The organism is Rhodanobacter sp. Soil772 (assembly GCF_001428385.1).
GTDB lineage: Bacteria > Pseudomonadota > Gammaproteobacteria > Xanthomonadales > Rhodanobacteraceae > Rhodanobacter.
In genome coordinates this window covers 511,002-972,374 of record NZ_LMSK01000002.1, presented here as the reverse complement: position 1 = coordinate 972,374, position 461,373 = coordinate 511,002, and the positions used below count along the sequence as shown (strand labels likewise).

Here is a 461,373-nt window from a genome sequence, read left to right as displayed (position 1 = left end):
ATGATTCGCCCTGCGGTTCGGAAAGGAACATTGGGCCGCCTGCGCAGCGGTGCAGGCGACGGTGTTCGCAGGGTAGGCGGTGACGGAACGGGAGGATTGATGCTTCTTGCCGCTGATTGCACGTTCGCGTCTTGCATCGATGGCGCGGGCAGAGCATGCAGGAGGGAGAGCGAATGACTGGCGCGTCCTTGCTTAGGGACGTCCGTTTCACCAAACCAAGTGACGCAGTCAGGCGGGTATGGTCACCGGATGATCGCTCGCATCGGCATGGCCTCCGCTGGCGTTGCGCCATACACCGGGGCTCACCCCCAGCTTGCGGGTGAACATGCGGGTGAAGTGGCTCTGGTCGGCGAAGCCGGCGGCAAGCGCAATCTCGGTCAGCGGCAGCGTGCGATCACGCATCAGTTCAAGCGCTTGGTCGATGCGGCGCTGGATCAGCCACTGATGTGGCGACATCCCCGTGCTCTGCTTGAATGCGCGCACGAAAGCACTGCAGGAGAGGTCGCAGGCTTTCGCCACCAGCGCCAGCGGGATGCCGTCGACCAGGTGTTCGCGCATCAACTCCATCGCCTGGCGCTGCTGCCACGGTGCCAAACCGCCGCGCGGTATCGAGTCGCGGCAACGTACACCGCCATAGGTCACCACCAGATGGGTACGCAGTGCCAGCAATACGTGGTCAACAAACAACGGACTGTTCTTGCGAACCGCGTGCAGGGCAGGCAGCAGACTCAGTCCGAGATGCCGGATGATCGGATCGTCGACAGACTGGCCAGGTAGGCTACGCAAGTCATCGACTGGAGCGGTGTCCAGTTCGTCGGCCAGCTCAGCCAGGGCTGCGCGTGGGATGTAGAAGAACAACGGATGAAACGGTTCGTACATGTACGCAACCGGATCACGTTCGAGGTCGTAGAAATGTGTCGTGCCTGCCATGAACGGCTGTACCGGGACTGATCGCCCATCCAGCCACAGATCGTGCCGCTGCTGGGCGCGCAGTTGCAGCCCGATCAGATAGGCCGCTTCGTTGGCGATCGGCGCGCTGAACCCGAAATCCGTGCCGTCGTGGATAAGTTCGGTAACGGCGAGTCGATGCATGCCGCTGGTATGAGCGGACAAGGTGGGCGGATCGCTCATGTTGAACGACGTACCCAGTCGGCTGCCGTAGGCTTCACGTTGCATGGCGCGTTCCCTAGTCAGCGAACGCCCCTGTCCCGTCGCTGGCCTTTGTAAATATACGCCGCCGAGACCGTAGTGTCATACCCGATCGGGTATGGCGTTGCCGCCATCTCGTGCTCGCCGGGTATTACGGTGGCGTGACCTGGGCAGGACATGCCAGGCTGCCTGAAACGGGTGCCCGGTTCGTGCTCATGTTGCGGCGAATCGATTGCTGCGGGGTCATCCACAGCAACCCCTGCGCAGCACAATCGGCGGCGTAGTCGAACAGCGCCTGCATGTGCTTCTGGTCGAAGTCGATGAAACTTTCCTGCGGGTAATCGATCGGAATTTCCGTCATGCGGAATGTCATGTCGAGCCGCTTGGCGGCGGCGATGTTTTCCACGATCGCCCCTCGGGTTTTGTAAGTCATCTCCGCAGCGAAACTGTTCGAGAGCACATCGATGGTATTGAATCGTGTGGTTTGTGGTGCCCGCGCGAGTTGGCCGTTGACGATCATGTACAGATGGGCGCCGCGCAGTTGCGGCAGTTCGAACGACTGGATGCCGGCAATCAGCGGCAGGGTGAACACCGAGGTGGTCACGCCACCGTCCACATGCATCTCGTCGTACTCGTGCCGGCCGTCGCTGACCCGGATCAGCACCGGCGGAAACACGCCCGGTACGCTCGCTGAGGCGATCAGCACATCGCGGAACAGCCGGCGCGCTGCAGGGCCTCCATGCGATGCGATCTCGCCCATGTTCCACAATACGGTTTCGTGCTTGTCCAGATCCGTGGTCGCCACAATCAGGCGACGTCCTTTTGCCGCTTCATGTGCCACGTCGACAAGCATCTGCGGGGTAACGAAGTGATCGACCAGTTCGAACAACGGGTTGTGGTGCGGCAGGCCACGCGGCGACAGCAGGCGGGCCAGAATGGTGCGGGTTGGCGAGTGCAGCAGATTGGCGCTGCGCTTGCCGGTGAACGCCTGCTGCATGCGGGCATCCCAGTCCGGGCCGAGGAAGGCGAATGGCGCAAGCAGGGCACCGGCACTCACTCCGGTCACCATTTCGAACTGTGGGCGTGTGTGCGCACGACTGAGCCCCGACAAGGCGCCTGCACCATAGGCACCTCCCGAGCCGCCACCAGACAACGCAAGAATGTCGATGGTGCCGTCGGTCGCCGCAGCGTTGATGCCGCGAAAAAAGTCGGGTGCCAGCGCAGTGAAGTTGCCCAGATCGGTGGTCACCAGACGTACGTCCGCCGGAAATCCATCGGGTGTCGCGCGGCCGATCATGTCCGGCGGCGCGGCACGGCGTGGAGCCGTCTGGCAACCACTCATCAGCAGCAGTCCGAGCCACAATAGAACCAGCTTGCTCCGCATTTCGCGCCTCTCCCGAAGGCCGTGGCCAGCCTGCCGATAGCGAACCTACTCGCCAAATCTTGCAACTTCGATCATGTCCCAATGCCGGCGGGAGCATGTGGGCGACAGATCCGAGGATCAATCCGTCGACATGACGATACGCGTTCGGCGAGTGTGTTCGTAGTGCCCGCGGCCGTGACGGCATCTACCGACAATCGACGATCGCTTTGTTCAACCTGCGACCGCGTCGGTTCTGTAGTGTGCGGTTCAACGCCTTCGCTGCTGTAGAGAAGCGGGTGGTGCAATTACCCGGCATGGTCACGCATGTCCAGGCCCTGGATAAGCCGTTTGGCCAGGCGAGGCTGGCGAAATTGTTCGAGCCACCATGCCAGAGCGCGGCCCTCATGATCGCTGCGCCAGGCGACGTATAGAACATTGGGTTCGCGCGAATCGGCCATCCGCTTTTCCACCAGCTGACCGCTTTTCAGCAACGTGGTGACCCGGCGTCGCGGCAGCCAACCCACGCCGAGGCCGTCTCGTTGCGCGAGCACCTTTGCACGCATGCCCGGTACCGCAAGAGTGGGTTGTCCACTCAGGACACCGTAGGCGCGACCTACATTGCGCGAGGAGTCTGCAACCACCACGGCCCGATGGCGAATGACCTCGTTCTGTTGCAACGGTTCGCTGGCCCTGGCGAGCGGGTGGCGTGGCGAGACCGCAAACACCCATTCCATCGCGCCCAGCTCGAACCAACGCAGATGGGGCATCGCGGGTGGCTCGTTGGTCGCACCCACGACCAGGTCGGTGCGGCCTTCACGCAAAGCCTCCCATGTGCCGCCAAGGACCTCGTGCGTGATGCGCAGGTTGACGCCGGAGTCCATCGCATCGAAGGCGCGAATCACCGGCAGCAGTGTCTCGAATTCGAGGATCTCGTCGGTGACGATGTGCAGGCGATCTTCCCAGCCGCTGGCGACCTGCTTTACGCGCTGAGTTAGGCGAGCCACGTCGAGAATCAGCCGGGTCGCCTCTTGTGTCAGCAGCTGGCCGGCTGGCGTGAGCTGCAGGCGATAGCGACGTCGATCGAACAGCAAGGCGTCGAAGCGCGCCTCCAGCTGACGGGCCGCATGCGAAATGGTCGATGGTGCCTTTCCCAGGCGGGCGGCCGCGCGGGACAGGCTACCGCTGTCGCGGATGGCTTCAAGCAGTGCCAACTCGTCATGGGACAACATGTTCGGTCTCTTCGAACGAGTTCGTCGAAATGATGGTACGGCAAATGAAGTCGACCCGTCCAAGATGACTTCACAGTCCTTCTTCCCACATATCTTGGAGAACATCATGAATCGTTTCAAAGACAAGTCTGTACTCATTACCGGCGGCAGCAGCGGTATCGGCTTCGCCACCGCCAAGGCTTTCGCCGAGGAAGGGGCCCGTGTCGTCATCACTGGCCGCGACGCGGCCGCGCTTGCCGAAGCAAAGGTCGCGCTGGGCTCCGACTCGGTTGCCATCCGCAACGATGCCGGATCGATTGCCCAGGCCGGCGAGCTGGCCGCCGCGCTGTCCAGCCTGGGCATTAGGCTCGATGCCGTATTCATCAACGCAGGTACCGCCAAGTTTGCACCGTTTGCCGACGTGGATGAGGCCCAGTGGGATCTCAGTTTCAACACGAATGTCAAAGGCGCCTACTTCCAGTTGCAGGCGCTCCTGCCGCAGCTCAATGCCGGCGCATCCATCGTGCTCAATGGCTCGATCAACGCGCATATCGGGATGCCGAACTCATCGGTCTACGCTGCCAGCAAGGCATCGTTGATCTCACTGGCCAAAACGCTTTCGGCTGAACTGCTGCCGCGCAAGGTGCGTGTCAATGTGGTCAGCCCCGGCCCGATCCACACCCCGTTGTACGGCAAGTTGGGTATGGATGCCGATGCGCTCGCGGCCACCGCCGCACAGATCCAGGCCCAGATTCCGCTGGGCCGCTTCGGCCAGCCCGAGGAAGTCGCGGCCACCGTGCTGCATCTGGCCTCGCCCGAGTCGGCCTTCATTGTAGGCACGGAAATCGTCATCGATGGCGGCATGAGCCAGCTATGAGGCTGACATCCCGGGCCGGGTTTCGATCCGGCCCGATGGTGTGACGTGGTGCAGCCACTTTGATCAATGCCTGGCGCATTCGTGACATACGTCCGATGGCCGACGCCGGATCGTTGCTGCTCAATTCCATCCTTCAAGTACCGGCGATGCGTGATGGCAGTGCGCCACGCGCCAAACGGGAGACAAGCTCATGCATTCCATCCAGATATCTACGTCCAGGCTGTTGCGGCTTGCATGTGCTTCCTTGCTGGCCATTGCCGGCCTGCGCGCGGAAGCTGTCGAAGTGCAACGTGCGCCACTGATCAGCGGCCATTTCGCTACGGCCGGCGGTGTGCGCCTGCACTACCTGCAGGCCGGGCAAGGTGATGCCACGCCGGTGATCCTTCTGCATGGCTATACCGACACCAGCCATATGTGGCTGCCCTTGATCGAGCAACTGGACGACCGGCGTGTGGTGATTGCACCGGATCTGCCCGGTATCGGCGATTCATCGATCCCTGCCACGGGCTACGACAAGAAAACCGTGGCCCGGGACATCCATGCATTGGTCCGGCAATTGGGCTACCGCAAGGTCAAACTGGTTGGCCACGACATCGGTTTGATGGTGGCTTATGCCTATGCCGCCCAGTATCCCGACGAAGTGGAGAGCATCACCTTGATGGACGCATTTTTGCCTGGGGTGGGCGATTGGCAGAAAGTCTGGCTGCTGCGCGACAAGTGGCATTTCAACTTCTACGGGCCAACGCCGCTGGCACTGGTCAAGGGCCGCGAGCGGATCTATTTCGAGCATTTCTGGAACGACTTCGCCGCCGATCCGAAACACTCGGTGCCAGAGGCGGATCGCGAACTCTACACAGCCGCCTATGCCAAGCCTGGGCGGATGCAGGCCGGCTTCGAATACTTCCATGCCTTTCCACAGGATGCCGTCGACTTCGCCGGGTTCGCGCAAAGGCCTCTGACGATGCCGATGCTGGTGCTCGCTGGCGAGAAAGCATCCGGCCAGTTCCTGATCGATCAGGCCCGACTGGTGGACAGCAACGTGCAAGGCGTGATCGTCAAAGGCTCCGGCCACTGGCTGATGGAGGAGGCACCCGGGCAGACGATTCCTGCGCTGGTGGACTTCATCAACCAGCCAGACGTGCCGGTTCGCTGACCACAATGCGGAACGCCATGCCGTTGCCATGCGCTACGTATTTCAGGAGACACCCATGAACAACCGACTGCACGAACGCATTGCCCTGGTCACCGGGGGCAGCGCCGGGATAGGCCTGGCCACGGCGCAGGAATTCATCGCGCAGGGCGCGCTGGTGTACATCACCGGACGCCGCCAGATCGAACTGGACGCTGCGGTGAATCTGCTCGGACCGCGTGCCATCGGCATCCGTGCCGATACTGCGCAATTGCAGGACATCTCCGCCATGTACGCACGCATCGCCAAAGAACAGGGGCGACTGGACATCCTCCATGTCAACGCCGGCTTCTACGAGTTTGGCCGACTCGACGAGATCACCGAAAGCCATGTCGACCGAAGCTTCGACACCAATGTGAAGGGCTTGGTGTTCACCGTACAGAAAGCCTTGCCACTGATGCATCAGCGGGGTTCGATCATCCTCACCGGCTCGATCGTCGCCAGCAAAGGTGCCGAGGCGTTCAGCATCTACGCTGCCAGCAAGGCTGCCGTGCGTTCGCTAGCACGCAGTTGGGCCGTCGAGTTGAAGGACCGCGGCATTCGGGTCAACGTGATCAGCCCTGGCCCGATCGACACACCGGGACTCGACGATCTGGCTGGAGGCACCGACAAGGTGGGTGAGCTCAAGCGCCATCTCGTTACCACCGTGCCGATGGGGCGACTCGGCAGACCGGAAGAAGTGGCTCAAGTGGTCAGCTTCCTGGCGTCTGACGAAGCCAGCTTTGTGACCGGAATCGAGTTAGCTGTCGATGGCGGAGCAGGGCAGGCCTGACAGTCCACGTATCCGGTAGTGGCGGCCCTATTCCGACAATCTGGCCGGTTTGTTTGATCTTTCTGCTGTGAGATGACTTTGGCCAATTTGCAGCAAAATTGAACAATACCCAGAACGAGCGGGACGGCGAGACTCCGGCCGAATTCAAGGCACAAGTCACCCCATAGACAGGAGCCGGTTCATGCGAATCCCGCACTTCCATTCCAAGGCAGTCTCCAACGTGCTGCGCATGCTCGTCGTGACTTCATTCAACTTGATCCTGGCGGGTACGGCCTTCGCCCAGGCAACAGGGCAGCCGATCGCGCCGAACCAAACACCGCAGGATCTGGTCAATGCGCTGCACTCGGCATTTGGTACTCACCATGCCCGTGCCGTGCACGCCAAGGGCACCATCCTCGAAGGCAGCTTCAAGGCAACCAGCGCCGCGCGCATGCTGAGCGAGGACTCGATCTTCAGCGGTGCCATCTTGCCTGTGACTGCCCGCTTCTCCGACTTTACCGGCATACCCGACATACCCGACAACATCGGCGATGCGAACCCGCGCGGGTTCGCGTTCAAGATCAAGGCAGCGGATGGAACTGCTGTGGATATCGTTTCGCACAGCTTCAATGGCTTCCCGGTGGCGACTGCCGATGAGTTCGCGGCATTGCTGCGCGACATCGGTGCCAGCGGCCCAGGTATCGCTCATCCGACGCCGATCGAGCAGTTCCTCGCTACACATCCCGTCGCAAAGAATTTCCTCACCACGCAGAAGCCACCACCGGTGTCGTATGCCACCACCGCCTTCTTTGGCGTCAATTCCTTCAAATTCACCAATGCCAAAGGCCAATCAACTTTTGTTCGTTACCGGTTCGTCCCGCGTGCGGGCGAGCGCTACCTGACGCCGGCAGAGCTCAAGACGAAAGGGCCGAACTACCTGCAGGAGGAAATTGGCAAGCGCGCGGCCATGGAGCCGATTGTGTTCGACTGGTACGCGCAGATCTCGCAACCGGAAGACAAGATCGAGGATCCCTCGGTCGCGTGGCCGGAGAGCCGAAAACTGGTCAAGCTGGGCACCATCACCATCAACAAGCTGGTGACCGATCAGGCTGGCATCGACAAGCAGTTGCTGTTCCTGCCGGGCTCGGCCCATCCGGGCATCGATCCCGCCGACCCCATGCTGATCATGCGCAACCAGGCCTATCCGATCTCATACGGGAATCGCCAGTAATGAGATCGTCTCCACCAGGAAGACCTCAAAATAGAGATCCTTGAAGGTCAGGCTTTTGGGGAACCTTGAAATGCTGAGTTTCCAGCCGGATGGCCCGCGATGACTCGATACCGCTTCGGCGGCAAGCCTTCTCGAACCGCTCCTTGATCAGGTGAGCAAACACACCTTCACCTCGCATGCGCGTCCGAAAGTCCGCATCGTAGTCCCGGCCGCCGTGCATTTGCTGGATTAGGCTCATGACGTGATCCGCTCGCTGTGGAAGGTGGTTGGCTAGCCATTCGCGAAACAGCTCTTTCAGCTCATAGGGAAGTCGAATGACGGTGTAACCAGCACAGGTTGCGCCGGCCTCACTGGCGAGCTGAATGATCGTTTCCAGATAGCTGTCGGTCACGGCGGGAATGATGGGGGCAACCATGACACCGACAGGTATGCCGTTGGATTTCAGGTGGGCGATGGCATCAATACGGCGGTGGGGCGCAGTCGCCGCTGGTTCCAGGCGCGATGACAGGCGGTTGTCGAGCGAAGTGACTGACACGAACACCTGTACCAAATTGCGCTGAGCCATCCGGGCGAAAATGTCTATGTCGCGCTCCACCAAGGCGCTCTTGGTGATGATGGTGCAGGGATGGCCGTACGTCTCGAGTACTTCCAGAACCGATCGAGTGATCTGGAGCCGCCTTTCCGCAGGCTGATAAGGATCGGTGTTGCTGCCTATGTTGATGGGGCTGCATACATAGGAGCGTTTGCCAAGTTCCCTTGCCAAAAGCTCGGCTGCGTTCTTCTTGGCGAAAATCTTTGTCTCGAAGTCCAGACCGGGGGACAAGTCGAGGTACGCATGCGTGGGACGGGCAAAACAGTAGATGCAGCCGTGCTGACAACCTTTGTAGGGATTGATGGATAGATCGAACGGCACGTCGGGGGAGTCGTTCTTCGAAAGAATGCTTCGCGCGCGCTCCACGGTGACAGTCACCGGCTCGGGCTTGCCGCCAGCGTCCTCGGAAGAACCCCACCCATCATCCTCGAGCTCGACTCGCGTGGAAAAGAATCGGTTGTCTGGGTTGGAGGCGGCACCGCGCCCTTTAATACGCATGGTTCATCGCAGGTGATCTGCACCGAATCAAAGTATCAGGGGCCGATCTCATCTTCTGCGGCACGGGCAGGTCATTGTTATTGAGCTTTCCTAGATGGCTGATCCTTGGCCCAGACTGCGGGCATCACATTGAGCAATCCTGCCGGTGGCAGCGGCATTCTTGCCTTAGTTGTGCACTGCGACCTTGGCCTCATCCCATGCTGCGGCAACCACGATGGACGGATCGGTCGCCAGCATGCCCTGTGGGCTGCATGAATAGGGGAAAGTAGGCTCAAAACGGTCCAGTTTCTCGGTCTTGGCGTGGCTGCAGCCGACGTACGATGGACGCATGTCCGCTGATCAGTGACAGAGGTGCTCTTTCTCTGAGGGTCAGCTCGATGGTGCTGTTGGTGCCCAAACGGTCAGGTGACAGGGCGTGCTCGAGATCGTGGAAAGCATCGTGAAAATGAACACTTTCTAGTTCGTTATAAAATACTGCTGCATCTACTGCTTCGCGCGTCCTTCGCACAGCTACCTCAACCTCTCGCCCGGGCTCGACTTCGAAACGAAAATCCGCGCCAAGGGCAACTTCGCCGAGGTACTGCGCGCGGAACTGGCGAAGCCCGGTTACGCGATCAGCCCGATCAACATCGGCAGCAACACCGACCCGTACCAGCCGATCGAAAAGCGCTGGCGACTGACCCGCGCCGCGCTGGAGCTGCTCGCCGAATGCCACCACCCGTGCACCATCGTGACCAAGAACGCCTTGGTCGAACGCGATCTCGACATCCTGGTGCCGATGGCGCGCGAACAGCTGGTGCAGGTATTCATCTCGGTCGGCTCACTGGACAACCAGCTGGCCGCGAAACTCGAACCGCGCGCCAGCGCGCCGCATCGGCGGATCAAGGCGATCCGCACCCTGGCCGAAGCCGGTGTGCCGGTCGGCGTGCTGGTGGCGCCGGTCATTCCCGCGCTCAACGACTGCGACATGGAAGCGGTGATGGCGCAGGCCTTTGATGCCGGCGCGCGCTGTGCCGGCTATACCACGCTGCGTCTGCCGTACGAGTTGAAAGCCCTGTTCCGCGAATGGCTGGCCCTGCACGCGCCGCAGCGTGCCGAGCACGTGATGAGCCTGGTGCAGCAGATGAACGGCGGCCGCGACTACGACAGCAATTTCGCCACCCGCATGCGTGGCCAAGGCGTGTTCGCCGACCTGCTGCGCCGTCGCTTCGACGTCGCCTGCCGCAAGCACGGCTTCGGCCGCGCCCGCGAGCTCACCCTCGACACTTCGCGCTTCGTGCCGCCGCGCAAGGCATCGCCGCAGGGCGACTTGTTCTGAAGCCAGCGTTCACGCGTCGATGATGACGGTCCGGGTCAAATCAGGCTTCGCGGCAACCCCGCCGATTACCTGGAGGCAATGATGTCCTCATTCGCGCTTTACCTGATCGGCATGATCGTGGTGATCGGCGGGCTGGCTTACGCGGCGTGGCTGATGCACGTGCCTACGCAATGGCTCGTCGTCGGCGTGCTGGTGCTGCTGGGCATCGGCATCGTCGGCGCGGTCACCCACACGCGCCGGCGCGATCCGCCCGGATCATGAGCAGCGGTTCCTTCCGGCACAGGCCGGAAGGAACCGCGCCGCGCGCGGTCAGCCGCCGGCCGGCAGATATTTCGCGAACCAGCCCAGCGCCCGCTGCAGCACGTCGCGCTGGTGCGCGGGGTCGACGAAGTGGTGGCCTTCGTTCGGGTACACCACCAGCGAGGTCGGCACGTTCTGCGCGCGCAGCGCATGCCACATCTCGAACGACTGCGGTGCCGGGCATTCGGCGTCGCGGTCGCCGACCACGATCAGCATCGGTGTCTTCACCTGCTTGATGAAATTGATTGCCGAACTCTTGGCGTACACCGCCGGGTCGTCGTACACGCTGGCGCCGAAGAACGGTGGCATCCACTGGTCGATCAGGTTCTGGCCGTAATAGCTCTGCCAGTTTGAGATGCCGGCGCCGGCGACCACGGCGCGGAAGCGTTGCGTTTGCGTGGGCGCGAACATGCTCATGAAGCCACCGTAGCTCCAGCCGGTGAGGCCGAGCCGCTGGTCGTCCACCGGGACCTTCTTCTCCACCGCGTCGACGCCGGCCAGGATGTCGCGCAAGTCGCCGTAGCCGAAGTCCTTGCGGTTCGCCTGCACGTACTGCTCGCCCTGGCCGAAGCTGCCGCGCGGGTTTGGCATGAACACGAAATAGCCCAGCGCGGCCAGCGGTGCGCCGCCGTAGCCGACGCCCGGCCAGCGTGGAATCACCGCACTGGCCGGACCGCCGTGCACCACCACGATCATCGGGTAGCGCTTCTTCGCGTCGTAGTTGGCCGGGTACAGCAGCCAGCCCTGCACGTGGAAGCCTTCGTTGTTCCACTCCACCGATTCGGCCTTGCCCCAGGCCGGCTTCAGTGCGGCATTGAACGCGGTCACCGCTGGCGGTGGCGTGTGGCCGAGTGCGCCGGCGTGAACCTCGGTCGCGGCCGCGTACGAGCTCTGCAGGAACGCGATGCGCTTGAGGTCGCCGGACAGCGACATCGCCATCGACGCGCTGCCGTCGCTGATGCTGGCCGGCACGGTGAAGTGCACGCGCTGTTGCTGCGCGCGCGTGGCGGAAACCGCGTAATCCGCCAGCTGGCTCTGGCCGTTGCTGACCTGGCTGACCAGCATCGACTGCGGCCCGCTCCAGCGCAGCCACGCTGGCGTGACGCGGATGCCCGGGGTGAGATTGAGCGGTGCGCCGCCGTCGGTTGCTACGGCGTAGATGTCGCCACCGGTGGCGCCCTGGTCGCTCATCAGGCCGCCGATGAAGGCGATTCGCGACGCATCCGGCGACCAGCGCGGCAGCGCGATCTGCAGGCTGTGCAGGGAACCGCTACCGGTGCCGGCGGGATCGACCAGCACGCTGGCGCTGGCGTCGGTTTGCGCCGGCTGCACGTAGAGTTTTGCGATCCACCAGTTGTTGTCGCCCGGTGGCGGCGCGGCGGTATAGGCGATGCGCAAACCATCCGGCGACCAGTCGAATTCGTAGGCGTACAGGCCGGCCGGGGTCAGTTCGCGCAGGGCGCCGCTGGCCACGTCGAGGCTGGCCACGCGCTGCACTTCCACGCCGCTCACGCCGCTCACGCCGGCCGCCGGCTTGGCCGCGGCCACCGCGCTGGCGTGGCGGGTGGCGCCGGGCACGTAGAGGAAGCCGAGCGACTTGCCGTCGGCGGTCCACTGCAGCGAACGCACGTAGCCTTGCAGTTCGGCCAGCCGCGCCGTTGCGCCGTTGCCGCGCGTGTCGGCGACGTAGACGGCGTTCTGCATCGCCTTGGTGCTGGTGAGGTCGACGTTGCAGTTGGAGACGAAGGCGAGCCGGCGCGAGTCAGGCGCCCAGGCGATGTCGGATTCCGCACAGCTGCCCGGCTTGGCCGCGGCGCTGACGCGATGCGCATGGCGGCCATCGGCGTCGGCCACCTCGATCGCCGGCTTGCCGTCGCGCCGGATCACCCACGCCAGTTGTTTGCCGTCCGGCGAGATCGCCACCGCCTGGATCGACTGCGCCTTGCCCAGCTGGGTCAGCACCTGTTCGATGCGCGGATCGACCGCGGGCGCGGCGGCGAAGGCGTTCGGTGCCAGCGCGAGGGCCAGCAGCAACAAGGGAGCGGGCAGGTGCGAGCGTTTCAGCATGGGAGGATTCCGGTGCGGCGAATCCTCAACGCTACAACCCGCCGGTCACATGCGCCAAGTGCAGGACGGCATGGCCGGTGTGGCTCAGGGCGCGACGGTGGCCGCGGCGGCCTGGCGCGCCGCGACCATCGCGGCGAGCTTGGCGCGGATCGCGGGCATCGCCGCCAGCGCGGCTTTCTCGCCGGCGAGGATGGCCTGGTTCTTCTGCTCAAAATCGGTCGGGCCGATGCCGCGCAGGTCGGGCCGGATCACCGCGTCGGCGCGCGCGCTTTCCTGCGCGGCCAGTTGCCGGCCCATGATGCTGATCGACTGGCCGACGATGTTCATCATGCCTTGCGGGTTGCTGCCGTCGGGCGCGGCGGAGATGTCCACCGCGATCACGAAGTCGGCGCCGAGCTGGCGCGCCGCGTCGACCGGGATCGGGCTGACCACGCCGCCGTCGACGTAGTGCTTGCCATGGATCTCGACCGGCTCGAATACGCCGGGAATGCTCGAGGACGCGCGCACCGCGCGGCCGGTGTTGCCGCGCACGAACACCGTGCGCGTGCCGCTTTCCAGCTCGGTGGCCACCGCGGCGAACGGCATCTTCAGCTGCTCGATCGGCTGCTTGTGCAGCAGCTGGTTCACGTAGTCCTGTAGCGCCTGGCCTTGCACCAGGCCACCGGAAAACAGCCGCACGTCGCGGATCTTCGCCTCATCGAGACCGAACGCGGTCTGCTGCAGCGCGAATGCGTCCATGCCGCTGGCGTACAGCGCGCCAACCACGCTGCCGGCGCTGGTGCCGGCGACCACGTCCGGGTGGATGCCGCTGGCCTCCAGCATCTTGATCACGCCGATATGCGCGAAGCCCTTCGCCGCACCGCCGCCAAGCGCGAGGCCGATTTTCAAATGCACCGGCGCTGGCACCACGATCGGCGGCGGCGCGGGTTTGCTGGCGTGGAAGCAGGCGCTCAACAGGAACGTGGCAAGCAGCGGCAGCAGGCGGCGGAGAGACATGGAGGCGTGTCGGGAAGGGGTGATGGTTGCGAGTCTATGACCGGAACATGGCACGGATGGGGCGACCAAGTGCCTGGCTCCTCCCCCTGCGTTGCAGGGGAGGGAGCGAAGCGTCAGCCCAGCGCGCCGTCGGCTTCCCGATGGTAGTGCGTGGCCAGTTCGACTTCCTGCTTCGAGCCGAGGAACACCGGCACGCGCTGGTGCAGGCCGGTGGGCTGCAGCTCCATGATGCGCCCGCGCCCGGTGGTCGCGGCGCCGCCGGCCTGCTCGATGATGAAGGCCATCGGGTTGGCCTCGTACATCAGCCGCAGCTTGCCGCCCTGCTGGAGGATCTTCGCGTCCAGCGGGTAATAGAACACGCCGCCGCGGGTCACGATGCGGTGCACGTCGGCGACCATCGAGGCCACCCAGCGCATGTTGAAGTCCTTGCCGCGCGGGCCTTCCCTGCCGGCCAGCAGCTCGCCGACGTAGCGCTGCATCGGCGCCTGCCAGTGACGCTGGTTGGACATGTTGATGGCGAACTCGGCGGTCTGTTCCGGAATCCGGATGGCGCGCCGGCTCAGCATGAAGCTGCCGACCTCGCGCTCAAGGGTGAACTCGTGGGTGCCGTGGCCGAAGGTCAGCACCAGCACGGTGGCCGGGCCGTACACCACGTAGCCGGCGGCGAGCTGGGTGGTGCCCGGCTGCAGGAAGTGTTCGGCCTTCGGTTCGGTCACGCCGTCGGGGCAGCGCAGCACCGAGAAGATGGTGCCGACGGAAACGTTCACGTCGATGTTCGAGGAACCGTCCAGCGGATCGAACAGCAGCAGGTGCTGGCCCTTCGGGTAGCCGTCCGGAATCTGCTGCGGGTCTTCCATCTCCTCCGACGCGCAGGCGGCGAGGTGGCCGCCCCAGGCGTTCGCTTCGAGCAGGATCTCGTTGGAGATCACGTCCAGCTTCTTCTGCGCCTCACCCTGGATGTTCATGCTCAGCGCGTCGCCGCTGCCGGCCATGCCGAGCACGCCGCCCAGCGCGCCCTTGTTGGTGGCCACCGCGATGCGCTTGCAGGCGCGCGCGACCACTTCGATCAGCAGCGAAAGTTCGGCGTTGATGTGGCCGGCGCGGCGTTCCTCGATCAGGAACTGGATCAGCGAGATGGGCTTCATGTCGGGTCCGTGGCAGAAGGAACGCGTATTGTCCCGGCTCCGGCTGAACGGTGCCAGCCTGGCGCCATCCGCGGCCCGCATCCGGCCCGACTGCTGACAGCACGTTGGCAGCAGCGGGCGGGCAAGCTGTACCTCCATTGCGGAGGGATACGACATGCGCGATACGGTTTATTTCCTGGTATTCGACGGCTTCGCCGACTGGCAGGCTGCGCTGGCACTGTGCGAGATCCGCCGTCCCGGCGACTGGCAGGTGCAGACGGTGGGTTTCTCGATGGCGCCGGTGACCTCGATGGGCGGCCTCGGCGTGCAGCCCGATCTGCCGCTGGCCCGGCTCGACTTCAAGCGGGCGGCACTGCTGATCGTGCCCGGCGGCCACCTGTGGCAACGCGGCGAAGGCGAGCCGGCGGTGGCGGCGGTCCGCCAGTTGCATGCGGCCGGCGCGCCGGTGGCCGGCATCGACAGCGGCGTGCTGGCGCTGGCCCGCGCCGGCCTGCTCGACCACTGCCGTCACACCGGCAACTGGAACGGCCAGATCGCTGCGCAGGTGCCTGGCTATGCCGGCGTCGAGCAGTACGACAGCGAGGTGCTGGCGGTCAGCGACGGCGGCGTGATCAGCGCCAGCCACCTCGGCAGCGTGGAATTCGCCCGCGAAGTGATCCGCACGCTCGACCTGTACAGCCCCAGCGATCGCGAACACTGGTACCGCCTGTTCAAGCACGCCCAGCTGCCGCCCTGGTGCGTCGGCGAAGCCGTGGCCGCGTGAGGAATCCATCATGAAACCGATGCTGCAACGTGTGCTGATGGCCTACCGCCCGCTGTATCTGACTGGCCTGCTGCTGGACGGGCAGTACAAGCTGCCCAAGGCGGACTCGACGGATGCCGCCGACACCCCGCGTGCGCGCCGGCGCACCTTGCTGGCTGCGCTGACCCACATCGTCTTCCATCCCCGCGACCGGTGAAGCCCAGGATCGATCACTTCGTGATCGGCCCGGACGGGCACAACATCGAGGCGGTCTGCCAGCTGCCGCAGGACTGAATCACTGCATCGGACAGGAGCATCAACGTGGACACGACACCCCGCGTCACCTTCTTCCATTCGCCGCAGAACCGCTCCGCCGGCACCCGCGCGCTGCTGGAGGAACTCGGCGCCGACTACGACCTGCACGTGCTCGACCTGAAGGCCGGCGAGCAGCGTGAGCCGGCGTATCTCGCGGTCAACCCGATGGGCAAGGTGCCGGCGATCCATCACGGCGACGCGCTGATTACCGAACAGCCGGCGGTGTTCATCTACCTGGCCGATCTCTACCCCGCGGCGAAGCTGGCGCCGCCGCTCGGCGACCCGTTGCGCGGGCCGTACCTGCGCCGGCTGGTGTTCTACGGCTCGTGCTTCGAGCCGGCGATGGTCGACAAATCTATGCAGCGCGAACCGGCGCCACCCTCGACCTGCGGCTACGGCGACTACGACACCATGCTGAAGACGCTCACCGACCAGCTCGAAAAAGGTCCCTACCTGCTCGGCGACACGTTCAGCGCAGCCGACGTGCTGTGGGGTACCGCGCTGAACTGGACCACCCTGTTCAAGCTGGTGCCGGAGCTGCCGGTGATCCGTGCCTATATCGACCGCGTGCTGGCGCGCCCGGCGATGCAGCGTGCCGCGGCGAAGGATGCTGAGTTGTTGGCCGCGCGGGCCGTGTGATGCGATGAATCGTGTCCGGCGTGACGTTCGGCGCTGTTCGCCGGCGCGGGCCTCGGCGATGATGCGCGGATGCGTCGAGCCGATCGCCTGTTCCTCATCATCCATGCCTTGCGCGGCCGGCGTACCGCGCTGCAGGCGCGCGCGCTGGCGCAGACCCTGGGCGTCTCGCTGCGCACGGTGTATCGCGACGTCGCCGACCTGCAATTGTCCGGCGTGCCGATCGAAGGCGAGGCCGGCGTCGGCTACGTGCTGCGCAAGGGTTCGGACATCCCGCCGCTGATGTTCACCGCGAACGAGCTCGAGGCTCTGGTGGTCGGTTCGCGCTTCGTGCGCGCGTTCGCCGGCACCCAGCTGGCCGAAAGCGCGCAGGCCGCCCTGCTGAAGATCGAAGCGGTGCTGCCGCCGGAGTTGCGCGAGCGCGCCACGCGCACGCGGATCTTCGCGCCGGTGTGGCGCGACCAGCATCGCGAGGATTTCGCCGCGTTGATCGACCGGCTGCATGCGGCGATCATGGGCAACCGGGTGCTGCGGCTGGAGTATTGCGACGAAAGCGGCAACGCCAGCACGCGCGAGGTCGAGCCGCTGTGCCTGTCGTTCTGGGGCGGCAAGTGGACGTTGGGCGCATGGTGCCGGCTGCGTCGGGATTTTCGCAATTTCCGCCCGGACCGGATCGCCGCCTGCGTGCCGAGCGACGAAGTCTTCGTCGAGACCGACGAACGCAACCTGGCCGCCTACCTGAGCGCGGTCGGCGTGGGCAAGCTCGATCTCGGTTGAGCGGGCCATGTTGCCATGCCGCGAAATGGCGGCGAGGATAGGCGTTCGCCTCACTTCGCGTGATGGTTGATGACGTCGTCCCGCAACAAGGAATCCGTGTGAACAAGCCTCTGATGATGGCGCGGCTGGCCGCGCTCGCGCTGGTCTGCAGCGTAATGCCGCTGCACGCCGCAACCACGCCCCCGGTTGGCGCTGCCGCCAGCGCCGATGCGCGCTTCAAGGACATCTACAGCAGCGAGTGGGCCTGGCGCACCGGCCAGGCGGGGATCAGCACCTCCGGCGAGTCGCAGCCGAACAATGGCCGGCTCGACCAGGTCGATGCGGCCAGCCAGCAGCGCCGGTTGGATTACTGGCAGGGCGTGCTGAGGCGGCTCGACGGCGTCGACGTGGCGCAACTGTCGCCGACGAACCGGGTCAACTACGCGATCTATCGCGCGCAGATCGGCAACTTCGTCGCCGACCAGAAGTTCATGAACTGGCAGATGCCGTTCAACAGCGACTCCGCATTCTGGTCCGACATCGGCTACGAACTGGGCGGCGACCGCCTGCGCACGCCCGCCGACTACGACCGCTACCTCGACCGGCTGAGCCAGATTCCCGCCTACTTCGACCAGCAGATCGCGAACATGCGCGCCGGCCTCAAGCGCGGCTTCAGCGTGCCGCGCGCGGTGCTGGACGGGCGCGACGTGTCGATCGCCGCGGTGGCCGAGCTGAAGGATCCGACCCAGAGCAGCTTCTACGAACCCTTCCGGAAACTGCCGGCGTCGATCCCGGCCGACCGCGCGCAGGCGCTGCAGGGCCAGGCGCTGCGGCACATCCGCGACGAGGTGATCCCCGCCTACGCGAAGCTGCTGGCATTCTTCCGCGACGAATACGTGCCGCAGGCGCGCACCACGCTGGCAGCCGAGGCGCTGCCGGACGGCAAGGCGTTCTATCGCCAGCAGATCCGCGAGTACACCACGCTCGACCTGGGGCCCGACGAGATCCACCAGATCGGCCTCGACCAGGTGGCGAAGCTCCACGCGAAGATGCTGGAGGTGATGCAGGACACCGGCTTCAAGGGCAGCTTCGCCGACTTCCTGCAGTTCCTGCGCACGGATCCGCAGTTCTACGCGAAGACGCCGGACGAACTGCTGATGCGCAGCGCCTGGGTGGCCAAACAGGTGGACGGCCAGATGGCCAGATACTTCGGCCACCTTCCGCGCGCGCACTTCACCATCAAGCCGGTACCGGCCGACATCGCGCCGTACTACACCTCCGGCCGCGGCGGTCCGGACGTCTACCTGGTCAACACCTACGATCTGAAGTCGCGACCGCTGTACAACGTGCCGGCGCTGACCTTGCACGAGTCCTATCCGGGCCATGCGCTGCAGTTGGAACTGGCCGACGAGCAGCGCGGCCAGCCCGCGTTCCGCCGCAACAGCTACATCTCCGCCTACGGCGAGGGCTGGGGCCTGTACTCGGAATACCTCGGCGACGAGATGGGCATCTACCAGACGCCGTACGAACGCTTCGGCTACCTCACCTACCAGATGTGGCGCGCCTGCCGGCTGGTGGTCGACACCGGCATCCACCACCTGGGCTGGACGCGCCAGCAGGGCATCGACTTTCTCACCGTGAACACCGCGCTGTCCGCGCGCGAGATCGCCAACGAGGTGGACCGCTACATCAGCTGGCCGGGCCAGGCACTGTCGTACGAGCTGGGTTATCTGAAGATCCGCGAACTGCGCGCGAAGGCGGAGCAGGCGCTGGGCGCCAAGTTCGACCTGCGCCACTTCCACGACACCGTGCTGTCCACCGGCTCGGTGCCGCTGCCGGTACTGGAACAGCGCATCGACCGCTTCATCGCCGACGGCGGCCCGGAGCCGGACTACGCTTGCGACTGTGCGAAGGCGAAGGGTGGTTCAGGGCACTGAACCCGCGGCGGCAGCTCGTTGGCTTTTACTGCATTCTTGGAGTAATATCTCATATAACTTCACAGGGAGAGTAAGCGTCATGAATGCTCATTCGACCCGCATCGCCGAAACCGCACCTCGTTATGCGTCGCCGGATACGCTTGCCGATCCGGCGCTGCGCGCGTTCTTCAAACTCGCCGAACACTGGAAGCTGCGCATCGCCGACCAGCGCCGGCTGCTCGGCGATCCGCCGGAATCGACCTTCTACAAGTGGAAGCGCCAGCAGGGCGGTGCCCTGGGGCGCGACACGCTGGAACGGATCAGCTACCTGCTTGGCATCTGGAAATCGCTGCAGATCCTGTTCCCCGACCCGGCCCAGGCCGATGCCTGGCTGCACAAGCCGAACACGGCGCCGCTGTTCGGCGGCCATTCCGCGCTGGAGCGCATGTTGTCCGGCAACGTCGCCGACCTGTACGTGGTGCGCCAGTACCTGGATGCGCAGCGCGGCTGACGCATGCCGTGAGCGCGGTCGCGACGAGCGAGACGGAAATGCCACACGCTCTGCCCCTTCCCCTGCAATGCGGGGAAGGGGCACATCATGGAGCCGCGATGCCAACCGAACGTCCACCCGTCAAACGCATCCGCTGGAATCAGGCTTACCGCATCGTGCCCAGCCGCTTCCCGCCGGTCGGCGTGTACGATCGCATCGCCGATCCGGCCGATCTCGACGCGCTGTTCGCGATCGAGGCGCTGACCAATCCGCGCCTGCGCGAGGAAGCCGGCGCGTTGAAGCAGGTGCCGCAGGAGCATCGCATCAGTGGGCCAGGCTCCACCCCGGTGATGGCTGCTTTCACCCATCTCAACCCGGAGGGCAGCCGTTTCTCCGATGGCACCTGGGGCGTGTTCTACGCCGCACACAGCGTCGCCACCGCGGTCGAGGAAACCGTGTATCACCGCGAGCGCTTCCTTGCCGCCACCGCCGAGCCGGCCTGCGACATCCAGATGCGCTGCTACCGCACCAGCGTCGACAGCAAGCTGCATGACATCCGCGGCGGCTGGGCCACGGCGCACGACCCCGCCAGCTATGTCGCCAGCGTCACACTGGCCCGTGAACTGCGCGCCGCCGATTCCAGCGGCATCGTCTACGACAGTGCGCGACATCATGGTGGCGAGTGTCTTGCCGCGTTCCATCCCGACGTGGTGGCACCATGCGTGCAGGCACAGCATCTGGTTTATCGCTGGGACGGCACGCGTATCGCGCAGGTATTGGAAGTCAACGAACTCAAGCGGTCGAAGACAGACAAGCCTTCGGCCCATAACACTCGCCAGGAGGATTCATGATCAGCCAACGTTTTCTTGTTGTGTATAGCGGAGTACTTACGGCTGTTTTCGCGTTCACGGTGCTCGCAGGCTTCACAAAAAGCCCAGTTACCAAACTGGATGAAATCGACGTGCAACGAATCAATGTTCGCGAACCCGACGGCACCCTGAGAATGGTGATATCCAATAGCGCGCGATTGCCCGGCGTTATCGTCAAGGGAAAGGAGCAGCCCAAGGTTGATCGACCGCAGGCGGGCATGATCTTTTTCAACGACGAAGGGTCAGAAAACGGCGGTCTGATCTTTGGCGGCAAGCGTGATGCGCACGGCGACGTGGTCGATTCCGGCGGCAGTCTTTCCTTCGACCGTTACAACGCCAATCAAGTCGTGCAACTGCTGGGAGTGGACGACAAGGATAACAGCATGGCTGGCCTGGCCGTTTCCGATAGCCAGGAGAATTCGGGCGGTCACCGCCGTGCCTGGGTTGGCCGAACAGCGGATGGCTCCTCAACACTCGCTCTCATGGACGCCCTCGGCAACAAGCGGATCTTGCTGAAAGTACCTGCGAACGGAGAAGCGGAAATGGACTTTCTCGACAAGGACGGGAAAGTAATCAAGGTTTTTCGAGGCGAAGACGGTGGGCACTCGAAAAGTTGAAGGGGCAGCGTCCGCTCGGTCCGAAAGCTCCTGATCGCGAGCAATAAAAAGGGCCGACTTTTGGTCGGCCCTCGCGCATCAAGTGAGATAGGGTTCAAGTGTCCGCGTTCGTCGCCCAACCCACGCGATCACCGCGGGTGAACACACGATCACCGTCCAGCACATCGCCGGCCGCATGCGTCGGCAGCTCATGCAGCTTCGCGTAGATCGGCGTGAAGTCGGGATGCGTCGCCTCGAACAGCTGCTCGAAGCTGTCGATCACGAAGTAGGTCTGCTGGTAAGTGTCGATGCGGTAGCGCGTGCTCATTACGCGTTCCAGGCCGAAGCCGATGCGGTTCGGCGACGGCGAATCGAGGCAGTAGATCGACTCGCCCTTGGAGCTGACGATGCCGGCGCCGTAGATGCGCATGCCCTCGCTGGTGTTGATCAACCCGAACTCCACCGTGTACCAGTACAGCCGGGTCAGGTTCATCAGCGCGTCGGGGCCGATCGCGAAGGCTTTCATGCCGCCGCGGCCGTAGGCCTGCATGTAGTCGGCGAACACCGGGTTCAGCAGCAGCGGCACGTGGCCGAACATGTCGTGGAACAGGTCCGGTTCGCTGAGGTAGTCGAGCTGGTCGGGCTTCCTGATCCACCAGCTGACCGGGAAGCGGCGGTTGGCCAGGTGGTCGAAGAACACCTCGTCCGGCAGCAGGCCTTCCACCGCCACCAGTTCCCAGCCGGTGGCGGCGCCGAGCACCTTGTTCAGTTCGGCAAATTTCGGGATGCCGCCGTCGCCCAGGCCGAAGCGCTCCACGCCGGCCATGAATTCCTTGCAGGCGCGCCCGGGCAGCAGCTCGCGCTGGCGCTTGTACAAGGTGTCCCACACCTCGTGATCGGTCTGGCTGTAGCTGGCCCATGGTTGCTCGACCACGCCGGCGGCGTACACCGGCACGTAGCCGCGGTCGGTCTGCTGGTGTTCGACTTTGCGGGGCGTGTCCATGGGCTCAACTCCGGTGCGGCCTGGGGCAAGCCACAGCATACGGCTGTTTTGCCGCATTAAGGTTGTTTTGTTGCCTTGATCGACGCGATGAATGCACTATTCTTGCGCTTGAATGAATATGACGCGAGGTTTATTGCACATGACGACGCTCGACCGCACCGACCTGCGCATGCTTGCCGTGCTGCAGAGCGAGGGCCGCATCACCAACGCCGAACTGGCCGAACGGGTCAGCCTGTCGCCGTCGGCCTGCTTGCGCCGGCTGCAGCGGCTGGAGACCGACCGGGTCATCACCGGCTACGCCGCGCAGGTCGATCCGCAGGCCGTGGGGCTGGGCCTGCAGGCGTTCGTGCGGGTGCAACTGACCAAGCACGAGAGTGCGGCGATCGAGGGTTTCGTCGAGCACGTCAACGGCTGGGACGAGGTAGTCGCCTGCCACGCACTGACCGGCGACATGGATTACCTGCTGCACGTGTATGTGGCCGACCTCAAGGACTTCTCGCGCTTCCTGCTCGATCATCTGTTGAACGCAGCCGGGGTCGCCGATGTCAATTCCAGTTTCGTGCTGCGCACGGTGAAGCGCTCGCCGTCGCTGCCGCTGGCCCAGCTCGAACGTTGAGCCGCGCGCCTCACCAACTGACGCTAAACTAACCGACTGATGAGCATCGACACCACGACCGAGCCCGACCGCGACCTGCTGCGCCCGCTGCGTTACCTGTGGCGGGTGCCGCTGCTGCTGCTGCACATCGTGCTGGGCATCGGGCTGTGTTCGCTGATCCTCAGCTGGAACCAGCAGGTGGTGATGAAAAATGGCCGCGAGCCGTTCGCGCACCGCATGATTCGCTGGTGGTCGGTCAATCTGCTGCGTGTCTTCGGCCTGCGTTCGGTGCGCTTCGGCGAAGCGCAGCGCGACCCGGTGCTGTTCGTCGCCAACCACACCTCGTGGATCGATATCGTGATGCTGCACAGCCAGCGCGCGGCCTGCTTCGTGGCCAAGGCGGAGATCGCCGGCTGGCCGTTGGTCGGCTGGCTGGCCAAGAACGGCGGCACCATCTTCCATCGCCGCGGTAACAACCATTCGCTGTCCACGGTGATGCAGGCGATGGTCGAGCGTATGCGCAGCGGGCGTTCGGTGGCGGTATTCCCGGAAGGCGGCACCGGCTACAACGGCGTGCTGAAGATCTTCCACGCGCGCATTTTCCAGGCCGCGCTGGACGCCGAAGTGCCCGTGCAGCCGGTGGCGTTGCGCTTCGCCCGCGATGGACGCCGGGTGATCGATGCCGGCTTCCGCGAGGACGAGAGTTTCCTGCACAACATCGTGCGCATGCTGGGCGAGGCGCCGATGGATGCCGAGGTGCACTTCCTGGCGCCGGTACCCGCCGCCCCGGATGCACGCCGGCGCATGGCCGAGCTGTCGCGCGATCGCATCGCCGCCGCACTGGAAGATCGCCCCGGATGAGCCTGCTGCACGGAAAGGATTTCCGCCCGCCCTGGCCGCTGCGCAGCGGCCACATTCAGACCATGCTGTCCTCCAGCGGCGTGCGCCGCGTCCTGCTGCCGCGCGCGGCGAAAACCGTGCTGCAGGGCGCCGAGGCGGTGGTGGTCGATGGCGGCGGCGGCGTGCGCCTCACCGGCGCGTATACCGCGCAGCAAACCCGGCCGCAGTCGCGCGGCCTGGCCGTGTTGTTCCACGGCTGGGAAGGCAGCGTCGATTCCACCTACGTGCTGCAGACCGGCAGCCGCCTGCTCGCCGACGGCTGGGACATTTTCCGGCTGAACTTCCGCGACCACGGCGACAGCTACAACCTCAACGAGGCGCTGTTCCACTCCTGCCGCCTCGACGAGGTGGTGCATGCACTGGGCGACATCGCCGAACGCTGGCCGGCGCGGCCGATGGCACTGGCTGGCTTTTCGCTGGGCGGCAACTTCGCCCTGCGCGCGGCGATGCAGACCTCGCTGGTCGGCGTCCCGCTGAGTTACGTGCTGGCGGTGTGCCCGATCATCGATCCCGGCGAGGGCCTGTTCTCGCTGGAGGAATCCGCGCCGTGGTTCTACCAGGCGTACTTCATGCGCAAGTGGCGGCATTCGCTGCTGGCCAAGCAGAAGGCGTTCCCGCAGCACCAGTATTTCGAGATGTCCGAATTGAAACAGCACCTGCGCGGGCTGACCGAGTCGCTGGTATTGCGGCATACCGACTTCAACACCTTGCAGCAGTATCTGGACGGCTATTCGGTGGCCGGCGACATCATGCAGACGATGCAGATTCCCGCCACCATCCTCACCGCCAAGGACGACCCGGTGATCCCGGTCAGCAGCTTCGAGAAACTCGAACTGCCGGCCAACGTCGAGCTGGACATCGCGCCGTACGGCGGCCACTGCGGTTTCATCCGCGGCTACGGCATGACCAGCTACACCGACGACTACATCGCCGCGCGCTTCAATGCGGTGGCGGACGCGGCCGTGCCGGCCGGCTGAACACCGGCGCGATCGCCTGGAGAACCGGTGCCCACGGACGAACGCGCACCATCACCGTGGGCGAGCCAGGGGCGCGGCATGATCGGATCGAGGTGGATGGGAAACGTGCGCGCAGCCGGCTGGCTGCGCCGGGGTCTGTGGCTGGCCTGCCTGCTGCCGTGCCTCGCGGCCGGCGCCTCGGAAACGAGTTTCCTGCGCTCGTTCGAAAGCGCGGAGCCGGCGCCACTGTCAGCGCTGCCCGGCGCCTCGTTCGGCATCGAGGTGGCCGGCGGCCCCAGCCCGGCGGCGGCGCTCACCGCCAAACCCGGCGTCGGTTTCAGCGGGCTGCATGCGCTGCGCTACCGCGGCAGCGCGAGCGGGCAACAGCAGGCGGAGCTGTACGCGGTGGACCTGCCGGTACGGCCGGATACGCAGCTGTCGTACCTGATCTTTCCGGTGTCGAACGCGGGCGACCTGCGCAATCCATCCACCTACGTCGCGGTGGACCTGCTGTTCGACGACGGCAGCCGGCTGTCCACCCGCGGCGCGCGCGACCAGCATCGGGTCGGCGCCGCGGCGCGCGCGCAGGGCGACGGCCGCACGCTGTATCCGGACCAGTGGAACTACCTGTCGATCGACGTGGGCGCGGTCGCCGCCGGGCGCACGATCAAGCGCATCGTGCTGATGCACGACGGTCCGGCGGCCGGCTTCGAGGGCTACCTGGACGACCTGCGCCTCGGCGCCGCACCCGCCGATACGCGCCGGCACCCCAGCGACTTCGTCGACACCCGCCGCGGCACCAATTCCAATGCCCGCTTCTCGCGCGGCAACAACTTTCCCGCGGTGGCCGTGCCGCACGGCTTCAACTTCTGGACGCCGGTGACCGACGCCGGCTCGAACTGGATCTACCAGTACCAGCAGCGCAACGGCGCCGACAACCGCCCGCGGCTGGAGGCGTTCGCGCTGTCGCACGAGCCGAGCCCGTGGATGGGCGACCGGCAGACCTTCCAGCTGATGCCGGCCGCGGTGGCCCGCGGCGTGCCGAGTGCGAACCGTGCGGCACGTGCGCTCAGCTTCAGCCACGCGAACGAGACCGCGCACGCCCACACGTATCGTGTCGCGTTCGACAGCGGCATCGTCACCGAGATCGCGCCGACCGATCACGCCGCGATGTTCCGTTTCACCTTCGCGGGCGATCGCGCGCAGCTGGTGTTCGACAACCGCGACGACCACGGCGGCATCGTGCTCGATCCGTCCGGGCGCAGCTTCAGCGGCTGGTCCGACGTGAAAAGCCGGCTCTCCGCCGGCGCCACCCGGCTGTTCTTCTACGGCACGCTCGACCGGCCGGTGCGCGAGAGCGGCCGGCTTCGCGGCGAAGGCCGCGGCCGCGTGGCCGCCTGGTTCGGCTTCGACACCACGAAGACGAAAGTGGTGAACCTGCGCATCGCCACCTCGCTGATCAGCCTGGCACAGGCACAGCGCAACCTGGCGCTGGAGATCGCACCGGGCGATACGTTCGACGACGTGCGCGAACGCGCGCAGAAGCAATGGGACGCGCAGCTGGGCATCGTCCAGGTGCGCGGCGCCAGCCGCGACGAGCTGACCACGCTGTACTCCAATCTGTACCGGCTGTTCCTGTATCCGAACTCCGCCTACGAGAACACCGGCACGGCGGCGCAGCCGCACTACCGCTACGCCAGTCCGTTCTCTGCGCCGGTCGGCCCGGACACGCCCACGCAGACCGGCGCGCGCGTCGTCGACGGCAAGCCGTACGTCAACAACGGTTTCTGGGACACCTACCGCACCGCGTGGCCGGCCTACGTGCTGTTCACGCCGACGCAAGCGGGCGAAATGATCGACGGTTTCGTGCAGCAGTACCGCGACGGCGGCTGGATCGCGCGCTGGTCGTCGCCCGGCTACGCCGACCTGATGGTCGGCACCAGCGCCGACGTGGCGTTCGCCGACGCCTGGCTGAAGGGCGTGCGCAACTTCGACGTGCGCGCGTTCTACCAGTCCGCGCTGAAGGACGCCACCGTGGCCAGCCCGCTCGCCGGTACCGGCCGCAAGGGGCTGCAGCGCGCGATCTTCAACGGCTATACCGACACCGGCGTGGACGAAGGGCTGTCGTGGTCGATGGACGGCTATATCAACGACTTCGCGATCGGCAACCTCGCCGCCGCGCTCGCGCAGCAGCCCGTGGCGGACGATCCGTACGCCGCGCACTACGCCGACGATGCGGCGTACTTCCGCCAGCGTGCGCTCGGTTACGCGAACCTGTTCGATCCCGCCGTCGGCTTCTTCGTCGGCCGCGACGGCGCCGGTGGCTGGCACCACGACGCGCAGGATTTCGACCCGCTGCGCTGGGGCGGCGACTACACCGAGACCGACGCCTGGAACATGGCTTTCCACGCGCCGCAGGACGGCGCCGGCCTGGCCGCGCTGTACGGCGGTCGCGCCGCGCTGGCGGCGAAACTCGATGCGTTCTTCGCCACGCCGGGCGAATTCCACGTCGGCAGCTACGGCGAGCCGATCCACGAGATGCTCGAAGCGCGCGACGTGCGCATGGGCCAGTACGGCCACAGCAACCAGCCATCGCACCACATCATCTACATGTACGACCAGGCGGGCCAGCCGTGGAAGACGCAGGACAAGGTGCGCGACGTACTGAGCCGCCTCTACGTCGGCAGCGAGATCGGCCAGGGCTACCCGGGCGACGAGGACAACGGCGAGATGTCCGCCTGGTACCTGTTCAGCGCCGCCGGCTTCTACCCGCTGCGCATGGGCACGCCGGAATACGTGATCGGCGCGCCGTACTTCCCACACATGGACATCGCGCTGGAGAACGGCAAGCACCTGGTGATCGACGCGCCGGCGGTAAGCGACGTCAACCGTTACGTGCAGGGCCTGCGCGTCAACGGCCGGCCGTGGAACAAACTGACCCTGCCGCACGCGCTGCTGGCGCAGGGCGCCACGCTGGAATTTGCGATGGGGCCGCGCCCGTCGCGCTGGGCCAGCGGCGAGGACGCGCTGCCGCCGTCACTCACCGCGCAGGGCAAGCCGCAACCATTGCGTGATCTCATCGACGAGCGGCTGGGCCGCGTCCACGCCACGCCCGCCATCCCCGGCCTGCCGTTGCTGTTCAGCAACGACTCCGGCGCCGAGGTGGTGCTGCCCAGCGTGTCGACCACGATCGACTGGCGTTTCGCGCAGCCACGCCGGGTGACGGTGCTCACGCTGACCTCGGGCGCCACGGCCGCGGCGCCGTCCAGCTGGCAGCTGCAGGCTTCCCTCGACGGCCAGCATTGGCTCGTCCTGGATACGCGCGGGCCCGAACGCTTCGCCTGGCCGCAGCAGACCCGGACCTTTGTCGTGCAGAAGCCGGGCGAGTACGCGTACTACCGCTTGCAGATCGACGCGGCGGCGACCGACGCGCCGCGCGCCCTGGCCGAGATCGAGTTGCTCGGCCCGGCTTCCCGGTAGGGCGAGTACGGTAGCCGCTTGCGCTCAGGTGGTTGCGCCAAGCGAGCGCTGGCGCATCCAGCAGGCGATGCTCATGCGGTCGCGCGTGGCCGGCAGCACCGCGTGCTCGAACTGCGCGGAGAGGAACAGCAGCAAGGTGCCGGCGTGCGGATAGATGTCGCGGTGCGTGCCGTCTTCCAGGTAGAGCCGCAACGCGCCGCCGTCGGTTTCCTGCCAGTTCTCGTTGAGATAGAACACCGCCGAGACCACCCGCGCGTCGTTGTCGCGCAGGCGGTCGAGGTGCCGCGCGTAACCGGCGCCGGGCCGGTACACCGCGTAGTGCGATTCGCACTCGACCAGGCCCAGCATCAGTTCGCGATTGAGCGCGATGCGCAGCGCGTCGATGCGCTCGGCAAACGCTTGCTGCGGCGCGCTCATGGCGCCGGTGACAAACCAGTGCGTGCTGTCGCCGCGCAGCGCCGAGGCGGTATGCGCAGCCCCGGTGCGCGCCGGCAGCAGCAGCTTCGCGTCATGCATCGCCGCGCATTCCGTGGCCAGTGCCTGCGTCTGCGCGGCGGACATCAGGCCCGGCTGCACACACCAGCCGTCGGCGGCGAGCAAGCTCGCCGCGGCCTTGAAATCGAACCGGTCGGTGGTCATCTGACGCCCTGGAATGCGCGGAACAGCGGAGTTGCCGATCCAGTGCGGGCCATGGGCGGCCGGCGCAGAAAGGGTGGGTGCAGCGCAGCATACGCCGAAAACCGCGCCGCTCAGGCGCGGCCAGGCGGCTCAGCGTTGCGCTTGACGCAGTGGATCGAGCAGCGAGGACAGTCCGTTGTGATCCAGCTCCAGCATCAGCGCCAGCAGTCGGCCCAGCTCGCCGTTCGGAAACCCCTTGCGCGCGAACCACGCGAGGTACGCGCCGGGCAGGTCGGCGATCAGCCGCCCCTGATACTTGCCATACGGCATGCGCATGCTCACCAGCTTCGGCAGGTCTTCCGGATCCATCACTGTCGTTCTCGTCGTGCTACTTCACAATCTGACTTCGAGCGCGCCTTTGCCACCACTAGGCAATAGGGTGTGCGCTCTCTTCAACTATTTATCCAACGGATCCGCGTTGCCTTTACGGCTTCACGAACTTCAATGTCATCCGGTCCGACTCGCCGATTGCCTTCATCTGCGCGTGCTCGCTGTCAAGCCCGGACAGATCCGGTGGCAGGCGGTGCACGTTGATGTCTTCCGGGTCGTTCGGGTTGGCATTGATCTGCGATACGCCGGCTACGCGAAAACCGGTCTTGAGGGCGAGCGCAATCAGGTAATCCTCGGGAAGGCGGTGCAGTGCCCCGGCGCTTTCCACGCCATCGGCGAACGGCTTGGCGCGGTGTTCGGTGACGCCGAACACGCCACCGGGCTTGAGCACGTTGAACGCAGCTTTGAACACCGCATCGAGCGTGGCCGGACTGTGGTTGAGCCAGTCATGCGTGTTGCGAAAGGTGAGCACCATGTCGGCGGAGTTGTCAGTGCCCAGCTTCACCTGATCCGGTGGGGCGAACGGGATGATTTTTGCGATGTGTCCGTACACCGCCGGGTCGGCCTTGAGCTTGGCGGTGAACTTCGCGGCTGATGGTGGCGCCGCTTCGATCAGGTGGCCGTGCGCGTGGAGGAACGGCGCGAGGATTTCGGTGTACCAGCCGCCGCCGGGCGCCAGCTCGATCACCGTCATGTTCGGCTTGATGCCGAAGAACTGCAGGGTCTCGACCGGATGCCGATATTTGTCGCGGGCCCGGTTCGCGTCGGAACGCCAGTGGCCGTTCACCGCCTGCTGCAGCGCCGCGGTGGTGCTGTCCGGCGCGGTGGCGGGAGTAGCACCGGCAACCGCGGGGAGCCAGGCGGTGCCGATGAGCAGGATGAGCAGCTTGCAGGTACGACGAAACATGGTTCGACCCTCCTGACGATGGGCGCTCAAGACTACGCCGAAACAGAAGGCCGGGTCGGGACCGTGCCAGAGCCGTCCTCCGCTGCAACCGCCGCGCTACTTCGCGAACAACTGCGCGCGATCGGCGAACGCCTCGAACTCCAGCGCGTTGCCGCAGGGATCGAGCAGGAACATCGTGGCCTGCTCGCCGGGCTGGCCCTTGAAGCGGACGTGCGGCTCGATCACGAAACGCGTGCCGGCCGCCCGCAACCGTTCGGCCAGTGCGTGCCACGCATCCATCTCCAGTACCAGGCCGAAGTGCCGCACCGGCACGTCGCCGCCGTCGACGTCGTGCGCCGTCACCGCGCGTGCTTCTTCAGGCGCGAGGTGCGCCACGATCTGATGGCCGTGGAAATCGAAATCCACCCAAGCATCGCTGCTGCGACCTTCGGGGCAGCCCAGCAGGTCACCGTAAAACGCGCGGGCGTTGGCCAGTGAAGCTACCGGAAATGCAAGGTGGAAAGGTGAGAGTTCGTGCATGAATAGACTTCAGATATGCCGGCTTAAGCAACCAATCGTTCACGATACTCATCACGCTTGGACCAAGGCAGCGGATTGATCTCGTAGCTGGTGAGCGCCTCGCTGACGGCATCGCTAATGGAATGTTCGCGGTCATTGAGTACGGCGTACGCTACCGATCCAGGCGGTCGAGATTCTTTGGTATCTACCCACGCGAATGCTGTGTTCTGAGCGTTGTCCTTGTTCGGGTTGTTGATGACTCGAAGGATTCGTTCAGGCTGACTTCGTGACTTCGGGATTGCAAAATCGAATTGGTGCGTGTAACGGCTATGTCCGACGAAACTAACCCTGGGGGTGTAGCGAATGTCCGCACCATCAAGCCATAGAGCTACGTCTTCAAAGAAAAAGCTCTCTACATTCGTTCGCGCTACGTAGAAAAGGTCATTTACAGCAAGGATTGCCTGCAGCAAGCAGTGCTTTCGCAAGGCAAACGATTCTTGGTTGGCCTTGACCTCCAACGCGTCACCATCTACGAGCTGCACTCCGAAGCCGTTTAAAGTGGATTGAAGCATTGCCTTACGTCGAGGTGTGTCAAGTGAACATCCTGACTGAGTTAGGTCGGCGATTGTGTAGCCATCGTCTGTCAGCACGTATTCGCCGTTAACCTCACGGAGATATATTTGAATGTAGTCATTGTGACGGTCGAGGTACGGTGTAGTAATTTCGGCCCAGCCACTAATGTCGCGCCATGAAGTTTTGGCCTTGAGCCAATCGTAGTAGCGAGTAACCAGATCAGCGGTCGCATTCATGAAAATAATCCGCGAACAATGTTTGGTGCTTCGGCAATATTGCAGTAGGACATAAAATCCTGAAGCACCTGCCAAGCGTCATCTGGGGAGCTCAAGACCCCGGCAGGAACCGGGTATGCCCACTTGTCGCCATAGCCTTCTCGGTACAGATGCAGATGAGGCACTCCAATTTCCTCACCGTCAGGATTGCGATGCGGTGCCGCAAAGTCCAATCGAGCCAGCACGATGGTCTGCCGGCCACGTGTCTGATATCCAGTTTTAAGTGAAATTCGCTTGCGATTGATGTCGAGTGAAAAGCTTTCTCTATGATCGCGTGACACTAACGGAACTTCAATGCGTCCACCGAGGTCAGGGAATCCTACAGCGTCATCGTTGATACGAATCTTGTCCATGTGCAACAGAACGTCCGCGTCCGACTGGGACAATGTTCCATCAGCCATAAGTTTCCCCTAGTTGCTCTTCCAGAACTTCCGGTTAGGCATAAAAATTATTGTCGCATTCTCAGCCGATGATGTCTCAGGGCGTGCGACCGTCATCGATACCGTTTAGTCCGCCGCTACGCAGCGCCCCTGCGCCCACGCGCGCAGCGCTTCCACCTGCTCGCGCATCAGCACCGACAGTGGTCGCGTCTGCTTCAGCGCGTTGAGCAGGGTGGCCTGATCCGGCGGCGTGCCGTTGCCGGCAGCGTCGTACAGCGCGCTGACGATGGTCTGTTCGATCTCGGCGCCGGAGAAGCCGTTGCTGGCGACGGCGAGGGCGGGTAGGTCGAAGCCGGCGAGGTCGAGCTTGCGGCGGGCCAGGTGCATCGCGAAGATCTCGCCGCGCACGGCTTCGCGCGGCAGGTCGACGAAGAAGATCTCGTCGAAGCGGCCCTTGCGCAGCAGTTCGGCGGGCAGTTCGTTGACCGCATTCGCGGTGGCGACGACGAACACCTTGGCCTTGCGTTCGGCCATCCAGGTCAGCAGGTAGCCGAGCACGCGGCGCGACACGCCGCCGTCATCGCCGCCGCCGGCCAGGCCCTTCTCGATCTCGTCGATCCACAGCACGCACGGCGCCAGCAGCTCGGTGCTGACCAGCGCCTCGCGCAGGTTCTTTTCGGTCTCGCCCTGGTATTTGTTGTACAGCGTGCCGAAGTCCAGCCGCACCAGCGGCACGCCGAAGCCGCCGGCGATCGCCTTCGCCGCAAGGCTCTTGCCGCAACCCTGCACGCCGAGCAGCAGCACGCCCTTGGGCGGGTCGAGCGCGGGGTCGGGCGTGGCGGCGAGGAATACCGCGCGCCGGCGCTGCACCCATTCGCGCACGCGGCCAACGCCGGCGATGTCGGCGAAGCTGGCGGTGGCGTATTCGTAGTGCAGCAGGCCGGAGCGGTTGAGCAGGTCGAACTTCGACTGCATCAGCTCGGGCAGGTCCTGCGGGCCCAGCGCGCCGTCGTTGTAGATAAGCTTGCGCACGATGCGCCGCGCGTCGGGTGCGGACAGGCCGAGCAGGTTGCGCACGATGGTGCGCGCGGCGTCGTTGTCGACGGTGACGTTGCGGCCCTGCTCGCGCTGCCAAGCCACCGCCTCGCCGCGCAGGATGCCGGCCAGTTCCTTGAGGTCGGGCAGCGACAACGGCACGCGCAGGGCCAGCGCTTCGAGTTCTTCCGGCAGCTCGACCCTGGCGCCGACCAGCACGATGGTGTGCGCGGCCGAACGCTGGCGCTGCACGATCTCGCGCAGCTGGCGCAGGCTCATTGCGTAGCGCAGCAGGCTGTGGAAGTCGAACATCAGGTAGATGCCGCGCTCGTCCTGCGCGCGGATCGCGTCCAGTGTGGCGGTGGCGTCCGGCGCCACCTCGGCGTCGGTTTGCGCGAAGTCGAGCCGGCCCAGGCCGTCGGTGAGCGTCCAGCGCCACAGCGGATGCAGCGCCTGCGCGATCACGTGGCGGAAGCACTCGATCACGCGCTGTTCGTCCACCGTCTCGATCACCAGCAGCGGCGTGGCCGCGCGCACCAGCGTGGTGAGGTCCTCCAGTTCGCTCATGTGCCCCCCTTGGAAGGCTGCAGTTTACAGAGCGCCGCTACTTCTGGCTGCGCGCGCGCCGGTATACCCTGCACTTTCCCCACGCCAAGGAGCATTGCCATGCGCCTGCTGCTGTCGTTGTTGCTGGTTGCCCTGTCCCTGCCGGTGCAGGCGGCGTTGCCGCTGGACCGGCTGACCCTGCCGAAGGGTTTCCACATCGCGGTCTATGCCGACCAGGTGCCGAACGCGCGCGAGATCGCGCTGGGCGCGAAGGGCACGGTATTCGTCGGCTCCAACAGCGCCGGCAAGGTCTACGCGCTGACCGACGCGAACGGCGACGGCGTCGCCGAGAAGGTGCGGGTGATCGCCAGCGGCCTGCAGCTGCCGGTGGGCGTGGCGTTCAAGGGCGGCGACTTGTACGTCTCCGCGGTGAGCCGGATCCTGGTGCTGCGCGATATCGAGGACCACCTGGACGACCCGCCCAAGCCCGCGGTCGTCACCGACAAGCTGCCCACCGAGACGCACCACGGCTGGAAGTTCATCGCGTTCGGCCCGGACGGCAAGCTGTACGTGCCGATCGGCGCGCCATGCAACATCTGCGACCCGGCGCCGGCGCACGGCAAACTGATCCGCATGAACGCCGACGGCAGCGACTGGGAAGACGTGGCCCGCGGCATCCGCAACACGGTCGGCTTCGACTGGCAGCCGGGGTCGAAGCGCCTGTGGTTCACCGACAACGGCCGCGACCTGCTCGGCGACGACGTTCCCAGCGACGAACTGAACGAGATCACCCGCACCGGCGAGCACTTCGGCTATCCGTATTGCCACCAGGGCGACATCCTCGATCCCGAGTTCGGCAAGGGCCACAGCTGCAAGGACTACGTGCCGCCGGTATTGAAACTCGGCGCACACGTGGCCTCGCTCGGCATGCGTTTCTACGAGGGCAGGCAGTTTCCGGCCAGCTACAAGGGCGCGATCATCGTGGCCGAGCACGGTTCGTGGAACCGTACGAAGAAATCCGGCTACCGGGTGATGACGGCGCGCCTGAACGGCAGCAAGGTGGTCTCGTACGAGCCGCTGATCACCGGCTTCGAGCAGGACGAAAGCGCCTGGGGCCGCCCAGCCGACGTGCAACCGCTACCCGACGGCAGCCTGCTGGTCAGCGACGACCTGGCCGGGGCGGTGTATCGGGTGACGTACAAGCCGTGAGTGAGGCGCCATTTTGTTGCAAAGTGCGATTCCTGCCTGCGCAGGAATGACAAGATAAAAGAAGCGGCCCGCTCGCCCATAACCCTCAAGCCGTCATTCCTGCGCAGGCAGGAATCGCACTTCAACACGAGACACAGCCATGGACAGGCGACAACCTTGCGTCTACATGCTGGCCAGCAAGAAGAACGGTGTTCTCTATATCGGCGTCACCAGCGATCTGCTCAAGCGCATCTGGCAACACAAGAACGATGTGGTGGAGGGCTATACAAACCGCTACGGTGTGCACACGCTGGTTTGGTACGAACTCCACCCGACGATGGAGTCGGCGATCCTGCGCGAGAAGACGCTCAAGCGGTGGAAGCGCGACTGGAAGATGCGCTTGATCGACGAGGGCAATGCCGGGTGGCGGGACTTGTATCCGACTATTCTGTAGCCGTTGAAGTGCGATTCCTGCCTTCGCAGGAATGACGAAGGTGGGCGCAAGTCGCATCTTTTTCCGTCATTCCTGCGAAGGCAGGAATCGCACTTCATATGCAACATGCAACCCGAGCGGAGACACCCCATGCAACTACGTAGCGACAACTTCGACAACGGCCAGCGGATTCCCGAAGCATTCGCCTTCGGCAAGCGCGCCGATCCGTTCGCGCTGTCGGATAACCTGAGTCCGCACCTGGCCTGGAAAAACGCACCGTCCGCCACCCGCTCGTTCGTGCTCACCTGCATCGACACCGACGTGCCCAGCCGCGGCGACGACGTGAACCAGAAAGGCCGCAGTGTGCCGGCTGACCTGCCGCGGGTGGAGTTCACGCACTGGCTGATGGCGAACATCCCGGCCGAATGCGGCGAGCTTGCCGCTGGCGCCTGCAGCGACGAAGTCACCCCGCGCGGCAAGCGCGAGCCGTTCGGTCCGCCGGGCAGCGTACAGGGCGTGAACGACTTCACCGGCTGGTTCAGCGGCGATGCCGACATGGGCGGCGAGTACCTCGGCTACGACGGCCCGTGCCCGCCGTGGAACGACGCGTTGCTGCATCACTATCACTTCAAGGTTCACGCGCTCGACGTGGCCGCACTGCCGCTGATCAAGGGCTTTTCGCTGGCCGAACTGCGTGTGGCGATGGTCGGCCACGTGCTGGCCGAGGCGGAGCTGGTCGGCACCTACAGCCTGAACCCGGCCGTCGCCGGCTGAACGCACGGGCGCAAACGTCGGCATCGTGTGCAGGGTGGCGCCGGTGCCCTTCACACCCGCATGGCACGGGCTGTGGGTGAATGGCAGCACGCGGTCTTCCCCACCGCGATCGCCGTTTACTGCTGAAGAGGATGCCCCCATGCTTCACTACGCCCTGGTTTTCCTGGTCATCGCGATCATTGCCGCCGTGCTCGGCTTTGGCGGCATCGCAGGCGCGGCGACCGGGATCGCGAAGATCCTGTTCATCATTTTCCTGATCCTGGCGATCATCGCGTTCTTCCGCCGCGCCAGCTGAAAGCAGCCTGCAGCGCCGCGTTTGCGTCACACTTGGAAGCCTTCCCGGAGCATGCAATGAACAAGCAAGTCCAGACCCCCGAACAGCCCGCTGACAGCCGCATCGACGAGCGTGCCGAGCGGATCAAGCAGGCCACTTCCGCGGCGGTGGCCACGACCAAGGAAAAGGTGGACCGCGCCGCCGACCACGTCGAGGAAGGCCTGCATCACGCCACCGACAAGGCCGCCGACGCTGCGCACAAGGCCAGCGACAAGGCCGCCCGGGTCAGCGAGCGCAGCCGCGAGGTGTACGACGAAACGATGGACCGCGCCGACGCGTGGCTGGAACAGGTACGCGACTACGTGCGCGAGAAGCCGGTGCAGTCGGTCGCCATCGCGCTCGGCGCCGGCTGGCTGCTCGGCCGCATCCTGCGACGTTGAGCGACGCGACGCAGGGGCCGGAAATGCACGACGAGGGTGAGTCACCCCGCGCAGCGGCGGCGCCGGATCCGGCGCCGTCGTCGTCTGGATGGCTGACCGAAGTCGGCCAGTTCGCGCGTGCGGTCAAGCGGCTGTTCGGCGCGCAGATGCAATTGCTGGCGGCGGAACTGGGACTGGCGCGCAGCGCGGTCTCCTGGATGCTGCTGGCGGGGCTGGCCGCCACCGTGGCCGGCGTCGGTCTTGGTCTGAGCTTGCTGGGCCTGCTTGGCGTGCTGCTGGCGGCGTGGTTCGATTCGTGGATCTGGGCACTGCTGGCGCTGGCGCTGCTGCAGGTGTTGTTCCTGCTCGGTTCGATCCTGCTGTTCCGCCGCTGCATGCACTGGATGAGCCTGCCCGCCACGCGCAGCGAGTGGAGTGCGATGATGCGCGAAACCCTGCACAAGGCCGAAGCCGGCGATACGGCCGGAGCGGACAGCGGGCAGGACACCCGGGGCGAGGATCGGTCATGAACGTATTCGATCGTGTGGCGAAGGTGCAGGCCGCCCGGTTGCGCATGCGCACGGCGCGGCATGCGTTGACCACGCCGGCGGCCGCCCTGCTGGTGCGCGGCCGCAAGCATCCGCTGGCGACGGTGGGCACGGCCGCCGGGGCCGGCTTCGTGCTGGGCAGCCTCGACGTGCATCCGCTGCGGGTGCCGGGACTGGGTTCGCTGCTCGGTGGCGGGCTGGCCGAGGCGGTGGCCTACGGCACGCGTCTGGTGGCCGAGCTGGGTGCGCTGGCCCCCAGCCCTGCCGCGGCGGCGGATGCCGATGGCGACGAACCGGCATGAGCGAACCCGAACCAACACTCCCGCCAGCGCCGGACGAAGCCGTCGTCGAGGTCGGCACGCTGGCCATCCTGGATGAACCAACAGCGGCCAACGAATCGGCGCGGCAGCGGCTGCACCGGCCGAATACCGCACGCGGCATGCGCCGTCACCTGCGTGCGGTCCGCATGGTGTTGAACGTGTTGTTGCTGTTGGCGCTGCTGTACACCATCACCCTGACCAAGGCCCTGCTGATTCCGCTGGTGCTGGCCGCGTTCATCGGGCTGGCCTTGAACCCGATCGTCGTCCTCGGTACGCGCCTGCGCCTGCCGCGCTGGCTCACCGCCAGCGTGCTGATGCTTGGCCTGATCGTCGGCATCGGCAGCGGCGTGGGCCTGCTGGCGCAGCCGGCGATCGGCTGGTTCCACGGCGCGCCCACGGCGATCAAGAGCTTCGTGCCGAAACTGCGCAGCTTCACCAAGCCGCTGGAAGCGGCCAACCGCGCCACCCAGACCCTGGTCAGCGGCACCACCCGCGCGCAGGTTCCGCAGTCCACGCCGATCTCGATCAGCGCCTGGGACGTGGTCTCGACCGCGCCGAAGGTGCTCGCGGCGGTGCTCAGCGTGCTGCTGCTGGTGTTCTTCTTCCTGATCTACGGCGACTCGATGCTGCGCCGGCTGGTCGAGATCACCCCCGGCTTCGCCTACAAGCGGCATGCGGTGACCATCGTGCGCGGCATCCAGACCGAGGTGTCGCGCTACCTGCTCACCGCGCTGCTGATCAACGCCAGCCTCGGCGCGATCACCGCCGGCATGCTGTGGCTGTACAAGGTGCCCGACCCGCTGTTGTGGGGCGCGGTGGCGATGTTCGCCAACTTCATTCCTTACGTCGGCGCGATCGTCACCACCACCGTGCTGGCGGTGGTGTGCATGCTCTACGCGAACGACGCCAGCCTGGAAGTGTTCCTGCCGGTGCTGACCTTCGCCGGCATCACCGCGGTGGAAGGCAACCTGATCACGCCGCTGATCCAGGGCGCCAGCATGCGGCTCAGCCCGATCGCGATCCTGCTGTGGCTGCTGATCTGGGGCTGGCTGTGGGGCATCCCCGGCGCCCTGCTGGCGGTGCCGATGCTGACTTGCACCAAGCTGATCTGCGAGCGCGTACGCGGCTGGGAGTGGTTCGCGCATATCGTGGGGCGTTAGGTCGGCGGCACCGCGGCGGACTTACCACGGGATCGCTTCACCATCGCGGAAGAAGCGCCCGGTCGGTGCCGGCGCGGGCAGACTGGCGGCCCAGACGATGCCAGTCGCGCCCGCGGCGACCGGCCGGCCGCCGGGACCGCCGAGTTCGGTGGCGACCCAGCCCGGGCATACCGCGTTGACCACGATGCCGCTGCCGTCCAGCTCCGCCGCCAGCGTGCGCGTGTACGCGTTGAGCGCGGACTTGGAGGTGCGGTAAGCCACGCAGTGGCTGCTGGTCGAGCCGCTGGCGCCGCAACCGCTCGAGACATTCACGATGCGACCGTAGCCATGCCGGCGCATCAGCGGCAGCAGCGCACTGCACAAGCGCCACGCGCCGAACAAATGGGTTTGCATCGCGTCGAGTACCGGCGTGAGCTCACCATCGCTGGCCCGACCCGCGTAGTCATAGTGGCCGCCGGCGTTGTTGACCAGCACGTCGAGCCGGCCGTAGGTGATCTCGATCCAGCGCGCCAGCGTGTCGACCTGGTCCTGGCGGGTGACGTCCAGCTGCACCGCGATCACCTCGCCCGGCGCGCCGGCCAGCTGGCGCGCCGCGTGCAGGCCCTTGTCCAGGTCGCGCGCGCCGAGCAGCACGGTCATGCCGCGTTCGCTGAGCTGGCGCGCCACCTCGAAGCCGAGGCCGCGGTTGGCGCCGCTGACCAGGGCCACGCGATAGACCGGCGTCGCCGCCGGCAGGCGCCGGGCCGGGCGGCTCATGGCGCCGTGCTGGTGGCGGCCACCGCGCTGCAGCGCTCGTCGCCGCAGGCCTGCCAGCCGCCGCCGAGTGCCTTGTACAAGGCGACGGCGCGCGTGTTGATCGCCGCCTCGGCCTGCGCCAGGTCATCTTCGGCGGCGAGCTGGGTGCGTTCGGCATCCAGCAGTTCGAGGAAGCCGGTGGCGCCTTCCTGGTAGCGCACGCGGGCCAGGTCGGCGGCGCGCTTGCTCTGCGTGCCCTGCTCGATCAGGTGATCGACGCGCACGCGCTGCTGGTTGAAGCCGGTGACCGCGTTGTCGATATCCTCGATCGCTTCCAGCACGGTGCGCTGGTAGTTCGCCTGCGCCGCATCGGTGCGCGCCTCGCTGGCGTGCAGGTTCGCCCGCACGCGCTGCACGTTGAGCCCGGCCCAGCTGATGCTGGGCGCCAGCGACCAGGCGCGCGTCGACGGGCTGCCGAAGTCGTTGCTGCGCCCGGACAGGAAGCCGAGGAAGCCGCCCAGCGAGATGTGCGGGAAGAAGTCCGCCTTGGCCACGCCGATGCGCGCGGTGGCGGCGGCGTATTCGCGTTCGGCCATGCGTACGTCCGGACGCCGCGCCAGCACGTCGCCGGCGTCGCCGATCGGCAGGCTGGCCGCGATCGGGGTGAAGCTCTTCGGCGACACGTCGATGTCGAGCTCGCCCGGGCGCTCGCCGAGCAGCACGGCGAGGCGGTATTCGCTGGCGCTGGCCTGGGTCTGCAGCAGCGGCAGTTGCGCCTGCACCGCGGCGAGCCGTGCCTTCGCGCTGGCCACGTCCTGCTCCGCGCCGGAGCCGAGCTGCTGGCGTACCTCGGTGAGGTGCACGGTCTGCTGCTGGTTGTCGATGTCGCGGCGCGCGATGTCGAGCCGCAACTGGCTGCCGCGCAGTTCGAAATAGTTGCGCGCGACTTCGGCCAGCAGGCTGACCTGGGCGTCATGCAGCGCCGCCTCGCTGGCGCCGAGGTCGGCACCGGCCGCTTCCACCGAACGGCGCACGCCGCCGAACAGGTCCAGCTCCCACGACGCGTCGAAGCCGGCCTGGTACGCGGTCACCGTTTGCCGCTGCGTGCCGAAGCCGGGTTGCTGGCCGCGACTGCGCGTGTAGTTCACGTCCGTGTCGATGGTCGGCAGCTGCTCGGACTTCGCGCCGCTGAGCAGCGCGCGCGCTTCATGCAGCCGCGCCACCGCGATGCGCAGGTCGAGGTTGTTCGCCGCGGCGCGCTGGATCAGTGCATCGAGCGTGGGATCGTTGAACTGCTTCCACCACGCGGCCTGGAACTGCGCGCTGTTTTCCTGTGCGGCGTCCAGTCCCTGCAGTTGCGGCGCGACGGGTTTCGTTGCGTGGTAGTCCGGGCCGACGCTGACACAAGCGGCCAATGCGAGGGCGGTGGCCAGCAACGACGCTCGAAGAATCCCCGCCGTCATTCCGGTGCTCTTGGCCGTCATCCCGGCGAAGGCCGGGATCGCACTTGCCTGTTTGCTGATGCGCGCGGTAGTGCGATGACTCGCTACGCTCGCCCCTCCGGGGCCAGCCTTCGGCTGTTCAACGCTCGCATGGCTCACTTTTGTCCTGCCTTCGCAGGAATGACGAGCGAAAAGCGACTGCGTGGATTGATCCGACGGCTTGTCGTGAATGAATGTTTTCATCAGTGGTTCTCCAGCGCCGGTTGGGCGTGCGCGGCGGCGCGCTCGGCCGCGCGCGCCTCGCGGCGCTCGACCAGGGCGCGAATGACGACATAGAACAACGGCGTGTAGATCAGCCCGAAGATGGTCACGCCGAGCATGCCGGCGAACACCGCCACGCCCATCGCGTGGCGCATCTCGGCGCCGGCGCCGTGCGAGGTGACCAGCGGTACCACGCCCATGATGAAGGCGAACGAGGTCATCAGGATCGGGCGCAGCCGCAGGTGGGCCGCTTCCAGCACCGCCTCGTGGCGGCTCATGCCTTCATGCTGGCGTTCGCGGGCGAACTCCACGATCAGGATCGCGTTCTTGCACGCCAGCCCGACCAGCACGATCAAGCCGATCTGGGTGAAGATGTTGTTGTCGCCACCCGACAGCCACACGCCGGCGATCGCGGACAACAGCACCATCGGCACGATCAGGATCACCGCCAGTGGCAGCGACCAGCTCTCGTACAGCGACGACAGCACCAGGAACACCAGCAGCACGCACAGCGGGAACACCAGGATCGCGGTGTTGCCGGCGAGGATCTGCTGGTAGGTCAGCTCGGTCCATTCGAAGCTGACGCCGTTCGGCAGGTTGTCCTTCGCCAGCTTCTCCATCGCCGCCTGCGCCTGGCCCGAGCTGAAACCCGGCGCCGGGCCGCCGTTGATCTCGGCGGTGGGATAGCCGTTGTAGTGCTGCACGCGATCCGGGCCGGCACCTTGTTTCACCGTGACGAACGAGCCCAGCGGCACCATCTGGCCCTGCGCGTTGCGCGTCTTCAGCTGCATGATGTCTTCGGGCGTGTGGCGGAACGCCGGATCGGCCGAGACGTTCACCTGGTAGGTGCGGCCGAAGCGGTTGAAGTCGTTGACGTAGAGCGAGCCCATATAGGCCTGCATGGTCTGGTACACGTCGCCCAGGTTCACGCCGACGGTCTTGGCCTTCTCGCGGTCCACGTCGGCGTCCACCTGCGGCACGCTGATCTGGAAGCTGGAGAACAGCCCGGCCAGCGCCGGATCCTTGCGGCTGGCGGCGATCAGGTTCTGCGTCTGCTGGTACAGCTCGTCGAAGCCGCGGTCGCCGCGGTCCTCGATCTGCATGCGGAAGCCGCCGATCGTGCCCAGGCCCATCACCGGCGGCGGCGGGAACACCGCGATGTAGGCGTCCTGGATCGAGGCGAACTTCTGGTTCAGCGCACCGGCGATGGCGCCGGCCGACAGATCCGCGCTGCGGCGTTCCTCGAACGGCTTAAGCGTGACGAACACGATGCCGGAGTTGGTCGAGTTGGTGAAGCCGTTGATCGACAGGCCGGGGAAGGCTACCGCGTGCTCCACGCCCGGCTGCTTCAGAGCGATCGCGCCCATGCGCTGGATCACGCCCTCGGAACGGTCGAGCGAGGCCGCGTCGGGCAGCTGCGCGAACGCCACCAGGTACTGCTTGTCCTGGCCCGGCACGAAGCCGGTCGGCACGTGCGAGAACCCGAACCAGGTCAGCGCGATCAGGCCGGCGTACACCACCAGCGCCAGCTTGCCCTTGCCGACGATGCGCCTGACGCCGCCCACATAGCGCTCGGAACCGCGATGGAAAACGCGGTTGAACGGGCGGAACAGCCAGCCGAACGCGCGGTCGATCCCGCGCGTGAGGCGGTCCTTCGGCGCATCGTGGCCCTTCAGCAGCACCGCGGCGAGCGCCGGGCTCAGGGTCAGCGAGTTGAACGCCGAGATCACCGTGGAGATCGCGATGGTCAGCGCGAACTGGCGATAGAACTGGCCGGTGAGGCCGCTGACGAAGGCGGTCGGGATGAACACCGCGCACAGCACCAGCGCGGTCGCCACGATCGGCCCGGTGACTTCGTGCATCGCCTTGCGCGTGGCCTCCTTCGGCGACTGGCCGAGTTCGATGTGCCGTTCCACATTCTCCACCACCACGATCGCGTCATCGACCACGATGCCGATCGCCAGCACCAGTCCGAACAGCGACAGCGCGTTGAGCGAGAAGCCGGCCAGGTACATCACCGCGAACGTGCCGATCAGCGACACCGGCACCGCCACCAGCGGGATGATCGAGGCGCGCCAGGTCTGCAGGAACAGGATCACCACCAGCACCACCAGCAGGATCGCCTCCAGCAGCGTGTGCGCCACCGCCTCGATCGAGCCGCGCACGAACACGGTGGGGTCGTACACGATCTGGTAGTCGACGCCCTGCGGGAACTCCTGCTTCAGCTGCGCCATGGTGGCGCGCACCTCGTCGGAGATCTGGATCGCGTTCGAGCCCGGCCGCGCGAAGATCGGCAGCGCCACCGCCGGCTGGTTGTCGAGCAAGCTGCGCAGCGCGTAGTTGTTCGAGCCCAGGTCGACCTTGGCCACGTCGCCCAGATGGGTGACGCCGCCGCGCGCGTCGGTGCGCACGATGATGTTGCGGAAATCGTCCTCGCTGACCAGCCGTCCGCGCGTGTTGATGTTGAGCTGGAACGCCGAGTTGCTGGGCCCAGGCGGCGCATTCAGCGCACCGGCTGCGACCTGCACGTTCTGCTCGCGGATCGCGTTGATCACGTCGCCGGTGGTAAGCGAGCGCTGCGCCAGTTTCTGCGGGTCCAGCCACACGCGCATCGAGTATTCGCCGGCGCCGAAGATCTGCACGTCGCCGACGCCATCGAGCCGCCCCAGCACGTCCTTCACGTGCAGCCGCGCGTAGTTCGACAGGTACAGCATGTCGTAGCGCTGATCCGGCGAGGTGAGATGCACCACCATGGTCAGGTCGGGCGAACTCTTCTGCGTGGTCACGCCGAGCCGCTGCACTTCCTCGGGCAGTTTCGGCAGCGCTTGTGCCACGCGGTTCTGCACGTCGACCTGGGCGGTGTCGAGGTCGGTGCCGAGCGCGAACGTCACGGTCAGCGTCATCGCGCCGTCGCTGGTCGCCTGCGAGGAGGTGTACAGCATGCCTTCCACGCCGTTGATCTGTTCCTCCAGCGGCGTGGCGACGGTTTCGGCGATCACCTTCGGGTTGGCGCCGGGGTAGGCGGCGCGCACCACCACGGTGGGCGGCACCACTTCGGGGTATTCGCTGATCGGCAGCTTGAACACCGCGATGGAGCCGGTGATCACGAACAGCAGCGACAGCACGGCGGCCATGATCGGCCGGTCGACGAAGAACTGGGCAATGTTTTTCATGCAATGAATCCTCGACGAAACCGCTTCACGGCTTCGGTCTTTTGCTGTGTTGCGGGAGCCTTGTTGCTGCTGCTTCCTTTGTCGTCATTCCCGCGAAAGCGGGAATCCATGTTGCTGTTACGCAAGATCAAGGTGGATTCCCGCTTTCGCGGGAATGACGCCGCTGGGGATGGCTCTCGGCTTGCTGGAATGACGAGCCCGCTGTTCAGCCTTGCGGCGTCGCCGGTGTTGCCGCGCGGGTCTGCGCGGTGCGCGAATCGGCGCCCGGTACGTCGCCGCGCTCGACCAGCGCCTTGTCGGCGTTGTCGAGGCGGTAGCTCATCGCCACCTTCTGCGGATTCACCTCGACCCCGGGGCGCACGCGCTGCAGGCCGTTCACCACCACCAGGTCGGTCGGTGCGATGCCGCTGTCGATCACGCGCAGGCCATGGAACAGCGCGCCGGTGTCGACCTTGCGGTATTGCACCTTGTGCTCCTTGTCGACCACGTAGACGAACTGGTTGCCGAGGTCGGTGCCGATCGCGCGGTCGTCCACCAGCACGCGCGACCGGGCCTGGCCGCTCTGCAGCTGCACGCGGGCATACAGGCCCGGCGTGTACAGGCCGTCGGCGTTGTCGAACACCGCGCGCAGGCGCATCGTGCCGGAGCCGGTGTGCAGCTGGTTGTCGACGAAGTCGAGGCGGCCGTCATGCGGGTAGCCCGCCTCGTCGGCCAGGCCCATCGCGGCCTCGATTCGTGCGTTGCCGCCGGCCTGCTTCGCGCTGGCGCGCAGGTGGTCGAGCTTGAGCCAGGTCTGCTCATCCACGTCGAAGTAGACGTAGACCGGGTTGACCGAGACCACGCTGGTCAGCACGTCGCTGCTGGTGACCAGGTTGCCGGGAGTGACGCGGGCGTTGCTGACGCGACCGTCGATCGGCGAACGCACTTGGGTGAAGTCGAGATTCAATCGCGCTGCAGCCAGTGCCGCGGTGGCGGCGCCCAACTGGGCCCGCGCACTTTGCGCGGCGGTGCCCTGGCGATCGGCTTCCTGCTGCGCGATCGCGTGCTGGGCCAGCAGCATCTCGGCGCGGCGCTGGTTGGTCTCGGCCAGGCTCAACTCGGCTTTGGCCTGCGCCCGGTTCGCGTTGAGCCGGTCGACCTCGGCCTGGTACGGGCGGGCGTCGAGCTGGAACAACACGTCGCCCTTGTGCACCAGCGCGCCTTCCTGGAAATGCACCGACTCCACGAAACCGCCGACCCGCGGCTGCACCTGCACCGTGTTCACCGCTTCCAGCCGGCCGGTGAACTCGGCGCTGTCGCTGACCTTGCGGGTCAACGCCTGCGCCACGGTCACTTCCGGCGGCGGCCCGCCGGCGGGGCTTTGCGCATGGCTGTCATTGCCGTGCAGGAGAACCCAGCTGCCCAGCGCGCCGGCAGCGATCAGGGGGACCAGCATCCATTGTTTTTTCATCTTGCGCTCCCAGAACCTTGTAGGCCGGGCACGAGGCTCCGGCGAAGGGTCGAGAGAATAGGTGTACTTCCCGGTATAGAAAATCCGTTTCTTGCGCACTACACTCGTGCGCCGCAGTCACGAATCGACGAGGAACTGAAGCAATGGAAGACTTTTCCGCTATTTCGACCTTCGTCCGCGTGGTCGAGGCCAAGAGTTTCGCCGCCGCCGCCAGCCAGCTGGGCATGACCCCGTCCGGGGTCAGCCGCGCCGTCTCGCGGCTGGAGAGCCAGCTCGGCGCGCGGCTGCTGTTCCGTTCCACCCGCTCGCTGCGCCTGACCGACGACGGCGCCGCGTTCCACGCGCGCTGCAAGGAGATCCTCGCCGACCTGAGCGAGGCGACCGAGGCGCTGGGGCACGCACGCAGCCATCCGGTGGGCAAGTTGCGGGTCGCCGCGCATTCGGCGATCGGGCGTTCCGCGCTGATCCCGAACCTGGCCGCGTTCGAGCAGCGCTATCCGGACATCCGCCTCGAACTGGCCATGTGCGACTACCACTTCGACCTCAACGAGGAAGGCTACGACTGCGCGATCCGCATGGGCGAACTGGCCGATTCCAACCTGATCGCGCGCAAGCTCGGCTACTTCAGCAACGTGCTGTGCGCCTCGCCCGAGTACCTGCGCAAGTACGGCGCGCCGCAGAATATCGAAGACCTCAAGCAGCACCGCTGCATCAACTACGTCTACCCCAGCAGCGGCAAGCCGTACCAGTGGCAGTTCGACACGCCGGGTGGGCGCATCGCGCTGGACATCGATGCGCACATGCTGATCAACGACGGCGAGTCGGTGATCCAGGCGGCGGTCGCCGGCCTGGGCATCATCCAGATCCCGCATTGCCTGGCTGCCAGCGCACTGGCCAAGGGCCAGCTGGAGATCGTCATGAGCGACACGATTTCCACCGGCTCGCCGGTATGGATCGTCTACCCGCAGAAGCGCCACCTGTCGGCGCGCGTGCAGGCGTTCATCGGCTGGATCAGCGAGCTGTTCGAGCGCACCAGCAAGCCGCAATGCCGGATCGCCGCCGCCGCCGCCGCCGGCAACGCCGGCAAGATCACCCGCGGCGAGGGGCTGGTCGGCGACGCCCGGGCGGCGTGATCAGGCGCCGGCGGGCACCAGCAACAGCAGCGCCACGCCGAACGCGATGCGGTAGATCGCGAACGGGGTGAAGGTGTGGCTGCGGATGTAGCCGAGCAGCCACTTCACCGCGGCGAACGCCATGATCGCCGAGACCACGAAGCCGACCGCCAGCGCGGTCCAGTCCTCGTGCGCGGCGCCGCCGCCCTGCACCACCTTCAGCAACTCGTAGCCGGTGGCCGCGTACATCGTGGGGATGCCGACCAGGAAGGCAAACTCGGTGGCCGCCGCGCGGTTGCTGGTGCCGAACAGCATGGCCGCGAAGATCGTCGCGGCCGAGCGCGAGGTGCCGGGGAAGATGCCCGCGATCATCTGCGCGATGCCGACCAGGACCGCCACCTTCCAGGTCACCTCGCTGCGCTCCGGTTGACGCGCGGCCAGCCGTTCGGCGGCGATCATCCAGAAGCCGCCGATCACCAGCGCCCAGGCGATCGGGGTCACCGTCTCGGGCAGCTTGAAGCCCAGCTTCACCGCGATGAAGCCGAGCACGGCGGTGATCGCGAACGCCACGACCAGCTTCAGCAGGTAGTCGCGGTTGGCCGGGTCGCGCCATTGCGTCAGCAGCTGCCAGATGCGCTTCCAGTAGATCAGCGTGACCGCCAGGATCGCGCCGGCCTGGATGCCGATGTTGAACAGGTCCGAGCGCGCGCCCAGCCCGAACTTCTCGGCAATCAGCAGGTGGCCGGTCGAGGAGATCGGCAGGAATTCGGTGATGCCTTCGATGATGCCGAGCAGGATGACGTAGAGCAGATCGATCACGGGCGGGTCCGTTGCGGGATGGGAGGGCCGGCGAACGGACTGCCGGCCTGAAGCGCCATAGCTTAAGGGGTTTGCCGCCGCGAGGGATGGCCGCGGGCTGGGCGGACGGTCGATCCGGCACGCACTGGAATAGTGCAAACCGCACATGCCGGCGGGTGTTTCTGGTGCCAACGCAGGCGAGGTCGACGCGCTCCGGCCCGGCGGATGCTGCCGCAGCAACGTTTGCCCGTCGTGGCACGGGGCTTGCTGAGATGGCTTGAGCGCCATGCGAACGCATGGGCCATGAATGGACGTCTGGACGTCTGTTTACACGCCTGCCGTTTCTCCGAGGGACCCGAGCTCATGAAACGATGTTGGATAGCCGTGGTTGCCGCTGGCTCGATGGTCATGGTATCCGCCCTGGCGCCGGTGCTGGCCGACGAGGCCCTGGTCAGCAAGTGGGTCGGCAGCGCCGGTGTGGTCAACGACTACCTGTTTCGCGGCATTTCGCAGACCAACCGCAAGCCCGCCGTGCAGGCCGGTGTCGAGTTCGACCACGCCAGCGACTGGTACCTCGGCGGCTGGGGCAGTCGTGTCAGCTGGCTGTCCGACGCCTCGACCTCCGCCGCGCCGATCTCCAGCAGCGTGGAGCTCGATCTCTACGGCGGCTACCGCGGCAGCTTCGGCGGCGACTGGAGCTACGACGTCGGTGTGTACCGCTACCAGTACCCGGGTAGCTATCCGGCGGGGTTCGTCTTGCCGAATACCACCGAGGCTTATGCCGCGCTGGCCTGGAAGAGCGTGTCGCTGAAGTACTCGTACGCGTTCACCAACCTGTTCGGCTATGCCGGTAGCGAGCGCAGCGGCTACGTCGACCTGTCGTGGAACCAGGCGTTCGCTCCGGGCTGGCTGCTCAACGCGCATGTCGGCCACCAGCAGGTGGAGAACGTTGCCGGCGCCTCGTACGGCGACTGGAAGCTGGGCGTGACCCGGAATTTCGGCAGCGGCTGGTCGGCGGCACTGGGCTACTACGACACCAACGCGAACGCGTCGGTCTACACCAATGCGCGTGGCCACTACCTGGGTCGCGCCACGGCGGTGCTGAGCCTGGCCAGGTCGTTCTGAAGACATTCCACCGGTGGAGCCACCCATGAAAATGATCACCAGCATCATCCGTCCGTACAAGCTCGATGAGGTCCGCGATGCGCTCGCGCGTGCCGGCGTGTCGGGCATCACGGTGACGGAGGTCCGCGGCTTCGGCCGCCAGAAGGGCCACACCGAGCTGTACCGCGGCGCCGAGTACGTGGTCGATTTCCTGCCCAAGCTCAAGGTCGAGGTGGTGGTACCCGACGACCTGCTCGATGCCGTGCTGGAGGAGATCCAGCAGGCCGCCCGCACCGGCAACGTCGGCGACGGCAAGGTCTTCGTCACCGGCGTGGACCGGGTGATCCGCATCCGCACCGGCGAGCTCGACGCCGACGCCCTCTGACCGCATCACGCGAGGTATGCCATGAAAGATCTGAAGCTGTTCCGCGGCATCCGTACGTGGTTGCCGCTGCTGCTGCTGGGCCTGACTGCGCCGCTGCTGCATGCAAAGGCCGCCGTGCCGGTGGTCGACAAGGGCGATGTGGCGTGGATGCTCACCTCGACCCTGCTGGTGCTGCTGATGACGGTGCCGGGGCTGGCGCTGTTCTACGGCGGCCTGGTGCGTACGAAGAACGTGCTGTCGGTGCTGATGCAGGTGATGACGGTGTTCTCGCTGCTGCTGCTGCTGTGGGTGGCGTATGGCTACAGCCTCGCGTTCAGCGGCGGCGGCGCGGTCATCGGCAACTTAGACAAGCTGTTCCTGCGCGGGGTGGGCAAGGACACTCTGGCGGCCACGTTTACCGCGGGCGTGTCGCTGCCGGAGTACGTGTTCGTGGCATTCCAGTCCACCTTCGCCGGCATCACCGGGGCGCTGATCGTGGGTTCGTTCGCCGAGCGGATGCGCTTCCGCGCGGTGCTGCTGTTCGCGGCGCTGTGGTTCACCTTCGCCTACCTGCCGATCGCGCACATGGTGTGGTACGGACCGGACGGCTATTTGTTCGCCAAGGGGGCGCTGGACTTCGCCGGCGGCACCGTGGTGCACATCAACGCCGGTGTCGCCGGCCTGGTCGGCGCCTACCTGGTCGGGCCGCGGCTGGGCTTCGGGCGCGAACCGATGAAGCCGCACAACGTCACCTTCACCATGGTCGGTGCGGCACTGCTGTGGGTAGGCTGGTTCGGCTTCAACGCCGGCTCCAACCTGGAGGCGAACGCGGGCGCGGCGCTGGCCTTCATCAACACCTTGCTGGCCACCGCCGCGGCGGTGCTGGCGTGGCTGGCGGTGGAGGCGATCGTGCGCGGGCATGCGTCGATGCTGGGCGGCGCTTCCGGCGCGGTCGCCGGCCTGGTCGGGATCACCCCGGCCTGCGGCACGGTGGGGCCGATGGGCGCGATCGTGATCGGTGCGCTGGCCAGCGTGTGCTGCGTGTGGGGTGTGACCGGGCTGAAAAAACTGCTGCGCGCGGACGATGCGCTCGACGTGTTCGGCGTGCACGGCATCGGTGGCATCGTGGGCGCGTTGCTGACCGGCGTGTTCACCGCGCCGGGGCTGGGCGGTACCGGCGCGGCGGGGTTCTCGATCGGCCACCAGCTCGGCGTGCAGGCGCTGGGCGTGGGCATCACCGTGCTGTGGAGCGGCGTGGTTTCGGTGCTGGCCTACCTGGTGGTCAAGGCGGTGTTCGGCCTGCGCGTACCGTACGAGGCCGAGCGCGAAGGGCTGGACATTACCTCGCACGGCGAAAGCGCCTACGATGTCTGAGCAGGGCATCGCGTAGCGCGATCGGTCGATCCACGATGGTGCAATACGTCAACCGTATTGCACCATCGTGTTTCTTTCCGGTCCGCTCGATGCGCCGGAAACGTCCGCCAGCCGTTGCCACGCAACGGATACTTCCGCTGGCACGAGGCTTGCTCTGACCAGCTCACCATTCATCGCCGAGGTTGCTCCATGTCCGCCAACAAAGTGCTCGACCTGATCCAGGAACACGAGGTCGAGTTCGTCGACTTCCGTTTCGCCGACATGCTCGGCGTGCATCACCACGTCACCTTCCCGGCCCACGCGATCGACGAGTCGACGTTCGAGGACGGCAAGATGTTCGACGGTTCCTCGATCACCGGCTGGAAGGGCATCAACGAATCCGACATGGTGCTGCTGCCCGACCCGGACACCGCCCACCTCGATCCGTTCAGCTCGCACGTGCAGCTGATCCTGCATTGCGACGTGCTGGAACCGAGCACCATGCAGGCCTACGGCCGCGACCCGCGCTCGATCGCCAAGCGCGGCGAGGCGTACCTGAAATCCACCGGGATCGCCGACACCGCGTTCTTTGGGCCGGAGCCGGAGTTCTTCATTTTTGACTCGGTGCGCTGGCAGAACGACCCGGGCCGCGTGTTCTACGAAATCGGCTCCGAGGAAGCGGCGTGGTCGTCGCGCTACAAGTACGACGGCAACAACAGCGGCCACCGTCCGGGCGTGAAGGGCGGCTACTTCCCGGTCAGTCCGGTCGACTCGCTGGGCGACCTGCGCGCGGACATGTGCAAGGTGCTGGAATCGCTGGGCCAGACCGTCGAGGTGCACCACCACGAGGTGGCCAACGCCGGCCAGTGCGAGATCGGCGTGAAGTTCAACACGCTGGTGAAGAAGGCCGACGAACTGCTGACGATGAAGTACGTCATCAAGAACGTGGCGCACCAGAACGGCAAGACCGCCACCTTCATGCCCAAGCCGCTGGTCGGCGACAACGGCTCGGGCATGCACGTGCATCAGTCGCTGGCCAAGAACGGCGAGAACCTGTTCGCCGGTGATCTCTACGGCGGCCTGAGCCAGACCGCGTTGTGGTACATCGGCGGCATCTTCAAGCACGCCCGCGCGATCAACGCGTTCGCCAACTCCACCACCAACAGCTACAAGCGCCTGGTGCCTGGCTTCGAGGCGCCGGTGATGCTGGCCTACTCGGCGCGGAATCGTTCCGCGAGCTGCCGCATCCCGTACGTGGCCAGCCCGAAGGGCCGCCGCATCGAGGTGCGCTTCCCCGACCCGATGAACTCCGGCTACCTGGTGTTCACCGCGCTGATGATGGCCGGCCTCGACGGCATCCTCAACAAGATTGACCCCGGCGCGCCGGCCGACAAGGACCTGTACGACCTGCCGCCGGAAGAAGAGAAGAACATCCCGCAGGTGTGCTCCAGCCTTGACGCCGCGCTGGAAGCGCTGGACAAGGATCGCGAGTTCCTCAAGGCCGGCGGCGTGTTCACCGACGACTTCATCGACGCCTACATCGAGGTGAAGATGAAGGAAGTGACCAAGTACCGCGCCAGCACGCACCCGCTGGAATTCCAGATGTATTACTCGCTGTAAGTGGCTCGCCGCATGGCAGCGACAACGGGCGCTTCGGCGCCCGTTGTCGTTTGTGCGAGCGGCTCAACCCTCGCGTGGGTGCACGGTCAGCACGCGCTCGACGAACAGGTGCAGTTCCTTCATGTAGTTGCCCAGGAACTCGGCGGTGGAGTCGTTGTTGACGGTGCCGTCCTCGCTGATCAGGCCCGGGCTGAACTGGATGTACGCCTCCATCGTGTTCATCAGCGGCGAGTTGCAGAAGCACAGCACGCCACGCAACTGCTGCTGGGCGACCGCGGTGCCGATCGAACCGGGCGAGGTGCCGATGATGCCGGACGGTTTGCGTGCGAAGGAATTCTTGCCCCACGGCCGGCTGGCCCAGTCGATCGCGTTCTTCAGCGCACCGGGGATCGAGCGGTTGTACTCCGGCGTGACGAACAGCACGCCGTCGACCTCGGCGATCGCCTGCTTGAACGCGCGCGCCACCGGCGGGTAGTCGGCGTCGTAGTCGTAGCTGTACAGCGGCAGGTCGCGGATCGGAATCTCCACCAGCTCCAGCCCCGCGGGTGCGAGGCGGGTGAGCGCCTTGGCCAGCAGGCGGTTGATCGAGCCCCGGGCGAGGCTGCCGACGAGATAGCCGACTTGGTAGGTCTTCATGTGCGTGTCGTCCTGGCGGGTGAAGTGGAGCGGCTGCGCGGTGTGGTGGTCAGTAACCGACGGTGAAGCGTTGCCGCGAATGCTTCGGCGTCTCCAGTTCGTCGACGAGGGCGATCGCGAAGTCCTCCATCGAGATCCAGCTGCGGCCGCCCGCGTCGGTGAGCAACTGGTCGCCGCCGAGGCGGAAGACCCCGGTGCGTTCGTCGGGGATGAATTCGACCGACGGCGACAGGAAGGTCCAGTCGAGCTGCTGCTCCTTGCGCAACGCATCGAGGAAGCGTCGGCCGGCCTCCGCCTCCGGTTTGTACGCTGCCGGGAAGCCGGGCGTGTCGATCAGCGCCTGGCCCGGCGCCACCTCCAGGCTGCCGGCGCCGCCGACCATCAGCAGCCGGTGCACGGCGGCCTGCTTCAGCGCCGCGATCAGTGCCGACACATCGGACGTGGCGAATTTCGTGGCGCTGATCACCGTCTCGTGACCGGCCAGCAGTGGCGCCAGTTGCGCCGGCCGGGTGGCATCGCCGTGCTTCAGCCGCAACTGCGGCCGGGCGGCCACGCCACCGGTGTCGCGGGCAATGCCGGTGACCTCGTGCCCGCGCCGGAGCAGCTCCGCCAGCAGGTGCGAACCGACCAGCCCGCTGACGCCGATCAATGCGATCTTCATGCTTGTCTCCCGGTCGGGGCTGCGCCAGGGAATGGACGTCCATTCGCCGGCGCTCACGCCAAGCTAGCGCGTCGAATGTCGTCGCGGCGTGGATGCGCGCGTTCACGGAGCTGCGCGCCGACGACCTTCTCCATGGCGCGGCTGCGCGCTGGCAGCGGCCAGCACGCGATCGGATCAGCGGGCGGTTTTCGGCGTGCCGCGCAGTTCGGACACGGCCGAGGCGGCGTTCACCTGCAGGACGCCGTTGGAGACCTTGCTGCTGCGTAGCAGGAGGTCGCGGATCGTGCGTGCATCCAACCCCGGCGCGAGGGACAGCAGCAGGGCGGCCATCCCGCTCACGTGCGGGGCCGCCATCGACGGCCCGGACGTGAAGTCGTAACCGCCGCCGGGCTGGGTAGTCAGGATGTCGTCGCCGGGCGCGCTGAGGACGCCGGGCGGAGCCGCCGACATGCCGCTGACGCGGACCAGGATGACTCCCGGCGTGTTGTCGGGGAATCCGTCGACATTCCCTTCCGGCGGAATCGCGGCAACCACGATGCGGCCCTGTTCCAGGATCCGCACCAGCAGCAGGTTGAGCAGCGGATCGGCGGGCCCGCCCAGGCTCAGGTTGATGATGCGGGCGTCGGTATCGATGATCGTCGCCAGCGCCTTGGCCAACGTGAAGGAGTTGCAGCGCGCGCCGGTGTTCGGCGCGGGCGGATACCAGCAGGCCTTGTAGACGCTGAGCGTGGCCTTGGGCGCCACTCCCACGATGCCCTGGTGGTTGTCGCCGTCCGCGGCGATGATGCCGGCGACTTCCGTGCCGTGGCTGTCGCGGTCGAACGCCGCCGCGTCGTCGTCGACCATGTTGTGCGCATCGTGGATGCGCCCGCGAAGGTCGGGATGCGTCAGGTCGACGCCGGTGTCGACGATCGCGACGCGCACGCCGCTGCCCTGGCTGAAGTCGTGCGCCAGCGCGGCATCGGTTTCGACGAAACCGCGTTGCAGGCCGGCATAGGGATCGTTGTAGTGGTGCGCCGCCTCAGCGGACCGTTTGCCGTAAACGGCATAGTCGTGCAACGGCTGCGCGAGGCGCACCCGGTCGTCCCCGGCGAGCGCCTTGAGCAAGGCTTCCCGGCTCGTGCCGGGCGGCGGCTGCAGCACGATGCAGTACAGGTCGAGGGTCTTGATCGGCCAGCCGGCGACCTCGCTGAACGCGTAGCTCTTCTTCAGCGCGGCCAGGGTGGATGCCGCGTGCTGGCCGGCGCCGTAATACCTGGACGGGGCATAGCCGAGCAGGCTGGAGCCGGCGTGTATCGGCGGCGGCTCCAGCGGGTTGGCGACGGCCAGGATGATGTCGCGCCGGCTGTCCATCGCGGCCGCGCTGGCGACCGACATGCGGCCGAGGCCGGCGTGGTTGTCCGGGGTGGTCACGGAAGGCGTGGACGCGCACCCGCCCAGGACGGCGGCGACGACAAGAAGGAGAAGGCGGCCGTACTTCATGGCGTGGCGGCGACAGGCTCCGCCAGCCGGATGCCGCGCGTGGTGCGCAGCTGCTGCAGCGCATGTTGCGCCGTCGAAGCGGAACTCACCGGGGCGACCGTGTAGGCACCCACATCGTTGGGACCGCTCACCACCTGCAGCCGCAAGGCATGCAGCAACGCGTTCCAGTCGGCCAGCGTCATGTTCGCATCGGGCACGACGCGAATCGCGCCCGGGGCCGCGGGCAAGGTCTCCTGGCTGAGCGTGCGGTACGAAGGAGTGCCACCCACCGACCACAGCTTCACGCCCAGTACGCCGAGGCCGAGCGCCTGCACCAGCACCGCGGCAACCAGCGCCCGGCTCAACCAGTTTCCCGAACGCGAACGAGGGCGCAGCTCCTGGGGGTCGGGCATGTCGAGGCGGGCCAGCAAACACCCGAGCCCGACGTCGGCATCGACCGGAACGTCCGAGGGCAGCGACAGGGCAAGCCGCAGGCGGCTTTGCTGCGCGAACTCCGCGCGGCACGATTCGCACTGCGCCAGGTGGTCTTCCAGCCAGGCGCCTTGTTCTTGCGTGGCGTTGTCCTGCAGGAACCAGGGCATCGTTTCCCAGGCGCGGACGCAGTCCTTGCCGGAATCCATCGGAAACGTCATGGTGCGTTCCCCGTGCGTTTGGGCGATTCCCCCGCCAGGGCCGGCAGCACATTGCGCAGCTTGACCCGCGCATGGAACAGGCGTGCCTTCACCGTGCCCACGGGGCACTGCATGATGACGGCAACATCATCCAGGCTGTGGCCCACCCCGTAGACCAGCTCGATCACCACCCGCTGATCCACCGACAGGCGCTCCAGCCCCTTGCCCAGCCAGTCGCGCAGCTCGCGGTCTTCGTCCAGGTCGTGGGCAGGCGTGCGTTCTTCCTGCCGGGCGTCGTCTTCGACGGGTTCGTCGCCGTGCTGCCGCAGCGCCTTCAGCCCGCAGCGATAGGCAATGCCCATGAGCCAGGTGGAAACGCGCGAATCCCCGTGGAAGCTGCCCGCTTTCTGCCAGGCGATCCAGAAACAGTCGTTGATGACTTCTTCGATGACGTCGGCGCGCCGCGTCAGTCGGGTCAGGAAGCGACACAACCTGCCGTGATAGCTGCGGTAAAGGATCCCCAGCGCGACACGGTCGTCCGCCGCCATGCGTTGCAGCAGCATGCGGTCGGTGGCGTCGGAGTCGATATCGTCGTCGTTCATGGGCCTGGAGGAGGTCGGGGGAACTCGGCTGCGAAGTAGGTACCGCATCGGCGCGAAAAGGTTGCCTCCGGGTCAGAAGGACCGCGAAACCGTGGCGACCCAGGGCGAGGCGCCCATGACGTCCCACTGCCAGCGTGTTTCCGGGTCGGCCAGGATACGGTCGAGCTCGACCCGCCAGGGTCCATGGCTCCACAACAAGCCCACATGGCCGTAGGTGTGGATGCCCTCGCGGACGCGGCGATAGGGACGCGCATGATCGTACTCGCGGTTGTAGCGGTAGGCGTTGTAGGGCGCGATGGGGGATTGGGCGGCGCCCGCCCCGGCGGAAAGGAAGAGCTGGCGTGCCAGCGGCCAGCGGAAACTGACGTCCGCGGCGCCGCGCGGCCGCTGCCGGCCCTTGGCGCCGATGACGTGGATGGCCGACACGCCAACGGTCAGCACGTCCCGATAGGTCCAGCTGAGCCCCGCTTCGGCGCGGTCGAAGCCTCTTGAGCGGGCCGTGCCGGGGTACCTGTAGTAGAGCAGGCCCGCCTGCATCTGCCAGTCGCCGGCAAGCGACCAGTGGCGCGACGCCTGGGCGAGGGCGGCCACGAGGTGGCCTGGCGATTGCACCTCGGCGCTGCCGGACAGGCCCAGCGACCAGCCCGCCGGGAAAGTCCAGGAGGCGGCGGCCTGCAGGATGGGTGTCGTGCGGGTTATCGCCTGGCCCCGGTCCACCAGCTGCGAGCTGAGTGCCACGGCGCCGCTGAAGGTGGTCGACTGCGCATGCAGTGCCGGCGCCAAGGCTGCGCCCATGAGCAGTGCCGCGAAACCGACCCGGCTGGCAGGGCCACGATGCGAACGCATCATGGACGGATCAGCCGCACGCAAGCCACGCCCGCGCCGACGCGCCGGCGGCCATGGCGCGAGGCAGTCCAACAATGCTTGCCAGAGTGTCGTCAAGCCCATCGGTTCGTGATGAAACGGCCAGTGTGGACGCCAACGGCGTTCGCACCACCCCGGACAGGATGGTGCGGGGAGTTTCAGTCGATCTGCGCTGGCCGAAGCATGTCATGGATGGAGGGTGCCGAGGTATGCCACAAGATCGTCCAGGGCCTTGGGGTCGGCAAGGCCGTCGTATTTCATCCTGGTGCCGGGATTGGCCTTGCTTGCCGGCTGCGACAGGTAGCCGTGCAGCTTTTCCGGCGTCCAGGTCCAGCGCGCTGCCCGCAAGGCATCCGAGTAGTTGTAGCCCGGCAAGGTTCCCGCCGCGCGCCCCACCACCGCGAACAGGCTGGGGCCCTTCTTGTTGCGCCCCGCCCGGACGCTGTGGCATTCGGCGCATTCCGCCTTGAACACGTCCGATCCGGCAGCGCCGTCGCCGGCATGGGCGAGCGGCGGGGCCGTCGTCCCGCCCAGGCAGAGCGCGGCGACGGCGGCGCCGCGCAAAAGCAACTGGGTCACGTTCCGGCTCCTGTGCATGTTTTCTAGAAAGCCACGCTCAGGGAAAGCGAGAACGCATCCAGGTCCCGCGCATCGGTCGTCGATCCCGGCGCGGCGCCGAAGACGTTCGTGCGGCTGCCGTTGAACCGGGCGAAGCGGAACCAGGTGGCTGCGATCTTCAGGTTCGCCAGCGAGGTATAGGAGTCGTCCTTGCCGAACGGCGCCCAGAACACGCCGATGAGGTTGCTGGTGGTGTCGGGCACGCCGTACGGCGTGTAGCGGACCGCGTCGCGGCTGCCGCTGTTCACCAGGTGGGCGAGGGTGATCCCGTAGCTCTGCCGGAAGGTGTAGGTCAGGCTGGTGGTCTGGTCGCGCACGACTCCGCGGGCGCGTGCGGCAAGGCCCGGGTTGGAGGGACTTGCGGGCGTGCTGCCGTAACGGCGTTTCTCGAGAATGTTCGTGTAGCTCAGCTGCACGATGTGTTCGCGGTTGCCGAGGAACTGGTAGGTCAGGTCGTAGCCCAGGTCGGTGATGTCGTCGCGCGGCCCGTTGCGCGGCAACTGGCGCCGGGTGCTCAGCGCGACCACGCCGGCCGAGAAGAACTGGCGCTTGAGATCCTTCATGTAGGCGAAGCGGACATAGCCGGTATCGCTGAGCTTGCCCGGGTCGCCCGAAACGGCGTAGCCCAGGTGGTCTTGCTGGGACGTCGGCAGCGAGGTGTAGGAGCCGACTTCGCCGTACCAGGTCGCGTCGTACAGGCCGTAGACACTGGCGCCGATGACGCGATGGGCCAGCGCGGACAGGTTGAGCAAGCTGCCGGAAACCGACGGCGGCCCGATGCCTGCGGCGCCCGGCAAGGCGGCGATCGGGTCCTGGAAGCCGGGGTTGTTGTTGACGCTCACGCCGAGCGTGGCTTCCTTGTCGCCGAGCTTGAGGTCCTTGGCGACGAAGCGCAGGTCGACGTTGTTCAGCCGGGTGCGGAAGGTGTTGTTGCCGATGTTGCTGTTCTCGACCTTGACGTAACCGCCGATTTGGTCGGTGAGGCGTCCGGCCAGGTAGAGGTCGGCCTCGGTCAGCCGCGTCGTGCTCTCGCCGCGGGCCGGGATGGAGCGCGTGGCGATGAGCTGCGCGGCCAGCGGAAGCTTGCCGCCGTTGCCGTCCGTGTCGGTGTAGCCGTTGAGCTTGAAGCGCATGCCGTAGGGCGTCAGCGCGGGACCGTAGGCGCCGGCGTGGCAATCCGCGCAGGCGGCGCCGGTCTGGCGGGCGTAGCTCGGCACCGCCTGGGCGGCGGTGCTGGCGAGCAGCAGGAGCGCTGCCAGGCCGTAGCACCGGTGCGTGTTCCCGGGCCGGCGCCTCGCGCGTCGGTTCAGAAAAGACAACATGGAATCTCCTTGTTGGGCAGGGCGCCGCGGCAAGTGAGGGGCGGCAGGCCCATCAGCGGCGGGGTTTCGGCAACATCGTGCGCAGCACCCCGTCGCGCAGGACGAAGTGGTGCCACAGCGCGGCGGCGGCGTGCAGCAGAACCAGTCCGAGCAACAGCCAGGCCGCATCCTGGTGCCAGGCCAGCAGTGCGTCGGCGAGATCCTCATCGGCGCCCACCAGTGTCGGCAGCGCCACGCCGAGCAGATGGGCCGGCTTGCCCAGCGCATCGTTGAGGGCCCAGCCCAGCAGCGGCAGGGCGAGCAGCAGGACGTACAGGGCGGCGTGGACCAGCGCCGCGGCGATGCGGGTGAACCGTGACGGATTGCCCGCTGCCGGCAGCTTGCCCGAGCGAGTGCGCAAGGCCACGCGGGCGACGAAAAGCAGAAGCACGAGCACCCCGAAATGGCGATGCCCGTCGAGCAGCCACTGGCGCATGACGCGTCCGGCGACTTCGTCGCGGAGCAGGATCAGCACCACCCCGGACACCACGCAAAACAGGGTGAGCCAGTGCAGCACCACCAAGCCCCTGGGACGCGTGGACGCCCCCTCACCGTTTTCCCTGGGCGGGGTTTCGTTCTTCAACCCCATGCCTGGGTGCCCTTGCGTGCTGCCGCCATCAAGCCGATTCCCCTGCGCACTCCACGATCAGCCGCGTCCTCATGACAAGGCGCGGGCACGAACCGAGAGTGATCCGAAAAACATGAGTGCCGGTCGAGCCATGAAAGGTTGCGTCCGCGCCAGGTGGAACCTGCCGCGACTGCCCCGATGGCCCGCCGCAGCCGACGCAACCTTTCACCCGCCAGGCGGCACCCAGATAGGTCGGTCATCCTCGAAATCACGCCTGGCCCGGAACATGGAAATCGAACGCATCCAGTTGCAGAAGCACGGCGACAACCGCGGCATGTTGATCGCCTTGGAACAGGATCGGAACGTGCCCTTCGTGATCCGGCGCGTGTATTACCTGTTCGCCACCCACGACGGCGTGCATCGGGGCCAGCACGCGCACCGCCATCTCAACCAGCTGGCGGTGGCGGTACGCGGCTCCGTCACCTTTCTACTGGACGACGGCAGCGGGCCGGTGGAGGTCGTGCTCGACGACCCCTCGTACGGCCTGCAGCTCGGCAGCATGGTGTGGCGCGAGCTGTACGACTTCAGCGAGGACTGCGTGCTGATGGTGCTGGCCGACCATCTGTACGACCCGGGCGACTACATCACCGACTATGCCGAATTCCTGCGCGAGGTCCGTGGCCCCGTGTACCAGGAGGGCGTGGCAGCATGCCAAGGCCTCTAGTCCTCATCGGCGCGGGCGAGTTCGCGCAGATCGCCTGCGAATATTTCGAACACGACAGCGAGCACGACGTCGTCGCCTTCAGCGTCGAACGCGATTACCTCGCGCAACCGCAGCTGGCCGGCCGTCCGGTGGTGGCGTACGAAACACTGGAGGCGCACTACCCGCCGGCGGACGTCGACGTGTTCGTCGCCGTGCCGGCCAGCCAGCTCAATCGTCTGCGCACGCGCCTGTACCAGGATGCGAAGCGCCGCGGCTACCGCTGCGCTACGTACATCAGCTCGCGCGCCTTCGTCTGGCGCAATGCCGAGGTGGGCGAGAACAGCTTCATTTTCGAGGGCAACGTCATCCAGCCGTTCGTGCGCATCGGCAACAACTGCATCCTGTGGAGCGGCAATCACGTGGGGCATCGCACGGTCGTGCACGACAACGTGTTCGTCGCCTCGCATGCGGTTATTTCGGGTTACTGCGAAATCGGCGAGAGCAGCTTCGTCGGCGTGAACAGCACCTTCAACGATCACGTGAAAGTCGCCCCCGACAACGTGATCGGCGCCGGTGCGCTGGTTACCCGCGACACCGAGCCGGGCCGGGTCTACGTCGGCTCSCCGGCCCGTGCGGTAGCCGGCCGGTCGAGCCTCGACGTGAGGCTTTGAGGAGCGCATGTTCGAATGGACCAAGAAAGGCCTGGTGTTCGACACCGCGCGGCAGGGCGTGGGCGGCTGGATGCGCCACTCGGCGCTCACGCCGACGCCGTATCGCCTCGACGATGAGCTCATCCGCGTCTACGCGGGGTTTCGCGATGCCGACGGTGTCAGCCGGATCGGCTACGTCGACGTGCGGGCGGACGACCCCGCGACGATCGTGCGGGTCAGCGCCGAGCCGGTGCTCGACATCGGCCGGGCCGGCTGCTTCGACGACAACGGCATGATCCTGGGCGACCTCGTCGACGCGCCCGGCGGCCTGCACCTGTTCTATGTCGGCTTCCAGCGCGTGGCCCGGGCCAAGTTCCTGGCCTTCAGCGGCCTGGCCATTTCCCGCGACGGCGGCAACAGCTTCCAACGCACCCAGGAAACCCCGATCCTGGATCGCGCGCCCGGCCGCAGCACCATCGGCGCGGTGCATTCGGCCATGTACGAAAACGGCCGCTGGCGCCTGTGGTACGCGGTGGGCGACGACTGGGAAACCATCGGCGGCCAGCCGTTTCCGCGCTACCACATCCGCTATGCGCAGACGGCCGATCTCACGGCGATCCCGCGCGCGGATCATGTCTGCCTGCGGCCGCAAGGCAGCGAGTACCGCATCGGCCGGCCGCGCGTGTACCGCTTCGGTGGCCGCTACGTCATGTACTTCACGCGCGGCAATCGCACCGGCGAATACTTTCCCGGCGTCGCCGTGAGCGACGACGGCATCACGTGGGAACGCCGCGACGAGATGCTGGGCATCGCGCTGTCCGCCAGCGGCTGGGACTCGCGCACGCTCTGCTATCCCGCGCTGATCCGCCGGCGCGACAAGCTGCTGATGTTCTACAACGGCAACGACATGGGCGTGGACGGCTTCGGCGTGGCCGAAGCGCGCGTCAGCCACGGCGACGGTGATGCCGATGTGCAGCGTTAGGCCCTACGCCCCCGCCGACGTGAATACGTGGGACGCGCTGGTCGGGCGTTCCCGCAACGGCAACCTGCTGCACCGGCGCGGCTACATGGATTACCACGCCGATCGTTTCGTCGACCAGTCGCTGATCGTCGAGCGGCACGGCGAGGCCGTGGCGGTGTTCCCCGCGAACATCCGGGACAACGTGGTGACCAGCCACGGCGGCCTTACTTATGCCGGGCTGATCACCACGCACGCGTTGCGCGCCGAATCGACGCTGGCCGTGTTCGAGCAGATCGCCAACCACTACCGTGCGCTCGGCGTGGAGCGGGTGCTCTACAAGGCGGTGCCGCACATTTTCCATGCCTATCCGGCCGAGGAGGATCTGTATGCCCTGCATCGGCTGGGCGCGCGGCTACAGCGGCGCGATCTCTCCTCGGCCATCGCGCTGCGCGAGGCGTTCCACTTCACGCAGGGACGCCAGCGCGCCGTCAACAAGGCGCACAAGGCCGGCATCGGCCTGCACACCAGCGCCGACCCGGCGGACTTCCACGCGCTGCTGACCGACGTGCTGCGCAAGCACGACACCGTGCCGACCCACAGCCTGGCCGAGCTGCGCCTGCTGCAGGCGCGCTTCCCGCAGCAGATCGTGCTGCACGAGGCACGCCGCGAGGGCGCCTTGCTGGCGGGCGTGCTCGTCTACGATTTCGGCAAGGCCGTGCACACCCAGTACATGGCCGTCTCGGAGGAAGGGCGGCGGCTGAGCGCGCTGAGCTTCCTGCTGGCGGAGCTGGTCGGCGGCGTCTACGCGGAGCGGACGTATTTCAGCTTCGGCATCTCGACCGAACAGGAGGGGCGGGTGCTCAACGGCGGCCTGGTCACGCAGAAGGAATACTTCGGCGCCCGCGCCGTGGTGCACGATTTCTACGAGTGGCCGCTGTGATGGCCGGCGCGCTGACGGAAGCCGAACCGATGGACGTCCCGTTTCTCGACGTCCGGGCGATCAATGCGCGCCATGCCGACGAGCTGAAGGCGGCCGCCGCGCGGGTGATCGATTCGGGCTGGTACGTCATGGGCGAGGAACTGGCCGCCTTCGAGTGCGAGTTCGCCGCCTATGGCGGCGTTGCCCACGCCGTGGGCGTGGGCAACGGGCTGGACGCGCTGTCGCTGATCCTGCGCGGCTACAAGCAGCTCGGCGCGCTCGGCGAGGGCGATGAGGTCATCGTGCCCGGCAATACCTTCATCGCCAGTTTCCTCGCGATCAGCGAGAACCGGCTGGTGCCGGTGCCGGTGGAGCCCGATCCGCTGAGTTTCAACCTCGACCCGGCCTGCGTGGAGGCGGCGATCGGACCGCGCACGCGCGCGATCATGGCGGTGCACCTGTACGGCCAGCTGGCCGACATGCCGGCGCTGGCGGCGCTGGCCCGGCGGCACCGGCTGCTGCTGATCGAGGACGCGGCGCAGGCGCACGGCGCGATGCGCGACGGCCGCAAGGCCGGCGCGTTCGGCGACGCGGCGGCCTTCAGTTTCTTCCCGACCAAGAACCTGGGCGCGCTGGGCGACGGCGGCGCGGTGGTGACCGGCGACGCGCGGCTGGCGCAGCGGGTCGCGGCGCTGCGCAACTACGGTTCCGAGGTGAAGTACCACCACCTTTTCCAGGGCGTCAATTCGCGGCTCGACGAAATGCAGGCGGCGCTGCTGCGGGTGAAGCTGCGCCATCTCGACGAGGACGTTGCCTGGCGCCGCCGCGTGGCGCGGCGTTATCGCGACGGCATCCGCCATCCGCAGATCCGGCTGCCGCAAGTGGCGCACGAGGAACAGCACGCCTGGCATCTGTTCGTGGTGCGCTGTTCCCATCGCGACGCGCTGCAGCGGCATCTGCTGGCGCACGGCATCCACAGCCAGGTGCACTACCCGGTGCCGCCGCACCGGCAGCCGGCCTACCCGGCCTTGCACGATGTCCGGCTGCCGCTGACCGAGCGTTTGCACGATGAGGTGCTGAGCCTGCCGATGGGGCCGACCCTGGGCGGGGATGCGGTGGAGCGCGTGATCGCCGCCTGCAACGCGTTTGCGTGTCCGGCATGAACATCGTGCGCGCCGGCTTCTACTCCGCCGTTGCCACCGGGGCGCGGCTGCTGGCGGCGCTGGTGGTGATCAAGCTGGTGGCATGGTTCGCCGGGCCCGAAGGCGTGGGCAAGCTGGGCCAGTTCATGAGCCTTATGTCGTTGCTGGCCGTGCTCGCCGGCGGCGGCATCAGCGCCGGCATCGTGAAGTACGTCGCCGAATACCGCCACGATCCGCAGCGGCTGGCGCGCCTGCTGGCCGCCGCGCTGTGGTATGCGCTGTGCGCCTCCGTCCTGATGGGCTGCCTGGCGCTGCTGTTCAGCCGGCAGCTGGCCCAGTGGTTGCTGGACGATCCCACTTACGCAAGCCTGATCCGCGTGCTCGCGGTGGCCCAGCTCGGTATCGCGCTGGTCAACTACATCCTGGCCGTGATCAACGGCTTCATGGACGTGCGCCGGCTGGCGCTGATCCAGGTGCTGGGCTCGCTGCTCAGCATCGTGATGGTGATCTGGCTGGCGCGCTGGCTGCATCTGTACGGCGCGCTGCTGGCGCTGATCGTGAGCCAGCTGCTGTGGCTCGTCGTCGGCCTGCCGGCGTGGTGGCGCAGCCCGTACTTCCAGCGCAGCATGCTGCGGCTGCGCTTCGACCGCGAAATGACCTTGCGGCTGGCGGCGTTCTCGGTGATGACGCTCACCGCCGCCCTGGTCGCGCCGCTGGTGAATATCGCGGTGCGCGATCATCTCGCGCTGCAGCTCGGCTGGGAGCAGGTCGGCTACTGGCAGGCGGTGAGCAAGGTGTCGGATGCCTACCTGCTGTTCATTACCGCGGCCATCAACATCTACTACCTGCCCAAGCTGGCGTCGATCCGGGAACGCGCCGCGCTGGTGGCCGAGCTGCGCACGGCGTACCGCTACATCCTGCCCGTGGTCGTCGTGCTGGCGGCGGCGGTGTACGTGCTGCGGGACTGGGTGACACGCCTGCTGTTCAGCGCGGACTTCGCGCCGGCCAACGCGTTGTACGGGCCGCAGCTGGTGGGCGACGTCATCAAGATCGCCTCCTTCATCCTTTCCTACGTGATGCTGGCCAAGGCGATGACGCGGCTGTTCGTGGTCTCCGAGTGCGTGTTCGCGGCGAGCTACCTGGCGCTGGTCTACGTGTTCACCGCGCACTTCGGCCTGGTCGGCGCGATGTACGCCTTCGCCGCCAACTACCTCGGCTACCTCGTGTTCAACGTGCTGGTCGTGCGGCATTACCTGGGAGGGCAGTGACGATGGCGTTCGACGTATCCAAAGGCACGGCGCCGCCGCTGGTCTCGGTGCTCATCCCCGCCTTCAACCACGAGCGTTTCGTGCGGCGCTGCCTGGACAGCGTGCTGGAAGATCCCTACCCGGCCAAGGAGCTGATCATCATCGATGACGGCTCGACCGACCGCACCGGCGCGCGCATCGCCGACTGGGTGGCCACGCATTGCATGGACATTCCCATCGAGTACGTGCAGCGGGAGAACCGCGGCATCGCGGCGACCCTCAACGAACTGGCGGCGCGCGCGAACGGCGAGTTCCTGCGGCCGGGCGCCAGCGACGACTATCTGTTGCCCGGCGGCCTCGAAGCCCAGGTCCGTTACCTGCAGGCGCACCCGGGCAAGGGCGCGGTGATCGGCGATTCGATCGTGGTCGACCAGGACGGAAAGAAGCTGCACGACAGCGGAATGTGCGACCTGCACGGCGCCAACAAGAACCTGTACCGCTCCGACGACGGCATCCGCCGCGCGGTGATCCGGCAGTGGGCCATCGGCGGGCCGGTCGCGCTGATCAGGAACAGCGCGCTCGACACCGTCGACCGCTGGAGCGAAGGGCTGCGCATCGAGGACTGGGACCTGTTCCTGCGGCTGGCCGCGCGCGATGCGCTCGGTTTCGTCGACGTCAGCGTCTGCGCGTACCGCATGCACGACGCGAACCTGAGCCGGACGCGGCACGCCGAAACCCGCGTCAACAACCTCATCGAGTCGCGGCACATCGCGCTGCGCCGGACCAGCCTGTTCGGCGAGCCGTATCGCACCCTGCTGCAGGCGCAGTCGCATTACATCGGCGCCAAGATTTCGTTCCTGGAAAGAAAGCCGGGGCCGCTGCTGCTGCACATGGCGGCTTACCTGTCGCTGGTCGTCGCTGCGAGGGCAAGGCTGCCGTCGGCGGGCCACGGCGTGGAGGGGACATGAAACGACTGCTGCGCCTTCCTTCCACCTGGCTCGGCCTGCCGATCCTGTTTGCCTGCGGGCTGACCCTGCTCACTTACGACCTTTCCGCCGACTACCTGGAAGGCCTGCTGCTGCTGGCCGTGATCGCGGCGGCCATCATCCTGTTCGACGTGCAGACGGGAGTGCGGCTGCCGGAACTCGCGCGGTTCCGCGCGCGCCATTACGCCGGCACCCGCGAGGCATTCCTTGCGCTGGCCCTGGCCGCGCTGATCGTGCTGTTCTGCCTGCTCGATCTCACGCTGTTCCCGATCCCGCTGTTCGACAAGCCGTCGGCGTATGCCGTGATGGATGGCGGCCGCGCGCATGTGCGGCACGTTTCGGACATGTGCTGGGTGCTGCCGCCGATCGGGCTGCTTTGCACCAGGAGCCGGCGGCTGCGCATCGCGCTCATCGCCATCGGCTTCGTGTTTCCGGTGCTGGTGATCGACCGCAACCGGCTGTTCGCCACCTTCTTCTCGTTTGCGCTGGTGCTCGTGCTGCGCCGGAACGAGGCCAGGCCGTTGCCGTGGAAAACCCTGCTGGGCCTGGCGTTCGTCGGCAGCAGCATTTTCTCGATCCTCGGCATGCTGCGCTCGGGGCCGCTGGACCACATCACGCTGCCGTTCAGCGCGATGTACCACGCCGCTCCGCAGGGCATCAAATGGCTGCTGCTGTACGTCAGCGCGGGGCCGTACAACTTCAGTTCGATCCTGGCCAAGGGCTATTCCAACGCCGACTTCCTGATCAACCAGGTGGTGCCGCTGCACGGGTCCGTGGTGACGGCCGGGACGGGCATCCCGCTGGACGCGTCGAACATCAACGTGGGTACCGAGTTCTTCCCCTTCCTGATGGCGTTCGGCCCGTTCGGCGCGACGCTGGCGGTGTTCGCGCTGTACGCGATGCTGCTGTGGAGCGTGCAGCGCCTGCGCCCGACGGTGCCGCTGTTCGCCTTGCTGATGTTCCTGCGCGTTTCCTACGTCTGCGTGATGTCGCCGTTCGCGCCGCAGGCCTTCACCTGGACCAACGCCGGCTTCATCGGCATTTGCCTGTTCCTGCCGGTCATGGCGACGTGGCTGCCGAACCGGAAGGCTCCGACCGGCGCGCCCACTCCGGCTTCACCCTCTCTCTCCAGCGAGTAAAAAACCATGGAACGCGATGAAATCTATCTGATCGATCTCTGGCGGATCTTCACCCGCGAGTGGACGTGGTTCGTGCTGGTGCTGGTGCTGACCCTGGTCTGCACCTATGCCTTCGCGCACCTGGTGAAGCGCCAGTGGGAGGCGACCGCCTGGATCCAGATCGGGCAGGTCGGCCAGGTATTGCCGGGCCAGGATCCCAAGGTCGAACCGCTGCAGCGCGTGACCGAGCGGCTGCAGCTGGTGCCGTTCAAGAACGAGGTCCTGGAAAGCGCCGGCTATGCGAAGACGTCGTCGGTGGCCCAGCTTTACCGCAGCAGCCTGAAACTGGAGCCGATGCTCTATGCGGGCTCGGTGGTCCGCCTGAGCGTGCGGGCCTATTCCCGGCAGCAGGCCAGCGAACTCGCCACGGCGACGGTCGCCCGGCTGCGCATGGTCCATCGGGGTCTGGAAGAGGCGCCGTTGAAGTCGGCGCGCGCACGCCTCGCCCAGGTCGAGTCCGACCTGCAGACCGCCGAGGCCGACCGCGTCCGCTATCGGCAGGCCGCCGAGTCGGAAAACAAGGGCGGGGCGGGCGGCAAGGACATGGCGAACCCGATGTTGGCCAGCCTGCTGCTGGCCAACAAGAACGAAGAGATCCGCGGCTTGCGGCAGGCACGGAGCGATCTCGTCGACCGCCTCGGCCCCACCAACACCTATGAAACGTCATTGGTGTGGCCGGTCTACGTCCCCGACAAGCAGGCGTTTCCGAATCCCGAGCTGACCTGGGGGATCGGCCTGCTGCTGGGGCTTTTCCTGGGCTCGTCCGCGGCGCTGGCCAGAAACGTCGCGCGGCGGCCTGCGCGGGACTAGTTTCGCGTTCGCCGGCCGGGCATTCAACCAAAGCGGCCCGTACCGGCACTCACCAGGCAGGCCGTGAAGATGCCGGGACCGGCCGGCGGCGGGTTCCGGGCGTCGTGGCGAATCACGCACAGCATTCCGGCGGAACAGGGATCGACATGAACGGGCAGCACACATTTGAAAGCGGAAACTTGGCCGAGCCCGCCCCGGACGTCCGCCGGCCGCGCGGGGCTGCGCCCTTGAACGAGGCGCAACTGCTCGACACGCAGCGTGCCTTCGACAGCGTCGCCGCCGACTACGACGGCCCGCGCGGCAACAACGAATTGATCCAGCGCATGCGGCTGGCCATGTGGGACACCGTGCACGATGAGTTCCCGGCCGCCTCGCGCCTGCTCGACCTGGGCTGCGGCACCGGCATCGACGCCATCGAGTTCGCGCGGCGCGGCCACCAGGTCGTCGCCAGCGACTGGTCGCCGCAGATGGTCGAGCGCACGCGATCGCGCGCCGTCGCCGAGGACCTGCAGTCCCATGTCAGCGCCGTCCATCTCGGCATCCAGCAGCTCGACCGGCTCGACGACGCGTTCGACGGCATCTACTCGAACTTCGGCCCGCTGAACTGCGCGCCGGACCTCGGCGCCGTGGCGGCCGAATGCGCGCGCCTGCTGCGCCCCGGCGGTCGCCTGGTTTTTTCGGTGATGGGCCGGATTTGTCCGTGGGAACTGGGCCACTACGCGCTGCGCGGGCGTTTCAGGCGGGCCGGCGTGCGCGCTGCGCGCGGCGCGACCGCGGTGGGCATGAACCACCACACGATCTGGACTTACTACTACCTGCCGCGCGAGTTCTACCGCGCGTTCGCCGAACACTTTTCGCTGGCCGGCTACCGCGCGCTGAGTCTGTTCATGCCGCCGCCCTACCTGGTGGACTACTACCGCCGCCACCACCGCTGGTGCGAGCGCCTGGGCCGGCTCGACGACCGCTTCGGCGCGCTGCCGCTGCTGCGCGACATGGGCGATCACTTCCTGATCGTGATGCGGCGGCGCTGAGCCATGGACGTTCTCCAGGCCGCGTTGGACATCAGCCTGTGCCGCGCGATTTCGGTCACGCCCGCCGGCGCCTCGCGCGCGCCGCTGCCGATCCGGGGCGGGCGGATCGGCTCCTCGCTGGCCGCGCGGGCCTGGCGGATCGACCTGCACGACCACCTGATCTTCCCCGGCCTGATCAACGCGCACGAACATCTGCACGTCAACGCCGTGCCGCCGCTGCGCGCCGATGCGCCGTTTCCCAACAGTTACGCCTGGATCGCGGCGTTCCAGGCGCACTTCGAGGAAGCTGCCGTCGTTGCCGCGCTGCAGGTGCCGAAGGCACTGCGGCTGCGCCACGGCGCGTTGAAGAACCTGCTCGCCGGCACCACCTGCGTGGCGCATCACGACCCCTGGCACCCGGCGCTCGACGCGACGGATTTTCCGGTCGCCCTGCTGCGCGATTACGGCTGGAGCTACGCGCTGGGCTGGCCCGGTTACGGGCCGCCGGTATCGTCGAGCTTTGCCACCACACCCGCCGACCGTCCTTGGCTGATCCACCTGGCCGAGGGTACCGACGCGACGGCGCAGGCCGAACTCGATCAGCTGGATCAACTGGGCTGCCTGGCGGCGAACAGCGTGCTGGTTCACGGCGTGGGCCTGCGCGAGCGCGACGTCGAGCGGGTGATCGCCAGCGGCGCGGCGGTGGTCTGGTGTCCGACCAGCAACCACACCCTGCTCGGGCGCTCGCTCGATCCGCGGCGGCTGTGCGCGGCCGGGCGGCTGGCGCTGGGCAGCGACTCGCGACTCAGCGGTGCGCGCGACCTGCTCGATGAAATGCGCGGGATCGCCGCGCGCGGCGAGCTCAGCCCGCGGCAGCTGCTGGGGCTGGCCACCACCGATGCCGCGCGTATCCTGCGGCTGCCCTCGCGCGGCAGCCTCGCGCCGGGCGCGCGGGCGGACCTGGTGATCGTCGAGGACCGCGGCGGCAACGCGGAGAGCAGCCTGACCGGCATCCGGCGCAGCGACATCCGCGCCGTGGTGCGCGACGGCGTGCCGCGCATCGCCGATCCCGATTTCGCCGAATGGTTCGCGGCCACCGGCGTGGACGCCGTGCCGGTGACGCTGGACGGCAAGCCGAAGCTGCTGGCCGGGCCGCTGGCCGAGCCGGCGCTGCTCGCGCTCGAGCCCGGCCTCGAACGGGTTGCCGGACACAACGAGCGCGCGCGCGACGCCACCATCGAAGCCGGGTGCTACTGATGTCCCGCCCGCCGCTGCTCGAACCGCGCGAGGCCTACGCACTGTGGGCGCCCAGTTATCCGGCGCATGCGCACAACCCGGTGATGCGGGCCGAGGAGCGCGCGATGCTCGGGCTGATGCCCGGCGCGCTGCACGGGCAGGCGGTGCTCGACGTCGGCTGCGGCAGCGGGCGCTACATGCTGCATGCGCTGCGCCGCGGCGCGGCGCGCGTGACCGGCGTGGATCTTTCGCCGCACATGCTGGCGCGCGCCGACACCGAACTGGCCGCGCTGCACGCCGACGCGCCGATCGCGCTGGTGCAGGGCAGCCTGGCGGCGTTGCCGCTGCCGGATGCGCAGGCGGACCTGACCGTCTGCGGCCTGGTCGTGGGACACCTCGACAACCTTGAGCAGTCGCTGGCCGAGCTGCGCCGGGTGACCCGGCCCGGCGGCACGCTGCTGTGCAGCGACGTGCATCCGATCGGGCACGCGCTCGGCTGGCGGCGCGACTTCAAGTCGGGCGGCCTGAGCTACGCCGTGCGGCATACCCGGCACCTGTACAGCCATTGGCACGCCGCCTGCGCCGGACTCGGGCTGCGCATCGAGCGCGTGCTGGAACCCATGCTCGACCCGGCCGACATCCCCGCCGGCGCGCACTTCGACCGCATGGCACTGGAGGTTCCCGTCGCGTTGGTGTTCCAGCTGCGCCGGGCGCCTTGATTCCACTTGCTCGCAGGCCTTCCCATGACCCACCCGCCGCGCACCTTGCTGATCAACCCCACCATCACCTCGCGTACCAGCGCGCGGTTCCCGCTGGCGCTGCTGCACCTGGCGGCGGCGCTGGACCGCAGCGGCAGCAGCCGCATCATCGACGGCAACGTGGACCGCGACTTCGTCAACGACACCTTGCGCGCGCTGGAACAGGACCGCTTCGACGCGGTCGGCATCGGCGTGATGGGCGGCCCGCAGGTGGCGCCGGCGATCGCCGTGTCGCAGGCGATCCGCGCGCGCTTTCCGGCGCTGCCGATCATCTGGGGCGGCTACTTCCCGACCCTGCACACGGAGGCGACGCTGGCCGCGCCCTACGTCGATTACGCGGTTCGCGCGCAAGGCGAGGACACCTTGTCGGAGCTGGTCGCCACGCTCAGCGGCCACGCCGGTCCCGCCCTGGAACAGATCGCCGGGCTGTCCTGGAAAAACGCCGGCACGGTGGTGCACAACCCGGGCCGCCGCATCATGCGCAACGACCCCGCGGGGTTGCTGCCCTACGACAAGCTCGGCGATCCGCGCCGCTACCTGGCGCGCACCTACCTCGGCCAGCGCACCGTCGCGCATCAGGCGGCGATCGGTTGCCGCTACCACTGCACTTTCTGCGGCGTGGCGGCGATGTTCGGCGGCGCGACCTTCCTGCCGGCCGCCGCGCGGCTCGAACGCGAGCTGAGCTACCTCAAGCACGAGCTGGGCGCCGATTCGGTGCAGTACTTCGACCACAACTTCTTCGACCGCGAGGCGGACATGGTGCCGCTGCTCGAAGTGATGGCGCGGTTCGAACTGCCGTGGTGGTGCTTTGCCCGCGCGGACGCGTTGCTGAAACTGTCGGAGCGCTCGTGGGAGCTGGTGCGCAAGAGCCGGCTGCGCATGGCCTACATCGGCGCGGAGTCGCCCAGCGACCAGATGCTGCACGACATCCGCAAGGGCACGCACCCGGACCAGACCCTGGCGGTGGTCGAACAGTGCCGCCGCTACGGGGTGATCCCCGAGCTGTCGTTCATGGTCGCGCCGCCGGAGAACACCGAGGAAGAGACCGAGCGCACCTTCGAATTCATCCGCGAGCTGAAGCGGATCAACCCGCAGACCGAGATCGTCATCTACGTCTACACGCCGCTGCCGGAGCACAGCCGCCACGAGAAGGACCGCAGCAAGCGGCCGGGCGCGCCGCTGCTCGACCTCGACGGCGAGCCGGTGGTGTTCCCCACCACGCCGGACGAGTGGACCCAGCCGCGCTGGGTCCACTACGCCTGCCACGTCGATGCGCCGTGGCTCACCGACAAACTGCGCCATCGCATCAACGACTTCGTCACCGTGCTGCGCTGCCGCTATCCCACGGTGCAGGACCTGCGTGCGCCGCCGTGGGCCAAGCGCAACCTGAGCGCGATGGCCGGGTGGCGCTACCGCTTCCGCAAGTACGACCGGCCGTGGGAACTGAACCTGGCGAACCGGCTGGTGCGCCTGCGCATGCCGCAGGTGTCGGGCCTCTAGGCTGATGCCGGCCGTGCACGTGGCGCAGATCAATTTCCTGCCGGTGCCGGCGAACCTCGCCTCGGCCGACGTCTTCGAGCAATGGCCTTCGCTGGCCGATGTGGCCGAAGCGGTGGCCAGCGCCGGCACCCGCGTGTCGGTGATCCAGCTGGCGACGCGCCCGGAGCGCGTGCTGCGAAACGGCATCGACTACCGCTTCGTCGCGGTGCCCGACACGCACCGCGCGCGCCATCTCGCCGAGGTGCTGGACGAGATCCGGCCCGACGTGCTGCACGTGCATGGCCTGGGCTTCGCCGCCGACGCGTTCGCCCTGGCGCAACACCTGCCGCAGTTGCCGATCGTGATCCAGGACCACGCCGACCGGCTGCCACGTTGGTGGCGACGGCCGTGGTGGCGGCGCCGGTACGCGGCGGCCGCGGGCATCGCCTTCACCGCGGTCGACATGGCGCAGCCGTTCACCCGCGCCGGCCTGTTCGCGCCGCAGACGCGGCTGTTCGCGATCCCCGAATCCAGCAGCCGCTTCACGCCGGGCGATCGCGCCCGCGCGCGCGCCGAAACCGGCCTGCACGGTGACCCCTGCGTGCTGTGGGTCGGCCATCTGAACCCCGGCAAGGATCCGCTGAGCGTGCTCGACGGCGTGGCCGGCGCTGCGCTGCGTCTGCCCGACCTGCAGCTGTGGTGCGCGTTCGGCAACGCGCCGCTGCTCGATGTAATGCAGCAGCGCATCGCGCGCGATCCGCGGCTGGCCGGGCGCGTGCATCTGCTCGGCAAGCTGGCGCACGCGCGGGTCGAGACGCTGATGCAGGCCGCGGACCTGTTCGTCGCCGGCAGCCATGCCGAGAGCTGCGGCTATGCGCTGCTGGAGGCGCTGGCCTGCGGCGTGGCGCCGGTGGTCACCGACATCCCCGCGTTCCGCGCGCTGACCGATGATGGCCGCGTCGGTCGCCTATGGCCCTGCGGCGACGCCGCGCAGTTGGCCGAGGCGCTGGTCGATGTCGCGGCGAACCGGCCATCGCCGGCGCAGGTGCGCGCCCACTTCGACGCCACGCTGTCGTTCGCCGCGCTGGGCCGCCGCTGGGCCGATGCCTATGCGCAGGTGCTCGACGACCGGCGGCGGAGGGCAGGATGAAAATCGCGCTGGTGGTGCCGGGCGGGGTAGATCGCAGCGGCGAGTTCCGCGTGATCCCGGTCTTGCTGGCGTTGATCGGGCGGCTGGCGCGCGCGCACGAAGTACATGTCTTCGCGTTGCACCAGGAAGCGACGGCCGATCGCTGGGAACTCGCCGGCGCCACCGTGCACAACATCGGCGACGGCTGGACACGGCTGCGCGCGATCGCGGCAATTCGCGCCGAGCATCGCCGCGCGCCGTTCGACCTGGTCCAAGCGATCTTCTCCGGTTCCTGCAGCCTGGTCGCCGTCGCCGCGGCGAAACTGCTGCGGCGACCGAGCCTGGTGCACGTCGCCGGCGGTGAACTGGTCGCGCTGCACGCGATCGGCTACGGCGGCCGACGCAAATGGAAGGGGCGCCTGCGCGAGGCGGTAGTGCTGCGCGGCGCCGATGCGATCACCGCGGCCAGCGCGCCGATCATCGACGCGCTGGCCGCGCTCGGCCTGAAAGCCCGGCGCGTGCCGCTCGGCGTCGACCTGCGCGGGTGGTCGCCGCTGGCCCCGCACGGGCGCAGCGCGGGGCCGGCGCGGCTGATCCACGTCGCCAGCCTCAACCGGGTGAAGGACCAGCCGACCCTGCTGCGCGCGCTGGCCGCGCTGGCCAAGGCAGGGATGGCCTTCCACATGGACATCGTCGGCGTGGACACGCTGCACGGCGAGATGGAACAGCTGGCCTGCCGGCTGGGACTGGAAGACCGCGTCCGCTTCCATGGCTTCAAGACGCAGCGCGAGCTGCGCCCGATGATGGAGTCGGCCGACCTGCTGGTGCTGTCGTCGCTGCACGAAGCCGGCCCGCTGGTGCTGCTCGAAGCGGCGGTAGCGGGCGTGCCGGCGGTCGGCACGGCGGTCGGGCATCTGGCCGAGTGGACGCCGGCGGCGGCGCTGGCCGTGCCGGTCGGCGACTGGGCCGCCCTGGCCGGCGCAATCAGCCGCGTGCTGGCGGACGAGGCGCTGCGGCTGCGGCTGGCGGCCGCTGCGCAGTGCCGGGCGATCCGCGAAGACGCCGACCACACCGCGCGCGCGTTCGAGGCGTTGTATCTGCGGTTGGTTGCGGCGGGCGAGTGAAAGGCATCGTGGGGTCGCCGGGACTTGTAGGCCATGATCAGAGCGCCGTCATGCTGATTGCCGAATTCGAGTGGCAGCTATCGGCCAACAACGGCCGGTCGCCTGCTACAAATGCATGCCGAAAAGCAGCCACTGCCGTGAGATTTAACGTCTGAATTCACGGGACTGCGCGGCTTCTCGCGCAGGTCCGGTGGAGTGATGGGTTAAGCGCCTGGTGGAGCGAGATGTGCAAAAGGATCTCCATAACCCCAGAACGTTCCACCTTTGTATGTGTCAGGCAACCTTGGAGCGAACAGGGCGCTACGCATTGAAAGATCGACAGACACATGTTCGTTGTTGACGGCGTGATGATAGAGCTGCAGCGCTAAGAATTGAGCGCCGACTGCATTCAGCGCGGCCTCCAAAGTTGCACTTGAAAAGTGTGCGGTTCGCTCGTGCTTAAGCTTGTTGTAGCTCTTGCTCCACCAGTCTGGGCGTTGAATGTCAGTCCAGTCCTTCCACGGACAAAAGGTCAGCTGGTAGCGGGGAATCGCAATCTCACATTGAGTCAATAGCGGATACTGAGCGAGCAAAATTGTGTAGTAGTCAGTGATCTTCTCCGCCCTTGCAGAGGCGTTCAGATGCGCGCAAAGCTCCTGCCAAATGGAGTCGACTTCAGCCGCCGCGAGCACGATCAGTTTTGCGAACTCATTGGAGTAGCAGGCGTAGTTCGCGCGCGAGAACTCTACGTATCTTGAGCAAGCCACCAGCTCGGCCTCAACAGCGAGGAAGTAGTTCCAATGCTTGGGTGTCGTGGACATGGGGCGCCTAACGCTGGGATTGAGCGGCGGCGTAGCCGTCCGCCTCGAATGAGATGTTAGGCTGCGGCTTCGTTGCGCGCATCCCACGTGGCCAGCAAGTAAGTTGCCAAGGCCCCCGAAAGGTTAACCGCAAGCTCTGCGTGACGTGATGCAGGATTGCTCCCAACCTTGCCCTTGCCGTGTGCGTCGCTCAGGCGATTGCGTAGTGAACCGAGCCCCTCTACGACTGCGGTGCAGCCGCCGAGAATTTGTTTGAACACTTGTTCTGTGTGTTGAGAGGGCGCCAAGGTAAGCGCCTCAGCTGTCGTTTTGTAAAGCTTTGGCAGATCCGCGGCGTCGTCGTAGGGGATGCCGGACTCGTCGAGGATGTGTTTGCAGATCGACTCAATGAGCGTTCGAGCAGACGTAATTGCTCCCTCCGGGTCGGACGCGCGCCTGTCCAGTGCCTTGGACCAAGCGGCTTGAACATGTGACGCGTCGAATTTTTCGAGTGCTTGGGAAACAACCTTATCCGATGGTGCCGACACGCCGCGCTCGATAGCGTCCAAAACAGGACGGAATTCGCTCCAAATATAATTGCGGCGCTCAGCGTATGTGCCAAATTCAAACTTTATGAACTGCCAGAACTGCGCGAGGTTTCGACAAGTACGCAGCAACTTTGGCATCAAAGACTCTAGAGCCGCATTAGCCAGCAACATTTGACGCAGGCGAACGTACTCTGCGTCGTCCTCATTCCCGCCCGTCGCCTCGGAGATCAGGAGGTTCTGCAGCGTCTCTGTTTGGTCGAGCAGATCATTCACTTGTTTAGCAGCCTAACGCTGGAGTTAAGCGGCGGCGTAGCCGTCCGCCTTGAACGAGTAGTTAGATGGTGCCTGTGAAGTTGCTAGAACCACCACATGAACCACCGCATAAACAAGCCGCCCCACCACAAGCTACAAGATAGACCAGCAGCAATGAACGTAAAAAGGGGAGCGACGCCACTCCGATACCCCGTCGCGGCGTCGTAGAAAAGCCACGCTAGCGCGGCAGCCAACGCTACAACAAGAGCAAGCCCGACTAACCACTGCCTAGGCTTGACGGAGAACGCGGGCTTGTTTTGGATACGAACAGCCGAATTTGACTGACGCGAATTGCGGACTAGGACAAGGCCTCCGAATAGTGCAAGCAGCCCAACGAACCGAATTGCGAAGTTGTGTTGCCCATAGACAAGCATGCAGACCGCTGCAAAAGCCAACAACAACGCTTGCAAGATAAAGGAGATCGCCCGTTTGAGTTTGGGGGGTGCTGCCATAGTTCTCTAGCCTCATGCCACGGAACATCTAACGCTGGAGTTAAGCGGCGGCGTAGCCGTCCGCCTTGAACGAATTGTTAGGCATCATGCCGAGCTGCCCGATCAACCTGGCGCATAGCCCAAGCCCATGTTGAAGGATTGATTTTTCCTTGACCCCAATGAGTGCTAGTGCGTGCAAATAGATCTCCGAGCGTAGCGGTGACGCGCTCCATTAGCTCGTCTGAATGAGAGAGACCGACAAAAGGCTTTTCCCCAAAGATGAGCTCGTACTCCCTAACACCACGCTGCTGCCAGTACGTACCGTAGAAGGGAACGGCATGGGCGCGCAACCAAGTCCACATGAATGCAGGGTCTGCAACGTTGGGCGCCTCTCCATGACATTGTGCGCAAAGCAAAACGAGATTACTTGGGCTCTCCTCCCCACCAAGAGATCTGGGAATGATATGGCAGCGTTGAAGCAGGCGCTTGTGCGCGCAACGCCAGCACAGCTTCTCAGCTTCCGCCCAGTCAACTGACAGTCCGCACTCGTCCTCGTGCCTTGCCCAGTAATCAACAATCTCGCGATGAGTTGTGATCATGATGCCTAACGCTTCAGTAGTGCCTTGATTCGGCAATATGCACGGGATGTTCAGCTTCCATGCGCCCCTTTCTTCCGCCCTAATCCTACACGAGATCAACGATTTACCCGATGTCCCTGGAGTCGGCATCGACGCTTTGCAGCCACGCAAACCTTTTTATCCGGGGTGTTATCTTTTATCCATCACATCCGCGGGGATATACGGGCCCTCCCGACACCTGTTACTTACCTATTCGACGAAATTCGCGGACAGCTACGCGTCAAAATGACAGTTTGCGCTCCGGGCAGATCGACGTCGGATGGACGAATGGTTCATCTTAGGGCCAAAGCTCAAGAGCCACGCGCGTGAGATGCATGCGGTGGTTGTCCGGAAGGACGAACCTCGCGCATTGCACCCCCTTGCATTGCCAGGTGCCCGCAGTCACTCCCGGGAAATGGGCTTCCGCAAAGCGGACCTTCGCGACCGACTCAAATGGGTCGGAAGCAGCCTCTAGGTTGACGCTCGCGCCTGATCGCACCCACCGGCGACCCGATCATGCCGGATCGGTCAGCGGCCACGATGTCCCGGCGCATGCAGCGATACCCCGCAGCGTGATGCTGCGCCGCTGGTCAATGGGCTAGACCTCCGTAAACGGCACACCCTGCCGCCGGCGCCAGGCTTGATGAAAGCCTGTCGTGTGATGCAGCTGGATTCCAGCCACCAGATTTTCGTCGGAAACGATGCGGCCGAGGAACAACGTGTGCGAGCCGATCTCCTGGCTGTGCACGATGGCCAGCTCCCGGATGTGCAGTGCCGCGGCGACGGCGGTGATGCCGGATTCGTGCGTCGGCCGGACGCGGCTTATCCCGACACGGCCAGCGTGCGTTCCGTGTCCGCACGTGGAGCGAGCGGCTCCAGTGCCGCGCGTACCACGTACAAGGTGTCCATCCGCGGCACCGGCCGGGTCAGCCAGGTAAGCACGCGCCGACGATGCGGCGAGACGACCCAGCTTTGTCCCTGCAGCCAGAGCTGGGTGCGCACCATGTCGGCGCGCTCCTTGCGTGCTTCCTGCGAAGGGCTGATGCGGTTCCGAAGATAGCGCCCGGCTTCGCGGGCGGAGCGCGACCATTCGATCCCGGCGAAGGCGTGCAGCCACAGTTCCGAGCACGACACCTGGGTTAGGCTTTGCCGGCGCGAGACCGTCCGCAGCAGCAGCGGACAGTCGCGTTCGAGCCGGGTCAGCACGGCGGCGGGAATCGCATTCGGGTAGTGGCGAGCGACCAGCTGCAGCGGCGGCAGCGCCCACCACGGCGGCTCGGCGTCGCCATCCCGCAGCACGGCCCAGTCGTTCGCAGCCATGCGCGCCGCCAGCAGCGCGATGTCGTGCAGGTGCAGCAGGCGCAGGCTGCGGCCGCACATGTTGCCGGCCGCGTGCAGCAGCAGGTGGCTCATCAGGGCGCCGTTCGACGGATAGGGATTCAGGCCCGGCTGCGGCGCGCGCGGGTGGATCCGCGCGGTGATGTCGACCATGCATACCGGCAGCCGCTCACGGATGCGCGTGTGCAGCTCGATGTTGACCGGCGTGTCGCGGTGCTCGCCCAGTCCGGCGAACGGCTGGCCGGTGGCCGGCTTGAACACCCGATGTTTCCATTGTGCGAACGACTCCACGTAGCCGAGCTGCAGCAGCAGCGTGATCGCCGCGGCGGCATCGTCCTCGCACACCAGCAGGTCGATGTCGGCCATCGGCCGCTCGCCCGGCGCGTAGATTCCCAGCGCGTGCAGCGCGGAGCCCTTCAGCGGCACCATCACCAGCCCGGCGGCGCGGGCGTCGGCGTCGATGCGCTGCAGCAGCGCCGCGATGCGCCGATGGCGCAGCTCGACGTGCTCGCGCTGGCTTTCCAGGAAGCGCCGCCACGGTGGGTTTTCCCACGCGGAACATTTGCTCAGCAGCGGCGACACGCCGTGCGCGACGGCGACGGCCGTGGCCAGCCGCCATTCCAGTTCGCTCCACGCCGGCGTGGCGCCGCCCGGCCGCGCCAGCTCCACGGCGAGGGCCTCGGTGGTGCGGCGCAGGCCGTGCCGAATGATCCTGAGTGGCGGCAGCATGGCGCGGTCAGTGCAGCTGCAGGGCGATGTGCCGCGTCGACGCGGCGGGCGGCGACGTGGCGTTCTTGTTGCGGTGTGCGCCCTCGCGGGCGATCAGCGCCGTCCATTGTGCGTCGAGCGCGGCGCGGCGATCCGTCTGTTCGGCGGGCTCGGCCTGCTGGATGGCGACCTGTTCGTGCAGCAGGTCGCGCACGCGGCGGTAGAAGTCCGAGTCGTAGGCGCCGCGGAACATCATGGCCAGGTCGCCGCTGTCTTGCCAGTGCGTCTTCGGGCCCAGCTGGGCCTTGACCTGCTCATAGAACTTCGTGCCCGGCAGCGGGTAGGACACGCTCACGCCGATATCGTCCGGCGCGGCCTGCACGATCAGCTCGCGGGTGGCCAGCAGGTCATCCAGCTGCTCGCCCAGGTAGCCCAGCTGGATGAAGAAGCCCACGCGGATGCCGTGTTCGCCCAGGCGTGTGCGGGCGGTGACGAGGTCGGCGACCTTGGTGCCCTTGTTCATCGCGTCCAGCACGCGCTGGCTGCCGCTTTCCGCGCCGATCCACGCCTCCGCGCAGCCGGCCTGGCCGAGCGCTGCGGCCATGTGCTCGCTGATCAGGTCGGCGCGGGTCTGGATGGTGAACGGCACCGGTCCGTCGGCGGCGTGCAGGTGCGCGGCGAACTGCGTTACCCAGTCGACGCGGAAGCCGAAGATGTCGTCCGCCAGCCAGATGTGGTCCGGCTTGAACGTTCGTTTCAGGTAGCTCATCTCCGCGGCCACGTCCTCGGCGCTGCGCTGGTTGTAGTGGTTGCCCCAGATCGGCTTGGCGCACCAGTTGCAGCGGAAAGGACAGCCGCGCGACGCCGCCATGTTGAGGCTGAAGTAGCCGTGCCGTTCGTGCCACATCGTGCGGTAGCGTTCGATGTCGACCAGGTCCCAGGCGGGGTGGCCGACCAGCCGCGGATCCGGCGGCAGCGCGCCGAGCCGGGTCAGCTGGGTCTGCCCGTCGACCAGGCTGGCGACGCCGCCGAGGCCGGCCGCCCAGCCGTCGCTGTCGGCCTCGGGGTTGCGCTGCAGCCGCCCGATCAGTTCGGCCAGGGCGGCGATGCCTTCGCCGACCAGCACGGCATGCGCGCCGGCGGCGAGGAAGACGTCCGGATGATCGGAGGCGTCGGAGCCGGCGACGATCACCCGGGCGCCGCCGGCACGTGCCGCGGCGATCATCTGGCAGGCCGCCTCGCGCATGCGGCCCAGGCACATCTTGGTCAGGAAGTTGAAGTTGTCCTCGTACAGCACCACCACGTCCGGCCGGGTGGTTTGCAGGGAGGCCTCGAAGTCGCCGACGCCGTCGGCAAGCATCGCGTCGAACAGGCTGACCGTGTGCCCCATCTGCCGCAGCAGCGCGGCGACCTGGATCGTGGCGAGCGGGGGATACGGTTTGCCGCGCTCCCACTGCTTCGGGTCGAACCGCAGGAAGTAGGAGTGGCCGACGTGAATCCTCAGCATCTCGGAATAGCCTCGATCGTAGCCATGGGGGCAGGCCGCGCGTCGGCGCACGGCCGACGCGTGGGCGCCGTCGCTCGACGCTGCCTGGACGTAAGTGCCCCGGCGTGGGCCTTCGGTTGCCTCGTGCGGCAAAAATATTCGGGCCGCGGGTGCCTGCCCGGCACAACCTTTGTCCGCCGAAACCGCACCCACCGTTCAGCGTGTTCGCATGGCGCGGCGCGATGCCATCAACCGCGGTTGAAACCCGCGATCGGCGACGATGACCCTGAACTCACATCACGGCGCTCAAGCCACCGCGTCCGACCCGTTTGGCGAGCGCTCGCGCCGGCACGTTGCGCTGTGCAAGCAGATCATGGGCGGGTGTTTCCGCTTCGAAAGCGCCAGCGCGGCACTGCTGGATCTGGTCGATGCCGCCTATGCCGGCCTGCCGTCGCACCACCTGCCGCCTGCCGCGCCGGAGTTCCGCATCGAGCTGCGCCTGCTGCCGCGCCGCGCGTCGCCGCCGGCCGCCGAACCGCCGCCGGTGCAGATGCAGTCCGGTGCCGGCCTGCTCTGCGGCGTGATGGACGCGTCGAACTACGTGGTGCTGGCGCCCGCGCAGCGCCAGGCCCTGGTGGTGGCTTCCGAAGACATGCTCGATCGCCCCTACCACCTGCGCTACGAACTCATCGAATTCGCCGTGTTCACCCTGGCCACGCGCGGACTCGGCCTGGTGCCGCTGCACGGCGCCTGCGTGGGCCGGCACGGGCGCGGCATCCTGCTGCTGGGGGCGAGCGGTTCGGGCAAGTCGACCGTTGCCTTGCACAGCCTGCTGCAGGGCCTGGACTTTCTCGCCGAAGACGCGGTCTTCGTGCAGCCGGAAAGCCTGCTCGCCACCGGTGTCGCCAATTACGTGCACGTGCAGGCCGATGCGCTGCGCTTCGTCGACGACGCGGAGATCCACCGCTGGATCAGCCAAGCGCCGATCATCCGCCGCCGCAGCGGCGTCGAGAAATTCGAAGCCGACCTGCGGCAAAGTCCTGGCCGACTGGCCGCGGCGCCGTTGCAGCTGACCGGCGCGGTCTTCGTTTCGAGCCAGCCGGCTGACGATCCCGAGATCCTGTTGAGTCCGATACCGGAGGGCGAAGTCGCCGCACGGCTCGCCGCCGGACAGCCGTATGCGGTGGGGCAGCCGGGCTGGCACCGCTTCGAGCAGCAACTGACCCGGCAGGGGGTTCATCAATTGCGCCGCGGGCGCCATCCGCGGGCTGCCGTGGACGCGCTGCTGCAGCTGCTCGACTGATTCCCGCGAGCGCCGACGCCGGTGCCGGCACAACCTTTTCCGCCGCCCGTCGCACTCACCGACATGCGAAATTCCGGGCCGGCACAACCGACGGGCGATAGTGCGCAGGATCTGCTGCGTTCGCTGGCGCGCACGCTCACCGGCATCGAGCGGGTGGAAACGCTCGCGTACGTCGCGTTGTCGCTGGGCGCGGCTTTCGCCGGCAGCCTCGCGGCCTTGCTGCTGGTGCCGCTGGTGCAGCCGGGACAGACGCTGCCGTTCGGCGGCGCGCTGCTCGACCCGCGCCGCAGCGTCGAGATGCAGGCCGCCATCTTTGCCGCCGCAACCGGTGCCTTTGCCCTGTTGCGCTGGCAGGCGGCGCGGATGGGCGCACGCCTGGTCGGTCGCTACGGTATGCACCTGCGTCGCGCGGTGCACGCACGCCTGATCGACGCGCCGTTGACCTCGCTGGCGGAGGCGACGTCCGCGGAAATCGCCAACGTGCTCACCCACAACGTCGAGATCATCGTGCAGGGCTTCAGCGCCCTGCAGCAATTGCTGATCGCCGGCATCAGCGCCGCGGTCAGCCTGGGTTTCGCGTTCTGGGTTTCGCCGCCGCTGATGCTGGCGACACCGGTGCTGGTGGGCTTGGGGCTGCTGGCGTCGCGTGCGTATGGCCGCGAGCAGTCGCTGGTCAGCCGCCAGTACATCGCCGACATGACCCGGCTGTTCTGGCACAGCGAGGATTTTCCGCGGCGCCTGCGCCATGTCCGCTCGTTCGAGCGCGAGGCGGCGGAGAAGGCGAGTTACGGCGCCATTTCCGCCCGGCTGTGCCACGGCTACCGGCGCCAGCTGGAACTGGTGGCGTCCGGGCGGCTGATGCTCGAACTGCTGGCGGCGGCCGGGATCGCCGCGCTGTTCGTGCTCGCGCATCGCTGGCACGGGGTCGATCAGGCCTCGCTGATCGCGGTGTGCCTGCTGCTCGGACGTTTGCTGCCCTACCTGGTGACCACGCGGCAGAGCTTCCAGCAACTGCGTTCGGCCGCGCCGGCTTTCGAACTGTGGCAGCGCTACGTGAGCCTGGCGCCGGTGCGTCCGTCCGCGGCGCCGTCGCACAGCGACACGTCAAGCGGCACGCTGCACATCGAGCGGATGCGGCTGACGCCGCCGCCCAGCGGGCTCGAGGTCGGCGAGCTGGTGCTGGCGCCCGGCGAACTGACCCTGATCTGCGGCGACTCCGGCATCGGCAAGAGCAGCCTGGTCGACGTGCTGGCCGGCATGATGGCGCCCGAGGTGTTCGTGGCGCGCCGCGACGGACAGCCGATCGATTTCGACGCGTACCGCGAGCTGGTGCGCCATGGCGCCTACGTCAGCCAGAACGTGCGGCCGTGGCAGCACTCCGTGCGCGAATGCCTGCTATGGGCGGCGCCCGACGCCACCGACGCGATGTTGCGCGGCGCGCTGGTCGACGTCGGCCTCGACAAGCGGCTGGCCGACTCGCCGCACGGGCTCGACACCGCACTGCATAGCGCATCGAGCCGGCTTTCCGGCGGCGAACTGCAGCGCCTGCTGCTGGCCCAGGTCATCCTGCGCCAGCCGTTCCTGGCCGTGCTGGACGAGGCCACCAGCGCACTCGACGCCGCCTCCGAGACCGCGGTCCTCGCGACGATCAGACGCCGCCTGCCGCAAACCATCCTGATCGCCGTCTCGCACCGCCCCGGCGTGGCCACGATCGCCGACCAGTGCCTGACCATCGGCAGCGACCTCGTCGCCACGATGACCGCAAGACCGGCGCGCACTGCAGTGCTGGCCGGTTCGTCCGGGCGCAGCGAATAAAACGCCGTCGGCCCTCCGGCTGAAGCTCCATTTGCACCAAGTCGAAACATTGTCCATGATGGTGCAATGAGCGAGCAGGCGTGGCGGACGTGGGCGGAGCAGATGGCGACCGGGCTGGCCCTGGTCGACGCGGACTTGCGCCTGCGCTGGCTGAACCCCGCCCTGGTCGAATGCCTGGAGCTGGGTTTCCGCAGCGTGGCGGGGCAGCCGCTGGGGTTGCTGCTGGACGATGCGGACGAGGGTATGGCGCGGGCCGCGAAGGTGCTGGCGGAGCAGCGGCCGGCGCACTGGCGTGCCGTGGCGCTGGCCGCGGCCGATGGCCGCGAGATCGGCGCGGACATCGCGCTGCAGCCGTTCGGCGATGGTCTGCTGCTGGAAGTGCACGTGCTGGCCGAACCGTCGTCGACCGGCTCGCCGCTGTCGGCCACCCTGCGCGGCTTCGCGCACGAGGTGAAGAACCCGCTGGCCGGCCTGCGCGGTGCCGCGCAACTGCTGCAGCGCCGGGTCGACAACGCGGACCTGCAGGCGCTGGCCGGGATGATCATCGACGAGGCCGACCGGCTCGGTGCGCTGGCGAACCGCCTGCTGCATCACGACGGCGCGCCGCAGCTCGGCCCGGTCAGCATTCATCGCCTGCTGGAACGGTTGTGCGACCTGCTGCTGGCCGAACCCGCGCCGCCGCAGCTACATCACGACTACGACCCCAGCGTGCCGGACCTGCACGGCGACGCGGACCGGCTGCAGCAGGTGCTGCTGAACCTGGCGCGCAACGCGCTGGAAGCCGGCGCGCACACGCTCACCTTGCGTACGCGGGTCGAGCACGGCGCGCGCGTCGGCGAGCGGATGCTGCGCATGGCGCTGCGGGTGGACGTGATCGACGACGGCGCCGGCGTGCCCGTGGCGCTGCGCGACACGCTGTTCCAGCCGCTGGTTTCCGGCCGCGCCGACGGCAGCGGCCTCGGCCTGGCGCTGTCGCGCGAGATCGCGCACGAGCATGGCGGCGAGTTGCGCTACACCAGCCGCCCCGGCCACACGGTGTTCTCGCTGTACCTGCCACTGGAGCGCGCGCATGACTGAAGAAATCTGGATCGTCGACGACGACCGCGGCGTGCGCTTCGTGCTGGCCGAGGCGCTGCGCGACGCCGGGCTCGCGGTGCGCGAGTTCGATGCGGTGGCGGGCGTGCGCGCGGCATTGCGCGAAGCGCGCCCCGCGTTACTGCTCACCGACGTGCGCATGCCAGGCGAGGACGGGCTGGGCCTGCTTGGCGAGCTGCAGGCGCAGGGCATCGGCCCGGTGATCGTGATGAGCGCGTACACCGACGTGGCCACCGCGGCGGCGGCGTATCGTTTTGGTGCGGTCGACTACCTGGCCAAGCCGTTCGACCTCGACCAGGCGGTGGCGGCGGTGCAGCGTGCGCTGGCCAGTGTGGCTGCGCCGACGCTGGCTGCCGGCCACGCGCTTGCGCCGAACCATGCGTTGCTCGGCGAGAGCGCGCCGATGCGCGAGGTGTTCCGGCTGATCGGTCGCGTCGCTGCCAGCGACCTCAACGTGCTGATCACCGGCGAGACCGGCACCGGCAAGGAGCTGGTGGCGCGCGCGTTGCACGAGGAAAGCGCGCGTCGCGACCGGCCCTTTGTGGCGCTGAACACCGCGGCGATTCCCAGCGAGCTGCTGGAGAGCGAACTGTTCGGCCACGAGGCCGGCGCGTTCACCGGCGCGACCCGCCGCGTCGCCGGCCGCTTCGAGCAGGCCGAGGGCGGCACGTTGTTCCTCGACGAGATCGGCGACATGCCGCTGGCGCTGCAGACGCGTCTGCTGCGCGTGTTGGCCGGCGGCGAGTTCTACCGCGTGGGCGGGCGCGAGCTGATCCGCTGCAACGTGCGCATCGTCGCCGCCACTCACCAGGATCTGGCCACGCGCGTCGCCGCTGGCCTGTTCCGCGCCGACCTGATGCACCGGCTCGACGTGGTACGCATCGAGCTGCCGCCGCTGCGCACCCGCCGCAGCGACATCCCGTTGCTGGCCCGGTACTTCCTCGCCGCCACCGCGCAGGAGCTGAAACTGCCGCCGAAGCGTTTCTCCAAGGCGGCGCTGAAACTGGTCGCCCAGCGCGACTACCCCGGCAACGTGCGCGAGCTGGAAAACCTGTGCCGGCGACTGGCGGTGATTGCGCCGGGCAGCGAGATCCTGCCGGGCGATCTCGGCAACAACGCCGACACGGCACGCGGTGGCGAATGGACCGACGCGTTGCGCGAATGGGCGGTGCAGGCGCTGGCCGACGGCGAGGCGGACATCCACGCGCGCGCCCGCGAGGCGCTCGACCAGACCCTGCTCAACGTGGCGCTGCAGGCGAACGACGGCCATCGCCAGAACGCCGCGCAGGCGCTGGGCGTGGGTCGCAACACGCTGACCCGCAAGCTCGGCGCCTCACGCACGCGAAAGAGCTGAGTACGCCTCACACCTCCACCGTTCACCCTGAGCGTAGGCCGCAGGCCGAAGTCGAAGGGCCCCCGCAACCATAAAGCCACATGGCGCCGGCCCTTCGACTTCGCCGCTTCGCGGCTACGCTCAGGGCGAACGGCGGGAACGTTTGCGCGTCGTGGCGGAAGCCGCGGGCCGTGCCCGCTCTACGGCCGGCGCTTGCCGAGCAAGATGCACAGCCGGTGTGTCCCGCCGTCGTCGGCCAGTGGTATGGCGTCGTCGGCTGCCAGCGTTTGGCCGTCCATGTCGATTCGCACCACGCCGGTACAGACACGATCCGGATTCTGCACGTCGATGTCGTAGCGGGTGACGTGCTGCTTGCCGTGATGCCGATAGGTGATTCCAAAGCCGGGCCAGTCCTTCGGCGTGCATGGGTCGATGCGCAGGTGGTCGCCCTGCTTGTGGAAGCCGAGCATGGCTTCCAGTCCGGCGCGGTATAGCCAAGCAGCGGAGCCGGTGTACCAGGTCCAGCCGCCGCGGCCGAGGTGCGGCGCGACGGAGTAGACGTCGGCGCAGGCAACATAGGGTTCGACCTTGTAACGCTCCACCGCGGCGGGGCTATCGCCGTGGCGGATCGGGTTGAGCAGGTCGAACAGGCCGCCGGCACGGTCGCCGTCGCCGAGGCCGGCCCAGGCGAAGATCGACCAGACCGCACCGTGCGTGTACTGGCCGCCGTTCTCGCGCACGCCGGGCGGGTAACCCTTGATGTAGCCGGGGTTCTCCCGGCTGTGGTCGAACGGCGGGGTGAACAGGCGGTGGATCCGGTTCGGGTGGTCGACCAGCAGGCGGTCGACCGCGGCCATGGCCTGCGTGGCGTGTTCGCGGTCGCTGCTGCCGGCCAGCACGCTCCAGGATTGCGCGATGGTGTCGATGCGGCACTCGTCGTTTTCGTGCGAGCCGAGCGGCGCGCCGTCATCGTAGTAGCCGCGGCGATACCACTGGCCGTCCCACGCGTGTTCCAGCGCGGCATGCAGAGCGTCGGCATGGTCGCGCCAGCGCTGCGCGCGCGCCTTCTCGCCGCGTCGTTCGGCGTACGGCGCCAGCGCGGCGATCGTGGCGAGCAGGAACCAGCCGAGCCAACTGCTCTCGCCGCGACCTTTGGCACCGACCGCGTTCATGCCGTCGTTCCAGTCGCCGGTGCCGATCAGCGGCAGGCCGTGCACGCCGCGGCCGAGGCTGCTGTCGATCGCGAGCGCACAGTGCTCGTACACGCTGGCTTGCCGGTCGGAGGCCGCGGGCTGGAAGAACGCGTCAGTGGCACCGTCGGGAATCGGCTGGCCGGCGAGGAACGGCGGCACCTCGTCGAGCACCGCCGCGTCGCCGCTCACCTCGACGTAGTGCGCGACGACATACGCCAGCCACAGGCGGTCGTCGCTGACCTTCGTGCGGATGCCCTGGCCGCCCGGCGGCAGCCACCAGTGCTGCACGTCGCCCTCGACGAACTGGCGGCCGGCCGCACGCAGCAGGTGTTCGCGGGCGAGATCGGGGCGGCTCACGCACAGCGCCATCACGTCCTGCAACTGGTCGCGGAAACCGTAGGCACCGCTGGCCTGGTAGTAGGCGGTGCGCGCCCACAGCCGGCAGCTGGTGACCTGGTACAGCAGCCAGTCGTTGAGCAGGATGTCCAGCGCACGATCGGGCGTACGCACCTGCACGGCATCGAGCAGACCGTTCCACTGCGCGGCGACGTCGGCGAGCACGCCATCGATATCGGCCGCGCGATATTTCTCGACCAGCGCCTGGGCGGTGCTGTCGTCGACGGCCTCGCCGAGCAGGAAGCGCAGGTCGAGTTGCGTGCCCGGCGGCAATTCGATGCGCACCTGCAGTGCGCCGCAAGGCTCCAGCCCGGCGCCGAGGCGGCCGGACAGCGGCGTGCCGTCGCGCAGCACCAGCGGCTGCGCGACCGTGCCGAGCGGCCCCAGGAATTCATGGCGGTCGCCGGTCATCGAGTGCGCGGGCCCGGCCAGGTCAATGAACGCCATGCGGTCGCCGAAGTCGGGCCGCCAGCGGTTGCGCGCGAACAATGCGCCGGTGCGTTCGTCGCGTGACGTGATCACGAACGGCGCCGGCGTGCTGCCGTTCGCGCCCAGCGCCCATTCGACGTAGTGGGTTACCGACAGCCGCCGCGTGCGCGGCGAGCGATTGCACAGGCGCAATCGCGACAGCTTGAGCGGGTCGTCCGTCGGCACGCACTGCAGCAGCTCCAGTTCGATGCCGTGCGCGTCGTTCTCGAAGCGCGTCCAGCCCTTGCCGTGGGTGGTCGCGTAGCGCGCGCCGGCCACGCGGATCGGCAGCGCGCACGCGCTCCACAGCACGCCGGTGTCCTCGTCGCGCAGGTACAGCACGTCGTGCGGGCTGTCGCTGACCGGGTCGTTCGGCCACGGCGTCAGCGGATTCTGCTGGCTGTTGAGCGACCACGCATAACCGCCGCCTTCGGCCGACAGCATGCAGCCGAACGCGGGGTTCGCCATCACGTTCACCCACGGTGCCGGTGTGGGATGCGCTTCGTCGAGTTCGATCCGGTAGGCGCGGCCGCCGTCGACGAAGCCGCCGTGGCCGTTGGCAAATTCCGGCGCATCGGCGTTGGCGGTGACGGCCGCTGCCATGACGGTCGCGCGGATCGGCGCGGGCGCGGCGAGGGCGGGTGGCGATCCGGCCGCGGCCTGTGCGGGCTGCGCCTCGTCCAGCACCACGCGTGCCACCGTCAGCAGGCCGTTGCGCAAATCCTCGCCGATCGCGTCGTCGCGCAACGCGAACAGTTCGGCCTTGGGCAGCTGATCGTCGGCTTTCAGACGCGCCTGCTGCGCACGCACCAGCGGATCGAGCGCGGCCTGTCGCGCGTCGCCAGCGGCATGCAGCAGCACCACGTCGACGCCAAGTTGCCGGCGGCGCCACTGCTGTTGTGCCTGCAGCACCTCGTTCACGCGCGACAGGTCGTCGGCCTCGCCGAGGCGCAGCAGGATGATCGGCCGGTCGCCGGAGATGCCGGCGGACCACAGCACCGGCGCGCCGCCGCGGCCGCGCGCCAGCGCGTCAGGCGCCGCGCGCTGGCGCGGATCGTTGCACAGCAGCGCGCTCATCCAGCGGGCGAATCGCGCCGCCTGCGCGACGCCGATGCCGCGCTGTGCGCACTCGGCTTCGGCATGTTGCGCCGCGCCGTCGAACAGCCGTGCGGCGGCGGCCGGATCGCCGAGTTGCGTGGCGAGGGCCATGGCGCCGTCGCGCGAATCGGCCAGTCGCGTCCACAGCAGCAAGGTCACGCTGCTGTCCGGCGCCAGCGTGAAGCGGCGGCGCAGGCTGAACACCGGGTCGAGCACGCAGCCGACGGTGTTCGACAACGCGACGCCCGGCTGCATCGCCTGCGCATGGCGCAGCGTGCGCAGGCGGCCGAGGAAGCGTGCGCGGTCGGTTTCGCATTCGCCGGCATCGCCGTCATCCTCCCCGGCGATCTGCAGCGCTTGCGCGGCCCACACTTCGGCTTCGCTGTTGTCGCGTCGCCGCCGCGTGGCCAGCAGGATGCCGCGCGTGGCGTCCCATTCGGTCTGCACGAACATCTTGGAGAACGCCGGGTGCGCGTTGTCGGCACCGATCGGGCCGAGCACCAGCTCGGCGTACGAGGTCAGCGACAGCGTGCGCGTGCGATCGCCGTGATTGCTCAGGGTGAGCCGGCGCAGCTCGACGTCGGCCTCGGCTGCCACCGCGACTTCCAGCACGCTGTGCACGCTGTGGTGGCGCCGGCTGAAACCGGCGCGTCCCGCGTCGAACGTGACCGCGTCGTCCGGCGTGCGGTTGCCGTACGGCTGCTGACTGGCCGACCATGTTTCGCCGCTATCCTCGTCGCGCAGCAGCAGGTAGCTGCCCCAGCCGTCGCCGACAGGATCCTCGCGCCAGCGCGTCACCGCCAGGCCGCGCCAGCGGCTGAAGCCGGAGCCGTTCGCGCCCAGCATCACGCTGTAGCGACCGTTGGACAGCAGGCAGCGCTGCTCCACATCGATGCTGCGGGAGGAAGGCGATGACATGGCGACTCCTGTCGACGGCGACGAAAACCCCAGCATGCGCCGAGCGAAGCATAGGCGGCGTCAACCCGCGCTTCACCATGCCGCGGAGTAGGATGCATGCGGCATCCATCGGGCAGTGTCCGGTGCCGACGGCACGGCGTCTTCCGTGCCCGGGCTGCCCTCACCGCGACAGGCCACGATCAGATCCATGCGTTCCCATCCGCCCAGTCATCCGCTCGAATCCGGCACACTACTGCAGCACCTGCAGGACAAGGCGTTCGCCTACTTCCAGTATGAGACGAACCCGCAGAACGGCCTGATCTCCGACAAGACCGCGCCGGACTGGCCGGCCAGCATCGCCGCGACCGGACTGGCGCTGAGCTGCTACCCGGTGGCGGTCGAGCGCGGCCTGATGAGCCGCCACACGGCGATCAAGCGCACGCTCGCCGCGCTGCGCTTCTTCCGCGACAGCCCGCAGGGCACCGAACCCGACGCCACCGGTTATCGCGGCTTCTATTACCACTTCCTCGACATGCAGACCGGCCGGCGCGCGTGGCAGTGCGAGCTGTCCACCGTGGACAGCGCCTTCCTGTTCGCCGGCATGCTGACCGCCGCCGCGTACTTCGACGACGACACCGCCGAGCAGAAGGAGATTCGCGACACGGCAAACTTCCTCTACCAGCGCGCCGACTGGCCGTGGGCGCAGGCCGCCGATGGCACCATCGGCCACGGCTGGCATCCGGAAAGCGGCTTCATCCCGCATCGCTGGCAGGGCTACGACGAAGGCCTGCTGCTGTACGTGCTGGCGCTCGGCTCGCCCACCCATGCGCTGCCGCCCGCGGCCTATGCGGCTTGGTCGTCCACCTACGAGTGGAAGCGCTGCTACGACATCGACTACCTGTACTGCGGCCCGCTGTTCACCCACCAGCTGTCGCAGATGTGGATCGATTTTCGTGGCATTCGCGACGCGTTCATGCGCGGCAAGGGCATCGACTATTTCGAGAACAGCCGCCGCGCCACCCTGGTCCAGCAGCGCTACGCCAGCGACAACCCGCTCGGCTTCAAGGGCTACAGCGATCACTGCTGGGGCATCACCGCCAGCGATGGTCCCGGCCCGGCGACACGAAAGATCGACGGCATCGAGCGCCGGTTCGAGGACTACGTCGGCCGCGGCGCGCCGTACGGCATCGACGACGGCACGCTGGCGCCGTGGGCGGTGGTGGCGTCGCTGCCGTTTGCGCCGGAAATCGTGCTGCCGACGGTGCACCACTTCATCCACACGCTGCAGCTGCACGACGCGCACCCCTACGGCTTCAAGGCCAGCTTCAACCAGACCTGGGCCGACCAGCCCGGCCAAGCGCCGGACGGCTGGGTGTCGCCATACTTCTTCGGCCTCAACCTCGGCCCGATCGTGCTGATGGTGGAAAACCATCGCAGCGGCCTGCCGTGGCAGCTGATGCGCGGCTGCCGCTGGATCGTCGACGGCCTGCGCCGCGCCGGTTTCGACGGCGGCTGGCTGGATGCCGGCAAGCGGCACGCATGAACACGACAACCTTTCCCGTTACGGAGTGAACACGATGGAACTTGGCATGGTGGGTCTCGGGCGCATGGGCGCCAACATGGCGGAGCGCCTGGTGAAAGGCGGCCACAAGGTCAGCGGTTTCGACCCGAACGCGGACGCGCGCAAGGCGGCCGCAGCGAATGGCATCGCTCCGGCGGCCTCGCTGGAAGCCCTGGTCAAGGCCTTGCCGACGCCGCGCGCGGTCTGGCTGATGGTGCCCGCCGGCAAGATCACCGACGACACCGTCAACACCTTGCTGCCGTTGCTGGCGAAGGGCGACACCGTGATCGACGGCGGCAACTCCAACTACAAGGACACGCTGCGCCGCGCCCAGCTGTATGCCGAACATGGTCTGGGCTACGTCGACTGCGGCACCAGCGGTGGCGTGTGGGGGCTGCAGGAGGGCTACAGCATGATGATCGGCGGCGACGCGAAAACCGTCGAGGCACTGCGGCCGATCTTCGAGACGCTGGCGCCGGCGAAGGACCAGGGCTGGGGCCGGGTCGGCCCGGCCGGTTCCGGCCATTACACCAAGATGGTCCACAACGGCATCGAGTACGGGATGATGCAGGCCTATGCCGAGGGCTTCTCGATCCTCAAGCACAAGGAGGAGTTCGGCCTCGATCTGCACCAGGTCGGCGAGATCTGGCGCACCGGCAGCGTAGTGCGCTCGTGGCTGCTCGACCTCGCCACCGACGCGCTCGGCAAGAACCCGAACATGGACGGCATCGCGCCCTACGTCGTCGATTCCGGCGAAGGCCGCTGGACCGTCGACGCCGCCCTGGAACTCAACGTCTCCGCCCCGGTGATCACGCTGTCGCTGATGGAACGCTTCCGCTCGCGCGACGATGATTCCTTCGCCGACAAGCTGCTGTCGTCGCTGCGCAACGAGTTTGGGGGGCATGCGATCAAGAAGGAGTAATCGGTGCTGCGCGCGGATGTCTCGATGCTCTTGTAGGAGCCCGCTTGCGGGCGATGCTTCTGTCGCGTTGTTGCGGCTTCAGAGCGAAGAGCTTTCGTCCTCCTTCGGAGGCCGAGTTACTTCTCTTTTGCTTGTCCAAAAGAGAAGTAACCAAGAGAAAACGACACCCCGCTTGGCGCTTGCCGGGCATCGTGCCCGGCAAGTCCGTGAGTCGGGGCCGGGCTTTTCGACCGGACTCCTGTCCGGGCGAAAAGGCATCGGCATCCCTGCCGCTGCCCGCTGCGCGGCCTGTCGACCCCGACTCACCGCCGCACAAGGGACCCTGGGTAGAGCAGCGGGCCATCCCGGCCCGCACTCGGTGTGCAACCGCTACGCGGTTGCAGGAGCGGAAGAGCCGAGATGCCAAACGCCCCATTCGGAGTGTGGTTTCGCGCTGCCACGACGGTCTGCTATCGGCGGCGGAAGCTGGCAGTCATAGAGACCAACATTTCAATCGAAAAGCTCAGCGCAAAGCATCGCCCTACGGACTCCGTTGAGAAGTTGTATTCCCGGGTGTCGAAAGAATATAGAACAGATACTTTGAACGACATTGGCTTGCGGCTCTAGAAGGCAGGCTTCATGCTGCGGGCACCTCAACAGCCATGATTCCCGCCCGATGCGCAGAATCTTCTCGTTTGCCATCCTTCTGCTATGTGCCTTCGGTTCTCACGCAGGCGAAGTGACACAGGCGAGACTTGCCTCCGGTAGTCGCGACTTGGGGCTGCTCCTGAGCGCTGCCCGAACGACTTGCGGTTACTCGGATGAGCAGCTCTTGGGAGTCAACCAATTGGCTGGCAAGATCATTAGTGGAGACCAGGAGCGCCAGAAGGCATTCGACGAAGGTGCAAAAGAAGGGCTTTCTGACTATCAAAAAGCCGTCCGGCTGGGGCGCCTAAATCTTCAAAAAGCCAGTGTCTGTCCTGGCGTCATGGAAGGAATGAAACGCCTAAACCAGCTCAATCACTCCATCTAGCTAGCTCTGCCTAGGTTCTACACAGCTAACGCGGGGAGTTCTATGACGGACGATGACGGCGACCGGCAGCTATGGGTCGACATGCGGCGCCGAGTTGTGCTCCGGGGCGCTACAACAACGCCCCTTGCGGCGCCGCATAACTCAACCTTCCATCCACGATCCGCGCCGGTGACGTATACGGATGCACCGTGCTGTGCGTCGCGTCGATGATGTGGATCACCTCGATCCCGTGCAGCTTCAGCACGTCGGAAATGATCGAACGATGGCAGCGCCACCACACCGCTTCGGCGCACATCAGCGCGGTGCGCTTGCTGGCGGCCAGCTTCAACAGCTCGGCGAGGCCTTCGGCGAATTCTGCGGTGGCGGTGTAGTCCGCGTAGCCCTGGAACGAGGCGTTGTGCCACGCGGTATTCGGCGAGTCCGGTTGCACCTTGCGGCGGCCGCCGAGCTTGGGGATCCATTGGTAGGCGACGCGATGCGCGGGTAGCGTGGCGGCCAGCGCGTCGCTGGCGAAATGCGGATAGCGGCGCGAGCCGGGAAAGCGGCGAACGTCCGCGATCGCCTCGATCCGGTGGTTGGACAGCAGGCCGAGGAATGCCTCCAGCGTGCGAGTGGAGTGGCCGATCGTCCAGATCGTGGCGGGGTTGGCGGGCATCTCAGTCGATCTTGTGCAGCGCCGCGCCCTTGTGCATGGCGACGTGGTCGGTCTTGTCACTCTGGATCTCGTATTGCGGATCGGCCTCGCTGCAACGACGCATGTGGCCTTTGTAGTCGGTGTCGCGCGTGTGCACCTTGATGATCCGGCCGGTCACGTAACCGGCTTCCGAATTCCAGCGCACGTGGTCGCCGATTTTGAAGGGATGGTTTGTCATGGCAGCTCCCGGCAATGGCGGCATGTTACTTCCCGCCGCGTGACCGTGCAGTTGACGGCGCGGCACCTCGCCACTCACCCCAGCCGCAGCAGCTTGCGCACCGCCGGCAGATTGCGCCGGCTGATTTCCGGGTTGAGTTCGCTGCCGTCGAGGCGGGCGAGGACGCGGCCGTCGGCGAGGGTCTTGAGGCCGAGCAGGCGCGGCGGCGGAACGAGGCAGTTGCGGTGCAGGCGGATCAGCTGGTCGGGGTAGGCTTCTTCCAGCTGGCGCAGCGAATCCTCGATCAGCAGTTCGCCGCGGCGGTGTTGCACGACGACGTATTTCTCGTCGGCGAGCAGGCAGATCACTTCGTCCAGCGCGATGCGCACCTGTTCGCCGCGCAGGCGGCCGTGCAGGTACGCGGCCGGTTCGCGCGGGGCGTCGGCGAGGCGACGCTGCGCGCGCTGCAGCGCATCGCGCAGGCGGTCGAGCCGTACCGGTTTCAGTAGGTAATCGGCCGCGCCGAGTTCGAACGCCGTCAGCGCATGCGCTTCGTAGGCGGTGCAGAAGATCACCTGCGGCCGCGCGCGGCCAGCCAGGCGCTGCGCCAGCGCCACGCCGTCGATGCCGGGCATGTTGATGTCGAGCAGCAAGGCGTCCGGTTGCAGTTCGCCTAGCGCGGCGAGCGCGGCTTCGCCGTCGCCGACGTTGCCGACGACCTCTACGTCGGCGCATTCGCCCAGCAGCGCGGCCATGCGCGCGCGCGCCAGCGGCTCGTCGTCGACGATCAGCACGCGCATCAGGCGGATCCTCCCGGCAGTTGCAGCAGCACCACGAAGCGGTCGCCCTGCGGGCCGGCCTGCACCTTCGCCAGCGGACCGTAGCGATAGGCGACGCGTCGGCGCACGCTGTCCAGGCCATGCCCGTTGCCGGCGGCGGGCGGGGTGGCCGGCAGCGGGTTGACGATTTCGATGCGCACGCCGCGGCCGTCGCGCTGGCCGCGCAGGATCACCTCGCCGCCTTCGCGTAGCGGCTGGACGCCATGGCGCACTGCGTTCTCCACCAGCGGCTGCAGCAGCAGGCGCGGCAACGGAAAGTCGGCGGGCAGGTCGTGCAGTTCGCGGCGCACGCGCAGGCGCGCGCCCAGGCGCAACTGCTCGATCCCCAGGTAGCGCTCGACCAGCGCCAGCTCCTCGCCCAGCGTGCCGTCGTCGGTGTCGTGCTGGCCCAGTGCGGCGCGGAACAGTTCGGAGAGGTCCTCCACCGTGCGTTCCGCGGCGTCGGGATCGACCCGGATCAGCGCCGCCACGGTGTTCATGCTGTTGAACAGGAAGTGCGGACGGATGCGTGCCTGCAGCGCCTCGACCTGGGCGCGGGCGACCGCCGCCAGCCGTGCCTGCCACTGCGCCAGCACGTAGAAATAGCGCAGCATCGCGGCGCCGAGCAGGGCCGCGATCAGCACATTGTCACGCACGAACACGGGCAGGCTGCTGCGCACCAGATGCATCTGCAGCGCGCCATCGAACCAGTGCGCCACGATGCTGGCGACCAGCACGAGCAGCAGGATCAGCAGCCACACGCCGACATACGGCAGGTGCCCCGGCAGACGTTGCAGCCACGGCCGCAGCGTGCACAGCGTCACCGCCACCACCATGCCCAGCAAGGTCACGAACAGCATGCCGACGCTGTAGGCGGACCAGTCGCGGGGGTCGTCGCGTGCCAGCCACATCAGGGTCACCGTCAGCGCGCCCACCACGAGCAGCGCGAACAGCGCAGGCAGCCGGCAGAAGTCCGGCAGCGGGCTGTGTTCGATGCGGCCGCGCGGGCTGCGGCGGGGCGTGGGTTCGCGCATGCGGGCAAGTATGCCGCAGCGCGGTCGCGCTTACGCCAGTCGTCGGCCCAGCCAGTGACGCAGGTCGCCGATCTCCTCGGCGCAGACCGCGTGGGCCATCGGGTAGGTGTGCCAGTCCACCGCGTGACCCAACGCCTGCAGCGCATCGCGTGAGTCGGTACCACGCTGCAGCACGACCACCGGATCGGCGCTGCCGTGGCCCCAGAAGATCGGCGTGGCCGCGTTCGCCGCGCTGCGCTCGGCGGCGAGCGTGGCGGCGATGGGCAGGTAGGTCGACAGCGCGATGATGCCGGCCAGTTTTTCCGCATGGCGCAGGCCCGCGGACAGCGCGATCGCGCCGCCCTGCGAGAAGCCGGCGAGGAAGATCCGCTCGCTCGGCACGCCGCGTTCGTGCTCGCGCGCGATCAGCGTCTGCACTTCGCCGATCGAGGCGCGGATGCCGGCTTCGTCCTGGCGCGCGTGCGCGTCGAAACCGATGATGTCGTACCACGCGCGCATCGACATGCCGTTGTTGATCGTCACCGGCCGCACCGGCGCATGCGGAAACACGAAACGCAGCGCCGGCCACGCCGGGTCCACCAGCTCCGGCACGATCGGCGCGAAGTCGTTGCCGTCGGCGCCGAGGCCGTGCAACCAGAGGATGCTGTAACGCGGATCGGCGGCGGTTTCGTGTTCGACGGTGGGCAGGGGCATGCGGTGCTCGGCGGGGTCAGGGGGCGCTGATGATAGTGGCGACGGCATGCGGCTGCAGCGGGCTGTCCAGCGCAACCTCCTGCTCCGATGGCAGCGGGATGCCGAGTTGATCAGCCTCGGCGTTCGCCACCGCATCTTTCTTGCGTGCGGCTTCGCGCAGGATTTTGACTTGTTCCGGAGTGAGTATCTGATCGCGCAAAGTGAAGTTCACCGGTATGCGCACTTGCGTCGCAACAGGCTGACCGTCGACCTGTTCCGGGATGAAATGCCAGGTCCTGGCGATCTTCAATGCGGCATCCTTGAATGACGCCGACACCGGCCATTCCACGAACTGGCTGTTCACCGTCATGTTGGCCAGGCGGCCGTCCGGTTGCACCGTAGCATGGATAAAAACGAATGCAGCCTGGCGTCTGCGCACTGCATCCCGTGGATATGGCGGCTGCCTGCCGGCCCTGTCGAACTTGGGGCCGTTGCCCGCGAAGCTGATGCGCAAGCTGTATTGGCCGCTCGCGTTCGGCAACGCCTGCAGCTTGATGCTGATGAACGTGTGTGCGGGCACCGGTTGACCATTGCGTGTGGCCGATATGAATTGCCATTGCTTCACCGCAGAAGTCAGCAGCGCGGCGATCGATGCTGGTACGTCCTGCTCGACCTGGGTAGCGGTGATGTGCCCGGTGGCATCGACGTCGGCGCCGATCCTGTAAGTCTGTTCGCGCTGTTCGGCGGCCCGTGCCGTCAAGGAACAGGTCAGTAGAAGCATCGCCGCACACAGCATGACCTTTTTCATCGTGATTCCTCCCCCGGTTAGCGTCGGCGCCCCGCATCGCGCGAGCGGCCATCATGCCGCAGTGACAGCGTGCGGGGTAGTCGGCACGCCGCTGCTGCGTTCACGGTGTCACGTCCAGCCCGTACAACATCCCCGAATACGGCAGCATCGCGGACCCGGCGCAGTTCAAGGCCACCCTGGCCTACTCGCCGCTGCAGCACGTGCAGGCGAACACCGCCTAGCCGGCGGTGCTGACCATCACCGGCGAAAACAATCCGCGGTAGTTGCCGGGGTGCTGCACGATCTGCGTGCCCATCAGCAGGCCGCTCAACTGCCGCCCGTGAGTCTGTCGTCGAAGCCGCTGACATCTGACTTTCGGCAGGGGTGGCCGCGGATCGCCGGCGGGCTCGGTTATGCTGGCTTTTTGCCTGGGGAAGAATCCATGCGTCGATTGCTGCTTGCCGCCCTCGTAGCCTTCACCGTCGCGCCGGCCGCGGCGGCCGCCGCATCGGCCTCGACGCCGCTCGACCTGGAAACCGTGATGGCCAATCCCGACTGGATCGGGCAGGCGGTGGAGCAGCCGTACTGGAGCGTCGACGGTCGCCACTTGTACTACTCGCTGAAGCGCGACGGCAGCCCGCTACGCGACCTGTACCGGGTCGATCCGGCCAACGCGCAAGGCGCGAAGCTGGACCCGGCCGCGCTGGCGCAGGCCGACGGCCCGGCGGTGTTCGACCGCGCACACCAGCACGCCGCCTTCATCCTGCACGGCGACGTGTTCGTGGTGGAGCTGGCTGGTGGCCGGCGCACCCAGGTCACCAGTACGCCGCAGGAAGAATCCGCGCCGCGTTTTTCCGCCGATGGCCGCGCACTGCAGTTCCGCGACGGCAACGACTGGTACAGCCATGACCTGGCCGGCGGTGTCACCACGCGTGCGGCGGTGCTGAAGTTCGCCGACGATCCGCAGGCGAAGCAGCCCGACGCGCTGGGCGAGCGGCAGCTGGAACTGTTCAAGACGCTGCGCCAGATCAAGGCCGACAAGCAGGCCCGGCGCGACGAGGACAAGGCGCTGGCCGCCGCCGATCCGGGCCGCGCGCCGCTACCGTTCTTCCTCGGCGACAAGATCACCCTGGTCGACAGCGAGCTGTCGCCAGACGGCCGCTGGTTGCTGCTGGTCACCGCGCCGAAAGGCTACGAAGCGGGCAAGGCGCCCGAAGTCACCCACTACGTCACCGACACCGGTTACGCCGAACAGCAGGAGGCCCGCGTGTACGTGGGTCGCAAGGACCCGGCGCCGCAGTCGCTGCTGCTGCTCGACCTGGCTGCGCACCAGTCGTATCCGCTGGCCGCCGACACGCTGCCCGGCATCAAGGACGATCCGCTGAAGGACTTGCGCGAGCGCGCCGTCGCCGCGCTGCAGAAGGCCGGCAAGGCCGACCGGGCCAAGGCGCTGAAGGCACCCGAACAACGCGCGGTACGCATCATCGGCAGCGAAGACGACGGCGGTGGTGGCGGCATCGTGTGGAGCGACGACGGCCGCAACCTTGCCATCCAACTGCGCGCGATCGACAACAAGGATCGCTGGATCGCCAGCGTGGATTTCGCCAAGCACGCCCTGGTCAACCAGCAGCGCCTCACCGACGGCGCCTGGATCAACTGGAACTTCAACGATTTCGGCTGGCTCAAGGACGGCCGCACGCTGTGGTACCTGAGCGAACAGACCGACTACTCGCAGCTCTACGTCAAGCCGCTCGACGGCAAGGCGAAGGCGCTGACCGCCGGCCAGTTCGAGGTGAGCCACCCGCAGCTCAGCGAGGACGGCCAGTGGTTCTACCTGCGCACGAACCAGGTCGCGCCGTACAGCTATGACGTCTACCGCGTGCCGTCCGCCGGCGGCGCACTGAGCCGCGTGACGAACTACCAGGGCATGGACGAGTTCGCGTTGTCGCCCGACGGCACGCAACTCGCCGTGCTGCATTCCTCGCCGTACGTGCTGCCGCAGCTGGCGGTGCAGAGTGCCGCCGGCGGCACGCCGCGCGAACTGACCGCCACGATGAAACCGGCGTTCACCGCGCGCGACTGGATTGCGCCGCAGATCGTCGCGGTGCCGTCCTCGCACGGCGCCGGCTCGATCTGGGCGAAGTACTACGGCCCGGCGAACGAGCAGGCCGGATCGAAGCCGGCGGTGATCTTCGTGCACGGCGCGGGCTACCTGCAGAACGTCACGCTGTCGTGGTCGAACTACTTCCGCGAGCAGCTGTTCCACAACCTGCTGGTGCAGCAGGGTTACGTGGTGCTGGACATGGACTACCGCGCCTCGGAAGGCTACGGCCGCGCGTGGCGTACCGCGATCTACCGCCAGATGGGCCACCCGGAACTGGAAGACCTGCTCGACGGCAAGGCGTGGCTGGTGAAAAACCACAACGTCGACCCGCAGCGCGTGGGCATCTACGGCGGCAGCTACGGCGGCTTCATGACCGAGATGGCGCTGCTGCGCGCGCCCGGCGAGTTCGCCGCCGGCGCCGCGCTGCGCCCGGTCAGCGACTGGACGCTGTACAACCACGAGTACACCTCGAACATCCTCAACGACCCGCAACTCGACCCCGAGGCGTACCAGGTCAGTTCGCCGATTGAGTACGCGGAAAAACTGCAGGACCCGCTGCTGATCGAGCACGGCCTGATCGACGACAACGTGCTCGCCGAGGACTCGATCCGCCTGTACCAGCGCTTCATCGAGCTGCACAAGAAGAACTTCTGGATGTCGCTGTACCCGCTGGAACGCCACGGCTTCGTGCACGCCGATTCCTGGTACGACGAATACCGCCGCATCGACGAGTTGTTCGAGACGTACGTGAAGCCGGTGAAGGGCGCCCCGGCCGGACACTGATTCCTGCGTGACGCGCGACGGGCCGGCGGCATTCCGATGCCGGCGGCCTTGTCGCATGATGGCCGTGCGGCGCGGACGCCACGTTGGTCGGCACGTTCTCGGCCTGCAGAGCTGCTACTTTGCCGACGTCGGTTGCCCCGCGTCCGGCGCCGTCATGGCCACTAGCCACGACGGTCCATCGTGTCGCCGCCGTTTCGCCGTTCGTTCGGGCATCGGATCATCCGCGATGTCGCTGAAGAGGAGGGTGCCATCATGCGAGGCAAATACGCGCGGGTGTCGGGTGTGGTCTTCGGCGTAGTCGCGGTCGTTCAGGCGTTGCGGCTCTTCAACCAGTGGCCGGTGCAGGTGGGGCCGTTCGCCATGCCGGTGTGGTTTTCATGGGTGGCCCTGCTGATCGCGGGCGGTCTCTGCATCTGGGCGTTCCGGTCGGGGCGCCGCTAGCATGACAAGGCATGCGGGTGCGGCGGTGAAGGTGTCGGTCTTTGTCGGCACCAGTCTCGACGGCTTCATCGCGCGGGTCGACGGGGCCCTCGACTTCCTTCCCCCGGGTGGCGGCGAGCCGCATGGCTACGAGGAGTTCATGGCCACGGTGGATGCGCTGGTCATCGGCCGCAAGACCTACGAGACCGTGCTGGCTTTCGATGCGTGGCCTTACGGCACCAAGCTTGTCTGCGTGCTCAGTACCCGTCCGCTCGCGCCGGCTCCCGCCGGGGCGGTGGTCGAGCCCATGTCGGGACCTCCGGCGGAGATCGTGGCGCGGCTGGCCGGGCGCGGCATCCGGCATGTCTACGTGGACGGCGGCATCACCATCCAGGGCTTTCTGCGGGCCGGGCTTGTCCAGCGCCTCGTCATCACGCGCGTGCCGGTGCTTGTCGGCAGCGGGATCCCGCTGTTTGGCGCCATCCCGCACGACATCGCACTCCGGCATGTCGCGACGCGGACGTACGCCAGCGGCCTCGTGCAAAGTGAGTACGAGGTCCAGCCTGGTCCCGGCGGCTGAGCTCGCGTACGGTCAGGCGGGCGCGGCGGCCGCTGAGATGTTGTTCCGGGTTTGTGCCGATGCAGCGGGCCGGTCGAATCCGGTTTTCGATTTCCGGGGAGAAAAACATGCGCAAGTTGCTGTGGCTGTTCGCGGTGTGCTGCCTGTTGCTGGCCGGTTGCGCCAAGCCGTTGCCGCCGGAGAAGGTGGCGTATGCCGGGCAGTGGCGATCGCCGACGATGTCGCTGCTGATCACCGAGAGCGGCAACGTGAACTACAAGCGGGTGGACGGCGGCATGAGCAAGTCCGTCAACGGTCCGCTGCAGGCGTTCGAGGGCGACAATTTCGTGGTGGGTGTCGGCCCGGTCAAGACCACCTTCGTGGTGTCCATGCCGCCTCACGAGGATGGCGGCGCGTGGAAGATGACGGTCGACGGGGTGGAGCTGACCAGGGTGCCGCCGGGCGAGTGAACCGGCAAAAAAACGGCCGCAACGGGATCGCTTCGATCCAGCGCTGCGACCGGGGGACCGGCAGCATGCAAGGCCGTGGTAGGACGACCTTGCAACCTCGAGGGGAGAGAGTTGCTGCCGGGTTACTTGGCGACCAGGGTGCCGGTCATGCCAGGGTGGAACTTGCAGAAAAACGCGAACGAACCGGCCTTGGCCGTGGTGCGCACGGTGGCGCCCGGTTTCAGGTCGATGTCGAAGCTGCCGTCGCGGGCGGTGGCGCTGTGTTCGAAGATGTCGTGATTGACCCACTCGATGATGTCACCGGCGCGTACGCCGGTGGGCATCGGACCAAACACCATCTTGTCGAGCACGATCACGTGCACGGTCTGTGCTTGCGTGGTCGCCGACGCTGTGGCCGGGGTGGCCGCGAATGCCGAGGCAAGGCCCAGGCTCAGGGTCAGCAGGCTGACGGCCATAATCGTGCTGCGGAACATGGTGCGCTCCTTACTTCAGGCTGGCAGCCAGGTGCTCGGCGTGCATCTGGTGTTCGTGGAACAGCTTCGAGCCGGTTTCCAGCAGGGACTTCAGCTCCGCGTTCTGCGTGGCCGGAATCAGCGTGCCGTCGAGTGCGGCCAGCACGGCCTTGTGGAACGCCACTTCGTTGTCGGCATAGGCCTTGTCGTAGGCGGCGCCGCTGAGCGCGGCGAGCTTGGTCTGTTCGGCGGCGGCGCCCTTGGCCAGCGACTGGCTGGTGGCGTTGTCGGCCGGGGTGACGCCCAGTTTCTTGGCCAGCGCCAGGGCCTGGTCGTTCACGGCAGCGTGGTCACGCGCCATTTCCTTGGCGAACTCGATCACCGCCTTGTTGTGCGACTTGTTCAGCGCCTGCTTGGCGGCGGTGACGTCGATCGCGCCGGCGGTGTAGGCGATGTGGGCGATCTGCGCGTCGTTGATCGCGGGGGCGGCCGGCGCCTGCTGGGCGTGCACGCTCGCGAGCGAGCCGAGGCCGAGCGTGAGGACGAGAGCGAACAGGGATTTGTTCATTAGCAATGTCTCCTTGGGGTGGATGAAGGGCAAGCGAGGCTTGCCGGTACGCATGAGATGCAGCAGCGGCGTACAGGTTCCGGCTGGCGAGCGGAGCGCGGCGGGAACCTCGAACGCGGCGCCTGCGTCGAATCAGCGACCAACCCAACGAAGTCACCCGCATGCTCGAATCCGATCAAGCCCTCGCTTCAGTCGCCGCGCCGATGCCGGTCGGCGAAAACTCCCGCCCGTCGCGTGCCGAGGCGGAAGCCGCCGTGCGCACGCTGATCCGCTGGGCCGGCGACGAACCCGCGCGCGAAGGCCTGCTGGCCACGCCGGCGCGCGTGGTGCGCGCGTACGAGGAATGGTTTGCCGGTTACCGGCAGGATCCGGCCGGCCTGCTCAGCCGCACCTTCGGCGAAGTCGGCGGCTACGACGAGCTGGTCATCCTGCGCGACATCCCGCTGCAGTCGACCTGCGAACACCATATGGCGGCGATCCGCGGCGTGGTGCACATCGCCTACCTGCCGAACCAGCGTGTGGTCGGCATCTCCAAGCTGGCGCGGCTGGTCGAGGCGTTCGGCCGGCGCCTGCAGATCCAGGAGCGGCTGACCGTGGAAATCGCCGATACCCTGGCCCAGGTGCTGCAGCCGCGCGGCGTGGCGGTGATCGTGCAGGCCAGCCACGAATGCCTGTCCTCGCGCGGCGTGCGCCTGCACGGCGTGTCGATGCAGACCCGGCGCCTGCTCGGCGAATTCGCGCAGGAACCGCGGCGAGGGGAGATACTGGCCACGCTCGCCGGCTGATCCGGGAACTTCGGGTCGCCCCCACGCATCGAATCGGGTGTACAAGGAGAAAGCCATGTCAGCCCATGTCCATGTTGCACCCGTCGATTACGCCGCGCTGGACGACCACGCGCTGGTAGCGCTGGTCCGCGACGGCCATCGCGAGGCGTTTCGCCACATCATGCAGCGCTGCAACCAGCGCCTGTTCCGCATTGCGCGCAGCGTGATCGGCGAAGATTCGGAAGCGGAAGACGTGCTGCAGGAATCGTATATGCGTGCCTATCACAAGCTGGATTCGTTCCGCGGCGACTCGACCCTGCTGACCTGGCTGACCAGCATCGTGCTGAACGAGGCGCGCGGCCGGCTGCGCAAGCGCCACACCATGGTCGGCCTGGAGCAGGTCGACGCGGCAGTGGACGATACCCACCAGATCATCCAGTTCCCCTCGAAATTCGGCAGCGAGGATCCGGCGGTCTCGGCCGCACGCACGCAGATCCGCCACCTGCTCGAACGCGCCATCGACGAACTGCCCGAATCGTTCCGCACCGTCTACATGATGCGCGAAGTCGAGGAATGCTCGGTCGAGGAGACCGCCGGCCTGCTGGCGATCAAGCCGGAGACGGTGAAGACCCGCCTGCACCGCGCGCGCCGGCTGCTGCGCACGTCGCTGCAAGGCACCCTGGCCGAGACCATGAGCGGGGCGTTCCCGTTCATGGGCCAGCGCTGCGCCCGCGTCACCGACGCGGTGATGGCGCGGCTGGACGCCGAACAGACGGCCTGATGCGCTCCCGCCCGATGCCGTAGGCCCGCCGCGCTGGATCTTGCCGGTCGGGTGACGAAAGGCTGCGGGTCGCGCCCGCCCTTCGCAGCGCAATATGCCGTCCTTCGTTCCGCAACCGGTTCGCGGCCGTCGGCAACCATGTCGAGGTCGGCGCGGCCGGCCTGTGGCGCGCAGATCAGCGTGGCGCTGGGGCGGCTGGCGGCTGGATCCGCTGCAGGCGTTCGGCCAGCGTGGCGCGCGACAGCTCGCCGATGTGCATGTCGCGCAGGCGACCGTCGGCGTCGAGGAACAAGGTGGTCGGGTAGCCGCGGGCGTTGTAATGGTTCGACAACTGCAGGTTGCCGTCGATCAGCACGTTGTCCAGCGCCAGGCGCTGCACCTGCAGGAACTGCTTCACCGCCGCCGCCGACTCGCCCTGGTCGGCGAACACGAAACGGATCTGCGGCATCGCTCGCTGCGCCTCGGCCAGCACCGGCATTTCGCGCCGGCACGGACCGCACCAGGTGGCCCACAGGTTGATCACGGTGGGCTGGCCGCGCAGCTTTTCCAGCGCCACATCGCGCCCGTCCAGGTCGCTCAGCAGCAGCGCCGGCAAGCCGGGGTGGGTGGTCGCGGTCAGCTTGTACGCGACCAGTCCGGCGAACGCCCATGCCGCGATGCCGACCACCACGCCGGCAGCCAGCGGCCGACGCAAGGGTGGCCGGCGCCAGCCGATCAGCAGCGCCGCCACGACTAGCCCGAGTGCTCCGGCAATCGGATCGAAACCGCCGTCGCGGATGTTCAACATGCTGCTCGGCTGCTGCACATACTGCGGCCACCAGCCGGCCACGTAAGCGGCACGCGCGCCGAGCAGGCCGAGGCCGAGCGCCAGGTACAACGCATTGCCGGCGTCGGCGTAGCCACGTTTGGCCAGGAAGCCGGCGGCGGCGAGTGCGGCGACGACGCCGAACAGCAGCGCCAGCAGGGCCGACGAGAGGGCCAGCGGTCCGATATTCAAGTGCTTCCGTCCTTGCTGATGGATCAACGCACGACGATGCGCCAGTCGTCGAAACCGGTCGCCTGACAAATGGCTTCCAAGACAGTCACGAAATGATACGGGTGCAGCACCACGCCGTCGGACATCATGCTTGGCGTCATGCGGTCGAAAAACAGGGGTCAAAAACAGGGGTCGGAGTTGCCTTTCAAAAGGCTTCCGATAGAGAAGTTTACTCTGACTCCTATTTTGCTCGTGTCGATGCCGAGCTGGGAGCTGTTCGAGGCGCAGTCACAAAGCTACCGCGACGACGTGCCGCCGCCCGACGTCACCGCCCGCTTGGCGGTGGAACTGGGCGTCGCCCGAGGCTGGCAACGCTACACCAGCGCGCAGGGCGACATGTTGGGCATCGAGCGCTTCGGCGCCTCCGCCCCCCGACGTGCTGCTGCGCGAATACGGCTTCACCGTGGACAACGTGGTGCAGCGGGCGCGGGCCTTGCTGCAGCCCTGAACCGCGAGTCGCCGGTGCACGTTGCTTGGCGGCTCAAAGGAGCGGGATGTCCCTGGGCTTGCCGGGGTCGCCCAGTCTTTCACGGAGATCTTTCCATGCGCCCATGGCGTCAGTCCGTGGGATGCCGTGATCGCGCAGCCAATGCTGGCAACGTCGTTGCCATTCGATACCACCGGGCCGCATACCGGATGAGAGTGCTCGACCGCGCGATGAGGCAAGACACCGCGATAAGCAGTATGGAAATAAGCAGCATGGAAAGCCGCATGCCAGCACGGCGGTTGTCGGCGAGCGAAACCGCCACTGGCGCGGGGACGCCGGGAGCTGCCTCCGCAGCAGGTGCTGCCGATTACCCGGTGTGCAGCGTGTGCATCAACTGCTGCATGCGGCGTCGATAGCGGCGGACGATGATCCAGGACGCGGCACAGGAGAGCAGCGCCGACACGATCAGTGCGAATTCGGCCTGCCGGCATGTGGCGTCATCGTGTCGATTGTTGTGGTGCAATCGCGCCAGTCGCGACTCTCCTTGCGGTGGCTATTTGTGTCCCTGCAATCGCCAAGCAACTCAAGGGGTGGGATCGCCGGTTGGCGTTGTGGGCTCGAAGGCATCATGCCATTTCTTGCAGTCGGGACCTCTAAAGGTGACCGTGGTTATGAGTGCCTGCTCAACTCTCTCGGGATCGTCCGCCCGGAGCTTGAACACGTTCGGCGGCGTTCGATGCAAGCCATTGCTGGTGGTTTCGATTGCAAATGCTTGAATCTGCCAACCCTTGCCCAAGGAGGAATCGCCAAAAATCACGAAACGGCAAAGGGTCGGGGGGGTCATGCTTGGTATTGCTTCCAGCGATAGTCCATGCTTGCTCCTGTCGATCCGGCAACTACCTTTTTCGCTCAATCTGGTTTCGCGGCTTGATCGTCCGAGGGTCCGCGCATATTGTTCAACGTCATACGCGCTTAGCCTGCAGCTGACGGTATCGGCGGGAGTGGACTCGGCCAACGCGACGTGGAACAGCAGCAATAGCAGTATGGGTAGAGTCTTCATGGCTTAGTTCGGCATCATAATGGGTGGCACATCGTACCCTGGCTGCTCAGGAACGGTAATCGGGAACGTGTTGAAATTGGGAATGTTGATGCAATAGCTTCCCGCAGCCACCTCAGGGAAGAAGTACATGCCATTTGGATCCGTCAGCGTATTCTGGATGGCCTGATTTGGATTGCCGCAGTGGACCAACGCCACCGGCACGTTCGACCGAGGGACAACAATTCCTGACGATTGTGTGTTGACCCGACCACGCACTTCGACCGCATGGCACGGTATGGCGCTTCCGATTCCGAGTGCAACAAAGATGGCTGAAGCTGTAATGTGATTCATGGCCCGTCTCCTGCGTTGTTGGCGGCAGCTGGCTGAAGGTTGTCGGCTGCCGGTGAATAAGAGGATGCGTTCGATAGAACGCGGAGCAGAACGGGATTCTTGATAAGGACCAGACGTTGCTTTTCGTCGATATCGAGATCGTCTTTGCCAGAGCTCAACGAAACTCTTTCAGACCAAATGCCGGGGATTTGAACCCAGACAGTCGGCAGCTCGCCATCGATCTTGAATGCTCTGACCGAGAATGAGCCGTTGTCATCGACAGCTGAGCCACCTGGGTCAAGACTGACTTTCACTGGGTTGTCGTGACCATTAAGATGCAGCGGCTTTCCGTTCTCATCTGTTACGCGGTATTGCCCGTCGATCCGCCATAGCAGCGTGCGTTCGATGGGTTGCAAGATAAGAGTACGGGCAACATCCGTAACGATGAATAGACCAACAAATAGGATGAAGAAAGTTGCGAAAGCGCCACCAGCATTGATTTTCAAGCCCGCAAAAACACCCGTGATCTGCACCGGTGAGGCCGGCAAAAGTTTGTATGTGGCATAGGCTGGGATCAGTGGCGCTAGGAACAGGACCAAAAATACTGAGGTGGCAGCGATAATGTCCATGGTGTTCTACCTCATGCGCGTGGAAAATATTGAAATGTTGCGATGGGCACTGAAATCGTATTTGACAGTTCGGTGCGATTCGTTCTTAGCACTCACATTTGAATCAACCTGACCCATTGCCTCTTGAGGACGCATTCGGTGCTTAGTAGGCCGTTGTGCTTGCATTGGGCAAGCCCGCTCCTTCTGCCCGTACGACACGGTCCGGCCGACGATCCGTTGCGCGATGTAACCGTCCGGTGTCATGAGTCGAACACCTCGTCGCCCGTCGGCTCGTAGTGCGGCACGGCATTCATCTGGTGGCGCAGGGTGGACAGGGCCAGATACATCCGGCGGCGCGCGCGGCTCTGGTTGCCCAGCGGGCGATGTTCGGCAATGCAGTGCCATGGGTTGTAGGAAAGGCGCTTGGCGAAGTCCAGTTGTGCGGGCGAGTCGAACTTCTGCCGCGCGATGCGCAGGGTCGCCACCGGGATGCGCGGCGACAGGCGTTCGGGCCACAGCACGCCGGCGTTCTCGATCGGCATCAGGTGCGGATCGGTTTGCAGCTGCAGCCGGACCTCGAACTCCACGTCGCCGGCATCCAGTGCGGCCACCATCGCCGCGCGCAGGTAGTCGTCGGGTGGGCGCAGCGGCAGTCGCGGTATCCGCGTGCGCTTGCGCGTCTTCGGCCAGAACGAATATTGCATCGCCCGGCCTTCGCCCAGCAGGTACGGCACGCAGCTGAAGTACGGTGCTTCGAGCGGGCTGCTCTGCGTCTTGGTCCACAAGCTCTGCATGATGAGATCGAGCAGGTGCGAGCGCTGGCGGTTGAGGAAATAGAAGATCTGCGCGTTCTTCACGCTTTCGATCTGCAGTTGCGCGTTGGCGCGCACGTCCGGCGTCACGAAGGTCGGCGGAGAAACGCCGAACAGATCCTGGGTGAACTGCTCCTCGGCCATCAACTTCGGCCCCGGCACGCCGAGCAGCTTGACCGACATGCTCATGAAGCCGACGTCGTCGATATCCGGCGTGACGTAGGGGCCTGGCCCGGAGAAACGCACCCACGCGCGAAAGCTGCCGGGCTTGGTATAGATGCCATGGCGCAACTCGGCAGGCAGGCCGTCATGCACGATGAACTCGGCGCGCACGATGCCTTGCGTCTTGGTGTTGCCGCCGCGTTCGACGCCACCGGGTTTCCACAGCAGGCGCATCTGCTGCTGGAAACTGGCGATGATCGAGTCGACGAACTGCTCTTCGTCGGGCAGCGGCCGTTCCTCGGCGATCGCCAGGCCTTCGTTCGGGCGTTTTCGGTTGATCAGGTACGTGGTCAGGCGCGCGATCGGGTCGCGCAGCACGGCGTCGAACGCCGGCCGCACGAAGGGGTCGAAGCGGCGCTCGATCTGGATGAGCTTGATGGACGTCCGCGCCAGCCAGTTCAGGATCGCCGAGCCGGTATCGGGAGGTGGTATGGGGCGACTCGTGTTCGAGTTCATCGCAACGCTCCGTCAGTGAGCTGCCGCCAGGTAGCGCAGGGCACGAATGCCGGGCAGGAAGAAGTAGCCGCCGCCCAGCACGGTGACAAACCGCGGCAAGCCGGTGATGCGCCGATCCGATCCGTCGGGCTGCGGGATCGAGTAGCCATCGGTGGGCGTGCCATCCGGCGCCGGGATGCGTGTGCCGAGTTGCGGATCGCTCTCGGCAGTCAGTCCGTCGAACTTCGTTCCCGTCAGCCAGGCGTCCTGCACGAACTCGAACTGGCGCGCGAGGTTGGCACCCAGACAGATGAAGTGCAGCCCGACTGGCGCGCCGGGTGGGCCGGCCAGCGATTCCGCCAGCGTCGCAGCCCCGTACTTGCGCCCGCGGCGCAACAAGCGATGGAAGCGCGTGGAGGCGACCAGGTCCTGCTGCAATGCTTCCTCGTCGAAGCCCAGCGTGCGGATCAGGCGCGAAATGATGCCGCGCGTTCCCGCGGGCAGGTCGGCATTGCGCGGATTGGCGCGACGGATATGGGCGCCGAGCGGGCAGCGCAAACCCTGCGGATCGGATTGGTAGGTGAAGGCATTCAAGTCCGCTGACGACGCCGCGGCATCGCTCGCCTTCGTTGCCGCGACCAGCGGCACGCCTTGCAGGGTGCGGCCGACCATCGCTGCCGCGAACCGTTCGCGCTGATCCGTATCGCCGCCGGCCGCGCCGTCGAGGAACGTCCAGAAACCCCGCACGTCCTGCTGCAACTGACGCAGCACCAGATAGCTGCCGTTGCGCCCGAGGTCGGCCTGGTCGGGCGCATCCTCGGCCCGTGGCAGCGTGGCCTGCGTGTCGCGTTGCGCATCGAGCAGGGGGCGATCGGTGTAGCCGCCGTACTCGTTGGGATAACCGAGCACGAACTCGCCCAGGCAGCTCAGGTTGCTGTAGGCCAGCTGGGCGTCGTCGCGTGCCGGGCGCTGGCGTTCCCAGTCGATCTTCGGCTGCGAGATGCCATCCCTGAAACCGAACGGTTCACGATCGAGCGAGTCGGCGGTCTGCAGGCAAGCCAGCGTGTCGAAGCCGGCCATGCATTGCTGCTCGATCGTGCGGCGCCACGGGTCGAGGTGACCGGGCAAGGCGTAGAGCAACACCAGCACATGCGGCACGCGCTGCCCGGCGCCCCACTGCCAGCGCTCCGGCGCACTCGCGCCCACGTCGCCGAGCCGGCGGGCGCGATTCGCATCGCCGTCCATGCCGGACACGAATTCCTCCGCGAAGCCCTCGATGACGTCGTCGGCGATCCCCAGCGCGCGCAGCCCCGCGCTGCTCAAGGCCAACTGAAGTACGGTCTCCGGCAATGGCTCCGGCTGGATCGACGCGTCGGTTCCGACCGGCCGCTCGACCATCGCCGCGCTCGTCACCGGCGCGGCCGCCAGCCACGCCCGCGCAGCCTCGCGATCCTTGATTCGCAGCAGCAGAAAACAGGCTTCGGTGTGATGACCGTAGCCCGACCGCAGCAGGCCCTGGATGTCGTCCCGATCGATTTCATGCATCGGTGTCTGCGCCTTCATAGCAGCCTCAGCCAGGCCAGTGCCTGTGCATCGCTCATCCGCTCACGTTCCAGGCCTTCGCGAATGCGCTGGTTGCGCTTGAGATCGACCAGGGCCAGGCCGGGGTAGGCCTTGTACCAGACCTGGGTCGGGATCTGATGCCGTCGTTGATAGCGCTTGAAGCTTTGCTCGATGCGCGCCCCGCCCAGGATCAGCCAGCGCGTGCGCGGCCAGCCGAGGCCATTGCTGAAAAGCAGGTTCAGGCCCCAGCCCACCTTGTTGATGAAGTCGTCCATGTAGGCTTGATGGCCGCCGTCGTAATTGCTGGCGAACATGACGCGGCGCTTGTCGTCGAGAAAGACCCAGCGCGCGAAGTGGATCGTCTGCACGCGGGCGAGGCGGCCGCGCGTGAAGACGTGTCGGCAGGCGTAGTCGACCAGCACCAGCAACAAGCTCAGCAGCCAGCGGCGAAACCGCCCCGGCTTCAGCGAGCCGATCGCGGTGTACTGGTTCGAGACATCGCGATCCTCCAGATCCTGCAGTGCTTGCAGGGCTTCGGCCTGCGGACGCGGACAGATTTCCGGGTCGCTGGTTTCGCGCGTCCGCAGCAGATAGACGAGCCAGGGTAGCAGCACGATCAGCACCGGCAACGCGATGAGTCCGGCCAGCGGCACGATAACCAGGTTGGCGAACTTGGCGATGCGCCAGCCCGATGGCGTGCGCTCCGGCGGCGCCAGCGCGAGTCGGCCTGCCTGCTTCTCTGCTTCGACAAAGGTAATCAGGCCGCGCCGCGCCGCCTGTGCCTCGGCGCCCGATGCCAGCGGCCGGCGCACCACCTTCGCGCTCAGCACGCGCTGCAGCGCACTTTCCTGGCGTATCTGCAGCACGCTGCGGCCGACCCAGTTCACATAGTTCGCCGCCACCGGCGTGTCGTGCGCGAGCATCCAGGTCAGCAGATCGCCGTGCGCGTCGAAGCCTTCGCAGTGCGCGAAGATTTGCCGCAAGCCGGCCTCCGCACGCTGCGACAGGTCGGCGAGCATCCGTCGCGCCGGCCCATCGCAGTCGCCCATGAAGGCGAGGTAGAGCGGCGCCTGCGGTGGTCGAAAACCATACGCCTCGACATCGGCAAGCGTGGGATCGCCGAGCAGCACGAGTCGCGCGAAGTGCAGGCGCTCGAACGCGCCGAACGGCAGCATCGCGTTGCCCGGATCGGCCATGCCCGGAGCCGAGTTCATCGTGTCCAGCAACTCCCGCAAACCGCCTTCGCGACCCGCCGCGAGCGGTGCCACCACCGTGAAATGGGATTGCGGCGTCACGGTCAAAACTTCAGGCAGAAGTCGATCAGGCGATCCTTGCCCCAGTACACCTTGCCCAGATAGAAGCCGGCATCGATCAGCCGGATCTCGTCCCGAATCCAGTGCGCGACCAGCGAGGTCGCGGAGTAGTCGAGCACGATGCATTCCTTGCCGTCCAGCCAACTCGGCCCCTTGTAGACCTTGGCGACGATGGCCTCGACCCTGAATATGCTGATGCTGTTCTTCAACACGCCGTTGGCGGCATCGAACACTTTTCCCTGCCAGCCGAAGTGGTTGATGACCTTGGCAATGGTCTCGGAGTATTGGGTGCCGGGCGCGATGATCGCCGTGCCTTCGGCGGTGCCATCGGGAATGTCGCCGGGTGGACTGGCGCGGAACAGATCGTCCAGTTGCGCTTGCGTCATGGCCAGCAGTTTCGCTACGTCGTACGGCATGGCAGTCTCCTTCGCGGTTTCCCGCAGTGAACAAAACCCGATTCGATCAAGCCGTTCTTTGCGCATCGCGCAACATCGTTTCGGCCGCCTTCTCGGCCACCGTGTAGATCGCCGCGGCGACGAAGAATCCGGGAATGCGCGGGAACACCGAGGCGTCGACGACCCGCAGGCCGCGCACGCCATGCACCGAGAACGCACTGTCGAGCACGCCGCCTTCGGCGGCGGCGCCGATCGGGCAGGAGCACGAGGCGTGGTGGCCCCAGGCGGTGTTGCGCACGTAGTCGGTCAGGGCGGCATCGGTCTCGACGGCCGACCCGGGCGCGCATTCCTCGGCGATCACGCCGCTGGCGATCAGCGGTGCGGTCAGCCGGCGCAGGAACCGGATCGCCTGCACGACGGCCTGCAGATCCTTGCCCGCGGTGTCGCTGCCTTCCTCGAAATAACGGAAGTTCACCCGCGGCGTGTCGCGCGGATCGGCCGAACGCAGCCTGACCGTGCCGGCGCGATTGAGCGTATGCGCCTTCAGCACTGCCCAGGTCAGATAGTCGAGATGGCTGCGGATGACTTGCGAGAATCCGTGCGAGTAGCCTTCAAACCGCGTCGGCAAGGCCATGCAGAAAATGTCGGGTTCCGGCACAGCGGATGCCGAGCGGCGGATCAGTGCGATCGCTGCGCCACTGGATCCGTACATGCCGGCGCCCGGTCTGCGCCAGCGCCGCCACAGCGGAACCGGCATGCGTGAAGCGCTCCAGCGCTGCCACAGCGGATCGCCGCGCTCGAAGCGGGCTCCGGCGAGCACGCTCCAGGGTTGCCGCATGCGGTGCGTTACCGCCACTTCATAGCGATCCTGGAGATTGCATCCGACGCCCGGCAGATCGACCCGGATCGGAATGCCGTGGTCGCGCAGATGCGCGGCCGGGCCGATGCCGGAGAGCATCAGCAGTTGCGGCGTATTGAAGGCGCCGCCGCACAGGATCACCTCGCGACGCGCGCGCACCTCCCGCCGTTCGCCCGGTGCATCGCTGCAGGCCGGATGCGCACGGTAGAGGCGTGCCCCCTTGAGGTATTCGACCCCGCAGGCCGTCCCCCCGTTGTCGAAGATCACCCGGGTCGCGAGCGCATCGAGTTCGATGTGCAGGAGATCCCCGTGCGCGTTCTGCGCCTGCTTCACGCGCTCGCGTGCGCCGGTGCGCCGGTGCCCCGCGGTGGACAGCGGCGTGTAGCAGAGTCCCTCGAAGCTGCCTTGCCCCCAGATCCGCGCATTGGGATCGCCCGGACGACGCAGCCACCGCAGGACACCGAGCAGGGGCCTGGGCAGGGCATGCACGAAGCTGCGCGCGGATTCGGCCACCACGCGCACCATGGCTTCGTCGCCCAGCGCCTCGAGCGGCATCGATTTTTCGGTGCGCAACCAGCCGTTCCAGCCATGTCCGGTAGGATCGATGCCGAGCCAGCGCAGCGCCCGCCATACGCGCCGGTGATGGCAGGCCTCGACGCGCCGCACATGGCGGCGCATGCGCGACGCACGCCAGGAGCGGTCGCCGGTCAGTTGCGCGATGTGGTTCCAGTCGGAATCGTGCGGCGGCATGAAGATCATCGCGTTGTGCGCGGTGCAGCCGCCAAGTGCCGCCGCGCGCGGATAGAACACGCCACCGCGCGCGGCGTCGTACTTGGGATCGCGCGCCTGACGATCTTCCTCGGCGTAGTGGCGAACCTCGAAGCTCCAGCTCATCGCGGCGTTCTCGTTGGCGAACGGATGGAAGCCCGGCACGTCGTAGTCGTCCGGCAGGCATGGCGCATCCGTGGTGCACGCATCGCCGCCGGCTTCGAGCAGGAAGACGCGCATGCCGGCTTCGGTGAGGCGCGCCGCCAGCGTGCCGCCGCCGGCACCCGAGCCGACGATGACGTAATCCCACGCGGGCCCTTCAGTACTGTCCATGGGGCGGCTGCCGGAGATCAGAACGTCTTGAGGAACTCGATCAGCGCGCGCTTGTCCGCGTCGCTCAACTCCGGTACCTGGCCGAATGCCTTCTCGTCGGCACTCAGGCCTTTTTGCTGGTTGAACTGCGCCGTGCCGAAGTAGTGGCCGCGATTGACGACGAAGTCCGGGCACTTGCTCAGTCGCATCATCGGTGCCTTCAGGTTCGCGAAGCGGGCGCGCAGATCCTCGTCGCTGGCGTTTGCCGGGGCCGCAGCCAGATCCAGCTTGAGCTTGAGCAGCATCTCGCCGGTGTCGCGGACATGAGCGGCGATCGCCGCCGGATCCGTACTCTCGGCGCGCAGCTTGAGGTTGGTGAGCAGCCCGACCGGCACGCCCTTCGGTATCGGCCCGATCGTGATGTCGTCGCCGTCGCCGACAAGCCACGGCAACCAGCGGTGCAGCCGGCCTCGCAGCGCCTGCAGCGCGTTGGGCGCGTAGCCGGCCGGAATGACGATCTCGCTGCGCTGCGTCGTGCGGTCGATGGTGCCGGGCAGCTTGTCGCCGAGAACGGCATCGTGCTCGCGCTTCTGCGGCCACAGCATCTGCTCGATCGAGGCGTCGAACACCTTCATGCGACTCCCCACCGAGGGGTCGCCGGAGAACGGGCCGACCGCGTTGTTCAACAGGAACGGCGCCGTGGACCACAGGCCGATCAGCGAGGGCACCCGGGTATAGCCACGCCCTCCGGCCGGCATCGCATAGGGCATCGGTGCGCCGGTGAACGGATCACTGAGCGTCACCGTGCCGACCGATGGCAGCTGCTTGTACGACTGCGACGAGAAGTTGTCCCAGATGTTGCCGGCCAGTGCGTTGGTCGCCAGCGGGCTGCACACGTTGGTGCGCAGCAGGGTCACCGGGATGCGCGCATCGGTCGAAAGATAGTTGCCCTGCAGGAAGTCGTCCGCCTTGACGATGGTGCGCATCTGCGCCTTGTAGTCGTCGGTCTGGGTCCAGGTCCACCAGTGTTTGAAGCAGTCGAGGTAGCCGGTGCCAGCGCACTTGTCCGGATTCAGGCCGAGGTCGACTGGCGGTCGCGGCGCCTTGCTCGAATGGCAACGGGCGCAGGTATCGGCGAACACCTGCTTGCCGTGATCCAGCGTGGCCGCATCGGTGCTCAGATACGCGGCGCCGCCGGGCGCATCCTTCAGATAATCCGGCTGCGCGGCCTTCAGAAAGAACAGCGCCGTGTTCGGCGTACCCATTTCGGTGGCTTGCCAGTACCCGGAGTTCTTCTGTGCGGTCGCAATCGGGATCGGCGTGATCGTCTTGCCGCCGATGACCGGGTTGAAATGCAGCAGCCATTCCTCGCCGAACAGCCCGATGTTGAGATAGACCCGGTTGAGCGCGCCGAGCAGGCCGACCGAATCGGCGCCGTCCTTCAGGATGTGGGGCATGCGCACCGCATCCGGTTTGGTATAGAACTCAGTCAACGGGCCGTTGCTGACGAAGTCGTTGAGCTGCTTGTTGTCACGCTCGCCACCGGCGAGCTTTTCGTGCCACAGGCGTTTGCCCACTCCCAGGCGCGACACGAAGTCATAGAGCGCGTTCATCGTGCGTGGATTGTTGATGTTGTCGGTCGAAACAAGCGACGTGTCCATCGTGCCCGGCCGATACGTGTGCACGAGCTGGTACATGAAATTCGTGCGCCCCTCCGGCTTGTTCGAGTTGAACAGGAACAGGCGATCGACCCACATGTATTGCGAGCCCACCGACGAACTGAGGTTGGCGTATGCCGGATGCTCCGGATCGGCCGGCGGCTTCACCGGACTCGGGCCGACATGACAGAAACCGCAAGACATGCCGACCCGGTACGGGCGCACCAGATCCTTGCGGTTGTAGTAGGAGGGATCGGTGTAGTAACGCTCGGGATCCCAGGCCTTGGCGGCCTTGGCATCGAAGTCCGGATTCGGGAACAGGCGCAGGCCGACGATGCCGGTCGCATAGCCGTAGAACGAACCCACCGGTTGCGTGGTGCCGTCGCCCAGGGGCTTGCCGCGCGAACCGACCGCCACGCCCGGGTACTTGCTTTCATTCTCGAACGGATCGGCCGGGCAGTCCTTGCCGCGCACGTCCAACCACAGACCACGGCGATCCTTGTCGGGACCGGCCGCCTTCTCGAAGCAGGGTTCGTTGACCATGCCGAACCGACTCCAGCGGTCGTCCCGCGAGTAGCCCAGGCTGGGGTGCGAGCTGATGGTCTTCAGCAGGTCGAACGCGCCGAACGTGTAGTCGCTCATGCGGTTCCAGAAGTAGTCGTTGCCGCCACTCCAGACCAGCCACATGTTGCGTCCCTTGATCTCGTCCGGCGTCAGCGCCAGGGCACCGTCCATGTCATGGAAGTAGTCCTCCGACGCCTGCGGGAACGAAGCGCCATCGCGACCGGCCCGTCTGGCTTCATCGAGCACCTTGCCGGGCTCGGCTTGCTTGTGCGCGGAGCAGCCCGCGACGATCAGGCCCACCAGCAAGAACAATGTTCCCCACCGCCAGTGATACGAAATCATTGCGATCCTCCTGACTTCCAGTGCCCAGAGGTGGCAACCATGCACAGGCGCGCCGCCCGCTCCACGGCGAAGCCGCAGAGCGAACCCGACTCCGTTTCGGCAGCGAAACGTCAGGCTTTGCAACATCCTGATGCCAGCAACACGGCGGCTGTCTTTGCCCCTTCCAGATGGTCCGACCCACGGACGAATCAGCAACATCCATGCCACGACCGTGGCACTCGTCATCGGGTCCATGCAAGGGGTTGGCGTGTCATGCGCACGGTGGCCCTGGGTCACCGGTGACCCAGCGAACCATCAGAGTGGGTATGGACTGCCCCAGTCTGAAAGCGCTAGGCGAGGTTGCGGTGCCCGGCTGCGTTTGACTGCGAGCTTGTGAAGAAAATCACTTCCTGTGATTTTCTTCAGTCGCGAGTCCGGATCAGCGACGACGCCCGGGTTGAAAACGCCGACCGCTCGCGACTCGCCGACTATCGGCCGGCTGCTGGCGCGCAGGAATGTCGGCCATCCGAGGCGCCTCCCGGGGAAGCTCCGAACAAGCCGTCATTCCAGCTTTCGCCGGAATGACGAGCAAAGGCTTGCCCAGACATTGCCTAGAGGGCGGCCGCCTCGCGTGCCAGCAACTCGATGCCGGCCCAGTCGCCGCTGGCCAGTTTGTCGGCGGGCGTGAGCCATGAGCCGCCGACGCACAGCACGTTCGGCAAGGCGAGGAAGTCCGCGGCGTTGACCAGGCTGATGCCGCCAGTGGGGCAGAAGCGGATCTGCGGCAGCGGGCTGGCCCAGGCGCCGAGCAGCTTGGTGCCGCCGGCCGGCACCGCGGGGAAGAACTTCAGGTGGCGATAGCCGCGTTCGAGCAGGGCCATCGCCTCGCTGGCGGTGGCGACGCCGGGCAGCAGCGGCAATGCGCTGTCGTCGGCGGCGTCGAGCAGGCGCGGCGAGGTGCCGGGCGACACGGCAAAGCGGGCGCCGGCCTGCAGCGCGGCCTGCAGGTCGCGCGCGGTCAGCGCGGTGCCGCAACCGACCACGGCGCCTTCCACTTCGGCGGCAATCGCGCGGATCGCCTCCAGCGCGGCGCTCGTGCGCAGGGTGACCTCGATCGTCGAAATGCCGCCGGCGACCAGCGCGCGCGCCATCGGCACCGCGGCCTTCGCGTCGTCGATGATCACTACCGGGATCACCGGCGCCAGCCGCATGAGGGTTTCGACTTGCTGCTGCTTCTGTTCGATGGGGCTCACGTTTGACTCCTGGGTTTCACTCTTTCCCCTGCTGCGCAGGGGAGGGAGCAGAGCTACAGCACGCCGGCGCCGAGGTCGGCGTTGGCGGCGGCCTGGCGAAACAGGCCGAACAGTTCGCGGCCCATGCCGCTGTGCTCGCGCGACAGGTCGGCGGCATGCGGCAGGCGCGCGTCCAGTTCGTGCGCTTCGAGCAGGACGTCCAGACGTCCATTCGCCGCATCCAGCCGGATCATGTCGCCGTTGCGGATCTTCGCGATGTTGCCGCCGGCGACCGCCTCGGGGGTGACGTGGATCGCCGCCGGCACGCGGCCGGAGGCGCCGGACATGCGCCCGTCGGTGAGCAGGGCGATGCGGTGGCCGCGATCCTGCAACAGCGCCAGCGTGGGGGTGAGCTTGTGCAGTTCGGGCATGCCGTTGGCACGCGGGCCCTGGAAGCGCACCACCGCCACGAAGTCGCGATTCAGTTCGCCGCGCTTGAATGCGCCGGCCACTTCGTCCTGGTCGTCGAACACGATCGCCGGCGCCTCGATCAGCAGCCGGTCGTCCGGCACCGACGACACCTTGATCACCGCGCGGCCGAGGTTGCCATCGAGCATGCGCAGGCCGCCGTCGGTGCGGAACGGTTCGTCGACGCCACGCAGCACGCCGCGGTTGCCGCTCTGCTTGTCGACCGGCTTCCAGTGCAGTGTGCCGGTGGCGTCGAGTTGCGGGACCTGCGTATAGCCGTCCAAACCGGTGCCGAAGATCGTTTGCACGTCGGCGTGCAGCAGGCCGGCACCGAGCAGTTGGTCGATCAGGAAGGCCATGCCGCCGGCGTCGTGGAACTGGTTCACGTCGGCGTAGCCGTTCGGGTACACGCGCGCCAGCAGCGGGATCGCGCCGGACAGCGCGTCGAAGTCGTCCCAGCGCAACTGGATGCCGGCGGCGTGCGCGATCGCCACCAGGTGCAGCAGGTGATTGGTCGAGCCGCCGGTGGCGTGCAGGCCGATCACGCCGTTGATGATCGCGCGCTCGTCGATGATGTGGCCGAGCGGCAGGAACGCGTCGCCCAACGCGCTGTGCGCGGCGACGCGGCGCACCACCTCGGCGGTAAGCGCGTCGCGCAGCGGTGTGTCCGGCGCGGTGAAGCTGGCGCCGGGCAGGTGCAGGCCCATGATCTCCATCAGCATCTGGTTGGAGTTCGCGGTGCCGTAGAAGGTGCAGGTGCCGGCGGCGTGGTACGAGGCGGCCTCGGCTTCCAGCAGCTCGGCCTTGCTCGCCTTGCCGTCGGCGAAGGCCTGACGCACCTTGGATTTCTGTTCGTTCGGGATGCCGCTGGGCATCGGCCCCGACGGCACGAACGCGCCGGGCAGGTGGCCGAAGCTCAATGCGCCGATCAGCAGCCCCGGCACGATTTTGTCGCAGATGCCGAGGAACAGCGCGCCGTCGAACATGTCGTGCGACAGCGCCACCGCGGTGGCCATCGCCACCAGGTCGCGCGAGAACAGCGACAGCTGCATGCCGGGCCGGCCTTGCGTGATGCCGTCGCACATCGCCGGCACGCCGCCGGCGACCTGGGCGGTGAAGCCGGCGTCGCGCGCGACCTGGCGGATCAAGGCCGGATAACGCTCGTACGGCTGGTGCGCCGACAGCATGTCGTTGTAGGCGGTGACGATGGCGAGGTTGGCGCGCCGGCCGCTGCGCAGCGCGGCCTTGTCCTCGCTGCCGCAGGCGGCGAAGCCGTGCGCCAGGTTGCCGCAGGACAGGTGTTCGCGCTGCGGCCCGCTGCGGTCGATCGCGTCGATTCGCCTGAGGTATGCCGCGCGCGTCTCGCGGCTGCGCTCGCGCAGGCGTTCGGTGACTTCGGCGACAACGGGATGCAACGTGCTCATGATTCATTCCGGGTGGGTGGGAGCGCGCCTTGTGCGCGATCGGAGTTGCGGCGTCGCTGCTTCGCTGGCTTTTCACGCACAAGGTGCGCTCCTGCAGCGACGCTGGTTGTGGTGGTCACGGACACCAGTACACCGCCACCGGCACGCGCTGCTGGGTCAGCACCGCGCGCACCGGATAGTGCTGCGCGGCATCGAGGCCGAGCCGCGCGTCGGCGAGCAGGTCGCGTTTCTTTTCGCCGGCCACCAGCAGGTACAGCGCGCGCGTTTCCAGCAGCGTCGGCAGGCTCAGCGTGATGCGCGGCTCGCCGGCGCCGGGCGCATGCATCGACAGCACGCGCGCGGTGCCGTCCAGGTCCAGCGCGTCGGCGAGGTGGTCTCCGCCGGGGAAGAACGAGGCGGTGTGGCCGTCGTCGCCCATGCCCAGCACCACCGCGTCGAACGGCAGCGGCAGCGCACCGATGCGCGCGCTGGTGGTGGCCAGCCCGGCTTCGGGGGTGGCGTCGCCGGTGTACAGCGGCATGAACTGCGCGGCACCGGCGGCGTGCTGCAACAGCAGCGACTTCACCAGCCGCGCGTTCGAACGCTCGTCGGTTTCCGCCACCCAGCGTTCGTCGACCAGGGTCACCTGCACCTTGGCCCAATCGAGTTTCTCGCGCGACAGGCGGGCGAAGAAATCCTTCGGCGTGCTGCCGCCGGAGACCGCCAGCACGGCATGGCCGCGTTCGGCCAATCCGCGGCGCAGGCGTTCGGCGACGCGTTCGGCCAGTGCCGTGGCCTGCGCCTTGCCATCGGTGAAGCTGTGTGTGGTGACGTTCAGATGGGTGGTCATGATGAGGGGTGGCGCGGCGGGCACTCAGGCATGGCTGCGCGCATCGTGGGGAAGGGAGCCCCAGTCTGCCGCACGCATCGGTGGGGCCGGGTGAAGCGTCGGTAAACGCAGCCTATTCACTGTCTTCGTTCCAGGTGCGGCCGTCGCGCTCGATCAGCGCCACCGCGGCGCTCGGGCCCCAGCTGCCGGCGGTGTACGGCCGCGGCGGCTCGCCGCTGCCGGCCCAGGCGGCGAGGATCGGGCCGGCCCAGCGCCACGCCGCTTCCACTTCGTCGCGGCGCATGAACAGGGTGGGGTTGCCGCGCACCACGTCGAGCAGCAGGCGTTCGTAGGCATCGGGTTGCTGCACGCCGAACGCTTCGGCAAAGCTCATGTCCAGCGGCACGTGGCGCAGGCGCAGGCCGCCGGGGCCGGGATGCTTGATGGTCAGCCACAGCTTCACGCCTTCGTCCGGCTGCAGCCGCAGCACCAGCCGGTTCTGCGCCAGCGTGCCGGCATCGGGGTTGAAGATCGAGTGCGGTACCGGCTTGAAGGTGACCACAATCTCCGACACCCGGCTCGGCAGCCGCTTGCCGGTGCGCAGGTAGAACGGCACGCCGGCCCAGCGCCAGTTGGCGATTTCCGCCTTCAGCGCCACGAAGGTTTCGGTGCTGGACTTGCTGTTGCCCAGCTCCTCCGGATAGCCGGGCACACTGGCGCCTTCGGCCACGCCGGCGCGGTACTGGCCGCGCACGGTGAGTTGGGCGGCATTGCTGTCGTCGATGGCTTTCAGCGAGTGCAGCACTTTCAGTTTCTCGTCGCGCACCGCGTCGGGCGCCAGCGACGACGGCGGCTCCATCGCCACCATGCACAGCAGCTGCAGCATGTGGTTCTGCACCATGTCGCGCAGTGCGCCGGCGCGGTCGTAGTACGCGCCGCGATGGCCGACGCCGAGGGTTTCGGCCACGGTGATCTGCACGTGGTCGATGTGGCCGGCGTTCCACAGCGGTTCGAACAGCGCGTTGCCGAAGCGCAGCACCAGCAGGTTCTGCACCGTCTCCTTGCCGAGGTAGTGGTCGATGCGGAAGGTCTGCGACTCGCTGAACACCTTGCCGACCGCGTCGTTGATCTGGTTCGCGCTGGCCAGGTCGCGGCCGATCGGCTTTTCCAGCACCACCCGCGAGGCACCTTCGTTGAGCTTGTACTGGCCCAGCCGGTTGCAGATGTCGACGAACAGTTCCGGCGAAGTGGACAGGTAGAACACGCGGATGTGGTCGGGCTGGTTGCCGATAAGGGCGGCGAAGTCGTCCCAGCCTTCGTCCTTGCGCGCATCCAGCGGGCGGTAATGGACTTGCTGCAGGAACACGTCGAGCTGCGCCGCCGCGCACACGCCGATCAGCGCCTCGCGCAGCTGCGCGCGGTAGCCGTCGTCGTCCAGCGCCTCGCGGGCGATGCCGACAATCCGGCTGCTGGCTGGGATCTGGCCGTCGAGAAAACGATGGAACAGGGCCGGCAGCAACTTGCGCACGGCGAGATCGCCGGTGCCGCCGAAAATCACCAGGTCGAACGGTTCGACCGATTGGGAGGAAGCAGTCACGCGAACACCTCGACTCGATGCCGGATGGCGGGCAGGGGCCGAATGGCGCGATAACCCGGGTTGCCGAAGATCGTACCAGTGAAATACCAGATCAGCTACCCGGGTGCATACGAATTCATAAAACAGGTTGCGGTTGGGCGACAAGCTGGAATCACCTCTCGGACTCCGCTCACCCCGGATCGAGTCCGGGCCGGGCTCTGGGCGCGGGTCGCAGGCCGAAGCCGAAGGGTCCCTCAGCACGCACTTCGACTTCGCCGGTTGGCGCGGCTGCGCCCGGTGCGAACGGCTGATCTGACGGGCTTGCGATCAGTGGTTCGCTATTGGTATCGTTCGCCGCATGGAAACCGCACTGGCCAACGAATACCGCCGCATCTGCCACGACCCGGCCACGCACCAGCCGCTGGCTTACCTGCGCCTGCGCCGGGCGATCCGCAACATCGTCGAACATCGCGACATCGAGCCGGGCCAGGCGCTGCCCAGCGAACGCGACCTGTCGCAGGTGCTGAAGCTGTCGCGGGTGACCGTGCGCAAGGCGATCGCCGGCCTGGTCGAGGAAGGCTTGCTGACCCAGCGCCACGGTGCCGGCACCTTTATCGCCGAGCGCATCGTCAAGCCGATGTCGCGGCTGACCAGCTTCACCGAGGATCTGCGCGAGCGCGGCCTGTCGCCGCGTTCGGAATTCTTCGAGCGCGGCATCGGCGAGGTGACGCCGGAAGAGTCGATGGCGCTGAACCTGTCGCCCGGCTCGCTGGTGGTGCGCCTGCACCGCGTGCGCTACGGCCAGGACGAACCGCTGGCGATCGAGCGCAGCGTGGTGCCGGCCAGCGTGCTGCCCGATCCGCTGCTGGTGCGCGACTCGTTGTACGAGGCACTCGAAAAACTCAACGCGCGCCCGCGCCGCGCGCTGCAGCGCTTGCGCGCGGTATCGCTGAACGCGCAGCAGGCGCGGCTGCTGCACGTCAATGTGGGCAGCGCCGGGCTGAGCATCGAGCGGCGCAGTTTTCTGGACGACGGCCGCGTGGTCGAGTTCACCTGTTCCTGGTATCGCGGCGACATCTACGACTTCGTCGCCGAACTGCAGACCGACTGAGGACCGATCCTGATGGCCGCCCGCGACACCCTGATGTACCAGGAAGCGCACGAGGCGGCCGATGTGGTTGCACGCCAGTTCGCCGCGAACGAAGCGGTGGTCAGTGCGCTGGCGCAATCGCTGCGCGCACAGCCGCCGCGTTTCATCGTCACTTGCGCGCGCGGCAGCTCCGATCACGCCGCGGCTTACGCGAAGTACGTGTTCGAGACGCAACTCGGCATCGTCACGGCATCGGCTTCGCCATCGGTGACTTCGGTGTATGCGGCCGAGCAGCAGTGGCAGGGCGCGCTGTTCATCGCGATCTCGCAGTCGGGCAAGAGCCCCGACCTGCTGCGCAATGCGGAAGCGGCAAAGGCCGCCGGCGCCCGCGTGGTGGCGCTGGTGAATGTCGAGGATTCGCCGCTGGCCGCGCTGGCCGATACGGTGATCCCGTTGCATGCCGGGCCCGAACGCAGCGTGGCGGCGACCAAGAGTTACATCGCCGCGCTGGCCGCGGTATTGCACCTGTGCGCGCGCTGGCGCGGCGACGCCGCACTGGGCGCCGCACTGCAGGTGTTGCCGGGTGCGCTGCGCAGCAACTGGGATGCGGACTGGTCCGCACTGAGCGACGGCCTGGCCGGTGCGCACAACCTGTTCGTCGTCGGCCGCGGCTACGGCCTCGGCATCGCGCTGGAGGCGGCGTTGAAATTCAAGGAAACCTGCGGCCTGCACGCCGAGGCGTTCAGCGCGGCCGAGGTGAAGCATGGCCCGATGGCCCTGGTCGGGCCGAATTTCCCGGTGCTGTGCTTCGCGCAGGACGACGATACCCTGGCCGGCACCCTGGCGGTGGCGCGCGAATTCCGCAGTCGTGGCGCGCAGGTGTTCGTGGCCGCGCCGGGGCAGCGCGGCGCAGGCACCTTGCCGGTGGCCGCCGGTTTGCCCGCGCTATGCACGCCGCTGCTGATCATCCAGAGCTTCTACCGCGCCGCCAGCGAGCTGTCACTGCGCCGTGGCTTCAACCCCGACGTGCCGCCGCATCTCAACAAGGTGACCGAGACGGTCTAGGGAATCGCCATGACTACCGCCCTTACCCACGCCCGCGTGCTCGCTGCCGACGGCTGGCACGACGACCTTGCTGTGCTGCTGGAGGGTGAGCGCATCGTCGACCTGCTGCCGCCGGCCGATCCGCGAGTGCGTGATGCGCATCAGCACGATCTGCACGGCGCGATGCTCTTGCCCGGCTTCATCGACGTGCAGGTCAACGGCGGCGGTGGCGTGCTGTTCAACGAAGCGCCCACGGTGGAAACGCTGCGTCGGATCGGCGCGGCGCACCGGCGCTTCGGCACTACCGGCTTCCTGCCGACGCTGATCAGCGACGACGTGGCCGTGATGCGCGCGGCGCTGGCCGCGGTGGAGCAGGCGCTGGCCGAGGGCGTACCCGGCGTGCTTGGCATCCATCTGGAAGGCCCGTACCTGGCGCCGGCACGCAAGGGCGTGCACGACCCGAAATACTTCCACGCGCCGGGCAGCGACGAGCTGGCGATGCTGTGCGCGCCGCATCGCGGCGTGCGACTGATCACGCTGGCGCCGGACCAGGTGTCGCTGGCCAGCATCGGTGCACTGGTCGCCGCCGGGCTGATCGTCTGCGCGGGACATACCGCGGCCGACTATGAAACGATCCGTGCCGCGCTCGCGGCCGGCGTGCGCGGCTTCACCCACCTGTTCAACGCGATGACGCCGTTCGGCAGCCGCGAGCCGGGCGTGGTCGGTGCCGCGCTGGAGGATGCGATGAGCTGGTGCGGCATCATCGTCGACGGCCATCACGTGCATCCGGCCAGCCTGCGCGTGGCGGTCGCCGCCAAGCCGCGCGGCAAGATGCTGCTGGTCACCGACGCGATGCCGCCGGTCGGTGCGGACCACCCCGACTACGTGCTCAACGGCGAAACGATCGTCGTGAAAGACGGCATCTGCCAGACCGCGCAAGGCGTGCTGGCCGGCTCCGCACTGGACATGGCCGGCGCCGTACGCAACGCGGTGCAGTTGCTCGGCCTGTCGCTGGAGGAAGCGGTACGCATGGCCAGCACCTACCCCGCCGAGTTCCTCGGCCTCGGTGGCAGCCACGGCCGCATCGCGCCGGGCTATCGCGCCGATCTGGTGGTGCTGGATGACGAGTATTGCGTGCAGCAGAGCTGGATCGGTGGGAGCTGAAGCGCGCGTGGCGGGCCGAGGCAGCGCAAGAACCGGATCGCCACAACAATCCGGAATTTCAGCGGCGGCCAGCCTGGCATGTGGTGATCAGTCCGCGTCAACCCCGGGCGGGCCGATGGCCAGACGCAGCGGCTCCAACTGCTTCGCATAGTGGCGCCATTGGTCCAGGCCGCGGGTGTGGATGGATTCGCGTACCTGAGCACTGCTTGGGGTGGCGACCGGAGAGGCGTTGAGTTCGGGATGCAGGCAGTTTTCCTCCAGCGAGAGCCCGCAGTATTCGAGTACTCCGCGCAGCATGGACTCCGGATCGCGCACCAGCGAGGTATAGGAAACGTCGAACATGGCGCCTGGCAAGCGATCGTGCCAATGCCGGGTCAAACGCGCGTATTCACCGTAGTAATGGGCCAAGGCCTGCAGGTCGTAGCTGTAGGACGAAACATTGCCGAACATGGCCTTGAAGTTCGAAAAGCAGGTGTCGATCGGATCGCGCACCATGTGCAGGATTGGCGCGTGCGGCAAAGCCCGGCGGATGAACGCGACCATCTGGATGTTGGCCGGAAGTTTGTCGATGTAGTATGCGCGACCCTGCGCGCGCCATTGCGTCTGCTTGAGATAGCGCGCACCCAGTTCGGCGTAGTCGATGTCGGCGCTGTGCTGGGTGATTTTTAGCAGGCCTTGTGATCTGGCCGGGGTTACGTCCGCTACCCAGTGCAGCTGGCGCCAGAAGTCGATGATCTCGCCGGCGGACACGACCTCCGAGTGGCCCGACAGCATCCGATCGAGCAGGGTGGTACCAGAGCGCGGCATGCCGACGATAAAAATGGGAATAGGACCATCGAACGCGGGTCTGGATCTCGTCTCATCGGTCTGCTCGTTCGGTACCGGCAGGCGTATCAATGCGTCGGTAACGGCGGCTTCGCCAGCCGTGTCGTAGGGATTGAGCTCGTGCATGAGGGAATTGCACCGCACTAGAGCGGGCCAGGCTTCTTCGTGGCGCTTGAGGTCGTCCAGTATCTTGAATTGCGCGTACTCAAATTCCGCGCGCACAAACCTGGCGTCGGGGTCCTTGCTGTTCCGGGTGAGCCGGTGCAGTTGTTCCTGCACGAAATCCAGCCGATTGGCTTCCGGCTTCTGCTTGCGCAGGTTCACCAGAACCATCGCTGCATCGCCGAAATGTGGCCAGCGCCTCAGGCAGCTCTCCAGTACCGTGCAGGCGTGATCGATGTCGCCACTGAACTGAAGCAGCATCGCATACAGGTGCAGCTCGCCCGGCGAATCGATACCAGCCGCCAAGGCTCTTTCCATCAACGCTCTGGCCGAGGCGATCTCGCCGAGCACGAAGCGTAGGTGTGCCTGCCCAACCAGTAATTCCGGCGGTGGCTCGGGTGCCTGGGCGAGCAGATCGAGACAGCTACGTGCAGCCAGGGTTTCGCCGACGGCAACGAGACGCTGCGCCACCTTGATGATGAAAGCCGTGTCTCGCGGAAGCCGCTGCGCGACACGAAGCATCAGTGCGGTCGATTCACGGAGCCGGCCCCGCTGGAACAGCACATCGGCCAGTTCAAGGCGCGCTACGGCATCGTCCGGTGCCTGCAGCACAAGCGACTCCAGGGTAGCCTGCGCGGCCTCCCACTGCTGGCTGTCGATGCATTGCCGGGCCTGCTGGCGCAGGCGGCTTTCTGCCGTGGAAAGGCTCAGTGAATTCATCTGGATATAGTAACTACACGGATGCTGCGTTGTGATCCTTCTCACCTTGTTCGCATGCGTACGATGAGGTCACTCCACCATCGGCGGCAACGGGCTCTCGGCAGCGGGATAAAAAAAGCCACCGGCCCGAAGGTCGGTGGCTTGGTTTGGCCAGTTTCAGCCGGTATCAGCTATCAGTAATCGTACTGGACCGACAGACGCACCGTACGCGGCGGCTGCCAGTAGATCCCGTCGCCATAGCTGTTGTTGACGTACACGGTACTGACACCATCGTAGGCGCTTTCGCCAGCCGCGTCGGTCTGTATCGGCCTCTGCTGGTTCAGCGCGTTGATCACATCCAGGTTGAAACCCAGCTTGTGGTCGGCAAACGCCGGCGCGTAGTGCACACCGAGGTTGACCAGTTCGGTCCATGGGGTGTGCCCGGCCTTGCCTGACGGGATGCGAACACCATGGCACCAGTGGTAGTTGCCGCTGCCGCCGTTGTTGTAGCCAGTCGGGTCGCCGACGCCGGTCGGGCCGTAATAGCCCAAGCACTCCTTGGGCGTACCGGACTGCGCCAGCAGCGTGCCGGAGACCAGCCATTCCGGCGTGATCTGATAAGCGCCGCGGAAGCGGATCTGGTGCTTGCGTACGTTGGCCAGTTCGCCATCTTGGCCATCCATGAGCTGCCAGCTGTCCCAGTCCTCGGTCTTGGAGACGTCGCCCTGGCCGAAGTCGGAACGCACCTGACCCTCGGTGTTGCCGAAGCCGCGACTCCAAGTGTAATCGAGGCGAGCCATCCACTTGCCGTCGAACGGATGCTCCAGGTACATATTCAGCGAACCGATCTTGCGCCTGACGCCATTGATGTAGCCCCAGTCCTTCTGGGTCATCGGCACGAGGACGCTGCTGCTGCCATCATCCGTCTTCACCAGCATGTTGTTGGTCAGGCCGGGGTTGATCAGGCGGCAGTACGAGGCGCCGTACAGCGAGTCGCCGTAAAGACCCGGATCCAGTCCCATGCTGGTCATCTTGGTGGCGATCTGGCCCGGCGAGCACTCATCGTCGATCGCGGTCTTCAGGTCGCGCCACATCGCCTTGGCGCCGTAGGTCCAGCTGTCGTTGAGCTTCTTGTCGAAGCCAGCGATGAACTCATCCACGTACTCCGGCTTCAGGTTGCGCGCGGTGACCTGCTGCGGATCCTTGGGCAGGCCGAACTCGCCATCGGGCGAGGTGACCGGGCCAAGCGCCGTCAGGCCGGTCGGCACGCCGTTCGCGTCGATGCCGGTATAGCTGAACCGCTGGGTGAGATAGGTCGAACGGTTTGCCGCACGCTCGGCCGCGTTGTCGGGCAGCGCCAGGTAGTAGCGGCCGACATTGCCGTAGATCTTGAACGAGGAGTCGCCATTTACGTCCCAGCTGGCGCCGATGCGTGGCTCCCACTGGTTCTTCTCGTCCACGAACGCCTTGCCGAGGTCGTTGTAGTTGGTGAAATGGTCGTTGCGGACGCCGATGTTCAGCAGCACGTTGGAGCTGACCTGCCAGTCGTCCTGCAGGTAGTAGGCCTTCTGGGTCATCGTCATGCTGGTGGCCCAGCCGACCGTGCGCTTCTGCACGTAGGTGGGGAAGTAGCGCCAGTAGTAGTTCAGCGCCGGGTTGAACGGATTCTGATTGTCCGGACCCTGGTTTTTGGCCCCGTAGCTCATGTTGTCGATACCGACGGCGAGGTCGTGATCACCCAGCTTGTAGTCGAAGTCGACGCGCAGGCCGTGGGTGCTGTTGCTCGCCTTCGGCGATGTCCAGGTGGTATTGCCCTGGGCGTTGACGATACCGTTCGGCCCCGTGCCCGGCGGCAGGTAGGCCGTGTTCTGGTTGTAGGGACGCGAGATGAATGGCAGCGGACTCTGGTTGCCGTAGACGACCGGATCCTGGAAGTGGGCCTTGCCGTACAGGATGCTCAGCGTGGCTGCATCGGTGATGTAGCTGGTGAAGTGACCCAGGTAGAACTGGGCGTTGTCCTTGGTGATGTCGTTCTTGTTGATGTAGGCACCCGACTTCAACGTGTCGTTGTCGAACGCGTAGGTCGAGCCGGCGCCGGTGGACTTCTGGTTGTTCAGCGCAGTCAGTTCCAGGATGTTGCTGTCGGTGATATTCCAGTCCAGCTTGCCGTAGAACTTCGTGTGCTTATCCCGGTTGTACTGGACTTTCTGATTGACGGCAGACTCCACATTGTTGGTCTGCGTCTTGGTGGTCTCGGCCGCCAGGAACATGAACAGCTTGTCCTGGATCAGCGGGCCACCGAGGTAGGCGGAGTAGGTTGTCTCCCACTCCTTGTTGTCGTTGCGGTACTGGTTCAGCGTACCCGGCTTGGCTGGATCTTCCAGCTGGTAATGGGTGAAGCCATCGGGGCTGGCGGGGTTGGCGACATCTGCGGGGATTGCAGGGTTGCCGTAACGGTTGTTGACCGGCGTGCCCTCGAGGAACCGCGGCTGCCAGACCGCCTGGGCGCCGAAGTGCCATTCATTGGTGCCGCGCTTGCCGATCTGGTTGATCACACCACCGTCGGAGCGGCCGTACTTGGCGCTGTAACCGCCGGTCAGCGTTTCCTGCTGGTCGATCGCGCCGTAGGGCAGCGCAAAGCCACCCAGGTTCTTGTACGGCTCGCCGGTGTTGTAGCCGTTCACGTAGTAAGCGTTCTCGGACACGCTCGATCCGCCGAAGGCGACCGCGTTGGGGAAGAAGCCGCTGCCCTTGACCGTACCCGGAGCGAGGAGGGCGATGGACTCCGCGTCGCGACTGATCGGCAGTTTCCGCAGGTCGGCGGCGGTGATGACCGTGCTCGAACTGACGCTGGAGACGTCGATGGAAGGCAATGCATTGGCCGAGACGGTCACCGCGCTCAGCGATGTCGTTTCGGCACTGAACGTGACCACAGTGCCGGCGTTGGGCGCCAAGGACACCTTGCGTGTGTCGACGACCGCGCCATCTTTCTTAAGCGAGACCGTGTAGACACCGACCGGCACGTTGCTGATCTGGAAACGCCCGGAGCTGTCGACAGCCACTTCGCGCGTCAGACCGGACGAGTTGGTGGCACTGACGGTTTCACCCGCGGCTGCCGGTGCCTGGCCAAAGATGGAGCCCGTGGTGGACTGCGCCATGGCGACACCGCCGAGGCTCATGCTCAGTGCCAGGGCGAGCGCGGTATGGTGCCACCTCGGATTATGGATTTTGTTTTGACTGCTCATTGGTAATGAATTTCCCCAGAGTGGAAGGCCCAAAGGCCGAGTGACGTAATTCGATCAGCGCATCGATCAGCAAGCCGATGCATGTTGGCCGCCGCCGATGGGTCCATCAGGCAGGCATGTGGCCTCATGTCGTCGCTTTGTATCCATGACATCTAACAACCTGCTGTCCGAACATAAAACGACATAAATACTGACGTCAACAAAATGTTTATAAGTCATCACCAATTAGTAAGTAATTACGATTTCAGGCTAATTGACTTACAATAACTTGCGATTATTGTTTCCTTGTTTAGCTAATGTGAGTACTAGCTTGTGAAACGTACGCAGCGGTTAGAACAATAGGGTCGGAACCTGAAAACGCCCTCTTAACGCAGGTGTCCGATTGCGCGAGCTTCGCGTCAGGGTTAGAGTTGCGCGGTTCAGGTGTCCCGAAGGCTCATGGCCCGACGGATGAAACGGGAAGCCGGTGCGTGGTGTGCGAACGCACTGCAAGGCCGGCGCTGCCCCCGCAACGGTAAGCGAGATCCACGAACGGCGGATGCCACTGTGCGCAGCACGGGAAGGCGCCGTTCACGGCCTGCGGAACACCGCAGGCCACTCGTCAGCCCGGAGACCGGCCCGAACGATTCCTGGTGGCTCGCGGTGGGCGAGGCCGAACCACGTGTCGGTCGCTCCTGCCTGCCCGTCGTTCCGTCTTCCCCCCGCTTGCCGTCAGCTCATTGAACACATGAGCCGTGCGCGGGTGCGCGGCGTAGAGGAACGAACATGATGAAGAAGTCCCTGCTGGCAGCAGCGCTGCTCGGCGGCACGATGGCCGCGCAAGCCGCCGACCAGAACGACGCATCGGCGCTGGCGCCGGTGATCGTCACCGCCACGCGCACCGCGATCACTGCCGACGAAGCGCTGTCGTCGGTGACGGTGATCACCCGCGCCGACATCGAGCGGCTGCAGCCGCTGTCGGTACCGGACCTGCTGGCCGGGCTGCCCGGGGTGAGCTTCGCCAACACCGGCGGCTACGGCCAGCAGACCTCGCTGTTCATGCGCGGCACCAACTCCACCCACACCCTGCTGCTGGTCGACGGCGTGCGGGTGGCTTCGGTCAGCGCCGGGCTGGCGGCGTTCGAGCAGATTCCGGTGGAGCAGATCGAGCGCATCGAGATCGTGCGCGGCCCGCGTTCCAGCCTGTACGGCGCCGACGCGATCGGCGGGGTGATCCAGATCTTCACCCGCCGCGGTACGCGTGATGGCGGCCTGCAGCCTTCCTTCAGCGTGACCACCGGCAGCAACAACCTGCTGCGCGGCCAGGCCGGTTTGTCCGGCGGCAGCGAGCACGCCTGGTACAACCTCGGCGTCGGCGCCCAGTACACCCGCGGCATCAATGCCTGCCGCATTGGCGCCGGCGTGGTGTTCGCCGGCTGCTTTACTGATGAGCCGGACCGCGACGCCTACCGCAACAAGAACCTCAGCGCCAGCGGCGGCTACCGCTGGGACAACGGCGCCGAGCTCACCGGCACCTGGCTGCGCAGCCTCGGCGAGATCCATTTCGACGGCAGCTACCAGAACCGCAGCCGCACCCTGCAGCAGGTCGCCGGCAGCAGTTTCAGTTTCGACCCGCTGGAGGCATGGAAGACCACGCTGAGCGCGGGCCAGAACCTGGACCGCTACGACAACTACGAGAACCGTGACTTCGTCGGCTACATCTACTCGCGGCGCAACCAGGCGTCGTGGCAGAACGACCTCAGCGTGGCCAGCAACCAGCTGCTGACGCTCGGTATCGACTGGCAGGGCGAGCACATCGACAGCGACACCGGCTTCCTCGCCAGCCGCCGCAACAATACCGGCGGCTACGCGCAGTACCAGGGTACGTTCGGCCGCAACGAGGTGCAGCTGTCGGCGCGGCGCGATCACAACAGCCAGTTCGGCAACCACAACACCGGCGCCGCGGCGTGGGGCTATCGCTTCGATGGCGGCCTGAAGTTGTCGGCCAGCTACGGCAGCGCGTTCCATGCGCCAACCTTCAACGACCTGTATTACCCGTACGGCAGCGGCAATCCGGACCTGAAGCCGGAAAAATCGCGCAGCGCCGAACTGGGCCTGAGCCAGCAGCAGGAGACATGGAACTGGGCGCTGAACGCCTACCAGACCCGCATCGACCAGCTGATCGCGCTGGACAGCAACTACTTCCCGTCCAATATCAGCAAGGCGCGCATCCGCGGCGTGGAAGGCCAGCTCGGCGCGAACTTCGCCGGCTGGCAGTTGCAGACCTACCTGGGCTGGCTGCAACCGCGCAACGAGGACGGCGGCGTCAACGACGGCCGCACCTTGCCGCGCCGACCCGGGCGCACCGCGCGGGTGGATCTGGACCGCCGCTTCGGCGCGTTTGGCGTCGGCGCCAGCGTCAACGCCGCCGGGCGCAGCTACGACGACGCGGCCAACCGCCATCCGCTGGGCGGCTACGCCACTACCGATCTGCGCGCCAGCTGGCATTTCGCGCCGGACTGGCAGGTCGAGGCGCGCCTGGCGAACGTGTTCGACCGCCACTACGAGACCGTCTGGTACTTCAACCAGCCCGGCCACAGCGCGTTCCTGACCCTGCGCTACAGCCCGGCCAGGCGCTGATCCCGCTGCCACGCATGCAGGAACCCGGTAGCGGGTTTCTGCATGTGGGTGGACTTCAGGCACATACACAAGGACCGCGACAACTGGCATAACGTCGGCATGAATGGAACGCCCGCAACGTCCCTGGCCGCGCCCCCGGCGCTCCCGCCACGCTTGCGCGCCAGGGAGGCCGCTTGAACCTCTTCGCCCCGTTGGTCCGCCGACCCGTCGGCACCTCGTTGCTTGCGCTCGGGTTGATGCTGGCCGGGCTGTGGGCGTACCTGCTGCTCGGCGTGGCGGCGTTTCCGTCGATCGAGTTTCCCGGCGTGGTGGTGTTTGCGCAGATGCCGGGCGCCAGCGCGCAGACCATGGCCGCGACCGTGGTGGCGCCGCTGGAACGCCATCTCGGGCGTATCCCCGGGGTGCGGCAGATGTCCTCCGGCGCCAGCGAGGGCGGCGCGCAGATCCAGGTCCTGTTCAACATGGACCGCAATGCCGACAAGGCCGCGCGCGACGTGCAGGCGGCGATCAACGCGGCGGCGACGGACCTGCCGGCCGGCCGGCCTCCGCCCGGATATTTCAAGTTCGACACCTCGCAGATCCCGGTGCTGCTGGTCTCGCTGACCTCGGCCAGCCTGCCACCGGACCGGTTGTACGACCTCACCGACACCTTGCTGAAGCCGGCGGTGGCACAAATTCCCGGTGTGGCCCAAGTGCAGGTGAGTGGCGGCACGCCGCACGCGGTGCGCATCGTGCTGAACACCGGTGCGCTGGTGGGCATGGGCATCACCGCCAACGACGTGGCCAATGCGCTGCGCGCTGCCAACGTCACCTCGCCGCAGGGCACGCTCAGCAACGGCGTCACGCGCATGACGGTGAGCGCCAACGACGCGCTGCACACGGTGCAGGATTTCGCCGCGCTGGTGGTCGCCAGCCACAACGGCGTACCGGTGCGGCTGGCCGACGTGGCGACGATCAGCGGCGGCCAGGAAGACAAGTACGCGGCGGCGTGGTTCAACGGCCAGCGCGCGGTGGTGCTGCAGATCAACAAGCGGCCGGAAGCGAACACGGTGGCCACGGTGGCGGCGGTCCGCGCGCGCCTGCCCGAGCTGCGCGCTCTGCTGCCGGCCGACGCGACAATCACCCCGATCTTCGACTTCACCCCGACCACCCTGTCGGCGCTGCACGAGGTGGAGGTCGCGCTGCTGATGGGCATCGTGATGGTGGCGCTGGTGATGCTGGTGTTCCTGCGCCGGCTGCGGCCCACCGTGATCGCGATGTTCAGCGTGCCGCTGTCGCTGGCCGGCGCGTTCGTGGCGATGTGGATGCTCGGCTTCACCCTCAACATCTTCTCGCTGGTGGCGCTGGTGCTGTGCGTGGGCTTCGTGGTGGACGACGCGATCGTGGTGATCGAGAACATCGTGCGCCACATGGAACGCGGCGAGCCGCCGCTGCAGGCCGCGCTCAACGGCGTGCGCGAGATCGGCTTCACGGTGATCTCGATCACGCTGTCGCTGATCGCGGTGTTCGGGCCGATGGTGTTCGGCAACAACATGTTCACCATGCTGATGCGCGAGTTCTCGGTAACCCTGATCGCCACCATCGTGATCTCGGCACTGGTCTCGCTCACGCTCACCCCGGCGCTGTGCGGCGCCTGGCTGGCGCACGAGCCCGCGGGCACGCGCACGCCGGGGCGGCTGGAGCGTCTGGCCGAGCGTTTCGACAACGGCATGCTGCGCATCTACGAGCGCGCGCTGGACTGGGCCATGCATCATCGCCGGCTGATGCGCTGGCAGCCACTGATCCTGCTGGCGTTCACCATCGGCCTGGCGGTCGTGGTGGTGATGACCGCCGGCGGCGGCCTGATGCCGAAGGAGGACACCGGCCTGCTGCAGGTGAGCATCACCGCCGACGCCAACATCTCGCCCACCCTGCTGGCCCGGCGCACGCAGGAGGTGGCGGCGAAAGTCCAGGCCGATCCGGCGGTGGATGACGTCTCCGCCTTCCTCGGCGGCAACAACGCCGGCGGCGCGGTCGGCAACCAGTCCAGCCTGTTCGTCGACCTGAGGCCGCTTGGCGACCGGCCGGGCGACCGCCACGTCACCTCCCAGGCGGTGGTCGACCGGCTGGACAAGTACTTCAAGAACGTGCCGGACCTGGACGTGTCGCTCAGCGTCAACCAGTTCATCAACGGTGGCGGCGGTGGCGGTGGCGGCAAAGGGCAGTATGCGTTCCAGCTCGACAGCCTGGACGGCACGTCGCTGCAGCAGCCCACCCTGAAGCTGGCGCGGGTGATGCGCGGCATGAAGCAGTTTCGCAACGTCAGCACCAGCTTCGACAGCATCGGCAAGCAGCAGATGCTGCAGGTGGACCGCAACGCCGCCGCGCGGCTGCACGTGAGCCTGGCCCAGGTGGACACGGCACTGGCCAACGCGTTCGGCCAGACCCCGGTCTCCACCATCTACTCCGACATCAACCAGTACCGCGTGGTGATCACCGCCAGCAGCGCCGAGTCGCTGAGCCCGGCCACCCTGCTCAATACCTATGTACGCAATGCGCAGGGGAAGATGATTCCGCTGTCCGCGCTGGCGAAGATCCAGCCGCACATCGCACCGGCCACCATTCGCCACGAGGACCAGCTCGAATCGGCCGCAATCATCTACAACCTGGCCAAGGGCCTCACCCAGGCGGACGGCCTGAAGCTGGTCGACCAGGCGATGTTCGCCGCACAGCTGCCGCCCGGCGTGCAGAAGAAATATTCCGGCGACAACAAGAACCTGGTCGACACGATGAACAACGCGCTGGTCATGCTGCTGGCGGTGATCCTGGTGATGTACGTGGTGCTGGGCATCCTGTACGAGAGCCTGATCCACCCGCTGACCATCCTTTCCACCCTGCCGGCCGCCGGCATGGGCGCGTTCCTGGCGATGCTGGTCACGCATACCCAGCTGACCCTGATGTCGGTGATCGCGATCCTGATGCTGATCGGCATCGTCAAGAAGAACGCGATCCTGATGGTCGACTTCGCCCTGGTCGCCGAACGCGACCGCGGCATGTCGCCGCCGGAGGCGATTCGCGAGGCGGCGCTGGTGCGCTTTCGCCCGATCACCATGACCACCCTGGTCGCGATGGGCGCGGCGCTGCCGCTGGCGATCGGCTTCGGCTACGGTTCGGAGATGCGCCAGCCGCTCGGCATCGCCATCCTCGGCGGCCTGTTCGTGTCGCAGCTGCTGACCTTGCTGAGCACGCCGGCGATCTACCTGTGGCAGCACGACCACCGCCAGCGCAAGGCCGCGCGGCGTCAGTTGCGGGCCGAGATCAAACGCCAGCGGATAGTGCAGCAGCAGATGCCGGCCTTGCCGAAATAATCGCGGCGGCCCCCTGCCTTCCGGCAGGGTGTGGACTTCAGGCACATACGTCGGGGCGTGCCAAAGGGCATAAAGTGGGCATGAACGGAACTCTTGCCCTATCCTCGCCATCCCTGCGCGGCTCCAGTCTGCGTCCGCACCGGTGGACGGAAGCACCATGAACATCTTCGCCCCGTTGATCCGCCGCCCGGTCGGCACCTCGCTGCTCGCGCTCGGCCTGATGTTGGCCGGGCTATGGGCGTACCTGCTGCTCGGCGTGGCCGCGTTGCCGTCGCTGGATTTTCCCGGCGTCTACGTGGTGGCCAGCCAGCCCGGCGCCAGCGCGCAGACCATGGCGAACACCGTGCTGGCGCCGCTGGAGCGGCACCTGGGGCGCATCCCCGGCGTCGACGAGATGTACGGCAATGCGAACGAGGGTTCCGCCTCGGTGATGGTGCGCTTCACCATGGACCGCACCGCCGACAGCGCTGCGCGCGACGTGCAGGCGGCGATCAACGCGGCCGCGGTCGACCTGCCGCCGGGGATGCCGTCGCCGCCGCAGTACTTCAAGTTCGACACCTCGCAGATCCCGATCCTGTTCCTCGCGCTGACCTCGACCGGGCTGCCGCAGGACCAGCTGTTCGACCTCACCGACACCTTGCTCAAACCGGCGGTGGCGCAGATCGACGGCGTGGCCCAGGTGCAGGTGTTCGGCGGCACCCCGCACGCGGTGCGGATCGAGCTGGACACCGCCGCGCTGGCGGCCAAGAACCTCACCGCGAGCGACGTGGCCAACGCGCTGCGCGCGGCCAACGTCACCTCGCCGCAGGGCATCCTGAGCAACGGTCGCACGCAGATGACGGTGAGCGCCAGCGACGGCCTGCAGACGCCGGCCGAGTTCGCGCGCCTGCTGGTCTCGGTGAAGAACGGCACGCCGGTGCGGTTGTCCGACGTGGCGAAGATCTACGGCGGCCAGCAAGACGAGTACCAGGCGGCGTGGTTCAACGACGCGCATGCGGTCGGCATGCAGATCAGCAAGCGGCCGGAGGCGAACGCGGTGGCCACGGTGGAGGCGATCCGCGCCAAGCTGCCGCAGCTGCGTGCCTCGCTGCCGCAAAACGTGACGATGACGCCGGTGTTCGACCTCACCCAGACCACCAAGTCGGCGCTGCACGAAGTGCAGGTGGCGCTGCTGATCTCGATCGTCATGGTCGTCTTGGTGATGCTGGTGTTCCTGCGCCGGCTGCGCCCGACCTTGATCGCCACGCTGAGCGTGCCGCTGTCGCTGGCCGGCGCGTTCGTGGTGATGTGGACGCTGGGCTACACGCTCAACACGTTGTCGCTGGTGGCGCTGGTGCTGTGCATCGGCTTCGTGGTGGATGACGCGATCGTGGTGATCGAGAACATCGTGCGCCACATGGAGCGCGGCGAGCCGCCGATGCAGGCGGCGCTGACCGGCGTGCGCGAGATCGGCTTCACGGTGATCTCGATCACCTTGTCGCTGGTGGCGGTGTTCGCGCCGCTGCTGTTCGGCAACAACATGCTGGTGCTGCTGCTGCGCGAGTTTTCGGTGACCCTGACTGCGGCAGTGGTGATCTCGGCGCTGGTCTCGCTGACGCTGACGCCGGCGCTGTGCGCCTACCTGCTGACCCACGAGCCGGAGCACCGCAAGCCGCCCGGGCGGATCGAGCGGGCGGTGGAGAATTTCGACCGCAACCTGCTGCGCATCTACGCGCGCGCGCTGGACTGGGCGATGCACCATCGCCGGCTGATGCGTTGGCAGCCGTTGACCCTGCTGCTGCTCACCTTCGCACTCGGCTTCGCGGTGGCGAAGACCGCCGGCGGCACCTTCATGCCGGACGAGGACACCGGCCAGCTGCAGGTGGACATCCGCGCCGACGCGAACATCTCGCCGGCCGAGCTGACCGCGCGCGCGCTGGCCGTGGCGAAGATCATGCAGGCCGATCCGGCCGTGCTCGACCAGCTGACCATGCTCGGCCGCGATGGCGGCGGCGGTGGCGCGGTCGGCAACAATGCGCAGATGTTCGTCGACCTGAAGCCGCGCGGCAGCGGGCCGGGCCAGCGCGACGAAGGCATCAAGCAGGTGGTCGAACGGCTGTCGAAACAGTACGACAAGCTGCCCAACGTGAAGGTGTCGGTGAGCGCCGCGCAGTTCCTCGGTGGCGGCGGCAGCGGCGACGGTGGCGGCCAGTACGAGTTCCAGCTGATCAGCACCAACGGCGACGACCTGCAGCCGTGGGTGCTGAAGATGGTGCGGCAGCTGCGCACCATCAAGGAATTCCGCGACGTCGGCAGCAACTTCGACCAGGTCGGCAAGCAGCAGCTGCTGAAGATCGATCGCGAGGCGGCCGGGCGCCTGCACGTGGGCATCGGCACGATCGACTCGGCGCTGTACAACTCGTTCGGCCAGCGCCAGGTGTCGCAGATCTATTCCGACATCAACCAGTACTCGGTGGTGCTCAGCACCGGCGCGGCGCAGAGCGTGAGTCCGGAGTCGCTGCTCAACGTGCGCGTGCGCAACGAGCAGGGCCGGATGATTCCGCTGTCCGCGCTGGCGACGATCGAGCCGGACATCAGCCCGCTGCGCGTGCGCCACCACAACCAGCTCGAAGCGGCCACGATCAGCTACAACCTGGCCAAGGACGTGCCGCAGGACCGCGGCGTCAAGCTGGTCGAACAGGCCGCCTACGCGGCCGGGCTGCCGGCCGGCATGCGGGTGGATTTCACCGGCGCCAACCAGCGCCTGAAGCAAGCGCAGTCCAACGGCATGGTACTGCTGCTCGGCTCGATCCTGGCGATGTACATCGTGCTGGGCATCCTGTACGAAAGCCTCGGCCATCCGTTGACCATCCTGTCCACCTTGCCGGCGGCCGGCGCCGGCGCGTTCCTGGCGATGCTGGTGACGCAGACGCAGATTTCGATGATGGCGATCATCGCGATCCTGATGCTGATCGGCATCGTCAAGAAAAACGCAATCCTGATGGTCGACTTCGCCCTGGTCGCCGAACGCGAACGCGGACTGTCCGCGCCCGAGGCGATCCGCGAAGCCGCACTGGTACGCTTCCGCCCGATCACCATGACCACCCTGGTCGCGATGGGCGCTGCGCTGCCGCTGGCGATCGGTTTCGGCATCGGCTCGGAAATGCGCCAGCCGCTCGGCATCGCCATCGTCGGCGGTTTGCTGGTGTCACAGCTGCTGACCCTGCTCAGCACCCCGGCGATCTACCTGTGGAATTACGACCGCAAGATCCGCAAGGCCGCGCGGAAGGAGCGCAAGGTGGAGAAGAGGCGGCGCAAGGCGCTGGGTGGGGCGCAGGCGGCGACGTGAGCTGAGAGTCCGGGGGAGTTGCGCGCTTAACTTCCTCCATCCCCCACTGCATCCTCCTTTTGCGCTTGCCGCCGACCTGAAGGAGATGGGTGCGGCAGGAGGCTGGCTCAGCCAGTCCCCGTTTTGCAGAGCAATCAATCGTGGAAGTGGTGGCGTTGTGCATGCCACCAGCGACCCCAGAACACACCGATCGCCACGGAAATGCCACCGAACACGAGTGCCGGTACGCGTGCATCGCCGAGGTCGGTGCGTACGAGCGGGCTGATGATCGAGTAGACCATGCTTGCCGCCAGCAGCACGAAGCCCGACCACCAGGCGAACAGCGTGCGTCGATAGATACCAAGGGCGATGCCGAGTATCGCGATGGAGCCCGTGCCGACGAGCATGCGGAACGTTTCGTTCGCATAAGGTGTGATCACGGAGCCGTCAGGGCCGCCGCGATAGGTCTGGATGCCGCTGATCGCCGAAATGATGCCAAGGAGCCCGAATAGGGCGAACAGTCCGGCCAGCGGGTAAATGAAAACGGGTGTCTTGCCTGTCCCCGCTTGGTCGGCAAGGCCTGCACCCTGGCCAGGCGTGGCGGTGTCTGGCGGTACTTGCAGTGCGGTACGCATGACATCTGTGAGCCAGGCGTCATCGTTCCGCGAAAACCATTGGCCCAGCGCCGTCAGCCCGACGCCGAAGCCCATCATCCCGATGGCCGCCAGCGGGAACATGGCGATTTTCGGCGATGCCACGGCTGCCACCGAGCCTGCGATCGCGAACAATGCAAGCATGCCAAGCCAGAACGCCATGAACACCTTCACCAACAGTGTCATGGTGAAACGACCGCGCAGCACGACCTTGCCCTGTCGTTGCTCGAACCTGCCGATGAAGAACGGCTTGAACGAGTTGCCCACCATCGGAATGACCCGCTGCAGCGACACGCGGTTTTCCTTCACCGTGCCGGCGGCGCATTCCTGCGTGGCGAACGGAAACGACCATCGGCGCGTGGCGGCCCGCAGCCGCTCCACGGATTCGTTCATGCCGAACACGCTCACGAATTCGACGGGCCCGGAACCCGTCCAGACGTTCTTGATCCAGCGGAACATGCCACCTCCCGCAACAGGTTAGCGTTCGACCATCATCGCAGATCGCCCGCCCCGCCCCGCCACGCGGCTCGGCTTCGGACAAGTCGCGCGGTGTCCGGGCATGTCTGCGCGGACAGGCGGCAAGTCACGGGCGCGGCTCGGCCCGACTTGCTAAGGTTGACCCCTTTCCACCGAAGGGACCGCCCATGCATTTGCGTCCGGCTGCCTTGCTCGCCCCGCTCGCCCCGCTCGCCCTGCTGACCGCGCTGGCCTCGCCGCCGTTGGCCGCGGCCGAGCTGACTATCCCGCCGATCGCCTACTACCAGCGCACCCTGCCGAACGGCTTGCAGGTCTTGAGCGTGGAGGATCATGCCAGCCCGAACGTGGCGGTGCAGGTGTGGTACCACGTCGGCTCGAAGGACGACCCGCAGGGGCGCTCCGGCTTTGCGCATCTGTTCGAGCACCTGATGTTCAAGAGCACGAAGCACATGCACGCCGAGCAGTTCGACCGGCTGACTGAGGACGTCGGCGGCGCCAACAACGCCTCCACCGGCGACGACGTCACCAACTATTTCGAGGTGGTGCCGAGCAACCATCTGCAGACCCTGCTGTGGGCCGAGGCCGAGCGGCTGTCCAACCTAAACGTGGACGAGGCGAACTTCAAGTCCGAGCGTGCGGTGGTGGAGGAGGAGTACCGCCAGAGCGTGCTGGCCAATCCGTACGGCAAGCTGTTCAACGCGATCGACCCGCACTCGTACACGGTGCATCCGTACAAGCGCCCGACCATCGGCAGCATCGAGGACCTGGAAGCGGCCACGCTGCCGGACGTGATCGCGTTCCACCAAACCTTCTACCGGCCGGACAACGCCACCTTGATCGTCGCCGGCGATTTCGATCCGAAGCAGCTCGATGCCTGGGTCGACCAGTATTTCGGCTGGATCCCGAAACCGGCCACGCCGATCCCGCAGGTCACCGCGCAGGAGCCCAAGCGCAAGAAGAACCTGCGCTACACCGTCACCAGCGAGACCGCGCCGCTGCCCGCGGTGGCGATCACCTGGCTGCTGCCGCCGGCGTCCGACACGGCCGACAGCATTCCGCTGCAGGTCGCCGCCGCACTGCTGTCGCAGGGCGATTCCTCGCGGCTGTACCAGTCGCTGGTCTATCGCCACCAGGTCGCCCAGCAGGCCGGCGCCGATGCCGACGGCCGGGTCGGGCCGGGCCTGTTCACCGCCTACGCGATCCTCGCCAGCGGCCACCCGCCGGCCGAGGCGGAGAAGCTGCTGCACGAGGAGATCATCTGGCTGGCGACCCAGCCGATTCCCGCCGCCGAGCTGGACAAGGTGAAGACCCAGTTGCTGACCGGCGAGCTGAAGCAGCGGCAGACCGCGCAGGGCCTGGCCTTCGCGCTGGGCCAGGCGGCGCTGATCGACGGCAAGCCGGAACACGTCAATACCGACCTGGCCGCGTTGCAGAAAGTCACCGAACAGGACGTGCACCGCGTGCTGCAGAAGTACGTGACCGGCGCGCGCAGCGTCACCATCGACTACCTGCCGCAGGCTACCAAGGGAGTAGCGAAATGAGCCGCCGGATGCATGCCTGCCGTTTGGCCTTCTTTACGGCCATCCTTATCGCTACCTTCAGCGCCGCGGCGGCCGACTTTCCGGCCAAGCCGCCCGCACCGGGCCCTGCGCCGCAGCTGACCGTGCCGACGCCGACGACGCAAACCCTGGCGAACGGCTTGCAGGTGGTCAGCGTGCGTCGCGCCGGCCTGCCGTTGGTCACCGCGCAGCTGGTGCTGCGCAGCGGCGGCGAGATGGACCCGCCGTCGCTGGCCGGCCTGGCCGACCTCACCGCGAGCCTGCTGACCAAGGGCGCGGCCGGCAAGACTGCGCCGCAGATCGCCGCCGCCGCCGAGGCGCTGGGCGGTTCGCTGGATGCCGATGCCGGCTGGGACGAAAGCGCGGTCGGCATCACCGTGACTACGCCGAAGTTGCCGCAGGCGTTGGGCCTGCTGGCCGAGGTGGTGCGCCAGCCGGACTTCAGCGCGGCCGAGTTGAAGCGGGCGCAGGCGCAGGCGATCGACGACCTGCGCCTGATGCTGAGCCGGCCCACCGCGCTGGCCTCGCTGGCGGCCAGCCGCGGCGTGTTCGGCGACGGCGCCTACGGTCATTCGCGCGGCGGCACGCCGGCGTCGATCGCGCGGATCGGCCGCGCCGATGTGCAGCGGCTGCACGCGGCGCTGTACCGGCCGGACAACGCGATCCTGATCCTCGCTGGCGACATCACCCCGGCGCAGGCGCAGCAGCTGGCGCAGGCCAGCTTCGGCGATTGGCCGAAGCCGGCCACACCGCTGCCGGCGCGACCGACGGGCAAGGCCGCCAGTCGCGTGCCGGCGATCCTGCTGATCGACCAGCGCGGCGCCGGCCAGGCCGGCGTGGTCGCGGCGCATGCGGCGCCGTCGCGTGGCGATGGCGGCTACTACGTGGGCACGGTTGCCAACGCGGTGCTCGGCGGCTCGTACTCGGCGCGCCTGAACGAGGAGATCCGCATCAAGCGCGGCCTGTCCTACGGCGCCAACAGCCGGCTGCAGCCGCTGCGCGATGCCGGCCTGTGGCTGGCTTCGGCGCAGACCAAGAACCCGTCCGCGGCGCAGGTGGTCGAGCTGATGCTGGGTGAGTTCAAGCGGCTGGGCAGCACGCGGGTTTCCGCCGATGAGCTGGCCGCGCGCAAGGCCACCCTGATCGGCGGCTACGGCCGCAGCCTGGAAACCACCACCGGGCTGGCCGAACAGGTCGGCGAGCTGGCGGTGTACGGCGTGCCGCTGGACGAGATCGGCCGGTACATCGCACAGGTGCAGGCGGTGACGCCGAAGCAGATCGAGAAGTACGCGGACAAGCACCTGGATGCCGGCGCCAGCACGGTGGTGGTGGTCGGCGACGCCGCGCAGTTCGCCGCGGACATTCGCAAGGCGCATCCGCAGGCCGGGTTGCTGGAATCGACGGCGTTGGATTTGGACAGCCCGACCCTGCAACCGGCGGCCGCCGCGACGCGGTAACCGCGTCGCCTCGTCGCGATCAAAAAACCCGGCACGCGTGCCGGGTTTTTTGTTGGCGGTGGAAACGCTGTGTTTCGAACTCTGCCCGAATGGGTTCACCAGGGCTCGACACGTTTTATTAGACTATTGGGTACATAAATACATCATTCCCCATCCCCACGGGTCTCACCATGCGTTTCCTCAACCGGCTTCCCATCCTTGGCCTCACCATCGCGCTGGCCGCATCGACTTTCCCCGCCGCTGCCGCCACCCGCGTGGAGATCCAGGGCGGGCGCAGTTACATGGACGGCCAGGGCACCAACGCCGCCTTCGTCGAAGCCGTGTTCGACGAACACCGCATCGGCACGACCCGTTTCAGCTGGTCGCCGGATGTCTCGCTGGGCTGGGTCGGCGGCCGCGACGTGCCGCGTTATCGCGGCGCCCGCTACGGCACCAGCGACGATGCCTGGCTGCTGGCCGGCGGTGCGCGCATCCACTATGGCGATGCCGGCGACTGGTATCGGCCGTTGTTCTTCAGCTTCCAGCCGGCCTTGAACACCGGGCGCACGCAGGCACTGAGCAGCGCCTACGAATTCATCAGCACGCTGGGCTGGCAGGGGCGGCACGTCAGCTTCCAGATCCGCCACGTCTCCAACGGCCGCCTGCACAAGCCCAATCGCGGTGAAACCATGGCCCTGCTCGGCGTGGGTTTCGACCTGTAACCCGTCTCAGTGCCCGCCGGCGACGGGGCGGGCCTTCGGGGTGAACGGCGGCTTGGCCAGCCAGATCACGGCAACCAGGCCGATGAAGACCCAGCCCAGCACATGGAACACTTCGTTGAACGAGATCTGGTAACCCTGCTGGGTGATCATCCCGTTGATGATGCTGCCGCCCAGCTGCGGATCGCCCCGGCCGAAGTGCTGCATTGCCTCCTGCGACACCGGGCTGTAGGGGTTGATGTGCTCGGCCAACTGCTCGTGGTGGGTCACCGCGCGACGGGTCCACATCAGGGTGGTGAGCGAGGCCGAGAAGCTGCCGCCCAGCGTGCGCATGAAGGTGGCCAGGCCCGAGCCGGCGGCGATCTCGTGCTGTTGCAGGTCCGACAGCAGGATCGTCAGCGTGGGCATGAAGAACAGCGCCACGCCGAGCCCCTGCCACAGCTGCACCATGGCGACGTGGTTGAAGTCGACATCCAGGTAGAAGTTCGAGCGCATGAAGCAGGTGCCGCCCATGACCAGGAACGACAGCGCCGCCAGCAGGCGCAGGTCCGTGCGCATGGCGTACTTGCCCACGAAGAACGTCAGCAGCACGGGGATCACCCCGAGCGGCGCGGTGGCGTAGCCGGCCCAGGTCGAGGTGTAGCCCAGGTTCTGCTGCAGCCATAGCGGCACCAGCAGCGCGATCGCGAAGAACGCGGCGTAGCCCAGCACCATCGCCAGCGTGCCGATGGTGAAGTTGCGATGGCGGAACAGCTTCAGGTCGACGATCGGATCCTTGTCGGTCAGCTCCCAGATCAGGAAGACCGCGATGCCGATCGCCGAGACGATGCTGGTGGCGATGATGAAAGTGGAGTTGAACCAGTCCTCGTCGTTGCCCTTGTCCAGCACGATCTGCAGCGCGCCCACGCCGATGATCAGGCTGATCAGGCCGACGTAGTCGATCTTCGGCCGCTCGGTTTTCTCGACCTTTTCGCGCAGCTGGTTCGCCACCACCATGCTGGCGAAAATGCCGATCGGCACGTTGATGAAGAAGATCCACGGCCACGAGTAGTTGTCGGTGATCCAGCCGCCGAGGATCGGTCCGGCGATCGGCGCCACCACCGTCACCATCGCCAGCAGCGCCAGCGCCATGCCGCGTTTGGCCGGCGGGTAGATGCCGATCAAGAGGCTCTGCGTGATCGGGTACATCGGCCCGGCCACCGCGCCCTGCAGCGCGCGGAACAGGATCAGCATGCCCATGCTTTGCGAAATGCCGCACAGGAACGAGGTCAGCGCGAACAGCAGCGTGCAGGCTGTGAACAGCTTCACCTCGCCGAAGCGGCGACTGAGGAAGCCAGTCAGCGGCAGCGCGATCGCCATGCTTACCGCGAACGAGGTGATCACCCAGGTGCTCTGGTTGTTGCTGACGCCGAGGTTGCCGGCGATGGTCGGCAGCGACACATTCGCGATCGTGGTGTCCAGCACCTGCATGAACGTGGCCAGCGACAGACCGATCGTGCTCAGTGCCAGGTTGGGTGGGCGGAAATGGGTGGTCATCGGTGTCGGTCAGTGATGGGGTTCTGCCGTGCTCCTCCCCCTGCGCAGCAGGGGGAGGTTGGGAGGGGGTGAAGCTCTTGATCTTCAAGATCAAGAGCGACCCCTCCCCAGCCCTCCCCTGCAAGCAGGGGAGGGAGTTATTGCGCTGTTACTTGCCGCCGGCCATGTTGGCGTGGACGATCCGGGTGATCGCCGCGTCGGCCTTGGCCAGTTGCTGCTTGTACACGTCGGTGCTGAAAGCCGGCTGGGTCGGCGACTGCTGCGCCAGGGTCGGGCCGCTCTGGTCGTGCAGGCTGACGTCCACGGCCAGCGACATGCCCAGCCGCAACGGATGCTTGTCCAGTTGGGTCGGATCGTCGAACACGATGCGCACCGGAATGCGCTGCACGATCTTGATCCAGTTGCCGGTGGCGTTTTGCGCCGGCAGCAGCGAGAACGCGCTGCCGGTGCCGACGCCCAGGCTCTGCACCTTGCCCTTGTATTCCACCGCGCCGCCATACACGTCGGACTCGATCGTCACCGGCTGGCCGATGCGCATGTGGGTGAGCTGGGTCTCCTTGAAGTTCGCATCCACCCACACGCCGTGCAGCGGCACCACAGCCATCAGCGCGGCGCCGGGCTGCACGCGCTGGCCGACCTGCACCGAGCGTTTGGCCACATAGCCGTCCACCGGCGCGACCAGGGTGGCGCGCGCGTCGTTGAGGAAGGCGGCGCGCAGGCGGGCCGAGGCGGCCTGCACGTCCGGATGCGAGGCGACCACGGTGTCGTCGACCAGCACCTTGCTGGTCTGGTATTGCTGCTGCGCCGCGATCAACGCGCTCTCGGCGCTGGTCAGCGCGTCGCTGGCGTGCGCCAGCTCCTCGGTCGAGATCGCGCCGGACTTCGCCAACGCCACGCGCCGGTGGTAGTCGGCGCGCGCCTTGTCCACCGCGGTCTTGCGCGCGGCCACGTCGGCCTGCGCGCCGTTCACGCTGGAGTACAGGCCGCGCACCTTGCGCACGGTGTTGGCGAGGTTCGCCTTCGCCTCGGCCAGCGCCACGTCGGCGTCGCTCGGGTCGAGCTGCACCAGCACGTCGCCGGCGTGCACCAGGTCGCCGTCGTCGGCGCCGATGCTGACCACGGTGCCGGGCACCTGCGGGGTGATCTGCACCACGTTGCCGTTGACGTAGGCGTCGTCGGTACCTTCATACCAGCGGCCGTCGAGGAAGTACCACAGCGCCCAGCCGATCACGGCGAGCAGCGCCACGATGCCGAGCAGGCGCAGCAGCAGGCCGCGCGGGTTCTTCTTCGGTGCTGCCGTGTTCGGTGCCGTCGTGTGCGGCGCGGCCGTGTTCGGCAATGGAGCGACCGGCGTGCTTGCGGCCGCGGTTGGGTTCTGGCTGGACATGGGGCTGCCTCAGGAACGGGATGGGGTGGGAGACGGGGTGTCGGCCTGCGGCTGGAAACCACCGCCGAGGGCCTGGATCAGCTGCACCGAAAGATCGACCTGCTGCGCCTCGAGCGCGGCGGTGCCGCGCTCGGCGGCGAGCAACTGCTGGCGCACGCTGAGCGCTTCCAGGTAGCTGCCGATGCCGGCCTTGTAGCGTTGCTCGGCCAGGTCCCAGGCCTGTGCTGCCGCATCCTGCGCGCGCTGTTGCGCGTCGATCTGCTGCTGCAGCGACTGCAGCGCGGACAAATCGTCGGCGACCTGGTTGAGTGCGCCGACCAGGGTCTGGTTGTACTGCGCCACGGCGAGGTCGTATTGCGCATCCTTGCCGGACAGGTTGGCGCGCAACTTGCCGCCGTCGAAGATCGGCAGGCTCAGCGACGGCCCGAACTGGTAGAACCGCCCCGGCAGGCTGAACGGGTTGCCGCCGCCCATGCTGATCACGCCGGCCATTGCGCCGATGCTGATGTTCGGCAGGAATTCGGCCTTCGCCGCCGTGATGTCCTTGCCGGCGGCCTCGACGCGCCAGCGCGCGGCGACCAGGTCGGCGCGATGGCCGACCAGGTCCAGCGGCAGGTTGGACGGCACCGCCAGCTCGGCCGGTTTCAGTAGCTGCGGCCGGGCGATCTGCAGCCCGCGATCCGGACCCTTGCCCAGCAGTACCGCCAGCGACGAGCGCGCGGCATCGACCGCGCGGCTGGCCAGCGCCGCCTGCTGCTCGGCGCTGGCCACTTCCGCATCGCCCTGCTTCAACGCGATCTGGTTGTCGATGCCGGCGGCGACGCGCTGGCGGGTCAGTTCGCGCGACTGGTTCGCGCGCTTCAGCTCACCGGCGGCCAGATCCTGCTGGGTGAACGCGTAGCCAAGCTGCGCATAGGCGCGGGCGATATTGCCGGAAAGTTCGATGCGTGCGGCGCGGGCATCGACCTCGGCGGCGCGCGCCTGGCCGACCGCCGCTTCCCACGCGGCGCGCTTGCCGCCCCACAGATCCAGATCCCACTTGAAGCTGGCGTAGCCGTACTTGGCCATCGCGAAACGCGCCTTGTCGCCGAGCAGCGCGGCCGGCGGCCGGGCACCGGCGACTGCGGCACCGCCATTCACGCTGGGCCCGCGCGCGGCATCGGCGATGCCCGCCTCGGCCTGCGCCGCACGGGCGCGCGCATCGGCGACGCCGAGGCCGGGGTTGTCCTGCAGCGCCTCGGCGATCAGCGCGTCGAGCTGCGGGTCGCCCAGCCCGCTCCACCAGTCGGTGGATGGCCATGCTGCCGCGGACAGGTGGGCGAGGCTGTGTTCGGCCTTCAGCGTGGTCGGATCGATCGGCGTGCCGTTCGGGTGCAGGCCGCCGCTGCTGGCACAACCGGCCAACGCGAGGGTCAGGGCGGCGGCAGCCGCAAGAAGATGCAGACGCATGGAAAGGTCCAGGGTGGAAGGGTCAGTTCTTGTCGCGAAGCGCGTGCAGCACGCGTTCCAGGTAGTCGTGCAGTTGCGCCTGTTCGGCCTCGTCCAGCGAGCGCTGGGCCGCCTTCAGCACGCGTTCGTTGCAGTCGGTCAGCTGCTGCCACAGCGCGTTGCCGGCGTCGGTCAGCTCGATCCGCAGCGCGCGGCGATCCTGCTCGTGCGGACAGCGCCGCAGGTAGCCCTTGCGTTCGAGCTGGTCGAGCTGGCGGGTCATCGCGCCGCCGTCCAGTTCGACCGAACGGGCCAGCTCGCTGGCCGACATCGGGCCGAGTCGGGCGAGCCGCTTGAGGATCAGGAACTGGGTGAAGCGCAGGTCCACGTTCTGCGCCGCCAGCTCCGCTTCCATCGCGCGCACGATCTCCGCCCGCACCAGGCCGAGCAGGACGCCAAGGCTTTCTTTCGGGGTGGAAAAGGCAAGCGATTCGGTATTCATGGCCGCGCATTCTATTGCCTCAAGTATATTTGTCAAGGCAAATATGTGCTGGCATGCATTTGCTTCAGCAAGCTGTCAGGCAGCGCGCATCTGCCGGGCCTGCAGCTCGTCGCGCACCAGCGCGCGCAACGCCGGGTCGCGGAGGGTGAACAGTTCGAACACGCCCAGCGCCTGCAGGGTCGGCAGTTGCGCCAGCAGGCGAGGTTCGGCTTCGCGGCGCACCGCTTCCGGGGTGGCCGGGTCCAGCATCAACTGGGCGTGCACCACGAAATCGGTGAGCGCATCGGCATGCGTGGCGTGCACAGGGGTGGGGACGGGGAGTAGCGACATCTCGGTCTCCTGCACGGATTGACACTAGGACGCCTGTGCGCGGCCCGCTGTGACAGGCTGTGTGGCACGGGCTGCGGCGACTGGGCAGACGCGCCGCTGGGCGCAATCACGTCGACCGCGCCACCGGCATGATGCGGCGGCCGGTCGCGCAGGGGCGATAATCTCCACCTTCGTACCCATCAGGAAGCGTGACCATGCATCCCTACCTCGGCGCCTTGTGCGGCGGTGTGCTGATCGGCCTCGCGGCGGTGCTGCTGATGGCGGCACTCGGTCGCATCGCCGGCGTCAGCGGCATCGCCAGCGGCCTGATCGTGGGCGGCGCGGGCGGCCGCGCGTGGCGGCTGGCGTTTGTGCTCGGTCTGCTGGCCGGGCCGCTGCTGTTGTGGTGGCTGCGCGGCGACAGCGGCATCGGCGCACCGCAGGTGGGGCTGCCGTGGATGGCGTTGGCCGGTTTGCTGGTCGGCATCGGCACGCGGCTCGGTGGTGGCTGCACCAGCGGTCATGGCGTCTGCGGCATCGCGCGGCTGTCGCCGCGCTCGCTGCTGGCGACCGCCGTCTTCATGGTGTTCGGCATCGCCACCGTGTTCGTGTTGCGGCACCTGCTGGGAGTAGGCCCATGAAAGCGTGGATCGCGTTCGCCTCCGGGCTGCTGTTCGGTCTCGGCCTCAGCCTCGGCGGCATGACCCAGCCGGCCGTGGTGCTCGGCTTCCTGGACATCTTCGGCGCGTGGGATCCGCGCCTGGTCTTCGTGATGGCCGGTGCCGTGCTGACCACCGCGATCGGCTACCGGCGGGTGCTGCGGCGATCGCGCCCGCTGCTGGCCGAACGGTTCCAGTGGCCCACGTCGCGCCGCATCGACACCCGCCTGGTGGGCGGCGCCGCCCTGTTCGGCATCGGCTGGGGTATCGCCGGCTACTGTCCCGGCCCGGCGCTGGCCTCGCTCGGTGCCGGCGCGCCCGCGCTGCTGGTCCTGGTGGCCTGCATGATCGCGGGCTGGTGGCTGGCCGCGCGCCTGCTGCCTCCCACCGGAGGACACTGATGATGAAGCGGCCCGAGGTGCAGGCGTTCTTCGACGAAGCCAGTCATACCTTCAGTTACGTGGCGTGGGATCCGGCCACGGCCAGGGCGGTGGTGTTCGACAGCGTGCTCGACTATGACGCCGCGTCCGGGCGCACCGCTCATGCCTCGGTCGATGCGCTGATCGCGTTCGTGCGGGCGCAGGGGCTTGGCGTGGACTGGGTGATCGACACCCACGTGCACGCCGATCACCTGTCGGCGGCGCCGTACGTGCAGGCGCAACTGGGCGGCCGGCTGGGCATCGGCGAACACATCCGCGACGTGCAGGACACGTTCGGCCGGCTGTTCAACGCCGGCCCCGGCTTCAGGCGCGACGGCAGCCAGTTCGACCACCTGTTCAAGGACGGCGAGCGCTACATGATCGGCGACATCGAAGCCGTGGCGATGCACACGCCCGGCCACACGCCGGCGTGCATGAGCCACCGGGTCGGCGACGCGGTCTTCGTCGGCGATACCTTGTTCATGCCCGACTACGGCACCGCGCGCTGCGATTTCCCCGGCGGCGACGCGCGCACGCTGTACCGCTCGATCCAGCGTATTTTTACCTTGCCGCAGGAAACCCGGGTGTTCCTCTGCCACGACTACAAGCCCGCCGGCCGCGACGTGTTTGCCCACGAGACCACGGTGGGCGCCGAGCGCCGCGACAACATCCACGTGCACGACGGCATCGGCGAAGACGAGTTCGTGCGCATGCGCAGCGCACGCGACGCCAGCCTGGCGGTGCCGGCGCTGCTGCTGCCGGCGGTGCAGGTGAACATGCGCGCGGGCCAGTTGCCGCCGGCCGAGGACAACGGCGTGCGTTACCTGAAGATTCCGCTGGACGCGTTTTGAGCGGGCGTCGATGTGGCGGCCCGACGATCTGCCGCCGGCGGAGTGACAGGTGATCTACGTCCTGCTCAGTGTGGTGTGCAGCGTGCTGGTGTCTGTGCTGCTGAAGCTGGCGCGGCGCGCCGAGATCGACGTGGGTCAGGCGATCGCCTGGAACTACGTGGTGACCAGCGCGCTCACCGCGTTGCTGCTGCAGCCCACGCCGGCGAGCCTGCGCGAACCCGGCGTGCCGTGGCTGGCGCTGGCCGCGCTGGGCATCCTGCTGCCGACGATCTTCCTGGCGCTGGCCGCGTCGGTGCGGCATGCCGGCATCGTGCGCAGCGATGCGGCGCAGCGGTTGTCGCTGTTGCTGTCGCTGCTGGCGGCGTTCGTGCTGTTCGGCGAGCAGCTCACCGGATTCAAGACGCTCGGCATCGCGCTGGGCCTGCTTGCCCTGCTGTGCATGGTCTGGCGCAGTGGGCAGGGCACGGCGGAGCACGGCGTCGGCGGCTGGCTGTATCCGCTCGCGGTGTTCGGCGGTTTCGGCGTGATCGACATCCTGTTCAAGCGCGTGGCGCTGGCCGGCGTACCGCTGGGCGCGTCGCTGCAGGCGATGTTCGCGCTGGCGCTGCTGGTGGCGTTCGCGCTGCAGCTGTGGCGGCGCGCGCAAGGGCAAACCCGCTTCACCGCGCGCAGCGCGCTGGCCGGCGCGCTGCTGGGGCTGGCCAACTTCGGCAACATCCTGTTCTACCTGCGCGGCCACCGCGCGCTGCCGCAGCACCCGGCGCTGGTGTTCGCCAGCATGAACCTGGGCGTGGTGGCGCTGGGCGCGCTGGTCGGCCTGCTGGTCTTTCGCGAGCGGTTGAGCCGGCTCAACCTCGCCGGCGTGGTGCTGGCGCTGCTGGCGATCGGGGCGATCGCGCGCGGCTGATCGTCCGACGGCAGTGACTTCCGGGCTATGAAATCCCGTCGCCGTGGCGCCTATGCTGCGGCTTCCCGGGGCGAAGCCGCCTCCGTCATCGAGGATCGCCCATGCGCAAGCTTCTCTTCACCGCGGCGCTTGCCGCGCTGCTGCTCAGCTCCGCCGCGATTGCCGGACCGGACAAGAAGGACGACAAGGCCAAGCCGGAGAAGCCCGACGCCACGCTGGTCGAGCCGCAAGCGTCGAGCAGCGAGGGCTCGGTCTCGGTCGAGGGCCATCGCGTCGACTACAAGGCGGTGGCTGGCACGCTGGTGCTGCACGGCAGCGGCGACAAGGAGGACGAGCCGCAGGTCAGCATGTTCTACGTCGCCTATTTCAAGAAGGGTGTGGGCGCGACGAAACGGCCGGTCACCTTCATCTACAACGGCGGCCCCGGCTCGGCCACGGTGTGGTTGCACATGGGCGCGTTCGGGCCCAGGCGCGTGGTCACCAGCGATGACGGCCACACGCCGGCGGCGCCGTACGGACTGGTCAACAACGATTACAGCCTGCTCGATGCCTCCGACCTGGTGTTCATCGACGCGCCCGGCGCCGGCTTCAGCCGGCTGATCGCGGACGACGCAGACAAGGACAAGCGCGACGAGCAAATGAAGGAACGCAAGAAGGCGATCTACGGCGTCGACGGCGACGGCCACGCCTTCGCGCAGTTCATCACCCAGTTTTTGTCGAAGTACGACCGCTGGAATTCGCCGAAGTACCTGTTCGGCGAAAGCTACGGCACCACCCGCTCGGCGGTACTGGCGAACATCCTGGAGAACGAGGACAGCGTCGATCTCAACGGGGTGATCCTGCTTTCGCAGATCCTCAGTTTCGACACCAGCATCGACGGGCCGGAGTTCAATCCCGGCATCGACCTGCCGTACGAGCTGGCGCTGCCGACCTTCGCCGCCACCGCGTTCTACCACCACAAACTGCCGCAGCAGCCGGCCGAACTGGAGCCGTTCCTGCGCGAGGTGGAGCAGTACGCGATGGGCGACTACACGCAGGCGTTGATGGCCGGCTCGCGCCTTGACGATGCGCGCAAGCAGGCGGTGGCGCAGAAGCTGCACGAGTACACCGGCCTGCCGGTGGCCTACCTGCTGAAAGCGAACCTGCGCGTGACCGGCGGCATGTTCGAACACGAGTTGCAGACCGACGGCGAGATCACCACCGGCCGGCTGGACAGCCGCTTCTCCGGCCCGGCGATCGATCCGCTGAGCAAGGACTCCGAATACGATCCGCAATCCTCGGCGATCAGTTCGGCTTACGTGGCCGCCTTCAACGACTACGTGCGGCGCGACCTGAAGTTCGGCCAGGGCCGGCAGTACCGGCTGTTCGCCGACGTCGACCACTGGGACTTCTCGCACAAGGCGCCCGGCGTGCACGGCGAGGCGCTGCAGTCGTCGACCAACGTGATGCCGGACCTGGCCACGGCGATGAAGACCAACCCCAACCTCAAGGTCTATCTCAACGGCGGTTATTACGACCTGGCCACGCCGTACTTCGCCGCCGACTACGAGATGCACCACTTGCCGATCCCGGCCAGCCTGGAGCACAACATCAGCTACGCGTGGTATCCGTCCGGGCACATGGTGTACGCGCACGAGGCGTCGCTGAAGCAGCTGCACGACAACGTGGCCCGCTTCATCGGGCAGACCGACAACGTCAAGTAGCCGGCTTGCGCCGGCCGCCGGTGCCGCGCCCGGACGGCGCGGTGTGCCGCGGCGCGGTGGAGCCGCGCACCACCAGCTCCGGGCTGAAGCCTTCGTTGGCGTGGTTCACCGGCTCGCCGTTGGCTGCGCGCTGCAGGTCGCCGATCAGCCGCTGCGCGGCGTGCCGCGCGATCTCCTCGGTGGCCTGGCGTGCGGTGGTCAGCGCGGGCCAGGACTGCTTGGAAAACGGGCTGTCCTCGAAGCCGGCGATCGACAGTTCGTACGGCACGTTGATGCCGTCCGAATGCGCCGCGGCGAGCACGCCGGCGGCGATCTCGTCGTTGGAGCCGAAGATCGCGCTGGGGCGGTCCTTCAGCGCCAGCAGCTTGCGCGCGCCGCGGAAGCCATCGTCGAAGGTGTAGTCGCCGGGCACGATCAGCTTGCGGTCGAGCGCGATGCCGTAATCCTTCAGCGCATCCTCGTAGCCCTGGTAGCGTTCCTGGCTGGAGCGGTGCCCGCTGCCACCCCACAGGAAACCGATGCGCTGGTGGCCGAGCTGGATCAGGTGCTCGGTGATCGCGTAGGCGGCGTCGCGGTCGTCGACGTAGACGCAGGGCGAGCCGTCGGCGGGATCCTGGCGCGCCGAGATGATCCGGATGAACGGCACCTTCGCCGCGCTCAGCGCGTGGATCAGCGCCGGCTGCTCGGACATCGGCGGCGCCAGCACCAGCCCGGCCAGGCGCGAGCGGTGCACCAGTTCGCGCAGTTCCTCGGCCAGCTTCGGCGAGGACGAGTCGCACGGGTGGATCTGCAGGCCGAAGCCGTTGCTGCGGCACGCCGCCAGCACGCCGCGCTGCAGGTTGATGATGTAGTGCGCGTTCGGGTTGTCGTAGACCAGGCCGATCGCGTAGGCACGCGTGCTGCGCAGGCTGCGCGCGGACGGGTCGGGCTGGTAGCCGAGCGCGTCGATCTCGCGCTGCACCTTCTCGCGCGTGCGGGCGTGCACAGAGGGCTCGTTGTTGATCACGCGCGAGACGGTCTTCAGCGAGACGCCGGCCCGTTCCGCGACATCCTTGATGGTGGCGCTGCGCACCCGCTGAACCTCGTGTATCGAAAGGGTTGGTCCGCCGGTCGCGCCATCGTACCGACACCGTCGCACAGCTGCTGTGCGACGGCAGGTGCATCCTAACTTATGGCCCGGGCCGTAGCGAATCCACGTGCTGGCCGACCCGGTGGCCGGCCAGTCCGTAGTACAGGATGTACAGGTAGCACGGTACCATCAGCAGCGCGAACGCGAGCTGGAAATCGATGTGCTGCTTCAGGTGCACGAACAGCTGCGGCACCACCGCGCCGCCGGCGATCGCCATGATCAGCAGCGCCGAGCCGCGCTCGGTGAGGTTGCCCAGGCCCTTGATCGCCAGCGGGAAGATCGCCGGCCACATCATCGCGTTGGCGAAGCCGAGCGCGGCGACGAAGCCGACCGAGACGTAGCCGTGGCTGAGGTAGGCGCCGATCGAGAACAGCACGCCGAGCACCGCCGAGATCGCCAGGTAGCGCTGCTGCGAGACAAAGCGCGGGATCAGCAGCAGGCCGGCGACGTAGCCGATCAGCATGCCGCTGAGGGTGAATGCGGTGAAGATCTTGGTGCGCTCCAGCGGCAGGTGGAAGCCGGCGCCGTAGGTGCCGATCGCATCGCCGGCCATCACCTCCACGCCCACGTAGAGGAACAGGCACAGCACGCCCAGCCACAGGTGCGGGAAGCTGAAGATACTGCCGTGCTTGTGCCCGATCGCCTGTTCGCTGTTCGCGCCGTCGGGCCGGATTTCCGGTAGCGACGAACGCGCGATCCAGATCGCCAGCAGCACCAGCAGGCCGGCCATGACCATATACGGCAGGTGCACCTTGCCGGCGAACGCGTTGAGCAGGGCTTCGCGCGCTGCCGGCGTCGGCGCCGCTTCGACCTGCTCGCCGAACGTGCTGATGCCGCTGAGCACCAGCGCGCCGAACGCGAACGGGGCGATCACGCCGGCGGCCTTGTTGCAGATGCCCATGAAGGCGATGCGCTGCGCTGCGCTGTCGATCGGCCCGAGGATGCTGATGTACGGGTTCGAAGCGGTCTGCAGCAGCGACAACCCGGCGCCGATCACGAACAGCCCGGTCAGCGCGCCGGCGAACTCGCGCCAGCTGACGAACTGGCCGAACAGCACGGCGCCGATCGCCATCACGAACAGGCCCAGCGCCATGCCTTTCTTCATGCCGGTGCGGCGCAGGACCAGCGACGCCGGCAGCGAGAACACCAGATACGACACGTAGAACGCCGACGGCACCAGGAAGGCGTAGACGTCCTCGACCTGGAACGCCAGCTTGACGAAGGTGATCAGCGGCCCGTTGAGCCAGGTGACGAAGCCGAAGATGAAGAACAGCAGGCCGATGATCAGCATCGGGCCGAGATGGGTGCGATCGGACGGCGCTGCCGCCAGCGTGGTTGCCATGGATGGTTCTCCCCGGGTCGGTCGTGTCGCACCGGCAGGATGACCGGGACGGACAGGAATGTCTCTTTATTCGATAGAAAGTGCAACGTTGTCAATTATTGTCGTGCCGAGGTCGATCCTCGGTGGATGGCGCATGGCCGTCCAGACGTCTGCCCGGACACACGGTTGCGGCGTCGCCGCATGCCCGAAAGACCGCGCAAGTGTTTTCGACATTGCGCCAAGCAAAGCCATTTACAGGGTCTGTTCGGGTGATTTCCCGAAGTGTCATGGCAGCTATGCTGCAGTGCCGTATCGAATGTTCGGCGAATTGCCGAAAGTTCGATTGACAACGTTGTCATTTTGACAGCAGACTCCGCCGGAATCAGGCCGTACCCGGCCCGCCGCTGTTCGGCGCGGTCCGGGTCGGGGTGCCGGTCACGGGAGAGCGGAGTGGGGGAAGTCGCCAACCAGCGTCATGCAGCGGAGCCGTCGGCGACGACTCCGGCCGATGCGTCGGCGTCGAACGCGGCGGCTGCATCGGCCGGCCAGCCGTTCCTGGCCGCCGACGTCGGCGGCACGCATGCGCGCATCGGCCTGGTCGTCGGCAACGCCGTCGGTCGGCGGCCGGTCAGCGTGCTGCATTACCACCGCTACAGCTGTGCCGACTGGTCCGGCCTCACCGCGATGCTGCAGGACTTCGTCGGGCAGCTGGCCGCGACGCCGCACGCCGCGGCGCAGGGCCAGCTGCGCCAGTGCGCGGTGGCTTGCGCCGGTTACGTGCTGGACGACGCGATCGTCAACGAGAACCTGCCGTGGCCGGTGTCGATCCGCGAGATCCGCGCCGGTCTCGGCATCCAGCGGCTGGCGGTGATCAACGATTTCGAGGCGGTCGCCTACGCCACCCAGTTCATCGTCGCCGACGAGACCCGGCCGATTATCGAGACCGTGCAGCCGGCGGCCAGCGGGCCGGTGCTGGTGATGGGGCCGGGCACCGGGCTGGGCTCGGCGGTATTGCTGCCGGGCCAGCCGCGCGCGCAGGTGCTGGCCACCGAGGCGGGGCAGGTGTCGCTGGCGCCGGGTAACGAGCGTGAGATCGAGATCCTGCGCCTGTTCCGCCGCGAGCGCGCGCACGTGTCGTTCGAGGACGCGCTGTCCGGCCCCGGCCTGCGCAAGCTCTATCGCGCGCTGTGCGAATTGCGCGGCAGCCCCGAGCGCGAGCTCACGCCGGCCGGGATCACCGGCGCCGCGCTGGCCGGCAACGACGCGGCGGCGGTGGAGGCGCTGGAGGTTTTCTGCGGCCTGCTCGGCAGCTTCGTCGGCGACCTGGTGCTGCTGTACGGCGCCCGCGGGGTCTACCTGGCCGGCGGCATCCTGCCGCAGATCCAGCCGTTCCTGCTGGCCAGCAGCTTCGCCGAACGCTACTTCAACAAGGGCGTGATGCGCGCCTACCTGCAACAGGTTCCGGTACGACTGATCGAGCACGGCCAGCTTGGTGTCATTGGTGCCGCAGGCTGGTTTCTGGATAAGCGCTCAGGAGAGTGAGATGACCGCAATGCGGTAACACGGCGCCAAGCCAAACCACTACACAACGTCCGCGACCGTCGTCAGCCGGTCTTGATTCAAGCCAGCCTCTGAGGGGAGGAGATCATGAATTACCGCAAGACATTGCTAGCCGCGAGCATCATCACCGGTCTGTGCGTATCCGGCGCGATCTATGCGCAGGACAGCCAGACGAATACCGACAACCCGTCCAGCCAGAACCAGGCCAAGGAGAAGCAGGCCAGAACCCTGAGCACGGTGGTCGTCACCGGCATCCGCAACAGCGAGGCCGAGTCGCTGGCGCTGAAGAAGGATGCGACCTCGCACGTCGAGGTCGTCACCGCCGAGGACATCGGCAAGCTGCCGGCCAAGAACGTGGCCGACACGCTGCAGCGCCTGCCCGGCGTCAACATCAGCTCGTCCAGCGCGAGCGAGGGCGGCTTCGACGAGAGCGATCGCGTCAGCCTGCGCGGCACTGCGCCGAGCCTCACCCAGACCCTGGTCAACGGCCACAGCGTGGGCACCGGCGACTGGTTCGTGCTGAGCCAGGTGCAGACCGTGGGCCGCAGCGTGAGCTACACCTTGCTGCCGTCGGAGATCGTCAGCCAGGTGGTGGTGCACAAGACCTCCGAGGCAAGCATCGTCGAAGGCGGCAGCGCCGGCTCGGTGGACATCATCACCCGCAAGCCGCTGGAGTTCGCCAAGCCGATCACGGCCGAAGCCTCGATCGGCGGCGTGTATTCGGACCTTCCCGGCGACACCAAGCCGCAGTTCAGCGGCCTGTTCAACTGGAAGAACGACGCCAACACCGTCGGCGTGCTGGTGCAGGGCTTCTACGAGAAGCGCAGCCTGCAGCGCAACGGCCAGGAAGTGGTGGGCGGCTACCTGCCCACGACGGTCGGCGGCAATACCGTCTACTACCCGAACGAAATCGGCGCGGTGCTGTTCACCCAGCAGCGCGAGCGCAAGGGCGGCGTGATCGACTTCCAGATCAAGCCGACCGACAATCTCACGCTCGACCTCAACGGCTTCTACTCCAAGCTCAAGGCCGACAACTACAACCGCAACTACATGATGTGGGCCAGCAGCGCGCTGGCGAACGGCGGCGTGCTGACCGCCAATTCGATCCAGAACAACGTGGTCACCAGCGGCTCGATCGCCGGCGGCACCGGCGCCTACGGCGTGTACGACCAGATCTCCCGCCCCGGTGCGGCCTCCGAGTCGAAGTACCTCACGCTCAGCGCGAACTGGCGTGCCACCGACCATCTCACCTTCACCGGCCAGATCGGCACCACCCGTGGCACCGGCACCAGCCCGACCCAGGACGTGATCGAGCTGGGCACCGCCGGCGGTGCCGGCGCCAGCTGGGACATGCGCGGCCTCGGCAAGCCGATCAACTGGACGCTGGGCGGCGACAACACCTCACCGTCCGGCATCCTGCCGGCGGCTGGCTGGATCTTCGGCGGCCAGGGCATCAAGGTGAAGGACAAGGAGGACTGGGCGCAGTTCGACGGCGAGCTCAACTTCGACGACGGCGCGCTCACCTCGCTGCAGTTCGGCGGCCGCTACGCCAAACACACGCGCGAGAACCCGTTCGAGGTGGCGCAGGGTCCGAACTGGGCCTCCGACTGGCAGAACCCGGCCGCCTATCCGACCGGCACCTACAGCAGCTATCCGGGCGGCTTCAACGGCTCGCTCGGCGGCAGCTTCCCGGGCCCGATCTGGTACTGGACGCCGGCCCAGCTGGCGCAGATCGACGCACAGTTCGCCAACCGCGATCCGGTCTCGCGCTTCTATTTCAACGACGTCTACAAGGTCGAGGAGAAGGATTCGGCCGCCTACCTGCAGCTGAACTTCGACTCCGGCATCGCCAGCGGCAACGTCGGCGTGCGCTACGTGCAGACCAAGGAGAACATCGGCTATACCAGCACGGCGCCCGATGCGGAAGCGACCACGGTGACCGGCCCGATCACCGGTTCGGCCTTCGGCGATTACTACTGGAACACCTACAAGCACTCCTACGGCAAGTTCCTGCCCAGCGCCAACCTCAAGCTCGCCGTCACCGACGACCTGCTGCTGCGCTTCGCCGCGTCGCAGACGATGACCCGTCCGGACTACTCGGCGCTGGCGGGCTACGTGTCGGCCGACGACCTCACCCACACCGGCAGCGGCGGCAATCCGCAGCTCAAGCCGCTGGTATCGAGCAACTTCGATGCCGCCGTGGAGTGGTACTTCGCGCCGCGCGGCCTGCTGTCGGCCGGCGTGTACGCGATGAACCTGAAGGACTACGTCAACTTCGGCAACGAGGTGCGCAGCTTCAAGGACATGCAGGCATCCGCGGCCGCCGGTACGGACGTCTACAACAACTACCTGATCAGCGTGCCGCGCAACGTCAACGGCCAGGTCCGCGGCGTGGAGCTGAACTACATCCAGCCGATCGGCGACAACTTCGGTGTGCAGGCCAACTACACCTACGCCGACGGCCATGCCACCGGCGACAAGCCGCTGCAGGGCACCTCGAAGAACACCTACAACCTCTCCGGCTACTTCGAGAACAAGCGCTTCAACGCCCGCATCAGCTACACCTACCGCTCGCAGTTCTATGCCGGCGTGAGCCGCACCGACACCTACTTCCAGCAGGGCATCGGCAACCTTGCCGCGTCGTTCGGCGTGCAGCTCACCGACTGGATGTCGCTGTCGTTGGATGGGATGAACCTCAACAGCCCCAAGCTGAAGTACTACACCCAGAACGCGGCCTACGGGAAACAGCCGTATGCGTTCTACGACAACGGCCGCCAGTACTACCTGAGCCTGCGCTTCAAGCTCTGAACCGTTCCACCGTGACACGAGCCATGGACGGCTCCACCATCCTCCCCAACTCGGGCCCGAGCAATAGTTGTCGGGCCCGCTTTTTTGCTAGCGTGGTGCACGCGCCGCCACGGAGATTGCCGATGACACGCCGCTTGATCCTGCTGGGCTGGGCAGCCATGGCGATGGGACTGGCCGGATTCGCCCATGCCGCCGCCGCACCGCTGTCGTTGCTGCCGTTGCCGGCGCAGCTGCGCGTTGACGCCGGCCACTTCACGGTCGACGCGCACACGCCGATCGTGCTCGCCGACGACACGGCCTCCACAAGGCGCACGGGCGCCTGGCTGGTCGACCTGATCGCACGCACGCGCGGCCTGCACCTGTCGCTGAAACACGGCGCGGCCACCGCGCACGCGATCGTGCTGCGGCTCGATCCGGCGGCGCCGGTGACGAACCGCGAAGGCTACGCACTCGACGTTACACCGGAAGGTATCCGCATCAGCGCACGCGATGCCGCCGGCCTGTTCTACGGCGCAGTGACCGCATGGCAGTTGCTCACGCCGGATGCGCAGCATGGCACGGTGCAGGTGCCTGCGCTGTCCATCCGCGACCAGCCGCGCTTCGCCTGGCGCGGGCTGATGCTGGATTCCGTGCGGCATTTCCAGACGGTCGACGAGATCGAGCGGCTGCTCGACCAGATGGCCCAGCACAAGCTCAACACGTTCCACTGGCACCTCACCGACGACCAGGGCTGGCGCATCGAGATCAAGCGCTACCCCGAGCTGACCCGCATCGGCGCGTGGCGCACGCCGCCGGATGCCGGGCACGACGGCGAGCCGCAGCGCTACGGAGGCTTCTACACGCAGGACGACATCCGCCGCGTGGTGGCCTACGCCGCCGCGCGCCACATCACCATCGTGCCGGAGATCGACATGCCCGGCCACGCGCAGGCTGCGGTAGCCGCGTATCCGCAGCTTGGCGTTACCGGCCAGCGTCCGGCGGTGTCGACCGACTGGGGCGTCAACCCGTATCTGTACAACGTCGACGACGACACCTTCCGCTTCATCGAGAACGTGCTCGGCGAAGTGATGGCGTTGTTTCCGTCGACCTACATCCACGTCGGCGGCGACGAGGCGATCAAGGATCAGTGGCAAGCCTCGCCCGCGGTGCAGGCGAAGATGCATGCGCTGGGCATCACCAGCGAGGACGCGCTGCAGGGCTGGTTCATCGACCGCGTCGGCCGGTACCTCGACCAGCACGGCCGCAAGCTGATCGGCTGGGACGAAATCCTCGATGGCGACAACCTGCCCGCCGACGCCACCGTGATGTCCTGGCGCGGCACCGACGGCGCGATCAAGGCCGCGCTGCTCGGTCACGACGTGGTGCTGTCGCCCGCGCCGGGTCTCTACTTCGACCACGTGCAAAGCGATCTCGCCGACGAATACGCCGGCCGCCTCGGCGCGGAGTTGCTGAAGGGCGTGTACGACTTTCAGGCCGTGCCTGGCGTGCTGAGCGCGGCGCAGGCGAAGCATGTGCTGGGCGTGCAGGCCAACCTCTGGACCGAGCACCTGCCCACGTTCGGCCACGTGGAACACGCCGCCTTCCCGCGGCTGGATGCGCTCAGCGAAGTGGCTTGGTCGCCGGCCGGCACGAATCACTGGCCGGGCTTCCTCGCCCGCCTGCCGGCGCAGTTCGAGCGTTACCGCGCACAGCACGTCAACGTCGCCGACAGCGCGTTCGCGGTGGACATCGCTACCGACCGCAACCTGGCGCTGGCCACCGGCAAGGCCACGGTCACGCTGTCGAATCAGGCGGACTTCGGTGCCATCCACTACACGCTGGACGGCAGCGCGCCCACGCCCGCCGCGCCGCGCTACGACGCCCCGTTCAACGTGACCCTGCCGGTCACCGTGCGCGCCGCCAGCTTCGCCGCCGACGGCAGCGGGCTCGCTGCGCCGCGCGAACGCGTGTTCGATCGCGCCGCCCTGCTCAGCCTGCCCGGCAGCACGTTGCCGAACTGTCCCGGCAGCGATTTCCGCCTGCGCCTGCAGCCCATGCCCGACGCGAAGAGCGCCCAGCCGGTGTACGCGGTGAACGTGTTCGACACCTGCCAGCAGTTCCCCGCCACGTGGATGGATGGCGTCGCCGCGATCCATGTCGATGCGGTGCGCCTGCCGCGCAACTTCGCGCTGGCGCACGAGCAGAAGCTGGTGGTGTCGCGCCCGCACGCCACGCCGTTCGGCGAGCTGGTGGTGCATGCCGACCAGTGCGATGGCCCGGTGCTGGCCAGCATGCCGTTGCCCGATCCCGCGCACAGTACCCGCAATTTCACGCTGGCCGCAGCGCTACCGGCGCAACAGGGCGAACATGCGCTGTGCCTGATCTACACCGCGCCGATCGACGGGCCGCTGTATGCCATCGGCCGAGTGACGCTGACGCCATGAGCAAACGCCTAGCCTCGCTCGACGCCCTGCGCGGCTGCACCGTGGCGGCGATGCTGCTGGTCAACGATCCGGGCGACTGGGCGCACGTCTACGCGCCGCTGGAGCATTCGGCGTGGAACGGTTGCACGCCGATCGACCTGGTCTTTCCGTTCTTCCTGTTCGTGGTCGGCGTGTCGGTGGCGCTGGCGATCCTGCCGCGGCTGGAGCAGGGCGCAGTGCCGGCCGTGCTGACCCGCGCCGCAATGTGGCGTGCGCTGCGCATCTTGTTGCTGGGTGTGGCGATCAACGTGCTGGCGGCGTGGCTGCTGCCGCAAGCGCACCTGCGCTTCCCCGGCGTGCTGCAGCGGATCGCGCTGTGCTTCGCCGGGGTGGCACTGTTCGCGGTCTACACGAAGCCGCGCACGCAATGGGTCGCGATCGCTGCGCTGCTGCTCGGCTATTGGGGGCTGCTGTTGCTCGGTGGCTCGCTGGAGCCGTGGACGAATATCGTCAGCCGTGTCGACAGCGCGGCGTTCGGCCGCTTCGTCTACCTGATCGACCCGGCGAGCGGCCGCGGCCACGATCCGGAAGGCTTGCTCGGCACGTTGCCGTCATTGGCCAGCACCTTGCTCGGCCTGCGCGCCGGTTGCTGGCTGCGCCGCGAGAAATTCCGGACGTTGCTGCTGGCCGGCATCGCGTGCCTGCTGCTCGGCGCGTTGTGGTCGCTGTGGCTGCCGCTCAACAAGAACCTGTGGACGCCCTCGTTCGTGCTGTGGACCGCCGGATGGGCCACGCTGGCGCTGCTGACCTTCCATTGGCTGGTCGATCGGCGCGGCTGGCCGGCCTGGGGCCGCCGCTTCGGTGTCAACGCGATCGCCGCCTACGCCGGCTCCGAACTGATGCAGATCCTGCTGCCCGCACTGGGCTGGCAGGAGCCGATCTACCAGCACGGGTTCGCCGGCTGGATGACGCCGTGGTTCGGGCCGTACGTGCCGTCGCTGGCGTTCGCCGCAGCCTTCGTGATGCTGTGGTGGTTGATCGTGTGGGCGATGGATCGGCGCGGCGTCCACCTCAAGCTCTAGCAGCTCCGGTGCCCACAAGCAGCCCGCGCCGTCAGCGTACGGCCGCCGGCATTTCCGGCAGCGAGGGCGGATAACGCAACAAGGCATGCTTCGCCAACTGGATGTCGGCAGCCGGCAACTCGATCAGCGCGGTGGGCTTGCCGCCGACCAGCGCGGCGATCGGCACGCCGTCGCGGTACAACACGCGCGAACCGGCCAGCGCCGGCACCTTGTCGCCGACCAGCACGGTGCCGACCAGGTTCAGCGGGTCGCAACCGCTGAGGCAGACCAGTTCGCCGTCGTCCGCGCGCGAGCGCACCGCGCGCAACGGTGCGATCGCCTCGGGCAGGGCGAACTGCTCGCCAACCAGGCCTTCGACGAAGCGCCCGCCGCGGATCTCGCCGCGCGCCTCCAGCCGGTGGTATACGCGCAGCAGTTCGCGCCACGACGGCAGCCACGGCGCTTCGCGTTCGAGCAGCTTCCAGAACACCACGCCGTAGCGACGCAGCAGGGTGCGGGCGATGTGTTCCAACGCTTCAATGGAATCACGTTGGCGCGAAGCGCCGCCATCGCCTCCTCTCCCCTTGGGGGAGAGGATTGAGGTGAGGGGCTGCTCTTGCCGCGAGCCTTCACCCGACTTCTCCGCAAGCACCCGCCCCTCATCTGCCCTGCCGGGCATCTTCTCCCCGGAGGGGAGAAGAGAGTTGGCACGCGCCAGCGCCCAGCGCCCCGCATCCTTGATGCCGCCGAACTGGTGCCGCCGCGACCGCCGATGCCGCCCGCCGTCGCGCTTCGCCGCCGGCAGCAGCAATGCGCGCAGGCCGGCGAAGCTGTCCGCGCTGACCCGGCCGGCGGCGACCAACTCGCCCAGCGCATCCTCCAGTTCAGTGCGCAGAAGGTGGGCGACATCCAGCAGTTCGTCGAAGAACAATGCGCCGTGTTCGCGCAGCGCGTCGGCGACGGCCTGCGCGCGCGACGAAAGAATAATCTCCTGCGGATCGCCGGACGCGACGGACGTCCAGACGGCCATGTCGCGTCGCGGCAGCAGCACGATCGGCGTGCTGCGCACCGGGCCGCCGCCACCGCCGCTGCCCGTGCGCAGGCGCGCCCAGCCGATCCGCCCGGCGCGGCACAACTCGTCCAGCCAGTGGATCGCGTAGTCGTCGATGCGCGCCGGCAGAATCTCCGATTCCCAGGCGCCGGCCGCCGCCTCGTAGCCTTCCAGCTGCGCCAGCGTGGCCACCAGCGCGTCCGGCCCGCTCAGCCGGGTGGCTGCCGACACGTGCTGCCAGTCGAACAGGAAGCGCATCAGCGCGCGCCGGCTGACCGGCTCGATCTCGCGGCGCAGGCGGCCGATGGTGTAGCGGTGGATGCGCGCCAGCAGGTGGCGCTCGCACCACTCGGTGTCGCTGGCATCGGCGGTGAAGCGGCCCTGCATCACGTAGCCTTCGGATTGCAGCCGCAGCAGCGCCTGCTCCACTTCGCTGGCGTCGACGTGGATGGTTTGCGCCAATCCGTTCACGGTGACCGGGCCGAACCCGCCGAGACGGTGGCGTACCAGTTCCAGCAGCGCGTCTTCGCGCGTCCACGACGGCGCGGCGTATTCGGCGGGTGCGGCGATCGGCGGTTGCATCGGGGCGGCAGGATGCAGCGCGTGCCACAGCGGCAGTTGCTCGGCGGACGTCCATACGTCACCGAGCCGGGTGGCGCGCTTCGCCTTCGCCAGCGCCTGCAGCCGTTCGTTCCAGTCGGAGTTGGCGACGGCTTCGTCGGCGGTGACGAAACCCAAGAGGGTCAGCGCCTCGTGCATCTCGTCGGCGTCGCGCACCTGCGGCCAGGCTTCCTCGCGCACGGCGGCGATCGCGTCGGGATCGAGCCGGCCGAGATCGTCGGCGCTATCGGCGTCATTCCAGCGGCGGGTCTGCACCGCCTGGGTGCGGCGTTCCTCCAGCGGTGCGTCGTCGAGGAACGCATACGGCGCGGCGTTCAATACTTCGGCGGCGAGCGGGCTGGGCGCGCCGAGGTCGCGCGCCACGATGGCGATATCGCCACTTTCAAGTTTGCGCAGGATGGCGAGCAGGCCGTCCACGTCCATCGCCTCGCGCAGGCAGTCGTGCATGGTCTGGTTGACCAGCGGGTGATCCGGCACCTCGCGTTCGCCCACGATGTTTTCCAGGCAGGCGACCTGGTCGGGAAAGACCGCGGCGAGCAGGTCTTCGCTCTTCATGCGCTGCAGCGGCGGCGGGGTTTTCTTGCCGCCGGTGAAGCGCGGCAGCGCGAGTGCCGTCACCGCATTCCAGCGCCAGCGCGCGGGAAACAGCGGCGCATCGAGCAGCGCCTGAATCAGCACATGCTCGGCGGTATTCGAGTGCAGGTAGTGCGCCACTTCCTCCAGCGGAAAGCTGTGGCTGGTCGACAGCGACAGCACGATCGCATCCTCGGTCGCCGCCGCCTGCAGTTCGAAGTTGAACTGGCGGCAGAAGCGCTTGCGCAGGGCCAGTCCCCACGCGCGGTTGATGCGGCTGCCCCACGGCGTGTGGATCACCAGCTGGGTGCCGCCGGATTCGTCGAAGAAACGTTCCAGCACCAGCGTGTGCTGGCTCGGCAGCACGCCGAGTGCGGCCTTGGCGCGGGCCAGATAATCGACCAGCTGCTGCGCGGCGGCTTCGTCCAGGCCGAGCTGATCGTGTAGCCAGGCGACCGCGGCGGGCACGCCGCCGGCATCGAGTTGCGCGGAGATTTCCTCGCGCAAATGCGACACGCCGAGCGACAACTCGTCGCTGCGCCCCGGCGCTTCGCCCAGCCAGAACGGGATGCTCGGCGGCGCGCCGTGCGCGTCCTCCACCCGCAGCCGGTCGCGCTCGACGCGCTGGATGCGGTAGCTGGTGTTGCCGAGCTGGAAGATGTCGCCGGCCATGCTCTCGACCGCGAAATCCTCGTTCACCGTGCCCACGATGATCGCCTGCGGTTCCAGCACCACCTTGTAGTCGGCGGTGTCGGGGATGGTGCCACCGGAAGTCAGCGCGGTGAGCCGCGCGCTGCGCCGCGGGCGCAGTTGCCGGTTCACCGCGTCGCGGTGGATATACGCGGCGCGCGGTCCCTGACGGGTGGTGAAGCCCTCGGCCAGCATGCGCACCACCGCGTCGAACTCGCTGCGCGCGAGATCGCGATACGGGTACGCGCGGCACACCAGCGCGTACAGCGCGTCCTCGTCCCACTCGGCGCAGGCGACCTCGGCGACGATTTGCTGCGCCAGTACATCGAGCGGTTGCGGTGGCATGATCAGCGCGTCCAGTTCGCCGCGGCGCACGCAGTCGAGCAGGGCGGTGCATTCGATCAGGTCGTCGCGGGTGGCCGGGAACAGCCGCGCTTTCGGCGTGCCGTCGATGCTGTGGCCGGAACGGCCGGCGCGCTGCAGGAACGCGGCGATCGAGCGCGGCGAGCCGAGCTGGCAGACCAGGTCGACCTCGCCGATGTCGATGCCCAGCTCCAGCGATGCGGTCGCCACCAGTACCGCCAGCTCGCCGCGCTTGAGCCGCTGCTCCGCATCCAGCCGCAGCTCCTTCGCCAGGCTGCCGTGATGCGCCGCGACGGTCTCCTTGCCCAGCCGCTCGGACAAATGCCGCGCCGCGCGCTCGGCCATCCGCCGCGTGTTGACGAAGACCAGGGTGGTGCGGTGCGCCTGCACCAGCTGGGCCAGGCGGTCGTAGACCAGCTCCCAGCAGTCGTTCGACATCACCGCTTCGAGCGGTACCGGCGGGACTTCGATGGCGAGATCGCGCGGGCGGGTGTGGCCCGTGTCAATGATAGTAACGTCGCTCTTCGCGTTCGCCTCCTCTCCCCAAAGGGGAGAGGATTGAGGAGAGGGGTGGGTGCTCGCGGGGAAGTCACCAATGGCCGTCGCTTCGTTTGCGGTCTCCCGCGACCCCGGCCCCTCTCCCCGTCCCTCGGCAATCGCTCCCTGCATTGCTCTACCTCCTGCATCCATGCAGTCGTCTCCCCGCAGGGGAGAGGGTGAACGAGCGCCGACTAAAAAGTCGGCGACAGTTTCTATGGGCTTCTGCGTCGCCGACAACCCGATCCGCAGCAGGTGCCGCTGGCACAGCGACTCCAGCCGCTCCAGCGACAACGCCAGGTGCGAGCCGCGCTTGCTGCCGGCGATGGCGTGGATCTCGTCGACGATCACCGAGCGTGTCCCCGACAGCATCGCGCGACCCGAAGCCGAGCCCAGCAGCACGTACAGCGACTCCGGCGTGGTCACCAGGATGTGCGGCGGCTGCTTGCGCAGCAGGTTGCGCTCGGCCTGCGGGGTGTCGCCGGTGCGCACGGCGGTGCGGATCGCCACGTCGGGCAGGCCGAGTTTTTCGAGCTCGACGCGGATGCCTTCCAGCGGCGCTTCCAGGTTGATGTGGATGTCGTTCGACAGCGCCTTCAGCGGCGACACGTAGACCACGCTGGTGGCGTCGGCCAGCACGCCGCCGTGCGCCACGCCCTCGCGCACCAGTGCGTCGATCGCGGCGAGGAAGGCGGTGAGCGTCTTGCCCGAGCCGGTCGGCGCGGCGACCAGGGTGTGCTGACCGGCGCGGATCGACGGCCACGCGGCCGCCTGCGCCGCGGTGGGCGCGGGGAAGGTGCGGCGAAACCAGGCGGCGACGGCCGGATGGAAATCGTCCAGCGGGCAGGGGTCCAGGCGCATCGGTGATGGTCCGTGCGGCGGTCGGGAAACGAGCAGTGTGAATCATATATGGGGACCGCCCCGCACCCGTCCAAGCCGTCATGGAATCGCCCGCGAATGGCCACGGAAGCGGCGATGCAGGCGTGCGCATGACATGTCAGTATTCAGGTTCGGTCGACACAGGTCAGGGGCCCGAGGGGGAATCCGGTGGCGGCCTTCATGCGAAGGACAATCATGCACGTCATGGAAATGCTTCCGCGCAAGCCCGGCGCCATGCGGCCGGCTTTGCGCCGGCTGGCCCTGCTTGCCGTCGTCGGCCTGTGCGCCATCGGCACCGGTCATGCCGCCAGCCTCGATCCGGCGGTGTTGCCGAAGATCCGGGCGGCCACGTTCGAAGTGGTGGCGGCCAAGCCGGTCAGCGACCCGCGAACCTACGAGAAGCCGTTGCCGCTGGAGTTGCTGCCGTACCAGGAGCGCAACGACAAGTACTACTCGGTCGGCACCGCGTTCGCGCTGGGCAACCACCGCTACGTGACGGCGGCGCACGTGCTGCAGGTGGGCATCGACAGCCTGTGGGGCGAGCCCGCGCTGCGCGACGCCAGCGGCCACGTGTACGCGATCGACAAGATCGAAAAATACTCGCTGCAGCAGGATTTCGTGGTGTTCACGCTGGCCACGCAACCTGCCCACGCCGCCGCGCTGGAGGTGAACACGAAGCCGGCGCTGAACGAGGTGGTCTACGCGGTGGGCAATGCGCTGGGCACCGGCGTGGTGATCCGCGACGGCCTGTATACCTCCGACACGCCGGAAGACCAGGACGGGCGCTGGAAGTGGATGCGCTTCTCGGCGGCCGCGTCGCCCGGCAACAGCGGCGGCCCGTTGCTGGACACGGACGGCAAGGTGATCGGCATCGTGCTGATGAAGTCGGCGAACGAGAATCTCAACTACGCGCTGCCGATCGGCAAGGTGCTGGACGCGCCGGACCACGTGGCTTCGATCGACCAGCGCATGCCCTACCAGTTCGATGTGTTCGACACCATCCTCAGCAATACCTTCAAGACCGAATTCGCGTTGCCGCTGGGCTTCGCCGACTTCAGCGCCGCGTTCCAGCAGCGCTTCAACGCCTACGCCGACGGCCAGCTCAAGGCTCTGCTGGCGAAAGAGCCGGACCAGCTGTTTCCGCACGGCGCCGGCTCCAACGCGATGCTGCACAGCATGCCGTCGATGGGCAATTTCCCGGCGCTGATCACGCGCGACAACGACGGCACCTGGAGCCTGGCGCGGAAGACCGGCGACACCACCACGCTGCCGAACAACGGCTACGTGACCCCGGGTGTCGCAGGGCAGAACCTGCTGTTCCACCTGCGCAAGCCCGACGACGTGTCGTCCGCCCAGCTGTACGGCGACCCGGTGAAGATGATGGACATGCTGGCCAGGGTCGGCTTCATGACCCGCGACATCGGCCCGGAGAAGATCCGGATCACCTCGCTGGGCAAGCCGAGGAGCGACACGCTGTACACCGACGCCTGGCAGCGCCGCTGGCAAGTGCGCACGTGGACGATGCCGACCGAGAACGCGCTAGTGATGACGTTCGCGCTGCCGGTGCCGGACGGCTACGTGGTGCTGATGCGGTTCGCCCAGGCCAGCCAGGAGCACGACTACCTGATCAACCTGCAGGCGCTCACCGACTTCTTCTTCGTCAGCTACGACGGCACGCTGGCGCAGTGGCAGGGCTTCCTGAAGAACACCGCCCTGCTGCCGGCGGCGTTCAAGGACATCCGCATCGACATCGACTACGGCCATCGCTTTGCCTACACCTCGAAACGGCTGCGCTATGCCTACACGCCGGCGCTGCAGAGGATCGAGCCCGACAGCATGCTCACGCTCGGCTTCAGCTACTTCGTCGACCGCGGCAAGGTGGTGTGGGACGTGGCCGACGTGTGGCAGGCGGCCAGCGCGCACGACAAGGACTGGAGCAATTTCGCGCGCGTGGTGGCGCCGTCCGACGACCTCAACGACAACTTCAAGAGCAACTGGAACAAGATCGTGAACCGCCAGCGCCCGTTCGACGGCGCGCCGCGCAGCGAGAACGACGTGATGAAGATCAGCAGCGTCATTGCCGGCGCGGACGTGGCGAAACCGGTGGTGCTGTACACCGTCTATCACTACGCCGAAGGGGCGCACTCCCCGGCCGAAATGAAGGCCCGGCTGGGCCTGCTGCTGAAGGACGCGCACGTCAGCGAGCACTGAGGGACCGCCGGGTCGGCGGGGTGCTGTAGCAGCCGGAGCTTTCGCGCCGGCTGCGCTTGTATGACAATGCTGCGACGCCGCAGGGGCAAATCGGCCCGAATCACGGCGCATCATTGCCTTCCATTCGGGGAAAATCTCATGCCTGCTGCTCGTCCGTCGCGTTCCACCGCGCTTGCCTTGTCCATCGCCTTTGCCCTGGGCCTGCCCGCTTCCGCCGCGCTGGCCCAGGAGGCCGCTGCGCCGGCCAAGCCGCAGCCCACCAAGACCACCGAACTGCAGACGGTGAACGTCACCGCGTCGAAGCGGGTGGAGAACATGCAGAAGGTGCCGATGTCGCTGACCGTGCTGACGCCGGACAAGCTGGAGGCGTTCGGCCAGGCCGGCGACGGCGTGCTGCAGCTGGCCTCGCGCGCGCCCAGCGTGTACGCCGAGACCTCCTACGGCCGCGAGTTCCCGCGCTTCTACATCCGCGGCCTGGGTAACAGCGATTTCGACCTCAACGCCTCGCAGCCGGTGTCGATGGTGTACGACGACATCGTGCAGGAGAACCCGATCCTGAAGGGCTTCCCGCTGTTCGACCTGGAGCAGGTCGAAGTGCTGCGCGGGCCGCAGGGCACGCTGTTCGGGCGCAACTCGCCGGCCGGCGTGATCAAGTTCGACTCGCGCAAGCCCAGCCAGGAAACCAGCGGCTACGCCCGCGTCTCCTACGGCTCGCTCGGCACCGCCAACGCCGAGGCGGCGCTGGGCGGCTCGCTGGGCGCGCACTGGTCCGGCCGCGTCTCCGCGCTGGCGCAGCATCGCGACGGCTGGATCGACAACACCTTCACCGGCCAGAAGAACGTGCTGGGCGGCTACAACGACCGCGCCGTGCGGCTGCAGGCGCTGTACGAGAACGGCGGCTTCAGCGCGCTGATCAACGGCCACGCGCGCTGGCTGGACGGCAGCGCGATGGTCAACCGCGCCAACGCGATCGAACTGGGCGATCCCAGCTTCGTGCCCGGCTTCGACCGCGACAAGGTCTCGCAGGACGGCCGCAACAAGCAGCACCTGTTCAGCTGGGGCAGCAACCTGCACCTGGCGTGGAACGTGGGCGACACCACCTTCACCTCGATCACCGGGCTGGAGCGCGCCACCACCTACAGCCTCGGCGACGTCGACGGCGGCTATGGCGCGAGCTTCCACCCGCCGATGGGCCCGGGCTTCATCCCGTTCCCGGCCGAGACCGCCGACGCGCTGCCGCACGATCGCCAGATCACCCAGGAATTCCGCCTCGCCAGCAACGGGCAGGACAAGCTCAACTGGCAGGTCGGCACCTACTATTTCGACGAAGACATCGCGATCAGCAACTTCGACTACGCCACCTTCAACAACCACGCGCTGGACGGCTACGCCACGCAGACCCAGCGCACCAAGGCGTGGGCGCTGTTCGGCTCGGCCAACTACCAGCTCGCCGACGACTTCGAGGTGCGCGCCGGCGCGCGCTGGTCGCACGACTCGCGCGACTTCAAGGTGGACCGCATGCTGTCGCCGATCGGCGGCGGCCCGCTGCTGGCGACCGCGCAGCCGCACGACGCGCGCTGGAGCGGCGACCTCACCGGCACCTGGACGCTGAACCCGAACGTCAACGTGTACGCGCGTGTCGCCAACGGCTTCCGCGCGCCCAGCGTGCAGGGCCGCGTGCTGTTCGCCGACTTCATCTCGCAGGCCAAGCCGGAGACGATCACCAGCTACGAGCTGGGCGTGAAGACCACCGGCATGGACAACCACGTGCGCTTCAATGCGGACGTCTATACGTTCAACATGCACAACCAGCAGCTCACCGCGGTGGGCGGCGACATCAACGTGACGCGCCTGCTGAATGCCAGCAAGACCCAGGGCTACGGCGCCGAGTTCGACCTGGAGGCCTACCTCACGCCGAACTTCGTGCTCACCGCCGGCGGCAGCTACAACCACACCGAGCTGAAGGACCCGAACCTGGCCGTGGCCGTGTGCGGTTCCGGCTGCACCATCCTCGACCCGCTCAGCGCCAACGGCAACGCGCTGGTCTACGGCAACACCCTGCCGAACGCGCCGAAGTGGATCGGCACGCTCACCGCGCGCTACGGCATCCCGTACGGCGACAGCGGCGAGTTCTTCGTCTACACCGATTGGAACTACCGCAGCGAGGTGAACTTCTTCCTCTACGACTCGGCCGAGTTCAAGGGCAAGCCGCTGCTGGAAGGCGGCGTGCGGCTCGGCTACAACTGGGATTACGGCCGCCGCGAGGTCGCCCTGTACGGCCGCAACATCACCGACAAGCAGGCGATCACCGGCGCGATCGACTTCAACAACCGCACCGCGTTCGTCAACGATCCGCGCATCATCGGGGTGGAATTCCGCGCCGAGCTGTAAGGACCTTCCTGCCTCACCGTGCCATCGCCTGGCGCGGTGAGGCAGAATCGTCTCTTTGACCGCAAGCGAGCGCGACGTGGATCACCCAGGCCAGTCTGCCGACACCCACCTGACCTTGACGATGGCCGACGGCCAGCCGCTGTTCCTGCGCGACTGGCCGCTGCCGCAAGCGCGCGGCGCGGTGCTGATCGTGCATGGACTGGGCGAGCACAGCGGCCGCTACCAGCGGCTGGCGCAATGGTTCAACCAGCGCGGTTACGCCGTGCGCGGCTACGACCAGCGCGGCCATGGCAAGACCCCGGGCCGCCGCGGCGGCCTGCGCCACGGCGATGACTTGCTGGAAGACCTCGCCACCGTCTACCACGACTACGCCAGCGGCCTGCCGCATGCGCCGCTGCTGCTCGGCCACAGCATGGGCGGCCTGGTCGCCGCGCGCGCCGTGCTGGACGGCCGCATCGCACCGCCGGCGCTGGTGCTGTCCTCGCCGGTGCTGCGCAGTTGGGAATCGCCGCGGATGATCGCGCTGGCGCGGCTGCTCGGCCGCATCGCGCCGAACCTGCCGCTGCGCAGCGGGCTGGATTTCGACCAGCTTTCGCACGACCGCCAGGTGGTCGCCGACTATCGCAGCGACCCGCTGCGGCACGGCTGGATCACCCCGCGGCTGGCCGACTTCATTTTCCGCGACGGCGCGCGATGCATCGCCGATGCCGCCGCGCTCCCGCTGCCGACCCTGCTGCTGGTGGCCGACAGCGACGGTATGGTCGATCCTGCCGGCAGCCGCGCGTTTGCCCGCAAGGCCGCATCGAGTGGGCAGCTGACCACGCGCTTCTTCTCGACGCTGTATCACGAACTGTTCAACGAAGCCGAGCCGGGGCGCGGGCAGGTACTGATGCAACTGGCTGACTGGCTGGGTCGGCAGACGCTGTCCGCGCGGCATTGACGGCAAGGAAGCCGCATCGTCCGCCTGCGCGCCCGATCCGCGCCTCCAAGTCGCCATGAATTCCGGCGATACTCCCATGCAAACCTACAGGGAGAAGGTTTCATGTCGCGTCGATCGTACGAGTGCCTTTCGCGCCGAGTCTTGTCGCGTGTCCTGATCAGCTTGCTGTTCGGCCTGCTGCTGGCGGCCTGCCACCGCGGCCCCGACAACGGCAAGCCGGCCCTGCAGGGTGCGCCGGCCGGCAGCGCTTCCGTGCCGGCGAAGGCGAAAGCGGAGTTCGCGCTGGTCTCGGCCAGCTCGCAGACCAGCAACTCGCGCACCGCGCTGACCCTGCGCTTCAACGCCACGCTGGCCTCGGCGCAGGCGTTCGACATGCTGATCGCGGTGACCGGCCCGAACGGCGAGGTGGTCGGCGGCAGCTGGAGCCTCGACGACGACGGCAAGACGCTGAGCTTCCCGTTCGTGCAGGCGAACACGCGCTATGTGGTGCAGCTGAAGGCCGGCCTGCTCGCCGCCGACGGGCGCACCCTCGGTCATGCGGTGAAGCACGACGTGTATTCCGGCAACCTGCCGGCGGCGGTCGGCTTCGCCTCGCACGGCAGCGTGCTGCCGGCGCGCGGCACCCGCGGCCTGCCGCTGGTGTCGATGAACGTGCACGATGCCGACGTGGAATTCTTCCGCGTGCGCGACGACGCGCTGTCGGACCTGTTCTGCGCGTACCCGCGCAACGGCCACCGCGACAACTACGAGCTCGACCACGACGTCGCCTACTACAACAGCTGCGGCGAAGGCGACGAGCGGCGCAGCCGCATGCCGATCACCGAGATCGCCGACTCGGTCTACGCCAACCACTACACGCTGGGCGGCGAGCCGAACGAACGCACCGTGACCTACCTGCCTGTGCAGAACATCAAGGAACTGGCGCAGCCGGGCGTGTACATGGCCGTGGTCAAGGCCGGCGGCACGTTCAAGGATGGCTACGACACTGCCACCTTCTTCGTCAGCGACCTCGGCCTGCACCTGCGCGTGTACCGCGACAACGTGCTGCTGCACGTCGCCTCGCTGCGCGACGGCACGCCGGTGAATGCGGTGAATATCGAAATCCGTGACGCGGCCGGGCGCAGCAAGCTCAAGGCCGGCACGGATGCCGACGGCAACGCGCTGCTCGCGTACAAGGTCAAGGCCTCCGACGTGCTGGTCGCGCGCCACGGCAAGGACGTCTCGGTGCTGCCGTTCAACCGGCCGGCGCTGGACGTGTCCAACTTCGACATCAGCGGCCGCAAACAGGCGCCGTTCGAGGTGTACGCCTGGTCCGGCCGTGACCTGTACCGTCCTGGCGAGACGCTGCGCGCCTCGGCGCTGCTGCGCGACGACGACGGCAAGCCGATGAAGGCACAGTCGCTGTTCGTGCGGGTGAAGCAGCCGGACGGCCGCACCCTGGTGGAAAAGCGGCTGGAGCCGCAGCAGCTCAACTATTTCGAGCTGAGCCAGGCGATCCCGGCCGATGCGCCGACCGGGTTGTGGCAGCTGGAATTCCGCCTCGATCCTTCAGCCAAGGAGACCGTGCAGGCGTTCCCGTTCCACGTTGAGGAGTTCCTGCCCGAGCGGCTCAAGGTGGAGCTGTCGAGCCCGCAGGCGCAGCTGGCGCCGAGCGAGCCGCTGAAGCTGAAGGTCGCCTCCAGCTATCTGTACGGCGCGCCCGCCGACGGCAACCGCTTCACCGCGAAACTGCTGGTGGCGCCGGAGGTGCACCCGCTGGCGTCGATGAAGGACACCTTCTTCGGCAACCCGCTGGTCGAGCTGCCGAAGAGCGCCGACGACGTGGTCGACGCCAAGCTCGACGCGCAAGGCGTGCTGGAGCAGGACGTGGCGCTACCCGACGATGTGAAACCGATCGCGCCGCTGGCGGTGACCCTGTCCGGCAGCGTGTACGAGAGCGGCGGCCGCGCGGTGACGCGGCTGCTCAAGCGCACCTACTGGCCGGCCGACGCGCTGGTCGGCGTGCGCCCGCTGTTCGATCCGAAGCAGGGTGCAGAGAGCGAAAGCCCGGTCGGCTTCGAGATCGTGCGCGCGAATGCGGCCGGCGAACTGGTCGCCGGCGCGCATCTGAAAGTGCGCCTGCAGCGCGAGTTGCGCGATTTCTACTGGCTGTACGAGCGCAGCGGCGGCTGGCAGTCCAATGCGAACCAGCGCCTGCAGCTGATCGACGAAAAGGACATCGACGTCGCCGCCGGCAAGTCGGCCCAGGTGGAATTCCCGGTGCAGTGGGGCAGCTACCGCGTCGAGGTGTACGACCCGGCCACGCAACTCACCACGGTGTTCCCGTTCTTCGCCGGCTACAGCTGGGACGACGAGAACCTTGGCAAGGAGGCGCGCCCGGACAAGGTCAAGCTGCAGCTGGACAAGGCGCGCTACCGCGCCGGCGACATCATGAAGGTTAGCGTGACGCCGCCGCACGATGGCCCCGGCGTGCTGCTGGTGGAATCGGATCACCTGCTCTACACGAAGAACATCGACGCGAAAGCCGGTGCCATCTTCGAGATCCCGGTGACCAGGGAATGGGAACGCCACGACGTCTACGTGACGGCGCTGGTGTTCCGCGGCGGCGAGGCGGCCGAACACACCACGCCGGCCCGCGCGATGGGCGTGGAATACGTGGCGATGGACCGCAACGACCGGCGCATCCCGCTGAAGCTCGACGCGCCCGCGCTGATGCGCCCGGGCAACCCGCTCGACGTCAGCGTGCAGGCCACCGGCCTGGCCGGGCAGAAGGCGTTCGTCACGCTGTCGGCGGTCGACCAGGGCGTGCTCAACATCACCAACTACCCGGTGCCTGACGCGTGGGCGTGGCTGTTCGCCAAGCGTGCGCTGGGCGTCGATGCGTACGACCTGTACAGCCGCATCATCGAGGCGATGGACGGTGCCGAGGCCAAGCTGCGCTACGGCGGCGACATGAGCGGCGCGGCGCTGCCCAAGGCCATCCGGCTCAACCCGAAAGTGCGGATCGTCGACCTGTTCACCGGCCCGGTGGCGTTCGATGCGCAGGGCAAGGCCACGCTCCACGTCGACGTGCCCGACTTCAACGGCAGCCTGCGCCTGGCCGCGCTGGCCTACACCGACAGCCGCTACGGCAACGCCGACGGCACGGTCACCGTGCGCGCGCCGCTGGTGGTCGAGCCGAGCACGCCGCGGGTGATGGCGGCCGGCGACAAGGCGGTGATCAGCCTGGATCTGAAGAACCTGTCCGGCAAGGACGGCATCGCCAAGGTCAGCGTGAAAGGCGGCGGCCCGATCGCGGTGGACAAGGCCGTGCAGAGCGTGCCGCTGAAGGACGGCGCCGGCAGCACCGTGCACATGCCGGTGACGGCGCAAGCGGGCGCGGCGGTGGCGACGGTGGACATCCACGCCGAACTCAACGATTACAAAGTCGATCGCCACTTCGAGTTCGCCGTGCGCCCGGCCTGGCCGGAAACGGTGAGCACCACGCCCATGGCGCTGGAGGCGGGCAAACCCGAACGCTTCGGCGCCGCCGCGATCGCCGGCCTGCTGCCGGCCACCGTGAACGCGCGGATCACCCTGAGCACCTTGCCGCCGCTGCCGTACGCGGCCGCGCTGCGCGACATGCTGCGCTACCCGTACGGTTGCATCGAGCAGACCACCAGCAAGGGCTATGCCGCGTTGATCCTGGACGGCCAGACGGCCAAGGCGCTGGGCGCCGAGGTGATGAGCGACGCCGTGCGCAAGGCCGCGGTGGACGGCGCGCTGTCACGGATCGCCTCGTTCCAGGCCAGCAACGGCCACTTCAGTTTCTGGGGTGGCAGCAGCCCGATCGTCACCTTCACCACGCCGTACGTAGTCGACTTCATGCTGGACGCGCGCGACGCCGGTTTCGCGGTGCCGCAGGATGTGCTGCAGAAATCGCTGCAGCGCCTCAACGACGACCTGCTCGCCGGCGGCCATCCGTATTACGAGTACGAGCAGCACGACCACCTGCGCATCGCCGACGAGGCGTACTCCGGCTTCGTGCTGGCCCGCGTCAACCGCGCGCCGCTGGGCACCCTGCGCGCGATCTTCGACAACGAGCGGCAGAAGCTGGTCGCGCCGCTGCCGCTGGTGCACCTGGGCATCGCGCTGAAGCTGATGGGCGACAACGAGCGCGCGCAGAAAGCCATCGACGAGGCGTTCGCGTGGAGCAAGGAGCGCCCGTGGTACGTCGGCGACTACGGCTCGGACCTGCGCGACCTCGCGCTGATGGTGGCGCTCACCCATACCTACGGCATGAGCAAGCCGGCCTACGACGCCAAGCTGGTCGACTGGGCGCGCAACGCCAGTGCGAACGTGCGGGTACGTCAGCAGCAGGACAAGGATTACCGCTGGTCGTGGTCGTACCTGAGCACGCAGGAGCAGGCGGCGATCGCCCGCGTGGCGGCGGCGTTCGATGCGAAGAGCAACGCGCCACTGGCCGCCACGATTACGGTGAACGGCAAGACCGAGGCGGCGCCGGATCAGCGCGTGTGGAGCCGCGCGCTCAGCGTGGCCGAACTCGACGCCGGGGTCAGCGTGCAGCCGACCAGCGACGCGGCGATCTTCGCCACGCTCGACATTGCCGGCATTCCGCGGCAGGCACCACCGGCCGACGACAGCCAGATCGACGTGCGGCGCAGTTACTTCACCACCGACGGCAAACCGTGGACGGGCAGCCAGTTGAAGGGGGGCGACACGCTGATCGTCGAACTGAGCATCGAGGCGCGCATGAACGTCCCCGACGCGCTGGTCACCGATCTGCTGCCGGGCGGGTTGGAGGTGGAGAACCTCAACCTCGGCGGCGCGCAGTCGTGGTCCGGCGTGGTGATCGACGGCATCGACCTGGACGAGCACGCCGCGGCGGCGCAGATCGTGCACGAGGAGTACCGCGACGACCGCTACGCCGCCGCGCTGAACCTCAGCCGCGGCGACAAGGCCCGCGTGTTCTACCTGGTGCGCGCGGTGACGCCGGGCACGTACACCGTGCCGCCGCCACTGGTCGAGGACATGTACCGCCCGGCGGTGCGCGGTATCGGCAAGGTCGAGCCCGCACGGATCACGGTAGTCGAACCGTAGCCGCTCTTGTCCCTTCCCCTGCTTGCCCCAAAGGGACTTCCTTCGGTCGCAGGGGGAGGCTAGGAGGGGATAAGGCTTTTGACTTTCGCTACGGTGCGACGAAGAGCGACCCCACCCCAACCCTCCCCTGCTGCGCAGGGGAGGGAGCAAGGCAAACCGACCCGCATCATGACCACGAGGACCCCCGCCACGCTGCCCGATTCCACGCGCCGCTCTCGCATGTGGCGATGTCTTCGCGTCGCTCTCATCATCGTCGGCCTCCTGCTGCTCGTCGCCGTCATCCTCGACCGCCTGTTCCCGCTACACCTGCCGGCCCCCGACACCGGCAGCACGGTGGTGCTGGCGCGCGACGGCACGCCGCTGCGCGCGTTTGCCGACAGCGACGGCGTGTGGCGTTACCCGACCACCGCGAAGCAGGTGTCGCCGCTGTACTTGCGGGCACTGCTGACCTATGAGGACCGCTGGTTCTACCGCCATCCCGGCGTGAATCCTTACGCGCTGCTACGCGGTCTCACCGGTGGTCTGCGCCACGGCCGCATCGTCTCGGGCGGTTCCACGCTGACCATGCAGGTGGCGCGGATCATCGAGCCGATCCCGCACAGTTTCCGCGGCAAGTTCGTGCAGGTCTTCCGCGCGCTGCAGTTGGAAGCGCACCTGAGCAAGCCGCAGATCCTCGACCTGTACCTCAACCACGCGCCGTTCGGTGGTCCGATCGAAGGTGTCGAAGCGGCCTCGTGGGCGTACCTGGGCAAGCCGGCCAGCCGGCTGTCGCACGCCGAGGCGGCGCTGCTCGCGGTATTGCCGCAGTCGCCCAGCCGGCTGCGGCCGGACCGCCACCCCGAGGCGGCGCGCGCCGCGCGCGACAAGGTGCTGCGGCGCGTGCGCGACCTCGGCGGATGGAGTGCGGCCGAGGTGCGCGACGCGGCGATCGAACCGGTGGTGGCGCGTTCGTTGCGCGCGCCGTTGTCCGCCGCACTGCTGGCCGAGCGCCTGCACCGGCAGCAGCCGGACGCGCGACGCATCGCCAGCACGATCGACGCGAACCTGCAGCGCGCCGCCGAGGATCGGGTCAGCGCGTATCTTTCGCGCTTGCCGGCGCACACGTCGGCGGCGCTGCTGGTGGTCGACAACGCGACGCTGGAAGCGCGCATCTACGTCGGCACCAGCGACTTCGCCGATCCGCAGCGGCACGGCTACATCGACATGGTGAACGCGCCGCGCTCGCCCGGCTCGACGCTGAAACCGTTCCTGTACGGCCTGGCGCTGGACGATGGCCTGATCCACTCGCAGAGCCTGCTGGTCGATGCGCCGCAGGATTTCGGCGGCTACAAGCCGGGCAATTTCGACGAGGCGTTCTCGGGGCCGGTCAGCGCCGCCGAGGCGCTGCAGCGCTCGCTCAACGTGCCGGCGGTGGATGTGCTGGATCGGGTCGGGCCGAACCGTTTCGTCGCGCGGCTGGCCAATGGCGGCGTCGACCTCGGCCTGCCGGATGGCGCGCAGCCGAACCTCTCGATCATCCTCGGTGGCGCGTCGACGCGGCTGGAAAATCTGGTCGGCGCGTACACCGCGTTCGCCAACGGCGGCATCGCCGGCACGCCGCGCTACACGCTGGAACAACCGACGCACCCGCGCCGGCTGCTGTCGCCCGGCGCGGCGTGGATCATCCGCGACATCCTCGCCAGTAACCCGGCCGATGTCGAAGGAGGCCCGCTCGCCGGCGCGATCAACCGGCACGCCACGGTGGCGTGGAAGACCGGCACCAGCTACGGCTATCGCGACGCCTGGTCGATCGGCGTTACCGACCGCTGGACGATCGGCGTGTGGATCGGCCGCCCGGACGGTACGCCGTCACCTGGCCAGTACGGCGCGGTGACCGCGCTGCCGCTGCTGTTCCAAATCGTCGACATGCTGCCTTCGCGCGGCGGCCGCGCGCGCGCGCAGCCGGCCAGCGTGAAGTCGGTCGAGATCTGCTGGCCGCTCGGCGGCGCGGTCGCCGCCACCGATCCCGCGCTGTGCCGCCAGCGCCGCATCGCATGGGTGCTCGACGACGCGCTGCCGCCCACGTTTGCCGAACGCGACCTCGGCGCGTGGTCGTCCGGCCTGCTCACCTTGCGCGTGAATGCCAAAGGCCAGCGCTTGAGCGGCGCCTGTCACGCCAGCCACGAGCACACGATCCAGCTGGCGCGCTGGCCCGCGCTGGCCACGCCATGGCTGAGCGTGGACGACCGCGCCCGCTCCGCGCTGCCGCCGCTCGCGTCCGGCTGCGCCGCCGACTCGCTCGATCGCGCCACGCCGATCCGCATCACCGGCCTGGGCAACGGCGTCACCTTGCGCCGCGCGCCGAACAGCGAGCAGCCGCTGCGCGTCACGCTGCATGCGCTGGGCACGCAAACCACCGTGCAATGGCTGCTCAACGGCCGCCTGCAAGGCAGCAGCGACGCCGATGCCGCGATCGCGATCACCTTGCCGCAGGCCGGGGATTACCGGATCACCGCGCTCGCCCGCGACGGCGCCTTCGCCACCATCGCGCTGCGCGTGGTGGGGCCGTCGTCGTGATACCTGCCGTTCGGCCCTTAAGAAAGAACTAAGCGGCGGCTTCCAGAATGGCGGCATGCATGATGCCGGCCACCAGCGACACCTTCCCGCGGTGACATCCGGTCTGCGCATGACCTGGGTCGTCGCCGTCACGTTGATCGTGTCGGCTTGCGCCAGCTACGCGCCGCTGCCGCTGGGCCGGGGCGAAGGTGCGGCCAGCGTGGCGCAACTCGTTGCGCCCACCGCCAACATGCCGCTGCCGTCGCTGGCGACGCATCGCTTCGATCCCGCCGACGGGCTGGACGTCACCGAGACGGCGATGCTGGCGGTGGCGAACAGCCCGGCGTTGAAGCTCAAGCGCGACGAACTGGGCGTGGCCCGCGCGCAGGCGTTCGCGGCCGGGCTGCTGCCCGATCCGCAGCTGAGCCTGGGCGAGGATTTTCCGAGCCACTCCGGCGGCGGCCTGACTACGGCGTTCAACCTTGGGCTGAGTGAAGACATCAGCGCGCTGCTGACGCGCTCGTCGCGCCAGGCGGCGGCGCGCAGCCAGGCCGGGCAGGTGAACCTCGACCTGCTGTGGGCGGAGTGGCAGACCGTGGCGCAGGCACGATTGCTGTTCGACCAGGTGCTGAACCTGCGCGCGCAGCAGGTTCGGCTGGCCGGCGAACAGGCGGCGCTGGACCAGGTCGGCGGCTACATCCATGCGGCACTGGCTGCCGGCAACCTCACCTACGACGGCGCCAGCGCCGGCCTCAATGCCGCCGCGGACGTGCGCAAACAGCAGGCCGACAACGCGGTCGCCCTGCATCAGGCCGACAGCGACCTGCACGTGCTGCTCGGGCTCGCACCGACGGCACCGCTGGAGCTGGTCGGCGCGCCTTATCAAGTCACCCCGACCTCGGCGCAGTTGCAGCAGGCGCTGGCCGAGTTGCCGCGCCGGCGGCCCGATCTGCTGGCGCTGCAGGCGGGTTACCAGTCGCAGGAAGCCAAACTGCGCGGCGCGGTGCTGGCGCAGTTTCCCGCGCTGAACATCGGCTTCAACAGCGCACGCGACACCAGCGCCATCTACACCCACGGCTTCAGCCTCGGCATCACGCTGCCGCTGTTCGATCGCAATCGCGGCAACATCGCGATCGAACAGGCGACCCGGCAGCAATTGAAGGACGACTACGAAGCGCGCGTGCTGACCACGCGCAGCGACATGCAGCGGCTCGGCGCCGATCTCGCCACGCTGGATCGGCAGCAGCGCACGTTGACTGCCCACGCGAAACAACTGGCCGACGCGCGCGGCGCCGCAGAACAAGCATGGCGGCAAGGCCTGCTGGACTGGCCGACCTGGCTGGCGATCCGCAGCCAGTCGCTGGCCGCCGACCTCGACCTGCTCGCCGTGCAGCAGCAACAGGCCACGCAGTCGATCGCGCTGGAAGCGCTGCTCGGCAACACCGAGCTTGGCGCTATCGCCCATCCCGTTCCCGCACAGGCGTCCACGCCATGAACCGATCGCTGCTCTTGCCGCTGTTGTGCCTGCTGCTGGCCGCGTGCAGCCACGGCGCCGCCGATGACGAAGAAGCGGCGGTGGCCAAAGGCCAGGTGGCGGTGACCACCGCCACGCCGGTGCAGCAGAGCTTTCACGACACCGTCGAAGCCTGGGGCAGCGCGGCAGGCGATCCGCAGCGCGCGCGTGCGATCAGCCTTGCGCATGGCGGCCAGGTCGTGGCGCTGCATGTGACGGCCGGGCAGAGCGTGCGGCGCGATCAGCCGCTGCTGACGATCGCGCCCGACCCGGCCGCGCGCAGCGCGTACCAGCAGGCGCAGAGTGCGCTGGGCCTAGCCAGCGGCGAACTCAAGCGTACCGAACAACTGGTGGCACAGCGGCTGGCCACGCAGTCGCAACTGGCGACCGCGCGCAAGGCGTTGGCCGACGCGCAGGCCGCGCTGGCGGCGCAGCGCGCGCTGGGTGGCGGCAGCGCGCAGGAAACCGTCAGCGCGCCGGCCGATGGCGTGGTCGGCACACTCGGCGTGGGTCTGGGCGAGCGCTTCGCCGCGAATACGCCGCTGCTGGGTTTCACCCCGGCGCATGCGCTGGTGGCGCAACTGGGCGTGCAGCCGGAAGACGGCGCGAAACTGCGTGCCGGCATGTCGGTGCAACTGCGCAGCGTGTATGGCGACCAGGCCGGCTTCGTGGGCACGTTGCGCATGATCGGCCAGTCGATCGACCCGCAGACCCATCTGCTCGGTGCACAGGTCGAATTGCCGGCCGAGGCCGGCGTCGCATTGGTCGCCGGTGCCGCGCTGGATGCGCAGATCCGCACGGCCGATTTCAGCGCGTGGGCGGTACCGCGTGCGGCGGTGCTGCACGATGAACACGGCGACTACCTGTTCGAGCTTGAGCACGGTCACGCCAAACGCATCGACGTGACGCTGCGCAGCCCGGGCGGCGATCCCGTCGGCGTGCAGGGCCCGCTCGATGCGCGGGCGAAAGTGATCGTGCTCGGTGCCTACGAACTGGCGGACGGCGATGCGGTGCGGGAGTCCGCCCGGTGAGCGTCACCGCATGGATGCAACGGCATCGGCGTTCGCTGCTGTTCCTCGCCCTGATGCTGGCGATCGGCGGCATCGCCAGCGCGCTGCGGATGCCGGTAGCGCTGTTCCCGAACGTGGCCTTCCCGCGCGTGCAAGTGTCGCTGGATGCGGGCGACCGCCCGGCCGACCAGATGGCGATCGAGGTGACCACGCCGGTGGAGGAGGCGATCCGCCACGTGCGCGGCGTGCGCGACGTGCGTTCCACCACCAGCCGCGGCAGTGCCGAGGTGGCGGTGACGTTCGACTGGGGCGCGGACATGGCCGCGGCGCTGCAGGAAGTGAATGCCGCGGCCGGGCAGATCCTGCCGCAGCTGCCGGCCGGCACCCAGCTGAGCACCCGGCGGATGGACCCGAGTACGTTCCCGGTGCTGGCCTACAGCCTGCGCTCGCACACACAGTCGCCGAGTGCGCTGCACGACCTGGCCGAGTACCAGCTGCGTCCGTTGCTGAGCGGGATCAGCGGCGTGGCCCAGGTCCAGGTGCAGGGCGGCGAGGTGGCCGAGTTCCACGCCGACGTCGATCCGGGCAAGCTGCGCGCGCTGCAACTGAGCCTGGCCGACGTGGCCACGGCGGTCAGCCATGCGGCGACGATCCAGGCGATGGGTCGCGTCGCCGATCACTACAAGCTGTACCTGCTGCTGGCCGACAACCAGCCGAAGACGCTGGCCGCGCTGCGCGGCATCGTGCTGCGCGCCGGCCCCGGCGGCGCGGTGCGGCTGGGCGACGTGGCGGCGGTCAGCCTCGACCACGTGCCGCAGTGGATCCGCGTCAACGCCGACGGCCAGGACGCGGTGCTGCTGCAGGTCTACCAGCAGCCCGACGGCAACAGCGTGCAGATCGCGAAGGACGTGAAGCAGCGGCTGGCCGACTACGCGCCGCAGATGCCCTCCGGCGTGCGCCTCGCCAACTGGTACGACCAGACCCAGCTGGTCAGCGGCGCGGCGGCGAGCGTGCGCGATGCGATCCTGATCGGCGTGCTGCTGGCCGGCTTGGTGCTGTTCGTGTTCCTGCGCAACACGCGGGTGATCCTGGTCGCGCTGATCGTGGTGCCGGCGGTGCTGGCGATCACCGTGTTGCTGCTGTCGGTGCTCGGCATGAGTTTCAACATGATGACGCTGGGCGGCATGGCCGCGGCGGTCGGCTTGATCATCGACGACGTGATCGTGATGCTCGAACACATCATGCGCCGGCTGCATCCGGGCGAAGGCGCGCAGGACGCGGGCGAAGTGCACGAACGGATCGCTGCCGCGGCGTGGGAGTTCACCCGCCCATTGACCGGTTCCAGCGCCGCCACCGTGGTGATCTTCCTGCCGCTGGCGTTTCTGACCGGGGTCACCGGCGCGTTCTTCAAGGCGCTGTCGCTGACCATGGCCAGCGCGCTGGTCATTTCGTATCTGCTGACCTGGATCGCGGTGCCGCTGCTGGCCGAACGTTTCCTCGACGAACGCCATCGCGCCGAACATCCACCGGGCCGCTTCACCCGGCGCATGATGCAGGGCTACCAGAACATCCTGCAGCACTGGTTGCAGCGACCGCTGCTGGTGTTGCTGCTGGTCGTGCCGCTGCTGCTGGTCGGTGGGCTGGCTTTCACCCGCGTCGGCACCGGCTTCATGCCGCAGATGGACGAGGGCGGTTTCATCCTCGACTACCTGTCGCCGCCGGGTACTTCATTGCAGGAAACCGACCGGCTGCTGCGCCAGGTCGAGACGATCATCCGCGCGAATCCCTACGTGGACACCTATTCGCGGCGCACCGGCCTGCAGCTCGGCGGCGGCCTCACCGAGGCGAACCAGGGCGACTTCTTCGTGCGTCTGAAAAGCGGCTCGCGCCCCGACACCGAGCAGGTGATGGAGCAGGTTCGCGGCGAGGTCGAGCAGCATGTGCCGGGGCTGGACATCGAGCTGTCGCAGCTGATGGAGGACCTGATCGGCGACCTGGTGGCGGTGCCGCAACCGATCGAGATCCAGCTGTACGGCGACGACCCGACCCAGCTTTCCGCCACCGCCGGCAAGGTCGCCGCGGCGGTCGGCAAGGTCGGCGGCGTGGTCGGCGTGCGCAATGGCATCAACCCGGCCGGCGATGCGCTGACCGTGCAGGTCGATCCGGCCAGGGCCGCGCTGGAAGGTCTCGACCCGGCCAGCGTCACCGATCAGGTCGCCGCGGCGATCGACGGCACCGTGGCGGCGCAACTTCCCACCGACGGCAAGCTGGTGGGTGTGCGCGTGCGCCTGCCGGCCGCGACGCATCAGCGGCTGGAACAGGTCGCCGCGCTGCCGATCCGCGCCGGCGACGGTCACCTGCTGCCGCTGTCGCGGGTGGCCACGCTGAAGCAGGTGCAGGGCCAGCCGCAGATCACCCGCGACAACCTGAAACGGATGGTCGCGGTGACCGGGCGCATTAGCGGGCGCAGCCTCGGCGCCACCATCGCCGACGTCAAGCGCGTGCTGGCCCGGCCCGGCCTGCTGCCCAAGGGCATGTACTACCAGCTCGGCGGCCTGTACCAGCAGCAGCAGCAGGCGTTTCGCGGGCTGACCATCGTGCTGCTGGCGGCGATCGCACTGGTGTTCGCCCTGCTGCTGTTTTTGTACGAGAGTTTCCGGGTGGCGCTGGTGATCCTGGCGATGCCGCTGCTGGCGATCCCTGCGGTGTTCGCCGGGCTGTGGCTGACCGGCATCGAGCTGAACATCTCGGCGATGATGGGCATGACGATGATCGTCGGCATCGTCACCGAAGTGGCGATCTTCTACTTCTCCGAACTCGAACAGGCCGCCGCCGGCATGCCGCTGCACGAGGCGTTGCATGAGGCGGGCCGGCACCGCACGCGGCCGATCCTGATGTCCACGCTGGCCGCGATGCTCACCTTGCTGCCGCTGGCGCTCGGCGGGGGCTCGCAGATGCAGCAGCCGCTGGCGGTGGCGATCATCGCCGGCCTGCTGGTGCAGGTGCCGCTGGTGCTGCTGCTGATGCCGGTGCTGTACGCGCTGCTGCGCCGCCGCGATGGGCAAAGGGCGGCCGGCTAAGGCGCGCATAAGCGATCGCGCACATGCTGGGCCGACCATTCCATCCAGCCAAGGTGCCGTCATGCCACGACTGATCCGCAAGCTGTTGCCCGCTGCGCTGTTGGCGCTGGCGATTCTCCCGCAAGCGGCGTCGGCCGCCACGCCGCCGCCCGCACGGTTGTTGTCGCGACTGGCGCTGGGCGGCCCGGGCGGTTGGGACTATCTGGCCTTCGATGCGCCCAGCCGCCACCTGTTCGTCAGCCGCGGCGACCGCGTGCTGGTGATCGACGTCGATGCCGGCAAGCAGGTCGGCACGATCGGCGGCACGGCGGGCGTGCACGGCATCGCGCTGGCCGATGACCTGCATCGCGGTTTCATCAGCGACGGCAAGAGCGCGTCGGTGACCGTGTTCGATCTGGCGTCATTGAAAACTGTGGCGACGATTGCAGGCACCGGCCAGAATCCCGACGCGATCCTGTACGACAGCGCTTCGCACCACGTGCTGACCTTCAACGGCAAGAGCGCCAGCGCCAGCGTGATCGACCCGGCGAAGAACGCGGTGATCGGCAGCATCGCGCTGCCCGGCAAGCCGGAGTTCGCGGTGGCCGATGGTGCCGGCCATGTCTACGTGAACATCGAGGACAAGTCCGAGCTGGCCCAGCTCGATGCGATCCACGGCAAGCTGCTGCAGGTGTGGCCGCTGGCACCGTGCGAATCGCCGAGCGGGCTGGCCCTCGACAATCCGCACCATCGGCTTTTCTCGGTATGCGACAACCGCACGATGGCCGTGCTCGATGCGGTCGACGGCCACCACGTGGCCGACGTGCCGATCGGCGATGGCCCGGACGGCGTGGTGTTCGATCCGGCCGAGGCGATGATCTACAGCGCCAATGGCGAGAGCGGCACGATCACCGCGGTGCACGAGGACGCTCCGGACCACTACCGCGTGACCGCGACCATCCCCACCCAGGCCAGCGCGCGCACGCTCGCGCTCGATCCGAAGCTGCACCGGCTGTATCTCTCCGCGGCGCGGCTGGGCGCGACTCGGCAGGCCAACGGCCGTCGCACGATCGAGCCGGACAGCTTCGGCGTCCTCACCGTCGGGCGGCCTTGAGCAGGTCTCAGGGCCGCAAGGGAATCGCCACGCGTACGCGCAGGCCGCTGCCGTACGGCGAGTCGAGCAGTTCGATCGTGGCATCGTGCAACTGCGCCGCGCGTTGCACGATCGACAGGCCCAGTCCGTAGCCGTCGCCGCGGCTGCCGGCTTCGCGATGGAAGCGGGCGAACACGCTGGCGCGGCGTTCGGCCGGAATGCCCGGGCCATCGTCGATGACGTCGATCAGCACCACGCGCTCGCCCTGTTCGATCGACAATTGCACCTGGCCGCCGGCCGGCACGTGGCGCAGTGCGTTTTCGAGCAGGTTGCGCAGCAGGGCCGCGAGTGCGGCCTCGTAACCCTGCACGGACACCTGCGGCGTCAGCCGCGCAAAGCTCAACTCCACGCCACTGTCGGCGATCACCGGCGACAGCTCCTCGATCACGCCCATCGCCACCGCCACCAGGTCGACGCGGCCGCGCTGGCTCGACGCCGCACCTGCTTCCAGCCGGGCCAGTGCCAGCAGCTGTTCGATCCGGCGCGCCAGTCCGGCGATGCCGTGCTGGGCGCTGACCAGGCCCGCCTTCAGTTCGGCCGGATCGGTGGTGGTCATCGCGCTTTCGAGATTGATCATGGCGCTGGCCAGCGGCGTGCGCAGTTCGTGCGCCACGTCGGCGCTGAAGCGGCGCTCGCGTTCCAGCGCATCCTCCAGTCGCGCCAGTTGGCCGTTCAGCGCGGCCAGTACCGGTTGCAATTCCAGCGGCGCATCGGGCAGCTGCATTGGTTCATGGCTGCCCGGCTTCCGCGCCGAGAGGGCACGGGTCAGCGCTTCGAGCGGGCGCAATCCGCGCCTTACGGCCCAGCCCACCAGCAGGGCCAGCAGGGGCAGGCCGATCAGCAGCGGCAGGCTGTGCTCCAGCCACACCGCGCGCATGATGTCGTGGCGACTGTCGTAACGTTCGCCGGTGCGGATCACCACGCCCTCGGCCATGTCGCGCAGGGTGAAGACGCGCCAGCGGTAGCCGCCCTGCTGCAGATCCTGGAAGTCCGCATCGCCGGCCGCCGGCGGCGGCAGGGCGGCGAGGTTCGCGGTGGCCAGCAGCGTGCGCCCGGTGCGGTCGAATACCTGGAAGCCGACTTCGGACTCGTAGGTGTTCCGCTGCCGCTTCGGCGGGCGGGTGCGGCCGGCTTCGATCGGCACCAGCGTATCCGCGGCGTCGCCCCCCTGCAGGGCCTGCATGTCGGCATGCTTGATCAGCACCTGCAGCGTCCGCGCCGACTGCGCCAGCCGCCCGTCGGACAGCTCGTCCACCTCGGTGATGGTGCGATGGAAGCTGAGCACGCCCAGCGGCAGCAGCACGGCCAGCAGCACGACGATGATCAGCAGGCGCAACCTGCCGTGCAGGCTGGCCGGCTTCAGCGGGCTCGCCAACCTCATTGGGGCTCCCGCGGAATCATGTAGCCGAAGCCGCGCACGGTCTGGATGGTGTCGAAGCTCAGCTTGCGGCGCAGCGTGTGCACCAGCACTTCCAGCGCACTGCTGCCGACCATGTTGTCCAGGCCATACAGCGAGTTCTCCAGGTTCTCGCGGCGCACCAGCCGACCGGCGCGTTCCATCAGGATCTGCAGCAGGGCGAATTCGCGTTTGGTCAGCTCGACCCGCGCGCCGCGGAAGCTCACCTCGGAGGTGCCCAGGTCGAGGCTCAACGCACCCGCATCGATGCGGTTGGCGGCCAGGCCCTGCGCGCGTCGGGTCAGCGAGCGGATGCGTGCGCCCAGTTCCTCCAGGTGAAAGGGTTTCACCAGGTAATCGTCGGCACCGGCGTCGAGGCCGCGCACGCGGTCGTCCAGCGTGTCGCGTGCGGTCATCACCAGCACCGGAGTCTTGACGTGCAGGCGGCGCGCCTCGACCAGCACGTCGAGCCCGTCCTTGCCGGGCAGGCCGAGATCGAGCAGGACCAGGTCGGCGGTCTGGTCGCGCAGCGCGAGCAGCGCCTCGCGGCCGTCGCGCAGCCAGCTGACGGTATAGGCGAGGCGTTCCAGCGCGCGCTGGATCGCCGCGCCGAGCTGGGGATCGTCCTCGACCAGGATGATGTGCACGGACAGGCTCCTTCGATCGCGGGCACCATGGAGGCGGCGCGACTCGTGGGGAGATTATCCGGTCATCCGCTTACGAAGTGCTTAAACCCGGTGACCGCCCTCGCGCTGCGCGTTTGCCGACCGGTCGGGCCGGCCTATAGAATCGAGCGAAGCGGTGTGAGGCCATTCGGGCGATCGCAATGATTGCCCACGCTACGGCACGCACAGGCGTTGCATCCGCCGAGGCGTGCAAACGCTCATGAAGTGCCGGGGTGTCTGCCCCGGTTGCCGGAGACACCGACAATCTTTCGACCGAGCGCAGTGACTGATGCCTGACAACGCCCTGCCAAGCGCCATCATCTGCCTTCCGTTCGTGGCCAGCGTCGTGGTGTTCCTGCTGCGTGGCCGTGGCCGCAGCCACAACCTGGCGGCGTGGCTGATGACTGCCACGGCGCTGCTCGGCCTGCTGCTTTCGCTCTGGCTGTACCCGGCGATTGCTGCCGGCAACGTGCTGCGCCAGGTGATCCCGTGGGTGCCGGGACTGGGGCTGGACCTGGTGCTCCGGGTGGACGGCTTCAGCTGGCTGTTCATGCTGCTGATCTGCGGCATCGGCACGCTGGTGGGCCTGTACGCCCGCTACTACATGTCGCCGGACGATCCGCTGGCGCGCTTCTTCGCGCTGCTGCTGGCGTTCATGGGTTCGATGCTGGGCATCGTGATGTCCGGCAACGTGATCCAGCTGGTGTTCTTCTGGGAGATGACCAGCCTGTTCTCGTTCCTGCTGATCGGCTACTGGCACCGCGGACCACCGGCGCGCGACGGCGCGCGGATGGCGTTGATCGTCACCTCCGGCGGCGGCCTGTGCCTGTTCGCCGGCGTGCTGCTGCTGGGGCATGTGGTGGGCAGCTACGACCTCGACGTGATCCTCGCCGCGGGCGACATGGTGCGCGCGCATGCGCTGTACACGCCGACGCTGCTGCTGATCCTGCTCGGCGCGTTCACCAAGAGCGCGCAGTTCCCGTTCCATTTCTGGCTGCCGCAGGCGATGTCGGCGCCGACGCCGGTATCGGCCTACCTGCACTCGGCCACCATGGTGAAGGCCGGCGTGTTCCTGCTGGTGCGCTTCTGGCCGGTGCTGGGCGGCACCGACCAATGGTTCTGGATCGTCGGCGGGGTGGGCCTGGTGACGCTGATCCTGGGCGCGTACTCGGCGATGTTCGAGCAGGACCTGAAAGGCGTGCTGGCTTACTCGACGATCAGCCACCTGGGCCTGATCACCATGCTGGTCGGCCTGGGCAGCGCGCTCGGCGTGGTCGCCGCGATCTTCCACATCGTCAACCACGCCACCTTCAAGGCCTCGCTGTTCATGGCCGCCGGCGCGGTCGACCACGAGGCCGGCACGCGCGACCTGCGCAAGCTCGGCGGGTTGCGCCGCTTCATGCCGGTCACCGCGACGCTGGCGCTGATCGCCGGCGCGGCGATGGCCGGCGTGCCGCTGCTGAACGGTTTCCTGTCGAAGGAGATGTTCTTCGCCGAGACGCTGGCCACCCGCCAGGGCCCGTTGCTCGACATGATCTCGGTGGTGATCGCGGTGGCCGCCAGCGCGTTCGGCGTGACCTATTCGATCCGCTTCGTGCGTGGCGTGTTCTTCGGCCGCGTGCCCGCCAGCTTGCCGCGCGAACCGCACGAGCCACCGCTGTGGATGCGTTTCCCGATCGGCTTCCTGGCGCTGGCCTGCCTGCTGGTGGGCATGCTGCCGGCGCGGGTGATCGGCCCGTCGCTGCGCGCGGCGGCAAGCTCAGTGCTGGGTGCCGGCCAGCTGCCGGACTACAGCCTGGCGGTATGGCATGGCGTGACCACGCCGCTGCTGATGAGCATCTTCGCGTTCGTGGCGGGCTGCCTGCTGTACGTGCGCCTGCGCGGCTATGTTGCCGGGCGCGAGGTGGCGCCGCTGACCGGGCGACTCAGCGGCAAGCGCATCTTCGAGCGCGTGCTGGCGGTGCTCGCTGCGGATATCCCGCGGTGGATCGAGCGCCGCTACCCGAGCCGGCGGCTGCAGTCGCAGCTGCTGTGGATCGTGTTGCTGGCGCTGCTGGCCGGCGGCCTGGCCGCGACCAGCGCGCCGTTCGGCTTCCATCCGCGCTGGTCCAGCGTCGACCCGGCGTTTGCGCTGCTGTGGCTGCTCGGCGCGGCCTGCGCGATCGGCGCGGCGAGCCAGGCCAAGTTCCATCGCCTCGCCGCGCTGGTGCTCACCGGCGGCGCGGGGCTGGTGTCGTGCGTGAGCTTCGTGTGGTTGTCGGCGCCGGACCTGGCGGCGACCCAGTTGCTGGTCGAGGTGGTCACCACGATCCTGATCCTGCTCGGCATGCGCTGGTTGCCCAAGCGTATCGAGGGGCTGGCGCCGGAGAGCCGCATGCACCGCTTCCGGCGTCGTCGCGACGGGCTGATCGCGATCGTGGTCGGCCTCGGCGTGGCCAGCCTGGCCTATGCGGCGATGATGCATCCGGTGGCCGACTCGATCTCGCGCTTCTTCCTCGAGCGCGCGTACACCGAGGGCGGCGGCCGCAACGTGGTCAACGTGATCCTGGTCGACTTCCGCGGCTTCGACACGCTGGGCGAGATCAGCGTGCTGGCGATCGTGGCGCTGACCGTGTTCGGCCTGTTGCGCCGTTTCCGTCCGGCCGCCGAAAGCATCAACGTGCCGCTGCAGCAGCGCCGGCAGGTCGTGCCGGATGCGGGCGAAGCCAGCCGCGCGGTCGATCATTCGCTGACCGATTACCTGATGATCCCGGGCCTGATCATCCAGCTGATGTTCCCGGTGATCCTGCTGTTCGGGCTGCACCTGTTCCTGCGCGGGCACGACCTGCCGGGTGGCGGTTTCGTCGCTGGCATCACCGTGGCGGTGGGCCTGATCCTGTTGTACATGGCGCGCGGCGCGCGCTGGGTGGAGGCGCACCTGCGCGTGCTGCCGGTGCGCTGGATCGGCGCGGGCCTGTTGCTGGCGGTGTCGACCGGGTTGGCTTCGCTGGCGTTTGGCCGTCCATTCCTTACCTCGTATTTCCGCTACGCCGAGCTGCCCGTGCTGGGCAAGCTGCCGCTGGCCTCGGCGGTGCTGTTCGACCTGGGCGTGTTCAGCGTGGTGGTGGGCGCCACCGTGCTGCTGCTGATCGCGCTGGCGCACCAGTCGCTGCGGCGTCCGCGCCAGTTGGCGGATGCGCCGGCCGCGGCGGGAGGACAGGGCTGATGGAACTGGTCCTGGCCGCCGCGATCGGCATTCTCGCCGCCTCCGGCGTGTGGCTGCTGCTGCGCCCGCGCACCTTCCAGGTGATCATCGGGCTGACCCTGATCTCCTACGCGGTGAATCTTTTCATCTTCTCGATCGGCGGCTTGCGCACCGGCGCCGACCCGGTGCTGCGCGACGCGGCCGGCGACATCGCGCAGTACGCCGACCCGCTGCCGCAGGCGCTGGTGCTCACCGCGATCGTGATCGGCTTTGCCACCACCGCGCTGTTCCTGGTGGTGCTGCTGACCTCGCGCGGCCTCACCGGCAACGACCACGTCGATGGCGAGGACGGCACGCCGTGAGCAACCACCTGATCATCGCGCCGATCGTGCTGCCGCTGCTGGTCGCCGCGCTGCAGCTACTGGTCGGCGAGAAGCGCCGGCGCACGGTGCTGGCGCTGAGCGTCGCCTCGTGCGTCGTGCTGGTGTTGCTGGCCGCCGCGCTGATGCTGGCGGTGGCCGGCGACGGCGCGCTGACGGCGGTCTACCGCATCGGCGACTGGCCGGCGCGCTTCGGCATCGTGCTGGTGGCCGACCGGCTGTCGGCGCTGATGGTGCTGCTCGCCAGCGTGCTCGCGCTGGCGCTGTTGCCGTACGCGCTGGGCCGCTGGCAGCATCGCGGCGGCCACTTCCAGCCGCTGCTGCAGTTCCTGCTGATGGGCCTGAACGGTGCGTTCCTCACCGGCGACCTGTTCAACCTGTTCGTGTTTTTCGAGGTGCTGCTGGCGGCGTCCTACGGCCTCGCCCTGCATGGCTCGGGCGCGCGCCGGGTCAGCGCGGGGCTGCACTACATCGCGGTCAACCTGACCGCCTCGATGCTGTTCCTGCTCGGGGTCAGCCTGATCTTCGGCGTCACCGGCACGCTGAACATGGCGGCGCTGGCCGAGCTGATCCCGCACGTGCCCGAGCGCACCCGCGCGCTGCTGCATGCCGGTGCGGCGATTCTCGGCGTGGCATTCCTGATCAAGACCGCGATGTGGCCGCTGGGCTTCTGGCTGCCGCGCACGTATGCGGCCGCGTCGCCGGCGGTGGCCGCGATGTTCGCGCTGATGACCAAGGTCGGCATCTACGTATTGCTGCGCCTGAGCCTGCTGCTGTTCGGCGACGGTGCCGGGCCGGCGTCGAGCCATTTCGGCAGCGGCTGGATGCTGTGGGGTGGGGTGGCCACCGTGGTCGCCGGCACCATCGGCATGCTCGGTGCGCGCGACCTGGCCAAGCTGGCCGGCTACAACGTGCTGATTTCCTCCGGCACCCTGCTCGGCGCGATCGGCCTGCAGCTGCCGGCGGTCACGGCCGGCGCGCTGGCCTACCTGGTGATCTCCACTCTGGCCATCGCCGCGTTCTTCCTGGTCGCCGGCCTGCTCGCCTCCGACGGTGACGACGACACCGACGACAGCCTGAGCCTGGAACCGTACGAGCAGCTGGGCGAAGCGTCGGCGGGCGAAGGCCTGTATGCGAAGGAGGACGAGAGCCGGGTGGTGATCTCCGCGCCGATCGCCATGCTCGGCGCCAGCTTCTTCGCCTGCGCGCTGCTGCTGGCGGGGCTGCCGCCGCTGTCCGGTTTCCTGGCCAAGTTCGCCATGCTGGCACCGATGCTCGAAGCCGGCCCGCGCGTGGGCGCGATCGTATTGTTCACCTTGATCATCGTGGCCGGCTTCTGCACCGTGATCGCGATGTGCCGCGCCGGCATCCAGATCTTCTGGGTCGAACCCGAGCGAATCTTCCCGAAGGTGCGGCTGGTCGAGAGCGCCTCCATCGCGATCCTGCTCGGCCTGTGCCTGCTGCTGACCGTGCTGGCCGAGGCGCCGCTGCGCTACCTGCGCGACACCGCGCGGCAGATCCACACGCCGGCCGCGTACATCCAGCAGGTGTTGCCGGCCGCGGAGGCGCAGCCATGACCCGGCGCTGGTTGCCGTATCCGATCCTGTCCGCGCTGCTGCTGCTGATCTGGTTGCTGCTGAACCAGAGCATCGCGCCCGGCACGATCCTGCTCGGTGCGCTGCTGGGCGTCGCGCTGGCGAAGGTGTTCGGCCTGCTGCGCCCGCCGAAGGCGCGCGTGCGCAACTATCCGCTGCTCGGCCTGCTGTTCGTGCGCGTCGTCGTCGACATCGTGCGCTCGAACATCGCCGTGGCGCGGATCATCCTTCGCCGCGACAGCCGCATGCAGTCCGGCTTCGTGGCGATCCCGTTGACCCTCACCGACCACTACGGCCTCGCCGTGCTGGCGTGCATCATCACCTCCACGCCGGGCACGATCTGGGTCAGCTACGACTCCAGCGCGAACATCCTGCTGATCCACGTGCTGGACCTGGTCGACGAGGCAAGCTGGATCGACTCGATCAAGCAGCGCTACGAGCGCCCCCTGCTGGAGATCTTCCAATGAGCCACAGCCTGCTCGATGCCGCCATCCTCCTCGCGCAGATCCTGCTGCTGCTGGCGATGAGCTTCTCGATCATCCGCATGGTGCGCGGGCCGCGCGCGCAGGACCGCGTGCTGGCGCTGGACGCGCTGTACGTCAACGCGATGATCCTGCTGCTGACCATCGGCATCCGCAGCGGCAGCCTGCTCTACGTCGAGGCGGGGCTGATCATCGCGCTGCTCGGCTTCGCCGGCACGGTGGCGCTGTCGAAATTCCTGATGCGCGGGCAGGTGATCGAATGAGCCATCTCGACGCCCTGCCGCCATGGGCGGCGATCCTGGTGGCGGTCCTCGTGCTGCTGGGCGCGCTGCTCGCCTTTGTCGGCTCGCTCGGCCTGCTGCGCCTGAAGAACTTCTACAAGCGCGTGCACGCGCCCACCCTGGGCACCACCCTCGGCACGTTCTTCATGCTGGCCGCCTCGATCACCTGCTTCTCGGTGCTGCACGACCGGCCGATCTTCTATGAAATCCTGATCGGCGTGTTCCTCACCCTGACCACGCCGATCACCCTGATGCTGCTGGTGCGCGCCGCGCTGTACCGCGACCGCGAGGAAGGCTCGGCCGACGTACCACAGGCGCCGCCGCACGAGTGAGCGCGGGGTGGCGCTGTCAACCCTGGTTGTTGTCGCCCGGCTTGGGGCAACTGACACGCTGGCCGCGCCAGCAGGCGACCTCGCGTGCGCGACGTGGCGCCAAATAGCCTCGGATCATTGGCGCCGCGTGGCCCGCATGAAACCTATCCGGCACAGCTCAACTGTCGCCTACGTGGAGAGCGCCGGCGAATAAGGTATTTCGTCGGCTTTCCCACTTGGCCAGCCAACCCTCGACCTCGTCACTCGGCATTGGCTTCGCAATAAAGAATCCCTGCGCCATGTCGCAGCCAGACGCACGCAGGAGATCCCAATCCTCACGCTCCTCTACGCCTTCTGCGACCGTGTGCAAACCCAGCTCCCGGGCCAGGCCGAGGCTGGCTTCCAGGATGGCGCGTAGCGATGGCGTGCGGGCTGCCTGGTGGACAAAGCCGCGATCGATCTTCAACTCGTCGAAAGGCAAGTCGCGCAGTTGCGCCAGGCAGGAGTAGCCGGTGCCGAAGTCATCTATCGAAAGCCTCACCTGCTTGAGGCGCAGTCTGGTGAGTACATCCAGTTGCACTTGGGGATTGTCCATCAATCGACTTTCGGTGATCTCCAGGATGAGATGATGGAGTGGCACGCCAGCCGCGTGCGCCTGCTCGACCAGAAAGTCGGGGTAGTCGAGCGAGGAAACGCTCCCCAAAGGCACGTTGATCGCCAGGTCGAGCTGATGTCCTGCGTCGAGCCAGCGGCGCAGGTCGCGTAATGCCTCACGCGTCACCTCAACGCCCAGATAGCCCACCAGCCCGTGCTCCTCGGACATCGGCACGAAGTGGCAGGGCAACACCAGGCCATCCCGCGGATGCCGCCAGCGCACCAGCACCTCCAGCCCGACCACCCTGCCGGTCGCCAGTTCCACCTTGGGCTGGTAATAATTGAGTAGTTCACCTTGGCGGATGGCCAACTGCAAATCGGCCGGCGTATACAACGGGGCCCGTGCCACCGGGCTCGGCGGAGGGACGGCCTGAATCGCCGTGCCCAGCAGCTGAAGCAGGGACTCGGTGGTCACCGGTTTGCCCAGCGCCCCCAGCACATGCAGCCCATGCGCACGGGCCAGCTGTTCGACGGCCTGCCGCGTCCTGGAGTTCTCTCCACTGACGAGCACCAGGCTGCCGGCGTAGCACAGACGCACGAGGTGGCGGACGAACTCCACGCCATCCATTTCGGGCATCTGCAGGTCGCAGAAGACGATGCCTATCTGCTTGTCGTGCTCCAGAAGGCTCAGGGCAGCTTGCCCGCTGGTGTGGCATACCACTTCCATATGCGCTGGCCCGAAAGTTCGGAGCTGGACGGAAAGCAGTTTCAGGACAAACGGATCATCGTCTACCAGCAGAATTTTCATCGTCGCCTCATCCAGACACGTTCGAGTTCGCTTCCAAGCGCAGACTGGCCTTCAGCTGCCGCAATTGCTCTCGCAGTTTCGGCAGCAGTTCTGCGGTCGCGGCTTCGAAGGCGGCGATGGCCCCTTCGGTGACCGCCTTGTCACCAAGGCGCAAGCTGTTCTCCCGCTCGGCGCAAGTATCACCCAACGGGAGACCCATGCTGCGTGCCGAGGGCTTCGGCATACTTGCTTACCTTTAGCGCTGCCGGGCTGCGCCCGTTGTTGCTTGTGGACGTTTTTGCAACCGGACGTGGCTAACTCCGGGCCGCTTCGTGCAGGGAAGACTGGCGGAAAGCCACGAGGAAGGCATTGACGGCGTCCGACTCGCGCTCAAATATCGGCAGCAGTTGGACCAGCGTATCGCTTGCCCCGGCCTTGCCGGCGGTTTCGATCTCTTCGCAGAGCGCGCCCAGAACCAGGGCGCCGACGGTGCGCGCGGAGGACTTCAGCCGGTGCGCCTGCTCGATGGTGGTGGCCATATCGCCAACGCTGCACGCGGCCTTCAGCAATTCGGCGGTCCTGCCAGCGTTGTCCTGGAAGCCCTGCAACAGATCGAAGATGACTGCCGGATCGTTGCCGACAAGACCTTCGAGCACGCCTACGTCCACCGCAACGGTGGTCGATCCATCGAGCGCTGCGCCGTGTGGCGGCTCGACCGGCCGGGGAAGTGGCAGGAGCAGTTCGTCCAGCGCCGTGCGCAGGTCGGCCAGTTGGAGGGGCTTGGTCAGGTACTTGTCCATGCCGGCGGCACGACAGCGCTCCGACTCGCCCTTGAGCGCCGTGGCCGTGAGCGCGGCGATCGGCACGTGCTGCTTGCCCTGCTCTTGCGCGCGGATCGCCGCGGTGAGTTCGTAGCCGTCCATCGACGGCATGTGGAGATCGGTAAGCACCAGCCCGTAGTCGCCGCTGCGCCAAAGTTCCAGCGCCTGCCTGCCGTCGGAGGCCATATCGGCAGCAAAGCCGAGCAGCGCGAGTTGGCGCAGGATGACTTTCTGATTGGTACCGTCGTCTTCGGCCACGAGGATCAGCCGGCCGGCATCGCGGGCGTCTTCGCGCGAGGGCACGGCGAGTTCCCCCGGACGCCGGCCCGCCGGTGCCGGTGCCGGTGCCGGCGCGCGGCCGGCGGCCAGGTTGATGGCCCGGCAAAGACGGCGGCGGGTGAGCACATTGCCATCCACGAAAACGATGTCCGTGTTTCGCGTCGGGTTCTTGGGGCGCGAACCTCGGCCGATGGCGACGATGCGCAAGCCATATTCCGGAGCACGTTGCCTGAGCGCGGGAAGGGATTCGTCGTTGATGGCGGGATCAGTCGTGTCGATCACCCCGATCCACTGTCCCGGCTGCAACATATCCATGAGGCTGCACGCCTGCGCCACGTCGGTTGCCTGGTGCGTCTGCGCGCCCTCGTCGGTGAGGTAGGCGACCAGATCGGCGGCGAGTTCGTCCGCGCCGCCGACAACCATGCAGCGCAGTCCGGCCAGTTCCGGCGCGGGCCGGGCGATCGCTTCTCGCTGCGCCCGCTGTAGCGCCAGGTGCACGCTGAAGGTCGAGCCGTGCCCAGGTTCGCTCTGCAACTCCAGCGTGCCGTCCATCAAATCCACCAATCGGCGCGAAATGGCCAACCCGAGGCCGGTGCCTCCGAAGCGCCGGGTGGTGGAAGTGTCCGCCTGGCTGAAAGCGGTGAACAGTCGTGCACGCGTCGGTTCGTCAATGCCGATGCCGTCGTCGATGACGTCCAGGTCCACGGCGACATGGGTGTCCGTGGAATGACTGGCCAACCGGATGCGCACAGCGACGCGCCCCGACCGTTCGCGGCCGCTGGAGAACTTGATCGCATTGCTTACCAGGTTGACCAGCACTTGGCGCAGGCGCAGGGCGTCGCCGATAACCGTAGCGGGAATTGCCGGGTCGACGAAGACCGTTAGGTAGACGGCTTTCTTCAAGGCAACGTTGGCGAGCATCCCGCAGGCGTTTTCGGTCATCTCGCGCAACGAGAACGGTGACTGTTCGAGTTCCAGCCGGCCGGATTCGATCTTGGAGAAATCCAGGATGTCCTCAATCACAGTCAACAGCGAGAAAGCCGATTCGCGAATCAGGTCGAGCATCTCGACCTGATGGCCTTTGAGGTTGGTCTGCTGCAGGACATCGATCATGCCGATCACGCCGTTCATCGGGGTGCGGATCTCATGGCTCATGGTGGCCAGGAAACTCGACTTGGCGCCATTGGCCTGGTCGGCCGCAGCCTTCGCTGCCGTCAGCTCGCGGTTTGCCCGTTGCAGATCCGATGTGCGCTCGTGCACTCGATGTTCGAGGCTGGAATTGAGCCGCATGACCTCCTGCTGGGCCAGCTGGCGCTCCTCCGCCTCGCGACGCACGTCGCGGTAGGACGCTTGCAACGCCTCCGCGCGCCGTTCCACTTCGGCGAGCATATCGTTGAACGAGTCGACCAGTTCGCCGACTTCGTCATCGGTGGTTTTGGCAACGCGTCGCGAGTAGTCCTGCTGCTCCACCACCTCGCGCGCGATGGATGCCACCGCTGCGATGGGCGCGGTGACCAGCTTCTCCATGCGCCGGATCAGGACCAGAGCGATCCCGGTGGCGAACAACCCCACCAGCACCGCCACTCCGATAGCCCCCGCGATGATGCCAACGAGGTTGTAGCCGACCCGTAGGTAGACGGTGCCGAGGGTGGTGCCATCTTTGACGATCTGCCGGGTTACCACCAAGGCGGTGCCCGCGATGTGGGTTCTGTCGCGCTCGATTTTCGCAGGAAAGGTGCCCTGCTGGCCCTTGGCGACATAGGTAGCGAAGAGTTTGTTGTCAGCGGTGTAGATTGCCGCCGAACGGACGTTCGGTCGCGCGGCCAGCAGGGCGAGGTTGTCGCTGGCCAGCCGCTGGTCGTCGAACTGGAGCGCCGGCGCGGTCATGCGGCCGAGCAGTTCCGCCGTCGTGCTTACGTCGCTCACATGGCGGTAGTGGTATGAAACCACGTTGCCGACAATATTGCCGAGGGTGGCACATACCAGCGCCGCCACCGTGGCAAAGACCACGATGGCCTGCAGCTTTACCCGGATGGAGCGGAACGTGTTTTTCACGGGTCGCCTTGGGTCACCCGCCGGGCGGCGGTGAGCATCAGGGCCCGCAGTTTGAGGCCGCTGGTTGCGGCGGGCTTGAGTGCCACGTTGAAGCGCAGGTGGTGGTCGACCAGATCGAAGCTGATCATGCTGTCCAGCATCCGCTCCTGCCCGGCATCGGAAACCACCAGTACGGGCTTGCCCCTGACTGCATCGCCGATGGCCTGCAGCGTGGGCGCGTCCAGTGCGCCCACGATCAACATGTGCAGGCCTTGCAGTGAGCTCTTGGCCTCCAACCGCCGGGTCACCAGCGGACGGCCGTTGAGCGTCTTGCCGACGATCATGCGGGAGAGAATCTCCTCGAGGTCGTCATCCCCGATCACTCCGACGACGATGGGACTGTCTTCGGTGGCGAAGACCCCGGGTGGCCACTCCACGTAGCCGGCGAACTTGTACAGGTAGGCCGCCTTGACGCGCAGCGCGGGATCGCTGGATTCGACCGCCGGCGGTTGCGCGGCGTTGACCGTGGCGGCAAAGGCCAGGGGCATGGCCAGGATCGCGCACGCCAGCAAATACCTGACGCAGCGGAGCATGGGGAAAACCACGGAAGAGGCCGTCACATCGCCCACGCCAGCGCAAGGATCACTGAGCGGCCGATTTCGCGCCGCAGATCGCGCGACCTGTACTCGCCGTGGCCGCCGGACAAGTTGCGCCCGGTCAGTGATATCTCGGCGCCAGGCGCCAGCGTCCACCCCAGGCGCGCATCGACGGCTGTGTACGCTGGCACGTCGTCCCTGGCCAGCGCGCCGACGTGGCGTAAGCCGATGGCGAGTTCACTGTCGCTGCCGAGGGTCCAGCTCGAGCGAAGTTGCCAGGTATTCGAAGGATCGAAGCCCTCCGCGCTGGGGCCAGCTGCGTCGTTGCTGCCGGGCTTCAACCGGAAGTGCTCGTCGAGTGCGGTAAAGCCGCCGCTCAGGCGCCAGCTTTTGGTGGCCTGGAACGTTCCCCACCACTCGATGCCGTTGGACTGCCCTTCCATCAGGCTGCCGAAAAAGAGGTAGGTGAAGCTGGGGTCGATTTCCTGGGTGCGAAGGTGATCGTAATCGTTGTGGAATACCGTGGCCGACCACGAAAGCCGCGGTGTCGGCTGCCCGCGGTATCCCAGCTCGTAAACCTTCGCCACTTCCGAGCGCACCGGGTCGCCGCCGTTGAGGAGATAAGGCGGCACGGCCGGGATATAGGCATCGCGATCCAGCCGCGATGGCGCCCGCACGGTGCGCGACACGGCTGTCCAGAACAAGTGGCCCGGAGCTGCCTTCCAGGCCAGGCGTGCATTGGGTAGGAATTCGGTGCCGGTGTAGTCGTTGCGCTCCAGCCGCGCGCCCAGCGTCAACCGCAGGTCGTTGGCCAGCGTCATCTCGTCCTGTGCGAACACGCTGGTCCAGCGCTGGCGCGCCTGTGCCGGAAGAAAAGCGAAATAGGGGCTGAGGTTCTCCACCCGGTCCCGGCTCTGCCTGGCGTTCACCCCCCACACCAGCGCATGCATGCCCAGCGGCCGCAGCGAATGCTGCAGCTGGAAGTCGAGGATATCCAGTCGCTCGCCGAACGTCGGCGGCACGGTGCGCCGGGTATGGTCGTAGTAGGCCTGCAGGTCGAGACTGCCACCTTCGGCAAGCGCGCGATTCCAGCGTGCGGTCAGGTTGACGCCCGAGTTCGAAACGTCACCCAGCACGAAGCCAACGCCGTTGATCGCGATCGCGCCGGGCGCCGGTTGCTGTTCGGAACCGTCATAGACATTGCCCTCCACCGTGAAGCGATCGACGGCGTAGTGCCAATCTGTGCGAAAACCGACCTGGCTCCGGTGGCCGGCGTCATCGACCGTGGCGCCGTCCGCGGTCTTGCCGTGGAGCCAGCGCGTGTGCTTGCCATACACCCGGTAATCGCCGTTCGCACCCAGCGTCGCGCCGTAGCGGAAGCCGAGGTCGGAACCCCCGTTGCCCACCGCGGTCGTCAGCAGCGCGCCGTGGGTGTTTTCGGCCGATCGGGTGATGATGTTGATCACGCCATTGACCGCATTGACACCCCACAAGGTGCCACCCGGGCCGCTGATCACCTCGATACGTTCGACATCCTCCAGCATCACGTCCTGCGCGTCCCAGAACACACCGGAAAACAGCGGTGAGTAGACCGAGCGGCCGTCGATCAGGACCAGCAGCTTGTTCGGCGCACTGTTGTTGCTCCCGTTCATGCCACGCGCCGAGATGGCATAGCCGACGGCGCTGGCCTCGGCCACCTGCAGGTTGGGTGCCAGACGGAGCGCCTCAGGGAGGTTGCGCGCACCGGAGCGACGGATGTCATCCGCGGTAATGACAAAGACTGACGCTGCGGCGTCCGACAGACGCTCGGGCTTCTTGGAAACCGACGTGATCTGAATGTTGCCAAGCTCCTCCAGCGACAGCGAGGTCAGGTCCTCAGGCTGCGCAGGCAGGTCGGGGAGGGAGGCGTGCGCTGGCAAAGCTAGCAGGCCGAACATCACGGTAGCGCAGAGGGCAATCCGCGAGGGGTGCCGGCAAATGGCATGGAACCTGTCGCCCAGTTTGGCCGGCACATGCATGGCTGGAATCTCCGTTGAGCCGCGTCGCCCGTGCTGACGGCGTCACCGCAAACCGGTCGTCGCGGTGTCCGCCCGTCCGATTCGCCCGCCCCCGCACCATACGCGGCCCCGATGCCACCGCTATCTACAGTTTCGGCACCCTCGACGGCTGCCGCCCCCGGGATCGATATATTCCCTATGCCCCTGCGGAGTTATAAGCGCAGCAGCAAGCGCCTGTCCAGCAGTGCGGGCGACTCGACGCAGCGGACGCAGCCGGTGCGCGCCGTCCGCAACCGCGTTTTCGACGCGATCGTCAAAGCCCGGCGGACAAGCGCAGCGCCACTAACAAGATCGCAGTTGCCGAGCGCAACTTGGACGTATCCGGGGCATCGCGAGCCCGCCGATCAGGACGCGCGCACTATCCCGGCACATACAACGCGCGGCGCAACAAGCTAGAGAAATCCTGGGGCCAGTCGTTCGGCTAACAGAAGCGCCAGTTTCAGCGCTGCCTGTGTAATCAGAGAACCACGATAGGCGTGAGTGTCACGAAGCAGCGCACCGATCTGGTCTGGGTCGGTTACGCATTGCAAAATGCCTAGCTCGCGGCTGTTCAAGTGCTCCGACCAAGCTATCGGCTGGATTTGAATCGCCCCGGGTTCCGTGGAGGCTGTTTGGTTTAAGTCAGGCCCCCAAGGAGTGACCTGACGGGCGAGTTGCCAGTAGTAGTTTGCCTCGGCCTCGGCCAGCGGAATATAGCCGATGGGTTCGAGCAGTCGGTGGTGGTTGGTGCGCACGATGATCAGCTTGGCCGCTCGCATGACGGCGTCACCGGCGACGAAGTCCGCCATCGCCGTGTGTGCCTCGGCCTTGCGGTCCTCGGCGATCGCATCCTCGAGGTCGAAGGACAGCGCATCGGCCTCGCTGGCCAGCGCCTTGGCGAACAACTTCTGCCGTGCGCCGGGCACGAACAGCTTGCTACGCATGGAGTCGCCCGCCGGTTGCCATCCTCGTTGTGGGCGGCAGTGTGGGGCAAGCCACCCCCTTGAATCGAGCCGGCACGGCGTGTTCAAAAGATAGTTTTTCTATCGAGGTCGCCGGCCGACCACGGATCCGCCGGCTTCCCGCGCCGAAAAGCGTGAGTGGCGCCCTGCCCGCCATGGCTTTGCGCGGTGCGGCTAGTCGCCGGCTTCCACTTCCGGGTCTTTCGCGGCGTCCAGCTGCTCGCGATTGCGCCAGCCTCGGTGCCAGGCAAGAGCCATCGTGGAGCCGTGCTCGTAAGGGCACTTTTCCAGCGGTTCATTGCAGTCGCGTGCGTAATGGCCTTCGATCCAGGCCTGCAGCGGATACTGCATCCCGCTTTCCTTGACCATACTGGCGTCCTCGGTGGGCGTCGTGGAATCTTGGGTGAGGTCGGCGTGCCGAAGTTTCAACTATGAAAAAGCCCGCCGGAGCGGGCTTGGATCCATCTGTGCCGGGGGATGGCCGGGACGGTCGCCTCACGGCGACTAGGTTAGCTGTACAGAGTGAAGCTGTTCACATTTTTTCATTCCATGGTTGGTTGAAACGTGATTTTGATCACGCTTCCAGATCTTGGTTGATATGGTTTCCGGGGCGACTGGCCGGCATGCAGGTGGCCGGATGTGAGGCGAACGTGCGAAACGCAGTTTGGCCATTGCGACCCGTAGCGTTGATGCGTGTTGCGAAGCCCTTGCAGTCGCATCACGACCGTTCGGTGGCGGCGCTCCTTGTCGCCTTGGCCGGCTCTTCGCACAAGGCATCGGCGAAACGTCGCCGGTAAAGACTGTTTCGATTATTTGCCGGAGGAGCCGACGGGAACTCCGGAGTTGCTGCCGGTCGCAGCGCCTCGCCCGGGTCGGCGAATGACTCTCACCTTTCCGCTGCTTCCGCCTCCGCAGAAGAACTGGTCGCCGCCATCGGATTCCAACCCCGACACGCCTACGCCGGGCGGCATCTCGAGTTTCTCCAGGACCTTTCCCGTTCGAGGATCGACCCGCCGTAGTTCGCTTTCGTCGTTTTCCCAGGTGCCGTGCCAGAGTTCCCGCCCGACCCAGGTGACGCCGGTGACGAAGCGGTTGGATTCGATGGTGCGCAGGATCGCGCCGGTCGCGGGATCGACCTGGTGGATCTTGCGCGCCTGGTACTCGCCCACCCACAGCATTCCTTCGGCCCACGCCAGCCCCGAGTCGCCGCCACCGCCAGGCGCCGGGATGGTGGCGAGTACGCGGCCGGTCTGCGGATCGATCTTCAGGATGCGGTCCTCGGCGATCTGGAACAGGTGCCGGCCGTCGAACGCCGTTCCCGCGTGCGCGGCGACTTCGATCGAGCCCAGGATCTCCCCGCTCGCCGGGTCCAGGCTGCTCAACCTATCCCCGACGGCAAGCCAGGCATGCCGGCCGTCATAGCTCACCCCGCCCACGCGGTCGACGCCCGGGAAGGGTCCGTATTCGCGGACGATGTCGGCGGCTGCTCGTTTCATGCGCGCCATCCTAGCCGCCCGGCAGCGGGGTGGGGAGTAACAAGGCGGTCGTGAATCCCGGCACGGGCGGGGCGGTCCAGCGGCGCGCTCGCCCGTGACCGAACGAGTGCGCCTTGCCTGCCGCCGCCAGCACGTCGAGCGAGCGTTGCACGGTGCGCTGGCTGGCGCCGAGCGCGAGGGCGAGGGCCGAGCTCGACCACGACTCGCCGTCGGCGAGGAGGGCGAGTATCGCGGCATGCGGCTCCTCGACGGGCCGTGCCAGCACGACGACCGTGCGCGCGCGCGGCGCCAGCGCGAACCCGTGTTTCGTCGCCACCACGCCGGCCAGCGGCCCGAGCGCCGCACGCAGCCGTCCGATTTCGACGCGCAACCGTGCACGATGCGATTCGTCGGCATGCCTGGTGCGGAACGCCTGCGCGATGAGCGCGCTCCTCGGCGCGTCGGCAGGCCACGCCTCGGCCAGTGCACGGGCGAGCGAGAACAGCACCGGGCGCCGCGCGAGCGAAGTCATCGCGCCGGCCTCGCGCACCACGTGACGGCACGCGTCCACAACGAGCGCCTTCGACCGCTGCAACGCCTCGACTTCCGCGAGCAGCAGCACTCGCCACTTGCCGCGCGCAAGCAGGCGCGCCGCGGGCGCATCCAGCGCGATGGAGGCGTTCTTGACCTCTGCCGCCAGCGCGGGGATGCCGGCGTGTTGCGCGGCGCGGCCGGCTCGGGCCAGCGCCGCGCGCGCTTCCTTCGTGCGCAAGCGGCGCAGCGCGATGCCGGCCGCAACCAGTTCGTGGGCGGCCCGCAAGGCGGGCGGCAGCGGCGCGGGATCGAGTCCGGCGAGCGCGCGCTCGGCCTCGTCCAGACGTCCGATCAGGAGCAGGCGCCGCACCGCGAGGTATCGCGCATGCGCGGCGTTGGCCAGATCGCCGTGCGCTTCGAGCGTCGCCCGCGCAAGATCGAGCGCCTTTGCCGGCCAGCCCAGGTCGCGCGAGGCGAGCGCGATCTCGGCCTCGGCGACGATGCATCGCGCGCGGGCGAGCGGTTCTTTCGCGCCGAACGTGCGCTCGGCGCGGCGCACGAGAACTTTCGCACGCTTGTAGTCGCCGAGCTGCGCCATCGCGATGCCGCGCAAGGCCAGCGCCGGTGCGTCGTCGCGCAGGGCAACCCGTTTCAGCGCACCGAGCGGGTCGCCTGCCGCGAGCGCGCCCGCCGCGGCCGCGATCAGCGAGTCCATCGGAACAGGCTCATTTCAATCGCGCCAAGCTTGTCACTCCCACGGTTCGGTGGTTCGGTCGCAGTCTATCCCACGACCACCAGCCAGGGCGCCGCAGGCAACCGGCGCCACCACACGAGAAGTGAGGAGAACGACATGGAAAATATCGCTGTTTGGGGCTTCCGCTCGGTGCCGCCTTTTGCGCAGGGGCTAGTGCGCGATCTGCGCGTGCGTTGGGCGCTCGGGGAGGCGGGGCTTGCCTATGAAAGCCGGTTCATCGACGTCGAGGAGCGGCACTCCGACGCCTATCGGCGCAAACATCCTTTTGGATTGGTACCCGTGCTGGAATCCAGCGACGGAACCCTGATCGAGTCGGGCGCCATCGTGCATGCCATCGCCGAACATTGCGAGGCGCTCATGCCTGCCGACCGGCGCGCCGAAACGCTGGCCTGGATGTTCGCCGCGCTCGATACCGTCGAGCCGCCGGTCTGGACTCTTTCGGTGATGGATCTGCAGCACCATGACGAAGAGTGGGCAAGGCTGCGCCGTCCCGGGGCGGTGAGCGAGGTGATGGCCCGATTGGCTGCGCTGTCCGAATGGCTCGACGGTTGCGAGTATCTGCTTGGTCGCTTCACGGCGGCCGACATTCTGATGACGACCACGCTGCGGTTCATCCGGCATACGGATCTGGTTGCCGGATTCCCGCGGCTCGACGCCTACGTCAAGCGGTGCGAGGCGCGGCCGGCCTTCCAGGCTGCCCTGCACGATCAGCTGGCCGACTACGCGCGCAACGAATCGGTTGCAGCCTGAGTTCGGTTGCGCAGTGAAGGGAGAGAAACGATGAACGATCACAAGACTGCCACACGTGAAGAATGGCTGGCCGCGAGGCTCGACCTGCTCGCGGCGGAGAAGGAGCTGACGCGGCGCAGCGACGAGCTGGCGAGGCAGCGTCAGGAGCTGCCGTGGGTAAGGGTCGACAAGGCGTACCGGTTCGAGACCGACGAGGGCAGCGCCTCGCTGGCCGACCTTTTCCGCGGGCGCTCGCAGCTGCTCGTCTACCACTTCATGTTCGGACCCGACTACGCGGCGGGTTGCCCCTCCTGCTCGGCGATCGCGGATGGCTTCGACGGCTTCGCCGTCCACCTGGCGAACCACGATGTCGCGCTGGCGGTAGTGTCGCGGGCGCCGCTGGCGAAGCTGCAGGCATACAAGCAGCGGATGGGTTGGTCGTTTCCATGGGCGTCGTCAGCCGGTGGCGAGTTCAACTTCGATTTCAACGTCTCGATCTCGCAAGCGCAGCAGCGCGCGGGAGGCGTCGAATACAACTACCGGCGCGGCGGCCATCCGCTGGTTGCGACATCATTCCCGGAACCTGTCGTCCGGTTCGCCGCGATGTGCGGCACCGACGCGCCCACGTACACGCGCGACCGGCCCGGCATGAGCGCATTCGCGTACGAAGACGGCGTCGTCTACCACACCTATTCCACCTATGCGCGCGGGCTGGACGGCCTGTGGGGGATGTACCAGTGGCTCGACCGCGCGCCCAGGGGGCGCAACGAGAACGGCATCTGGTGGCGCCGCCACGACGAGTACGGCGCGCCGACGAAAGGCGCGGGCGAGCCCTGCTGCAGCTGAGCGATGGATGCCACATCCATCATCGGCGCCGAGGCGCACCTGTCGCGCGGGGTTCCCGCACAATCGCCCTGCCGGCACCTGCATCTGGTGGGCCCACCAGGACTCGAACCTGGAACCAAAGGATTATGAGTCCTCTGCTCTAACCATTGAGCTATAGGCCCGAGGATGCGGTGTGCGTTGCTGCGATTGCCGCTGAAGGGAGATGGTATCGGTCTCGGCGGGAAGCGTCGAGCGTTCGCGCCCGGGATGGTTCATCGGCGGCAGGGGTCATGTGCGAAACCCGGTACGGGTACGGCCGGCAGCGACGTTCATCGCTGCCGGCCGTACCGGTCACGGCGGCAGCGTCTTCTGCACGCTGAGCAGGATGCTCTGGTTGTCGCGGCTCGTGTTGTCCAGCTGGTTCTGGTACTCCGCGCGCAGCGACCAGCCCTTGAGCGTCTGCAGCGCGATGCCCGCGCCCAGCAAGGTGTGGTTGCGGGACTGGCGGGCCAGCGTGGCCTGGTACAGCGGGCCGGACGGCAGATCCGCGTAGCGCATCGTCGCCTGGCTGGAGCCCTGCATGTCGTGGCCGAATTCCGCACGCAGCTGCGGCGCCCACACGCCGTAGTCGCGCTTGACCGTCCACTGCGCCAGCAGGCCCACGGTACCCGTGCTGGTCTTGACGGTCTGGCTCCGGTAGTTCAGCGCGAACACGGCGTCGCCGGTTTCGGTGTAACCGTCGAGCGTCGCGCGGGCGAGGTCCAGCCTGCCGTAGGGCGTGAGCAGCATGTCGTCGGCCTGGTGCCGGTAGCCCACGGAGAACGAGGCGAACCACTGCTTGCCGTCGCGGCTGCCGCGCACCGTGTTGCCGTTGTCGGTGACGAAGCGGCGTGCGTCGAACTGCAGCCACTGGTAACCGACCAGCGCATCCACATAGGCCGATTCGCCTGGCCGGTAGCTGCCGTAGGCAGCGACGTTGTAGCTGTCCACGGTGCTGCGGCTGCCATGCCGGCCGACGTCGGAGGCATCGTGGCCGTAGCCCACGCCCAGGCCCAGTGCGAGCGCCTGGGTCACCTGCTTGTCCGCGCCCAGGCTCAGGCCCGAGGTGGTGAAGTCGATGCCATCGTGGCTTGTGCCGGGTTGCAGCTTGCCGAAGTTCATCGCGCCGCCGGTCCAGAAGGCCATGCCGTCCGGTGTATAGCCACTGGAGGCTGTGCGGTCGGTCGCCGGAGCGTCGGCAGCCATCAGGAATGGATCGCCGCCGCCGCCCATCACCTGTTGCTGCATGCCGAGCAGCGTGTCGGTGCGTCGCCGGCTACTGGCGGAGTTCATGGTGATGCCGTTGGTGAAGCCGGCGCGGCTGCCGCTGGCATGCAGGCTTTCCAGACGACGCTGGAAGTTGCCGATCTGGCCTATCGCCATGCGACGTGCCGCCTCGGCTTGTGCCTCCAGCACACCCAGCACTTCGGCGTTCTTCGACGGATCGCTGCGCAGCTGGACGGTAACGTCGACCGTGCCCGGCGTGGAGGTGGCGAACGCATTACTCAGCGTATAGGTGATCCGCGCCATGCCGTCGAAGGTGGCGGCGGAGGCGAACGCCAGCGTGTAGCCACCGTCGCCGGTGGGCGCGATGGTGGCCGAACCTGCGTTCGCCGGCGAAACGGACACCACGTTGGCCGCAGTGAACGGACCGCCATGTGCCGCCGCCGTAAGGTCGACCTGTACGGTGGTACCGGCAGTTGCCGTTGCCGTCAGTGCCGGTGCCACCGGACGCGGGTTGACCGTCACCGTGACGTGGGCCGGCTGCGAGGTGCCGAAGGCGTTGCTCAGCGTGTAGTCGAAGCCGAACGTGCCGGAGGCGTTCGCATTCGCGGTGTAGACGATGTCGGTGCCTTGCACCGTCGTCGTGCCCGAGGACGGCGCGCTCACCACCGTGGCGGCGGTGAACGGACCGTTGCTCGCGCCCGTTGCCGCATGGATCGTGACCGGCTGGCCGGCCAGCACGGTAGCGTTCTTCGCGGTAGCTACCGGGATCGCGCTGGCAATGACCGTGATGCTGGCGGTCGCCGCTGCCGAGGTTCCCCCAGGACCAGTGGCGATGTACTTGAATATGTCGCTGCCGAAGTAGTTGGCGGCCGGCGTGTACAGCACATCCAGCCCGCTGACGGTTGCCGTGCCGTGTGCCGGTGGCTGCGCGATCGCAATGCTGGTGATCGGGCCGCCGCTGTCGTTGCTGGTGACCGCGATCGTGGCTGTGCCATTGGCGGCGGTGCTGGCCGTGTCGTCGTTCGCGATCGGCGCAGGCTGCCCGATCGCCAGCACATATGCCTGGCTGCCGGTGAAACCAAAACCGTCGGTGGCGGTGATGGTGAAGTTGAAGCTGCCGGTGGCGGTCGGCGTGCCACTGAGGGCGCCGGTCGAACTCAGGCTGAGGCCGGCCGGCAGCGTGCCTGTGCTGACGGCGTAGGCATAGGAGCCTTGGCCGCCCGAGGCGCTGAGCACCTGCGTGTAGCTGCTGCCGAGCGTGCCGGCCGGCAGTGTGGAGGGGCTCAGTGCAATCGTGGGAGCCTGTACATCCAAGGTGAACGTCCGGGTCGTCGTCTGCGTGGCCGCGTCGGTGACCTTCACAGTGAAGCTGAAGTTGCCGGCCACCGTCGGCATGCCCGACAGCAGGCCTGCGCTGTCCAGCGTCAGACCGGCCGGCAGCGCGCCGGCGCTGACGGCGAAGGTATACGGCGTGGCGCCGCCAGCGGCCGTGACGGTCTGGCTGTAGGCCACGCCGCCCGTCGCGTTCGGCAGGGGCGAGCCGGTGACGAACGCGACCGCACCGCCCGGCACCACGATGGCGAGCGACTGCGCCACCGCTGGCGCGGCCAGGTAGGTACCGTTGCCCGCCTGATCGGCGTTGATCGTGCAGGTGCCTGCGGAGATGAAGGTCAATGCGCCGCCGCTGGTGATCGTGCACACGCCGGAAGTGGACGAGGTGAACGTCGGCGTGAGGCCGGAACTGGCCGCGGCGGTCAGCGTTGGTGTGGTGCCGAAGTTCTGCGTGCCCGGGTTGGCGAAGGTGATCGTCTGCGCGCCCTTGGGGGTCACGCTGTTCGAAGCCGCCGTCGCCGCGCCGGTGCCCGCGCTGTTGGTCGCGGTGACGGTGAAGGTATAGGCGGTGCCGTTGGTCAGTCCGGTCACAGTGATCGGACTGACCGCCCCGGTGCCAGTGAGGCCGCCGGGGCTGGAGGTCACCGTGTAGCCGGTGATCGTGGCGCCACCGTTGCTCGCTGGTGCGGTGAACGACACGGTCGCGTTGGTATCGCCGGCGGTCGCAGTGCCGATCGTCGGGGCGCCGGGCACGACCGCGGCGACGGTGAAGCTTTGCGCCACGGTCGGTGCGGCCAGGTAGGTACCGTTGCCCGCCTGATCGGCGCTGATCGTGCAGGTGCCTGCCGAGATGAAGATCAGTGCGCCGCCGCTGGTGATCGTGCACACGCCGGAAGTGGACGAGGTGAACGTCGGCGTGAGGCCGGAACTGGCCGCGGCGGTCAGCGTTGGCGTGGTGCCGAAGCTCTGCGTGCCCGGGTTGCTGAAGGTGATCGTCTGCGCGCCCTTGGGGGTCACGCTGTTCGAAGCCGCCGACGCCGCGCCGGTGCCTGCACTGTTGGTCGCGGTGACGGTGAAGGTGTAGGCGGTGCCGTTGGTCAGTCCGGTCACGGTGATCGGGCTGCCCGCCCCGCTGCCGGTGAAGCCGCCGGGGCTGGAAGTCACCGTGTAGCCGGTGATCGGGGCACCGCCGTCGCTCACCGGTGGGGTGAATGACACGGTTGCGCTGGTGTCGCCCGCGGTGGCGGTGCTGACGGTCGGCGCACCCGGCGCAATGGCCGTTACGTGCACCGTGTAGGCATGGCTGCCGGCGAAGCTCTGCGCGTCGGTCGCGACCGCGATGAAGGTGAAATCGCCGGCGGTCGTCGGCGTGCCGGATAGCGTGCCGCTGCTGCTGATGCTCAGGCCGGGCGGAACGCTGCCGGTGGTGGAGAATGTGTAAGGTGCCGTGCCGCCCGATGCCGAAGCCGTCTGACTGTAAGCCGTACCCACCGTCGCGTTGGGCAGATTGGCCGGCGATATGGTGATGGTCGGGCCGGCGATCGTCAGTGTGTACGCCTGTGATCCACTGTAGGGTGCGCCCGGTCCGGTGGTGGAGTCGGTTGCCGCGACGGTGATGGGGAAGGAGCCTGCCTGCGTCGGCGTACCACCCAATACACCGCCGCTCGACAGCGTGATGCCCGTCGGCAGCGTGCCTGCGGTCACTGCGTAGGTGTACGGTGCGGTGCCGCCCGTAGCGGTAATCGTCTGGTTGTACGCCGTGTTGGCGCTGCCGCCCGGCAACGTGCTCGGCGCCGGCGTGATGACCGGCGCGTCGACGGTCAGCGTGACGTTGGCCGGCGTCGAGCTGAATGAACCGGTGCCGGTCGAGCTGTCCGTCGCCACGACCTTGAACGTGAACGCACCGACGGCGGTGGACGTACCGCTGATGGTGCCGTTGCTGGACAGGGCCAGGCCTGCCGGCAGGGTGCCGGTGGACACCGTGTAGGTATAGGGCGCGGTGCCGCCGCTGGCATTGGCGATGGAGTGGCTGTAAGCCGTGCCCGCGGTGGGGTGCGGTGGCGCGGTCGGCGTGAAGGTGATCGTCGGTGGCGACACCGTGATGGTCACGGTCGCCGCCGACGAGGTGCCCGCGCCGTTGGTGGCGGTGTAGGTGAAACTGTCCGGGCCGGCGTAGCCGCTCGTCGGCGTGTAGGTGATCGAGGTGCCGCTGGCCGTGGCGGTGCCGTGCGCCGCAGCCGTGGCGATGGCGACGGAGGTCGCCGGGGCGCTGGTGATGTTGAGGGTGATCGGGTTGTTGGTGCTGTTGTAGGCCACCGGCGGCGCGCTAACCGAGCCGGCCGTCGGCGGCACGTTCTGCACCGTCAGGCTGAGGTTGACGACCTTGAAGTAGGGGCCCGGCGATGACCCACCGAGATTGGGGCTGCTGTCGGTGGCGACGACGGCGAAGTTGTATGTGCCGGTAGAGGTCGGCGTGCCACTCAGGGTGCCGTTGCTGGCCAGTGATATGCCAGGCGGCAACGAGCCGCTGTTGAGCGCGAAGGTGTAGGGCGCCAGTGCGCCCGATGCGGACAGGGTCTGGCTGTACGGTGCATTCAAGAAAGCGGTGGGCGGCGCCGCGACTGCGATCCCGGACGAGGGGTTGGGGACGGTGACTGTGTAGGATTTGGTGCCCGTCGTGCCGACGTTGTCGGTCACGGTGATGGAGGAGGAATACGACCCGGCTTGATTGGGCGTGCCGCTGATGGTGGCGCCGCTCAGGGTCAGGCCCGGCGGCAGGGAGCCACTGGTCAGGACGTAGCTGTAGGGCGCGGTGCCGCCGGTTGCGCTCAGTGTCTGGCTGTAGGCCGTGCCGACCTGCGGCGTGGGCAGCGAGGCGGGCGAGACGGTGATCGGGCTGACGGCGGCACTGATCGCGACGTTGACGGTGAAGGGATTGGCGCTTGCGTCCATGATCACGAAGGAATCGCTGGTCGCGCCGTCGCCGTAGTTGGTATAGGTGATGATGCCGGCGTTCGAATTGACGCTCACCGTGCCATGCGCCGGGTTCGTCGTACCGGGGCCTGGGTAAGGATTCAGGCCGAAACTGTCGCACAACGTGCCGAGAGTGATGGTGATCGAGCTGCCGGACGCCATCGGCGAGGTCGATGGCGTCGTGTTCGCATCCGGCACATTCATGGTGCTGCACGCGGCGTGGGCGGCGTTCGGCACTAGGGCCAACAGGGCGATCATCAGCAACCAGGCACGCGGCCGGCAGATGAACGACGAAAGGCGCGCCACGGCGCGCTGCATCGACGAGCGATAAAACATGATCCCCTGACTCCCTGTTCCGCGTCCGATCGGCAGCGGTGTGTGCCGCGCGGCGCGCTTCACCTTGCAAGAACGAATAGCCGCGGCTCTTCCTCGGCCGCCCCCTTGTGTGCCCGGTAACCGTTGCGAAGGTACCCGGTGGCATCAAAGCTACATCTGTGCACTCGGCAGACGTGCTGGCGCGCGCATTGTCACCCGCTGCGCGGATTACTTGTCAAGTTTCTCATCTGAGCGACAGTAACCGAGTGCCAGGCACCGGGAGCAGTGTCTATTCACCCAGGGGGAATCCATGTCAGATGCGTACATCGGGCAGGTCATGCTCGCGTCGTTCGGCTATGCGCCAAAAGACTTGGCGCAATGCAACGGCGCACGTTGCCGATCAGCCAGTACCAGGCGTTGTTCTCGCTGCTGGGCACCGCCTACGGCGGCAACGGCAGCATCACCTTCCTGCTGCCCGATCTGCGCAGCCGCACGCCTTATGGCATGGGGGCAACTACCCGCTCGGCCAGATCGGCGGCGTGGAGCATGCCGCAAGTCGTGTGGTGACGTGATAGCTCGAGGCGTAGGCTGGTCGTCCCCCCAAGCCGGAGAGTACGCATGAACACCGAAGCGATCGCGAAACGGTTGGTCGAGTTGTGCCGGGAAGGCAAGTACGAGGAGGCGCAGCGCGAGCTGTATGCCGACGATGCGGTGAGTATCGAGCCGGAAGGTTTGCCGCCGGGCGCTCTGGGTAGTGTGCAGGGGCTGGCGGCGATCTACGAGAAGGGTCGCCAGTTCGGCGCGATGATCGAGGCCGTGCATGGCGGCAGCGTGAGCGAGCCGGTGGTGGCGGAGAACTGGTTCAGCATCGCGCTGGCGATGGACGTGACGATGAAGGGCCGCGGCCGGATGAACATGAGCGAGATCTGCGTGTACCGCGTGCACGGCGGCAAGATCGTGCGCGAGCAGTTCTTCTACGACGTCGGCTGAGTCCGTTTCCCCGAAACGAAGAAGCCCCGCATCGGCGGGGCTTCTTCATCATGCTGGCGTCGTGCTTACTCGACGTCGAGGAACGAGCGCAGCTGTTCGGAGCGGCTCGGGTGGCGCAGCTTGCGCAGTGCCTTCGCCTCGATCTGGCGGATCCGTTCGCGGGTGACGTCGAACTGCTTGCCGACTTCCTCCAGCGTGTGGTCGGTGTTCATGTCGATGCCGAAGCGCATGCGCAGCACTTTCGCTTCACGCGGGGTGAGTCCGGCGAGCACGTCGCGCACGGTTTCCATCAGGCCGGTCTCGGTGGCCGAATCGACCGGCGAGCTGGCGTTGCCGTCTTCGATGAAGTCGCCCAGGTGGGAATCCTCGTCGTCGCCGATCGGGGTCTCCATCGAAATGGGCTCCTTGGCGATCTTCAAGACCTTGCGGATCTTGTCCTCGGGCATTTCCATTTCCTTGGCCAGTTCTTCCGGCGTGGCCTCGCGGCCGAACTGTTGCAGCATCTGGCGGGAAATGCGGTTGAGCTTGTTGATGGTCTCGATCATGTGCACCGGGATGCGGATGGTGCGCGCCTGGTCGGCGATCGAGCGGGTGATCGCCTGGCGGATCCACCAGGTGGCGTAGGTCGAGAACTTGTAGCCGCGACGGTATTCGAACTTGTCGACCGCCTTCATCAGGCCGATGTTGCCTTCCTGGATCAGGTCGAGGAACTGCAGGCCGCGGTTGGTGTACTTCTTGGCGATCGAGATCACCAGGCGCAGGTTGGCCTCGACCATTTCCTTCTTGGCGCGACGGGCTTTCGCCTCGCCGCTGGCCATGGCGCGGTTGATGTCCTTGATGTCGATCAGCGGCAGGAACAGCTTGCGCTCGATGGTGGCGAGCTTCTCCTGCTCGGCGTCGATCGCCTCGCGGTGGATCTTGATGTTCGGCGACCACTTCTGACGCTTGCGGCTCAGCTCGGCCACCCACTCGAGGTTGCCCTCGTTGCTGGGGAACGCCTTGATGAACTCGGCCTTGGGCATCTTCACCTGCTTGACGAAGATGTCCATCAGCACGCGCTCGTGATGACGGATGTCGTTGACCACCTCGCGCAGCTTGCGCACGAAGCCATCGATCAGCGCGCTCGGCAGCTTGAGCTTGAGGAATTCTTCGGCCATCTGGTCGCGCAGCTTGACGATCTTCTTGTCGGTGATGCTGGCGGCTTTCGGCGCGGCCTTCTGGAACTTGCCGTAGTACTCGCGCAGCAGTTCCATGCGGCGCTTGACCTCTTCCGGATCGGGACCGGTCGGGCCGGCTTCTTCCTCTTCCTCGGTGGCGTCGTCGGCGTCTTCGTCGCCATCCTCGTCGCCGGGTTCGGGCTCGGGCGCCAGCAGCGCGGCGGCTTCCTTTTCCTTGCGGGCGAGGTCGGCGGCTTCTTCCAGGTCGAGGAAGCCGGCCAGGATTTCGCTGAGGCGGCGCTTGCCGTCCAGGTGCTGGTCGTATTCCTCCAGCAGCAGTTCGATGGTCAGCGGGAAGCTGGCCAGCGCGGTCTGCACCTGGCCGAGGCCTTCCTCGATGCGCTTGGCGATGGCGATTTCGCCCTCGCGGGTGAGCAGTTCGACCGTGCCCATCTCGCGCATGTACATGCGCACCGGGTCGGTGGTGCGACCCACTTCGGCGTCCACTGCGGACAGCAGCGCCACGGCTTCTTCGGCGGCGGCTTCGTCGTCGGTGCTGCTGCCGGCCTTGTCGGCCAGCGGGTCGGCGTCCGGCGCGGCGTCGTGCACTTCGATGCCGACGCCCTTGAGCACCGCCATGATGTCTTCGATCTGCTCCGGGTCGACGATGTCGTCGGGCAGATGGTCGTTGATCTCGGCGTAAGTCAGGTAGCCCTGCTCCAGGCCCTTGGAGATGAGCGCCTTGATTTCAGACTGTTGCTCGTGGGGAGCTTTGCTATTCATTAACCGACCGCCGCAGGGTTCAAGAACCGGACATTATAGCGATGTGCTGCTTTTTTGACCAGATTTCAAGTGAGAAAAGGTTTCGACCGGGCACGCAAAAATCGCGCCAAATCGCGGTGTTGCAGCGCCTTGCTGGCCTGGGGCCGCGCATCGCACGCTGCAGGTCCGTTCAGCCGGTGTCGAGCCAGAAAGTCACCGGACCGTCGTTCACCAGTTGGATGACCATATGGGCACCGAAGTGCCCGGTTTCCACCTTCGGGTAGGCGGCGCGGGCCAGCTCCAGCAGCCGTTCGAACCAGCGCCGACCGTGCTCGGGCGGCGCCGCGCTGGTGAAGCTGGGGCGCATGCCGGAACGGGTGTCGGCGGCGAGGGTGAACTGGCTGACCAGCAGCAGGCCGCCGCCGGTGTCGGCAAGCGAGCGGTTCATCTTGCCGTGGGCGTCGGCGAACACGCGATAGCCGAGCAGGCGTTCCAGCATGCGCTTCGCCTGCGCTTCGCCGTCGTCCGGCTGCACCGCCACCAGGGCCAGCAGGCCGGGGCCGATCGCGCCGACCGTTTCGTCGCCGACACTGACGCTGGCGGACACTACACGCTGGATCAGGGCAATCATGGGCGCACGGCGGTGGCGAGGCGCCTAGCTTACGGCGCCGCCGCGCCCGGCGAAAGACGGCCGGTCGTCGACATGGCGCGGTGCCGCGGGGCCGCCTCCCGTAAACTGCACGGATGCGTATCGACATGTACCTCGTTTACCTCGTGTTGCGCCTGCTGGCGCTGCTGCCGTTGCGCGCGCTGCACGGCATCGGCGGCGGGCTGGGCCGCCTGCTGCTGTGGCGCGGCGGCCGCACGGTGCACAACACCGCGGTGAACCTGGCAATCGTGCGACCGCAGCTGGACGAGGCGGCGCACACGGCCCTGCTGCGCGAGGTGATGGCCGAGAGCGGCAAGTCGGCCAGCGAGATCGTCAAGGTCTGGGGCGCCGGCGCCGAGCGTGCGCTGGGGCTGGTGCGCGAGGTGCGTGGCGAGGCGCTGCTGGGTGCCGCGCTGGCCGCGGGCAGGGGCGTGATCATCGCCGCGCCGCACCTGGGTTGCTGGGAGCTGCTGAATTACTGGCTGTGCCGCAAGACGCCGATGGCGATCCTGTACCGGCCGCCGCGGATCGCTGCGATCGAGGGCCTGCTGCGCAAGGTGCGCGGCGCATTGGCGCCGGAGCAGGTGCGCGCGGACGGCGCCGGCGTACGCACGCTGTACAAGCGGCTGGCCGCAGGCGGCACGGTCGGCATCCTGCCGGACCAGAAGCCGCGTGCGGGCGAGGGCCAGATCGCGCCGTTCTTCGGCCGCGAGGCACTGACCATGGTGCTGCTGCCGCGGCTGGCCGCGCGCACCGGCGCCACCGTGCTGTACGCATTCGCCGAACGGCTGCCGCAAGGTGCCGGTTATCGCATCCAGCTGCTGCCGGCGCCGCAAGGCTTGGCCGACGCCGATCTTGGCGTGGCCTGTGCTGCCCTGAATCAGGGTGTGCAGGACTGCGTCGAGCTGGCCTTCGCGCAGTACCAGTGGCAGTACAAGCGCTATTCGGCGAATGGCCTGATCAGCCCGTACGATCGCGAACAGGGATAGGCCGCGCTTCGCGCGCTTCTAGGATTGGGGCTTTTCCAGCCGGCGCAGGAACACGCTCATTTCCTTTTCGGCCTGCTTGTCGCCGCGTTGCGTGGCGGCGGCGATGCCGTTGCGCCAGGCGTCGGCCGCGGCGGTTTCGTCGCCGCTGGCCAGGCAGGCCTTGCCGAGCAGTTTCCACGCCGCCGAGTAGGTTGGGTCGAAGCCGACGGCGCGGCGCAGCTCGTCAATCGCCGCGCCGTGGTCGCCGTCGGCCAGCAAGGCACTGCCCAGCGAGAAGCGCAGCAGCGCGCCATCGCGCGGGCCGCCGCATTGCTTGCGCAGGCTGGCGATCAGGTCGGCGCTCATGGCTGGGTGCGGTAGCGCCAGTCGTCGGCCGGGTAGACCCGGGTCGGCTGGGCCGGTTCCGGCGGCGTGTGTCCGGCGCGCAGGTCGGCCAGCGAGACGGCCGGCCAGACCACCAGCCATGACGAGCGGAACGGCTGCACCAGCAGGGCGTAGCGCAGGGCGTTCGCGTCCGGCTGGTCCACGCGCACCACGATCAGGCCGTCGGGATGGGCGCGGGCAAAGTCCTGCAGGGCCTGGTCCTGCACCACCGGGTTGCCGAGAAGTTCCTCGATCGGTCGGGTCAGCCGGCCCTCGAAATGGAACTGGCCCTCGTAGTTGCCGAGGAAGGCGATCGCCCGGTTGGCCTGGTCGGCGGCACCGAGCAGGTGGGCGGTCGGGCGCAGGTCGTAGCGCGGCCACAGGGTCAGCGTGAACAGGGTATTGAGCGCGAGCACGCCGATCAGCCCGGCCACCGCCAGGCGGCGCAGCTCGCCGCGGCCGCGCAGCAGCAACAGGCCGCCCAGCAGCAGGAAGACCACGCTGAAGTAGCGGCTGTACGGCGCCGCGGCATCGGCCCATTCGCCATGCAGGTGGTCGCCGGCCACCAGCAGCGGCAGCACGAACAGCGCCGCGGCGAACACGATGCCGCCCATGCCCAGCGGCCAGGTGCCGAGCCAGCCGTTGTAGGCCAGGTGCGGCCGGCGCTCGCGCAGCACGGCGATCGCGCCGGCCATCAGCAAGGCGATGCCGCCGAGTTCCGGCAACGGGTAGTACAGCTGCTTGCCGCTGATCAGCGAGAGCGCGACGAAGGTAGGCAGCAGCCAGCACAACGCGAAGCGCAGGCCCGATTCCAGCGGTCGACGCAGGCCGGCCACGGCCAGCCACATGCGCGGCCAGCCGCTGAACGGGAACAACATCACCGGCAGCCACAGCAGGTAGAACCAGATCGGCTCGGCGTGGTTCTGCAGGTCCTTGCCTTCGGCCAGCTTGTCGACCACGCGGCCGGCGGTCTGGGTGAAGAACAGCCGCTGCCGGTACGCCTCGCCGCCGGAGAACCCGGCCGGCAGCGCCCACGCCAGCAGCATCGCGCCGCCGAGCAGCAACGCCAGCACGCCGCGGCCATACCAGCGCGCGCGGTGCTGGCCGGCCCAGTCGTTCCACAGCGGGCCGAGCAGCCAGGGGAAGACCACGTGCAGCAGCATCACCGGGCCCTTGGTCAGCAGCCCGAAGCCCACGCACAAACCGAACAGCAGCCAGCGCGGCTCGCTGCGTTGCGATTTTGGGGTCAGGCACAGCAGCGCCGCCAGCGTCCACATCGCCAGCAGCACGTCGTACATGATTTGCAGGCCGAACAGGAACGCGTAGCCAAACGCCAGCAGCATCCACGGTGCGGCCTTGGCCATCCACGGCCGGTCCGGGAACAGCCGTCGTGCCAGCAGCGAGACCAGCACCAGCTGCGCGCCGCCGAACAGCACCTCGAGCACGCGCGGCCAGACGTCGTTGACGCCGAACGCGAACCAGCCGCCCTGGATCAGCCAGAACAACAGCGGCGCCTTCTCGCTGTAAGGCTGACCGTTGATGTGCGGCACCAGCCAGTGGCCCTGGTTCCACATCTCCCACGCGACCGCCAGGGTGCGGGTGGAATACAACGGCATCGGCCCGTGCGAGAAGATCGCCAGCAGCGCCACGGCGGCCCACAGCGGCAGCCAGGGCCACACGGCACGCAGGTGTTCGGAACGGCTATAGGGGTTGGATGGCACGGGCAGACTCGTGGGAGGCCAAGGGTGATTCTAGCCTGCGCGATGCGTGCGCAAGGCGACCGGCTGCACGATCAGGCCGGTCCCCAGTAGCCGATGCGGCGGCGGATCTTCAACTTGCGCCACAGGTTCAGCGGCTTGCGCCGGCGATTCTTCGCGCCGCGGGCGATGAAGGTGTCGATCGCATCCAGCACGCGTTCGCTGGAACGGCCGTCGCGGTACGGGTGGATCGCGTCGGCGTAGTCGCGGATCGCCTGCAGCAGTTCCGGTGGCCGCGCCAGCGCACGCGCGATCGCACCCTCGAACTGCGCCGGGTCGTCGATGTCGATCAGTTGCGGACCGGGCCGGCGGTTCTTGAACGTCACCACCGGCTTGCCGGTGAGCAGGAACTCGTTGAGTGCGGAAGAGGTGTCCGAGCACATCAGGTCGACCTGCGGGAACAGCTCCAGAATGTTGTCGTTCCCGGCGAAGCTGAGGTACCCGTTCTGCAGCGCCTTGAACTTCGCGGTGGTGTCCGGGTTCATCTTCGGATGGAAGGTGACGATCCAGCGCCAGCGGCCGTCGCGCGACAGCCGCTTCACTTCCTCGTACAGCGTTTCGGCGGCGCTCCACGACGGCGAGAAGGTGGAGTGGTACAGGATCACCGGCGGCTGGCGCACCGGCGGCAGCGGGCCGGTGATTTCCTGCATGAACGGGTCGAGCTTGGGGAAGCCGGTTTCGATGACGCTGAAGTGGCCGAGCTTGTCGGCGATCGCCTGGAACTGCGCGGTGTCGCGCGGGCCGGTGGTGCAGTACAGGTCGAAGAAGCCGCGCACGTAGATGTGCCGCGGCTTGCCGGCGTCGAAGCCGTGGAAGGTCTCGACCTTCACGCCGGGAAAGAAGTGCGGCACCGCGTTGGACGAGGTGATTACCGCGAGCGGCTGCCACGCGCGCACCTCGGCCACCGTCAGCAGGCGCTCGCCGGCGACCAGATCCTCCGCGCCGGGGCCGTCGAAGAACCAGGCGGCCTCGCCGCCGCGGGCACGGATCGCTTCCTGCAGCGGGCGCAGGATCGCCAGTGCGTAGCGTTCGGAGCCGTAGAGGAGGTAATGCTTTTTGGAAGACATGGCGGGATTCGGGAGTCGTGAAGTGTGCTCGACACGCATTGTGGCCAGCCCTGACACCCTCTCCTCAATCCTCTCCCCAAGGGAGAGGAGGCGAAGGTGCCGTGCGGTTTCGTTGCCTCGTGCGTTGCAGTGGACTTGTGCTCAGCGATCTATGTGATGTTTGTTCAATAAATCGGCCGCATCTGCGACCGATTCGGGGTTGTTGACCATCTCGTAGTAGCGCATGCGCTTGTACAGCGCGTAGCTGGCCGCGGTCTGCGCGATCAGGAAGCCGCGCCAGCCGTCCAGGAAGGCCAGCCGGAACAGGTAATCCTTGAGAAAGGCCAGCGCGTACACGAACGGCGCCTGCCACATCCGTACCGGCTTGCGCTGGTCCAGCCAGTCGCGGCATTTCAACTCGGCGTAGCGCAGCACCTTCAGCTGCTTGTGCGGCAGGGCCGGGTTGTTGGCGTGGTTGAACGGCGCGCGCAGGGTCGGCGCGGCGCCGTCGAAGCGCAGCGACTCGTGCACCCGTGCGTCGCTCCAGCGCGCCCGTCCGCGGTGGTACAGCCGCGCCAGCTTTTCGCCCACGGACGGGCGGTACCAGCGCATCGGCCGGCCCATGTAGATCGTGCTGCGGCGCAGGTACATCGCCGGCGCGGCGCCGGCCATCAGTGCCGGCAGGCGCTGCTGCAGTTCCGCGGCGAGTTCCGGGCTGAGGTACTCGTCGGCGTCCAGCACCAGGATCCAGTCGTGGCGGCACTGGCTGCTGGCGAAATTGCGCTGCGCGCCGAAGCCGAGCCAGTCCTGGTGAACCACGCGCGCGCCGTGCGCCTGGGCGATCGCCACCGTGTCGTCGTCGCTGCCGGAATCGACCACCAGCTTCTCGGCCGCGAACGGCACGCTGTCCAGGCAGCGCGCGATGCTCTCGGCCTCGTTGTGGGTGATGACGGCGAGGGTCAGCGGGAACGTGGGCATGCGGCGGATTCTAGCCGATCGGTCTGGGCAGCCAGTCACGTTATCCGCAGAATTTGCATGGCCCGGAGGGCCACCTTGCCTCGAAGCCCGCTATGCTATGGCGCAGTAACCAATCGGGGCATGGATGCATTGCACAAATAAAATAGTCTAGAGGTGGGAGGAGATCGTGCGGGCAGACGATGGCGCGAACGGAATGCTCCCGGAGCAACCTGCGCAGGCTGCTCCTTCCATCGTGCCGCACGGAGCGATGGGTGCGGCAACCAGTTTTGCCGTCGTCGTCACCAGCTACAACTACCGCGACTTCGTGGTGGAGGCCGTGGAAAGCGTGCTGGCACAACGCCGGCAGCCAGCCCAGGTCATCGTGGTCGATGATGGTTCCACCGATGGATCGGCGACGACGTTGCGCGAGCGCTATGCCGGCGATGCGCGCGTGAACCTGCTCTGCGACACGAATGGTGGGCAGTTGGCGGCGTTCCAGCGCGGCGTCGGGCTGGTGCAGGCGGATGTGGTCTGCTTCCTCGATTCCGACGATCGCTGGGAGCCGGACTACCTGACCCGGCTCGGTGCGTTGTACGACGCCCGTGCGGATGTCGATTTCGTGTTCTCCGACCTGCAACTGTTCGGCCGGCAGGCTCGGGTGATGAGGTTCCACGACCGCGCAGTCGACCTGGGCTATACCGCGATCAGCACCTATGTGCTGACCCAATGGTATGGGGCACCCACTTCCGCGTTGTCAATGCGGGCGCAGTGGGCACGGCAGGCGCTGGATCTGCCCGAATCGTTTCGCCGTACCTGGCGCCTGTCGGCCGACAACTGCCTGGTGTTCGGCTGCAGCGTGCTGGGCGCACACAAGTATTACCTGCCCACCGGCTGCGTCGGCTATCGCATCCATGACAGGAACGGCTGGTGGTCGAATCGTTCGCCGCGCATCGAGTACATCAACAAGATGACCTCCAGCGCACTGATCCGGCATTACGCGGCGAAAGTCGGGCTGGGACCTGAATGCATCGAGTTCAGCAAACTCGAGTTCATGACCAAGCCGTCTCCGCCATGGAGCGAGACCCGGCGCTATGTGCGACTGGTGATGATGCGGCGGGTATCGCCATGGCGAAAATGGGAACGTGCGCTGAACATCCTCCGGCATGGTTGGAAGCGCCGCAAATGACGCCGCCGCCGACAATGCGTGCAATGGGAACGGACATGCGGATCAGCGTCGCCGTGATTACCTACAACTGGCCCGAGGCGCTCGAGCTGGTGCTGCAGGCACTCGCCGCCCAAGTCGAACTGCCTTACGAAGTCATCGTCACCGACGATGGCTCGCAGCCGGCCACACGCGAATTGCTGCTGCGCCTTGCCCGGAACTACCCGGTGCGCCTGGTGCACCTGTGGCAGCCGGACGATGGTGCGCGCATGAGTCGGGCACGCAATCGCGCGATCGCTGCAGCGCAGGGCGACTACCTGATCCTGCTCGATGGCGACATGGTGGTTGAGCCCCATTTCATCGCCGACCACCGCGCCTTCGCGCGGCATGGCTGTTTCGCGCAGGGCTCGCGGGTGCTGACCGATGCCAGGCTGACCCGGCACATGCTGGGGCGCGGCCCGGCAATTCCGGGGTTTTTCCGTCGTGGCGTCGATCGGCGCCGGCATACGCTGCGCCTGCCGGCGCTGGCGCGCCTGTTTGCCAAGCCCGGCCGGCGGCAGCGCGGCATCAAGAGCTGCAACATGGGGTTCTGGCGCGACGACCTGCTGCGCATCAATGGTTTCAACGAAGCGATGACCGGCTGGGGACGCGAAGATACCGAGCTGGCGGTGCGCGCTTTCCACGCGGGTCTGCTTCGCCGCGACCTGCGTCTCAGCGGGTTGGCGGCGCATCTGTACCACCGCACCCGCAAGCACGTCGTCGGCAATCCCAACGACCACATCCTGGAAGACACCCGGCGGCGGCGCCTGATCCGTTGTGAAAAAGGTGTCGGGCAGCACCTGGATGAATTCGCGACTGCGCCGGCAGACTTGCGGACGATCGGCCGGCCGCTGCAGCATTGGCCGACGGTACTGGAGGACATGCTCGGAGCCGCACAGCCTGCCACGGCGTGAGGCGGCTCAGCCGGAGCGCGACCGGCGCAGCCGGCCGACCTGTACCGCCATGCCCAGCACCAGGAAAAAATAGAACGACTGCGTCATCACGCGGTAGAACACGCTGTCGGTGAGCGCACACAGCACGTACAGGCCGATCAGCGCCATCCCGACCGACGCCGGCAACGCCACCGCTTCATCCGGATCGAACACGTGACGGCTGAAATAACGCAGCGGCAGGGCAAACACCAGCAGCAGCACCAGCAGGCCAGGCACGCCACCGGTGGCGGCGGCCTCCAGATATTCATTGTGCGGCTGGTTGTACCCGCCGATGGCGGAGTTGCTGCGGCCGGCAGCGATCTCGGCGTGCACGTAATCGTCGAACTGGTTGATGCCGATACCAATGAAGGGATGGGCGACGAAGGCGCGGCCGGCGGTACGCCACATCTCTAGCCGCTCGCGAATGGCGCCGCGGGCGTCGTCGTGGTGATCGAAGGTGGTCACTTCCGGGGCAATGGCCTCGAAGCGCGTCACCATTTCATCGCGCATGCCGAACGTGGCCACCCCGGCGACGGTGCTCACCACGAGCGCCAGCAGCAGGCTCGAGCGCCAGTGCCCGGAACGCCACGCATGAAGCAGCAGCAACAGCATGAATACCGGCACATACGCCAGCAGCGGGCCGCGGCTCTGGGTCAGTAGCGCCCCATACATGCCGAAGGCCATGGCCAGGGCGTGCAGCGCTTTTTCCCGGACGCCGGTTCGCGGACTCAGCACTTGCATGAGTGCTGCCAGAGACAGTCCCAGCAGGATCGTCGCCAGCTGGATCGATGCCGATACACCGCCGTTGAGGCCGTAGGCGCGGTCTATGTCGAACACGTGATGCTGCACCATGCACACGGCGCCAAGCACGATGGCGGTGAGGCTGAAACCTGCCCAGACCAGCCGCATGCGTAACGGCTGGCTGAAAGCAGCCGCAATCACCAGGTACAGCAGGATGTGGGCAGGCCGGTCCACCGGGCGCCAACCGAGCCGGTGGGCCAGTACATTGAAGAAAACGAAACCCACCATGAGCAGCGCCGCGGCAACCACAAGCCATGCGGCGCGATAGCTGCGACGTGTCTGCCGATCACGGGCGAGCAGGCCCAGCCCAGCCAGAAATAGCAGTGCCGTCGGCAGAACCTTGATATGTTGATCGGTCGAGAACGATAGTGGCATCAAGGCCACCAGGACGGAAAGAGACCACAGTTGCCATTGTTTCAACGCTGCTTGCACGTGGCGATATTCCATCGGTGAGGAACGGCCCGGACAGCTGCGCTTTCCGTCGGGACCGTGTTCCAGGGCATATATCGCCAGCAATTTACCAGCAAGGGCTGAGCCGGGTATGACCGCGGTGACGAAACCTGCCGGGATCAGTCGGCTTCGGCATCGCCGCTGCTGTCGGGAACGCAGCCAGACACTACCGCGTCGGCCTGGAACATCCACCATTCGCGCCGGTTGGCGTGGCCGACATGGGTGGCGCGCCGGCGATCCACGCAGTGGCCCATCGCCTCGTCGAGGCTGAAGATCCAGCGCCGTGCCGGGTCCTGCCGCAGCCAGGCGGTGGCGTCGGCGTACTGCTGCGGCCAGGGTTTCAGGAAGCCGAATTCGGTGACCGGCCCCTCGGCCATCAGCAGGTTCTGCTCCTTCCAGGCGAGCAGGCCGATGCTGGCGTCCGGCCCGGCGATGGCCCGCGCCCGCACCATCACGTCGTGCGCGGAACGGTCGCCGTTGAGCATCGGGTAGCCCCACAGGCCGTATACCGCCCACAGCACGCCGGCGAACAGCAGCCAGCCCAGCGGCGCGCGGCGGATCCGCGTGAGCGCGGCGATCAGCAGACCGGCGGCGCCGATGCAAAGCAGCATCCGCCAGATCTGCGGATCCAGGCTTTGTTCGATCTTCACTGCCCAGGCCGGGTGCCGGTGGATCGCCAGTGCGGCCGCGACGGTGAGCGCGCCGGCCAGCAGCACGGTCAGCGCGAACACCGCAATGCGCACGCCACGCCGGCGCAGCAGGCCGGGCAGCAACGGCGCCAGCGCCAGCACGGTCATCGGCAGCGCCGGCAGGATGTAGACGTCGCGCTTGCCCGGGCTGAACGAGAAGAACAGCAGCAACAGCACGATCCAGCCCAGCGGCAGCAGGAAGCGCGCATCGTGCCGCTGCAGCCGCCGCCACCATGCCGGCAGCGCCCATGGCAGCAGCAGCGACAGCGGCAGCCAGTCGACCGCGATGATGCCGAGGAAATAGAACGGCGAGTGGAGGTGCCCGGTCGGCGTGGCGTAACGGTGCACGGTCTGCCCGAACAGGATGTTCTGCACGTACTCGGCGTGCTGCGGGTCGCCGTCGGCATGCGCGACCAGCAGCATCGGCAGCAGCCAGCCCAGGATCGGCACGAAAAACAGCGCCAGTCCGCCGGCCCAGCGCCAGCCGCCGGTGGGCAGCGCCAGCTGGTGCCAGTGGCCGCGGCGTGCCACGAGATAGGGAATCAGCATCAGCAGTGCCAGCACGCCGACGCCCTTGGTCGCCACGCCCACCCCGGCGAAGCAGCAGCCGGCGGCGAACCAGCGCCATGACGGCCCCAGCAACAGGTGGCGCAACAGGCCGTAGTTGGCCAGGGTGATCCAGCCCAGCAGCAGCGGGTCGATCTGCGCGTTGCGCATCTGGTAGGTGAAGTGGATGGTCACCAGCAGCGTGGCCGCGGCCAGCAGCGCGCTGCGATGGTTCCACAGCCGGCGCGCCAGGTCGTAGACCAGCGCCAGCGCACCCAGCGCGGCGGCCAGCGACGGCAGCAGAAAGGCGATGCGCCAGTTGTGGGTGAGGAAGTAGCTGAGCGCCTGCAGCCACATGAACACCGGCGGCTTGTCCGGGTACAGCTCGTGACCGCGGTGCGGAAACAGCCACTGGCCGTGCTCGACCATCAGCCGGGCCACCAGCGCGAAGCGCGGTTCGTCGGACGGCCACGGGTCGCGCAGGCCGATGCCGAGGCCGAGCAGCAGCAGCGCGAATGCGCCGAACAGCAGCAACTCCCAGCGGGCGCTGCGCAGCCACAGCGGGCGGGCCTGGGACAGCGGTACGCAAGACTTCACGGTCGGGGACGTCCCGTCAGCGGCGATCAATGATGGCGCGCATCATAGCCCGACGAACGGAGCGTCCTGGTGTGCGCGGCGGCGCGGGCAAGATGGCATGGACGCCCGAGTATTGGCTTAGCGCGGTTTTTGCAGCACCGCGTAATACATGCCGTCCAGGTCGCCGTCGCCGGGAAGGATCTGCCAGCCGACGGCGGCGGCCTGTCCGACCGGCAGGGTGAACGGCAGCGCCAGGGCATCGGGTTGGGCCGCCAGCCATGCGCCCACGATCGCCTCGTTCTCCGCGCGCAGCACCGAACAGGTGATGTAGACCAGCCGTCCGCCCGGCGCCAGCAACGGCCACAGCGCGGACAGGATGCGGCGTTGCTGCGCGTGCATCGCGGCGATGTCGCTCTCGCGCCGATGCAAGCGCACGTCCGGCCGGCGGCGCAGCACGCCGGTGGCCGAGCAGGGCGCGTCGATCAGGATGCGGTCGAACGGTCGGCCGTTCCACCAGCCTTTCGGCGCGCCGGCGTCGCCGATCACCACCTTGGCGTTCAGGCGCAGTCGCATCAGGTTCTGGCGGATACGTTCGGCGCGTGCGGCGTCGAATTCCAGTGCGGTCAGCTCGATGTCGGCGCGCTCGAGCAGGTGGCAGGCCTTGCCGCCGGGGGCGGCGCAGGCGTCCAGCACGCGCAGGCCGTCGTGCAGGTCGGCGAGATCGGCGGCCACTTGCGCCGCGCCGTCCTGCACCGCGAACAGGCCGTCCTCGAAGCCGGGCATGCGGGTGACGTCGACGCTGTGCGGCAGCACCAGCGCGTCGCTCAGCCACGGATGCGCCGTCGCCGCGTAACCGGCGGCCTGCAGTTGATCGATCAAGGTGGCGCGTTCGCTGCGTTGGCGATTGACCCGCAGCATCAGCGGCGGCTCGCGGTTGTCGGCAAGCATCACGGTTTCGGCCTGTTGCGGCCAGTCGCGCTGCAGCGCGTCGGCCAGCCAGGCCGGGTGGGCATGGCGGGTCTGCGGCTTGGCATCGAGTTTCGCCAGCAGGCTTTCGCGTTCGCGTTGCCAGCGTCGCAATACGGCATTCACCAGTCCGGCCAGTTGCGGGCGCTTCAGCGCACGCACCGCCTCGACCGTGGCGGCCACTGCGGCGTAGTCCTGCAGTTCGAGGATCTCCAACTGCACCAGGCCCAGCACCAGCAGCGCGTGCACGGCCGGGTCCTTGTGCCGCAGGGATTTTTCCAGCAGACCGTCGATTGCGGGATCGAAGCGCAGCCACCAGCGCGCGCCTTCGCTAAGCAGGGCCATCAGCAGGGCGCGGTCGCGCGGATCGGCCAGCCGTGGCGCGTAGCGCTCCATCACCTCGCGCAACGAGGCGCCGCGCAGGGCGACTTCGGCCAGTCCCCTGGCGGCCAGCGCGCGGGTGTCGGCTTTCATCAGCTGCGACGCAATTCGGGGCGGGCGTTGAGGTAGTCGACCGCGCCGATGCGCTTGCCGCCCGCGCGCTGCACCGCGGTGACGCGCAGGGCGCCCGTGCCGCAGGCCAGGTCGATGCCGTCGCGGCCGGCGGTCAGCACGCGGCCCGGCGCAGCATGGTGATCGAGCTCGATCGCGTGGGCGGCCCAGATCCGCAGCGGCTCGCCGGCGATCTCGCCTTCGGCCACCGGCCACGGGTCGAACGCGCGCACCTGGCGTTCCAGTTCGAGCGCGGGGCGGCTGAAGTCGAGCTTCGCTTCGGCCTTGTCCAGCTTGTGCGCGTAGGTCACGCCGTCTTCGGGCTGCGGCGTGGCGACCAGCGCCTCGCCGGCCAGCGTGTGGTGCAGGCCCTCGGCCAGCACCTCCGCGCCCAGCATGGCGAGACGGTCGTGCAGCGAGCCGCCGGTGTCGTCGCGGCCGATCGGGGTACGTCGTTCGAGCAGTATCGGACCGGTATCCAGGCCGGCTTCCATCCGCATCAGGTCGACCCCGCTTTCGCGGTCGCCGGCGAGGATCGCACGCTGGATCGGCGCGGCGCCGCGCCAGCGCGGCAGCAGGCTGGCGTGTACGTTCCAGCAGCCGAGCCGCGGGATCGCCAGCACCTTGCGCGGCAGGATCAGGCCATAGGCGACCACCACCAGCAGGTCGGGGCGGTAATCGGCGAGCCGCTGCTGCACGTCGGCGGATTTCAGCGATTCGGGTTGCTCGACCGCGATGCCGGCAGCCAGCGCGGCCTGCTTGACCGGGCTGGGCGTGAGCTTGCGGCCGCGGCCGGCGGGGCGGTCGGGCTGGGTATAGACGGCCACCACCTCGGCGCCGCTGGCGCGGCAGGCCTCGAGGTAGGGTACGGAGAATTCCGGGGTACCGGCGAAGACCAGCCGCAAGCCTGGGCTACGGCTACTCAAGCACCGACCGCCTGCTTGCGGTGCTTTTCCAGCCGTTTCAGCAGCAGGTTGCGCTTCAGCGGCGACAGGTAGTCGACGAACACCTTGCCTTCCAGGTGGTCCATTTCGTGCTGGATGCACACCGCCAGCGGGCCTTCGGCCTCGACGACGATTTCCTTGCCGGTCGCGTCCTGCGCCTTTACCTTCACTTTCAGCGCGCGGGTGACGTCGGCGTACAGGCCGGGGAACGACAGGCAGCCTTCCTGGTAGACCTGCGAGCCGTCCTTCTCGAGGACCTGCGCGTTGATCAGCGCCAGCGGCTGGTTGCGCTCGTCGCTCATGTCGGCGACCAGTACGCGCTGGTGCACGTTGACCTGGGTGGCGGCAAGGCCGACGCCGTTGGCGGCGTACATGGTCTCGAGCATGTCGGCGACGAACTGCTTCAGTTTCGCGTCGAACACGGTCACCGGCGCGGCGCGGGTGCGCAGGCGGGGGTCGGGGAATTCGAGAATGGACAACGTGGACATGGCATCACCTTGGCCCCGAAAGTGCGGGCGATTTGGTAAAAAGCCACCCTCGGAGCCATCTAGAATGTGTCTTATTGTACGTCGGCAAGCGCCCGAGTGCAGACGATTTTTGCCAACTCGCACCTGTTGCGCGCGTTAACCATTCGGTTACACTCGACCGAGCATCTGGGGAAGGGGGATTCCCACCAATGATCAAGAAAATTATCGTGTTGCTGGCCGGCATGCTGGTCACCGTGGCCGTCTATGCGGCCGGTGCGCAATTGCGGGCCGATCATCCCGACAGCTATACCGTGCGCCGGGGCGACACACTCTGGGACATCTCCGCCAAGTTCCTGTCCAAGCCGTGGCTGTGGCCGGAGATCTGGCAGGCCAATCCGCAGGTACGCAACCCGCACCTGATCTATCCCGGCGACGTGCTCAACCTGTCCTTCATCAATGGGCCGCGCGTGGGCCTGCAGCCGAGCGTGCATCGCGAAGGCGAGGCGGTGCCGGCGATCCCGCTGTCCGAACTGAAGATGTTCCTCAAGGACATGCGCGTGATGACCTCGGAAGAGGTCAGCTCGGCGCCGTACGTGGTGGGTCTCGAGGAGTCGCGCCTGCGCGGCGCCGTCGGCCAGAACATCTACGTGCGCGGCCTGCAGGGCGAGCCGGGCCAGCGCTGGGCGATCGTGCGGCCGAGCCACGTGTTCCGCGGTTTCAACCAGGACGATGCGGCCAGCGCCGATCTGGTCGCGCACGATCTGGACAGCAACGCGGCGATGGTTCGCTCGCCGTGGCGCGAGGATTCCCGCAACGACGGCCACTACGGCAAGGGTGACGACCTCGGTGTCGAGGTCAGCGTGATCGGCACCGCCGAGACGCTGCGCACGGGCGATCCGGCGACTCTGCTGCTGCTCAACGCCACCCAGGAAATCCGCAGCGGCGATCGCATCATGCCGCTGGACGAGTCGCCGTACGACGCCTACTACTACCCGCATGCGCCGAAGTCGGTGCCGGCCAACGCCAAGGTGATCGGCTTCGCCGACGCGATGGACGCAGCCGGTCCGCGCCAGGTGGTGATGCTGTCGATCGGCGCGAAGGACGGCGTCGACAACGGCCAGACCTACACCATCTTCCAGCCGGGCGAGACGATCCACGACGACGTGGCCAGCAACAGCTGGAACCGGAGCTTCGGCGAGACGGTCAAGCTGCCGGACGAGTACGTCGGCCACGTGATGGTGTTCCGCACCTTCGACCGGGTCAGCTACGGCCTGGTGATGGACGGCCTGCGCCCGGTGCACGTCGGCGGCCGCCTGGTCATGCCGGAATAACCGCCGGCAGGAATCACGGCGGCATCTGCCTACACGACGGCGCGGCTCCCACCGCGCCGTTTCCTTGAGTGCCTGCTGCGTAAACTGCGGCCATGCTCATGGACGACCTGGATGAATTGCGCGCGTGGCTGATCGCCTTGCGTACGCCCGGCCTCGGCCCGGGCGGCCTGCGCGAGCGGCTGGATGCGGCCGGCGGCGATATCCGGGTGGCCTTGGCGCAGCTGCGCCGCCACGCCGCGCCGCTCGGCGAGTTGGCCCAGGCCTGGCTGGCTCGGCCCGACGAGGCGCAGCTGGCCGCCGACCTGGCCTGGCTGGCCGAACCGGAGCATCGGCTGCTGCGCTGCACCGAGGCGGATTTCCCGCCGCAGTTGGAAAACATCCCGCAGCCGCCGGCCGTGCTGTTCGTGGTCGGCGACGCCAGCCTGCTGCTGTATCCGCAGGTGGCGATTGTGGGCGCGCGCGGCGCCAGCGCGGCAGGCCTCGCGCATGCCCGGGCATTTGCCCTGGCGCTGACCGATGCCGGTTTCGCGATCACCAGCGGCATGGCCGACGGCATCGACGGCGCCGCCCACACGGCCGCGCTGGACGCCGGCGCGAAAACCCTCGCGGTGGTCGGCACCGGGGCGGATCGGGTGTATCCGCGCAAGCATCATGCGCTGGCCCGGCGGATCGCCGCGCACGGTGCGCTGGTCAGCGAGTTCCCACCCGGCACGCCCGCACGCCCGGACCACTTCCCGCGGCGCAACCGGATCATCTCCGGCCTGGCGCTGGGTACCCTGGTGATCGAGGCGGGCCTGCGTTCCGGCTCGCTGATCACCGCCCGGCTGGCCGCCGAACAGGGCCGTGAGGTGTTTGCCTTGCCCGGCTCGATCCACAATCCGCTGGCCCGCGGCTGCCACCGGCTGATCCGCGACGGCGCCCGGCTGGTCGAGGCCGCGGCGGAGATTGTCGAGACATTGGCGCCGGCAGCGCGCATGCTTGGCGGCGAACTGGCCGCCCGGCTGGGTGCGGCGGCCGGCGAAACGCCCGGGCCGGCACCAATCGAGGGTGGCGACGATCTGGCTTGCGCGCATTCCAGAGAGTGTGGCGATTCCGAATACCGGCGACTTTTGGCCGAACTTGGCCATGCACCAACGACGTTGGACGAACTTGTGCAGCGTACCGGGCAGTCGGCCGCCGCACTTTCCGCGATGCTGCTGATGCTGGAACTGGAAGCCCGGGTCGAGAGTCTGCCGGGCAACCGCTACCAGCGATTACCCGGCGGCTGAGCCGCTGTCGCGCGGTGTGTGCGGCCCGGTCGGGCTTGACAGCCGTTGGCGCGGCGTGGTTTCAACTATATATATGTCCGGCACGGAAGCGCCGGTGGTTCACTTGGTGGATATCCAGTTTCATGGCAAAAAACCTGCTCATCGTCGAATCGCCGGCCAAGGCCAAGACGATCAACAAATACCTCGGCAAGGATTTCCAGGTCCTCGCCTCCTACGGTCACGTGCGTGACCTGAAGCCGAAGGAGGGCGCGGTCGACACCGAGCACGGTTTCACCATGGCCTACGAGATCATCGAGCGCAACGAGAAGCACGTCGACGCGATCGCCAAGGCCGCCAAGCTGGCCGACGACATCTATCTGGCGACCGACTTGGATCGCGAAGGCGAGGCGATCAGCTGGCACATCAGCGAGATCCTGAAGGAGCGCGGCCTGACCAAGGGCAAGCAGCTGCACCGGGTGGTGTTCTCCGAGATCACGCCGAAGGCGATCAAGGCCGCGGTGGCCGCGCCGCGCCAGTTGTCGCACGACCTGGTCGATGCGCAGCAGGCCCGTCGCGCGCTGGACTATCTGGTCGGCTTCAACTTGTCGCCGGTGCTGTGGCGCAAGGTGCAGCGCGGGCTGTCCGCCGGCCGCGTGCAGTCGCCGGCACTGCGCATGATCGTCGAGCGCGAGGACGAGATCGAAGCGTTCAAGGCACGCGAGTACTGGACCATCGAGGCGCAGCTGAAACACGCCGAGGGCGACTTCAGCGCGCGCCTCTCCAAACTCAACGGCAAGAAATTCGAACAGTTCGACCTCACCAACGAAGCCGATGCGCAGGCCGCCCGCGACGCGCTGAAGCAGGCCACGCGCGGCCGCCTCGCCGTCAGCGAGGTCGGTTCGAAGGAACGCAAGCGCCGTCCGGCCGCGCCGTTCACCACCTCCACCCTGCAGCAGGAGGCCGCGCGCAAGCTCGGCTTCACCACCAGCCGCACGATGAAGGTGGCGCAGGGCCTGTACGAAGGCGTGGCGCTGGGCGACGAAGGCAACGTCGGCCTGATCACCTACATGCGTACCGACTCCACCATGCTCGGCGACGATGCGATGGCCGAACTGCGCCAGCTGATCGCGCGCGACTTCGGCGCCAAGGCGCTGCCGGACGCGCCGCAGGTGTACAAGACCAAGTCGAAGAACGCGCAGGAAGCGCATGAGGCGATCCGCCCGACTTCGGCGATGCACACGCCGAAATCGGTGGCCGCGTTCCTCAACGACGACCAGCGCAAGCTGTACGAGCTGATCTGGAAGCGTACGGTCGCCTGCCAGATGATCCACGCCACGCTGAACACCGTGACGGTGGAATTCGCAGTGCCCCACGTGGTCGGCGGCGACGCTGCGTTCCGCGCCAGCGGCACCACCGTGGTCGATCCGGGTTTCCTCGCCGTGTACGAGGAAGGTCGCGACCAGAAGAATGCCGAGGACGACGACGAAGGCCGCCGCCTGCCGCGGCTGGCCGTGGGCGAACAAGTGCCGCTGCACGAGATCGCCGCCGACCAGCATTTCACCGAGCCGCCGCCGCGCTATTCCGAGGCGAGCCTGGTCAAGGCGCTGGAAGAACACGGCATCGGTCGCCCATCGACCTACGCCAGCATCATCCAGGTGCTGCAGAACCGCGAATACGTGTTCCTCGACAGCCGCCGCTTCAAACCCAGCGACGTCGGCCGCGCGGTCAGCAAGTTCCTCACCCAGCACTTCACCCAGTACGTCGATTACGACTTCACCGCGAAGATGGAAGACGAGCTGGACGCGGTCAGCCGCGGCGAGGAAGCCTGGGTGCCGCTGATGGAGCGCTTCTGGCTGCCGTTCAAGCAGCAGGTGGACGAGAAGACCGAGTCGGTCGACCGCAGCGAGGCCACCGGCGCACGCGAACTCGGCAGCGATCCGAAAACCGGCAAGCCGGTGTCGGTGCGGCTGGGCCGGTTCGGGCCGTATGTCGCCATCGGCACCAAGGACGACGAGGACAAGCCGACCTTTGCCTCGCTGCGCCCCGGCCAGAGCATGCACATGATCACGCTGGCCGAAGCGCTGGAGCTGTTCAAGCTGCCGCGTCAGCTCGGCCAGGCCGAAAACGGCGACGAGGTGATGGTCGGTGTCGGCCGCTTCGGTCCGTTCGTGAAGCAGGGCAGCACCTATGCCTCGCTGAAGCCCGAGGATGATCCGTACACGATCGAGTTGCCGCGCGCACTGCAGATCGTGCAGGAAAAACTCGAGATGCTGGCGAACCGGTTGATCCTCGACTTCGGCAACGGCGTGCAGGTGCTCAACGGCCGCTACGGCGCCTACATCACCGACGGCGAGAAGAACGCGCGCATCCCGAAGGAGCAGGAGCCGAAGGAGCTGACCGAGGCGCAGTGCCTGGAGCTGCTGGCGGCCGCACCGGCACGCAAGCCGGGCCGCTTCGGCAAGAAGGGTGCGACCAGGAAGGCCGCCGCGAAGAAGGCGGCGCCGGCAAAGAAGGCGGCGGTGAAGAAGGCCGCCACCAAGAAGACTGCGGCGAAGAAGACCACGGCGAAGAAGACGGCGACAAAGAAGGCCGCCACGAAGAAGGCGGCTGCAAGGAAGCCCGCGACCAGCAAAGCCGGGGCCTGAGTGCTGCAGCGCTTCATTCTCGCCGAACTCGACGCCGCCGCCGCATTGCTGCATGGCGGCGGCGTGCTGGCCTATCCCACCGAGGCGGTGTTCGGCCTCGGCTGCGATCCGCATGACCGGTTCGCGTTCGAGCGGCTGTTTGCGCTGAAGCAGCGCCCGGCTACCCAGGGCGTGCTGCTGATCGCGGCGGACTTCGCCCAGGTCGAACGCTACATCGAGCTGGCCGCGGTGCCCGGCGAGGTACTGCAGCAGGTACGTGCGAGCTGGCCCGGTCCGCACACCTGGATCTTTCCGCGCTCGGCCGACGTGCCGTCGTGGGTCGCCGGCGCGCATGCCGGGATCGCGCTGCGGGTCACCGCGCACGAACCGGCCGCCGCGTTGTGCCGGGCGTTCGGCGGCGCACTGGTGTCGACTAGCGCGAACCCGCACGGCCAGCCGTCGGCGCGCTCGGCGCAGGTCGTGGCGGATTATTTCGGCGATGCGCTGGATGGCCTGCTGGATGCCCCGCTGGGTAACCAGGCCAGCCCCACGATCATCCGCGATGCGCTGTCGGGCGCTATCATCCGCGCCTGAGCGTCCACGGGAACGCGCCGGCTCATGCATCAGCTGAACCGCCGCGGGATGCCAGCCGCCACCGTTCATGCCGCCGTTCATCGTGCGGCGCGATGCTGCCGGGCGTGACGAATCAAAGATCAGGGAGAGCGCAGCTTGGCCATCGTTTACGACACCTACCAGCGTGAGGCGCCGCCACGACTGCCGTTGCTGGACGCGGCCGATCCCGCGCGGATCGTGGCCTGGCATCACGGCGAGCCGGTGAACGCGGCGCGCTTCCTGGCACAGGTGCAGGCGGTGGCCGCCGAACTGCCGGTGGCCGCCGCGGCGGTAAACCTGTGCGAGGACCGCTACGCATTCCTGGTCGCGTTCTGCGCCATCGCGTTGCGCGGCCAGACCAACCTGCTGCCGTCGTCGCGCGCGCCGCAGGCGGTGGACGAAGTGATGGCGGCGCATCCGGGCTGCTATGCGCTGGGCGAGCAGGCGCTTGATCCGGCGCCGCGCGGCTACCGGCAACTGCTGCCGCTGGACGCCGCATCGCCGCTTGAACTTGATGCGGCATGGCCGTCGATTCCGGCCGGGCAAGTGGTGGCGATCGGCTACACCTCCGGCTCCACCGGCACGCCCAGCGCAAACCTGAAGACCTGGGGCAGCTTCCACGCCAGCAACGCCGGCAACCTGGCGATGCTGCGCGCGGTGGTCGGGCCGCGCTTCGAGATCGTCGCCACGGTGCCGCCGCAGCACATGTACGGCATGGAGATGTCGGTGCTGTTGCCGCTGCTGGGTGGCGCCGGCGTGCATGCCGGACGGCCGTTCTTTCCGGCCGACGTGGCCGCGGCGCTGGCCGAGGTGCCGGCGCCGCGGGTGCTGGTGACCACGCCGGTGCACCTGCGCGCGCTGGTCGAGTCGGGCATCGCGTTGCCGCCGGTCGCGGCGATGCTGTCGGCCACCGCGCCCTTGCCGGTCGAGCTGGCCCGGGCCGCCGAGCAGCGCTTCGGCGCGCCGCTGCTGGAGGTATTCGGTTCCACCGAGACCTGCGTGTTCGCCAGTCGCCGCCCCACCGTGGACGAGGACTGGTCGCTGTACGAGGCGGCAAGCCTGCACCCGCAGCCGGACGGCACCGCGGTGGAGGCGCCGCAACTGGATGCGCCGGTCACCCTGGCCGACATCGTCAGCCTGTCCCACGGCGGCCGCCACTTCCGCCTGCGCGGTCGGCATGCCGACATGCTGGAGATCGCCGGCAAGCGCGCCTCGCTGGGCGACCTCAGCCGGCGCCTGCTGGCCATACCGGGCGTGCGCGACGGCGTGGTGTTCCAGCTCGACGACGGTGATGCGCTTGGCGTGCACCGCATTGCGGCGCTGGCGGTGGCGCCGGGGCTGGACGAGCACGCCATCCTCGATGCCTTGCGCCGCGCGATCGATCCGCTGTTCCTGCCGCGCCCGTTGAAACTGGTCGAGGCGTTGCCGCGCAACGAGACCGGCAAGCTGCCGCGCGCCGCGCTGCTGGAACTGCTGCACTCCTAGGAGAACGGCGGGCGCTCCGTCGCAGCCGCTACAATGCGCGCCTGCGCCGCGTGGCGCCCGGGAGTGCAGAGATGAAGGTTCTGGTGATCGGCAGCGGCGGGCGCGAACACGCGCTGGCGTGGAAGCTCAGGCAATCGTCGCAGGTCGACGAGGTGATCGTGGCGCCCGGCAATGCCGGCACCGCGCGCGAACCGGGCGTGCGCAACGTCGATGTCGCGGCGAACGATCTCGATGGCCTGCTGCAGCTGGCGAAGCGCGAGAAGGTCGGGCTGACCGTGGTCGGCCCCGAGGTGCCGCTGGTGGCCGGCGTGGTCGACAAGTTCCGTGCCGCCGGGCTGCGCATCTTCGGGCCGCGCGCAATCGCCGCGCAGCTGGAAGGCTCCAAGGCGTTCGCCAAGGATTTCCTGCAGCGGCACAACATTCCCACCGCGCACTACGCGGTGTTCACCGAACTGAATCCGGCGCTGGCGTACGTGCGCGAACAAGCCCATCAGAGCGGCGGCGCGCCGATCGTGATCAAGGCCGACGGCCTCGCCGCCGGCAAGGGCGTGGTGGTGGCGCTGACCCTGGCCGACGCGGAGCTGGCGCTGCACGACATGCTCGGCGCGCACGCGTTTGGCGACGCCTCGGCGCGGGTGGTGGTCGAGGAATTCCTCGACGGCGAGGAAGCCAGCTACATCGTGATGAGCGACGGCAGCCACGCGCTGCCGATGGCCTCCAGCCAGGACCACAAGCGCCGCGACGAAGGCGACCTCGGCCCCAACACCGGCGGCATGGGCGCGTATTCGCCGGCGCCGGTGGTCACCCCGGAAGTCGAGCAGCGCATCCTCAAGGAAGTGATCGAGCCGACCCTGCACGGCATGGCGGCCGAGGGCGCGCCGTTCATCGGCTTCCTCTACGCCGGTCTGATGATCGACAAGTCGGGCGCGCCGAAGGTGATCGAGTTCAACGTGCGCTTCGGCGATCCGGAAACCCAGCCGATCATGCTGCGGCTGAAGTCGGATCTGATCGAGCTGATCGACGCCGCGCTGGACGGCCGGCTGGAGCAGACCAAGGCGCGCTGGGACGCGCGCCCGGCGATCGGCGTGGTGATGGCGGCCGGCGGTTATCCGGGCCGGGTGCGCCTGGGCGACGCGGTCGACGGCCTCGATGCGCCGGTCGATGCCGACGTGAAGGTATTCCACGCCGGCACCCGTCTCGACGCCGCGGAGCGCGTGGTCACCGCCGGCGGCCGCGTGCTGACCGTCTGCGCACTGGGCAGCGACATCGCCGCGGCGCGCGAAAACGCCTACGCCGCGGTCAGCCGGATCCATTACGACGGCGCGTTCTGCCGCCGTGACATCGCGCACCGGGCCTTGCGTCGGCATTGATGCGATCGCCGTTTCGGGCCGCGTACGCCGGCGCATGGTAGGCCATTGGATGGCTTGACTTTTCCGCGCTGCCCTTTTTGGGATATGCTTGGAACTTCCCCCGCGTAGAAGTCGTGGCGCACAGCGCCTGAACGACCTCGTGCTTGATTTCACGTTGATGAGGTTTTCCCATGCGCAAGACGGTTTTGTCGCTGATGTCAGTTGCGGCACTGGCTCTGGCTGGTTGCAGCAACGCTCCCAATTCGTCACAGCAGACGGACTCCGCTGCGCCCGCTTCCGCGAACACGGCTGCTGCCACCGCGCCCCAGGTCAAGAATGAGGTGAGCGGCACGATCTCGCTGCGCGCCGGCACGCCCGCGCCGTCGGCGAACGCCACCCTGGTGGTGAACCTGGTCGACGTGTCGTCCACGGCCGTGGGCTCCGCCCCGCTGGCCAGCAAGACGGCTCCGGCCGGCTCGTTCCCGCAGACGTTCACGCTGACCTTCAACCCGGCCGAGGTGAAGCCGAACGACCTGTACGTGATCCAGGCGATCCTGACCGACGGCGACCGCAGCTACTCGATGCCGATCCAGGCGCCGGTGCTGGCCAAGGGCAGCAAGAACGACGGCGTGGTGATCGAACTGGTCGCCGAGCAGACCCCCAGCGAGAAGATCCTGGCCGACTTCGCCGAGGCGAAGGCGCAGATCGGTGGCATGAAGATCAGCCACGGCACCAAGCTGGAAGCCAACGACTCGCGCGGCTGGCAGCTGTTCCGCCAGGCCGGCGAAGTGAAATACATCCGCGAGGAAGTCGACTACGGTGACAAGGGCTATACCAGCACCGATTACGCCTACAAGAACGGCAAGCCGTGGGCGATCGTGCAGGAGACCAAGGCGAACCGTGACGGCAAGCCGAGTGCGATCGACCGCGCCGGCTGGAGCGACGACGGCACGCTGGTGCTGAAGCAGCACGAAGTCGGCGGCAACGTGCAGGCGCTCGATGCCGCTGCCGCGGCGACGATGAAGAAGCAGGCCGCGGCCATCCTCAGCATGGCGACCGGCGGCAAGAACAAGTAAGCCGTCCGGACGTCCGGACAATGAAAAGCCGCCGGTTTCCCGGCGGCTTTTTTGTGGCCTGGCGGCCGGCTCAGAAGTTGATCCGAAAGCCCATGTTGAAGCTGTTGTAGCGCTGGCTGGTGTCGCTGAAGCGGGCGTTGTAGCCGATCCAGCTGGTCACGGTCGGCGTGAGCTGGGCGGACAGGCCCAGGTCGACCGTGCCCCAGGCCTTGTCCGGAACGAAGCCGACCGTCGCGAACGAGCCGTTCATGCTGTTCAGGCCGGTGCTGACCATGCGCACGGCATCGGCCTTGCTGTCGCGGTTCCAGGCCAGCTCGGCGTACGGCGCCATGACCAGGTTGGCAACCTGCCAGTGGCCCTGCAGGCGCCAGCCGAGGGTGCCGATCAGAGCCAGCCGCCGCTGCTTGCTGAACCACATGGCGGTGGCGTCGTTGCCGATCTCGCGGTAACCGTCGACCTTGGTCTCCTGCCAGCCCAGGCTGGCGAACGGGCCGGTCTTGATGTCGTCGAAGCTGAACCACCAGCCGCCGTTGAGGTTGATGCCGGCATGCGAGCCGTCGGTGTTGCCGACTTCGCTGACGCGTGCGGCGCCGACCTGGAAGTTGCGTTCGATATGGTTGAAGTCGGACTGGCCGTAATGGAGGATGCCGCCGACGTAGCCGCCGCCGACGTGCCAGGTGAGATAACCCAGCCCGGAGTAGTCGACCAGGTGATAGCCGCCACCGCCGGACATGTGCGCGGTGTTGCGGGCGGCACCGAGCGCGACGCCGGCCGAGAGGCTGTCGTTGAGCCGCATGTCGTAGCCCAGCGTGAAGTTCGCATTGTCGCTGTTGACCGACGGCGAACTGGGACTGGCATCGAAGCGCTGCTGGGCGTAGTCGATGTTGACGAAGGCGCGGGTACCGCTGCCGAGGCTGTCTTTCAGCATCTGGTTGTTCAAGGTGCGACCGTAGGCGCCGACTGCCGACAGCGGGGCCTCGCCCAGCAGCGAGACCTGTTGCGGCGCCGCCAGTTCGGACAACACCACCTGCGCCAGCATGGCGTGGGTGGCGGTGGTCGGGTGCACGCCGTCGGCGAACAGGTAGGTCTGGTCGGCGCCGGCAGCGACCAGGGTGCTGCCGTCGCAATCGTGCGAGCTGGACGTGGTGCAGGCCGGCGCATTGACGTTGGTGAAGCCGTACTTGGCCGGATCGGCCAGTACCTGCTCGAACAACGCGTAGACATTCACCGCGAGGGTGCGATCACTGAGTCCGGCGTTGAGGATCTGGTTGTACGACTGCGACGCGTCGGTGAGGAAACCGCTGATCCCCGGCACCAGCGCCTCGTTTGCCTGTGCCGATGGCGTGACGCCGATGTTCGGCAGGTTGAACACCACCAGGTGCTGCGCGCCGGCCTGCTTGAGCTGGTTGATCAGCACGAGTTCCTGGCTGGCGGCCGCATTGATGTTGGCGGTGGCCTGCGCGGCGGTTTCGCCGGCGCCAGGGAAGATCGTGCCGATGCCGTACTGGGTGGAGTGATAGAAGATGTCGTTCGGGCCGCCCCAGATCATGTAGAGGCTGTGCGGGTCGGCGCTGGCGCCACCGGCCAGGTAGCCGGTGACCTGCTGGGTGACGGTCTGGATCTGCGGTGCGGGATCGCTGTTGGTGGTGATGCCGGCGCCGCCGTAGGCGTAGTCGCTGCCGCCCACGCGCGAAGGCTGCAGGTCGAAGCCGAGCCTGTCGGCCACGTTCTGCACGGTGACGGTGCCGGGGTTGGTGGTGAAGCGGGTGTAGTCGCCCACCGAGTTCGGCAGGTTGCCGGCATCGCTGAGGCTGTCGCCGAACACCACCACGTTGTCGAATGGCGACCGATCAGCCGCCTGCGCGGTGGTGGCCAGCAGCAAGACGGCGGCAATCGCGCCGGCCAGATGACGTGTGCGAAGCATGCGTTGACTCCTCGGGAAGCGGCCCTGAAATGGGCCGCGCAACAAGCCAGTTACGATAACGGAAAGCACCTACCCGTACCATCGCGTCAGTTCTTGCGAGCCCGCGCAAAAGCGTCCGCGAACGCGCCGCTGGCAGGTGCTGCAGCGGGTTTGGGCGGCGCGCTGGTACGCGCCGCGGGGCGGTTGTCGCGCTGGCCGCGCGGGTCGGTGCCCGCGCCGGGACGACCGCGCGCCTGTCCGGGTTCATCGTCCAGGCGCATGCTGAGGCCGATGCGCTGGCGCGGCAGGTCGACTTCCATCACCTTGACCTTGACGATGTCGCCGGCCTTCACCGCGTCGCGCGGATCCTTCACGAAGGTGTGCGACAGCGCCGAGACGTGCACCAGGCCGTCCTGGTGCACGCCGATGTCGACGAACGCGCCGAACGCAGCCACATTCGTGACGCGGCCTTCCAGGATCATGCCGGGCCGGAGGTCCTTCACGTCCTCGACGCCCTCGGCGAAGCTCGGCGCGACGAACTCGGGGCGCGGGTCGCGGCCGGGTTTCTCCAGTTCCTTCAGGATGTCGCGCACGGTCGGTACGCCGAACTTGTCGTCGGTGAACTGCTCGGGCTTGAGGCCGCGCAGGAAGCCGCTGTCGCCGATGATGTTGCGCACCTCGCGGCCGCATTGCGCGATGATCCGTTCGACCACCGGGTACGCTTCCGGGTGCACCGCGCTGGCATCCAGCGGATTGTCGCCACCGGACACGCGCAGGAAGCCGGCGCATTGCTCGAACGCCTTGTCGCCGAGGCGCGGCACTTTCAGCAGCGCTTTGCGATTGGCGAACGGGCCGTTCGCGTCGCGGTGTTTCACCACGTTCTCGGCGACGCTGGCACTGAGGCCGGCCACGCGCGACAGCAGCGCGGCGGAGGCGGTGTTGACGTCCACGCCGACCGCATTGACGCAATCCTCGACGCGGGCATCGAGCGCGCGCGCCAGCTTGATCTGGTTGACGTCGTGCTGGTACTGGCCCACGCCGATCGCCTTGGGCTCGATCTTCACCAGTTCGGCCAGCGGGTCCTGCAGCCGGCGGGCGATCGAGATCGCGCCACGCAAGGTCACATCGAGCTCGGGAAATTCCTTCGCTGCCAGTTCGGATGCCGAGTAGATCGACGCGCCGGCCTCGCTGACCACCACTTTCGACAGGTTGTGGTCGGTCCGGCTCTTGTCGGACACGAGCTTGATCAGCTCGCCGGCCAGCTTGTCGGTTTCGCGCGAGGCGGTGCCGTTGCCGATCGCGATCAGGTTCACGCCGTGCTGCTTGCACAGTTTCGCCAGCTGCACGAGCGATTCATTCCACTGCTTGCGTGGTTCATGCGGATAGATCACGTCGGTGGCGAGCAGCTTGCCGGTGGCATCGACCACGGCCACCTTCACGCCGGTGCGGATGCCCGGGTCCAGCCCCATCACCGTCTTCGCGCCGGCAGGGGCGGCCAGCATCAGGTCTTTCAGGTTGTCGCCGAACACGCGGATCGCCTCGTCCTCGGCGCCTTCGCGCACGCGACCGAACAGGTCGAGCGTGAGGTGCAGGTGCAGCTTCACGCGCCAGGTCAGGCGCACCGTCTCGCGCAGCCAGGCATCGGCGGCGCGGCCGCGGTTGTGGATGTTCGCGTGGGCGGCGACGCGGCCCTCGCCCTCGGCGTGGCCCTGCTCGCTGTCGGCGGCGGGGGCGAGCTCGAGTTCGATCACGCCCTCGTTGCGCGCGCGCATCAGCGCCAGCAGGCGGTGCGACGGGATCTTCGCGATCGGCTCGACGTGGTCGAAGTAGTCGCGGAACTTGGCGCCCGCATTCTCCTTGCCTTCGACTACCTTTGCGCGGATCTGGCCTTGCGACCACAACCAGTCGCGCAGCTCGCCGACCAGGTGCGCATCCTCGGCGATCGACTCCATCAGGATCGCGCGCGCGCCGTCCAGCGCGGCGCGCACGTCGGCGACGCCCTTGTCCGCATCGACGAAGGCTGCGGCGAACGCTTCCGGCGTCAGCGTGGGCTCGTCGCGCAGGCCCGTCGCCAGCGGCTCCAGCCCGGCCTCGCGGGCGATCTGCGCCTTGGTGCGGCGCTTCGGCTTGAACGGCAGGTACAGATCTTCCAGTCGCGCCTTGGTATCGGCAGCGAGCAGGTCGGCCTTCAACGCATCGTCGAGCTTGCCCTGTTCCTCGACGCTGGCGAGGATCGCCGCGCGGCGCTCTTCCAGCTCGCGCAGGTAGCGCAGGCGCTCTTCCAGCAGGCGCAGCTGGGTGTCGTCGAGGCCGCCGGTGACTTCCTTGCGGTAGCGCGCGATGAACGGCACGGTGGCGCCGCCGTCGAGCAGGTCGACCGCCGCCTGTACCTGTTCGGTCCGGGCGGCGATGTCGTTGGCAATGCGTTGTTCGATGCTGAGCATGAGTTGGTCACGGTTCCTTGGTTGCCGGCGCTGGCCGGGTGGAACCGTCGATGATAGCAAGCCGCCCGGATACCTCAGCCAGCCACGAAGAGCCTCGCCATCTGTTCGGTACGAACCGGGTTCCGGCGGGATCGGATACCGATCCACGGCACCTTTTCGAACCGGCATGCGTCCATCGGCAGTGGCGATGACAGGGCAGTGCGCATCATCGTCCGTGCTGCCGCTTTGGACGATAGCGTGTCCGGCTCGTGCCACCGATCTGCAGGCAGTGGCGTCGGCGCCGGCACGAGCAAAAAACGGCTGAACCAGGACGTCAGGCGTTGATCATCGAGCTACTCGACGGGAGCAAGAGCGGCTGGCGTGAGGGCGGCCTCGATGCCTCCCGTCGGAGGCTCCGCGTCAGCAAGAACTCCGGGGGGAACGGAAGTACATGCCCAGCCCTCATCCCGGGAACGATCCGGTTGCCGCGCATCTGACGACGGTTCCATGGGTCTTTCGGCCTTCGCGTTTCGCAGGCGGGTCCACCGGAAACCATCGATGTATCCACACCGATCCCACCGGGATCCCTCAAATAAGAGCCGCAGCTCCGGCCTATGGTCGTTCAACGGACATAGCGTCCGTCTGGAGGCTTTATGAAATACCCGATCATTGCCACGACCATCGCGCTCGCTCTTTCCTGCATCAGCGGCGTCGGTGCCGCCCAAGACGAGTCCCAACAAACCACCAGGCTGCAGCGTGTCACAGTCACCGCAGTACCAGGCCAATACGAGACCTACGCCATCAACTTGAACACCGGTTACGGATTGAAGACCCTGGTCGGCCACACGCATCGGCAGTACGTGCAGGCGCAGCGGGAGGCCGAGAGGTCGGAGGCCCTGCGCAAGCGGGGTATGGCCCCGTCGCCGTTTGTCACGGTGGCCATCGACAACTCGTCCGGCCCCGGCATGGCCAGACGGATTCTGCTGCTCGACGCCAACCGGGCCACGGTTGCCGTCGTGGACGCGCATTGCAAGCGCGTAGTGCCGGTGGAAGGCAAACGGTGCCAGTTGGTTTCCCGGGACGCGTCTAGCCAGAGCCTGGCGTCGAGGGAGATGGGGCGCCTGCATCTGGCGGAAGTAGATCAGCATTGACTGAGCTGGGATGCGCCATGCCTGCTTGATGCCGGCGACGGACCGCCGGTGTCGTGCCGTCAGCCCCCGCGGCGTGTTGCCGATCGGGCATGGCGCTGCGGCCCGCCACGGTGCCGTATCCGTGTCGCAGTCAGCGTGCGGGTGGTGGATCGGGCAGCACCCGCTCGGTGACCAGCTGCGCGTCGAGTCGCTGTAGCTGGTGGCGGAAGTCCGCGTCATCGGCCAGCGCGCGCCAGGCCAAGTCGCGGCGCAAAGCAGGCTCGTCGCGGAAACCTTCGTTGATCGCCTGGCTCAGCTCGGCGATGGCGGCTTGCCGGCGACCTTCCAGCGCGGCCAGTACCGCTTCGTGGTAGACCAGTGTTGGTGTCGTCATGCCGCTTTCGCGGAGGCGCACATATTCCAGGCTCAGCACCGTGAGGATGGCTTGGCGCTGCGTGTCGCCTGGTGGCAGCAGGGCCGCCCAGTTGGCGAGTTGGTTCAGGCACGGCTGCAGGTCGATGAAATTCAGGAACGGGTCGCCGTCGGCGAAACGGCGGCGGTAAGGAGTTTGCGCGGCCTCCGCCGATCCGCCCGAGGTCTGCGCCTGGGCCGGCAGGCGCGGCGGCGGTGTTCTTAGCGGCGAATCGATACTGCCATCCGTCGCAGGGGACGTGCATTGCACCTCGCAGATGAAGCGGTAGCCCAGGCTGTGCACGGTGGCGATGTAGCGCGGCTGTGCGGACGAATCGCCCAGCGTGCGGCGCAGTTGCGAAATCACCCGGTTGAGTACCCCGGTTGTGACGTGGCGATGTCCCCAGACACTGTCCAGCAGCGTGTCCTTGCTTACCATCTCGCCGGCGTGGCGCAGCAGGGTCAGGAGCAGCATGTAGGCCTTCGGCTCCACCGGCAACGGCCGACCGTCGCGTTCCAGTCTGTGCGCGGCCGGCTCGACCAGGACGTTGTCGAACTGATAGGTTCCGTCGTTTTCAGGCTCGATCCGCGGCATGGTTTTTATCTCGGTCGCAGAACACCGGAGTTTTACGCCGTCGGGGATTAGTCCCGCGTGACGCCGACGGCTCGGCGTGGAGACCCATGCTTGCGGTCGCCAACGCGGCGTGCTGGATGACGCCAGTCAGCACAGGGCGCTTTGCCTGCATGCGCGCGTGCACGTGATCGCCGTCGCGCTGCGGGCGAACTGCCGCGGCTCCATGTGCATGGATCGGGCGCGGGAAACCGGGCGGCGCCGGCCGCCCGGTGCCAGGCTCAGGCGTTGAACGTGCTGCCGCGCTCGTTCGATGAGGGCGTGACCGGATGCTTGAACTCGCTGGCGCGGCCGTTCAACACCAGGGTGTCGCAGATCATGTCGTGCAGGCCCTGCTTGCGCTGGGTCCAGGCGACCATCAGGAAACCGATGCCGAGGATGATGGCGCTGAGGATCTTGGCGAAGTAGCGACCCAGTGCGCGCGGGAAGCTGATCCGTCTGCCCTGCAGGTCGGTGACCCGGATGCCCAGCGCCAGCTTGCCCAGTGTGCCTTGCCAGGCCGAGCTTTCGCACAGGGCGAAGTACAGCACGCCCATCACCACGATGAGCAGCATGGCCGGCCACATCGTGGAGTAGTAATGCATGTTGGCAGCCATCATGGCGTCGGGGTTGCCGATGGCGTCGAGGCTGGCCTGCTTCAGCACCGCCTTGGCGGCATCGCCGCCGAACGCCTTCTCGATCAGCATCTGCGGGATGTACAGCACGATGGCGTCGAGGATGTAGGCGGCCACGCGCTTCCAGAAGCCGGCGTGGTCTTCCAGTGCCGCGACGGTGGTCTGCGGCAGCAAGGGGGCGGCCGGTGCGGCGTAGGGATTGGTGGCGGCAGGCGGCGGCGCGGCGGCCATGTCGGGAAACAGCACCGACAGCGGTTGCCAGTCGGCGAGGCCTTCGTACCAGGCCAGGTCGGCCGGGCTCACCTGGCCGCTGCGCAGCCACTGGCGCACGTCGTCTTCCTTGTACGGGCCATGCCGTTCGCCGTCGCGGCCGATCCAGATCTCCATGCTTGCGCTCCCGTCTTGGTCAAGGTGCGCATGATGCCATGTTGCCGCGTGGGCAGGTCAGGCGGCGTCGCGGCGTTTCAGGTGCACCAGCAGCAGCGAGATCGCCGCCGGGGTGACGCCGCTGACGCGCGCGGCCTGGCCGACCGTGGCCGGCAGCGTGCGCTTCAGTTTCAGCAGCACTTCGGCCGACAGACCGCGCACCTTGTCGTAGTCGAAGCCGGCGGGAATCGCCAGGTGCTCGTGGCGGCGCTGGCGCTCGATTTCCTCGCGCTGGCGTTCGAGATAGCCGGCGTACTTCACCTGCACCTCGACTTGCGCGGCGACATCGTCGCGCTGCACCGGCGGTCCCAGTTCGGGAACGGCGGTGAGCGTGGCGTAACCGAGTTCGGGCCGGCGCAACAGGTCGATGGCGCTGGTCTCGCGGCTGACCGCGATGCCGAGCTGGCGCTCGACCGCCGCACCGCGCGCGTTCGCCGGGGTCACCCACAACGCGCCGAGGCGCTGCAGCTCGCACTCGACCGCCTCGCGCTTGGCGCGCAGTGCGTCGAAGCGCGCCTGCGGTACCGCGCCGAGTTCGAAACCTTTTTCGGTCAGACGCAGGTCGGCGTTGTCCTCGCGCAGGTGCAGCCGGTATTCGGCGCGCGAGGTGAACATGCGGTACGGCTCGATCGTGCCGTTGCTGGTGAGGTCGTCGATCAGCACGCCGATGTACGCCTCGTCGCGGCGCGGATACCACGGCGCCTTGCCCTGCACCGTCAGCGCGGCGTTGAGGCCGGCGATCAGGCCCTGCGCGGCGGCTTCCTCGTAGCCGGTGGTGCCGTTGATCTGGCCGGCGAAGTACAGGCCGGGGATCGCCTTGGTCTCCAGCCACGGGTTGAGTCCGCGCGGATCGAAATAGTCGTATTCGATCGCGTAGCCGGGGCGGGTGATGTGGGCGTGCTTGAAGCCCTTGATCGAATGCACCAGCGCGAGCTGCACGTCGTACGGCAGCGAGGTGGAGATGCCGTTCGGATAGATCTCGAACGTGTCCAGCCCTTCCGGTTCGATGAAGATCTGGTGCGCCGATTTCTCGGCGAAACGCACCACCTTGTCCTCGATCGACGGACAGTAGCGCGGACCGACGCCCTCGATCTGGCCGGTGTACAGCGGCGAGCGGTCCAGTGCGCCACGGATGATCTCGTGCGTGCGCTCGGACGTATGGGTGATCCAGCAGCTGACCTGGCGCGGGTGCTCGTCGCGCGAACCGAGGTAGGAGAACACCGGCGCCGGCGCGTCGCCGGGCTGTTCCTCCAGGCCGCTGAAATCGATGCTGCGCAGGTCGATGCGCGGTGGCGTGCCGGTCTTCAGGCGGTCGGCGGCCACCGGCAACTCGCGCAGTTTCGCCGCCAGCGTGCTGGCCGGCGGATCGCCGGCACGGCCGCCGGCGTATTGCGCCTGGCCGATGTGGATCTTGCCGGCGAGGAAGGTGCCGGCGGTGAGTACGACGGTCGTCGCGCCGAACGACAAACCCATCTGGGTGACCACGCCGGTGACGCGGCCGTGCTCGATGATCAGGTCGTCCACCGCTTGCTGGAACAGCTCGAGGTTCGGCTGGGTTTCCACCATGCGGCGGATCGCCGCCTTGTACAGCGCGCGGTCGGCCTGGCAGCGGGTGGCGCGCACGGCCGGACCCTTCGACGCGTTCAGCGTACGCCACTGGATGCCGGCGCGATCCGCGGCGTGCGCCATCGCGCCGCCCAGCGCGTCGATCTCCTTCACCAGGTGGCCCTTGCCGATGCCGCCGATGGCGGGGTTGCAGCTCATCTGGCCGATCGTCTCGATGTTGTGGCTGAGCAGCAGCGTGCGCGCACCGGCGCGCGCGGCGGCTAGCGCGGCCTCGGTGCCGGCGTGGCCGCCGCCGATCACGATGACGTCGTAGTGGGTCGGATGGCGCATCAAACTGACCTGAGCGTGCAAAAAGTGACGAAACGGGGCGCCATGGTAGCGCCATCAATGCCTTGCGAGCCGATCGGATGAAATGGCACGTTTCCTGCTTCGAAAACCCAGCACTTTCACGGGCAGACGCTGCGCGACCACGCGCGCCGAGATCGGACGGACAGGGGTTCGATCGCGTACCAGGAAAGGAAGCAAGACGGCACCCCTCGGGGTGCCGTCGCCTTTTGCGGAACCGAAAAGTGCGTAAGGCCCGAAAAGACGAGGCCCCGCGGCTGTTGCGGCCGCGGGGCCTCGTGCTGATAGATCTGGCGCCCGGCGGTCTCAGGAACAGGGGGAATCCAGGATGACCGTATTGCCGAGCGCCAGAAACCGGAAATCGTCTGACGCAGGCAGCTGCCGCTGCCGTGGAACGCAGGTCGATATTTACCGCAAACGCGTGAACAAGGGGTGACTGAAAGGGGATTTTGTGCCGGGCCGCGGCAGCAGCTGACGTGTTGCGTCAGTCGCGTGATAAAGAGCGCAAATCGACCGTGACCCGTATCACGCATGGCATGACGATTGCATCCCCCTGTTCATCAACCACGAGGGGTACGCCATGGACATGAGTTTCGATTTCCAACCGGTTTATCCGCACCATGACCTGCTGGTCGAACTCGGCCAGGTCGAGATGGCCATCGACGGCTTGAGCGAACGCGAAGACAGCGAGCGCGATGTGCTGCAGCCGAACCTGGAGTCGCGCATGCAGAGCCTGCTCGACGCGCTCGATCACCTGGCCGTCTGAATGAACCACCCCGCCCGTGCGCGTGGGGATACCACCACGCACATCCGGGCGATGCATCGGAACCGGCCGGTGGCTCCGACAGTCCCGTTACCGGTCAGTGATTCAGCACGCTGCCGATGATTTCGGCCAGATTGCGGGAAAGCCCGCGATGCCCGGCCAGTTCCACGATCACCGTACGCGCGGCCTCGCGCCGCTGCGGTTCCAGCCGCTGCCAGCCGTTGAATGCCGTGGCCAGTCGCGCCGCAACTTGCGGGTTCAATGCATCCAGCGCCACCAGCCGTTCGGCCAGCAGCCGGTAGCCGGCGCCGTCGAGGCGATGGAAGCCGCTGGGGTTGTTGCGCACGAACGCACCCAGTAGCGACTGCACCCGGTTCGGGTTCTTCAGCGTGAACGCGGCGTCGCGCTCCAGCAGTCGCACGCGATCCAGCGCGGGTTCGCCCGGCAGCTGCGCCTGCACCGCGAACCACTTGTCCAGCGCCAGCGCGTTGCCGGCGTGGCGCTCGCGATAGTCGTGCAGCGCCGCGGCAGCCTGCGCGGCATCGCTGCGCACCAGCACGGACAGCGCGGCGAGGCGATCGGTCATGCCGGGCGCGTCGCGGTACTGCCCGGCCGCCAGTTCGCAGGCGCCGTCGTGGTCGAGCAGCGCCAGCAGTTCCAGCACGCGGCGTTTGAGCCGGCGACGCGCCTGGCTCGGTGCGTCCAGTTCGGTATTGGTGTGCGCGGCCAAGGCCATGTAGCGCTGGCGCAAGGCGACCGCGCCCAGCCGTGCGGCCAGCCGCTGCTGCAGGGTCTGGCGCAAGCTGTGGATGCGCTGCGGATCGATCGCGTTTTCACGCTCGGCCAGCTCGACCTCGCCCGGCGGGGTCAGCAGGTCGGCCAGCAGTGCGTCGTCGATGGCGTCGTTGTCGAATAGCTTGGCCAGCGCATCGCACCAGGCTTGCAGGGCGATGACGGCGGTGCCGTCGCGCAGGTCCTCGTAGGCGCGCGCGGCGAGTTGCTGGCCGGCCTCCCAGCGGTTGAAGCCGTCGACGTCGTGGGCCAGCAGCAACGCCAGTTCGTCCGGCGTGTAGTCGCACTCCAGGATCACCGGCGCGGAGAACCCGCGCAGCAGCGACGGCACCGGCGCAGTGGCGACGTGGGTGAAGACGAAGCTCTGCTCGGCCTGGGTCAGCACCACCACGAGTTCGTTGCCGGCTTTGGACGTCTGGCCGTCCAGATGCAGCGGCAGCATGTCACCGTGGCGGGTGAACAGCGCCAGCTTGACCGGAATCGGCAGCGGCGGCCGAGGTTCCGCGTTGTGGCTGCCCGGAGTGTGCTGGGCCAGGGTCAGCGTGTACTCGTGCCGGGCTGCGTCGTAATGGCCGTGCGCCTTCAGCCGCGGCGTGCCGGCCTGGGCGTACCAGGCGAGGTAGGGCGTGAGGTCGGTGCCGTTGGCGTCGCCCAGTGCGCCGAGGAAATCCTCCAGCGTGGCGGCGCGGCCGTCGTTGCGCTCGAAGTAACGGTCCATGCCGCGGCGGAAACCGTCCCGGCCCAGCGCGCCGGCCAGCATGCGCACCAGCTCGGCGCCCTTCTCGTACACCGTGGCGGTGTAGAAGTTGTTGATCTCGCTGTACTGTGCCGGGCGCACCGGATGCGCCAGCGGGCCGGCGTCCTCGGGGAACTGCGCGCGGCGCAGCAGGGCGACGTCCTCGATGCGCTTCAGCGGCGCCGAGTTCATGTCGGCCGAGAAGCTCTGCTCGCGGAACACGGTCAACCCTTCCTTCAGCGACAGCTGGAACCAGTCGCGGCAGGTGACGCGGTTGCCGCTCCAGTTGTGGAAGTACTCGTGCGCCACCACCGCCTCGACGTGGCGGTATTCGTCGTCGGTGGTCGAGTCCGGCTCGGCCAGCAGGCACTTCGCGTTGAAGATGTTGAGGCCCTTGTTCTCCATCGCGCCCATGTTGAAGTCGTGGGTGGCGACCACGTGGAACACGTCGAGGTCGTAGTTGCGGCCGTAGGCCTGCTCGTCCCAGCGCATCGAACGTTCCAGCGCGTCCATTGCGTAGTGGCAGCGCTCGATCGCGTCGGCTTCGGCCCAGATTTTCAGCTGCACGGCACGGCCGTCGGCGGTGACGTAGTCGTGTTCGAGCTTTTCCAGCCGGCCGGCGACCAAGGCAAACAGATAGCTCGGCTTCGGATGCGGGTCGACGAAGCGCGCCCAGTGCCGGCCGCCCTCCAGCTCGCCGGCGCCGTCAGGGTTGCCGCCGGCCAGCAGCACCGGAAAGCGCGCGCGGTCGGCGCGCAGGATGACCGTGTAGCTGGACAGCACGTCGGGCCGGTCGGGGAAGAAGGTGATGTGGCGGAAGCCCTCGGCCTCGCACTGGGTCAGCAGGAAGCCGGTCTCGCGCGAGCCGGACAGGTACAGGCCTTCCAGCGCGGTGTTCGCGGCCGGGCGCAGCCGCACGCGGGTTTCCAGCACGCTGCCGTCGCGGGCGCCGTCGACTTCCAGCACGTTGTCGGCGTAGCGGTACGCAGTGGCGGGCAGCTGTTGGCCATCCAGCACGATCGACAGCAGCTGCAGGTTCTCGCCGTCGAGGCGCAGCGGCGCGTCCTGCGCGGGGTCGCGCCGCAGCCGCAGGCGCGCAAGCACTTCGCTGGCGTCGATGCCGAGGTCGACATCCAGCTCGACCGTCTCGACCCGCCAGGCGGGCGCGCGGTAGTCGCTGAGGCGGATCGACGCTGAGGGCTGTTGCGAGAGTGCGTGCATGGAGAACGACGATGGGGATGGGGACTGCTCAGGTTAACATGGGGTGTTTCAACGGCAGGAGAGACCCCCGTGAATGCGACGCGATATGCCGCCGAACGCAGCCGTCTCGGCGGGCAGGACATCGTGGTGCTGGCCGCTGCCGACGGCAGTCGGCGTGTCCGCATCGCGCGGCATGGCGCGGCCCTGCTCGGCTTCGAGGTGAACTTCGCCGGCACCACGCGCGACCTCGCCGATGGCTATTGCGACGCAACCGAAGTGGCTGCTCGTGCCGGTTCGCGCTTCGCGATCATGGTGCCGTTCGCCGGGCGGATCGCCGATGCGCGTTACCGCTTCGACGGCCAGCCGCAGGATTTGCAGCCCGGCGTCGCCGGCGCCGCGCGCGCCAGCCGACACGGCTTCGTGCGCGACGTGGATTTCGACGTCACCGCCTTGAGCGCCGACGACAGCCGCGCGCAAGTCGCCCTGACCACCGCCGCGATCCGGCCGCAGCCGGGTTATCCGCACGCGATCGACCTCGCCGTGACGTACACCTTGGATGCCGGCGGCCTCACCCTGGAAGCGCGCATGCGCAACGTCGGCGACAGCGCGGCGCCGTGCTTCTTCGGCTGGCATCCGTATTTCCGCGTGGCCGCGGGCGAGGTCGATGGCTGGCAGCTGCAGATTCCCGCGCAGACCCTGATCCGTACCGGCGCTGACCTGATCGCGCTGGCCGGCGCGGAAGCGTACGTGGCGCTGGACGATGCGCCGGCGCTGGATTTCCGCGAGCCGCGGCGGATCGGCGACAGCATTCTCGACCAGGGCTACACCGACCTGGAGGCGGACGCCGACGGCCGCATCCGCACCCGCCTGCGCGATCCGGCCAGCGGCTTCGGCATCGCGGTCTGGCAGGAACGCGGGGTGATGCACGCGTTCACCGCCGACACGGTAAGCCGCGATGCGCGCCGCGCGGTCGCGCTGGAGCCGATGGAATGCATGGCCGACGCGTTCAACCGGCCCGAGTGCGCCGAGGCGGTGCGCCTGGAGCCCGGTGCCGAACGCCGTTTTCGTTGTGGTGTGGAGATCGAATCGTGATGAATGCATTGCCCAGCTTCGAACAGGTCCGCGACGCCGCCGCGCGTATCGCGCCGCACGCGCGGGTGACCCCGGTATTGCGCAGCGCGGCGCTGGATGCGCTGGCCGGCGCCGAGTTGCACTTCAAGGCCGAACACCTGCAGCGCGGCGGCGCGTTCAAGTTCCGCGGCGCCTGCAACGCGGTGTGGTCGCTCAGCGACGAGCAGGCCGCGCATGGCGTGGTCACGCATTCCTCCGGCAACCACGGCAACGCGCTGGCGCTGGCTGCCGCCACCCGCGGCATCACCGCGCACGTGGTGGTGCCGGAAGGCGCGGTGCGCGCCAAGCTCGAAGCGATCGAACGCGCCGGCGCCATCCTGCATCGCTGCGCGCCGACCCAGGCCGCGCGCGAGGCGATGTGCGCCGAGGTGCAGCGCGCCACCGGCGCGGAGCTGGTGCATCCGTATGCCGACACCCGGGTGATGGCCGGGCAGGGCACGCTGGCGCTGGAGTTGCTGCAGCAGGCGCCCGGGCTGGATGCGCTGATCACCCCGGTCGGTGGCGGCGGCCTGGCCAGCGGCGTGGCGATCGCCGCGCACGCGATCAATCCGGCATTGAACCTGTTCGGTGCCGAGCCGCTGGGCGCCGACGATGCGGCGCAGTCGCTGGCGCACGGCACGCGGGTCACCACGGTGGTGCCCGACACGGTCTGCGACGGCCTGCGTGCGCTGGTCGGCGAGCGCAACCTCGACGCGCTGCGCACGCATCGCGTCGAAGTGATCACGGTCAGCGACGCAGAAACCATCGCCGCGATGCAGCTGCTGTGGTCGGAGCTGAAGCAGGTGGTGGAAGTGTCCAGCGCCACCGTGCTGGCGGCGATCCTCAAGCAGCCGCAGCGCTTCGCCGGCAGGCGCGTCGGCGTGGTGCTCACCGGCGGCAACGTGGACCTCGGCGTGCTGCCGTGGTGAGTTCGATCAACCGCGGCGCCGTGCGCCGACGCCGCTGACCGCGAGCAACCCCAGCAGCACGAACACGATGCCGACCAGCTCCATCGCCGACGGCTGCTCGTGCAGGATCAGCCACGCCAGCAGCACGCTGACGATCGGCACGCCGAGGCTGGATACGCTGGCGACGGTGGTGGACAGCCGCTGCAGCACGATCGACCACAGCCACCAGGCCAGGCTGGACGCGAGCAGCACGCTGTAGATCAGGCCGGCGGTGAATGCCAGGTTCCATTCGATCGCGCGCTCCGGCACCGCCAGCGCGAGCAGGCCGAGCGCCATGCCGCCCAGCAGCATCTGCCACGCGGTGAGGTTGAGCACCGGCGGCGCGTGCCGGTGGAACATGCGCTTGCTGAGCACGGTGCCGGCAGCCCAGGCGGCGCCGCCGGCGATCGCCAGCGTGGTGCTCAACGCGCTGCCCATGTCGTGCCACGGCTCGATGATGCAGGCCAGCCCGATCGCAGCCAGCCCCACGCCAACCCAGTGCCGTGCGGTCGGGCGGTCGCCCAGCAGCAGCCACGCCAGCAGCACCGCCCAGAATGGCATGGTGTAGGCGAGCAGGGCGACGTGGCCGGCGCCGCCGTCGAGCAGCGCCCATTGCTCCAGCCCCTGAAACGCGGCGGTCTGGCACAGTCCGATCAGCAGCGTGGGCAGCAGCGGCGGCGGCCGCAGCGATTGCCGCGACAGCAGCAGCGCGGCGAACAGCACGGCGGCGCCGAGCAGGTAGCGCAGCGCGGCGAAGTGGAACGGCCCGGCATACGCCAGCACCTGTTTCATCACCACCCAGCTGTACGCCCAGATCAGGATGGTGGCGAGCAGCGCGGACAGCGCGCCGCGTGATGGCGAGGGCGACATGGGAAACCGGAGCGGAGTGGGGCGACAAGTCTAGCGGGGTCGGTTACGTTGTGCGGCACCGTACGACCATCCGCCATCATGACCAAGACCGCCGAACCAACACGTTGCCACTGGGCCGCCAACGGCGACCCGCTGATGCGCGACTACCACGACACCGAGTGGGGCACGCCGCTGCACGACGACCGCGCGCTGTTCGAGTTCCTGTGCCTCGAGGGCGCCCAGGCCGGCCTGTCGTGGCGCACCGTGCTGGCCAAGCGCGAGAACTACCGCAAGGCCTTCCACCACTTCGAGATCGCCCGCGTCGCCGCAATGAGCGATCGCGAGCTGGAAAAGCTGCTGCTCGATCCGGGCATCATCCGCAACCGGCTGAAGGTTTCCGCCGCCCGCGACAACGCGGTCACCGCTCTCGACGTGATCGCGGAGTTCGGCAGTCTGGACGTCTATCTGTGGTCGTTCGTCGACGGCAAGCCGCTGCGCAACCGCTGGCGCGCGCAGGCTGATGTGCCGGCCAGCACCGAACTGTCCGACCGCATGAGCAAGGTGCTGAAGAAACGCGGCTTCCGCTTCGTCGGCACCACCATCTGCTACTCGTTGCTGCAGGCGACCGGCATGGTCAACGATCACCTCGTCGGTTGTTTCCGGTACGGCGGGCAGCGCTAGGCAGGCGGCGAGGCAAGAAGTTTCGATCTGCGCGGGGGCGGGCGACGAAGTGCCGCAAATGTGGAGCCGTTCACACAATCGAACGAAACTGTGACGGCCGTCGTTCAGCGCGTGAAATGCATGCTGAACAGACGCGTCGTTGTCGCTTGTGTGCCGTGCATGCGCGGCGCAAAGATGCGTGTGGAGACGTCGCCGACATGCGAATCGGCCGTGCCACGGGCATGGGTTCGGACACAGGGGCATGGAAGAAAACACATCGCGTCGTCTCGCCAGGCATTCCGCCATCGTTGCATCTTTCGGAGCCATCCCATGAAATCCCAGCATTTCAAATCCACGCTGATTTGCATCGCGGTACTCGGTGCACTGTCCGCCGCACCGGTGATGGCGCAGACCGCCACGCCGCCCGATACGTCCGTTTCCACTAGCACCACCAATCACGAGTCGACCCGGCTGAGCACCGAGTTCGCCGATTTCGCCGGCTCGGATACCAACTCGCAGGCGCTGGTCACCGGGTTGCGCGACGGCACCGAGATCACGCTCGACGATGTCGTGGAGAACGCCGACGGCACCACGACCACCACGTCGACCACGTTCACGCCGGCCACCGGCAAGATGGGCTACGGCAACGTGAAGATCGCGCTGTCGCTGGCCGAGGCGACGCTTGCCAAGGACGGGATCACCGACCCGACCGCTGCCGAGATGGCTGCCGCGCTGAACGGCGGCACGCTGGTGCTGGCCGACGGCACCAGCATCGATCTGAACGGCGTGCTGGCCCAGCGCGCCGCCGGCGCGGGCTGGGGACAGATTGCCAAGGCTGACGGTTTCAAGCTGGGCGACGTGATGCGTTCGCCGAAGGCGGTCGGCAGTGCCGCCGCGAACGGAAACACGCACGCGCATGTGGAAAAGGTCGAGCTGGCCAAGGTGCATGGCGTCGATCGTCCGAGCAAGCCCGAGCATGTGGCCAAGGTCGACCGCCCGGAACGTCCGAGCCGGCCGGATCGTCCCGAGCGCCCTGATCGTCCCGACCGCCCCGACCATGCGGGCCGCCCGGGCGGCTGAGCTCGGTTTCATCCCATGCGACAACCCCAGCAGGCCCGGTGTGATGCCGGGCCTGCTGCCATCCTCTTTTCAGCAAGGAACTTTTCATGCGTAACCCACAACACTGGATGATCGTCGGCGGACTGCTGCTGATCGGTGCGCCGGTGGCCCATGCCGCCACCACGGACGATGGCCGGTTCAGCCTTTCCGCGGGCGCCGATTACAGCAGCGGCAAGTACGGCACCGACACCACCACCGACATCTGGTCGGTACCGGTGGCGGCGGCCTACCAGACCGATCGCTGGACGTTCAAGCTCACCGTGCCGTACATCAACATCAGCGGTGCGGGCAACGTGATTCCCGGCGTGGGCAAGGTGAACAACGGCAACCCGAAGGGGCGCGGCCGTGGCAACGGCGGCGGCACGACTCTCGCGCCAGGCAGCACCAGCGGTTCGGCCTCGGGCCTGGGCGACATCACGGCGTCGGCCGGCTACGAGTTGTTCGGCAGCGCCGACCGCACGTTCGGGCTGGATCTCACCGGCAAGGTGAAGTTCGCCACCGCCGACGAGAACAAGGGCCTGGGTACCGGCAAGAACGACTACGGCCTCGCGCTGGATACCTACAAGGTCAGCGGCGCCTGGACCGCGTTCGGTGGCGTGGGTTGGATGAAGTACGGCAGTTCGCAGTACATCCAGCTGAAGAACGGCTTCAACGCGAACATCGGCGCCGACTACAAGCTCAGCGCCGGCGACAGCATCGGTGCGTACTATTACTACCGCGAGCGGATCGCCGATACCGGCGCCTCGCAGAGCGAACTCACCGGTTACTGGAACCACAAGTTCAACGACAGCCTGCGTGTGCAGGCCTATGCCCTCGCCGGCTTCGCCGACGGCAGTCCGGATTACGGCGTGGGTGCGTCGCTGAAGTACACGTTCTGATCGACCCGGCGCCGTGCGCGACATCGCACGGCGCCGGCATGCCGGCGTGCGCTATTTGCGCCGCGAGCCGCGCAAGCTGTCGATCGAGAAGCTGGCGATTTCGCCGCCGGGCACGCGGCGCGGCTGGCCCACCGGCGGCCCCCAGGCGTGCGCGCTGACCACTTCCCAGCTGGCCGGGATACGGCCGTCCACGCGCATGGCTTCGTAGGCGGCCAGCATGTGCTGGTAGCGCGCCTTGCCGGTGAGGCCGCGCGCGCGTGCGCGGTCGGCGTTGGTGGCGCCCAGGCCCTGCAGTTCTTCCAGCAGCTTGCGCGGCTCGCTGTAGGTCAGGGTGTAGCGAAACACGTCCAGCACGGGGTCGCGCAGGCCGGCGTTGAGCATCGCGTCGCCGACGTCGTGCATGTCGAGGAAGCGGCCCACGTGCGGCAGCTGGTCGGCCTCGGCCCAGGCCGCGCGCAGCTCCTTCAGGGTGTCCGGGCCGAAACTGGAGAACGCCATGAAGCCGCCGGGCTTCAGCACGCGCATGCATTCGCCGAACAGCGCGGGCAGGTCGTCGACCCACTGGAAGCACAGGTTGGAATACAGCACGTCGACGCTGTGGTCGGCCAGCGGCAGCTGGGTGGCTTCGGCGCACGCGCGCATGAACGGCTTCAGCCAGCTGCTGTGCTGTTTCGCCGCGCGCAGCATCGGCAGCGCCAGGTCGAGCGCGATCACCTCGGCCTTGGGGTAGCGCTGCTTCAGCAGCGCGGTGCCGCGTCCGGTGCCGGCGCCGACGTCGACCACGCGCAGCGGCGCCCCCAGGTAGAAGTCCAGCCGTTCGAGCAGGGCGGTCTGCACCTCGCGCTGCAGCGCGTCGTGCTTTTCGTAGCTGGTGGCGGCACGGCCGAAGTGGCGGCGTACCTGGTGGGGGTCGAGTTGGAAGTCGCTCATCGCGCCTGCTCAAGTTGGGTGGGCGCCAGCAGCGGTTGCAGCGCCTGCGCCACCGCGTCGGCGTGGCCGAAAAACGGTGCGTGGCCGGCTTGCTGGATTTCGTCGTAATTGCCGCCGCATTGGCTGGCCGACCATTGCATCGCCTGCGGCGGCACCAGCCGGTCGCGCCGGCCGCTGATCCAGGCGCTGGGCACGGCGAGGTCGGGCAGGCCGGCGCGGCGGTCGCTGGTTTCCAGGATGCGGATGCCTTCCTGCAGCACGCGCAGGTCGGGTTCGCCGCGGGCGAACACCAGCTCGCGCAGGTGGCGCAGTTCGCCGCGCGGATCGGCGCTGCCCATCGCCTCCAGCGCGAGGAAGCGCTCGATAGTGGCGTGGTAGTCGGTTTCCAGCTCGCTGGCCAGCTGGTGCACCAGCGGGCCGTCGGCGCCGTGCGGCCAGCCGGCGTCGCGCACGAACTTCGGCGTGGCGCACAGCATCGCCAGCCCGTGCACCTGCCGCGGCAGTTCCAGCGCGGCGGTCAGCGCGATGGTGCCGCCCAGCGACCAGCCCAGCCAGAACGCTGGCGGCGTGACCTTGGCGATCGCCGCGGTGCAGGCGCGCGGTTCCAGCGGCAGCCCGCAATCGCGCGAGCGGCCGTGGCCGGGCAGGTCGACCACATACATCGTGCACTGTTCTTCCAGTGCCTCGACCAGCGGCGCCAGCACGCCGCCGTGCATGGCCCAGCCGTGCAGCAGCACCAGCGGAACGGGGCCGCGGCCGGCCTTCTCGATGAACAGGCTCATGCGCCATCCCCGCTGGGCAGCAGGCGCTTGTCCACCGCGCCGCGTCCATCGAACACGAAGCAGTCGCCTTGCCAATGCGCGCCGTCGGTTTGTTCGAGGTACTTCAGGATGCCGCCGTCGAGCTGGTAGACGTGCTCCATGCCCAAGCCCTGCATGTGCAGCGCGGCCTTCTCGCAGCGGATGCCGCCGGTGCAGTACGAGACGATGGTCTTGTCCGCGTAGCGCGCGCGGTCCGTGGCGATCGCGGCGGGGAAACCGGTGAAGCTGGCAAGGCGGTAGTCGATCGCCTGCGGGAATTTGCCGAGGTCGGTCTCGTAGTCGTTGCGCGTATCCAGCAGCAGCACTTCGCGGCCGTCGTCATCGTGGCCCTGGTCCAGCCAGCGCTGCAGGGTGGCGGCGTCCACTGCCGGCGCGCGGCCGCCTTCGGGGCGGATTGTGGGCAGGCGCATGGTGATGATCTCGCGCTTCAGGCGCACGCGCAGGCGGCCGAACGGCACCGCGTCGGACAACGATTCCTTCGGCGCGATGTCGGCGAAGCGCGGATCGTCGTGCAAGGTGGCCATGAAGCTGTCGATCTGCGCACGGCTGCCAGCCAGGAACAGGTTGATGCCTTCCGGCGCGATCAGGATCGTGCCTTTCAATGCCAGCGCTTCGCAACGCGCGAACAGCCGCTCGCGCAGCGCAGGCAGGTCGTCCAGGCTGATGAACTTGTAGGCGGAAATGTTGACGATCGACATGCGGGGGAATCGGCGGAGCAGGCGGCGATTATACGTGGTCGCCCGAGGGAGCCTTGCGCGGCGCGGTCAGATGCAGCGTTTCCAGCGCGCCCAGCAGCCGGTCGACGTGGGCTTCTTCATGCGCCGCCGACAGCGTGATGCGCAGTCGCGCCTGGCCGGCGGGCACGGTCGGCGGGCGGATCGCGGTCACCAGCAGGCCTTGCCGTTCCAGTGCCTGTGCCGCGGCCAGCGCGGCCTCGGCGCTGCCCAGCAGCAGCGGCTGGATCGCGCTGGCCGACGCTGCCAGCGGCAGGCCGAGTTCGGCGGCACCGCGGCGGAAGCGGGCGATCAGCGCGGCGAGCTTCTCGCGCCGCCAACCTTCGGACTGCGCCAGCTGCACGGCTTCAAGCGCGGCGGCGGCCAGCGCCGGCGGCATCGCGGTGGTGTAGATGTACGGGCGCGCGAACTGGATCAGGCCCTCGATCAGCGCGGCCGGACCGGCCACGAACGCGCCACTGCAGCCGAGCGCCTTGCCCAGCGTGGCCATCAGCAGCGGCACGTCGTGCTGGCTCAGGTTCGCGGCGCTGAGGCTGCCGGCGCCGTGCTCGCCGAACACGCCGAGCCCGTGGGCGTCGTCGACCATGAAGGTGGCGCGCTCGCGTGCGCACAGTTGCGCCAGCTCGCACAGCGGCGCGACGTCGCCGTCCATGCTGAACACGCCGTCGGTGGCCAGCAGCGCGGCGGCGTCGGGATTCGCCGCCAGCTGGCGCGCCGCCGCCGCCATGTCGGCGTGCGGATAACGCTTCAGTTCGGCGCCGCTGAGCTTGGCGCCGTCGAGCAGGCAGGCGTGGTTGAGCTTGTCCTGCACGCACACGTCGCCGCGTGCCAGCAGCGCCTGCAGCACACCGAGGTTGGCCAGGTAGCCGGTGGAGAACAGCAGCGCCCGCTCGCGCCCGGTCCAGGCGGCCAGCGCCTCCTCCAGTTCCGCGTGCGCGGTGCGGTGGCCGCAGATCAGGTGCGCCGACGTGCTGCCGACGCCTTCCTCGCGCGCCGCGCGGATGAGCGCGCCGATCAGCTGCGGGTGTTGCGCCAGGCCGAGGTAGTCGTTGCTGCAGAACGACAGCAGGCGCTGGCTGCCGCTTTCCAGCCACGGGCCGTCGACGTGGTCGATCGTGCGCAGCCGGCGCAACAGATTGGCGCGTTTGCGTTCGGCCGTCTGGACGGCCATGCGTTCGAGCAGGTCAGGCCGCTGCACTGCAGCCACAGCCTTGTCCGCAGCCGGCGGCGTCGCTTTCGAGGATGCCGGCATGCGCCGTGCCGGCCTGCTCGACGACCTCCATCGGATGCAGGTCGAGCCGACGGAACAGCGCGCGGTCCGCCTCCACGTCGGGGTTGCCGGTGGTCAGCAGCTTCTCGCCGTAGAAGATCGAGCCGGCGCCGGCGAAGAAGCACAGCGCCTGCACCGCATCGTCCATCTGCTGGCGGCCGGCGGACAGGCGCACGATCGACAACGGCATCAGGATCCGTGCCACCGCAATCGCGCGCACGAATTCGAACGGGTCGAGCGGCTCGGCGTCGCCCAGCGGCGTGCCGGGCACCGGCACCAGCTGGTTGATCGGCACCGAGTGCGGATGCTCGGGCAGGTTGGCCAGCGCCTGCAGCAGGCCGGCGCGCTGTTCGCGCGTCTCGCCCATGCCGACGATGCCGCCGCAACAGGTCTTCAGGCCGGCGTCGCGCACCTGCTCCAGCGTTTCCAGGCGGTCGCGGTATTCGCGGGTGTGGATGATCTCGCCGTAGAACTCCGGCGCGGTGTCGATGTTGTGGTTGTAGTAGTCGAGACCGGCGTCCTTCAGCGCCTGCGCGTGGCCGTCGCCGAGCAGGCCCAGGGTGGCGCAGGTTTCCAGGCCCAGTTCCTTCACTGCATGCACGATCGCGGCGACCTTGGGAATGTCGCGGTCCTTCGGGCCGCGCCAGGCTGCGCCCATGCAGAAACGGCTGGCGCCGGCAGCCTTGGCGGCGCGGGCGCGTTCCAGCACGTCGTCGATGTCCATCAGCTTCTGCGCGGTCACGCCGGTATCGTAGCGCGCCGCCTGCGGGCAGTAGGCGCAATCCTCGGGGCAACCGCCGGTCTTGATCGACAGCAGGGTCGACACCTGCACCGCGTTCGGGTCGTGGTGCTCGCGGTGCACCGTGTGCGCGCGGTGCAGCAGCTCGTTGAACGGCAGGGCGAACAGCGCGACGACCTCGTCGCGTGTCCAGTCGTGGCGAAGGGGAACTGGCATGACGGACTCCAGGGCAGAGGCCGCGCAGTGTGGGTGGCCCCTGCCGCTTCGTCAACCTGCAAAGCCATGCATAAGGTTGACGAAGCGGTGGTGCCCGGTGGCGTTATTTGCCGGCTGCGCGTGCCGCCTTCACTTGTTCGGCGGTCACCGGTTTGCCCTGGTTGCCCCAGGAGATGCGCTCGTGGTTGGCGATGTCGGCGATGTCCGCATCGTTGAGGCTGGCGGCGAACGGCGGCATCGCGCTGGGGTAGCTGACACCGTCGATGGCGATGCCCTGCAGGCCGTGCAGGATCACGTCAAGGTGTTTGGCAGGGTCGGCGTCCAGCACCGCGGCGTTGCCCTTGAGCGGCGGAAACGCGCCGGGCAGGCCCATGCCGGTGGCCTGGTGGCAGGCCGCGCAATAGGTGGCAAAGAGCTGGGCGCCGTGCGCGGCGTCGAACTTGTACGGACCGGTGGCCGGCGGCGGTGCGGCGTTTGCGTCCACCGGTGCCTTGGAGACGGTCGGCGCCGCCAGCGCCTCGCCCGGCGCCGCCACCAGCAGAATGCCTTGCGCGCCCAGCACCGCGTGCGCCATCGAATGATCCACGAACGGATACTTGCCCGCTTCATCGAGGGTGAGGTCGAACACCGCGCCCTCGCCCGGCCCCACCGTATAAGTGGAGACGCCGGAAATCGCCTCGGCCGGGTTGCCGTCGGGGTAGACCTTGTCGAAGATCGCGCCGATCACGTGGAAGGCGCTCCACAAATTCGGGCCGGCGTTGACCACGTACAGGCGCACCAGGTCGCCCGGCTTGGCGGTCAGCGGGTGGGCGGCGTACTGGAACGCGGCGCCATTGAACACCACTTCGTCCGGACGGATCTGCTGCATCTTCTCGTAATTGCCCGCCATCAGCGTGCCGGACACCTGCTGGGTGTACCACTCGCCCTGCACCAGCACGTAGCTCTCGGCGGCCGGCGGCAGTGGCGTGGCCGGGTCGACGATGATCGCGCCGTACATGCCGTTGCCGATATGCAGCAGCACCGGCGGAGTGCCGCAGTGGTAGAGGAAGGCGCCCGGCACCTTGGCCACGAACGAGAACCTGATCGACTCGCCCGGCATGATGTCCGCGTAGTGCAGGTTGGGCGGAGTGATCGCGGAGTGGAAGTCGATCGAGTGTTGCATGGTGCCGTGGTTGGTCAGCACCACGTTCACCGTCTGCCCCTGGCGTACGTGGATCACCGGGCCGGGTACGCTCTTGCCGAAGGTCCAGGCCTGGTACCGCACGCCGCTGGCGATCTCCACCGTATCGTCGGAGACGCTGATGTTCACCTCAGCGCTGTCGCCCGCGGTCAGCGGCGGCAGGCGGGCGTCGCGGGCCTTGCCGATGGGCTGGGTCGAAGCCAGCGACAGCGGCGTCACCGCGGCGGCGGCGGCTTCGGGGCTGGCCGATTTCACGTTCAATGCGCTGTGCAGGCCGGCCAGCAGCAGCGCCACCAGCAGCAACACGCCGGCCAGTGCCGGCGCCTGCATGTGCCAGGGCAGGCGCTTCACACGGTCGAGCGGTGCATTCGCGTTCCACTCGGAAAATTTCCGCCAGCCCGGCCAGCGGCCCTCGATCAGGTAGTCGAGGCTGTAGGGGCTGGGGCCGGCACGCAGGTTGATGACGATCAGCGCGGCGAAGATCAGCACGTAGCTGATCGCCGCACCGATGTTGTTCGCGCCCACCGAGTAGGGCCCGCCAAAACCCTCGGCGGTGCTCCAGACCAGCAGGCTGAACAGGATGCCGACGACGTAGGTGATCTTGCGCGCGAAGCCCAGCAGCAACGCCAGCGCCAGCGCCGTCTCGGCGATACGCGTGGCCCATACGAAGAAGCTCGCGTGCGGCGTCACCAGATCGATCCACAGCTGGAACCACCACGCCGACCACGCCGGTTGCCCAGTGGCGGCATTGTGCAGGTAGCCCACGTAGTGGCTGGCGAAATCGTCGGTCCAAGTCAGCGCGGCGCCGACCACCCAGATGATGCCGAAGGCCACGCGCAGGGCGGTGCCGGCGACCGCCGGCCAAGTCGAGGGAGTGGATCTGTCATCTGGTGCGGTCATGCGAAACCTCCGGGAGCGAATGAAGGGCGATGGACGAAGCCGTGTCGCTACCATGGTGGTGGCCAGTGGCCGAGTGTACGACCGCGAGGTCAGATGGGCGCGACCTCCGCCGGGCGGGTTGCCGCTACCATCAGGCGACTCGGGGAGGGAACGGGGTGCGCATGGGCAAGGCAAGTCTGCTCCAATCATGGCAAGTACTGCAGCGCTGGGTGCTGCCGCTGCGCTGTCTGTTGTGCGGCGCGTCGGGCGCCGGCGGCGTGGATCTGTGCGCCGACTGCGCGGCCGAACTGCCGCGCAACCGCAGTTGCTGCGCCCGCTGCGCGCTGCCGCTGGCCGTGCCGGCAGCGCTGTGCGGCGAGTGCCAGCGCCGCCTGCCGCCGTGGGATGCGGCATGGGCGCCGTTCCGCTACGGCTGGCCGCTGGATCGGCTGGAGTCGCGCTACAAGTTCAACGCCGACCTCGCTGCCGGCCGCGTGTTGTCGATGCTGTGGCAGCGCGAGCCGTGCCCGATCCGGCTGCCGCAATTGCTGTTGAGCGTGCCGCTGCATCACAGCCGGTTACGCCGGCGCGGCTACAACCAGGCGCTGGAACTGGCCCGTCCACTGGCACGTGCGGCCGGCGTGCCGCTGCGTCACGACGCGCTGCTGCGCCGGCGCTCCACCGCGGCGCAGACCGAACTCGACGCGCTCGCCCGCCGCCGCAACGTGCACGGCGCGTTCGCCGTGCGCGAAGGCGTTGCGCTGCCCGCGCACGTGGCGATCCTCGACGACGTGATGACCACCGGCGCCACCCTGGCCGAGTGCGCCCGCGTGCTGCGCCGCGCCGGCGTGCAGCGGGTGGACGTGTGGGCGCTGGCGCGCGCGCCGTCGCCGCGCGGGTGACGCTCTGCGTGGATCCGGTCTAGTCGCCGCGATCGGCAAGCGTGTCGAGGAAGCGGGTAACGCGCCACGACAGGCGTCCGAGCGCGGTGAAGTGGACGGGGTCGAGGTGACCGTCGTTCTGCTCGATCTGCAGGAGTCCGAAACCGGCCAGCGCCTCGCGCCGAAGATCCTCGTAAAGCGCCATCGCCTCGGCGGTGAGCGCCCGGTGGATCTGCGGGATTTGCTCCAGTGTGTAATGGCGGATCTTGTCGCGGTCGTAATAGCCCATGGCGCGGGTCAACGGGACGGTCAGCGCCTTTTGCAGGGCATCGAACACACCGGTATCGATGGCCTCGTGGAAAACCGCGTGCACATGCGGCAGATTGCGCAGGGTACGGAAGTACAACTGCACGATCGAGAAAAATCCGCGCAGCACCTCGACATGGCTGGCAACCCGACCCCCATTGAGCTGCGCCAGGCCTCGCGTGGACAGCAGCACATCGAGCGGATTGCGGAAAGCGAAGATGTAATGCGACGCGTAGAAATACCGGCAATGGAAATCGTACAGCTGCCCGCATTCCGCCACGGCATGCTCGGGGTTGATGACGATCTTCGAGCCGACATGGCGGTATAGATCCGCCAAGCGTGCAAGATAGATCCACCAGCAGGCGTCTGTTTCGAACAGGTGGGGGCAGTGGCTGCTCTTGTTCTTCTGGTTGCCCCAGGCGCGATGCATACCGTTGTAGCGCGCGGCGAAATCCGCGCTGCCGGGGTCACGGTGAAAGCCGGGTTCGCCGAACAGGAAAATATCGTCGGTATCGTTCAGGGCGTTCTGCAGGATCGTGGTGCCCGTTCTGGCGGCGCCGATGACGAAAAGGCCCTGGCCGGCGATCCGGCGGCAGGTCCGGGTCGGGTCAAGATGGTCGTCGAGAGGCTGCTGGATGGGTTCAGCAGGCATCTGTGGAGTGGTCGACGGCCGCAACGACTGCGCACGCAGCCTCCGCTTCAGCCGTCCGATCAACGAGGGCATGTCATTCATCCCGTGGCGTCTGCCAGTCGCTCAGGCCGGGCGATCGCCGCAGCAGGGACGAGTCTCGCATGCCCGTATGTGGCAGCGGAACACTGGAATTGACCCGGCCGGCCAGCGCGATGCCCTGGCCGGGGCGCACTGGCCCGCCGCTATTTTCTCGAATCCGACCTGCTGTACAGACGCGCGGACGGCTCCCGGCCCGTACGCCATCGCCATCACTTGCCCGTTGTCGCCTCGACGTCCAGGCTGGTCAGGGCGATGCCCAATCGCCGTTCGTCGCTGCTCTTGCCGAGCGCCAGCGGCGAGGTGGCGGCAGGTACCACGATGCGCAGGCGGTCGAGCGCGCGCGGGTTGTGGAAGCGCAGCTGTATGGACTGCTGTTGTTCGGTGAGGGTGAAGGTTTGTGTCTCGTCACCGAGCGTCATGGCGAATGGCCTGCCGGCATTGGGACCGTAGGCGGAGGCGGTCAGACGCAGGCTGGCCGAAGCCGGCAGCGGCCGGGTGAAGTGCAGTACCACCTCGTCGGAGTCGGACCAGCGGCCGAAACCCTCGACGCCGGAAAGGCCCTGCACCGCCCCCAGGTCCGGGCTGTTGTCGCTGAAATCGATGTGGAACGGCGCCGGCAGCCGATACAGCGCGAAGCCGCCGAAATCCTGTGCCGACAGGGACACGGCCTGCATCGGATGCACGCCGACCACCAGTGCCCATCTGCTGCCGATGGGGAACCTGCCCGCGTCGATGGGCTGGCCAGGTTGCAGCGGCACGATCGTGGTGTCCGCGGCATCCAGCTGGAACTGTGCCTGCGCCAGCTTGAAGATGTCGTCGCCGAAGATCACCACTCCCGAACGCTGCAACGGAAGCAGCGCCCGTAGCGTGCGCGCCGCCGTGTCGTAAGTGTCCGGGGTTCTCCGCTGCGCCGCTTCACGGGCGACCAGGTGCGACGCGCCCAGGGCGAATACCGGCACGAAGATCCATGCGTACAGGATCGTGCCCAGCCGCCGGCTGATGGCCCACATCGCCAGGATGCCCAGTCCCAGTGCACTGATCACATGGAAGAAATGCGGGTCGACCACGGCCCCGTAAAGCTCCGGTGCATCGATGCGGTTGGGGGCGAAGCCACGGAAGTGGTACCACGCGGCAAGAACCGACAGTCCACCCACGACCAGTACGGCGGCGGCGTGCCTGAGCACGTGGCCACGGGTGGGTGGCGTATCGTCGTGGATCCATGCGCCGGCCACCAGGTAGAGCAGCGGCAGTGCGAAATCGTAGTAGCGCATGTGCAGGCGGCGCAGTGCTTCCAGCGGATTTCCATCCGGAACGTTTGCCGTGAAGTACACCGTCACTGCCACCAGCACCGACAACATGGCCAGGCTGAACGCCATCAGCCGTTGCCGGTCGCCCGAAGCGGCATCGTTGTCGGCAGGAATGCGTTGCAGCTGGAACAGACACGCCAGTGGCACCGCGTACAACACGACCAGCGCCAGGCCATGGCCGAACAGCGACCGCGCACCGTAATGCAGCAGCGAGCCCAAGTCGGGATGACGGAAACTGCCGTTGGCCTGTGCCGCATAGAATCCACCCAGCAGATCCAGGCCTTGACGACCGGCGATCAGGTAACCCAGGCCAAGCCGCACCGCCAGGAACGCCAGCAGCGCAGCGACGATGCCCTGCCATGTACCGTGGAGCCGCGCTGGGCCGCAGCCCAGCGCTCCCGTCGCCAGCAGGTAGATGCAGTAGCCGCCCACCAGGAACAGTGCGTGCAGTTTCACCAGGCACATCACGCCGAGCAGCGCGCCGACGATCAGGCCGTTGCGCGCTGACGCCCGCGGCGCGATCGCCAGCACCAGCCACGCAAACACCCAGAACAGGAAGAAGTACATCGCCTCGGGCATGAAGAACGCGGTATAGGTGGACACCGGCCCGAGCAGGCTGGCCAACGTCAGCAGCAGCGCCAGGCCAATCTGCATGTACCGCCGCGCCAGCATGAAGACGAAAGGCGCTGCCGCCACGAAAAATCCCGCATTGAGCACGCGTACGCAGTCCATGAAGTCAGCGCCGCATACGTTGCTGCTGCGATAGATCAGGAAGTAGAGGAACGAGGGCACCTGCGCCTGCGACAACGGAAGCAGCCGGCTGTAGAGGCTGTAGGTCCACTCGTCACCCAGTACCGACGGGCCGAGCCCGCTGTTGCGGAACACCAGGAAGACAAAGACGGCAACCATCCCCAGCCACAGGGTGCGCGGGATGAGCAGGCGGCCAGGGTCGCTGGGTGTCATCGGGGAGGAATCTGGCAGATGGATGCAGCGATGATGGATGAGTTGCCCGCGAAAGGCACTACACGCTGCCAGTGGCGCAGGGTCACGGGTGAGGAGGAATGAGGAATAAGCGAGGTCCCTGCACCGGCCCGCCTTGCCTCAGCGCAGCGCCAGCGCCAGCACGATGCCGATCCACACCGCCAGCCCCAGCCAGTTGTTGTGGCGGAACGCGGCGAGGCAGGCGTCGCGGAGGCGGTTGCGGATCAGCCACAGCTGGTAGCCGAACAGGCCGGCGGCGATCAGCAGGGCCAGCCAGTACGGCCCGCCGAGTCCGGCGCGCTGGCCGACGAACAGCATGGCCAGCAGGAAAGTGCCCATCAGCATGCCGAGGATCGGCACGTCGGCGTCGCCGAACAGGATCGCGGTGGACTTGGCGCCGGCCTTGAGGTCGTCGTCGCGGTCGACCATGGCGTACTCGGTGTCGTAGATCACCGACCACAGGATGTTGCCGATGAACAGCAGCCAGCCCACCGGCGGCACCGTGCCGGCCACCGCCGCGAACGCCATCGGGATCGACCAGCCGAACGCGGCGCCCAGCACGACCTGCGGCAGGTAGGTCCAGCGTTTGGTGAACGGATAGATCGCCGCCAGCGCGGCGCCGGCGAAGGACAGCTCGATGGTCAGCCGGTTGGTGAACAGCACCAGCACGAACGCGAACGCCAGCAGCGCGGCGAACACCAGCAGCGCCTCGCGCGGCGTCACCCGCCCGGAAGCGATCGGCCGGCCGGCGGTGCGCGCCACCAGCGGGTCGAGCTTGCGGTCGGCGTAGTCGTTGATCGCGCAGCCGGCCGCGCGCATCGCGAACACGCCGAGGGTGAAGATGATCAGCAGCTTCCACGGCGGGAAGTCGCCGGCCGCCAGCCACAGCGCCCACCAGGTCGGCCACAGCAGCAGCAACGCGCCGATCGGGCGATCCATCCGGGTCAGTACCAGGTAGTCGCGGGCTTTCTCGCGATAACGCGTCGGCAGTTTCTGCAGCAGCCAGTCCAGTACCCGCATGGCGCGGGTCGAGCTGTCGGCTGGGCGTGCCGGTCCGGCGGCGGTTTTCGCCGGGCCGGGCCGTGGCCGGATGGCGGACGCAGGCGCTGCGCTGCGCCGCGAGTGCTTCTTGCGGGATGGGGGAGCCATGCGCGGAAGTCTAGCGCGCCATGCCGCTTCGAACCGCGCGGTGGATCACCACCCGGCTAAAGCCCGGCGCGCGGCAGCCGATATGACCTGTGGGCGACCTCGTTCGGGGTAATGCCAAGCATGCGCCGTACGAAGCCCAGAGCCGCCGGTGCCTGGAGCGTTGATGGCCGAATACAAAACCGTCGAGAAGGACTCCACGCTGTCGCACGCTGCGCCCGCGGGCGACGATGGCGTTGCCGGCGTGTCCGCGCTGGTGGCGGCGGAGCCTGCGCTAGCGGGCTCCTTCGCCCATTCGCGCCTGCTCGACTCGGTGGCCGCGTTCACCCACCACCGCGACATCGCCGCGCTCGACCACAGCCTGGCGCTTTCGCTGGCCGAGCTGACCTCGGCACGCAGCGTGACCCTGGCCAAGTGGGCGATTGACGGCGCGTACGTGGAAAGCGTCGTGCGCTGCGTGCCGGATGCGCAGGGCGCCTATCAGCTGCACGCGGCCGATCCGGATCGAGCCGACCCGGCGCTGAACCTGCTGCATCGCTGCATGCACCGGCTGGAAGTGCAGACGGAAAGAGTGCATGACCTGCACCGGCTGGTCGTGCCGATCCTGTGCGACGGTCGCGCGATCGGTGCGCTGCAGCTGGACAGCGACATGCCGCCGGCCGCCAGTCGGCCGCTCGCCGACGGGTTTGCCCGCATCTATGCCAACTACACCGCCCTGCTCCATGAAAGCGAGCGCGACAAGCTGACCGGCCTGTACAACCGGCGCAGCCTCGAACGCCAGCTGCAACGGTTGTTGCACCAGCGCGAACAGGCACTGCACCAGGCCGCCATGGCCAGACCGGAGCCGCACGGACAACCTGGCGCGCCCACCGCGGGGGCAGCGCAGGTCTGGCTGGCGATCCTCGACATCGATCACTTCAAGCGCATCAACGACAACTACGGGCATATCTATGGCGACGAGGTGATTTTGCTGCTGGCCCAGCAGATGCGCGCCTGCTTCCGTCGCAGCGACGTGCTGTTCCGCTTCGGCGGCGAAGAGTTCGTGATCCTGTTCGGCGCCACCGAGCAGGCCACCGTGCACACCGTGCTGGAGCGTTTTCGTCAGCGCATCGCCGGGCATGTGTTTCCGCAGGTGGGCAGCGTCACCGTCAGCATCGGTTATGCCGGTGTCGGCGACCACGATTATCCGGCGAGCGTGCTGGACCGCGCCGACAAGGCGCTCTACTTCGCGAAGCAGCACGGCCGCAACGGCACCTACGGCTACGAGAGCCTGAGCGCGCGCGGCCTGCTGGGACGCGAGATGGCAGCGGGAAGCATCGACCTGTTCTGAGCCATCAGCTGCGCAGCAGCAGTCGATAGGCCGGGTGCGCGCTCTCGTCCACATGCGGGTAGCCCAGCGTGGCAAGGAAGCGCCGGAACAGCGGCTGTTCGGCCGCGGGCACCTGGATGCCGACCAGGATGCGGCCGTGGTCCGCGCCGTGGTTGCGGTAATGGAACAGGCTGACGTTCCAGTCCGGATGCAGCTGGCCGAGGAAGCGGGTCAGGGCGCCGGGGCGTTCGGGAAATTCGAAGCGGTACAGCAGTTCGTCCTGCGCCAGCGGCGAGCGGCCGCCGATCATGTGGCGCAGGTGCAGCTTGGCCAGCTCGTCGTCGGTGAGGTCGAGCACGTCGAACTGCTGCGCGCGGAAGGCGGCGATCAGCGCTTCGCGCTCGTCGCGGCTGGCGATCTGCACGCCCACGAAGAGGTGCGCGGAGCGTGCGTCGCCGATGCGGTAGTTGAACTCGGTGATGGCGTGCCGGCCGAGCGCGGCGCAGAAGCGGCGGAAGCTGCCGCGTTCCTCCGGGATGGTCACCGCGAACACCGCCTCGCGCTGCTCGCCGACCTCGGCGCGTTCGGCGACGAAGCGCAGGCGATCGAAATTCATGTTCGCGCCGGAGACGATCGCCACCAGCGCACCGTCGCCGACACCGTGCATGGCGACGTATTGCTTCAATCCGGCCAGCGCCAGCGCGCCGGACGGTTCCGGCACGCTGCGGGTGTCCTGGTAGATGTCGCGGATCGCGGCGCAGATCGCGTCGGTGTCCACCCGCAGCATCGCGTCCACGTGTTGTCGACACAGTGCGAAAGTGAGTGCGCCGACCTGCTTCACCGCGGTACCGTCGGCGAACAGGCCGACCTCGTCCAGCACGACACGCTCGCCGGCTTCCAGTGAGCGCGCCATGGCGTCCGAATCGGCGGCCTGCACGCCGATCACCTTCACTCCAGGCCGCAGCGCCTTGATGCCGCCCGCCACGCCGGCGAGCAGGCCGCCGCCACCGACCGGCACGAACACCGCCTGCAGCGGGCCGGGATGCTGACGCAGGATCTCCAGCGCAATCGTGCCCTGGCCGGCGATCACTGCCGGGTCGTCGAACGGGTGCACGAACACCGCGCCATGTTCGGCCTGCAACTGCGCGGCCGCTACCTGTGCGTCGCTGTAGGAATCGCCGGCCAGCACGATGTCCACCATCGCGCCGCCGAAGCGGCGCACCGCGTCCACTTTCAGCTGCGGCGCGGTCACCGGCATCACGATGGTGGCGCGGATGTCCAGCTTCGCCGCGGCGAGCGCCACGCCTTGCGCATGATTGCCGGCAGAGGCGGTGATCACACCACGCGCGCGCTGCGCCGCATCCAGCTGCACCATGCGGTTGTACGCGCCGCGCAGCTTGAACGAGAACACCGGTTGCTGGTCCTCGCGCTTGAGCAGCACGCGCTGGCCCAGCCGCGCGCCGAGCAGCGGTGCCGCTTCCAGCGCCGATTCGTGCGCCACTTCGTAGACGCGCGCGGCGCGGATCTGTGCCAGCAGGCCGCCGTCCGCTACCGCATCGTCATCGGTAACATGCGGCGCAACAGCATTCATGCAGCGAGAGCCGTCGCCGGATGCGCCACCTGCAGCACGTCGACCAGCTTGCGCGTCTGCTGCAGGATCTGGCCGAGTGCGTCGTCGTCGCATTGCAGGCTAAGGGTCAGCCGCGACACCGTCGGGTCATGCGTGGCGGCGACGGTCAGCGTGTCGATGTTGTAGCCGCGCGCGGCGAACAGCCCGGCCACGCGCACCAGCGCGCCGGCTTCGTTTTGCAACAGGATGGACAGGGTGTGGTTCATGCAAGTGGCTCCGTAGTGAGTCCTACCCGGCGAGACATCCTCTCCGCTCGTCATTCCCGCGAAGGCGGGAGGCGCTTTTCAACAGCGAAGCTGGTCATCGCTCTTGAGGGCGGTGGAGCGATTCCCGCCTTCGCGGGAATGACGGCATTGAAGGTTTGTCGAGATCTCAGGATGGGAGGAGGAAAGGTCAAAAGCTCAGAACATGTGCGACGATGAGTCCTCGCGAACGACCGCCGCCGCGCGCGAAGCAATGAAATCCCCGGTGATCATCTGCGCGTAGCTGGCCCCGGGCCCGACCATCGGGTACACGCCGGCGTCCGGGTCGATCATCACTTCCAGGAAGGCCGGGCCGTCGAAGGCGAGGAAGTCGGCAATCGTCGCTTCCAGCTCGCCCACGCGTTCCAGCCGCCGCGCCCATTCGAAGCCGTCGGCCTGCGCGGCGCGCACGAAATCCTTCTTGTGCAGGCTCTTGTCGGACGCGGCGAAGCGGCCCTTGAAGTACAGCTTCTGCCACTGCCGCACCATGCCGTCGCCGACGTTGTTGAGTACGACCACCTTCACCGGCAGGTTGTAGGTGGTGACGGTTTCCAGCTCGCCGATGTTCATGCGGATGCTGGCGTCGCCGTCGATGTCGATCACGAGTTTGTCGCGGTGCGCGAACTGCGCGCCGATTGCCGCCGGCAGACCGAAGCCCATCGTGCCCATCGAACCGGAGGTGAGCCAATGCCGCGGCGCGCGGAAGTCGAAGTACTGCGCCGCCCACATCTGGTGCTGGCCGACGCCGGTGCTGACGATCGCGCGGCCCCGGGTGTGGCGGTTGATCGCTTCCAGCACCGCGTACGGCTGGATCAGCGCGCTGGCGCGGTCGTAGTTCATCGCGTGCACGCGCTTCAGTTCCGCCACATGCGCATGCCACTCGGCGAGCTGCGGCTTGAAGCCGTGCGCGCGGCCGTACGCGGTGAGCCGTTCCAGCGCGCGTTGCAGCGGGCCGACGTGATGCCAGCCGACCGGCTTCACCTTGCCGATCTCGGCCGGGTCGATGTCGATCTGCGCGATGAACTTCGCGCGCGGCGCGAACTTGTCCGGCACGCCGGCCACGCGGTCGTCGAAGCGCGCGCCCAGCGCCAGCACGAAGTCGCAGTCTTCCACCGCGTAGTTCGCGTAGGCGGTGCCGTGCATGCCGAGCAGGTGCAGTGCCAGCGGGTCGGTGCTGTCGAAGCCGCCCAGGCCCATCAGGGTGGTGGTGACCGGCAGGCCGAAGGCATCGACGAACGCGCGCAACGCAGCGGATGCCGCCGCCGCGATCACGCCGCCGCCGGCGTAGATCAGCGGGCGCTGTGCCTGCATCAGCGCGTGGAAGAACGTCGCGCAATCGGCGTCGCCCAGCGTCGCCTGTTCCACCGCGCGCAGCCGCGTGCGGTAGCCGCTCAACGCCAGCTCGCCGGTGCCGCGGAACGACAGCGCGGTGTTCTGCACGTCCTTCGGCACGTCCACCACCACCGGGCCGGGCCGGCCGCTGCGGGCGAGGGTGAACGCGGTGCGCACGGTCGCTTCCAGCTGCGCCGCGTCGGTGACCAGGAACACGTGCTTGGCGCAGGCGCCCATGATGTTGCTGATCGGCGCCTCCTGGAACGCGTCGCTGCCGATCGCCGCGGTGCCGACCTGGCCGCAGATCACCACCAGCGGGATCGAGTCGGCCATCGAATCGCGCACCGGTGTCACCATGTTGGTGGCGCCGGGGCCAGAGGTGACGATGGCTACGCCGACCTTGCCGGACGCACGCGCGTAGCCTGCCGCCATGAAGCCCGCGCCCTGCTCGTTGGCAGGCACCACCAACGGCATCGGTTCGCTGCCGTCGGCGCACGCGTGTTCGGCGTTGTAGCGGAACACCGCGTCGTACACCGGCAGGATCGCGCCGCCGGAGTAACCGAACATCACGCCGACGCCCTCGTCGGCGAGCACCTGCACGATCACTTCGGCGCCGCTCATCGCCTGGCCGGCCAGCGGATGCCGGTCGGTGGTGGTTTCGGTTTTCAGTGCTTGTGCATTCACCAGAAAAATCCCCAAAGATTCGATGCCGTGCTCCCTCCCCTGCAAAGCAGGGGAGGGTTGGGGAGGGGTTGCTCTTGCTCGTAAAGTCAAAAGCCAACCCCCTCACCTGAAGGACTCCCTTCGGTCGCCAACCTCCCCCTGTTTCACAGGGGGAGGAGCCAAAAGCGGTCAGCCGGCCTTCTTCAACGGCGCGACAGCCGCAGGTGCCGCGTTCGGTTGCAGCCACGGCATCCGTGCACGCAGCTTCGCGCCGACCACCTCGATCGGATGCTCGAGATCGGCCTGCTTCAGGCGCTTGTAGTTCGGCAACCCGGCCTGGTATTCGGCGATCCAGTTGCGCGCGAAGGTGCCGTCCTGGATGTCGGTGAGCACCTCCTTCATGCGCGCCTTGGTGCCGGCGTCGACAATGCGCGGGCCGCTGACGTAGTCGCCGTACTGCGCGGTTTCGGAGACGAACTGCAGCATCTTGGCCAGGCCGCCCTCGTAGAACAGGTCGACGATCAGCTTCAGCTCGTGCATCACCTCGTAGTAGGCGATTTCCGGCTGGTAGCCGGCCTCGACCAGGGTCTCGAAACCCTTGATCACCAGCTCGCTGGCGCCGCCGCACAGCACCGCCTGCTCGCCGAACAGGTCGGTCTCGGTTTCTTCCTTGAAGTCGGTCCGGATGATCATCGCGCGGCCGCCGCCGATGCCGTCGGCGTAGCCCTTGGTCTTCGCTTCGGCCTGGCCGCTGACGTCCTGGTGCACGGCCCAGATGCACGGCACGCCGCGGCCGCGCTCGTACTCGCTGCGCACCAGCGCGCCGGGGCCCTTCGGTGCAACCAGGATCACGTCGATGTCGGCGCGTGGTTCGATCTGCCTGAAATGCACGTTGAAACCGTGCGCGAACAGCAGCGCGGCGCCGGGCTTGATGTTCGGCCCGATCGACTCCCTGTACAGCGTCGGCTGCACCATGTCGGGGGTGAGCACGGCGACCAGGTCGGCGCCCTTCACGGCTTCGGCCGGCTCGGCGACCTTGAAGCCGTCGGCTTTCGCCTTGTGCCAGGTCGGGCCGTTCGGGCGCAGGCCGACGACGACGTCGAGGCCGGAGTCGCGCAGGTTCAGCGCGTGCGCGCGACCCTGGCTGCCATAGCCGAGCACGGCGATGCGGGATGAGGCGAGGGTGGGGTTGCTGCTCATGCGGTGACTCCCTGGTTGGATTCGGTTTGGATGTGCTTGGGTGTGGACACGGAGGTATCCGGATGCGTGGTGGCACCGTCAGAGGCGGAACCGACCAGCAGCGCGTACTTGGCCAGCGCGCCGCGGCTGACCTTCGGTGCGGGCGGTTGCCAGCCGACGCGACGTGCGGCGAGGTCGGCGTCGGTGGCGATCTCGCGGCGGGCCGCGTCGATCACGATGCGGTCGCCTTCGTGCAGCAGCGCGATCGGTCCGCCGCGCGCGGCTTCCGGCGCGATGTGGCCGACCATGAAGCCGTGGGTGGCGCCGCTGAAGCGGCCGTCGGTGATCAATGCCACGTCGTCGCCGAGGCCGCGGCCGATCAGCGCGGCGGTGACGCCGAGCATCTCGCGCATGCCGGGGCCGCCGGCCGGGCCTTCGTTGCGGATCACGATGACGTCGCCCTTGCCGATGTCGCCGGCCTGCACCGCGGCGAACGCCTGCTCCTCGCCTTCATACACGCGGGCGCGGCCTTCGAAATGGCTGGCGCCCTTGCCGGCAAGTTTCAGGATGCAGCCTTCCGGGGCGAGGTTGCCGTACAGGATCGAGTAGCCACCGCGCGGTTTCAGCGGTTGCGTGACCGGATGCACCACATCCTGTGCGTCGGCACGCGGCGCGGCGGCGACTTCGGCGAACAACGAGCGGCCGGTGACCGTGGGTGTGTCTTCCAGCATGCCGGCGGCGATCAGCTCCTGCGCCACCCGCGCGCTGCCGCCGGCGCCGAACAGTTCCACCGCGGTGTAGCGCCCGCCGGGCAGCAGGTCGGCGATCACCGGCGTGTGCACCGAGGCCGGTTCGAAATCTTCCAGCGACCATTCGACACCGGCTTCGCGCGCGATCGCCAGCAGATGCAGCACGGCGTTGGTGGAGCCGGCCGTGGCGGCGACCATGCGCGCGGCGTTGCGCATAGAGGTGCGCGTGATCAGCTCGCGCGGCGTGCGGTTCTCGCGCAGGCATTCCATCACCAGCTCGCCGCAGCGGAACGCGGCCGCGCCCTTGGCCGGGTGGGTGGCGGGGATGTCGTTGTAGCCCATCGGCGACAGCCCCAGCGTGGACAGCACCATCGCCATCGTGTTGGCGGTGAACTGGCCGCCGCAGGCGCCGGCGCCGGGGCAGGCGTCGCGTTCCACCGCGGTCAGCTCCTCGTCGCTGATCCTGCCGGCGCCGTGCGCGCCGACCGCCTCGAACACCTGCTGGATGGTGATCGGATGGTTGTCGTGCGTGCCGTGCGCGATCGTGCCGCCGTACAGCGCCACGCCGGGGATGTTCAGCCGCGCCAGCGCCATCGCGGCGGCCGGGATGGTCTTGTCGCAGCCGCACAGCACCACCATCGCATCGAGGCAGTGGCCGTCCACCGCCAGCTCGATCGAGTCGGTGATCACCTCGCGGCTGATCAGCGACGAGCGCATGCCCGGCGTGCCCATCGCGATGCCGTCAGTGACCGCGATGGTGTTGAACTCCACCGGCGTGCCGCCGGCGGCACGGATGCCGGCCGCGGCCTCGACCGCCAGCTCGCGCAGGTTGAGGTTGCACGGACTCACGTTCGACCAGGTATGCACCACCGCCACCAGCGGCCGCGCGATCGCCTCGTCGTCGAGGCCGGTGGCGCGCAGCATGGCGCGGGCGGGTGCGCGGTCGGGGCCGCTCTTGATCAGGTCACTGCGCATGGCGATTCCGCTGGGTGAAGAAAGAAAAGCGCCCCCTGCGTGCGAGGGAGGTGGCTGGACGGGACGGGGATCGGCGCCATCGCGGCGTGCACGAACCGTCCGGCGCCGGGAGCACGCAGGGGGCGGCAGAAAATGCGGGCACGTCCGTGTGCCCGCTGGGGAAACCTGGCTGCATCAGCCGCATGCGCGGGCTCCGCAGAAGAACGCGGCGGTGTTGTCGGCGTGATCCTCGATCGCCGCGAGCACGGCATCGCGCACTTCATCGGTGCCGGCGCTGCCGCCGATGTCGCGGCTGTGCGGGCCGTGGCGCAACACCTGCTCGACCGCCGATTCGATCGCCACGGCCTCGGCTTCCAGGCCCAGCGAGTGGCGCAGCAGCAGTGCGGCAGAAAGGATCGCGCCGACCGGATTGGCCACGCCCTGGCCGGCGATGTCCGGCGCCGAGCCGTGGATCGGTTCGTACAGGCCCATGCGGGTCGAGGCGGCCGCAGGCCGCACCGAACTCCCTTCTCCCGTTGACGGGAGAAGGTGGCCCGAAGGGTCGGATGAGGGCACGCGATCTCCCAGCGAGGCCGACGGCAGCAGGCCGAGCGAGCCGGCCAGCGCGGCGGCCTCGTCGGTGAGGATGTCGCCGAACAGGTTCTCGGTGACCACCACGTCATAGCGGTTCGGCTGGGTCAGCAGCAGCATCGCCATCGAGTCGACCAGCTGGTGTTCGACTTTCACGTCGGGGTAGTCGGCGGCGATGCGTTGCACCGTGCTGCGCCACAGCCGCGAGGTTTCCAGCACGTTCGCCTTGTCGACCGAGGTGACGTGGCGGCGACGATTGCGCGCCAGATCGAACGCGCGGCGCACCACCCGTTCGATCTCGGCCACGGTGTACTTGCACTCGTCGGTGGCGGCGTCGGCGCTGCGCGTCTTCGCGCCGAAGTAGGCGCCGCCGGTGAGTTCGCGCACGAACAGCACGTCGACGTGCTTCAGCTTGTCGTTCTTCAGCGGCGACAGATTGGCCAGTGACGGATGCACCTGCAGCGGGCGCAGGTTCGCGTACACGCCGAGCGCGGCGCGCAGCGCCAGCAGGCCTTGTTCGGGCCGCACCGGTGCGTTCGGATCGGACCACTTCGGACCACCGACCGCGCCGAGCAGCACCGCATCGGCGGAGCGGCACGCGGCCAGCGAGGCGGCCGGCAACGGTTCGCCGGTGGCGTCGATCGCGATGCCGCCAATCAACTGTTCCTCGAACGCGAACACGTGCTCGTAGCGCGCGGCCACGGTCTTCAATACGGCCACCGCGGCGGCGGTGACCTCGGGGCCGACGCCGTCGCCGGGCAGGGTAACGATGCGTGCCTTCATGAATTGACTTCCAAAGAGTGGGTGGATGGAGACAGGGTTTGATCAAATTTCACGTCGTCCCAGCGAACGCTGGGACCCAGTGACTTGAGCTGGCACGAAGGCGCTGGACCCCAGCGTTCGCTGGGGTGACGGGTGTGGGGGCCGCGATTCATGCGGCAGCCTCCATGCGCTGTTCGTACTCACTGAACGCGTCGGCGTGCTGCAGCAGGTAGCCGAGCTGGTCGACGCCGTTGAGCAGGCAGTGCCGCGCGAACGGTTCCAGACGGAACGGGATACGGCCGCCGTCGGGCAGCGCGATGTACTGCTCGCGCACGTCGATCGCCAGCTCGATGCCCGGGTGCTTGAGCAGCCAGCGGTGTTCCAGTTCGTCGATGACGATGGCGAGCAGGCCGTTCTTCAGCGCGTTGCCGCGGAAGATGTCCGCGATCTCGCTGCACAGCACCGCGCGGATGCCGTAGTCCAGCAGCGCCCACGGCGCGTGTTCGCGCGAGGAGCCGCAGCCGAAGTTGCGCCCGGCCACGAGGATCGAGCAGCCACGCGCTTCCGGCCGGTTCAGCGGAAAGGCGGGGTTGTCGCTGCCGTCGGCCTGGTAGCGCCAGTCGTGGAAGCACAGCTTGCCCAGCCCGTCGCGCGTGGTCGTGGTGAGGAAGCGCGCCGGGATGATGCGGTCGGTGTCGATGTTCTCGTCGGCCAGCACGGCGGTGCGGGAGTGGAGGCGGGTGACGGGTTTCATGCGGCTTGCTCCTGTGTCGCGTACTCGCGCGGATCGGCGATGTGTCCGGCGATCGCCGAGGCGGCGGCGGTGGCGGGGCTGGCCAGCACGGTGCGTGCGCCCTTGCCCTGGCGGCCTTCGAAGTTGCGGTTGGAGGTGCTCACCACCAGCTGGCCCGGCTGCGCCAGGTCGCCGTTCATCGCGATGCACATCGAGCAGCCCGGCACGCGCCACTCGGCGCCGGCAGCGGTGAATACGTGGTGCAGGCCTTCGCGTTCGGCGTCGCGGCGTACCGCTTCGGAGCCGGGCACCACCAGCATGCGCACGCCGTCGGCGACGTGCCGGCCATGCAGCACGCGCGCGGCTTCGCGCAGGTCGGACAGGCGCGAGTTGGTGCAGCTGCCGACGAACACCACGTCGACCGGCATGCCCTGCATCGGCTGGCCGGGCTTGCTCTGCATGTAGTCGAGCGCGCGGCGCTCCTGCGCATTCGTGGCGGCCGGCACCGGTGCGTCCATCGCGATCGCCATGCCCGGATGGGTGCCGTAGGTGACGGTGGGCTTTACCGCGCCGGCGTCGATGCGCACCTCGCGGTCGTAACGCGCGCCGTCGTCGCCGCACAATGCGCGCCACTTCGCCACCGCCGCGTCCCACGCCGCACCCTGCGGCACGCGCGGGCGGCCTTTCAACCAGGCGAACGTGGTCTCGTCCGGCGCGATCATGCCAGCGCGTGCGCCGGCCTCGATCGACATGTTGCAGACGGTCATGCGCTCGTCCATCGACAGCGCCTCGATCGCCGCGCCGCGGTATTCGAGTACATAACCGGTACCGCCATCGACGCCGATCGTGCCGATGATGTGCAGGATCAGGTCCTTCGCGCCCACGCCCGGCGGCAGCTGGCCGTCCACATGGATCGCCATGGTCTTCGGTTTGCGCTGCAGCAGGCATTGCGTGGCCATCACGTGGCCGACCTCGGTGGTGCCGATGCCGAACGCGAGTGCGCCAAATGCGCCATGGGTCGAGGTGTGGCTGTCGCCGCAGACGATGGTCATGCCGGGCTGGGTCGCGCCCAGCTCGGGGCCGATCACGTGCACGATGCCGCGGTCTTCGCTGTCCCAGCCGTGCAGCTCGACGCCGAACTCGCGGCAATTGGTTTCCAGTTGCGTGACCTGCGCCTGCGCCTCGGCGTTCGCATACGGGCGGCTGCCGTCGGCATTCGTCGGCAGGGTTGGCGTGGAGTGATCCAGCGTGGCCAGCATGCGGTCGGGTCGGCGCAGTTTCAGGCCGCGCTCGCGCAGTTCGCTGAACGCCTGCGGTGAGGTGACTTCGTGCACCAGGTGCAGGTCGACGTAGATCACCGCCGGCGTGTCGCCGGTTTCGGCGGCGACGACGTGGGCGTCCCAGACTTTTTCGAACAGGGTTCGTGAGGTCATGCCGCGACCTCCGATGGTTTGTGCGCTCGTCCATGAGCGCCGGAATCGGCAGGTGGTGGCTCGCGGTCAGGGATGACCGCATTAACCAAACTCAGCCAGCCGTAACGATCTTCGGTGCGACCATCGAACAGGCCGAAGAACGCCTGCTGCAAAGCCTTGGTGATCGGTCCGGGCATACCCATACCGATCGCCTTGCGATCGACCGAGCGCACCGGCGTGATCTCGGCGGCGGTGCCGGTCATGAACACTTCGTCGGCGGAATACAGCGCCTCGCGCGGCAGGTCGCGCTCTTCCGCCGCGATGCCAAGGTCAGTAGCCAGGGTGATCACCGCGTCGCGGGTGATGCCGGCCAGGATGCCGGCGCTGGATGGCGGGGTGAGCAGCTTGCCGCGCTTCACCAGGAACAGGTTCTCGCCGGCACCTTCGCTGAGCAGGCCGTTGTGACCCAGCGCGATGCCCTCGTCGTAACCGTTGCGGCGCGCCTCCAGTCCGATCAACTGGCTGGACAGGTAATTGCCGCCGGCCTTGGCCCAGCTCGGCAGGGTGTTCGGTGCGGGACGATGCCACGATGACACACACACATCCGCACCGCGCTCGGCCGCTTCGCCGAGATACGCGCCCCAGTTCAGCGCGATGATCGCCACCTCCACCGACGCGCCGTCCCTCGCCAGCACGCCCAGCCCGCCGGCGCCGCGGAACACGATCGGCCGCACGTAGGCCGAGGGCATGCGGTTCGCGCGGATCACGTCGAGGCAGGCGGCGTTGATCTCGTCCTCGCTGTAGCCGACCTCGATCTCGTACACGCGCGCCGACTCGAACAGCCGGCGGGTGTGCTCGGCCAGTCGGAAATACGCCGGCCCGCGCGGCGTGGCGTAGACACGCTCGCCCTCGAACACTGACGAGCCGTAGTGCAGCGCGTGCGCGCTGACGTGAGTGGTGGCCTCGGCCCACGGCTTGATCTGGCCGTTGTGCCACAGGAAGGGCGTGCTCATGCGGTGGTCTCCTTGTGCGCGCGTCCATGCACGTGCGCGTGCGCGGCCACGGAAGGCCGCTTGTTGATCTGTGGGTCCGACGCCGATTGGCGGGCGATCCGGTTGACGATGACCAGCGCGGCCAATGCGGTGGCCTCCACGATGTCGGTGCTGGTGCCGTGGCCGCGCCAGTCGCGGGCGGCGTGGCGTGCGCTCAGTTGCGCGTGGCCCTGGGCGTCGCCGCCTTCGCCCATCGCGTCGATCTGGAAGCGGGTGAGTTCCAGCGGCGTGCCGGTGGCGCGCTCGATCGCGCGCAGCACCGCGTCGACCGGGCCGTCGCCGATCGCCGCTTCGCCGATCTCGTGGCCATCGTCGTGGGCCAGCCTCACCGAGGCCGACGCGCTGCCGCCCAGGTGCGAGCTGGTATGCAATTGCACGATGCGCCACGGGCCGGCGGCGTGCGGGTCGTGGCCCAGCGCCAGCGCCTCCAGATCCTCGTCGTGCAGTTCACGGCCATGGTCGGCCAGCGTCTTGAAGCGGGTGAAGATGTCGTCCAGCGCAGCGTCGTCCGGCGTGTAGCCCAGTGCCTGCAGGCGCTGGCGCAGCGCGGCGCGGCCGGAGTGCTTGCCCATCACCAGGCTGGTCGCGGCGATGCCGACGTCCTGCGGCCGCATGATTTCGTAGGTGCCGCGATGCTTGAGCATGCCGTGCTGGTGGATGCCCGACTCGTGCGCGAACGCGTTGGCGCCCACGATCGCCTTGTTGCGCGGCACCGCCTGGCCGGTCAGCTCGGTCAGCAGGCGCGAGCTTGGGTACAGCTGGCGGGTATCGATCCGCGTGTCGACGCCGAAGTGCGGTGCGCGCACCTTCAGCGCCATCACCACTTCCTCCAGCGCGGCGTTGCCGGCGCGCTCGCCGATGCCGTTGATGGTGCACTCCACCTGGCGCGCGCCGGCGCTTACCGCGGCCAGGCTGTTCGCCACCGCCATGCCGAGGTCGTCGTGGCAATGACTGGAGAAGGTCACCTTGTCCGCGCCGCGCACGTGCTGGCGCAGGTAGCGGAACAGCTCGACGATTTCGGTCGGCGTGGTGTAGCCCACCGTGTCCGGCGCGTTGAGCGTGGTGGCGCCGGCGGCGACCGCGGCGCTGAACACTTCCACCAGGAAATCCGGTTCGGTGCGCAGCGCGTCTTCGGCGGAAAACTCCACCTCGTTGCAGAAGCCGCGGGCACGTTCGATCGCGCGCACCGCGGTATCCAGCACCTGCGCCTTGCTCATGCCCAGCTTGTGCTCGCGATGCAGCGGGCTGGTCGACAGGAACAGGTGGATGCGCGAGTGGCGCGCCGCCTTCAGCGCGCGCGCCGCGCTGTCGATGTCGCCGTCCTGGCAGCGCGCCAGCGCGCATACCGTGGTGTTTTTGAGCGCGCCGGCGATTTCCGCAACTGCAGCAAAATCGTCCGGCGAAGCCTGCGGAAAGCCTGCTTCGAGGATGTCCACGCCAAGCGCTTCGAGCTGCTGCGCCATGCGCAGTTTCGCGCGCCGGTCCATCGAGAAACCGGGCGCCTGCTCGCCGTCGCGCAAGGTGGTGTCGAAGATCCGCACACGTTCGGCGACTACGTCGTCGTCGCTGATCGGGGCGTTGTGCTGGTCAGGGTTTTTCATCATGGCTCCGCTGTGGGCGGCGCCGAAGGCACAAAAAAACCCCGCATCCGTTACCGGGTGCGGGGTTCTTTGGGAGTCTTCAGGATCTTCTAGCTACCTGGACACATGCCCTCAGCCCGCACCTCCGTTGGTAATAAGGAGTACGAGTACGAGGGTAATAAGGAGCGTGCCGCCGAGCTGCAGCAGGCCGTCGACCGTCGCGAGACGGTTCATTTCGGCGATGCGGCAATGGCTGCTGCGCTGCGACATGAAACCGACCTTAGGGCACTTCGCACAACGGCGTCAACAGTTTCATATGAAATCAGTCGATCGGCTTGCTTTGGACGTCCAGATGTCCAGATGGTTTTAGCGGGCGAGGTGCGGAATGTCTTGCGAGAGCAGCAGCCGGTCGCGCAGGGCCGTGTCGCTGGCGGCCAGCGGCTCGGCGCGAGCGTCGCGCGCCAGCATCGCGGCCAGCGCCAGGGGAACCTCGACCGGGTGGCCGACCAGCGGCTCCACCACGCTCTCGAACTTGGCCGGATGGGCCGTGGCGACCACCGCCCATGGCGCGTCGTCGCCGTCGGCACGCAGGTGATCGAGCAGGTGCATCGCGGTGGCCGTGTGCGGGCAGAACACTTCGCCGTGTGCGTGCGCGTGGTCGGCAAGGGTGCGGCGGATGGTGGCGTCGTCGACGCTGTGCGCCCGCAGCAGCTGGCGCAGGCGGGCTTCGTCGGGGAAGGTCCAGCGCAGCCGCTCGAAGTTGCTCGGCGCGCCCACGTCCATTGCGTTGGCCAAGGTGGCGATTGCCTCGCGCGGCGTGTACTCGGCGCCGGCGAAATAGTCGGGCAGGGTGGCGTTCGCGTTGCAGGCCAGCCGTACCTCACCGACCGGCAGGCCCAGTTCGCGCACCCACAGGCAGGCCAGCGCGTTGCCCAGGTTGCCGGTGGGCACGATGAAGTTCAGCGGCGTGCCGTGTTCGCGCCACCAGCCCAGCGCGGCGTGCGCGTAGTAGCTCATCTGCGGCAGCAGCCGGCCCAGGCTGATGCTGTTGGCCGAGGACAGCGGATGTTGTGCCTGCAACTCGGCGTCGTTGAGCGCAGCCTTGACCATGCGCTGGCAGTCGTCGAAGCGGCCGGCCACGCGCAGCGCAGTGACGTTGTCGCCGAAGCAGCCGAGCTGGTGTGCCTGGCGTGGCGCGACCAGGCCATCCGGATACAGGATCACCACGTTCACGTTCGGCTGGCGGTGGAACGCGGCGGCTACCGCGGCGCCGGTGTCGCCCGAGGTGGCGACCAGGATGGTCAGCGGCCGCGCATCGCTGCGTGGCAGCCGGCGCAGGCAGGCGGCGAGGAAGCGCGCGCCGAAATCCTTGAATGCCGAGGTGGGACCGTGGAACAGCTCCAGCATCGTCGTATGCGGATGCGCCGGCAGTGCGCGCAGTGGTGCGTCGAAGGTGAAAGCCTCAGCGCAGATCGCAGGCAACTCGTCGGCCAGTGCGTCGCCGGCGAAGAACGGTGTTAGCAGGGTGACCGCGGTATCGGCCAGCGAACCATGCGAGTCGAACGCGGTCGGGTCGAGCGTGGGCAGCCTTTCGGGTACGTACAGGCCACCGTCCGGCGCGAGCCCGGCGGCGATCGCCTGGCCAAGCGGTACGGTCGGGCTGACACGGCGGGTGCTGTGGTAGCGCAACGGTTTGGCGAGACTCATGCGTCGGCCTCGAGCGAGGGAATCAACGCGGCCGCGGGCCCGTCGATCGGCGACACCCACGCATCGCTGCCCAGTCCAGCGTCGGCGAACGCGGCCTGCATGGCCACGCTGGCCGCTTCGGCGTCGGCACGGTTGTCGTACCAGCCGAACACGCTGGGGCCGGCGCCGGAGATGCTGGCGCCGAGTGCGTGGTGATCGAGCGCGGCCTGTTTCACTTTCGCAAAGTTCGGGATCAGCGGCGCGCGGCGCGGCTCGACCAGCACGTCTTTCAAGCCCTCGCGCACCAACGAGGCATCGCCGCGATAGCAGCCGGCCAGCACCAGGGCGAGGTTCGAACTCTGCGCCACGAACTCGCCGAGTTCGTAATGGCCGGCCAGCGCGGCGCGCGCCCGGCGCGTTTCCAGCACCACGTGCGGGTGCACCAGTGCGCAGTGCCACGCGGCCGGCACGTCGATGCGCAGCAGGCGTTCGTGGGTGGCCAGCACCAGGCCGCCGAGCAGCATCGAGCCGAGGTTGTCGCCGTGGCGGCTGCCGCTGGCCACCGCCTCGCCGTCCAGCGCGAAGCCGTACAGCGCTTCGCGCGGCAGCGGCTGCGCCAGCAACGCATTCGCGGCGACCAGCGCGGCCACGCACGAAGCGGCCGAGCCGCCCATGCCCGAGCCCAGCGCGATGCCCTTGTGCAGCACCAGCTCGAACCCGTGCTGCAGGCCGAGCGCCTTGCGCAGCGAGAGCAGCGCGGTGCCGGCGGTGTTCTGGCGCGGATCGGTGGGCAGGTCGGTGACGCAGCCGCGGATCGCCGCGATGCGCACCACCGCTTCGTCGATGCGGCGCACCTCGGCGCGGTCGCCGGCGCCGGTCACGCTGTGGCCGAGCAGGTCGAAGCCGACTCCGACGTTGCCGACGCTGGCGGGCGCGAAGGCGCAGGCGACTTGCGGTGGTTTGGCGCGACGCGATGAAGCCATGACGGGTTCCAGCAAAGAGGAGTTCATGCGCGCGCCTCCAGCGACTCGGCGATACGCAGCAGATCGGCGAACACACCGGCAGCGGTCACTTCCGGACCGGCGCCGGGGCCTTGCACGATAAGCGGATTATCGCAGTAGCGGCGGGTGCTGAACTGCACGATGTTGTCGGTCAGCCGGGTATGCGCGAACGCGTGGGTGGCCGGCAGCACCAGCAGCCGCACGCTGGCGCGGCCGTGCCGGTCCAGTTGCGCCACGTGGCGCAGCACGCCGCCTGCAGCATGCGCCTCGGCCAGTTTCGCCGCCATCGGCGCATCCAGTTCCTCCAGCCGCTGCATGCATGCGTCCAGCGGCAAGGCGGCCAGCGCCGGCGGCACCAGGCCCTGCAGGTCGACATCCTCCAGCGACAGCGGCCAGCCCGCCTCGCGCGCCAGGATCACCAGCTTGCGCGCCACGTCGAGGCCGGACAGGTCGTCGCGCGGATCCGGTTCGGTATAGCCCAGCGCGTGCGCCTCGCGCACCAGCGCGGAAAATGGCTGGCGGCCGTCGTGGCGGTTGCACAGCCAGGCCAGCGTGCCGGAGAACATGCCATCGACCGCCAGCAGTTCGTCGCCGGTGTCGAGCAGGTCGCGCAGCGTCTGCACCACTGGCAGGCCGGCGCACACGGTGGCCTCGTAGCGGAAGCGCGCGCCGCTGGCGCAGGCGGCGCGGATCGCCTGCCAGCGCGACAGCGGCCCGCTGCCGGCCAGCTTGTTCGGCGTCACCACGTGCAGGCCGGCGGCCAGCCAGTGCGGATAGTGCGCGGCCACGGCGTCGTTCGCACTGCAGTCGATCAGCAGCGCATGCCGGCCGTCATTGCCGCGCACGTGTTCGGCGAACGCGTCCAGGTCGTTCGGCCGCCAGATCTGCGCGCCGCCGTGGCGGCCGTTGAGTTCGGCGTCGTCGCAGTCCAGCCACATGCGCTTGCTGGCCACCACGCCGCAGAGTTTCAGTTCCAGTCCGCTGTCGCGCGCCAGCCGTGGTTGCGCGGCGCGCAACTGTTCCAGCAAGGCGCTGCCGACGCGGCCGGGGCCGATCACGCCGACGGCCAGCACGCGTTGCCGCCGCAGAGTCGGCGCGGCGAAACCGCATGACGGCGGCAGATTGGCAAGTTGCGGCGCACAGATGTTCACGATGACCTCCTGTTGAGGCCCGTGCTCGCTGGCGGATCGGCTTGTGCGTGGGGAGTGCACCGGCCCGCCTCTGTCGAGGGCGGGGCCGTTGCGTAGTGAAGAACCTAGTCGCGCACGGACACCCACCCCGACCGAGTGGTAATCGTGGTCGTGGTGGTGGTGGCGAAGGAACGGTTGATGACGCCGGCCGGCAACGGCGCACGCCCGGCGCGAACCGGAACGAAGTGCATGCGTGCTGGCGTGGAAAGCGGCGACATGGCGTCGACCTTAAAGTGGATGTTGCACTGCGGTCAACAGATTCATATGCAACTTTTCGGCAGTCGTGCGCGGGTTGTCACGCTGCGGCAGGTTGTCGCGATCCGCCATTTGGCGCCGGTTGGCTCCGTTCGGGGCGCCTACAATTCGCGGATGAACAGATTCGTTTCACTGCGCCAGCGGTTGCGTGGACATGCGTCGTGCGCGGCGTTCGTGCTCGGTGTGTGGAGTCTTTCGGCGTCGGCCGCGGGCCTGCAGACGGAGGCCGCTCCGCCGGTGCCCGACACCATGCAGCAGCGCGTGGCCGCATGCACCGGCTGCCACGGCGTGCACGGCGAGGGTTCGCCGGACAGCGTGGTGATCCCGCGCCTGGCCGGCAAGCCGGTGGGCTACCTGGTCCAGCAGCTCGAATATTTCCAGACCGGCCAGCGCCGGCACGCGCCGATGGAATACGTGGTGCGCCAGCTGAGCTCGGCGTACCTGCGCGACATCGCCGATTACTTCGCGAAACAGGACGTGCCCTACCGGAAGCTGCCGGTACTGACGGTGTCCGTGGAGACCCTGCGCCGTGGCGAACAACTGGTGATGCGCGGCGACTCGACCCGCGGCGTGCCGTCGTGTGTCAGCTGTCATGGCGGCAAGCTCACCGGCGTGGAGCCGATGATGCCGGGCCTGATGGGCCTGTCGTACGACTACCTCAGCACCCAGCTGGTGTCGTGGCGCACGCGCCAGCGCGCGGCCGAAGGGCCCTACTGCATGGGCGTGGTCGCCAACCGCATGCGCGAATCGGACATCACCGCCGTGTCCGCGTGGCTGGCCAGCCAGGAGCCGCCGGCCGATCTGCATCCGGAACCGGCCAGCGCGCAGACCGAACCGTTGCCGGGCTGGTGCGTGATGGGCAAGAGCGGAGCGGGCCCATGAAACTGTGGCGACGTGGAGGGTGGCTGCTGGCGTTGCTGGCGATCGTCGTGTCGGGCTGGTGGTACGTCGGCCGCGGCGGACAGCACGTGTCGTCGCCCGAGCAGCGCGAAGCGGATGCCGCCGCGCTGCACGATCCGGCATTGATCGCCCGCGGCGAATACCTGGCCACGGTCGGCGATTGCGCCGCCTGCCACACCGCGCGCGACGGCCAGCGCTACGCCGGCGGCCGCTCGCTGGGCACGCCGTTCGGCGACGTGCCGGCGCCGAACATCACGCCCGATCCGGAAACCGGTATCGGCCAGTGGAGCTTCGACGATTTCTGGCGCGCGCTGCATGAAGGCAAGGGCCGCCAAGGCGAGCTGCTGTATCCGGTGTTCTCCTACACCTCGTTCACCAAGGTCACCCGCGAGGACGCGCTGGCGATCTTCGCCTACCTGAAATCGCTGCCGCCGGTGCAGCGGCCCGACACGGCACTGGGGTTGGAGTTTCCGTACAACGTGCGCAGCAGCCTGGTCGCGTGGCGCGCGCTGTACTTCAAGCCGGGCGAGTACCGGCCCGATCCGGCGAAGTCCGAGGCGTGGAACCGCGGCGCCTACCTGGTGCAGGGCCTTGGCCATTGCAACGAATGTCACACCACGCGCGACTCGCTCGGCGGCATCGAGCAGGACCGCCACCTCACCGGCGGCCAGATTCCGCAACTGGACTGGTACGCGCCCGACCTCAGCACGCAACCTGGCGGCGGCCTCGACGGCTGGAGCGTGCAGGACATCGTCGACCTGCTGAAGACCGGCCAGTCGGGCAAGGGCAGTGCGTTCGGGCCGATGGCCGACGTGGTACGCCTGAGCACCCAGCACATGACCGAGCCCGACCTGCAGGCGGTGGCGGTCTATCTGCAATCGCTGCCGCCGCGCGCGCAACCCGCGCCGGCACCGTTCAAGCGCGCGGCCAGCCACGAGCAGGGCGGCAAGCTCTACGCGCAGCGCTGCGCCGATTGCCATGGCGGCGATGGCCGGGGAGTGGCCGGCGTCTACCCACCGCTCGACGGCAACACCTCGGTCACCGAACCGACCGGCATCAACGCGATTCGCAGCGTGCTGCTCGGCGGCTTCGCCCCGGCCACCACCGGCAACCCGCAGCCGTATTCGATGCCGCCGTTCGCGCAGCAGCTGAGCGATGAGGACGTCGCCGCCGTGGTCGGCTACATCCGACAGTCGTGGTCGAACCAGGCTGGTGTGGTGCAACCTGCCGACGTCAGTAGGTACCGGCACACGCCGATCGATTGAGCGGTGGCGGTGCGCGGTGTGCTCCCTCCCCTGTTTACAGGGGAGGGTTGGGGAGGGGTCTGCTCTTGATCTTTCTTCGCGCTTGCGGCGGAGCTGCCGAGAGCAAGAGCTTTCGTCCTCCTTCGGAGGGCGAGTCACTTTCTCTTGCATGGTCAAGAGAAAGTAGCCACTGCGCCGCAGGAGCGGCGCGAACGGCTATGCCGGCCCGAAGGGCGGAGGGCAGGATGCCCGGAGTAAAGAGAAGGCCGCCCCGCTTCCGAACCTTGCGGACATTGGACAACCGCTCCTGCGTTGCCTCACCTCGGGCACCCCTAGTAAATCCAGGGGATCAGCCGCTTGGTATGCCTGCAGTATTCGCTATAGGAGTCGCCCAGGGCCTCAGTCAGCGCGGACTCTTCCTCGCGGATGCGATGCATATAGATCGCCGGGATAACCATCATGATCGACAGCAGGCTCAGCCAGTTTCCCAAGGCGAGGGCGAAGCCGGCAAAGGCGATCAGCGCCCCGAGGTAACTCGGGTGCCGCACAACCCGGTACAACCCGGTGGCCTTCACCTGATGGTCCGTGAGTACCGCGACGTTAGGCGTGTGGAAGCGACCCAGCTGCGCAATTGCGGTCGAGCGCACCACGATGCCAATGGCCATGACCAGTAGGCCGACCATCTGCAACGCAGGATCCTGCAGTGCGCCGATCGAGGTGAAGGCCAGGCCAATGCTGACCGCCCATGTTAAGGGGCTGGCGATCATCAGCAGCCTCAGCGACGAACGATCGCGGTTCTCCGTCTGCCCGGTTTTGCGCCGGAAGACCACGAAACCATCAATGAAAGTCCATGTGAACAGAAGGGCGATGGCAATGTCGCGCACGATCGGCATGGGGGCTCCCGACTTTTCGAAGTTGGATTACCAGACCTTTGCAGCTTGCTCAGCAATCATCGCGACTGCAAGAGCAGTCATCGGCCAAAAGTGGTCACTGGAGCGCACGAGCAGACGCAAAAATGCGCTATCCGGATAGCTTGCCGTTCAGATAGTGCAGAAAGGTGCGGATCGTGTTGATCACTAGCATTGCGTCACCGTCTTGCAGCAGCGTGTCGTTGGCGTGGGCGAGTGTGGCGCGATTTCGAATCGGATTTAGGGCATCGAGGATGGAAGCCATTGCTCGCCCGATTTTGACAACATCCTCGTTACGTGGGCCTTCGGCTCGCATGGCAGGATGATGCTTTTGAATGAGCTTAAATAGCTGAGTGATGTCAGCATCCGCGGCATATTCGATCTGAGCCTGGGCGCAGATCGCTCTCAGGTACCCATGAAAAGCAGTATGCGCGCGGTCCACACCTGCCACGCCCCCTTTGTTCGCCACCGCCCGTTCGGTCTCCGCAAGCGCGCGCTCCACGAGATCGGATGTTATGGCGAGATTGGGGGATGGGACGGGTGACGGTGTGTCGTCCACGTTACATTCAACCGCGATGAACCTGACGGAATTCCCTAGCTCGCTCAGAGCGTGAGCGATTGCGGACGCATTTCGCTTTAGGTCCCGGTCTGCCGCCTGCTCGCTCAATTCGATGTATCGGTCCATCGGTGCAGCGTAGTACAGGACCGAAAAGTCATCGTTGAAATAGTTGGTACCCGTGCGCAACTCGAACGGCGTGCGGTCGAGGAAATCGGCCGCATCTTCCAGGCCTTTTGCCCTAAGCAGGCGAACAGCGGCGGTCTTAGCTCGGATCCATTTTTCGCCGTCAAGGCGCTGATCGTCTAGGTCAATCTCAGTGGAGCCGGTGCCTTGGTAGAGGCGAATCATGTGACCCCTCTTGATACAACATGCGTTAGCTTGGGCACCGCAAAATCTCCCGGCAACACAGCGTATCAGTGCTGCTCAAGTCCAATGGCGTAGGGATTGTTATATCAGGTGGCACCGTATCCGCGATCACAAAGATTACGACTGATCGCTCAAGGGCGCGCTGAGTCGTTTACGGCCTGTCATCGACCATCCGGGTGTGCACGTTTGAAAGATGATGCCTATTGATGATTGCATACCAGTTGTCCATGCACCGATGTAGAAACGGCCTGATCTCCATGTCATGAAACTCGTCTGACTTGTCGGGGCATTCTATGTAAAAGAATTCTTGAAAGATTCCCGCCCTAGTATCCAGATGTAGACCATCGCGGTCGGATATTGCGACACCGGTGCCTACTTTCGGGTGCTTCAGGAAGAGGTGTTTCGAGCCGTTGGCGATGTCGGCACAAACCGAAAGTGAGCGGGCAGCGAGAATATCTTGTTTGAGAGCCTCGCTGTCTGCCGCGCCAAATTCGTCGTCGTGGAGAATCCAATCTCGAAGGTGCCACATAGCCTGGCAAGCGAAGATGATCACGTCGTAGAAGGTCAATGCGCCCTGTAGTTGTGATGAATCTTTGGCGTCGATGATGCGCATCAAGCGCACGATCCTCTGTATTTGCTCTTCAAATCGGCTCTCCATCATCGTCGGCGTCCTGGAATAGTGTACGGATGCTTTGATGGCCGATGTTAGGCAGCGACCAACTGCTCTTGTGCGAGTTACGGGCGCTCATTGTCGTCAAGGATGTCCGCTATGAGTCGAAAGCGGACATCTTTGAGCTTGCGCTCAGCCTTGGCCTTCAATTCGTCTTGGGGCGTAAATGATCCACGCGAGGAACACTACATGAAGGCCTAGCGCAACCAATGCCCCATACCTATTGAGGTTCAGGAGTATGGACATGACCACCGCCATGTACCACGCACCAATAATCAGCGACTTTAGAAATGTGGCTCGCGGCGCGATCCGGCCTGCGCATCGCCGACCGATTCTCATGGAAAGCAGCAGTGCCGGGGTACCAATTACAAGTACGACTATGAGACCAGGCCCCTTGGGGCCGGAAAACCCCTGCGCCCATTGCCGTATCGACTCCATGAAGTCGTATAGCCAAAAGCTTATGGCGGCGAGGATGGTCAAGAAGGTTGCGAAAAACCAAGTGGCCACGAGCAGTACTGCATTGAATCTGCGGCCGTCCGCGTTATCGAACGATCCTATCGAGGTGCATTGGATAAATAGGTAATCCAGTGCCTGGCTAATCCTGAGAACCATATCGCCCCCTGTCGCATTCAACGCTTAGGTCTGCTTTGGGTCGAAAGCGGACGTTGCCATTCCCGCTTATGCCACCCTCAGCGCGACAGATCGATCGCGTACGTCGCCGTGCCATCGCCGTGATCCTTCATCTGGCGGATGTTGTCGAGGCCGGCATCACGCGCCACGGCCTGCTTGCCGCTGGCGTCGGTGAACACGACCGGGCCGCGGGTTTTCAGGGGCGCGAATTTCCATGAGGTCGGTTCGAGATCCTTCGTGCCGATCTGCTTGTGGCGTTCCAGCCATTTCGCCAGGATTTCGCGGGTGCCATCCGGGGCGGCCAGCACGATGTTGTTGCCGTCGAGGCCGGGGAAGTGGCCGCCGCCGTTGGCGCGGTAGTTGTTGGTGACCACGACGAACGGCTGGCCCGGCTCGACCGGCTTGCCCTGGAAAGTCAGCGTGGTGATGCGCTGGCCGGCCGGTTTCGAGATGTCGATGACGTAGTGGATGCCGCCCTGGATCTGGTCGAAGTTGTAGCCGGTGTAGCGGCTGTTGATCAGCGCTTGTTCGCCGGCCTTCGCCGGGTCGATCCGGTTGAAGCGTTCGGCGGATTTTTCCAGCCAGGCTTTCACGCCGGCGCCGTCGGTCTTCACCGCGGCCAGCGTGTTCGGGTAGAAGTACAGGTCGGCGGCGCTGCGCAGAGTGAGCGGGCCGGGCGCGACGTCGGTGTAGTCGTCGGGGCCGCCGAAGCCGGTGCGGAACGCGGCGGCGGCGGACAGCACCGGCACGCCGGCCAGCTCGGGGTGCGAACGCGGCAGTTCGCTGCGCACGTAGTCGGCCTGGGCCGCGTTGACCGGCGCCAGCGCGGTCATGTTGCCCTCGTCGGCGAAGTGGCTGCTCAGGCGCAGCGTGCTTTCGCCGATCGGCGTGTTGACGTAGGCGATCGCCGCCGCGTGCGCCTGCTGCACCAGCGGCGCGATTGTGGGGTCGGCCGGCACGCAGTCGTTCTTCTGCGGACAGATGCGTCGCACCTCGCTATGGCTTTCCTCGTGGTCGACCACCCAGCGGCCGTCCTTGCGATCCAGCACCAGCCGGATCACGCCCAGGTCCTTGCCGAAGAAGTCCGCCATCACCGCCGGCACGCCGCGCACCAGGCCGCGCGCGGCGTCGACGTCCTTCAGGCCGGCGTAGCGCGGGCCGGGGAATTCGGCGTGCGAGTGGCCGAGCAGCAGCGCGTCGATGCCGGGCACGCCGGCCAGGTACCAGCCGGCGTTTTCCATGTCCGGGGTGTACGGCGCGGTGTTCAGGCCGCCGTGCAGGATCGCCACGACGAGGTCGGGATGCTGCGCCTTGAGTTCCGGCAGATACTTTTGCGCGGCTTCGACCACGCCGCTGACGGTGACCTTGCCGGCCAGGTTCTGCTTGTCCCAGTCCAGGATCGGCGGCGGGGTGAAGCCGATAATGCCGACCTTCAGCGGCACGCTGAGCTTGCTGCCGTCGGGCGTATAGGCTTCGATCTGTCGGGTCACCACCGTCCACGGCTTGAAGATCGGCTTGCCGTCGCGCGCGCTGTAGACGTTGGCCAGCACCAGCGGGAAGCGCGGGCCGGCGCAGCGGTCGCTGTGGCCGCCGTCCACGTTCATCGGCGTGCCGGTGACCTGCGACAGGAAGCGCAGGCCGTAGTTGAACTCGTGGTTGCCGGCGGTGCCGCCGTCGCAGCCCATCGCGTCCATCGCCTGATAGATCGCCAGCTCCTGCGCGCAGGTCACCGGCTTCACCAGCGCCTGGTAGTCGGCCAGCACGCTGCCCTGGATGGTGTCGCCGCTGTCGAACAGGAAGGTGTTGGGGAACTCGGCGCGGGCGCGGCGGATCAGCGTGGCGGTGCGCTCGTAGCCGAGCGAGGCGTCCGGCTTCAGCTTGTAGTAGTCGTAGCTGAGCACGTTCGCGTGCACGTCGGTGGTTTCCAGGATCGCCACGTTCGCGCGCGCGCCGTCGGGCGTCTTGCCGGCCGCCCAGGGCAGGCTGGAGCAGCCGGCGAGCAGGGCGGCGCCGAGGGCGAGCAGCGGGGTGGCGAACGGGGTCAGGCGAGGCGACATGGTGGTTCCGTGGGGCGTGCGGGTTCAGATCGCGAAAGCTAGCAGATCGGAGCGGCCGGGTGCTTGCACTGCGCCGGCGGAATCCGGCGGGTAAGGGAGCCGTGCCAAGCCCAACGCCAGTGGAACGGCATGCCCGTGGCGCCGGTTCGTTGCCGCTGCAAGACCGTAAGATGGCACTCCAGTGACACCGGTCCTTACGGGGGGACTTTCCAGCCATGCGTCGAATGTCGTTGCGCCCCACGCGGGCAGGTGCGGTGGTGCTGTGCGCGCTGGTTTTCTTCGCCGGCTGCATCGCGCTCACCGCCTGGCAGGAACCGCTGCCGCTGCAGCGCGGTTTCATCGCGGGGCTGATGCTGTGCACGTTCGGCGCGCTGCTGTTCGCGTTCGGCCGTTTCGCCACGGCGCTGCTGGTCGGTGGCGGGTTGTTCCTGCTGCTGAAGTCCGTGGCGGAATTGAAGCTGCGCTACCTCGACTCGCAGCTGATGCCGTCGGATTTCATCTACTACGTGCGCACCAGCCTGCTCGATACGCTGCGCCACTACCCGCACCTGTACACGGTGGGGATCGGCCTGTGCGTGCTGCTGCCGCCGCTGCTGTACCTGGTGTGGCGCTGGGACTGGCGCGTGCTGGCCACGCTGCGGCCGCGCCGCGCCGCCGGCGTGCGCGTGGGCGGCATTGCACTGTACGTGCTGGCGTTCTGGCTGTGCATGCTGCCCACCGGACCGTTCGCGCAGGTGCACTCGCGCAACGCGTGGCTGAGGATGTCCGACGATGCGCAGCTGACGAATTTCTTCGTCAACCTGCATGACGCCGACGTCGAGCTGCCGGCGATGGCCAGCGACGCCGTGGCCGAGCAGGACTGGGGCGCGACCGCGCCGGGCAGCCCGGGCAGCATGCCGCCGCCGTACCCGGACATCGTGCAGGTGCTGGAGGAAAGCACCTTCGACCCGTCGACCTACGATGCCTGCAACGTGCCGCAGTGCCGAGTCGCGATGTTCCGGGCCGACGCGCGCACCCGAGCGCATGGGGTGTTGCGCGTGCACACGTTCGGCGGCGGCACCTGGGTCAGCGAGTTCGCCGCGCTGACCGGCATGCCGCAGGACATCTTCGGCCCCGGCGGCATGTACGCGCCGTACGTGCTGGCGCCGCACGTGCACGATGCGCTGGCGTTGCAGCTGCGCCGGCTCGGCTACCTCACCATCGGCATCTACCCGACCAGCGCCGACTTCATCAACGGACGCAACGCGTACCAGGCCTACGGCTTCGACCACCTGTACGGCGCCGAGGAACTGGGCCTGGAGGACTGGGAGGAAAGCGACGCGCAGATGTTCGCGGCGGCGAAGCGCATCTACGACAAGGTGAAGAAGCCGGACCAGCCGGTGTTCATCATGATCCTGACGCTGAACCAGCACGGCCCGCACGACCACCAGCCGATGGCGAAACTGCCCAAGCCCTACCGCAATCTGCTGCGCGGGTTGCCGGCGAACACGGCGCTGAACTTCGACACCTACCTGTCGCGCCTGCACGATTCCGACCTGGCGATGCGCGCGCTGGAGCACGCCTTCCTCGACCGTCCGCAGCCGACCGTGCTGCTCCACTTCGGCGACCACCAGCCGTCCTTCAACGGCCAGATCCGCAACCTGCCGCGCCGCTTGCCGCCGGCGCTGCAGCCGTATCAGCACTACCTCACCTACTACATGCTCAAGAGCAATTTCGCCGGCCCGCCGCTGCCGGCGTACCCGATGCTCGACATCGCGTTCCTGCCCAGCATGGTGTTGCAGGCGGCGGGCGTGCCCACCGATGCCTATTTCACCGCGGCCAGCGGGCTGCGCGAACGCTGCAACGGCCTGTATGGCGATTGTGCGGTGCCGGGTCTGCTGGCGTCCTACCACGCCTGGACGATCGGCCGGCTGCACGTGTACCGGTGACGGCGCCGTTGCCGGTCGCGGCTGACCGGCAGCGGCAGTTTCCGCCGTCATCGGCCAGCGCGGCAGGCGGGTGGATCGAGCGCACGCCGCGTGCTGCGGGATCGACGCCACTGGCAGAGGTCTTGCTTGCCATCCGGCATGAGCGAGCTCAAGCCAGGACGCCTCGGAACCGCTGACGCCAGCCTGGAGCGGCGAATGGCCGACTGCGGCCTGTCGAACGACGCCCGGCAGTTCCTGCGCGATCTGCACGCCGCCGAGAAGCAGCTCAACGACGCGTTCCAGCGGGCCCACCAGGGCGGCGCGCTGGAAGCGCGGGTGAGCGCGGTGTATCGCAGGATGTACGGCAAACGTTGAGCACGATCGTGCCGTTGCCACGGAATGTTCGCGCGCCTCGGCCATCTCCACCTTGTGCCCGATCCTGCCGGGGGTTGCGCGCTCCGCGCCCGGCGATCGCCCGGGCTATGATCGGGCGACATTCGCCACCCGGATCGCACATGTCCGTCGCCGCTTTCGAAACCGCGCCCGCGCCGTACCCGCGCCTGCTCGCGCTCGTCACACTGGGCGCCGCGATGGCTGCCATCGCCGGTGCGCTGCTGGCCGCTGCCGACCCCGGCCAGGGCTGGCGCTGGCTGCACTGGTGCGGCAAGCCACTGGCCACCGCGCTGATCTTCGTGCTGGCGTGGCGCGCGCGGCCGGCGCAGTCGCCGCGCTACCGGTGTTTGATCCTGGCCGGCATCGCCTGCTCGCTGCTCGGCGACGTGTTTCTCATGTTGCCGGGCGACTTGTTCGTGCCGGGGCTCGTGGCGTTCCTGTTCGGCCACCTGTGCTTCATCGCCGCGTTCCTCGACGACAGCCGCTTCGGCGCGCGGCCGTGGCTGTTGCTGGCCTGCCTCGGCTACGGCGCGGTGAACCTGGTCCTGCTGTGGGATGCGATCGGCACGCCGCTGCGCGTGCCGGTGATCGTGTACGTGCTGGTGCTGGCGTGCATGGGCGGCCAGGCGCTGGTGCGGGCGCGGCTGTTCGCGCAGCGCGGCGACGTGCAGGCGCCGGCCGCGCGGCTGGCCGCGCTCGGTGCGCTGATGTTCCTGCTCAGCGACAGCCTGCTGGCGTGGAACCGCTTCCACGGCGCCATCCCGTGGTCCAGCCTGTGGGTGCTGTCGGCGTATTATCTGGCGTTGTGGTGGATCGCGCGCTCGGTGCAGCGCGTCGGCCTGACGATCGAGGCGGGTGCAGCGCAGTGAATACGCAGGAACTCATCATCACCTGGGCCACTCCGGTGTTCTTTCTCCTGATCGGGATCGAGCTGCTGGTGGCGAAGCTGCGCGGGCGCGAGGCGTACGCCGGCAACGACGCGATCAACAGCATCGGGCTCGGAGTGATCTCGCAACTGGTCGGCGTGTTCAGCAAGCTGCTGACGATCGGCATCTATGCGTGGTGCGTCGGGCACCTGGCGCTGTTCGCGCTGCCGGAGAACAACCTGCTGGTGTGGGTCGGCGCGCTGCTGCTGTACGACTTCTGCTACTACTGGCTGCACCGCTGCGGGCACCGGGTGAACATCCTGTGGGCCGCGCACGTGGTGCACCACCAGAGCGAGCGCTACAACCTGTCCACCGCGCTGCGCCAGACCGGCAGCGGCGCCTTGCTGGGCTGGCTGTTCTACCTGCCGATGGCGCTGCTCGGCGTGCCGCTGAAGGTGTTCGTGATCGTGGCGCTGATCGACCTGCTGTACCAGTTCTGGGTGCACACCGAGCAGATCGGCCGGCTCGGCTGGTTCGACCGGGTGTTCTGCTCGCCGTCCAACCACCGCGCCCATCACGCGGTGAACGACCGCTACCTCGACCGCAACTACGGCGGCATCCTGATCGTGTGGGACCGCCTGTTCGGCACCTTCGTCGAGGAAGACGACACCGACCCGCCGGTGTACGGCACGCGCTCGCCGCTGCGCAGCTGGAACCCGCTGTGGGCGAACGCCGAGGTGTACTGGCATACCGCGGTGGACGCGTGGCATGCCAGGCACTGGCGCGACAAGCTGCTGGTATGGCTGAAGCCGCCGGGCTGGCGTCCCGCCGACGTGGCGGCACGCTACCCGAAACCCGTCTTCGTGATGCCGAGCGAGCGCTTCGACCCGCCGCTGTCGCGGCTGCTGAAACTCTACGTGCTGGTGCAGTTCGCCCTGCTGCTGGGGATGACCACGCAGTTCCTCGGCATGGCCGGCACGGCCAGCCTGCCGGCGCTGCTGGGCTATGCGACCTACCTGGTGGCCGGCCTGTGCGTGCTCGGCGCGCTGATGGAAGGCCGGCGCTGGGCGCCGTGGGCGGAAGGCGTGCGCGTGCTGGCCACTGCCGCGGTGCCGCTGCTCAGCGGGCGCTGGTTCGGCGTCGGCCATCTGGACGGCCATATCGCGTTGGCGATCGCGCTGGTGTTCGGTCTCAGCGCGCTGGTTCTGCCGTGGCTGGGCGGCTTGCGCGCACCGGCGCCGCTGCGCCACGACGCCGCACCGGGGTGATCCGCCGTTCCCCGGCAGGGAAAGCCCGATGAGGAGGCGACGGCGCACCCTGCGGTGACGGCGCCCATGCGGGCATGCGTATTCGCTATGATCGCCGCTTGCTTACTCGGGGGCAGGCGATGGGATTCTTCAACAAGCTGGTGCGCCACAAGACGGTCGAACAGTTGCAGGCGGAGGCCGACACGCGTGGCGATTTCCGCCGCGTGCTGGGGTTGTGGCAACTCACCGCGATCGGCATCGGCGGCATCATCGGCGTCGGCATCTTCGTGCTGGCCGGCCAGCAGGCGGCGATGAACGCCGGGCCCGCGGTGGCGATCAGCTTCCTCATCGCCGGCTTCGGCAGCGCCTGCGCCGCGCTGTGCTACGCCGAGTTCGCCGGGCTGATTCCGGTCACCGGCAGCGCCTATACCTACGGCTACGCGGTGCTCGGCGAGTTCGCCGCGTGGATCATCGGCTGGGACCTGCTGCTGGAATACGCGCTGGTGGTCGCGGTGGTGGCGATCGGCTGGTCCGGCTACGTGCAGGTGCTGTTGAATTCGGCCGGCGTGCACCTGCCGGAGTGGGCGCAGCAGAGCATGAGCGCGCAGACCATGGAGTACTACCTGCAGCAGATCTTCGGCCTGCACGGCAGCAACCCGATCGCCGGGCCCAGCGACGGCCACCGCTTCAACGTGATCGCCGCCGCGGTGTCGCTGGCGGTCGCCGTGCTGTTGACCGTGCGCACCGAGTGGGGCGCGCGTTTCAACACGCTGGTGGTGGCGATCAAGGTGATCGGCGTGCTGCTGGTGGTGCTGGTCGGCGTGTTCTACATCGACACGGCGAACTGGCACCCGTACATCCCCGCGCGGGTGGTCGACGTCAGCACCGGCATCGGCCACTTCGGCTGGCAGGGCGTGCTGACCGGTGCCAGCGTGGTGTTCTTCGCGGTGTTCGGCTACGACACGCTGACCACCGCGGCGGAGGAATCGAAAAATCCCCAGCGCGACCTGCCGCGCGCGGTGCTGCTGTCGCTGGGGATCGCGATGGTGCTGTACATCGAGGTGTCGCTGGTGCTCACCGGCATCACCCACTACAGCAAGCTCGGCGGCGAGGCCTCGGTGTCCGACGCGTTCGAGTCGATCGGCCTGCACTGGCTCAGCATCACGATCGCGGCGGCCGCGGTGATCGGCGTTACCAGCGTGCTGTTCGCCTTCATGCTGGGCGCGGCGCGGATCTGGTTCGCGCTGGCCCGCGACGGCCTGCTGCCGACCTGGTTCGCCAAGGTCAGCCCGCGCTTCGGCACGCCGGCGCGGCCGACCCTGATCCTGGGCGTGTTCACCGCGCTGGTCGCCGGGCTGCTGCCGATCGGCGAGGTGGCCGAGCTGGTCAACATCGGTACGCTCAGCGCCTTCATCATCATCTGCGCCTCGATCATGCTGCTGCGCGTGCGCCGCCCCGACCTGCAGCGCAACTTCAAGACCCCGGCGGTGTGGTTCACCGCGCCGCTCGGCATCCTGTTCTCCGTCGCGCTGATCTACGGCCTGCCGTGGATCACCTACGAGCGGTTCATCGTCTGGATGGCGCTGGGCTGCGTGATCTACTTCGCCTACGGCATCCGTCGCAGCAAGCTGGCGTCGTCGAACCGGGGCTGAGCCTCACCAGGGTCAGGCGCTGACGACCCGGTCGCGGCCGTCGCGCTTGGCCTGGCGCATGGCCTGATCGGCGCGGACCAGCAGGGTCTCGATCGCCTCGTCGGCGTGGTCGCGTTGGGCCACGCCGATGCTCACGGTCAACGGGCCATCCGGGCGCTGAACTGCGTGTATGGCCAGCCGCAGTTGTTCGGCGCGCGCGTCGGCCTGCTGCAGGTCGAGACCGGGCAGCAGCAGCGCGAACTCCTCGCCGCCGATGCGGCCGATCAGGTCGCCCTGGCGCATCTGCTTGCGCATCACCGCAGCCAGCGCGACCAGTGCCGCGTCGCCCGCGGCATGGCCGTGGTTGTCGTTGAGCGGCTTGAAGTGATCGGCATCCAGGTACAGCACGCACACCGGCTGCTGCCGGCGGCGGATGTCGCCCAGCGCGAGCCGCGCCAGTTCGAAAAAACGGTTGCGCAGCAGCAGGCCGGTGAGACCGTCGGTGTTGGCCTGCTCGCGCAGCTGGCGCTCCAGCCGGAACTGCTCGAACAGGGTGCGCGCCATGAACGCGCGCAGCACCGTGGACAGCGCGATCGCGATCGTCATGTAGACCAGGTACTGGAAGGTCTGCGCGCTGTCGATGCTGCCGAGCAACAGCATCGGCAGCGGCCCCAGTGCGCACAGCAGCATGGCCGCGATGAAATCCCAGCGGGCCAGCCAGATCACCGACGACGCCACCGGCAACAGCAGCCCGGGCAATACCGCGGATTGCTTGTGCACGTCACCGAAGCTGTTGAGGTTGATGCCGATCTCCAGCAGCAGGACGCACAGCAGGGTCAGCAGGCTGAGCAGCCGCGGCTGGCGTACGTGCCGGGTCGACGCGGCCACCAGCAGCAGCGGTACCAGCGGCGCGAGGCGCAGCCACAGCGGCAGCGGCGAGTCACGCACCAGGGTGGTGGCGGCGACCGCCACCAGGTAGGCGAACGCGCCCACCAGCATCAACGCGTGGATCATCGGCCCCATCTGCAGCGCCAGGTACTGGCTGTACTCGCGGCGCTGGTCCGGGTCGTCGGCGTGACGGAGGTTATTGAACAAGGCGTGCATGCGGTTCCCGCGGGTGAAGGACGTGAGGGTGTCAACGCAAGCCGAGCAAGATGGGTGCCAGGTCCCCACGACCAGCCGGATCGGTTCATGTACGGGCCATGGTCGTGACCTTCGGCAGGGGTGAAGCCCGGTGTTGCCGGTCTAGCATCGACGCCCTGGATTCCTGTCGCGGCAACTTTTCGCGACGCGGATTCCCGGAGCCCGCCTGGCCTGTCCGCCTCGCGCCGTGGAGCACGGCCCGAGCGGAGCCGTGCCCGCCAGGCTTTCCATCCCCACCCGGAGAACGCATTGAAAGCCACCCGCCTCGCTTCCGCCCTTGCCGCTGCCGCCTTCGGCCTGGCCAGTTTCGCCGCGTTTGCCGATGTTCCGGCGCCGCAGGATGTGCCGTACCAGGGCACCTTGAAGATCAATGTGGACGCTACCGACGTGGCGCGCCGGATCTTCCGCGTGAACGAGGTGATCCCGGCGCAGCCGGGTCCGCTGACCCTGCTGTACCCGCAGTGGCTGCCGGGCAACCATTCGCCCAGCGGCCCGATCGACAAGCTGGCCGGCCTGGTGGTGACCGCGAACGGCAAGACCCTGCCGTGGAAGCGCGACACGCTGAACGTCTACGCGTTCCACGTCGACGTGCCCGAGGGCGCCAGCAGCGTCGAGGTGTCGTTCCAGTTCCTGTCGCCGCAGAGCGTCCGCGAGGGCCGCGTGGTGATGACCCCGGAAATGCTGAACCTGCAGTGGAACGCCAACACGGTGTATCCGGCCGGCTATTTCGCCAAGCGCATCATGGCCGAGGCCAGCGTGACCTTCCCCGCCGGCTGGCAGTTCGGCAGCGCGCTGGAAGTGGCCTCGCGCGACGGCGACACCGTGCACTTCAAGCCGATCGCATACAACGACCTGGTCGACTCGCCGATCTACGCCGGCAAGTATTTCAAGCGCGTCGACCTGGACCCGGGCGCGAAGACGCCGGTGCATCTCAACATCGTGGCGGACGCGCCGAAGTACCTGGAGATCACCCCGGAGCAGCTGAAGGTGCACCGCAACCTGGTGCAGCAGATGTACAAGCTGTACGGCGCGCATCACTACGACCACTACGACTTCCTGTTCTCGCTCAGCGACAAGATGAGCGGCAACGGCCTGGAGCATCACCGTTCCAGCGAGAACGGCGTGAGCACCGGCTACTTCACCGAGTGGGACAAGAACGCGCTGAGCCGCGACTTGCTGCCGCACGAATTCAACCACTCGTGGGACGGCAAATACCGCCGCGGCGCCGACCTCACCACGCCGAATTTCAACGTGCCGATGGAAGACTCGCTACTGTGGGTCTACGAAGGCCAGACCCAGTTCTGGGGTCAGGTGATGGCCGCGCGCTCGGGCCTGTGGAGCGGGGAACAGGCACGCGACATGCTCGCTTTCGTGGCGTCCACCTACGACCGGGGCCGCCCCGGCCTGGCCAGCTGGCGCAACGTGCAGGACACCACCAACGACCCGATCATCGCCAAGCGCGCGCCGCTGCCGTACCGCAACTACCAGGGTAGCGAGGACTACTACTCCGCCGGCCAGATGATCTGGCTCGACGTCGACGCCAAGCTGCGCGGACTCAGCCGCGGCAAGCATTCCATCGACGATTTCGCCAAGGCGTTCTTCGGCATGGACAGCGGCCAGTGGCACGTCAACACCTACACCTTCGAGGACGTGGTGAAGACGCTCAACGACATCCAGCCGTTCGACTGGGCCAGCTACCTGCGCACTCGCCTGGACGGCCACGGCCCGCTGATCGGCGGCGTCGAGGCGCACGGCTGGAAGCTGGTCTATACCGACAAGCCGTCCGCCGCGGTGAAGGCGATCGAGGCGCGCCGGCATTCCGCCGACCTCACCTATTCGCTCGGCCTCTCGGTGGGCAAGGACGGCAGCATCGCCGACGTGCTGTGGGACGGTCCCGCGTTCAAGGCCGGCATCTCGCCGGGCATGACGGTGGTCGCGGTCAACAGCCACGACTACGACGCCGATGCGCTGAAGGACGCCGTTACCGCCGCCGCGAAGGACAAGAACCAGCCGGTCGAACTGCTGGTGAAGGACTTCGACCAGTACAAGACCGTGCGCATCGACTACCACGACGGCCTGAAGTACCCGCACCTGGTCCGCGACACCAGCAAGCCCGACACCCTGGGCGAACTGCTCAAGGCCCGCTGAGGCCACGCCGCTCCCGCCTTCCCGGCCTGCCCGGGCGGGCGGGAACACGCTGCCGGCCGCGGTCCACCCCAGCGGCAACTCGGCTATACTGCGCTCCCCGCGGTGCCGGCCTCCGGCCACAGTCCGCGCGCGGCCATACATGCGCCCGTAGCTCAGCTGGATAGAGTACTGCCCTCCGAAGGCAGGGGTCGTGGGTTCGAATCCCGCCGGGCGCACCATTTTCTTTCTGCTTGAACCGGGCGGCCAGCGGGCGCGTCGGTGGCACGTCGTGACGGGGCTGCTTTCGCGATCGTCGCGCACGTGAGGCGTGCAATCGTTCGCCGGGAACCGCTGGCGAGTTGCTGGTTGTCGAGTACGAGCGGCATCGTCTGCACGCGGCGGGGAAGAAGCGGCTCGGCGATCGCGTCGTACATGCAGCCCGGAGCAAGGGCGACGGGTTGGGCTACGACGTGCTCTCTCGACGTCGGTGGCAGGGAACGTCTGATCGAGCTCAAGACGACGGCCTTCGGTCCACAGCTGCCGTTCTGCATCAGTCGCAATGAAGTCGGCCTTTCCGAGACGCTACCGGAACAATTCCATCCGTAGCGCCTCTACAGCTTTCGTACCGCGCCGCACCCGTTTGATCTGTCGGGCGCCGAGGGCGCGCGTTGCAGGCTTGATCCGGTCGGTTTTCTCGCGCGATTCGGTTGGGCATCGCAGCCCACTCCACACGGGAATCGTGTGCTACCGCACCGCAGCAAGCTTGCCGCGCCTTGTCCGTAGTAGCGTTCGCTGCAAGGGGGCGGGAGCTGGCATTGCCCTTGGGGGCGGACGTTGCGGCAGGGGTTGGCGGGTCCCGATTGCCGGGACATGCGGCTGTCATGCGCGGACGACAAGATAAATAGCTGCCCGTTTCGGGTGACCAATGCGTTGTTCAGGGGAAATCATGTCGAATTCGAAAGCGGGTGCTTGCGCGCCGACACCGCGTCGCAACGGGCTGTCCTGGTCGATCCGGTGCCTGTTGCTGGGTCTGGCGCCGCTGGCGGTGCAGGCGCAGCAGGCAAGCGACGCGCCGGCCGCGGCCAGCACGGCGCCGTCGGTGGCGAACGCGATCAACCTCAACCGCATCACCGTGACCGCGCAGAAGCGCGAGCAGCAGGTGGCGGATGTGCCGATCTCGATCTCGGCGTATTCGAATGACTTCATGCAGCGCTTCGGCATCAGCGACGTGGAGACGCTGAGCCGCTACGTGCCCGGTGTGCAGGTGCAGGTGCAGAGCCCGAACAACCCGGGCATCGCGGTGCGCGGCATCACCACCGACGACGGCGCGGCGACTGCCGCCACGCGCGTGTCGATCTTCCAGGACGGCGTGGACATCAGCCGCTCGCGCGGCTCGATGGTGGCGCTGTTCGACATGGACCGGGTCGAGGTGCTGCGCGGCCCGCAGGGCACGCTGTTCGGCCGCGGCGCCGAGAGCGGCGCGATCTCGCTGATCCAGAACAAGGCGCAGGCGGGCAACGCCGGCGGCTTCCAGGCCGAGTTCGGCAATTTCTCCAGCCGCAAGCTCACTGGCTACCTCAACACGCCGATCTCCGACAACGTGTACGCGCGCGTGGCGGTGCATCACGCCCATCACGACGGCTACATCGAGAACCTCAGCGGCGGCCGCCTCAGCGGCGAGGACACCAACGCGATCCGCGCCAGCCTGCACTTCAACGTGGGCAGCGGCAGCGGGGTCGACCTGATCGCGAACTACCAGCGCGACGCGCCGCCCGGCACCGATTTCCGCAGCGCCACGGTGCCGAATCGCCACGGTTCCACCGATGTCTACGGCGCCGCCGATCTCGACCACGGCGACGAACTGGGCCTGCGTCGCAAGGTCTACGGCCTCACCGCGATCGGCGACTTCGCGCTCAGCGACGACTGGCGGCTGTCCAGCACCACCGGCCTGCGCAAGTTCAATTCGCTGGAAAAATTCGACGCCGACGGTTCGCAGGTGAACATGCTGAATTTCGCCGAGCATTCGAAGAGCCACCAGCTGAGCCAGGAGCTGCGCCTGAACTACGACGCCGGCGGCAACTTCACCGGTTTCTTCGGCGCCAACTACTTCTACGAGAACGGCAGCCAGGGCGTGCCGTTCGGCACCGACGAGCGCAGCCTGCTGCTGCAGCTGCTGGCGCTGGCGCCGACCCTGGACGGGTTGTCCGATTCCACCCGCCAGCTGATCGCGCTGCTCGGCCCGCCGCCGCCGCTGCTGGACGCCAACAACATGCCGAACCAGCCGTACAGCGCCATCCCGCTGCTCGGCGTGCCGCTGAACACGGACGAGCGCGAGGGCTACACCAACTACGGCCGCTCCCGTTCGTACGAGATGTTCGCCGACGGCACCTGGCACCTGAACGATCGCTTCGACCTCACCGGCGGCCTGCGCGTGACGCGCGAGGAGCAGGCGGCCGGCTACCAGGTCAGCAACGCCTCGCCGGCGTCCGGCATCGGTTCGACGCTGGCGCTGTTCGGCGCGGGCTTCAATGGCATCACCGGGCCGAACAATCTGTTCGTGCCGACCAACGGGCGGTTGTCCAACAACAGCAGCAGCACCTCGGTGGTGGGCCGGCTGATCGGCAGCTTCCACGTCAACGACTCCACCAACAGCTACCTCAGCGTGTCGCGCGGGCGTCGGCCGAACGTGCTGGCGTTCAACGTCAACGCGGCGGGCAACGGCTACGACAAGGTGGTGCTGCCGGCCGAGACGATCATGAGTTACGAGCTGGGCCTGAAGGGCGAAGCCAACGGCGGCCGCTTCGCGTACGACCTGTCCGCGTTCTACTACGACTACAACAACTTCCAGAGCCAGGCGTTCCAGGGTGGTCGGCTGCTGCAGCTGAACGCCGGCCGCGCCAGCGTGCCGGGCTTCGAGGCCTCGCTGCAGCAGGCGTTCAGCGACCGCTTCAGTGGCTTCGTCAACTACAGCTACCTGCGCGCGCGCTTCGCCGACAAGGACAACCAGGGCCGCGAGCAGGCCTATGCGGGCAACCATCTGCGGCTGGCGCCGGACCACACCCTGGCGGTCGGCGTGCAGTGGAACCAGCCGCTGGCGAACGGGCGCAACCTGTACGTGCGGCCGAGCTATACATGGCGTTCGAGGATCTATTTCGAGGACGACAACAACCCTGCCTACGCGCAGCCGGCCTACGGCCTGTTGAACCTGCGCGCCGGCGTCACCTTCGACAAGGGTCGCTGGGATCTCGCCGTGTGGGGCGCCAACCTGCTGGACAAGAAGTACCTGATGGATGCCGGCAACGTGGGCGAGAACTTCAACCTGGGCACGTATATTCCCGGCGCGCCGCGCACGTTCGGCATCAGCATCAGCGGCAAGTTCTGAACGCGTGCGCAAGCGGCGCATCGTGCTGGCGGCGGCGCTCGTGCTGGGCGCCGTCGCCGCGCTGGGGCCGCGGGCGCAACGGCGCGAGTTGACGGTGCGGTTGCCGGCGGTTCCCGCCGCACCGCTGCAACTGCAGGCGTGGGTGGACGCGCACGAGGCGGCGCAGCCGGGCGTTCGCGCGGACAACCAGGCGCGCATCGTCTGGGCCGATCCGCAGCATCCCGCGCGCACCGCCTGCGCGATCGTCTACCTGCACGGCTTCGGCGCCAGCCAGGGCGAGGGCGCGCCGGTGCACCGCGAGCTGGCCCGCGACTTCGGCTGCAACCTCTACCTCAGTCGCCTGCCCGGCCACGGCCTGACCGCGTCGGACGCGATGCGCGGGCTGGATGCGCAGCAGCTGGTCGACGGCGCGGCGCAGGCGCTGGCGATCGGTCACGCGCTGGGCGGGCGGGTGATCGTGATCGGCACCTCGATGGGCGGTGCGCTGGCATTGGAGTTGGCGGCGCAGCAGCCGCAGGCGGTCGACGCGCTGGTGCTGTGGTCGCCGCTGGTGCGCGAGCGCGACGACCGGCTGGCGCCGATGTTCTGGCCGTGGGGCGGCGTGTTCATGCGCTATGCCTACAACCACGGCAACGAGATCGTGCCGCAGCACGGCGATTCCCTCTACTGGTCGAAGGCGATCCACCTGGATGGCTACCGCAGCGTCGCCGTGCTCAGCCGTAGCGCGCTGAACCCGTTCACCTTCGCGAGAATCCATGCCCCGGCCTTCGTCGGCTACTACTACCGCGACGAGAAGAACCAGGATTCCACCGTGTCGGTGCCGGCGATACTGGGCATGTTCGACCAGTTGGGTACGCTGGCGCGGTTCAAGCGCAAGCAGGATTTTCCCGACGCCGGTGCGCACGTGATCGCCTCGGCGGTGTATTCGAAATCGGTCGAGGCGGTGCACCGGCGCAGCCGCGGGTTCCTGCATGATGTCGTCGGCCTGCCCTATGCGCACTGACTGGGGAGCCCTCGTGTATCGCCTATGCTTGATCCTCGCCCTGCTTCCGGGAATCGCCATGCCCGTCACCGCTGCTGCCGTCGAGAAACCACTTGCCGCCAAGGTGCTGGTGATCGGCCATCGCGGCGCCAGCGCGCTGCGCCCGGAGCACACGCTGGCTTCGTATGCGAAAGCGATCGCCGACGGTGCCGATTACATCGAGCCGGACCTGGTGATGACGAAAGACGGCGTGCTGGTGGCGCGTCACGAGAACGAGATCGGCAGCACCACCGACGTGGCCGACCATCCCGAGTTCGCCGCGCGCAAGACCGGCAAGACGATCGACGGCCAGGCCGTGACCGGCTGGTTCAGCGAGGACTTCAGCCTGGCCGAGCTGAAGACGCTGCGCGCGCGCGAACGGCTGCCGAAGCTGCGCAGCACGCAGTACGACGGCCAGTTTCCGCTGGCCACGCTGGACGAGATCATCGACCTGGTCGCCGCCGAGTCGAAGGCGCGCGGGCGGGTCATCGGGATCATCCCGGAGATCAAGCACGGCACCTATTTCCGCAAGATCGGCCTGCCGCTGGAGGACACGCTGCTGGCTACCCTGGCCGCGCATGACTACACGCGCACGGCGCCGGTGGAGATCCAGTCGTTCGAGGTCGGCAACCTGAAATACCTGCGCGGCAAGCTTGCCGACGGCACGCACGGCAACATCCGCCTGCTGCAGCTGCTCGGCGACGCGGAGGAACAACCGTTCGACGTGGCCGCGGCGGGCGGCCAACTCGACTACGCGCAGATGATGACGCCGGCCGGGCTGCGCGAGATCGCCACGTATGCGGATGCGATCGGGCCGAGTATCCGCGCGATCATCCCGTTGAAGTTCAACCACCTGCTCGGCGCGCCTACCCGCCTGGTGCACGACGCGCACGCCGCTGGCCTGGAGGTGCACCCGTACACCTTCCGCCCCGAGAACTATTTCCTGCCGCTCGACCTGTGGCAGGGCATCGACCCGCGCAACGTCAACGAGGCCGGTTCCATCACCGAGATCCGCATCTACCTGGCCACCGGCATCGATGCGTTCTTCACCGACGATCCGGCGATCGGGCGCAAGGCGCTGGACGGGCGCTGAAGCACGCAGAGGCGCCTTGCTGACGCCTCTGCGTGTGCATGCCGGATCGAGCGCAGTCAGCTCTTCCTGATCGCGAAATCCTGCTTCGCCACCGGCTTGCCGTCGAGCGAGATCTCAACCTTGTACTTGCCTTCCGGCCACAGGTCGGGGTTCTGCACCTTGAACGTGGTGATGGCGGGGCCATCGGTGGCGATCGACTGGCTGATGCTGCTGACCAGCTGGCCCTGGCCTTCCAGGTAACTCCACTTCGCGTTGAGCGTGGCGCCGCCGCTGCTGCCTTCGGTGGCGACGCTGGCGTAGATGGTCTTGTCGTTGGTGGCGAAGCTGTTGCTGGCGCGGGTCACCTGGTGCTCGGCGTTCACCGCGCTGCCCAGGGTCAGCTTGGCCACCGTGAGCGGTGCGGCCGGAGCGACTGCCGGGGCGGCGCTCGCCACGCTGGCCGTAGCGGCAGGGGCTGCGCCGGCGGCCGGCGGCAACGCTGCCGCCGTGCTGGCCGGTGCGGGCGCCGTCGTCGCGGCTGCCGGTGCGGTGCTGGCCGGGGCTGGCGTACCGGCCGGCGCCGGTTCGTTCTTGCCGCAGCCGCCGAGCAGCAGCAGGCCGGCCACGGTGGCGCTGTACAGCGCAGTGAAACGCATGGATCGTGTCATGGGAACTCCGGTGTCGATGACGTGGCGGATGCCGCTCCATGGCCTTGGGTCAGGACACCGAGGCTAGCGCCGCCGATCTGAAGCGCCGATTACCGGAGGGAATCGCCGTGGCCGAACTTTCACGCGGCGATGACGTGCGGCGCTACTGGCGAACCGTGCGCGGGTTGCCGGGCGTGGCCGGCGCGCTGCTGCGGAACGGGTTGATGTCCAGCCCGCCGCGGCGGGTGTAGCGCGCGTACACGCTGAGCTGCCGCGGCGCGCAGCGCCGGGTCAGGTCGACGAAGATGCGTTCCACGCATTGCTCGTGGAATTCGTTGTGGGTGCGGAACGAGACCAGGTAACGCAGCAGGCCGGCGTGGTCGATCGGCGCGCCGTGGTAGGCGATCTGCACGCTGCCCCAATCGGGCTGGCCGGTGACCGGGCAGTTCGAGCGCAGCAGGTGCGAGACCAGGATTTCCGCCACCGGCGTGGCGGCGGTATCGGCCTGCAGCAAGTCGGCGTTCGGCGGGCCGTAGTGGTCGATGGCGATGTTCTGCTCGTCGAGCAGGAGGCCGTCCAGGTCGACGGCGGGGAGCGCGCTTGCATGCGCGTCGCGCAATTGCACGTTGACCACCGCGCCGGCCGCCGCGGACAGGTCGTGCATCAGGGTGGCGGACAGCGTCGCGGCGTCGGCGATGCGCTCCTGCGCGAAGCCGTTGAGGTACAGCTTGAACGACTTCGATTCGATGATGTGCGGCGACGACGCCGGCACATGGAATTCGGCCAGCGCCACCTGCGGCTTGCCGCGCGGGTCGAGCCACGATAGCTCGTAGGCGTTCCAGATATCCACGCCATGGAACGGCAGCGTCTCGGCGATGCCGATCTCGGCGCGCTTGTCCGCGCGCGGGATCGGAAACAGCAGGCGCGGGTCGTAACGGTCGGCGTAGACGGTGTCCTTGCCGAGCGGGGAGTGTTCGGGAGTGCTCATGCCGCGCAGTTTAGTCGCCTTGCTTCTCGCCCTGCGAGGCACTGGCGGGAAAGATCGGGAGCGAACCCTCCCCAGCCCACCCGGCGAGCAGGGGCGGGAGCGGCGCGTTACACGTTGACCATGTGCATGCCTGAGCTGACGTAGCGGTCGCCGGCGGCGGCATCCGGCGGGAACACCGCGTCGATGGTCTCGAGTTCGGCCGCGCCGAGCTGCACGTCGAGCGCGCCGAGGTTTTCGTCCAGTCGCGAAGGTTTCCTGGTGCCCGGGATCGCCAGCACGTCCCGGCCTTGCGCCAGCACCCAGGCCAGCGCCAGCTGCGCGGGCGAGCAGCCCTTGTCGGCGGCCAGCGCTTGCACCTGTTCGACCAGTTGCAGGTTGCGGGTGAAGTTGTCGCCCATGAAACGTGGACTGGTGCGGCGGTAGTCGTCGGCGTCGAAATCGTCCGGCGAGCGGATCGCGCCAGTGAGGAAGCCGCGGCCCAGCGGCGAATAGGCGACCAGGCTGACGCCGAGCTTGCGGCAGGCGGCGAGCATGCCGTTCGTTTGCGGGTCGCGCGTCCACAGCGAGAATTCACTTTGCAACGCGGCGATCGGGTGCACCTTGCACGCACGTTCCAGCGTGGCGCCGGAGGCTTCGCTGAGGCCGAGGTAGCGCACCTTGCCGGTGGCGACCAGGTCGGCCATCGCGCCGACGGTCTCCTCGATCGGCACGGCCGGATCGACGCGATGCTGGTAGTACAGGTCGATGGTGTCGATGCCGAGCCGCTGCAGGCTGGCGTCGCAGGCCGCGCGCACGTAGTCCGGCCGGCCGTTGACGCCGCGCGCCTGCGGGTCGTCCGGATCGCGCACGATGCCGAACTTGGTGGCGATGAAGGCCTGCTGGCGGCGGCCCTTGATCGCCTTGCCCACCAGCGCCTCGTTGGTGTGCGGGCCGTACATGTCGGCGGTGTCGAGCAGGTTGAGGCCGCGGTCCAGTGCGTGATGGATGGTGGTGATCGATTCGGCGTCGTCGTGCTGGCCGTAGAACGCGCTCATGCCCATGCAGCCGAGGCCGAGGGCGGAGACGGCCGGGCCGTTGTGGCCGAGAGTGCGGGTCTGCATGGTGGTCGCTCCGATGGGTGAAGGTGGGTGAATGGTGCGCCGCGCCGGCAAGCTGCGCGAAATTCTGCCGGTGCATCCGCCGCCGTTGCCGATGACCGCAGCAGCGGCAGATGCCGGCACGGCTGCGTGGCTGGTGGAGCTGTGACGGTGGGGCGGCACTGAGCGGCCACGCTGTATCGCAGAAGCGCACCCTGCGCACGGGGCGGTCGCGGAATGGTGGAAATTCCTACGACGCGCGCGGCGGGCCGGGGCGTGGTGCGCTGGTGCCCAGGGTGTCGCTGGTCAGCGGCGCGCCGGCGGTGATCAGGGCGCCGCGCTGTTCGGCCAGGGGCAGCCGCAGTATGCAGTCCTCGAAGCCGGCCAACTTCTGGAATGCCGGCAGCGCCTGCACCTGCGCCACCAGCGCGGCCATCAGCGGCCAGCGTTCGGCGTCGATCGTGTAACGCACGAACGAGGCGGTGCGGAAGAAGCTGGCGAGGCTGATGTCGGCGATCGACAGTGCGCCGAACACGAAGCCGTCGTCCGGCAGCTGCTGTTCCAGGTAGTCGAGCGCGGCGGGGATCTCCACTTCGCGCGCATGCTGCACCACCGCCTCGTTGGGCGCTTCGCCGAAAACGTGGCGCTTGATCGCCAGTTGGTGGAACAGCCGCCAGATCAGCCCGTCGGCCAGCCGCGTGTCGGCGTATTCCTCCAGCCAGCGCGCGCGGGCGCGGTCGGCGATGTCGCGCGGGTAGAGCGCCGGCGTGGGTTGCTGGTCTTCCAGGTACTGGCAGATCACCGAGGAATCGCTGAGCACCAGTTCGCCGTCGATCAGCACGGGCACGCGGCGCAGCGGGCTGAGCCGGGTGAACTCGTCGTTGCCGAAGAATGGCGTGATCGGGTCCACTTCATATTCCAGCCCTTTCAGCTCAAGGCATACCAACACCTTGCGCACGTAGGGCGAGAGGTAATTGCCGATGACTCTGAGGCGCTGTGGCATGACGCGGCTCCAGGAACACGGGTGGCGCAGCGTGCGACGGCCGGCGCAGGCGCGTCAAGCGGGTTCGGTGCCGGTCGCCCATCTCGGCCACGCCAGCGCCTGGCCGCCGAGCGGGCTGCCGGGGGGCATCGGGGTCGCTTCCGCGGATGGATGGGCGCGGGCCGCGTGTCGTCCATGCGGTGGCGCATTCTGCGGTATGGGCGGGGCAATCGGGACCAATGGCAGGGGTGCCATCGGTCATGCTCGCGTTAGCATCGGGTGTTCGGGTGCATCTGGGCCAGGGTCGGCAACCGCAGAAATCCGCTTTCGCAAGGGGAACGCAACATGGGTTTGAAGATCAGCAGTTCGCGCGTGCTTGGCGCGTTGGTAATGGGAACCTTGTCGGCCGGCGTCGCCGCGCAGGGACGCACGCTGAGCGCGAACGACTACGCGCGGGCGGAACGCTTCATGAGCTACAACACCGCGCCGCTGGTCGACCACGCGGTGCAGAAGGTCGAGTGGCTGGACGATGGCCACTTCTGGTATGTCGACCACGATGCCGGCGGCGATCACTTCGTGCGGATGGACGCGGCCAGCGGCAAGACCGCGCCGCTGTTCGACCAGGCGCAGCTGGCCGCGGCGCTGGGCAAGGCCGGCGGCAAGCCGGTCGATGCGAAGAAATTGCCGGTGACCGGCTACGAGGCGAGGCCGGACGGGCGCATCGATGTTGCCGTGCGCGGCAAGCACTACGTGTGCGACCTCGCCGCCGCCGAGGCGAGCTGCGTCGACCGCGCCGCGCTGGTGAAGACCGGCAAGGAGCCGGGCGCGCTGTCGCCGGACAAGCAGAGCGAGGCGTTCATCCGCGACTGGAACCTGTGGCTGCGCGACGTCGCCACTGGCAAGGAGACCCAGCTCACCACCGACGGCATCGAGAACTTCGGCTACGCCACCGACAACGCCGGCTGGAAGCACACCGACAAGGCCATCGTGGAGTGGTCGCCGGATTCGAAACAGATCGCCACCTTCCAGCAGGACCAGCGCAAGACCGGCGAAATGTACCTGGTCAGCACGAATGTGGGTCATCCGAAGCTGGAAAAGTGGAAGTACCCGCTGGTCGGCGACAAGGACGTGACGATGATCGAGCGCGTCATCGTCGACGTGGCCGCGAAGAAGGTGCTGCGCCTGCAGATGCCGCCGGACCAGCATCGCTCCACCCTGTGCGACGACGTCAGCTGCGGCCCGGACGGCGGCTGGGACGACGTGAAGTGGGCGGCCGACGGCAGGACGCTGGCCTTCGTCTCCACCTCGCGCGACCACAAGCACGAATGGTTCCGCATCGCCGACACGACTACCGGCAAGGTGCGCACGGTGTTCGAGGAATCGGTGCCGACCTACTACGAGAGCGGCAACGGCGCGGTGAACTGGCGCTACCTGCCTGAGACGAACGAGGCGATCTGGTTCAGCGAACGCAACAACTGGGGCAACCTGTACCTGTACGACCTCACCAGCGGCAAGCTCAAGCGCGCGATCACCAAGGGCGAAGGCAACGTCACCGAGGTGCTGAAGGTCGATCCGAAGACGCGCACCGTGTGGTTCCGCGGTGTCGGCCGCACGGCGGGCGTGAACCCGTACTACCAGCAGTTCTTCAAGGTCAGCCTGGACGGCGGCAAGCCGGTGCTGCTGACGCCGGAAGCGGCCGACCACACCGTCACGCTGTCGCCGGACGGCAAGCTGTTCGTCGACGCGTACTCCACCACCATCACGCCGCCGGTCACGGTGCTGCGCAGTTCCGACGACGGCCGCAACGTGGCCAGCGTGGCCACCGCGGACATCTCGCGGCTGAAGGCCGCCGGCTGGGTGCCGCCGATCCCGTTCACGGTGAAAGGCCGCGACGGCAAGACCGACCTGTACGGCGTGATGTTCAAGCCGACCGACTTCGACGCCGCGAAGAAATACCCGATCATCGACTACATCTACCCGGGACCGCAGACCGGTTCGGTGCGCGGGCGCAGCTTCCTGCCGGCGCATGGCGACAACCAGTCGCTGGCTGAACTGGGTTTCATTGTGGTGGCGCTCGACGGCATGGGCACGCCGTGGCGTTCGAAAGCGTTCCACGACGCCTACTTCGAGCACGTCGAGGACAACACCCTGCCTGACCAGGTGCTCGGCCTGAAGGAACTCGGCAAGAAGTATCCGTGGATCGATCTCGGCCGTGTGGGCATCTGGGGCCACTCCGGCGGCGGCAACGCCACCGCGGCGGCGATGTTCCACTACCCCGACTTCTTCAAGGTCGGCTGGGCCGAAAGCGGCAACCACGACAACCGCAACTACGAAGACGACTGGGCCGAGAAATGGCAGGGCCTGCTGGTCACCGACAAGGACGGCAAGACCAACTACGACGCCCAGGCCAACCAGAGCTTCGCGAAGAATCTCAAGGGACGGCTGATGCTGGTGCACGGCACGATGGACGACAACGTGCCGCCCTATCAGACCCTGCTGGTGGCCGACGCGCTGATCAAGGCGAACAAGGACTTCGACCTGCTGCTGATCCCGAACGTCCACCACGGCTACGCCGAGGCCACTCCGTACGCCACCCGCCGACGCTGGGATTATTTCGTGCAGCACCTGGCCGGCAATACCCCGCCGGCGGAGTACCAGCTGAAGGCGTGGCCCTGGCGCTGAGCGCAGATAGGCGAGTGCAGATAAGCGAGTGAAACGCCGACGCCGTCGTTCTTTCCCCGCTTGCAGAGCAGAAGCAACACGCCTGGTTCCTCCCCCTGCGCAGCAGGGGGAGGTCAGGAGGGGGTGACGCTCTTGACCTTGGCTTGGCGGAAGAGCGCTCCCTCACCCGAGGGATTTTCCCGCAGACAGGGGGCGGTTTTGGAAGGCTGAGTCAGCGCAGGCTCGTCGGCTTGGCGACGCCCTTGGTGATCGCTTCGTCGAGCAGCTTCGTGATCTGCTGACTGGCCTGGCTGGTGGCTTGTTGCTGGCGCTTGCCCAGCGCTTCCTGTTGCGCGCCAAGCGCTTCCTGCTGCTTGCCGAGTTCGGCCTGCTGCCGGCCCAGTGCCGACTGTTGCTGACTGAGCGTTTCCTGCCGCCGATCGAGTTCCTGCTCGCTGGCTTCCAGCTTGGTACGGTTCGCCTGCGTTTCAGCGGCGTGGTCGCGCTGGCTGGATTGCGCGGCGAGCGTGGCTTGCCGGCTGGCCAGCATCGCGCGCTGGCCGGCGAGCTGCCCCTGCTGGGCGCCCAGCATGCCTTGCTGCGCGCCCAGGGCGCCCTGTTTGCCGCCGAGCGCACCCTGCTTGCCGCCCAGTTCGCCTTGTTGCTTGGCTAGGGCGTCGACCGGCGCGTAGGCGGCCTTCGCGCGTTGCACGTAGGCGGGGTCGTCGATCAGATAGGCCTTGTCGCCACGGCGAAACCACATCGTGGGCTTGCCGTCCCGCTGCAGGCGCTTGGCGGCGGCGAGGTCGACGTCGCTGCCGTTGACGATGGCCGCATCGCCGTCGAACAACGCGAAGCCTTCGCTGGCATCGGTATGGATGGCGACGTTGGCGTAGTGGACGTGCAGGCCACTGGCATCGTGCGGCGGGGCGGGTGGCAGCGGTGGTGCCGGCGGCACGGCGGGAACAGCGGGGAGCGGTGCCGCTGGGGGAGCCGGCGGCGGGGGTGGCGGTGGCGGCAGCAGGCTCGCCTGCGTGGAAGCTGGCGTGGCGGGAGTGTTGTCCGCGCCGGCTGCCGTCACGCGATAGGGCAGCACGCCGACGAGGGCGATCAGTGCGACGAGCAGCCAGCCGCGCGTGCGCAACGACGGCTGGTTCACGGGTTGCTGCAACATGGTCAGTCGCCTCTTGAGGTTGTGGAAGGACGGGGAAGCGCCGGCGAGGCCGGCGTGCATCGGCTGCGCCACGCCGAGGCGCAGCAGCAGGCGGCCGTAATCCTGCGGCGCGGCGTGGTCCTGCTGCAGGACCTGCGCATCGCAGGCCGATTCGCGGTTGAGCGCGTATTCGCGTATCGCCCAGCGCACCAGCGGGTGGAAGCAGAACAGGCACTGCGCGATTGCCGGCACCCAGGCCAGCCACAGGTCGCCGCGGCGCAGGTGGGCCAGCTCGTGCGCGATCGCCATCGCCGCTTCGTCGGCACTGAGCGCGTGGCCGGCCGGCAGCAGCACGGTGGGCCGCCACAGGCCGGTCACCTGCGGCGAGATGATCGCGTCCGAGACGCGCAGCCGTGGACAGCGGCGCAAGCCGAGCTGCCGCGACTGCTGTGTGCACAGCGCTTGCAACGAGGCATCGCGCAAGGCTTGCGATTCACGCAGCATGCGTCGCGCCTGCCGCCGTTGGCGCAGCGCGATCAGCGCCTGCAACAGCACGACGGCCAGCCACGACAGGGCGATGCCGGTGCGCCAGGACAACGCCGGTGTGGCCGGCGAAGCGATCGACGGCAGTGCGGCGTCGGCGGTCGCCGTCGTGGCGAAGAACGCCACCGGCGGCGTGACCGGCGCGGTCGCTTCCAGCGGAGCGGGCGACAGCAACGGAAGCTCCAGCGGCGCATGCCACAGCAGGCCGAACAGCAGCTGGGCGCCGACCAGCCACCACAGCATGCAGCGCATCGCTGCCGACAATCGCGGCCACAGACGGCCGGCCAGGTAGACGGCGCCGATCAGCAGGGTGGCCTGGATGGACGTCCAGACCAGTCGCGTCAGCAGGATGTCGGCGAAGTGATTGAGTGCGTCCATCTCACGACTCCTTGCGCCGCGATTGCAGCTGGGTTACCAGCGCCTCGAGCTCGGCCAGCTCAGTGTCGGAAACTTCGGCACGCTCCGACATCCAGGCCACGAACGGCGAGACCGAGCCGCTCAGCGTCTTCTCGACGAAGCTGCCCACGGCGCTGCGCATCACTTCACCCGGACCGGTGGCGGTGCTGTAGCGGAACATCCCCTTGAGCTGCCGGCGTTTGAGATAGCCCTTGCCGCGCAGGCGCTCCATCATGGTCAGCACGGTGGAGCGGGCCAGCCCGCGCGGTTCGCCGAAGCTCGCCGCCACTTCGCCGACCGAGGCGGCGGCGCCGCATTCGTCGAGGTGGTGCAGCAGCGCCAGTTCCTGGTCGCCGATGGTGGGTTTGCGCATGAGCGTGACGCCGTATGACTACAAGTGTAGTCACCGTACGCCTTGACTACAGCTGTAGTCAATAGGCCGTCGGTCATTGGCCGAACCGTGGAGGTTCGTTGCGGCACAAAGAAAACCGGCGCCATCAAGGCGCCGGTTTTCTGCACGTTGCGTGCGGATCAGTCAGAACGTGTAGCGCAGCGTAAGCATCGCCGACCAGCGCGACACCACGCGGCTGGGGTCGTAGAAGCCGCCGTCGTAGACCTGCAGCTGTTGCGGCTGGTAGTTGCCGTTCTTGTCGGTGGGCAGCGTGTACACGTACTGGCCCTGCGCGTTGACGCCGGCGTAGCTGGCCAGCGTGCGGGTCGGGTAGATGCCGGTGTTGCTTGCCTGGCCCCAGTCCTTGTTGAGCAGGTTGAGGAAGTTGTACACGTCCAGCCGGATTTCGCCCTTGTTGCCCTTGAAGATGCCGGGTACTTCCTGCGAGAAACTCATGTCGAGCGAGTTGACCCAGGCCGTGCGGGCGCCGTTGCGGCTGGCGACCTGGCCACGGTGATCGCGCAGGTAGCTGTCGCTGGCGAGGAAATCCTCGAATTGCTTGATCACCTGGGCGCTGGTGCCGGCGGCGTAGGCCACCCTGGCGTCGCCGGCCGTCGGGATGTAGACCGGATCCCAGCCGGAAACGCTATCGCCGTTGGCGTCGTTGGTGAACACCCACGTGTACGGGTTGCCGGTGCGGCCGTTGTAGAACATCGATACCTGGGTGCGATAGTCGCCGAAGAAGTTGTGCTGCCAGTTCAGCGAGGCCTTGAAGCTCTTGGCGATGCTGTAGTTGGAGGTGGCAGCCACGTCGCTGTTCGGGTTCAGTCGCGCCACGCGCTGGTAGCCGTTGTAGGCGATCGTGTCGGTACCCGGATCGACATCGGTGGCATGGTTGAAGGTCATGCTGGCGGTGCCGGAGAAGCCTTCGGAGAACGGCTTGCTCAACGCCAGGGTGAAGCTGTCGGACTTGCCCTTGTGGGTGTTGGTGAGCAGGGTCGACTGCGTGCTGAAGGCGCGGTTCTGGTTGGCCAGCGCGTCTTTCGAGGTGGGCGCCTCGCCGGGGGTCTTCCAGAACTGCAGACGGCCATCCGGCAGTACGCCGGTGGGCGCGCCGAAGTTGGACGCCTGATACAGGATGCCGTCGCGCACCTTGATGTGCTGGTATTCGGCCGACGCCACCAGGCCCCACCACGGCAGCTCGCGATCCAGTGCCAGGCTGGCCTTCCACACCGTCGGCAGGCGGAAGTCCCTGGCGATCGTGTCGATCGAACCGGCGCCGCCACCCGCCGGAATATTCTGGTTGAACGGATCCGGGCTGAACGGCGCCTGCGACGGATCGAAGGTGGTGTAGGAAAGCAGGGTGACGCCGTTGTTCTGGTACGGGTTGGTCATCCACACCGTGGGCGGCGAGGTCTGGAACAGGCCGACACCGCCGCGCAGCTGGGTCTTGTACGCGCTGTCGAACGCGTAGTTGAACGACAGCCGCGGTTCCACCACGCGGTTGCCGGAACCTACCGTGTAGTTGTTGCGGTAGCCGAAGGCCTGCTCGAACGCGGCGTTGTAGACCGGCGGGGCACTGGAATGCGGAATGTCCACGCGCACGCCGTACTGCACCGACAGCTTCTCGTTGACCTGCCAGGTGTCCTGCAGGAACGGGCTGTACTGGCTGTAGGTCCATTGGCCGGCGATGTCGTTGAGCGTGTAGCCGGGCGCCGGGTGGAACAGAATGTACGAGTTGTAGTTGCCAGCCAGGAAGTTGTCGATGCCCCAGAAGTTGTACTGGCCGAACTCGGTCTGGCCGAACAGGTTGTTGATCTTGTTGCGCTGGTAGTCGACGCCGCCCTTGATCGCGTGGTCGCCGAGGTAATAGGTGCCGGCCAGGAACACGCTGAACTTCTTGGTATCGATGTGGTTGTAGTGACGGAAGCGCTCCTCGCCCAGGTTGATCGACGGGCCCTTGCCGGTGGGCGAGAGATTCACGTTGACCGCAGGCTGCTGATACGGCGCGGTGGTGTCCTGCACGAATTTCTGGAACCCGACTTTGGCCTCGGTGGAGAAGTTGTCCGACCAGTCGTCGAACACGTGGGCCACATAGTTCTCGGTGCTGATGGCCTTGGTGTAGGTGTAGCTGGTCAGGCCGATGCTGCTGGGGCTGTTGCCGCCGACGGCGGGCAGCTGTTCCTTGGTGTTCTGGTAGGTGAAGCTGGCGCGGTGGTTGTTGCTGATGTTCCAGTCGATCTTGCCCAGATAGCGCTTGTCGTCGTAGGTCAGGCCGGTCGCCCCGCCGAAGTTGCCGGGGGTGAGGCCGAGCTGCGTCGCTGCGTCGATCACCTTCTGCAGGTCGCCCGGCGACACCTTGTTGCTGGTCGAGGGGCCCTGGCCCAGCGAGTCGTCCAGGCCGTTGGCGGAATCGGCGCCGATGCCGGTGGTCTTCTCGTGCTCGGCCGAGACGAAGAAGAACAGCTTGTCCTTGATGATCGGGCCGCCCACGTTGAAGCCGCCGGTGGAATCCTTCTGGTAGCCCTTGTAGTGGTAGCCGGGGTTGCTGTTGTCCAGCCAGCCGGCATCGCCTACCAGGTGGTTGGCGTTGCGGTAGGCGTAGTAGACCGAGCCGTGGAACTGGTTGGTGCCCGACTTGGTCACCGCGTTGACGTCGGCACCGACCGTGTCGGAGGCGGTGTCGTAGGTGGCGGTCGAGATGTTGTACTCGGCGATCGTTTCCGGCGAGATCGGCGACTTCTGGTACGGCAGGCCGTTGGCGTTGAGGCCGAACGGATCGCCCTGGCTGACGCCGTCGACGCTGACGTTGTTGTAGCGGTTGTTCATGCCGTTGGCGGAGATCGCACCGGTGCCCTGGTCGGTCACGTTGATGCGCGGGTCCAGCCGGGCCACGTCGTCGATCGAGCGGTTGCCCTGCGGCGTGGCTTGCAGCTGCTGTTGCGAAATGTTGGTCGACAGGCCCTTGTTGTCCGAGGAAAAAGTCTGCGCCAGAGTGGTGGCGCTGACCGTCACCGCGGCCAGGTTGCTGGCGCTCGCCGCAGCGGAGGTCAGGCTCAGGTTGATCGACGAGGGTTGGCCGAGCTGCAGATAGACATTGTCACGCTCGACGGTCTGCTCCGCCTTGCTCGCGGTGATCTCGAACGGACCACCGACGCGCAGGCCTTGTGCGGTATAGCGACCATCGCTGTCGGTAAGCATCGACTTGGTGGTACCCGAAGGCTGGTGCACGATCGTCACCGTGGCGCCGGCGACCGGCTGGCCATGGGCGTCCAGCACGCGGCCGCTGACGCCGGAGGTGGTGACGTTCTGGGCAGCCACCGGAGCCATGGCCAACAACGAAGCGATGGCGAGGGGCAGCACTCTGACGCGGAAAGGGGTAGTCATCTGGGATCCTTGCATGCGTTGGCGGTATGGGGCTGACCCTTCGCGGCGCAGACCCCACGGGAGCGCTGCGCTCCCGAAGGCCCGGATCATCGGGGTTTCCCCATGGTTCGATCGGCGAGAGCAGCCCGTGGCGGCCGACAGGGGCAGATCAGGGCCCGATTCTAGTGAGCTTTCGAGACACTGGCATCTGCCTGGAAGCCCGCAATTCGCAGTGATCTGCCGCAGGAAATTACGAGTGCCCGCGGCGGATGCTCAGAACGCCATGTCGAACGCCACCTCGCCCTGCACGCCGACCTGATAGGCCGAGACGCGCCGCTCGAAGAAGTTGGCCAGTTCCTGCACATCCTGCAGATCCATGAAGTCGAACGGGTTCTTCGCGCCGTATTTTTTCGGCATGTCGAGCTGGGCGAAACGCTGGTCGGCGCAGTATTCGAGGTACTGGCGCATGTCCTTCACCGACATGCCGGCGACGCCGCCGGACAGCACGTCCTCGGCGAACTGGGTCTCGCAGGCAATCGCGTCTTCCATCATCTCCTCGACCTGCGCGCGCATGGCGTCGTCGAACAGTTCCGGTTCCTGCGCGCGCACGGTGCGCACCACTTCGAACGCGAACGCCATGTGCCCGCTCTCGTCGCGGAACACCCAGTTGGTGCCGGCGGCCAAGCCGTGCAGCAGGCCGCGCGAGCGCAGGTAGTAGACGTAGGCGAACGCGGCGTAGAAGAACAGCCCCTCGATGCAGGCGGCGAAGCAGATCAGGTTGAGAAGGAACTGGCGGCGGTGCTCGCGCGTTTCCAGCCGGCGCAGATCCTGGATCGAGTCGATCCACTTGAAGCAGAACGCGACTTTCTGGCGGATCGACGGAATCGTCTCGATCGCGGCGAATGCGCCGTTGCGCTCGGCCGGATCGGGGATATAAGTGTCCAGCAGGGTGAGGTAGAACTGCACGTGCAGCGCTTCCTCGTACAGCTGGCGCGACAGGTACATGCGCGCTTCCGGCGCGTTGATGTGCTGGTACAGGTTCAGCACCAGGTTGTTCGACACGATGGTGTCGCCGGTGGCGAAGAACGCTACCAGGCGCTGGATCAGGTGACGGTCGGCGGCGGACATCTTCGTATTGAGGTCGCGCGTATCCATCGAGAAATCCACCTCCTCGACGGTCCAGGTGTTCTTGATCGCGTTGCGGTACATCTCGTAGAAATCGGGGTAGCGCATCGGGCGGAGCGTCAGCTCGAAACCGGGGTCGAGGATATGGGCGTTGCGGGCGGGTTGGGCGGACATGGTGGGATTTCCTTGTGTGGTTTCGCAGCCGATAAGGCGCAAATGCTCTTGGCTCGTCATCCCGGCGAAAGCCGGGATCCAGTGACTGGGGCTTTCGTCGCGATGTCATGTAGGGCAAAGGCTCTGGGTCCCAGCTTCCGCTGGGATGACGGACGCTTCATTGGTAGATTTCCGGACGCTTGAACTGCGTGAACGGATTCGCCGCATGCAAGAACGAAATCCATGTGTCTACCTCCTCGCCAGTCAGCGCAACGGCACGCTGTACGTCGGTGTTACTTCCAACCTGCCGGCACGCATCTGGCAGCATCGAAACGACGTGGTTGAGGGCTTTACCCAACGTCACCGTGTGCATGACCTTGTCTGGTTCGAGTTGTACGAGACGATGGAGTCCGCGGTCACTCGCGAGAAGGCGATCAAGGCGTGGAAGCGTGCATGGAAGATCGAGCTCATCGAGAAATCCAATCCGTATTGGCGGGATCTGTATGCGGAGATTTGTTGCTGACCCGCCACACCGTCATTCCAGCGTTCGCCGGGATGACGAGCGTGGGGTTACTGGCAGGCCTCGCAGTACTCGGGATTCTCCAGCGAGCAGACGACGGCTGCGTTGGCCTGCACCTGGTCGCTTACCGTAGTCTTGGCGATCTTCGTCGCCGGCCGCGAGCGCAGGTAATACGTGGTCTTGATGCCGGACTTCCACGCGTACATGTACATCGAGCTCAACTGGCCGATGTTCGGGTTTTCCATGAACAGGTTCAGCGACTGGCTCTGGTCGATCCAGGCGCCGCGCGCGGCGGCCAGGTCGATCAGCGACTTCTGCGGCAGTTCCCACACGGTGCGGTAGATGGCGCGCAGGCGTTCGGGGATCGCGGCGATACCCTGGATCGAACCTTCCGCCCGCTTGATCGCGTCGCGGATTTCGGACGTCCACAGTCCCAGTGTCTTCAGTTCGTCGGCCAGATAGCGATTCACCTGCAGGAAATCGCCGGACAGCGTCTCGCGCTTGAACAGGTTCGATACCTGCGGCTCGATGCATTCGTAGCAACCGGCGATCGAGGCGATGGTGGCGGTGGGCGCGATCGCGATCAGCAGCGAGTTGCGCAGGCCGTGCTGCTTGATGCGTTCGCGCAAGGCGTCCCAGCGTGCGTCGTCGTGCGGTACGGCGTTCGGCCAATGGTCGAACTGCAGCTCGCCGTTCGCGGCGCGGCTTTCGGCGAAGCCGGGGTGTGCGCCGTCGGCCTCGGCCAGTTCGCACGATTGCGACAACGCGTGGAAATAGATTTCCTCGGCGATGCGCGTGGACAGCGCCGATGCCTCGGCCGAATCGAACGGCAGCCGCAGCTTGAAGAACACATCCTGCAGGCCCATTACGCCGAGCCCGACTGGCCGCCACTTCATGTTGGCGGTACGCGCGGTCTCGATCGGGTAATAGTTGAGGTCGATCACCCGGTTGAGCTGGCGCACGGCGGTGCGCACGGTGGCGGCGAGCTGGTCGAAGTCGAACGCGCCGTCGACAACGTGCCGCGCCAGGTTCACCGAGCCCAGGTTGCACACCGCCGTCTCGGTCGCCGAACTCACTTCCAGAATCTCGGTGCACAGATTGGACAGATGGATCACGTTGTCGGCGTTGGACGTCTGGTTGCTGGTGGCGTTGCAGCGATCCTTGAACGTCATCCAGCCGTTGCCGGTCTGCGCCAGCGTGCGCATCATGCGCGCGTACAGCCCGCGCGCCTTCACGGTTTTCACGGCGAGGCCGTCGGCTTCGGCCTGGCGATACGCAACATCGAACGTCTCGCCCCAGCTGTCGACCAGATGCGGCACGACCTTCGGATCGAACAGCGACCACTCGCCATCGTTCTCGACGCGGCGCATGAATTCGTCGGGGATCCAGTTCGCGATGTTGAGATTGTGCGCGCGTCGCGCGTCGTCACCGGTGTTGTCGCGCAGTTCGAGGAAATCCTCGATGTCGGCGTGCCACGATTCCAGGTAGACGCATGCGGCACCTTTGCGTTTGCCGCCCTGGTTCACCGCGGCGACCGACGCATCCAGCGTCTTCAGCCACGGCAGCAAACCATTCGAGTGGCCGTTGGTGCCCTTGATCAGCGAGCCGCGCGAACGCACCCGCGAATACGCCAGACCGATGCCGCCGGCGAATTTGCTGAGCTTGGCGACGTCGGCGTACTTGTCGTAGATCGACTCCAGCGAGTCGACCGGCGAGTCGAGCAGGTAGCACGAGCTGAGCTGTTCGTGGCAGGTGCCAGCGTTGAACAGCGTAGGTGAACTGGCAATATATTCCAGTGACGACAGCAGCCGGTAGAGTTCCAGCGTTTCGCCGATCTCGTTGCCGCCCAGCGCGCAGGCGATGCGCATGAAGAAATGTTGCGGCGTCTCGATCACTCGCCGTTGCTGCGGGTGGCGCAGCAGGTAGCGGTCGTACACGGTGCGCAGGCCGAAGTATTCGAAGCGGCGGGTGGCCAGCGGGTCGATCGCGTCGTTGAGCTTGCGCGCGTTGGCGGCGACGAAATCGCGCAGACGGTCGTTCAAGATACCCAGTTCGGCGCCGCGTGCGATCGACTGCGAGAAGCTCTGGATTTCCTGGCCACTGACTTCCTTGTCGATGTACGCGCCGAGCAGGCGCGCCGCGAGCTGGCCGTATTCGGGTTCCTCGGCGGTCAGGCCGGCGGCGGTGCGGATGGAAAGCTGGTCGAGTTCCTGGGTGGTGGCGCCGTCGTACAGACCGCCGATGGTCTTCAGCGCTACGCGCAGCGGATCGACGCCGTGCAGGCCTTCGGCGCTGCGCGTGACGGCGCGCACGATCTTGTTGACGTCGACGGTTTCCTGGCCGCCGTTGCGCTTGGTCACGCGCATCTGTGCCGCGCTGTGCGGCGGGGTCAGCGCGAACGCGGTTTCGGGTGCGGGCGTTTCGCCGATGGCGGCGGACGAGTCGGCGCGCGCGACGGTGCGCTCGCGTTCGGTGGTATCGAGGGGTTGCATGGCTGGTGGCTCCGGCATGGACATCAAACGCCTGCTCCCGCGCGCAGGGCCTGATAGCGATGGATTCCGGAGGCGACGCGCAAGCCGGGCACCGTGCGGCGTCCTGCTCCACGACGCACTTCCCCGCGGAGGCCGTCACTACGCACCGGGACACGTTCGTCCCGGTGTGCCGGCAGGTCTTCGGACTTGCGGACGGGGATCTGGCGATCCGCCTACTTGCCCCCGCTTCCCAGTCGTGGACGACCAGTGCATGTGGGGACGTTCGTTTCCGCTTTACCGCTGCGGGGCAGTTCCGGAGTTACACCGGATTCCCTTTTAAGCCCGACCGATGTCGCATCTGGTCGGGCACCGACGGACACAACATATCGGGTGACCCGAGCAAGGTCAACTCGATATGTTGTGTGTTTGCTATGAATGAGTTACGTGCCGCTTGTCGTCCGGCTTGTCGACACGGATCCACGTCGTCACTTTTTTTCGGCGGGCTTCAGGGCATAGCTCACTTTGTTGCCGGTCAGCTTGATATGACCTTTTTGCGTTAGACGGTTGATCACGGCTTCAAGTGTTGTCCCGGCCAGCTTGGGCGTGAACCATGATGCAATTGAGGATCGAAGGGTCTTGAGGCTCGCAGGTTTGGATTTCTTCATCCCGGCGAGGCGGGCAAGCGTCTCATCGACCCGTTGCTGTACAGGGTCGATTTTGGGTGATGGTTTGGGAGGTGTGGCGACTTGTGCAACGCCCTGAGACTTCGCCGAGGATGCGTCATGTGGCGGAGTAAAGCTGATGACGAGCTTGCTCGTGGCCTTTTTCGCTGGTGTCACTGGCGCCGCGGCCGTTGGGGTGGTCTTGGCGGCACCATCAAGGCTCTTGACCCGTCGGCATGCCATCTTCAGTGTCGTGATGTGCTTGATCAGCGGGTCGAAACCACCATCTTTCGAGACGATGGTAAATCGAGCGTCTGGGTGCAGGGCCGCCAATTGGCCAACGTAGAAAGAGATATGAAAATCGAGCGCGTTGGGGCCGTTGCCGACGATCTGTATGTACCTTACGTCATCGCCGAATGGTTGCAGCGCCTTGGTAAGTTCCAGTGATATCTTCGATTGCTGCTGACCCAGGAAAATGTAGATCCGGCACGTACCGGGCTTTAGCGGCCCCAGACTTTCTGGCTGCACATTCTCAAAGTCGACCAGGACGAAATGCGGGCTCATGTCACTCCCTGACTGATTGATCGAGTCTCACAACGCGTCGTGATCCAGCTCGCCGGTGCGGATGCGGATCACCTGTTCCAGCGTGCTGACGAAGATCTTGCCGTCGCCGATCTTGCCGGTGCGGGCGGAGGCCTGGATGGCTTCCAGCACCCGGTCGAGCTGATCGTCGGCCACCGCCGCTTCCAGCTTGATCTTGGGCAGGAAGTCGACCACGTACTCGGCGCCGCGGTACAGCTCGGTGTGGCCTTTCTGGCGGCCGAAACCCTTCACTTCGGTGACCGTGATGCCCTGCACACCGACTTCGGCTAGCGCTTCGCGCACGTCGTCCAGCTTGAACGGCTTGATGATCGCCACGACCAGCTTCATGGGTGGTTCCTTGAAAGGCATCGGTGATGCTGAAGGTGCATTTTGCCTGTCCGGCGGGGCATTGTCGCGCCGGGAACGGCACGTGTAGGACAATCCCTACAGTTTTTGACGGAGCATACCGATGGCGCACCCGATTTCCATTCACCTAATATTTACCTCGACGAGTTCGAGGTGCTATCCATGATGGATAGGCAGGATATCGACAAGATTGCCCTGCGACTTGTGTCGTTGGTACCGCCAGGGGTGGCACAGGCGCATCAGGATTTGCGAACCAACTTCCAGGACGTTCTGGCGCAGGGACTGCGCCGCCTCGACCTGGTCACCCGCGAAGAATTCGAAGTCCAGTCCCAGGTACTGGCGCGTACCCGCGCCAAGGTCGACGAATTGGAGCGACGCGTGGCCGAGCTGGAGGCCACAGTGGCTGCCCGCGCGGGTCAGTGACAACCGCCCTCCCGGGAGCCGCCTCCGATCCGTCACCCTCACCCCGAGAACGATCGGAGGCGGTTATTTATTAGCACTGCTGGATGGAGTCGCTCGATGTTCGTTTCTGTCAGCGACCCGTCCTCCATGCGTCAGCGATCAGCGGCCGCATGAGTCTTGCCGTCACCCTCAGCCGCGCCCAGGAAGGGATCGCCGCACCGCAGGTGATGGTCGAGGTACACCTTTCCGGCGGCTTGCCGTGCACCAATATCGTCGGCCTGCCCGAGGCCGCGGTGCGCGAGGCGCGCGATCGCGTGCGCGTGGCGATCCAGAACACCGCGTTCGAATATCCCGGTCGCCGCGTCACCGTGAACCTCGCGCCGGCCGAATTGCCGAAGGATGGCGGCCGTTTCGATCTGCCGATCGCACTGGGCATCCTCGCCGCCAGCGGCCAGGTGCCGCGCGAGAAACTGGACGACTGCGAGTTCCTCGGCGAGCTGGCGCTGACCGGCTCGCTGCGCAGCGTATCCGGCGTGCTGCCGGCGCTGCTGCGCGCGCGAGCCCGCGGGCGCCGCGTGGTGGTGCCGCGCGAGAATGCCGCCGAAGCGGCGCTGGTGCCGGATATGGACGTGCGGGTGGCCGACACCCTGGCCGAGGTGTGCGGCTGGCTGCGCGGCGCGCACGAGCTGTCGATGCCGGTCGGCATTCCCAGCAATGGCGGCGCCGAAGACGGTCCGGACCTGGCCGACGTGCGCGGCCAGTTGCAGGCGCGGCGCGCGCTGGAGATCACTGCCGTCGGCGGCCATCACCTCTTGCTGGTGGGTCCGCCGGGCACCGGCAAGACCATGCTGGCCGAGCGCCTGCCCGGCATCCTGCCGCCGCTGTCGGAATCGGAGGCGCTGGAAACCTGCGCCGTGCTGTCGGTGGCCGGGCAGGTGACCGACCTGGCGCGCTGGCGCCGGCGTCCCTTTCGCGCGCCGCACCACACCGCGTCGGCGGTGGCGCTGGTCGGTGGCGGTTCGTATCCGCGCCCGGGCGAGATCTCGCTGGCGCACAACGGCGTGCTGTTCCTGGACGAGCTGCCCGAGTTCAGCCGGCACGTGCTGGAAGTGCTGCGCGAGCCGATGGAATCGGGCCACATCATGATTTCGCGGGCGGCGCGGCAGTCGACCTTTCCCGCCCAGTTCCAGCTGATCGCGGCGATGAATCCCTGCCCGTGCGGCTACGCCGGCGACCCGCGTTGCCAGTGCACGCCGGACCAGATCCAGCGCTACCGCGCACGCATCTCCGGGCCGTTGCTCGATCGCATCGACCTGTGCGTGGAAGTGCCGCCGGTACCGCTGGCCGAACTGGGCACGCCACGCAATGAACGCGACGAGGATTCCGCCACGGTGCGCGCGCGCGTACTCAGGGCGCGGCGGCAATCGCTGATGCGGGCGGGGCGACCGAATGCCGAGATCAGCACGCGCGAGCTGGAGCGCGACTGCGCGCTGGGCCCCGCCGAGCGGCGCTGGTTCGAGCATGCACTGGAGCGGCTGGGCCTGTCCGCACGCGCCTACCATCGCGTGCTGCGAGTGGCCCGCACGATTGCCGATCTCGACGGCGGTGCCGCGCTGCTGGAGCGCGAGCACCTGGCCGAGGCGCTGCAATACCGCCGCTTCTGAGTGTCGCCTGCCGGCTGGACGTCTTCGTCGGTGCATGTTTCGATAGCGGCCTGATCTTCCAAGGACTGCGATGACTATCGAGCTGGGCCTGATGCTCGCCGGCATGCTGATGATCGGCTTCCTGGCGCAGTGGCTGGCGTGGCGGGTCAAGCTGCCGGCGATCCTGTTCCTGCTGCTGGCCGGCATCGTGCTGGGGCCGGTCAGCGGCGTGCTCGATCCGGACAAGCTGCTCGGCGGGCTGCTGTTCCCGACCGTGTCGCTGGCGGTGGCGCTGATCCTGTTCGAGGGCAGCCTGACCCTGCGCTTTCATGAGCTGCCGGGGATCGGCAAGGCGGTGCGCGGGCTGGTCAGTTATGGCGCGGTGGCCTCGTTGCTGCTGCTGGCGCTGGCCGCGCATCTCGTCGCCGGCCTGGCCTGGCCGATCGCGTTGCTGTTCGGCGCGCTGGCCTGCGTGACCGGGCCGACGGTGATCGCGCCGATGCTGCGCACCCTGCGCCCGAACGCGCGCGTCGCCAACACGCTGCGCTGGGAAGGCATCGTGATCGACCCGTTGGGCGCGCTGTTCGCGGTGCTGATCTACGAGGCGATCGTGTCGCGCCAGGAAGGCCACACCATCGGCATCTTCGTGGCGACGATCGGCTGCGGGGTGGTGATCGGCGCGCTGTCCGCCTGGCTGATGGCGTTCTTCCTGCGCCGCCAGATGATCCCCGAATACCTGCAGAACTACGCCGTGCTGGCTGCGGTGCTGTTCGCCTTCAGCGTATCCAACACGATCACCCACGAGTCGGGGCTGCTGGCGGTGACGATCATGGGTATCGCGCTGGGCAACCTGCGCGGCGTGCACATCGACGACATCCTCGACTTCAAGGAAAGCCTCACCACGGTGCTGGTGTCGCTGCTGTTCATCCTGCTGGCGGCGCGGCTGCATTGGCCGCTGCCGGACGGCATGCTGGGCGCGGGCATCGCCCTGTTCGTGATCGCGCAGCTGGTGGTGCGGCCGCTGACCGTGGCGCTCTCGAGTTTCGGCAGTGGCTTGAATTGGCGCGAGCGCACGCTGATCGGCTGGGTGGCGCCGCGCGGCATCGTGGCGGCGTCGGTGTCGGCGCTGTTCGCGCTGCGTCTGGATCAGCTCGGCGTGGCCGGTGCCGAGGCGCTGGTGCCGCTGGTGTTCACCCTGATCATCGGCACGGTGATCCTGCAGAGCGCCACCGCGCGGCCGCTGGCGATCTGGCTGAAGGTGGCCGAGCCGGAGCCGCGCGGCGTGCTGATCTTCGGCTCGGATCAGGTCGCCCGTGCGATCGGCAAGGTGCTGGACGAGGCCGGTTTCCGCGTGGTGCTGGCCGACGACGACTGGGACGGCATCCGGCTGGCGCGGATGGAAGGGCTCGCCACGTTCTTCGGCAATCCGGCCTCGCCGCATGCCGAACGCCACCTCGACCTCACCGGCATCGGCCGGCTGCTGGCGGTCTCCACCCACCGCGAGCGCAACTCGCTGGCCTGCGTGCATTACCGGCAGGAGTTCGGGCGCGAGAAAGTGTATCGGCTGCGCAACCTGACCCCGCAGGAAAACACCGATCGCGCGGCATTGTCCGGCGGCCTGCTGGCCCCGCCATTGTTCGACGAAGAGATGACCCACGGCCGTTTCGCCGACCTGCTGGCACAGGGCTGGCGGATCAAGTCGACCCGGCTCAGCAACACTTTCGACTGGCCGCATTTCATCGAGCAATACGGCTCGAACAGCGTGCTGATGTTCGGTGTGGAGGAGAAGGGCGCGTTGCGCGTGGCTTCGGCCAAGCGCGAGCTGGAACCGAAGCCGGGCTGGACGGTGATCGCGCTGGTACCGCCGCAGCCCTCCGGCGCCTGATCCTGCACAACGGCATGGCGGTTACGCCGCCGAGGCCTGCCTGAACTGCGCTTCCTCGGTCGAGCCCTTCAGCGCGGTGGTCGAGGACTGGCCCTGCTGGATCGCCTGGGTGACAGCATCGAAGTAGCCGGTGCCCACTTCGCGTTGGTGTTTCACCGCGGTGAAGCCGCGGTCGGCGGCGGCGAATTCCTTTTCCTGCAGTTCCACGAACGCGCTCATCTGGCGGCGCGCGTAGCCGTGCGCCAGGTCGAACATGCCGTAGTTGAGGCTGTGGAAGCCGGCCAGGGTGATGAACTGGAACTTGTAGCCCATCGCACCCAGCTCCTTCTGGAAGTTGGCGATGGTGGCGTCGTCCAGGTTCTTCTTCCAGTTGAAGCTGGGCGAGCAGTTGTAGGCCAGCATCTTGCCGGGGAATTTCGCGTGGATCGCCTCGGCGAAGCGGCGTGCGTCGTCCAGGTTCGGCTTGCTGGTTTCGCACCAGATCAGGTCGGCGTATGGCGCGTAGGCGAGGCCGCGGCTGATCGCCTGGTCCAGGCCGGGGCGCACGCGGTAGAAGCCTTCGACGGTGCGTTCGCCGGTGATGAAGGCCTTGTCGTTCGCGTCGATGTCGGAGGTGAGCAGGTCGGCGGCGTCGGCGTCGGTGCGCGCCACCAGCAGGGTCGGCACGCCGGCGACGTCGGCGGCGAGGCGCGCGGCGTTCAACTTGTCCACCGCTTCACGCGTAGGCACCAGCACCTTGCCGCCCATGTGGCCGCACTTCTTCACCGAGGCCAGCTGATCCTCGAAGTGCACGCCGGCGGCGCCGGCCTCGATCATCGCCTTCATCAGCTCGAACGCGTTCAGCACGCCGCCGAAACCGGCCTCGGCGTCGGCCACGATCGGCACCAGCCAGTCGCAATCGTCCTTGCCTTCGGCGTGGTGCAACTGATCGGCGCGCAGCAGGGTGTTGTTGATCCGCTTGACCACCAACGGTACCGAGTTGGCCGGGTACAGCGACTGGTCGGGATACATCTCGCCGGCCACGTTGGCGTCGGCGGCGACCTGCCAGCCGCTCAGGTAGATCGCCTGCAGGCCGGCCTTGACCTGCTGCATCGCCTGGTTGCCGGTGAGCGCGCCCAGCGCGTTGACGAAGTCCTCCTGGTGCAGCGACTTCCACAGCCGCTCGGCGCCGCGGCGGGCCAGCGAGTGTTCGACCGCGACGGTGCCGCGCAAGCGCACCACGTCCTCGGCGGAGTAGTTGCGCTGAACGCCGGTCCAGCGCGGGTTGTTGTTCCAGTCCAGGGTGATCTGTTCGGCGGTGGGCAGGGTGGTCTTCATGGCGTGGCTCCGTAGCGAAAGTCTGGATGGCTCGGTTCGAGCAGATCAGGCGAGTTGTTCGTAAGCGGGCAAGGTGAGGAAGTCGCCGAGCTGATCGGCGTGGGTCATTGCGCCGAGCAGTGCGGCGGCATCGTCGGCGCGGGTGGCGCCGGGGTGTTGGCTGTCGCGCAGGCGGTGGACATGCGTGGCCACCGCGTGATCGAACAGCGCAAAGTCGATCGGCGCGTGGTCGGGGAACTCGAGCGCGCCCCCGACCGGCGCCCCGCCGGCCGGAACGTCGGCATGATGCAGCCACTGCCACAACTGCGCGCGGGCGATTTCGGCGGTGGCGGCGTCCTCCATCAGGTGATGGATCGGCACGCAGCCGAGGCCGTCCAGCCAGGCGGCGGTGTAGCGCAGGCAGACCTCGACGTTGTTGTCGAAACCGGCGCGGCTGATCGTGCCGTTCGGCGCGGCGAGCAACTGTTCGCGGCTCACCTGCACGTCCTGGCGCAGCACACGCAACTGGTTCGGCGCCGGCATGTACTGATCGAAGATGTCCTGCGCCACCGGCACCAGCGCCGGATGCGCGACCCAGGTGCCGTCGTGGCCGGCCTGCACTTCGCGCAGCTTGTCGGCACGCACCTTGGCCAGCGCCGCTTCGTTCGCTGCGTCGTCGCCCTTGATCGGGATCTGCGCGGCCATGCCGCCCATCGCGAACGCGCCGCGGCGATGGCAGGTCTGGATCAGCAGTTCCGAATAGGCCTTCAGGAACGGCGCGGTCATCTGCACCTGGCCGCGCTCGGGCAGCAGGCGGTCGCGATGGCCGCACAGGGTTTTCAGGTACGAGAAGATGTAGTCCCAGCGGCCGCAGTTGAGGCCGACCGCGCGGCGGCGCAACGCGTGCAGGATCTCGTGCATCTGGAACGCCGCCGGCAGCGTCTCGATCAGCACGGTGGCCTTCATCGTGCCGACCGGCAATTGCAACTCGTCCTCGGCCGCGGCCATCACCGCGTCCCACAGCGCGGCTTCTTCCATCGCCTCGAGTTTCGGCAGGTAGAAGTACGGGCCGCGGTCGCAGCTGTGCAGCGCGCGGGCGTTGTGGAACACGAACAGGCCGAAGTCGACCAGCGCGCCGGCCATCGGTTCGCCGTCCACGCGGAAAAACTTGTCGTGCAGATGCCAGCCGCGCGGACGCACCACCAGCACCGCCGGCTTGTCGTTGACGCGGTAGCTCCTGCCGTCGGGCGAGGTGAACGCGATCGTGCCGTTCACTGCGTCGCGCAAGTTGATCTGGCCGTCGAGCTGGTTGCCGAACGTGGGTGCCGAGGAGTCCTCGAAGTCGGCCATGAACACCTTCGCGCCGGAGTTCAGCGCGTTGATGATCATCTTGCGCTCGACCGGTCCGGTGATCTCGACGCGGCGGTCCTGCAGTGCGGCCGGGATCGGTGCCACGCTCCACTCGGATTCGCGGATCGTCAGCGTGTCCGCGCGGAAATCCGGCAGGCCGCCAGCGTCGTAACCCGCCTGGCGCTCGCGCCGAGCCCGCAGCAGGCGCTGCCGGGTGGCCTCGAAGCGGCGGTGCAACTGGGCCAGGAAACCCAGCGCCGCGGGGGTCAGGATGCTTTCGTAACCGGCGTGGTCGGCATGGATCTCGACGGTGCCGGTATCGAGTCGTTCCTGCGGTACTGCCATGGGGTTGCTCCGAGTCGTGGATGACTCGAAGCTAGGGAGAAATCATGTATTTGACAAAGTGAATGTTTCAATCATTACTATGAGCATAACTAATACATTTTTCAACTGATTGAATGGGCTAGATGAAAAGGCCAGCCGATACGCTGAACAAGCCGAAAAAGTCGCGCCGCAACGCAACAAAAAAGCGTGCTGCTGGCGAGCATGCCGATGAGGTGGGCGGCCGTTTCTACTACAAGGGCAACCGCCACAAGCAGCTGCGCGCGTTTGTCAGCGTGGTGAAACTGGGCACGCTGACCCGCGCCGCCGAGGCGCTGTACCTGTCGCAGCCCACGATCAGCCTGCAGTTGCAGGCGCTGGAACGGGAGCTCGGGGCGAGCCTGGTCGAGCGGCGTCGGCGCCGCATCAACCTCACCGATGCGGGCGAGGCGCTGTATGAGCTGGCGCGGCCGCTGGTCGAGGGCTGGGACACGCTGGATCGCGACTTCCAGGCCAAGGTAAAGGGCCTGCAGGCCGGTCGGCTGACCATCGCCGCCGGCACCTCGACCATCCAGTACCTGCTGCCCGAGCTGGTGCGCCGCTATCGCGAGCGCTTCCCTGCGGTGCAACTGCAGCTGGCCAACGTCACCGGCAAGGACGGCCTGGCCTTGCTGCGCGCCGATGATGCCGACTTCGCGGTCGGCTCGATGCTCGACGTGCCGAACGACATCGCGTGGGCGCCGGTGCACCACTACGACCCGATGCTGATCATGCCGCCGGATCATCCGCTGGCCGCGAAGGACAAGATCACGCTGGAGGATATTTCGCCCTATGGGCTGATCCTGCCGCCGCAACGGCTGTCCACCTACCGGCTGGTCGACCTGGTGTTCCAGCAGCAGCAGGTGCCGTACCACGTGGCGATCGAAGTGGGCGGCTGGGACGTGATCAAGGAGTACGTGGCGATGGGCATGGGCATCTCGATCGTCACCGGCATCTGCATCACCGCGGCCGATCACGGCCGGCTGGCCGTGCGCAACATGAAGCAGTACTTCCCCCAGCGCAGCTACGGCGTGGTGATGCGCAAGGGCAAGTTCCTCAGTGCCGAGGCGCGCGCCTTCGTCGACCTGATCCGGCCCGGTCTGCTGACTCATCGTGACTACGACGAGTCGGGGCACTCGGGGCGCTAGCGGAAGTCAGCGCGCCGCCTTCGCGATCAGTTCGTCCAGATGCATGCGCCGGGCGAGCAGGACCGAGCCGTCGTACGACAGGTGGCCGTCGTCGCGGTACAGGAAGGTGCCGTCGAGTTCGGTCCGGCACGCCTTCGCATCGCACAGGAACGCGTCGAACGACAGCACTTCGACGCCTGCCCGCGCGCGAATCCGCTGCAGGAAGTCGAGCACCCGGCGCTTGCTGGCATGGTATTGCGCCAGCGGGATGTCGCAGTCGATGAAGCGGCCGAACAGCGTGCGGTTGCGCGCCTTGCGCTCCAGGCAATGGGTATAGTCGAAGCCGTCGCCCGGCGGCGGTGCCACGATCACCACGCGCCGGCCCAGTGCGCGGATCCGGCCGATGGTGGCGGTCAGTGCCGCCAGCGCGGCGTCTGCATCGGGCGATTCCACCCGCGCCTGCCCGTCGACCACGTGCAGCATGCGTCGTGCCGGGTCGAAGTACTCGTAGAACGGACTGGACAGCACTACGGTGCGGATCTCCGGATGCGCCGCGAGATAGGCGATCACCGAATCGTTGAAGCCCAGGCAGCGCTCGGCGAATTCGCGCGTGTACACGCGGTAGATCTGGGCCAGCCCCAGCAGCGGCCCGCAGGCGCTCTTGGTGGCCTGCAGCACTCCGCCAGGCATGCTCGCGGCCAGCCCCGGCACCAGATGCATGGCGAACGAGTCGCCCCAGATCATCGTGGCCGGATGTGCCGCGTTGCTGCAACGCATGGTGTATTCCAGGCGCCGGTAGCCGTCGCACGCCGCGTCGAAGCCGACGTTGTCGCGGCGCAGCCAGGCGTAGTCGATGGCCGGTCCGCGTACCGCATGAGTGCCGGTGCGCGCGGCGAGGGTGAGCGGCAGCAGCGCCAGGCACAGCGAAGCGGCGAGTGCGGCCAGCGACCAGTGCCGTGGCGAACGCGCTTCGAGCCGGCGCACCGGCAGCTCGACGCCGCGGTACAGGGCGAAGCCCAGCAGCAGCGCCAGCGCGACCGCGCCGGCCAGCACTTCCGGCGTCGGCGTGCCGAAGGACGGGTCGCCGGCGTAGACGTTGTTGAGCAGGGCGAAGATCGGCCAGTGCACCAGGTACAGTGAGTACGAAGCGTCGCCGACGGCGGCCAGCGCGTTCGGAATCGGGCGGTCCTGCAGTTCGTCGTGCCGGCGCAGGATCACCACCAGCGTCGCCACGCAGACGATCGCGATGTTGACGAAGTTGGGCGCGGGCAGCGGCCAGATCGGGACCACGAACAGCGCGGCCAGCGCCGGCAGGAACAGCAGCGACACCAGCCGCCGCCGCCGCGGACCCTGCGCGCCGGCCAGCGCCGCGAGCGAGCCGATCGCCAGTTCCCAGGCGCGCGTGGGCAGCAGGTAGAACGCCGCATCGGGCCGCGAGTAGGTCAGCGCGACGCACAGCGCGAAGCTGGTGGCCAGCACCGCCAGGCTGCCGGCGAACCACCCGCGCCGCGGCACCAGCAGCAGCGCCGCCGGCAGCAGCAGGTAATACTGCTCCTCGACCGCCAGCGACCACACGTGCAGCAGCGGCTTGAGCGCCGCGGCGCCGGCGAAATAGCCGGTCTGCTGCAGCAGCACGAAGTTGCCGGTGAAGCTCACCGCGCCCGCGAGTTGCCGGGTGAAATCCTGCCACTCGCCGGCGTCGAGCAGGAAGAACGAAGCCGCCGCAGTGGCCGCGAAGGTGACGTACGCGGCCGGCAGCAGGCGCTTGGCGCGGCGGAAGTAGAACGTGGCGAAGCGGAACCGGCCGTGGCCGATGTCCCTGGCCAGCAGGCTCGTGATCAGGAAGCCGGAAATCACGAAGAAGATGTCAACGCCCAGCCAGCCGGCGCCGATGAAACCGGCGCGGGCGTGCTGCAGGATTACCAGCAGTACCGCCAGGCCGCGCAGGGCCTGGATGTCGGTGCGCAACGGCGGTTTGCCTGCGTCCATGCCTGCCCGTCGTGCAGGTGCCTCAGAAACGGCGAGTCAGCGTGATGCCCCAGCTGCGCCCCTCGTATGCACCGGTGTTGAGCACCCGCTCGCTGTAGCCGGCGTTCACGCTCAGCTGCCACGGCGAGAAGATGCCGACGACCAGCGATGCGTTGATGTCGTTGGCGCGACGCCACGAAGTGAAGGTCTCGTCGCGCTGCCGGCCCAGGCCCGCCTGCAGCGACAGTCCGGCGTCTTCGCCGAGCCCCACGTAGAGGTTGGCGGTCAGCGCGTAGCGTCGATAGTTGTCCGGCGCGTAGTAGCCGTGACCGGGGTTGCGGTCGAACGACAGGTGCTCCGCGCTGGCGCCGAGGTCCAGCATGACGCCGGGTTGGCGCACGACTGCGCGACGCAGTGCGGCGTTCAGGTCCGTACTGTTGTTGCTGTCGCTGAAGTGGTCGCGGCGCAGCCACAGATCGCCGGTCCAGCGGAAGTCCGGCGTCCACTGCGCGTGGCCGGTGACGCTGGTGCGGTCCAGCCCCAGCGAGAGTGAGCGCGGCGAGGCGGCGACGCGATCGTGGTCGGCCAGCAGGTCGGCGCGGAAGGTATCGCCGAAGCGATGGTCCAGGCCGAGCCGCCACAGGGTGGTGCCGCTGCCGTCGATCGAGGAGCGGCCGACGGCCGCGCTGAGCGTGGTGTACAGCGACGGTGCGTAACGCAGCCCGACCAGTCCGCGGTTCTCGGCGAGCATGCGGGCGCCGGTGATGCTGGCGAACGGGCTGCTCAACGGTGCGCGGTAGTCCCACCGGCCGAACTCGGCGGTCCAGCGCAGCGCTTCGCCTTGCGCCAGTTCCGCGCGCAGGGTCGGTTGCGAGCGTTCCAGGTCGTCCGAGTCGGAACCGTGCTGGTAGTCCAGCGCGACGAAGGAATCGGTGCGGATGCGCACCGAGCGCTCCAGGTCGCGCGCGTCCTTGCCGTCCGGCCTGGCGCGCTTGACCGCCGCGACGTAGGGCAGCGCTTCGCGCGGTCGTGCCGACTGCCGCAAGGCGATGGCCTGCACGTAGTTGGGCAGCAGGCCGTCCGGGTCGGCGGCCAGCGGTGCCGCATTGACCTGCTGCGCCGTGCGGATCCAGCCGCCCCAGGCGAGCACGCCGGCGAGCACGACCTGGCCCTCGCTGCTGCGGGTGGCTTCCGGATGGGCGTCCAGCACGCCCCTGGCGCCGGCATAGTCGCCATTCCAGGTCAGGTAGCGCGCCAAGTCGAGCACGGCGGCCTGGTCGCCGGGGTGCCCGGCGACGTACTCGCGCATCGTGCGCGTGGCGTCGTCGACGTGGCCGGTCCACATCAGCGCCCGTGCCTGCGTGTCCAGGGGCTGGATGGTGGGGCTCTGTGCCCATGTGCAGGCCGGCGCCGCCAGCAGCGCACCGACAAGCCAGGCGAGGGGTTTCATTTGCGCCATTTGCGGTTCCCCGTAATCCACAGGTCGATGGCGAACTGGCCGATCGTGCGGATCTCGGTCAGCATCAGGAAATAGCGCAGCGGCGTCACCAGCAGACCCTTGCCCAGCATCTTCCAGCGTTCACCGCGGGAGATCACCGTCAGCACGATCAGCGACAGCGCCGACTCCGCCAGCAGGGTGACCAGCAGCGGCTCCCACCAGCGCAGCAGGGCCATCACGATCAGCGCGGTGGGAAAGCCGATTTTCTCGAACGCGGACATGAAGATGATCCAGCCCAGCGGGCGCCCGTAGCGTCTCGTGACTTCCTCGCCGAAGGCTTGCCGGTACGGTTCCTGCACCTTGCGCAGTTCCTGGATGTGCTTTCCGTGCTCGCCGTGCTTCTCGTCCCAACGCCGGCGCGCGCGTGCGAACGCCTTGAACGGGCTGCGCACCAGCGCGTCGAAGTAGTAGCAACTTTGCAGGAAGGAAGAGGACCACAGCGAGATCTGGCGCGGCAGATGGGTAGCCAGCGGTTCCTCCGAGCGCGCCGTCACGTCCAGCAGCTGGGCGTTGCGGTAGCCCTGATTGATCAGCGCAAAGCCGATGAAGATGTCCTCGGAGTTGGTCAGGTTGTCGCCGAATTGCGGCTCGTAGCGGTCGAACAGGTCCTCGACGTATTCGCGGCGGTAAGCCACGGCGCAACCGACCGGGTTGGTGATGCCGCCGAAGAAGACCACCTGGCCGTGGAACACGAAGCCCTGCAGGAAGCGGTACAGGCAATCGCGGTAGATGTTGGTCAGGCCCCACCACATCAGCTGCAGTCGGCCGCGTGCGGCCTTGGGGTCGACGAACGGCGCGCCGGCCAGCACCGCGGCGTATTCCGGCGTCGCGGCCAGGGTGCGGCGGTCGACCAGGCGCATCGGCAGCACGCGGCCGCAGACCGAGGCGACGCCGACGCCCTTGTAGAGTTCCTCGACGCAGCGGGCGATGTAGTCGGGCGACTCCAGGAAGGTGTCGCCGTCGAGGATGAACTCCACGTCCGCGTCGAATTCGCGCGCCTGGCGCTTGATCGTGGGCGTCTTGCCGATCGACGACTGGCGCCGGATCACCTGGACATCGAGCCCCAGCCGCTGCGCCACCTGCTCGGCGCAGCTGGCCGTGGCATCCGTGCTGCCGTCGTCGACCACGATGATGTTGCGCGGCTTGAGCGTCTGCCGCGCCACCGAGACGAGGCAGTGGGTGATGTTCTCGGCCTCGCGGTAGGCCGGGATGACCACGTCCACCACGGCCGTGCGCCAGTCGCGGGTGGGCGTCGGTACGGTCCGGTCCGGACCGCGCAGCAATCCGATGACGCTGAGCAGCGCGCTAGGACTGATGACAAACCAAGGGGCGGTGGCCATGTTCGGTCCCTGTGAGGGTGATGCGTCGTTCGCGGATGAGCTCGTCGAGCGTGTCTTCCAGCGTGTAGCGGTGCCGGAACCCGGTCAGCGCACGCAGCCGGGTCAGATCCGGCCGGCGCCGCTGGATGTCTTCGAAATCTTCGCCGTAGGCTTTCAGGTACGGCACATGGCTGATCGGCGAGTCGCTGTCGGCGCGTTCGCGGATCAGCTCGGCCAGCGCGTTCATGCTGATCTCGCGGTCGTTGCCCACGTTCGCCACCAGCGCGTCGCCGTTTTCGCGCGAGGCGAGCAGGTCGAGCGCGCGCACGTTGTCGCGCGCGTCGCAGAACGAACGGGTCTGCTCGCCGTCGCCGTACACCGTGATCGGCTCGCCGCGCACCGCCTGTTCCACGAAACGCGGTACGACCATGCCGTAGCGGCCGGTCTGGCGCGGCCCGATGGTGTTGAAGAAACGCGCCACCAGCACCGGGATGCCGAACTTCTGCGAGTAGGACAGGGCCAGTGCCTCGTCGGCGATCTTGCTGACCGAATAGTTCCAGCGCGTGCCGGCGCGGGTGGACACGCTGAGGTCCATGTCCTCGGTCAGCAGTTCCGCATGGCGGTGGCCGTAGACCTCGGAGCTGGAGGCGACCACCACCTGCGGTTGCCAGCCGCTGGCGGCGATGGTGCGGAACAACCGTTCGCAGGCGGCGATGTTGGTGGCAAGCACGCGCGTCGGCTCGGCGATCACGCGGTACACGCCGACCACGGCGGCAAGGTGGTAGACACGGTCCGCCCAAGCCGCGGCCTGCTGCAGCAGCGGCCAGGTGAGCATGTCCGCCTCGTCGAAACGGAAGTTCGGCGACGCCTCGAAGGGTGCCAGGTTGGCGCGCAGGCCGGTCGACAAATCGTCCACCACATGGACCTTGTCCCCGCGCGCGAGGTGCAGCGCTACCAGATGGGAGCCGATAAAACCGGCCCCGCCCGTGATCAATACGTGCATGTTCGGATTCCCCCAGTGCATGCCGACGCCTGCCACGGCGTCGCAATCCATAATGTGATGTGTATCACATTTTCAGTGCGTATTGACAAGCATACGCCATGCCATGAAGGGAGAATCCATGCCGGTAGCGGATTTTCAATCCGATGCGCTGCCTCGCTGTCGCAGGGGAGGGGCACGGGATGGCCCAAGCGGGTCAGGAAAGGACAAGGAGCGTCGCCGGCCGACATCGCGCCCTCCGGCCCCGCCGCCTTGCTGCGGCGCGATGCGGGACTCGGCCGGCGAACGCGGGCGACCCGGCCGGCACCCGGTTTGCGGGTGGCTGAGGATGTGCGAAGCCGGGCCAGGAAAGCCCGGGAGCGGTCAGACGTTGCGGTGCTTGCCCGCGAACGGCGCGTAGAACGCGCGCAGGCGGCTGATGTCGGCGTCCATGTCGGCGCCGGTGTCGAACAGCGGGCCGAGCCGGATGGTCTTGTCGGGATAGTGGAACGCGACCGGGAAGATCGGCACGCCGGCGTCGTGGGCGATGTGCCAGAAACCGCTCTTCCAGCGCTTCACCGGCTTGCGCGTGCCTTCCGGTGCGATGCCCAGCCAGAGTTTCTCGCGCTGGCGGAACTGGTCGATCATCTGCTCGACCACGCCCTTGGCGGCGCCACGGTCGATCGCCATGCCGCCAAGCCGGCGCAGCAGGCTGCCCAGCGGCCAGAAGAACAACTCCTGCTTGCCCATGAAGTGCACGTCGGCGCCGACTGCCACCTTGACCAGCAGGCCCCACACGCCGTCCCACCAGGACGAGTGCGGCGCGGCGATCAGCACCAGCTTCGGCGCGTCGGGGAACTCGCCGACCAGGCTCCAGCCGGCCATGCGCAGCACGGCGCGGCAGGTGCGGCGTTGCCATCCGTCGCGCAGTTGCGGCATCTGCGGCGGCAACTGGGCGGGAGTCGGGAGATGGCCTTTCATTCGAGCTCCGGTTTGCGTGAACGGTCCTGCTTGATCCTGCCGCGTTGCTGCTTGCCGGCCAGGCGGCGTTCCTTCGAAGCGCGGGTCGGTTTGGTGGCGACGCGTTTCTTCGGCGGCACCAGCACACCGCGGATGATCTCGACCAGCCGCTCGCGCACGTCGTCGCGGTTGCGCACCTGGTCGCGGAAGCGGCGTCCCTGGATCACCAGCACGCCTTCGGCGGTGAGCCGGCGATCGCGCCGCGCCAGCAGGCGCGCGCGGATTTCCTCCGGCAGCGAGGGCGAGTTGATCACGTCGAAACGCAGCTCCACCGCGCTTTCGGTGCGGTTCACGTGCTGCCCGCCGGGGCCGTCCGCGCGCAGAAAGCGCTCGACCAGTTCGGACTCGGGCAGGGAGAGGGTGCGGCTGATAGTCAGCATGCGGTGGAGTGTAGAGGGCCAGAAGTGAGTAGGTGAAGCGAGGAGTGAGAAGTGAGAGAAAAACGGCCGTGCGTCCGGACCCTGTTTTCTCTCACTTCTCACTCCTCTTCACTCACTCCTGGCAATGTCCAGCCGAAGCGATCAAGCAACCCGATATACGCGGCGTCCAGCGGCGCCTCGGTCTCCATCGCAGCGCCGGTCAGCGGATGCGCGAAGCGCAATCGCCACGCATGCAGCAGCATCCGGTGGCAGCCGAAGTGCTGTTTGTACAGCCGGTTGTGGTCGCCGCGGCCGTGCTGGCAGTCGCCAACCACCGGGTGATGGATGTGCGCCAGGTGCTTGCGGATCTGGCGGAAGCGGCCGCTCTCCGGTTCGGCCAGCAGCAGTGCGTAGCGCTGTTGCGGATAGCGGCCCAGCGCGATCGGCACCTCGATCGTGGCCAGCCGCCGGTAGCGCGTGCGGGCTTCGCGGCGCGGGCCGGTTTCGCGCGAGCCGGGCAGCGGGTAGTCGATCACGCCTTCGTCCGGCTCGGGCCAGCCGCGCACCACCACCAGGTACTGCTTGTGCACCGCGCGCGCCATGAACTGCTCGCCCAGCGCAGCGGCGACTTCCTTGTTGCGCGCGACCAGCAGCACGCCGCTGGTGGCGCGATCGAGCCGATGCGCCAGGTACACGCTGTCGCCGACCTGCTCGCGCAGCAGGTCGATCAGGAATTCCTCGGCGTTGCCCACCATTTTCGAGCGGTGCACGGCGAGACCGGCGGGCTTGTTCACCGCGATCAGCGCGTCGTCCTGGTAGAGAATCTCGATCATGGTTTGGTCCGTGCAGGGGCGCACCTGGTGCGCTCCTGCAGGTCAGCGCGAGCGTGGCCAGCCGATCGCGAAGGCCAGCAGCCCGGCGATGCCGGCGCACAGCGGCGGCCAGATGCCGTGTTGCGGCGCCGATGTCCACAGCAGGGCCGCGCCGATCAACAGCGCGCCGCCGAGCAGGCTGCAGGCGAGCAGCTTGTGCTGGCGCTGGGCGTTGTCGTGCATCAGCTTGAGCGCGACGGGGTCGCTCAGCGCGCGCCGTTCGCCACGGCCGATCTGGCGCAGCGCCTCATGCATCAGCTCGGGAAATTCCGGCGCATGGTGCAGCCATTCGGGCAGCCGCTTGCGTACCTCGCGCAGGGTGCGCAGCGGGCTGTAGCGTTCGCGCAGGATGCGTTTCAGCACTGGATGCGCCACCGCCCAGATGTCGATCTCCGGATCGAGCATGCGGCCGACGCCCTCGATGTTGAGCAGGGTCTTCTGCAGCAGGATCAGTTGCGGCTGCAGGGTCAGCTCGAAGCGGCGCGCGGTCTGGAACAGCTTCACCACCAGTTCGGCCAGCGAGATCTGCGACAGCGGGCGGGTGAAGTACGGCTCGCACACCGTGCGCACCGCCGCTTCCAGTTCGTCCAGACGCACGTCGGCCGGCATCCAGCCGGCGGCCACGTGCAGTTGCGCGATGCGTGCGTAGTCGCGCTCGAACAGCGCGATGAAGTTCTGCGCCAGCCAGTACTGGTCGGCCTCGGGCAGCGAACCCATGATGCCGAAGTCCAGCGCGATGAAACGCGGCTCGCCGGTGCGCGCGGGGTCGACCCAGATGTTGCCGGGGTGCGCGTCGGCGTGGAAGAAGTTGTCGCGGAACACTTGTTCGTAGAACACCCGCACGCCCTTGGCGGCGAGCGCCTTGCGGTCGAGCCCGGCAGCGTCGATCGCGACGATGTCGTCGCTGCTGATGCCGTGCACGCGCTCCAGCGTCAGCACGCGTGCACTGGTCAGTTCCCAATGCACCGCCGGCACGTAGAGATCCACGCCGCTGTCGAAGTTGCGCTTGAGCAGGCTGGCACTGGCGCCTTCGCGCTGCAGGTCCAGCTCGTTCTCCAGCATCTTCTCGACTTCGGCCACGACATCCAGCGGGCGGATCTTGTCGGCGTTCGGATGCCAGCGCTGGGCCAGTTCGCCGAGCGAACGCAGTAGCTTCACGTCGCGGGCGATCTGCGCGTCGATGCCGGGGCGCAGCACCTTCACCACCACCTCGCGCCCGTCATGCAGGGTGGCGGCGTGCACCTGGGCGATCGAGGCGGAGGCCAGCGGGGTTTCGTCGAATTGGGCGTATAGACGGCCAATCGGAGATTTCAGTTCCTGCTCGACGATCGCGCGCGCTTCGCTGCCGGGGAACGGCGCGACCTGGTCCTGCAGCAGGGCGAGTTCGTCGGCGATGTCCGCCGGCACCAGGTCGCGGCGGGTCGACAGCACTTGGCCGGCCTTGACGAAGATCGGCCCGAGCTCGGTCAGCGCGTGGCGCAGGCGGGCGCCGCGCGGCAGGCCGCGGATGTCGATGCGCGGGCGCGCCACCAGCGGGCGCAGCAGTTTCAGCGGACGGTACAGGTGGGCGGCTTCGACCAGTTCGTCGAGCCGGTACGCCAGCAGCACCGAGGCGACCCGCAGCAGGCGCGGCACCACTTTCAGCGGCGTCACGCGGCGTTGCCCTGCAGGCGTTGCATCAGCCGTTGTACGCGTGATTCCAGCCGCTCACTGCGCTCACGCACGTCGTCCACGCCGTCGAGGAAACCTTCGACTTCGCCCGGCGCCATCGCCACGCGCACCTCGTCGCGCAGCCAGTCAGCGCTGTCCTCGGTGAGATGGCTGGCGGTTTCGCGGGCGTGGGCGAGGCCCTTGCGCACGGCCCTGGCCAGCGGCACGCCGAGCACATCGCCGAAGCTGCGCGCGAATGCTTCCTCGAAATCCGGCGCGAACTTGCCGGCCAGCTTTTCCAGCCGGCGCGCCAGCTCGGCATCGCCGGCGATCTCCACCTTGCCCGGTGCGATGCCGTCATCGTCGCGGCGGAACAGCATCGCCAGCAGGCTGCCCGGAGTGGCGGCGACCTTCAACTGATTGTCGTCTTGCGGCGGCCCGACTTTCAGGCGCGTGCCGTCGACAGTCACTGCCAGCGCGAGCTCCGGCCCGCGCAGGTGCACTTGCACGCTGCGGCCGTTCAACGCGGCCAGCTTCTGCTGCGTGTCCGGGTCGAGCGAGAGCGTGTGGTTCAGCGCGGTTTCCAGCGCACGGCCGGCAAGCTTGCGCAGCGGTTGCGGCAACCAGGAGTTGGGAGTGGCGGCGTTCATCCGCCGATTGTAGCCCGCCGGCCGGGCTCAGACGTCCGCGGCGCCGGGGAAACCCAACTGGCGCCAGGCTTCGTAGACGGCCACGGCGACCGTGTTCGACAGGTTCAGGCTGCGGCTGTCCGGGCACATCGGCAGGCGCAGGCGTTGTTCGACGGGGATCGACTCCAGCACATCGCCCGGCAGGCCCGCGGTCTCGCAGCCGAACAGCAGCGCATCGCCGTCGGCGAAGCGGGCGTCGACGTGAGCGACCCGGCCGCGGGTGGTGAAGGCGAACACCCGCGGCGTGCCGATCGCATCAAGGCAGCTGGCCAGGTCGTCGTGCACCGCGACGCTGGCGTACTCGTGGTAGTCCAGCCCGGCGCGGCGCAGCCGGGCATCGTCAAGCTGGAAGCCGAGCGGCCGGATCAGGTGCAGCGCGGCGCCGGTGTTCGCGCACAGGCGAATCACGTTGCCGGTGTTCGGCGGGATCTCGGGGTGGAACAGGATGACGTGCAGCATCCCGCCATTATCGCGTGTCCGGGCAAAGTTTCGTCGAGTGCTCAACCGCCGATCTGCGGGCAGACCACGCCGTCCGGCGGCAGCGCGCAGCTGGTCGGCGCGGCCAGCAGGATGGCGCCGACGCTGCTGTTGGCGGCGAGCTGCACGGAGGCCGGCGTGGTCGTCACCATCGCGCCAAGAATCAGGCCGCAGACCGCCAGGCAGGCGATAAACAGGCCGCGCAACATCAAGGTCTCGAATTTCATGATCATGTCTCCGATGAATGGGTGGAAGTCCCTGCATCCCGGATAGAGCAATCCCCGTGCCAAGCGCTGTGTGCTGTACAAGTTGTTGATTTCGTTGATTCATGACGGCGAATTCGGCGACTGGAAAATTGTCCGCGGACAGCCGTCCGCCCGTTGCCGGACAGCCGGACACCGCGCCGCCAGCACCGGCTCGACCGTGCCGCAAGTCATTTGCGATGGCTGCGTGGCGCCGCTAGCCTGCGGAGACTCATCCGTGAAACAGGAGGTTCACCGTGGCAAAGAAACCACTCGCCCTGCTCATCGCCGGCCTGCTGGCCTTTACCGGCGGCATGCCGCTGGTGCTGGCTACCCCCGATGCCGCTGTCGCGACCGCGGCAACGCAACAGATCCCCGAACTCGCCTACACCCGCTTCACCCTGCCGAACGGCCTGACCGTGGTGGTGCACGAGGATCACAAGGCGCCGGTAGTGGCGGTCAGCGTGTGGTACCACGTCGGTTCGTCGTACGAGCCGAAGGGCAAGACCGGTTTCGCGCACCTGTTCGAGCACCTGATGTTCCAGGGCTCGGAAAACCACAAGGACGAGTTCTTCAAGCCGTTCGAGCTGGCCGGCGCCACCGATCAGAACGGCACCACCTGGCTCGACCGCACCAACTATTTCGAGACGGTGCCGACCAGCGCGCTGGACATGGCGCTGTGGATGGAATCGGACCGCATGGGCCACCTGCTCGGCGCGATCGGCCAAGCCCAGCTCGACGAGCAGCGCGGCGTGGTGCAGAACGAGAAGCGCCAGGGCGAGAACCAGCCGTACGGCCGCGCCAGCGAGCTGATCCAGGCCGAGGCGTTCCCGGCCAACCACCCGTACCACCACGACACCATCGGTTCGATGGACGACTTGAACGCGGCCTCGCTGGGCGACGTCAAGCAGTGGTTCCGCGGCTACTACGGTGCGGCCAACACGGTGGTGGTGCTGGCCGGCGACATCACGCCGGCAGTGGCGAAGGAAAAGATGCTGACGTACTTCGGCGACATCGGCGCCGGTCCGCAGGTGCCGCGACCGCAGCCATGGGTGGCGCCGCGCGACAGCTCGACCCGCGGCACGATGACCGACAACGTGGCGCAGACCCGCATCTATCGCGAGTGGAACGTGCCGGGACGCGGCACCACCGACGAGAACCTGCTGGAACTGGCCGCCGCCGTGTTGGGCGGTAGCAAGACCTCACGGCTGTACCAGCGGCTGGTCTACCAGGACAAGCTGGCCGACGACGTTTCCGTCGAAGTGGAGCAGCACGTGCTGGCCAGCCTGTTCAACCTGCAGGTGGACGTGAAGAAAGGCGCCGACCCGGCCAAGGTCGAAGCGGCGATCGCCGACGAATGGCAAAAATTCCTGAAGGACGGCCCGACCGCCGACGAGCTGGCGCGGGTCAAGACCGAAACCCGTGCCTCGTTCGTGCGCGGGCTGGAAAAGGTCAACACGCAGGCCTCGATCCTGGCCCAGGGCCAGCTGTACCGCAACGATCCGGGCGCCTACCTGAAGGACTTCAAGGAATACATGGCGGCCACGCCGGCGCAGGTCAGCGCGGTGGCAAACCGGTGGATCGCCAGGGGCGACTACACGCTGACCGTGGTGCCGGGCAAGGTCGAGGCAACCGACATGGCGAACGTCGCCGGTCGTGCCGCGGCCAGCGGTGCGCCGGCGCCGGTGCTGTCGGCGAAGGGCGACTACCGCACGGTGAAGAGCGACGTCGACCGCAGCAAGGGCGTGCCCGAGGTCGGCACGTTCCCGGACCTCAGCTTCCCCGCCCTGCAGCGCGGCAAGCTGGACAACGGCGTCGAGGTGATCCTGGCCGAGCGCCACACGGTGCCGGCGGTGCAGATGCAGTTGCTGTTCGATGCAGGCTATGCGGCGGACCAGGGCCGCAAGCTGGGCACCTCCAGCTTCACCATGTCGATGCTGGATGAGGGCAGCAAGAACCTGGATTCGGTCGAGATCGCCAAGCGCAAGCAGCGGCTCGGCGCGATCATCATGTCCGGCTGCGGGCTGGATTACTGCAACGCCTCGCTCAACGCGCTGGATGACCAGCTGAAACCGTCGCTCGACCTGTTCGCCGACATCGTGCGCAACCCGGCGTTCCGCGAAGCCGACATCAGCCGCCTGCGCGGCCAATGGCTGGCCGGCATCGCCCAGGAAAAGAGCCAGCCCACCGGCATTGCGCTGCGCACCCTGCCGCCGCTGCTGTACGGCAAGGGCCACGCCTACGCGATCCCGTTCACCGGCTCGGGCACCGAAGCGTCGATCAAGTCGCTGAGCGCCGCCGACATGCGCGCGTTCATGGGCGACTTCATCCGCCCGGACAACATGCAGATCCTGGTTGCCGGCGACACCACGCTGGACAAGATCATTCCGCAGTTGAACGCGGCATTCGGCCACTGGAAGGCGCCGGCCGGCAAGGTTCCGGCGAAGAACATCGGCAAGGTCGCGCCGCCGGCGCAGGTGCGCGTGTACCTGGTCGACCGCCCCGGCGCGCAGCAGAGCCTGATCCTCGCCGGCAGCCTGGCGCCGTCGACCGAGGCGCCGAACGATCTGGAAATCCAGACCATGAACGGCGCGTTCGGCGGCACCTTCACTTCGCGCCTCAACATGAACCTGCGCGAGGACAAGCACTGGGCCTACGGCGCCTTCAGCTTCCTGCAGAACGCCCAGGGCCAGCGCCCGTTCATGCTGTACGCGCCGGTGCAGACCGACAAGACCGCGCCGTCGGTGGCCGAGATGCTGAAGGAGGCGAAGGGCGTGATCGGCGACCAGCCGCTGACCGCGCAGGAGATCGGCAAGATCAAGGTCGGCGACGTGCGCAGCATGCCCGGCGGCTATCAGACCACTTCGGCGGTGATGGGCGCGCTGCAGGGCATCGCGCTGTACCACCGGCCGGACGACTACGTGCAGACCCTGAAGTCGCGCATCGAGGCGCAGACGGATGCCTCAGTGGAAGCGGCGGCGAAGGAGATCATCCACCCGGACCAGCTGACCTGGGTGATCGTCGGCGATCTGGCGAAGATCGAGGCGCCGATCCGCGCGCTGAACCTCGGCCAGGTGCAGGTGCTCGACGCCGACGGCAAGCCGGCAGCCGGCAAGCCGGCGAAATGAGCCGGCGTGCGGCGCCGGTTTTCACCGGCGTCGCACGTTATGCGTTGGTTGCAGGACGCGCTGGCGTCCTCGCGTTAGGATGGAGGCCGGGCTGGCAACGGCCCGGCCTCTTTCACTCCAAGACACCGCTGCGGAGCTACCCATGCGCAAGACTCTGTTGTTGCTCGTTCCCGTCCTCCTGCTCGGCGCCTGCAGCTGGGGCATCACCTTGGACGACGCGGCAAAAAACGTGCGCACGGCGTGGAGCGGCGACGTGTCCGCCTGCCGCGACCTGGGCAAGGTCACCGTCTCCGTGATGGAGCGGGTCGGTCCGGTCGACCGCAACGACATCAAGGTGCGCGACGAACTGGAAGTGCTGGCCCGCAACGAGGCCGCCAAGATGCACGCCGACACCATCAAGCCGCTGGCCGAACCGGCCGATGGCTCGCAGCCGTGGGGCGCGTACCAGTGCGGCAGCCACACGCCGGCAGCGTCGGCGCCGCCGTCCCGTTCGGGTTCCGCACCGGGCGATGCGCAGACGTTCCCGATCCAGGGCCACTGACACCGTCAGGGTTCAGCCCACCTCGATCCAGCCGCGCGCCCGTGCGATCCGCAGCGAGGTGCCAAACGCGCTGCTGAGCGCCTGCAGGCGGGTGAGGATGCGCTGCGCATCTTCATCCGTGGCGATTCGCGGACGGCCGCGGGTCTCGTTCTGGCGCGTGGCGTCGTCGCCCCGCTCGTTGAGCACGACCGGCACCAGTTCGAGCTGGCGCAATCGTCCGTCGCGGTAGTGCAGGTGCGCGATGGCGCTTTCCCAGACCTCCGGAGGGTAATGCCCGGGCGCGGTGCGCGAATGGAAGATCAGGCTGCCGAGGCAATAGAAGATCGGCGCGTCGCGGTGCAGCTCGATTCCATGCAGCAGCGGTGCGCCGTGCGCGAAGAACGCGCTGGCGCCTGCGTCGATGCAGGATCTGGCGAAGCGGCGGGTCCATTCGCGGGTCACGCGCATGTCGTCGCCCCAGTCATGGTTGTGCAGGCAGGCGACGACGCGGGCCGAACCGGCGGCATCGCGAATCGCTGCATGGATGCGCTCGACGTCCCCGTTTTCCGGTTGGCCATGCGCGACGAATCGCAGTTCGTTGATGCCGGGCAGGGTGGCGGTGGCCGCGGCGCCGTCGCGGATCTTGCCGGCGGCCATGGCGATCAGGGCCACCGGTTGCCCGGCGGTGGCGAAGCGCGTCGCGCGGCAGGCGTCGGCAAGGTTGCGGCCGCTGCCGGCAGCATGAAAACCGGCTTCATGTGTTGCCTGCAGTGTCGCCAGTATGCCGTCGCGGCCGAAATCGCCGGCATGGTTGTTGGCCAGCGCGAGCATGTCGAAACCGAGCGTGCGCAGGCAGCGCAACTCGTCGATGCCTGCCTCGTGCAGGAATACGCCCTCGCGGGTCGGAGCCCCGGATGCGCGGGTGCGGATCGCTGTCTCCAGGTCGGTCATGGCGACGTCGCCGCGGCGGATTTCCGCGATGACGGCGGCGAGCCCGGGGTAGGCGTCGGCGCACAGGTCGTGGGCAATCAGGGCCTGCCCGGTCAGAGTCAGGGTCTGCACCGGCGAGAGGCGTTTCGCTCCGCACAGCAACAGCACTGGCACGGCTGCCAGCCCGGCCATGAGCCGACGACGCTGATGATTGCAGGACTCGGTCATGGTGCCCCCGTGATGGCAAGGAAACGGTACCGGACGAACGCCAGGCCTGCGCATGCCTGCCGTGGCGATGTCATGGTTGCGTGGGGTATTCGCCACGTTGTTAGTGCCTAGCAACACATGCCGGGCAGGCCGGACGCAAGCGTATTCACCAGCACGGGAAACTCATATCAAAAACGCATGGATGCATTACATGAGCCGATAAGATTGCATAAGTTACCCACGCATGAATTACTCGGAATCATGCCCGCGATGGGCTTGCAAACAAGTTGATGCCGATTCCTTGGGAGGGGTGATGAACGAGATGACGAATAATGGGCCGACGCGGCGTGGCATGCGCCGGAGTTTGATGATGATGGCGATTGCCGGGGCGCTGGGCGCGGGTGGCGTCATGCTGCCCGTCAGCGCGCAGGAAGCGAACGCCAGTGCCGCCGATTCCGGCAGTGAGGCGAAGACGCTGGAAGCGGTCAGCGTGGTCGGCTCGCGCATCCGCCGCAAGGACGAGACCGCGGCGAGCCCGGTGTTCACGATGGAACGCAGCGAGATCGAATCGACCGGAGTGGTCTCGGTCGGCGAGCTGTTGCAGGAGCTGCCGTCGGTCGGCTCCAGCTTCAACTCGACGGGCTCCGGCGGTACCAGCCATGGCTCCAGTTCGCTGAATCTGCGCAACCTGGGCGCCAACCGCTCACTGGTGCTGGTCAACGGGCGGCGCTGGGTGAACGGCGCGGGTACCCGCGGTTTCCGCGACTTCGTCGACCTCAACACGATCCCGCTGGCCGCGGTCGAACGGGTCGAGGTGCTGCTGGACGGCGCCACGGCCATCTACGGCGCCGATGCGATTGCCGGCGTGGTCAACATCATTACCTACAGCAGCTTCGACGGGCTCAAGCTCAGTTCCTATGTCGGCACCACCGACAAGGGTGACGGCTTCACCCACAACGAGGATTTCCTGTGGGGCAAGTCGGGGGACTGGGGTTCGGCGCTGGTATCGGCAACGGTTGCGTCGAGCAAGGAGATTCTTGCCGGCGACCGCGACTTCTCGAACACGCCGCTGCAGGGGTTGAGCCGCAACACGCCGGCGGGCCGCTTCAAGAACAGCACGGCGGTGGGCAGCTTCGGCACCAAGGCGTTCGTGCGCGACGGCAGCGGCGGCTATCGCCTGGACGTGCCGGCCACCGACGTCTACAACGAGACGCCCGACACGACCCTGATCGGGCCGCTGGATCGCGCCGGCCTTTACGGCCAGTTGCGCTTCCATCTCGGCGACTCCGTCACCTTCGTGACCGAGGGCCTGTACAACACCCGCGAGTCGAGCCAGCGCTTCCCGGCAGCCACCCCGCGCATCCGCGGCGGCGATGGCATGACGATTCCGGCCGACCACCCGTACAACCCGTTCGGGGTGCCGTTCCAGGGCAGCGGCACCAGTTTTGAAGTGGTGCGGGCGATCACCGAGCTGGGTCCGCGCATCAACACGCAGAACGTGAACACGATGCGTCTGGCCGCGGGTTTCGAAGGAGACTTCACCAACGGCTGGTCGTGGAACAGCTTCTATACCTACGCGCAGAACAAGGCGAAGTGGACCTCGGCCAACCAGATCGACCTGGACAAGGTGGCGCTGGCGCTGGGCCCGAACGATCGCTGCGTGGCCAACGGCTGCGTGCCGCTGAACATTTTCGGCGCGATCACCCCGGACATGGCCAACTACATCCGCGCCAATGGCGTGGACCGCAACGGCACCAAGCAGCATGACTTCACCGCCAACCTCACCGGCGACCTGTTCGCGTTGCCGGCCGGCATGCTGGCGTTCGCGGCGGGTGTCGAGTACCGCAAGGAATCCGGCTTCGACGAGCCGAGTGCGTATTTCAACCAGACGCCGGAATTCATCAGCTACAGCCGCAAGACCACTTCGGCGCCGCGCCTGCCGACGAGCGGCTCCTACGATCTGAAGGAGGCCTACGTCGAGTTCAACGTGCCGCTGCTGGCGGACCTGCCGCTGGTGAAGCAACTGGAGCTGTCCGCGGCCACGCGCCACTCGCGCTACAGCACGTTCGGCGGCACCACCAACAGCAAGCTCGGCCTGGTCTGGCGCCCATGGGACGACCTGATGGTGCGCAGCACCTGGGCGCAGGGCTTCCGCGCTCCCTCGATCAACGAGCTCTATGCAGGCCTGCGCCAGACCAACCTGCCGGCCATCGATCCGTGCAACGGTGGCGGTGCCGGCAAGCCCGGCTGCGTCGGGGTGCCTGCCAGCTACGACCAGAGCAATTATTCGGGCGGCTCGATCCTCTCGACCGTGGGCGGCAACCCCGACCTGCAGCCGGAGACCTCGGTCAACCGCAGCACCGGTTTCATCTACACGCCCGGCTTCGCCAAGGGCCTGACCTGGTCGGTGGACTGGTACGACATCGACCTGAAAGAAGCGATCTCCAGCTTCGGTTCGCAGAACCTGCTCAACCTGTGCGCCAGTACCGGCCAACGCTGCAACCTGGTCACGCGCGACAGCAGCGGCGAGATCGTCAACCTCATCGACGGCCCGATCAACCTGAACCGGATCAAGGCCCGCGGCGTCGATACGACCTTGCGCTACCAGTTGCCGAAGATGGCCGTGGGCAACTTCGACCTGATGTTCAACGCCGCCTATCTCAGTGCGTTCGACCGCTACGACACCTTGCCCAACGGGCAGGTGCGGGTGGCGACGCGGGCCGGCAAGTCGGACATCGCGCGCGAGAGTTTCCCGCGCTGGAAGGCCAACACCAGCCTCGACTGGTCGCTCGGCCTGTGGTCGGCGAACTGGAGCATGCACTACATCGGCAACACCGACGAGGGCCCGGCGCCGGGGTACGGCCGGATCCCGGTGCAGCTCACGCATGACGTGTGGGGCGCGTATACCCTGCGGTCACAGCCGGTGACGTTCACCGTGGGTGTGCAGAACCTGTTCGACAAGGAGCCGCCGTTGTCCTATGTCAATGGCGGCGACCTGAACTTCGACATGAGTACCTACAACCCGCGTGGCCGCTTCATTTACGTGAAGGCGGCAATCAACCTCTGAGGCAAGCGCCGGCGGCGTCCGTGCGATACGGGCGACCGCCGGTGCCGTGAGGCTTCGTCAAACACATGGAAACTCCCGGCATGGCCAAGAGCCCCGTCACTGGCGACAAACCCGCAGGCCGTCCCCGCCGCGCGATCGATGTGCATCCGGTGCTGATGCTGCTGTCCGTGTTGCTGCTGTGTGCGATGCTGACCTATGTGTTGGACTCGGGCGCGTTCCAGCGCGTCGATGGACGGGTGGTGCCGGGAACGTACATGGTGGTCGAGAAGTCCCGCGACTGGCTGCACCTGCTCGGTCTGGGCGGCGCCAGCGAACTGGCCCGGCCGGCCGGCCTGGTCACGGTGCTGCAGTCGATTCCGCTGGGCCTGGTTCGCAACGCGCCGCTGATCTTCATGGTGATGTTCGTCGGCGGCATGTTCGGCGTGTTCAAGCAGACCGGCGCGCTGGACGCCGGACTGGACCAGCTGGTGCACCGCTCGCGCGGCAACATCTACCTGCTGGCGCCGGTGCTGATGTGCGCACTGGCGGCGGGCAGCTCGTTCCTCGGCTTGATTTCAGAATACCTGGTGGTGTTGCCGGTGCTGCTGTCGATGGCCGAGCGGCTGCGGCTCAATGGGCTGTACGCGGTGGCCATGCTGCTGATCGCGGCCAAGATCGGCTACATCGCCTCGGTCAGCAACCCGGTGGTGCTGCCGATCGCGCAAGGCATCGTGCAGGTGCCGATCTTCAGCGGCTTCGGCATGCGCCTGGCGGTGCTGGGAATCTTCCTGCCGATCGGCGTTGCCTACCTGCTGTACCGCATCCGCCGCAGCGGCTTCGTCAAGGCGGATTTCGCGGCCGATGCACGGTCCCTGTCCGGACGCCACATGGGCGTGCTGTTGCTGCTGGGCCTGGCGATCGTGCTGATGGTCTACGCCGGACGCACCTGGAACTGGCACTACAACGAACTCAGCGCGTTCTATCTGGCGGTCACCGCGGTGCTTGCCGTGGTCGGCGGCTTGGGCGCGCGTGCCAGCGCGGACGCCTTCATCGACGGCATCAAGGGCATGATCCTGCCCTCGCTGCTGATCGGCCTGGCCGGCGCCATCCACGTGCTGCTGCAGCAGGCGCAAATCCTCGACACGGTGGTCAACGGGATGGCCGGACTGATCCACGAGCAGTCGTCGTGGATTGCGTCGCTGGCCATCATGTTCACCGAAGCGGGGCTGGATGTGCTGATTCCCTCGACCTCGGCCAAGGCCGCGATCAGCATTCCGATCCTGTGGCCGATCGGGCAGCTGTCGGGTCTGCACGGCAACTCGGTGGTGCTGGCCTACCTGTTCGGCAACGGCCTGATGGCGATGGTCAGCCCCACCTCCGGGCTGATGCTGGCGATGCTGGCGATGGCGAAGGTGCCCTACGGCCAGTGGGTGCGTTTCATGTTGCCACTGACCCTGGTGCTGACCGCAGTGGCGATGGTGTTTTTGTTGGTCGCCACGCGGATCGGTTATTGAGCATGGCGATCGGCAGCGGCATGAAGCACGCACTTGCGAGTGGCGTTGACGGCGTGGCGGCGGGTCTGGGCGAAGGCCCGTACGCAGTAAGCCTCAACCCGGATGTGATGGTGGCAATGCGCGATGGCGTGCAACTGGCCGTCGATCTGTATGTGCCGGTGGCGGCTGAAGGTTCCGTCGCAACGCGTTGGCCGTGTCTGCTGGAGCGCACGCCGTACGACAAGTCCGGCACGGCGCAGTCGGACGTCGTGGCGGGGCAGCCGCTGCCGCTGTCGAAACCGCAGATCGCGCGCTGGTTCGCCAGCCACGGTTTCGTGGTGGCGATGCAGGATTGCCGCGGCCGCTACCGTTCGCAGGGCGTGTTCACCAAGTACACCAACGAGGCCGATGACGGCTACGACACGCTGGCGTGGCTGGCGACGCAGCCGTGGAGCAACGGTCGCGTGCTGACCCAGGGGCTGTCGTATTGCGCGCACGTGCAGACCGCGCTGGGCAGCCTTGCGCCAGCGGCGCTGACCGCGCAGTTCGTCGATTCCGGCGGGTTCTCCAACGCCTATCAGGGCGGCATTCGCCAGGGCGGTGCGTTCGAGCTCAAGCAGGCGACCTGGGCGTACAAGCATGCGCTGCTCAGCCCGCGCACGCAGCAGGACCCGGTGCGCAAGGCGGCACTGCAGGCGCAGGACATCCGCGCCTGGTTCCGGCGTATGCCGTGGGCGCGCGGCGACTCGCCGGTCAGCGCCGCGCCGGAGTACGAGGACTATCTGTTCGAGCAGTGGGAACACGGCGATTTCGGTCCCTACTGGCAGCAGGTGGAGTTATGCGGCGAGCGGCATTACGACGGCTATGCCGACGTGCCGATGGTGCACATGTCCAGCTGGTACGACCCGTACGTGCGCACCGCCACCGACAACTACCTGGGCCTGTCGCAGCGCAAGCGCGGGCCGGTGCATCTGGTGATGGGGCCGTGGACCCACGGCCGCCGCTCGCAGCCGTTTGCCGGCGACGTCGATTTCGGCGCGGCGGCCACGCTGGACGCGGCCTTCGGCGGCTCGTTCTACGAACTGCGCCGGGCCTGGTACGACTACGTGCTGGGACGCAGCACCGACAACCCGTTCGCGCGCGGCCGCGTGTCGATCTTCCTGATGGGCGGCGGCAGCGGCCGGCGCAATGCCGAGGGCCGGCTGCAGCACGGCGGGCGCTGGCTGCATGCCGACGACTGGCCGCTGCCCGGCACCGCCACGCGGGCCTGGCACCTGCATGCCGACGGCCGGCTCGATCCGGCGCCGTCATCCGCGCCGTCCGCCGCGCTGGATTACGTCTACGACCCGGCCAACCCGGTGCCGACCATCGGCGGCACCATCACCTCGGCCGAGGCGATCATGCCGCCGGGCGCGTTCGACCAGCGCGACGATGCGCGTTTCTTCGGCTGCGAAGGCAGCGGCCGCGACATCGGCGAACGCGACGACGTGCTGTGTTTCCGCAGCGCGCCGCTGGCGCAGGATGTCGAGATTGCCGGCAGCATTCGCGCGCGGCTGTTCGTATCGTCCGATTGCGTGGACACGGACATCACGATCAAGCTGATCGACGAGTATCCGCCCAGCGCGGACTACCCGCAGGGTTTCGCCATGAATCTCAGCGACGGCATCCTGCGCCTGCGCTACCGGGATTCGTGGGAGCAGCCGCGCCTGCTGGTGCCGGGGGAAGTGGTCGAAGTCGAGGTCGAGGCCTTCGCCACCGCCAACCGGTTCAGGCAGGGGCACCGGATCCGGCTGGACGTGTCCAGCAGCAACTATCCGCATTTCGATCTCAACCCGAACACCGGTGCCGCGCCGGGTCGCTGGTGCGAGGCGCGGGCGGCACACAACCGCGTGCACATGGATCGCGCGCATCCGTCGCAATTGTTGTTGCCGGTGTTGCCGCTGCGCGACGATGGATAACCGGCCTCCGGTGTGATCGTGTACGTTCACAGGCAGCCGATTCGCCGCCGCCAGGTGCCGCCAGCCATGAAACTCGACAATATCAAGACGCTGGAAGCCTTCCGCGAGATCATCCAGCTCGGTTCGGTGACTGCGGCGGCGCGCAGCCTGGGTTTCAGCCAGCCGGCGGTCAGCCGGCTGCTGGCGCAGTTCGAAGCCGAGCTGGGTTTCAAGCTGTTCCATCGCAGCAAGGGCCGGCTGCTGCCGACCTCGCAGGCGCTTATCCTGTTCGAGGAGGTGGATCTGGCCCTGCAGGGCGTCGAGCGGATCAACGTGCTGGCCAAGGACATCCGCCAGACCAATGCCGGGCAACTGCGCGTGGTGGCGCCGCCGAGTTTCGCCGAAGGGCCGCTGGTGAAACTGGTCGCCACCTTTCTGACGCTGCATCCGAAGATCCATATCAACATCGATTCGCGCACCCGGCCGACCGTGATGAACCTGGTCGCCACGCGCACCGCCGATTGCGGTTTCGGCAAGCTGCCACTGGATCACCCCGGGATCCGCCTGCGGCCGTTGATCAGCAGCCCCACGGTCTGCGTGTTGCCGCCTTCGCATCCGCTGTCGGCGGGCAAACGCGCGATCGGCGCCAAGGAGCTGGCCGGCGAACCGCTCATTCTGGTCGGCCATCGCGGTGGCGACACCCGCATGCGGATCGGTCGGGCGTTCCAGCAGGCCGGGGTGCATCCGAATGTGCGGCTGGAGACCCACAACGTCGGCGCGGCCTGTGCGCTGGCAGCCGAGGGCGTCGGCATCGCCATCGTCAACGAGCTGCTGTCGCGCCGCTCGCTGTGGACCGGCGTGTGCATCCGTCGTTTCGCGCCGGCGATCGAGCAGGAGTACGTGTTCATGTCGTCGGCCAATGTGCGCGAGACGCCGTTGACCGAAGCGTTCTATCTGCATTGCCGCGCGGCGTTGTCGGGGCGGACGCGGTCGAAGCCGCGCGAGCCACGCCCGGCATGATGCCGTGGCCGCGATCGGCTCCAGCCGAGAGTGCCGACCCGGATGATCCTATCCGCCGCTGGCCGACGCGTGGCCGCAAGTGGCGGCGGTAGGCGTGCCGCGCGTGGTTTGCGATGATGCGCGTTGTTGTCTGCCGATGTCGCCATGAACAAGTTGATCACCGCACCGGGCCGCCTCGCGCGCCGCATGCTGCCGTTCCGGCGCAAGCCGGAGGTGCACGCCGACCTGCCGTTCTTCGCGGTGCCGGCCGACGCCATCGCCGTGCTGCCCGATCCGGCCGCGTTCCGGCAGACGCTGCTGCGCCTGATCGCGCAGGCCAGCCGGCGCATCGTGATCGTGACGCTGTACCTGCAGGACGACGACGGCGGCCGCGAAGTGCTCGATGCGCTGTACGCGGCGAAGGCGCGGCAGCCGGGGTTGCAGGTGTCGGTGTTCGTCGACTGGCATCGCGCCCGGCGCGGCCTGATCGGCAAGCAGAAGAGCGAAGGCAATGCGGGCATGTACCGCGAGTACGCCGCGCGGCTCGGTGCGGGCGTCGACATCCACGGCGTGCCGGTGCAGAACCGCGAGCTGTTTGGTGTGCTGCACCTGAAGGGCTTCGTGATCGACGACGCCGTGCTGTACAGCGGCGCCAGCCTCAACGACGTCTACCTGGTGCGGCACGGGCGCTACCGGCTCGACCGCTACCACCTGCTGCAGCATCGCGGCCTGGCCGACGCGATGGCGGGCTTCGTGCAGCGGCACTTCGCCGGCAGCGAAGCGGTGCGCCGGCTTGGCGAAGGCGAGCTCCCGCCGACGAAAGCCTTGCAGCCGGCGATCCGCGAGTTCCGCCACGATCTGCAGCGCGCCGCGTACGAGGTTCCGTGCGACACGCTGGATGCCGGCGAGGTGGCGGTGACGCCGCTGCCCGGCTTCGGCCGCAGCGACAACACGCTCAACGAGGCCTTGCTGGCGCTGCTGCGCGGCACGCGCCAGCGGGTGATCCTGCTGACGCCGTATTTCAACCTGCCGCGGCCGGTGCGCATCGTGCTGGGCCAGCTGCTGCGGCGCGGCTGCAGCATCGACATCATGGTCGGCGACAAGACCGCGAACGATTTTTATATCCCGCCGGGGCAGCCGTTCAAGGCCATCGGCCTGCTGCCGTACCTGTACGAGAACAACCTGCGCCGCTTCGCGCGGGCGCACCGCCGGCAGGTCGACAGCGGCCAGCTCAACCTGCACCTGTGGCGCGACGGCGACAACAGCTATCACCTGAAAGGCCTGTTCATCGACGACGACGTGGCCGTGCTGACCGGCAACAACCTCAACCCGCGCGCGTGGTCGCTGGATCTGGAAAACGGCCTGGTCCTGCGCGACCCCGCGCGCCTGCTGCAGGCGAAGCACGCGGCGGAATGGGCGGCCTTGCGCCGGCACGCCACGCGGCTGGCCGATTACCGCGCGCTGGAAAGCCCGCGGCGCTACCCGGCCGAAGTTCGCCGGCTGCTGCGACGATTGAACCGCACGCGGCTGGACCGGCTGGTCAACCGTTTGCTGTGACGTTCAGCCCGCCGCGAGCCGGTTGAGCCGCATGCCCAGCCAGTTCGCCACGTTCGGCCATTCGTCGGCGAGGATGCTGAAGCAGACGGTGTTGCGCAGGCTGCCGTCGGTGCGACGCCGGTGGGCGCGCAACACGCCTTCGCGCTGCGCGCCGAGGCGCTCGATCGCACGTTGCGAATCCTCGTTCCGTTCGTCGGTGTGAAAGGCCACCGCCACGCAGCCCAGTGTCTCGAACGCGTGCTCCAGCAGCAGGCGCTTGCAGGCGGTGTTGAGGTGGGTCTTCTGCCAGCGTTTCGCGTACCAGGTGTAGCCGATGGCGAGGCGCGGCAGCGCGGGATCAATCTCGTAATAGCGGGTGCTGCCGACGATCTCGCCGCTGCTGGCCTCGCGCACGGCGAACGGCAGCATCAGGCCGTCGGCCTGACCCTGCAGCGCTTTTTCGACGTAGTCGCGCGCCTGTCCCGGCGGCGGCACACTGGTGACCGTGAGGTTCCACAGCTCGCCGTCGGCGGCGGCGGCTTCCAGTGCCGGCACGTGGTCCAGGCTCAATGGTTCCAGCACGACGTAGTCGTCCTGCAGGCGGATCGGGGCGAACGGGTTCATGGGCAGTCCGGCGTGGCGTTCAGGCGTCGAGATCGGGGATCAGCTTGCTCTCGAGCCGCGCGATGTTGTCTTTCAGCAGCAGCTTGCGTTTCTTCAGCCGGGTCAGCTGCAATTCGTCGCGACCGATCGCAGAGGCCAGCCGGTCGATCGCCGCGTCGAGGTCGCGATGCTCCATCCGCAACTCGGCCAGGAGATGGACGATCTCGGCGTGATCCTGAACCTGCATGGCAATAACGGCTGCTGGGGGCGGTCCCCCTAGTTTAGCGCCGTTTGCCGCCGCGGTAGCCCGGCGTCCGGCCGGCTACAATAGGCGGTCTTCGCCGTCCGATTGGCCGTCATGCCCGCCCAGCTCGAGATTCCCCGCCCACCCGCTGCCGAGGCCGGCAAACTGGCCAGGCGCCTGCGTCGCCAGGTCGGCCAGGCGATCGGCGATTTCGGCATGATCGAGGACGGCGACAAGGTGATGGTGTGCCTGTCCGGCGGCAAGGATTCGTACACCCTGCTGGACCTGCTGCTGCAACTGCAGGCGAAGGCGCCGGTGCGCTTCGAGCTGATCGCGGTGAACCTCGACCAGAAGCAGCCGGATTTCCCCGAGCATGTATTGCCGGATTACCTCACCGCGCGCGGCGTGCCGTTCCACATCATCGAGCAGGACACCTACAGCACGGTGACGCGGGTGATCCCTGCCGGCAAAACCATGTGCAGCCTGTGTTCGCGGCTGCGCCGCGGCGCGCTGTACACCTGGGCGGCGGCGAACGGCATCACGAAGATCGCGCTCGGCCATCACCGCGACGACATTCTCGCCACGTTCTTCCTCAACATGTTCTACCAGGCGCAGCTGAAGGCGATGCCGCCGAAGCTGCGTTCGGACGATGGCCGCCATGTGGTGATCCGCCCGCTGGCGTATTGCCGCGAGGGCGACATCGCCGAATACGCGGCGCAGCGGCAATTCCCGATCATCCCGTGCAACCTGTGCGGTTCGCAGGACAACCTGCAGCGCCAGGCGGTGCGGCGCATGCTGGCCGCGTGGGAACAGCAGCAGCCCGGGCGCAGCGAGAACATCTTTCGCGCGCTGACGCATGTGTCACCCTCGCATCTGGCGGATCGCCAGCTGTTCGATTTCGCGCTGGGCGCATCGTCTGCCACGGCCTGGTCTGCCGACGCGGCGGATGAGACCGCGAACCGGCAAGCTTGAACATTTCGCCCACCCTTCCACTGTCTGTCGAGTAACCGCCGTGTCCTTCTTTGCATCCGTTGAAATGGCCCCGGGCGATCCGATCCTGGGCCTCACCGAGACCTACGTGGGCGATCCGCGCCCGGGCAAGATCAATCTTGGCGTAGGCATCTATGTCGACGAGCAGGGTTGCATCCCGCTGCTGCCGACCGTGCACGAGGTGGAACAGGCGCTGGCCGCGGCGGCGAAGCCGCGCGGCTACCTGCCGATCGACGGCCTGGCGGCATACAACCGGCTGACCCAGCAGCTGGTGTTCGGCGCGGAATCGCCCCTGCTGGCGGCCGGTCGCGTGGCCACCGCGCAGACCATCGGCGGCAGCGCCGCGTTGCGCGTGGCGGCCGACCTGCTGAAGCAGGTGGCCGGGGCGGGCGCGAAGGTCGCGATCAGCAGCCCCAGCTGGGGCAACCATCACGTGGTGTTCCGCACGGCCGGCTTCGAGCTGCTGGAGTACCGCTACTACAGCGCGGCCAGCCACGGCCTGGATGTCGCCGGCATGCTGGAGGACCTGGGCAAGCTGGAACCCGGCACCGTGGTGCTGCTGCACGCGTGCTGCCACAACCCGACCGGCGTCGACCTGGATGCGGCGCAGTGGCAGCAGGTGATCGAGCTGCTCAAGGAGCGCCGGCTGCTGCCGTTCGTCGACATGGCCTACCAGGGCTTCGACCAGGGCACCGAACAGGACGCCACCGCGGTGCGCCTGCTGGCGGCGTCCGGGATCGCGGCGTTCGTGGTCGCCAACTCGTACTCCAAGTCGTTCTCGCTGTACGGCGAACGCGTCGGCGCGCTGTCGATGGTCGGCGTCGACCGCGGCGAGGCCGAGCGGCTGCAGTCGAAGATCAAGCAGGTCATCCGCACGATCTATTCCAGCCCGTCCACCCACGGTGCCGCGCTGGTCGCCGGCGTGCTCGGCAGCGCCGAGTTGCGCGTGCGCTGGGAACAGGAACTGGGCGGCATGCGCGGGCGCATCCATGCGATGCGTGCCGGTTTCGTCGACAAGCTGGCCGCGCTGGGTGCGCCGGACTTCGGCTTCATCAACCGCCAGGCCGGCATGTTCTCCTATTCCGGCCTGAGCAAGGCGCAGGTGCACCGGCTGCGCGACGAGTACGCGATCTACGCACTCGACAGCGGGCGCATCTGCGTGGCCGCGCTGAACCAGGCCAATCTCGACACCGTGGCCGCGGCGGTCGCTGCCGTTACCCGCTGACACTCTGACCGTCATTCCGGCTTTCGCCGGAATGACGGCGAACCCCCTGCCTCCCGCAGCACTGACCCGGATTCCTGAATGTTCTTTCGCAACCTCACGCTGTTCCGTTTTTCCCCCGCCGTTGCCAATGACCTGAGCCGCCTCGACGAAGCGCTGGCCGAGCACCGGCTGCGCCCGTGCGGGCCGCTGGAAATGTTCACCAAGGGCTTCGTGCCGCCGGTCGGGCGCGGCGAGAACGAGCCGCTCACGCATGCCGTCAAGCAGTGCACGCTGCTGACCGTGGGTGGCGAGGACAAGCTGCTGCCGGCCGCGGTGATCAACGACGAACTGCATCGCAAGGTGCAGAAGATCGCCGAGGAAGAAAGCCGCAAGGTCGGCGGCCGCGAGCGCAAGCGGATCAAGGAAGATCTGCTGACCGAACTGCTGCCGCGCGCGTTCGTGCGCAACTCGCGGATGTCAGCCTACGTCGACAAGAAACACGGCTGGCTGGTGCTGGACACCTCCAGCCGCAAGTCGGCCGAGAACGCGCTGACCCAGATCCGCGAAGCGCTGGGCAGCTTCCCGGCGGTGCCGTTGGCACCGGAGGAAGGCCCGCGCGTGCTGATGACCGACTGGCTGGCCAACGGCAACCTGCCGGCCGGGCTGACCCTGGGCGACGAGTGCGAACTGCGCGATCCGGCCACCGCCACCGGCGCGATCGCCCGCTGCCGCCGGCAGGACCTGGACGCCGAGGAGGTCAAGGAGCACCTGCGCAACGGCAAGCAGGTGTTCATGCTGGGGCTCACCTTCGACGACCGCATCAGCTTCGTGCTGGGCGAGGACCTGATCGTGCGCAAGCTGAAGTTCCTCGACGTGGTGATGGACGAGCTGGGCGACAGCCAGCAGGACGCCCAGGCCGAGCTGGACGCCGGGTTTGCCCTGCTGACGCTGGAACTGGAGCGCCTGCTGGGCAAGCTGGAGGAATGGTTCGGCCTGCCGCGCCCGGCCGATAGCTGAACGAAAAATCCATACCGCCGTGACGCCCGGCGCGCCATACTGGGTGTCCGGCCGCTTGCGGGCGGCGGATCCCCATCTTTGATCGGAACGGGCCAGGCGAGAAGCAGGCAGGTCATGGCGCAGCATTTGGAAGGCGATTGGCTGGAACTGGCAACGGTGGGCGGCAGCCTCATCCGGGTGCTGAAGAGCGCCCATCCGCGCGCGCGCCGGCTGCGCCTCACGGTGACGCCGCAGGGCGCGCGGGTGACCTATCCGCTCGGCACCCATCCGGCCCAGGTCAGCGCGTTCCTGCGCAACCACGCCGAATGGCTGGAGCAGAAGCTCGACGAACTGAACCTGATCGTGAAGCCGTTGCCGCCGCTGCGCGTGGGTTATGCGTGCAGTTTTCCGTTGCGCGGCGAGACGGCCGAGCTGGACTGGGCCGAAGGCACCTACCCGAAGATCGAGCCGCACGCGACCGGCCTTACCCTGGTGATCCCGCGCCCGCACAGCCGTGCGTTGCCGATCGCCCGCGGCCTGCTCGCCTCGCACCTGGAAACGCTGATCCGCCGCGACGTCTCGCGCTGGCTGGCCGGCTACGTGCCGCAGCTCGGGCTGGCACCCACCGCGCTGAAGATCCGCCCGATGAAAAGCCTGTGGGGCAGCCTGGACACCCGCGACCGCATCAACCTGGACCTCGCGCTGGCGCTGGCGCCGCCGGCCGCATTGCGCTACGTGCTGGTGCACGAGCTGTGCCATCTCAAGGTACGCAACCATTCGCCGCGATTCTGGAGCCAGGTCGAAAGCCTGCTGCCCGGCTGGCGCGAACAGCGCGACTGGCTGCGCCAGCACGGCGCGATCCTCAAGGCCGAACTCGACCGGTTGATCGACGACGTGGCTGACTGACCGCGCTGTCGCTGCCGGTTGCCGCGTATGTGGCCGTGCCCCGCTACGCGATGTCCCGCCCGGCCATCATCCTGTGGAGCAACCCACCATGCAACTTCCGGTCGAGGCCGTACTCAACGCGCTGTGGATTCTTTTCGTGGCGTACTGGGTCTGGAGTGCGCGCAGGGTCAAGGGTGCGAGCCGCACCGAGCCGGCATGGTCGCGCCTGCTCAAGTACTGGTTGCCGCTGGTCGTGGCGGCGTTGCTGCTGGAACCGGGTCGTCTGTATGAGGGCAGTGTGCTGGGCGCCCGCTTCCTGCCCGCGGCCGGCTGGGTTGCCCCGCCGGGCGTGGTGATGACCCTGGCCGGCCTGCTGTTCGCGTGCTGGGCACGGCATGTGCTGGGCAGCAACTGGAGCGCCGTGGTGCAGCTCAAGCAGAACCACGAATTGATCGAACGCGGTCCGTATCGGCATGTGCGCCACCCGATCTATACCGGCCTGCTGCTGGCCTTCCTCGGCACGGCGGTGGCGCTGGGCGAATGGCGCGGGCTGCTGGCGCTGGCGATCGTCGCGGTGTCGTTCTGGCGCAAGCTGCGGCTGGAAGAGCGCTGGCTGGGCGAGCAGTTCGGCGTGGCCTATGCCGACTACATGCGGCGGGTGAAGGCGCTGATCCCGGGCGTCCTGTGAAGTTTCAACCCTTGCGCGGCTGGCGCACGTAGCGCGTGCCCAGCAGCATGTCCCACAGCGGCGTGGTGACCCCGAAGTTGCTCTCGGGGTGATAGTGGTGCACGTGATGGGCGCCGGCCCAGCGCCGCAGCAGCGGCTGCTTGAAGCGTGCGTGGTGGATGACGAAGTGGCTCAGGCCGTAGACGATGTAGCCGAAGGTGATCGCGCTGGCCAGCAGCAGGGCGAAGCCGGTGGGCATCACCAGCACGAACACGCCGGCCAGCGCCAGCAGTACGGCCGGCGGCAGGAAGAACGGCAGCGAGTCGTAGCCCAGCGGCCGCTGGTGGTGCATATCGTGGCCCTGTGCGAACAGCGGGATGCGCGTGTGGAACATCCAGCGGTGGAAGAAGTACTCGATGAAGCTGAAGGCGAACAGGCCCAGGCCGAGGGCCAGCAGCGCGGTCAGCGGCCCGTCCGCATGCCTGCGCCAGCCCAGTACCAGCAACAGCAGGCACAGCACGCTGTCCACGCCGAGCTCGGCCCAGTAGTTGGTGCGGGTGGCGGACATCCGCACGATCGCCCCCACACCCGTGCGCCAGAGGCTTTGCTTCATCGGTCGCTGCACCATTCCGCTTTCACGCCCGTCGGCACGCCAGACCACGGCGTCATGACAGCATTCTCCCATGTTGTCATGCGCAATTCACAATGAGCGGCGGCGGCTGCGCGCGTCCATTCAGCATCCCTGGCGGCCGTCATTCAGTGCGACAGCGCGAAGCCGGTAAGGATCTGTGCGGTCTGCTCGGGCTTTTCCAGCATCGGCATGTGGTTGCAGCCGTTGATGGTGCTGGTGCTGATCGCGCTGGCGCCGGTCAGGCCGTTGCGCAGGCTGTCCAGCGCGGAGATGTCCACGATCCGGTCGTCGTGGCACCACAGGCCGAGCACCGGCATGCTCAGCTGGCCGAGCCGGTTCTGCACGGAAAGGTATTGCCCGGGCTCGCGCAGTTCGTTGAAGGTGCGCTCGATGAAGGCGCGGTCGCGCTGGTTGCGCTTGATGAACACGTCGACGAAACGGCCGGGCAGGTCGAGCGGTTTCTCGAATGCCAGCGAAGTGACGCGTTCGAAACCGGCGCGGTCGTCGAACACGAACGGGTTCCTGCCGGCCAGCGCGTCGCGGTCGAGCGCGTTCTGCCTGCTCTTCAGGCCGAACGCATCGAGCAGGGCCAGAGCGGCCACGTGCTCGGGATGTTCGCTGGCGTACACGCCGGCGATCGCGCCGCCCATGGAGTGGCCGACCAGCAGGAAGCGCTGCAGGCGCAGGGTCTGCACGAAGGCGTCGAGGCGCCCGGCCTGGGCGTCGATGTTGTAACTGGCGTCGGGCACTCGCGAGGAATCGCCCCAGCCGGGCAGGTCGGGGATGATCAGATGGAAGTGCGGCGTCAGCAGTTTTGCCGTCTGCAGCCACACGCTCTTGTCGGTGGCGAAGCCGTGCAGCAGCACGATGGTCGGCCCCTGGCCACCTTCGTAGTAGGCCCAGTGCGTATCGCCGGCCTGCACCGAATGTTTCTCCAGGTGCGCCGCCATCGCTTCGCGCGTGACGTTCGCCTGCAGCAGCCACTGCGGCGCAAACAGGTAGCTGCCACCCAGCACGATGGCCAGCAGCGCGACCAGCCAGCCCAGGAATTTCAGCCGGCGCAGCAGCATGCGTTTCCAGAGCGGAGTGGTGGTGGCAATCGTTGATGGCGGCATGATGATTTCTTGGTGAGGTCGTGACTGACATTGCTCCCTCCCCTGCGATGCAGGGGAGGGCTGGGGTGGGGTGGCTCTTGATCCAGGCTCGCAGATCAAAAGCCTACCCCCTCCCAACCTCCCCCTGCTTTGCAGGGGGAGGAGTCGTTTGCTATTTCGCCTGCTTCGCCTTGGCGATGATGCCTTCGACCACCTGCTGGGTCAGCGGGTGGTAGCCGGCCTTGGCTTTGGCGTAGACCTGCTCGGCATAGGCCAGGCCTTCTGGCGTCTTCACGAAGGCCTTGTACAGCGGCGTGGTCAGGTAGATGCGGCCGATCCGGGTCATGTGTTCGGCGGCGGCCGCCCACACGGGCTTGTCGCCGGCGGCGATCGCATGGCTGTACCAGCGCATGCCGATCTCCGCGTTCGGCGTGCCGGTGAGATGCCAGGCGGCGTCGAGTTGCTGCAGCTTGTCCAGCGGGGCCACGTCGGGCAGGCGGTCGAGGAAGTACATCCACTCCTGGGTGTTCCAGCCCTTGGCGTCGAGCTTGTCGACGGCCAGTTTGCCCGCGAGGAAATCCGTGCGCTCGCGGTCGATCGCATTGAAGCGCGGCGAATCGGGCAGCGGCGCATCCTTCGGGATACCCGCGCCGTAGACCCAGGCCTTCACTTCGTCCCAGCTCATCTTGCCGGGATATTTTTCGATCAGGTTCGGCTTCATGTAGTCGAGCATCTGCTCGGTGGTGATGCTCTGGAACGCGAAGTGGTGGAAGTAGCCCTTCAGGTACGCGTCGAAGTGGTCGCGGCCGAAGCGCTGCTCCAGCGTGCGCAGGAACCACGAGCCCTTGTCGTAGGCCACGTCGGACAGCGCATCGTCGGCGCCAATGCCGCGCGGGTCGGGCGCCAGCTTCTGCGCGTTGGCGGCCATCGTGCCGATGCTCTTCTGCAGCGCACGGGCAGACAGCAGCGCCTCCTCGTCGGCCAGCGCCTTGCCGTATACCGCCTCGGTGATGCGGCCCTGCACGTAGGTGGTGAAGCCCTCGTTGAGCCAGATGTCGCGCCAGGCGGCACTGGTCACCAGGTTGCCCGACCACGAGTGCGCCAGCTCGTGCGAGACCAGCGACACCAGGCTCTTGTCGCCGACCAGCACGGTCGGCGTGGCGAACGTCATGTTCGGGTTTTCCATACCGCCGAACGGGAACGACGGCGGCAGCACCAGGATGTCGTAACGGCCCCACGCGTACGGGCCGTACAGCTGCTCGGTGGCGGCGATCAGCTTTTCGGTGTCCTCGAACTCGTGCGCGGCCTTGTCGACCACCGACGGCTCCGCATAGACGGCCGAACGCGGCCCGGTCTCCTTCACCGCGAGGTCGCCGGCGCTGATCGCCAGCAGGTAGGACGGGATCGGATGCGGCTGGCTGAACGCGAACGCGCCGTCCAGCGGATGCTTCGCGTCGTTGATCGCGCTCATCACCACGCGCACGTCCTTCGGCGCGGCGACGCGGGCGTCGTAGGTGAAGCGAATCGCCGGCGAATCCTGCAGCGGTACCCACGAACGCGCGTGGATCGACTCCGACTGCGAGAACATGAAGGGCAGTTTCTTGTCCGCCGTCTGCGCCGGGGTCAGCCACTGCAGGCCGGACGCTTCGGGCGAGGTGGTATAGACGATGCGCACCTGCGCCGGATGCTTCGGCGTGGCGATGGTCAGCTTGCTGCCCAGCACCTTGTCGCGCGGCGCCAGCGCATATTTCAGCGGCGTGGCCTTGCCGTCAGCGCCGAGCGCTTCGATCTTCGCGATCTTCAGGTCGCGCGTGTCCAGCACCAGCGACTGCGCCTTGGGATTCTTCCAGTCCAGCTTCAGCGTGGCCTGGCCGTCGAGCTGCTTGCGCGGGAAGTCGATCGTCAGGTCCAGGTCCAGATGGGTCACGCGTACCTGGTCGGGCTGGGCGTAGGAGTTCGGGTCGTTGGCGTAGGCGGCCAGCGGCAGCATCAACGTGCCGAAAGCGAGGGCGGGCAGCAGGCGCATGGGGAAGTCTCGGGCCGGAAAACCCCGAGTATGCCATTGCTGTGGTGGCGGCCGCCCGTGACGAAAGCTCAGGGCAGTTCGTTGACTGAATGGGGATCCATCGCGTACGGATACATCTCGGCGAGGAAGCCCGGCTGCGCCTCCACCCGCGCCACCCATGCGCGGAACTGCGGATACGCCTGCAACGGCAGCCCGGCTTCCTCGGCGCGACTGGCGTAGGCGAACAGCGCGATGTCGGCGATGCCGTAGTCGTCGCCGGCGATGAACGGCCGCGTCGCCAGTTCGCTTTCCAGGATGCCCAGCGTGCGCACGGCGGCGGCGCGTTTCGCCTCGATCATTTCCGTCGACCGGCGCGCCAGCTTGCCAGTCAGCGTCCAGTGCCGCAGTGCGCCGATCACCGACTCCACCCGCTCCTGCTCGAAGCACAGCCACTGCAGCACCTTGGCGCGCCCGAACGGATCGTCCGGCAGGTACGGCGTGCCGTCGGCGAGATACGCGAGGATCGCATTCGACTCGGCCAGCACGCGGCCGTCCTCCAGCTGGATCGCCGGCACCGTGCCGGTGGGGTTGACCCGCCGGTAGGCCTCGCTCCGGCCTTCACCCTCGAAGATACTCACAGGCACCGTGCGATACGGCCGGCCGAGGTGGTGCAGCAACTGGCGCACCTTCCAGGCGTTTTGTGAGGGCAGGTAGTCGAACAGGGTGAGCATGGGCGGCTCCGGTAGTGGCAGGTGTCCAGTGTGGTCGCGGCGTTTCCCCGTAGCCATCCGGTTCTTGCGCCGAGGTTCCAGACGAGCGGCTTCGCCGAGCGTATTCGCGCTCAGTGCCACAAGGGCGGTTTGGCCACCATCAGCCAGAAGATGCCAAGCACGGCAAGGAACGCCGGCCAGCCCAGCGCAAACCAGGCGCGCATGCAGCGATGGTAGGCCGGCGGCAGGTTCGTGCCGTCGCGCAACGCAGTGGCGGCCAGGTTACGCGCGCGCCATTGCAGCCACACCACCGGCAGCCAGCAGGCGCCGGTCAGCAGGTATAGCGCGGTGGCGGCCTGCAGCCATGGCGTGTGCAGGTCGAAACCCATCAGTCGCATCAGCAGGTAGCCCGACAGCGGCTGCACGATCACTGCCGGCGTGGTGAACAGGAAATCCGCGCGTACGGTCAGTCGCGCCGCGACCGCGATGGCGGGAAGCTGGCCGCTGCGGTGGGTGAACCACATGAAAAATGCCGTACCCAGTCCCGTGCCGAACAGCAGCGTGGACGAGAGGATATGCACGGTTTTCAGCAGTAAGTACGCGTCGTTCATCGGCGTTCTTCCGTCACCAGCAGGATCGCCAGTACCGCGATCAGCGGCAGGTTCTTCAGCAGGCCGCCGAACGGGTCCAGCCAGTGGACGGGCCACGCGATGCCGATGGCGAAGGTGTAGCCGAGCAACATCGCCAGCATCAGACCCAGCACGAGGCGCGGTCGCCAGCGCAGCAGGCACAGCGCGCCCAGCAGCAGGTCGGCGCTGGCGGTGATGTGCGCCAGTCCGAGCAGGCTGCCGGCAGAGAGTGAACTGCCGGGTGCGGCGGCCACCACGTCGGCCACCGGGGTCAGCCATCCGATCACGCCGGAGCCGATCCAGAGCAGTGCCATCGACACGCGCAACAGAGGCAGACAGAAATACAGCCTGGCGTGCCAGCGGTCCTGCACGTGGCTGGGCGCTTCGGCGAGCGCACGCCGTAGCGATCGCGGTACCAGGCCGAGGCGCTCGCGCAGACGGGCGCTGGCGTCGGCGGTGCCGACGTTGCCGCGTTCAAGCATGCGCGCCATCGTGTTGCCCAGCGGGCCGTTGCCCAAGTGCTCGCCCAGCACGCAAGTCAGGCGCACCAGCGGAGTGGGAACGGCCAGCGTGTACGCGCGCCCGAAGCCGAGCCAACGTCGCCAAGCCAGCAGGTAATCGCGCAGACTCAGCACATCGGGGCCGACCAGTTCGAGCACGTCGCGCGTGACCCGTGGCTTGGCCAGCGCTGCGACCACGGTCGTACCGATGTCCTCGGCGGCGATCGGCTGCAGCGGCTGCCCGCCACGGCCTGGCAGCGGCAGCAGGCCGGGCAATCCGGCCAGTCCGCGCAGCAGCGAACTGCCGCCGTAGGAACCGCGCGCGCTGTAGACTAGCGACGGGCGCAGCACCAGCCAGTCCAGCTCCAGCGCCATCAGCGCGGCGTCGCCGCGATGCTTGGACGCGATGAACTCGCCGTCGTCGGCGTGTCCCAGCGCGGATACCTGGATCACGCGCCGGACGCCGGCCTGCAGGCAGGCGCGGAACAGCGCCTGCGGCGCCTGCTCGTGGATCGCCAAGTAAGTGTCGGCACCGCGCTCGCGCAAGATGCCCGCGCAGTTGACCATCGCCTCGACACCGGCGAGGCGGGGCAGCCAGTCCTCGCTGCGCACGTCGTGGGCCATGTCGCAGGCGATTGCCCAGAGTCCGGGGAAGCGCGCGTCGATGCGCGCGCCGCGCACGGCGCAGATGACTTCGTGGCCGGCTGCGGTCAGCGCCGCAACGATGTGCGCGCCAATGAAACCGTAAGCACCGGTAACCAGTACGCGCATGGAGTTTCCCTAGTGGAGTGGTTGGGACTCAGCAGTACCGATCTGCCAGTCGATCCGTCGCTTCCACCAACTGATCCACGATCGCCGGGTCAGTGGCGCTGTGGCCAGCCAGCACCACGTGCAGGTGCGCTTCGGGCCAGGCCTGGCTGAGGTCGTAGGCGCTCGCCATCGGGCAGATGATGTCGTAGCGGCCGTGCACGATGGTGGCCGGGATGTGGCGGATGCGCTCGATGTTGCGCAGCAGCTGGTCGGGTTGCAGGAAGATCGCGTGGCGGAAGTAGTGCGCTTCCATCACGGCCAGGCTGACCGCCTTGTGCGGGTCCTCGAAGTCGCCGCCGCCGTCGGGGTCGTGCAGCAAGGTGGTGCTGCCGCCTTCCCACGCGCTCCACGCTTGTGCGGCGGCGAGCCGGGTGGCTTCGTCGTCGCTGGTCAGGCGGCGCCAGTAGGCGTCCAGCATCGAGCCGCGTTCGTCGGGCGGGATGAAGGCGAGGAAGCGCGCCCAGCGCTCGGGGAAGATCTGCGAGGCGCCGCCGTCCACTTCGTTGAACCAGCGCAGCTCCTGCGGCCGCCCCAGGAAGATGCCGCGCAGCACCAGGCCGAGCACGCGCTCGGCATGCGTCTGCGCGTAGGCCAGCGCCAGGGTGGAACCCCAGGAGCCGCCGAACACCACCCAGCGTTCGATCCCGAGTTGCTCGCGGATCGCCTCGATGTCGGCGACCAGGTGCCAGGTGGTGTTGTCGGTGAGTTCGGCGAACGGGGTGGACTGCCCGGCGCCGCGCTGGTCGAACAGCACGATGCGGTAGCGCGCCGGATCGAAGAAGCGGCGGTGGTAGGCCGACAGGCCGGCGCCCGGGCCGCCATGCAGGAACACCACCGGCAGGCCGGCGGGATTGCCGCATTCCTCCACGTGCAAGGTGTGGATCGCGTCGACGGCGATGCGGTGGGTCCGGTACGGCTCGATCTCGGGGTACATCTCGCGCATGGCGGCGATCTCTTGTGGATTATCTCCTCCTCCTGCGTGCCCCAAAGGGACTTCCTTCGGTCGCAGAGGGAGGTTAGAGGGGGTTGTCCGAGCTGGCGGAGAAGTCAAAAGCACCCCTCCCCAACCCTCCCCTGCGAGCAGGGGAGGGAGTTTGTTGTGTCAGTCGAATTGCAGGGCGGCGGTGAGGTCGCCCGGTGGCGGGCCGCCGGCGGCGATCATCGCTTCCTCGCGCAGCTTGAGGCCGGGCAGTTTCTGCAGACTGAAGCGGCGGGTGATGAAACGCAGGATCGAACCGGTGTCGTAGATGGTGTGGTCGACATAGCCTTGCTTCGCGAACGGCGACACCACCAGCGCGGGAATGCGCGTGCCCGGCCCCCAGCGGTCGCCCTTCGGCGGCGCCACGTGGTCCCACCAGCCGCCGTTCTCGTCGACGGTGATCAGCACCAGCATGTTCGGCCACAGCGGACTGGCCTGCAGCGCTTCGATCACCTGCGCCAAGTGCCGGTCGCCGGCGTCCACGCTGGAATAGCCGGCGTGCATGTTGAGATCGCCCTGCGGCTTGTAGAACGCCACCGGCGGCAGCGTGCCGGCCGCGGCGGCGGCAAGGAAGCGGTTGCTGTCGGCGCTGCTGCCGACGCCGGCATCGCGCAGGTGCTGCTGGCGCGCCGGCGTGCCGGGCGCGAACTGGCGGAAGTAGTTGAACGGCTGGTGGTGCACTTGGAAGTTCGGCACTTCCGGAAACGCGCGATGGTCGCCGTCGCCCTGGCCGCCCAGCGCCAGCTGCCAGCCGCCGGCGTACCAGGCCCAGTCGACGCCGGCGTCGGACAGCGCATCGCCGATGGTGCGGTGGCTTTGCGCGGGCAGCGTGTTCGGGCTGTCCGGATCGGCGAGGCGCGGGTCGCGCTTGTCGTGGCCAAAGGCTGGCGCGTAGGCCGGGCCCATCGTGTTGACCGCCCAGAAGTCGGGGGTGAGCGCATCGCGTGCGGCGAACTTCGCGCGGCCCTGCATCGCGCTGGCCGGCGAATCCTCGGCCAGCTTCGGGCGGATGCCGGTGGGGTCGTCGCCTTCCACCACGGCGATCTGGAATTTCGCCGGGCCGCGGTCCGCGTGCGGATAGAACGGCGGCTGCGCCGCGGCGAGGTACTGGTGGTTGAGGAACGAGCCGCCGAAGGCGCCCATGAAGAAGTTGTCGCACAGCGTGTACTGCCGGGCGAGCTGCCACAGGCGCAGGTTCGCGGCGCCGTCGGCGTAGTGGCCCATCACCATCGCACCGGTATTGCCCCAGGCGACGAAGCCGTCGTTGCGGCCGCTGTTGATCTGCAGCTGGTTCTCGTAGAAGCGGTGCACCAGGTCGCGGGTGATTACGCCGTGCGGCAGCGGTGCGCCGTCGGGCGTGCGCAGCACGAACGGACGGTTTGGCAGGCCGCTGATCGCGTGTTCGTCGAGCTGGTAGCGGCGGCCGTCGACCACCTGCGCGTGCGGCGCCAGCCCGCCCCAGACCGGCGGCAACGTGTCGAGCAGGCGGCCGTCGCGGTCGCGTTGGCGGTAGGCGGGCGAGTCGAGCGCCTGCAGCGGCTGGGCCAGGCCGGGGAAGTCTGCGAACAGGTTGTTGAAGCTGCGGTTCTCCGCGTACAGCACCACCACGTGCCGGATGTGCCGGCGCAGCAGCGCGTCGAGCGCCGCATCGGCAGCCGCGGGTGCCGACGGGCGTTCGTCGAACGGCTTGCAACCGCCGAGGGTGAGCGCGGCGCCGGCCAGCGCGATGCCGCCGAGCAGGCGCCGGCGCTCGGGGTTGGGTGGCGCGTCGGCGGGCGTATCCGGGAGCCTGTTCTTGTCGAACTTGTCGTGGTCGGTCATCGGAGCTGTCGGTGGGGGGAAGGGATCAATCGTCCGACATGGCGCGCGCAGCATTCCACATCGCGCGGGTCAGCGGGCGGTTCTCGTGCGGCGTCTGCAGCACGATCAGGGTGGCGGTGCTGGTGCTGGCGCCGGTCTTCAGCAGGCGGTCGAGCACCGATTCGAGATGGCCGATCGACATCGCCACCACATGCAGCAAGGCCGAATCCTCGCCGGCCAGGCGGCGGCATTCGAGTACTTCGGGAATGTCTTCCACCAGGGCGCCGATGCGCGCGCAGGTGATGCCGTCGCAGCGCAGGCGGATCATCGCGCTGATGCCGTAGCCGAGGCGCTTCGGGTCGACCGTGGCGCGGTAGCCGCTGATCACGCCGGCCTCCTCCAGCCGCTTCACCCGCTCGGCCACCGCCGGTGCGGACAGGCGCACCTTGCGGCCCAGCTCGGCGTAGCCCAGGCGCGCATCCTGTTGCAGCGCCTCCAGCAGCTGCCAATCCTTGCCGTCCAGCTCGGGCCTGGGTTCCATGACTTTCGATTCCATGGCGGAATACCTCGTCGATTGTTTCGATCGTTGGCGAAACATCGTGAAAACGATTCGGTGCATTATTCCGCGACGCGGCCGGCAAGACTAGGATGCGCACTTCCCCGCTGAAGGAATCCGTCCCCATGGATACCGTTGAACGTCTCGATGGCCGCGCCCTGCTCGCCATCGCGATTGCCCTGTTGACCTGGTCGTCGGCCTACGCCGCGATCGCCTATGCCTTGCCCGCGTTCACCCCCGGCGAGGTCGCGTTCGCGCGACTGCTGATCGGTTCGCTGTGTTTTGCCGTGCTGCTGCTGGTGAAGCGCGTGCCGTTGCCGGCGCGGCGCGACTGGCCGCAGCTGGCGCTGCTCGGCGTGCTCGGCCTCACCGTGTATCACCTGTGCCTGAACTACGCCGAGACGCGGATCGCCAGCGGCACCGCCTCGATCCTGATTTCGCTGGTGCCGGCCGCCACCGCGGCGGTGTCGGCGTTCTGGCTGCGCGAGCGGCTGACGCTGCGCACGTGGATCGGGCTGGCGGTGGCGCTGCTCGGCACGGTGCTGGTGGTACTGGCCAGCGGGCAGCGGGTGGAGGTCGATCCGCATGCCTTGCTGGTGCTGGTCTGCGTGGCCGTCTCGGCGATCTTCTTCGTGGGCCAGAAAGCCCTGTTCGCGCGCAGCAGCATGGTCGGCGTCACCGCATTTGCTATGTTCGCCGGCACGCTCGGCGCGTTGCCGTTCGGCTGGCATTTGCCGCAGGCGCTGGCGGCGGCATCGTGGTCGCATATCGGTGCGCTGCTGTGGCTGGGCATCGCGCCGACCTTCATCGGTTACCTCGCCTGGAACATGGCGGTGCACCGCGCGTCGGCGTCGCGGGTCAGCAGCTTCATCTACCTGTCGCCGCCGATCGCGCTGCTGATCGGCTGGCTGTGGCTGCACGAGGTGCCGAACGCGCTGATCCTGGTCGGCGGCGCGATCACCGTCGGCGGCGTGGTGCTGGCGAACGCGCGGCGGCGTGCCGTGCCGCGCGTTGCACCGGCGTGCGAGCAGGTGTGCGAGCAGGCGTGATCAGTGCAGCCGGGTGAGCCGCAGCACCTGCGGGTCGTCGGCGTGATCCAGCAGCAGGCGCTGCACGCGGCCCTGCCAGGCCTGCGCAAAAGCGTCGCGCTGCTCCGCGGTGGCGCCGGGGTGAAGTGCGGCGACCATCAGCTCGCGCAGGTTCGACGCCGACGGTACCGTGGCCAGGTCCAGTTCCACCGCCACGGCAGCACCGTTGTCGCGACGGCTGAACTGCACGGCGGTGGCGCCGGACGCGGCCGAGAAGCCCAGCAGCGACTGCCGCACGAAGCGGCCGCCGATGCCGTGGAAGCCGTTGCCGGCGGCGGCGCCGGTGATCAGGGTCAGCACCTGCGCGATGACGCCGGTGACGCCTTCGTCTTCGGCGGCCGGCATGTGCACCGCGATGCCGCCGCGCTCGGCCGGTTCGTCCGGGTACAGCGCCTGCAGCGCCGTGCGCGCCATCAGCCACGCGCCGGCCACGGTGGGACAGGAGTGGCCGGCCAGGCGCACCGCATCGATATAGGAATATTCCAGCAGGCCGTCTTCGGCGGCGCCGAGGAAGGCCGCCAGCGGATCGCGCATGCGGATGCGCGGTGCCTGTTCGTAGAACGCGGGGTAATTCATGCGCCGGGGCCGCTCACTCGACCGGCAAGCCGGTGATGCCGAAGTCGATCACCACCGCGTCGGCATCGCGCTGGCGATAGCTCACCGTGAGGTGGTCGCCGAGGCGCTCGCGCAGCTGGGCGATCAACGGGATCGGGTCGTGGTCGTTGACGAAGCGCATCGTCTCGCCCGAGCGCAACACGCCGATCGCCCCGAATATGGCCGAGTGGCGGAAACGCCGCGCCACGCCGCGCGCGTCGAAGAGGTGCACGTTCTGTTCGGAAACGATGTCGATGGACATGATGCGGGCTCGCAGGAAAGGGAGCCCAAACATACGCCGCAGCGCGCGGCCGGCCACTGATCTGGGTCAGGGCGGCGGCAATGACGATTCGGCCGGGTGCCGGCAGGACGCTAGAACTTGTACGCGCGATGGATCGCCACGACGCCGTTGGTGAGGTTGCGCACCTCGACGCGGCCGAAGCCGGCGTGTTCCATCATGCCTTTCAGGGTTGCCTGGTCGGGATGCTTGCGGATCGACTCGGCCAGGTACTGGTAGCTGTCGGCGTCGCCGGCGAACAGCTGGCCCAGCTTCGGCAGCACCTTGAACGAGTGGAAGTCGTAGAGCTTGCCGAACAGCTCGTTCTGCACTTTCGAGAACTCCAGCACCAGCGCGCGGCCGCCGGGCTTCAGCACGCGGCAGATGTCGGCCAGCGCCTTGTCCTTGTCGGTGACGTTGCGCAGGCCGAACGCCATGGTCACCGCGTCGAAGCTGTTGTCCGGGAACGGCAGCGCCTCGGCGTTGAGCTGGGCCCAGCGCAAGCCGGAAACCAGGCCGCGGTCGGTGAGGCGGTCGCGGCCGACGCCGAGCATCGCCGCGTTGATGTCGCCGACCACCACCTCGCCCTCGTCGCCGACCACCGGCTTCACCAACGCGGCGATGTCGCCGGTGCCGCCGGCCAGGTCCAGCACGCGGTCGCCGCGGCGCACGCCGCTGATCGCCACGAAGTGACGTTTCCACAACCGGTGGACGCCGAACGACATCAGGTCGTTCATCAGGTCGTAGCTGCGCGCGACCGAGGTGAATACCTGGCCGACCAGCTTCTGCTTGTCGCCGACCGGCACGTCGCGGAAGCCGAAGTGGGTGGTCGATTCGGGCGGGGTTTCTGGCTGTTCGTTCATGGCCGGCAATGCTACAGGAACGCCGTTGTCAGGCGTCGGGCGGCGTGCCGCGACGGTCGTCGCCGCTGCGTCGCTCGTGTTCGTAGTGCTCGGCGGCGACGTGGCGCTCGTGCAGCGCGGCGTCGTCGCTGTCGGTGGGGACGTGGGCGGGCGCGTCGGCATCCTCGCGGGTCTCGGCAGCGCCCGCTTCCTTGTCGTTGCCGCCGGGGGTGATCTTCAGGATCGAATGGCGTACTTCGCGCGACAGGATCACCCGCGCGTCGCGCACCATGCCTTCCAGCGCGGCGTCGTAATCGAGCTTGCCGTCGTCGTCGGTCCACACGATGCGGCGTTCGCGCAGCTTCTGGATGAAGCCGCGGAACAGCGCCTTGTCGAAGAACTCCGGCGCGGACAGTTCGTTGAGCAGGGACAGCCGTTGTGCGGTGAGCGTGCAGGCGTTTTCGAGTTCGGCGCCGGTCATCGTGTGCGGGCCGTTCTTGGCCAGCGCGGCGATGGTGATGTAGTAGCGCTCGAAGGCCTGGATCAAGCTGCGCGCGATCACCTTGAGCTGGAAGGCGCCATCGTCCTGGCCGGGGCTGCGTTCCAGCACGCGGCCATCGCTGACCGATTCGAGCAGGCCGCGGCGCACGAAGAAGTCGATGGTCGCCTGCAGCTGCGCGGCGAAGCCGTCGGTATCCCACGGCAGGAACAGCTCGCCCTGGATGAACGGATAGATGATCCGGCCCAGCCGCAGGATCGAGGCGCGCGACATGCGCCGGTTGTTGAGGAAGCAGCAGGCCACCCAGGCGGCGGTGGCGGCGAGGTGCAGCACGTTGTTGCGGAAGTAGCTGAGCAGCACCGCGCGCTCGCCGGTGACGGTGAGCACGTCGCCGAGCGGATGCTGCACGCGCTGGATCCAGCCCATCTGCTCGCCGTAGGCGATGATCGCGGCCGGATTCATCGGGGTCAGCGTGACCCGGTCCGAATACGGCAGTTCCTCCAGCATCGTCTTGCTCAGCTCGAGCTGGGTCAGCAGGTCGCTCTCGGCCATCGCGTGCTTCGGCGTGGCCAACAGGGCCAGCGCCAGCAGGTTGATCGGATTGACGTCGGCGGCGCGGTTGATGTTGATCTGGATCTGCTCGGCGAGGCGGTCGGTGACCGCGCCCAGCCACTCCGGTTTCGCCTCGGGATCGGCGCCGGCGGCGCGCCAGTCGGCGCTGGCCGCATCCAGCAACGGGGTCAGCTCGATCGGCTCGCCGAAGTTCAGCGCCACGTGGCCGTAGCGCTGGCGCAGCACCTTCAGGCCGCGCAGCAGGCCGATCAGCGATTCCTTCTCTTTCGGCTGGCCGCTGAGTTCGCCTGCATACGAGGCGCCCTCCATCAGCTTCTCGTAGCCGATGTAGACCGGCTGGAACAGCACCGGCCGGCGCGGCGCGCGCAGGAACGCGCGCACCGTCATCACCAGCATGCCGGCGCGCGGCGCCAGCAGGCGGCCGGTGCGCGAGCGGCCGCCTTCGATGAAGTATTCCATCGGCACGCCGCGGTCGATCAGCTGCGCCACGTACTCGTTGAACACCACCGAGTACAGCGCGTTGCCCCTGAAGCTGCGGCGCAGGAAGAACGCGCCGCCGCGGCGCAGGATCGGTCCGATCACCGGCAGGTTGAGGTTCACGCCCGCCGCGATGTGCGGCACCACCACGCCGGACACGTGCAGCTGGTAGCTCATCAGCAGGTAGTCGGCGTGGCTGCGGTGGCAGGGCACGTAGATCACTTCATGGCCGGGCGCGGTGGCGCGCGCCTTGTCGAAGTGGTGCATCGAGATGCCGTCGTACAGCTTGTTCCAGAAATTGCCGAGCAGGAACGAGGCCGAGCGCACCACCGGGTGCGAGTAGTCGGCGGCGATCTCCAGCGCCAGCTGGTGCGCCTTGCGCCAGGCCTTGGTGTGGCTGATCTTTTCCTTGGTGGCGCTGGCGGCGATCGCCGCGCGCACCGGTTCGGCGTTCAGCACCGCGTCGACCACGGTGCGCTTGTGCGACAAGTCCGGCCCGATCACCGCGGCACGGATGCGGTGGAAGTGGGTGCGCAGTACCCGCGCGACCTTGCGTGCGAAGCGCTCCGGGGCGATCCCGCGGGATTCGTCCAGCATCAGGCGCAGCGATACCGGCGCGGAGAAGTGCACCACGGTGTCGCGCCCGTTCAGCAGCAGCGCCAGCATCCGGCGGAAGCGGCCGACCATCACCCAGTTTTCCGAGAACAGCACGCTGAACCAGCCGCTGTCGCGGCTGGGCGCGCGGCCCACGTAGATCGACACCGGCACGATCTGGATGTCGCGCTCGGGCATGCCTTCCAGCGCATGCACCAGTTGCCGCAGCGGCTCGTTCGGGTTGCGCTTGCGATTGCGGCCGAGCAGCCTGCCGTCGCGTCGGGCCAGCGCGAACACCGAGCGCCGCCGGCGGGTGCCGGCCAGCGGCCGCATCGGGTTGGGCAGGCCGGCTTCGCGGCAGGCGCGCTGCAGGATCAGCGCATCGGAAAAACCGTCGCGCTCGATCACGTAGCAGACCGGCACGCCGGCCTGCAGCAGGCTGGTCGGTTCGGCCGGGTCGCGGCGGATGCGCACCCATGGCTGCAGCAACTGGCCGGCCAGGTTGAACCACCAGGGGGCACGTTGGCGGGCGGGGGAGTCCGCGGTGGTAGTCATTTGCATCCGTCCATTCTAACGGTTGCGTCGTTCAGTCTTTCGTTACGACGCTGCCGGCGCTGGCGGGCGCGCCGGCAATGGCCGCCTGCTGCAGCTGCTGATGTGACCGGCGCGCGTTCTGCAGCAGATCCTCGCTGTACCAGCGGCCGTTCTCCTGCACCAGTTTCGATTCGGTCGACAACGGCTTGCCGAGCAGGATGTAGTCGACCTTCACCACGGCATGGCCGTTGCTGCTGGACACAGGGGTGAGCTTGACCGAGTTCAGCGTGTCGTCCACCGACAAGCCATAGATCGTCAGCAGCTGCTTGAGTCCGGCGTAGCCGGTCGCGTACTTGCCCATCGTGGTGTCGAAGTCCATCGCGCGCATCTGCTCGGGGCTCTTCAGGTCCAGCTTGCGCGCCGTTGCCACCGCCACGCCGACCGCCTGCTTCGCCCTGGCCTGGTCGAACCATGGCGTCTGCTGGGCCCACGGCAGCAGCACGTCGAGCACGCCGCCGGCCTGGGCCTTCTGCGTTTCGCTGAGGGTCTGGCTCTGCGCGACGGCGCTCTTCAGCATGGCGTCGCCGATGCTGATCAGCACCGGCAGCTGGTCCTTGTACTGCTGTTCCATCGTGACCAGCTTCGGCTGCAGTTCGGCGTACAACTTGTTCTCCGCATCCGGCGCGGTGAGCTTTTGCATCGTCTCGTTGAAGCGGGCGCGGTCCTCGGCGCTGATCGGCTGCGCATCGCGCTGCTGGAGTTGCCAGTCGGCGCGCATGTTGGCGTAGTCGGCCGGCGGCAGGGTGTGCTTCCACAGCCCGTTGAAGTCGCCGGCCTTGAGCAGGTCGACCGAGGCCTGCAGCGCCGCTTCCGGCGTGCTGCCGCCTGGTTGCGCGGGATCGTCCTTGCCGTGGCAGGCGCCCAGCAGCAGTGCGGCGAACAACGGCAGCATGGCGTGGCGAAGAAGCGAAGGGAGGCGCATCGGCGGACTCTTGCGGTGGATGGTGGCGGGCCAAGGCGCGCCACGGGGCGGGGTGATCGCGCAGGGTAAGGGTCGCGGCGACGTCGAAACAAGGGCGCGGCGCAAGTTTTGGCGATGCCATAAAAGAAAACCCCGCGGGCACGGGGCCTCGCGGGGAAATCCGGCAGAGCCGGAAGGGAAATGGCCTTGCCTGCAAAGGTATTGGTCAGCAGGTGTTGGCAGGCGAAATATTACTTGTTCGTTAAAGCTAAGGCAATGCTTTTGTTTTGTTCTGTAATTTAATGTTTTATATGAAAATTCATCATTGAGTGCGTAGCGCGTCGAGCTTCTGCCGGCGCCGTTGCTCGGGCGCGGCGCTCCAGTCGTTGTTGAACAGCGCCGGCTCCCACGAGCCGTAGGTGGGGTTGGGCAGCACGAACCAGCGCGTGCCGATCCACGGCAGGTAGTCGGCGACGGCCTTGCGGCGGCCGTCGGCGGTATTGGCGAGGACGTCGACGAAATCGCCGATCTGGTCGCCGAACTGCATCAGCACGCGGTAATGCTGCGCGACCAGCTGGCGGCGGCACCCCTTTTCGCTGCCGGCCTGCTCGCAGCCCTCGACCACGGTGCCGAGGCCGAGGAACGATTGCGGGCCGCTGACCGGAAACCCGGCCTTGCGCAGGTTCGCCAGGGTGGCCTGGTCCAGGTCCTTGGCACGGTTGGAGATGTAGATCACCTCGACGCCGTGCTTCGCGGCGAACCGGGTGAACTCGAGCGCGCCGGGCAGCGCGCGGGCGCTTTCCTCGCGGCACCAGGCCGCCCAGTCGGCCTCGTTGTATTCGTGGTTGCCCCGCACCATGCGCGCGGCGAACGGCGAGTTGTCCAGCACGGTCTCGTCGATGTCCAGGATCACCGCCGGCTTCAGGCCGCGCAGCGGGGTGCCGCGATCGCCCTTGCCCAACGCGTCCCAGTGGCGGTCGTGCAGCGCGGCCAGCAGGCGCGCCTGGGCGTCGCGGTAGGTCTGCAGGTAGATCAGGTCGTGCTCGATCGCGGTCTGGCTCCACGCCACGGCATTGAGGTTGTCGTTGGCGGCAACGACGGCCGGCGCCGCCTGTGCCGTCGGCGCGGCCGGCGCCACGGCCATGGGTTGGCGCGGCGTGGTGGCACAGCCGGCCAGCAGGGCGAGCGCGAGCAGGGTCGTGGGCAGGCGGAATGGCATCGGGAAATCCTTGGAAAGGCGAGGCGAAGACAATGAACGGAGTTTACGACAGCGCCGTGGCAGGGCTGGCAGCCAGCGCGGGCTGCTGACAGACTGGCGACCCCGCACCCACGGCTTCATCCCGCATGGATTCTCCCTTGCCCGCCCTGCGCGAGCCTTCGCCGACCATCCGTTACGCGAGTTACCTGCTGACGGCCGCGGCCTTGCTGCTGATCGTCGAGATCCATCTGCTGCCGGCGCTGCTGGCTGGCCTGCTGGTGTTCGAGCTGGTGCAGGCGATGGTGCCGCTGCTGGGCCGGCGCATTTCCGGCGACCGCGCGCGGGTGGTGGTGGTGGCCGTGCTGGGCGCGGTCGTGGTGGGCTTGCTGATCCTGCTGATCCTGGGCGCGATCAGCCTGTTCCACAGCGAGATCGGCAATCCCCAACTACTGTGGCAGCAGCAACTGATGCCGCTGGTGGAGAAGGCACGCCAGCAGCTGCCGCCGATCCTGGTGAACAACCTGCCCGACAGCGTCGACGACCTGCGCGTGGGCGCGATCGAGCTGGCGCGCAAGCATGCGGCCACCTTGCAACTGGCCGGCAAGGGCGCGGTGCGGGTGTTCGTGCACATCATCATCGGCCTGGTGCTGGGCGCGATCGTGGCGCTCAGCCGGACCCGGCCGGCGCACCAGATGGGCCCGCTGGCGGGGGCGCTGAGCCTGCGCTGCCAGCGCCTGGCCGAGGCGTTCCACAACATCGTGTTCGCGCAGATCAAGATCTCGCTGATCAACACCTTGTTCACCGCGATCTTCCTGCTCGGCGTGCTGCCGCTGATGGGCATCCACGTGCCGCTGGCCAAGACGCTGGTGGTGGTGACCTTCGTGGTCGGCCTGCTGCCGGTGATCGGCAACCTGATCTCCAACACCGCGATCGCCATCGCGGGGTTGTCGGTCTCGCTGGGCGTGGGCATCGCCGCGCTGGTGTTCCTGGTCCTGATCCACAAGCTCGAGTACTTCCTCAACGCGCGCATCGTCGGCACCCAGATTCGTGCCCGCGCATGGGAGCTGCTGGTGGCCATGCTGCTGATGGAAGCCGCGTTCGGCCTGCCCGGCGTGATCGCCGCACCGATCTACTACGCGTATCTGAAAAGCGAGCTGGAAGCCGAGCACCTGTTGTAGCTGTCGCTCGCCGGTTGTGCCGGGCGCCCATCGCGGGAGCTTGCTTCGCAACAGAGCCTATGTTGCACTCGGGCACCATCGCCGTCGTGGCGCAAGGGGCGGAAATCCGGCATGCGTCTGCGCCATATCGAACTGTTTCACGCCGTGCTGACCACCGGTAGCCTGACCGGTGCGGCCGACCTCCTGAACATTTCGCAGCCAGCCGCCAGCAAGGCCTTGCAGCACGCCGAACACCAGCTCGGCTTCGCCTTGTTCAGCCGCGTGCGCGGGCGTCTGCAGCCGACCCAGGAAGCGCTGCTGCTGCGCCACCGCGTCGAGAAGATCATCCAGGACCTGCACGACCTGCAGCGCCTCACGGCGAACATCGGCCGTGCAGAAAGCTACCCGTTGCGGGTGACGTGCACGCCGACCCTGGCGCAGGCGCTGGTGCCTGACGCGACCACCCTGTTGCGCAAGGCTTTCCCGGGCACGACCGCGGAACTGTTCACCCAGCACTCGGCGCAGATGTGCGAGTCGCTGATGCTGCACGAGGCAGACATCGGCCTCACGCTGCAGGACGCCGGCCACCCGGGGTTGCGCCAGGAACCGCTGTGCCATGGACACGTCATGGTCATCGCCCCGCCCGGCTGGTGGTCGGCCGCGGAGCTGGCGCAACCGTTGCCGGTCACCGCGCTGGCCGACCAGCCGATGATCGGCATCGCCATGCAGGACGCGCTGGGTCGCATGCTGCAAAGCCAGCTGGCGCAAGTGGTTCCGGCGCCGCAGACCTCGGTCTGGGTACAGACCTACCAGCTGGCGTATTCGCTCGTCGCGCAAGGCGAAGGCCTGGCCCTGGTCGATCCCTTCACGGCATCGCGGGGCAGCGGGGAAACCGTGCAGACGCGTCCGCTGAAGCTGCAACTGGACATCGTGCTTTATGCGGTCTACCGGCTGGACAGCCCGCTGAACCCGGTGCAGAAACGTTTCCTCGACCTGGTGCGCCAGCTTGCCCAGCAGATGCTGGCACCGGCCTGAAGACACCTCGCCCGCCCGCTCGCGGCGAAGGCGTCCACAACCTTCAGTTATGCCACGTGCCGGTCTTTTCATTGGTCGCTGTTGCATGCCTGTGCCTATGCTCAACCTCGTGCTGCGAAGGGTGAGCGAATGTCCGACCGAAACGCGCCGCGACAACGTACGGAGCCGGCCTGGGGGGAACGGCCATGCCGCAGCACCTCGCGGTCATGCCGGATTGTTCTCCCGGCGGCGGTAGCCGCGCAGGACGGTGACGCCGCGTTCGCCGGCGGGGACCGGTTCGCGGTCGAGGCAATTTACTGGGGTACATCCGTCGACCGACAAAGCCATGCGAGCGCTTTGGCCTGCGGCGGTCTTGTTGCGGCAAAACACTTGGGGGGAATTTCATGAACAAGCGTCCCGGTCGGATCACTTCGACCTCGCTGGCTGCTGCGATACTGCTTGCACTCACCCACACGGCGGCGGCGCAGAATGCGAGCCCGCCCGCGGCATCGGCCGATGCAACGGCCAAGGCATCGACCGAGGCACAGGCCAGGGTGAAGAACCTGGGCCCGGTGGTGGTGACCGGTACGCGTGCCGGCAACCGCACGGAAAGTTCGTCGCTGACGCCGATCGACGTGATCTCCTCCGACGTGCTGAAACAGACTGGCACGATCGACCTGACCCAGGCGCTCGCCCGCGCCATTCCGTCGCTGAACTTCCCGTTCGCGCCCGCCTCGGACACGTTCGCGTTCCAACGGCCGTTCCAGTTGCGCGGCCTGTCGCCGGACCAGGTACTGGTGCTGGTGAACGGCAAGCGCTGGCACTCCGGCGCGCTGTTGCTGAGCCTGGGCCAGATCGGCCAGGGCTCGCAGGGCATCGACCTCAATACGATCCCGATGTCCGCCATCGACCATGTCGAGGTACTGCGTGACGGCGCCTCGGCGCAATACGGTTCGGACGCGCTGGCCGGCGTCATCAACATCATCCTGAAGAAGGGTGCCGAAGGCGGCGACGTGCAGGCCACCGGCGGGCAGTATTCGGCCGGCGACGGCCGCCAATGGCAGGGTTCGACCAGCTTCGGTTTCCCGCTTGGCGGCGACAAGGGCTGGATGCGCTTCGCCATGGAGAAGAGCAACCAGAGCCCGGCCAACCGCGCCGGCGTGGACCGTCGGCCCGGCTTCACTCAACTGGGTCCGAAATTCAGCTACGGCGTGGTGTCGTTCAAGAACCAGAACCTGTTCCTCAACACGCAATACGACATCACCCCCGGGGTGGAGTTCTACGCGTTCGGGCATTACGGGCGCCGCGTCGGCGAGCCACGCGGGTTCTTCCGCTACGGCACCAACACGCCGAGCCCGAACAACGCGCTGATCGGACTGGTCTATCCGGACGGCTTCCTGCCGAAGGAACACGGCGTCTCGATCGACCGCTCGCTGGTTGCCGGACTGCGCGGAACGGTGAACGGCTGGCACTGGGACGTCAGCGCGAACTACGGCGGCAACCGGGTTTTCTACAGCACCCTCAACAGCACCAACTATGCCTTGCTGAATGATTTCGGCAGCAGCCCCACCGACTTCCACGACGGCACCTTGACGGCGACGCAGCAGACCTTCGACATCGACATCTCCAAGGAGATGGCCGTCGGCTGGCTGCCCAATCCGGTGACGGTTTCCTTCGGCACGCAATGGTTGCGCCAGGCCTACAACGTCGAGGCGGGCGAGCCGGGTTCGTATTACGTCGGCACCTCCGGCGTGCGCGGCGGCGCCCAGGGCTTCGCCGGCTGGGGGCCGCAGGACGCAATGTCGGTGGCCCGCACCGACATCGCCGAGTACGTGCAGCTGGAAACCAACCTCACCGACAAGCTGGGCGTTTCGCTTGCGGCGCGCCACGAGGATTACTCGGACTTCGGCACCACCACGTCCGGCGCACTGTCGGCGCGCTTCGACTTCACCGACACGTTCGCCCTGCGCGGCAGCGTCTCGACCGGCTTCCGCGCACCGACGCTGGGGCAGCAGCATTATTCGGAAACCACCTCGGCGTCCTTCGGCGCCGGCAACTCGCTGGGCCTGCCGGCAGGCATCTACCTGCGCGGGCTGGTGCCGGTGGACAACCCCATCGCCAGGTTGCTCGGCAGTGAACCGCTGAAGCCGGAGAAGTCGCGCAACTACACGTTCGGCATGGTGTGGAATCCGACCGATGCGCTGAGCCTGAGCATCGATGCATACCAGATCAACGTCAACGACCGTATCGCGCTGTCGAGCACGCTTTCCACCTCGACGCCGGCCGTGAAGGATTACCTGGCCGCCAACGGCGTGACCAACCTGCAGTACAGCGGCATTTCCTACTTCACCAACGCCGGCGACGTGCGCAGCCGGGGCATCGACTGGGTGTCCAGCTACCGCAGTGACTTCAGCAACGGCGGCACACTGATGACGACGCTGTCGGCAACCTACAACGAGAACAAGGTCACCGGCGTGCGCGCGAACCCGGCCGTACTCGACTCGCTCGGCGCGATCTTCCTGCGCCTCAACCGCAGCGCCACCAAGGGCCTGCTGGCCGACACCGCGCCGCGCAGCAAGGTGATCCTGACCGAGACGTACAACCTGGGCCGCTGGGGCGTCACGGCCACCGCGACCCGCTATGGCCGCATCACCTCGTACGGTTCGACCAGCTACTTGAACGATCAGGTGTACCCGCACAAGTGGCTGATCGACCTTGCGGTGAACTACAGCGTGAACAGCTGGACCTTCACCGTCGGCAGCGACAACGTGCTCAACACCTATCCGGAAAAGACCCGCCAGGACAGCGACCAGAACGGCGCGTTCCCGTATTCGTCGAGTTCGCCGTTCGGCTTCCAGGGCGCGTTCGTGTACGGGAAAGTCCAGTACCACTGGTAGATCGCGTTCGCGCTGACGCGACGAAGGCCCCGGTGCATGCCGGGGTTTTCGTTGCGGTACGCAGACATCTACAACCGTCGGTTATGCAACGCAGCGGTCTTTTCATTGGTGGCACCCGTCTGCGCGTAACTATGCTCGACCCATCCTGTGGAGGGTGAACGAATGTCCGATCGAAACACGCCGCGACCCCATGCCAAGCCAGCCTGTCGGGCGCCGCTGAGCCGTCAGACCTTGCGTTGGTACCGACCCGTCCTGGTGGTGGCGATCGCCGCGTTCGGCGTGCTCGGGTACGCACAGGACGGCGCGGCACCCCGAACCACGGCGACGGGCACCGCCGCGATCGCCAGCGCGAATGCTCTGGCCACCGAAGCCGGTTTCGAAACCCTCGCCCAAGGCGGCAACGCGGTCGATGCGGCGATTGCCGTGGCCACCTCGCTGTCGGTGGTGCAGCCGGAAGCGTCGGGCCTGGGCGGCGGCTTCCTCGCCCTGATCCACGATGCCGCCACCGGCAAGGACACCTTCATCGACGCGCGCGAGATGGCGCCGCAGGCCGTGCGCGAAGCCGATTATCGCAACGCCGACGGCAGCCCCAACCGCGACACCTCACTCCACGGCCCGCTCGCCGCCGGCATTCCCGGCATGCCGGCCGGGCTGGCCTACATGGCCGGCAAGTACGGAAAGTTGCCGCTCGCCGTGTCCTTGCGTCCGGCGATCCGGCTGGCCGACAAGGGCTTCCATCCCAGCGGCGCGCTGGTCCGTTCGATCGGGCGCGAGGCCGACGTGCTGCGCCGGTATCCGGCCTCGGCCGGCAAGTTCTTCCCCGGCGGCAAGGCGCCGCAGACGACCGATATCTTCCGCGATCCGGGTCAGGCCGGCACGCTGAAAGCCATCGCCGAACGAGGTGCCGACGGTTTCTACAAGGGCGCGGTGGCGAAGGAACTGGTCAGGGCGGTGAAGGCGTCCGGCGGTACCTGGACGCTCGCCGATCTGGCGAGTTATCAGGCGAAGGAGCGCGCGCCGATCGAGCTGAATTACGCCGGCTACAAGATCGTCACCGCGCCACCGCCGTCTTCCGGCGGCGTGGCGCTCGCCGAAATGTTGAACATCCTTGCGCCGATCGATCTCAAGAGCATGGATGAAGCTCATCGCATCCATTACCTCGTCGAGGCGATGCGCCGCGCTTTCCGCGACCACAACGAATACCTGGGCGACCCCGACTTCGTGAAGATGCCGCTGGACATGCTGCTCTCGCCGTACTACGCCGACGGCCTGCGCCAGAGCATCCTGCCCGACCGGGCGACCAAGTCGGCGTGGCTGCCGTCGGTGCATGCGAAGGATCCGGGCATGCATACCACGCACTACTCGATCGTCGACAAGGACGGCAACATGGTGTCGATGACCGCCACGGTCAACACCACGCTGGGCTCCGGTTTCGTCGCCGGCAAGACCGGCGTGCTGCTGAACAACGAGATGGACGACTTCGCCCTGGTGTCCGGCCAGCCCAACGCGTTCGGCCTGATCGGCGGCTCGGCCAACGCGCCGGTCGGCGGCAAGCGGATGCTGTCGTCGATGACGCCCAGCTTCGTCATCGGCAAGGATCGCCTGGCGGTGATCGGATCGCCCGGCGGCTCGACCATCATCACGCAGGTGTTCGAAGGCATCCTGGCCTTCATAGACGGCAAGAACGCTGGCGAGATCACCGCGCAAAAGCGCATCCACCATCAGTTCATGCCCGACCGCGTCGACATCGAGAAGGGCAGCGACATTCCCGCCGACGTGCTCGAAAAGCTGAAGGCGATGGGCTACGAGATCAACGACGAGAATTCGTGGGGCAACATGAACGTGGTGGTCTGGGACAAGACGACCAACACCAAGACCGCGGCCAGCGATCCACGCAATCCCAATGGCCTGGGCAAGGTCGAAACCATCCATTGAGGCCCGGCCGCCTGGTCGGCATGGCTGACGGGATGCTGCGCGCTGCCGGTGAGTCATCCGGCAGTGGCGCGGCCGCCCGACTCACCCGCATTTCCCCTGTCTGTTGCCGGTCAAGGCTCACCGAACCACGCCTCGGCGCAGGCACTTTCATCCGGTCGGCGGCGTGACCGTCACGTGGAGCAAGCCTTTCATGCCAAACCATGGCGCTGCGACCCCGCCTTCCAGCTGGGGCCCGCCTTACCTGCTGTACCTGGGCAACCCGGCCGACGATCTGGCCATCAAGACGGCCAGGGGCGTGGCCTACTGGCGCCCGGAATGGTGCGTGGGCCAGTACCGTCACCCCGACTGCACGCTGACGCTGGGCCTGCCCGACATCGGCATGGCCGAGGCCAGGACCCGCGGCGCGAATACCATGATGATCGGCATCGCGAACGCCGGTGGCGTGATGGCGCCGGAGATCGTTGCCGACGCCATCGCGGCGCTCGACGCCGGCCTCAACGTGATCGCCGGCCTGCACCAGAAGCTGCGCGCGAATCCGGACATCGTGGCGGCCGCGCGGCGCAACGGCCGCGTGCTGTTCGACGCCCGCGACCCCGCACCGGGCATACCGGTCGGCACCGGTCGCCCGCGCGCCGGCCGACGGCTGCTGACGGTGGGCACGGACTGCTCGGTCGGCAAGATGTACACCACGCTCGCGCTGGAACGCGCCATGCGCCAGCGCGGTTGCGCGGCGGATTTTCGCGCCACCGGCCAGACCGGCATTTTCGTCGCCGGCGCGGGCGTACCGGTCGATGCGGTGGTCGCCGATTTCATCTCCGGCGCCGTCGAATGGATTTCGCCGGCCCGCAGCGACGACGGCTGGGACCTGATCGAGGGCCAGGGCTCGCTGTTCCATCCGTCCTACGCCGGCGTGTCGCTCGGCTTGCTGCACGGCGCCCAGCCCGACGCGCTGGTGTTGTGCCACGAGCCGACCCGGCGTCACATGCGCGGCCTGCCCGGTTACCCGCTGCCCGAACTGCAACACTGTCTCGAAGCCAATCTCGCCGCCGCGCGCCTGACCAACCCGGCCGTCCAGCCGGTCGGCGTCGCGCTGAACACCTCCGGCCTGTCGGCACCGGAAGCGCTGGCGGCCTGCCAGCGGATCAGCGATCTGCTCCAGCTGCCCTGCCAGGACCCGGTGACCATGGGTGTCGAAACCATCGTGGACAACCTGCTCGCATGCTTCGCGAACTGAGCATCACGCAGCACAGCTTCCCGCTGGTGGCGCCTTTCCGCATCGCGCGCGGGGTCAAGTACGCCGCCGACGTGGTGACGGTCGAGTTGCGCCAGGCGGGCCGCATCGGGCGCGGCGAATCCGTTCCCTACGCGCGCTACGGCGAATCGGTGGCGTCGGTGATCGACGCGATGGAGGCGTTGCGCGCCGAACTCGTCGCCGGCATGGGGCGCGATGAATTGCAGGTGCGGCTGCCGGCGGGCGCCGCGCGCAATGCGCTGGACGCGGCGATGTGGGATCTCGAATCGCAACTCAGCTCGGTGCCCGTGTGGGTGCAGCTGGCGCGCCCGCCACGGTCCACACTGGTCAGCGCGATCACCGTCGGCATCGACACGCCGGAGCGGATGGGGGAGGCGGCGTCCCGCATCGCCGGCGCCGGACTGATCAAGATCAAGGTCGACGCGGACGACCCGGCGGCGCGGATCGAGGCGGTGCGGCGGGCGGCGCCGCTCGCCCATCTCATCGTGGACCCCAACGAAAGCTGGAACATCGAACTGCTGCGCGACATGCAACCGATGCTGGAGTGCGCGGGCGTCGAACTGCTGGAGCAGCCGCTGCCGGCGGACGCGGACGACGCCTTGCTGGGTTTCTTCAGCCGCATCCCGATCTGCGCCGACGAGTCCTGCCATGTCACCGCCGACCTGCCGCGGCTGCGCGGCCGCTATCAGGCAGTCAACATCAAGCTGGACAAGACCGGCGGCTTGACCGAGGCTTGGCGCTTGTTGCGGGCCGCGCGCGTCGACGGTTTCAGGATCATGGTCGGTTGCATGGTGTGTTCCTCGCTCGGTATCACGCCGGCGCTGGAGATCGCGCGCGAAGCGGAGTTCATCGACCTGGACGGCCCGCTCTGGCTGCAGGACGACTACCCCGACGGCGTGAGTCTGCAGGGCGGCTTCCTGCTGCCGCCATTGCCGGCGTTCTGGGGCGGATGAGGGCGATCGCCGCTCGCGCATCTGCGGGCTTGCCGGCTGGGCGAGCCGCGGCGGTTGAGAGGGCACCCGCATGCTGACCCTCGACCCGATCCAGACCGTGGCCTGTGGCGGCCTGTGCCTGATCGCCGGGTATGCGATCCGCGCGCGGGTGCCGCTGCTGGCGCGCTTCAGCATCCCGGCGCCGGTGATCGGCGGCCTGCTGGTGGCGCTGGCGCTGCTCGCCTGCCGCCCGTGGAACCTCACCCCGGTGCACTTCGATACGGCGTTTCAACAGCCGCTGATGATCGCGTTCTTCACCGCCATCGGCTTCAACGCAAGCACGTCCCTGCTCAAGGTCAGCGGTCGCCAGATCGTGCTGTTCCTCGGCCTCGCCACCGGTCTCGCCGTGGTGCAGAACCTGGTGGGCATCGGACTGGCCACGGCGTTCGGACTGCCGCCGTTGTTCGGCGTGATCGCCGGCTCGGTCACGCTCGCCGGTGGCCCCGCCACCGGCCTGGCCTTCGCGCCGCTGTTCACCCAGGCCGGCGTGCAAGGCGCACCGAGCGTGGCGCTGGCCAACGCGATGGCCGGCATCGTTTGCGGCTCGGTGATCGGCGCACCGCTGGCGACGATGCTGATCGAGCGGCTCAAGCTGCGCACGCCACAATCACTGGACGTGGTCGGGAGCACGCCGGCAATGCCGCCACCGGCGCCCGTCGCTGCCGCGGCAAACGCCATCAGCGCCGAAGAGCAGACTTATGCGGGGCTCAGGAGCTTCGTGCTGATCCTGCTGGCCATGGGCATCGGTGCCTGGATCAGCGGCGGGCTGGGCGCGCTCGGCCTGACCCTGCCCAGCTACATCGGCGCGATGCTCGTGGGCGCATTGATCCGCAACCTCGACGACCACCTCGGCTGGTTCGGCCTGTCGCTGCGCAGCATCGACATCATCGGCAACGCCTCGCTCTCGCTGTTTCTCGTCGTCGCGCTGATGAACCTGCATCTGTGGGATCTCGCCGGACTGGCCATGCCCTTGCTGGTCAACCTGGGCGTGCAGTCGATCGTGGTCGTGGCCTTCTGCTGCTGGCCGCTATGGTGGTTGATGGGGCGCGACTACGATGCCGCCGTGATGGCCAGCGGCTTCGTCGGCTTCATGCTGGGCACGACGGCCAACGCGATGGCGGTGATGAGTTCGCTGACCGAGCGCTTCGGTCCGGCGCCGCGCGCTTTCCTGGTGGCGCCCATCGTCGGTGCGTTCCTGATCGACTTCACTAACGCCATCGTCATCACGTTCTTCGTCAACGGCTGGAAATGACGGGCGCGACCGTTCACTGGGCCGCCAGCATCGCCTTGATCCGCGCCATGTGCGACTCGGCGGTTTCGCGGGTCACTTCCTTGTCCGCTTCCGGGTCCTTGCCCTGCCAGTGCAGGTCGGCCTGCGGCAGTTCGTGCAGGAAGCGGCTGGGCTGGTTGCTGTGGACGTCGCCGTAGCGCTTGGTCTTGGCCGACCACGACAGCGTCAGCCATTCCTTCGCGCGGGTGATGCCGACGTACATCAGCCGGCGCTCCTCATCGATGCGGCCTTCGTCGATGGCGCCTTCATGCGGCAGCGTGCCGTCCTCGCAGCCGACGATGAAGACGAAACGGAACTCCAGGCCCTTGGCCGCGTGCAGGGTCATCATCCGCACGGCGTTGCCGGGCTCGTCGCGGTCGGCGTGGCTGAGCAGGGCCAGCTGCGAGGCGAGGTCGCCGGCCGTATTGCCGCCCTTCTGCATCGCGCGGAACCAGTCGGCCAGTTCCTGCAGATTGCCCAGCTTGCGATCGCGCGTGCTGGCGTCGGGTGTGCCGGCGATGATTTGCGCGACGTAGCCGGTGCGTTTCAGGATCAGCTCGACCAGGTCGGCGGCGCTTTCGTGCAGCGAAGCACTACGCAGTTCGTCCAGCAGGTTCGCGAACGAGGCGAGCGCGGCGGCCGGGCGCGGGGTGAGCTGGCGCAGCACGCCGTCGCTGCGCGTCGCATCGAGCAGCGACGAGTGCCGCGATTGCGCGATCTGGCCCAGCTTCTCCAGCGTGGTCGCGCCGATCTCGCGCTTCGGTACGTTGACCACGCGCAGGAACGCGGCGTCGTCGCTGGGGTTGGTCAGCAGGCGCAGGTAGCACAAGACATCCTTCACCTCGGCGCGGTCGAGGAAGGACAGCGCGCCGGTGAGGTGATAGGGAACGCGCGCCAGGCGCAGCGCCTTCTCCAGCGGCCGCGCCTGGAAATTGCCGCGGTACAGGATCGCCATGTCGTCCCAGCGCGCCTTGTGCTTCTCGGCCAGCGTGGTGGCGATCGCGGCGACGCGCTCGGCCTCGTGCTCGGCCTCCTTGCATTCGAGTACGCGGATCGGCGCGCCTTCCGGGTGCTCGCTCCACAACTTCTTTTCGTGGCTGTGCGGGTTGTGCGCGATCAGCGCGTTCGCCGCGCGCAGGATGCGTTTGCCGCAACGGTAGTTCTGTTCCAGCTTGATCACGCGCAGGTTCGGCCAGTCGCGGCCGAGCTGGTCGATGTTCTCCGGATTCGCGCCGCGCCAGGCGTAGATCGACTGGTCGTCGTCGCCCACGCAGGTGATCCCGCCGCGTTCGCCGGTCAGCACTTTGAGCAGGCGGTACTGCGCGTCGTTGGTGTCCTGGTACTCGTCCACCAGCAGGTAGCGCAGGCGCTCGCGCCACGCGTCGCGGCACTCGGCGTCGCTTTCCAGGATGCGCAGCGGCAGCCGGATCAGGTCGTCGAAATCCACCGCGTTGAACGCGGCAAGGCGCTGCTGGTACATGTCATAGATCGTCGCCGCTTCCAGCTCGCGCGGGCTGCGCGCGGCAGCCAGCGTTTCCTCCGGCGAGAGGCCGCCGTTCTTCGCGCGGCTCAAGAGGTTGCGGATGCCGAACAGCACGTCGTTCTTCGCGCCTTTGGGCGCCAGCTCCTTGACGATGCCGCCGCTGTCGTCCGCGTCCAGCACCGAAAAGCCGCGGCGCAGGCCGGCGCGGGCATGTTCGATCTGCAGGAACTTCAGCCCCAGCGCGTGAAAGGTGCTTACCGTGAGCGCAGCCGCATCCTCGCTGCTGACCAGCTTCGCCACGCGCTCGCGCATCTCGCGCGCGGCCTTGTTGGTGAAGGTGATCGCGGCGATCTTCGATGGCGCCAGCTTGCGGCGCTGGACCAGGTACGCGATCTTCTGGGTGATCACGCTGGTCTTGCCGGAACCGGCGCCGGCGAGCACCAGCAGCGGGCTGTCGCAGTGTTCGACGGCGGCCAGTTGTTGCGGATTGAGCATGGATCGGGAGACAGGACGAGGCGGTGTTCGATGGTAACAGAGCACCACTGGCGCCCCGGTCCGCTTCGGCCATAATCGGCCGCACGGCAGTCAGCGGAGAACGGCATGGCGGAGCAGAAAGTCGAGCAGTGCGACGTGGCGGTGATCGGCGGCGGGCCCGGCGGCAGCACCGCGGCAGCCTTGCTGGCGCGTCGCGGCTACAAGGTGATCGCGCTGGAGAAGGCGCACCACCCGCGCTTCCATATCGGCGAATCGCTGCTGCCGATGAATCTGCCGGTGTTCGAGCGGCTCGGCGTGCTGGACAAGGTGCGTGCGCTGGGCGTGTTCAAGCCCGGCGCGGATTTCGAGGCCGACAACGCACGCGGCTACAACACCTACGCGTTCGCCCGCGCGATCGGGCAGAGCCCACCGCATGCGTACCAGGTGTGGCGGCAGGACTTCGACAAGATGCTGTATGGGCATGCGCGCGAATGCGGCGCCGACGCACGCGAAGGGCACGAAGTGCTGCGCGTCGAGCAGCGCGGTCCGCGCGAGAGTTGGCTGGACGTGCGGACCGACGACGGCCGCGACTACGCGATCCGGGCGCGCTACGTGGTCGACGCCAGCGGCCGCGATGCGCTGCTGGCGACGAAGCGCAAGCTGCGCCGGCGCAACGAGCAGCACCAGAGCGCGGCGATCTTCGGCCACTTCCGCGGTGCCGCGCGGCGCGAGGGCGAGGACGCCGGCAACATCAGCATCTACAGCTTCGCGCACGGCTGGATGTGGATGATCCCGCTGCCGGACGGCGTGATGAGCGTGGGCGCGGTGTGCCGGCCGGATTACCTCAAGCAGCGCAAGGGCCGCACGGTGGAGTTCCTGCTCGACACGCTGAAGCTGAGCCCGGCGTTGTGGACGCGCGTGCAGCACGCCGAACTGATCGACAACGAGGTACGCGTCACCGGCAACTACTCCTACGACGCAAGCCGCATGGGCGGGCCGGGCTGGGTGCTGGTGGGCGATGCGTTCGCCTTCCTCGATCCGGTGTTTTCCTCCGGCGTGTACCTGGCGATGAGCGGCGCGGAGCAGGCCGCCGCGATGGTCGACCAGGCCTTGCGTGAACCGCAACGCGAGCCGGCCTTGCTGCGCCAACTGGAGAAACGCCAGCGTGCCGGCATGGCGCGTTTCTCGTTCTTCATCTACCGCTTCAACGGCCCGGTGATGCAGCAGATGTTCCGCCAGCCGCGCAACACCTGGCAGCTGGAGCAGGGCGTGATCTCGATGCTCGCCGGCGACCTGTTCGACACCCCGAAAGTGCTGCGGCGATTGCAGCTGTTCAAGCTGGTCTACGCGATCTGCTTCCTGCGCGACTGGCGCCGCAGCCGCGCCGAACACAAGTACCGCCTGGCCCAGGCGCGCGCGCAGTTCACCGGCGGCAACACGCCGCTGGACAAGGCCTGACGCATGCTCCCTCCCCTGCTCGCAGGGGAGGGCTGGGGTGGGGTGCTCTTGATCTTCAGGCAGGCCGTCATCAATCGCCTGTCGCGCTACCATGCACGGTCTTCAACCGAACGCGCCACCATGGCCAAACTCTATTTCTATTACTCGGCGATGAACGCCGGCAAGACCACCACGCTGCTGCAGAGCGCGTACAACTACCACGAGCGCGGCATGCGCACGCTGATCCTCACGCCGGCGCTGGACAACCGCTTCGGCGATGGCGTGGTGGCCTCGCGGATCGGCCTGAAGGCGCATGCGCGGCGCTTCCGCGGCGAGGAGAACCTGCTGGCGCTGGTCGAGGCCGACATCGCATCGCACGGCCCGCTGCACTGCGTGTTCGTCGACGAGGCGCAGTTCCTGACCAAGGCGCAGGTGTGGCAACTCAGCGACGTGGTCGACAAGCTTGGCATCCCGGTGCTGGCGTTCGGCCTGCGCACCGATTTCCGCGGCGAACTGTTCGAGGGCAGCCGCTACCTGCTGGCCTGGGCCGACAACCTGGAGGAGATCAAGACGATCTGCCACACCGGGCGCAAGGCCACCATGGTGGTGCGCGTGGATGAACACGGCCGCGCCGTCACCGACGGCCCGCAGGTTGAGATCGGTGGCAACGAACGCTATGTCTCGGTGAGCCGCGCCGAGTTCAAGAAGATCAGCGCGGGCAACGGTCGCATCGAGCTGCAGCAGACCGTGCTGCCGCTGGGCGAGCGCGAATGAACCGACCCACCAAGGAACCTGCATGAGCGAAGCCACCACACCCGTCAGCTGGCCGCGACCGTACTGGCAGCCTGGCGAAGAAGAGGCCGTGCTGCAGTTCTACGTGTTCGGCAAGTTCGAGCCGGAGCTGTTGATTCCGTCGCCGCGCTACGGCAGCCCGGGCCTGCCTGCGGGCGTCGAGATCCAGCGCTTCCAGAACGCGGTGCTGCGCCAGTGGGAAGGTTACCCGCTGAATGGCGCGCTGGGCGGCCTCGTCAGGGAAGACACGCCGGAAGCGTACGAGCAGGCGCGTATCGCGCCGGAAGTGCTGGTGGTGCGCGGTGTGCTCAAGGACGGCGCCAGCCTCGACTACCTGCGCGACACGCTCGGCGTGCTGGCCGGCATGCTCGACGTGGGCGGCACCTCGATTCTCGATCCGCAGATCCTCACCCTGTTCGACGCTACACACTGGCGTCGCCACTACCTGGTCAAGGACGGTGCGCCGCCGCGCCATCACGTGCTGATCCTGCGCAGCGGCGAGGAGGCCGCCGACCGCTCGTGGATCCACACCCGCGGCATGCGCAAGTTCGGCCGTCCGGATATCAGCCTGCGCAACGTGCCCGATCGCGATGTCGACCGCGCCGGCGTGCTGTGCGAGCGGCTGGTCGAACTGTTGTCGCTGGGCGCGCACTTCAGCGCCGGCCAGCCGCTCGAAGTCGACGGCCTGCCCGACGGCCTGGTGGCGCAACCGGGCGGCAGCCTCGATGACCCCGAGTTCAACAACACCCACGTGGGGTTCCGCTGGCCGGAGTGAATGGTGGGTTTTGCAGGAACGCGCCTTGTGCGTGATCATTTTTTGGTGGATGGACCCCATCGGGCACCCGAATAACACTGCTTCAAGCTCGTCATCCCAGCGAAAGCTGGGATCCAGTGACTCCAAGGCCTTTGAAACGTAAAGGCACTGGATTCCAGCTTTCGCTGGAATGACGTTGCGTAGAAGGTTTTTCGAGGTCACCCATAGAGCATCGCACAGGGTTTGCTCCTCACCTCAGTGTTGGCAGTGTGGACACCAGAACGTCGAGCGTTGCCCCAGCACGACCTGCCGGATCGGCGTGCCGCAGACGCGGCAGGGTTCGCCCGCGCGGCCGTAGACCATCAGTTCGCGGAAGAAGTAGCCGGGTGCGCCATCCGGATTGAGGAAGTCGCGCAGGGTGGTGCCGCCGCGTTCGATCGCCCACGCCAGGATGCGTTTCACTTCGGCGGCGAGTCGTGCGTAACGTGCGCGCGAGACCGCGCCGGCGGCGCGGCGCGGGTCGATGCCGGCGTAGAACAGTGCTTCGCTGGCGTAGATGTTGCCCACGCCGACGACGATCGCGTTGTCCATCAGAAATAGTTTCACCGCCGCACTGCGGCCGCGCGAGAGATGCCACAGCAGGTCGCCGTCGAACGCATCGGTCAGTGGTTCCGGACCCAGCTTCGCCAGCAGCTCGTGCGTCTCGCCCAGCGGTTGCCACAGCAGGCAGCCGAAGCGGCGCGGGTCGGTGAAGCGCAGGATGCGTGGCACCTGCGCCGGCGTGCGTTCCAGCGCGATGTCGACATGATCGTGCTTGCCCACCGGCGCGTCCGGCGGCAACACGCGCAGCACGCCGGACATGCCCAGGTGCAGCAGTGCGCTGCCGATTCCGGTGCGCAGCAGCAGGTACTTCGCGCGACGCTCCACCGCGTCGATGCGCTGGCCGGGCAGCAGCTCGCTGATCTCCGGCGGGATCGGCCAGCGCAGGTCGAGCCGGCGCAGGATCACCCCGGTGACGCGGCGGCCGACCAGATATGGCGCGATGCCGCGGCGGGTGGTTTCGACTTCGGGCAGTTCAGGCAAGTTGTTGTCCCGCGGCTCAGTGCAGCTCGGTGGTCGCCGTCGCCGGCGAGCGTGGCACGTAGCGCGACGATACCAGCGCGATGCGCTGGCCCACGCGCACGTAATGCTGCGGCCCGGTAACCGAACTTTCGCCGAATTCCAGCACCTGCCCATCCAGCACCAGCACCGCCCGCGGCGGCGCCAGCCCGATCTTCGCCGGCTCGAAATCGCTGGCCGGGCGCCAGCTCAGCACGTGCGCCGCGGCGGTATCGGCCAGGTCGCTGAGCCGGGCGTCGATGGCGCGCACCGGCGTGCCGTCGGTACGCCACCAGTGGCCGTCGCGTTTTTCGTAGTGCAGGGTCGGCGCGCCGGGCAAGGTCAGCGCGATGCGGCTGATGCCGGCCGGGTCGAGCGCGGTGAGGTTGCCGGTCTCGTGGCGCGCGTCACGCTGCCATTGCCAACCGGCCAGTAGAGACAAGGCCAATACGGCGAGCAGCAGGAGCAGGCGTTGGCGGGTACGGCGTTTCATCGCTCAGCGGCGCCGCCGGCGCCATGCGATCAGGCCGCCGATCAGCAGCAGCAGCACCGGCAGTGCGACCAGGAAGCCGAAGCTCAGCGCGTTCAACTCGGTTTGCGAAATGTCCAGCAGCCGATCCGGCGCACCGCGCGGCGGCAGCTCGACCAGCTTGTCGTCGCCGAGCAGCCAGTCGAACACGCGCTCGCCCAGCGCGCGGTTGCCGCCGTTGCCGAGGAAGGTATTGGACAGGAAGTCGCCGTCGCCGATCACCACCGCGCGCTGCTCGCTCTTGTCCGGGCTGGGCGACAGCCGGCTCAGCGCGAAGCCGAAGTCCAGCGGCCCCTTCAACTCGCCGGCGTCGGCGTCGAAGCGGATGTCCGTGGGCTTGTTGTTGTCGATCGGCTGGAACTCGGTCCAGCTCTGCGCGCCGGAGCGCAGGAACGGCGCGACTGCCCAGTCGCCTTGCGCCACCTTGGCCAACGCGGACACCTGCGGAAACAGCGTGGTCAGAGTGAAGCCGCGGGTGATCGCCTGCGACGGGTAGTCGCCCAGCGCGATCAGGCGCGGATCGTGCAGGCCAAGCGCGCTGCCGGAGCCGTCGACCAGCACGCCGGGCAACACGCGCACGCCGAGCGCGTCGGCCAGCGGCTTGAGGCCGAGGTCGTCGTTCGCCGGTTCGCTCAGCCACAGCAGGTTGCCGCCGTTGCGCACGTAACCGACCAGCGCCTGCACCGCGCCCGGCGGCAGCGCCAGGCTGGGGCTGGCCAGCACCACCAGGTCGGTGTGCTCGGGCACCGCCGTCACTTGCGCGAAGTTCAGCGGCACCGCGCGCATGCCGCGCGCTTCCAGCTGCGTCATGAAGGTGCCGAGATCGGCGTTGGCCTGGCCGTCGGCGCGGCGCTCGCCGTCGCCGGTGACGAAGGCCACGATGCGGTCGCTGCCGCGCAGCAGGCGTTCCAGCGCATTGGTGAGGCTGCGTTCGGACAACTCGTCCAGGCGTTGCTCGCGATCCTTGTAGTGCAGGATCAGCGCGCCGTCGACGGTGATGCCCAGCTCGCGCATCTTCGCCGGGTCCAGTTGCGGATCGACGAAGCGCAGCGTGAGGTCGCTCTTCACCGCCTGGTAGCGCTGCAGGAAACCGGCCACGGTCTGGCGCAGGTCGCCCTGCGGGTTCGCGTAGCTGACGATTTCCACCGGGCCGTCGAACCTGGCCAGCACCGCGCGGCTTTCCGCCGACAGGCTGGTGCGGCCGTTCGCGGTCCAGTCGGCCTGGTGCGCGTAGCGCGTGCTGAGGTAGCCGATCGCCGCCGCCGCCAGTACCAGCAGCAGCGCGAACAACCAGCCGTCCAGACGTCTGAACAGCGCGCTCATCAGTTGCGCTCCTTGTCGGCCGCCAGTCGGCGCGTGGCCAAGGCCAGCGCCAGCACGATCAGCAACGCGAACCACACGATGTCGGCGGTCGATACCAGTCCGCGCAGCAGCGGTTGCAGGTGCGTGCTCATCGCCAGCCAGTTGATCGCGCCGCCGTTGATGCCGGCCATCTGCGCGCCCAGGTTCACGCTCCACAGTGCCAGCGCGATCACCAGCGCGGCGGCGGCGGCGAGCGCCGGGTGCGAGGCGAAGCTCGAACAGGCCACGCCGATCGCGGCCAGCGCGGCCAGCATCAGTGCCAGGCCCAACGTGGCGGCGGCCAGCTTGCCCCAATCGACATGGGTGGCATGCGTCAGCGCCAGCGGCATCGCCAGGGTCAGCAGCAACCACAGCAGCAGCCAGCCCAGCACGGCCAGGTACTTGCCCAACACGATGCGCGAGGCCGGCACGCCGGCGGCGAACAGCAGCGGCAGGGTGCCGTTGCGGCGTTCGCCGGCGATCACCGACATGCACAGCAGCGGCACCACCAGGAACGCCAGCTGGGCGAGCTGGCCCAGCAAGGGCACGCCGACCAGGTCGGTGAAGCCGGGCCCGTCCGGCAACGCGGCGCGCTGGATCTGCCCGGCCAGGAAACCGCCCAGCAGCAGGGTGAAATTCCATGCCAGCCAGGCCAGGGTCAGCGCCGCCAGCACCCAGGCCAGCGGACGCACCAGCAGCCGGCGCCATTCCAGTCGCGCCACGGCGACGGTGTTCACGAAAGCGCGGCTCATGCGGCGCGCGCCGATTCGGTGTTGCCGTTCATCGCGATCCCGAAAAAGGTTTTCTCCAGCGCGGCATGGTCGTCGGCGAGCACCGCGCCGTCGTGACGCAGGATGCCTTCGTGCAGGATCGCCACGCGATCGCAGACCGCGGTGACCTCGGCGAGCAGGTGAGTGGACAGGATCACCGCGGTGCCGCTGGCGGCCTGCTCGCGGATCAACGCGCGCAGCGCGGCGACCTGTACCGGGTCGAGCGCGTTGGCCGGCTCGTCCAGCACCAGCAGGGCGGGGCGATGCAGCAGCGCGCAGGCCAGGCCCAGCCGCTGGCGCTGGCCCTGCGACAGCACGCCGGCCAGGCGCCGGGCCAGCGGCTGCAGTTCCAGCCGTTCGATGATGGCAGTGCGCGCCTGGCGCAACGCCGCGCCGTTCAGCCCACGCAGGCGGCCATGCGCGTCGAGATGCTCGTCGACGCTGAGCTCGGCCCACACCGGCGCGCGTTCCGGCAGCCAGCCGATCTGCGTGCGGGCCAGTTCCGGGTGTTCCAGGAAATCCTCGCCGTTCAGCTCGATGCCGCCGCTGTCGGGGCGCAGCGCGCCGGCGATCATCGACAAGGTGGTCGACTTGCCGGCGCCGTTCACGCCCAGCAGGCCCATCACCTGGCCGCTTTGCAGGCTCAGGCTCAGATCCTGTACCGCGGCGCGACTGGCACGGCGGCGGCTGACGCGGTCCAACTGCAGGACGGTCTTGGGTGATGCGGGGGGGGGCGAGGTCATTGCGTGATTGTCACGGTGCCCCCATGGTTAAACAACTGGTTGATGTCACGTCCGCGGATAACGTCGGCTTGACCTCCTGCTCTTGACGGACTGCTATTATTCGTGGTCACACCATGCTGGCGGGTACGGAAACCCCTGATTTACACTGACTTGTCCCTTACCCGGTGCTTTCCATGCTCGATGCAGTGCTCAATTTTCTGAACGATGGTCTCACCGGCGCAAGCTGGGGCCAGATCGCGATCTACATGCTGGTCGTGACTCAGCTCACCATCTTCACGGTGACGCTGTACCTGCATCGCAGCCAGACCCATCGCGGCGTGGATTTCCACCCGGTGCTGGCGCACTTCTTCCGCTTCTGGGGCTGGCTGACCACCGGCATGGTCACCCGCGAGTGGGTGGCGGTGCATCGCAAGCACCACGCCAAGGTCGAGACCGAGGAAGATCCGCACAGCCCGATGATCTACGGCATCAAGAAGGTGTTCTGGGACGGCGTCTCGCTGTACCGCGACGCCTGCGAGTCGAAGCAGGACATGGAACAGTACGGCCGCGGCACGCCGGACGACTGGGTCGAGCACAAGGTTTATGGCGCGCACCCGTATTGGGGCCCGACCCTGATGCTGTTCATCAGCATCGCGCTGTTCGGCGTGATCGGTGCCGCGTTGTGGGCGGTGCAGATGGTGTGGATCCCGTTCTGGGCCGCCGGTTTCGTCAACGGCATCGGCCACTGGGCCGGCTACCGCAACTTCGAGAGCGCCGATACCGCGCGCAACCTGATCCCGTGGGGCTTCTGGATCGGCGGTGAGGAGCTGCACAACAATCATCACGCGTTCCCCAGCTCGGCCAAGTTCGCGCTGCGCAAGTGGGAATTCGACATCGGCTGGGCGGCGATCTGCGGTCTGCGCGCCGTCGGTTTGGCCAAGGTGCTGCGCGTGGCGCCGTCGCTGGACGTGCGCCCGAACGTGCGCCTGCCCGATGCCGAGACGCTGAAAGCCGTGCTCACCCACCGCTTCCAGGCGATGACCGACTACTACCGCGGCGTGATCGTGCCGACCCTCGGCGACGAGGCGCAGCATGCCGGCGAGAGTCTCAAGTCGATGCCGCGGCGCATCCGTCTGGCCATGGCCGACGGTGGCCGCTGGCTGGACAGCGAAGGCCGCGAGCGCATGCAGGCGGTGCTGGCCAAGCGCCCGACCCTGAAGACCGTGTGCGATTTCCGCAACCGCCTCGCCGCCCTGATGGAGCAGCGCGGTGCCGAGCAGGCGCTGAAGGGTCTGCAGCAGTGGATCCACGAAGCCGAAGAGAGCGGCATCCGTTCGCTGCAGGAATTCGCACAGCGGCTCAAGGGCTACAGCGTCGCAGCTGCCTGACGTCGCAGCGAAAGCACATGCGCCAGCAAAACCCGCCCGATGGCGGGTTTTTGTTTTTGAGAGAGTTCGATGGCTGGGGAAGTGGATGAGCCTGCGCGTATTGCTGATCGGTGCCAGCGGCGTATTCGGTTCGCGCGTTGCCCGCCAGCTGGCCGGCGATCCGCGCTTTCGCCTGACGCTTGCCGGCCGGCAGCTGGCCAGCCTGGCGACGCTGCGCGAAAGCCTGGGCGATCCGTCGGTACAGCTGGCCGCACTCGACGTGGCCGCGGCCGGACTGGCCGAAGCGTTGGCGGCGCAGGCAGCGCGCCATGAAGTGGTCGGCGCCGACGACATCGGCCAGGCCGTGCGCACGCAGCATTGGTGCGGCTCCGTGCATCGCCTGCACGGCGGCGGGCAACGAGCGCCAGGCGTCGTCGCCGAGCAGATCGGGGAACAGGGCGAGGGAGGTCATGGCTCGATGATGCGGGGATGGCGGCAGGCCGGGCAAGCATTCGAGCAAAAGAAAACCCGCCACGTGGGCGGGTTTTCTTTGAGGCATCGGTGTCGCCGTTGCACTGTTGCAGGAGCAACAGCGATCCCTGCTTTCGCAGGGATGACGTTCTGACAGCGCCACTCGCGCAAGGCGCGAGTGGGTCAGAACGTCACTTGATCTTGCCTTCCTTGTAGATCACGTGTTTGCGCACGACCGGATCGTACTTCTTGAACTCGAACTTTTCCGGCGTGTTCTTCTTGTTCTTCTGCGTGGTGTAGAAGTGGCCGGTGCCGGCCGAGGAGATCATGCGGATCTTGTCTTGTGATTTGTTAGCCATGGCTCAATCCTCAGACCTTGTCGCCGCGGGCGCGCATCTCGGCAATCACGGCCTCGATGCCATTCTTGTCGATCGTGCGCAGGGCGTTGTTGGAAACGCGCAGCTTGATCCAGCGATTCTCGCTGGGAACCCAGAAGCGACGCTCATGCAGGTTCGGCAACCAGCGGCGACGGGTACGGTTGTTGGCGTGCGAGACGTTGTTGCCGCTCTGCACACCCTTACCGGTGACTTGACATACACGGGCCATGACGACCTCCGTAAACTTTTTTGACACCCGTTGGCCAGGGTGTGATCGGCCCAGCGGCGCCATGCGCCACGCGATGCTGGAGTTGTCGCAACGCATGATCGTGAGGTCCGTACCGCGTGGCGGACCGCCCGGAAGCACCGGGTCGACAGAGGCGAGCCGCGTATTCTCGCAGAAAAACAAGGCTATGCGCAATCTTCCCGGGTTCCGTGGCTGTCTTTCGGCGTGCGCGCCGCGGGGATGTATGGAACAATCGGTCTCTTTTATACACACGACCCAGACCCGAGGAACTCCCGATGGCACAAGAGATCACCAACGACCAGGCCAACGGCCAGGCCAGTCAGCCGCAGCTGGTGATGCAGAAGATCTACGTGAAGGACGTGTCCTTCGAGGCGCCGAATGCGCCGCAGATCTTCCATGAAATCGACGAGAAGGATCAGCCGCAGGTGCAGCTGAACCTGGGCCAGAAGGCCACCGACCTCGGCAACGACCTGTACGAAGTGGTACTCAGCCTCACCCTGACCTGCACGATCGGCCAGCGCACCGCCTACCTGGCGGAAGTGGAGCAGGCCGGCCTGTTCGGCATCGCCGGTTTCAACGAGATGGACCACGCCGGCATCATCGGCAGCTACTGCCCGAACCTGCTGTTCCCGTATGCCCGCCAGGTGATCTCCTCGCTGGTGCTGGAAGGCGGCTTCCCGCCGTTCCTGCTGCAGCCGATCAACTTCGATGCGCTGTTCGCCGAGCAGCAGCGTCGCGCGATGGGTGGCGACGACGCCCCGGCCACGCTCAACAGCTGAGCCGTGTCCATGGCTGAAAACCCGAAGCTGACCGTCCTCGGCGCCGGCTCCTGGGGTACGGCGCTGGCGGCGTTGAGTGCGCGTAACGGCGTGCCGACCACGTTGTGGGGGCGCGACCGCGAGGCGCTGGCGGCGCTGGCGGCGAGCCGTTGCAACCAGCGTTACCTGCCCGACATCGAGCTGCCCGCGGAGCTGGCCTACGAAGGCGACCTGGCCCGCGCCGTGCGTGGTGCCGGCATCGTGCTGATCGTGGTGCCCAGTCACGCGTTCGCGGCGATGCTGGCCGAGCTGGCGCCGCTGCTCGACGCGGGCACCGCGATCGCCTGGGCGACCAAGGGCTTTGAGCCGGGCACCGGCCGCTTCCTGCACGAACTGGTGGCCGAACGGCTGCCCGGTCATCCCGCGGCGGTGGTCACCGGCCCGTCGTTCGCCAAGGAAGTCGCCGCCGGCCTGCCCAGTGCGGTTACCGTGCACTCGGACGACGCGGCATTCGCGCAGCAGCTGGCTACGCTGCTGCACGCGCCGAACCTGCGCGCGTACTCCGGCGGCGACGTGCTCGGCGCCGAACTCGGTGGCGCGATGAAGAACGTGCTGGCGGTCGCCACCGGCATCGCCGACGGCATGCAGCTGGGCTTGAACGCCCGCGCCGGCCTGATCACCCGCGGTATGAACGAAATGCTGCGCCTGGGCGTGGCGCTGGGCGCGCGGCCGGAAACGCTGATCGGCCTGTCCGGCCTCGGCGACCTGGTGCTGACCTGCACCGGCGACCTTTCGCGCAACCGCCGGCTTGGCCTGGCGCTGGGCCAGGGCGTGGCGATCGACGAGGCGGTGCGCCGGATCGGCCAGGTGGTGGAAAGCATCCTCACCGCCGACGAGGTGGCGCGGCTGGCCGACAAGCACGGCCTGGATCTGCCGATCAGCGCCGGCGTGCGCGCCGTGCTGCACGGCGAGGTCACGCCCGTGGAAGGGCTCAAGGCGCTGATGGCGCGCGAGCAGAAGCCGGAATATCCGCAAGGCCTGTTCGGCAACGCCTGAACCATTCGTTGCGCATCCGGGTCGCTCTGGCCCGGCTGCGCTTGCGACGGTCGCATCCTGCCCCTGCGCTGCTAAGCTCAATGTTTTGGTCGTCGCAACGGATCGCATGCGCATGCAGCAACCGGACGAAAAACAGCAAGCCGCCGCCGCGCCTGCCGGCGAAGACGAAGCCCTGCCGCAGGCATGGCGACGGCTGCTGGCTGCGCCGAAGCCGGCTGTGGCCGACGATCACGGCGTGCTCGGTTTCTTTCTGGAAGTGATGCCGGAAGAAGGCGCCGCGTTCGCCCGGCTGGATGTGGCGCCGGTGCTGCTGGCGGTGGTCGAGCATGGCCGCTACGCGCGACCGGCGCCGCTGGACAGCCGGCATCTGGCGCAGTCGCCGCTGCAGCCGCATGAACAACGTCTGGCCGCGACCATGCTGGGATTGCCGCAGAGCGTGCGCAAGGGTCGCAGCTATGCGCGCCTTGGCGGCCACGTCGGCGATACCCTGCTGGCCGAGGTCCTGGATACCGCGCCGTGCTTCCTCGGCGGTCTGGCCGGCTTGCGGTTGTCGCGCGGCAAGTCGCACCAGCTCAACTGGCACTGGCAGATGGAGCCGGACGGCAGCCAGCGCCTGCTGCCGGTGCTGCCGAACAACCAGCGCCTGCTGCGCATCGACGGGCTGTGGTACCTCGATGCCGAGCGCGCCACCGTGGGCCGTTTCGACGCCGCGACCGAAGAAACCCGCTGGCTGGAACTGCCGCCGCTGAAACACGAGCACGGCCGCCGCCTGCGCAACCGCCTGGCGGGCAGCCGGCTGGCCACGCGGGTGCCGTTGCCGCTGGTGTTCGGCGAGGTGCGCCGCTCGGAACTGGCGCCGAAGCCGGTGCTGACCCTGCATGCGCTGACCCGGCATGCCCGGCTGGCCGCCGGCACGCCACCGCTCGGCTACGCGCGACTCGCCTTCGACTATGCCGGCGAACGCCTGCCCGGCCGCGGCGGCGAGCCGCTGGTGCGGCGCGTGCGCAACGGCCAGCTGGTCGAGATCATCCGCCGCCGCGCCGAGGAACTCAGCGCGATGGAGCAACTCGAACGCGCCGGACTCACCCCGGGCGTGGATACCGAAGGCCTGCCGTGGGACGTGGCGGAAACCCTGCCCGACGACGCCTGGCTGTTTCCCGGCACCGGCTATGCCGGCGCGCTGGAGGTCAACACGCCGGCGCGCTGGCTGGCGTTGCGGCCCAAGCTTGAGGTGGAAAACTTCCAGGTCGAGTACGCGCCGAGCTTCCCGTTCGAAGTGCTGGAAGGCCCGGTGCGCTGGTACGGCCAGGCGGTGGAAGACTCCGACGATCACGCCTTCGACCTGGAAATCGGCATCGAGCTGGACGGCCAGCGGCACAACCTGCTGCCCGCGGTGGCGCAGGCGCTGGCCGAGCATCAGTTGAACCTCAGCCCGGCGCCGAACGAGCCGGAAGACGCGGTGTGGTACGCGCCGGTCGATGCGCGTCGGCGCGTGCCGGTGCGTCTGAAGGAGCTGCGCGGGCTGCTGGCGCCGCTGGCCGAATACCTGGAGAAGCCGCGCCAGAAACTGCATCTACCGCGCGTGCAGGCCGGCCGTCTGGAGGAGTTGGTTGCGGCGATGCCTGGCGGCAGCAGGTTGGAAGCGGCCGAGCCGCTGCTCGGCTTCGCCGCGCGCCTGCGCGACGCGGCCGAGCGCGCCAGCGATGCGGTGCCCGAAGGCCTCACGGTGGAGATGCGGCCGTACCAGCGCGAAGGCCTGCGCTGGCTGAACGCGCTGGCCGAGGCTGGCGTCGGCGGCGTGCTCGCCGACGACATGGGCCTGGGCAAGACGCTGCAGCTGATCACTCATCTGTTGTCGCTGAAACAGGGCGGTGCGCTGACCCAGCCGGCGCTGATCGTGGTGCCGACCAGCCTGATCCCGAACTGGCAGTCGGAGATCGCGCGCTTCGCGCCGATGCTGCACGTCTTGACCCTGCACGGGCCGCAGCGCGCCGAGGAATTCGCCCAGCTGGGCGCGCAGGACATCGTGCTGACCAGCTACGCGCTGCTGCCGCGCGACGTCGTCGCGTTGCGCAAGCAGCCGTTCGCGCTGATCGTGCTGGACGAGGCGCAGCAAGTGAAGAACCCGCGCACGCAGGCGCGCCGCGCGCTGCTCAGCCTGCGCACGCCGCGCTACGTCTGCCTGACCGGCACGCCGCTGGAAAACCACCTGGGCGAGCTGTGGTCGCAGATCGACCTGGCGGTGCCCGGCCTGCTCGGCGACGAGGGCGCGTTCCGCCGCTACTACCGCGTGCCGATCGAGAAGCAGCACGATGAGGAATGCCAGCAGCGGCTGAATCTGCGGCTCGCGCCGTTCATCCTGCGCCGGACCAAGGCACAGGTGGCGAAGGAGTTGCCGCCGAAAACCGAGATCACCCGCCGGGTGGTGCTGGAAGGGCGCCAGCGCGAACTCTACGAAGGCCTGCGCCTGTCGCTGGCCGAAGAGCTGCGCGAGGTGATCGCCCAGCGCGGCATCGCGCACTCCGGCATCGTGGTGCTGGACGCGCTGCTGAAATTGCGCCAGGTCTGCTGCGACCCGCGGCTGGTGAAACTGGAAGCCGCGCGCGGCGTGCACGAATCGGCGAAGTTCGAGCTGCTGATGGACATGCTGCCGGCGCTGCTCGACGAGGGTCGCAAGGTGCTGCTGTTCTCGCAGTTCACCGGCATGCTGAAACTGATCGCGACCGAGCTGGATCGCCGCCGCATCCGCTATGTCACCTTGACCGGCGACACCCGCGACCGCGCCGAGCCGGTGCAGCGCTTCCAGAACGGCGAGGTGCCGCTGTTCCTGCTGTCGCTGAAAGCCGGCGGCGTCGGCCTGAACCTCACCGCGGCCGACACCGTGATCCACTACGACCCGTGGTGGAATCCCGCCGCCGAGGCGCAGGCCAGCGATCGCGCGCACCGCATCGGCCAGGACAAGCCGGTGTTCGTGTTTCGCCTGATCACCTCGGGCACGGTGGAAGAGCGCATCGAGGAGCTGAAGGAGCGCAAGGCCGAACTGGCCGCCGCGGTGCTCGAAGGCGGCGGCAGTCGCGAGAAGCTCAGCTTCGACCAGGTCGATCTCGACTCGCTGCTGGCGCCGGCCTGATTTCCGCGGCCTGATTCATGGCGGAGGGATCGCGTGCGGAAGTGCGTCGTCGCCATCGGCGATCAGTGCGTATCGTCCTCGCGCCGCGACTGTCGCAGCAAGCTCCACGCCATGCCGGCCACGGCCAGCGCGCCGCCGATCAACACCAGCCACAGCAGCAGGCGGGTCCAGTCGAACGGCGCCTTTGGCGCGAGCAGGGCCGCTGCGCCTCCGGCGTCGCTGACCGCACCCAGCGTGGCCAGCGGCGGTTGCCAGTTGGCGCCGGCGTCGCGCGGACGCAGTCGCTCCAGCGCGGCCTCCAGTGGATAGTCGCCGCGCCGTGCGGCATGGCTGCCGGCGAGCAGGCTGTACGGGCCGCTGCCTTCGGCCAGGAACACGAACACATCCGGCTGCCATGCCACCTGCAGCGACGGCGGCTGGGACAGCGGCGTGTCGGTGTGCAGGCGCAGGTGTTGCACGCGCGTCGTCGCGAATAGAGTGGCCGGGTCTTCGCCCGTGCCTGTGCCGATGCGCACCGCGGTGATCGTGGCCAGCATCCGCCCGTTGCCCTCGTCGTGGTCGAGCAGGCTGAATCGCGCCACCGTGTTGTCGCCGCCGAGCACGACCCGCACCGCTTCCACCGGCAAGGCGGCGGGCAGGGCGTAGTCGTAATCGGCGCCGCCGGCGGTGACGGGCGCCGCCGGCGCGGCCGGCAAGGTCAGCCAGTGGCGTGCTGCCATGCGTTCGGCGAGCGGGTCGGCATAGCTGCCGCGAAGTTCCACCTGCGGCGTCTGCGCGCTGTCCCATGGCGCGACATCGTTCTGGCGAAGGCTCAGCCGGTAGTAGCGCGCCGGGCCGCCGCCGTTCAGCGCGATCGTGTGCTGTTCCACCGCGTCCCCGCCGCGTTTCACGCTGACGATTTCGATGTCCAGGCTGCGCTCGCTCCATGCCTGCAGATCGTTGCTGGCCTGCACCGAGAGATGGAAGCGCGCGTCGACCGGCAGGGCGGCCGGGTCGATCTCGATGCGATCCAGGCTCACCTGGCGATGGGCGTCGACCAGCCATTGGCCTGGCCGGGTCGATGCCGATGGCATTCCCGGCTGCTCGATCACGATGTCGCCGTTGCTGTTGCGCTGCACGCGCACGCCGGTGCCGTTGGCTGCACTGCCGGACGGCAGCGGCAGCAGGGTCGCGCGCAGCGCAAACGGATGCGACCGCGGCGGCGCCGCGGGCAGGGGCGCAAACGGCACCTCCTGGCCCTGCGCATTGACCACCACCAGATCGCGCAGGTTGGCTGCGGGCGTGGACGCGGCGTACACCGCCGGCGTCAGCTCGACCCGCCAGGCCGCGCTGCTGCCCGCGGTATCCAGCGCGTAGCGATAGGCGTAGTCGGCTGGCGTGCCGGCGCCGGCCGTGAGCGGCAGCAGCAGGCACAGCAGCCATGCGCGCCGCTTCGGCAACCAGGCGTCAAGGCGCATCGGCGGCCTCCCCGGTGGACGTCGATGGCCGGCGCGGCGGCGCCGGTGCCAGATAGCCGATGACCGTGCACAGCAGGCCGTAGGCAATGAACGAGGCAATCCCGAACAGGTTGCCCAGATGACTGCGATCGATCAGCAGCAACTTGGCCAGCACCACACCCATGGTCACCGCGCCGGCCAGCCAGACCAGCCGCTGGCCGCGCCGCGAACCCCACACCCAGGCCAGCAGGCCGAACACGCTCCAGACCACGGTGAGCGACATCTGCGCCAGGCTCGAATCGAACAGGGCGCCGTTCCACGGTACGTGACCGAGCTGGTGCACGGCGCGCAACGTGGCACTGGTGACCACGGCCATGCCGAGAACGCCCAGCACCATCGGCCGGCCCCGGCGCAGTGTCGCCGCCATCGCGCCATCGCCCAGCCAGCGTGCGAACAGCAGGCTGATGACGATCAGCAGCAACTCCAGGGGATTGAGCAGCGGCAGATACGTCATCGGCGCGGTGTCGCCGGCCATGAACAACCCGGCCAGCCAGTACAGGCCCAGCACGAACAGTACCGAGCCGAGCAAGGGCGGGCGCAGCTTCGGCAGCAGTTCGACCAGCGGCGGCGCGATCCACTGCGGCCGGGCCAGCGCCAGCGCCGCCAGCGCGCACAGCGGCAGCATGACCAGCAGCAGCATCCAGGCACCGGATATCCCCGGCGTGCCCTGCAGCAGCACCTTGATCGTGGCGCTGGCCACCAGGGCCCAGCGCCACAGCCAGCCCAGCTGGGCCAGCATGGCCGGCAGCGGCCAGCTGCGCAGACACTGCAGCGTGCGCCAGCCCAGCGCTGCCGCGGACAGGGTCGCCAGCAGATTCCAGCCCCACAACGGTGGCTGCCCATCGAGAAGCTGCCGCAGCACCAGCGGCAGGATCGCGGCGAGCAGGATCGGCGCCGTCCACGCCACCACGGTACCCAGCTCGAAGCGCGGCCGTCGCTGCGCCGCTTCGGCGGCGGCCCAACCGGTAAGCGCGAACAGGCCCATCGCCGCCGCGGCTTCGCCCGATGTGCCGACGTGGCGGCTGATTTCGTTCCAACTGGCGCCCAGCCACCAGCACAGCCCCCACCCGTACAGCAGCACCGCGGTCCAGCGCTGCAGTACGGCGTCCGTGCCCAGCCGCGCATAGAACGCCGCGCTGGCGAACGCCGCGGCGACCAGGATCAGGGCGCCGATGAAGTCACGATCGAGCCACGCCGTGGCGAGCATCGGCGCGCTGTCGCTGCGCCCGATCACCAACGCCACCGCCGCCGCCAGCTGCAAGGCCACGCCGCCCCAGCGCGCCAGCCGGCGCTGCTGACGCAGGCCGAGCCAGATCAGGCCGGCGCCTTCCAGCGCAAAAATGCTGCCGGTCAGACTGGCGCTCAGCGCCAGCGGCACCGCCAAGGTGGCGAACGCGATGGCCAGCACGGCCCAGGCGTCACGCAGGATCCCGAAGTGGCTGCGCCCGCGGATGCTCCACGCCACCGCCACGTAGATGACCGCCGCCGCCAGCGCGGAAAACGCCAGCGGCTGGCCGCGCCATTGCAGCAGGGCCGCCTGCAGCAACAGGCTGATCAGTGGGTTGCCGAACAGCAGGCAACCGTCGATCAGCTTGCGTTGCTCCGGCGCGGCGCGGTGCAGGTACAGCAGTGGGATCGCCAGATAGAACAGGAAATTCAGGATCAGGAAGGGTTCGGTGCTGGCGAACAGTTCCGGTCGGTACTGCAGCACGCCCCAGGCGCTGCCGATGCCGAACGTGGCCACGAAACCGAGCAGGTTGAGCACCCGCCACGAGCGCTTCCACGCGATGCCGAGAATGGCCAGGTTGAGCACGGCGTAATAGCTGAACAGCGCGACGTGACTGCCATGGCCGGTGGAGGTGAGGATCGGCGCGAGGAAGCCGGCGAGCAGGCCGAGCACCACCAGCGCGAGCGCTTCCTGCAACACCGCCAGCAAGCCGACACCGGCGACCAGCACCACCAGCAGCGCAAACGCCGCCGCCGGCGGCAGCAACGCGTACAGGCGGAACGCGGCAAACACGGTGATCAGCAGCACGCCGATCGCGCCACCTTGCAGCGACAGCGCAAACACCCGCCGCCCATCGCGCTGACGCCAGCCCACCAGCAGCGCGATGATCGCCGCCAGCGCCACCAGGCTCAGGCGCAGGCCGATCGGCACGCGCAGCATCCCGGCGTCCGCGGCGTATTTCAACAAGGCCGCCACGCCGGCGAACAACACCAGCATGCCGATCTTCACCGGCACGTTGCCTTCGGTAAACCAGCTCTTGATGCGCGCTATCGCCGCGGTTACCAGGTCCGGCTGCGCGGGTTGGTCCGGGCGCGCCGGGGTGGCGGCGCGTGGTCGCGGCGTGGCGCTTGGGATGGGGTGCGTCAGCGGCGGCGGCGCGACTGGCGTCGGCGCGTCGGAATACGCGGCGTCGTAGCGGGTTTCCTGCAGCTTCGCTGCCGGCGCGGCAGTCGGCGGTTGTTCGGAAGGCCGCGCCTGTGTCGGCGTCGCGACGCGTTGCGCCAGCGCCCGATCGAGCAGTGCGCGGGTCTTGTCCAGTTCGCTGCGCAGATTTTTCTGGCGCGCCCAGATCAGGCCCAGCAGCACGCCGGTCAGCATGCCGTACAGGTGGCTGCCGGAACCCGAGCCGTCGATCGTGCCGACGACCATGAACAACACCAGTCCCGCCAGCGCCCAGCCGATATACATGAACTCCCCCCGAGCCATGCCGCCTCACATCAGGGCCGGCCCGAACAGTCTGGCATGGAACGTCAACCGGTCGGTAGGCAGGGCGACCGCCGCAGGCGGGCGGTTTTTTTCACGGCGCTCAGGTCGACGGCGGCAGGCGCGTGCGCAGCAGCGCGTCCACCGACTGCTGCCATTCCGGCGAACCGGGTTTCGACTGCGGCGCTTCCTGGCCCAGCTTGTTCTGCACCGCGCGGTTCCATTCGTCCGAGCCGTGGTCCGGGCCGTGGCCGTCGTCGCTGATGCTCAGCGATCGATCGACCCACGCATACCATTCGGGGGAACCGAGCGCGGCGTTTGCCGGCGCGGATCGGCTGGCACCGGATTGCGGCGGTGCCGGCGAGGGCGAGCACGCGGCGAGCAGCAGGGCGAGCGGCAGGCTGGCGACGAGGCGGCGCATGGACGGCTCCGTGGGTGGCTGAGCGGGAGCCTACTGCGTGCGCGTGCACGGGTGATTAATTTTTCATGATGCGCGGCGGCGCGGTTCAGCAGGGCCGGCCGTCCGCTCAGTCGCGCGCCGCGATCTCGTCGATATGCCGCAGCAGGTCGGCCGGGTCGTCGTACACGCGGAACGCGCCGGACTGCTGCAGCTCGGCGTGGCCGTAGCCGCCCGAGAGCAGGCCCACGCCGAGCGCGCGGGCACGCTGCGCGGCGAGCATGTCCCACACGCTGTCGCCGATCACCAGCGACTGCTGGATGTCTACGCCCAGCTGCGCGGCGGCAGCCAGGAACAGGTCCGGGTCGGGCTTGGCGTGGCGCACCTGGTCGCGCGTCACCACCGGCACCTTCGACGGGTCGACGCCGAGCGCCTCCAGGTTGGGCGCGGCGGTTTCCATCCGCCCGCTGGTGGCGATCGCCCACGGGATGTTCTGTTCGTCGAGATGGGCCAGCAGTTCGCGCGCGCCGGGCAGCGGCCGCACCGAGCCCTGCGCATGCTGCCGGTTGAACGCCTCGGCATGCCATTGGCGCAGGCGGTCGAGGCGGTCCGCGGTGATCTCCAGCCCGGTCTCGCGCAGCAGGATGTTGGCGAACAGGCCGCCGCTCATGCCGATCTTGCGGTGGATGCGCCACACCGACAATTCCACGCCTTCGCGATCCAGCGCTTCTTTCCACGCCAGCACGTGCTGGTACACGCTGTCGATCAGGGTGCCGTCGAGGTCGAACAGGAAGGCGGTGTCGTGGCGGGGCATGGCGGTTCTCCGTGGTCAGCCGCGTGGCAACAACGACCGCCCCGATTCCACGACTGCCAGCGCCGCCGCGCCGAGCAGACCGGGCTCGGGATTCATGATCGCCTGGGTCGGCACTTTTTCCATGATGTCGCGGAAGCGGCCCTTGGCTTCGAAGCGTTCGCGGAAGCGGCCGCGTTCCAGCCACGGCAGCAGGATCGGGATCAGGCCGCCGGTGAGGTAGACGCCGTTCCAGGCGCCGAGCGTGAGCACGAGGTCGCCGGCGACGCTGCCGAAGATGCCGGCGAAGGTTTCCACGGTGCGGATGCACAGCGGGCAACTGTCGTCCTTGGCGCGGGCGGTGATGTCTTCCGGCTTGAGGTCCTCGGGCTGGGCGCCGACCATGTGGCAGATCGCGTCGTACAGGTTCACCAGGCCCTGGCCGCAGATCAGCCGCTCGTTGGAGACACGCCCGTACTTGTGGTTGAGGTAGTCGAGGATGGCGATGTCCTCCGGCGAGTGCGCGGCGAAGCCGGCGTGGCCGCCCTCGGTCTGCAGCACGCTGCAATGGCCGCCGCGCACGAGCAGGCCGCCGACGCCCAGGCCGGTGCCCGGCCCGACGATGGCAAAGGTCTGCTCGGCCTCGGCGCCGATGACCGGCCGCGCCTGCTTGCCCACGGTGACCAGGTTGTCGCCCTGCAGCAAGGTCACCGCCATGCTCTGCGCCGCGAAATCGTTGACCAGGTGCACGTACTCCAGGCCGAGCGCGCTGGCCGTCTGGTGCGCCGAGATCGCCCACGGATTGTTGGTGACCTTGACCGTCTCGCCGTCGACGATGCGCCCGGCGGCGGCTACGATCGCGCGGCGCACTTCCAGGCCGGTGTCGGCGAGATACTGCTTCGCGGTCGAGACCAGCGAGTCGTGCTCGGCCACGCGGTAGCGCCGGATGCTGTCGTCGAGCAGAGGTTTGTCGCGTGCAGGATCGGCCACCCCGAAACGGACGTTGGTGCCACCGAGATCGACGAGCAAGGTGGGGGCGCTGCTGGACTGGCTCATGTAACTTCCTGACGACGTGAAGCGCCAAGCCTGCCGACGTCACGGCGGTTAGTCCAGTGTTTTGCTGACCGTACGGCGCGGAATGTGCCGCGGTATCCGCCGGGCGGACTGATGCCAAACCGTGGCAAAGTGCCCGGCAGCGACGGGTGCGGCACGCAGCGGCGTAAAATGTCCCGATATCGCCCACGAGGTTCCGCCATGAGCTTTCCCGCCACCCGCATGCGCCGCATGCGCCGCGACGCCTTCTCTCGCGCGCTGATGCGCGAGCACACCTTGCTGCCGAGCGATCTGATCATGGTCGCGTTCGTGATCGAGGGCGAAGGCCGGCGCGAAGCGGTGCCGTCGATGCCGGGCGTGGATCGGCTGTCGATCGACGAACTGCTGAAGCTGGCCGGCGAATGCGTGCGCCTGGGCATTCCGGCGCTGGCGCTGTTCCCGTCGCCCGGCGCCGACGTGAAATCGCTCGATGCCGCCGAGGCCTGGAATCCCGACAACCTGATGCACCGCGCCACCCGCGCGCTGAAGGCGAAGTATCCCGAGCTGGGCCTGATCGGCGACGTGGCGCTGGACCCGTACACCACCCACGGCCAGGACGGCCTGATCGACGACGACGGCTACGTGATGAACGAGCCCACCGTCGAAGCGCTGATCAGGATGTCGCTGGCGCAGGCCGAAGCCGGCATGGATTTCGTGGCGCCGTCGGACATGATGGACGGCCGCATCGGTTCCATCCGCGACGCGCTGGAAGAAGCCGGCCACATCCACACCCGCATCCTCGCCTATTCGGCGAAATACGCCTCGGCGTTCTACGGCCCGTTCCGCGATGCGGTCGGTTCGTCGGCGAACCTCGGCAAGGGCAACAAGCACACCTACCAGATGGACGTCGGCAACAGCGACGAGGCACTGCGCGAGATCGAACTGGACCTGCTCGAAGGCGCCGACGTGGTGATGGTGAAACCCGGCATGCCGTACCTCGACGTGCTGCGCCGGGTCAAGGACACCTTCGGCGCGCCGACCTTCGTTTACCAGGTCAGCGGCGAGTACGCGATGCTGAAGGCAGCGTCGCAGAATGGATGGCTGGACGAGAAGGCGGTGGTGCTGGAGTCGCTCACCGCGTTCAAGCGGGCCGGTGCCGATGCGATCCTCACTTATTACGCGGTGGATGCGGCGCGGTGGTTGCGCGGTGAGTGATCCCGTGACGGCGATGCGAGTCCCGTCCTTTCACGCCAACAGGCCCGGCCTTCCTGCGGCCCTTTGCCCTGATCTGCCCCGAGTTCGCCAGCCATGACCCCCACGCGTCTTGAAATCACCCGCCCCGACGACTGGCATCTGCATCTTCGCGATGGCGATGCGCTGGCCTCGGTGATCGGCCACACCGCGCAGCGCTTTGCGCGTGCCATCGTGATGCCGAACCTGAAGCCGCCGGTGACGACGGTGGCGCAGGCCGAGGACTATCGCCGGAGGATTCTGGCGAGCCTGCCAGCGAATTCCCACTTTCAGCCGTTGATGACGCTGTACCTTACCGAGAACACGCCGGTCGAGGAGATCGCGCGTGCCAAGGCGAGCGACAGCGTGTTTGCGGTGAAGTATTACCCGGCGGGCGCCACCACCAATTCCGACTCGGGAGTGCGCGAACTTTCGCGGGTGTATCCCGTGCTCGAAGCGATGGAGCGGCACGAACTGCCTCTGTTGCTGCATGGCGAGGTCACCGATCCGGACATCGACATCTTCGATCGCGAACGCGTTTTCATCGAGCGCCACCTGATGCCGCTGCAGGCCCGGTTTCCGGGTTTGCGCATGGTGCTGGAGCACATCACCACCCGCGATGCGGTCGACTTCGTCAGCCGCGCCCCGGCCAACCTGGCGGCCACCATCACCGCGCATCATCTGCTGCTCAACCGCAATGCGCTGTTCGAGGGTGGCATCCGTCCGCACAACTACTGTGCTCCGATCCTGAAGCGCGAAACGCATCGCGCCGCCCTGCTGCAGGCGGCCACCAGTGGCAACCCGCATTTCTTCCTCGGCACGGACAGCGCGCCGCATCCGCGCGAAGCGAAGGAATCGGCCTGCGGGTGTGCGGGGCTCTATACGGCGCATGCGGCGCTGGAACTGTATGCCGAGGCGTTCGAGCAGGCGGGCCGGCTGGATCGGCTGGAAGCGTTTGCCAGCTTCCATGGCCCGGATTTCTATCGTCTGCCGCGCAACCAGGATCGCATCGCGCTCGAACGCACGTCGTGGATCGTGCCGGACGAGTACCCGCTGGCCGGATCTACCTGCAAGCCCATGCGCGCCGGCGAGTCGGTAGCGTGGTCGTTGGTGGAAACGGCTGCGCCCTGACCGTTCTCAGTACGCGAACTCGCGAAACACCGGATCGACGCTGCCGTTCCACGCGCCGTGGAACAGTTCCAGCTTGCGTTCGGCTGGGGTCTGGTTGGCTTGCACGATCTCGATCATCGGTTCGAGGAAGATACTCTCGTCGGCGCCGTTGCGGTTGAGACGGGCGCGCCGCTTGAGGCCGTGGCCGGCGATCTTCAACGCTTCCTCGGCGAGGTCGCGCACGCTGCCGTTGCGGAACGGCAACTTCAGCGCGTGCTTCGGCACGCCGTCGCGCAGCGCGTGGCGTTCCTCGCGGGTGAAGTCCTTGACCAGGTCCCACGCGGCGTCCAGCGCCTGCTGGTCGTAGAGCAGGCCGACCCAGAACGCGGGCAGCGCGCACAGCCGGTTCCACGGGCCACCGTCGGCGCCGCGCATCTCCAGATACTGCTTCAGGCGTACTTCGGGGAAGGCGGTGGTGAGGTGGTCGGCGAAGTCCTTCATGGTGGCGTGGGTGCCCGGCAGCATCGGCAACTCGCCGGCCAGGAAGCGCTTGAAGTCCTGCCCGGCCAGGTCGATGTAGCGGCCGTCCTGGTAGCTGAAGTACATCGGCACGTCGAGGATGTAGTCGACGTAGCGCTCGTAGCCGAAGCCGTCGGTGAACACGAAGTCGAGCATGCCGGTGCGGTCCGGGTCGGTGTCGGTCCAGATGTGCGAGCGGTACGACAGATAGCCGTTTGGACGTCCTTCGGTGAACGGCGAATCGGCGAACAGCGCGGTGGCGATCGGCTGCAGCGCCAGGCCGACGCGGAACTTCCTGATCATGTCCGCTTCGGACGAGAAATCCAGGTTTACTTGCACGGTGCAGGTGCGCGTCATCATGTCCAGGCCGAGCGAACCGACCTTGGGCATGTACTCGCGCATGATCTTGTAGCGGCCCTTGGGCATCCACGGCATCTCGTCGCGGCGCCACTTCGGCTGGAAACCCATGCCGAGGAAGCCCAGGCCCATGCCGTCGGCGACCGAGCGCACTTCCTCCAGGTGCGAGTTCACCTCGCAGCAGGTCTGGTGGATGGTTTCCAGCGGCGCGCCGGACAACTCCAGCTGGCCGGCCGGCTCCAGTGTGATCGAGGCCTTGTCGCGCGACAGCGCCACCGGATTCTCGCCTTCGCGCGCCACGTCCCAGCCGTAGCGGGTGGCGATGGTTTCCAGCAGCAGCTTGATGCCGCGCTCCCCCTCGAAGGTGGGCGGGCGCAGACTGTCGGTAAGAAAGCCGAACTTCTCGTGCTCGGTGCCGATGCGCCACGCCTCGCGCGGCTTCTCGCCGGCGGCGAGGTAGTCGGCAAGCTGCTGGCGGCCCTGGATCGGGGTGCTCTTGACGGCACTGGGTATGGACACGGGCAAAGCCTCGCTGGGTGAGGCTCTGACTATGGAGGCGCCGCGGAGCCACGAAAAGGGGTTGACGAGAAATAATTGTACGTGGCGGTACAGATGGCGGCGTGACGCCTGTTAGTCGAATCGCCGAACGGGTGTCCGGGAGCTGTTGTCAAAGGCGAGAAGCGCTGGCCTTGTCAAGTTCAGGGCAGCTCAGTCGGGCGACCAGAGCATCGGGCAGCTTCTGGCGGCGACCAACCTCGGCGTCGGTGGGCAACGTCCTCTTTTGCTTATGATGCTTGGTCAGGTACGCGTCGAGCTGTTGCTGGCGGCTTCGATATTCGACACAGGGGTCGGCGCCATGATCCAGCAAGAGCGTCACCATGGCGGCGTTGCCATCAACGATGGCAGTAATCAGTCCGTCGGAGGAGTCGTTTAGTGCGTTCGTGAGATCGGCGCCGTTATCGAGCAGACGTTTGACGATGGCCGGGTCATCAGCGATCACCGCCATGACCATGACATCGTTGCTGTGCGGTATTCGTGCCTTCAGGTTGGCGTGGTGATCCAGCGCGACGTCGAGTGTCGCCAGGTCGCCGCACTGCGCGGAGATGGTGGCCGCGGGGCCGTCGAGTCGGCCGTCGAACAGGAAAACAGCATCCAGTTCACGTGCTGTCTTTGGAGCTGGGTCGACGGTAGCCCATTTGGGATCCTTCTTCACTTCTGCCATGAGCTCATCCCGGATCTTGCGCTTGAGGCCGGGCAGCGCTCCCTGACCATCGACCAGGGCACCTCCGTCCAGCAGGCCAGCCACCATTGCGGGATTTCTGGCGTAAGCCGCGATGACCAGGGCGGATTGCCGCCAACGGGCAGCGTCCGCGGTATCCATAGCATCCAGTTGTTGGCGCACCTGCGCCAACTTGCCGTCGATCACATTGACAATAAGCGCGTTGATGGCGGGTGGCGCATCGAAGGCATCGTGAACGGCGAGCGTGCGCGCCAGGGCGGTCTGAGCTGGGCAAATGAGGGTCAGCGGGGGGTGAGGTTTTTCAACGCCCTTGGCGGTGCCCGCTAGCAGAAATCCAGCGACCAGCAGAGCTATGCGAGGCAGCATGTGGATGTTCTCCCTGAGCCAACCATCGTTGCAGGCTAGCAGGGAAGTTTTCGCAAGTGCGCGAAAGCAACAAGGTCGGCACATGCCAGCCTTGTTGTGGAGGTCGAAAAAGCAGAGGGGCGGTGATGTGCTCAGGGGTGAAAAGCGTCCCCCGCACCCCAACCCTCTCCCCTAAGCGTTGCTTGGGGGAGAGGGGCAGGTCAGTCGTGCTTTACGCTCTTCCGATTCCCGATTCCCGATTCCCGATTCCCGATTCCCGGCTTCTCAGCGCTTCATCGAATTGAAGAACTCGTCGTTGGACTTGGTGTTCTTCATCTTGTCGGGCATGAACTCCATTGTGCTCAGTTCGTCCGTCGCATGCTGCAGGTTCCGGATTCTGACGAACCGACTTCACGGCAGGCCGCGGAACCTGATCTTGCCCGGGAGGTGGCGGGCCTTCAGCCTACGCATGGCCGGCTCATGCGGGCGTATGCTCTGACAGCGGGGGCGCGTTGTCGGGAGACATTCGACGATGTTGCTTGAGCGTGAAGACCAGTTACGCATGCTTGGCGAGATCGCGTCGCGGGCTGACTGTGGATGTGGCTGCACGGTCCTGCTGGCCGGGGAGGCGGGTATCGGCAAGACTGCCTTGCTGAAGGCGTTTTCGACCCAGCAGGAGGCAGCGCGCCAGATACTCTGGGGTGCCTGCGAACCGCTGTCCACGCCACGTCCACTGGGGCCACTGCAGGATATGGCGGCGGCACTGGATCCCGAATTGCCCGCGCTGCTCGAGCGGGGCGCGACACCGTCCAGCATCTTCGCCCGGGTACTAGCGGCTCTGCAGAAGGCGGCACCGGCCAGGGTGCTGATTTTCGAAGACGTGCACTGGGCCGATGACGTCACCCTGGATCTGGTTCGCTACCTGGGGCGGCGGCTGCCGGCCGTGCCGGCGTTGCTGATTCTAAGTCTGCGCAGCGATGAGGTGGCTCCAGATACTGCACTCGCCAGGCTGGCGGGTGACCTGCCGGCAAACACACTGGTGCGGGTCGATTTGATGCCGCTGTCCGCGTCCGCCGTCGGCGCTCTGGCGCGGCAGGCAGGGCGTGACGGCGACGAGATCTATCGCGTCACTGCCGGCAACCCATTTTTCGTCAACGTGTTGTTGACGGAAACCGATAGCATTGGTGACGCGTTGCCCATCACCGTGCGCGACGCCGTGGGGGCACGACTGGCGCGGTTGGATGCACAGGAACACTGGATGCTTGACCTGATCAGTGTGATCCCCGGCAGCGTGGAGCATGCGCTATGGGCGTCGCTGCGTGCCGAAGACGTCGCGGCGACAGAGCGCTGCATCGCGCGCGGGATTCTGTTGCGCGATGCGGCGGGTGCGCTGGCTTTTCGGCACGAGCTGGCGCGGCAGGCGGTCCTGGTGCACCTGGCGCCGGAGGAGCAGCGGCACATGCACGCGCACGTGCTGGCATTGCTGGAGCGGCGTGCGCGATCGGCACCCGTGCCACTGGCGCGCCTGGTGCACCATGCCGCTGCCGCCGAGGACGCGCAGCGCGTATTGGCGCTGGCACCGCGCGCTGCCGCTGAAGCTGCCGCGTTGGGTGCGCATCGACAGGCGGCGCAGCACCTTGAGCTGGCCCTTCGATTCGTGGCGCAGGCCAGCGATATCGAGGCCGCGCAGCTTTATCAGGACTGGGCTTACGAAATGGGCCTCTCCGTGCGCATCAGCGATGCGGTGATCGCGGCGCGGCACCAGGCCATCGATATCTGGCGTCGCCTCGGGCGCTCCGAAAAGGTTGGCCACAATCTGCGCTGGTTGTCGCGTCTTCATTGGTACCGAGGCGAGGGGAAGCAGGCCGAGGAATACGCCGACGCCGCGGTGCGCGAGCTGGAGGTGTTGCCGCCGTGCAGCGAGTTGGCGATGGCTTACAGCATGCGTTCGCAGTTGCACATGTTGCACGACCGTTTTGGGTTGGCGATCGAATGGGGCGAGCGGGCGCTGGCGCTGGCCGAGCGGTTGGGTGACGTCGAGGTGCGCGTGCATGCGCTCAACAACATCGGTGCGGCGCAATTGTTCGGTGAGGAGTTCGATCCCGGCGGGCGCGCCAAACTCGAGCAAAGTCTGCAACTGGCCCAGATGCACGGCTATCACGAGCAGACCGCGCGTGCCTACACCAACCTCGCAGAGTATGCAGTCCAGTTCAAGGAATTTGCGCTGGCCGAGCGCGTGCTCGAAGGCGGCATCGCGTTCGATCGCCAGCATGATCTGAGCGTCTGGACGAACTATCTGGTGGGGTGGCAGGCGCAGTTGCGCTTGGCACAAGGACGGTTGCACGAAGCCGAGTCCGTGGCGCGACACGTCGTGGCGATGACGATGCAGAGCGTGATCGAGCGACTGCCGGCAATGTTGGTGTTGGGCCGGGCGCGGGCGAGGCTGGGCATTCCCGGAGCCGTGAACGTGTTGCGGGAAGCCCTGCAACTGGCGTTGCCAACCGCCGAACCGCAACGCATGGTGCCGCTGCATCTTGCCTTGGTCGAAGCTGCCTGGATCGAACAGGATATGACCGGGTGCGACGCGCAGCTGGCGGCATTGGAGGCGATGACCGATGCCTCTCTTGATCTTTGGGAATATGGGGAGCTGGCCGTATGGCTTCAGCGGCGGCAGAAGCTGCCTGTGGCGCGAACGCAGCCGACGCGCCCGGTTCCGGAGCCATGGGCGGCCGAATTGCGCGGAGATCCTCTGGCTGCCGCCGAGGCCTGGCTGCAATTGGGCGCGCCGTGCGAAGCCGCACTGGCGCTGCTGCAGGTGCGCGGCACGGATGCCGGTGCCGCGTGCGCCAAGGCCTTGCGCTTGCTGGAGCCGCTCGACGCGCAGGCCCTGCTCGCGAGGGTGCGTGGCATGGCGCGGGACCTGGGTGTAGATGCCGCGCTGCCACACCCCCGGCGCGGACGCTACAGTGTCGCGCGAACGAATGCGCTGGGCTTGACCCGGCGTGAGTTGCAGGTGTCCGAACTGCTGCATGCGGGATATGGCAACCTGGATATCGCGCAACGATTGTCTCGTTCACCGCGCACGGTGGAGCACCACATTGCCGGCATCTACGCCAAGCTGGGTATCAGCACCCGCGTCGAGCTGCTGTTGCGGTTGCACGACGAGCCCTGGCTGCTGCAGGAGCGCGCTCCCGACACGGAGCACGAAAAATAGGTAGGTGCTGGCGGGAAAACCGGGTGCGCAACCCCATGATCGGTGGAGCTTGTCTGTTCATGATGCCTCTCATGCCGATCGGATCCACATCATCGCGATGTGAGCGGTAGGCACCAGGAGCTGTCAGGTTCCGCGGCCGGCGCCCCGCAGGCGCACGTGGCAAGGAGATCACATCATGCAAACTCAAACGAAACTCATGGTCGGCGTACTGGCAGTGGTGCTGGGGGGTGCCGCCTGTGCCCAGAACAGTGGCCAGGACGAATTGCGTGCCATCGCCGCGGCGTCAGGACTGCAGGTGCGCGAGGTGCAGATGCTGTTGAGCAGCAGCCCCACCGCATATACGACGTCGTATATCACCTACGATGTGTCGGCACGCAAGTTGCAGCGGGCGGTGGCGCAGGGGCGTGTACACCTGCTGCCGATGCAGAATGGAGCTGCTGCGTCGTTTGCAGCATGGCAGAAGCTGCCCGCACGGGCGCTGGCGATCTCTGGAGGGACGGCGGTGGCGAAAGCCGATTCCCACTCTCACTGAGCGATACCCGACCCGGTGCGCCGTGTGCGTCACCGGGCGGGCCAGCGTCAAAAGCCGCTGCACATCGTCAATTTCAGATGGAAACCATGAAGCGGCAGATTTCGGATTTCCGGCTTTTGAGTCCGGGCTCCTTCAACGCTTCATTGAGTTGAAGAACTCGTCGTTGGACTTGGTGTTCTTCATCTTGTCGAGCATGAACTCCATCGCGGAGAGCTCGTCCATCGGGTGCAGCAGTTTGCGCAGGATCCAGATCTTGGCCAGCATGTCCGGCTCGATCAGCAGGTCCTCGCGGCGGGTGCCGGAGCGGTTGATGTCGATCGCCGGGTAGACGCGCTTCTCGGAGATGCGCCGGCTCAGATGCACTTCCATGTTGCCGGTGCCCTTGAACTCCTCGTAGATCACCTCGTCCATCTTGCTGCCGGTTTCGGTCAGCGCGGTGGCGATGATGGTCAGGCTGCCGCCTTCCTCGACGTTGCGGGCGGCACCGAAGAAGCGCTTCGGCCGCTGCAGCGCGTTGGCGTCGACACCGCCGGTGAGCACCTTGCCGGAGCTCGGTACCACGGTGTTGTAGGCGCGGGCCAGGCGGGTGATCGAGTCGAGCAGGATCACCACGTCCTTCTTGTGCTCGACCAGGCGCTTGGCCCGCTCGATCACCATCTCGGCAACCTGCACGTGGCGCACGGCCGGCTCGTCGAAGGTCGAGGAAATGACCTCGGCGCGCACGGTGCGGGCGATCTCGGTCACTTCCTCCGGGCGCTCGTCGATCAGCAGCATGATCAGATGCGCTTCGGGATGGTTGTAGGTAATCGCCTGGGCGACGTTCTGCAGCATCATCGTTTTGCCGGATTTCGGCTGGGAGACGATCAGGCCGCGCTGGCCTTTGCCGATCGGTGCGATCAGATCGAGGATGCGCCCGGTGATGTCCTCGCTGGAACCGTTGCCGCGCTCCAGCTTGAACGACTTGCGCGGGAACAGCGGGGTGAGGTTCTCGAACAGCATCTTGTTCTTCGATGCTTCCGGCGGATCGCCGTTGATGTCGTCGACGCGCAGCATCGCGAAGTAGCGCTCGCCTTCCTTCGGGTGGCGCACGCGGCCGGTGATGTAGTCGCCGGTGCGCAGGTTGAAGCGGCGAATCTGGCTGGGCGATACATAGATGTCGTCGGGGCCGGCCAGGTACGACTCGTCGGCCGAGCGCAGGAAGCCGAAGCCGTCCTGCAGGATTTCCAGCACGCCTTCGGCCCAGATGCCGCCGCCGGAGCGGGCGTGCGCCTTGAGCACGTTGAAGATCACGTCCTGCTTGCGCGCGCGGGCGACGCCTTCGTACACGCCCAGCGACTCGGCGAATTCCAGCAGCTGGATCGCGTTCTTGCGCTTCAGTTCGGTGAGGTTGATGACCCGGTCGTTGCTGCCCGGATCGGCGTTGTCGTCGTCCACCGGCAGGCCGTTCGGGTTGGGCCGCGGATGACCGCCGCCCTGCGGGCGTCCCTGCTGTTGCTGGTTCGGGTTGCCGCCGCGCTCGTTGCGGCGGCGCCGGCCGCGGCCCTCGCGGCCGGCGCCGTTCTGGTTCGGGTTCTGGCCTTGGTTTGGATTCGGGTTCTGCGCCTGGCCCTGGCCCTGGTTCTGACCTTGCGGTTGATCCTGGTTCTGCGCGGACTGGGGCGCGAAGTCGCGCGGTTCCTGCGCCGGCCGCGGTGCCGATGGTTCCGCCGGCGTCACCGGCAGGCTGGCCTGCATCGGGGCGGGTGCCGCGGGAGCGGGTGCTGGCGCCGAAGCCGCGGGTTTGTCGGCGACCGCCGTCTTCTCGGCGTTCGCCGCCGCGATCGCCGCGGCCGTGCGACGCGGCGCGCGGGGACGCGGCTCGGGCTTGTCTTCAACAACAGACCTGGCGTCGACGCCCTTGGCATCGTTCGGGATTTTGTTTTCGGTATCGGACACGGGCTATCCTCGCGGGGCGCCGTTGAATTACAGGAGGGAGGGTGTGCGTCGCGCGGAAGGCGCAAGGGGACAGGACTGTCCCGACGGACGCGCTGAATCTAGCACCCGTTGCGTATCGGCGTAAAGCCTCGCAAGCCGACCGGGCAGCGCCGGGCCGGCTTCATGCAGCGGGTTTGCAACGGGTGGATCAGATGGCCTTGTCGATCATCTGGGTCAGCTGGCCCTTGCTGACGGCACCGATCTGGGTCGCCTCGACCTTGCCGTTCTTGAACACCATCAGGGTCGGGATGCCGCGCACGCCATAGGCTCGCGGGGTCTGCTGGTTCTGGTCGATGTTGACCTTGACGATGCGCAGCTTGCCCTCGTACTGCTGGGCGATCTCGTCCAGCATCGGCGCGATGGCCTTGCACGGGCCGCACCATTCCGCCCAGAAATCCAGCAGCACCGGGGTTTCGGATTTGAGCACCTGCTCGTCGAAGGCGTCGTCGTTCACATGGGTAATCAGGTCGCTCACCGGGGATCTCCGTGGCTGGGGGCGCAAAACTGGCAGGTGCAGAACAATGGGGTGACCGGGGCGGAAAAACAAGGAGTGACGACGGGCAGGGCCGTCATCGGCTACACTCAGGCGCCCACGAAGCGCGGGTTGGGCAGGAGGAGGGCGGCAAGCCCTCATTCCAGCGCAACTCCGGGCACGATTCAAGGGCGGCTTGCACAGCCGCCCGTCAGACCGCCGGCAACTACGGCGTCGCCAGCCGCGGCGCGATCTTGTTGACCCTGACATTGAGCCGCTTCGCTGCGCATCGCGCACCCGTCCTGCACCGCTTTCGCGCCGACATCCGGCGCCAGGAGCCAAGTGCAGCGCATCACGCCGCCGTCAGGCAAGGTCAACCATCCGCATATGTCACAAACCGTACTCACCGATACCTTCTTCACCAACTTCGATCTTCATCCGCTGCTGCAGCAGGGCCTGGACGACAGCGGCTTCACCCGCTGCACGCCGATCCAGGAAATGACCCTGGCGCCGGCCCTGGCCGGGCGCGACGTCGCCGGCCAGGCGCAGACCGGCACCGGCAAGACCTGTGCGTTCCTGGTCGCGCTGATGAATCGCCTGCTGACCACGCCGGCCGTGGCCGAGCGCAAGGACAGCGACCCGCGCGCACTGGTGATCGCGCCCACCCGCGAACTGGCGATCCAGATCGAGAAGGACGCCAAGGCGATCGGCCGCCACACCGGCCTGCGCAGCGCGCTGATCTACGGCGGCGTCGACTACGACAAGCAGCGTCAGCAATTGAAGGACGGCTGCGACATCATCATCGCCACCCCCGGCCGCCTGCTCGACTACCACAAGCAGGGGGTTTTCAGCCTCAACAGCGTCGAGGTGATGGTGATCGACGAGGCCGACCGCATGTTCGACCTCGGCTTCATCAAGGACGTGCGCTTCATCTTCCGCAAGCTGCCGCCACGCGAACAGCGCCAGGTGCTGCTGTTCTCCGCCACGCTGAGCCACCGCGTGCTGGAACTGGCCTACGAGCACATGCACGAGGCCGAGAAGCTGGTGGTGGAGAGCGACAACGTCACCGCCGATCACGTGCACCAGCTGGTCTACTTCCCGGCCAAGGAAGAGAAGATGCCGCTGCTGCTGAATCTGATCGACCGGCACCAGCCTTCGCGCAGCATCATCTTCGTCAACACCAAGGCCGCCGCCGAGCGCATCACCGAACGGGTCAAGCGCCACGGCTGCCGCGTCGGCGCGATCTCCGGCGACGTGCCGCAGCTGAAGCGGCAGAAGCTGCTGCAGCGTTTCAAGGATGGCCAGCTGGACATCCTGGTGGCCACCGACGTGGCCGCGCGCGGCCTGCACATTCCCGCGGTCAGCCACGTCTTCAACTACGACCTGCCGCACGAGGCCGAGGATTACGTGCATCGCATCGGCCGCACCGCGCGGCTCGGTGCTGAGGGCGACGCGATCAGCTTCGCCTGCGACCTGTACGCGATGTCGCTGCCGGACATCGAGACCTATATCGGGCAGAGCATTCCGGTCGCGCAGATGGATCCGGAACTGCTGGTGATGCCGAAGCCGCGCGCGGTCGATCCCGAATTCGCCGCGAACGCCGCCGCCGACAGCGCCGCGTTCGGCGACGTGGTGGCGCCGCGTCCGGGCGAGAAGCCGCGCCATGGTGGTGGCCCCGGCCGCAGTGGCGAGCACGGTGGCAGCAGCCGCGGCGCCACGCGTCCGCCGCGCGAGCGCCGGCCGGCCGCAGCCGATGGCAGCGCGGCCATCGCGACCGAACAACCGGTCGCCGTGGCCGCGCACAAGACCGACGCGGCCCCGGCCGCGGATGGCGGCACGGCCGCCGAAGGCACGCGCAAGCCGCGGCGCCGTCGTGGCGGGCGCAATCGCCGGCGTGAAGGCGCGCCGACCGATGGCGTCGAGACGACTGGCCACCAGGCCGCGGTCGCCGAGGGCAATCGCGCACCGCGCGGCGAGCGTCGCCCGCCGCGCGAGCGCAATGCGGCCGAGTCCGGCGGCACGGCGCACAGCCGGCCGTCGCGGCAGGTCGCGGTGACTTCGGGCAAGGCCGTCGAACACGCTCATCCGAAAAAGCCGGGTCTGTTCCGCCGCTTGACCCGGCTGTTCACCGGCCGCTGAGCGTCATGATCGCCGCGGGCTGAACCGCGGCGATCAGAGAAGTCCGCATCTTGCGGCCGGCTTCCCTTATCCTTGCGTCGATATGACGACACGCAGGCTCGGGGACGCTCGGTGATCCATTTCGATCAAGTCAGCAAGCGCTACGAGGGCGGCCATGAGGCGCTCTCGCAGCTTTCGTTCGAGGTGCCGACGGGCGAGATGGCCTTCGTCACCGGGCATTCCGGTGCCGGCAAGAGCACCCTGCTCAAGTTGCTGGGACTGATCGAGCGGCCCTCGCACGGCGTGATCAGCGTGGACGGCAAGAGCCTGGCGAAGATCCGCCACAGCGGCATTCCGAAGTGGCGCCGGCACATCGGCATGGTGTTCCAGGACCATCGCCTGCTGCTGGATCGCACGGTGTTCGCCAACGTCGAGTTGCCGTTGGCGATCGGCGGTATCGCCCGCGCCGAACGCGCGCGGCGGGTGCGCGCGGCGCTGGAGAAGGTCGGCCTGCTCGCTTACGAACGGCAGCTGCCGGCCACGCTGTCCACCGGCGAACAGCAACGCGTGGGCATCGCCCGTGCGATCGTGGCGCGTCCCAGCCTGTTGATCGCCGACGAGCCCACCGGCAACCTCGACCCGCAGCTGGCGGTAGAGATCATGGGCCTGTTCGGCGAGTTCCAGCAGGTCGGCACCACCGTGCTGGTCGCCAGTCACGACTTGCCGCTGATCAAGCGCATGAAGAAACGCGTGATCGTGCTCGACCACGGCCGCCTGGTGGCCGACCTGGCCGCCGAGGAGGTGCTGTGAGCACGTCGCCGGAAACCCTGTCCGTGTCGGCGGACGCACCGCCGCGCAACGGCCACAGCCGTGGCAACCGCTTCGTCAGCTGGCAGGAGCATCACCGCTGGAGCGCGGCGTCCAGCCTGCGCCGGCTTGCTTCGCGCCCGTTCGGCAGCCTGCTCACGATCGCGGTCATGGGCCTGGCGCTGGCCTTGCCGCTGGCGTTCTACCTGCTGCTGGGCAATGTGCAGCAGCTCGGCCATGCGCTGGGCCAGAGCCAGGCGATCAGCGTATTCCTGCAGCCGGGCCAGACCGCGTCGCAGGCGCAACTGCTTGCCCAGCAGCTGGGCGACCGCCCCGAAGTGGCCGCAGTGGTGGTGAAGACGCCGCAGCAGGGCATGGACGAACTGGCGCAGATGCAGGGCTTCTCCGGTGCCCTGCAGACACTGGACGACAACCCGCTGCCGTACGTGCTGCAGTTGCAGCCGCGCGGGGGGGTGAGCGCGCACGCGCTGGAGCAATTGGTGGCCGACGTGCGTACGCTGCGCAGCGTCGAGCTGGTGCAGGACAGCGGCAGCTGGCGGCAGCGGCTGGACGCCTTGCTCGGCGTGGGCAATCGCGTGGTGCTGGTGCTGGCTTCGCTGCTGGCGCTGGCGGCGCTGCTGGTGGTCGGCAATACGATTCGGGTGGACATCGCCAGTCGCAGCGAGGAGATCGGCGTGCTGCTGCTGGTCGGCGCCAGCGGCGCGTTCGTGCGTCGGCCGTATCTGTATGCCGGGATCTGGTATGGCCTGTTCAGCGGCATCCTGGCCGCGTTGCTGGCAGTGCTGATCGAGCTGGCGCTGGCCACGCCGGTGGCGCAGTTGAGCCAGGCTTATGATGGCAAACTGCAGGTCGGCGGCTTGCCGCCGTGGCTGTTGCTGGCGGTACCGCTGGTCGCCGCGGCGCTGGGTTGGCTCGGCGCGCGACTGGTCAGCGCATGGCAATTGCGCAACGCGGTGTGACGGTCTTGCGCCGGGGTGACGTGAATCGCAGCCGCCGATGCCGTATCCGGTGCACTATCACCAGTTGCAGCGGGTGCAGGGGTGCGCCCGCAGGTTCATCGGCGAAGGACTGCCACGGGTCGGGTGGGTGAGCTAAGGAATGAGTACGAATATCAGCAGCCGTCTGCTGACCGACGCACCGCGGGTGCTGGTGGTCGATGGTTCACGTGTGGTGCGCCAGCTGATCACCCGCGTGCTGCAGGCCGAGTTGCCCGGCGTCGAGGTGGTGGGTTGCGGCGGCGGCGCCGAGGCGCAGCAGGTACTCGGCGAGGGCGTGTTCGATTTCATCACGATCGCGCTGCGCCTGCCCGACATGGACGGGCTGGAGCTGGCGCGCTTCGTGCGCGAGTCGGCGCCGCAGGCCTACGTGCCGATCGTGGTGGTTTCCGGCGACGTGGATGACCGGCTGCACCGCCGCTCGCTGGGCGAGCACGTCACCGACTACTTCGATAAGGCGCTGGGCTTCCAGGCGCTGGCCGAGTTCATCCGCGGCTATGTGCGGCCCGAGAACACCGCCGAAGGCGTGGTGCTGTACGTCGAGGACAGTCGCGTGGTGGCGCTGGCGACCCGCCGCATGCTGGAGAAGATCGGCCTCACCGTGCGCCACGTGGTCAGCGTGGAAGACGCGCTGGCCTTGCTGGAAACCTCGAAGGCGCAGGGCGGGGTGGGCGCCGACGTGGTGCTCACCGATGTCAGCCTGAAGGGCGAGCTCACCGGCGGCGACCTGCTCAAGCACATCCGCGGCGAGTTCGGCTACGGCAAGGGCCGGCTGCCGGTGCTGGTGATGACCGGCGACGAGAACCCGGCCAACCAGGCCGCGCTGATCAAGGCCGGTGCCAACGATCTGGTCGAGAAGCCGGTCGAGGAAAGGCTGCTGGTCACCAAGCTGCTGTTCCAGCTGCGCGTGGCGAAGCACCTGCGCGGGCACACGGCCGAGGCATGAGCGACGCGGCGCAGATCAAGCTGGAACCGTCGTGGAAGGCGCGCATCGGCGACCACCTGCTGCGCCCGGAGATGCAGGCGCTGGCGGCGTTCCTGCGCACGGAGAAGCAGGCCGGCAAACGGATCTATCCGCCCGGGCCGGAGATCTTCGCGGCGTTCGAACACACCCCGTTCGACGCGGTGCGGGTGGTGATCCTGGGCCAGGACCCGTACCACGGCCCCGGCCAGGCGCACGGCTTGTGCTTCTCGGTGCGTCCCGGCGTGCGGGTGCCGCCGTCGCTGGAGAACATCTTCAAGGAGATCCAGCGCGACCTCGGCATCGCGCGGCCCGACCACGGCTGCCTCACGCCGTGGGCCGATCGCGGCGTGCTGCTGCTCAACAGCGTGCTGACGGTGGAAGAAAGTCGCGCCGGTTCGCACCAAGGCAAGGGCTGGGAGGGCTTCACCGATGCGGCGATCGATGCGCTGAACCGCGAGCGCGAAGGCCTGGTGTTCCTGCTGTGGGGCTCATACGCCCAGCGCAAGGGCCAACTGATCGACAGCCGTCGCCACTGCGTGCTGAGCTCGGTGCATCCGTCGCCGCTGTCGGCCCACCGCGGCTTCCTCGGCTGCGGCCACTTCTCTGCCGCCAACCGCTACCTGGAGGCCCACGGGCAGCCGCCGATCGACTGGTCGCTGCCGCCGAAAGTCGCATTGCAAAGCGGTTTCACGTCCGCTTGAATGCGGTTTCATCAGCCTCATATCGGGCTGGATGAGACGCTGGACAAGGGTGATTAATATCTATACCATTTAGTTCATTAAAGCGCGGAACCAATGCCGTGCTTTAGCACTCCAAGTGCCCGAGTGCTAAACTTTGATGTCGTTCAGGAGGTTCCACCCATGTCTCAAGCCTTGGTGACCGCCAGCTTCCCGCTGCCGAGTGTCGTCGGCAGTCTGGATGCCTATATTTCCGCGGTCCATCGGATCCCGGTGCTGAGCTCGGAAGAAGAGCAGGCGCTGTCGCGCGACTACCTCGAAGAGGCCAACCTGGCCGCGGCGAAGAAGCTGGTGCTGTCGCACCTGCGTTTCGTGGTGCATGTGGCGCGTGGTTACTCGGGCTACGGCCTGCAGCTGGCCGACCTGATCCAGGAAGGCAACATCGGCCTGATGAAGGCGGTCAAGCGTTTCGATCCGGATCAGGGCGTGCGCCTGGTCAGCTTCGCGGTGCACTGGATCCGTGCCGAGATGCACGAGTTCATCCTGAAGAACTGGCGCATCGTGAAGGTCGCCACCACCAAGGCGCAGCGCAAGCTGTTCTTCAACCTGCGCAAGAGCAAGAAGCGCCTGGGCTGGATGAACGCAGCCGAAGTGAGCACCGTGGCGAAGGACTTGGGCGTGCCCGAGGCGACCGTGCGCGAGATGGAATCGCGCCTGTCCGGCCGCGACATCGGCTTCGAGGCTCCGGTCGATGCGGACGACGACGCCAAGCCGGCACCGGCGGCGTTCCTGATCGACGACGGCGCCGACCCGTACGAGAACGTGTCCGACGAGGATTACGCCGACAACCAGATGCAGACGCTGACCGATGCGCTGGAGCACCTGGACTCGCGTTCGCGCGATATCATCCAGCGCCGCTGGCTGGACGACAGCAACAAGGCCACGTTGCAGGACCTGGCCGACGAGTACGGCGTATCCGCCGAACGCATCCGCCAGATCGAGGCGAATGCGATGAAGAAGATGCGCGGCCTGTTCGCCACGGCGGCCTGAGCCACCGCATCGCAGCCCGATGAGCTGCCCATGCAAACGGCCCCGCAAGGGGCCGTTTGTGTTTGCGCCGTCGTGGTGTGCCGGTGGTCAGCGCCGGACGGCGGCGGGCTGGCGCAGCGCCATGCCCTTGAGCACGTTCAGTGCCTGTGACAGCGCGTAGTCGCTGGTGGCCAGCTTGGCGTCGTCGGCGCTGCCGTCGTCGTTGATGTCGCTGGCGGCCTTGGCGTTCTCGTTGGCCAGGTGGTTCGGCAGGTCGGCTTCCGAGCTGATCAGTACCGGCCCGCGATCGGAGGGGTTCACGGTGAGGTCGGCCAGTGCGATGTCGGGCTTGATGCCCTCGGCCTGGATCGAGGTGCCGTTCGGCGTGTAATAGCGCGCCGTGGTGATCTTCACCGCATGCTCGGCGTCCAGCGGCAGCACGGTCTGCACCACGCCCTTGCCGAACGTGCGCTGGCCCATGACCAGCGCGCGGTGGTTGTCCTTCAGCGCACCGGAGACGATCTCGGCGGCCGAGGCGGTGCCGTTGTTGGTCAGCACGATCATCGGCGCGCCGCCGAGCTGGTCGCCCGGATGCGCGTTGAAGCTCATGTTCGCGTCCTGCAGGCGGCCACGCGTGGTGACGATGGTGCCGGCGTCGAGGAAGTCGTCGCTGACGCCCACGGCCGCGGTGAGCAGGCCGCCCGGGTTGTTGCGCAGGTCCAGCACGGCGCCTTTCGGCGCGCCGTTCTTCGCGATCAACTGGCCCAGCTTCTGTTCCAGATCGCCGGCGGTGTCGTCCTGGAACTGGCTGATCCGCACGTAGGCGTAGCCCGGCTCCAGCTCGCGCACCTTGACGCTGCTGATCGAGATGTTCTGGCGCACGAGATGCAGGTCGATCAGCTTGTCGCTGTTCTGATGCACGATGGTCAGGTCGATCTTGCTGCCCGGCTTGCCGCGCAGCTGCTTGAACATCTCGTCCACGTTCTGTGCGTCGATCACGGCGCCGTTGATCTTGACGATGCTGTCGCCCGGCTTGATGCCGGCGCGCGCCGCCGGGGTGTCGTCGATCGGCGAGACGATGCGCAGGCCGCCGTCGACCTGCAGCACCTCGATGCCGAGGCCGCTGTACTCGCCGGTGGTGTCCTCGCTGAGCTGGGTCAGGCCGTCCTTGTCCAGGTATTCGCTGTGAGGGTCGAGGCCGCTGAGCATGCCGGTGATGGCGGCCTTCATCAGGGTCTTGTTGTCGACCTTTTCCACGTACGCCTGGCGCACCACTTCGTAGACGCGGCTGAAGTTGCGGATGTCGTCCAGATCCACCTGGTCGGTGGAGCTGGCGCGGGCCGGCGCATTGGCGCTGCTGTTGGTGGCCGGCAGGTCGACCGGCGGCGCCACGCTGGCGGCAGCGGCCGGCGCGCTCTGCGCGCGGGCATCCGGCGCGGCCAGCAGGAACGGAACGGCCAGCAGCAGGACCGCGATGCCGATCGTCGGGCTAGAAGGGGAAAGACGCATGCGTGTGACTCCGTACAGCAGACAGCTGTCGCGCCGGAGCGCGACGGAAATGTGGTCAGGCATGAGACAACCAGATGCCGGGGTAATTCAGCGTGAACTCGTTCGTAGCCTGCGATGCGGCGGCGGTCGCGTCAACGGCGCTGGCTCAGCCAGCTGCGCGGATCGACCGGCTGGTTGTTCCGGCGCAACTCGAAATAGACGCCGGTGTTGGCGCCGGTGGGCGGGCTGGCGGTGCCGAGTGCCTGGCCGGCCTCGACCTGGTCGCCGACGTCGTGCAGCAGGGTCTCGTTGTTGCCGTACATGCTCATCCAGCCGTTGCCGTGGTTGACGATCAGCAGCATGCCGTAGCCGCGCAGGAAGCCGGCGTAGATCACCCGGCCGCGCGCCACCGCGTGGATCTCGCTGCCGCCGCTGGCCTTGATCAGCACACCGTTGCCATAGCTGTTGACCACGCCGCTGGCCGGCCACGGCAGGTTGCCGCGGATGTTGGCGCTGGCGCCGCCGACCTCGACCGGCGGTGGTGGCTTGCGCCCGGGGTGCTTCCTGACCGCTGCGGCACGTTCGGCGGCGGCGCGGGCGGCGGCTTCGTCGATCGCCTTCTGCAGCTTGTCGAGCAGGTTGTTGAGCGATTGCGCGTTCTGCTTCAGCGCGGCCAGCCGCTGCGCCTGGTCCTTGTACTGGGCGTCGGTCTCGGCGGCCAGCTTCTGCTGCGCGGCGCGCTGTTTGGCCAGCACGGCCGCCTGCTGCTCGCGCTGGGTCCGGGTCGCCTGCAGTGCCTGCTGTTCGGCGCTGATCGCATCTTCCAGTTCCTGCAGTTTGGCCAGGTCGGCCATCAATCGCTGCACGCGTTGCACGCGGTCCTGCTGGAAGTACTTCGAGTACACCAGCGCGCGCGCGATGCGCGCCACGTCCTCGTCGCCCAGCAGCAGGCGCAGGTCCGAGCCGTGGCCGAGCGCATAGGTGGCGCGCAGCAGGTCGGCGATCGCGGCGCGCTGGCTGTCCAGCGTCTGCCTCAGCGCGGTGCGCTGCAGCTGCAGTTGATCCAGCTGCTGCTGCTTGGTGGCCAACTCGGCATCGGTCTGGCGTACCGCGCGCGCGGCACCGGCCAGCGCGTTGGCCTGTTTGGCCAGTTCCGCGTTGGCGCTGTCGCGGCGGGTGGCGGTGTCGGCCTGCTGTTTTGCCAGCGCTTCCATCTTGTGTCGCAAGTCGGCCAACTTCTGCTTCGCCTCGGCCTGTTCGCTCTTGCTGTCCTGGCGTGCCTGCAGCGGAGCGATGGCCAGACAGCCCAGCAGTGCGGCGAGGATGAGGCAGCAGGCGGGGCGGGTAGCGGAGCAGGCGGGTTTGGGCATGCGGCCGATTATCCCCGAGCGGGGCGGGCGGAGCGAGACGGCGCTCATGTTCGGCTGTGCCGGATGTCGGGGGCGCAGTGGCCGCGTCGGTGGCGAGATCTCTTCCACTGTGCGCCATATGCCTGAAAATGCCGCCCCACGAGGCACTTGAACGCAGCTCGGCGGGGTGTCGAGCCGCGCCTGCGGAAGGCCTTCCCCGCGCGCGCCGTTGGCTGTCTGCTTGGTCATGGCTCGGTTCAGGTTCGCCGGCTGCCCGGTGGCCGGCCTGGCGGGTTTCGGCTGAAAAGTGCAGCTCGGTGCGCCAGCCTCGCCAGGGCCGCGCCCGATGGCGATCGACAGATGGAAGTTTAGCCGTCCAAGTAAATATTTTGACGCGGCGCAGCAATTGTGTTTTAGTCGGAGCCGCTCCTGCGCAAAACGATTGGTGCCATCGGCATCGCGGCGATCTGCGCAGCCCGGAGGGGTAGATGGCGGCAAGCGGCTCGGCGACGTTGTACGACCCGGCTTTCGAACACGACAGCTGCGGCTTCGGCCTGGTTGCGCAGGTCGACGGGCGCGCCAGTGCCACGCTGGTCGACACCGCGTTTGCGGCGCTGGCGAAACTCTCCCATCGCGGCGGCGTGAATGCCGATGGCATCAGCGGCGACGGTTGCGGCGTGCTGATCCATCACCCGGCAGACTGGCTGCGCGCGCTGGCGGCGGCCGACGGCATCGTGCCCGGCGAGCGTTTCGCGGCGGGGCTGGTGTTCCTCGACCCGGCCGGCGGCAAGGCTGCCGTGATCGAGTTCGAGCGGCATCTGGCCGAGGCGGGTCTGGCGTTGGCCGGCTGGCGCGACGTGGCGATCGACACCGAGGCTTGCGGCCCGCTGGCCAGCGCCACCTGTCCGCGCGTGCGCCAGGTGTTCGTGAATGCGGCGGCCGGGATGGACGACGACGCGTTCGAACGCGCGCTGTTCCGTGCGCGCCGGCGTGCCGAGGCCGCGCTGAAGCACGATCCGCAGTTCTACGTGGTGAGCCTGTCCGCCCACGTGATCGGCTACAAGGCGATGGCCGCGCCGGGTCGGTTGCGCGAAGTGTTCGCCGATCTGCAGCATCCCGCGTTGGCCAGCGACGCGGTGGTGTTCCATCAGCGCTTCTCCACCAACACCACGCCGCAGTGGCGGCTGGCGCAGCCGTTCCGCCTGCTTGCGCACAACGGCGAGATCAACACCATTCGCGGCAACCGGCGCTGGATGCAGGCGCGCGAGGCGGTGCTGCGTTCGCCCTTGGTCGACCTCACCGATATCGGCCCGCTGGTACGCCAGGACGGTTCGGATTCGGAAAGCCTCGACAACGCGCTGGAAGTGCTGCTGGCCGGCGGCCTCGACCTGCTCACCGCGATGCGCGTGCTGGTACCGCCGGCCTACGCGGCACGTGAGGACCTGGACGAGGACCTCACCGGTTTCTACGAGTACTACGCGCTGCACAGCGAGCCGTGGGACGGCCCGGCCGGTCTGGTGATGTGCGACGGCCGCTACGCGGCATGCACGCTCGACCGCAACGGCCTGCGTCCGGCGCGCTGGGCGCTGTCGGACGACAACCACCTGATCGTCGCCTCCGAGGCCGGTCTGTGGGACGTGCCGCCGTCGCGCGTGGTGGCGAAGGGTCGGCTGGGTCCGGGCCAGATGCTGGCGGTGGATTTCGCCCATCATCGCCTGCTGCACGATGCCGACATCGACGCGATCAACAAGAGCCGCGCACCGTTCCGCGACTGGCTGCGCGCCGGCGTCAGCTACCTCGAATCGGACCTGATCGATCCCAGCCTCGCCGCCGAGCCGCTGCCGGCCACGGTGCTGCGCCGTTACCAGAAGTTGTATGGCTTGAGCCGCGAGGAACGCGAGAGCGTGCTGAAAGTGCTCGCCGAAACCGAGGCCGAGGCCACCGGTGCGATGGGCGACGATGCCCCGATGGCCGCGATGTCGCGCCAGGTGCGTCCGTTGTTCGACCGCTTCCGCGAAGGCTTCGCCCAAGTCACCAACCCGCCGATCGATCCGCTGCGCGAGCGGTTGGTGATGTCGCTGGTCACCCAGTTCGGCCGCGAGGGCAATTTGTTCGAACTGTCGGCGGACAACGCGAAGCAGATCCTGCTGAACTCGCCGATCTGCTCGCAGCGCAAGTTGCGCCAGCTGCTGGCGCTGCCGCAGTTCGTCAACGCCACCGTGCAGATCGACCTGTGCTACCCGCCCGAGGAAGGGCTGGAAGCGGCGCTGCGCCGGTTCTGCCGTGAGGCGGAGCTGGCCGTGCGCAACGGCGCCGGCATGGTCTTCATCACCGACCGTTATCCGAACCGGGACACGCTGCCGGCGCACGCGCTGCTTGCGGTGGGCGCGATCCACGCGCACCTGATCGAGAGCGGCCTGCGCTGCCAGTGCAACCTGCTGGTGGAAACCGCCACCGCACGCGACGCGCACCAGTTCGCCTGCCTGATCGGTTTCGGTGCCACCGCGATCTATCCGTGGCTGGCCTACCAGAGCTTGTTCGAGCTGGGCCGCGACGGCCACATCAAGCGCGGCGACGGCACCCCGCGCGAGATCGGCCGCAGCTACCGCCGCGGCATCCGCAAGGGCCTGCTGAAGATCCTGTCGAAGATGGGCATCTCCACCGTCGCCGGTTACCGCGGTGCGCAGTTGTTCGAGATCGTGGGTCTGGCGCCCGAAGTCGTGGCGTTGTGCTTCGCCGGCACGCCATCGCGTGTGGGTGGCGCCGGCTTCGCGGATCTCGAACACGACGCGCGCCTGCTCGCCGCCGAAGCCTGGAACGAAGCGCAGCCGCTGCGCGCCGGCGGCATCTACAAGTTCGTCCACGGCGGCGAATACCACATGTACAACCCCGACGTGGTCGACACGCTGCAGGCCGCCGTGCGCAGCGGCGCGATGGCCGACTACCGCCGTTACGCGCAGCACGTCGACGCGCGGCCACCATCGGCACTGCGCGACCTGCTGCTGCCGCAAGCGGCCGGTGCCGCCATTCCGCTCGACGAGGTCGAGCCGGTCGAGGCCATTCTCAAGCGCTTCGATTCGGCCGGCATGTCGCTGGGTGCCCTGTCGCCGGAGGCGCACGAGGCATTGGCGATCGCGATGAACCGGCTCGGCGGCCGCAGCAATTCCGGCGAAGGCGGTGAGGACCCGGCGCGCTACGGCACCGAGAAGACCTCGAAGATCAAGCAGGTCTCGTCCGGCCGCTTCGGCGTCACCGCCGAATACCTGATCAATGCCGAGGTGCTGCAGATCAAGATCGCGCAAGGCGCCAAGCCCGGCGAGGGCGGCCAGTTGCCCGGCCACAAGGTGGACGCCACCATCGCGCGGCTGCGCTACGCCAAACCCGGCATCGGCCTGATCTCGCCGCCGCCGCACCACGACATCTACTCGATCGAGGATCTGGCCCAGCTGATCCACGACCTGAAGGAAGTGAACCCGAGCGCGCTGATCTCCGTAAAGCTGGTTTCGCATGCTGGTGTCGGTACGGTCGCCGCCGGCGTGGTCAAGGCCGGCGCGGACCTGATCACCATTTCCGGCCACGATGGCGGCACCGGCGCCAGCCCGCTCACCTCGATCAAGTACGCCGGCACGCCATGGGAACTGGGCGTGGCCGAGGCGCAGCAGACCCTGCGTCGCAACGGCCTGCGCGGCCGCGTGCGGCTGCAGACCGACGGCGGCCTGAAGACCGGCCTCGACGTGATCAAGGCGGCGATGCTCGGTGCCGAGAGTTTCGGTTTCGGCACCGGCCCGATGGTGGCGCTGGGCTGCAAGTATCTGCGCATCTGCCACCTCAACAACTGCGCCACCGGCATCGCCACGCAGAACGAGACACTGCGCAAGGATCACTTCATCGGTCTGCCCGAGATGGTGATGAACTACTTCCGCTTCGTCGCCGAGGACGTGCGCGGCCATCTGGCGCAGCTCGGCGTACGCAGCCTCGGCGAGCTGGTCGGTCGCAGCGACCTGCTGCGCCAGGCCGAAGGCAGCACGCCGGTGCAGAGGCAGCTCGACCTGTCGCGGCTGATCGCCGAGGACGGTCTCGGCGTCGCGGTGGATAGCGCCTGCACCTTGCCGCGCAACCCGATGCGCGACGAAGCCGCGCTGGCCACACGCATCGCCCACGACGCTGCGCCGCTCGTAGAGTTGGGCGCGGGCGGCACGTTCCGTTACGCGATCGCGAATACCGATCGGGCGATCGGCGCGCGCCTGTCCGGCGACGTGGCGCGGCGTTGGGGCGACCACGGCATGCCCGAGCCGATCACCCTGCAACTGGAAGGCAGCGCCGGGCAAAGCCTCGGCGCGTGGAACGCCGGCGGCGTGCAGATCGAACTCACCGGCGAAGCGAACGACGGCGTCGGCAAGGGCATGGCCGGCGGGCGCATCCTGGTGCGGCCGTCGCCCGAATCGCCGTTCGCCAGCCAGGATGCTTCCATTCTCGGCAACACCTGTCTGTACGGCGCCACCGGTGGCGAACTGTTCGCCGCGGGCCGCGCCGGCGAGCGCTTCGGCGTGCGCAACTCCGGCGCGCTGGCGGTGATCGAGGGCGCCGGCGATCATTGCTGCGAATACATGACCGGCGGCGTGGTCGCCGTGCTCGGTGCCTGCGGCCTCAACTTCGGTGCCGGCATGACCGGCGGCTTCGCCTACGTGCTCGACCTCGAGCGCAACTTCGTCGATTGCTACAACCACGAGCTGGTCGACATCGTACGCATCACGCCCGAAGGCATGGAACACCACATGCAGCACCTGCGCGGGCTGATCGCGCGCCACGCTGAACTTACCGGCAGTGCGTGGGCGAAACACCTGCTGGGCGATTTCCGTGGCCTGCTGCAGCGCTTCTGGCTGGTCAAGCCGAAGGCGGCGAGCCTGGCCGCGCTGGCCGACGAATTGCGGAGGGCGGCATGAGCGCCCGCGCTCTGCTCCTCCCCCTGCTCGCAGGGGGAGGTTGGGAGGGGGTGAAGCTTTTCGCTCTGGTGCACAAGATCAAAAGCGAACCCCTCCCCAGCCCTCCCCTGCAAGCAGGGGAGGGAGCAAAAGCCTCGCGCTGGAGCTGTCCATGAGCGACAAACTCTTCCAGTTCCTCAACCTCCCACGCCAGCCGCCCAAGGCGGTGCCGGTGGCGATCCGCGTGCTCGGCTACGGCGAGATCAGCGGCGACTTCGCGCCGCCTGCGGCGGTGGGCCAGGCCGAGCGCTGTCTCGACTGCGGCAACCCGTATTGCGAGCACGCCTGCCCGGTGCACAACTACATTCCCGACTGGCTGAAGCTGGTGCAGGATGGACGTCTGTTCGAAGCCGCCACCTTGATGCACGAAACCAATCCGTTGCCGGAAATCTGCGGCCGCGTGTGTCCGCACGATCGTCTGTGCGAAGGCGCCTGCACGCTGGAGCAAGGCGGCTTCGGCGCGGTAACGATCGGCAGCATCGAACGTTCGATCACCGACGAGGCGTTCCGTCAGGGCTGGCGGCCGGACTTGTCCGGCGTGGTCGAAACCGGCCGCCGCGTGGCGGTGGTCGGCGCCGGCCCGGCTGGGCTGTCCTGCGCGGACCGGCTGCGCCGCGCCGGCATCGCGGTGGACGTGTTCGATCGCCAGCGCGAGATCGGCGGCCTGCTCACCTTCGGCATCCCGCCGTTCAAGCTCGACAAGACGGTGATCCACACCCGCCGCGAAGTACTCGAAGGGATGGGTGTGCGCTTCCACCTCAACGTGGAGATCGGCCGCGACATCGCGTTCGAACGGCTGCTGGCCGACTACGACGCGGTGTTCATGGGCACCGGCGCGTACACCTTCGTCGACGGCGAACTGCCCGGGCGCGAACTCGACGGCGTGCATGACGCGCTGCCGTTCCTGATCGCCAACGCGAACCGCCTGCTCGACGATCAGCCGGTGCCGCCCGAGCTCGATCTCAACGGCAAGCACGTCGTCGTGCTCGGCGGCGGCGACACCGGCATGGATTGCAACCGCACTTCGATCCGTCTCGGCGCCGCCTCGGTCACCTGCGTGTACCGGCGCGACGAGGCCAGCATGCCCGGCTCGCGCCGCGAGGTCGGCTACACCCGCGAGGAAGGCGTGAACTTCCTGTTCCATCGCCAGCCGCTGGCCTTGCTCGGCGAGCAGGGCAAGCTGCGCGGCGTGCGCCTGATCCATACCGAGGTGGGTATCGACACAGATGGCCGCACGCGGCTGCAGCACGTCGAAGGCAGCGAAACCGAGCTGCGCGCCGACGTGGTGATCCAGGCGTTCGGCTTCCGCCCCAGCCCGCCGGCGTGGTGCGTCGAGCACGGCATCGAACAGGATGCCAGCGGACGCATCCGCGCCGGTGGCGTCGGTGCGCTGCCATTCCAGACCGGCCATCCGAAGATCTTCGCCGGCGGCGACAACATGCGCGGCGCCGATCTCGTCGTGCGCGCGGTGCACGACGGACGGGAGGCGGCGGCCTCGATCGCGCGGATGCTCAGCGAACTTCCGCTGGCAGCGATGGCCTGTGTGGCGTAGGTTTCACGCATGTGCCTGATTGCGTTCGCCTGGAACACGCATCCACGCTGGCGCCTGCTGCTGGCCGGCAACCGCGACGAATTCCATGCGCGGCCCAGTGCGGCGCTGGCGCGCTGGGATGATGCGCCGATCGTCGGCGGCCGCGACCTCGAGGCCGGCGGCACTTGGCTCGGCGTCACCGATGGTGGGCGCTGCTGCGTGGTGACCAACGTGCGCGACCCGCGCGACCCGCAGCTCGGCACCTCGCGCGGCCTGCTCGCCACCGACTACCTCCGCGACGACGCCGGTGCCGCCACGCACGCGCAGCAACTGCTGCGCGCGGCGGCGGACTATCGCCCGTTCAACCTGCTTACCTTCGATGCGCGCGAAGCGTTCTATCTGGGCAACCGCCCCGAGCCGCGCGCGCAGGCGGTGACGGCTGGCGTGCACGGCCTGTCGAACGCCGACTTCAACACGCCGTGGCCGAAGACCCGTGCGCTGATGCAGCGGCTGCAGCAGTGGATCGATGCCGGCGGCGACGCGGATTTCGCGCCGCTGTTCGAGGCGCTCGCCGACGAGCGGCAGGCGCCGGAGGCGCAGCTGCCGGATACCGGCGTGGGGTTGGAGCGCGAGCGCTGGCTGTCGGCGGCGTTCATCCGCGGCGAGCAGTACGGCACCCGCGCCAGCACCGTGGTGGCGATCGGCCACGACGGCCATGGCGTGATCGCGGAGCGGCGCTTCGGGCCGAACGGCCGCTTCCACGGCGAGACGGTGCTGCGCTTCGGCGAACTGCCGCCGCGCCGCTAGCCCGACGCCTACGCATGCGATCGGCATCGGCGGCTGCCTGCGCCGGTGACCGCCGGCTAGCCTGTCGCCAGGTCCACGGAACGGAGCGGGCGCATGCACAAGGGATGGTTTTCGCTGATCGTCGGCATCGTGCTGTCTGCCGCCAATGCGGCGCGTGCGGGCGATTGCCCGGACTGGTCGCCGGCGCGGGCGCGGCAGGAGCTCACCGCGCTGCATGACCGGCTGAATGGCTGGAACCATGCGTACCGCGTCGAGGGCCAGTCGCCGGTGAACGACGCGGTCTACGACCAGGCCATGCAGCGCCTCGCCGCATGGCAGCGCTGTTTCCCCGCACAGGCACCGGCGCCGCTGGCGCATCTTGCCGACGCCGGTGGCCGGATCCGTTCGCCGGTGGCGCAGACCGGCCTGGCCAAATTGCCGGATGCCGCCACGATCGGCGCATGGATGCACGCGCACGGCGACCGTGACCTGTGGGTGCAGCCGAAGGCCGACGGCGTGGCGGTCACCTTGCTGTATATGGACGGCCAATTGCGCCAGGCGAGCAGCCGCGGCGATGGCCTGCATGGCTCGGACTGGACGACGCTGGCCCAACGGATCGACGCGATACCGAAGCGGCTGTCGCACGCGCCGGCGCGCGTGGTCTTGCAGGGCGAGCTGTATTGGCGCCTGCCCGGCCACGTGCAGGCCGACGACGGCGGCGCCAATGCGCGCTCGGCGGTGGCCGGCGCACTGGCGCGCGATGTGCTGGATGCCGACAGCGCGGCGCAGATCGGCCTGTTCGTGTGGGACTGGCCCAGCGGCCCGGCCGACATGCCGTCGCGGCTGGCTGGCCTTGCGGACATGGGGCTGGTCGACAGCGTGACGTATACGCGCCCGGTCGCCACGCTGGATGAAGTGAAGCAGTGGCGCGAGCAGTGGTATCGCCACGCGATGCCGTTCGCCGCCGACGGCACGGTGCTGCGCCAGGGCCATCGGCCGCCGGCCGCGAGCTGGCAGGCGGCACCGCCGGACTGGGCGGTGGCGTGGAAGTATCCGGCTGCGTCGGCGCTGGCCGAGGTGCGCGCGGTGGACTTCACCGTGGGCCGCAGCGGCCGCATCACGCCGGTGCTGGAACTGGAGCCGGTGCAGCTGGACGACCATCGCGTGCAGCGGGTCAGCGTGGGTTCGCTCAAGCGCTGGCGGCAGCTCGACATCCGCCCCGGCGACCAGGTCGAGGTGGTGCTCGCCGGGCTGACCATTCCACGCCTGCAGTCGGTGGCGTGGCGCACGCAGCGGCGCGCGCCGGTGACGCCGCCCGATCCGCAGGCGCACGGCCCGCTGAGTTGCTGGCAGGCCACGCCCGGCTGCGAGCAGCAGTTCCGCGCACGGCTGGTGTGGCTGGGCGGCCGGCAGGGGCTACAGCTGGAGGGTCTCGGTGCGGATACCTGGCAGGCCCTGATCGATGCCGGGCTGGTCCATCACCTGCTGGACTGGATGAGCCTCACGCCGGAACAACTGGCGACCGTGCCCGGCCTGGGCGCCAGCCGTGCGGCGGCGCTGGCGCGCAGTTTTGCGCATGCGCGGGATCGTCCGTTCGCGCGCTGGCTGCAGGCGCTCGGCGTACCATCCGGCGTCGCGGACGGACCGCCCGACTGGGCCGCGCTGAGCGTGCGCGGGGCGGGCGACTGGCAGGCGCTGGCCGGTATCGGCGCCGGTCGCGCGAACCAGCTGGTCGCGTTCTTCGGCTGCCCCGAGGTGCGTGCACAAGCCGCACACCTGCATGCGGCCGGCGTGCAGGGTTTCTGAGCGTCAGCTCTTCAGTTCGCCGTCGAGGTAATACCAGCGGTCGTCCACGCGCACGAAGCGGCTGGTCTCGTGCTGGCGCTGTGCGCGGCCGCCGCCGAGGCGGTAGCGGGCGACGAACTCCACGATGGCGTGACTGTCGTCGACGGTTTGCTGGCGGCGCACTTCCAGCCCCAGCCAGGTCGGCGGCGGCTGCTGCGCGGCCAGCCGCAACGAGGCTGGCCGGCTGTCGGCGTGCCAGCTGGCCAGCAGGTAATCCTCGCGCTTGAGCACGTAGGCGCTGTAGCGCGAGCGCATCAGCTGTTCGGGCGTGGCGGCGATGGCGCCATCGTGCAGCGGTCCGCAGCATTGGCTGTAACCGGCCGGGTTGCCGCAGGGGCAGGGGGTCAGCGTGTCGATCGACTTCATGCTGCCTTTGTACCCGGTTCGGCGCGATTATGCAGGCCTGCTGTGCAGGCGGGTTTCAGCCGTGCCTGCGCTGCCACACGCGGCAGCGGTTGTTGGCCGGCATCGCGATGTCGGCAAGCAGGCGGAAGCCGGCGGCATCGGCCAAGGCGTCGACGGCTTCGGCGTCGCGGATCGCCATGTGTGCGCCGCGTGCCTTGAGCCATTCGTCGAACGCGGCATTGCTGTCGCTGCTGTAGCGGCCCTGCTTGTTGAACGGGCCGTAGATGATCAGGACCGCGTCGTCGCTGGTGATCGCGGGCAGTTGCGCGAACAGTCGCTGCACCTCGGGCCAGGCCATGATGTGCAAGGTGTTGGCGCTGAACACGGCGTCGAACGGCCCCGGCGGCCAGGTGCCGTTGACGTCGAACTCCAGCGGTGCCGGGGTGTTCGGCAGCGCCGCCTCATCCAGCCAGGCGCGGATGCCGGGCAGGTTCTCCGCGCGATCGGAGCTTTGCCAGGTCGGCCGGGGCAGCGCCGCGGCGAAATGCACCGCGTGCTGGCCGGTACCGCTGCCGACCTCCAGCACATTCCGGCGATCGGAAAAATACTCGCGCAGCACGCCGAGGATCGGTTCGCGATTGCGCTCGCACGCGGGCGAGTGCGGCTTTTCCACGCCGCGATCTGGCGTCAGACCGGATGGCCGCGCAGCACGCGCGCCGGCAGCATCAGCAGGGCGCCGAGGAAGGCGAACACGGCGCTCACGGTGATGCCGACCAGGCGCAGCGGCAGCAACAGCAGCCACACGATCGGGTACAGCACCAGCGCCAGCAGCGCGAGCGGCCAGCAGAACACCAGCAGCAACAGCCAGAGCAGGAAACCGGTCATGCGTCGGTCCTCGCGGGTGGGAATGCGAGACAAACTCTAGCGCAGATCGGCGCGCGTGCGCAGATGACTCACGACACCCCTGCGGCCTCGGTTCACGCCATCGGGTTGACGCCGATCAGCCACAGGTGAAGCCACAGCGCAAACGCCGCCCAGGCCGCCACGCCGAGCACCACGGTCATCACGTTGCCGCGCAGCGTGCCGGCCGGATAGACCGTGCCGGCCGCGCGGTCGCGCCGGCGCGAAGCGGCGAACAACACGATCGCCCACAGCAGGAACGCACCGAACAGCAGTACATCGTGCAGCATGCCGGTGGCCAGCAGGTGACCGAACGCCCACACTTTCACCGCCAGCACCTGCGGATGGTGCAGCCGCGCCTTGAATACATTGCGCGGCACCCGTGCCGCGACGAACAGCACGAAGGCGACCAGGGTGAACAGTGCGTTGAGATGGCGCAGCCACAGCGGCGGCACGTACAGCAGCACCGGGTGCTGCCGCGCCAGGCCGAAGCCCCAGCAGATCAGCACGAAGCCGACGATCGCCACCACCGCATAGATTGCCTTCCAGCGCTTCAGGCCCAGTCGCGCGATCTGCCGCGTGCGCCAGCCGTCGGCGAAGATGCGCAGCGAGTGGGCGCCGAGAAACAGCACGAGACCGAGGATCAGCACGGACATCACGGGAGCTCCGGTGGCGACAATGAGTGCCGAATATAAGGGGCTGCAGCGCGGCGCAGTAGTGACATTCGTCAGGTGACGGTTTCGACCCGCACGACCAGTGCCAATGCGCCCGGGTGCAAGGTCAGTGCCGCGGCATCGGGCGACGGCCGCCAGGCATCGCCAGGATGCAGCGTGCCGTCGGCACAGTCGATCGTGCCGCGGGCGCCATACACCAGCACGGTGGCGGCGTCGGTCAGGTGTGGCCCCGCGTCCCGCCACACCTCGATGCCGCCGCGGACGTGCCCGCGGCGCAGCATCAGGTTGAAATCGCGCGTGGAGCCGCCGGCCAGCGCCACGTCCACCCGAGCCTCGCCGGGAAACGCGAACGGTACGAATGGCGTGGTCAGCGCGTGCACGCGACCGTCGTCGAGCGTCATCGTGAAGCCGGCGCCATCGAGCAGCACGATCTGCCGGTCGATGCCGGGGAAAGAGGAGAACGGCGCGGCGCTGTCGACCTCGGCCACGCTCACCCGCCACAGGAAACCGTCGCCATCGGCCGCGGACGGCTGGACGGCTATTTCGCGGGTGCGGCCCAGGCCGTTCTTCCACCGCTGCGAAGGGCAGTCGGCCAGGCGGGTGATCATGCGGTCCTCTCGATGACGCGCTGGAACGGCGGCAGCGCCTTCAGCATGCCGCTGCCGTAGCGCTTGGTGACCACGCGGCGGTCCAGCAGCACGATGCGGCCGCGGTCGGTCTCGTTGCGGATCAGGCGGCCGCAGTACTGGGTGAGCAGGCGGGTGGCCTCGGGGATGCTGACCTCGATGAACGGGTTGCGCCCGCGCGATTCCAGCCACTCGGCATAGGTGGCGCCGACCGGATCGGTGGGCACCGCGAACGGCAGCTGGGTGATCACCACCGTCTCGCACAGCTTGCCGGGCAGGTCGAGGCCCTCGCCGAACGAGGCCAGGCCGAACAGCGTGCTGCCCTTGCCGGCCTCGATGTCGGCGCAGTGCTCGGCGACCAGCTGCGACTTGCCCAGCGAGCCCTGCGCGCGCACCTTGCGCACGTACGCGATCGGCAGCTTCTGCAGTACGCGGTCGAGCTTCACGCGTGAGGTGAACAGCACCAGGTTGCCGGCGTCCCAGTCGAGGTTTTCCGCCAGCCATTCGCTGATTTCTTCGGCGTGCGCTTCGCGCGCGTCGGGCAGGGTGCGCATCGCCGGCACTTCGAGTCGTGCTTGTGAAGCAAGGTCGAACGGCGAGGGCAGGCTCAGGGTCACCGCGTCGTCGGGCAGGCCCACGGCGTCGGCGAAGCCGCGGAAGTTGCCGCCGGCACTCAGCGTGGCCGAGGTCATCAGCACGCCGCTGGCGTTGCCCCACAGCACGCTGCGCAGCAGGCCGGCGGCGGACACGGCCGACGCATGGCACACCAGCTGCTGGTCGGCGCCGAGAGTGACCCAGCGCGCCAGCGGCGGCGCGTCGTCGGGATCGTCGCTGGACCACGCGCGCCAGCAACTGGCCTGCTTGCCGATGCGTTCCAGCGCGATGCCCAGCTCGCGCGACAGCGCTTCCTGGGTCGGCCCGCCATCGGTCATCTCGACCACCGCGCGGCGCACCGCAGTGAGCCAGCGCTGCACTTCGCCGGTGAGTATGTTCAGCCCGCGCGCGTGTTCCACCCACGGCTCGGGCAACTGACCCAGCGAGCCGCGGTACATCGGTTCGGTCTCGGCCGGGTCGGGCAGCCAGCCGAGGCGGATTTCCTTTTCCAGTTCCTCCAGCGTGTTGCTCAGTTCCTGCAGTTTCTCGTCGCCCTGGTCGAGGCCGAGCTTGCCCAGGCGCTCCTTGTCGGTCAGCGAATACGCCGCGTGCACCTGCCGGCCGAGCCGGCTCAGCTGGCGCACGGTGGCGGTCATGTAGACCTCGGCCGCGCCGCGGTCGATCGCCTTGCCTGATACGTGGTGGCCTTCGTCGAAGATGTACAGCGTCTCGTCCGGGCGCGGCAGGATCACCCCGCCCCATGCCGGATTGGAGCCGCCTTCGCCCTCGCCGGGCATGGTGAGATCGGCCAATACCAGGTCCTGGTTCGCCACGATGATCTCGGCGTCGTCCACCGCGCGACGCGCGGCGAAGAACGGGCAGATCATGAACTGGCCGCACTTGCGCCCGGTGCAGCCGCCGGCGCTGGTGGTGATCATCGGCCGCAGCAGGTCGCTGACCGGCTCCGGCGCGCTGTCCATGTCGCCGTCCCACTCGTTGCGGTCGAACGCCACGCGCAGTTTCGCCAGCGCCTGCTTGTCGCGCGCCTGCGGCGGCTTGGTCCACAGCACCAGGTCGGCGTCGAAACCGGCCAGGCCCATCTGCGCGGTGTCGTTGATGCTGTTGGCCGCCATCATCAAGTTGCGCGGGCACAGGTAGCGGCCGCGGCCCTTGGCCAGCGCCACCTTCGCCTCGATGCCGTTGAGCTGCAGATACAGCGGGATGTCGCGCCGCACCAGCTGTTCCTGCAACGCCACGGTGGCGGTGGCGATCAGCAGCTTCTTTTTCTGGAAGCGCGCCACCGCGACGCCGGCGATCAGGTAGGCCATCGACTTGCCGGTGCCGGTGGGCGCCTCGATCACCGCCACGCCGCCGTTGCGGCCGAAAGCCTTGGCCACCTCGGCGATCATCCGCCCCTGCGAGGCGCGCGCGCGGAAGCCGGGCAAGCCATCCTTCAGGCGTGCATAGGCGGCGCGGATGGCGTCTTTGGTGGTGTCGGCGAGCATGCGGAATCGGAAACCTGTGCGGCGGATGGCGCGTGAAGCATGGGCGGCCAGGCGCATGGTGGTGGAGAACGCAGCTGACCGGGTGCAATGGGGCAGTTTATCGGTATTGCGCGCCCGGTCGCATGCGGGCAGGCTGATGCGAACCCGGCGCCAGCGCACTGCGCGGCTTTGCAGGGGTATGCTGACCAACCGGTGTTGGCGGGTCCGGGCAGGGGAATCTCGATCGATGAAGCATGCGGACGCTGTTGAGTCGACGCTGCGCGACGGTTCGTTGCAGCTGAGCTGGCTGGCCCGGCTGATCGTCGCGCACACGCCGGATGAGATGGCCGAGGCGATCGCCGCACTGGCCCGGGCCCGGCCGGGCTGCAGCGCGGCTTGCGTGATGTGGGGACTGGACGACCGCGCGACCCGGCGCTGCGTGCCGCCAAACCTGCCGATGGCGACGGACGAGGCGTGGCTGCTCGACGCCGGCCGCGCGGCCGGTCCGCACTGGCGTGCGGATCGGCAAGGCGTCGCGATCCGCCTGTGCGAGCAGCCCGAGCCGGCGTTGCTGCTGCTGCAATTGCAGTCCGCTTCCGCCGATGCCGGCTTTTTCGAGGAACTGGAAGCACCGCTGCAGTTGGCCGGCCAGCACCTGCGGCGGGCGCTGGAATGGGCCGAGCTGCAGGATTCGCACGAGCAACTCGAACGTTCGGAAAACCTGCAGCGTGCCTTGTTCGCGATTTCCGACCTGGCCGGTTCCGAGCGCGACATGCCCGCGATGCTGCGCGGCATCCACGCGATCGTCAGCACGCTGATGTACGCGGAAAACTTCTTCATCGTGCTGCACAACGCCGAACAGGACACGATCCGCTTCCTGTATTTCGTCGATGTCGAATCGCCGCCCCCGTTCGAGATTGGCCATGACCTGCCGTTGAGCGCGATCCAGCACTCGCTGACCTGGTATGTGATCAGCGACGGCAATGCACGCATGGGCGATGCCGAGGAACTGCGCAAGCAGGTGACCGGGCCGGTGACGCTGATCGGCCCGGACAGCTACGACTGGCTGGGCGTGCCGATGCTGCGCGACGCCCAGCCGTGTGGCGCGCTGGTGGTGCAGAGCTACCGGCCGGACGTCGGCTTCAGCGACGAGGATCTGGCCCTGCTGGAATTCGTCGGCAGCCACATCCTTACCGCGCTGGAGCGCAAGCAGGGCAAGGAGGACCTGGAGCACCGGGTGCAGTTGCGCACCCAGCAGCTGGCCGAAGCAAACCGGGGCCTGCAGCTGGAGATCGTGGAACGCCAGCGCGCCGAGCACCTGCAGGCCGCGCTGTTCCAGATCGCCGAACTGGCCACGGCGGACATCGACCAGGACGCGTTCTACCGACGCGTGCACGCGGCGGTCGGCGAGCTGCTGAATGCGGAGAACTTCTTCATCGCGCTGCTTTCCGACGATCGCCTTCGGCTGACCTTTCCCTACTCGGTGGACGCGGTGCTGGCGCCGCCGGCCGAGCGGCCATTGGGGCGCGGCCTGAGCGAGTACGTGCTGCGCCTGGGCCGGGCGCTGCGTGTCGACAATGCCGACATCGAGGAACTCGACCGGCGGGGCGAGATCGCGCCGGGGCGGATGGGCTCGCCGGCGATGTGCTGGCTGGGCGTGCCGCTGATCGTGGCCGACGAGGTGATCGGCCTGGTCACCGTGCAGAGCTACCGGCCCGACGTGGTGTACGGCCCGGCCGACCAGGAACTGCTCAGCTTCGTCGCCTCGCAGATCGCCAACAGCCTGACCCGGCGCCGCTCCGCCGAATCCTTGAAGCGCGCCTACGAGCAGCTCGAACACCGGGTGGAAGAACGCACGCTGGCGTTGCGCAAGGAAATCATCGAGCGCGAACGCATGCAGGACCAGCTGCGCCACCAGGTCATGCACGACTCGCTGACCGGCCTGCCGAACCGCAGCTACTTGCGCGATCGCATCGACCGCGTGCTGGCCACCATTCGACGCGAGCCGCAGCAGCGTTGCGCGCTGCTGTACCTGGACGTGGACCGCTTCAAGATCATCAACGACAGCCTCGGCCACCTGGCCGGCGATGAGGTGCTGAAGGAGGTGGCGACGCGTCTGGCCGGTTGCGTGCGCCATCCCGACCTGGTGGCGCGCTTGTCCGGCGACGAGTTCGCCATCCTGCTGGAACAGGAGGATCTGCCGCCGGCCGCCACCGCCGTGGCGCAGCGCGTGCTGGATGCGCTGGGTGTGCCGATGCTGGTCGCCGGCAAGGAACTGCAGGTGACCGCCAGCGTGGGCATCGCGATCGGCGACGATCACTACACGGCGGCCGACGAAGTGCTGCGCGACGCCGACATCGCGCTGTACCGGGCCAAGGAACTGGGACGCAAGCGCTTCGAGCTGTTCGACGAGACGCTGGCGAAGAACGTGGTCGACGTGCTGGCGCTGGAGGGCGAACTGCGCCAGGCGCTGCTGCACGATCAGTTCGAGCCGTATTTCCAGCCGATCTGCGGACTCGACGGCGATGGCCGGGTGCTCGGTTACGAGGCGCTGATCCGCTGGCACCATCCGCAGCGCGGCGTGCTGCGGCCCGGCGATTTCCTGAAGATCGCCGAGGACAGCGGGCTGATCGAGTCGATCGACTGGCGCATGTTCGAACTCAGCTGCCGGCTGCTGCTGCGGCACGGCGGCGACGACACCTTCATGACGGTGAACGTCTCGGCGCTGCACCTGCGCCATGCGGATTTCGACCGGCGCCTGATCCAGCTGCTGGAGCGCACCGGCCTGCCGCCGTCGCGGCTGGTGGTCGAGGTTACCGAAGGCGCACTGCTGGACAATCCCGAGCGCGTGCGCGCCACGCTGGAGCGCCTGCGCACGATCGGCGTGGGCGCGGCGCTGGACGATTTTGGCACCGGCTACTCCTCGCTCAGCTACCTGCACTCGCTGCCGCTGCGCATCCTGAAGATCGACCGCGCCTTCGTGCAGGAATTGGACAAGGGCGCCAACACTTCCAGCACCACGGTGGTGGCGGCGATCCTGGCGCTGGCGCGCGCGCTGAACATCCAGGTGATCGCCGAAGGCATCGAGACCGCGATCCAGCACGGCGCGCTGATGGCGATGGGCTGCGAAATGGGCCAGGGCTACCTGCTCGGCCATCCGTCGCCGATCGCGCATTGGCTGGAGCCGCGCGCCATCGACGCGTGAGCGGGCCTACGCGGTGGCGGCGATCTGTCGCAAGGCCTGCTCGAACGCTTCCGGCGGCTGCCCGCCGGAAATCAGGTGCTGGCCGTTGACGATGGTTGCCGGTACCGAGTGGATGCCGCGGCTCTGGAAGAACTGCTCCTGCGCGCGCACTTCGTTCGCGTATTCGTCGCTGGCCAGGATCTGCCGCGCGCGCGCGACATCCAGGCCCGCCTCGGCGGCCAGCCGCAGCAGTGTGGCGTGCGCGCTGACGTCTTCGCCGTCGGTGAAGTAGGCGCGCAGCAGCGCCTGCTTCAGCGCGATGTGGCGGCCTTCCAGCTCGGCCCAGTGCAGCAGCCGGTGCGCGTCGAAGGTGTTGTAGACGCGGCTGCGCCGGTCCATGTTGAAGGTGAAACCCAGCGCCGCGCCGCGCGCGCGGATCGCCTCGCGATTGGCGTCGACCTGCTCGGCCGAGCTGCCGTACTTGCGCACCAGGTGCTCGGTGGAATCCTCGCCCTCCGGCGCCATCTGCGGATTCAGCTCGAACGGCTGGAAATGGATCTCCGCGCTGACTTCGCCGTCCAGCTTCGCCAGCGCCTGTTGCAGCGAGGCAAGGCCGATCGCGCACCATGGACAGGAAACGTCGGAGACGAAGTCGATGTGGAGCGGAGCGGACATGGCTGGCGTGGACATCGGGATACCCTCATCAGGAGCGGCAGCACGGGTGCTGCGGACCCGATTGAAATATGGCCGCAACCGCGGCGAATCAATCGCCGGCCGGAGTTTCAGCTTCCAGTGATGCTCAGCGCCACCGCCTCGGCGATCTTGATGCCGTCGACCGCCGCCGAAAGGATGCCGCCGGCGTAGCCGGCGCCTTCGCCGGCGGGGTACAGGCCGTGGGTGTTCAGGCTTTGCAGGCTGTCGTCGCGCCTAATCCGCACCGGCGAGGAGGTGCGCGTCTCGACGCCGGTGAGGATCGCGTCGTGCATCGCATAGCCCCTGATCTGCCGCTCGAACGCGGGCAGCGCCTCGCGGATCGCGGCGATCGCGTAATCGGGCAGGGTGCTGTCGAGGCTGCCCAGCGTGACGCCGGGTTTGTAGGAAGGCTGCACGTCGCCGAATTCGCGCGAGGCGCGGCCAGCCAGGAAATCGCCGACCAGTTGCGCCGGGGCGCTGTAGTTTTCGCCGCCGAGCACATAGGCGTGGCTTTCCAGTGCACGCTGCAGGGCGATGCCGGCGAGCGGGCTGCCGCCGCTTTCACCGGATGTGGAGTCGTAGGGCGCGAAGTCGGACGGGTCGATGCCGACCACCACCGCCGCGTTCGCGTTGCGCTCGTTGCGCGAGTACTGGCTCATGCCGTTGGTGACCACGCGGCCGGGCTCGCTGGCGGCGGCGACCACGGTGCCGCCGGGGCACATGCAGAAGCTGTACACCGAGCGCCCGCGTCCACCCTGATTTCCTTTGCCGTGATGCACCAGCTTGTAGTCGGCCGCGCCGAGAACCGGGTGGCCAGCCTGCGGGCCGAAGCGGGCGCGGTCGATCACCGACTGCGGATGTTCGATGCGGAAGCCGATCGAGAACGGCTTGGCCTCCAGGTACACGCCGCGCGCGTGCAGCATCTCGAAGGTGTCGCGCGCGCTGTGGCCGAGCGCGAGCACCACGTGATCGGCACGCAGCTGTTCGCCGCTGGCCAGGGTGACACCGCGGATCTGCTGCCGGCCATCCGCGCACGGTTCCAGCAACAGGTCGTCGACGCGCTGGCTGAAGCGGATCTCGCCGCCCAGCGATTCGATCGTGGCGCGCATGTTCTCCACCATCGTCACCAGCCGGAACGTGCCGATGTGCGGCTTGCTGACGTAGAGGATTTCCTCCGGCGCGCCGGCCTTGACGAACTCGGTCAGCACCTTGCGGCCGTGATGCAGCGGGTCGCGGATCTGGCTGTGCAGCTTGCCGTCGGAAAACGTGCCGGCGCCGCCCTCGCCGAACTGCACGTTCGACTCGGGATGCAGCTGGCGTTTGCGCCACAGGTCCCAGGTGTCTTTCGTGCGCTCGCGCACTTCCTTGCCACGGTCGAGGATGATCGGGCGGAAGCCCATCTGCGCCAGGATCAGCCCGGCGAACAGCCCGCACGGGCCGAAGCCGACCACCAGCGGCCGGTGCGGCAACGATGCCGGCGCCTTGGCCACGAAGTGGTAGTCGGTGTCCGGCGTGGGTTGCACGTGCGGATCGG

369 protein-coding genes, 2 tRNA genes, 3 pseudogenes and 2 riboswitches (2 of these 376 running past the window's edge) are annotated in these 461,373 nt (G+C 67.5%); of the genes and pseudogenes, 177 read left to right on the top strand and 197 right to left on the bottom strand.

Annotation, left to right across the window (positions count from 1 at the left end; translation table 11 throughout):
- From ASG75_RS10815 to ASG75_RS10800, 4 genes are all read right to left on the bottom strand, one after another.
- Positions 1–137, bottom strand: partial view of an aldehyde dehydrogenase family protein gene (locus tag ASG75_RS10815; RefSeq protein WP_235580189.1) — the beginning only. The gene continues 1,486 nt to the left of window position 1, outside the view; only the first 137 of its 1,623 coding nucleotides appear in the window; it begins with the start codon at positions 135–137; the stop codon falls past the left edge of the window.
- A gap of 91 nt (positions 138–228) precedes the next feature.
- Entirely contained in the window at positions 229–1,176 is a 948-nt protein-coding gene (locus ASG75_RS10810) for an AraC family transcriptional regulator (RefSeq protein ID WP_056388753.1), read from the bottom strand.
- Positions 1,177–1,300: 124 nt separating this feature from the next.
- On the bottom strand, positions 1,301–2,533 hold the full coding sequence (locus ASG75_RS10805) for a patatin-like phospholipase family protein (RefSeq protein WP_056388751.1): 1,233 nt from the start codon (positions 2,531–2,533) through the stop codon (positions 1,301–1,303).
- 284 nt (positions 2,534–2,817) lie between these two features.
- Entirely contained in the window at positions 2,818–3,741 is a 924-nt protein-coding gene (locus ASG75_RS10800) for a LysR family transcriptional regulator (protein ID WP_056388749.1), read from the bottom strand.
- A gap of 106 nt (positions 3,742–3,847) precedes the next feature.
- Here ASG75_RS10800 and ASG75_RS10795 point away from each other — a divergent pair, with 106 nt between their 5' ends.
- The 4 genes from ASG75_RS10795 to ASG75_RS10780 all read left to right on the top strand — a co-directional run bounded on the left by ASG75_RS10795 (position 3,848) and on the right by ASG75_RS10780 (position 7,768).
- Positions 3,848–4,597 (top strand): SDR family oxidoreductase, encoded by a 750-nt coding sequence (locus ASG75_RS10795; protein ID WP_056389334.1) that lies wholly within the window; start codon positions 3,848–3,850, stop codon positions 4,595–4,597.
- Between the two features lie 190 nt (positions 4,598–4,787).
- Positions 4,788–5,750 carry an alpha/beta hydrolase gene (locus tag ASG75_RS10790; protein WP_056388747.1) on the top strand — a complete coding sequence of 321 codons (963 nt, stop codon included), beginning with the start codon at positions 4,788–4,790 and terminating at the stop codon, positions 5,748–5,750.
- Between the two features lie 55 nt (positions 5,751–5,805).
- Positions 5,806–6,558, top strand: coding sequence for an SDR family oxidoreductase (locus tag ASG75_RS10785; protein WP_056388745.1), 753 nt, complete (start codon positions 5,806–5,808; stop codon positions 6,556–6,558).
- Between the two features lie 181 nt (positions 6,559–6,739).
- A complete protein-coding gene (locus ASG75_RS10780; protein ID WP_200935666.1) occupies positions 6,740–7,768 on the top strand; it encodes a catalase family peroxidase in 1,029 nt (342 codons plus the stop codon).
- 25 nt (positions 7,769–7,793) lie between these two features.
- On the opposite strand, the gene ASG75_RS10775 is transcribed toward ASG75_RS10780, so the two are convergent.
- Positions 7,794–8,858, bottom strand: coding sequence for a PA0069 family radical SAM protein (locus tag ASG75_RS10775; RefSeq protein WP_056388743.1), 1,065 nt, complete (start codon positions 8,856–8,858; stop codon positions 7,794–7,796).
- 469 nt (positions 8,859–9,327) lie between these two features.
- On the opposite strand from ASG75_RS10775, the pseudogene ASG75_RS10770 reads away from it, so the two are divergent.
- Together ASG75_RS10770 and ASG75_RS10765 are read left to right on the top strand one after the other, a co-directional pair.
- Positions 9,328–10,176: pseudogene (locus ASG75_RS10770) on the top strand (PA0069 family radical SAM protein); the annotation flags it as partial.
- Positions 10,177–10,257: 81 nt separating this feature from the next.
- Positions 10,258–10,437, top strand: a complete 180-nt coding sequence (locus ASG75_RS10765) for a hypothetical protein (RefSeq protein WP_056389328.1) — start codon at positions 10,258–10,260, stop codon at positions 10,435–10,437.
- 48 nt (positions 10,438–10,485) lie between these two features.
- On the opposite strand, the gene ASG75_RS10760 is transcribed toward ASG75_RS10765, so the two are convergent.
- The 3 genes from ASG75_RS10760 to ASG75_RS10750 all read right to left on the bottom strand — a co-directional run bounded on the left by ASG75_RS10760 (position 10,486) and on the right by ASG75_RS10750 (position 14,684).
- Positions 10,486–12,543, bottom strand: a complete 2,058-nt coding sequence (locus ASG75_RS10760; protein ID WP_056388741.1) for a S9 family peptidase — start codon at positions 12,541–12,543, stop codon at positions 10,486–10,488.
- Positions 12,544–12,627: 84 nt separating this feature from the next.
- Entirely contained in the window at positions 12,628–13,539 is a 912-nt protein-coding gene (locus ASG75_RS10755; RefSeq protein ID WP_056388739.1) for a patatin-like phospholipase family protein, read from the bottom strand.
- 113 nt (positions 13,540–13,652) lie between these two features.
- Positions 13,653–14,684, bottom strand: a complete 1,032-nt coding sequence (locus ASG75_RS10750) for a class 1 fructose-bisphosphatase (RefSeq protein ID WP_056388737.1) — start codon at positions 14,682–14,684, stop codon at positions 13,653–13,655.
- Positions 14,685–14,838: 154 nt separating this feature from the next.
- Between ASG75_RS10750 and ASG75_RS10745 the strand changes: the two genes are divergently transcribed.
- From ASG75_RS10745 to ASG75_RS10710, 8 genes are all read left to right on the top strand, one after another.
- Positions 14,839–15,447, top strand: coding sequence for a DJ-1/PfpI family protein (locus ASG75_RS10745; protein WP_056388735.1), 609 nt, complete (start codon positions 14,839–14,841; stop codon positions 15,445–15,447).
- A 10-nt stretch (positions 15,448–15,457) separates the two neighbouring features.
- Positions 15,458–15,643 carry a hypothetical protein gene (locus tag ASG75_RS10740; protein ID WP_056388733.1) on the top strand — a complete coding sequence of 62 codons (186 nt, stop codon included), beginning with the start codon at positions 15,458–15,460 and terminating at the stop codon, positions 15,641–15,643.
- Positions 15,644–15,747: 104 nt separating this feature from the next.
- Positions 15,748–16,380 carry a glutathione S-transferase family protein gene (locus tag ASG75_RS10735; RefSeq protein ID WP_056388731.1) on the top strand — a complete coding sequence of 211 codons (633 nt, stop codon included), beginning with the start codon at positions 15,748–15,750 and terminating at the stop codon, positions 16,378–16,380.
- A 69-nt stretch (positions 16,381–16,449) separates the two neighbouring features.
- Entirely contained in the window at positions 16,450–17,154 is a 705-nt protein-coding gene (locus ASG75_RS10730; RefSeq protein WP_056388729.1) for a YafY family protein, read from the top strand.
- Positions 17,155–17,309: 155 nt separating this feature from the next.
- The gene (locus tag ASG75_RS10725) at positions 17,310–19,070 is read left to right on the top strand and encodes a DUF885 family protein (RefSeq protein ID WP_056389325.1); all 1,761 of its coding nucleotides are present in this window, start codon (positions 17,310–17,312) and stop codon (positions 19,068–19,070) included.
- A 79-nt stretch (positions 19,071–19,149) separates the two neighbouring features.
- Entirely contained in the window at positions 19,150–19,560 is a 411-nt protein-coding gene (locus tag ASG75_RS10720) for an MbcA/ParS/Xre antitoxin family protein (RefSeq protein ID WP_056388728.1), read from the top strand.
- 98 nt (positions 19,561–19,658) lie between these two features.
- A complete protein-coding gene (locus ASG75_RS10715; protein WP_056388725.1) occupies positions 19,659–20,390 on the top strand; it encodes an RES family NAD+ phosphorylase in 732 nt (243 codons plus the stop codon).
- Positions 20,387–21,025, top strand: a complete 639-nt coding sequence (locus ASG75_RS10710; RefSeq protein ID WP_056388723.1) for a hypothetical protein — start codon at positions 20,387–20,389, stop codon at positions 21,023–21,025. The genes ASG75_RS10715 and ASG75_RS10710 overlap by 4 nt, the downstream gene beginning before the upstream one ends.
- Positions 21,026–21,119: 94 nt before the next feature.
- On the opposite strand, the gene phhA is transcribed toward ASG75_RS10710, so the two are convergent.
- Positions 21,120–22,007, bottom strand: a complete 888-nt coding sequence (gene phhA / locus ASG75_RS10705; RefSeq protein ID WP_056388721.1) for a phenylalanine 4-monooxygenase — start codon at positions 22,005–22,007, stop codon at positions 21,120–21,122.
- Between the two features lie 139 nt (positions 22,008–22,146).
- Between phhA and ASG75_RS10700 the strand changes: the two genes are divergently transcribed.
- The 4 genes from ASG75_RS10700 (at position 22,147) to ASG75_RS10685 (ending at position 27,938) form a co-directional block, all read left to right on the top strand.
- Positions 22,147–22,623: an Lrp/AsnC family transcriptional regulator gene (locus tag ASG75_RS10700; RefSeq protein ID WP_056388719.1), complete on the top strand. Its 477-nt coding sequence runs from the start codon at positions 22,147–22,149 to the stop codon at positions 22,621–22,623.
- Between the two features lie 39 nt (positions 22,624–22,662).
- On the top strand, positions 22,663–23,463 hold the full coding sequence (locus tag ASG75_RS10695) for a lysophospholipid acyltransferase family protein (RefSeq protein ID WP_056388718.1): 801 nt from the start codon (positions 22,663–22,665) through the stop codon (positions 23,461–23,463).
- A complete protein-coding gene (locus ASG75_RS10690) occupies positions 23,460–24,479 on the top strand; it encodes an alpha/beta fold hydrolase (protein WP_056388716.1) in 1,020 nt (339 codons plus the stop codon). Before ASG75_RS10695 ends, ASG75_RS10690 begins: the two co-directional genes overlap by 4 nt.
- 96 nt (positions 24,480–24,575) lie before the next feature.
- Entirely contained in the window at positions 24,576–27,938 is a 3,363-nt protein-coding gene (locus tag ASG75_RS10685) for a GH92 family glycosyl hydrolase (RefSeq protein WP_056388714.1), read from the top strand.
- A gap of 24 nt (positions 27,939–27,962) precedes the next feature.
- Here ASG75_RS10685 and ASG75_RS10680 read toward each other — a convergent pair whose 3' ends face one another.
- The 7 genes from ASG75_RS10680 to ASG75_RS10660 all read right to left on the bottom strand — a co-directional run bounded on the left by ASG75_RS10680 (position 27,963) and on the right by ASG75_RS10660 (position 33,181).
- Positions 27,963–28,577, bottom strand: coding sequence for a 2OG-Fe(II) oxygenase (locus tag ASG75_RS10680; RefSeq protein WP_056388712.1), 615 nt, complete (start codon positions 28,575–28,577; stop codon positions 27,963–27,965).
- A 129-nt stretch (positions 28,578–28,706) separates the two neighbouring features.
- The gene (locus ASG75_RS10675) at positions 28,707–28,925 is read right to left on the bottom strand and encodes a DUF3820 family protein (protein WP_056388710.1); all 219 of its coding nucleotides are present in this window, start codon (positions 28,923–28,925) and stop codon (positions 28,707–28,709) included.
- A 115-nt stretch (positions 28,926–29,040) separates the two neighbouring features.
- On the bottom strand, positions 29,041–29,853 hold the full coding sequence (locus ASG75_RS10670; protein ID WP_056388708.1) for a class I SAM-dependent methyltransferase: 813 nt from the start codon (positions 29,851–29,853) through the stop codon (positions 29,041–29,043).
- Positions 29,854–29,949: 96 nt separating this feature from the next.
- Positions 29,950–30,372, bottom strand: coding sequence for a VOC family protein (locus ASG75_RS10665; protein ID WP_056388705.1), 423 nt, complete (start codon positions 30,370–30,372; stop codon positions 29,950–29,952).
- A 23-nt stretch (positions 30,373–30,395) separates the two neighbouring features.
- The gene (locus tag ASG75_RS15970) at positions 30,396–31,160 is read right to left on the bottom strand and encodes a DUF1829 domain-containing protein (RefSeq protein ID WP_082547559.1); all 765 of its coding nucleotides are present in this window, start codon (positions 31,158–31,160) and stop codon (positions 30,396–30,398) included.
- Entirely contained in the window at positions 31,157–31,552 is a 396-nt protein-coding gene (locus ASG75_RS15965) for a hypothetical protein (RefSeq protein ID WP_200935664.1), read from the bottom strand. Before ASG75_RS15965 ends, ASG75_RS15970 begins: the two co-directional genes overlap by 4 nt.
- A 153-nt stretch (positions 31,553–31,705) precedes the next feature.
- A complete protein-coding gene (locus ASG75_RS10660; RefSeq protein WP_056388703.1) occupies positions 31,706–33,181 on the bottom strand; it encodes an AAA family ATPase in 1,476 nt (491 codons plus the stop codon).
- Positions 33,182–33,280: 99 nt separating this feature from the next.
- Here ASG75_RS10660 and ASG75_RS10655 point away from each other — a divergent pair, with 99 nt between their 5' ends.
- The 8 genes from ASG75_RS10655 (at position 33,281) to ASG75_RS10625 (ending at position 38,276) form a co-directional block, all read left to right on the top strand.
- Positions 33,281–34,369, top strand: coding sequence for a PQQ-dependent sugar dehydrogenase (locus ASG75_RS10655; RefSeq protein WP_056388701.1), 1,089 nt, complete (start codon positions 33,281–33,283; stop codon positions 34,367–34,369).
- A 139-nt stretch (positions 34,370–34,508) separates the two neighbouring features.
- A complete protein-coding gene (locus ASG75_RS10650) occupies positions 34,509–34,802 on the top strand; it encodes a GIY-YIG nuclease family protein (protein ID WP_056388699.1) in 294 nt (97 codons plus the stop codon).
- A 129-nt stretch (positions 34,803–34,931) separates the two neighbouring features.
- Complete coding sequence (locus ASG75_RS10645; RefSeq protein WP_056388696.1) at positions 34,932–35,555, top strand: YbhB/YbcL family Raf kinase inhibitor-like protein; 624 nt, start codon at positions 34,932–34,934, stop codon at positions 35,553–35,555.
- A gap of 139 nt (positions 35,556–35,694) precedes the next feature.
- Positions 35,695–35,850, top strand: coding sequence for a DUF1328 domain-containing protein (locus tag ASG75_RS15960; RefSeq protein WP_007510123.1), 156 nt, complete (start codon positions 35,695–35,697; stop codon positions 35,848–35,850).
- 56 nt (positions 35,851–35,906) lie between these two features.
- Entirely contained in the window at positions 35,907–36,269 is a 363-nt protein-coding gene (locus ASG75_RS10640; RefSeq protein WP_056388695.1) for a DUF883 C-terminal domain-containing protein, read from the top strand.
- 23 nt (positions 36,270–36,292) lie between these two features.
- Positions 36,293–36,778 (top strand): hypothetical protein, encoded by a 486-nt coding sequence (locus ASG75_RS10635; protein ID WP_056388693.1) that lies wholly within the window; start codon positions 36,293–36,295, stop codon positions 36,776–36,778.
- Positions 36,775–37,098 carry a hypothetical protein gene (locus ASG75_RS10630; RefSeq protein ID WP_056388690.1) on the top strand — a complete coding sequence of 108 codons (324 nt, stop codon included), beginning with the start codon at positions 36,775–36,777 and terminating at the stop codon, positions 37,096–37,098. The genes ASG75_RS10635 and ASG75_RS10630 overlap by 4 nt, the downstream gene beginning before the upstream one ends.
- Entirely contained in the window at positions 37,095–38,276 is a 1,182-nt protein-coding gene (locus tag ASG75_RS10625; RefSeq protein WP_056388687.1) for an AI-2E family transporter, read from the top strand. The genes ASG75_RS10630 and ASG75_RS10625 overlap by 4 nt, the downstream gene beginning before the upstream one ends.
- A gap of 21 nt (positions 38,277–38,297) precedes the next feature.
- Here ASG75_RS10625 and ASG75_RS10620 read toward each other — a convergent pair whose 3' ends face one another.
- The 4 genes from ASG75_RS10620 to ASG75_RS10605 form a co-directional block, all read right to left on the bottom strand.
- On the bottom strand, positions 38,298–39,032 hold the full coding sequence (locus ASG75_RS10620) for an SDR family NAD(P)-dependent oxidoreductase (protein ID WP_056388685.1): 735 nt from the start codon (positions 39,030–39,032) through the stop codon (positions 38,298–38,300).
- Entirely contained in the window at positions 39,029–40,474 is a 1,446-nt protein-coding gene (locus ASG75_RS10615; protein ID WP_056389322.1) for a TolC family protein, read from the bottom strand. Before ASG75_RS10615 ends, ASG75_RS10620 begins: the two co-directional genes overlap by 4 nt.
- A 221-nt stretch (positions 40,475–40,695) precedes the next feature.
- Complete coding sequence (locus ASG75_RS10610; protein ID WP_056388683.1) at positions 40,696–43,887, bottom strand: efflux RND transporter permease subunit; 3,192 nt, start codon at positions 43,885–43,887, stop codon at positions 40,696–40,698.
- A 205-nt stretch (positions 43,888–44,092) separates the two neighbouring features.
- Positions 44,093–45,337: an efflux RND transporter periplasmic adaptor subunit gene (locus tag ASG75_RS10605; protein WP_157616934.1), complete on the bottom strand. Its 1,245-nt coding sequence runs from the start codon at positions 45,335–45,337 to the stop codon at positions 44,093–44,095.
- Between the two features lie 143 nt (positions 45,338–45,480).
- On the opposite strand from ASG75_RS10605, the gene ASG75_RS10600 reads away from it, so the two are divergent.
- Entirely contained in the window at positions 45,481–46,470 is a 990-nt protein-coding gene (locus tag ASG75_RS10600) for a LysR family transcriptional regulator (protein ID WP_082547557.1), read from the top strand.
- Here ASG75_RS10600 and ASG75_RS10595 read toward each other — a convergent pair whose 3' ends face one another.
- Positions 46,471–47,268: an undecaprenyl-diphosphate phosphatase gene (locus ASG75_RS10595; protein ID WP_082547556.1), complete on the bottom strand. Its 798-nt coding sequence runs from the start codon at positions 47,266–47,268 to the stop codon at positions 46,471–46,473.
- Positions 47,269–47,610: 342 nt separating this feature from the next.
- On the opposite strand from ASG75_RS10595, the gene ASG75_RS10590 reads away from it, so the two are divergent.
- The 4 genes from ASG75_RS10590 to glnA all read left to right on the top strand — a co-directional run bounded on the left by ASG75_RS10590 (position 47,611) and on the right by glnA (position 51,688).
- Positions 47,611–48,372, top strand: coding sequence for a TorF family putative porin (locus tag ASG75_RS10590; protein ID WP_056388679.1), 762 nt, complete (start codon positions 47,611–47,613; stop codon positions 48,370–48,372).
- Positions 48,373–48,397: 25 nt separating this feature from the next.
- Positions 48,398–48,736, top strand: coding sequence for a P-II family nitrogen regulator (locus ASG75_RS10585; protein WP_056388676.1), 339 nt, complete (start codon positions 48,398–48,400; stop codon positions 48,734–48,736).
- Between the two features lie 21 nt (positions 48,737–48,757).
- Positions 48,758–50,089, top strand: a complete 1,332-nt coding sequence (locus tag ASG75_RS10580; RefSeq protein ID WP_056388674.1) for an ammonium transporter — start codon at positions 48,758–48,760, stop codon at positions 50,087–50,089.
- Positions 50,090–50,278: 189 nt separating this feature from the next.
- A complete protein-coding gene (glnA, locus tag ASG75_RS10575; protein WP_056388672.1) occupies positions 50,279–51,688 on the top strand; it encodes a type I glutamate--ammonia ligase in 1,410 nt (469 codons plus the stop codon).
- A gap of 63 nt (positions 51,689–51,751) precedes the next feature.
- Here the strand turns inward: glnA and ASG75_RS10570 are convergent, their stop codons facing one another.
- The 9 genes from ASG75_RS10570 to ASG75_RS10530 all read right to left on the bottom strand — a co-directional run bounded on the left by ASG75_RS10570 (position 51,752) and on the right by ASG75_RS10530 (position 59,112).
- Positions 51,752–52,324 (bottom strand): NADPH-dependent FMN reductase, encoded by a 573-nt coding sequence (locus ASG75_RS10570; RefSeq protein WP_056388670.1) that lies wholly within the window; start codon positions 52,322–52,324, stop codon positions 51,752–51,754.
- A 49-nt stretch (positions 52,325–52,373) separates the two neighbouring features.
- Positions 52,374–52,985, bottom strand: coding sequence for an NAD(P)-dependent oxidoreductase (locus tag ASG75_RS10565; RefSeq protein WP_056388668.1), 612 nt, complete (start codon positions 52,983–52,985; stop codon positions 52,374–52,376).
- 174 nt (positions 52,986–53,159) lie between these two features.
- On the bottom strand, positions 53,160–54,362 hold the full coding sequence (locus tag ASG75_RS10560) for a S8 family serine peptidase (protein WP_235580213.1): 1,203 nt from the start codon (positions 54,360–54,362) through the stop codon (positions 53,160–53,162).
- Positions 54,363–54,463: 101 nt separating this feature from the next.
- Positions 54,464–55,099: a hypothetical protein gene (locus tag ASG75_RS10555; RefSeq protein ID WP_056388664.1), complete on the bottom strand. Its 636-nt coding sequence runs from the start codon at positions 55,097–55,099 to the stop codon at positions 54,464–54,466.
- Positions 55,096–55,680: a sigma-70 family RNA polymerase sigma factor gene (locus ASG75_RS10550; protein ID WP_056388662.1), complete on the bottom strand. Its 585-nt coding sequence runs from the start codon at positions 55,678–55,680 to the stop codon at positions 55,096–55,098. Before ASG75_RS10550 ends, ASG75_RS10555 begins: the two co-directional genes overlap by 4 nt.
- 72 nt (positions 55,681–55,752) lie before the next feature.
- Positions 55,753–56,529, bottom strand: a complete 777-nt coding sequence (locus ASG75_RS10545) for a hypothetical protein (protein WP_235580188.1) — start codon at positions 56,527–56,529, stop codon at positions 55,753–55,755.
- Between the two features lie 201 nt (positions 56,530–56,730).
- Positions 56,731–57,141 (bottom strand): c-type cytochrome, encoded by a 411-nt coding sequence (locus ASG75_RS10540; protein WP_056388658.1) that lies wholly within the window; start codon positions 57,139–57,141, stop codon positions 56,731–56,733.
- Between the two features lie 5 nt (positions 57,142–57,146).
- Positions 57,147–58,484, bottom strand: a complete 1,338-nt coding sequence (locus tag ASG75_RS10535) for a hypothetical protein (protein WP_056388657.1) — start codon at positions 58,482–58,484, stop codon at positions 57,147–57,149.
- A 52-nt stretch (positions 58,485–58,536) separates the two neighbouring features.
- Positions 58,537–59,112 carry a cytochrome b/b6 domain-containing protein gene (locus tag ASG75_RS10530; protein WP_200935662.1) on the bottom strand — a complete coding sequence of 192 codons (576 nt, stop codon included), beginning with the start codon at positions 59,110–59,112 and terminating at the stop codon, positions 58,537–58,539.
- Positions 59,113–59,377: 265 nt separating this feature from the next.
- On the opposite strand from ASG75_RS10530, the gene ASG75_RS10525 reads away from it, so the two are divergent.
- The 15 genes from ASG75_RS10525 (at position 59,378) to ASG75_RS10455 (ending at position 74,423) form a co-directional block, all read left to right on the top strand.
- Positions 59,378–59,815: an FdtA/QdtA family cupin domain-containing protein gene (locus ASG75_RS10525; protein ID WP_056388653.1), complete on the top strand. Its 438-nt coding sequence runs from the start codon at positions 59,378–59,380 to the stop codon at positions 59,813–59,815.
- The gene (locus ASG75_RS10520; RefSeq protein WP_056388651.1) at positions 59,800–60,465 is read left to right on the top strand and encodes an acetyltransferase; all 666 of its coding nucleotides are present in this window, start codon (positions 59,800–59,802) and stop codon (positions 60,463–60,465) included. The genes ASG75_RS10525 and ASG75_RS10520 overlap by 16 nt, the downstream gene beginning before the upstream one ends.
- Positions 60,466–60,472: 7 nt before the next feature.
- A complete protein-coding gene (locus ASG75_RS10515; RefSeq protein WP_056388649.1) occupies positions 60,473–61,426 on the top strand; it encodes a hypothetical protein in 954 nt (317 codons plus the stop codon).
- Positions 61,413–62,345 carry a GNAT family N-acetyltransferase gene (locus ASG75_RS10510; protein WP_056388647.1) on the top strand — a complete coding sequence of 311 codons (933 nt, stop codon included), beginning with the start codon at positions 61,413–61,415 and terminating at the stop codon, positions 62,343–62,345. Before ASG75_RS10515 ends, ASG75_RS10510 begins: the two co-directional genes overlap by 14 nt.
- A 29-nt stretch (positions 62,346–62,374) precedes the next feature.
- The gene (locus ASG75_RS10505) at positions 62,375–63,487 is read left to right on the top strand and encodes a DegT/DnrJ/EryC1/StrS family aminotransferase (protein ID WP_056389312.1); all 1,113 of its coding nucleotides are present in this window, start codon (positions 62,375–62,377) and stop codon (positions 63,485–63,487) included.
- Positions 63,484–64,734 carry an O-antigen translocase gene (locus ASG75_RS10500; RefSeq protein WP_056388645.1) on the top strand — a complete coding sequence of 417 codons (1,251 nt, stop codon included), beginning with the start codon at positions 63,484–63,486 and terminating at the stop codon, positions 64,732–64,734. Before ASG75_RS10505 ends, ASG75_RS10500 begins: the two co-directional genes overlap by 4 nt.
- A gap of 2 nt (positions 64,735–64,736) precedes the next feature.
- Positions 64,737–65,681 (top strand): glycosyltransferase family A protein, encoded by a 945-nt coding sequence (locus ASG75_RS10495; protein ID WP_056388644.1) that lies wholly within the window; start codon positions 64,737–64,739, stop codon positions 65,679–65,681.
- Complete coding sequence (locus ASG75_RS10490) at positions 65,678–66,838, top strand: hypothetical protein (protein ID WP_056388640.1); 1,161 nt, start codon at positions 65,678–65,680, stop codon at positions 66,836–66,838. Before ASG75_RS10495 ends, ASG75_RS10490 begins: the two co-directional genes overlap by 4 nt.
- 6 nt (positions 66,839–66,844) lie before the next feature.
- Positions 66,845–67,687 (top strand): Wzz/FepE/Etk N-terminal domain-containing protein, encoded by an 843-nt coding sequence (locus ASG75_RS10485; protein WP_056388639.1) that lies wholly within the window; start codon positions 66,845–66,847, stop codon positions 67,685–67,687.
- A 227-nt stretch (positions 67,688–67,914) separates the two neighbouring features.
- Entirely contained in the window at positions 67,915–68,718 is an 804-nt protein-coding gene (locus ASG75_RS10480) for a methyltransferase domain-containing protein (RefSeq protein ID WP_327213307.1), read from the top strand.
- A 3-nt stretch (positions 68,719–68,721) separates the two neighbouring features.
- A complete protein-coding gene (locus tag ASG75_RS10475) occupies positions 68,722–69,954 on the top strand; it encodes an amidohydrolase family protein (protein WP_056388637.1) in 1,233 nt (410 codons plus the stop codon).
- Positions 69,954–70,652 (top strand): class I SAM-dependent methyltransferase, encoded by a 699-nt coding sequence (locus tag ASG75_RS10470; RefSeq protein WP_056388634.1) that lies wholly within the window; start codon positions 69,954–69,956, stop codon positions 70,650–70,652. The genes ASG75_RS10475 and ASG75_RS10470 overlap by 1 nt, the downstream gene beginning before the upstream one ends.
- 24 nt (positions 70,653–70,676) lie before the next feature.
- Positions 70,677–72,191 (top strand): cobalamin-dependent protein, encoded by a 1,515-nt coding sequence (locus ASG75_RS10465; protein ID WP_056388632.1) that lies wholly within the window; start codon positions 70,677–70,679, stop codon positions 72,189–72,191.
- Positions 72,192–72,195: 4 nt separating this feature from the next.
- Positions 72,196–73,320, top strand: coding sequence for a glycosyltransferase family 4 protein (locus ASG75_RS10460; RefSeq protein WP_157616933.1), 1,125 nt, complete (start codon positions 72,196–72,198; stop codon positions 73,318–73,320).
- Positions 73,317–74,423: a glycosyltransferase family 4 protein gene (locus ASG75_RS10455; RefSeq protein WP_056388631.1), complete on the top strand. Its 1,107-nt coding sequence runs from the start codon at positions 73,317–73,319 to the stop codon at positions 74,421–74,423. Before ASG75_RS10460 ends, ASG75_RS10455 begins: the two co-directional genes overlap by 4 nt.
- A 203-nt stretch (positions 74,424–74,626) precedes the next feature.
- Here ASG75_RS10455 and ASG75_RS10450 read toward each other — a convergent pair whose 3' ends face one another.
- From ASG75_RS10450 to ASG75_RS10430, 5 genes are all read right to left on the bottom strand, one after another.
- Entirely contained in the window at positions 74,627–75,223 is a 597-nt protein-coding gene (locus ASG75_RS10450) for a hypothetical protein (RefSeq protein ID WP_056388630.1), read from the bottom strand.
- A 56-nt stretch (positions 75,224–75,279) separates the two neighbouring features.
- A complete protein-coding gene (locus tag ASG75_RS10445) occupies positions 75,280–76,023 on the bottom strand; it encodes an abortive infection family protein (protein ID WP_056388629.1) in 744 nt (247 codons plus the stop codon).
- Positions 76,024–77,708: 1,685 nt separating this feature from the next.
- Positions 77,709–77,858 carry a hypothetical protein gene (locus ASG75_RS16280; protein WP_157616932.1) on the bottom strand — a complete coding sequence of 50 codons (150 nt, stop codon included), beginning with the start codon at positions 77,856–77,858 and terminating at the stop codon, positions 77,709–77,711.
- Positions 77,859–77,932: 74 nt separating this feature from the next.
- On the bottom strand, positions 77,933–79,177 hold the full coding sequence (locus tag ASG75_RS10435) for a nucleotidyltransferase family protein (RefSeq protein ID WP_056388626.1): 1,245 nt from the start codon (positions 79,175–79,177) through the stop codon (positions 77,933–77,935).
- A gap of 7 nt (positions 79,178–79,184) precedes the next feature.
- Positions 79,185–80,663 carry a radical SAM protein gene (locus ASG75_RS10430; protein ID WP_056388625.1) on the bottom strand — a complete coding sequence of 493 codons (1,479 nt, stop codon included), beginning with the start codon at positions 80,661–80,663 and terminating at the stop codon, positions 79,185–79,187.
- A 259-nt stretch (positions 80,664–80,922) separates the two neighbouring features.
- Between ASG75_RS10430 and ASG75_RS10425 the strand changes: the two genes are divergently transcribed.
- From ASG75_RS10425 to ntrC, 4 genes are all read left to right on the top strand, one after another.
- Positions 80,923–81,945, top strand: a complete 1,023-nt coding sequence (locus ASG75_RS10425) for a serine kinase (protein WP_056388623.1) — start codon at positions 80,923–80,925, stop codon at positions 81,943–81,945.
- Positions 81,946–82,008: 63 nt separating this feature from the next.
- On the top strand, positions 82,009–83,760 hold the full coding sequence (locus tag ASG75_RS10420; protein WP_056388620.1) for an ABC transporter ATP-binding protein: 1,752 nt from the start codon (positions 82,009–82,011) through the stop codon (positions 83,758–83,760).
- Positions 83,761–83,826: 66 nt separating this feature from the next.
- Positions 83,827–84,837, top strand: coding sequence for an ATP-binding protein (locus tag ASG75_RS10415; protein WP_056388618.1), 1,011 nt, complete (start codon positions 83,827–83,829; stop codon positions 84,835–84,837).
- A complete protein-coding gene (gene ntrC, locus ASG75_RS10410; protein WP_056388617.1) occupies positions 84,830–86,209 on the top strand; it encodes a nitrogen regulation protein NR(I) in 1,380 nt (459 codons plus the stop codon). Before ASG75_RS10415 ends, ntrC begins: the two co-directional genes overlap by 8 nt.
- A 179-nt stretch (positions 86,210–86,388) precedes the next feature.
- Here ntrC and ASG75_RS10405 read toward each other — a convergent pair whose 3' ends face one another.
- On the bottom strand, positions 86,389–90,261 hold the full coding sequence (locus ASG75_RS10405; protein WP_056388614.1) for a glycosyl transferase family 36: 3,873 nt from the start codon (positions 90,259–90,261) through the stop codon (positions 86,389–86,391).
- 187 nt (positions 90,262–90,448) lie between these two features.
- Between ASG75_RS10405 and ASG75_RS10400 the strand changes: the two genes are divergently transcribed.
- The 3 genes from ASG75_RS10400 (at position 90,449) to ASG75_RS16275 (ending at position 93,735) form a co-directional block, all read left to right on the top strand.
- Positions 90,449–91,783 (top strand): glucoamylase family protein, encoded by a 1,335-nt coding sequence (locus ASG75_RS10400; protein WP_056388613.1) that lies wholly within the window; start codon positions 90,449–90,451, stop codon positions 91,781–91,783.
- A gap of 34 nt (positions 91,784–91,817) precedes the next feature.
- Positions 91,818–92,723, top strand: a complete 906-nt coding sequence (gene gnd / locus ASG75_RS10395) for a phosphogluconate dehydrogenase (NAD(+)-dependent, decarboxylating) (protein WP_056389303.1) — start codon at positions 91,818–91,820, stop codon at positions 92,721–92,723.
- A 655-nt stretch (positions 92,724–93,378) separates the two neighbouring features.
- The gene (locus ASG75_RS16275; RefSeq protein ID WP_157616931.1) at positions 93,379–93,735 is read left to right on the top strand and encodes a hypothetical protein; all 357 of its coding nucleotides are present in this window, start codon (positions 93,379–93,381) and stop codon (positions 93,733–93,735) included.
- A 109-nt stretch (positions 93,736–93,844) separates the two neighbouring features.
- Here ASG75_RS16275 and ASG75_RS10390 read toward each other — a convergent pair whose 3' ends face one another.
- The 6 genes from ASG75_RS10390 to ASG75_RS10365 all read right to left on the bottom strand — a co-directional run bounded on the left by ASG75_RS10390 (position 93,845) and on the right by ASG75_RS10365 (position 97,918).
- Positions 93,845–94,390: a DUF488 domain-containing protein gene (locus tag ASG75_RS10390; RefSeq protein ID WP_056388611.1), complete on the bottom strand. Its 546-nt coding sequence runs from the start codon at positions 94,388–94,390 to the stop codon at positions 93,845–93,847.
- Between the two features lies 1 nt (position 94,391).
- Entirely contained in the window at positions 94,392–94,607 is a 216-nt protein-coding gene (locus ASG75_RS10385; RefSeq protein ID WP_056388610.1) for a DUF2945 domain-containing protein, read from the bottom strand.
- A gap of 74 nt (positions 94,608–94,681) precedes the next feature.
- Positions 94,682–95,386, bottom strand: a complete 705-nt coding sequence (locus ASG75_RS10380; protein ID WP_056388608.1) for a LytTR family DNA-binding domain-containing protein — start codon at positions 95,384–95,386, stop codon at positions 94,682–94,684.
- Complete coding sequence (locus ASG75_RS10375) at positions 95,386–96,438, bottom strand: histidine kinase (RefSeq protein WP_056388606.1); 1,053 nt, start codon at positions 96,436–96,438, stop codon at positions 95,386–95,388. The genes ASG75_RS10380 and ASG75_RS10375 overlap by 1 nt, the downstream gene beginning before the upstream one ends.
- A 30-nt stretch (positions 96,439–96,468) precedes the next feature.
- Positions 96,469–97,131: a dienelactone hydrolase family protein gene (locus tag ASG75_RS10370; RefSeq protein WP_056388604.1), complete on the bottom strand. Its 663-nt coding sequence runs from the start codon at positions 97,129–97,131 to the stop codon at positions 96,469–96,471.
- A 16-nt stretch (positions 97,132–97,147) separates the two neighbouring features.
- Positions 97,148–97,918, bottom strand: a complete 771-nt coding sequence (locus ASG75_RS10365; RefSeq protein ID WP_056388600.1) for an energy transducer TonB — start codon at positions 97,916–97,918, stop codon at positions 97,148–97,150.
- A gap of 421 nt (positions 97,919–98,339) precedes the next feature.
- Between ASG75_RS10365 and ASG75_RS10360 the strand changes: the two genes are divergently transcribed.
- From ASG75_RS10360 to ASG75_RS10345, 4 genes are all read left to right on the top strand, one after another.
- The gene (locus tag ASG75_RS10360) at positions 98,340–100,784 is read left to right on the top strand and encodes a prolyl oligopeptidase family serine peptidase (protein WP_056388597.1); all 2,445 of its coding nucleotides are present in this window, start codon (positions 98,340–98,342) and stop codon (positions 100,782–100,784) included.
- A 180-nt stretch (positions 100,785–100,964) separates the two neighbouring features.
- Complete coding sequence (locus ASG75_RS10355) at positions 100,965–101,225, top strand: hypothetical protein (protein ID WP_200935660.1); 261 nt, start codon at positions 100,965–100,967, stop codon at positions 101,223–101,225.
- 1 nt (position 101,226) lies between these two features.
- The gene (locus ASG75_RS10350) at positions 101,227–101,784 is read left to right on the top strand and encodes a dihydrofolate reductase family protein (RefSeq protein ID WP_082547552.1); all 558 of its coding nucleotides are present in this window, start codon (positions 101,227–101,229) and stop codon (positions 101,782–101,784) included.
- Between the two features lie 107 nt (positions 101,785–101,891).
- Entirely contained in the window at positions 101,892–102,233 is a 342-nt protein-coding gene (locus tag ASG75_RS10345) for a hypothetical protein (RefSeq protein WP_056388594.1), read from the top strand.
- Positions 102,234–102,355: 122 nt separating this feature from the next.
- Here the strand turns inward: ASG75_RS10345 and ASG75_RS10340 are convergent, their stop codons facing one another.
- On the bottom strand, positions 102,356–102,706 hold the full coding sequence (locus ASG75_RS10340; RefSeq protein ID WP_056388593.1) for a cupredoxin domain-containing protein: 351 nt from the start codon (positions 102,704–102,706) through the stop codon (positions 102,356–102,358).
- 10 nt (positions 102,707–102,716) lie between these two features.
- Positions 102,717–103,253, bottom strand: a complete 537-nt coding sequence (locus tag ASG75_RS10335) for a DUF4142 domain-containing protein (protein WP_056388592.1) — start codon at positions 103,251–103,253, stop codon at positions 102,717–102,719.
- Positions 103,254–103,414: 161 nt separating this feature from the next.
- On the opposite strand from ASG75_RS10335, the gene folE reads away from it, so the two are divergent.
- Entirely contained in the window at positions 103,415–104,038 is a 624-nt protein-coding gene (folE, locus tag ASG75_RS10330) for a GTP cyclohydrolase I (RefSeq protein ID WP_056388590.1), read from the top strand.
- Between the two features lie 55 nt (positions 104,039–104,093).
- Entirely contained in the window at positions 104,094–104,798 is a 705-nt protein-coding gene (locus ASG75_RS10325; RefSeq protein ID WP_056389293.1) for an RNA polymerase sigma factor, read from the top strand.
- A 175-nt stretch (positions 104,799–104,973) separates the two neighbouring features.
- Here ASG75_RS10325 and ASG75_RS10320 read toward each other — a convergent pair whose 3' ends face one another.
- The 14 genes from ASG75_RS10320 to zwf all read right to left on the bottom strand — a co-directional run bounded on the left by ASG75_RS10320 (position 104,974) and on the right by zwf (position 122,989).
- Complete coding sequence (locus ASG75_RS10320) at positions 104,974–105,795, bottom strand: TlpA disulfide reductase family protein (RefSeq protein ID WP_056388589.1); 822 nt, start codon at positions 105,793–105,795, stop codon at positions 104,974–104,976.
- Positions 105,796–106,844: 1,049 nt separating this feature from the next.
- Positions 106,845–107,321, bottom strand: a complete 477-nt coding sequence (locus ASG75_RS16270) for a hypothetical protein (RefSeq protein ID WP_157616930.1) — start codon at positions 107,319–107,321, stop codon at positions 106,845–106,847.
- A 3-nt stretch (positions 107,322–107,324) separates the two neighbouring features.
- A complete protein-coding gene (locus ASG75_RS16265; protein ID WP_157616929.1) occupies positions 107,325–107,651 on the bottom strand; it encodes a carboxypeptidase-like regulatory domain-containing protein in 327 nt (108 codons plus the stop codon).
- The gene (locus tag ASG75_RS16260; protein WP_157616928.1) at positions 107,648–108,259 is read right to left on the bottom strand and encodes a hypothetical protein; all 612 of its coding nucleotides are present in this window, start codon (positions 108,257–108,259) and stop codon (positions 107,648–107,650) included. Before ASG75_RS16260 ends, ASG75_RS16265 begins: the two co-directional genes overlap by 4 nt.
- Positions 108,260–108,498: 239 nt before the next feature.
- Positions 108,499–109,728 carry a catalase family protein gene (locus tag ASG75_RS10315; RefSeq protein ID WP_200935658.1) on the bottom strand — a complete coding sequence of 410 codons (1,230 nt, stop codon included), beginning with the start codon at positions 109,726–109,728 and terminating at the stop codon, positions 108,499–108,501.
- 12 nt (positions 109,729–109,740) lie between these two features.
- Entirely contained in the window at positions 109,741–111,252 is a 1,512-nt protein-coding gene (locus ASG75_RS10310) for a hypothetical protein (RefSeq protein WP_200935657.1), read from the bottom strand.
- Between the two features lie 14 nt (positions 111,253–111,266).
- On the bottom strand, positions 111,267–112,565 hold the full coding sequence (locus ASG75_RS10305) for a hypothetical protein (RefSeq protein WP_056389287.1): 1,299 nt from the start codon (positions 112,563–112,565) through the stop codon (positions 111,267–111,269).
- Between the two features lie 2 nt (positions 112,566–112,567).
- Entirely contained in the window at positions 112,568–112,999 is a 432-nt protein-coding gene (locus ASG75_RS10300; protein ID WP_056388586.1) for a hypothetical protein, read from the bottom strand.
- A 46-nt stretch (positions 113,000–113,045) separates the two neighbouring features.
- Positions 113,046–114,845, bottom strand: coding sequence for a GMC oxidoreductase (locus ASG75_RS10295; RefSeq protein WP_327213312.1), 1,800 nt, complete (start codon positions 114,843–114,845; stop codon positions 113,046–113,048).
- A 110-nt stretch (positions 114,846–114,955) separates the two neighbouring features.
- Entirely contained in the window at positions 114,956–117,481 is a 2,526-nt protein-coding gene (locus ASG75_RS16675; RefSeq protein WP_056388584.1) for a hypothetical protein, read from the bottom strand.
- A gap of 590 nt (positions 117,482–118,071) precedes the next feature.
- Positions 118,072–118,713 carry a bifunctional 4-hydroxy-2-oxoglutarate aldolase/2-dehydro-3-deoxy-phosphogluconate aldolase gene (gene eda, locus ASG75_RS10285; RefSeq protein WP_056388583.1) on the bottom strand — a complete coding sequence of 214 codons (642 nt, stop codon included), beginning with the start codon at positions 118,711–118,713 and terminating at the stop codon, positions 118,072–118,074.
- Between the two features lie 53 nt (positions 118,714–118,766).
- The gene (gene edd, locus ASG75_RS10280; RefSeq protein WP_056388581.1) at positions 118,767–120,584 is read right to left on the bottom strand and encodes a phosphogluconate dehydratase; all 1,818 of its coding nucleotides are present in this window, start codon (positions 120,582–120,584) and stop codon (positions 118,767–118,769) included.
- Between the two features lie 115 nt (positions 120,585–120,699).
- Entirely contained in the window at positions 120,700–121,413 is a 714-nt protein-coding gene (gene pgl / locus ASG75_RS10275) for a 6-phosphogluconolactonase (protein ID WP_056388579.1), read from the bottom strand.
- Between the two features lie 112 nt (positions 121,414–121,525).
- Positions 121,526–122,989, bottom strand: coding sequence for a glucose-6-phosphate dehydrogenase (gene zwf, locus ASG75_RS10270; RefSeq protein ID WP_056388577.1), 1,464 nt, complete (start codon positions 122,987–122,989; stop codon positions 121,526–121,528).
- A 337-nt stretch (positions 122,990–123,326) separates the two neighbouring features.
- On the opposite strand from zwf, the gene ASG75_RS10265 reads away from it, so the two are divergent.
- The 3 genes from ASG75_RS10265 to nagA are packed head-to-tail and all read left to right on the top strand — an operon-like array spanning position 123,327 to position 126,266.
- Positions 123,327–124,079, top strand: a complete 753-nt coding sequence (locus ASG75_RS10265) for a GntR family transcriptional regulator (protein ID WP_056388576.1) — start codon at positions 123,327–123,329, stop codon at positions 124,077–124,079.
- Between the two features lie 12 nt (positions 124,080–124,091).
- Positions 124,092–125,123 (top strand): SIS domain-containing protein, encoded by a 1,032-nt coding sequence (locus tag ASG75_RS10260; RefSeq protein WP_056388575.1) that lies wholly within the window; start codon positions 124,092–124,094, stop codon positions 125,121–125,123.
- A 9-nt stretch (positions 125,124–125,132) separates the two neighbouring features.
- Complete coding sequence (gene nagA / locus ASG75_RS10255) at positions 125,133–126,266, top strand: N-acetylglucosamine-6-phosphate deacetylase (RefSeq protein ID WP_056388574.1); 1,134 nt, start codon at positions 125,133–125,135, stop codon at positions 126,264–126,266.
- Positions 126,267–126,353: 87 nt separating this feature from the next.
- On the opposite strand, the gene ASG75_RS10250 is transcribed toward nagA, so the two are convergent.
- Together ASG75_RS10250 and ASG75_RS10245 are read right to left on the bottom strand one after the other, a co-directional pair.
- Complete coding sequence (locus ASG75_RS10250; RefSeq protein WP_056388573.1) at positions 126,354–127,973, bottom strand: sulfotransferase; 1,620 nt, start codon at positions 127,971–127,973, stop codon at positions 126,354–126,356.
- Between the two features lie 173 nt (positions 127,974–128,146).
- Positions 128,147–131,131, bottom strand: coding sequence for a TonB-dependent receptor (locus ASG75_RS10245; protein ID WP_235580187.1), 2,985 nt, complete (start codon positions 131,129–131,131; stop codon positions 128,147–128,149).
- Positions 131,132–131,601: 470 nt separating this feature from the next.
- Positions 131,602–131,834, top strand: a riboswitch (cobalamin riboswitch).
- A gap of 131 nt (positions 131,835–131,965) precedes the next feature.
- On the opposite strand from ASG75_RS10245, the gene btuB reads away from it, so the two are divergent.
- From btuB to ASG75_RS10230, 3 genes are all read left to right on the top strand, one after another.
- Positions 131,966–133,816: a TonB-dependent vitamin B12 receptor gene (btuB, locus tag ASG75_RS10240; protein ID WP_082547587.1), complete on the top strand. Its 1,851-nt coding sequence runs from the start codon at positions 131,966–131,968 to the stop codon at positions 133,814–133,816.
- 173 nt (positions 133,817–133,989) lie between these two features.
- Positions 133,990–137,163 carry an efflux RND transporter permease subunit gene (locus ASG75_RS10235; RefSeq protein WP_056388566.1) on the top strand — a complete coding sequence of 1,058 codons (3,174 nt, stop codon included), beginning with the start codon at positions 133,990–133,992 and terminating at the stop codon, positions 137,161–137,163.
- 157 nt (positions 137,164–137,320) lie between these two features.
- Positions 137,321–140,491 (top strand): efflux RND transporter permease subunit, encoded by a 3,171-nt coding sequence (locus ASG75_RS10230; RefSeq protein ID WP_056389285.1) that lies wholly within the window; start codon positions 137,321–137,323, stop codon positions 140,489–140,491.
- A 134-nt stretch (positions 140,492–140,625) separates the two neighbouring features.
- Here ASG75_RS10230 and ASG75_RS10225 read toward each other — a convergent pair whose 3' ends face one another.
- Entirely contained in the window at positions 140,626–141,582 is a 957-nt protein-coding gene (locus ASG75_RS10225; protein WP_056388563.1) for a hypothetical protein, read from the bottom strand.
- 185 nt (positions 141,583–141,767) lie between these two features.
- Here ASG75_RS10225 and ASG75_RS10220 point away from each other — a divergent pair, with 185 nt between their 5' ends.
- From ASG75_RS10220 to ASG75_RS10210, 3 genes are all read left to right on the top strand, one after another.
- Positions 141,768–143,141, top strand: a complete 1,374-nt coding sequence (locus ASG75_RS10220; RefSeq protein WP_056388561.1) for a pitrilysin family protein — start codon at positions 141,768–141,770, stop codon at positions 143,139–143,141.
- Entirely contained in the window at positions 143,138–144,616 is a 1,479-nt protein-coding gene (locus ASG75_RS10215; protein WP_056388559.1) for a pitrilysin family protein, read from the top strand. Before ASG75_RS10220 ends, ASG75_RS10215 begins: the two co-directional genes overlap by 4 nt.
- Positions 144,617–144,786: 170 nt before the next feature.
- Positions 144,787–145,317, top strand: coding sequence for an acyloxyacyl hydrolase (locus ASG75_RS10210; protein ID WP_056388557.1), 531 nt, complete (start codon positions 144,787–144,789; stop codon positions 145,315–145,317).
- A gap of 6 nt (positions 145,318–145,323) precedes the next feature.
- Here the strand turns inward: ASG75_RS10210 and ASG75_RS10205 are convergent, their stop codons facing one another.
- The 5 genes from ASG75_RS10205 to ASG75_RS10185 form a co-directional block, all read right to left on the bottom strand.
- On the bottom strand, positions 145,324–146,850 hold the full coding sequence (locus ASG75_RS10205) for a DHA2 family efflux MFS transporter permease subunit (RefSeq protein ID WP_056388554.1): 1,527 nt from the start codon (positions 146,848–146,850) through the stop codon (positions 145,324–145,326).
- Between the two features lie 148 nt (positions 146,851–146,998).
- A complete protein-coding gene (locus tag ASG75_RS10200; RefSeq protein ID WP_235580186.1) occupies positions 146,999–148,237 on the bottom strand; it encodes an HlyD family efflux transporter periplasmic adaptor subunit in 1,239 nt (412 codons plus the stop codon).
- 9 nt (positions 148,238–148,246) lie between these two features.
- The gene (locus ASG75_RS10195) at positions 148,247–149,686 is read right to left on the bottom strand and encodes an efflux transporter outer membrane subunit (protein WP_056388552.1); all 1,440 of its coding nucleotides are present in this window, start codon (positions 149,684–149,686) and stop codon (positions 148,247–148,249) included.
- A 22-nt stretch (positions 149,687–149,708) separates the two neighbouring features.
- Positions 149,709–150,167 (bottom strand): MarR family transcriptional regulator, encoded by a 459-nt coding sequence (locus ASG75_RS10190; RefSeq protein ID WP_056388549.1) that lies wholly within the window; start codon positions 150,165–150,167, stop codon positions 149,709–149,711.
- Positions 150,168–150,242: 75 nt separating this feature from the next.
- Positions 150,243–150,497, bottom strand: coding sequence for a hypothetical protein (locus ASG75_RS10185; RefSeq protein WP_056388546.1), 255 nt, complete (start codon positions 150,495–150,497; stop codon positions 150,243–150,245).
- Positions 150,498–150,691: 194 nt separating this feature from the next.
- Between ASG75_RS10185 and ASG75_RS10180 the strand changes: the two genes are divergently transcribed.
- From ASG75_RS10180 to ASG75_RS10160, 5 genes are all read left to right on the top strand, one after another.
- Positions 150,692–151,117, top strand: coding sequence for a YeeE/YedE thiosulfate transporter family protein (locus ASG75_RS10180; RefSeq protein ID WP_056388543.1), 426 nt, complete (start codon positions 150,692–150,694; stop codon positions 151,115–151,117).
- Entirely contained in the window at positions 151,114–151,536 is a 423-nt protein-coding gene (locus tag ASG75_RS10175) for a DUF6691 family protein (protein ID WP_056388542.1), read from the top strand. Before ASG75_RS10180 ends, ASG75_RS10175 begins: the two co-directional genes overlap by 4 nt.
- Before the next feature lie 2 nt (positions 151,537–151,538).
- Positions 151,539–152,405: an MBL fold metallo-hydrolase gene (locus ASG75_RS10170; RefSeq protein WP_056388536.1), complete on the top strand. Its 867-nt coding sequence runs from the start codon at positions 151,539–151,541 to the stop codon at positions 152,403–152,405.
- Positions 152,406–152,454: 49 nt separating this feature from the next.
- Positions 152,455–153,312 carry an EamA family transporter gene (locus tag ASG75_RS10165; RefSeq protein WP_056388532.1) on the top strand — a complete coding sequence of 286 codons (858 nt, stop codon included), beginning with the start codon at positions 152,455–152,457 and terminating at the stop codon, positions 153,310–153,312.
- A 101-nt stretch (positions 153,313–153,413) separates the two neighbouring features.
- Complete coding sequence (locus tag ASG75_RS10160) at positions 153,414–155,015, top strand: peptidase S10 (protein ID WP_056388530.1); 1,602 nt, start codon at positions 153,414–153,416, stop codon at positions 155,013–155,015.
- Here the strand turns inward: ASG75_RS10160 and ASG75_RS10155 are convergent.
- Entirely contained in the window at positions 155,008–156,087 is a 1,080-nt protein-coding gene (locus ASG75_RS10155) for a LacI family DNA-binding transcriptional regulator (RefSeq protein WP_056388527.1), read from the bottom strand. The genes ASG75_RS10160 and ASG75_RS10155 overlap by 8 nt on opposite strands.
- Before the next feature lie 97 nt (positions 156,088–156,184).
- Entirely contained in the window at positions 156,185–157,486 is a 1,302-nt protein-coding gene (locus ASG75_RS10150; protein ID WP_056388524.1) for a sugar MFS transporter, read from the bottom strand.
- A gap of 429 nt (positions 157,487–157,915) precedes the next feature.
- Here ASG75_RS10150 and glk (ASG75_RS10145) point away from each other — a divergent pair, with 429 nt between their 5' ends.
- The 4 genes from glk (ASG75_RS10145) (at position 157,916) to ASG75_RS10130 (ending at position 165,317) form a co-directional block, all read left to right on the top strand.
- A complete protein-coding gene (gene glk / locus ASG75_RS10145) occupies positions 157,916–159,007 on the top strand; it encodes a glucokinase (RefSeq protein WP_056388522.1) in 1,092 nt (363 codons plus the stop codon).
- A 105-nt stretch (positions 159,008–159,112) separates the two neighbouring features.
- Entirely contained in the window at positions 159,113–161,833 is a 2,721-nt protein-coding gene (locus ASG75_RS10140; protein WP_056388520.1) for a TonB-dependent receptor, read from the top strand.
- 122 nt (positions 161,834–161,955) lie between these two features.
- Positions 161,956–164,256: a family 20 glycosylhydrolase gene (locus tag ASG75_RS10135; RefSeq protein ID WP_056388518.1), complete on the top strand. Its 2,301-nt coding sequence runs from the start codon at positions 161,956–161,958 to the stop codon at positions 164,254–164,256.
- Positions 164,253–165,317: a heparan-alpha-glucosaminide N-acetyltransferase domain-containing protein gene (locus tag ASG75_RS10130; RefSeq protein ID WP_056388514.1), complete on the top strand. Its 1,065-nt coding sequence runs from the start codon at positions 164,253–164,255 to the stop codon at positions 165,315–165,317. The genes ASG75_RS10135 and ASG75_RS10130 overlap by 4 nt, the downstream gene beginning before the upstream one ends.
- Positions 165,318–165,348: 31 nt before the next feature.
- On the opposite strand, the gene ASG75_RS10125 is transcribed toward ASG75_RS10130, so the two are convergent.
- Entirely contained in the window at positions 165,349–169,992 is a 4,644-nt protein-coding gene (locus ASG75_RS10125) for a DEAD/DEAH box helicase (protein WP_056388512.1), read from the bottom strand.
- Between the two features lie 222 nt (positions 169,993–170,214).
- Here ASG75_RS10125 and ASG75_RS10120 point away from each other — a divergent pair, with 222 nt between their 5' ends.
- From ASG75_RS10120 to ASG75_RS10080, 9 genes are all read left to right on the top strand, one after another.
- On the top strand, positions 170,215–172,221 hold the full coding sequence (locus ASG75_RS10120; protein ID WP_157616956.1) for a serine protease: 2,007 nt from the start codon (positions 170,215–170,217) through the stop codon (positions 172,219–172,221).
- A 138-nt stretch (positions 172,222–172,359) separates the two neighbouring features.
- The gene (locus ASG75_RS10115) at positions 172,360–174,612 is read left to right on the top strand and encodes a TonB-dependent receptor (protein WP_056388510.1); all 2,253 of its coding nucleotides are present in this window, start codon (positions 172,360–172,362) and stop codon (positions 174,610–174,612) included.
- Between the two features lie 121 nt (positions 174,613–174,733).
- A complete protein-coding gene (locus ASG75_RS10110) occupies positions 174,734–175,552 on the top strand; it encodes an alpha/beta hydrolase (protein ID WP_056389275.1) in 819 nt (272 codons plus the stop codon).
- A gap of 102 nt (positions 175,553–175,654) precedes the next feature.
- Positions 175,655–180,652, top strand: a complete 4,998-nt coding sequence (locus ASG75_RS10105; RefSeq protein ID WP_056388508.1) for an alpha-2-macroglobulin — start codon at positions 175,655–175,657, stop codon at positions 180,650–180,652.
- Positions 180,653–180,871: 219 nt separating this feature from the next.
- Positions 180,872–183,208 (top strand): penicillin-binding protein 1C, encoded by a 2,337-nt coding sequence (gene pbpC, locus ASG75_RS10100; RefSeq protein ID WP_056388507.1) that lies wholly within the window; start codon positions 180,872–180,874, stop codon positions 183,206–183,208.
- Between the two features lie 55 nt (positions 183,209–183,263).
- Entirely contained in the window at positions 183,264–184,682 is a 1,419-nt protein-coding gene (locus ASG75_RS10095; protein ID WP_056388504.1) for a TolC family protein, read from the top strand.
- Complete coding sequence (locus ASG75_RS10090; RefSeq protein ID WP_056388501.1) at positions 184,679–185,731, top strand: efflux RND transporter periplasmic adaptor subunit; 1,053 nt, start codon at positions 184,679–184,681, stop codon at positions 185,729–185,731. Before ASG75_RS10095 ends, ASG75_RS10090 begins: the two co-directional genes overlap by 4 nt.
- Positions 185,728–188,790 carry an efflux RND transporter permease subunit gene (locus ASG75_RS10085; RefSeq protein ID WP_056388499.1) on the top strand — a complete coding sequence of 1,021 codons (3,063 nt, stop codon included), beginning with the start codon at positions 185,728–185,730 and terminating at the stop codon, positions 188,788–188,790. The genes ASG75_RS10090 and ASG75_RS10085 overlap by 4 nt, the downstream gene beginning before the upstream one ends.
- Positions 188,791–188,851: 61 nt before the next feature.
- Positions 188,852–189,883: a YncE family protein gene (locus tag ASG75_RS10080; RefSeq protein WP_056388495.1), complete on the top strand. Its 1,032-nt coding sequence runs from the start codon at positions 188,852–188,854 to the stop codon at positions 189,881–189,883.
- Positions 189,884–189,890: 7 nt separating this feature from the next.
- On the opposite strand, the gene ASG75_RS10075 is transcribed toward ASG75_RS10080, so the two are convergent.
- Entirely contained in the window at positions 189,891–191,303 is a 1,413-nt protein-coding gene (locus ASG75_RS10075; RefSeq protein WP_056388491.1) for an ATP-binding protein, read from the bottom strand.
- Entirely contained in the window at positions 191,300–191,965 is a 666-nt protein-coding gene (locus tag ASG75_RS10070) for a response regulator (protein WP_056388490.1), read from the bottom strand. The genes ASG75_RS10075 and ASG75_RS10070 overlap by 4 nt, the downstream gene beginning before the upstream one ends.
- A gap of 307 nt (positions 191,966–192,272) precedes the next feature.
- On the opposite strand from ASG75_RS10070, the gene ASG75_RS10065 reads away from it, so the two are divergent.
- Genes ASG75_RS10065 through mnhG form a run of 6 tightly spaced genes read left to right on the top strand, consistent with a single transcriptional unit; the run spans position 192,273 to position 198,237 of the window.
- Entirely contained in the window at positions 192,273–195,188 is a 2,916-nt protein-coding gene (locus ASG75_RS10065; protein WP_056388489.1) for a monovalent cation/H+ antiporter subunit A, read from the top strand.
- The gene (locus ASG75_RS10060; protein ID WP_056388487.1) at positions 195,188–195,529 is read left to right on the top strand and encodes a Na+/H+ antiporter subunit C; all 342 of its coding nucleotides are present in this window, start codon (positions 195,188–195,190) and stop codon (positions 195,527–195,529) included. The genes ASG75_RS10065 and ASG75_RS10060 overlap by 1 nt, the downstream gene beginning before the upstream one ends.
- The gene (locus tag ASG75_RS10055) at positions 195,526–197,124 is read left to right on the top strand and encodes a monovalent cation/H+ antiporter subunit D (RefSeq protein WP_056388485.1); all 1,599 of its coding nucleotides are present in this window, start codon (positions 195,526–195,528) and stop codon (positions 197,122–197,124) included. The genes ASG75_RS10060 and ASG75_RS10055 overlap by 4 nt, the downstream gene beginning before the upstream one ends.
- The gene (locus ASG75_RS10050; RefSeq protein WP_056388483.1) at positions 197,121–197,609 is read left to right on the top strand and encodes a Na+/H+ antiporter subunit E; all 489 of its coding nucleotides are present in this window, start codon (positions 197,121–197,123) and stop codon (positions 197,607–197,609) included. Before ASG75_RS10055 ends, ASG75_RS10050 begins: the two co-directional genes overlap by 4 nt.
- Positions 197,606–197,887: a K+/H+ antiporter subunit F gene (locus ASG75_RS10045; protein ID WP_056388481.1), complete on the top strand. Its 282-nt coding sequence runs from the start codon at positions 197,606–197,608 to the stop codon at positions 197,885–197,887. The genes ASG75_RS10050 and ASG75_RS10045 overlap by 4 nt, the downstream gene beginning before the upstream one ends.
- Positions 197,884–198,237: a monovalent cation/H(+) antiporter subunit G gene (mnhG, locus tag ASG75_RS10040; protein WP_056388479.1), complete on the top strand. Its 354-nt coding sequence runs from the start codon at positions 197,884–197,886 to the stop codon at positions 198,235–198,237. Before ASG75_RS10045 ends, mnhG begins: the two co-directional genes overlap by 4 nt.
- A 157-nt stretch (positions 198,238–198,394) precedes the next feature.
- Here the strand turns inward: mnhG and ASG75_RS10035 are convergent, their stop codons facing one another.
- The 9 genes and pseudogenes from ASG75_RS10035 to ASG75_RS10000 form a co-directional block, all read right to left on the bottom strand.
- On the bottom strand, positions 198,395–199,618 hold the full coding sequence (locus ASG75_RS10035; RefSeq protein WP_056388477.1) for an EAL domain-containing response regulator: 1,224 nt from the start codon (positions 199,616–199,618) through the stop codon (positions 198,395–198,397).
- 7 nt (positions 199,619–199,625) lie between these two features.
- Positions 199,626–199,841: a hypothetical protein gene (locus ASG75_RS16255; protein ID WP_157616927.1), complete on the bottom strand. Its 216-nt coding sequence runs from the start codon at positions 199,839–199,841 to the stop codon at positions 199,626–199,628.
- A gap of 70 nt (positions 199,842–199,911) precedes the next feature.
- Positions 199,912–202,752, bottom strand: a complete 2,841-nt coding sequence (locus tag ASG75_RS10030; RefSeq protein ID WP_056388475.1) for an ATP-binding protein — start codon at positions 202,750–202,752, stop codon at positions 199,912–199,914.
- The gene (locus ASG75_RS10025; RefSeq protein WP_162253102.1) at positions 202,749–203,279 is read right to left on the bottom strand and encodes a YfiR family protein; all 531 of its coding nucleotides are present in this window, start codon (positions 203,277–203,279) and stop codon (positions 202,749–202,751) included. The genes ASG75_RS10030 and ASG75_RS10025 overlap by 4 nt, the downstream gene beginning before the upstream one ends.
- Before the next feature lie 68 nt (positions 203,280–203,347).
- The gene (locus ASG75_RS10020; RefSeq protein WP_157616926.1) at positions 203,348–205,345 is read right to left on the bottom strand and encodes a TonB-dependent receptor; all 1,998 of its coding nucleotides are present in this window, start codon (positions 205,343–205,345) and stop codon (positions 203,348–203,350) included.
- A gap of 767 nt (positions 205,346–206,112) precedes the next feature.
- A pseudogene (locus tag ASG75_RS16250) lies at positions 206,113–206,307 on the bottom strand (aldolase/citrate lyase family protein); the annotation flags it as partial.
- 192 nt (positions 206,308–206,499) lie between these two features.
- Positions 206,500–206,676, bottom strand: coding sequence for a hypothetical protein (locus ASG75_RS10010; RefSeq protein WP_235580185.1), 177 nt, complete (start codon positions 206,674–206,676; stop codon positions 206,500–206,502).
- Positions 206,677–207,134: 458 nt separating this feature from the next.
- The gene (locus tag ASG75_RS10005; protein WP_056389272.1) at positions 207,135–207,821 is read right to left on the bottom strand and encodes a PQQ-binding-like beta-propeller repeat protein; all 687 of its coding nucleotides are present in this window, start codon (positions 207,819–207,821) and stop codon (positions 207,135–207,137) included.
- Positions 207,822–207,831: 10 nt separating this feature from the next.
- Positions 207,832–209,049, bottom strand: a complete 1,218-nt coding sequence (locus tag ASG75_RS10000) for a hypothetical protein (protein WP_056388465.1) — start codon at positions 209,047–209,049, stop codon at positions 207,832–207,834.
- A gap of 135 nt (positions 209,050–209,184) precedes the next feature.
- On the opposite strand from ASG75_RS10000, the gene ASG75_RS09995 reads away from it, so the two are divergent.
- The gene (locus tag ASG75_RS09995) at positions 209,185–209,838 is read left to right on the top strand and encodes a glutathione S-transferase family protein (protein WP_056389269.1); all 654 of its coding nucleotides are present in this window, start codon (positions 209,185–209,187) and stop codon (positions 209,836–209,838) included.
- Positions 209,839–209,868: 30 nt separating this feature from the next.
- Entirely contained in the window at positions 209,869–210,663 is a 795-nt protein-coding gene (locus ASG75_RS09990; RefSeq protein WP_056388463.1) for a thioredoxin family protein, read from the top strand.
- A gap of 85 nt (positions 210,664–210,748) precedes the next feature.
- Here the strand turns inward: ASG75_RS09990 and ASG75_RS09985 are convergent.
- Positions 210,749–210,824 (bottom strand) — tRNA-Ile (locus ASG75_RS09985).
- A 169-nt stretch (positions 210,825–210,993) separates the two neighbouring features.
- Positions 210,994–216,270, bottom strand: coding sequence for a putative Ig domain-containing protein (locus tag ASG75_RS09980; protein ID WP_235580184.1), 5,277 nt, complete (start codon positions 216,268–216,270; stop codon positions 210,994–210,996).
- Positions 216,271–216,349: 79 nt separating this feature from the next.
- Here ASG75_RS09980 and ASG75_RS16670 point away from each other — a divergent pair, with 79 nt between their 5' ends.
- The 3 genes and pseudogenes from ASG75_RS16670 (at position 216,350) to ASG75_RS09970 (ending at position 217,518) form a co-directional block, all read left to right on the top strand.
- Positions 216,350–216,544 (top strand): hypothetical protein, encoded by a 195-nt coding sequence (locus ASG75_RS16670; RefSeq protein ID WP_235580183.1) that lies wholly within the window; start codon positions 216,350–216,352, stop codon positions 216,542–216,544.
- Positions 216,545–216,838: 294 nt separating this feature from the next.
- A pseudogene (locus ASG75_RS16775) lies at positions 216,839–217,032 on the top strand (tail fiber protein); the annotation flags it as partial.
- Positions 217,033–217,146: 114 nt separating this feature from the next.
- Entirely contained in the window at positions 217,147–217,518 is a 372-nt protein-coding gene (locus tag ASG75_RS09970) for a SnoaL-like domain-containing protein (protein WP_056388457.1), read from the top strand.
- A 65-nt stretch (positions 217,519–217,583) separates the two neighbouring features.
- Here ASG75_RS09970 and rpoD read toward each other — a convergent pair whose 3' ends face one another.
- Complete coding sequence (gene rpoD / locus ASG75_RS09965; protein WP_056388455.1) at positions 217,584–219,458, bottom strand: RNA polymerase sigma factor RpoD; 1,875 nt, start codon at positions 219,456–219,458, stop codon at positions 217,584–217,586.
- A gap of 169 nt (positions 219,459–219,627) precedes the next feature.
- A complete protein-coding gene (dtd, locus tag ASG75_RS09960; protein ID WP_056388453.1) occupies positions 219,628–220,068 on the bottom strand; it encodes a D-aminoacyl-tRNA deacylase in 441 nt (146 codons plus the stop codon).
- 113 nt (positions 220,069–220,181) lie between these two features.
- Between dtd and ASG75_RS09955 the strand changes: the two genes are divergently transcribed.
- Positions 220,182–221,075 carry a lipid A biosynthesis acyltransferase gene (locus ASG75_RS09955; RefSeq protein WP_056388451.1) on the top strand — a complete coding sequence of 298 codons (894 nt, stop codon included), beginning with the start codon at positions 220,182–220,184 and terminating at the stop codon, positions 221,073–221,075.
- 18 nt (positions 221,076–221,093) lie between these two features.
- Here ASG75_RS09955 and ASG75_RS09950 read toward each other — a convergent pair whose 3' ends face one another.
- The 4 genes from ASG75_RS09950 to ASG75_RS09935 all read right to left on the bottom strand — a co-directional run bounded on the left by ASG75_RS09950 (position 221,094) and on the right by ASG75_RS09935 (position 225,219).
- On the bottom strand, positions 221,094–221,420 hold the full coding sequence (locus tag ASG75_RS09950) for a tetratricopeptide repeat protein (protein ID WP_056388449.1): 327 nt from the start codon (positions 221,418–221,420) through the stop codon (positions 221,094–221,096).
- Positions 221,417–223,159 carry a glycosyltransferase family 39 protein gene (locus ASG75_RS09945; RefSeq protein WP_056388447.1) on the bottom strand — a complete coding sequence of 581 codons (1,743 nt, stop codon included), beginning with the start codon at positions 223,157–223,159 and terminating at the stop codon, positions 221,417–221,419. The genes ASG75_RS09950 and ASG75_RS09945 overlap by 4 nt, the downstream gene beginning before the upstream one ends.
- Before the next feature lie 71 nt (positions 223,160–223,230).
- Complete coding sequence (locus tag ASG75_RS09940; protein WP_056388445.1) at positions 223,231–224,262, bottom strand: CDP-glycerol glycerophosphotransferase family protein; 1,032 nt, start codon at positions 224,260–224,262, stop codon at positions 223,231–223,233.
- A gap of 141 nt (positions 224,263–224,403) precedes the next feature.
- Positions 224,404–225,219 (bottom strand): glycosyltransferase family 2 protein, encoded by an 816-nt coding sequence (locus tag ASG75_RS09935; RefSeq protein WP_056388443.1) that lies wholly within the window; start codon positions 225,217–225,219, stop codon positions 224,404–224,406.
- 166 nt (positions 225,220–225,385) lie between these two features.
- Here ASG75_RS09935 and ASG75_RS09930 point away from each other — a divergent pair, with 166 nt between their 5' ends.
- Together ASG75_RS09930 and ASG75_RS09925 are read left to right on the top strand one after the other, a co-directional pair.
- Positions 225,386–226,384: a glycosyltransferase family 2 protein gene (locus ASG75_RS09930; RefSeq protein WP_235580182.1), complete on the top strand. Its 999-nt coding sequence runs from the start codon at positions 225,386–225,388 to the stop codon at positions 226,382–226,384.
- A gap of 35 nt (positions 226,385–226,419) precedes the next feature.
- Positions 226,420–227,313 (top strand): glycosyltransferase, encoded by an 894-nt coding sequence (locus tag ASG75_RS09925; RefSeq protein ID WP_056388439.1) that lies wholly within the window; start codon positions 226,420–226,422, stop codon positions 227,311–227,313.
- A 6-nt stretch (positions 227,314–227,319) separates the two neighbouring features.
- Here ASG75_RS09925 and ASG75_RS09920 read toward each other — a convergent pair whose 3' ends face one another.
- The 5 genes from ASG75_RS09920 to def all read right to left on the bottom strand — a co-directional run bounded on the left by ASG75_RS09920 (position 227,320) and on the right by def (position 233,283).
- Positions 227,320–228,579 (bottom strand): O-antigen ligase family protein, encoded by a 1,260-nt coding sequence (locus ASG75_RS09920; protein ID WP_162253101.1) that lies wholly within the window; start codon positions 228,577–228,579, stop codon positions 227,320–227,322.
- Between the two features lie 122 nt (positions 228,580–228,701).
- The gene (locus ASG75_RS09915; protein ID WP_056388434.1) at positions 228,702–230,414 is read right to left on the bottom strand and encodes a glycosyltransferase family 39 protein; all 1,713 of its coding nucleotides are present in this window, start codon (positions 230,412–230,414) and stop codon (positions 228,702–228,704) included.
- Between the two features lie 117 nt (positions 230,415–230,531).
- Complete coding sequence (gene rsmB / locus ASG75_RS09910; RefSeq protein ID WP_056388433.1) at positions 230,532–231,833, bottom strand: 16S rRNA (cytosine(967)-C(5))-methyltransferase RsmB; 1,302 nt, start codon at positions 231,831–231,833, stop codon at positions 230,532–230,534.
- On the bottom strand, positions 231,833–232,777 hold the full coding sequence (gene fmt / locus ASG75_RS09905; protein ID WP_056388431.1) for a methionyl-tRNA formyltransferase: 945 nt from the start codon (positions 232,775–232,777) through the stop codon (positions 231,833–231,835). Before fmt ends, rsmB begins: the two co-directional genes overlap by 1 nt.
- Entirely contained in the window at positions 232,774–233,283 is a 510-nt protein-coding gene (gene def, locus ASG75_RS09900; protein ID WP_056388430.1) for a peptide deformylase, read from the bottom strand. Before def ends, fmt begins: the two co-directional genes overlap by 4 nt.
- A 188-nt stretch (positions 233,284–233,471) precedes the next feature.
- Here def and ASG75_RS09895 point away from each other — a divergent pair, with 188 nt between their 5' ends.
- The 7 genes from ASG75_RS09895 to ASG75_RS09865 all read left to right on the top strand — a co-directional run bounded on the left by ASG75_RS09895 (position 233,472) and on the right by ASG75_RS09865 (position 242,986).
- Positions 233,472–234,593 carry a LysM domain-containing protein gene (locus ASG75_RS09895; RefSeq protein ID WP_056388428.1) on the top strand — a complete coding sequence of 374 codons (1,122 nt, stop codon included), beginning with the start codon at positions 233,472–233,474 and terminating at the stop codon, positions 234,591–234,593.
- Between the two features lie 92 nt (positions 234,594–234,685).
- The gene (gene dprA / locus ASG75_RS09890; RefSeq protein WP_056388426.1) at positions 234,686–235,861 is read left to right on the top strand and encodes a DNA-processing protein DprA; all 1,176 of its coding nucleotides are present in this window, start codon (positions 234,686–234,688) and stop codon (positions 235,859–235,861) included.
- A 122-nt stretch (positions 235,862–235,983) separates the two neighbouring features.
- Positions 235,984–238,485: a DNA topoisomerase I gene (locus ASG75_RS09885; RefSeq protein WP_056388425.1), complete on the top strand. Its 2,502-nt coding sequence runs from the start codon at positions 235,984–235,986 to the stop codon at positions 238,483–238,485.
- A complete protein-coding gene (locus ASG75_RS09880) occupies positions 238,486–239,058 on the top strand; it encodes a Sua5/YciO/YrdC/YwlC family protein (RefSeq protein WP_056388423.1) in 573 nt (190 codons plus the stop codon). It begins immediately after the preceding gene.
- 135 nt (positions 239,059–239,193) lie between these two features.
- On the top strand, positions 239,194–240,561 hold the full coding sequence (locus tag ASG75_RS09875) for an AMP-binding protein (RefSeq protein WP_056388421.1): 1,368 nt from the start codon (positions 239,194–239,196) through the stop codon (positions 240,559–240,561).
- A 71-nt stretch (positions 240,562–240,632) separates the two neighbouring features.
- A complete protein-coding gene (gene purD / locus ASG75_RS09870; RefSeq protein WP_056388419.1) occupies positions 240,633–241,931 on the top strand; it encodes a phosphoribosylamine--glycine ligase in 1,299 nt (432 codons plus the stop codon).
- 170 nt (positions 241,932–242,101) lie between these two features.
- A complete protein-coding gene (locus ASG75_RS09865; protein ID WP_056388415.1) occupies positions 242,102–242,986 on the top strand; it encodes a YbaY family lipoprotein in 885 nt (294 codons plus the stop codon).
- 70 nt (positions 242,987–243,056) lie between these two features.
- Here ASG75_RS09865 and ASG75_RS09860 read toward each other — a convergent pair whose 3' ends face one another.
- Both ASG75_RS09860 and ASG75_RS09855 read right to left on the bottom strand, forming a co-directional pair.
- Positions 243,057–244,910, bottom strand: a complete 1,854-nt coding sequence (locus ASG75_RS09860) for an autotransporter domain-containing protein (RefSeq protein WP_056388413.1) — start codon at positions 244,908–244,910, stop codon at positions 243,057–243,059.
- 86 nt (positions 244,911–244,996) lie between these two features.
- Positions 244,997–247,333, bottom strand: coding sequence for a Tex family protein (locus tag ASG75_RS09855; RefSeq protein ID WP_056388412.1), 2,337 nt, complete (start codon positions 247,331–247,333; stop codon positions 244,997–244,999).
- A 632-nt stretch (positions 247,334–247,965) separates the two neighbouring features.
- Between ASG75_RS09855 and ASG75_RS09850 the strand changes: the two genes are divergently transcribed.
- A complete protein-coding gene (locus tag ASG75_RS09850) occupies positions 247,966–248,463 on the top strand; it encodes a hypothetical protein (protein WP_056388409.1) in 498 nt (165 codons plus the stop codon).
- A 130-nt stretch (positions 248,464–248,593) separates the two neighbouring features.
- Here the strand turns inward: ASG75_RS09850 and ASG75_RS09845 are convergent, their stop codons facing one another.
- The 3 genes from ASG75_RS09845 to mnmG all read right to left on the bottom strand — a co-directional run bounded on the left by ASG75_RS09845 (position 248,594) and on the right by mnmG (position 252,420).
- On the bottom strand, positions 248,594–249,448 hold the full coding sequence (locus ASG75_RS09845; protein WP_056388406.1) for a winged helix-turn-helix domain-containing protein: 855 nt from the start codon (positions 249,446–249,448) through the stop codon (positions 248,594–248,596).
- 257 nt (positions 249,449–249,705) lie between these two features.
- The gene (locus ASG75_RS09840; RefSeq protein WP_056388404.1) at positions 249,706–250,485 is read right to left on the bottom strand and encodes an RDD family protein; all 780 of its coding nucleotides are present in this window, start codon (positions 250,483–250,485) and stop codon (positions 249,706–249,708) included.
- A gap of 57 nt (positions 250,486–250,542) precedes the next feature.
- Positions 250,543–252,420, bottom strand: coding sequence for a tRNA uridine-5-carboxymethylaminomethyl(34) synthesis enzyme MnmG (gene mnmG / locus ASG75_RS09835; protein ID WP_056388403.1), 1,878 nt, complete (start codon positions 252,418–252,420; stop codon positions 250,543–250,545).
- Positions 252,421–253,015: 595 nt separating this feature from the next.
- Here mnmG and ASG75_RS09830 point away from each other — a divergent pair.
- Positions 253,016–253,201, top strand: coding sequence for a hypothetical protein (locus tag ASG75_RS09830; protein ID WP_056388401.1), 186 nt, complete (start codon positions 253,016–253,018; stop codon positions 253,199–253,201).
- 94 nt (positions 253,202–253,295) lie between these two features.
- Here the strand turns inward: ASG75_RS09830 and pepN are convergent, their stop codons facing one another.
- The gene (gene pepN / locus ASG75_RS09825) at positions 253,296–255,947 is read right to left on the bottom strand and encodes an aminopeptidase N (protein ID WP_056388399.1); all 2,652 of its coding nucleotides are present in this window, start codon (positions 255,945–255,947) and stop codon (positions 253,296–253,298) included.
- A gap of 69 nt (positions 255,948–256,016) precedes the next feature.
- Between pepN and ASG75_RS09820 the strand changes: the two genes are divergently transcribed.
- Positions 256,017–257,018, top strand: coding sequence for an aldose epimerase (locus ASG75_RS09820; protein WP_056388397.1), 1,002 nt, complete (start codon positions 256,017–256,019; stop codon positions 257,016–257,018).
- Positions 257,018–257,965 carry a pyridoxal-phosphate dependent enzyme gene (locus tag ASG75_RS09815; protein ID WP_056388395.1) on the top strand — a complete coding sequence of 316 codons (948 nt, stop codon included), beginning with the start codon at positions 257,018–257,020 and terminating at the stop codon, positions 257,963–257,965. The genes ASG75_RS09820 and ASG75_RS09815 overlap by 1 nt, the downstream gene beginning before the upstream one ends.
- Before the next feature lie 6 nt (positions 257,966–257,971).
- Here ASG75_RS09815 and ASG75_RS09810 read toward each other — a convergent pair whose 3' ends face one another.
- On the bottom strand, positions 257,972–258,853 hold the full coding sequence (locus tag ASG75_RS09810) for a DMT family transporter (protein WP_056388392.1): 882 nt from the start codon (positions 258,851–258,853) through the stop codon (positions 257,972–257,974).
- A gap of 78 nt (positions 258,854–258,931) precedes the next feature.
- Here ASG75_RS09810 and ASG75_RS09805 point away from each other — a divergent pair, with 78 nt between their 5' ends.
- From ASG75_RS09805 to ASG75_RS09795, 3 genes are all read left to right on the top strand, one after another.
- Positions 258,932–259,513, top strand: a complete 582-nt coding sequence (locus ASG75_RS09805; RefSeq protein WP_056388390.1) for a DNA-3-methyladenine glycosylase I — start codon at positions 258,932–258,934, stop codon at positions 259,511–259,513.
- A gap of 309 nt (positions 259,514–259,822) precedes the next feature.
- The gene (locus ASG75_RS09800) at positions 259,823–260,572 is read left to right on the top strand and encodes a hypothetical protein (protein ID WP_056388388.1); all 750 of its coding nucleotides are present in this window, start codon (positions 259,823–259,825) and stop codon (positions 260,570–260,572) included.
- 86 nt (positions 260,573–260,658) lie between these two features.
- Complete coding sequence (locus tag ASG75_RS09795; protein WP_056388385.1) at positions 260,659–261,489, top strand: hypothetical protein; 831 nt, start codon at positions 260,659–260,661, stop codon at positions 261,487–261,489.
- Between the two features lie 51 nt (positions 261,490–261,540).
- Here ASG75_RS09795 and bioC read toward each other — a convergent pair whose 3' ends face one another.
- The 6 genes from bioC to ASG75_RS09765 all read right to left on the bottom strand — a co-directional run bounded on the left by bioC (position 261,541) and on the right by ASG75_RS09765 (position 268,279).
- Positions 261,541–262,419, bottom strand: a complete 879-nt coding sequence (bioC, locus tag ASG75_RS09790; protein ID WP_056388383.1) for a malonyl-ACP O-methyltransferase BioC — start codon at positions 262,417–262,419, stop codon at positions 261,541–261,543.
- On the bottom strand, positions 262,416–263,201 hold the full coding sequence (gene bioH, locus ASG75_RS09785; protein WP_056388381.1) for a pimeloyl-ACP methyl ester esterase BioH: 786 nt from the start codon (positions 263,199–263,201) through the stop codon (positions 262,416–262,418). The genes bioC and bioH overlap by 4 nt, the downstream gene beginning before the upstream one ends.
- A complete protein-coding gene (locus tag ASG75_RS09780; RefSeq protein ID WP_056388379.1) occupies positions 263,198–263,938 on the bottom strand; it encodes a sulfurtransferase in 741 nt (246 codons plus the stop codon). Before ASG75_RS09780 ends, bioH begins: the two co-directional genes overlap by 4 nt.
- Before the next feature lie 28 nt (positions 263,939–263,966).
- The gene (gene bioF, locus ASG75_RS09775; protein ID WP_056389266.1) at positions 263,967–265,172 is read right to left on the bottom strand and encodes an 8-amino-7-oxononanoate synthase; all 1,206 of its coding nucleotides are present in this window, start codon (positions 265,170–265,172) and stop codon (positions 263,967–263,969) included.
- Entirely contained in the window at positions 265,159–266,199 is a 1,041-nt protein-coding gene (gene bioB, locus ASG75_RS09770; protein ID WP_056388377.1) for a biotin synthase BioB, read from the bottom strand. The genes bioF and bioB overlap by 14 nt, the downstream gene beginning before the upstream one ends.
- Before the next feature lie 103 nt (positions 266,200–266,302).
- Positions 266,303–268,279 carry a multicopper oxidase domain-containing protein gene (locus ASG75_RS09765; protein ID WP_056388375.1) on the bottom strand — a complete coding sequence of 659 codons (1,977 nt, stop codon included), beginning with the start codon at positions 268,277–268,279 and terminating at the stop codon, positions 266,303–266,305.
- A gap of 161 nt (positions 268,280–268,440) precedes the next feature.
- On the opposite strand from ASG75_RS09765, the gene ASG75_RS09760 reads away from it, so the two are divergent.
- Positions 268,441–269,160, top strand: coding sequence for a ComF family protein (locus tag ASG75_RS09760; protein ID WP_056388373.1), 720 nt, complete (start codon positions 268,441–268,443; stop codon positions 269,158–269,160).
- Positions 269,161–269,179: 19 nt separating this feature from the next.
- On the opposite strand, the gene ASG75_RS09755 is transcribed toward ASG75_RS09760, so the two are convergent.
- The 3 genes from ASG75_RS09755 to ubiA form a co-directional block, all read right to left on the bottom strand.
- Positions 269,180–270,169: a sulfotransferase gene (locus ASG75_RS09755; protein WP_162253100.1), complete on the bottom strand. Its 990-nt coding sequence runs from the start codon at positions 270,167–270,169 to the stop codon at positions 269,180–269,182.
- 215 nt (positions 270,170–270,384) lie between these two features.
- Complete coding sequence (locus ASG75_RS09750; protein WP_056388369.1) at positions 270,385–272,445, bottom strand: hypothetical protein; 2,061 nt, start codon at positions 272,443–272,445, stop codon at positions 270,385–270,387.
- Positions 272,446–272,583: 138 nt separating this feature from the next.
- Entirely contained in the window at positions 272,584–273,483 is a 900-nt protein-coding gene (ubiA, locus tag ASG75_RS09745; protein WP_056388367.1) for a 4-hydroxybenzoate octaprenyltransferase, read from the bottom strand.
- Positions 273,484–273,775: 292 nt separating this feature from the next.
- Here ubiA and ASG75_RS09740 point away from each other — a divergent pair, with 292 nt between their 5' ends.
- Positions 273,776–274,939 carry a GGDEF domain-containing protein gene (locus tag ASG75_RS09740; RefSeq protein WP_056388365.1) on the top strand — a complete coding sequence of 388 codons (1,164 nt, stop codon included), beginning with the start codon at positions 273,776–273,778 and terminating at the stop codon, positions 274,937–274,939.
- 4 nt (positions 274,940–274,943) lie between these two features.
- Here ASG75_RS09740 and ilvA read toward each other — a convergent pair whose 3' ends face one another.
- The 14 genes from ilvA to ASG75_RS09675 form a co-directional block, all read right to left on the bottom strand.
- The gene (gene ilvA, locus ASG75_RS09735; RefSeq protein ID WP_056388363.1) at positions 274,944–276,509 is read right to left on the bottom strand and encodes a threonine ammonia-lyase, biosynthetic; all 1,566 of its coding nucleotides are present in this window, start codon (positions 276,507–276,509) and stop codon (positions 274,944–274,946) included.
- Positions 276,506–276,754, bottom strand: a complete 249-nt coding sequence (ilvN, locus tag ASG75_RS09730) for an acetolactate synthase small subunit (protein ID WP_056388361.1) — start codon at positions 276,752–276,754, stop codon at positions 276,506–276,508. Before ilvN ends, ilvA begins: the two co-directional genes overlap by 4 nt.
- A gap of 195 nt (positions 276,755–276,949) precedes the next feature.
- A complete protein-coding gene (gene ilvB, locus ASG75_RS09725) occupies positions 276,950–278,743 on the bottom strand; it encodes a biosynthetic-type acetolactate synthase large subunit (RefSeq protein WP_235580209.1) in 1,794 nt (597 codons plus the stop codon).
- A gap of 231 nt (positions 278,744–278,974) precedes the next feature.
- Positions 278,975–279,985, bottom strand: a complete 1,011-nt coding sequence (gene ilvC / locus ASG75_RS09720) for a ketol-acid reductoisomerase (RefSeq protein WP_056388357.1) — start codon at positions 279,983–279,985, stop codon at positions 278,975–278,977.
- Positions 279,982–281,688 carry a dihydroxy-acid dehydratase gene (locus ASG75_RS09715; protein ID WP_056388354.1) on the bottom strand — a complete coding sequence of 569 codons (1,707 nt, stop codon included), beginning with the start codon at positions 281,686–281,688 and terminating at the stop codon, positions 279,982–279,984. Before ASG75_RS09715 ends, ilvC begins: the two co-directional genes overlap by 4 nt.
- Before the next feature lie 174 nt (positions 281,689–281,862).
- Positions 281,863–283,041: a 3-isopropylmalate dehydrogenase gene (leuB, locus tag ASG75_RS09710; RefSeq protein WP_056388352.1), complete on the bottom strand. Its 1,179-nt coding sequence runs from the start codon at positions 283,039–283,041 to the stop codon at positions 281,863–281,865.
- Between the two features lie 148 nt (positions 283,042–283,189).
- Entirely contained in the window at positions 283,190–283,774 is a 585-nt protein-coding gene (leuD, locus tag ASG75_RS09705) for a 3-isopropylmalate dehydratase small subunit (RefSeq protein ID WP_056388350.1), read from the bottom strand.
- Complete coding sequence (gene leuC / locus ASG75_RS09700) at positions 283,771–285,186, bottom strand: 3-isopropylmalate dehydratase large subunit (protein WP_056388349.1); 1,416 nt, start codon at positions 285,184–285,186, stop codon at positions 283,771–283,773. Before leuC ends, leuD begins: the two co-directional genes overlap by 4 nt.
- On the bottom strand, positions 285,183–286,178 hold the full coding sequence (locus ASG75_RS09695) for a branched-chain amino acid transaminase (protein WP_056388346.1): 996 nt from the start codon (positions 286,176–286,178) through the stop codon (positions 285,183–285,185). The genes leuC and ASG75_RS09695 overlap by 4 nt, the downstream gene beginning before the upstream one ends.
- The gene (locus tag ASG75_RS09690; RefSeq protein WP_056389263.1) at positions 286,175–287,818 is read right to left on the bottom strand and encodes a 2-isopropylmalate synthase; all 1,644 of its coding nucleotides are present in this window, start codon (positions 287,816–287,818) and stop codon (positions 286,175–286,177) included. Before ASG75_RS09690 ends, ASG75_RS09695 begins: the two co-directional genes overlap by 4 nt.
- Before the next feature lie 111 nt (positions 287,819–287,929).
- The gene (locus ASG75_RS16245) at positions 287,930–288,067 is read right to left on the bottom strand and encodes a hypothetical protein (protein WP_157616925.1); all 138 of its coding nucleotides are present in this window, start codon (positions 288,065–288,067) and stop codon (positions 287,930–287,932) included.
- A gap of 96 nt (positions 288,068–288,163) precedes the next feature.
- Positions 288,164–289,504 carry a threonine synthase gene (thrC, locus tag ASG75_RS09685; RefSeq protein WP_082547549.1) on the bottom strand — a complete coding sequence of 447 codons (1,341 nt, stop codon included), beginning with the start codon at positions 289,502–289,504 and terminating at the stop codon, positions 288,164–288,166.
- Complete coding sequence (locus ASG75_RS09680) at positions 289,501–290,466, bottom strand: homoserine kinase (protein WP_235580181.1); 966 nt, start codon at positions 290,464–290,466, stop codon at positions 289,501–289,503. The genes thrC and ASG75_RS09680 overlap by 4 nt, the downstream gene beginning before the upstream one ends.
- Before the next feature lie 23 nt (positions 290,467–290,489).
- Positions 290,490–291,605, bottom strand: a complete 1,116-nt coding sequence (locus ASG75_RS09675) for a homoserine dehydrogenase (RefSeq protein WP_235580208.1) — start codon at positions 291,603–291,605, stop codon at positions 290,490–290,492.
- Between the two features lie 438 nt (positions 291,606–292,043).
- Between ASG75_RS09675 and ASG75_RS09670 the strand changes: the two genes are divergently transcribed.
- Both ASG75_RS09670 and ASG75_RS09665 read left to right on the top strand, forming a co-directional pair.
- Positions 292,044–292,811: a c-type cytochrome gene (locus ASG75_RS09670; RefSeq protein WP_056388340.1), complete on the top strand. Its 768-nt coding sequence runs from the start codon at positions 292,044–292,046 to the stop codon at positions 292,809–292,811.
- Entirely contained in the window at positions 292,808–294,094 is a 1,287-nt protein-coding gene (locus ASG75_RS09665; RefSeq protein ID WP_056388338.1) for a cytochrome c, read from the top strand. Before ASG75_RS09670 ends, ASG75_RS09665 begins: the two co-directional genes overlap by 4 nt.
- A 311-nt stretch (positions 294,095–294,405) precedes the next feature.
- On the opposite strand, the gene ASG75_RS09660 is transcribed toward ASG75_RS09665, so the two are convergent.
- The 4 genes from ASG75_RS09660 to ASG75_RS09640 all read right to left on the bottom strand — a co-directional run bounded on the left by ASG75_RS09660 (position 294,406) and on the right by ASG75_RS09640 (position 299,263).
- Complete coding sequence (locus tag ASG75_RS09660; protein ID WP_056388336.1) at positions 294,406–294,966, bottom strand: isoprenylcysteine carboxylmethyltransferase family protein; 561 nt, start codon at positions 294,964–294,966, stop codon at positions 294,406–294,408.
- 127 nt (positions 294,967–295,093) lie between these two features.
- Positions 295,094–295,888 (bottom strand): abortive infection family protein, encoded by a 795-nt coding sequence (locus tag ASG75_RS09655; protein WP_056388332.1) that lies wholly within the window; start codon positions 295,886–295,888, stop codon positions 295,094–295,096.
- 169 nt (positions 295,889–296,057) lie between these two features.
- A complete protein-coding gene (locus ASG75_RS09650; RefSeq protein WP_157616924.1) occupies positions 296,058–296,519 on the bottom strand; it encodes a hypothetical protein in 462 nt (153 codons plus the stop codon).
- Positions 296,520–297,265: 746 nt separating this feature from the next.
- Positions 297,266–299,263 (bottom strand): bifunctional 2',3'-cyclic-nucleotide 2'-phosphodiesterase/3'-nucleotidase, encoded by a 1,998-nt coding sequence (locus tag ASG75_RS09640; RefSeq protein ID WP_056388326.1) that lies wholly within the window; start codon positions 299,261–299,263, stop codon positions 297,266–297,268.
- Between the two features lie 215 nt (positions 299,264–299,478).
- Between ASG75_RS09640 and ASG75_RS09635 the strand changes: the two genes are divergently transcribed.
- From ASG75_RS09635 to ASG75_RS09615, 5 genes are all read left to right on the top strand, one after another.
- On the top strand, positions 299,479–301,191 hold the full coding sequence (locus tag ASG75_RS09635) for a sulfatase-like hydrolase/transferase (RefSeq protein ID WP_056388324.1): 1,713 nt from the start codon (positions 299,479–299,481) through the stop codon (positions 301,189–301,191).
- 195 nt (positions 301,192–301,386) lie between these two features.
- Complete coding sequence (locus ASG75_RS16580) at positions 301,387–301,545, top strand: hypothetical protein (protein WP_200935653.1); 159 nt, start codon at positions 301,387–301,389, stop codon at positions 301,543–301,545.
- A gap of 140 nt (positions 301,546–301,685) precedes the next feature.
- Positions 301,686–302,432 carry a lysoplasmalogenase gene (locus ASG75_RS09625; RefSeq protein ID WP_056388320.1) on the top strand — a complete coding sequence of 249 codons (747 nt, stop codon included), beginning with the start codon at positions 301,686–301,688 and terminating at the stop codon, positions 302,430–302,432.
- Entirely contained in the window at positions 302,429–303,697 is a 1,269-nt protein-coding gene (locus tag ASG75_RS09620; RefSeq protein WP_056388316.1) for a sterol desaturase family protein, read from the top strand. The genes ASG75_RS09625 and ASG75_RS09620 overlap by 4 nt, the downstream gene beginning before the upstream one ends.
- 119 nt (positions 303,698–303,816) lie before the next feature.
- On the top strand, positions 303,817–305,328 hold the full coding sequence (locus tag ASG75_RS09615) for an amino acid permease (RefSeq protein ID WP_056388314.1): 1,512 nt from the start codon (positions 303,817–303,819) through the stop codon (positions 305,326–305,328).
- Between the two features lie 12 nt (positions 305,329–305,340).
- On the opposite strand, the gene ASG75_RS09610 is transcribed toward ASG75_RS09615, so the two are convergent.
- Entirely contained in the window at positions 305,341–306,411 is a 1,071-nt protein-coding gene (locus ASG75_RS09610) for a GGDEF domain-containing protein (protein ID WP_056388312.1), read from the bottom strand.
- A gap of 288 nt (positions 306,412–306,699) precedes the next feature.
- Between ASG75_RS09610 and ASG75_RS09605 the strand changes: the two genes are divergently transcribed.
- From ASG75_RS09605 to ASG75_RS09585, 5 genes are all read left to right on the top strand, one after another.
- Positions 306,700–308,598: a M61 family metallopeptidase gene (locus ASG75_RS09605; protein WP_056388311.1), complete on the top strand. Its 1,899-nt coding sequence runs from the start codon at positions 306,700–306,702 to the stop codon at positions 308,596–308,598.
- A 141-nt stretch (positions 308,599–308,739) separates the two neighbouring features.
- Positions 308,740–308,816 (top strand) — tRNA-Arg (locus tag ASG75_RS09600).
- A 707-nt stretch (positions 308,817–309,523) separates the two neighbouring features.
- Positions 309,524–311,959, top strand: coding sequence for a TonB-dependent receptor (locus tag ASG75_RS09595; protein ID WP_056388310.1), 2,436 nt, complete (start codon positions 309,524–309,526; stop codon positions 311,957–311,959).
- 4 nt (positions 311,960–311,963) lie between these two features.
- The gene (locus tag ASG75_RS09590) at positions 311,964–312,962 is read left to right on the top strand and encodes an alpha/beta fold hydrolase (RefSeq protein ID WP_056388307.1); all 999 of its coding nucleotides are present in this window, start codon (positions 311,964–311,966) and stop codon (positions 312,960–312,962) included.
- Positions 312,963–313,020: 58 nt separating this feature from the next.
- The gene (locus tag ASG75_RS09585; protein ID WP_056388305.1) at positions 313,021–314,073 is read left to right on the top strand and encodes a glycerophosphodiester phosphodiesterase; all 1,053 of its coding nucleotides are present in this window, start codon (positions 313,021–313,023) and stop codon (positions 314,071–314,073) included.
- Between the two features lie 56 nt (positions 314,074–314,129).
- Here the strand turns inward: ASG75_RS09585 and ASG75_RS09580 are convergent, their stop codons facing one another.
- From ASG75_RS09580 to ASG75_RS09565, 4 genes are all read right to left on the bottom strand, one after another.
- Complete coding sequence (locus tag ASG75_RS09580; protein ID WP_056388304.1) at positions 314,130–314,720, bottom strand: hypothetical protein; 591 nt, start codon at positions 314,718–314,720, stop codon at positions 314,130–314,132.
- Positions 314,721–314,862: 142 nt separating this feature from the next.
- On the bottom strand, positions 314,863–315,687 hold the full coding sequence (queF, locus tag ASG75_RS09575) for an NADPH-dependent 7-cyano-7-deazaguanine reductase QueF (protein ID WP_056388303.1): 825 nt from the start codon (positions 315,685–315,687) through the stop codon (positions 314,863–314,865).
- A 107-nt stretch (positions 315,688–315,794) separates the two neighbouring features.
- Entirely contained in the window at positions 315,795–316,787 is a 993-nt protein-coding gene (locus ASG75_RS09570; RefSeq protein ID WP_056388301.1) for an aldo/keto reductase, read from the bottom strand.
- Between the two features lie 226 nt (positions 316,788–317,013).
- Positions 317,014–317,766, bottom strand: a complete 753-nt coding sequence (locus tag ASG75_RS09565) for a glutathione S-transferase family protein (RefSeq protein ID WP_056388299.1) — start codon at positions 317,764–317,766, stop codon at positions 317,014–317,016.
- A 324-nt stretch (positions 317,767–318,090) separates the two neighbouring features.
- Here ASG75_RS09565 and ASG75_RS09560 point away from each other — a divergent pair, with 324 nt between their 5' ends.
- A complete protein-coding gene (locus ASG75_RS09560) occupies positions 318,091–320,427 on the top strand; it encodes a S9 family peptidase (protein WP_056388298.1) in 2,337 nt (778 codons plus the stop codon).
- Positions 320,428–320,638: 211 nt separating this feature from the next.
- On the opposite strand, the gene ASG75_RS09555 is transcribed toward ASG75_RS09560, so the two are convergent.
- The 4 genes from ASG75_RS09555 to ASG75_RS09540 all read right to left on the bottom strand — a co-directional run bounded on the left by ASG75_RS09555 (position 320,639) and on the right by ASG75_RS09540 (position 327,554).
- On the bottom strand, positions 320,639–322,480 hold the full coding sequence (locus ASG75_RS09555; protein WP_056388295.1) for a M56 family metallopeptidase: 1,842 nt from the start codon (positions 322,478–322,480) through the stop codon (positions 320,639–320,641).
- Between the two features lies 1 nt (position 322,481).
- Positions 322,482–322,871, bottom strand: a complete 390-nt coding sequence (locus ASG75_RS09550; protein ID WP_056388291.1) for a BlaI/MecI/CopY family transcriptional regulator — start codon at positions 322,869–322,871, stop codon at positions 322,482–322,484.
- Between the two features lie 162 nt (positions 322,872–323,033).
- Positions 323,034–326,276, bottom strand: coding sequence for a TonB-dependent receptor (locus ASG75_RS09545; protein ID WP_056388289.1), 3,243 nt, complete (start codon positions 326,274–326,276; stop codon positions 323,034–323,036).
- A 252-nt stretch (positions 326,277–326,528) separates the two neighbouring features.
- Positions 326,529–327,554, bottom strand: a complete 1,026-nt coding sequence (locus ASG75_RS09540) for a ribonucleotide-diphosphate reductase subunit beta (protein ID WP_056388287.1) — start codon at positions 327,552–327,554, stop codon at positions 326,529–326,531.
- A 205-nt stretch (positions 327,555–327,759) separates the two neighbouring features.
- On the opposite strand from ASG75_RS09540, the gene ASG75_RS09535 reads away from it, so the two are divergent.
- A complete protein-coding gene (locus ASG75_RS09535; RefSeq protein WP_056389257.1) occupies positions 327,760–328,056 on the top strand; it encodes a GIY-YIG nuclease family protein in 297 nt (98 codons plus the stop codon).
- Between the two features lie 47 nt (positions 328,057–328,103).
- Here ASG75_RS09535 and ASG75_RS09530 read toward each other — a convergent pair whose 3' ends face one another.
- The 3 genes from ASG75_RS09530 to glnK all read right to left on the bottom strand — a co-directional run bounded on the left by ASG75_RS09530 (position 328,104) and on the right by glnK (position 332,116).
- Positions 328,104–330,545, bottom strand: coding sequence for a ribonucleoside-diphosphate reductase subunit alpha (locus ASG75_RS09530; protein ID WP_056388286.1), 2,442 nt, complete (start codon positions 330,543–330,545; stop codon positions 328,104–328,106).
- A gap of 153 nt (positions 330,546–330,698) precedes the next feature.
- Positions 330,699–330,913, bottom strand: a riboswitch (cobalamin riboswitch).
- Positions 330,914–331,009: 96 nt separating this feature from the next.
- Positions 331,010–331,750, bottom strand: a complete 741-nt coding sequence (locus tag ASG75_RS09525) for a PIN domain-containing protein (RefSeq protein ID WP_056388284.1) — start codon at positions 331,748–331,750, stop codon at positions 331,010–331,012.
- Positions 331,751–331,777: 27 nt separating this feature from the next.
- Positions 331,778–332,116, bottom strand: coding sequence for a P-II family nitrogen regulator (gene glnK, locus ASG75_RS09520; RefSeq protein ID WP_056388282.1), 339 nt, complete (start codon positions 332,114–332,116; stop codon positions 331,778–331,780).
- Between the two features lie 180 nt (positions 332,117–332,296).
- Between glnK and ASG75_RS09515 the strand changes: the two genes are divergently transcribed.
- From ASG75_RS09515 to ASG75_RS09505, 3 genes are all read left to right on the top strand, one after another.
- Positions 332,297–332,557 carry an accessory factor UbiK family protein gene (locus ASG75_RS09515; protein WP_056389254.1) on the top strand — a complete coding sequence of 87 codons (261 nt, stop codon included), beginning with the start codon at positions 332,297–332,299 and terminating at the stop codon, positions 332,555–332,557.
- Positions 332,558–332,706: 149 nt separating this feature from the next.
- Positions 332,707–334,200: a YifB family Mg chelatase-like AAA ATPase gene (locus ASG75_RS09510; protein ID WP_082547547.1), complete on the top strand. Its 1,494-nt coding sequence runs from the start codon at positions 332,707–332,709 to the stop codon at positions 334,198–334,200.
- 70 nt (positions 334,201–334,270) lie between these two features.
- Positions 334,271–336,064: a sodium:proton antiporter gene (locus tag ASG75_RS09505; RefSeq protein WP_056388279.1), complete on the top strand. Its 1,794-nt coding sequence runs from the start codon at positions 334,271–334,273 to the stop codon at positions 336,062–336,064.
- Positions 336,065–336,085: 21 nt separating this feature from the next.
- Here the strand turns inward: ASG75_RS09505 and aceA are convergent, their stop codons facing one another.
- A complete protein-coding gene (gene aceA / locus ASG75_RS09500; protein ID WP_056388277.1) occupies positions 336,086–337,381 on the bottom strand; it encodes an isocitrate lyase in 1,296 nt (431 codons plus the stop codon).
- A gap of 45 nt (positions 337,382–337,426) precedes the next feature.
- Positions 337,427–339,055, bottom strand: coding sequence for a malate synthase A (gene aceB / locus ASG75_RS09495; RefSeq protein WP_056388275.1), 1,629 nt, complete (start codon positions 339,053–339,055; stop codon positions 337,427–337,429).
- 122 nt (positions 339,056–339,177) lie between these two features.
- Here aceB and ASG75_RS09490 point away from each other — a divergent pair, with 122 nt between their 5' ends.
- Positions 339,178–340,218: a LysR family transcriptional regulator gene (locus ASG75_RS09490; RefSeq protein WP_056388272.1), complete on the top strand. Its 1,041-nt coding sequence runs from the start codon at positions 339,178–339,180 to the stop codon at positions 340,216–340,218.
- Positions 340,219–340,224: 6 nt separating this feature from the next.
- Here the strand turns inward: ASG75_RS09490 and ASG75_RS09485 are convergent, their stop codons facing one another.
- The 11 genes from ASG75_RS09485 to ASG75_RS09435 all read right to left on the bottom strand — a co-directional run bounded on the left by ASG75_RS09485 (position 340,225) and on the right by ASG75_RS09435 (position 351,255).
- Complete coding sequence (locus tag ASG75_RS09485) at positions 340,225–342,186, bottom strand: acyltransferase family protein (protein ID WP_056388270.1); 1,962 nt, start codon at positions 342,184–342,186, stop codon at positions 340,225–340,227.
- A 22-nt stretch (positions 342,187–342,208) separates the two neighbouring features.
- Positions 342,209–343,615: a tetratricopeptide repeat protein gene (locus ASG75_RS09480; protein WP_056388268.1), complete on the bottom strand. Its 1,407-nt coding sequence runs from the start codon at positions 343,613–343,615 to the stop codon at positions 342,209–342,211.
- Complete coding sequence (locus ASG75_RS09475; RefSeq protein WP_056388266.1) at positions 343,612–345,003, bottom strand: glycosyltransferase family 2 protein; 1,392 nt, start codon at positions 345,001–345,003, stop codon at positions 343,612–343,614. The genes ASG75_RS09480 and ASG75_RS09475 overlap by 4 nt, the downstream gene beginning before the upstream one ends.
- A complete protein-coding gene (locus ASG75_RS09470) occupies positions 344,969–345,985 on the bottom strand; it encodes an NAD-dependent epimerase/dehydratase family protein (protein WP_056389248.1) in 1,017 nt (338 codons plus the stop codon). Before ASG75_RS09470 ends, ASG75_RS09475 begins: the two co-directional genes overlap by 35 nt.
- A gap of 360 nt (positions 345,986–346,345) precedes the next feature.
- The gene (locus tag ASG75_RS09465; protein ID WP_056388265.1) at positions 346,346–346,942 is read right to left on the bottom strand and encodes a lysophospholipid acyltransferase family protein; all 597 of its coding nucleotides are present in this window, start codon (positions 346,940–346,942) and stop codon (positions 346,346–346,348) included.
- Positions 346,939–347,361 carry an alternative ribosome rescue aminoacyl-tRNA hydrolase ArfB gene (gene arfB / locus ASG75_RS09460; RefSeq protein ID WP_056388263.1) on the bottom strand — a complete coding sequence of 141 codons (423 nt, stop codon included), beginning with the start codon at positions 347,359–347,361 and terminating at the stop codon, positions 346,939–346,941. Before arfB ends, ASG75_RS09465 begins: the two co-directional genes overlap by 4 nt.
- Before the next feature lie 98 nt (positions 347,362–347,459).
- A complete protein-coding gene (locus ASG75_RS09455) occupies positions 347,460–348,173 on the bottom strand; it encodes a pseudouridine synthase (protein WP_056388261.1) in 714 nt (237 codons plus the stop codon).
- Between the two features lie 42 nt (positions 348,174–348,215).
- Positions 348,216–349,865, bottom strand: coding sequence for a ubiquinone biosynthesis regulatory protein kinase UbiB (ubiB, locus tag ASG75_RS09450; protein ID WP_056388258.1), 1,650 nt, complete (start codon positions 349,863–349,865; stop codon positions 348,216–348,218).
- On the bottom strand, positions 349,862–350,512 hold the full coding sequence (locus ASG75_RS09445; RefSeq protein WP_056388256.1) for an SCP2 sterol-binding domain-containing protein: 651 nt from the start codon (positions 350,510–350,512) through the stop codon (positions 349,862–349,864). The genes ubiB and ASG75_RS09445 overlap by 4 nt, the downstream gene beginning before the upstream one ends.
- A gap of 27 nt (positions 350,513–350,539) precedes the next feature.
- Entirely contained in the window at positions 350,540–351,010 is a 471-nt protein-coding gene (gene trmL, locus ASG75_RS09440) for a tRNA (uridine(34)/cytosine(34)/5-carboxymethylaminomethyluridine(34)-2'-O)-methyltransferase TrmL (RefSeq protein ID WP_056388254.1), read from the bottom strand.
- Positions 351,011–351,051: 41 nt separating this feature from the next.
- Positions 351,052–351,255, bottom strand: coding sequence for a hypothetical protein (locus ASG75_RS09435; protein ID WP_056389245.1), 204 nt, complete (start codon positions 351,253–351,255; stop codon positions 351,052–351,054).
- Between the two features lie 272 nt (positions 351,256–351,527).
- Here ASG75_RS09435 and ASG75_RS09430 point away from each other — a divergent pair, with 272 nt between their 5' ends.
- Complete coding sequence (locus ASG75_RS09430; RefSeq protein WP_056388252.1) at positions 351,528–354,398, top strand: pitrilysin family protein; 2,871 nt, start codon at positions 351,528–351,530, stop codon at positions 354,396–354,398.
- A 142-nt stretch (positions 354,399–354,540) separates the two neighbouring features.
- Entirely contained in the window at positions 354,541–354,939 is a 399-nt protein-coding gene (locus ASG75_RS09425; protein ID WP_056388249.1) for a DUF4156 domain-containing protein, read from the top strand.
- A 12-nt stretch (positions 354,940–354,951) separates the two neighbouring features.
- On the opposite strand, the gene ASG75_RS09420 is transcribed toward ASG75_RS09425, so the two are convergent.
- Positions 354,952–356,022 carry a CapA family protein gene (locus tag ASG75_RS09420; protein ID WP_162253099.1) on the bottom strand — a complete coding sequence of 357 codons (1,071 nt, stop codon included), beginning with the start codon at positions 356,020–356,022 and terminating at the stop codon, positions 354,952–354,954.
- A gap of 400 nt (positions 356,023–356,422) precedes the next feature.
- On the opposite strand from ASG75_RS09420, the gene ASG75_RS09415 reads away from it, so the two are divergent.
- The 5 genes from ASG75_RS09415 (at position 356,423) to pssA (ending at position 365,087) form a co-directional block, all read left to right on the top strand.
- Positions 356,423–359,122, top strand: a complete 2,700-nt coding sequence (locus ASG75_RS09415; protein WP_056388244.1) for a TonB-dependent receptor — start codon at positions 356,423–356,425, stop codon at positions 359,120–359,122.
- Positions 359,123–359,202: 80 nt separating this feature from the next.
- Complete coding sequence (locus ASG75_RS09410; RefSeq protein WP_056388242.1) at positions 359,203–360,615, top strand: YfcC family protein; 1,413 nt, start codon at positions 359,203–359,205, stop codon at positions 360,613–360,615.
- Between the two features lie 20 nt (positions 360,616–360,635).
- Positions 360,636–362,552 (top strand): CocE/NonD family hydrolase, encoded by a 1,917-nt coding sequence (locus ASG75_RS09405; protein ID WP_082547584.1) that lies wholly within the window; start codon positions 360,636–360,638, stop codon positions 362,550–362,552.
- A gap of 66 nt (positions 362,553–362,618) precedes the next feature.
- A complete protein-coding gene (locus ASG75_RS09400; protein ID WP_056388240.1) occupies positions 362,619–363,551 on the top strand; it encodes a LysR family transcriptional regulator in 933 nt (310 codons plus the stop codon).
- 144 nt (positions 363,552–363,695) lie between these two features.
- Positions 363,696–365,087: a CDP-diacylglycerol--serine O-phosphatidyltransferase gene (pssA, locus tag ASG75_RS09395; RefSeq protein ID WP_056388236.1), complete on the top strand. Its 1,392-nt coding sequence runs from the start codon at positions 363,696–363,698 to the stop codon at positions 365,085–365,087.
- Positions 365,088–365,090: 3 nt separating this feature from the next.
- Here the strand turns inward: pssA and ASG75_RS09390 are convergent, their stop codons facing one another.
- Both ASG75_RS09390 and ASG75_RS09385 read right to left on the bottom strand, forming a co-directional pair.
- Entirely contained in the window at positions 365,091–365,690 is a 600-nt protein-coding gene (locus ASG75_RS09390) for a GNAT family N-acetyltransferase (protein WP_056388234.1), read from the bottom strand.
- Between the two features lie 19 nt (positions 365,691–365,709).
- Complete coding sequence (locus tag ASG75_RS09385; RefSeq protein ID WP_056388232.1) at positions 365,710–365,916, bottom strand: DUF465 domain-containing protein; 207 nt, start codon at positions 365,914–365,916, stop codon at positions 365,710–365,712.
- A gap of 111 nt (positions 365,917–366,027) precedes the next feature.
- Here ASG75_RS09385 and ttcA point away from each other — a divergent pair, with 111 nt between their 5' ends.
- The 5 genes from ttcA to ASG75_RS09360 all read left to right on the top strand — a co-directional run bounded on the left by ttcA (position 366,028) and on the right by ASG75_RS09360 (position 370,676).
- Positions 366,028–366,885, top strand: coding sequence for a tRNA 2-thiocytidine(32) synthetase TtcA (gene ttcA, locus ASG75_RS09380; RefSeq protein WP_056388230.1), 858 nt, complete (start codon positions 366,028–366,030; stop codon positions 366,883–366,885).
- Between the two features lie 40 nt (positions 366,886–366,925).
- Positions 366,926–368,128 carry an amino acid aminotransferase gene (locus ASG75_RS09375; protein WP_056388228.1) on the top strand — a complete coding sequence of 401 codons (1,203 nt, stop codon included), beginning with the start codon at positions 366,926–366,928 and terminating at the stop codon, positions 368,126–368,128.
- A gap of 78 nt (positions 368,129–368,206) precedes the next feature.
- Positions 368,207–369,124 (top strand): recombination-associated protein RdgC, encoded by a 918-nt coding sequence (locus ASG75_RS09370; RefSeq protein WP_056388226.1) that lies wholly within the window; start codon positions 368,207–368,209, stop codon positions 369,122–369,124.
- A gap of 114 nt (positions 369,125–369,238) precedes the next feature.
- Positions 369,239–370,009: a YgjP-like metallopeptidase domain-containing protein gene (locus tag ASG75_RS09365; protein ID WP_056388224.1), complete on the top strand. Its 771-nt coding sequence runs from the start codon at positions 369,239–369,241 to the stop codon at positions 370,007–370,009.
- An 88-nt stretch (positions 370,010–370,097) separates the two neighbouring features.
- Positions 370,098–370,676, top strand: a complete 579-nt coding sequence (locus tag ASG75_RS09360) for an isoprenylcysteine carboxylmethyltransferase family protein (protein ID WP_056388222.1) — start codon at positions 370,098–370,100, stop codon at positions 370,674–370,676.
- A 4-nt stretch (positions 370,677–370,680) separates the two neighbouring features.
- On the opposite strand, the gene ASG75_RS09355 is transcribed toward ASG75_RS09360, so the two are convergent.
- The 9 genes from ASG75_RS09355 to ASG75_RS09315 form a co-directional block, all read right to left on the bottom strand.
- Positions 370,681–371,268, bottom strand: a complete 588-nt coding sequence (locus tag ASG75_RS09355) for a sterol desaturase family protein (protein WP_056388220.1) — start codon at positions 371,266–371,268, stop codon at positions 370,681–370,683.
- A gap of 143 nt (positions 371,269–371,411) precedes the next feature.
- On the bottom strand, positions 371,412–372,356 hold the full coding sequence (locus ASG75_RS09350) for an alpha/beta fold hydrolase (RefSeq protein WP_056388218.1): 945 nt from the start codon (positions 372,354–372,356) through the stop codon (positions 371,412–371,414).
- A 196-nt stretch (positions 372,357–372,552) separates the two neighbouring features.
- Complete coding sequence (locus ASG75_RS09345; protein ID WP_056388217.1) at positions 372,553–374,406, bottom strand: M1 family metallopeptidase; 1,854 nt, start codon at positions 374,404–374,406, stop codon at positions 372,553–372,555.
- 68 nt (positions 374,407–374,474) lie between these two features.
- Entirely contained in the window at positions 374,475–375,116 is a 642-nt protein-coding gene (locus ASG75_RS09340) for a glutathione S-transferase family protein (RefSeq protein ID WP_056388215.1), read from the bottom strand.
- A 110-nt stretch (positions 375,117–375,226) separates the two neighbouring features.
- Complete coding sequence (locus tag ASG75_RS09335) at positions 375,227–375,706, bottom strand: DUF2269 domain-containing protein (protein ID WP_056388213.1); 480 nt, start codon at positions 375,704–375,706, stop codon at positions 375,227–375,229.
- Entirely contained in the window at positions 375,703–376,995 is a 1,293-nt protein-coding gene (locus ASG75_RS09330; protein WP_056388211.1) for a DoxX-like family protein, read from the bottom strand. Before ASG75_RS09330 ends, ASG75_RS09335 begins: the two co-directional genes overlap by 4 nt.
- Positions 376,996–377,023: 28 nt before the next feature.
- Complete coding sequence (gene pip, locus ASG75_RS09325) at positions 377,024–377,977, bottom strand: prolyl aminopeptidase (RefSeq protein ID WP_056388209.1); 954 nt, start codon at positions 377,975–377,977, stop codon at positions 377,024–377,026.
- A gap of 159 nt (positions 377,978–378,136) precedes the next feature.
- Positions 378,137–379,834: an acid phosphatase gene (gene acpA, locus ASG75_RS09320; protein WP_056388207.1), complete on the bottom strand. Its 1,698-nt coding sequence runs from the start codon at positions 379,832–379,834 to the stop codon at positions 378,137–378,139.
- A gap of 25 nt (positions 379,835–379,859) precedes the next feature.
- A complete protein-coding gene (locus ASG75_RS09315; RefSeq protein WP_056389241.1) occupies positions 379,860–380,354 on the bottom strand; it encodes an Lrp/AsnC family transcriptional regulator in 495 nt (164 codons plus the stop codon).
- Positions 380,355–380,494: 140 nt separating this feature from the next.
- Between ASG75_RS09315 and ASG75_RS09310 the strand changes: the two genes are divergently transcribed.
- On the top strand, positions 380,495–381,418 hold the full coding sequence (locus tag ASG75_RS09310; RefSeq protein WP_056388205.1) for a DMT family transporter: 924 nt from the start codon (positions 380,495–380,497) through the stop codon (positions 381,416–381,418).
- Here ASG75_RS09310 and ASG75_RS09305 read toward each other — a convergent pair whose 3' ends face one another.
- The 6 genes from ASG75_RS09305 to ASG75_RS09280 all read right to left on the bottom strand — a co-directional run bounded on the left by ASG75_RS09305 (position 381,419) and on the right by ASG75_RS09280 (position 388,027).
- Positions 381,419–382,033 (bottom strand): FmdE family protein, encoded by a 615-nt coding sequence (locus tag ASG75_RS09305; protein WP_056388203.1) that lies wholly within the window; start codon positions 382,031–382,033, stop codon positions 381,419–381,421.
- 13 nt (positions 382,034–382,046) lie between these two features.
- Positions 382,047–382,313, bottom strand: a complete 267-nt coding sequence (locus ASG75_RS09300; RefSeq protein WP_056388201.1) for a DUF2249 domain-containing protein — start codon at positions 382,311–382,313, stop codon at positions 382,047–382,049.
- A gap of 110 nt (positions 382,314–382,423) precedes the next feature.
- Complete coding sequence (ubiE, locus tag ASG75_RS09295; protein WP_056388199.1) at positions 382,424–383,191, bottom strand: bifunctional demethylmenaquinone methyltransferase/2-methoxy-6-polyprenyl-1,4-benzoquinol methylase UbiE; 768 nt, start codon at positions 383,189–383,191, stop codon at positions 382,424–382,426.
- 28 nt (positions 383,192–383,219) lie between these two features.
- Complete coding sequence (gene plsB / locus ASG75_RS09290; protein WP_056388197.1) at positions 383,220–385,868, bottom strand: glycerol-3-phosphate 1-O-acyltransferase PlsB; 2,649 nt, start codon at positions 385,866–385,868, stop codon at positions 383,220–383,222.
- A 31-nt stretch (positions 385,869–385,899) separates the two neighbouring features.
- Entirely contained in the window at positions 385,900–386,829 is a 930-nt protein-coding gene (locus ASG75_RS09285) for a hypothetical protein (RefSeq protein WP_056388195.1), read from the bottom strand.
- A 301-nt stretch (positions 386,830–387,130) separates the two neighbouring features.
- Positions 387,131–388,027, bottom strand: coding sequence for an HAD family acid phosphatase (locus tag ASG75_RS09280; protein WP_056388193.1), 897 nt, complete (start codon positions 388,025–388,027; stop codon positions 387,131–387,133).
- Positions 388,028–388,152: 125 nt separating this feature from the next.
- On the opposite strand from ASG75_RS09280, the gene ASG75_RS09275 reads away from it, so the two are divergent.
- From ASG75_RS09275 to gltS, 7 genes are all read left to right on the top strand, one after another.
- Positions 388,153–389,184 (top strand): AI-2E family transporter, encoded by a 1,032-nt coding sequence (locus ASG75_RS09275; protein WP_056388192.1) that lies wholly within the window; start codon positions 388,153–388,155, stop codon positions 389,182–389,184.
- 111 nt (positions 389,185–389,295) lie between these two features.
- Entirely contained in the window at positions 389,296–390,198 is a 903-nt protein-coding gene (locus tag ASG75_RS09270) for a LysR substrate-binding domain-containing protein (RefSeq protein ID WP_056388191.1), read from the top strand.
- 383 nt (positions 390,199–390,581) lie between these two features.
- Positions 390,582–393,074: a TonB-dependent receptor gene (locus tag ASG75_RS09265; protein ID WP_056388189.1), complete on the top strand. Its 2,493-nt coding sequence runs from the start codon at positions 390,582–390,584 to the stop codon at positions 393,072–393,074.
- A gap of 162 nt (positions 393,075–393,236) precedes the next feature.
- Entirely contained in the window at positions 393,237–395,009 is a 1,773-nt protein-coding gene (gene ggt, locus ASG75_RS09260; protein ID WP_056388187.1) for a gamma-glutamyltransferase, read from the top strand.
- A gap of 190 nt (positions 395,010–395,199) precedes the next feature.
- Positions 395,200–396,243 (top strand): N-acetyltransferase DgcN, encoded by a 1,044-nt coding sequence (gene dgcN, locus ASG75_RS09255; RefSeq protein WP_056389238.1) that lies wholly within the window; start codon positions 395,200–395,202, stop codon positions 396,241–396,243.
- A complete protein-coding gene (gene dgcA, locus ASG75_RS09250; protein ID WP_056388185.1) occupies positions 396,228–397,214 on the top strand; it encodes an N-acetyl-D-Glu racemase DgcA in 987 nt (328 codons plus the stop codon). The genes dgcN and dgcA overlap by 16 nt, the downstream gene beginning before the upstream one ends.
- Positions 397,215–397,284: 70 nt before the next feature.
- A complete protein-coding gene (gene gltS / locus ASG75_RS09245; RefSeq protein WP_056388182.1) occupies positions 397,285–398,505 on the top strand; it encodes a sodium/glutamate symporter in 1,221 nt (406 codons plus the stop codon).
- Between the two features lie 13 nt (positions 398,506–398,518).
- Here gltS and ASG75_RS09240 read toward each other — a convergent pair whose 3' ends face one another.
- Entirely contained in the window at positions 398,519–400,501 is a 1,983-nt protein-coding gene (locus tag ASG75_RS09240; RefSeq protein ID WP_056388181.1) for a UvrD-helicase domain-containing protein, read from the bottom strand.
- A 105-nt stretch (positions 400,502–400,606) separates the two neighbouring features.
- On the opposite strand from ASG75_RS09240, the gene ASG75_RS09235 reads away from it, so the two are divergent.
- The 3 genes from ASG75_RS09235 to ASG75_RS09225 all read left to right on the top strand — a co-directional run bounded on the left by ASG75_RS09235 (position 400,607) and on the right by ASG75_RS09225 (position 403,484).
- Complete coding sequence (locus ASG75_RS09235) at positions 400,607–401,938, top strand: NAD(P)/FAD-dependent oxidoreductase (protein ID WP_056388179.1); 1,332 nt, start codon at positions 400,607–400,609, stop codon at positions 401,936–401,938.
- A 120-nt stretch (positions 401,939–402,058) separates the two neighbouring features.
- Positions 402,059–402,691 carry a thymidine kinase gene (locus tag ASG75_RS09230; RefSeq protein WP_056389235.1) on the top strand — a complete coding sequence of 211 codons (633 nt, stop codon included), beginning with the start codon at positions 402,059–402,061 and terminating at the stop codon, positions 402,689–402,691.
- 22 nt (positions 402,692–402,713) lie between these two features.
- Positions 402,714–403,484: a hypothetical protein gene (locus tag ASG75_RS09225; RefSeq protein WP_056388177.1), complete on the top strand. Its 771-nt coding sequence runs from the start codon at positions 402,714–402,716 to the stop codon at positions 403,482–403,484.
- 234 nt (positions 403,485–403,718) lie between these two features.
- On the opposite strand, the gene mutM is transcribed toward ASG75_RS09225, so the two are convergent.
- Genes mutM through ASG75_RS09200 form a run of 5 tightly spaced genes read right to left on the bottom strand, consistent with a single transcriptional unit; the run spans position 403,719 to position 407,944 of the window.
- Positions 403,719–404,546 (bottom strand): bifunctional DNA-formamidopyrimidine glycosylase/DNA-(apurinic or apyrimidinic site) lyase, encoded by an 828-nt coding sequence (gene mutM, locus ASG75_RS09220; protein ID WP_056388175.1) that lies wholly within the window; start codon positions 404,544–404,546, stop codon positions 403,719–403,721.
- 16 nt (positions 404,547–404,562) lie between these two features.
- Positions 404,563–405,054: a hypothetical protein gene (locus ASG75_RS09215; protein ID WP_056388173.1), complete on the bottom strand. Its 492-nt coding sequence runs from the start codon at positions 405,052–405,054 to the stop codon at positions 404,563–404,565.
- A 3-nt stretch (positions 405,055–405,057) separates the two neighbouring features.
- Positions 405,058–406,413 carry a GldG family protein gene (locus ASG75_RS09210; RefSeq protein ID WP_056388172.1) on the bottom strand — a complete coding sequence of 452 codons (1,356 nt, stop codon included), beginning with the start codon at positions 406,411–406,413 and terminating at the stop codon, positions 405,058–405,060.
- The gene (locus ASG75_RS09205) at positions 406,413–407,183 is read right to left on the bottom strand and encodes an ABC transporter permease (protein WP_056388171.1); all 771 of its coding nucleotides are present in this window, start codon (positions 407,181–407,183) and stop codon (positions 406,413–406,415) included. The genes ASG75_RS09210 and ASG75_RS09205 overlap by 1 nt, the downstream gene beginning before the upstream one ends.
- Positions 407,180–407,944 (bottom strand): ABC transporter ATP-binding protein, encoded by a 765-nt coding sequence (locus ASG75_RS09200; RefSeq protein ID WP_056388169.1) that lies wholly within the window; start codon positions 407,942–407,944, stop codon positions 407,180–407,182. Before ASG75_RS09200 ends, ASG75_RS09205 begins: the two co-directional genes overlap by 4 nt.
- Positions 407,945–408,117: 173 nt before the next feature.
- Here ASG75_RS09200 and ASG75_RS09195 point away from each other — a divergent pair, with 173 nt between their 5' ends.
- Together ASG75_RS09195 and ASG75_RS16665 are read left to right on the top strand one after the other, a co-directional pair.
- Positions 408,118–409,311, top strand: coding sequence for a fatty acid desaturase (locus tag ASG75_RS09195; protein WP_056388167.1), 1,194 nt, complete (start codon positions 408,118–408,120; stop codon positions 409,309–409,311).
- Positions 409,312–409,396: 85 nt separating this feature from the next.
- Positions 409,397–409,915: a hypothetical protein gene (locus ASG75_RS16665; RefSeq protein WP_235580180.1), complete on the top strand. Its 519-nt coding sequence runs from the start codon at positions 409,397–409,399 to the stop codon at positions 409,913–409,915.
- Between the two features lie 37 nt (positions 409,916–409,952).
- Here the strand turns inward: ASG75_RS16665 and rpmG are convergent, their stop codons facing one another.
- Positions 409,953–410,120, bottom strand: a complete 168-nt coding sequence (gene rpmG / locus ASG75_RS09185; RefSeq protein WP_007513765.1) for a 50S ribosomal protein L33 — start codon at positions 410,118–410,120, stop codon at positions 409,953–409,955.
- Positions 410,121–410,130: 10 nt separating this feature from the next.
- Positions 410,131–410,367 (bottom strand): 50S ribosomal protein L28, encoded by a 237-nt coding sequence (rpmB, locus tag ASG75_RS09180; RefSeq protein WP_056388163.1) that lies wholly within the window; start codon positions 410,365–410,367, stop codon positions 410,131–410,133.
- A gap of 293 nt (positions 410,368–410,660) precedes the next feature.
- Here rpmB and secB point away from each other — a divergent pair, with 293 nt between their 5' ends.
- The 3 genes from secB (at position 410,661) to ASG75_RS09165 (ending at position 415,329) form a co-directional block, all read left to right on the top strand.
- On the top strand, positions 410,661–411,164 hold the full coding sequence (gene secB, locus ASG75_RS09175) for a protein-export chaperone SecB (protein ID WP_056388161.1): 504 nt from the start codon (positions 410,661–410,663) through the stop codon (positions 411,162–411,164).
- A gap of 9 nt (positions 411,165–411,173) precedes the next feature.
- Positions 411,174–412,199, top strand: coding sequence for an NAD(P)H-dependent glycerol-3-phosphate dehydrogenase (locus ASG75_RS09170; protein ID WP_056388160.1), 1,026 nt, complete (start codon positions 411,174–411,176; stop codon positions 412,197–412,199).
- 112 nt (positions 412,200–412,311) lie between these two features.
- Complete coding sequence (locus ASG75_RS09165; protein ID WP_056389233.1) at positions 412,312–415,329, top strand: DEAD/DEAH box helicase; 3,018 nt, start codon at positions 412,312–412,314, stop codon at positions 415,327–415,329.
- Positions 415,330–415,391: 62 nt separating this feature from the next.
- On the opposite strand, the gene ASG75_RS09160 is transcribed toward ASG75_RS09165, so the two are convergent.
- The 5 genes from ASG75_RS09160 to glk (ASG75_RS09140) form a co-directional block, all read right to left on the bottom strand.
- Positions 415,392–416,786, bottom strand: a complete 1,395-nt coding sequence (locus tag ASG75_RS09160) for a DUF3999 family protein (RefSeq protein WP_056388158.1) — start codon at positions 416,784–416,786, stop codon at positions 415,392–415,394.
- The gene (locus ASG75_RS09155; RefSeq protein ID WP_235580179.1) at positions 416,776–419,520 is read right to left on the bottom strand and encodes a DUF2339 domain-containing protein; all 2,745 of its coding nucleotides are present in this window, start codon (positions 419,518–419,520) and stop codon (positions 416,776–416,778) included. Before ASG75_RS09155 ends, ASG75_RS09160 begins: the two co-directional genes overlap by 11 nt.
- A gap of 118 nt (positions 419,521–419,638) precedes the next feature.
- A complete protein-coding gene (locus ASG75_RS09150) occupies positions 419,639–419,956 on the bottom strand; it encodes a hypothetical protein (protein ID WP_056388157.1) in 318 nt (105 codons plus the stop codon).
- Positions 419,957–420,062: 106 nt separating this feature from the next.
- Positions 420,063–420,746, bottom strand: coding sequence for an HAD family hydrolase (locus tag ASG75_RS09145; protein ID WP_056388155.1), 684 nt, complete (start codon positions 420,744–420,746; stop codon positions 420,063–420,065).
- Positions 420,747–420,761: 15 nt separating this feature from the next.
- Positions 420,762–421,778, bottom strand: coding sequence for a glucokinase (gene glk, locus ASG75_RS09140; RefSeq protein ID WP_056388153.1), 1,017 nt, complete (start codon positions 421,776–421,778; stop codon positions 420,762–420,764).
- Positions 421,779–421,976: 198 nt separating this feature from the next.
- Between glk (ASG75_RS09140) and hemB the strand changes: the two genes are divergently transcribed.
- A complete protein-coding gene (hemB, locus tag ASG75_RS09135; RefSeq protein WP_056388150.1) occupies positions 421,977–422,969 on the top strand; it encodes a porphobilinogen synthase in 993 nt (330 codons plus the stop codon).
- A gap of 93 nt (positions 422,970–423,062) precedes the next feature.
- Positions 423,063–424,115, top strand: a complete 1,053-nt coding sequence (pyrC, locus tag ASG75_RS09130; RefSeq protein WP_056388148.1) for a dihydroorotase — start codon at positions 423,063–423,065, stop codon at positions 424,113–424,115.
- Positions 424,116–424,121: 6 nt separating this feature from the next.
- Here the strand turns inward: pyrC and ASG75_RS09125 are convergent, their stop codons facing one another.
- Both ASG75_RS09125 and ASG75_RS09120 read right to left on the bottom strand, forming a co-directional pair.
- Positions 424,122–425,489, bottom strand: coding sequence for a glutamate--cysteine ligase (locus ASG75_RS09125; protein ID WP_056388147.1), 1,368 nt, complete (start codon positions 425,487–425,489; stop codon positions 424,122–424,124).
- 148 nt (positions 425,490–425,637) lie between these two features.
- Positions 425,638–426,576, bottom strand: a complete 939-nt coding sequence (locus ASG75_RS09120; RefSeq protein ID WP_056388144.1) for an ankyrin repeat domain-containing protein — start codon at positions 426,574–426,576, stop codon at positions 425,638–425,640.
- Positions 426,577–427,087: 511 nt separating this feature from the next.
- Here ASG75_RS09120 and ASG75_RS09110 point away from each other — a divergent pair.
- Together ASG75_RS09110 and ASG75_RS09105 are read left to right on the top strand one after the other, a co-directional pair.
- Positions 427,088–429,769: a LuxR family transcriptional regulator gene (locus ASG75_RS09110; protein WP_056388140.1), complete on the top strand. Its 2,682-nt coding sequence runs from the start codon at positions 427,088–427,090 to the stop codon at positions 429,767–429,769.
- 175 nt (positions 429,770–429,944) lie between these two features.
- The gene (locus ASG75_RS09105; RefSeq protein WP_157616922.1) at positions 429,945–430,301 is read left to right on the top strand and encodes a hypothetical protein; all 357 of its coding nucleotides are present in this window, start codon (positions 429,945–429,947) and stop codon (positions 430,299–430,301) included.
- A 132-nt stretch (positions 430,302–430,433) separates the two neighbouring features.
- Here the strand turns inward: ASG75_RS09105 and rho are convergent, their stop codons facing one another.
- Together rho and trxA are read right to left on the bottom strand one after the other, a co-directional pair.
- Positions 430,434–432,236 carry a transcription termination factor Rho gene (rho, locus tag ASG75_RS09100; RefSeq protein ID WP_056388137.1) on the bottom strand — a complete coding sequence of 601 codons (1,803 nt, stop codon included), beginning with the start codon at positions 432,234–432,236 and terminating at the stop codon, positions 430,434–430,436.
- Positions 432,237–432,423: 187 nt separating this feature from the next.
- Positions 432,424–432,750 (bottom strand): thioredoxin TrxA, encoded by a 327-nt coding sequence (trxA, locus tag ASG75_RS09095; RefSeq protein ID WP_056388135.1) that lies wholly within the window; start codon positions 432,748–432,750, stop codon positions 432,424–432,426.
- A 384-nt stretch (positions 432,751–433,134) separates the two neighbouring features.
- On the opposite strand from trxA, the gene rhlB reads away from it, so the two are divergent.
- The 6 genes from rhlB to rpoH all read left to right on the top strand — a co-directional run bounded on the left by rhlB (position 433,135) and on the right by rpoH (position 439,379).
- A complete protein-coding gene (gene rhlB / locus ASG75_RS09090; RefSeq protein WP_056389227.1) occupies positions 433,135–434,886 on the top strand; it encodes an ATP-dependent RNA helicase RhlB in 1,752 nt (583 codons plus the stop codon).
- Between the two features lie 111 nt (positions 434,887–434,997).
- Entirely contained in the window at positions 434,998–435,675 is a 678-nt protein-coding gene (ftsE, locus tag ASG75_RS09085) for a cell division ATP-binding protein FtsE (protein WP_056388132.1), read from the top strand.
- Positions 435,672–436,652: a permease-like cell division protein FtsX gene (gene ftsX / locus ASG75_RS09080; protein WP_056388130.1), complete on the top strand. Its 981-nt coding sequence runs from the start codon at positions 435,672–435,674 to the stop codon at positions 436,650–436,652. Before ftsE ends, ftsX begins: the two co-directional genes overlap by 4 nt.
- A gap of 139 nt (positions 436,653–436,791) precedes the next feature.
- Complete coding sequence (locus tag ASG75_RS09075; RefSeq protein ID WP_056388128.1) at positions 436,792–437,634, top strand: response regulator; 843 nt, start codon at positions 436,792–436,794, stop codon at positions 437,632–437,634.
- Entirely contained in the window at positions 437,631–438,353 is a 723-nt protein-coding gene (gene ung, locus ASG75_RS09070; RefSeq protein WP_056388126.1) for a uracil-DNA glycosylase, read from the top strand. Before ASG75_RS09075 ends, ung begins: the two co-directional genes overlap by 4 nt.
- A gap of 159 nt (positions 438,354–438,512) precedes the next feature.
- On the top strand, positions 438,513–439,379 hold the full coding sequence (rpoH, locus tag ASG75_RS09065; protein ID WP_056388124.1) for an RNA polymerase sigma factor RpoH: 867 nt from the start codon (positions 438,513–438,515) through the stop codon (positions 439,377–439,379).
- Positions 439,380–439,466: 87 nt separating this feature from the next.
- On the opposite strand, the gene ASG75_RS09060 is transcribed toward rpoH, so the two are convergent.
- A complete protein-coding gene (locus tag ASG75_RS09060; protein ID WP_056389224.1) occupies positions 439,467–440,867 on the bottom strand; it encodes a S41 family peptidase in 1,401 nt (466 codons plus the stop codon).
- Between the two features lie 131 nt (positions 440,868–440,998).
- The gene (locus ASG75_RS09055) at positions 440,999–442,216 is read right to left on the bottom strand and encodes a peptidoglycan DD-metalloendopeptidase family protein (RefSeq protein ID WP_056388122.1); all 1,218 of its coding nucleotides are present in this window, start codon (positions 442,214–442,216) and stop codon (positions 440,999–441,001) included.
- Between the two features lie 467 nt (positions 442,217–442,683).
- Between ASG75_RS09055 and gltB the strand changes: the two genes are divergently transcribed.
- From gltB to ligB, 4 genes are all read left to right on the top strand, one after another.
- A complete protein-coding gene (gltB, locus tag ASG75_RS09050; RefSeq protein ID WP_056388120.1) occupies positions 442,684–447,138 on the top strand; it encodes a glutamate synthase large subunit in 4,455 nt (1,484 codons plus the stop codon).
- 151 nt (positions 447,139–447,289) lie between these two features.
- Positions 447,290–448,729: an FAD-dependent oxidoreductase gene (locus ASG75_RS09045; RefSeq protein WP_056388118.1), complete on the top strand. Its 1,440-nt coding sequence runs from the start codon at positions 447,290–447,292 to the stop codon at positions 448,727–448,729.
- A 9-nt stretch (positions 448,730–448,738) separates the two neighbouring features.
- Positions 448,739–449,515 (top strand): NRDE family protein, encoded by a 777-nt coding sequence (locus ASG75_RS09040; RefSeq protein ID WP_056388116.1) that lies wholly within the window; start codon positions 448,739–448,741, stop codon positions 449,513–449,515.
- Between the two features lie 93 nt (positions 449,516–449,608).
- Entirely contained in the window at positions 449,609–451,300 is a 1,692-nt protein-coding gene (gene ligB / locus ASG75_RS09035) for an NAD-dependent DNA ligase LigB (protein WP_056388113.1), read from the top strand.
- A 3-nt stretch (positions 451,301–451,303) separates the two neighbouring features.
- Here the strand turns inward: ligB and ASG75_RS09030 are convergent, their stop codons facing one another.
- The 6 genes from ASG75_RS09030 to dinG form a co-directional block, all read right to left on the bottom strand.
- The gene (locus tag ASG75_RS09030; protein WP_056388111.1) at positions 451,304–451,705 is read right to left on the bottom strand and encodes a YchJ family protein; all 402 of its coding nucleotides are present in this window, start codon (positions 451,703–451,705) and stop codon (positions 451,304–451,306) included.
- Between the two features lie 55 nt (positions 451,706–451,760).
- The gene (locus ASG75_RS09025) at positions 451,761–452,357 is read right to left on the bottom strand and encodes a DUF938 domain-containing protein (RefSeq protein WP_056388108.1); all 597 of its coding nucleotides are present in this window, start codon (positions 452,355–452,357) and stop codon (positions 451,761–451,763) included.
- A 14-nt stretch (positions 452,358–452,371) separates the two neighbouring features.
- A complete protein-coding gene (locus ASG75_RS09020) occupies positions 452,372–452,569 on the bottom strand; it encodes a hypothetical protein (protein ID WP_056388106.1) in 198 nt (65 codons plus the stop codon).
- A gap of 92 nt (positions 452,570–452,661) precedes the next feature.
- A complete protein-coding gene (locus ASG75_RS09015; RefSeq protein ID WP_056388104.1) occupies positions 452,662–453,240 on the bottom strand; it encodes an NnrU family protein in 579 nt (192 codons plus the stop codon).
- Positions 453,241–453,311: 71 nt separating this feature from the next.
- Positions 453,312–453,866 (bottom strand): HutD family protein, encoded by a 555-nt coding sequence (locus tag ASG75_RS09010; RefSeq protein WP_056388101.1) that lies wholly within the window; start codon positions 453,864–453,866, stop codon positions 453,312–453,314.
- On the bottom strand, positions 453,863–455,983 hold the full coding sequence (gene dinG / locus ASG75_RS09005) for an ATP-dependent DNA helicase DinG (RefSeq protein WP_056388099.1): 2,121 nt from the start codon (positions 455,981–455,983) through the stop codon (positions 453,863–453,865). Before dinG ends, ASG75_RS09010 begins: the two co-directional genes overlap by 4 nt.
- Positions 455,984–456,209: 226 nt before the next feature.
- Here dinG and ASG75_RS09000 point away from each other — a divergent pair, with 226 nt between their 5' ends.
- Positions 456,210–459,167, top strand: a complete 2,958-nt coding sequence (locus ASG75_RS09000; RefSeq protein ID WP_056388096.1) for an EAL domain-containing protein — start codon at positions 456,210–456,212, stop codon at positions 459,165–459,167.
- 6 nt (positions 459,168–459,173) lie between these two features.
- Here ASG75_RS09000 and ASG75_RS08995 read toward each other — a convergent pair whose 3' ends face one another.
- Complete coding sequence (locus tag ASG75_RS08995) at positions 459,174–459,836, bottom strand: DsbA family oxidoreductase (RefSeq protein WP_056388094.1); 663 nt, start codon at positions 459,834–459,836, stop codon at positions 459,174–459,176.
- A 92-nt stretch (positions 459,837–459,928) separates the two neighbouring features.
- Positions 459,929–461,373 carry the 3' portion of an NAD(P)/FAD-dependent oxidoreductase gene (locus ASG75_RS08990; RefSeq protein ID WP_056388092.1) on the bottom strand. 217 nt of this gene lie beyond the right edge of the window, so the window shows 1,445 of its 1,662 coding nt (coding positions 218–1,662); the start codon falls outside the window, past its right edge — the gene reads right to left on this strand; its stop codon occupies positions 459,929–459,931.

Coding starts and splice junctions, on each gene's coding strand:
- ASG75_RS10810 (WP_056388753.1), bottom strand. CDS start 1,176: ATGCAACGTGAAGCCTACGGCAGCCGACTGGGTACGTCGTTCAACATG.
- ASG75_RS10805 (WP_056388751.1), bottom strand. CDS start 2,533: ATGCGGAGCAAGCTGGTTCTATTGTGGCTCGGACTGCTGCTGATGAGT.
- ASG75_RS10800 (WP_056388749.1), bottom strand. CDS start 3,741: ATGTTGTCCCATGACGAGTTGGCACTGCTTGAAGCCATCCGCGACAGC.
- ASG75_RS10795 (WP_056389334.1), top strand. CDS start 3,848: ATGAATCGTTTCAAAGACAAGTCTGTACTCATTACCGGCGGCAGCAGC.
- ASG75_RS10790 (WP_056388747.1), top strand. CDS start 4,788: ATGCATTCCATCCAGATATCTACGTCCAGGCTGTTGCGGCTTGCATGT.
- ASG75_RS10785 (WP_056388745.1), top strand. CDS start 5,806: ATGAACAACCGACTGCACGAACGCATTGCCCTGGTCACCGGGGGCAGC.
- ASG75_RS10780 (WP_200935666.1), top strand. CDS start 6,740: ATGCGAATCCCGCACTTCCATTCCAAGGCAGTCTCCAACGTGCTGCGC.
- ASG75_RS10775 (WP_056388743.1), bottom strand. CDS start 8,858: ATGCGTATTAAAGGGCGCGGTGCCGCCTCCAACCCAGACAACCGATTC.
- ASG75_RS10765 (WP_056389328.1), top strand. CDS start 10,258: ATGTCCTCATTCGCGCTTTACCTGATCGGCATGATCGTGGTGATCGGC.
- ASG75_RS10760 (WP_056388741.1), bottom strand. CDS start 12,543: ATGCTGAAACGCTCGCACCTGCCCGCTCCCTTGTTGCTGCTGGCCCTC.
- ASG75_RS10755 (WP_056388739.1), bottom strand. CDS start 13,539: ATGTCTCTCCGCCGCCTGCTGCCGCTGCTTGCCACGTTCCTGTTGAGC.
- ASG75_RS10750 (WP_056388737.1), bottom strand. CDS start 14,684: ATGAAGCCCATCTCGCTGATCCAGTTCCTGATCGAGGAACGCCGCGCC.
- ASG75_RS10745 (WP_056388735.1), top strand. CDS start 14,839: ATGCGCGATACGGTTTATTTCCTGGTATTCGACGGCTTCGCCGACTGG.
- ASG75_RS10740 (WP_056388733.1), top strand. CDS start 15,458: ATGAAACCGATGCTGCAACGTGTGCTGATGGCCTACCGCCCGCTGTAT.
- ASG75_RS10730 (WP_056388729.1), top strand. CDS start 16,450: ATGCGTCGAGCCGATCGCCTGTTCCTCATCATCCATGCCTTGCGCGGC.
- ASG75_RS10725 (WP_056389325.1), top strand. CDS start 17,310: ATGCCGCTGCACGCCGCAACCACGCCCCCGGTTGGCGCTGCCGCCAGC.
- ASG75_RS10720 (WP_056388728.1), top strand. CDS start 19,150: ATGAATGCTCATTCGACCCGCATCGCCGAAACCGCACCTCGTTATGCG.
- ASG75_RS10715 (WP_056388725.1), top strand. CDS start 19,659: ATGCCAACCGAACGTCCACCCGTCAAACGCATCCGCTGGAATCAGGCT.
- ASG75_RS10710 (WP_056388723.1), top strand. CDS start 20,387: ATGATCAGCCAACGTTTTCTTGTTGTGTATAGCGGAGTACTTACGGCT.
- phhA (WP_056388721.1), bottom strand. CDS start 22,007: ATGGACACGCCCCGCAAAGTCGAACACCAGCAGACCGACCGCGGCTAC.
- ASG75_RS10700 (WP_056388719.1), top strand. CDS start 22,147: ATGACGACGCTCGACCGCACCGACCTGCGCATGCTTGCCGTGCTGCAG.
- ASG75_RS10695 (WP_056388718.1), top strand. CDS start 22,663: ATGAGCATCGACACCACGACCGAGCCCGACCGCGACCTGCTGCGCCCG.
- ASG75_RS10690 (WP_056388716.1), top strand. CDS start 23,460: ATGAGCCTGCTGCACGGAAAGGATTTCCGCCCGCCCTGGCCGCTGCGC.
- ASG75_RS10685 (WP_056388714.1), top strand. CDS start 24,576: ATGGGAAACGTGCGCGCAGCCGGCTGGCTGCGCCGGGGTCTGTGGCTG.
- ASG75_RS10680 (WP_056388712.1), bottom strand. CDS start 28,577: ATGACCACCGACCGGTTCGATTTCAAGGCCGCGGCGAGCTTGCTCGCC.
- ASG75_RS10675 (WP_056388710.1), bottom strand. CDS start 28,925: ATGGATCCGGAAGACCTGCCGAAGCTGGTGAGCATGCGCATGCCGTAT.
- ASG75_RS10670 (WP_056388708.1), bottom strand. CDS start 29,853: ATGTTTCGTCGTACCTGCAAGCTGCTCATCCTGCTCATCGGCACCGCC.
- ASG75_RS10665 (WP_056388705.1), bottom strand. CDS start 30,372: ATGCACGAACTCTCACCTTTCCACCTTGCATTTCCGGTAGCTTCACTG.
- ASG75_RS15970 (WP_082547559.1), bottom strand. CDS start 31,160: ATGAATGCGACCGCTGATCTGGTTACTCGCTACTACGATTGGCTCAAG.
- ASG75_RS15965 (WP_200935664.1), bottom strand. CDS start 31,552: ATGGACAAGATTCGTATCAACGATGACGCTGTAGGATTCCCTGACCTC.
- ASG75_RS10660 (WP_056388703.1), bottom strand. CDS start 33,181: ATGAGCGAACTGGAGGACCTCACCACGCTGGTGCGCGCGGCCACGCCG.
- ASG75_RS10655 (WP_056388701.1), top strand. CDS start 33,281: ATGCGCCTGCTGCTGTCGTTGTTGCTGGTTGCCCTGTCCCTGCCGGTG.
- ASG75_RS10650 (WP_056388699.1), top strand. CDS start 34,509: ATGGACAGGCGACAACCTTGCGTCTACATGCTGGCCAGCAAGAAGAAC.
- ASG75_RS10645 (WP_056388696.1), top strand. CDS start 34,932: ATGCAACTACGTAGCGACAACTTCGACAACGGCCAGCGGATTCCCGAA.
- ASG75_RS15960 (WP_007510123.1), top strand. CDS start 35,695: ATGCTTCACTACGCCCTGGTTTTCCTGGTCATCGCGATCATTGCCGCC.
- ASG75_RS10640 (WP_056388695.1), top strand. CDS start 35,907: ATGAACAAGCAAGTCCAGACCCCCGAACAGCCCGCTGACAGCCGCATC.
- ASG75_RS10635 (WP_056388693.1), top strand. CDS start 36,293: ATGCACGACGAGGGTGAGTCACCCCGCGCAGCGGCGGCGCCGGATCCG.
- ASG75_RS10630 (WP_056388690.1), top strand. CDS start 36,775: ATGAACGTATTCGATCGTGTGGCGAAGGTGCAGGCCGCCCGGTTGCGC.
- ASG75_RS10625 (WP_056388687.1), top strand. CDS start 37,095: ATGAGCGAACCCGAACCAACACTCCCGCCAGCGCCGGACGAAGCCGTC.
- ASG75_RS10620 (WP_056388685.1), bottom strand. CDS start 39,032: ATGAGCCGCCCGGCCCGGCGCCTGCCGGCGGCGACGCCGGTCTATCGC.
- ASG75_RS10615 (WP_056389322.1), bottom strand. CDS start 40,474: ATGACGGCGGGGATTCTTCGAGCGTCGTTGCTGGCCACCGCCCTCGCA.
- ASG75_RS10610 (WP_056388683.1), bottom strand. CDS start 43,887: ATGAAAAACATTGCCCAGTTCTTCGTCGACCGGCCGATCATGGCCGCC.
- ASG75_RS10605 (WP_157616934.1), bottom strand. CDS start 45,337: ATGAAAAAACAATGGATGCTGGTCCCCCTGATCGCTGCCGGCGCGCTG.
- ASG75_RS10600 (WP_082547557.1), top strand. CDS start 45,481: ATGGAAGACTTTTCCGCTATTTCGACCTTCGTCCGCGTGGTCGAGGCC.
- ASG75_RS10590 (WP_056388679.1), top strand. CDS start 47,611: ATGAAACGATGTTGGATAGCCGTGGTTGCCGCTGGCTCGATGGTCATG.
- ASG75_RS10585 (WP_056388676.1), top strand. CDS start 48,398: ATGAAAATGATCACCAGCATCATCCGTCCGTACAAGCTCGATGAGGTC.
- ASG75_RS10580 (WP_056388674.1), top strand. CDS start 48,758: ATGAAAGATCTGAAGCTGTTCCGCGGCATCCGTACGTGGTTGCCGCTG.
- glnA (WP_056388672.1), top strand. CDS start 50,279: ATGTCCGCCAACAAAGTGCTCGACCTGATCCAGGAACACGAGGTCGAG.
- ASG75_RS10570 (WP_056388670.1), bottom strand. CDS start 52,324: ATGAAGACCTACCAAGTCGGCTATCTCGTCGGCAGCCTCGCCCGGGGC.
- ASG75_RS10565 (WP_056388668.1), bottom strand. CDS start 52,985: ATGAAGATCGCATTGATCGGCGTCAGCGGGCTGGTCGGTTCGCACCTG.
- ASG75_RS10560 (WP_235580213.1), bottom strand. CDS start 54,362: ATGTCGGTCGCCAGCGCGGCCGCGATGGACAGCCGGCGCGACATCATC.
- ASG75_RS10555 (WP_056388664.1), bottom strand. CDS start 55,099: ATGACGTTTCCGATGGATTCCGGCAAGGACTGCGTCCGCGCCTGGGAA.
- ASG75_RS10550 (WP_056388662.1), bottom strand. CDS start 55,680: ATGAACGACGACGATATCGACTCCGACGCCACCGACCGCATGCTGCTG.
- ASG75_RS10545 (WP_235580188.1), bottom strand. CDS start 56,529: ATGATGCGTTCGCATCGTGGCCCTGCCAGCCGGGTCGGTTTCGCGGCA.
- ASG75_RS10540 (WP_056388658.1), bottom strand. CDS start 57,141: ATGCACAGGAGCCGGAACGTGACCCAGTTGCTTTTGCGCGGCGCCGCC.
- ASG75_RS10535 (WP_056388657.1), bottom strand. CDS start 58,484: ATGTTGTCTTTTCTGAACCGACGCGCGAGGCGCCGGCCCGGGAACACG.
- ASG75_RS10530 (WP_200935662.1), bottom strand. CDS start 59,112: ATGGGGTTGAAGAACGAAACCCCGCCCAGGGAAAACGGTGAGGGGGCG.
- ASG75_RS10525 (WP_056388653.1), top strand. CDS start 59,378: ATGGAAATCGAACGCATCCAGTTGCAGAAGCACGGCGACAACCGCGGC.
- ASG75_RS10515 (WP_056388649.1), top strand. CDS start 60,473: ATGTTCGAATGGACCAAGAAAGGCCTGGTGTTCGACACCGCGCGGCAG.
- ASG75_RS10510 (WP_056388647.1), top strand. CDS start 61,413: ATGTGCAGCGTTAGGCCCTACGCCCCCGCCGACGTGAATACGTGGGAC.
- ASG75_RS10505 (WP_056389312.1), top strand. CDS start 62,375: ATGGACGTCCCGTTTCTCGACGTCCGGGCGATCAATGCGCGCCATGCC.
- ASG75_RS10500 (WP_056388645.1), top strand. CDS start 63,484: ATGAACATCGTGCGCGCCGGCTTCTACTCCGCCGTTGCCACCGGGGCG.
- ASG75_RS10495 (WP_056388644.1), top strand. CDS start 64,737: ATGGCGTTCGACGTATCCAAAGGCACGGCGCCGCCGCTGGTCTCGGTG.
- ASG75_RS10490 (WP_056388640.1), top strand. CDS start 65,678: ATGAAACGACTGCTGCGCCTTCCTTCCACCTGGCTCGGCCTGCCGATC.
- ASG75_RS10485 (WP_056388639.1), top strand. CDS start 66,845: ATGGAACGCGATGAAATCTATCTGATCGATCTCTGGCGGATCTTCACC.
- ASG75_RS10475 (WP_056388637.1), top strand. CDS start 68,722: ATGGACGTTCTCCAGGCCGCGTTGGACATCAGCCTGTGCCGCGCGATT.
- ASG75_RS10470 (WP_056388634.1), top strand. CDS start 69,954: ATGTCCCGCCCGCCGCTGCTCGAACCGCGCGAGGCCTACGCACTGTGG.
- ASG75_RS10465 (WP_056388632.1), top strand. CDS start 70,677: ATGACCCACCCGCCGCGCACCTTGCTGATCAACCCCACCATCACCTCG.
- ASG75_RS10460 (WP_157616933.1), top strand. CDS start 72,196: ATGCCGGCCGTGCACGTGGCGCAGATCAATTTCCTGCCGGTGCCGGCG.
- ASG75_RS10455 (WP_056388631.1), top strand. CDS start 73,317: ATGAAAATCGCGCTGGTGGTGCCGGGCGGGGTAGATCGCAGCGGCGAG.
- ASG75_RS10450 (WP_056388630.1), bottom strand. CDS start 75,223: ATGTCCACGACACCCAAGCATTGGAACTACTTCCTCGCTGTTGAGGCC.
- ASG75_RS10435 (WP_056388626.1), bottom strand. CDS start 79,177: ATGCTGCCGCCACTCAGGATCATTCGGCACGGCCTGCGCCGCACCACC.
- ASG75_RS10430 (WP_056388625.1), bottom strand. CDS start 80,663: ATGCTGAGGATTCACGTCGGCCACTCCTACTTCCTGCGGTTCGACCCG.
- ASG75_RS10425 (WP_056388623.1), top strand. CDS start 80,923: ATGACCCTGAACTCACATCACGGCGCTCAAGCCACCGCGTCCGACCCG.
- ASG75_RS10420 (WP_056388620.1), top strand. CDS start 82,009: ATGCGAAATTCCGGGCCGGCACAACCGACGGGCGATAGTGCGCAGGAT.
- ASG75_RS10415 (WP_056388618.1), top strand. CDS start 83,827: ATGAGCGAGCAGGCGTGGCGGACGTGGGCGGAGCAGATGGCGACCGGG.
- ntrC (WP_056388617.1), top strand. CDS start 84,830: ATGACTGAAGAAATCTGGATCGTCGACGACGACCGCGGCGTGCGCTTC.
- ASG75_RS10405 (WP_056388614.1), bottom strand. CDS start 90,261: ATGTCATCGCCTTCCTCCCGCAGCATCGATGTGGAGCAGCGCTGCCTG.
- ASG75_RS10400 (WP_056388613.1), top strand. CDS start 90,449: ATGCGTTCCCATCCGCCCAGTCATCCGCTCGAATCCGGCACACTACTG.
- gnd (WP_056389303.1), top strand. CDS start 91,818: ATGGAACTTGGCATGGTGGGTCTCGGGCGCATGGGCGCCAACATGGCG.
- ASG75_RS16275 (WP_157616931.1), top strand. CDS start 93,379: ATGCGCAGAATCTTCTCGTTTGCCATCCTTCTGCTATGTGCCTTCGGT.
- ASG75_RS10390 (WP_056388611.1), bottom strand. CDS start 94,390: ATGCCCGCCAACCCCGCCACGATCTGGACGATCGGCCACTCCACTCGC.
- ASG75_RS10385 (WP_056388610.1), bottom strand. CDS start 94,607: ATGACAAACCATCCCTTCAAAATCGGCGACCACGTGCGCTGGAATTCG.
- ASG75_RS10380 (WP_056388608.1), bottom strand. CDS start 95,386: ATGCGCGTGCTGATCGTCGACGACGAGCCGCTGGCGCGCGCGCGCATG.
- ASG75_RS10375 (WP_056388606.1), bottom strand. CDS start 96,438: ATGCGCGAACCCACGCCCCGCCGCAGCCCGCGCGGCCGCATCGAACAC.
- ASG75_RS10370 (WP_056388604.1), bottom strand. CDS start 97,131: ATGCCCCTGCCCACCGTCGAACACGAAACCGCCGCCGATCCGCGTTAC.
- ASG75_RS10365 (WP_056388600.1), bottom strand. CDS start 97,918: ATGAAAAAGGTCATGCTGTGTGCGGCGATGCTTCTACTGACCTGTTCC.
- ASG75_RS10360 (WP_056388597.1), top strand. CDS start 98,340: ATGCGTCGATTGCTGCTTGCCGCCCTCGTAGCCTTCACCGTCGCGCCG.
- ASG75_RS10350 (WP_082547552.1), top strand. CDS start 101,227: ATGACAAGGCATGCGGGTGCGGCGGTGAAGGTGTCGGTCTTTGTCGGC.
- ASG75_RS10345 (WP_056388594.1), top strand. CDS start 101,892: ATGCGCAAGTTGCTGTGGCTGTTCGCGGTGTGCTGCCTGTTGCTGGCC.
- ASG75_RS10340 (WP_056388593.1), bottom strand. CDS start 102,706: ATGTTCCGCAGCACGATTATGGCCGTCAGCCTGCTGACCCTGAGCCTG.
- ASG75_RS10335 (WP_056388592.1), bottom strand. CDS start 103,253: ATGAACAAATCCCTGTTCGCTCTCGTCCTCACGCTCGGCCTCGGCTCG.
- folE (WP_056388590.1), top strand. CDS start 103,415: ATGCTCGAATCCGATCAAGCCCTCGCTTCAGTCGCCGCGCCGATGCCG.
- ASG75_RS10325 (WP_056389293.1), top strand. CDS start 104,094: ATGTCAGCCCATGTCCATGTTGCACCCGTCGATTACGCCGCGCTGGAC.
- ASG75_RS16270 (WP_157616930.1), bottom strand. CDS start 107,321: ATGAAGACTCTACCCATACTGCTATTGCTGCTGTTCCACGTCGCGTTG.
- ASG75_RS16265 (WP_157616929.1), bottom strand. CDS start 107,651: ATGAATCACATTACAGCTTCAGCCATCTTTGTTGCACTCGGAATCGGA.
- ASG75_RS16260 (WP_157616928.1), bottom strand. CDS start 108,259: ATGGACATTATCGCTGCCACCTCAGTATTTTTGGTCCTGTTCCTAGCG.
- ASG75_RS10315 (WP_200935658.1), bottom strand. CDS start 109,728: ATGAACTCGAACACGAGTCGCCCCATACCACCTCCCGATACCGGCTCG.
- ASG75_RS10310 (WP_200935657.1), bottom strand. CDS start 111,252: ATGCATGAAATCGATCGGGACGACATCCAGGGCCTGCTGCGGTCGGGC.
- ASG75_RS10300 (WP_056388586.1), bottom strand. CDS start 112,999: ATGCCGTACGACGTAGCGAAACTGCTGGCCATGACGCAAGCGCAACTG.
- ASG75_RS10295 (WP_327213312.1), bottom strand. CDS start 114,845: ATGCGCGTCTTCCTGCTCGAAGCCGGCGGCGATGCGTGCACCACGGAT.
- ASG75_RS16675 (WP_056388584.1), bottom strand. CDS start 117,481: ATGATTTCGTATCACTGGCGGTGGGGAACATTGTTCTTGCTGGTGGGC.
- edd (WP_056388581.1), bottom strand. CDS start 120,584: ATGAGCACGTTGCATCCCGTTGTCGCCGAAGTCACCGAACGCCTGCGC.
- pgl (WP_056388579.1), bottom strand. CDS start 121,413: ATGACCACCCATCTGAACGTCACCACACACAGCTTCACCGATGGCAAG.
- ASG75_RS10265 (WP_056388576.1), top strand. CDS start 123,327: ATGGAAACCGCACTGGCCAACGAATACCGCCGCATCTGCCACGACCCG.
- ASG75_RS10260 (WP_056388575.1), top strand. CDS start 124,092: ATGGCCGCCCGCGACACCCTGATGTACCAGGAAGCGCACGAGGCGGCC.
- nagA (WP_056388574.1), top strand. CDS start 125,133: ATGACTACCGCCCTTACCCACGCCCGCGTGCTCGCTGCCGACGGCTGG.
- ASG75_RS10250 (WP_056388573.1), bottom strand. CDS start 127,973: ATGAATTCACTGAGCCTTTCCACGGCAGAAAGCCGCCTGCGCCAGCAG.
- ASG75_RS10245 (WP_235580187.1), bottom strand. CDS start 131,131: ATGAGCCTCGGCGGTGTCGCCATGGCGCAGTCCACCACGGGCTCCATC.
- btuB (WP_082547587.1), top strand. CDS start 131,966: ATGAAGAAGTCCCTGCTGGCAGCAGCGCTGCTCGGCGGCACGATGGCC.
- ASG75_RS10230 (WP_056389285.1), top strand. CDS start 137,321: ATGAACATCTTCGCCCCGTTGATCCGCCGCCCGGTCGGCACCTCGCTG.
- ASG75_RS10225 (WP_056388563.1), bottom strand. CDS start 141,582: ATGTTCCGCTGGATCAAGAACGTCTGGACGGGTTCCGGGCCCGTCGAA.
- ASG75_RS10220 (WP_056388561.1), top strand. CDS start 141,768: ATGCATTTGCGTCCGGCTGCCTTGCTCGCCCCGCTCGCCCCGCTCGCC.
- ASG75_RS10215 (WP_056388559.1), top strand. CDS start 143,138: ATGAGCCGCCGGATGCATGCCTGCCGTTTGGCCTTCTTTACGGCCATC.
- ASG75_RS10210 (WP_056388557.1), top strand. CDS start 144,787: ATGCGTTTCCTCAACCGGCTTCCCATCCTTGGCCTCACCATCGCGCTG.
- ASG75_RS10205 (WP_056388554.1), bottom strand. CDS start 146,850: ATGACCACCCATTTCCGCCCACCCAACCTGGCACTGAGCACGATCGGT.
- ASG75_RS10200 (WP_235580186.1), bottom strand. CDS start 148,237: ATGTCCAGCCAGAACCCAACCGCGGCCGCAAGCACGCCGGTCGCTCCA.
- ASG75_RS10195 (WP_056388552.1), bottom strand. CDS start 149,686: ATGCGTCTGCATCTTCTTGCGGCTGCCGCCGCCCTGACCCTCGCGTTG.
- ASG75_RS10190 (WP_056388549.1), bottom strand. CDS start 150,167: ATGAATACCGAATCGCTTGCCTTTTCCACCCCGAAAGAAAGCCTTGGC.
- ASG75_RS10185 (WP_056388546.1), bottom strand. CDS start 150,497: ATGTCGCTACTCCCCGTCCCCACCCCTGTGCACGCCACGCATGCCGAT.
- ASG75_RS10180 (WP_056388543.1), top strand. CDS start 150,692: ATGCATCCCTACCTCGGCGCCTTGTGCGGCGGTGTGCTGATCGGCCTC.
- ASG75_RS10175 (WP_056388542.1), top strand. CDS start 151,114: ATGAAAGCGTGGATCGCGTTCGCCTCCGGGCTGCTGTTCGGTCTCGGC.
- ASG75_RS10170 (WP_056388536.1), top strand. CDS start 151,539: ATGAAGCGGCCCGAGGTGCAGGCGTTCTTCGACGAAGCCAGTCATACC.
- ASG75_RS10160 (WP_056388530.1), top strand. CDS start 153,414: ATGCGCAAGCTTCTCTTCACCGCGGCGCTTGCCGCGCTGCTGCTCAGC.
- ASG75_RS10150 (WP_056388524.1), bottom strand. CDS start 157,486: ATGGCAACCACGCTGGCGGCAGCGCCGTCCGATCGCACCCATCTCGGC.
- ASG75_RS10140 (WP_056388520.1), top strand. CDS start 159,113: ATGAATTACCGCAAGACATTGCTAGCCGCGAGCATCATCACCGGTCTG.
- ASG75_RS10135 (WP_056388518.1), top strand. CDS start 161,956: ATGACACGCCGCTTGATCCTGCTGGGCTGGGCAGCCATGGCGATGGGA.
- ASG75_RS10130 (WP_056388514.1), top strand. CDS start 164,253: ATGAGCAAACGCCTAGCCTCGCTCGACGCCCTGCGCGGCTGCACCGTG.
- ASG75_RS10125 (WP_056388512.1), bottom strand. CDS start 169,992: ATGCGCCTGGACCCCTGCCCGCTGGACGATTTCCATCCGGCCGTCGCC.
- ASG75_RS10120 (WP_157616956.1), top strand. CDS start 170,215: ATGGAAATGCTTCCGCGCAAGCCCGGCGCCATGCGGCCGGCTTTGCGC.
- ASG75_RS10115 (WP_056388510.1), top strand. CDS start 172,360: ATGCCTGCTGCTCGTCCGTCGCGTTCCACCGCGCTTGCCTTGTCCATC.
- ASG75_RS10110 (WP_056389275.1), top strand. CDS start 174,734: ATGGCCGACGGCCAGCCGCTGTTCCTGCGCGACTGGCCGCTGCCGCAA.
- ASG75_RS10105 (WP_056388508.1), top strand. CDS start 175,655: ATGTCGCGTCGATCGTACGAGTGCCTTTCGCGCCGAGTCTTGTCGCGT.
- pbpC (WP_056388507.1), top strand. CDS start 180,872: ATGTGGCGATGTCTTCGCGTCGCTCTCATCATCGTCGGCCTCCTGCTG.
- ASG75_RS10095 (WP_056388504.1), top strand. CDS start 183,264: ATGCATGATGCCGGCCACCAGCGACACCTTCCCGCGGTGACATCCGGT.
- ASG75_RS10090 (WP_056388501.1), top strand. CDS start 184,679: ATGAACCGATCGCTGCTCTTGCCGCTGTTGTGCCTGCTGCTGGCCGCG.
- ASG75_RS10080 (WP_056388495.1), top strand. CDS start 188,852: ATGCCACGACTGATCCGCAAGCTGTTGCCCGCTGCGCTGTTGGCGCTG.
- ASG75_RS10075 (WP_056388491.1), bottom strand. CDS start 191,303: ATGAGGTTGGCGAGCCCGCTGAAGCCGGCCAGCCTGCACGGCAGGTTG.
- ASG75_RS10065 (WP_056388489.1), top strand. CDS start 192,273: ATGCCTGACAACGCCCTGCCAAGCGCCATCATCTGCCTTCCGTTCGTG.
- ASG75_RS10060 (WP_056388487.1), top strand. CDS start 195,188: ATGGAACTGGTCCTGGCCGCCGCGATCGGCATTCTCGCCGCCTCCGGC.
- ASG75_RS10050 (WP_056388483.1), top strand. CDS start 197,121: ATGACCCGGCGCTGGTTGCCGTATCCGATCCTGTCCGCGCTGCTGCTG.
- ASG75_RS10045 (WP_056388481.1), top strand. CDS start 197,606: ATGAGCCACAGCCTGCTCGATGCCGCCATCCTCCTCGCGCAGATCCTG.
- mnhG (WP_056388479.1), top strand. CDS start 197,884: ATGAGCCATCTCGACGCCCTGCCGCCATGGGCGGCGATCCTGGTGGCG.
- ASG75_RS10035 (WP_056388477.1), bottom strand. CDS start 199,618: ATGAAAATTCTGCTGGTAGACGATGATCCGTTTGTCCTGAAACTGCTT.
- ASG75_RS16255 (WP_157616927.1), bottom strand. CDS start 199,841: ATGCCGAAGCCCTCGGCACGCAGCATGGGTCTCCCGTTGGGTGATACT.
- ASG75_RS10025 (WP_162253102.1), bottom strand. CDS start 203,279: ATGCCCCTGGCCTTTGCCGCCACGGTCAACGCCGCGCAACCGCCGGCG.
- ASG75_RS10020 (WP_157616926.1), bottom strand. CDS start 205,345: ATGCATGTGCCGGCCAAACTGGGCGACAGGTTCCATGCCATTTGCCGG.
- ASG75_RS10010 (WP_235580185.1), bottom strand. CDS start 206,676: ATGCAGTATCCGCTGCAGGCCTGGATCGAAGGCCATTACGCACGCGAC.
- ASG75_RS10005 (WP_056389272.1), bottom strand. CDS start 207,821: ATGAAACGAGCAGCCGCCGACATCGTCCGCGAATACGGACCCTTCCCG.
- ASG75_RS10000 (WP_056388465.1), bottom strand. CDS start 209,049: ATGGACTCGCTGATCGCGGCCGCGGCGGGCGCGCTCGCGGCAGGCGAC.
- ASG75_RS09995 (WP_056389269.1), top strand. CDS start 209,185: ATGGAAAATATCGCTGTTTGGGGCTTCCGCTCGGTGCCGCCTTTTGCG.
- ASG75_RS09990 (WP_056388463.1), top strand. CDS start 209,869: ATGAACGATCACAAGACTGCCACACGTGAAGAATGGCTGGCCGCGAGG.
- ASG75_RS16670 (WP_235580183.1), top strand. CDS start 216,350: ATGGTGATCGAGCTGCCGGACGCCATCGGCGAGGTCGATGGCGTCGTG.
- ASG75_RS09970 (WP_056388457.1), top strand. CDS start 217,147: ATGAACACCGAAGCGATCGCGAAACGGTTGGTCGAGTTGTGCCGGGAA.
- rpoD (WP_056388455.1), bottom strand. CDS start 219,458: ATGAATAGCAAAGCTCCCCACGAGCAACAGTCTGAAATCAAGGCGCTC.
- dtd (WP_056388453.1), bottom strand. CDS start 220,068: ATGATTGCCCTGATCCAGCGTGTAGTGTCCGCCAGCGTCAGTGTCGGC.
- ASG75_RS09955 (WP_056388451.1), top strand. CDS start 220,182: ATGCGTATCGACATGTACCTCGTTTACCTCGTGTTGCGCCTGCTGGCG.
- ASG75_RS09950 (WP_056388449.1), bottom strand. CDS start 221,420: ATGAGCGCCGACCTGATCGCCAGCCTGCGCAAGCAATGCGGCGGCCCG.
- ASG75_RS09940 (WP_056388445.1), bottom strand. CDS start 224,262: ATGTCTTCCAAAAAGCATTACCTCCTCTACGGCTCCGAACGCTACGCA.
- ASG75_RS09935 (WP_056388443.1), bottom strand. CDS start 225,219: ATGCCCACGTTCCCGCTGACCCTCGCCGTCATCACCCACAACGAGGCC.
- ASG75_RS09925 (WP_056388439.1), top strand. CDS start 226,420: ATGCGGATCAGCGTCGCCGTGATTACCTACAACTGGCCCGAGGCGCTC.
- ASG75_RS09920 (WP_162253101.1), bottom strand. CDS start 228,579: ATGGAATATCGCCACGTGCAAGCAGCGTTGAAACAATGGCAACTGTGG.
- rsmB (WP_056388433.1), bottom strand. CDS start 231,833: ATGAAAGCCGACACCCGCGCGCTGGCCGCCAGGGGACTGGCCGAAGTC.
- def (WP_056388430.1), bottom strand. CDS start 233,283: ATGTCCACGTTGTCCATTCTCGAATTCCCCGACCCCCGCCTGCGCACC.
- ASG75_RS09895 (WP_056388428.1), top strand. CDS start 233,472: ATGATCAAGAAAATTATCGTGTTGCTGGCCGGCATGCTGGTCACCGTG.
- dprA (WP_056388426.1), top strand. CDS start 234,686: ATGCTCATGGACGACCTGGATGAATTGCGCGCGTGGCTGATCGCCTTG.
- ASG75_RS09885 (WP_056388425.1), top strand. CDS start 235,984: ATGGCAAAAAACCTGCTCATCGTCGAATCGCCGGCCAAGGCCAAGACG.
- purD (WP_056388419.1), top strand. CDS start 240,633: ATGAAGGTTCTGGTGATCGGCAGCGGCGGGCGCGAACACGCGCTGGCG.
- ASG75_RS09865 (WP_056388415.1), top strand. CDS start 242,102: ATGCGCAAGACGGTTTTGTCGCTGATGTCAGTTGCGGCACTGGCTCTG.
- ASG75_RS09860 (WP_056388413.1), bottom strand. CDS start 244,910: ATGCTTCGCACACGTCATCTGGCCGGCGCGATTGCCGCCGTCTTGCTG.
- ASG75_RS09855 (WP_056388412.1), bottom strand. CDS start 247,333: ATGCTCAGCATCGAACAACGCATTGCCAACGACATCGCCGCCCGGACC.
- ASG75_RS09850 (WP_056388409.1), top strand. CDS start 247,966: ATGAAATACCCGATCATTGCCACGACCATCGCGCTCGCTCTTTCCTGC.
- ASG75_RS09845 (WP_056388406.1), bottom strand. CDS start 249,448: ATGCCGCGGATCGAGCCTGAAAACGACGGAACCTATCAGTTCGACAAC.
- ASG75_RS09840 (WP_056388404.1), bottom strand. CDS start 250,485: ATGGAGATCTGGATCGGCCGCGACGGCGAACGGCATGGCCCGTACAAG.
- mnmG (WP_056388403.1), bottom strand. CDS start 252,420: ATGCGCCATCCGACCCACTACGACGTCATCGTGATCGGCGGCGGCCAC.
- ASG75_RS09830 (WP_056388401.1), top strand. CDS start 253,016: ATGGACATGAGTTTCGATTTCCAACCGGTTTATCCGCACCATGACCTG.
- pepN (WP_056388399.1), bottom strand. CDS start 255,947: ATGCACGCACTCTCGCAACAGCCCTCAGCGTCGATCCGCCTCAGCGAC.
- ASG75_RS09815 (WP_056388395.1), top strand. CDS start 257,018: ATGAATGCATTGCCCAGCTTCGAACAGGTCCGCGACGCCGCCGCGCGT.
- ASG75_RS09810 (WP_056388392.1), bottom strand. CDS start 258,853: ATGTCGCCCTCGCCATCACGCGGCGCGCTGTCCGCGCTGCTCGCCACC.
- ASG75_RS09805 (WP_056388390.1), top strand. CDS start 258,932: ATGACCAAGACCGCCGAACCAACACGTTGCCACTGGGCCGCCAACGGC.
- ASG75_RS09800 (WP_056388388.1), top strand. CDS start 259,823: ATGAAATCCCAGCATTTCAAATCCACGCTGATTTGCATCGCGGTACTC.
- ASG75_RS09795 (WP_056388385.1), top strand. CDS start 260,659: ATGCGTAACCCACAACACTGGATGATCGTCGGCGGACTGCTGCTGATC.
- bioC (WP_056388383.1), bottom strand. CDS start 262,419: ATGAGCGACTTCCAACTCGACCCCCACCAGGTACGCCGCCACTTCGGC.
- bioH (WP_056388381.1), bottom strand. CDS start 263,201: ATGAGCCTGTTCATCGAGAAGGCCGGCCGCGGCCCCGTTCCGCTGGTG.
- ASG75_RS09780 (WP_056388379.1), bottom strand. CDS start 263,938: ATGTCGATCGTCAACATTTCCGCCTACAAGTTCATCAGCCTGGACGAC.
- bioB (WP_056388377.1), bottom strand. CDS start 266,199: ATGCCAGTTCCCCTTCGCCACGACTGGACACGCGACGAGGTCGTCGCG.
- ASG75_RS09765 (WP_056388375.1), bottom strand. CDS start 268,279: ATGACCGCACCAGATGACAGATCCACTCCCTCGACTTGGCCGGCGGTC.
- ASG75_RS09760 (WP_056388373.1), top strand. CDS start 268,441: ATGGGCAAGGCAAGTCTGCTCCAATCATGGCAAGTACTGCAGCGCTGG.
- ASG75_RS09755 (WP_162253100.1), bottom strand. CDS start 270,169: ATGCCCTCGTTGATCGGACGGCTGAAGCGGAGGCTGCGTGCGCAGTCG.
- ASG75_RS09750 (WP_056388369.1), bottom strand. CDS start 272,445: ATGACACCCAGCGACCCTGGCCGCCTGCTCATCCCGCGCACCCTGTGG.
- ubiA (WP_056388367.1), bottom strand. CDS start 273,483: ATGCGGGTACTGGACTGGCTGCTGCAGAAACTGCCGACGCGTTATCGC.
- ASG75_RS09740 (WP_056388365.1), top strand. CDS start 273,776: ATGGCCGAATACAAAACCGTCGAGAAGGACTCCACGCTGTCGCACGCT.
- ilvA (WP_056388363.1), bottom strand. CDS start 276,509: ATGAATGCTGTTGCGCCGCATGTTACCGATGACGATGCGGTAGCGGAC.
- ilvN (WP_056388361.1), bottom strand. CDS start 276,754: ATGAACCACACCCTGTCCATCCTGTTGCAAAACGAAGCCGGCGCGCTG.
- ilvB (WP_235580209.1), bottom strand. CDS start 278,743: ATGAGCGGCGCCGAAGTGATCGTGCAGGTGCTCGCCGACGAGGGCGTC.
- ilvC (WP_056388357.1), bottom strand. CDS start 279,985: ATGAGCAGCAACCCCACCCTCGCCTCATCCCGCATCGCCGTGCTCGGC.
- ASG75_RS09715 (WP_056388354.1), bottom strand. CDS start 281,688: ATGCGCAGTGACCTGATCAAGAGCGGCCCCGACCGCGCACCCGCCCGC.
- leuB (WP_056388352.1), bottom strand. CDS start 283,041: ATGAAGGCACGCATCGTTACCCTGCCCGGCGACGGCGTCGGCCCCGAG.
- leuD (WP_056388350.1), bottom strand. CDS start 283,774: ATGAAACCCGTCACCCGCCTCCACTCCCGCACCGCCGTGCTGGCCGAC.
- leuC (WP_056388349.1), bottom strand. CDS start 285,186: ATGACCTCACGAACCCTGTTCGAAAAAGTCTGGGACGCCCACGTCGTC.
- ASG75_RS09695 (WP_056388346.1), bottom strand. CDS start 286,178: ATGAGCACGCCCTTCCTGTGGCACAACGGCCAGATCAAGCCGTGGGCC.
- ASG75_RS09690 (WP_056389263.1), bottom strand. CDS start 287,818: ATGAAAAACCCTGACCAGCACAACGCCCCGATCAGCGACGACGACGTA.
- ASG75_RS16245 (WP_157616925.1), bottom strand. CDS start 288,067: ATGTCGCAGCGCAGCAGCCATTGCCGCATCGCCGAAATGAACCGTCTC.
- thrC (WP_082547549.1), bottom strand. CDS start 289,504: ATGAGTCTCGCCAAACCGTTGCGCTACCACAGCACCCGCCGTGTCAGC.
- ASG75_RS09680 (WP_235580181.1), bottom strand. CDS start 290,466: ATGGCTTCATCGCGTCGCGCCAAACCACCGCAAGTCGCCTGCGCCTTC.
- ASG75_RS09670 (WP_056388340.1), top strand. CDS start 292,044: ATGAACAGATTCGTTTCACTGCGCCAGCGGTTGCGTGGACATGCGTCG.
- ASG75_RS09665 (WP_056388338.1), top strand. CDS start 292,808: ATGAAACTGTGGCGACGTGGAGGGTGGCTGCTGGCGTTGCTGGCGATC.
- ASG75_RS09660 (WP_056388336.1), bottom strand. CDS start 294,966: ATGCCGATCGTGCGCGACATTGCCATCGCCCTTCTGTTCACATGGACT.
- ASG75_RS09655 (WP_056388332.1), bottom strand. CDS start 295,888: ATGATTCGCCTCTACCAAGGCACCGGCTCCACTGAGATTGACCTAGAC.
- ASG75_RS09650 (WP_157616924.1), bottom strand. CDS start 296,519: ATGCGCATCATCGACGCCAAAGATTCATCACAACTACAGGGCGCATTG.
- ASG75_RS09640 (WP_056388326.1), bottom strand. CDS start 299,263: ATGTCGCCTCGCCTGACCCCGTTCGCCACCCCGCTGCTCGCCCTCGGC.
- ASG75_RS09635 (WP_056388324.1), top strand. CDS start 299,479: ATGCGTCGAATGTCGTTGCGCCCCACGCGGGCAGGTGCGGTGGTGCTG.
- ASG75_RS16580 (WP_200935653.1), top strand. CDS start 301,387: ATGGCCGACTGCGGCCTGTCGAACGACGCCCGGCAGTTCCTGCGCGAT.
- ASG75_RS09625 (WP_056388320.1), top strand. CDS start 301,686: ATGTCCGTCGCCGCTTTCGAAACCGCGCCCGCGCCGTACCCGCGCCTG.
- ASG75_RS09615 (WP_056388314.1), top strand. CDS start 303,817: ATGGGATTCTTCAACAAGCTGGTGCGCCACAAGACGGTCGAACAGTTG.
- ASG75_RS09610 (WP_056388312.1), bottom strand. CDS start 306,411: ATGCACGCCTTGTTCAATAACCTCCGTCACGCCGACGACCCGGACCAG.
- ASG75_RS09595 (WP_056388310.1), top strand. CDS start 309,524: ATGTCGAATTCGAAAGCGGGTGCTTGCGCGCCGACACCGCGTCGCAAC.
- ASG75_RS09585 (WP_056388305.1), top strand. CDS start 313,021: ATGCCCGTCACCGCTGCTGCCGTCGAGAAACCACTTGCCGCCAAGGTG.
- ASG75_RS09580 (WP_056388304.1), bottom strand. CDS start 314,720: ATGACACGATCCATGCGTTTCACTGCGCTGTACAGCGCCACCGTGGCC.
- queF (WP_056388303.1), bottom strand. CDS start 315,687: ATGAGCACTCCCGAACACTCCCCGCTCGGCAAGGACACCGTCTACGCC.
- ASG75_RS09570 (WP_056388301.1), bottom strand. CDS start 316,787: ATGCAGACCCGCACTCTCGGCCACAACGGCCCGGCCGTCTCCGCCCTC.
- ASG75_RS09565 (WP_056388299.1), bottom strand. CDS start 317,766: ATGCCACAGCGCCTCAGAGTCATCGGCAATTACCTCTCGCCCTACGTG.
- ASG75_RS09560 (WP_056388298.1), top strand. CDS start 318,091: ATGGGTTTGAAGATCAGCAGTTCGCGCGTGCTTGGCGCGTTGGTAATG.
- ASG75_RS09555 (WP_056388295.1), bottom strand. CDS start 322,480: ATGGACGCACTCAATCACTTCGCCGACATCCTGCTGACGCGACTGGTC.
- ASG75_RS09550 (WP_056388291.1), bottom strand. CDS start 322,871: ATGCGCAAACCCACCATCGGCGACCAGGAACTGGCGCTGCTGCACCAC.
- ASG75_RS09545 (WP_056388289.1), bottom strand. CDS start 326,276: ATGACTACCCCTTTCCGCGTCAGAGTGCTGCCCCTCGCCATCGCTTCG.
- ASG75_RS09540 (WP_056388287.1), bottom strand. CDS start 327,554: ATGTCCGCCCAACCCGCCCGCAACGCCCATATCCTCGACCCCGGTTTC.
- ASG75_RS09535 (WP_056389257.1), top strand. CDS start 327,760: ATGCAAGAACGAAATCCATGTGTCTACCTCCTCGCCAGTCAGCGCAAC.
- ASG75_RS09530 (WP_056388286.1), bottom strand. CDS start 330,545: ATGCAACCCCTCGATACCACCGAACGCGAGCGCACCGTCGCGCGCGCC.
- ASG75_RS09525 (WP_056388284.1), bottom strand. CDS start 331,750: ATGAGCCCGCATTTCGTCCTGGTCGACTTTGAGAATGTGCAGCCAGAA.
- glnK (WP_056388282.1), bottom strand. CDS start 332,116: ATGAAGCTGGTCGTGGCGATCATCAAGCCGTTCAAGCTGGACGACGTG.
- ASG75_RS09515 (WP_056389254.1), top strand. CDS start 332,297: ATGATGGATAGGCAGGATATCGACAAGATTGCCCTGCGACTTGTGTCG.
- ASG75_RS09510 (WP_082547547.1), top strand. CDS start 332,707: ATGAGTCTTGCCGTCACCCTCAGCCGCGCCCAGGAAGGGATCGCCGCA.
- ASG75_RS09505 (WP_056388279.1), top strand. CDS start 334,271: ATGACTATCGAGCTGGGCCTGATGCTCGCCGGCATGCTGATGATCGGC.
- aceA (WP_056388277.1), bottom strand. CDS start 337,381: ATGAAGACCACCCTGCCCACCGCCGAACAGATCACCCTGGACTGGAAC.
- aceB (WP_056388275.1), bottom strand. CDS start 339,055: ATGGCAGTACCGCAGGAACGACTCGATACCGGCACCGTCGAGATCCAT.
- ASG75_RS09490 (WP_056388272.1), top strand. CDS start 339,178: ATGAAAAGGCCAGCCGATACGCTGAACAAGCCGAAAAAGTCGCGCCGC.
- ASG75_RS09485 (WP_056388270.1), bottom strand. CDS start 342,186: ATGGACGCAGGCAAACCGCCGTTGCGCACCGACATCCAGGCCCTGCGC.
- ASG75_RS09480 (WP_056388268.1), bottom strand. CDS start 343,615: ATGAAACCCCTCGCCTGGCTTGTCGGTGCGCTGCTGGCGGCGCCGGCC.
- ASG75_RS09475 (WP_056388266.1), bottom strand. CDS start 345,003: ATGGCCACCGCCCCTTGGTTTGTCATCAGTCCTAGCGCGCTGCTCAGC.
- ASG75_RS09470 (WP_056389248.1), bottom strand. CDS start 345,985: ATGCACGTATTGATCACGGGCGGGGCCGGTTTTATCGGCTCCCATCTG.
- ASG75_RS09465 (WP_056388265.1), bottom strand. CDS start 346,942: ATGAAAGGCCATCTCCCGACTCCCGCCCAGTTGCCGCCGCAGATGCCG.
- arfB (WP_056388263.1), bottom strand. CDS start 347,361: ATGCTGACTATCAGCCGCACCCTCTCCCTGCCCGAGTCCGAACTGGTC.
- ASG75_RS09455 (WP_056388261.1), bottom strand. CDS start 348,173: ATGATCGAGATTCTCTACCAGGACGACGCGCTGATCGCGGTGAACAAG.
- ASG75_RS09445 (WP_056388256.1), bottom strand. CDS start 350,512: ATGAACGCCGCCACTCCCAACTCCTGGTTGCCGCAACCGCTGCGCAAG.
- trmL (WP_056388254.1), bottom strand. CDS start 351,010: ATGCTGCACGTCATCCTGTTCCACCCCGAGATCCCGCCGAACACCGGC.
- ASG75_RS09435 (WP_056389245.1), bottom strand. CDS start 351,255: ATGAAATTCGAGACCTTGATGTTGCGCGGCCTGTTTATCGCCTGCCTG.
- ASG75_RS09425 (WP_056388249.1), top strand. CDS start 354,541: ATGCGCAAGACTCTGTTGTTGCTCGTTCCCGTCCTCCTGCTCGGCGCC.
- ASG75_RS09415 (WP_056388244.1), top strand. CDS start 356,423: ATGATGATGGCGATTGCCGGGGCGCTGGGCGCGGGTGGCGTCATGCTG.
- ASG75_RS09410 (WP_056388242.1), top strand. CDS start 359,203: ATGGCCAAGAGCCCCGTCACTGGCGACAAACCCGCAGGCCGTCCCCGC.
- ASG75_RS09405 (WP_082547584.1), top strand. CDS start 360,636: ATGAAGCACGCACTTGCGAGTGGCGTTGACGGCGTGGCGGCGGGTCTG.
- ASG75_RS09400 (WP_056388240.1), top strand. CDS start 362,619: ATGAAACTCGACAATATCAAGACGCTGGAAGCCTTCCGCGAGATCATC.
- pssA (WP_056388236.1), top strand. CDS start 363,696: ATGAACAAGTTGATCACCGCACCGGGCCGCCTCGCGCGCCGCATGCTG.
- ASG75_RS09390 (WP_056388234.1), bottom strand. CDS start 365,690: ATGAACCCGTTCGCCCCGATCCGCCTGCAGGACGACTACGTCGTGCTG.
- ASG75_RS09385 (WP_056388232.1), bottom strand. CDS start 365,916: ATGCAGGTTCAGGATCACGCCGAGATCGTCCATCTCCTGGCCGAGTTG.
- ttcA (WP_056388230.1), top strand. CDS start 366,028: ATGCCCGCCCAGCTCGAGATTCCCCGCCCACCCGCTGCCGAGGCCGGC.
- ASG75_RS09370 (WP_056388226.1), top strand. CDS start 368,207: ATGTTCTTTCGCAACCTCACGCTGTTCCGTTTTTCCCCCGCCGTTGCC.
- ASG75_RS09365 (WP_056388224.1), top strand. CDS start 369,239: ATGGCGCAGCATTTGGAAGGCGATTGGCTGGAACTGGCAACGGTGGGC.
- ASG75_RS09360 (WP_056388222.1), top strand. CDS start 370,098: ATGCAACTTCCGGTCGAGGCCGTACTCAACGCGCTGTGGATTCTTTTC.
- ASG75_RS09355 (WP_056388220.1), bottom strand. CDS start 371,268: ATGAAGCAAAGCCTCTGGCGCACGGGTGTGGGGGCGATCGTGCGGATG.
- ASG75_RS09350 (WP_056388218.1), bottom strand. CDS start 372,356: ATGCTGCTGCGCCGGCTGAAATTCCTGGGCTGGCTGGTCGCGCTGCTG.
- ASG75_RS09345 (WP_056388217.1), bottom strand. CDS start 374,406: ATGCGCCTGCTGCCCGCCCTCGCTTTCGGCACGTTGATGCTGCCGCTG.
- ASG75_RS09340 (WP_056388215.1), bottom strand. CDS start 375,116: ATGCTCACCCTGTTCGACTACCTGCCCTCACAAAACGCCTGGAAGGTG.
- ASG75_RS09335 (WP_056388213.1), bottom strand. CDS start 375,706: ATGAACGACGCGTACTTACTGCTGAAAACCGTGCATATCCTCTCGTCC.
- ASG75_RS09330 (WP_056388211.1), bottom strand. CDS start 376,995: ATGCGCGTACTGGTTACCGGTGCTTACGGTTTCATTGGCGCGCACATC.
- pip (WP_056388209.1), bottom strand. CDS start 377,977: ATGCGCGAGATGTACCCCGAGATCGAGCCGTACCGGACCCACCGCATC.
- acpA (WP_056388207.1), bottom strand. CDS start 379,834: ATGACCGACCACGACAAGTTCGACAAGAACAGGCTCCCGGATACGCCC.
- ASG75_RS09315 (WP_056389241.1), bottom strand. CDS start 380,354: ATGGAACCCAGGCCCGAGCTGGACGGCAAGGATTGGCAGCTGCTGGAG.
- ASG75_RS09310 (WP_056388205.1), top strand. CDS start 380,495: ATGGATACCGTTGAACGTCTCGATGGCCGCGCCCTGCTCGCCATCGCG.
- ASG75_RS09305 (WP_056388203.1), bottom strand. CDS start 382,033: ATGAATTACCCCGCGTTCTACGAACAGGCACCGCGCATCCGCATGCGC.
- ASG75_RS09300 (WP_056388201.1), bottom strand. CDS start 382,313: ATGTCCATCGACATCGTTTCCGAACAGAACGTGCACCTCTTCGACGCG.
- ubiE (WP_056388199.1), bottom strand. CDS start 383,191: ATGAACGAACAGCCAGAAACCCCGCCCGAATCGACCACCCACTTCGGC.
- plsB (WP_056388197.1), bottom strand. CDS start 385,868: ATGACTACCACCGCGGACTCCCCCGCCCGCCAACGTGCCCCCTGGTGG.
- ASG75_RS09285 (WP_056388195.1), bottom strand. CDS start 386,829: ATGCGCCTCCCTTCGCTTCTTCGCCACGCCATGCTGCCGTTGTTCGCC.
- ASG75_RS09280 (WP_056388193.1), bottom strand. CDS start 388,027: ATGCCATTCCGCCTGCCCACGACCCTGCTCGCGCTCGCCCTGCTGGCC.
- ASG75_RS09275 (WP_056388192.1), top strand. CDS start 388,153: ATGGATTCTCCCTTGCCCGCCCTGCGCGAGCCTTCGCCGACCATCCGT.
- ASG75_RS09270 (WP_056388191.1), top strand. CDS start 389,296: ATGCGTCTGCGCCATATCGAACTGTTTCACGCCGTGCTGACCACCGGT.
- ASG75_RS09265 (WP_056388189.1), top strand. CDS start 390,582: ATGAACAAGCGTCCCGGTCGGATCACTTCGACCTCGCTGGCTGCTGCG.
- ggt (WP_056388187.1), top strand. CDS start 393,237: ATGTCCGATCGAAACACGCCGCGACCCCATGCCAAGCCAGCCTGTCGG.
- dgcN (WP_056389238.1), top strand. CDS start 395,200: ATGCCAAACCATGGCGCTGCGACCCCGCCTTCCAGCTGGGGCCCGCCT.
- dgcA (WP_056388185.1), top strand. CDS start 396,228: ATGCTTCGCGAACTGAGCATCACGCAGCACAGCTTCCCGCTGGTGGCG.
- gltS (WP_056388182.1), top strand. CDS start 397,285: ATGCTGACCCTCGACCCGATCCAGACCGTGGCCTGTGGCGGCCTGTGC.
- ASG75_RS09240 (WP_056388181.1), bottom strand. CDS start 400,501: ATGCTCAATCCGCAACAACTGGCCGCCGTCGAACACTGCGACAGCCCG.
- ASG75_RS09235 (WP_056388179.1), top strand. CDS start 400,607: ATGGCGGAGCAGAAAGTCGAGCAGTGCGACGTGGCGGTGATCGGCGGC.
- ASG75_RS09230 (WP_056389235.1), top strand. CDS start 402,059: ATGGCCAAACTCTATTTCTATTACTCGGCGATGAACGCCGGCAAGACC.
- ASG75_RS09225 (WP_056388177.1), top strand. CDS start 402,714: ATGAGCGAAGCCACCACACCCGTCAGCTGGCCGCGACCGTACTGGCAG.
- ASG75_RS09215 (WP_056388173.1), bottom strand. CDS start 405,054: ATGAAACGCCGTACCCGCCAACGCCTGCTCCTGCTGCTCGCCGTATTG.
- ASG75_RS09210 (WP_056388172.1), bottom strand. CDS start 406,413: ATGAGCGCGCTGTTCAGACGTCTGGACGGCTGGTTGTTCGCGCTGCTG.
- ASG75_RS09205 (WP_056388171.1), bottom strand. CDS start 407,183: ATGAGCCGCGCTTTCGTGAACACCGTCGCCGTGGCGCGACTGGAATGG.
- ASG75_RS09200 (WP_056388169.1), bottom strand. CDS start 407,944: ATGACCTCGCCCCCCCCCGCATCACCCAAGACCGTCCTGCAGTTGGAC.
- ASG75_RS09195 (WP_056388167.1), top strand. CDS start 408,118: ATGCTCGATGCAGTGCTCAATTTTCTGAACGATGGTCTCACCGGCGCA.
- ASG75_RS16665 (WP_235580180.1), top strand. CDS start 409,397: ATGAGCCTGCGCGTATTGCTGATCGGTGCCAGCGGCGTATTCGGTTCG.
- rpmG (WP_007513765.1), bottom strand. CDS start 410,120: ATGGCTAACAAATCACAAGACAAGATCCGCATGATCTCCTCGGCCGGC.
- rpmB (WP_056388163.1), bottom strand. CDS start 410,367: ATGGCCCGTGTATGTCAAGTCACCGGTAAGGGTGTGCAGAGCGGCAAC.
- secB (WP_056388161.1), top strand. CDS start 410,661: ATGGCACAAGAGATCACCAACGACCAGGCCAACGGCCAGGCCAGTCAG.
- ASG75_RS09170 (WP_056388160.1), top strand. CDS start 411,174: ATGGCTGAAAACCCGAAGCTGACCGTCCTCGGCGCCGGCTCCTGGGGT.
- ASG75_RS09165 (WP_056389233.1), top strand. CDS start 412,312: ATGCAGCAACCGGACGAAAAACAGCAAGCCGCCGCCGCGCCTGCCGGC.
- ASG75_RS09160 (WP_056388158.1), bottom strand. CDS start 416,786: ATGCGCCTTGACGCCTGGTTGCCGAAGCGGCGCGCATGGCTGCTGTGC.
- ASG75_RS09155 (WP_235580179.1), bottom strand. CDS start 419,520: ATGTATATCGGCTGGGCGCTGGCGGGACTGGTGTTGTTCATGGTCGTC.
- ASG75_RS09150 (WP_056388157.1), bottom strand. CDS start 419,956: ATGCGCCGCCTCGTCGCCAGCCTGCCGCTCGCCCTGCTGCTCGCCGCG.
- ASG75_RS09145 (WP_056388155.1), bottom strand. CDS start 420,746: ATGCCCCGCCACGACACCGCCTTCCTGTTCGACCTCGACGGCACCCTG.
- glk (WP_056388153.1), bottom strand. CDS start 421,778: ATGAGCCAGTCCAGCAGCGCCCCCACCTTGCTCGTCGATCTCGGTGGC.
- hemB (WP_056388150.1), top strand. CDS start 421,977: ATGAGCTTTCCCGCCACCCGCATGCGCCGCATGCGCCGCGACGCCTTC.
- pyrC (WP_056388148.1), top strand. CDS start 423,063: ATGACCCCCACGCGTCTTGAAATCACCCGCCCCGACGACTGGCATCTG.
- ASG75_RS09120 (WP_056388144.1), bottom strand. CDS start 426,576: ATGCTGCCTCGCATAGCTCTGCTGGTCGCTGGATTTCTGCTAGCGGGC.
- ASG75_RS09110 (WP_056388140.1), top strand. CDS start 427,088: ATGTTGCTTGAGCGTGAAGACCAGTTACGCATGCTTGGCGAGATCGCG.
- ASG75_RS09105 (WP_157616922.1), top strand. CDS start 429,945: ATGCAAACTCAAACGAAACTCATGGTCGGCGTACTGGCAGTGGTGCTG.
- rhlB (WP_056389227.1), top strand. CDS start 433,135: ATGTCACAAACCGTACTCACCGATACCTTCTTCACCAACTTCGATCTT.
- ASG75_RS09075 (WP_056388128.1), top strand. CDS start 436,792: ATGAGTACGAATATCAGCAGCCGTCTGCTGACCGACGCACCGCGGGTG.
- ung (WP_056388126.1), top strand. CDS start 437,631: ATGAGCGACGCGGCGCAGATCAAGCTGGAACCGTCGTGGAAGGCGCGC.
- rpoH (WP_056388124.1), top strand. CDS start 438,513: ATGTCTCAAGCCTTGGTGACCGCCAGCTTCCCGCTGCCGAGTGTCGTC.
- ASG75_RS09060 (WP_056389224.1), bottom strand. CDS start 440,867: ATGCGTCTTTCCCCTTCTAGCCCGACGATCGGCATCGCGGTCCTGCTG.
- ASG75_RS09055 (WP_056388122.1), bottom strand. CDS start 442,216: ATGCCCAAACCCGCCTGCTCCGCTACCCGCCCCGCCTGCTGCCTCATC.
- gltB (WP_056388120.1), top strand. CDS start 442,684: ATGGCGGCAAGCGGCTCGGCGACGTTGTACGACCCGGCTTTCGAACAC.
- ASG75_RS09045 (WP_056388118.1), top strand. CDS start 447,290: ATGAGCGACAAACTCTTCCAGTTCCTCAACCTCCCACGCCAGCCGCCC.
- ASG75_RS09040 (WP_056388116.1), top strand. CDS start 448,739: ATGTGCCTGATTGCGTTCGCCTGGAACACGCATCCACGCTGGCGCCTG.
- ligB (WP_056388113.1), top strand. CDS start 449,609: ATGCACAAGGGATGGTTTTCGCTGATCGTCGGCATCGTGCTGTCTGCC.
- ASG75_RS09030 (WP_056388111.1), bottom strand. CDS start 451,705: ATGAAGTCGATCGACACGCTGACCCCCTGCCCCTGCGGCAACCCGGCC.
- ASG75_RS09020 (WP_056388106.1), bottom strand. CDS start 452,569: ATGACCGGTTTCCTGCTCTGGCTGTTGCTGCTGGTGTTCTGCTGGCCG.
- ASG75_RS09015 (WP_056388104.1), bottom strand. CDS start 453,240: ATGTCCGTGCTGATCCTCGGTCTCGTGCTGTTTCTCGGCGCCCACTCG.
- ASG75_RS09010 (WP_056388101.1), bottom strand. CDS start 453,866: ATGATCACCCGCCTGGCCGACTGCCCTTCGCAGCGGTGGAAGAACGGC.
- dinG (WP_056388099.1), bottom strand. CDS start 455,983: ATGCTCGCCGACACCACCAAAGACGCCATCCGCGCCGCCTATGCACGC.
- ASG75_RS09000 (WP_056388096.1), top strand. CDS start 456,210: ATGAAGCATGCGGACGCTGTTGAGTCGACGCTGCGCGACGGTTCGTTG.
- ASG75_RS08995 (WP_056388094.1), bottom strand. CDS start 459,836: ATGTCCACGCCAGCCATGTCCGCTCCGCTCCACATCGACTTCGTCTCC.